This window comes from Pseudomonas sp. TMB3-21 (assembly GCF_054898145.1).
In genome coordinates this window covers 2,853,875-3,312,500 of record NZ_CM142718.1, presented here as the reverse complement: position 1 = coordinate 3,312,500, position 458,626 = coordinate 2,853,875, and the positions used below count along the sequence as shown (strand labels likewise).

General features: G+C 59.1%; 402 protein-coding genes, 9 tRNA genes and 9 pseudogenes (2 of these 420 cut by a window edge). 170 read left to right on the top strand and 250 right to left on the bottom strand.

Going from position 1 to position 458,626, the window contains the following annotated elements:
• Nucleotides 1-40, bottom strand: partial view of a TetR/AcrR family transcriptional regulator gene (locus ACYZTS_RS15300; protein WP_461990203.1) — the 5' portion only. 524 nt of this gene lie to the left of the window's left edge; only the first 40 of its 564 coding nucleotides appear in the window; it begins with the start codon at nt 38-40; the stop codon falls past the left edge of the window.
• A 92-nt stretch (nt 41-132) separates the two neighbouring features.
• On the opposite strand from ACYZTS_RS15300, the gene ACYZTS_RS15295 reads away from it, so the two are divergent.
• Complete coding sequence (locus tag ACYZTS_RS15295) at nt 133-861, top strand: SDR family oxidoreductase (RefSeq protein WP_028620741.1); 729 nt, start codon at nt 133-135, stop codon at nt 859-861.
• Between the two features lie 34 nt (nt 862-895).
• Nucleotides 896-1,486 (top strand): 2-hydroxychromene-2-carboxylate isomerase, encoded by a 591-nt coding sequence (locus ACYZTS_RS15290; protein WP_461990201.1) that lies wholly within the window; start codon nt 896-898, stop codon nt 1,484-1,486.
• A gap of 56 nt (nt 1,487-1,542) precedes the next feature.
• On the opposite strand, the gene ACYZTS_RS15285 is transcribed toward ACYZTS_RS15290, so the two are convergent.
• The 5 genes from ACYZTS_RS15285 to ACYZTS_RS15265 form a co-directional block, all read right to left on the bottom strand.
• Nucleotides 1,543-3,351, bottom strand: a complete 1,809-nt coding sequence (locus tag ACYZTS_RS15285; RefSeq protein WP_461990199.1) for an aminopeptidase P family protein — start codon at nt 3,349-3,351, stop codon at nt 1,543-1,545.
• 56 nt (nt 3,352-3,407) lie between these two features.
• Nucleotides 3,408-4,574, bottom strand: coding sequence for an aminotransferase class V-fold PLP-dependent enzyme (locus ACYZTS_RS15280; RefSeq protein ID WP_461990197.1), 1,167 nt, complete (start codon nt 4,572-4,574; stop codon nt 3,408-3,410).
• Nucleotides 4,575-4,733: 159 nt separating this feature from the next.
• A complete protein-coding gene (locus tag ACYZTS_RS15275; RefSeq protein ID WP_028620737.1) occupies nt 4,734-5,348 on the bottom strand; it encodes a LysE family translocator in 615 nt (204 codons plus the stop codon).
• A gap of 98 nt (nt 5,349-5,446) precedes the next feature.
• The gene (locus tag ACYZTS_RS15270; RefSeq protein WP_028620736.1) at nt 5,447-5,716 is read right to left on the bottom strand and encodes a hypothetical protein; all 270 of its coding nucleotides are present in this window, start codon (nt 5,714-5,716) and stop codon (nt 5,447-5,449) included.
• Between the two features lie 151 nt (nt 5,717-5,867).
• Nucleotides 5,868-6,233: an antibiotic biosynthesis monooxygenase gene (locus ACYZTS_RS15265; RefSeq protein ID WP_028620735.1), complete on the bottom strand. Its 366-nt coding sequence runs from the start codon at nt 6,231-6,233 to the stop codon at nt 5,868-5,870.
• A 218-nt stretch (nt 6,234-6,451) separates the two neighbouring features.
• Here ACYZTS_RS15265 and ACYZTS_RS15260 point away from each other — a divergent pair, with 218 nt between their 5' ends.
• From ACYZTS_RS15260 to ACYZTS_RS15220, 9 genes are all read left to right on the top strand, one after another.
• A complete protein-coding gene (locus tag ACYZTS_RS15260; protein WP_461990194.1) occupies nt 6,452-6,910 on the top strand; it encodes a VOC family protein in 459 nt (152 codons plus the stop codon).
• 288 nt (nt 6,911-7,198) lie between these two features.
• Nucleotides 7,199-8,398 (top strand): PepSY-associated TM helix domain-containing protein, encoded by a 1,200-nt coding sequence (locus ACYZTS_RS15255; protein ID WP_461990192.1) that lies wholly within the window; start codon nt 7,199-7,201, stop codon nt 8,396-8,398.
• Nucleotides 8,395-8,934 (top strand): hypothetical protein, encoded by a 540-nt coding sequence (locus tag ACYZTS_RS15250; RefSeq protein ID WP_028620732.1) that lies wholly within the window; start codon nt 8,395-8,397, stop codon nt 8,932-8,934. Before ACYZTS_RS15255 ends, ACYZTS_RS15250 begins: the two co-directional genes overlap by 4 nt.
• Nucleotides 8,931-9,260 (top strand): hypothetical protein, encoded by a 330-nt coding sequence (locus ACYZTS_RS15245; RefSeq protein WP_461990190.1) that lies wholly within the window; start codon nt 8,931-8,933, stop codon nt 9,258-9,260. The genes ACYZTS_RS15250 and ACYZTS_RS15245 overlap by 4 nt, the downstream gene beginning before the upstream one ends.
• Nucleotides 9,257-9,829, top strand: coding sequence for a DUF6162 family protein (locus ACYZTS_RS15240; RefSeq protein WP_028620730.1), 573 nt, complete (start codon nt 9,257-9,259; stop codon nt 9,827-9,829). The genes ACYZTS_RS15245 and ACYZTS_RS15240 overlap by 4 nt, the downstream gene beginning before the upstream one ends.
• Nucleotides 9,830-9,864: 35 nt before the next feature.
• Nucleotides 9,865-10,791, top strand: a complete 927-nt coding sequence (locus tag ACYZTS_RS15235; protein WP_461990187.1) for a metal ABC transporter substrate-binding protein — start codon at nt 9,865-9,867, stop codon at nt 10,789-10,791.
• Entirely contained in the window at nt 10,788-11,531 is a 744-nt protein-coding gene (locus ACYZTS_RS15230; RefSeq protein ID WP_461990185.1) for a metal ABC transporter ATP-binding protein, read from the top strand. Before ACYZTS_RS15235 ends, ACYZTS_RS15230 begins: the two co-directional genes overlap by 4 nt.
• Entirely contained in the window at nt 11,531-12,430 is a 900-nt protein-coding gene (locus ACYZTS_RS15225) for a metal ABC transporter permease (RefSeq protein ID WP_461990183.1), read from the top strand. The genes ACYZTS_RS15230 and ACYZTS_RS15225 overlap by 1 nt, the downstream gene beginning before the upstream one ends.
• Complete coding sequence (locus ACYZTS_RS15220) at nt 12,431-13,333, top strand: metal ABC transporter substrate-binding protein (protein WP_461990181.1); 903 nt, start codon at nt 12,431-12,433, stop codon at nt 13,331-13,333.
• Between the two features lie 120 nt (nt 13,334-13,453).
• On the opposite strand, the gene ACYZTS_RS15215 is transcribed toward ACYZTS_RS15220, so the two are convergent.
• The 5 genes from ACYZTS_RS15215 to ACYZTS_RS15195 all read right to left on the bottom strand — a co-directional run bounded on the left by ACYZTS_RS15215 (nt 13,454) and on the right by ACYZTS_RS15195 (nt 17,949).
• The gene (locus ACYZTS_RS15215; RefSeq protein WP_028620725.1) at nt 13,454-13,684 is read right to left on the bottom strand and encodes an MbtH family protein; all 231 of its coding nucleotides are present in this window, start codon (nt 13,682-13,684) and stop codon (nt 13,454-13,456) included.
• An 81-nt stretch (nt 13,685-13,765) separates the two neighbouring features.
• On the bottom strand, nt 13,766-15,178 hold the full coding sequence (locus ACYZTS_RS15210; protein ID WP_461990178.1) for a diaminobutyrate--2-oxoglutarate transaminase: 1,413 nt from the start codon (nt 15,176-15,178) through the stop codon (nt 13,766-13,768).
• 40 nt (nt 15,179-15,218) lie between these two features.
• Nucleotides 15,219-15,740 carry a GNAT family N-acetyltransferase gene (locus ACYZTS_RS15205; RefSeq protein ID WP_050483073.1) on the bottom strand — a complete coding sequence of 174 codons (522 nt, stop codon included), beginning with the start codon at nt 15,738-15,740 and terminating at the stop codon, nt 15,219-15,221.
• 206 nt (nt 15,741-15,946) lie between these two features.
• Nucleotides 15,947-17,272, bottom strand: a complete 1,326-nt coding sequence (locus ACYZTS_RS15200) for an ATP-binding protein (RefSeq protein ID WP_028620723.1) — start codon at nt 17,270-17,272, stop codon at nt 15,947-15,949.
• The gene (locus tag ACYZTS_RS15195) at nt 17,269-17,949 is read right to left on the bottom strand and encodes a response regulator (protein ID WP_028620722.1); all 681 of its coding nucleotides are present in this window, start codon (nt 17,947-17,949) and stop codon (nt 17,269-17,271) included. The genes ACYZTS_RS15200 and ACYZTS_RS15195 overlap by 4 nt, the downstream gene beginning before the upstream one ends.
• 279 nt (nt 17,950-18,228) lie before the next feature.
• On the opposite strand from ACYZTS_RS15195, the gene ACYZTS_RS15190 reads away from it, so the two are divergent.
• The 4 genes from ACYZTS_RS15190 to dsbG all read left to right on the top strand — a co-directional run bounded on the left by ACYZTS_RS15190 (nt 18,229) and on the right by dsbG (nt 22,392).
• The gene (locus ACYZTS_RS15190; protein ID WP_461990176.1) at nt 18,229-18,930 is read left to right on the top strand and encodes a hypothetical protein; all 702 of its coding nucleotides are present in this window, start codon (nt 18,229-18,231) and stop codon (nt 18,928-18,930) included.
• A 107-nt stretch (nt 18,931-19,037) separates the two neighbouring features.
• A complete protein-coding gene (gene dsbD, locus ACYZTS_RS15185; protein ID WP_028620720.1) occupies nt 19,038-20,774 on the top strand; it encodes a protein-disulfide reductase DsbD in 1,737 nt (578 codons plus the stop codon).
• Nucleotides 20,774-21,640 carry a TlpA disulfide reductase family protein gene (locus ACYZTS_RS15180; protein ID WP_028620719.1) on the top strand — a complete coding sequence of 289 codons (867 nt, stop codon included), beginning with the start codon at nt 20,774-20,776 and terminating at the stop codon, nt 21,638-21,640. Before dsbD ends, ACYZTS_RS15180 begins: the two co-directional genes overlap by 1 nt.
• Nucleotides 21,616-22,392, top strand: a complete 777-nt coding sequence (gene dsbG / locus ACYZTS_RS15175; RefSeq protein WP_028620718.1) for a thiol:disulfide interchange protein DsbG — start codon at nt 21,616-21,618, stop codon at nt 22,390-22,392. Before ACYZTS_RS15180 ends, dsbG begins: the two co-directional genes overlap by 25 nt.
• Nucleotides 22,393-22,553: 161 nt before the next feature.
• On the opposite strand, the gene ACYZTS_RS15170 is transcribed toward dsbG, so the two are convergent.
• Nucleotides 22,554-23,366, bottom strand: a complete 813-nt coding sequence (locus tag ACYZTS_RS15170) for an alpha/beta fold hydrolase (RefSeq protein WP_461990173.1) — start codon at nt 23,364-23,366, stop codon at nt 22,554-22,556.
• Between the two features lie 120 nt (nt 23,367-23,486).
• Complete coding sequence (locus ACYZTS_RS15165) at nt 23,487-36,470, bottom strand: non-ribosomal peptide synthetase (protein WP_461990172.1); 12,984 nt, start codon at nt 36,468-36,470, stop codon at nt 23,487-23,489.
• A gap of 380 nt (nt 36,471-36,850) precedes the next feature.
• Here ACYZTS_RS15165 and ACYZTS_RS15160 point away from each other — a divergent pair, with 380 nt between their 5' ends.
• Nucleotides 36,851-37,399 (top strand): RNA polymerase factor sigma-70, encoded by a 549-nt coding sequence (locus ACYZTS_RS15160; protein ID WP_028620716.1) that lies wholly within the window; start codon nt 36,851-36,853, stop codon nt 37,397-37,399.
• A 1,395-nt stretch (nt 37,400-38,794) separates the two neighbouring features.
• On the opposite strand, the gene ACYZTS_RS15155 is transcribed toward ACYZTS_RS15160, so the two are convergent.
• The 3 genes from ACYZTS_RS15155 to ACYZTS_RS15145 form a co-directional block, all read right to left on the bottom strand.
• Complete coding sequence (locus tag ACYZTS_RS15155) at nt 38,795-39,808, bottom strand: GNAT family N-acetyltransferase (protein ID WP_461990169.1); 1,014 nt, start codon at nt 39,806-39,808, stop codon at nt 38,795-38,797.
• Between the two features lie 90 nt (nt 39,809-39,898).
• Nucleotides 39,899-40,708 (bottom strand): substrate-binding periplasmic protein, encoded by an 810-nt coding sequence (locus ACYZTS_RS15150; RefSeq protein ID WP_461990167.1) that lies wholly within the window; start codon nt 40,706-40,708, stop codon nt 39,899-39,901.
• Nucleotides 40,709-40,795: 87 nt separating this feature from the next.
• Nucleotides 40,796-41,422 (bottom strand): TetR/AcrR family transcriptional regulator, encoded by a 627-nt coding sequence (locus ACYZTS_RS15145; RefSeq protein WP_461990166.1) that lies wholly within the window; start codon nt 41,420-41,422, stop codon nt 40,796-40,798.
• Between the two features lie 177 nt (nt 41,423-41,599).
• Here ACYZTS_RS15145 and ACYZTS_RS15140 point away from each other — a divergent pair, with 177 nt between their 5' ends.
• The 8 genes from ACYZTS_RS15140 (at nt 41,600) to ppnP (ending at nt 50,933) form a co-directional block, all read left to right on the top strand.
• Entirely contained in the window at nt 41,600-43,402 is a 1,803-nt protein-coding gene (locus ACYZTS_RS15140; protein ID WP_461990164.1) for an acyclic terpene utilization AtuA family protein, read from the top strand.
• A 12-nt stretch (nt 43,403-43,414) separates the two neighbouring features.
• Entirely contained in the window at nt 43,415-44,299 is an 885-nt protein-coding gene (locus ACYZTS_RS15135) for an SDR family oxidoreductase (RefSeq protein ID WP_461990163.1), read from the top strand.
• Between the two features lie 3 nt (nt 44,300-44,302).
• Complete coding sequence (gene atuC, locus ACYZTS_RS15130) at nt 44,303-45,919, top strand: geranyl-CoA carboxylase subunit beta (RefSeq protein WP_461990161.1); 1,617 nt, start codon at nt 44,303-44,305, stop codon at nt 45,917-45,919.
• Between the two features lie 24 nt (nt 45,920-45,943).
• A complete protein-coding gene (gene atuD, locus ACYZTS_RS15125; protein ID WP_461990160.1) occupies nt 45,944-47,101 on the top strand; it encodes a citronellyl-CoA dehydrogenase in 1,158 nt (385 codons plus the stop codon).
• Nucleotides 47,098-47,895: an enoyl-CoA hydratase/isomerase family protein gene (locus tag ACYZTS_RS15120; RefSeq protein ID WP_461990158.1), complete on the top strand. Its 798-nt coding sequence runs from the start codon at nt 47,098-47,100 to the stop codon at nt 47,893-47,895. Before atuD ends, ACYZTS_RS15120 begins: the two co-directional genes overlap by 4 nt.
• A 108-nt stretch (nt 47,896-48,003) precedes the next feature.
• A complete protein-coding gene (locus ACYZTS_RS15115; protein ID WP_461990156.1) occupies nt 48,004-49,965 on the top strand; it encodes an acetyl/propionyl/methylcrotonyl-CoA carboxylase subunit alpha in 1,962 nt (653 codons plus the stop codon).
• Between the two features lie 71 nt (nt 49,966-50,036).
• Complete coding sequence (locus ACYZTS_RS15110; RefSeq protein ID WP_461990154.1) at nt 50,037-50,579, top strand: 3'-5' exonuclease; 543 nt, start codon at nt 50,037-50,039, stop codon at nt 50,577-50,579.
• 69 nt (nt 50,580-50,648) lie between these two features.
• Entirely contained in the window at nt 50,649-50,933 is a 285-nt protein-coding gene (gene ppnP, locus ACYZTS_RS15105) for a pyrimidine/purine nucleoside phosphorylase (RefSeq protein WP_461990152.1), read from the top strand.
• A 68-nt stretch (nt 50,934-51,001) separates the two neighbouring features.
• On the opposite strand, the gene ACYZTS_RS15100 is transcribed toward ppnP, so the two are convergent.
• Together ACYZTS_RS15100 and ACYZTS_RS15095 are read right to left on the bottom strand one after the other, a co-directional pair.
• The gene (locus ACYZTS_RS15100) at nt 51,002-51,805 is read right to left on the bottom strand and encodes an MOSC domain-containing protein (protein WP_461990150.1); all 804 of its coding nucleotides are present in this window, start codon (nt 51,803-51,805) and stop codon (nt 51,002-51,004) included.
• Nucleotides 51,806-51,895: 90 nt separating this feature from the next.
• On the bottom strand, nt 51,896-52,831 hold the full coding sequence (locus ACYZTS_RS15095) for a chemotaxis protein CheV (protein WP_461990148.1): 936 nt from the start codon (nt 52,829-52,831) through the stop codon (nt 51,896-51,898).
• Between the two features lie 444 nt (nt 52,832-53,275).
• Here ACYZTS_RS15095 and ACYZTS_RS15090 point away from each other — a divergent pair, with 444 nt between their 5' ends.
• From ACYZTS_RS15090 to ACYZTS_RS15080, 3 genes are all read left to right on the top strand, one after another.
• On the top strand, nt 53,276-53,746 hold the full coding sequence (locus ACYZTS_RS15090; protein ID WP_028620702.1) for a hypothetical protein: 471 nt from the start codon (nt 53,276-53,278) through the stop codon (nt 53,744-53,746).
• A 331-nt stretch (nt 53,747-54,077) separates the two neighbouring features.
• Nucleotides 54,078-54,971 carry a sensor histidine kinase gene (locus ACYZTS_RS15085; protein ID WP_028620701.1) on the top strand — a complete coding sequence of 298 codons (894 nt, stop codon included), beginning with the start codon at nt 54,078-54,080 and terminating at the stop codon, nt 54,969-54,971.
• Nucleotides 54,968-55,627, top strand: coding sequence for a response regulator (locus ACYZTS_RS15080; RefSeq protein ID WP_461990146.1), 660 nt, complete (start codon nt 54,968-54,970; stop codon nt 55,625-55,627). The genes ACYZTS_RS15085 and ACYZTS_RS15080 overlap by 4 nt, the downstream gene beginning before the upstream one ends.
• On the opposite strand, the gene yegS is transcribed toward ACYZTS_RS15080, so the two are convergent.
• Complete coding sequence (gene yegS / locus ACYZTS_RS15075) at nt 55,611-56,528, bottom strand: lipid kinase YegS (protein ID WP_028620699.1); 918 nt, start codon at nt 56,526-56,528, stop codon at nt 55,611-55,613. The genes ACYZTS_RS15080 and yegS overlap by 17 nt on opposite strands.
• Nucleotides 56,529-56,751: 223 nt before the next feature.
• On the opposite strand from yegS, the gene ACYZTS_RS15070 reads away from it, so the two are divergent.
• Nucleotides 56,752-57,060, top strand: coding sequence for a hypothetical protein (locus tag ACYZTS_RS15070; RefSeq protein ID WP_028620698.1), 309 nt, complete (start codon nt 56,752-56,754; stop codon nt 57,058-57,060).
• A gap of 64 nt (nt 57,061-57,124) precedes the next feature.
• Here ACYZTS_RS15070 and ACYZTS_RS15065 read toward each other — a convergent pair whose 3' ends face one another.
• Both ACYZTS_RS15065 and moaB read right to left on the bottom strand, forming a co-directional pair.
• Complete coding sequence (locus ACYZTS_RS15065) at nt 57,125-58,351, bottom strand: molybdopterin molybdotransferase MoeA (protein ID WP_461990144.1); 1,227 nt, start codon at nt 58,349-58,351, stop codon at nt 57,125-57,127.
• Entirely contained in the window at nt 58,335-58,874 is a 540-nt protein-coding gene (gene moaB / locus ACYZTS_RS15060; RefSeq protein WP_028620696.1) for a molybdenum cofactor biosynthesis protein B, read from the bottom strand. Before moaB ends, ACYZTS_RS15065 begins: the two co-directional genes overlap by 17 nt.
• An 81-nt stretch (nt 58,875-58,955) precedes the next feature.
• Here moaB and mobA point away from each other — a divergent pair, with 81 nt between their 5' ends.
• Nucleotides 58,956-59,558 (top strand): molybdenum cofactor guanylyltransferase MobA, encoded by a 603-nt coding sequence (mobA, locus tag ACYZTS_RS15055; RefSeq protein WP_028620695.1) that lies wholly within the window; start codon nt 58,956-58,958, stop codon nt 59,556-59,558.
• Between the two features lie 76 nt (nt 59,559-59,634).
• Complete coding sequence (locus ACYZTS_RS15050; protein WP_028620694.1) at nt 59,635-59,856, top strand: YgdI/YgdR family lipoprotein; 222 nt, start codon at nt 59,635-59,637, stop codon at nt 59,854-59,856.
• Nucleotides 59,857-59,926: 70 nt separating this feature from the next.
• On the opposite strand, the gene ACYZTS_RS15045 is transcribed toward ACYZTS_RS15050, so the two are convergent.
• The 3 genes from ACYZTS_RS15045 to ACYZTS_RS15035 form a co-directional block, all read right to left on the bottom strand.
• Nucleotides 59,927-60,817 (bottom strand): pseudouridine synthase, encoded by an 891-nt coding sequence (locus ACYZTS_RS15045; RefSeq protein ID WP_461996451.1) that lies wholly within the window; start codon nt 60,815-60,817, stop codon nt 59,927-59,929.
• Nucleotides 60,818-60,887: 70 nt separating this feature from the next.
• Nucleotides 60,888-61,208 (bottom strand): transcriptional regulator, encoded by a 321-nt coding sequence (locus tag ACYZTS_RS15040; protein WP_028620692.1) that lies wholly within the window; start codon nt 61,206-61,208, stop codon nt 60,888-60,890.
• Between the two features lie 157 nt (nt 61,209-61,365).
• Nucleotides 61,366-61,602, bottom strand: coding sequence for a glutaredoxin family protein (locus ACYZTS_RS15035; RefSeq protein ID WP_461990140.1), 237 nt, complete (start codon nt 61,600-61,602; stop codon nt 61,366-61,368).
• 208 nt (nt 61,603-61,810) lie between these two features.
• Between ACYZTS_RS15035 and ACYZTS_RS15030 the strand changes: the two genes are divergently transcribed.
• From ACYZTS_RS15030 to ACYZTS_RS14990, 9 genes are all read left to right on the top strand, one after another.
• Entirely contained in the window at nt 61,811-63,523 is a 1,713-nt protein-coding gene (locus tag ACYZTS_RS15030; protein ID WP_028620690.1) for a cation:proton antiporter, read from the top strand.
• Nucleotides 63,524-63,734: 211 nt separating this feature from the next.
• Nucleotides 63,735-64,049, top strand: a complete 315-nt coding sequence (locus tag ACYZTS_RS15025; protein ID WP_028620689.1) for an ElaB/YgaM/YqjD family protein — start codon at nt 63,735-63,737, stop codon at nt 64,047-64,049.
• Between the two features lie 2 nt (nt 64,050-64,051).
• Nucleotides 64,052-64,441: a phage holin family protein gene (locus ACYZTS_RS15020; RefSeq protein ID WP_028620688.1), complete on the top strand. Its 390-nt coding sequence runs from the start codon at nt 64,052-64,054 to the stop codon at nt 64,439-64,441.
• Nucleotides 64,438-64,779, top strand: a complete 342-nt coding sequence (locus ACYZTS_RS15015) for a hypothetical protein (RefSeq protein ID WP_461990137.1) — start codon at nt 64,438-64,440, stop codon at nt 64,777-64,779. The genes ACYZTS_RS15020 and ACYZTS_RS15015 overlap by 4 nt, the downstream gene beginning before the upstream one ends.
• A 122-nt stretch (nt 64,780-64,901) precedes the next feature.
• Nucleotides 64,902-66,065, top strand: coding sequence for an EAL domain-containing protein (locus ACYZTS_RS15010; protein WP_028620686.1), 1,164 nt, complete (start codon nt 64,902-64,904; stop codon nt 66,063-66,065).
• Between the two features lie 67 nt (nt 66,066-66,132).
• Nucleotides 66,133-67,461: a deoxyguanosinetriphosphate triphosphohydrolase gene (locus tag ACYZTS_RS15005; protein WP_461990135.1), complete on the top strand. Its 1,329-nt coding sequence runs from the start codon at nt 66,133-66,135 to the stop codon at nt 67,459-67,461.
• 485 nt (nt 67,462-67,946) lie between these two features.
• Nucleotides 67,947-68,573, top strand: coding sequence for a response regulator transcription factor (locus ACYZTS_RS15000; RefSeq protein WP_028620684.1), 627 nt, complete (start codon nt 67,947-67,949; stop codon nt 68,571-68,573).
• Between the two features lie 8 nt (nt 68,574-68,581).
• Nucleotides 68,582-72,226: a transporter substrate-binding domain-containing protein gene (locus tag ACYZTS_RS14995; RefSeq protein WP_461990133.1), complete on the top strand. Its 3,645-nt coding sequence runs from the start codon at nt 68,582-68,584 to the stop codon at nt 72,224-72,226.
• A 49-nt stretch (nt 72,227-72,275) separates the two neighbouring features.
• Nucleotides 72,276-75,224, top strand: coding sequence for an HD domain-containing phosphohydrolase (locus tag ACYZTS_RS14990; protein WP_461990131.1), 2,949 nt, complete (start codon nt 72,276-72,278; stop codon nt 75,222-75,224).
• Here the strand turns inward: ACYZTS_RS14990 and ACYZTS_RS14985 are convergent, their stop codons facing one another.
• Together ACYZTS_RS14985 and ACYZTS_RS14980 are read right to left on the bottom strand one after the other, a co-directional pair.
• Nucleotides 75,225-75,707 carry a GAF domain-containing protein gene (locus ACYZTS_RS14985; RefSeq protein ID WP_461990129.1) on the bottom strand — a complete coding sequence of 161 codons (483 nt, stop codon included), beginning with the start codon at nt 75,705-75,707 and terminating at the stop codon, nt 75,225-75,227.
• Entirely contained in the window at nt 75,704-76,594 is an 891-nt protein-coding gene (locus ACYZTS_RS14980) for an ATP-binding protein (protein WP_028620680.1), read from the bottom strand. The genes ACYZTS_RS14985 and ACYZTS_RS14980 overlap by 4 nt, the downstream gene beginning before the upstream one ends.
• 165 nt (nt 76,595-76,759) lie before the next feature.
• Here ACYZTS_RS14980 and ACYZTS_RS14975 point away from each other — a divergent pair, with 165 nt between their 5' ends.
• Nucleotides 76,760-79,081: a hybrid sensor histidine kinase/response regulator gene (locus ACYZTS_RS14975; protein ID WP_461990127.1), complete on the top strand. Its 2,322-nt coding sequence runs from the start codon at nt 76,760-76,762 to the stop codon at nt 79,079-79,081.
• Here the strand turns inward: ACYZTS_RS14975 and ACYZTS_RS14970 are convergent.
• From ACYZTS_RS14970 to msrB, 3 genes are all read right to left on the bottom strand, one after another.
• On the bottom strand, nt 79,065-79,526 hold the full coding sequence (locus ACYZTS_RS14970; RefSeq protein ID WP_028620678.1) for a MarR family winged helix-turn-helix transcriptional regulator: 462 nt from the start codon (nt 79,524-79,526) through the stop codon (nt 79,065-79,067). The genes ACYZTS_RS14975 and ACYZTS_RS14970 overlap by 17 nt on opposite strands.
• Nucleotides 79,523-80,008 (bottom strand): glutathione peroxidase, encoded by a 486-nt coding sequence (locus tag ACYZTS_RS14965; protein WP_028620677.1) that lies wholly within the window; start codon nt 80,006-80,008, stop codon nt 79,523-79,525. The genes ACYZTS_RS14970 and ACYZTS_RS14965 overlap by 4 nt, the downstream gene beginning before the upstream one ends.
• A gap of 190 nt (nt 80,009-80,198) precedes the next feature.
• Nucleotides 80,199-80,594: a peptide-methionine (R)-S-oxide reductase MsrB gene (gene msrB / locus ACYZTS_RS14960; RefSeq protein WP_461990125.1), complete on the bottom strand. Its 396-nt coding sequence runs from the start codon at nt 80,592-80,594 to the stop codon at nt 80,199-80,201.
• A 226-nt stretch (nt 80,595-80,820) separates the two neighbouring features.
• Between msrB and ACYZTS_RS14955 the strand changes: the two genes are divergently transcribed.
• Nucleotides 80,821-82,032, top strand: coding sequence for a pyridoxal phosphate-dependent aminotransferase (locus ACYZTS_RS14955; RefSeq protein ID WP_090188845.1), 1,212 nt, complete (start codon nt 80,821-80,823; stop codon nt 82,030-82,032).
• A gap of 318 nt (nt 82,033-82,350) precedes the next feature.
• Complete coding sequence (gene htpX, locus ACYZTS_RS14950; protein WP_028620675.1) at nt 82,351-83,238, top strand: protease HtpX; 888 nt, start codon at nt 82,351-82,353, stop codon at nt 83,236-83,238.
• A 75-nt stretch (nt 83,239-83,313) separates the two neighbouring features.
• Here the strand turns inward: htpX and ACYZTS_RS14945 are convergent, their stop codons facing one another.
• Nucleotides 83,314-83,970, bottom strand: a complete 657-nt coding sequence (locus ACYZTS_RS14945) for a thiopurine S-methyltransferase (RefSeq protein ID WP_461990122.1) — start codon at nt 83,968-83,970, stop codon at nt 83,314-83,316.
• A 103-nt stretch (nt 83,971-84,073) separates the two neighbouring features.
• On the opposite strand from ACYZTS_RS14945, the gene ACYZTS_RS14940 reads away from it, so the two are divergent.
• The gene (locus tag ACYZTS_RS14940; RefSeq protein WP_461990120.1) at nt 84,074-84,841 is read left to right on the top strand and encodes a DODA-type extradiol aromatic ring-opening family dioxygenase; all 768 of its coding nucleotides are present in this window, start codon (nt 84,074-84,076) and stop codon (nt 84,839-84,841) included.
• 26 nt (nt 84,842-84,867) lie between these two features.
• Here the strand turns inward: ACYZTS_RS14940 and ACYZTS_RS14935 are convergent, their stop codons facing one another.
• Nucleotides 84,868-85,581, bottom strand: coding sequence for a UTRA domain-containing protein (locus tag ACYZTS_RS14935; protein ID WP_461990118.1), 714 nt, complete (start codon nt 85,579-85,581; stop codon nt 84,868-84,870).
• Nucleotides 85,582-85,930: 349 nt separating this feature from the next.
• On the opposite strand from ACYZTS_RS14935, the gene ACYZTS_RS14930 reads away from it, so the two are divergent.
• From ACYZTS_RS14930 to ACYZTS_RS14905, 6 genes are all read left to right on the top strand, one after another.
• Nucleotides 85,931-86,998: an ABC transporter substrate-binding protein gene (locus tag ACYZTS_RS14930; RefSeq protein ID WP_461990116.1), complete on the top strand. Its 1,068-nt coding sequence runs from the start codon at nt 85,931-85,933 to the stop codon at nt 86,996-86,998.
• Between the two features lie 119 nt (nt 86,999-87,117).
• Nucleotides 87,118-87,924, top strand: coding sequence for an alkaline phosphatase family protein (locus ACYZTS_RS14925; RefSeq protein ID WP_461990114.1), 807 nt, complete (start codon nt 87,118-87,120; stop codon nt 87,922-87,924).
• Nucleotides 87,925-87,929: 5 nt separating this feature from the next.
• Nucleotides 87,930-88,766, top strand: coding sequence for an ABC transporter permease (locus ACYZTS_RS14920; RefSeq protein ID WP_161781274.1), 837 nt, complete (start codon nt 87,930-87,932; stop codon nt 88,764-88,766).
• The gene (locus ACYZTS_RS14915) at nt 88,753-89,553 is read left to right on the top strand and encodes an ABC transporter permease (protein ID WP_028620668.1); all 801 of its coding nucleotides are present in this window, start codon (nt 88,753-88,755) and stop codon (nt 89,551-89,553) included. The genes ACYZTS_RS14920 and ACYZTS_RS14915 overlap by 14 nt, the downstream gene beginning before the upstream one ends.
• Nucleotides 89,550-90,539, top strand: a complete 990-nt coding sequence (locus tag ACYZTS_RS14910; RefSeq protein WP_028620667.1) for an ABC transporter ATP-binding protein — start codon at nt 89,550-89,552, stop codon at nt 90,537-90,539. The genes ACYZTS_RS14915 and ACYZTS_RS14910 overlap by 4 nt, the downstream gene beginning before the upstream one ends.
• Before the next feature lie 115 nt (nt 90,540-90,654).
• A complete protein-coding gene (locus tag ACYZTS_RS14905; RefSeq protein WP_028620666.1) occupies nt 90,655-91,308 on the top strand; it encodes an HAD family hydrolase in 654 nt (217 codons plus the stop codon).
• Nucleotides 91,309-91,395: 87 nt separating this feature from the next.
• Here the strand turns inward: ACYZTS_RS14905 and ACYZTS_RS14900 are convergent.
• Nucleotides 91,396-91,740 (bottom strand): annotated as a pseudogene (locus ACYZTS_RS14900) (alcohol dehydrogenase catalytic domain-containing protein); the annotation flags it as partial.
• 184 nt (nt 91,741-91,924) lie between these two features.
• On the opposite strand from ACYZTS_RS14900, the gene ACYZTS_RS14895 reads away from it, so the two are divergent.
• Together ACYZTS_RS14895 and ACYZTS_RS14890 are read left to right on the top strand one after the other, a co-directional pair.
• The gene (locus ACYZTS_RS14895) at nt 91,925-94,006 is read left to right on the top strand and encodes a carboxy terminal-processing peptidase (protein WP_461990111.1); all 2,082 of its coding nucleotides are present in this window, start codon (nt 91,925-91,927) and stop codon (nt 94,004-94,006) included.
• A gap of 132 nt (nt 94,007-94,138) precedes the next feature.
• The gene (locus ACYZTS_RS14890) at nt 94,139-95,929 is read left to right on the top strand and encodes a bifunctional diguanylate cyclase/phosphodiesterase (RefSeq protein ID WP_461990109.1); all 1,791 of its coding nucleotides are present in this window, start codon (nt 94,139-94,141) and stop codon (nt 95,927-95,929) included.
• Between the two features lie 24 nt (nt 95,930-95,953).
• Here ACYZTS_RS14890 and ACYZTS_RS14885 read toward each other — a convergent pair whose 3' ends face one another.
• The 9 genes from ACYZTS_RS14885 to ACYZTS_RS14845 all read right to left on the bottom strand — a co-directional run bounded on the left by ACYZTS_RS14885 (nt 95,954) and on the right by ACYZTS_RS14845 (nt 99,476).
• Nucleotides 95,954-96,358: a sel1 repeat family protein gene (locus ACYZTS_RS14885; RefSeq protein WP_461990108.1), complete on the bottom strand. Its 405-nt coding sequence runs from the start codon at nt 96,356-96,358 to the stop codon at nt 95,954-95,956.
• Nucleotides 96,359-96,730, bottom strand: a complete 372-nt coding sequence (locus tag ACYZTS_RS14880) for a hypothetical protein (RefSeq protein WP_003223109.1) — start codon at nt 96,728-96,730, stop codon at nt 96,359-96,361.
• Complete coding sequence (locus tag ACYZTS_RS14875) at nt 96,727-97,068, bottom strand: helix-turn-helix domain-containing protein (protein WP_028620661.1); 342 nt, start codon at nt 97,066-97,068, stop codon at nt 96,727-96,729. Before ACYZTS_RS14875 ends, ACYZTS_RS14880 begins: the two co-directional genes overlap by 4 nt.
• Nucleotides 97,069-97,182: 114 nt before the next feature.
• Nucleotides 97,183-97,638 (bottom strand): YkvA family protein, encoded by a 456-nt coding sequence (locus tag ACYZTS_RS14870; protein WP_028620660.1) that lies wholly within the window; start codon nt 97,636-97,638, stop codon nt 97,183-97,185.
• Nucleotides 97,639-97,931: 293 nt separating this feature from the next.
• On the bottom strand, nt 97,932-98,648 hold the full coding sequence (locus tag ACYZTS_RS14865; protein WP_028620659.1) for an FKBP-type peptidyl-prolyl cis-trans isomerase: 717 nt from the start codon (nt 98,646-98,648) through the stop codon (nt 97,932-97,934).
• A 297-nt stretch (nt 98,649-98,945) separates the two neighbouring features.
• Nucleotides 98,946-99,022 (bottom strand) — tRNA-Asp (locus ACYZTS_RS14860).
• An 18-nt stretch (nt 99,023-99,040) separates the two neighbouring features.
• Nucleotides 99,041-99,116, bottom strand: a tRNA-Val gene (locus ACYZTS_RS14855).
• Nucleotides 99,117-99,304: 188 nt separating this feature from the next.
• Nucleotides 99,305-99,381: transfer RNA gene (locus ACYZTS_RS14850), tRNA-Asp, on the bottom strand.
• Nucleotides 99,382-99,400: 19 nt separating this feature from the next.
• Nucleotides 99,401-99,476 (bottom strand) — tRNA-Val (locus ACYZTS_RS14845).
• Between the two features lie 159 nt (nt 99,477-99,635).
• Between ACYZTS_RS14845 and rdgC the strand changes: the two genes are divergently transcribed.
• The 3 genes from rdgC to sugE all read left to right on the top strand — a co-directional run bounded on the left by rdgC (nt 99,636) and on the right by sugE (nt 102,036).
• Nucleotides 99,636-100,556, top strand: coding sequence for a recombination-associated protein RdgC (rdgC, locus tag ACYZTS_RS14840; RefSeq protein ID WP_028620658.1), 921 nt, complete (start codon nt 99,636-99,638; stop codon nt 100,554-100,556).
• An 81-nt stretch (nt 100,557-100,637) separates the two neighbouring features.
• Entirely contained in the window at nt 100,638-101,603 is a 966-nt protein-coding gene (locus ACYZTS_RS14835; protein WP_461990106.1) for a bile acid:sodium symporter family protein, read from the top strand.
• A gap of 118 nt (nt 101,604-101,721) precedes the next feature.
• Nucleotides 101,722-102,036 (top strand): quaternary ammonium compound efflux SMR transporter SugE, encoded by a 315-nt coding sequence (gene sugE / locus ACYZTS_RS14830; protein ID WP_028620656.1) that lies wholly within the window; start codon nt 101,722-101,724, stop codon nt 102,034-102,036.
• 76 nt (nt 102,037-102,112) lie between these two features.
• Here the strand turns inward: sugE and ACYZTS_RS14825 are convergent, their stop codons facing one another.
• From ACYZTS_RS14825 to ACYZTS_RS14795, 7 genes are all read right to left on the bottom strand, one after another.
• Nucleotides 102,113-102,874, bottom strand: coding sequence for a TenA family transcriptional regulator (locus tag ACYZTS_RS14825; RefSeq protein ID WP_442961278.1), 762 nt, complete (start codon nt 102,872-102,874; stop codon nt 102,113-102,115).
• Nucleotides 102,875-102,952: 78 nt separating this feature from the next.
• Nucleotides 102,953-105,412: an EAL domain-containing protein gene (locus tag ACYZTS_RS14820; protein WP_461990104.1), complete on the bottom strand. Its 2,460-nt coding sequence runs from the start codon at nt 105,410-105,412 to the stop codon at nt 102,953-102,955.
• Nucleotides 105,413-105,604: 192 nt separating this feature from the next.
• Nucleotides 105,605-107,410: an ABC transporter ATP-binding protein gene (locus ACYZTS_RS14815; RefSeq protein WP_461996449.1), complete on the bottom strand. Its 1,806-nt coding sequence runs from the start codon at nt 107,408-107,410 to the stop codon at nt 105,605-105,607.
• A 4-nt stretch (nt 107,411-107,414) separates the two neighbouring features.
• Nucleotides 107,415-108,053 carry a DsbA family protein gene (locus ACYZTS_RS14810; RefSeq protein WP_461990103.1) on the bottom strand — a complete coding sequence of 213 codons (639 nt, stop codon included), beginning with the start codon at nt 108,051-108,053 and terminating at the stop codon, nt 107,415-107,417.
• Nucleotides 108,054-108,056: 3 nt separating this feature from the next.
• Nucleotides 108,057-108,998 (bottom strand): oxygen-dependent tRNA uridine(34) hydroxylase TrhO, encoded by a 942-nt coding sequence (gene trhO / locus ACYZTS_RS14805; RefSeq protein ID WP_461990101.1) that lies wholly within the window; start codon nt 108,996-108,998, stop codon nt 108,057-108,059.
• A 165-nt stretch (nt 108,999-109,163) separates the two neighbouring features.
• Entirely contained in the window at nt 109,164-109,475 is a 312-nt protein-coding gene (locus tag ACYZTS_RS14800; RefSeq protein WP_461990099.1) for a BolA family protein, read from the bottom strand.
• A gap of 12 nt (nt 109,476-109,487) precedes the next feature.
• Complete coding sequence (locus ACYZTS_RS14795) at nt 109,488-110,009, bottom strand: DUF2059 domain-containing protein (protein WP_028620649.1); 522 nt, start codon at nt 110,007-110,009, stop codon at nt 109,488-109,490.
• Between the two features lie 192 nt (nt 110,010-110,201).
• Between ACYZTS_RS14795 and ACYZTS_RS14790 the strand changes: the two genes are divergently transcribed.
• Nucleotides 110,202-111,596 carry a class II fumarate hydratase gene (locus ACYZTS_RS14790; RefSeq protein ID WP_461990097.1) on the top strand — a complete coding sequence of 465 codons (1,395 nt, stop codon included), beginning with the start codon at nt 110,202-110,204 and terminating at the stop codon, nt 111,594-111,596.
• Between the two features lie 111 nt (nt 111,597-111,707).
• On the opposite strand, the gene ACYZTS_RS14785 is transcribed toward ACYZTS_RS14790, so the two are convergent.
• Complete coding sequence (locus tag ACYZTS_RS14785) at nt 111,708-112,667, bottom strand: DMT family transporter (RefSeq protein WP_028620647.1); 960 nt, start codon at nt 112,665-112,667, stop codon at nt 111,708-111,710.
• Nucleotides 112,668-112,875: 208 nt separating this feature from the next.
• Between ACYZTS_RS14785 and ACYZTS_RS14780 the strand changes: the two are divergent.
• Nucleotides 112,876-113,061 (top strand): annotated as a pseudogene (locus ACYZTS_RS14780) (DUF6316 family protein); the annotation flags it as partial.
• Nucleotides 113,062-113,149: 88 nt separating this feature from the next.
• Here the strand turns inward: ACYZTS_RS14780 and ACYZTS_RS14775 are convergent.
• The gene (locus ACYZTS_RS14775) at nt 113,150-114,334 is read right to left on the bottom strand and encodes a thiolase family protein (RefSeq protein ID WP_461990095.1); all 1,185 of its coding nucleotides are present in this window, start codon (nt 114,332-114,334) and stop codon (nt 113,150-113,152) included.
• 101 nt (nt 114,335-114,435) lie between these two features.
• Entirely contained in the window at nt 114,436-115,950 is a 1,515-nt protein-coding gene (gene pap, locus ACYZTS_RS14770) for a polyphosphate:AMP phosphotransferase (RefSeq protein WP_028620645.1), read from the bottom strand.
• Nucleotides 115,951-116,209: 259 nt separating this feature from the next.
• On the opposite strand from pap, the gene mnmC reads away from it, so the two are divergent.
• Complete coding sequence (gene mnmC, locus ACYZTS_RS14765; protein WP_461990092.1) at nt 116,210-118,192, top strand: bifunctional tRNA (5-methylaminomethyl-2-thiouridine)(34)-methyltransferase MnmC2/FAD-dependent 5-carboxymethylaminomethyl-2-thiouridine(34) oxidoreductase MnmC1; 1,983 nt, start codon at nt 116,210-116,212, stop codon at nt 118,190-118,192.
• Between the two features lie 5 nt (nt 118,193-118,197).
• On the opposite strand, the gene ACYZTS_RS14760 is transcribed toward mnmC, so the two are convergent.
• The gene (locus tag ACYZTS_RS14760; protein ID WP_461990090.1) at nt 118,198-122,970 is read right to left on the bottom strand and encodes an NEL-type E3 ubiquitin ligase domain-containing protein; all 4,773 of its coding nucleotides are present in this window, start codon (nt 122,968-122,970) and stop codon (nt 118,198-118,200) included.
• Between the two features lie 297 nt (nt 122,971-123,267).
• Here ACYZTS_RS14760 and ACYZTS_RS14755 point away from each other — a divergent pair, with 297 nt between their 5' ends.
• From ACYZTS_RS14755 to ACYZTS_RS14740, 4 genes are all read left to right on the top strand, one after another.
• Nucleotides 123,268-125,040 (top strand): N-acetylglutaminylglutamine amidotransferase, encoded by a 1,773-nt coding sequence (locus ACYZTS_RS14755; RefSeq protein WP_461990088.1) that lies wholly within the window; start codon nt 123,268-123,270, stop codon nt 125,038-125,040.
• A 3-nt stretch (nt 125,041-125,043) separates the two neighbouring features.
• The gene (gene ngg, locus ACYZTS_RS14750) at nt 125,044-126,792 is read left to right on the top strand and encodes an N-acetylglutaminylglutamine synthetase (RefSeq protein WP_461990086.1); all 1,749 of its coding nucleotides are present in this window, start codon (nt 125,044-125,046) and stop codon (nt 126,790-126,792) included.
• Between the two features lie 176 nt (nt 126,793-126,968).
• Nucleotides 126,969-128,159, top strand: coding sequence for an osmoprotectant NAGGN system M42 family peptidase (locus ACYZTS_RS14745; protein ID WP_028620640.1), 1,191 nt, complete (start codon nt 126,969-126,971; stop codon nt 128,157-128,159).
• Between the two features lie 251 nt (nt 128,160-128,410).
• Nucleotides 128,411-128,638 (top strand): YheU family protein, encoded by a 228-nt coding sequence (locus tag ACYZTS_RS14740; RefSeq protein ID WP_025212539.1) that lies wholly within the window; start codon nt 128,411-128,413, stop codon nt 128,636-128,638.
• A gap of 4 nt (nt 128,639-128,642) precedes the next feature.
• On the opposite strand, the gene csrA is transcribed toward ACYZTS_RS14740, so the two are convergent.
• The 3 genes from csrA to ACYZTS_RS14725 form a co-directional block, all read right to left on the bottom strand.
• Nucleotides 128,643-128,828 carry a carbon storage regulator CsrA gene (gene csrA / locus ACYZTS_RS14735; RefSeq protein ID WP_028620639.1) on the bottom strand — a complete coding sequence of 62 codons (186 nt, stop codon included), beginning with the start codon at nt 128,826-128,828 and terminating at the stop codon, nt 128,643-128,645.
• A gap of 137 nt (nt 128,829-128,965) precedes the next feature.
• Nucleotides 128,966-129,298 (bottom strand): YnfA family protein, encoded by a 333-nt coding sequence (locus tag ACYZTS_RS14730; RefSeq protein WP_461990083.1) that lies wholly within the window; start codon nt 129,296-129,298, stop codon nt 128,966-128,968.
• 64 nt (nt 129,299-129,362) lie between these two features.
• Complete coding sequence (locus tag ACYZTS_RS14725) at nt 129,363-130,178, bottom strand: SDR family oxidoreductase (RefSeq protein WP_461990081.1); 816 nt, start codon at nt 130,176-130,178, stop codon at nt 129,363-129,365.
• Nucleotides 130,179-130,456: 278 nt separating this feature from the next.
• Here ACYZTS_RS14725 and ACYZTS_RS14720 point away from each other — a divergent pair, with 278 nt between their 5' ends.
• Nucleotides 130,457-130,615: a DUF3309 family protein gene (locus ACYZTS_RS14720; protein ID WP_174602692.1), complete on the top strand. Its 159-nt coding sequence runs from the start codon at nt 130,457-130,459 to the stop codon at nt 130,613-130,615.
• 60 nt (nt 130,616-130,675) lie between these two features.
• Here ACYZTS_RS14720 and ACYZTS_RS14715 read toward each other — a convergent pair whose 3' ends face one another.
• From ACYZTS_RS14715 to ACYZTS_RS14670, 10 genes are all read right to left on the bottom strand, one after another.
• The gene (locus tag ACYZTS_RS14715; protein WP_028620636.1) at nt 130,676-132,769 is read right to left on the bottom strand and encodes an LTA synthase family protein; all 2,094 of its coding nucleotides are present in this window, start codon (nt 132,767-132,769) and stop codon (nt 130,676-130,678) included.
• Between the two features lie 284 nt (nt 132,770-133,053).
• A complete protein-coding gene (locus ACYZTS_RS14710) occupies nt 133,054-133,656 on the bottom strand; it encodes an START domain-containing protein (RefSeq protein WP_028620635.1) in 603 nt (200 codons plus the stop codon).
• A 41-nt stretch (nt 133,657-133,697) separates the two neighbouring features.
• Nucleotides 133,698-133,952, bottom strand: a complete 255-nt coding sequence (locus ACYZTS_RS14705) for a YkgJ family cysteine cluster protein (RefSeq protein WP_028620634.1) — start codon at nt 133,950-133,952, stop codon at nt 133,698-133,700.
• Nucleotides 133,953-134,113: 161 nt separating this feature from the next.
• Nucleotides 134,114-134,605 (bottom strand): translation initiation factor 2, encoded by a 492-nt coding sequence (locus ACYZTS_RS14700; RefSeq protein ID WP_461990079.1) that lies wholly within the window; start codon nt 134,603-134,605, stop codon nt 134,114-134,116.
• An 89-nt stretch (nt 134,606-134,694) separates the two neighbouring features.
• Nucleotides 134,695-136,134: an aminotransferase-like domain-containing protein gene (locus ACYZTS_RS14695; protein ID WP_461990077.1), complete on the bottom strand. Its 1,440-nt coding sequence runs from the start codon at nt 136,132-136,134 to the stop codon at nt 134,695-134,697.
• Nucleotides 136,135-136,333: 199 nt separating this feature from the next.
• Nucleotides 136,334-137,146 carry an OmpA family protein gene (locus tag ACYZTS_RS14690; RefSeq protein WP_461990075.1) on the bottom strand — a complete coding sequence of 271 codons (813 nt, stop codon included), beginning with the start codon at nt 137,144-137,146 and terminating at the stop codon, nt 136,334-136,336.
• Nucleotides 137,143-137,499 (bottom strand): DUF4398 domain-containing protein, encoded by a 357-nt coding sequence (locus ACYZTS_RS14685; RefSeq protein ID WP_028620630.1) that lies wholly within the window; start codon nt 137,497-137,499, stop codon nt 137,143-137,145. The genes ACYZTS_RS14690 and ACYZTS_RS14685 overlap by 4 nt, the downstream gene beginning before the upstream one ends.
• Before the next feature lie 9 nt (nt 137,500-137,508).
• On the bottom strand, nt 137,509-138,327 hold the full coding sequence (locus ACYZTS_RS14680; RefSeq protein ID WP_461990073.1) for a substrate-binding periplasmic protein: 819 nt from the start codon (nt 138,325-138,327) through the stop codon (nt 137,509-137,511).
• An 84-nt stretch (nt 138,328-138,411) separates the two neighbouring features.
• Entirely contained in the window at nt 138,412-139,341 is a 930-nt protein-coding gene (locus ACYZTS_RS14675) for an electron transfer flavoprotein subunit alpha/FixB family protein (protein WP_461990071.1), read from the bottom strand.
• Nucleotides 139,342-140,091, bottom strand: a complete 750-nt coding sequence (locus ACYZTS_RS14670; protein WP_028620627.1) for an electron transfer flavoprotein subunit beta/FixA family protein — start codon at nt 140,089-140,091, stop codon at nt 139,342-139,344.
• Nucleotides 140,092-140,637: 546 nt separating this feature from the next.
• On the opposite strand from ACYZTS_RS14670, the gene ACYZTS_RS14665 reads away from it, so the two are divergent.
• Nucleotides 140,638-142,302 carry an electron transfer flavoprotein-ubiquinone oxidoreductase gene (locus ACYZTS_RS14665; RefSeq protein ID WP_028620626.1) on the top strand — a complete coding sequence of 555 codons (1,665 nt, stop codon included), beginning with the start codon at nt 140,638-140,640 and terminating at the stop codon, nt 142,300-142,302.
• A 177-nt stretch (nt 142,303-142,479) separates the two neighbouring features.
• Here ACYZTS_RS14665 and ACYZTS_RS14660 read toward each other — a convergent pair whose 3' ends face one another.
• Nucleotides 142,480-143,370, bottom strand: a complete 891-nt coding sequence (locus tag ACYZTS_RS14660; protein ID WP_461990069.1) for an AraC family transcriptional regulator — start codon at nt 143,368-143,370, stop codon at nt 142,480-142,482.
• A 193-nt stretch (nt 143,371-143,563) separates the two neighbouring features.
• Here ACYZTS_RS14660 and ACYZTS_RS14655 point away from each other — a divergent pair, with 193 nt between their 5' ends.
• Complete coding sequence (locus ACYZTS_RS14655; RefSeq protein WP_028620624.1) at nt 143,564-144,616, top strand: NAD(P)-dependent alcohol dehydrogenase; 1,053 nt, start codon at nt 143,564-143,566, stop codon at nt 144,614-144,616.
• A 4-nt stretch (nt 144,617-144,620) separates the two neighbouring features.
• On the opposite strand, the gene ACYZTS_RS14650 is transcribed toward ACYZTS_RS14655, so the two are convergent.
• The 11 genes from ACYZTS_RS14650 to ACYZTS_RS14600 all read right to left on the bottom strand — a co-directional run bounded on the left by ACYZTS_RS14650 (nt 144,621) and on the right by ACYZTS_RS14600 (nt 153,223).
• Nucleotides 144,621-145,427: an IclR family transcriptional regulator gene (locus tag ACYZTS_RS14650; RefSeq protein ID WP_028620623.1), complete on the bottom strand. Its 807-nt coding sequence runs from the start codon at nt 145,425-145,427 to the stop codon at nt 144,621-144,623.
• A gap of 60 nt (nt 145,428-145,487) precedes the next feature.
• Nucleotides 145,488-146,798 (bottom strand): MFS transporter, encoded by a 1,311-nt coding sequence (locus tag ACYZTS_RS14645; protein WP_461990066.1) that lies wholly within the window; start codon nt 146,796-146,798, stop codon nt 145,488-145,490.
• 196 nt (nt 146,799-146,994) lie between these two features.
• A complete protein-coding gene (gene dgoD / locus ACYZTS_RS14640; RefSeq protein WP_008152275.1) occupies nt 146,995-148,143 on the bottom strand; it encodes a galactonate dehydratase in 1,149 nt (382 codons plus the stop codon).
• Nucleotides 148,144-148,203: 60 nt separating this feature from the next.
• Nucleotides 148,204-148,824, bottom strand: coding sequence for a 2-dehydro-3-deoxy-6-phosphogalactonate aldolase (locus ACYZTS_RS14635; protein ID WP_028620621.1), 621 nt, complete (start codon nt 148,822-148,824; stop codon nt 148,204-148,206).
• Nucleotides 148,825-148,843: 19 nt separating this feature from the next.
• Nucleotides 148,844-149,836 carry a 2-dehydro-3-deoxygalactonokinase gene (locus tag ACYZTS_RS14630; RefSeq protein ID WP_461990064.1) on the bottom strand — a complete coding sequence of 331 codons (993 nt, stop codon included), beginning with the start codon at nt 149,834-149,836 and terminating at the stop codon, nt 148,844-148,846.
• 353 nt (nt 149,837-150,189) lie between these two features.
• The gene (locus tag ACYZTS_RS14625; protein WP_461990063.1) at nt 150,190-150,684 is read right to left on the bottom strand and encodes a hypothetical protein; all 495 of its coding nucleotides are present in this window, start codon (nt 150,682-150,684) and stop codon (nt 150,190-150,192) included.
• On the bottom strand, nt 150,684-150,998 hold the full coding sequence (locus tag ACYZTS_RS14620; protein WP_461990061.1) for a hypothetical protein: 315 nt from the start codon (nt 150,996-150,998) through the stop codon (nt 150,684-150,686). Before ACYZTS_RS14620 ends, ACYZTS_RS14625 begins: the two co-directional genes overlap by 1 nt.
• Before the next feature lie 110 nt (nt 150,999-151,108).
• Nucleotides 151,109-151,423, bottom strand: coding sequence for a hypothetical protein (locus tag ACYZTS_RS14615; RefSeq protein WP_461990059.1), 315 nt, complete (start codon nt 151,421-151,423; stop codon nt 151,109-151,111).
• A 5-nt stretch (nt 151,424-151,428) separates the two neighbouring features.
• Nucleotides 151,429-151,923 carry a PAAR domain-containing protein gene (locus tag ACYZTS_RS14610; RefSeq protein ID WP_028620617.1) on the bottom strand — a complete coding sequence of 165 codons (495 nt, stop codon included), beginning with the start codon at nt 151,921-151,923 and terminating at the stop codon, nt 151,429-151,431.
• Nucleotides 151,920-152,474, bottom strand: coding sequence for a hypothetical protein (locus tag ACYZTS_RS14605; protein ID WP_461990057.1), 555 nt, complete (start codon nt 152,472-152,474; stop codon nt 151,920-151,922). The genes ACYZTS_RS14610 and ACYZTS_RS14605 overlap by 4 nt, the downstream gene beginning before the upstream one ends.
• A gap of 266 nt (nt 152,475-152,740) precedes the next feature.
• Nucleotides 152,741-153,223, bottom strand: a complete 483-nt coding sequence (locus ACYZTS_RS14600) for a GNAT family N-acetyltransferase (protein ID WP_028620615.1) — start codon at nt 153,221-153,223, stop codon at nt 152,741-152,743.
• A gap of 289 nt (nt 153,224-153,512) precedes the next feature.
• Between ACYZTS_RS14600 and ACYZTS_RS14595 the strand changes: the two genes are divergently transcribed.
• The 4 genes from ACYZTS_RS14595 (at nt 153,513) to ACYZTS_RS14580 (ending at nt 156,215) form a co-directional block, all read left to right on the top strand.
• Nucleotides 153,513-154,166 (top strand): HD domain-containing protein, encoded by a 654-nt coding sequence (locus ACYZTS_RS14595; RefSeq protein ID WP_461990055.1) that lies wholly within the window; start codon nt 153,513-153,515, stop codon nt 154,164-154,166.
• Nucleotides 154,167-154,278: 112 nt separating this feature from the next.
• The gene (locus tag ACYZTS_RS14590; RefSeq protein ID WP_461990053.1) at nt 154,279-155,484 is read left to right on the top strand and encodes an MFS transporter; all 1,206 of its coding nucleotides are present in this window, start codon (nt 154,279-154,281) and stop codon (nt 155,482-155,484) included.
• Between the two features lie 81 nt (nt 155,485-155,565).
• A complete protein-coding gene (locus tag ACYZTS_RS14585) occupies nt 155,566-155,904 on the top strand; it encodes a hypothetical protein (protein ID WP_028624681.1) in 339 nt (112 codons plus the stop codon).
• Nucleotides 155,905-155,954: 50 nt separating this feature from the next.
• The gene (locus tag ACYZTS_RS14580) at nt 155,955-156,215 is read left to right on the top strand and encodes a hypothetical protein (protein ID WP_028624682.1); all 261 of its coding nucleotides are present in this window, start codon (nt 155,955-155,957) and stop codon (nt 156,213-156,215) included.
• Nucleotides 156,216-156,381: 166 nt separating this feature from the next.
• Here ACYZTS_RS14580 and ACYZTS_RS14575 read toward each other — a convergent pair whose 3' ends face one another.
• The 27 genes from ACYZTS_RS14575 to ACYZTS_RS14445 all read right to left on the bottom strand — a co-directional run bounded on the left by ACYZTS_RS14575 (nt 156,382) and on the right by ACYZTS_RS14445 (nt 181,050).
• Nucleotides 156,382-157,311 carry a PfkB family carbohydrate kinase gene (locus ACYZTS_RS14575; RefSeq protein ID WP_461990051.1) on the bottom strand — a complete coding sequence of 310 codons (930 nt, stop codon included), beginning with the start codon at nt 157,309-157,311 and terminating at the stop codon, nt 156,382-156,384.
• Entirely contained in the window at nt 157,304-158,770 is a 1,467-nt protein-coding gene (locus ACYZTS_RS14570; RefSeq protein ID WP_461990049.1) for a purine-cytosine permease family protein, read from the bottom strand. The genes ACYZTS_RS14575 and ACYZTS_RS14570 overlap by 8 nt, the downstream gene beginning before the upstream one ends.
• Nucleotides 158,771-158,988: 218 nt before the next feature.
• A complete protein-coding gene (locus ACYZTS_RS14565; RefSeq protein WP_461990047.1) occupies nt 158,989-159,987 on the bottom strand; it encodes an ADP-ribosylglycohydrolase family protein in 999 nt (332 codons plus the stop codon).
• Nucleotides 159,984-160,697 carry a GntR family transcriptional regulator gene (locus ACYZTS_RS14560; protein WP_028624686.1) on the bottom strand — a complete coding sequence of 238 codons (714 nt, stop codon included), beginning with the start codon at nt 160,695-160,697 and terminating at the stop codon, nt 159,984-159,986. Before ACYZTS_RS14560 ends, ACYZTS_RS14565 begins: the two co-directional genes overlap by 4 nt.
• 160 nt (nt 160,698-160,857) lie before the next feature.
• Entirely contained in the window at nt 160,858-161,826 is a 969-nt protein-coding gene (araH, locus tag ACYZTS_RS14555; protein WP_461990045.1) for an L-arabinose ABC transporter permease AraH, read from the bottom strand.
• 12 nt (nt 161,827-161,838) lie between these two features.
• Entirely contained in the window at nt 161,839-163,383 is a 1,545-nt protein-coding gene (gene araG / locus ACYZTS_RS14550) for an L-arabinose ABC transporter ATP-binding protein AraG (protein ID WP_461990043.1), read from the bottom strand.
• 66 nt (nt 163,384-163,449) lie between these two features.
• The gene (locus ACYZTS_RS14545; RefSeq protein WP_028624689.1) at nt 163,450-164,454 is read right to left on the bottom strand and encodes a substrate-binding domain-containing protein; all 1,005 of its coding nucleotides are present in this window, start codon (nt 164,452-164,454) and stop codon (nt 163,450-163,452) included.
• A gap of 144 nt (nt 164,455-164,598) precedes the next feature.
• Nucleotides 164,599-165,417 carry an SDR family oxidoreductase gene (locus ACYZTS_RS14540; protein WP_028624690.1) on the bottom strand — a complete coding sequence of 273 codons (819 nt, stop codon included), beginning with the start codon at nt 165,415-165,417 and terminating at the stop codon, nt 164,599-164,601.
• Nucleotides 165,418-165,612: 195 nt separating this feature from the next.
• The gene (locus tag ACYZTS_RS14535) at nt 165,613-166,488 is read right to left on the bottom strand and encodes an SMP-30/gluconolactonase/LRE family protein (RefSeq protein ID WP_028624691.1); all 876 of its coding nucleotides are present in this window, start codon (nt 166,486-166,488) and stop codon (nt 165,613-165,615) included.
• A gap of 33 nt (nt 166,489-166,521) precedes the next feature.
• A complete protein-coding gene (locus tag ACYZTS_RS14530; protein WP_028624692.1) occupies nt 166,522-167,238 on the bottom strand; it encodes a FadR/GntR family transcriptional regulator in 717 nt (238 codons plus the stop codon).
• Nucleotides 167,239-167,380: 142 nt separating this feature from the next.
• A complete protein-coding gene (locus ACYZTS_RS14525) occupies nt 167,381-167,941 on the bottom strand; it encodes a DUF1285 domain-containing protein (protein WP_461990040.1) in 561 nt (186 codons plus the stop codon).
• A 16-nt stretch (nt 167,942-167,957) separates the two neighbouring features.
• Nucleotides 167,958-168,563, bottom strand: coding sequence for a DUF4823 domain-containing protein (locus ACYZTS_RS14520; protein ID WP_461990039.1), 606 nt, complete (start codon nt 168,561-168,563; stop codon nt 167,958-167,960).
• Nucleotides 168,564-168,735: 172 nt separating this feature from the next.
• Complete coding sequence (locus ACYZTS_RS14515) at nt 168,736-169,704, bottom strand: GTP 3',8-cyclase MoaA (protein ID WP_461990037.1); 969 nt, start codon at nt 169,702-169,704, stop codon at nt 168,736-168,738.
• A gap of 137 nt (nt 169,705-169,841) precedes the next feature.
• Nucleotides 169,842-170,480 carry a TetR/AcrR family transcriptional regulator gene (locus tag ACYZTS_RS14510; RefSeq protein WP_008031613.1) on the bottom strand — a complete coding sequence of 213 codons (639 nt, stop codon included), beginning with the start codon at nt 170,478-170,480 and terminating at the stop codon, nt 169,842-169,844.
• A gap of 392 nt (nt 170,481-170,872) precedes the next feature.
• Complete coding sequence (locus ACYZTS_RS14505; RefSeq protein WP_461990034.1) at nt 170,873-171,664, bottom strand: TatD family hydrolase; 792 nt, start codon at nt 171,662-171,664, stop codon at nt 170,873-170,875.
• 14 nt (nt 171,665-171,678) lie between these two features.
• Nucleotides 171,679-172,035, bottom strand: coding sequence for a PilZ domain-containing protein (locus ACYZTS_RS14500; RefSeq protein WP_028623654.1), 357 nt, complete (start codon nt 172,033-172,035; stop codon nt 171,679-171,681).
• 32 nt (nt 172,036-172,067) lie between these two features.
• Nucleotides 172,068-173,054, bottom strand: coding sequence for a DNA polymerase III subunit delta' (locus ACYZTS_RS14495; RefSeq protein ID WP_461990032.1), 987 nt, complete (start codon nt 173,052-173,054; stop codon nt 172,068-172,070).
• Nucleotides 173,047-173,679 carry a dTMP kinase gene (gene tmk, locus ACYZTS_RS14490; protein ID WP_461990030.1) on the bottom strand — a complete coding sequence of 211 codons (633 nt, stop codon included), beginning with the start codon at nt 173,677-173,679 and terminating at the stop codon, nt 173,047-173,049. Before tmk ends, ACYZTS_RS14495 begins: the two co-directional genes overlap by 8 nt.
• A gap of 19 nt (nt 173,680-173,698) precedes the next feature.
• Complete coding sequence (gene mltG / locus ACYZTS_RS14485) at nt 173,699-174,886, bottom strand: endolytic transglycosylase MltG (RefSeq protein ID WP_461990028.1); 1,188 nt, start codon at nt 174,884-174,886, stop codon at nt 173,699-173,701.
• Nucleotides 174,887-174,889: 3 nt separating this feature from the next.
• Entirely contained in the window at nt 174,890-175,705 is an 816-nt protein-coding gene (pabC, locus tag ACYZTS_RS14480) for an aminodeoxychorismate lyase (protein WP_461990026.1), read from the bottom strand.
• Complete coding sequence (gene fabF, locus ACYZTS_RS14475) at nt 175,705-176,949, bottom strand: beta-ketoacyl-ACP synthase II (RefSeq protein ID WP_028623649.1); 1,245 nt, start codon at nt 176,947-176,949, stop codon at nt 175,705-175,707. The genes pabC and fabF overlap by 1 nt, the downstream gene beginning before the upstream one ends.
• Nucleotides 176,950-177,057: 108 nt before the next feature.
• Entirely contained in the window at nt 177,058-177,294 is a 237-nt protein-coding gene (acpP, locus tag ACYZTS_RS14470; protein WP_150631730.1) for an acyl carrier protein, read from the bottom strand.
• A 191-nt stretch (nt 177,295-177,485) separates the two neighbouring features.
• A complete protein-coding gene (fabG, locus tag ACYZTS_RS14465) occupies nt 177,486-178,229 on the bottom strand; it encodes a 3-oxoacyl-ACP reductase FabG (protein WP_461990023.1) in 744 nt (247 codons plus the stop codon).
• Between the two features lie 16 nt (nt 178,230-178,245).
• On the bottom strand, nt 178,246-179,184 hold the full coding sequence (fabD, locus tag ACYZTS_RS14460) for an ACP S-malonyltransferase (RefSeq protein ID WP_461990021.1): 939 nt from the start codon (nt 179,182-179,184) through the stop codon (nt 178,246-178,248).
• Nucleotides 179,185-179,311: 127 nt separating this feature from the next.
• Nucleotides 179,312-180,322 (bottom strand): phosphate acyltransferase PlsX, encoded by a 1,011-nt coding sequence (gene plsX, locus ACYZTS_RS14455; RefSeq protein WP_461990019.1) that lies wholly within the window; start codon nt 180,320-180,322, stop codon nt 179,312-179,314.
• 4 nt (nt 180,323-180,326) lie between these two features.
• Entirely contained in the window at nt 180,327-180,509 is a 183-nt protein-coding gene (gene rpmF, locus ACYZTS_RS14450) for a 50S ribosomal protein L32 (RefSeq protein ID WP_003179396.1), read from the bottom strand.
• Nucleotides 180,510-180,522: 13 nt separating this feature from the next.
• Nucleotides 180,523-181,050 (bottom strand): YceD family protein, encoded by a 528-nt coding sequence (locus tag ACYZTS_RS14445; protein WP_138964734.1) that lies wholly within the window; start codon nt 181,048-181,050, stop codon nt 180,523-180,525.
• A 105-nt stretch (nt 181,051-181,155) separates the two neighbouring features.
• Between ACYZTS_RS14445 and ACYZTS_RS14440 the strand changes: the two genes are divergently transcribed.
• A complete protein-coding gene (locus ACYZTS_RS14440; protein WP_461990017.1) occupies nt 181,156-181,734 on the top strand; it encodes a Maf family protein in 579 nt (192 codons plus the stop codon).
• Between the two features lie 220 nt (nt 181,735-181,954).
• Here the strand turns inward: ACYZTS_RS14440 and ACYZTS_RS14435 are convergent, their stop codons facing one another.
• From ACYZTS_RS14435 to rluC, 3 genes are read right to left on the bottom strand one after another with little or no spacing between them, the layout of a single operon-like run.
• Nucleotides 181,955-182,944 (bottom strand): S49 family peptidase, encoded by a 990-nt coding sequence (locus ACYZTS_RS14435; protein ID WP_461990015.1) that lies wholly within the window; start codon nt 182,942-182,944, stop codon nt 181,955-181,957.
• Nucleotides 182,945-182,965: 21 nt separating this feature from the next.
• Nucleotides 182,966-183,631, bottom strand: a complete 666-nt coding sequence (locus ACYZTS_RS14430; protein WP_461990013.1) for an HAD-IA family hydrolase — start codon at nt 183,629-183,631, stop codon at nt 182,966-182,968.
• Entirely contained in the window at nt 183,618-184,580 is a 963-nt protein-coding gene (rluC, locus tag ACYZTS_RS14425; protein WP_028623642.1) for a 23S rRNA pseudouridine(955/2504/2580) synthase RluC, read from the bottom strand. The genes ACYZTS_RS14430 and rluC overlap by 14 nt, the downstream gene beginning before the upstream one ends.
• A gap of 701 nt (nt 184,581-185,281) precedes the next feature.
• Between rluC and rne the strand changes: the two genes are divergently transcribed.
• Nucleotides 185,282-188,557, top strand: coding sequence for a ribonuclease E (gene rne / locus ACYZTS_RS14420; protein WP_461990011.1), 3,276 nt, complete (start codon nt 185,282-185,284; stop codon nt 188,555-188,557).
• Nucleotides 188,558-188,728: 171 nt separating this feature from the next.
• On the opposite strand, the gene ACYZTS_RS14415 is transcribed toward rne, so the two are convergent.
• The 12 genes from ACYZTS_RS14415 to ACYZTS_RS14360 all read right to left on the bottom strand — a co-directional run bounded on the left by ACYZTS_RS14415 (nt 188,729) and on the right by ACYZTS_RS14360 (nt 200,186).
• Entirely contained in the window at nt 188,729-189,325 is a 597-nt protein-coding gene (locus ACYZTS_RS14415; RefSeq protein WP_461990009.1) for a nucleotidyltransferase family protein, read from the bottom strand.
• Nucleotides 189,322-190,305, bottom strand: coding sequence for an XdhC family protein (locus ACYZTS_RS14410; protein WP_461990007.1), 984 nt, complete (start codon nt 190,303-190,305; stop codon nt 189,322-189,324). Before ACYZTS_RS14410 ends, ACYZTS_RS14415 begins: the two co-directional genes overlap by 4 nt.
• A complete protein-coding gene (locus tag ACYZTS_RS14405) occupies nt 190,305-192,626 on the bottom strand; it encodes a xanthine dehydrogenase family protein molybdopterin-binding subunit (protein WP_461990006.1) in 2,322 nt (773 codons plus the stop codon). Before ACYZTS_RS14405 ends, ACYZTS_RS14410 begins: the two co-directional genes overlap by 1 nt.
• Nucleotides 192,623-193,093, bottom strand: a complete 471-nt coding sequence (locus tag ACYZTS_RS14400; protein ID WP_461990004.1) for a (2Fe-2S)-binding protein — start codon at nt 193,091-193,093, stop codon at nt 192,623-192,625. The genes ACYZTS_RS14405 and ACYZTS_RS14400 overlap by 4 nt, the downstream gene beginning before the upstream one ends.
• Before the next feature lie 246 nt (nt 193,094-193,339).
• Complete coding sequence (murB, locus tag ACYZTS_RS14395; RefSeq protein ID WP_461990002.1) at nt 193,340-194,359, bottom strand: UDP-N-acetylmuramate dehydrogenase; 1,020 nt, start codon at nt 194,357-194,359, stop codon at nt 193,340-193,342.
• Nucleotides 194,356-194,820, bottom strand: coding sequence for a low molecular weight protein-tyrosine-phosphatase (locus ACYZTS_RS14390; RefSeq protein ID WP_461990000.1), 465 nt, complete (start codon nt 194,818-194,820; stop codon nt 194,356-194,358). Before ACYZTS_RS14390 ends, murB begins: the two co-directional genes overlap by 4 nt.
• On the bottom strand, nt 194,820-195,584 hold the full coding sequence (gene kdsB, locus ACYZTS_RS14385) for a 3-deoxy-manno-octulosonate cytidylyltransferase (RefSeq protein WP_461989999.1): 765 nt from the start codon (nt 195,582-195,584) through the stop codon (nt 194,820-194,822). Before kdsB ends, ACYZTS_RS14390 begins: the two co-directional genes overlap by 1 nt.
• Nucleotides 195,581-195,766 (bottom strand): Trm112 family protein, encoded by a 186-nt coding sequence (locus ACYZTS_RS14380; protein WP_007945752.1) that lies wholly within the window; start codon nt 195,764-195,766, stop codon nt 195,581-195,583. Before ACYZTS_RS14380 ends, kdsB begins: the two co-directional genes overlap by 4 nt.
• A gap of 25 nt (nt 195,767-195,791) precedes the next feature.
• Nucleotides 195,792-196,802 carry a tetraacyldisaccharide 4'-kinase gene (gene lpxK / locus ACYZTS_RS14375; RefSeq protein WP_028623633.1) on the bottom strand — a complete coding sequence of 337 codons (1,011 nt, stop codon included), beginning with the start codon at nt 196,800-196,802 and terminating at the stop codon, nt 195,792-195,794.
• Nucleotides 196,802-197,233 carry an ExbD/TolR family protein gene (locus ACYZTS_RS14370; protein ID WP_028623632.1) on the bottom strand — a complete coding sequence of 144 codons (432 nt, stop codon included), beginning with the start codon at nt 197,231-197,233 and terminating at the stop codon, nt 196,802-196,804. Before ACYZTS_RS14370 ends, lpxK begins: the two co-directional genes overlap by 1 nt.
• A complete protein-coding gene (locus ACYZTS_RS14365) occupies nt 197,230-197,865 on the bottom strand; it encodes a MotA/TolQ/ExbB proton channel family protein (RefSeq protein ID WP_461989996.1) in 636 nt (211 codons plus the stop codon). The genes ACYZTS_RS14370 and ACYZTS_RS14365 overlap by 4 nt, the downstream gene beginning before the upstream one ends.
• Before the next feature lie 98 nt (nt 197,866-197,963).
• Nucleotides 197,964-200,186, bottom strand: coding sequence for a DNA internalization-related competence protein ComEC/Rec2 (locus ACYZTS_RS14360; protein ID WP_461989994.1), 2,223 nt, complete (start codon nt 200,184-200,186; stop codon nt 197,964-197,966).
• 148 nt (nt 200,187-200,334) lie between these two features.
• Between ACYZTS_RS14360 and ACYZTS_RS14355 the strand changes: the two genes are divergently transcribed.
• Nucleotides 200,335-200,853, top strand: a complete 519-nt coding sequence (locus ACYZTS_RS14355) for a DUF2062 domain-containing protein (protein WP_028623629.1) — start codon at nt 200,335-200,337, stop codon at nt 200,851-200,853.
• A 60-nt stretch (nt 200,854-200,913) separates the two neighbouring features.
• Here ACYZTS_RS14355 and ACYZTS_RS14350 read toward each other — a convergent pair whose 3' ends face one another.
• The 4 genes from ACYZTS_RS14350 to ACYZTS_RS14335 form a co-directional block, all read right to left on the bottom strand.
• Nucleotides 200,914-201,693 (bottom strand): ABC transporter permease, encoded by a 780-nt coding sequence (locus ACYZTS_RS14350; protein WP_461989992.1) that lies wholly within the window; start codon nt 201,691-201,693, stop codon nt 200,914-200,916.
• A complete protein-coding gene (locus ACYZTS_RS14345) occupies nt 201,690-202,622 on the bottom strand; it encodes an ABC transporter ATP-binding protein (protein ID WP_150579721.1) in 933 nt (310 codons plus the stop codon). The genes ACYZTS_RS14350 and ACYZTS_RS14345 overlap by 4 nt, the downstream gene beginning before the upstream one ends.
• Nucleotides 202,623-202,755: 133 nt before the next feature.
• Complete coding sequence (locus tag ACYZTS_RS14340) at nt 202,756-203,379, bottom strand: glutathione S-transferase family protein (protein WP_461989989.1); 624 nt, start codon at nt 203,377-203,379, stop codon at nt 202,756-202,758.
• Nucleotides 203,380-203,422: 43 nt separating this feature from the next.
• On the bottom strand, nt 203,423-204,082 hold the full coding sequence (locus ACYZTS_RS14335) for a transglutaminase-like domain-containing protein (protein ID WP_461989987.1): 660 nt from the start codon (nt 204,080-204,082) through the stop codon (nt 203,423-203,425).
• Nucleotides 204,083-204,321: 239 nt separating this feature from the next.
• On the opposite strand from ACYZTS_RS14335, the gene ACYZTS_RS14330 reads away from it, so the two are divergent.
• Nucleotides 204,322-206,769, top strand: coding sequence for an acyl-CoA dehydrogenase (locus ACYZTS_RS14330; protein WP_461989985.1), 2,448 nt, complete (start codon nt 204,322-204,324; stop codon nt 206,767-206,769).
• Nucleotides 206,770-206,843: 74 nt separating this feature from the next.
• On the top strand, nt 206,844-207,251 hold the full coding sequence (locus ACYZTS_RS14325) for a PA2817 family protein (RefSeq protein WP_028623623.1): 408 nt from the start codon (nt 206,844-206,846) through the stop codon (nt 207,249-207,251).
• Nucleotides 207,252-207,356: 105 nt separating this feature from the next.
• Here the strand turns inward: ACYZTS_RS14325 and ACYZTS_RS14320 are convergent, their stop codons facing one another.
• The gene (locus ACYZTS_RS14320; protein WP_028623622.1) at nt 207,357-208,358 is read right to left on the bottom strand and encodes a LysR family transcriptional regulator; all 1,002 of its coding nucleotides are present in this window, start codon (nt 208,356-208,358) and stop codon (nt 207,357-207,359) included.
• A gap of 89 nt (nt 208,359-208,447) precedes the next feature.
• On the opposite strand from ACYZTS_RS14320, the gene ACYZTS_RS14315 reads away from it, so the two are divergent.
• The 3 genes from ACYZTS_RS14315 (at nt 208,448) to ACYZTS_RS14305 (ending at nt 210,571) form a co-directional block, all read left to right on the top strand.
• Nucleotides 208,448-209,074: an alanyl-tRNA editing protein gene (locus ACYZTS_RS14315; RefSeq protein ID WP_461996447.1), complete on the top strand. Its 627-nt coding sequence runs from the start codon at nt 208,448-208,450 to the stop codon at nt 209,072-209,074.
• An 83-nt stretch (nt 209,075-209,157) separates the two neighbouring features.
• Nucleotides 209,158-209,928, top strand: a complete 771-nt coding sequence (locus ACYZTS_RS14310; protein ID WP_461989983.1) for a 2OG-Fe(II) oxygenase — start codon at nt 209,158-209,160, stop codon at nt 209,926-209,928.
• A 1-nt stretch (nt 209,929) separates the two neighbouring features.
• Entirely contained in the window at nt 209,930-210,571 is a 642-nt protein-coding gene (locus ACYZTS_RS14305; protein WP_461989981.1) for a LysE family translocator, read from the top strand.
• 112 nt (nt 210,572-210,683) lie between these two features.
• Here ACYZTS_RS14305 and ACYZTS_RS14300 read toward each other — a convergent pair.
• From ACYZTS_RS14300 to ACYZTS_RS14285, 4 genes are all read right to left on the bottom strand, one after another.
• Nucleotides 210,684-210,759 (bottom strand) — tRNA-Gly (locus ACYZTS_RS14300).
• Nucleotides 210,760-210,762: 3 nt separating this feature from the next.
• Nucleotides 210,763-210,838: transfer RNA gene (locus ACYZTS_RS14295), tRNA-Glu, on the bottom strand.
• A gap of 104 nt (nt 210,839-210,942) precedes the next feature.
• Nucleotides 210,943-211,018 (bottom strand) — tRNA-Gly (locus tag ACYZTS_RS14290).
• A gap of 2 nt (nt 211,019-211,020) precedes the next feature.
• Nucleotides 211,021-211,096: transfer RNA gene (locus ACYZTS_RS14285), tRNA-Glu, on the bottom strand.
• 387 nt (nt 211,097-211,483) lie between these two features.
• Here ACYZTS_RS14285 and ACYZTS_RS14280 point away from each other — a divergent pair.
• On the top strand, nt 211,484-212,242 hold the full coding sequence (locus ACYZTS_RS14280; RefSeq protein ID WP_033050781.1) for a hypothetical protein: 759 nt from the start codon (nt 211,484-211,486) through the stop codon (nt 212,240-212,242).
• A gap of 50 nt (nt 212,243-212,292) precedes the next feature.
• Here ACYZTS_RS14280 and ACYZTS_RS14275 read toward each other — a convergent pair whose 3' ends face one another.
• The 4 genes and pseudogenes from ACYZTS_RS14275 to ACYZTS_RS14260 all read right to left on the bottom strand — a co-directional run bounded on the left by ACYZTS_RS14275 (nt 212,293) and on the right by ACYZTS_RS14260 (nt 216,678).
• On the bottom strand, nt 212,293-213,156 hold the full coding sequence (locus ACYZTS_RS14275) for a methyl-accepting chemotaxis protein (protein ID WP_461996445.1): 864 nt from the start codon (nt 213,154-213,156) through the stop codon (nt 212,293-212,295).
• Nucleotides 213,154-213,378, bottom strand: a pseudogene (locus ACYZTS_RS14270) (HAMP domain-containing protein); the annotation flags it as partial. The gene ACYZTS_RS14275 and the pseudogene ACYZTS_RS14270, both read right to left, overlap by 3 nt.
• A 987-nt stretch (nt 213,379-214,365) precedes the next feature.
• A complete protein-coding gene (locus ACYZTS_RS14265; protein ID WP_461989979.1) occupies nt 214,366-215,739 on the bottom strand; it encodes an aminotransferase-like domain-containing protein in 1,374 nt (457 codons plus the stop codon).
• A 177-nt stretch (nt 215,740-215,916) separates the two neighbouring features.
• Nucleotides 215,917-216,678, bottom strand: a complete 762-nt coding sequence (locus ACYZTS_RS14260; RefSeq protein ID WP_461989977.1) for an SDR family oxidoreductase — start codon at nt 216,676-216,678, stop codon at nt 215,917-215,919.
• A gap of 98 nt (nt 216,679-216,776) precedes the next feature.
• Here ACYZTS_RS14260 and ACYZTS_RS14255 point away from each other — a divergent pair, with 98 nt between their 5' ends.
• On the top strand, nt 216,777-216,914 hold the full coding sequence (locus ACYZTS_RS14255) for a hypothetical protein (RefSeq protein WP_461989975.1): 138 nt from the start codon (nt 216,777-216,779) through the stop codon (nt 216,912-216,914).
• Complete coding sequence (locus ACYZTS_RS14250; RefSeq protein WP_461989973.1) at nt 216,911-217,915, top strand: NADP-dependent oxidoreductase; 1,005 nt, start codon at nt 216,911-216,913, stop codon at nt 217,913-217,915. Before ACYZTS_RS14255 ends, ACYZTS_RS14250 begins: the two co-directional genes overlap by 4 nt.
• A 63-nt stretch (nt 217,916-217,978) precedes the next feature.
• Here the strand turns inward: ACYZTS_RS14250 and pyrF are convergent, their stop codons facing one another.
• The 6 genes and pseudogenes from pyrF to ACYZTS_RS14220 all read right to left on the bottom strand — a co-directional run bounded on the left by pyrF (nt 217,979) and on the right by ACYZTS_RS14220 (nt 222,664).
• Nucleotides 217,979-218,677: an orotidine-5'-phosphate decarboxylase gene (pyrF, locus tag ACYZTS_RS14245; RefSeq protein ID WP_461996443.1), complete on the bottom strand. Its 699-nt coding sequence runs from the start codon at nt 218,675-218,677 to the stop codon at nt 217,979-217,981.
• Nucleotides 218,678-218,811: 134 nt separating this feature from the next.
• Nucleotides 218,812-219,867, bottom strand: coding sequence for an AI-2E family transporter (locus tag ACYZTS_RS14240; RefSeq protein WP_028622837.1), 1,056 nt, complete (start codon nt 219,865-219,867; stop codon nt 218,812-218,814).
• 67 nt (nt 219,868-219,934) lie between these two features.
• Nucleotides 219,935-220,741 carry a DUF4892 domain-containing protein gene (locus ACYZTS_RS14235; RefSeq protein WP_461996441.1) on the bottom strand — a complete coding sequence of 269 codons (807 nt, stop codon included), beginning with the start codon at nt 220,739-220,741 and terminating at the stop codon, nt 219,935-219,937.
• 101 nt (nt 220,742-220,842) lie between these two features.
• Nucleotides 220,843-220,959 (bottom strand): annotated as a pseudogene (locus tag ACYZTS_RS14230) (thioredoxin domain-containing protein); the annotation flags it as partial.
• A 50-nt stretch (nt 220,960-221,009) separates the two neighbouring features.
• Nucleotides 221,010-221,861: an alpha/beta hydrolase gene (locus ACYZTS_RS14225; RefSeq protein ID WP_461989971.1), complete on the bottom strand. Its 852-nt coding sequence runs from the start codon at nt 221,859-221,861 to the stop codon at nt 221,010-221,012.
• The gene (locus ACYZTS_RS14220) at nt 221,858-222,664 is read right to left on the bottom strand and encodes an alpha/beta fold hydrolase (protein ID WP_461989969.1); all 807 of its coding nucleotides are present in this window, start codon (nt 222,662-222,664) and stop codon (nt 221,858-221,860) included. The genes ACYZTS_RS14225 and ACYZTS_RS14220 overlap by 4 nt, the downstream gene beginning before the upstream one ends.
• A 188-nt stretch (nt 222,665-222,852) precedes the next feature.
• On the opposite strand from ACYZTS_RS14220, the gene ACYZTS_RS14215 reads away from it, so the two are divergent.
• Entirely contained in the window at nt 222,853-225,780 is a 2,928-nt protein-coding gene (locus ACYZTS_RS14215; RefSeq protein ID WP_461989967.1) for an RHS repeat-associated core domain-containing protein, read from the top strand.
• A gap of 60 nt (nt 225,781-225,840) precedes the next feature.
• Here the strand turns inward: ACYZTS_RS14215 and ACYZTS_RS14210 are convergent, their stop codons facing one another.
• From ACYZTS_RS14210 to ACYZTS_RS14190, 5 genes are all read right to left on the bottom strand, one after another.
• Nucleotides 225,841-226,284 (bottom strand): hotdog fold thioesterase, encoded by a 444-nt coding sequence (locus tag ACYZTS_RS14210; protein ID WP_461989966.1) that lies wholly within the window; start codon nt 226,282-226,284, stop codon nt 225,841-225,843.
• Between the two features lie 32 nt (nt 226,285-226,316).
• Nucleotides 226,317-227,984: an AMP-binding protein gene (locus tag ACYZTS_RS14205; RefSeq protein ID WP_461989964.1), complete on the bottom strand. Its 1,668-nt coding sequence runs from the start codon at nt 227,982-227,984 to the stop codon at nt 226,317-226,319.
• Nucleotides 227,985-228,202: 218 nt separating this feature from the next.
• Nucleotides 228,203-228,661, bottom strand: coding sequence for a phosphohistidine phosphatase SixA (gene sixA / locus ACYZTS_RS14200; protein WP_461989962.1), 459 nt, complete (start codon nt 228,659-228,661; stop codon nt 228,203-228,205).
• The gene (locus ACYZTS_RS14195) at nt 228,658-229,005 is read right to left on the bottom strand and encodes a DUF4389 domain-containing protein (protein WP_461989961.1); all 348 of its coding nucleotides are present in this window, start codon (nt 229,003-229,005) and stop codon (nt 228,658-228,660) included. Before ACYZTS_RS14195 ends, sixA begins: the two co-directional genes overlap by 4 nt.
• A 31-nt stretch (nt 229,006-229,036) precedes the next feature.
• On the bottom strand, nt 229,037-230,062 hold the full coding sequence (locus ACYZTS_RS14190) for an NAD(P)H-dependent glycerol-3-phosphate dehydrogenase (protein WP_461989959.1): 1,026 nt from the start codon (nt 230,060-230,062) through the stop codon (nt 229,037-229,039).
• A 196-nt stretch (nt 230,063-230,258) separates the two neighbouring features.
• On the opposite strand from ACYZTS_RS14190, the gene ACYZTS_RS14185 reads away from it, so the two are divergent.
• The 6 genes from ACYZTS_RS14185 to ACYZTS_RS14160 all read left to right on the top strand — a co-directional run bounded on the left by ACYZTS_RS14185 (nt 230,259) and on the right by ACYZTS_RS14160 (nt 237,874).
• Nucleotides 230,259-232,382, top strand: coding sequence for a TonB-dependent receptor plug domain-containing protein (locus ACYZTS_RS14185; RefSeq protein ID WP_461989957.1), 2,124 nt, complete (start codon nt 230,259-230,261; stop codon nt 232,380-232,382).
• 1 nt (nt 232,383) lies between these two features.
• Nucleotides 232,384-233,316: an ABC transporter substrate-binding protein gene (locus ACYZTS_RS14180; protein ID WP_028622825.1), complete on the top strand. Its 933-nt coding sequence runs from the start codon at nt 232,384-232,386 to the stop codon at nt 233,314-233,316.
• Complete coding sequence (locus ACYZTS_RS14175) at nt 233,313-235,214, top strand: ATP-binding protein (protein ID WP_461989954.1); 1,902 nt, start codon at nt 233,313-233,315, stop codon at nt 235,212-235,214. The genes ACYZTS_RS14180 and ACYZTS_RS14175 overlap by 4 nt, the downstream gene beginning before the upstream one ends.
• A 246-nt stretch (nt 235,215-235,460) precedes the next feature.
• Nucleotides 235,461-235,976: a 3-hydroxyacyl-[acyl-carrier-protein] dehydratase FabA gene (gene fabA / locus ACYZTS_RS14170; RefSeq protein ID WP_017127984.1), complete on the top strand. Its 516-nt coding sequence runs from the start codon at nt 235,461-235,463 to the stop codon at nt 235,974-235,976.
• Nucleotides 235,977-235,987: 11 nt separating this feature from the next.
• Nucleotides 235,988-237,208 (top strand): beta-ketoacyl-ACP synthase I, encoded by a 1,221-nt coding sequence (gene fabB, locus ACYZTS_RS14165; protein WP_461989952.1) that lies wholly within the window; start codon nt 235,988-235,990, stop codon nt 237,206-237,208.
• Nucleotides 237,209-237,652: 444 nt separating this feature from the next.
• Complete coding sequence (locus ACYZTS_RS14160; protein WP_461989950.1) at nt 237,653-237,874, top strand: hypothetical protein; 222 nt, start codon at nt 237,653-237,655, stop codon at nt 237,872-237,874.
• 140 nt (nt 237,875-238,014) lie between these two features.
• On the opposite strand, the gene ACYZTS_RS14155 is transcribed toward ACYZTS_RS14160, so the two are convergent.
• The 8 genes from ACYZTS_RS14155 to ACYZTS_RS14120 all read right to left on the bottom strand — a co-directional run bounded on the left by ACYZTS_RS14155 (nt 238,015) and on the right by ACYZTS_RS14120 (nt 247,629).
• Complete coding sequence (locus ACYZTS_RS14155; protein WP_028622821.1) at nt 238,015-238,557, bottom strand: DUF2058 domain-containing protein; 543 nt, start codon at nt 238,555-238,557, stop codon at nt 238,015-238,017.
• 28 nt (nt 238,558-238,585) lie between these two features.
• Nucleotides 238,586-239,419 (bottom strand): nucleoside triphosphate pyrophosphohydrolase, encoded by an 834-nt coding sequence (mazG, locus tag ACYZTS_RS14150; protein ID WP_461989948.1) that lies wholly within the window; start codon nt 239,417-239,419, stop codon nt 238,586-238,588.
• 124 nt (nt 239,420-239,543) lie between these two features.
• Nucleotides 239,544-241,787 (bottom strand): GTP diphosphokinase, encoded by a 2,244-nt coding sequence (relA, locus tag ACYZTS_RS14145; RefSeq protein ID WP_461989946.1) that lies wholly within the window; start codon nt 241,785-241,787, stop codon nt 239,544-239,546.
• Between the two features lie 76 nt (nt 241,788-241,863).
• Nucleotides 241,864-243,264: a 23S rRNA (uracil(1939)-C(5))-methyltransferase RlmD gene (rlmD, locus tag ACYZTS_RS14140; RefSeq protein WP_461989944.1), complete on the bottom strand. Its 1,401-nt coding sequence runs from the start codon at nt 243,262-243,264 to the stop codon at nt 241,864-241,866.
• On the bottom strand, nt 243,264-244,166 hold the full coding sequence (gene cysM, locus ACYZTS_RS14135; protein WP_461989943.1) for a cysteine synthase CysM: 903 nt from the start codon (nt 244,164-244,166) through the stop codon (nt 243,264-243,266). Before cysM ends, rlmD begins: the two co-directional genes overlap by 1 nt.
• A 108-nt stretch (nt 244,167-244,274) precedes the next feature.
• Nucleotides 244,275-245,297 (bottom strand): PDDEXK nuclease domain-containing protein, encoded by a 1,023-nt coding sequence (locus tag ACYZTS_RS14130; RefSeq protein WP_461989941.1) that lies wholly within the window; start codon nt 245,295-245,297, stop codon nt 244,275-244,277.
• 207 nt (nt 245,298-245,504) lie between these two features.
• On the bottom strand, nt 245,505-246,920 hold the full coding sequence (locus ACYZTS_RS14125; RefSeq protein ID WP_461989939.1) for a histidine kinase sensor domain-containing protein: 1,416 nt from the start codon (nt 246,918-246,920) through the stop codon (nt 245,505-245,507).
• Complete coding sequence (locus ACYZTS_RS14120) at nt 246,907-247,629, bottom strand: response regulator transcription factor (RefSeq protein ID WP_461989937.1); 723 nt, start codon at nt 247,627-247,629, stop codon at nt 246,907-246,909. The genes ACYZTS_RS14125 and ACYZTS_RS14120 overlap by 14 nt, the downstream gene beginning before the upstream one ends.
• A gap of 213 nt (nt 247,630-247,842) precedes the next feature.
• Between ACYZTS_RS14120 and ACYZTS_RS14115 the strand changes: the two genes are divergently transcribed.
• The 4 genes from ACYZTS_RS14115 (at nt 247,843) to ACYZTS_RS14100 (ending at nt 252,522) form a co-directional block, all read left to right on the top strand.
• Nucleotides 247,843-250,593, top strand: a complete 2,751-nt coding sequence (locus ACYZTS_RS14115; protein ID WP_461989936.1) for a response regulator — start codon at nt 247,843-247,845, stop codon at nt 250,591-250,593.
• A 20-nt stretch (nt 250,594-250,613) separates the two neighbouring features.
• The gene (locus ACYZTS_RS14110; protein WP_461989934.1) at nt 250,614-251,606 is read left to right on the top strand and encodes a 2-hydroxyacid dehydrogenase; all 993 of its coding nucleotides are present in this window, start codon (nt 250,614-250,616) and stop codon (nt 251,604-251,606) included.
• 77 nt (nt 251,607-251,683) lie between these two features.
• Nucleotides 251,684-252,118, top strand: a complete 435-nt coding sequence (locus tag ACYZTS_RS14105; protein ID WP_028622811.1) for a hypothetical protein — start codon at nt 251,684-251,686, stop codon at nt 252,116-252,118.
• The gene (locus ACYZTS_RS14100) at nt 252,118-252,522 is read left to right on the top strand and encodes an META domain-containing protein (protein ID WP_461989932.1); all 405 of its coding nucleotides are present in this window, start codon (nt 252,118-252,120) and stop codon (nt 252,520-252,522) included. The genes ACYZTS_RS14105 and ACYZTS_RS14100 overlap by 1 nt, the downstream gene beginning before the upstream one ends.
• Nucleotides 252,523-252,768: 246 nt before the next feature.
• Here ACYZTS_RS14100 and ACYZTS_RS14095 read toward each other — a convergent pair whose 3' ends face one another.
• The gene (locus tag ACYZTS_RS14095) at nt 252,769-253,236 is read right to left on the bottom strand and encodes a TlpA disulfide reductase family protein (protein WP_028624818.1); all 468 of its coding nucleotides are present in this window, start codon (nt 253,234-253,236) and stop codon (nt 252,769-252,771) included.
• 114 nt (nt 253,237-253,350) lie between these two features.
• On the opposite strand from ACYZTS_RS14095, the gene arsC reads away from it, so the two are divergent.
• Genes arsC through ACYZTS_RS14080 form a run of 3 tightly spaced genes read left to right on the top strand, consistent with a single transcriptional unit; the run spans nt 253,351 to nt 254,724 of the window.
• Nucleotides 253,351-253,704: an arsenate reductase (glutaredoxin) gene (gene arsC / locus ACYZTS_RS14090; protein ID WP_028624817.1), complete on the top strand. Its 354-nt coding sequence runs from the start codon at nt 253,351-253,353 to the stop codon at nt 253,702-253,704.
• The gene (gene wrbA / locus ACYZTS_RS14085) at nt 253,701-254,297 is read left to right on the top strand and encodes an NAD(P)H:quinone oxidoreductase (protein ID WP_028624816.1); all 597 of its coding nucleotides are present in this window, start codon (nt 253,701-253,703) and stop codon (nt 254,295-254,297) included. The genes arsC and wrbA overlap by 4 nt, the downstream gene beginning before the upstream one ends.
• Before the next feature lies 1 nt (nt 254,298).
• Nucleotides 254,299-254,724 (top strand): DUF2069 domain-containing protein, encoded by a 426-nt coding sequence (locus ACYZTS_RS14080; RefSeq protein WP_461989929.1) that lies wholly within the window; start codon nt 254,299-254,301, stop codon nt 254,722-254,724.
• 114 nt (nt 254,725-254,838) lie between these two features.
• On the opposite strand, the gene ACYZTS_RS14075 is transcribed toward ACYZTS_RS14080, so the two are convergent.
• The gene (locus ACYZTS_RS14075) at nt 254,839-255,513 is read right to left on the bottom strand and encodes a DNA-3-methyladenine glycosylase I (RefSeq protein WP_028624464.1); all 675 of its coding nucleotides are present in this window, start codon (nt 255,511-255,513) and stop codon (nt 254,839-254,841) included.
• 174 nt (nt 255,514-255,687) lie between these two features.
• Entirely contained in the window at nt 255,688-256,512 is an 825-nt protein-coding gene (gene ttcA / locus ACYZTS_RS14070; protein WP_461989927.1) for a tRNA 2-thiocytidine(32) synthetase TtcA, read from the bottom strand.
• Between the two features lie 383 nt (nt 256,513-256,895).
• Here ttcA and ACYZTS_RS14065 point away from each other — a divergent pair, with 383 nt between their 5' ends.
• Nucleotides 256,896-257,498: a Yip1 family protein gene (locus ACYZTS_RS14065; protein ID WP_028624466.1), complete on the top strand. Its 603-nt coding sequence runs from the start codon at nt 256,896-256,898 to the stop codon at nt 257,496-257,498.
• A gap of 140 nt (nt 257,499-257,638) precedes the next feature.
• A complete protein-coding gene (locus ACYZTS_RS14060) occupies nt 257,639-258,133 on the top strand; it encodes a SprT family zinc-dependent metalloprotease (RefSeq protein WP_028624467.1) in 495 nt (164 codons plus the stop codon).
• Nucleotides 258,134-258,303: 170 nt separating this feature from the next.
• Here ACYZTS_RS14060 and ACYZTS_RS14055 read toward each other — a convergent pair whose 3' ends face one another.
• Together ACYZTS_RS14055 and ACYZTS_RS14050 are read right to left on the bottom strand one after the other, a co-directional pair.
• The gene (locus ACYZTS_RS14055) at nt 258,304-259,485 is read right to left on the bottom strand and encodes a CaiB/BaiF CoA transferase family protein (protein WP_461989924.1); all 1,182 of its coding nucleotides are present in this window, start codon (nt 259,483-259,485) and stop codon (nt 258,304-258,306) included.
• A 156-nt stretch (nt 259,486-259,641) separates the two neighbouring features.
• On the bottom strand, nt 259,642-260,976 hold the full coding sequence (locus ACYZTS_RS14050) for a dicarboxylate/amino acid:cation symporter (protein WP_028624469.1): 1,335 nt from the start codon (nt 260,974-260,976) through the stop codon (nt 259,642-259,644).
• Nucleotides 260,977-261,313: 337 nt separating this feature from the next.
• Here ACYZTS_RS14050 and ACYZTS_RS14045 point away from each other — a divergent pair, with 337 nt between their 5' ends.
• Nucleotides 261,314-262,312: an AraC family transcriptional regulator gene (locus tag ACYZTS_RS14045; RefSeq protein WP_461989922.1), complete on the top strand. Its 999-nt coding sequence runs from the start codon at nt 261,314-261,316 to the stop codon at nt 262,310-262,312.
• Nucleotides 262,313-262,383: 71 nt separating this feature from the next.
• On the opposite strand, the gene ACYZTS_RS14040 is transcribed toward ACYZTS_RS14045, so the two are convergent.
• Genes ACYZTS_RS14040 through ACYZTS_RS14030 form a run of 3 tightly spaced genes read right to left on the bottom strand, consistent with a single transcriptional unit; the run spans nt 262,384 to nt 264,759 of the window.
• The gene (locus ACYZTS_RS14040) at nt 262,384-263,730 is read right to left on the bottom strand and encodes an ATP-binding protein (protein WP_461989920.1); all 1,347 of its coding nucleotides are present in this window, start codon (nt 263,728-263,730) and stop codon (nt 262,384-262,386) included.
• Nucleotides 263,727-264,404 (bottom strand): response regulator, encoded by a 678-nt coding sequence (locus ACYZTS_RS14035; protein ID WP_028624472.1) that lies wholly within the window; start codon nt 264,402-264,404, stop codon nt 263,727-263,729. The genes ACYZTS_RS14040 and ACYZTS_RS14035 overlap by 4 nt, the downstream gene beginning before the upstream one ends.
• A 49-nt stretch (nt 264,405-264,453) precedes the next feature.
• On the bottom strand, nt 264,454-264,759 hold the full coding sequence (locus ACYZTS_RS14030) for a hypothetical protein (RefSeq protein WP_461989918.1): 306 nt from the start codon (nt 264,757-264,759) through the stop codon (nt 264,454-264,456).
• 144 nt (nt 264,760-264,903) lie between these two features.
• On the opposite strand from ACYZTS_RS14030, the gene ACYZTS_RS14025 reads away from it, so the two are divergent.
• Nucleotides 264,904-265,695, top strand: coding sequence for a dienelactone hydrolase family protein (locus tag ACYZTS_RS14025; RefSeq protein WP_461989917.1), 792 nt, complete (start codon nt 264,904-264,906; stop codon nt 265,693-265,695).
• Nucleotides 265,696-265,844: 149 nt separating this feature from the next.
• The gene (locus ACYZTS_RS14020; RefSeq protein WP_201770528.1) at nt 265,845-266,570 is read left to right on the top strand and encodes a 4'-phosphopantetheinyl transferase family protein; all 726 of its coding nucleotides are present in this window, start codon (nt 265,845-265,847) and stop codon (nt 266,568-266,570) included.
• A 57-nt stretch (nt 266,571-266,627) separates the two neighbouring features.
• Here the strand turns inward: ACYZTS_RS14020 and ACYZTS_RS14015 are convergent, their stop codons facing one another.
• The 4 genes from ACYZTS_RS14015 to ACYZTS_RS14000 form a co-directional block, all read right to left on the bottom strand.
• Nucleotides 266,628-267,842, bottom strand: coding sequence for a class I SAM-dependent methyltransferase (locus ACYZTS_RS14015; protein ID WP_461989915.1), 1,215 nt, complete (start codon nt 267,840-267,842; stop codon nt 266,628-266,630).
• Nucleotides 267,843-268,119: 277 nt separating this feature from the next.
• Nucleotides 268,120-268,737: a TPM domain-containing protein gene (locus ACYZTS_RS14010; RefSeq protein ID WP_461989913.1), complete on the bottom strand. Its 618-nt coding sequence runs from the start codon at nt 268,735-268,737 to the stop codon at nt 268,120-268,122.
• Nucleotides 268,738-268,765: 28 nt separating this feature from the next.
• A complete protein-coding gene (locus ACYZTS_RS14005) occupies nt 268,766-269,512 on the bottom strand; it encodes a TPM domain-containing protein (protein WP_461989911.1) in 747 nt (248 codons plus the stop codon).
• A 109-nt stretch (nt 269,513-269,621) separates the two neighbouring features.
• Entirely contained in the window at nt 269,622-270,230 is a 609-nt protein-coding gene (locus ACYZTS_RS14000) for a LemA family protein (RefSeq protein ID WP_461989909.1), read from the bottom strand.
• A gap of 234 nt (nt 270,231-270,464) precedes the next feature.
• Between ACYZTS_RS14000 and bglX the strand changes: the two genes are divergently transcribed.
• Nucleotides 270,465-272,756: a beta-glucosidase BglX gene (gene bglX / locus ACYZTS_RS13995; protein WP_461989907.1), complete on the top strand. Its 2,292-nt coding sequence runs from the start codon at nt 270,465-270,467 to the stop codon at nt 272,754-272,756.
• 237 nt (nt 272,757-272,993) lie between these two features.
• On the opposite strand, the gene ACYZTS_RS13990 is transcribed toward bglX, so the two are convergent.
• The 5 genes from ACYZTS_RS13990 to ACYZTS_RS13970 all read right to left on the bottom strand — a co-directional run bounded on the left by ACYZTS_RS13990 (nt 272,994) and on the right by ACYZTS_RS13970 (nt 277,619).
• Nucleotides 272,994-274,151, bottom strand: coding sequence for a phospholipase D-like domain-containing protein (locus ACYZTS_RS13990; protein WP_461989905.1), 1,158 nt, complete (start codon nt 274,149-274,151; stop codon nt 272,994-272,996).
• Between the two features lies 1 nt (nt 274,152).
• A complete protein-coding gene (locus ACYZTS_RS13985; protein ID WP_461989903.1) occupies nt 274,153-274,743 on the bottom strand; it encodes a YceI family protein in 591 nt (196 codons plus the stop codon).
• A 214-nt stretch (nt 274,744-274,957) separates the two neighbouring features.
• Nucleotides 274,958-275,281, bottom strand: a complete 324-nt coding sequence (locus tag ACYZTS_RS13980; protein ID WP_461989901.1) for an amidase — start codon at nt 275,279-275,281, stop codon at nt 274,958-274,960.
• A complete protein-coding gene (locus tag ACYZTS_RS13975) occupies nt 275,278-276,372 on the bottom strand; it encodes a serine hydrolase domain-containing protein (protein WP_461989899.1) in 1,095 nt (364 codons plus the stop codon). The genes ACYZTS_RS13980 and ACYZTS_RS13975 overlap by 4 nt, the downstream gene beginning before the upstream one ends.
• A gap of 359 nt (nt 276,373-276,731) precedes the next feature.
• Nucleotides 276,732-277,619, bottom strand: coding sequence for an acyl-CoA dehydrogenase middle domain-containing protein (locus ACYZTS_RS13970; RefSeq protein WP_461989897.1), 888 nt, complete (start codon nt 277,617-277,619; stop codon nt 276,732-276,734).
• 154 nt (nt 277,620-277,773) lie between these two features.
• Between ACYZTS_RS13970 and olsB the strand changes: the two genes are divergently transcribed.
• Together olsB and ACYZTS_RS13960 are read left to right on the top strand one after the other, a co-directional pair.
• Nucleotides 277,774-278,529 (top strand): L-ornithine N(alpha)-acyltransferase, encoded by a 756-nt coding sequence (olsB, locus tag ACYZTS_RS13965; RefSeq protein ID WP_028622972.1) that lies wholly within the window; start codon nt 277,774-277,776, stop codon nt 278,527-278,529.
• Nucleotides 278,529-279,320, top strand: a complete 792-nt coding sequence (locus ACYZTS_RS13960) for a lysophospholipid acyltransferase family protein (RefSeq protein WP_461989895.1) — start codon at nt 278,529-278,531, stop codon at nt 279,318-279,320. Before olsB ends, ACYZTS_RS13960 begins: the two co-directional genes overlap by 1 nt.
• Before the next feature lie 108 nt (nt 279,321-279,428).
• Here ACYZTS_RS13960 and ACYZTS_RS13955 read toward each other — a convergent pair whose 3' ends face one another.
• Nucleotides 279,429-280,007: an acyl carrier protein phosphodiesterase gene (locus ACYZTS_RS13955; protein WP_461989893.1), complete on the bottom strand. Its 579-nt coding sequence runs from the start codon at nt 280,005-280,007 to the stop codon at nt 279,429-279,431.
• 156 nt (nt 280,008-280,163) lie between these two features.
• On the opposite strand from ACYZTS_RS13955, the gene ACYZTS_RS13950 reads away from it, so the two are divergent.
• The 4 genes from ACYZTS_RS13950 to ACYZTS_RS13935 all read left to right on the top strand — a co-directional run bounded on the left by ACYZTS_RS13950 (nt 280,164) and on the right by ACYZTS_RS13935 (nt 283,518).
• The gene (locus ACYZTS_RS13950; protein ID WP_028622975.1) at nt 280,164-280,484 is read left to right on the top strand and encodes an ArsR/SmtB family transcription factor; all 321 of its coding nucleotides are present in this window, start codon (nt 280,164-280,166) and stop codon (nt 280,482-280,484) included.
• A gap of 3 nt (nt 280,485-280,487) precedes the next feature.
• The gene (locus tag ACYZTS_RS13945; protein WP_028622976.1) at nt 280,488-281,654 is read left to right on the top strand and encodes an MFS transporter; all 1,167 of its coding nucleotides are present in this window, start codon (nt 280,488-280,490) and stop codon (nt 281,652-281,654) included.
• Nucleotides 281,655-281,675: 21 nt separating this feature from the next.
• Nucleotides 281,676-282,725 (top strand): alkene reductase, encoded by a 1,050-nt coding sequence (locus ACYZTS_RS13940; protein ID WP_461989890.1) that lies wholly within the window; start codon nt 281,676-281,678, stop codon nt 282,723-282,725.
• Nucleotides 282,726-282,909: 184 nt separating this feature from the next.
• Entirely contained in the window at nt 282,910-283,518 is a 609-nt protein-coding gene (locus ACYZTS_RS13935) for a hypothetical protein (protein ID WP_461989889.1), read from the top strand.
• On the opposite strand, the gene ACYZTS_RS13930 is transcribed toward ACYZTS_RS13935, so the two are convergent.
• The gene (locus ACYZTS_RS13930) at nt 283,515-284,000 is read right to left on the bottom strand and encodes a GyrI-like domain-containing protein (protein WP_461989887.1); all 486 of its coding nucleotides are present in this window, start codon (nt 283,998-284,000) and stop codon (nt 283,515-283,517) included. The genes ACYZTS_RS13935 and ACYZTS_RS13930 overlap by 4 nt on opposite strands.
• A 68-nt stretch (nt 284,001-284,068) precedes the next feature.
• Nucleotides 284,069-284,731, bottom strand: a complete 663-nt coding sequence (locus ACYZTS_RS13925) for a LysE family translocator (RefSeq protein WP_461989885.1) — start codon at nt 284,729-284,731, stop codon at nt 284,069-284,071.
• Between the two features lie 139 nt (nt 284,732-284,870).
• Here ACYZTS_RS13925 and alaC point away from each other — a divergent pair, with 139 nt between their 5' ends.
• Nucleotides 284,871-286,076: an alanine transaminase gene (gene alaC, locus ACYZTS_RS13920; protein ID WP_461989883.1), complete on the top strand. Its 1,206-nt coding sequence runs from the start codon at nt 284,871-284,873 to the stop codon at nt 286,074-286,076.
• A gap of 71 nt (nt 286,077-286,147) precedes the next feature.
• Here the strand turns inward: alaC and ACYZTS_RS13915 are convergent, their stop codons facing one another.
• The 3 genes from ACYZTS_RS13915 to ACYZTS_RS13905 all read right to left on the bottom strand — a co-directional run bounded on the left by ACYZTS_RS13915 (nt 286,148) and on the right by ACYZTS_RS13905 (nt 290,060).
• A complete protein-coding gene (locus ACYZTS_RS13915; RefSeq protein ID WP_461989881.1) occupies nt 286,148-287,596 on the bottom strand; it encodes a glycosyl hydrolase family 18 protein in 1,449 nt (482 codons plus the stop codon).
• A gap of 477 nt (nt 287,597-288,073) precedes the next feature.
• Nucleotides 288,074-289,426, bottom strand: a complete 1,353-nt coding sequence (locus tag ACYZTS_RS13910; RefSeq protein WP_028622982.1) for a GntP family permease — start codon at nt 289,424-289,426, stop codon at nt 288,074-288,076.
• 103 nt (nt 289,427-289,529) lie between these two features.
• The gene (locus ACYZTS_RS13905; RefSeq protein WP_461989879.1) at nt 289,530-290,060 is read right to left on the bottom strand and encodes a gluconokinase; all 531 of its coding nucleotides are present in this window, start codon (nt 290,058-290,060) and stop codon (nt 289,530-289,532) included.
• A gap of 223 nt (nt 290,061-290,283) precedes the next feature.
• Between ACYZTS_RS13905 and gntR the strand changes: the two genes are divergently transcribed.
• Nucleotides 290,284-291,315 carry an HTH-type transcriptional regulator GntR gene (gntR, locus tag ACYZTS_RS13900; RefSeq protein WP_461989877.1) on the top strand — a complete coding sequence of 344 codons (1,032 nt, stop codon included), beginning with the start codon at nt 290,284-290,286 and terminating at the stop codon, nt 291,313-291,315.
• Nucleotides 291,316-291,330: 15 nt separating this feature from the next.
• Here gntR and ACYZTS_RS13895 read toward each other — a convergent pair whose 3' ends face one another.
• Complete coding sequence (locus ACYZTS_RS13895; protein ID WP_461989875.1) at nt 291,331-292,206, bottom strand: LysR family transcriptional regulator; 876 nt, start codon at nt 292,204-292,206, stop codon at nt 291,331-291,333.
• Between the two features lie 119 nt (nt 292,207-292,325).
• Here ACYZTS_RS13895 and ACYZTS_RS13890 point away from each other — a divergent pair, with 119 nt between their 5' ends.
• The 3 genes from ACYZTS_RS13890 to ACYZTS_RS13880 all read left to right on the top strand — a co-directional run bounded on the left by ACYZTS_RS13890 (nt 292,326) and on the right by ACYZTS_RS13880 (nt 294,167).
• Entirely contained in the window at nt 292,326-292,757 is a 432-nt protein-coding gene (locus tag ACYZTS_RS13890; protein ID WP_461989873.1) for a PACE efflux transporter, read from the top strand.
• A 63-nt stretch (nt 292,758-292,820) separates the two neighbouring features.
• Entirely contained in the window at nt 292,821-293,453 is a 633-nt protein-coding gene (locus tag ACYZTS_RS13885; protein WP_028622987.1) for a glutathione S-transferase family protein, read from the top strand.
• A 171-nt stretch (nt 293,454-293,624) separates the two neighbouring features.
• On the top strand, nt 293,625-294,167 hold the full coding sequence (locus tag ACYZTS_RS13880; RefSeq protein ID WP_461989872.1) for a hypothetical protein: 543 nt from the start codon (nt 293,625-293,627) through the stop codon (nt 294,165-294,167).
• 360 nt (nt 294,168-294,527) lie between these two features.
• Here ACYZTS_RS13880 and ACYZTS_RS13875 read toward each other — a convergent pair whose 3' ends face one another.
• The 3 genes and pseudogenes from ACYZTS_RS13875 to ACYZTS_RS13865 form a co-directional block, all read right to left on the bottom strand.
• Complete coding sequence (locus ACYZTS_RS13875) at nt 294,528-295,586, bottom strand: IS110 family RNA-guided transposase (protein ID WP_461996439.1); 1,059 nt, start codon at nt 295,584-295,586, stop codon at nt 294,528-294,530.
• A gap of 150 nt (nt 295,587-295,736) precedes the next feature.
• A pseudogene (locus tag ACYZTS_RS13870) lies at nt 295,737-296,159 on the bottom strand (methyl-accepting chemotaxis protein); the annotation flags it as partial.
• A gap of 126 nt (nt 296,160-296,285) precedes the next feature.
• Nucleotides 296,286-296,951, bottom strand: a pseudogene (locus tag ACYZTS_RS13865) (PAS domain-containing protein); the annotation flags it as partial.
• An 831-nt stretch (nt 296,952-297,782) separates the two neighbouring features.
• Between ACYZTS_RS13865 and ACYZTS_RS13860 the strand changes: the two are divergent.
• The gene (locus ACYZTS_RS13860; protein WP_461989870.1) at nt 297,783-298,199 is read left to right on the top strand and encodes a GNAT family N-acetyltransferase; all 417 of its coding nucleotides are present in this window, start codon (nt 297,783-297,785) and stop codon (nt 298,197-298,199) included.
• A gap of 62 nt (nt 298,200-298,261) precedes the next feature.
• Here the strand turns inward: ACYZTS_RS13860 and def are convergent, their stop codons facing one another.
• The 3 genes from def to ACYZTS_RS13845 form a co-directional block, all read right to left on the bottom strand.
• Nucleotides 298,262-298,801: a peptide deformylase gene (def, locus tag ACYZTS_RS13855; protein ID WP_461989868.1), complete on the bottom strand. Its 540-nt coding sequence runs from the start codon at nt 298,799-298,801 to the stop codon at nt 298,262-298,264.
• Nucleotides 298,798-299,757, bottom strand: coding sequence for a YihY/virulence factor BrkB family protein (locus tag ACYZTS_RS13850; protein ID WP_028622991.1), 960 nt, complete (start codon nt 299,755-299,757; stop codon nt 298,798-298,800). Before ACYZTS_RS13850 ends, def begins: the two co-directional genes overlap by 4 nt.
• Before the next feature lie 171 nt (nt 299,758-299,928).
• Nucleotides 299,929-300,120 carry a CsbD family protein gene (locus ACYZTS_RS13845; protein ID WP_028622992.1) on the bottom strand — a complete coding sequence of 64 codons (192 nt, stop codon included), beginning with the start codon at nt 300,118-300,120 and terminating at the stop codon, nt 299,929-299,931.
• Between the two features lie 198 nt (nt 300,121-300,318).
• Between ACYZTS_RS13845 and ACYZTS_RS13840 the strand changes: the two genes are divergently transcribed.
• Nucleotides 300,319-300,696, top strand: coding sequence for a hypothetical protein (locus tag ACYZTS_RS13840; protein WP_028622993.1), 378 nt, complete (start codon nt 300,319-300,321; stop codon nt 300,694-300,696).
• Nucleotides 300,697-301,049: 353 nt separating this feature from the next.
• Here ACYZTS_RS13840 and fadD1 read toward each other — a convergent pair whose 3' ends face one another.
• Together fadD1 and fadD2 are read right to left on the bottom strand one after the other, a co-directional pair.
• Nucleotides 301,050-302,747: a long-chain-fatty-acid--CoA ligase FadD1 gene (fadD1, locus tag ACYZTS_RS13835; RefSeq protein ID WP_461989865.1), complete on the bottom strand. Its 1,698-nt coding sequence runs from the start codon at nt 302,745-302,747 to the stop codon at nt 301,050-301,052.
• Nucleotides 302,748-303,102: 355 nt separating this feature from the next.
• Nucleotides 303,103-304,791, bottom strand: coding sequence for a long-chain-fatty-acid--CoA ligase FadD2 (gene fadD2 / locus ACYZTS_RS13830; protein WP_461989863.1), 1,689 nt, complete (start codon nt 304,789-304,791; stop codon nt 303,103-303,105).
• Between the two features lie 224 nt (nt 304,792-305,015).
• On the opposite strand from fadD2, the gene ACYZTS_RS13825 reads away from it, so the two are divergent.
• The gene (locus ACYZTS_RS13825) at nt 305,016-305,960 is read left to right on the top strand and encodes a lysophospholipase (RefSeq protein ID WP_461989861.1); all 945 of its coding nucleotides are present in this window, start codon (nt 305,016-305,018) and stop codon (nt 305,958-305,960) included.
• Between the two features lie 43 nt (nt 305,961-306,003).
• Complete coding sequence (locus tag ACYZTS_RS13820) at nt 306,004-306,474, top strand: MaoC family dehydratase (RefSeq protein ID WP_461989859.1); 471 nt, start codon at nt 306,004-306,006, stop codon at nt 306,472-306,474.
• 52 nt (nt 306,475-306,526) lie between these two features.
• On the opposite strand, the gene ACYZTS_RS13815 is transcribed toward ACYZTS_RS13820, so the two are convergent.
• From ACYZTS_RS13815 to ACYZTS_RS13800, 4 genes are all read right to left on the bottom strand, one after another.
• A complete protein-coding gene (locus tag ACYZTS_RS13815) occupies nt 306,527-307,387 on the bottom strand; it encodes an efflux RND transporter periplasmic adaptor subunit (RefSeq protein ID WP_461989857.1) in 861 nt (286 codons plus the stop codon).
• A gap of 10 nt (nt 307,388-307,397) precedes the next feature.
• Nucleotides 307,398-307,604: a DUF1656 domain-containing protein gene (locus tag ACYZTS_RS13810; RefSeq protein WP_028622998.1), complete on the bottom strand. Its 207-nt coding sequence runs from the start codon at nt 307,602-307,604 to the stop codon at nt 307,398-307,400.
• The gene (locus ACYZTS_RS13805; RefSeq protein WP_461989855.1) at nt 307,591-309,579 is read right to left on the bottom strand and encodes an FUSC family protein; all 1,989 of its coding nucleotides are present in this window, start codon (nt 309,577-309,579) and stop codon (nt 307,591-307,593) included. The genes ACYZTS_RS13810 and ACYZTS_RS13805 overlap by 14 nt, the downstream gene beginning before the upstream one ends.
• 157 nt (nt 309,580-309,736) lie before the next feature.
• The gene (locus ACYZTS_RS13800; RefSeq protein WP_461989853.1) at nt 309,737-310,204 is read right to left on the bottom strand and encodes a PA2169 family four-helix-bundle protein; all 468 of its coding nucleotides are present in this window, start codon (nt 310,202-310,204) and stop codon (nt 309,737-309,739) included.
• 203 nt (nt 310,205-310,407) lie between these two features.
• Between ACYZTS_RS13800 and ACYZTS_RS13795 the strand changes: the two genes are divergently transcribed.
• A complete protein-coding gene (locus ACYZTS_RS13795) occupies nt 310,408-310,644 on the top strand; it encodes a DUF3820 family protein (RefSeq protein ID WP_007949456.1) in 237 nt (78 codons plus the stop codon).
• Nucleotides 310,645-310,664: 20 nt separating this feature from the next.
• A complete protein-coding gene (locus tag ACYZTS_RS13790; RefSeq protein WP_461989851.1) occupies nt 310,665-311,846 on the top strand; it encodes an aminotransferase class V-fold PLP-dependent enzyme in 1,182 nt (393 codons plus the stop codon).
• Nucleotides 311,847-311,848: 2 nt separating this feature from the next.
• Here the strand turns inward: ACYZTS_RS13790 and ACYZTS_RS13785 are convergent, their stop codons facing one another.
• From ACYZTS_RS13785 to zwf, 4 genes are all read right to left on the bottom strand, one after another.
• Nucleotides 311,849-312,574 (bottom strand): intradiol ring-cleavage dioxygenase, encoded by a 726-nt coding sequence (locus tag ACYZTS_RS13785; RefSeq protein WP_461989849.1) that lies wholly within the window; start codon nt 312,572-312,574, stop codon nt 311,849-311,851.
• A 181-nt stretch (nt 312,575-312,755) separates the two neighbouring features.
• Entirely contained in the window at nt 312,756-313,421 is a 666-nt protein-coding gene (locus ACYZTS_RS13780) for a bifunctional 4-hydroxy-2-oxoglutarate aldolase/2-dehydro-3-deoxy-phosphogluconate aldolase (protein WP_461989847.1), read from the bottom strand.
• A gap of 17 nt (nt 313,422-313,438) precedes the next feature.
• Entirely contained in the window at nt 313,439-314,152 is a 714-nt protein-coding gene (gene pgl, locus ACYZTS_RS13775) for a 6-phosphogluconolactonase (RefSeq protein ID WP_461989845.1), read from the bottom strand.
• On the bottom strand, nt 314,139-315,608 hold the full coding sequence (gene zwf, locus ACYZTS_RS13770; RefSeq protein ID WP_461989843.1) for a glucose-6-phosphate dehydrogenase: 1,470 nt from the start codon (nt 315,606-315,608) through the stop codon (nt 314,139-314,141). Before zwf ends, pgl begins: the two co-directional genes overlap by 14 nt.
• 225 nt (nt 315,609-315,833) lie before the next feature.
• Between zwf and ACYZTS_RS13765 the strand changes: the two genes are divergently transcribed.
• The gene (locus tag ACYZTS_RS13765; protein ID WP_175649041.1) at nt 315,834-316,694 is read left to right on the top strand and encodes a MurR/RpiR family transcriptional regulator; all 861 of its coding nucleotides are present in this window, start codon (nt 315,834-315,836) and stop codon (nt 316,692-316,694) included.
• A gap of 788 nt (nt 316,695-317,482) precedes the next feature.
• Here the strand turns inward: ACYZTS_RS13765 and ACYZTS_RS13760 are convergent.
• The 11 genes from ACYZTS_RS13760 to edd all read right to left on the bottom strand — a co-directional run bounded on the left by ACYZTS_RS13760 (nt 317,483) and on the right by edd (nt 331,167).
• Nucleotides 317,483-318,337 carry a D-hexose-6-phosphate mutarotase gene (locus ACYZTS_RS13760; protein WP_028623007.1) on the bottom strand — a complete coding sequence of 285 codons (855 nt, stop codon included), beginning with the start codon at nt 318,335-318,337 and terminating at the stop codon, nt 317,483-317,485.
• A 106-nt stretch (nt 318,338-318,443) separates the two neighbouring features.
• Nucleotides 318,444-319,790 (bottom strand): carbohydrate porin, encoded by a 1,347-nt coding sequence (locus ACYZTS_RS13755; protein WP_028623008.1) that lies wholly within the window; start codon nt 319,788-319,790, stop codon nt 318,444-318,446.
• Nucleotides 319,791-320,009: 219 nt separating this feature from the next.
• Complete coding sequence (locus ACYZTS_RS13750) at nt 320,010-321,170, bottom strand: ABC transporter ATP-binding protein (protein WP_461989841.1); 1,161 nt, start codon at nt 321,168-321,170, stop codon at nt 320,010-320,012.
• Between the two features lie 3 nt (nt 321,171-321,173).
• A complete protein-coding gene (locus ACYZTS_RS13745) occupies nt 321,174-322,019 on the bottom strand; it encodes a carbohydrate ABC transporter permease (protein WP_461989839.1) in 846 nt (281 codons plus the stop codon).
• Nucleotides 322,012-322,920: a carbohydrate ABC transporter permease gene (locus tag ACYZTS_RS13740; RefSeq protein WP_028623011.1), complete on the bottom strand. Its 909-nt coding sequence runs from the start codon at nt 322,918-322,920 to the stop codon at nt 322,012-322,014. Before ACYZTS_RS13740 ends, ACYZTS_RS13745 begins: the two co-directional genes overlap by 8 nt.
• Before the next feature lie 149 nt (nt 322,921-323,069).
• The gene (locus tag ACYZTS_RS13735; protein WP_028623012.1) at nt 323,070-324,368 is read right to left on the bottom strand and encodes an ABC transporter substrate-binding protein; all 1,299 of its coding nucleotides are present in this window, start codon (nt 324,366-324,368) and stop codon (nt 323,070-323,072) included.
• 116 nt (nt 324,369-324,484) lie between these two features.
• Complete coding sequence (locus ACYZTS_RS13730) at nt 324,485-325,744, bottom strand: D-mannose isomerase (protein WP_461989837.1); 1,260 nt, start codon at nt 325,742-325,744, stop codon at nt 324,485-324,487.
• Between the two features lie 271 nt (nt 325,745-326,015).
• Entirely contained in the window at nt 326,016-327,485 is a 1,470-nt protein-coding gene (locus ACYZTS_RS13725) for an ATP-binding protein (RefSeq protein WP_461989835.1), read from the bottom strand.
• Nucleotides 327,475-328,206, bottom strand: a complete 732-nt coding sequence (locus ACYZTS_RS13720) for a response regulator (protein ID WP_461989833.1) — start codon at nt 328,204-328,206, stop codon at nt 327,475-327,477. Before ACYZTS_RS13720 ends, ACYZTS_RS13725 begins: the two co-directional genes overlap by 11 nt.
• Before the next feature lie 178 nt (nt 328,207-328,384).
• Nucleotides 328,385-329,344 (bottom strand): glucokinase, encoded by a 960-nt coding sequence (locus ACYZTS_RS13715; RefSeq protein ID WP_028623016.1) that lies wholly within the window; start codon nt 329,342-329,344, stop codon nt 328,385-328,387.
• Entirely contained in the window at nt 329,341-331,167 is a 1,827-nt protein-coding gene (gene edd / locus ACYZTS_RS13710) for a phosphogluconate dehydratase (protein WP_028623017.1), read from the bottom strand. Before edd ends, ACYZTS_RS13715 begins: the two co-directional genes overlap by 4 nt.
• Nucleotides 331,168-331,387: 220 nt before the next feature.
• Between edd and gap the strand changes: the two genes are divergently transcribed.
• From gap to ACYZTS_RS13665, 9 genes and pseudogenes are all read left to right on the top strand, one after another.
• Nucleotides 331,388-332,389 (top strand): type I glyceraldehyde-3-phosphate dehydrogenase, encoded by a 1,002-nt coding sequence (gene gap, locus ACYZTS_RS13705; RefSeq protein ID WP_028623018.1) that lies wholly within the window; start codon nt 331,388-331,390, stop codon nt 332,387-332,389.
• A gap of 224 nt (nt 332,390-332,613) precedes the next feature.
• The gene (locus tag ACYZTS_RS13700) at nt 332,614-333,132 is read left to right on the top strand and encodes an RNA polymerase sigma factor (RefSeq protein WP_461989830.1); all 519 of its coding nucleotides are present in this window, start codon (nt 332,614-332,616) and stop codon (nt 333,130-333,132) included.
• A 119-nt stretch (nt 333,133-333,251) separates the two neighbouring features.
• A complete protein-coding gene (locus ACYZTS_RS13695; RefSeq protein WP_461989828.1) occupies nt 333,252-334,217 on the top strand; it encodes a FecR family protein in 966 nt (321 codons plus the stop codon).
• Between the two features lie 121 nt (nt 334,218-334,338).
• Nucleotides 334,339-336,930, top strand: coding sequence for a TonB-dependent receptor (locus tag ACYZTS_RS13690; RefSeq protein WP_461989826.1), 2,592 nt, complete (start codon nt 334,339-334,341; stop codon nt 336,928-336,930).
• A gap of 109 nt (nt 336,931-337,039) precedes the next feature.
• Complete coding sequence (locus tag ACYZTS_RS13685; RefSeq protein WP_461989824.1) at nt 337,040-337,648, top strand: biliverdin-producing heme oxygenase; 609 nt, start codon at nt 337,040-337,042, stop codon at nt 337,646-337,648.
• Nucleotides 337,642-337,880, top strand: a pseudogene (locus tag ACYZTS_RS13680) (YbaN family protein); the annotation flags it as partial. The gene ACYZTS_RS13685 and the pseudogene ACYZTS_RS13680, both read left to right, overlap by 7 nt.
• Nucleotides 337,881-338,034: 154 nt before the next feature.
• A pseudogene (locus ACYZTS_RS13675) lies at nt 338,035-339,315 on the top strand (methyl-accepting chemotaxis protein); the annotation flags it as partial.
• Nucleotides 339,316-339,417: 102 nt separating this feature from the next.
• On the top strand, nt 339,418-340,173 hold the full coding sequence (locus ACYZTS_RS13670; protein WP_442961293.1) for a methyl-accepting chemotaxis protein: 756 nt from the start codon (nt 339,418-339,420) through the stop codon (nt 340,171-340,173).
• 104 nt (nt 340,174-340,277) lie between these two features.
• On the top strand, nt 340,278-341,609 hold the full coding sequence (locus ACYZTS_RS13665) for a CoA transferase (RefSeq protein ID WP_461989822.1): 1,332 nt from the start codon (nt 340,278-340,280) through the stop codon (nt 341,607-341,609).
• A gap of 137 nt (nt 341,610-341,746) precedes the next feature.
• Here the strand turns inward: ACYZTS_RS13665 and arcD (ACYZTS_RS13660) are convergent, their stop codons facing one another.
• Complete coding sequence (arcD, locus tag ACYZTS_RS13660) at nt 341,747-343,168, bottom strand: arginine-ornithine antiporter (RefSeq protein ID WP_028621938.1); 1,422 nt, start codon at nt 343,166-343,168, stop codon at nt 341,747-341,749.
• Between the two features lie 436 nt (nt 343,169-343,604).
• On the opposite strand from arcD (ACYZTS_RS13660), the gene arcD (ACYZTS_RS13655) reads away from it, so the two are divergent.
• The 12 genes from arcD (ACYZTS_RS13655) to ACYZTS_RS13600 all read left to right on the top strand — a co-directional run bounded on the left by arcD (ACYZTS_RS13655) (nt 343,605) and on the right by ACYZTS_RS13600 (nt 358,330).
• Nucleotides 343,605-345,032, top strand: a complete 1,428-nt coding sequence (gene arcD, locus ACYZTS_RS13655; protein ID WP_461989820.1) for an arginine-ornithine antiporter — start codon at nt 343,605-343,607, stop codon at nt 345,030-345,032.
• A 35-nt stretch (nt 345,033-345,067) separates the two neighbouring features.
• Nucleotides 345,068-346,324, top strand: a complete 1,257-nt coding sequence (gene arcA, locus ACYZTS_RS13650; RefSeq protein WP_028621936.1) for an arginine deiminase — start codon at nt 345,068-345,070, stop codon at nt 346,322-346,324.
• 199 nt (nt 346,325-346,523) lie between these two features.
• Entirely contained in the window at nt 346,524-347,534 is a 1,011-nt protein-coding gene (locus ACYZTS_RS13645) for an ornithine carbamoyltransferase (protein ID WP_028621935.1), read from the top strand.
• Between the two features lie 189 nt (nt 347,535-347,723).
• On the top strand, nt 347,724-348,653 hold the full coding sequence (gene arcC, locus ACYZTS_RS13640; RefSeq protein ID WP_461989817.1) for a carbamate kinase: 930 nt from the start codon (nt 347,724-347,726) through the stop codon (nt 348,651-348,653).
• 12 nt (nt 348,654-348,665) lie between these two features.
• Nucleotides 348,666-349,028, top strand: coding sequence for a DUF5064 family protein (locus ACYZTS_RS13635; RefSeq protein WP_461989815.1), 363 nt, complete (start codon nt 348,666-348,668; stop codon nt 349,026-349,028).
• 208 nt (nt 349,029-349,236) lie between these two features.
• Nucleotides 349,237-350,745, top strand: a complete 1,509-nt coding sequence (locus tag ACYZTS_RS13630) for a sigma-54-dependent transcriptional regulator (protein WP_461989813.1) — start codon at nt 349,237-349,239, stop codon at nt 350,743-350,745.
• A gap of 426 nt (nt 350,746-351,171) precedes the next feature.
• Nucleotides 351,172-351,555 carry a glycine cleavage system protein GcvH gene (gene gcvH, locus ACYZTS_RS13625; RefSeq protein WP_028621931.1) on the top strand — a complete coding sequence of 128 codons (384 nt, stop codon included), beginning with the start codon at nt 351,172-351,174 and terminating at the stop codon, nt 351,553-351,555.
• Between the two features lie 11 nt (nt 351,556-351,566).
• Nucleotides 351,567-354,431, top strand: coding sequence for an aminomethyl-transferring glycine dehydrogenase (gene gcvP, locus ACYZTS_RS13620; RefSeq protein WP_461989811.1), 2,865 nt, complete (start codon nt 351,567-351,569; stop codon nt 354,429-354,431).
• A 156-nt stretch (nt 354,432-354,587) separates the two neighbouring features.
• Nucleotides 354,588-355,964 carry an L-serine ammonia-lyase gene (locus tag ACYZTS_RS13615; RefSeq protein ID WP_028621929.1) on the top strand — a complete coding sequence of 459 codons (1,377 nt, stop codon included), beginning with the start codon at nt 354,588-354,590 and terminating at the stop codon, nt 355,962-355,964.
• A 41-nt stretch (nt 355,965-356,005) separates the two neighbouring features.
• Nucleotides 356,006-357,130 carry a glycine cleavage system aminomethyltransferase GcvT gene (gcvT, locus tag ACYZTS_RS13610; RefSeq protein ID WP_028621928.1) on the top strand — a complete coding sequence of 375 codons (1,125 nt, stop codon included), beginning with the start codon at nt 356,006-356,008 and terminating at the stop codon, nt 357,128-357,130.
• A 401-nt stretch (nt 357,131-357,531) separates the two neighbouring features.
• A complete protein-coding gene (locus ACYZTS_RS13605; RefSeq protein ID WP_003175786.1) occupies nt 357,532-357,744 on the top strand; it encodes a cold-shock protein in 213 nt (70 codons plus the stop codon).
• 97 nt (nt 357,745-357,841) lie between these two features.
• The gene (locus tag ACYZTS_RS13600) at nt 357,842-358,330 is read left to right on the top strand and encodes an RDD family protein (RefSeq protein ID WP_461989808.1); all 489 of its coding nucleotides are present in this window, start codon (nt 357,842-357,844) and stop codon (nt 358,328-358,330) included.
• A 134-nt stretch (nt 358,331-358,464) separates the two neighbouring features.
• On the opposite strand, the gene nadA is transcribed toward ACYZTS_RS13600, so the two are convergent.
• The 19 genes from nadA to ACYZTS_RS13505 all read right to left on the bottom strand — a co-directional run bounded on the left by nadA (nt 358,465) and on the right by ACYZTS_RS13505 (nt 373,641).
• Nucleotides 358,465-359,523 carry a quinolinate synthase NadA gene (gene nadA / locus ACYZTS_RS13595; RefSeq protein ID WP_028621926.1) on the bottom strand — a complete coding sequence of 353 codons (1,059 nt, stop codon included), beginning with the start codon at nt 359,521-359,523 and terminating at the stop codon, nt 358,465-358,467.
• A gap of 273 nt (nt 359,524-359,796) precedes the next feature.
• Nucleotides 359,797-359,872 (bottom strand) — tRNA-Lys (locus tag ACYZTS_RS13590).
• A 63-nt stretch (nt 359,873-359,935) separates the two neighbouring features.
• Entirely contained in the window at nt 359,936-360,628 is a 693-nt protein-coding gene (gene queC, locus ACYZTS_RS13585) for a 7-cyano-7-deazaguanine synthase QueC (RefSeq protein WP_028621925.1), read from the bottom strand.
• 1 nt (nt 360,629) lies between these two features.
• Complete coding sequence (gene queE / locus ACYZTS_RS13580) at nt 360,630-361,277, bottom strand: 7-carboxy-7-deazaguanine synthase QueE (RefSeq protein WP_461989805.1); 648 nt, start codon at nt 361,275-361,277, stop codon at nt 360,630-360,632.
• A gap of 166 nt (nt 361,278-361,443) precedes the next feature.
• Nucleotides 361,444-362,280 (bottom strand): tol-pal system protein YbgF, encoded by an 837-nt coding sequence (gene ybgF / locus ACYZTS_RS13575; protein WP_461989803.1) that lies wholly within the window; start codon nt 362,278-362,280, stop codon nt 361,444-361,446.
• Between the two features lie 6 nt (nt 362,281-362,286).
• Entirely contained in the window at nt 362,287-362,787 is a 501-nt protein-coding gene (gene pal / locus ACYZTS_RS13570) for a peptidoglycan-associated lipoprotein Pal (RefSeq protein WP_028621922.1), read from the bottom strand.
• A gap of 55 nt (nt 362,788-362,842) precedes the next feature.
• Nucleotides 362,843-364,093: a Tol-Pal system beta propeller repeat protein TolB gene (gene tolB, locus ACYZTS_RS13565; RefSeq protein WP_442961292.1), complete on the bottom strand. Its 1,251-nt coding sequence runs from the start codon at nt 364,091-364,093 to the stop codon at nt 362,843-362,845.
• A 47-nt stretch (nt 364,094-364,140) separates the two neighbouring features.
• Nucleotides 364,141-365,220 carry a cell envelope integrity protein TolA gene (gene tolA, locus ACYZTS_RS13560; RefSeq protein ID WP_461989801.1) on the bottom strand — a complete coding sequence of 360 codons (1,080 nt, stop codon included), beginning with the start codon at nt 365,218-365,220 and terminating at the stop codon, nt 364,141-364,143.
• Nucleotides 365,220-365,672: a protein TolR gene (gene tolR / locus ACYZTS_RS13555; protein ID WP_161781290.1), complete on the bottom strand. Its 453-nt coding sequence runs from the start codon at nt 365,670-365,672 to the stop codon at nt 365,220-365,222. Before tolR ends, tolA begins: the two co-directional genes overlap by 1 nt.
• Nucleotides 365,673-365,695: 23 nt before the next feature.
• On the bottom strand, nt 365,696-366,391 hold the full coding sequence (gene tolQ / locus ACYZTS_RS13550; RefSeq protein WP_008147369.1) for a protein TolQ: 696 nt from the start codon (nt 366,389-366,391) through the stop codon (nt 365,696-365,698).
• Nucleotides 366,381-366,848, bottom strand: coding sequence for a tol-pal system-associated acyl-CoA thioesterase (gene ybgC, locus ACYZTS_RS13545; protein ID WP_028621918.1), 468 nt, complete (start codon nt 366,846-366,848; stop codon nt 366,381-366,383). Before ybgC ends, tolQ begins: the two co-directional genes overlap by 11 nt.
• A 127-nt stretch (nt 366,849-366,975) precedes the next feature.
• Nucleotides 366,976-368,037: a Holliday junction branch migration DNA helicase RuvB gene (ruvB, locus tag ACYZTS_RS13540; protein WP_028621917.1), complete on the bottom strand. Its 1,062-nt coding sequence runs from the start codon at nt 368,035-368,037 to the stop codon at nt 366,976-366,978.
• Nucleotides 368,038-368,655: a Holliday junction branch migration protein RuvA gene (gene ruvA, locus ACYZTS_RS13535; RefSeq protein WP_461989798.1), complete on the bottom strand. Its 618-nt coding sequence runs from the start codon at nt 368,653-368,655 to the stop codon at nt 368,038-368,040.
• 113 nt (nt 368,656-368,768) lie between these two features.
• Nucleotides 368,769-369,293 carry a crossover junction endodeoxyribonuclease RuvC gene (gene ruvC / locus ACYZTS_RS13530; RefSeq protein ID WP_028621915.1) on the bottom strand — a complete coding sequence of 175 codons (525 nt, stop codon included), beginning with the start codon at nt 369,291-369,293 and terminating at the stop codon, nt 368,769-368,771.
• A 159-nt stretch (nt 369,294-369,452) separates the two neighbouring features.
• Nucleotides 369,453-370,199: a YebC/PmpR family DNA-binding transcriptional regulator gene (locus ACYZTS_RS13525; RefSeq protein WP_028621914.1), complete on the bottom strand. Its 747-nt coding sequence runs from the start codon at nt 370,197-370,199 to the stop codon at nt 369,453-369,455.
• A 148-nt stretch (nt 370,200-370,347) separates the two neighbouring features.
• On the bottom strand, nt 370,348-372,123 hold the full coding sequence (aspS, locus tag ACYZTS_RS13520) for an aspartate--tRNA ligase (RefSeq protein ID WP_461996437.1): 1,776 nt from the start codon (nt 372,121-372,123) through the stop codon (nt 370,348-370,350).
• A gap of 105 nt (nt 372,124-372,228) precedes the next feature.
• Nucleotides 372,229-372,450, bottom strand: coding sequence for an FmdB family zinc ribbon protein (locus ACYZTS_RS13515; RefSeq protein WP_010457489.1), 222 nt, complete (start codon nt 372,448-372,450; stop codon nt 372,229-372,231).
• 131 nt (nt 372,451-372,581) lie between these two features.
• Nucleotides 372,582-372,920, bottom strand: a complete 339-nt coding sequence (locus ACYZTS_RS13510) for a ribbon-helix-helix domain-containing protein (RefSeq protein WP_028621912.1) — start codon at nt 372,918-372,920, stop codon at nt 372,582-372,584.
• 250 nt (nt 372,921-373,170) lie between these two features.
• Nucleotides 373,171-373,641 carry a Dps family protein gene (locus ACYZTS_RS13505; protein WP_028621911.1) on the bottom strand — a complete coding sequence of 157 codons (471 nt, stop codon included), beginning with the start codon at nt 373,639-373,641 and terminating at the stop codon, nt 373,171-373,173.
• A 308-nt stretch (nt 373,642-373,949) separates the two neighbouring features.
• On the opposite strand from ACYZTS_RS13505, the gene ACYZTS_RS13500 reads away from it, so the two are divergent.
• Nucleotides 373,950-374,552 (top strand): cold-shock protein, encoded by a 603-nt coding sequence (locus tag ACYZTS_RS13500; RefSeq protein WP_028621910.1) that lies wholly within the window; start codon nt 373,950-373,952, stop codon nt 374,550-374,552.
• Between the two features lie 72 nt (nt 374,553-374,624).
• On the opposite strand, the gene ACYZTS_RS13495 is transcribed toward ACYZTS_RS13500, so the two are convergent.
• Nucleotides 374,625-374,831: a SlyX family protein gene (locus ACYZTS_RS13495; protein ID WP_028621909.1), complete on the bottom strand. Its 207-nt coding sequence runs from the start codon at nt 374,829-374,831 to the stop codon at nt 374,625-374,627.
• A 2-nt stretch (nt 374,832-374,833) separates the two neighbouring features.
• Nucleotides 374,834-375,259: an HIT domain-containing protein gene (locus ACYZTS_RS13490; protein ID WP_461989794.1), complete on the bottom strand. Its 426-nt coding sequence runs from the start codon at nt 375,257-375,259 to the stop codon at nt 374,834-374,836.
• A gap of 898 nt (nt 375,260-376,157) precedes the next feature.
• Here ACYZTS_RS13490 and ACYZTS_RS13485 point away from each other — a divergent pair.
• Nucleotides 376,158-377,501, top strand: coding sequence for an OprD family porin (locus tag ACYZTS_RS13485; protein WP_461989792.1), 1,344 nt, complete (start codon nt 376,158-376,160; stop codon nt 377,499-377,501).
• Nucleotides 377,502-377,577: 76 nt separating this feature from the next.
• Here the strand turns inward: ACYZTS_RS13485 and ACYZTS_RS13480 are convergent, their stop codons facing one another.
• Complete coding sequence (locus tag ACYZTS_RS13480; protein WP_028621906.1) at nt 377,578-378,420, bottom strand: mechanosensitive ion channel family protein; 843 nt, start codon at nt 378,418-378,420, stop codon at nt 377,578-377,580.
• A gap of 130 nt (nt 378,421-378,550) precedes the next feature.
• A complete protein-coding gene (locus ACYZTS_RS13475) occupies nt 378,551-379,036 on the bottom strand; it encodes a YajQ family cyclic di-GMP-binding protein (protein ID WP_028621905.1) in 486 nt (161 codons plus the stop codon).
• 140 nt (nt 379,037-379,176) lie between these two features.
• Between ACYZTS_RS13475 and ACYZTS_RS13470 the strand changes: the two genes are divergently transcribed.
• From ACYZTS_RS13470 to ACYZTS_RS13460, 3 genes are read left to right on the top strand one after another with little or no spacing between them, the layout of a single operon-like run.
• Entirely contained in the window at nt 379,177-380,094 is a 918-nt protein-coding gene (locus ACYZTS_RS13470; RefSeq protein ID WP_461989789.1) for a putative 2-dehydropantoate 2-reductase, read from the top strand.
• A 45-nt stretch (nt 380,095-380,139) separates the two neighbouring features.
• Nucleotides 380,140-382,176, top strand: a complete 2,037-nt coding sequence (locus ACYZTS_RS13465; RefSeq protein WP_028621903.1) for a sensor histidine kinase — start codon at nt 380,140-380,142, stop codon at nt 382,174-382,176.
• 2 nt (nt 382,177-382,178) lie between these two features.
• Nucleotides 382,179-382,760, top strand: a complete 582-nt coding sequence (locus ACYZTS_RS13460) for a cob(I)yrinic acid a,c-diamide adenosyltransferase (RefSeq protein ID WP_461989787.1) — start codon at nt 382,179-382,181, stop codon at nt 382,758-382,760.
• 104 nt (nt 382,761-382,864) lie between these two features.
• Here the strand turns inward: ACYZTS_RS13460 and ACYZTS_RS13455 are convergent, their stop codons facing one another.
• The 4 genes from ACYZTS_RS13455 to secA all read right to left on the bottom strand — a co-directional run bounded on the left by ACYZTS_RS13455 (nt 382,865) and on the right by secA (nt 388,738).
• Complete coding sequence (locus ACYZTS_RS13455; RefSeq protein WP_028621901.1) at nt 382,865-383,815, bottom strand: Nudix family hydrolase; 951 nt, start codon at nt 383,813-383,815, stop codon at nt 382,865-382,867.
• Nucleotides 383,812-384,444 carry a glutathione S-transferase gene (locus tag ACYZTS_RS13450; protein WP_461989785.1) on the bottom strand — a complete coding sequence of 211 codons (633 nt, stop codon included), beginning with the start codon at nt 384,442-384,444 and terminating at the stop codon, nt 383,812-383,814. The genes ACYZTS_RS13455 and ACYZTS_RS13450 overlap by 4 nt, the downstream gene beginning before the upstream one ends.
• A gap of 219 nt (nt 384,445-384,663) precedes the next feature.
• Entirely contained in the window at nt 384,664-385,881 is a 1,218-nt protein-coding gene (gene argJ / locus ACYZTS_RS13445; RefSeq protein ID WP_461989783.1) for a bifunctional glutamate N-acetyltransferase/amino-acid acetyltransferase ArgJ, read from the bottom strand.
• A gap of 121 nt (nt 385,882-386,002) precedes the next feature.
• Nucleotides 386,003-388,738, bottom strand: a complete 2,736-nt coding sequence (secA, locus tag ACYZTS_RS13440) for a preprotein translocase subunit SecA (protein ID WP_028621898.1) — start codon at nt 388,736-388,738, stop codon at nt 386,003-386,005.
• A gap of 307 nt (nt 388,739-389,045) precedes the next feature.
• Here secA and ACYZTS_RS13435 point away from each other — a divergent pair, with 307 nt between their 5' ends.
• Nucleotides 389,046-389,501, top strand: coding sequence for a DUF721 domain-containing protein (locus ACYZTS_RS13435; RefSeq protein WP_028621897.1), 456 nt, complete (start codon nt 389,046-389,048; stop codon nt 389,499-389,501).
• Nucleotides 389,502-390,074: 573 nt separating this feature from the next.
• On the opposite strand, the gene ACYZTS_RS13430 is transcribed toward ACYZTS_RS13435, so the two are convergent.
• Nucleotides 390,075-391,553: a helicase HerA-like domain-containing protein gene (locus ACYZTS_RS13430; RefSeq protein ID WP_461996435.1), complete on the bottom strand. Its 1,479-nt coding sequence runs from the start codon at nt 391,551-391,553 to the stop codon at nt 390,075-390,077.
• Between the two features lie 172 nt (nt 391,554-391,725).
• Here ACYZTS_RS13430 and ACYZTS_RS13425 point away from each other — a divergent pair.
• The 5 genes and pseudogenes from ACYZTS_RS13425 to ACYZTS_RS13405 all read left to right on the top strand — a co-directional run.
• A pseudogene (locus tag ACYZTS_RS13425) lies at nt 391,726-392,757 on the top strand (HAMP domain-containing protein); the annotation flags it as partial.
• Between the two features lie 93 nt (nt 392,758-392,850).
• On the top strand, nt 392,851-393,615 hold the full coding sequence (locus ACYZTS_RS13420; RefSeq protein ID WP_442961314.1) for a methyl-accepting chemotaxis protein: 765 nt from the start codon (nt 392,851-392,853) through the stop codon (nt 393,613-393,615).
• 149 nt (nt 393,616-393,764) lie between these two features.
• A complete protein-coding gene (locus ACYZTS_RS13415) occupies nt 393,765-394,886 on the top strand; it encodes a glycosyltransferase family 4 protein (RefSeq protein ID WP_461989780.1) in 1,122 nt (373 codons plus the stop codon).
• Nucleotides 394,879-395,655 carry a DUF2334 domain-containing protein gene (locus tag ACYZTS_RS13410; protein ID WP_461989778.1) on the top strand — a complete coding sequence of 259 codons (777 nt, stop codon included), beginning with the start codon at nt 394,879-394,881 and terminating at the stop codon, nt 395,653-395,655. Before ACYZTS_RS13415 ends, ACYZTS_RS13410 begins: the two co-directional genes overlap by 8 nt.
• Complete coding sequence (locus ACYZTS_RS13405; RefSeq protein ID WP_028622889.1) at nt 395,652-396,647, top strand: lysylphosphatidylglycerol synthase transmembrane domain-containing protein; 996 nt, start codon at nt 395,652-395,654, stop codon at nt 396,645-396,647. Before ACYZTS_RS13410 ends, ACYZTS_RS13405 begins: the two co-directional genes overlap by 4 nt.
• Nucleotides 396,648-397,689: 1,042 nt before the next feature.
• Here ACYZTS_RS13405 and ACYZTS_RS13400 read toward each other — a convergent pair.
• Together ACYZTS_RS13400 and purU are read right to left on the bottom strand one after the other, a co-directional pair.
• A complete protein-coding gene (locus tag ACYZTS_RS13400; RefSeq protein WP_461989776.1) occupies nt 397,690-397,875 on the bottom strand; it encodes a hypothetical protein in 186 nt (61 codons plus the stop codon).
• 86 nt (nt 397,876-397,961) lie between these two features.
• Nucleotides 397,962-398,810, bottom strand: a complete 849-nt coding sequence (gene purU, locus ACYZTS_RS13395; protein ID WP_028622886.1) for a formyltetrahydrofolate deformylase — start codon at nt 398,808-398,810, stop codon at nt 397,962-397,964.
• Nucleotides 398,811-399,149: 339 nt separating this feature from the next.
• Between purU and mvaT the strand changes: the two genes are divergently transcribed.
• The gene (gene mvaT, locus ACYZTS_RS13390) at nt 399,150-399,527 is read left to right on the top strand and encodes a histone-like nucleoid-structuring protein MvaT (protein WP_007945872.1); all 378 of its coding nucleotides are present in this window, start codon (nt 399,150-399,152) and stop codon (nt 399,525-399,527) included.
• Between the two features lie 90 nt (nt 399,528-399,617).
• Here mvaT and sbcB read toward each other — a convergent pair whose 3' ends face one another.
• Nucleotides 399,618-401,048, bottom strand: coding sequence for an exodeoxyribonuclease I (gene sbcB / locus ACYZTS_RS13385; RefSeq protein ID WP_461989773.1), 1,431 nt, complete (start codon nt 401,046-401,048; stop codon nt 399,618-399,620).
• A gap of 185 nt (nt 401,049-401,233) precedes the next feature.
• Between sbcB and ACYZTS_RS13380 the strand changes: the two genes are divergently transcribed.
• Genes ACYZTS_RS13380 through ACYZTS_RS13355 form a run of 6 tightly spaced genes read left to right on the top strand, consistent with a single transcriptional unit; the run spans nt 401,234 to nt 407,950 of the window.
• Nucleotides 401,234-401,959, top strand: coding sequence for an RDD family protein (locus ACYZTS_RS13380; protein ID WP_028622884.1), 726 nt, complete (start codon nt 401,234-401,236; stop codon nt 401,957-401,959).
• A complete protein-coding gene (locus tag ACYZTS_RS13375) occupies nt 401,956-402,933 on the top strand; it encodes a stage II sporulation protein M (protein WP_461989770.1) in 978 nt (325 codons plus the stop codon). Before ACYZTS_RS13380 ends, ACYZTS_RS13375 begins: the two co-directional genes overlap by 4 nt.
• Nucleotides 402,920-404,464 carry a DUF4129 domain-containing protein gene (locus tag ACYZTS_RS13370; protein WP_461989768.1) on the top strand — a complete coding sequence of 515 codons (1,545 nt, stop codon included), beginning with the start codon at nt 402,920-402,922 and terminating at the stop codon, nt 404,462-404,464. Before ACYZTS_RS13375 ends, ACYZTS_RS13370 begins: the two co-directional genes overlap by 14 nt.
• Nucleotides 404,461-405,624, top strand: coding sequence for a DUF4350 domain-containing protein (locus ACYZTS_RS13365; protein WP_461989766.1), 1,164 nt, complete (start codon nt 404,461-404,463; stop codon nt 405,622-405,624). The genes ACYZTS_RS13370 and ACYZTS_RS13365 overlap by 4 nt, the downstream gene beginning before the upstream one ends.
• Nucleotides 405,621-406,622 (top strand): AAA family ATPase, encoded by a 1,002-nt coding sequence (locus tag ACYZTS_RS13360; protein ID WP_461989764.1) that lies wholly within the window; start codon nt 405,621-405,623, stop codon nt 406,620-406,622. Before ACYZTS_RS13365 ends, ACYZTS_RS13360 begins: the two co-directional genes overlap by 4 nt.
• A complete protein-coding gene (locus ACYZTS_RS13355) occupies nt 406,619-407,950 on the top strand; it encodes a DUF58 domain-containing protein (protein WP_461989762.1) in 1,332 nt (443 codons plus the stop codon). The genes ACYZTS_RS13360 and ACYZTS_RS13355 overlap by 4 nt, the downstream gene beginning before the upstream one ends.
• A gap of 82 nt (nt 407,951-408,032) precedes the next feature.
• Here ACYZTS_RS13355 and ACYZTS_RS13350 read toward each other — a convergent pair whose 3' ends face one another.
• From ACYZTS_RS13350 to ACYZTS_RS13320, 7 genes are all read right to left on the bottom strand, one after another.
• Nucleotides 408,033-408,752 (bottom strand): hypothetical protein, encoded by a 720-nt coding sequence (locus ACYZTS_RS13350; RefSeq protein WP_177326970.1) that lies wholly within the window; start codon nt 408,750-408,752, stop codon nt 408,033-408,035.
• Between the two features lie 3 nt (nt 408,753-408,755).
• Nucleotides 408,756-411,620 (bottom strand): hypothetical protein, encoded by a 2,865-nt coding sequence (locus ACYZTS_RS13345; protein WP_461989760.1) that lies wholly within the window; start codon nt 411,618-411,620, stop codon nt 408,756-408,758.
• Nucleotides 411,617-416,122 carry a Tc toxin subunit A-related protein gene (locus ACYZTS_RS13340; RefSeq protein WP_461989758.1) on the bottom strand — a complete coding sequence of 1,502 codons (4,506 nt, stop codon included), beginning with the start codon at nt 416,120-416,122 and terminating at the stop codon, nt 411,617-411,619. Before ACYZTS_RS13340 ends, ACYZTS_RS13345 begins: the two co-directional genes overlap by 4 nt.
• 73 nt (nt 416,123-416,195) lie before the next feature.
• Nucleotides 416,196-420,854: a Tc toxin subunit A gene (locus ACYZTS_RS13335; protein ID WP_461989756.1), complete on the bottom strand. Its 4,659-nt coding sequence runs from the start codon at nt 420,852-420,854 to the stop codon at nt 416,196-416,198.
• Nucleotides 420,855-421,055: 201 nt separating this feature from the next.
• Nucleotides 421,056-425,138: a hypothetical protein gene (locus ACYZTS_RS13330; protein WP_461989754.1), complete on the bottom strand. Its 4,083-nt coding sequence runs from the start codon at nt 425,136-425,138 to the stop codon at nt 421,056-421,058.
• Between the two features lie 279 nt (nt 425,139-425,417).
• A complete protein-coding gene (locus ACYZTS_RS13325) occupies nt 425,418-425,777 on the bottom strand; it encodes a PilZ domain-containing protein (RefSeq protein WP_461989752.1) in 360 nt (119 codons plus the stop codon).
• 229 nt (nt 425,778-426,006) lie between these two features.
• A complete protein-coding gene (locus tag ACYZTS_RS13320; RefSeq protein ID WP_461989750.1) occupies nt 426,007-426,384 on the bottom strand; it encodes a tetratricopeptide repeat protein in 378 nt (125 codons plus the stop codon).
• A gap of 175 nt (nt 426,385-426,559) precedes the next feature.
• Here ACYZTS_RS13320 and pyk point away from each other — a divergent pair, with 175 nt between their 5' ends.
• Together pyk and ACYZTS_RS13310 are read left to right on the top strand one after the other, a co-directional pair.
• A complete protein-coding gene (gene pyk / locus ACYZTS_RS13315) occupies nt 426,560-428,011 on the top strand; it encodes a pyruvate kinase (RefSeq protein ID WP_461989748.1) in 1,452 nt (483 codons plus the stop codon).
• A 303-nt stretch (nt 428,012-428,314) separates the two neighbouring features.
• A complete protein-coding gene (locus tag ACYZTS_RS13310) occupies nt 428,315-429,610 on the top strand; it encodes an NHL repeat-containing protein (RefSeq protein ID WP_461989746.1) in 1,296 nt (431 codons plus the stop codon).
• Between the two features lie 70 nt (nt 429,611-429,680).
• On the opposite strand, the gene ACYZTS_RS13305 is transcribed toward ACYZTS_RS13310, so the two are convergent.
• Genes ACYZTS_RS13305 through ACYZTS_RS13295 form a run of 3 tightly spaced genes read right to left on the bottom strand, consistent with a single transcriptional unit; the run spans nt 429,681 to nt 432,495 of the window.
• On the bottom strand, nt 429,681-430,427 hold the full coding sequence (locus ACYZTS_RS13305) for an enoyl-CoA hydratase-related protein (RefSeq protein WP_461989744.1): 747 nt from the start codon (nt 430,425-430,427) through the stop codon (nt 429,681-429,683).
• A gap of 33 nt (nt 430,428-430,460) precedes the next feature.
• Nucleotides 430,461-431,396, bottom strand: a complete 936-nt coding sequence (locus ACYZTS_RS13300) for an iron-sulfur-binding ferredoxin reductase (protein ID WP_461996433.1) — start codon at nt 431,394-431,396, stop codon at nt 430,461-430,463.
• Nucleotides 431,389-432,495 carry a GGDEF domain-containing protein gene (locus ACYZTS_RS13295; RefSeq protein WP_461989742.1) on the bottom strand — a complete coding sequence of 369 codons (1,107 nt, stop codon included), beginning with the start codon at nt 432,493-432,495 and terminating at the stop codon, nt 431,389-431,391. Before ACYZTS_RS13295 ends, ACYZTS_RS13300 begins: the two co-directional genes overlap by 8 nt.
• Nucleotides 432,496-433,015: 520 nt before the next feature.
• On the opposite strand from ACYZTS_RS13295, the gene ACYZTS_RS13290 reads away from it, so the two are divergent.
• The 7 genes from ACYZTS_RS13290 to ACYZTS_RS13260 all read left to right on the top strand — a co-directional run bounded on the left by ACYZTS_RS13290 (nt 433,016) and on the right by ACYZTS_RS13260 (nt 447,934).
• Nucleotides 433,016-434,539 (top strand): fumarate hydratase, encoded by a 1,524-nt coding sequence (locus ACYZTS_RS13290; protein ID WP_461989740.1) that lies wholly within the window; start codon nt 433,016-433,018, stop codon nt 434,537-434,539.
• A 168-nt stretch (nt 434,540-434,707) separates the two neighbouring features.
• Nucleotides 434,708-439,342 carry a SpvB/TcaC N-terminal domain-containing protein gene (locus tag ACYZTS_RS13285; protein WP_461989738.1) on the top strand — a complete coding sequence of 1,545 codons (4,635 nt, stop codon included), beginning with the start codon at nt 434,708-434,710 and terminating at the stop codon, nt 439,340-439,342.
• Entirely contained in the window at nt 439,324-442,200 is a 2,877-nt protein-coding gene (locus ACYZTS_RS13280) for an RHS repeat-associated core domain-containing protein (RefSeq protein ID WP_461989736.1), read from the top strand. Before ACYZTS_RS13285 ends, ACYZTS_RS13280 begins: the two co-directional genes overlap by 19 nt.
• A gap of 134 nt (nt 442,201-442,334) precedes the next feature.
• Nucleotides 442,335-444,098 carry a sensor histidine kinase gene (locus ACYZTS_RS13275; RefSeq protein WP_461989734.1) on the top strand — a complete coding sequence of 588 codons (1,764 nt, stop codon included), beginning with the start codon at nt 442,335-442,337 and terminating at the stop codon, nt 444,096-444,098.
• Nucleotides 444,092-445,417, top strand: a complete 1,326-nt coding sequence (locus ACYZTS_RS13270; RefSeq protein WP_461989732.1) for a sigma-54-dependent transcriptional regulator — start codon at nt 444,092-444,094, stop codon at nt 445,415-445,417. Before ACYZTS_RS13275 ends, ACYZTS_RS13270 begins: the two co-directional genes overlap by 7 nt.
• Before the next feature lie 307 nt (nt 445,418-445,724).
• The gene (locus tag ACYZTS_RS13265; protein ID WP_028622857.1) at nt 445,725-447,047 is read left to right on the top strand and encodes an MFS transporter; all 1,323 of its coding nucleotides are present in this window, start codon (nt 445,725-445,727) and stop codon (nt 447,045-447,047) included.
• Between the two features lie 233 nt (nt 447,048-447,280).
• Complete coding sequence (locus tag ACYZTS_RS13260; RefSeq protein WP_461989729.1) at nt 447,281-447,934, top strand: flavin reductase family protein; 654 nt, start codon at nt 447,281-447,283, stop codon at nt 447,932-447,934.
• Here ACYZTS_RS13260 and ACYZTS_RS13255 read toward each other — a convergent pair whose 3' ends face one another.
• Together ACYZTS_RS13255 and ACYZTS_RS13250 are read right to left on the bottom strand one after the other, a co-directional pair.
• Complete coding sequence (locus ACYZTS_RS13255; RefSeq protein ID WP_461989727.1) at nt 447,935-448,165, bottom strand: hypothetical protein; 231 nt, start codon at nt 448,163-448,165, stop codon at nt 447,935-447,937. It lies immediately after the preceding gene.
• 40 nt (nt 448,166-448,205) lie between these two features.
• Entirely contained in the window at nt 448,206-448,559 is a 354-nt protein-coding gene (locus ACYZTS_RS13250) for a putative quinol monooxygenase (protein WP_461989725.1), read from the bottom strand.
• 334 nt (nt 448,560-448,893) lie between these two features.
• On the opposite strand from ACYZTS_RS13250, the gene ACYZTS_RS13245 reads away from it, so the two are divergent.
• Nucleotides 448,894-449,823: an AraC family transcriptional regulator gene (locus ACYZTS_RS13245; RefSeq protein WP_028623701.1), complete on the top strand. Its 930-nt coding sequence runs from the start codon at nt 448,894-448,896 to the stop codon at nt 449,821-449,823.
• 45 nt (nt 449,824-449,868) lie between these two features.
• On the opposite strand, the gene ACYZTS_RS13240 is transcribed toward ACYZTS_RS13245, so the two are convergent.
• Nucleotides 449,869-451,317: an aldehyde dehydrogenase family protein gene (locus ACYZTS_RS13240; RefSeq protein WP_461989723.1), complete on the bottom strand. Its 1,449-nt coding sequence runs from the start codon at nt 451,315-451,317 to the stop codon at nt 449,869-449,871.
• Nucleotides 451,314-452,951 (bottom strand): 5-guanidino-2-oxopentanoate decarboxylase, encoded by a 1,638-nt coding sequence (locus ACYZTS_RS13235; protein WP_461989721.1) that lies wholly within the window; start codon nt 452,949-452,951, stop codon nt 451,314-451,316. Before ACYZTS_RS13235 ends, ACYZTS_RS13240 begins: the two co-directional genes overlap by 4 nt.
• Nucleotides 452,952-453,110: 159 nt before the next feature.
• Between ACYZTS_RS13235 and ACYZTS_RS13230 the strand changes: the two genes are divergently transcribed.
• Nucleotides 453,111-453,992, top strand: coding sequence for a LysR substrate-binding domain-containing protein (locus ACYZTS_RS13230; RefSeq protein WP_461989719.1), 882 nt, complete (start codon nt 453,111-453,113; stop codon nt 453,990-453,992).
• A 518-nt stretch (nt 453,993-454,510) separates the two neighbouring features.
• Complete coding sequence (locus ACYZTS_RS13225) at nt 454,511-454,687, top strand: hypothetical protein (RefSeq protein ID WP_177326977.1); 177 nt, start codon at nt 454,511-454,513, stop codon at nt 454,685-454,687.
• A gap of 9 nt (nt 454,688-454,696) precedes the next feature.
• Here ACYZTS_RS13225 and ACYZTS_RS13220 read toward each other — a convergent pair whose 3' ends face one another.
• Nucleotides 454,697-455,593, bottom strand: coding sequence for a helix-turn-helix domain-containing protein (locus ACYZTS_RS13220; protein ID WP_461989717.1), 897 nt, complete (start codon nt 455,591-455,593; stop codon nt 454,697-454,699).
• Nucleotides 455,594-455,772: 179 nt separating this feature from the next.
• On the opposite strand from ACYZTS_RS13220, the gene pobA reads away from it, so the two are divergent.
• Both pobA and ACYZTS_RS13210 read left to right on the top strand, forming a co-directional pair.
• Nucleotides 455,773-456,966, top strand: a complete 1,194-nt coding sequence (gene pobA, locus ACYZTS_RS13215) for a 4-hydroxybenzoate 3-monooxygenase (RefSeq protein ID WP_461989715.1) — start codon at nt 455,773-455,775, stop codon at nt 456,964-456,966.
• Between the two features lie 76 nt (nt 456,967-457,042).
• On the top strand, nt 457,043-458,560 hold the full coding sequence (locus tag ACYZTS_RS13210; RefSeq protein WP_461989713.1) for an MDR family MFS transporter: 1,518 nt from the start codon (nt 457,043-457,045) through the stop codon (nt 458,558-458,560).
• Between the two features lie 62 nt (nt 458,561-458,622).
• Here ACYZTS_RS13210 and ACYZTS_RS13205 read toward each other — a convergent pair whose 3' ends face one another.
• Nucleotides 458,623-458,626: the final stretch of a cache domain-containing protein gene (locus tag ACYZTS_RS13205; RefSeq protein ID WP_461989711.1), read on the bottom strand. Its footprint extends 845 nt past the window's final position; only the last 4 of its 849 coding nucleotides appear in the window; its start codon lies beyond the right edge, outside the window; its stop codon occupies nt 458,623-458,625.

Here is a 458,626-nt window from a genome sequence, read left to right as displayed (position 1 = left end):
TCTCTTTGGTTTCCAACTTGTGACTGGCCGAATACCGCATTGCCCTACCCTCAGGATTGATCGCCTTGACGCCTGCCGAATCGTAGCATAACGTTCGTTTAGTTAACGATCGTTTAGCAAAGGACCTACCCCATGAATAACAAGAAGGTCGTACTGGTTGTCGGCGCGGGTGATGCCACTGGAGGTGCCATCGCCAAGCGTTTCGCTCAGGAAGGATTTACCGCCTGCGTAACGCGGCGCAGCGCCGAGAAATTGAAACCGTTGGTAGATTCGATCAACGCCGATGGCGGTCAAGCTCATGGCTTCGCCTGTGACGCACGCAAAGAAGAGGACGTAATTGCGCTGGTCGAGCAGATCGAGAGTGAGGTAGGTCCGATTGAGGCCTTCGTTTTCAATATCGGCGCCAACGTTCCCTGCAGCATTCTTGAAGAAACTGCGCGCAAATATTTCAAGATCTGGGAAATGGCCTGTTTTTCCGGCTTTCTCAACGCCCGGGAAGTGGCCAAACGTATGGCTACGCGTCAACGCGGCACGATCCTTTTCACTGGTGCAACCGCTGGCCTGCGCGGTGCCGCCAATTTTGCAGCGTTCGCCGGTGCCAAGCATGGCATCCGCGCACTGGCTCAGAGCATGGCTCGAGAATTAGGACCGATGAACATTCACGTGGCTCATGTGGTGGTCGATGGCGCCATCGACACTGACTTCATCCGCGAGAGCTTTCCGGAAAAGTACGCGACCAAAGATCAGGACGGCATCCTGAATCCCGAACACATCGCTGAGAATTACTGGTATTTGCACAGCCAGCCACGAGACGCCTGGACTTTCGAGCTCGATCTGCGTCCCTGGAACGAGCGCTGGTAAACCATCCAAAAACAATAACGAGTGCGTATCGACCATGAGCAAAACCGTTGAGTTCTACTTCGACCTTGGCAGCCCCGCCACCTATCTGGCCTACACCCAGCTGCCGACAATATGCACACAGGCAGACGCTCGTCTGATCTACGTTCCGATCCTGCTGGGCGGAGTATTCAAAGCCACCGGCAACTCTTCGCCAGCGACTATCCCGGCAAAGGGTCGCTACATGTTTCAAGACCTCGACCGCTTCGCCAGACGCTACGGCGTGGCGCTGAGATTCAACCCGCACTTTCCCATCAATACACTGTTGCTGATGCGAGCAGTCACGGGCATGCAACTGCGCCACCCCGAACGATTTCAGGCGTTTGTAGACTGTTTGTTTGAGGCGCTTTGGGTACAAGGTCTTGGCCTTGACGATCCGTCTACCGTGGCCAAGTTGCTCTCCGACAACGGCTTCGATCCTGTTGAAGTGCTGGCCCTGACCGCAGACGAGGAAGTCAAAGCCGCACTCAAGGGAAACACTGAGAAAGCCGTGCAGCGCGGCGTTTTTGGTGCACCGAGCATGTTTGTCGGGAATCAGCTGTTCTTTGGCCAGGATCGGCTGGACTTTGTCATCGAAGCCTTACGGTAAAGTCGATGCCATAAAGGATGAGCCAGGCGCTGCTAACAGCGCCTGACTCAACCCATTCAAATCGCGGCCGTTCGCGTGTTCAGCCACTCCAGCGCTGCACCGTCCAGCAACGGGCTGAGGCGCTGGCGGACTTCGGCGTGATAAGCGTTGAACCACTGCTTCTCTTCAAGCGTCAGCAACGAAGGCTCCAGGCAACGAGTGTCGATCGGGCACAACGTCAGGGTTTCGAATTTGAGGAATTCGCCAAATTCGCTGGAGCCCGCTTCACGGTTCAACACCAGGTTTTCGATCCGCACACCCCAGCGGCCCGGACGATAGGTGCCCGGTTCGATAGACGTGATCATCCCTGGTTGCATCGCCGTTTGCGGTGCGGCGGCGGCTTGATAGGCGATGACTTGCGGGCCTTCATGCACGTTCAGGAAGTAGCCGACGCCATGCCCGGTGCCGTGACCGTAGTCGACGCTTTCTGCCCAGATCGGCGCCCTTGCAATCGAATCCAGCAGTGGCGAGAGAATCCCGCGTGGGAATTGCGCCCGGGACAGTGCGATCACGCCTTTCAACACCCGCGTGCAGTCGCGTTTCTGCTCCTCGGTTGGCGTACCGACCGGCACCATCCGCGTGATGTCGGTGGTGCCGCCGAGGTATTGACCGCCGGAGTCGATCAGCAACAGACCGTCCCCTTCGATCACCGCATGCTCTTCTTCGGTGGCGTGGTAATGCGGCATCGCACCATTGGCGTTGAACGCGGCGATGGTATTGAAGCTTAGCGAAACATAATCCGGTCGACGCATGCGCGCTGCGGTCAGGTGCTCATCGATGGTCAGTTCAGTGATGCGTTCACGTCCCCACGCTGACTCCAGCCAAGCGAAAAATTCGCACAGCGCTGCGCCGTCCTGTTCCATGGCTTTGCGGATGTGTTCGGCATCGGCCAGACTTTTTTGCGATTTTGCCAAAGTGGTTGGGTTCAGACCTTCAATCAGTACGACGCCACTGTCCAGATTGTCCAGCAAGCCTGCCGTCACTCGTGCCGGATCGACTTGCAGGCTCGAGCCACTTGGGACCGCGCGCAAGGCGTCGGCAACTTCGCTGTAATCGCGCAGGGTGACGCCGTCCTCTTCAAGGATGCCACGCAACTCGGCGCTGACCTTGCTCAACGCCACAAACAAGGTGGCTTGGTTCTGGCTGATCAAGGCGAATGAAACGAATACCGGATTGAACGACACATCGCCGCCGCGCAGATTGAACAGCCAGGCGATGTCGTCCAGGGTCGCAATAAAATGCCAATCGGCACCGCGCGCTTTCAAGGTTTCGCGCAGCTTGCCCAGTTTTTCGACACGGCTGATGGTTGCCTGCGGCGGCAGGTGCTGATAGATCGGCTCGTTCGGCAGGCTCGGGCGATCGCTCCACACTTCGCTCAACAGATCGATATCGGTGCGCAGTCGAGCGCCACGCGCTTCAAGTTTTTCACCCAACGTGCGCGCGGACGCCACGGCCATCACCGCACCGTCCACCGCGACCACACCGCCTTCCGGTGTCTGCTCCGCCAGCCAGTCCAGCGGACCAGGTTGCCCCGGCTGCAGTTTCACCAGCTCGATGCCGGTGCCATTGAGTTCTTTGCTCGCCTGCTCCCAGTAACGGCTGTCAGCCCAGACGCCGGCGAAGTCCGCCGTAACAATCAAGGTGCCGACCGAGCCATGAAAACCCGACAGCCATTGCCGCCCTTGCCAATAGCCCGGCAGGTATTCCGAAAGGTGCGGATCGGCCGACGGCACCAGCAGGGCATGAATGCCCTCCCGGCTCATCAGTTCGCGGGTGTGCGCCAGGCGCTCGGGCACCGATCCGTTGATCGAAGGCTGCGTACTCATCGTGTCTCCTGCTAATCACTGCATATTATTGTTGAGTGCCGATCACGCCGGCGCTTTCAGAGTCCTGTCGCCCAGAATGCCGGGGCACTGGCGCAAGACGCTTTAATCAGGTGAATGGCCTGGTCGATGTCCTGCTCGGTGGTAAACCGTCCCAGGCTCAAGCGAATGGTGCGACCTGCGGAGCGAGCATCATGCCCCAAAGCCAGCAGCACATGAGAAGGTGCGTTACTCGCGGAATTGCAGGCCGACGTCGCGGAAAACGCGATTGTATTGCTTAAAGCGTCGGAGCTGAATTCGCCCTCGTTGAAGGTCAGGCTCAACGTATGAGGGATGCGCCGGGTTGCGCAGCCATTGAGGCGTACGCCGGGAAGGCTCAACAGTGGCTCAAGCAAACGTTCACGCAGACGCTCGATCGCGGCATGCTCTTGTTCGAACACTTGGGCAGCCAGGGCGAAAGCCGCGCCCATGCCGGCAATCTGATGTGTCGCCAACGTGCCTGAACGCAAACCGCCTTCGTGCCCGCCGCCGTGAATCTGTGCCTGCAAGCGCTGTTGCGCACGCGGGCCGACATACAACGCGCCGATACCTTTGGGGCCGTAAATCTTGTGCGCCGAAAAAGACATCAGATCCACCGGCAAACGAGCCAGGTCGATGGCGACTTTGCCTGCGCCTTGCGCCGCGTCCACATGGAACAGCGCATCATGCGCGCGGACGGTATCGCCGATCGCCGCGATGTCATTCACGGTACCTAACTCATTGTTGACCAGCATCAGCGACACCAGAAAAGTGTCCTCACGCAGGGCATCGCTGACCGCTTGAGCTGTGATCAAGCCGTCCGCGTCCGGCATCAGGTAAGTGACGGAAACGCCGGCGTCCTGCAACTGGCTGGCCGTGTCGAGAATGGCTTTGTGTTCGATCTGACTGGTAATGATGTGACCGCCGCCAACAGCACGAGCCTGGGCCACACCCTTGAGCGCAAGATTGTTGGATTCGGTCGCCCCGGACGTCCAGACGATTTCCTGGGCCTGAGCACCGACCAGCTCTGCCACTTGCTGCCGCGCCCGCTCAACCGTTTGCCGGGCCTGCTGGCCAAACGCGTGGGAACTGGACGCGGGGTTGCCGAAATTGCCGGAAAAACCCAGACACTCGACCATGACCTGGATGACCCGCTCATCCACCGGAGTGGTGGCGGCGTAGTCGAAATACAACGGACGTTTGTTCATAAAAGACTCGCAGAGCTTGTTCCGGGATCAGCGGCTGGAAAGAGCACACAGCAATACCTGATCGGATGCGTTAAGAAAGTACGACTTCAGTGAAAAGTGCGTAGGAACGCTCCTGAAGTCGAGCTTAACAGGCATCGGCCAACCGGTTGAAGCAATGCGTCAGCTAAAGCTTTCAAGCAACAACGGATACAGCGAAATCACCAGCAGCGTCGCCATGCCCCAATTGAACAGCCGCAACCAGCGCCGGTCCTTCAAGACGTTGCGCAACAGTGTGCCGCAAGCCGCCCAGACACTCACGCTGGGCAGGTTGATCAGCGCGAAGACGGCAGCAATCACGATGACATTGGTGAAGTAGCCCTGCATCGGCGTGTAGGTGCTGATGGCGCCGATGGCCATGATCCACGCCTTCGGATTGACCCATTGAAATGCCGCAGCACCCAGATAGCTGATCGGTTTAGCGTCGCCCCGCTCTGCGTCGGACACAGGCCCGGAGTGTGCAATTTTCCACGCCAGGTACAACAGATACGCGGCACCGACGTAGCGCAACACCGTGTAGAGCAGCGGATAGGTTTGAAACACTGCGCCCAGACCAAAGCCCACCGCCACGACCAACACGAAGAAGCCGCAGGTAATACCGAGCATATGAGGAATGGTGCGGTGGAAGCCAAAGTTCACGCCCGATGCCAGCAACATGGTGTTGTTGGGGCCGGGTGTGATCGAAGTGACCAGGGCGAACAAAGCGAAGCCGAGCAGCAAATCGAGCGAGAGTGTCATGGGTGGCAGTCCATCAAGGTCAGTCAGGTAACGACCCTATCGCACGCCTCGGGAGAAACCCACGGACAGTTGCGTGAAACTTCGAGCAGTACAGTCGCTCAGCTTGGACGACCGTGAAGTTGCACGGCACGTTCCGCGTTCATTTCACCTTGTTTATCGAAGCTGAACGATTTCTGCGGTTCGCCGATCAATGCGGCTTTCCTCGAGTGGTATTCGTCGAAGGACAGGCCGCGCCGGTTCAGCGCCTCAAGTGCCAACTGACGAGTTTCTTCAGCGGTGTACGGCCGGAGTTCCGGCGAAACGTGAGTGGCGCATCCGCTGAGAACGGAGACGGCGAGCATGAGGCTGGTGGCGAGGAGTGTTTTCATTTCCGGCGTCCTGGAATCTGGGTTCGGGGCAATGAACACAGGCTACTCGGGCAGCCGAATGAGCAGAAATCAACGCTCTCGATAGTCGCTATCGAGTTTGGCTAATGCCTGGCTGTATATTCCGCGTGATGCCCAGGCTGCTGCACTCGATCTAGCCCACCAGGTTGCAATGCAACGCGTTGTCACGGCTGCGCTCCAGACTGTGCAGCACTTGATACGAGCCGAAAGTCACCGTTCTGGCCTGGTGCGCGCGAATCAATTGCCAGAAATCTTCCTCGCCGCGTTCGAAACTGCGGAATGCGGCCTCCCCCGCCTCGCGTGACTGCCACTGCAGGTAATTCAAGACCCGACTGCCGTCGTCGCTGACCTGGATGCTCGCGCTAAGGAAACCGCCATAAGCCTGAGCCAAACGTTCGGTCTGGGCCGAGAGCGCCGACACCAGCGCCCGATGCCTATGGGGCTCGACATGGAATTCGATGAGTTGAGTGAAGCTGCAATTTTTCTCAACGGGCTGCATGAATAATCCCTCTGCCTGGAAGCCGAAAATGACGATCCGAAAGCCGGCAGGGTAAAACCTCCAGTTAAGTTAAGGTCAAGAAATTATTTCCGCTGTCCGCCCTGAAATCTGCTGCTCGTCGGGCTCCCGGTCGACCAAAAGGGTCTGGCCTATAGTTATCCGGCTGGAAGTCGGAGCGACCGATTTCCCACTGTTCACAATAAACAGGGAGAGCCGTCATGAGCGTCAAACCCATTCCCGAGGGTTATCACAGCATCACGCCCTATCTGGGGATTCAGAAAGCCGCCGAAGCCATCGATTTCTATAAAAAAGCCTTTGGCGCGGCCGAGGTCATGCGTCTTGCCATGCCAGATGGAAGCATCGGCCATGCGGAGCTGCGTATCGGCGACAGCGCCATCATGCTGGGCACGCCCTGTGATCAAGGGCCGTTGAGCAACCCGCAATCGTCACCGTCAGTGGGCCTGCATCTATATGTCAGCGATGTCGACAAGTCCTATAAACAGGCCATCGACGCTGGCGCTACCGTAGTGTCCGAGTTGAAGGATCAATTCTACGGTGACCGGTCGGGAACCTTGAAGGATCCTTATGGGCATCTGTGGTTTCTGGCGACGCACAAGGAGGACCTGACCCAGGAGCAGATCGAACAGCGCGCGAAGGAGATGTTTCAGCAGGAATGAAGGTTTGGTATCAAAATGTTTTGTGGGTGCACGCTTGATCGCGACAACGGAACAGCCCAGAGAGATGTTGTCGGATCCACCGCTCTCGCGAGCGAGCTTGCACCTACAGAATGTCTATCGCGAACAAGAAACATTTTCTTTCATAAACATCTTCGGGATTTTTGATTCTCATTCGTCTTATATAGATGCAGGCGGTTCGCGTAGGCAAAAGCCACGACCGTACTTTTCATGGACCCCACGCTGGGAAGCCCGCAGCCAAGGCCCTCTCATCGATACAAGACCCTAAACATGTCGAAGAAATCCCGCTCCAAACTCTGGTTTCTCGTCCATAGCTGGCTGGCACTGCCGATCTGGTTTTTCGTATTGATCGTCTGTGTCACCGGCACGCTGGCCGTCATCAGCCAGGAAATCGTCTGGCTGGCCAACCCGCAGATGCGCGCCAGCCAGCCTTCCGACGATGCGCCGCTGCTGAATTACGACCAAATCATCGCGGCAATCAAAAAGGCCGAGCCGGACACGCTGGTCGAAGAAATCAACCGGCCGGACGAGTCGCACTTTGCGCTCGACGTCAACGTCAGCTACCCCGATGGGCGCAACGTCACGGTGTACGTCAACCCGTATACCGGGGTGATTCAGGGAGCCGCTCCGCAATTTGACTTCAAGGCCTTTACCCGGGCGCTGCACGGCTGGTGGCTGGTGCCGTTCACCAACGGATTCAGCTGGGGCTGGTACCTGGTATCGTTCCTGAGCCTGCCATTGCTCGCTTCGCTGGTCACCGGGCTGGTGGTCTACAAGCGTTTCTGGAAAGGCTTCTTTCGGCCGACCTTGCGGATTCGTCACGGCGCACGGATTTTCTGGGGCGATTTCCATCGACTCAGCGGGATCTGGTCGATCTGGTTCATCGCGATCATTTCCATCACCAGCGTCTGGTTCCTGATCCGGGCATTCATGTTCGACAATCAGATTTCGATCTCCACCGCCCCCGTGGCGCTGGTGGTTCCGCGTGAAAGTGTGCCGATCACCGCCGATGGCTCACCGGCACCGATGATCAGCATGCAAGCTGCAATCGAGCAGGCCAAGCAGCGGATTCCAGGTCTTGAGGACAGTTTTGTCAGTCTTCCTGCCAATGCCTACAGCTACCTCTCGGTCGGTGGCCGCAGTTGGTACCCACTGATGTACCAGACAGCCGATATCAATCCTTACACCGGGGAAATTGCCGCGACTCGCCTGCTCAAGGATCGCTCGGGCCTGGAGCTGGTGACCGAATCAATGCGTCCACTGCACACCGGCGATTTCGGTGGACTGTGGATCAAGCTGATCTGGTTCTTCTTTGGCCTGATCATGACCATGATGGTGCTCAGCGGTTTGCTGATCTGGACCAAGCGTACTGCCCTGGCCACGGCAAATGCGCTTAAACGTACCGGCAAGCAAACGCGCAACGAGACGGTTTCGGCGACCAGTCACGAAGCCACGGAGGTGAACCAATGAGCCTGTTCGTCGCAGATAAACCGGCGTCGGCGTTGAGCCGTTTCTGGCACAAATGGCGCTTCCACATCAACATTCTGCTGTTGCTGATTCCGCTGGGTTTCATGCCCAAATACTTTGCCGATGCGGCGCTGTTTCGCGGTGACGCCGGCCTCGGCGAGCGGGAAATCGGTGAAGTCAAAGTGGGCCCGTGGAGCGTGCGTCTGGCTGAATTGCGCAATGAAGCGCCGCAACTGGATGCGGCCGGTTACATGAAAAGCTTCAATGCAGCCCTGTGCGACAGCTGCCGCGATCAAGTCAAGGCGACCTACCTGCGTGTCGGCAAACCGCGCAGCCTGCGCGCCGCCGGGGTTATTTTCTTCGGCACGCCGCACCGCATGGGCGCCATGTTGCCCATCCCGGAAAAGACCAAGGCTGACGCCGAACTGTGGATCACGATGGAAGGCTGGGACGGCGCCATGCATCAGGCGTCGATCCCCCTGAGTCAGGCATCCCCCGCTACCCTCGCGTGGCTGAACAAACAAGGAGGCAAACCATGAGCAACTTCTTCATTCGCCGCAACGTCGCACTGTTGATGCTGTGTGCTGGCTTCAGCGCCAGTGCGCTGGCGCACAATCCGATGTGCGAATGCAAAGCCGTCGACGCCGAGCAGATCGAATGCACCGGCGGTTTCTCCGACGGCAGCGGCGCACCGGGTGTGACGCTCGACGTGATCGGCTATGACGAAACCATCCTGGTGCCGGGCAAGCTCGGGGCTGACTCCAAGGTGACCTTCAAAAAACCCGGCGCCGAGTTCTACGTGCTGTTCGACGCCGGCCCCGGCCACGTCGTCGAGATCGACCAGGCGGACATTCAGGCGCCATGAGTACACCAACCACGCAAGTTGTGCGCCCGGCCGGTGCCGGCCATGAGACCCTCTACGTGCTGCTGTTGTGCCTGATGATCCTCGCGGTGGCCGGCACGGTGGCCGCCTGGCGCGGAGAAAAGCAGGAGGTCAGCAGCGTCAAAAGCCATCAGCTCGATGCACGCCGTGATCTCGGCGCATCCGAACAAGGTATCTACGCCGACTTGCGAGTGACACTGGACGAGATCCACCTGTTGCGCCAGGAACAGCAAGCCCTGCCGACGCCGGCAGCCCTCGCAGACGAAGGATTCGCGCCGTTCGCTCAGGACGCGAGCTCGGTCAGTCGCGGCGGTCATGCCTGGCAATTGCTCGACGCCAAGGCCTATTTCGGCCTGAGCCAGGCGCCGGACGTGGCAGGCTCGTTCCTGATGCGCCTGACCGCTGCGGACGATGCGCCGGACGTCTGGCTCAATCGCGGCAAAGCCCTCGCAGCGCCGACCGACCTCACTGACGCCGCGCTGGAAAGCGCCGGATGGCAGCAGATCGTCGCGCAATTCGATGCCGGTGTGACCCGCCAGCATCGGCACTGAACCCTCGCCTTCCTCCGAGAGAAGACCGCTTTCCCATGCCTAGCTCATCTCATCGTTCTTTTGTGCGCCTACTGATCGTCGGCCTGCTCGCTTCCCTGCTGACGCCCATCGTCAGCGCCGACGAGGCCAAGCGCCTGCGCATCGGCATCACCCTGCACCCTTATTACAGCTACGTGGCGAACATCGTCGGCGACAAGGCAGAGGTCGTGCCGCTGATTCCAGCCGGTTTCAACCCGCACGCCTACGAACCCCGCGCCGAAGACATCAAGCGCATTGGCGGGCTCGACGTGGTTGTGCTCAATGGCGTCGGCCATGACGATTTCGCCGACCGTATGATCGCCGCCAGCGAAACGCCAAATATCGCCGTGATCGAAGCCAATGAAAATGTGCCGCTGCTGGCGGCAACCGGCGTTGCTGCTCGCGGTGCCGGCAAGGTCGTAAATCCGCACACATTCCTGTCGATCAGCGCTTCCATCGCCCAGGTCAACAACGTCGCCCGGGAACTCGGCAAGCTCGATCCGGCGAACGCCAAGTCCTACACTCAGAACGCCCGCGCTTACGGCAAGCGCCTGCGCACGATGCGCGCCGATGCCCTGGCGAAACTGACCGAAGCGCCGAATGCCGAATTGCGCGTGGCCACCGTGCACGCGGCGTATGACTACCTGCTGCGCGAATTCGGCCTCGAAGTGACGGCCGTGGTCGAACCCGCCCACGGTATCGAGCCGAGCCCGAGCCAGTTGAAGAAAACCATCGATCAACTGCGCGACCTGGACGTGAAGGTGATCTTCTCCGAGATGGACTTCCCGTCCAGCTACGTTGACACCATTCAGCGTGAATCCGGGGTGAAGCTCTACCCGCTGTCGCACATTTCCTACGGCGAATACACCGCCGACAAATATGAAAAGGAAATGACCGGCAACCTTAACACCGTGGTACGCGCTATTCAGGAGTCCGGCGCATGACTGTCCAGGAAACCCGCCTCGTCCAGGCCGCCGGCCCGACCCTGGATTTCGCCGAAATCAGCCTGACGCTCGGCCGCACGACCATCCTCGACAAGGTGACCTTTCAGGTTCAGCCCGGCAGCATCCACGCGCTGGTTGGTCCCAACGGTGGCGGCAAGAGTTCACTGATCAAGACCTTGCTCGGGCAGATGCCCCATCAAGGTCGTTTGAGCCTGCAATGGCCCGGCGAACCCGGGACGATCGGGTATGTGCCGCAAGCCCTGGAATTCGATCGCGGCCTGCCGATGACCGTCGATGATTTCATGGCCGCGATGTGCCAGCGGCGCCCGGCGTTTCTCGGGGTGAGCAAGCATTACGCCGCTGCCATCGGCGAAGCACTGGAGCGCGTCGGCATGCAGGACAAGCGCAAGCGCCGCATGGGCGCGCTGTCCGGCGGCGAGCGTCAGCGCGTGCTGTTGGCGCAAGGGCTGATTCCGGCGCCGCAGTTGCTGGTACTCGATGAACCCATGTCGGCTCTCGACGAGGCCGGCATCCGGGTCTTTGAGCGCTTGCTCGGCGACTGGCGCCAGAGCGGCATTACCGTGCTGTGGATCGAGCACGATCTGGAAGCCGTTGGAAGGCTGGCCGATCGCGTCACCGGGCTGAACCGTCGAGTACTGTTCGATGCGACGCCGCAACAGGCACTGACCCCGGAGCGTTTGCTGACGCTGTTTTCGACCCATCCACGGAGCGCTGCCTGATGAGTTATGAAGCCTTTCGTTTGGTGATTCAGGGCTGGGCGTCTTCGGGTTATCTACCTGAAGCGCTGGCGTATGGATTTGTGGTCAACGCCCTGCTCGCGGGGCTGTTGATCGGCCCGGTGCTCGGTGGGCTTGGCACGCTGGTAGTGGTCAAGCGCTTTGCGTTTTTCTCCGAGGCAGTGGGTCACGCGGCGCTGACCGGCGTCGCCATCGGCATTCTGCTTGGCGAGCCTTACACCGGACCGTACGGCAGCCTGTTCGGTTACTGCCTGTTGTTCGGGATTTCGCTGAATTACCTGCGAAACCGTACGGGGCTCTCGCCGGATACATTGATCGGCGTCTTCCTGTCGGTGTCTTTGGCACTGGGCGCCAGTCTGTTGCTGATTCTGGCCGGCAAAATCAACGTGCACATCCTCGAAAACGTGCTGTTCGGATCGGTGCTGACGGTCAACGGCAATGACCTGCTGGTGTTGGCCATCGTCGGCTCGCTGGTGATGGCGCTGGCGCTGCCGTTGTACAACCGCATCATGCTCGCCAGCTTCAATCCGCAACTGGCGGCGGTGCGCGGCGTGGCGGTGAAAACCCTGGATTATCTGTTCGTGATTCTGGTGACGCTGATCACCGTGGCGGCAGTGAAAGTCATTGGCGCCATTCTGGTGGGGGCATTGCTGGTGATTCCGGCCGCGGCCGCACGTTTGCTCAGCCAGTCGCTCAAGGGCTTTTTCTGGTGCTCGGTATTGATCGCCACGGTCAGCACGCTGTGCGGGATCCTCGCACCGATCGTATTCGACCTGCCGATCCCGTCCGGCGCCGCCATCATCCTGGTCGCCGGCATCGCCTTCGCCCTCTCCGCCATTGCGCGCGGCGTGGTCCCCAGTCTTAAAGGGAATCTCGGATAAATGATTTTTTCAATGCGAAAACTGGCCCTTGCCGTGGCTCTCTGCGGGCTGGTGAATACGTCATTCGCCGCGCAGGGCGGGCAACCCTTGCATGTACTCGCGTCATTGCCGATCACCTATGGGCTGGGCGAAGTGCTGCTCAAAGGCACCGACGTCAAACTTGAACGTGCAGCGCCGGCGAACTTGCCCGGCAGTCGTCAGACCGCTTATTTCACTGGCCGTGGCGCACCGGCGCTGGCGAAACTGGCGACCGATGCCGATGCGGTGATCGGTGTACGCTCGCTGTGGGCAGATGATCCGCTGTATCCGTTTTCCCGCCGCAGCAACATTCGCATCGTCGAAATTGACGCCGCCCGCCCGGTGGACGGCGCCCTGCCCGGCATTGCCGTGCAACCGGACAACAAGGTCGATGGCCTCAACAGTCAGCCGTGGTTTTCCAGCAACAACATGGGACGCATGGCGGACGTGATGGCGGCGGACCTGGTGCGCCTGGCGCCTGCGGCCAAGCCTGCGATCGAGGCAAACCTGGCGGCGCTGAAACAGCGTTTGCTCAAACTCAGCGCCGACAGCGAAGCGCGGCTGGCCGCCGCTGACAATCTGAGCGTGATGAGTTTGAGCGATCACTTCGGCTACCTGATCGGCGGGCTCAATCTGGAGTTGGTTGGGCTGGATGCACGACCGGATACCGAGTGGACGCCCGAGGCGCTGAAGCAGTTGGTCGCGACGCTGAAGGACAACGACGTGGCAATCGTGCTGCATCATCGGCAGCCGTCTGACGCGGTGAAAGCGGCGATTGCCGAGTCAGGAAGTCGCTTGGTGGTATTGAGTACCGATGCGGCCGATCCGGTGGCCGAGCTCGAAGGCAACGTGGATCTGGTCATCAAAGGATTGAGTGGGGCGTAACGTCAGCCGGACCGCAAGGCGACACGAACTGCGCACATGAAAAAGCCCGCTGACCTTCTCGGTCCAGCGGGCTTTTTTCTCACGCTCTGCGTTGGCACGCATCGTGGGACGATCAGCGTCTCAATTAATAGCCACTGCCGCCTGCTCTTCCATCTTCTGGCGCAGGCTCAACGGGCGCATGTCTGTCCAGACTTCTTCGATATAGGCCAGGCATTCCTTTTTCAAACCGCTTTTACCCACGGTGCGCCAGCCCCCGGGCACGGCTTTGTAGTCGGGCCAGATCGAATACTGTTCTTCGTGGTTCACCACCACCTGAAAGAGGATGTCCTCGCGGTCGAATACTGAAGTCATGCTGATTCTCCATCGTTGTCGGTTGGCTGCGCAGCGGTGCACAGCCGTTATGTAGAAGGAACGTTGCGCGGGTCGGGAAATTTAGACACTGCTTGTTGCCGCCACCATCGCCCGACCGAAGATCTCCGCAACCCGGTCGATTTCCGCGGCGGTGATGATCAGCGGCGGCAGGAACCGCACCACGCCGCCATGCCGTCCGCCCAGTTCGAGGATCAAGCCGCGCTTGAGGCATTCGCGCTGCACCAGCGGCGCGAGTCGAGCGAAAATCGGCGCATGACCTTGCGCATCGCGGGCACCGGTTGGATCCACCAGTTCCACGCCGAGCATCAAGCCGCGCCCACGGATATCGCCCAATTGCGGAAAGTCTCGCTGGAGAATGCGCAGGTGTTCACTCAAGCGCTCACCCATCGCCGCGGCGTGTTCGCAAACCTTGTGCTCAATCAGATAACGCATCACTGCAGAGCCCGCAGCCATGGCCATCTGGTTGCCGCGAAAAGTCCCGGCATGCGCGCCTGGTAGCCAGGTGTCGAGCCAGTCGCGGTAGACGACGACCGCCAGCGGCAGGCTGCCGCCGATGGCTTTGGACATCACCACGACATCCGGAATGATCCCGGCGTGCTCAAAGGCGAACATCTTGCCGGTGCGCGCAAAACCGCTCTGGATTTCATCGACGATCAGCGCCACGCCGGCCTGTTCAGTGATGCGCCGGACGCCGCGCAACCAGTCGAGATCGGCCGGAATCACCCCGCCTTCGCCCTGTACCACTTCAACGATGACCGCCGCCGGCAACTGCACACCCGCTTCGGGATCATTCAGCAGGTTGTCCAGGTAATTCAAATTGACCTGCACACCCTGCGCACCACCCAGGCCGAACGGGCAGCGGTAATCGTATGGATACGGCATGAATTGCACGCCACTGCTGAGCAATGCACCCATCGGTTGCTTTGGACCCAGGCTGCCCATCAGGCTCAATGCGCCCTGGCTCATGCCGTGGTAACCGCCCTGGAACGACAACACAGTGCTGCGCCCGGTGGCGGTGCGCACCAGTTTCAGCGCGGCTTCCACCGCATCGGTACCGGTCGGGCCACAGAACTGGATTTTTGCTTCAGCCGCCAGCGCCGGTGGCAGCAAGCCGAACAGGTCCTGAACAAATTGATCCTTGACCGGGGTCGTCAGGTCAAGCGTGTGCAGCGGCAGTTCATCGCTCAGCACTTGCCGGATTGCTTCGATCACCACCGGGTGGTTATGCCCCAGTGCCAGCGTGCCGGCCCCGGCGAGGCAGTCGATGAACGTCCGCCCCTCCACGTCTTCGACGTAAATACCTTTGGCTCGCTTGAGTGCCAGCGGGATACGTCGCGGGTAGCTGCGGGCGTTGGACTCCTGGCGGTTCTGACGCGCCAGCAACGGTGACTCGGTGAAGTGATAGAGCGTTTCGCCCGGCGCCGAAGCGGTCCGGGCCGACTGATCTTCCATAAGACTGATAGCGACTGACATCTCTCGACCCTCGATAAGGTTTTCCTGTTCTGGAAACGCATCAGGGCGCCGGGGATTTAGGTCCTTGATCGGCTTTCTGCAACGGCACTGTCAAGTCTTTGAACATTGGAATCGCCTGGAGCCCGGCCATCTGGAAGGGAGGAGTAGCGGGCTGGTAACCCAAATGACGGTAAAACGTTTCGCTGGTTCGCGTGCTGTTGAGCCGAGCCTGACTGAACCCCAGATCGTGCAGCCAGCGTTCAAGGTCGCCAACCAGTGCCTGCCCGGCGCCGCGGCGGAACCATTCCGGTTGCACGTAGCAAAATGCGATCCTGCCGCTCGTCGCAGCCATCGCAACGCCGACCGGTTTGTTCTCCAGCAGGGCCAGGTTCAGGTACACCCGCGGATCGGTGAGCCAGGCTTGAATGTGGTCGACGGTTTTGCTGTGGGTCCAGGTGGCGACGGTGTGCGGATCGTTGCGATGGTCGAGCGCACAGCCGACGCGGATGGAGCGTTCGACGATGCGGCTGATGATGCCGGCGTCGGCAGAAGTGGCCTTGCAGATGCGTATAAGAGAATCCATGGCGCTGCTGCCTCAATCCATTGAGAAAAAGCGGAGGCCGACGATAGCGCCGGTGGCATCAGGAATACATCGAACAGAGGTTACATTTGATGTGAGGCGCAGATCTGCAGGAGCAGAGCTTTCTCGCGAAAGCGGTGTGTCAGGCAATAGTTATGCTGAATGTTAAACCGCTATCGCGAGCAAGCTCGGCTCCTACAAGGCAGAGGTCAGACGGGTTGCAATGGCATGGTGAGTTCAACCCTTAGCCCGTCCGGGCGGCTGTCGAAATGCAGGGTGCAGCCGCAGCGCTGGACGATCGCTTGCACGATCGCCAGGCCCAGCCCGCAGCCGGTACTTTGGCCGTTGCGCCAGAAGCGTTGCGTCAGGTGCTGTAAATCACCTTCGGCGATTCCCGGCCCATGATCGCGCACAACGAATTGCACCCGGTCTGCGCTGGTTTCCAGGCTGAGTTCCACCGGCTCGTCGCCGGGGGTATGCCGCAGTGCGTTGTCCAGCAAGTTGCGCAGCGCCGCAATCGACAGCACGGCGGGCATTTGCACGGGGGCGTGCGACAGCTTCGAAGGTGGCAGAAACCTGATGCGCTGACGATCACCGCTTGCCGCATCCTGAATCGCCAGTTTTGCCACTTGCTCGGCGCTGCATTGCACGCCGTCATCAAAGGACAGGCTGCCCTCGACTCGAGCCAGCAACAGCAACTGCTCAAGCGTGCGGTGCAGACGATCGGCGCCCTCTTCGGCCCGAGCCAGCGACTGATCACGCGCAGCGCCATCGGTCATGCGTGCGACCTGCAGGTGCGTCTTGATCGCCGTCAGCGGGCTGCGTAATTCGTGAGCAGCGTCACCGGTCAAGCGCCTTTCGCGTTCGATGGCCTTGCCGATGCGCAGAAACAGCTGGTTCTGAGTGTCCAGCAAAGGCTGCAACTCGCTCGGCAGCGGTTGGATCTGCAACGGTTCCAGCGAGTCGGCACTGCGCCGCATCAAGGCATCACGCATGCGATTGAGCGGGGCCAACCCCTGACCGATGCCCAACCAGAGCAAGCAAAGACAGCCGAGCAATGCCACACCAACCGGAACCGAAGCAGCCAGCAGGATCGACATATTGAGGGCTTCCCGCTCGATTTGCCGATCGGCCGTCGTGATCCGCAAATCGCCGCGGGCCAGGGTGAAACTGCGCCACGGCGCCCCGTCTATCATCTGATCGTGAAAGCCCATTTTCTCGGCTTCCAGGGTTTGTTCAGGATCGGTATGGCTGCGCGCCAGAATCTCACCCCGCAACGAGCTGACCTGACACGCCATGCCCCCCGGAAGATTCAGTTGCTCTGCACTGACACGGGTCCCTTCGCCGTTGCTTGGCAGTGCCGGCAACTGCTCCATCAACCCGGCAACCATTCGAGCGGAGGCCACGAGCCGTTGATCAAGGGAAAACATCATCTGATTACGCAGGTCGCTGAGCATCCAGGCCGCAGCCAACGCCCAGATCAGCGCGAAAGCGGCGCCGAGTGTCAGACTCAAGCGCAAACGCAGGCTCATCACTTCGATTCTTCCCCACTGTCGGCCGGACCCAGGCGATAACCGAGGCCGCGCACCGTTTCGACGATACCGTTACCGAGTTTGCGCCGAAGGTGATGAATGTGCACGTTGAGGGCGTTGCTTTCGAGTTCGTCGCTGAAGCCGTAGACGCTGTCTTTCAGTTGTTCAGTGGAGAGGACCCGCCCGCGATTGTGCAGCAAGGCCTGCAACAGCGACTGTTCACGCCGCGAAAGGTCGACGGGTTGGCCTCCGAGCAGGGTTTCACGGCTGCTCGGGTTGTACGTCAGACGACCATGTTCGATCAGGTTGACGCTGCGCCCGGCAACTCGGCGCAATAAAGTATGCAGACGCGCGGCGAGTTCGCGCAGATCGAACGGTTTAAGCAAGTAGTCGTCCGCCCCGGCCTGCAAACCGTCGACACGATCAGTGACCGAATCGCGTGCAGTCAGGATCAACACCGGAATTTCCAGACCGTTATGCCGCAACTGTTGCAGCAACTTGAGGCCGTCCTCATCAGGAAGACCGAGATCGAGCACCATGACATCAAATTCGGCGACCTTGAGCATCGCCCGCGCAGCTGACGCGGTAGCGACGTGCTCCACCGTCAGGCCCTGGGCGGTAAGGCCGGCGACGATGCCGCTGGCGATCAGCTCATCGTCTTCGCAAACCAGTACGTGCATTGAAAGCTTCCTGCGTAAAAAAGCGATTGAAGCAAGCGGGCATTAAGCCGTGATTATGGCAAGGTCCGTTGCTGACGAGTAGCACCAATAATTCAGGTGCGCCTTGTCCGTTTCCAAACCACTGCAACTGTCTTTTATAAACGCAACTAACACAGCGCCCATCAGGAAACAAAACCCAACAGTAATTACATCCGCAAGTTGAAACTTCGAGATAACCTAAGTCCGGATCAGACACAAACATCCATCAAGCCTTATAAACTAATGAACGGATTCATAATCATGCAGACACTTCAGAATTTTGTGGCCGTCGATTGGCGCGCCGGAAAGGACAAAATTTATTTTTTCTTTAAGGACAGCAACACCTATTCGCGCTTTGACATCGCCGAAGACAGAGTGGAAGACGGCTACCCCAAAGATATCGATCAGAGTACCTGGGGCGACTTTCACCCCTACGCGAAACATCTTCTTTTCGGCTTTGCAACCTCAGGCATTGACATTACAACTGCCTTTGACTTTGATTCCGACACGCTGTGGCTTTTCTTCTACAAGGACAATGTTCCGACGGTTTGCAAATACGACCAGGATGACGACCGGGTAGAAAGTATCATTCCTGTTTCGAAATCCATCTGGCACTCTCTTCTCCCGTATTTCGATCAAATCATAGCCGGGACATTCAAGTCTTCCGCCTTGCACCCTCGTCGATTTCATTTCCTGCTGGAGGGTGGAAAGTCCATCTACCTTGATCTGCACAGAACAAAACCGGTTGCATTGAAAGTATTCGATGAAACGTTGCCTGGACTTGCGCCCTACAAGGATCTGATCATCACGGCGGTACAAAACGACCGAACACTAGCCGACAGCCACTACTACGTTTTTCTCACGCAGAACCGGTATATGCGCTATGACCTTTTCAACATGAGATTTCTCGCAGGACCGCTACGGGTCAGTGATGTCAGCTGGCCAGGGCTGTTGCGCGATTAAACCGCCGCCGGTTACAGAATGACGCTCGCTGGTCAGTAAAGTTAATCGACGGTTAATCGCGCCCCCCCATCGTGCACAGCAATTGCACAGGGACAAGGCTCTCACCAATGCGTCGGCTATTTTTCATTTTTGCTCTTCTGGTTTCCGGCCTTGTTCAGGCCGGGACCAATCCGTTTGCTACCAAACCCGAATTCCTTCCGGTTGATAAAGCGTTCACTTTTACCTCAGAGCGACTGGAATCCGGGGAAATGCAGCTTTATTGGCAGATTGCCGATGGCTATTACCTCTACCAGCAACGTCTGAAGTTCGACGGTTTGGCCAAGGAGCATAACCCCGCATTACCGGCGGGCGAATCGCACAGCGATGAGTTCTTTGGCGAACAGCAAGTCTATCGGCAGGGTCTGGAGCTAAAGATCCCGGCCGGCGCCACGGGCCAGATCAAAGTCGGTTTCCAGGGCTGTGCGGATGCCGGCCTCTGTTACCCACCGCAAACCAAGGTCGTGGACCTGGGCGGAATATCTGCCGCGTCGGCGGTCGAACAAGCACCTGATCAGGCACTCGCCAGCGGCCTGCAACAACGCGCGCTGGGCTGGAGCTTGCTGGTGTTCTTCGGCTTGGGACTGTTGCTAGCGTTCACTCCGTGCACGTTACCGATGTTGCCGATCCTCGCAGGTTTGGTCGTCGGCAGCGGCGCTTCACCGAAACGCGGCTTTGCCCTGGCGAGCAGCTATGTCGTCAGCATGGCGCTGGTGTATGCAGCGCTGGGCGTATTGGCGGCGCTGCTCGGTGCGAATTTGCAGGCGCTGTTGCAGAATCCTTGGCTGCTTGGCACGTTCGCGGCGGTGTTCGTACTGCTGGCGTTGCCGATGTTCGGCTTCTTCGAGCTGCAGTTACCGGTCGCTGTACGTGATCGACTGGAAAATGTCTCGCGCGGTCAACGCGGCGGCAGCCTGATCGGTGCCGGTGTTCTGGGTGCCGTATCCGGTTTGCTGGTCGGGCCGTGCATGACCGCCCCACTGGCAGGCGCGCTGCTTTATATCGCGCAAAGCGGCAACGCTCTGCACGGTGGCTTGATTCTGTTTGCCATGGGCATCGGCATGGGTATTCCGCTGCTGCTACTGGTGACCGTGGGCAACCGCTTCCTGCCCAAACCCGGCGCCTGGATGAACCTGCTCAAAGGCGTGTTCGGTTTCCTGTTCCTGGCCACCGCGCTGTTGATGGTGCGTCCGCTGCTGGACGATTCGCTGTGGATTGGCTTGTGCGGTGCCTTGCTCGTGATCGCGGCTTACAGCGCCTGGAAGCAGTCGCAAGGGTTCGGTCGCGTTGCTCATCTGTTCGGCGCCAGTGCTTTGCTGATGGGGTTGTGGGGCAGCTTATTGATCATCGGCGCGGCGGGTGGCAGTGGTGAACTGTTCAAGCCACTGCAGGTGTTCAACGCCTCGAACGCGAGCCCGGTCACCCGTCCGGTCGGCCACGATGCATTCACCACGATCAAGGATCCGGCAGCGCTGCAAAAGGAGCTGGACGCCGCACAGGCGCAAGGTCAGTGGGTGCTGCTGGACTACTACGCCGACTGGTGTGTGTCGTGCAAAGTCATGGAAAAGCAAGTGTTCGGCAAATCCGAAGTTCTCGACGCGCTGAGTGAGGTACGCTTGCTGCGCCTCGACGTGACCGCCGACAATGCCGCCAGCCGGGAATTGCTCAGCCGCTATAAGGTGCCGGGGCCGCCGAGCTTTCTGTGGATTGGCGGCGACGGTGAAGAACGACGCAGCCAACGCATCACCGGCCAGGTCGATGCCGAAACGTTCCTGCAACGCTGGACCACCACCCGAGACGCCCGTTAATGCTGACTTTTACCCTCGGCACCTTCGCCATCGCGCTCAACCATCTGCTGCTGATCAGTGCGCTGGCACTGGCGACTTTTGTCGGCTGGCGAGCGGCCAAACGCGGTGGCGAAAATCCCGAATCGGCGCTGTTCAGTCTTTTTCTGTTCGGCATGCTGGCGGCACGGATCAGTTTTGTGACCATGTACTGGGCACATTACCGTGATGATCCGTGGCAGATGATCGACGTGCGCGACGGCGGTTTTCTCGCCTGGCCGGGCGTGATTGCGCTGCTGCTCGGCGCCGTATATCGCGGCTGGCGTCGGCCTGGTTTGCGTCGTCCATTAGGCTTCGGCGTGGTCAGCGGCGTGGCCTTCTGGTTGTTGGCGACGTTTTCTCTGACGATCTACGAACAAGGCACACGCCTGCCGGAAATCACCCTGCGCAATGCCGCTGGGGAAACCGTGCAACTGGCGGATTACAAGGGTGGACCGCTGGTCATCAACCTCTGGGCGACCTGGTGTCCGCCTTGTCGGCGGGAGATGCCCGTGCTGGAAAACGCGCAGATGCAGCGTCCGGACCTGACCTTTCTGTTCGTCAATCAGGCGGAAAGCATGCAAAGCGTCGCCACTTATCTGGAAACCCAAGGCCTGAGCCTGAGCAACGTGTTGTTCGACGGCAGTGGTCGCCTGGGCCAGGCCGTGGGTTCAATGGCATTGCCGACTACGCTGTTCTATAACCCTGACGGTCGACTGTTGGGCAGCCATCTGGGCGAGTTGTCGGAAGCCAGTCTGGCGCGCGCCCTGGAAAACTTCGACAGCCTCCCTTCCGCCACACCGGCCACCTCTTCAAGGAAATTGCCATGCCCCGCTTCCGCCACCTGCTGACGCTGACCCTGACCCTGAGCGCAGCAATTCTTCATCTGCCATCGCTGCAGGCCGCCGAAGAACTGCCTGAGGCGATCAAGAAAATCGAAGCCAAGGGCGCCAAAATTGTCGGCCAGTTCGACGCCCCTGACGGTTTGCGCGGTTATGCCGCGCAATATCAGAATCGTGGCATGGCGCTGTACCTGACGCCGGATGGCAAGCACGTATTGCTGGGCAATCTGTATGACGCCGAAGGCAACGACCTGAGCAGCGAGCCTTTGCAGAAGCTGGTCTACGCACCGATGTCGAAAGAAGTCTGGGGCAAGATGGAAGCCAGCAGCTGGATCGCCGATGGCAACAAAGACGCGCCGCGTATCGTTTACATGTTCAGCGATCCGAACTGCCCTTACTGCAACATGTTCTGGGAGCAGGCCCGGCCGTGGGTGAAGGCGGGCAAAGTGCAGTTGCGACACATCATGGTCGGTATCATTCGCGAGGACAGCCCGGGCAAATCAGCTGCATTGCTCGCCGCCAAGGATCCGCAAAAAGCCCTGCAAGACCATGAAGGTGCCGGCAAGGCCAGTTCGCTGAAAGCACTGAAAGAAGTGCCACCGGCGATTCAGGCGAAACTGGCGGCGAACATGCAGTTGATGGAAGAGCTGGAATTGTCAGCCACCCCGGCGATTTTCTACATGGACGACAAGGGTGAGTTGCAGCAGCAACAAGGCGCACCGTCGCCGGACAAGCTGGTGAAGATTCTGGGGCCGAAGTAGGTCCTCTGAGACACTGCGAAACCTCGCCGGCCCCTTCGCGAGCAGGCTCGCTCCCACAATGGAATGCTGTTCCCTGTGAGCGCGCGAGCAGGCTCACTCCTACAATGGAATGGTTTCCTCTGTGGGAGCGAGCGTGCTCGCGAAAGCGTCAGCAAAAACCGTTAATTTCCATCAGCCAGAAACTTCAGCAACTTGTCCGTCACAAATTGCGGATTTTCCCGACTTGAAATATGTCCGGCATCCGGCACCAGCACGCACGGGCAGCCGATCAGTTCAGCCATTTCCTTGGCCTCCGACGGCGGTCGTGGCTTGTCCTGATCACCACACATCACCAGCGTTGTCGCCGGATTCAACTCGCTCAGTCGCGCCATGAAATCATCGCGACCAAAGGTTATCCGCCCCATCGGCACAATACTTTCACGCAGGCGATCGGCTGAAAGCGCCGCCAGGGAAGCACGAAATTCCTGATACAGCGGCGACTGCGGATCGATTCCCGGACGGAAGAAAATCGGCACGACGATATCGAGCATTTGCGGAGTGATCTCTCCGGTCTCTTCAATCTGTTTCAACAACGCGAAATAATACTGGCGGGTCGGCTCGGGCTCTTTGCCGGCGTAGGTATCCATCAGCACCAGACCCTTGATACGTTGCGGCGCCGACAGTGCCGCCCGCACACCCCACATGCCGCCGACCGACAACCCCACCAAGGTAATTCGGTCGATACCCAGATGATCGATCAACGCCAGCACCTGACGCGCAATGTCATCCAGCGACGTTGTGCCGTCGGGCACCGACCCGGATTCGCCATGGCCCCACAACTCAGGGGCGATTACGCGGTAATGCTGCGAGAGCGCTGCGATCTGCGGCGCCCACATGCTCTGATCCCACAAATAACTGCCCGCCAACAGCACCGCCGACCCGGTGCCTTGATCAATGTAGTGCAACGGTTGTCCATCAACGGTGAAGAAAGGCATCGACGCGTCCTCGGCAAAAAATGGAGCACAAAGACTGAGCCGACGAGGCGTGAGCGTCAATTGCACCACCGTATGGTTTATGCGACCAAGCGTTGCAGCATTCGACAGGGTCACCGCCCATCAAAGCCCCTCCAGCTCCGCCATCAAATCATTCAGGCGATCCACCTTCTCCTCGGTCATATCGTTCGCCGCGAGCCCGTCTATATACGCCGCCAGTTCCGCCACCGTGCTGCACTCGAACATCGCCCGCAGCGGCACATCGCGCTGCAGGGTTTTCTGCACTCGCGAGGCAATCTGCGTTGCCAGCAAGGAATGGCCGCCGAGCTCGAAGAAATTGTCCAGCACACCGACCTTGTCGACCTTCAACACCTGCGCCCAGATGTCCGCCAGCTTCTGTTCCAGTTCATTGCGCGGCGCCTGGTAATCCTGACTCTGCAACTGGCCGATCTCCAGTACTGGCAGCAACTTGCGGTCCAGCTTGCCGTTGGCATTGCGCGGCATCCGTTCCAGCCACAACCAGTGCAGCGGCACCATGTATTCCGGCAACTCGGCGCGCAGCCGCTGCTTGATGCGCTCCAGACGTTCATCCGGATTCAGCGCCGACTCCGTCGCCACCAGATAACCCACCAAATGCTTGCCGTTAACGCCCTCCTGCACACCCACTACGGCTTCGCGCACTTCCGGTTGCTCGTGCAAACGCGCTTCGATTTCGCCCAGCTCGATGCGGTAGCCGCGAATTTTCACCTGGTGGTCGATCCGTCCGACGTATTCCAGCACGCCGTCATTGCGCCGCCTCGCCAGGTCGCCGCTGCGATACAAGCGATCACCCGGCGCGCCGAATGGATTCGGCACAAACACCTGCGCGGTGCGCAACGGATCGCTGACATAACCACGGCCGACGCCCGTACCAGCGACGCATAACTCGCCCACTGCGCCCAGCGGCACCAGTTCCAGCGCGCCATCGAGCAGGTACAAACGGTTGTTGTCGGTCGGCGTTCCGATCGGCAGATAACTGCCCCGCGTGGACGCCAGGTCGACGCGGAAGAACGCCACGTCGTCGGAACATTCCGCTGGGCCATAGGCGTTCACCAGGCCGATATCCGGGTAGCGCAACAGCCATTGACGGGCGAGTTCCGGCGGCATCGCTTCACCGGTCGGCAGCATCCAGCGCAGACCGTCGAGGCTCATGCGTTCCTGCGCGAGCATGCCCTGAATCAACGACGGCACGCTCTCCAGCACGGTGATGCTCTGTGCGCAGACATGCGCCAGCAAGCCCTGAGGATCGTGGGCGATAGTGTTCGGCACAATGTCCACCCGCGCGCCGAACAGCGGGGCGGCGAGGAACTGCCAGACTGAAATATCGAAGCTTTGCGACGCCGTCTGGGCGATCACATCAGTCTCACTCAGGTTGAGATACGGGACTTTGCTCAACTGGTTATTGAGCATGCCACGTTGCTCGACCATCACGCCTTTCGGCAAACCGGTGGAACCCGAGGTGTAGATCACGTAAGCGAGGTTATCCGAACCGCTGTAGACGCCTGGATTATCCAGCGCGACAGCGCTCGCCTGGATCACTTCCCAAACCAGTAACTTTGGTCGATTGGCGCAGGTGAACTCGTCCAGTAACGCGACGGCCTGTTCGTGACACGCCTGCGTGCAGACCAGCAACGGCGTACGACTCAAATCGATAATTCGAGCGAGACGCTGGCTTGGCAGCGCCGGGTCCAGCGGCAGATAACCCGCACCGGCCTTGAAGCTGCCGATGATCATGCCGAGCAAATCGAGGTTGCGTTCGGCAAGCAACGCTACCGGTTGATCGAGTCCGACACCGGCTGCGATCAATGCATGGCCGAGGCGGTTGCTGCGCTGATTCAGGTCGAAATAAGTGAGCTGCTGATCCAGGCAGCTCGCGGCAATCCGCTGCGGGTGCCGAGCCACTTGCCCTTCGAACAGTGCGACGTAGCTCCGCTGCAGCGGGTAATTGTGTTCACTCTGATTGCAGCCGTGCAGCAGAAAATCCTGCTCCTCTGCACCGAGCAGCGGCAGATTCGCCATCTCACCGTGGAAGCCTTCGACCAGCGCCAGCAACAAACGCTTGAACTCGGCGAGCATGCGTTCGATGGTCGATTCGTCGAAATAGCGCTGGTCGTACGACAGGTGCAAGCCAAGGTCATCGTCCGGATAACACACCGCCGTCAGCGGAAAATTGGTGTGGGTGCGGCCCGAATCCGAGGTCGCATTCAGGCTCTGCGCGCGGTCCAGCACCGAGACTTCCACCGGGGCGTTTTCGAACACGAACAGGCTGTCGAACAGCGGTTGGCCTTTGGGCAATTCGCTGTTTTCCTGAATATTCACCAGCGGCAGGTATTCGTACTCGCGCAGCTGCATGTTGCTGTCGAGCAAACCGCTCAGCCATTCGCGGACGCTGCAGGGTTGGTCGTCCTCGGGCATCTTCACCCGCAGCGCAATGCTGTTGATGAACAGCCCGACGGTGCGTTGCATCTGCGGCATGTCCACCGGACGCCCGGCCACCGTGACGCCGAACAGCACGTCGCGATCGCCGCTCAAGCGTCGCAATACCAACGCCCATGCCGCTTGCGCGAAGGTGTTGATGGTCAACTGATGCGCCTGCGCCAGTTCACGCAGCTGGGCACCGTCGCGGGCATCCAGTCGGGTGTAGCGATCGCCGACAATCATGCCGCCGCTATCGCCGGCATGTTCCCGCAGGAACGGTCGGTCGCTCGGAATCGGCGTGGTTCGCTCGAAGCCTTGCAAATTGCTTTTCCACCACTGGCGCGCCTCGGTAAGACTCTGCCGTTGCAGCCAGCCGATGTAGTCGCGATAGCGCGGCGACAGCGGCAACTGCGCGTCGCGTCCTTCGCCCAGCGCCATGTAGATTTCGAAAAAATCATTCATCAGCAACGAGCGACACCAGGCGTCGATCAGGATGTGGTGATTGCTCATGATGAACCAGTAACGCGCCGCGCCAACCTTGATCAGGCGCAGGTGGAACGGCGCCTGATGCAACAGATCGAACCCGGCTTCGCGTTCACTTTTCAGCAGCGTTTGCAGTTTTGGCTCTTGCTCGCCCTCGACAACGGCGCTCCAGTCCAGGTACTCGATCGGCGTGCTGCCCGGTTTGTGGATCACTTGCAGCATGTCTTCGCCGACGTTCCAGCAGAACGACGCGCGCAAGGCTTCGTGACGGGCGATCACCGCTTGCCAGGCCTGGGCAAAGCGCTGCGGATCAAGCTCACTGTTGATGCGGTAACGGTCCTGCATGTAATAGAGGCCGGTACCCGGTTCGAGCAAGGTGTGCAGCAGCATGCCTTCCTGCATTGGCGTCAGTGGGTAAACGTCTTCGATAGTGGCCGCCGGGATCGGCAGCGCATCGAGTTGAAGCTGGGTCAGTTTCGCCAGCGGGAAATCCGACGGCGTCAGGCCGCCGGCAGCGTCCTCAAGGCAATGCTCGATCACGCTGTGCAATTCGCCGAGGTAGGCGTTCGCCAGATCATCAATGGTCTGCGGGTTGTAGCGCTCGGCGCTGAACGTCCAGCGCAGCACCAGTTCACCGCCGTAGACTTGACTGTCGACGCTCAGCTCATTAGGCAGCGGCGCGTGCTCGTCGTGTGCGGCACCAACCGGCTCATCGAGCGGACGGAACAGCGCGTCTGCGCCGAAGCTCTGGTCGAACTGACCGAGGTAGTTGAAGGTGATCGGTGCAACTGGCAGCGCAGCCATGGTTTGCCGGCACGGATCGTCGGCGAGGTAACGCAGCACGCCATACCCCAAGCCCTTGTGCGGCACGGCGCGCAGTTGTTCCTTGATCGCCTTGATCGACGCGCCCTGCTCTGCCAAAGGGGTCAGACGCAGCGGATAAGCGCTGGTGAACCAACCGACGGTACGGGTCAGGTCGATGTCGTCAAACAGGGTTTCGCGGCCATGGCCCTCGAGTTGAATCAGCGCCGATTCATGACCGGTCCAGCGGCACATCACTCGGGCCAATGCGTTCAACAGCAAGTCATTGACCTGAGTGCGATAAGCGCTCGGTGCCTGTTGCAGCAACTGCCGGGTAGCCTCGGCGTCGAGGCGCACGCTGACGGTTTGCGCGTGACGATTCTGCCGACCGCCATCCGGACGATCACAGGGCAATTCAGCCGCTGGCCCCGCCAGTTGCGCTTGCCACCAACTGAGTTCTTCACGCAGCGATTCACTGCCGGCATACGCCTGCAAGCGCGCGGCCCAGTCGCGGAAGGCGCTGGTTTTCGCCGGCAGTTTTACCGACTGCCCGTGTTCCAGTTGGCGGTAGACGGTCTGCAGATCGTCCAGCAACACGCGCCAGGAAACCCCGTCGACCACCAAGTGATGGATGGCGATAAACAAGCGTTGCACGCCCTCCGGCCCATCGACCAGCAGCACCCGCATCAACGGACCGTGTTCAAGGTCCAGACTGCGATGCGCGTCGGCGAACAGGGCCGTGCATTTGTCCATCGCCGCGACCTGCACCTGCCACAGCACCGGCGCATCGCAGATCGCCTGATGACGGGCTTTCCATTCGCCGGCGCTTTGCTCAAAACGTAGACGCAGCGCATCGTGCTGCTCGATCACCGCCAGCAGCGCCTGCTCCAGGCGATGCGGTTCCAGTGTTAGCGTTGGCGCCAGCAGCAGCGCCTGATTCCAATGCTGACGCTGAGCGATCTCGGTATCGAAAAACCAGTGCTGGATCGGCGTCAGACGCGATTCTCCGCTGAGCAAGCCTTGCTCGGCCCTGACCTGTTCAGTGCGAGTCGCCACGGCCGCGAGGGTCTGCACGGTCTGGTGCTGGAACAGGTCGCGCGGGCTGAAATGGATGCCCTGCTGCCGCGCCCGGCTGACCACCTGGATTGACAGGATCGAGTCGCCGCCCAGTTCGAAGAAGTTGTCGTTGAGGCCCACCTGTTCGACGTTCAGCACGGCGCACCAAATGCTCGCCAGGGTCAGCTCAAGTTCGCTGCTCGGAGCTACGTAATGCTGACGGTTGAGCTCGGGATCGGGGGCCGGCAAGGCGCGGCGGTCTAGCTTGCCATTGGTGGTCAGCGGCATACTCGTCAGCAGGATAAGGTGCGTCGGCACCATGTAGTCCGGCAACTGGGATTTCAGGTGATTTTTTAACGCATCGCGCAGTACCTTTTTCTGATCTTCATCCTGTGAAACCACGTCAGTGACCAGATAGCCCACCAGCTGTTTGCCGCTTGACGCGTCCAGCGCCAGCACCACCGCTTCGCGGATCGAAGGATGTTCCAGCAGCCGGCCTTCGATTTCGCCGAGTTCGATGCGGAAGCCGCGAATCTTCACCTGATGGTCGATGCGCCCGAGGTATTCGACCAGGCCATCGGCGCGCTGCCGCACCAGGTCGCCGGTGCGGTAAATTCGCCCGCCATCGGCCATGAACGGGTTAGCGACAAAGCGCTCGGCGGTGATCCCCGCACGCTGGTGATAACCCTGCGCCAGACCGGCACCGCCGACGTATAACTCGCCGGTCGCGCCTTGCGGCACCAGCGCCAGGTCATTGTCGAGAATGTACGCCACGCGCGCACCGATAACGCTGCCGATTGGCACGCTGCCGAGGCCTTCCTCGAGCTGCTCCGGCGCCAGACTCGCCAGCGGCATGACCACGGTTTCGGTCGGGCCATAGGCGTTGAAAAACAGCTCCGGTGTGAAAGCTGTGCGAATCCGCTGCAAATGTTCACCGGTCAACGCCTCGCCACCGGTGATGCACATGCGCACCCCCAGAGTGTCGCCCTGGGTGACCAGCCATTGCGCCAACTGGCTGCCGTAGCTCGGGGTAAATCCGAGAATGTTGATGCGATGACGGCGAATCAATGCGCAGATTTCTTCTGCGTCCCACTGGCCCTGAGCCCGCAGGACCACTTGCGCACCGCTCAATAACGGCACCAGCAAACGTTCGGTCGCGGCGTCGAAGTTGATCGAATAGAAGTGCAATTCGCAGTCGTCCGGGCGCATGCCGAAGCGTTCGATCACGGCACGGCAATGCATGGCGATATCACCGTGGGACACCACCACGCCTTTCGGTTTGCCGGTGGAGCCGGAGGTGTAAATCAGGTAGGCCTGATGCTGAGGCAAGCTGACAAACGGCACCTCGCTGGCCGGATAATCGGCCAGTGCCGCGGCGTCGTTTTCCAGACACCAGCGCTCAACGCCCGGCGGCAATTCGCCTAACGCGTCGAACATCGCCGCGTCGCTGAGCAGCAAACCGACGCCGCTGTCTTCGATCATGTAATGCAAACGGTCAAGCGGGTATTCCGGGTCCAGCGGCACGTAAGCGCCACCGGCTTTGAGAATTGCCAGCAGGCCAATGACCATTTCCAGCGAACGCTCAAGCGCCAGGCCGACGCGCACCTGCGGTCCGACACCGCGCTCGCGCAGCATCCAGGCCAGGCGATTGGCGCGGCGGTCGAGCTCGGCGTAGCTCAGGGTTTCATCGGCAAACGTCAGCGCCGGTGCGTCGCCACGGGTGAGTGCCTGTTCGCTGAACAGTTGATGAATGCACTGATCGAGTCGATGTTCACCCGGCTCGACCCCGAGGCTGTCCAGCAGCGATTGCTCTTCGCTCGCGGCCAGCAGCGGCAGTTCGCCGAGGCGTTGCTGCGGGTCGGCGAGCAGCGCTTCCAGCAGATTGCGCCAGTGACCCGCCATGCGCGCGATACGCGGTTCATCGAACAGGTCGGTGCTGTAAGTCAGGCAGCAACCGAGGCGATGATCAAGGTCGGTAACCTCAAGGTTCAGGTCGAACTTGGTCGCGCGGGCATCGTTAGCCAGGTACTCGACGGTCATACCGGCGAGTGTGCGGCTCTGCTGAAACTCCCAGCGCTGCACGTTGCACATCACCTGGAACAGCGGGTTGTACGCGGCGCTGCGTGGCGGTTGCAAGGCTTCGACCAGATGATCGAACGGCAAGTCCTGATGCGACTGGCCTTCGATCACGGTGTGGCGGACCTGCTCGAACAACTCCGCGACCGACATCTGCCCGTCGAGCTGACAGCGCAGCACTTGAGTGTTAAGGAAGGCGCCGATCAGCCCTTCGCTTTCCGGCCGAATCCGGTTGGCCACCGGCGCGCCGATGCGCAGGTCGGTCTGGCCGCTGTAACGGTAAAGCAGCACGGCCAGCGCGGCCGTCATGGTCATGAACAGGGTCAGGCCGTTTTGCGCATTGAAGGCGCGGACCCGGGCAGCCAGCTCATCGCTCAGATCGAAGCGGAACAGCTCGCCCTGATGACTTTGCACCGCCGGGCGTGGCCGGTCGGCGGGCAGCTCCAGCAGCGGATGTTCACGGCCCAGCTGCGCGGTCCAGTAATCGAGTTGGCGCTGACGCTCACCGGATTCCAGCCACTGACGCTGCCAGACGCTGTAATCCAGGTATTGCACCGGCAAGGGTTGCAGCGGCGATTCACGGTCATCGACAAAGGCTTCGTACAGCGCGCTGAGTTCACGGGCGAAGATGTCCATCGCCCAGCCTTCGGTGACGATGTGGTGCAGGGTCAGCACGAGGTAATGCTCATGCTCGGCGGTCTTGACCACACAGGCGCGCAGCAGCGGACCGGTTTCCAGATTGAAAGGCTGGTGCGCCTCGCTGTCGGCCAGCGCTTGCACCCGTTGTTCACGCAGGTCGGCGTCCAGTGCCGAGAAATCTTGCCAGTCCATGCGCAGGCCGCTTTGGGCGTGCACCCGCTGTAGTGCCACGCCGTCGATGCTTGGGAACGTAGTGCGCAAGGTTTCGTGGCGCATGATCAGCGCCTGCAATGCGGCTTCGAATCGCCCAACATCGAGCACACCGCGCAGCCGCGCCATGCCGCCGACGTTGTAGGCCGGGCTATCCGGCTCCATCTGCCAGAGGAACCACATCCGTTGCTGTGAATAGGACAACGGCACCGGATTGTGCCGGTCGACCTTGGCGATGGGCGGCTGTTTGTTGGTGTTGCCGCTGACCTGAATCAGCCGAACCTGTTCGGCGAACGTACCGAGTTCACTGTGCTCGAACAATGTCCGCAGCGGCAGCTCGACGTCGCAGGCCTGACGGCTGCGCGAAATGATTTGCGTGGCCAGCAGCGAGTGGCCGCCGAGCGCAAAAAAGTCGTCGCGCAAACCGATTTGCGCAAGGCCCAGCACATCACGCCAGACAGCGGCGATCTGTTGCTCCAGCGCCGTGACAGGCTCAACGTGCTCGCGCACTTGCCACTGCGGTTCAGGCAAGGCGCGGCGGTCGAGTTTGCCGCTGGGGCTGAGGGGCATCTGCTGCAGACGCATCAACTGCGCCGGGACCATGTAGTCCGGCAACTCGGCCGCCAGCGCAGCGCTAAGGCGGGCACTTTGTTCCTCGACAGTTTCGTTGCAATCAAGGGCGGTGTAGTAACCGATCAACTGCCCGCCAGCCGCTGTTTCGCGCACCAGCACCACGGCTTGCGCGACGCCGGACTGCGCGAGCAGGCGCGCCTCTATCTCCTGCGGCTCGACGCGAAAGCCGCGCAGTTTGACCTGCTGATCGAGACGCCCCAAATACTCGATCACGCCATCGGCACTCCAGCGTGCACGGTCGCCGGTGCGATAAAGACGCGCGCCCTGCTCGCCCAGCGGGTCGACCACGAAGCGTTCGGCGGTCAAACCCGGTCGGCCCAGATAGCCACGCGCCAGACCGATGCCACCGATGCACAGTTCGCCTGGCACACCGGCCGGCAGCGCGTTGAGCTCGCCGTCGAGCACCCGGCAGATGACATTGCCCAGCGGACGTCCAATGGGCGAACGTTCGCCATCCTCTGCTGTGCACTGCCAATGGGTGACATTGATCGCGGTTTCGGTCGGGCCATAGCGGTTATGCAATTGCACCGCTGGCAACTGCGTCAGCACACGGTCGCGCAGCTCCGCCGGCAAGGCTTCGCCACCGGAGAAAAGCCGTCGCAGGCTGGTACATTCAGCGCTGAGTGGCTCATCGATAAACAACGAGAGCAAAGGCGGCACAAAGTGCAAGGTGGTCACGCCGTATTGCTGAACCAGCTGGGCAATGCGCTGCGGATCGCGGTGCTCGCCGGTGCCGGCCAGCAGCAGACGGGCCCCGGTAATCAATGGCCAGAAGCATTCCCACACCGAGACGTCGAAACTGATCGGCGCCTTTTGCATCAGCACGTCGCTGGCGTTCAGTTGATAAGTGGCCTGCATCCATTGCAGGCGCTCGGCGAGGGCTGCGTGGGTATTGCCGACGCCTTTGGGCTGGCCGGTCGAACCCGAGGTGTAAATCACGTACGCAAGGTTGTCGCCCTGCAGATGCAGGCCCGGCGCCTGGCTTGGCCAGCTCTCCAGATGCAGCGCATCCATGGCGATGACGCTGACGCCAGCGCTGGCCGGCAAACGATCGAGCAATGCGGTTTGCGTGAGCAGCAGTTCGACGCCGCTGTCGCTGAGCATGTAGGCCAGACGCTCGGCCGGGTAGTCCGGATCCAGCGGCACGTAGGCGCCGCCGGCCTTGATGATCGCCAGCAGGCCGATCAACAGTTGCGGCGAACGCTCGGCCGCGATGGCCACGCAGACGTCCGGGCCGACACCTTTGTCGCGCAGGTAATGCGCCAAACGGTTGGCCCGGCTGTGCAGTTCGGCAGAGTCGAGGCTGCCGCCGTCCCACATTAGCGCGGTACTTTGCGGTGTCCGCCGCGCCTGTTCGTTGAGCAGTTCCGGCAGCCACTGGCTCGCCGGAGCACACGGTGCGGAGCTCCAGTTTTTTTGCTGATCCTGCTCGCCAGGTGTGAGCAACGACAGGTCGCCGACGGCGGTTTGCGGTTGTGCACAAACGGCGTTGAGCAAGTTGCAGTGATGGTCAGCAAGACGCTCGATGGTCGCTGCGTCGAACAGTTCGCTGGCGTAATCGAACGACAGGCTCAGGTGTCCATTACTGTCTTCCTCGCTGTGCAGTTGCAGGTCGAACTTGGCTTCGCGGCTGTGCCACGGCAGTTCTTCGGCGTGCAGTCCCGGCAAGCGCCGCAGCGCACTCAGGTCCCGTTGCTGATGGTTGAACATGACCTGGAACAGGCCTTGTTCACGCGCCTGCGGAAACGCTTCGAGCAGCTGTTCAAACGGCAGGTCCTGATGCGCCTGTGCCCCCAATGCGGCCTGGCGTGTTTGCGCCAACAGCTCAACGAAAGACAGCCGCGAATCCACCTCAGCGCGCAGCACTTGGGTGTTGATAAAGAAGCCTATCAACCCTTGGGTTTCCAGGCGCGGACGGTTGGCGTTCGGCACGCCGATGCGGATGTCGCGCTGGCCGCTGTAGCGGTGCAACAGGCTCTGAAACGCCGCCAGCAAGAGCATGAACGGCGTGGCATCGTGGGCCTGCGCAGTCAGGCGAATCGCTTCGCTCAACGCTGTGCCGAGTTTGATCGAATGACGCGCCGCACTGAAGGTTTGCTGCGCTGAACGCGGGTGATCGGTCGCCAGACTAAGGGGCGGATGCTCCTCACCCAATTGTGTTTTCCAGTACGCCAACTGCCGCTCGCCCTCACCTTGCGCCAGCCATTGACGCTGCCAGCTGCCGTAATCGGCGTATTGCGTCGGCAGTGCTGCGAGCTCTGCCGTATGGCCTTGCGACGCGGCGGCATACAGGCGCGAAAACTCATCGATCAGCACATTCAGCGACCAGCCGTCAGCGATGATGTGGTGCAGCGTCACCAGCAACTGATGATCGTCGTCATCCAGGCGCACCAACGTCACCCACAGCAGCGGGCCGTTCTGCAGATCGAACTGAGTACGCGCTTCATCCTCGCGGATTTGCAGCGCACGGGTTTCACGCTCGGCGACGGGCAAGTCGCTGAGGTCGATCAATTGCAGGTTGAATTCGGCATGAGCATCGACCTGTTGCAGCGCCACGCCATCACGTTCGAAGAACCGCGTGCGCAGGGATTCATGGCGGTTGAGCAGTTGCTGGAAACTGGCGCGCAAGGCGTCTTCATCCAGTTCGCCACGCAAACGCAAAGCACCGGGAATGTTATAGGCGCTGCCTTGTGGATCAAGTTGCCATGTGATCCACAGACGGTTTTGCGCCAGCGATTGCGGCAGCGCTTCGCTGCGCGACAGCCGTGTGATTGCGCCTTGAGCGAGGCCGCCATCCTGTTGCAGGCGGGCCACGGCAGCGGCAAAAGCGCCGAGGGTGGGTGCCTCGAACAACAGGCGCAGGTTCAGCTCCAGGCCAAGTTCTTCACGCAGCCGCGCCACCACCTGCGTGGCGGCGATGGAGTTGCCGCCGAGCAAGAAGAAATGGTCATCGCTGCCGACCTTTCCAGCCTGCAATTGCTCGGACCAGATCAGGCCGATCTGCGTTTGCAGTTCCGAAACCGAGTCGATTTCCTTAGGGCTTTCCATGATCGCCGACGGGAACAGCGCATAGCTGTCGAGGCTGCCATCGGCCAGGCGACTGCGGCACGCGGAGCGTTGTAGTTTGCCGCTGGAAGTCTTCGGCAATGCGCCGGGATTGAGCAATACCACCACGCTCGGCGCTTCCTGATACACCTCCGCCACCGCTTGACGGATGGCTTTGATCAACGCGTCCGGTGGCAGGATTTTCTGCACGCTGCGGCTGATTTCCGCGGCGATACCAATGCCTTCCTGACCGCCAACGTTTACTGCAAACGCGGCGACCCGACCTTTGCGCACCACTTCCACTTCGCGCTCGATGGTCTGTTCGATGTCTTGCGGATAGAGATTTTGCCCACGCACGATCAGCAGGTCTTTGAGGCGACCGGTGATGAACAGCTCACCCTCGCGCATGAACCCCAGATCGCCGGTGCGCAGCCAGATGCGGCCGGCCTGCTCGACAAAAGTTTGCGCTGACGCTTGCGGGTTGCGCCAGTAACCGTGGGCGATGCTCGGCCCGGTCGCCCAGACTTCGCCGACGGTGTTTTCGGCCTGCTCGGTGAGCACGAGCGGATCGACGATCTGCACCGCGTGATCCGGCTGACTGATGCCGCAACTCATGATTGCACTGCCTTCGCCCGGCTCGGCGCGATTTTGCGCCAGCGCCTGATCGTCCATCCGCAGGTTGCCGATCCCCTGCCCCCGCGCCGTACCGGCGACGAACAGCGTGGCTTCGGCCAAACCGTAAGACGCCATGAAGCTGCCGGGGGTGAAACCGCACGGGGCGAACTTCTCGGCGAAGCGCTCCAGGGTATCGAGGCGAATCGGTTCCGAACCGGAATAAGCCACTCGCCAATTGCTCAAATCGAGACGTGCCAGCGCCGATTCGCTGACCCGCTCGCTGCACAGGCGATAGGCAAAGTCCGGTCCGCCGCTGATGGTGCCGCGGTATTCGCTGATCGCTTCCAGCCAGCGTAACGGCCGGCCGAGGAAGTACGCTGGCGACATCAACACGCACGGTACGCCGCTGAAAATCGGCTGCAACAGACCGCCGATCAGGCCCATGTCGTGGTACAGCGGCAGCCAGCTGACGATCACGTCGTCGGGGTTCAGGTCGATGCCGAAGCCGTGACGAATCAGCAATTCGTTGGCGACCAAGTTGCCGTGGCTGACCTGCACGCCTTTGGGCAACGCGGTGGAGCCGGAGGTGTATTGCAGGAAAGCAATGTGGTCGTGATCAAGAACCGGCTCGAGCCAATGTCCGGCCAACGCGGTCGCCAATGTGTCGACGCACAGCAGCGGCGGTGCACCTTGGATGTGCTGCAACGCGTCGCGCAGGTCGGCACTGGTCAGTAACAGGCGCGGTTCGGCATCGCTGATGATCGACAGCAGACGCTCATGATGATGACGCTTGGCCGATTCAGGCGGGTAAGCCGGGACTGCGATCACGCCCGCGTACAGACAGCCAAAAAATGCCGCAACGTAGTCCGGACCGCTGGGAAACAGTAGCACCGCGTGATCACCGAAATCCGCTTGCGCCTGCAACGCACCGGCAATCATTCGCGCCCGTTGGTCCAGTTCGCAATAACTGAGCACCACGGTCTGATCGGCGGTTTCGGCGAGGAAGCGCAAAGCCACCCGATCCGGTGTCAGGGCCGCGCGGCGCTGAAGGGCCTGGACCAGGGTACTTGGGATTTCGAACGCGTCGGTCATGAGGTTTCCTGCCTGTATTCGGCTTGCAAGGGGTATCGGTGTTGTAACGCCACGCCTATTGAGGGCATGCAGGGCGGGGTCTTCGCCGACCGCGCAAGGCATTGGAGATGCGCTGAGAACCGGGCTTTCATCCGGTTCCATCACCAATGAGAACGGATGACCTCTGCAAATAATTAGTCGGCCGGACTGATCGTCGGCGGGGCCAGGACATGGCCAAGGTGTGGCCATGTGTCGCAGTTCTCAGCTTGCGCTTTCACGGCGCATTAATTCTCTTTCTCAATTGACAATCATTATCATTCAACATAATTTGTCGCTCGATGTGTAGGACGGCTCCTTTGCGCTTGACGTCCCACGACCCCATTTGCAGCAAGGTGATTTCCATGACGGAACAAGTATCCACAAGCAGGTGCGATTCACCGCTACTTCAGGCATTCGTCGACAACCGACTGATTCTGGTCAAGATTGCAGCGCGTATTACCGGCTGCCGGTCACGCGCCGAAGATGTGGTTCAAGACGCGTTCTTCCGCCTGCACTCGGCGCCGCAGATCACGTCGTCGTTCAAGGCTCAGCTGAGTTATCTGTTCCAGATCGTGCGAAATCTGGCGATCGATCACTATCGCAAGCAGGCGCTGGAGCAGAAGTATTCGGGGCCTGAAGAGGAAGGGTTGAACGTGGTGATACCAGGCGCTTCGCCGGAAACCTCGCACATCAATTTCTCGACGCTGGAAAACATCGCCGACGCGCTGACCGAGCTGCCCAGCCGCACGCGCTACGCCTTCGAGATGTACCGGCTGCACGGCGTGCCGCAAAAGGACATCGCCAAGGAACTCGGCGTATCGCCGACCCTGGTGAACTTCATGATTCGTGATGCACTGGTTCACTGCCGCAAAGTCTCGGGTAGTCGCGCGGATACGTTTGCGCGGCGTTAGCCGCTGAACCGCGTCGCTGCCGTTCGCTAGCCGCTAAACCGCGTCGCCGTCATTTGCGGGCAAGCCGCTCCCACATCTTGCCGGCGACTTGGATCTGGCTGGTGTACATATCCGATTTTTTTGGTGACGGCTGATATGGGTTTCGCCCTTACGGCGAGTCACTTGGAAATGCCTACGCGGCCCGGCCCCAAGTAACCAAGCGCTTTCGCCCCGCCATTCGGTGCCTCGCCTAGGCTCGGCATGCCCTCACTCCGGCATTGCGCCGGGGGCCCGTCGCTATCGGCCATCCATGGCCGGGGGCGACTACCGCGGCATCCTTGCCGCGGTACCCCCTGCGCAACGCCTGCGTTCGGCCTCTGGGAAAGGGCCAGGTGGATCAAGATCAAGATCTGAAGCAAAGCAAAGCAAAACCCAGGCTCATGCCCCGAAGCTGATCGTTCCCACGCCGCGTGGGAATGCCGCCAGGGACGCTCTGCGTTCCGAAGTCGACGCAAGACTGCAGCCTTGCAAAGTCGTGACGCAGAGCGTCACGGGATGCATTCCCACGCGGAGCGTGGGAATGAGCTGCGGGCGACGGGCGACGAGCAACGTAACCTGCGCAGCCAGGTCGGCCGGTAGGCCGCCTCGGCGGCTGTGGCGGTGAGCGGCCCGTCGGGAGGCTGAGCGCAGGTTCTGCGCAGTGGGCAACCCGGCATGGATGCCGGGTTAGGCGCGCACGGCCAAGGATGGCCGATCGCGCCGGGCCCACGGAGCAGGACCGGAGCGAAGGCATGGCGAGCACTAGCGAGCCACCGGACGTCAGGGGCAAGAGCACTTGGTTACTTGGTGCTGTTCCAAGTGACTCGCCGTAAGGGCGAAACCAATACAAGCCATCACCGCAGAAATGGATATGTACACCAGCAATATCCTCAGCGCCTAAAACATAGCCATCGCTGGCAAGCCAGCTCCCACAGTTGACCGCGTACAGCCTCGAGATCCAGGCAAACCAAAGTCCGCGATCGCTGGCAAGCCAGCTCCCACAGTTGACCGCGTACAGCCTTGAGATCCAGGCAAACCAAAGCCCGCCATCGCTGGCAAGCCAGCTCCCACAGTTGACCGCGTACAGCCTCGAGATCCAGGCAAACCAAAGTCCGCGATCGCTGGCAGGCCAGCTCCCACAGTTGACCGCGTACAGCCTTGAGATCCAGGCAAATCAAAGTCCGCCATCGCTGGCAGGCCAGCTCCCACAGTTAACCGCGTACAGCCTTGAAATCCAGGCAAATCAAAGTCCGCCATTCGCGAGCAAGCCCGCTCCCACACTTGACCGAATTCTCTTAGAAAACGCACTCGAATGTGGGAGCCAAGCTTGCTCGCGAAGATAGACTCAAGGCCAACAAAGATCCTGAGCCCCGCCCCTCACGCCAACACACACCGATCAAAAAACCGCTCCCGCGCTAACACCATCAACGCCGCGCGCTTATGCGGGAAGTCGAACTCTTTTTCGCAGTGGAAGCGCTGATTCTGCATATAGCCGATCATCTTCGCGTTGTCAGCGCGCGGCTCGGCGACCACCCGCTGAGTGCGTGGATCGTCGAGAAACAGGTAATGCACCAGCGCCGATAACCAGCTCGCGACCTTGTGCGGCCCGCGGTGATTTTCTGCACCCACCAGCATGTGAATGCCACGGTCGTAATCGCCTGCGGTGTAGAACGGCGAGATGCGGTCTTCCTTGGCCCAATAGGCTTCAAAATAGGCAAACGGCTGATCATCGAAACAGCCAATCAGCGTCAAGGTGTGCGGGTCCGCTTCAAGCTTGCTCAAGTATTCGCGATGCTGCTCGAGGCTGCCCTCCTCCTCCCAGAAACTGGCGACGCGCGCACTGTTCTGCCACCTGTTGAAACGTTGCAGGTCGAGCTCTATCTCCACCGTCCGCAGGGAAATCCACGCCCCCAGCCGCGCATCGAAACGCCGATAAACCTCACCGCGCGGTTTGACCGGGCGCAACGGATGACGCTTGCCGCCACTGATGGCCATTTGCTGCGGGTACACCCCGGCCATCGTCTGACCCAGCCAAGGCTGCGGCAATTGCCAGAACAACGTGCGCTCGCAGCCATACTCGCCAGCGGTTTCGGTGGGGATTAGCAACCCGCTGAGCAACGCGTGCGCCGGCGCTTCGTCGAGCCGCCAGACAAGCCGCTGACAGGCAGGGTCGCGGGCGAACAACCAATAACAGCTCGCCCAGATTGCCTGAGTGTCGGGCTGAGCAAAGCGCTCTCCGACAGATACCTGCAAGCCGGGCTGGCGGCTCAGGCATAGCGAGATCAAGGGCTGCCCTTCCAGGCTCAACATCAGGCGGCTTGCAGTTTCATCAGCCGTGAGGCTTTTGCCAGTCGGCAAGGCCAAGGCCGTCAGGTCATTCGGATTGGGCATGGGTGGGGCTCACGATTCGTCGACGATTTAACAAAGTGACGTGAGCCAGTGCGGGAAATTTAACCGACGCGGAAAATACCAGCCCCTGGCTCAGTTGCCCTGGACCGGCACCACTGCGATTTTATAGGGATCAAAAATCTTCAGCATCTGACCGTTGTCGCGCAACCCTCGCAGGAGCTTTTCGAAAGCAGCGCCACTGATCGGCGCCGCCGGACGCAGGATCGCGTAGTGGTGATAGATCTGATCGACCCGTTCGGAGACCAGCAACTGGCTCGCGACCTTCTCGTTACGCAGCAGGTAATCGCTCAGGTAGGAACGCGTCACCAAAGCAATGTCGGCGCGCCCGCGCAGCACCATCAACAAGTTGCTGTCGTGGGAATAGGTCAGCGTGGCGTTATAGTTTTGCGCGAGCACTTTAGGGTCGGCATTGAAGTCGGCGAACTCGTAGTGATAGCCGCTGAACAACGCCAGCCGTTTGCCGGCGAGGTCGGCGAAGTAGGATTGTTGGCGCGCCGCGTGACCATCGGGCGAGCGCTGTGCGACGAATATTTCCGCGTCTTCGAGCCCCATGTCGACCGTGGTGTGCGGGATCTCGGTCCAGCCCCATTGCGGATTCTCGAAAATTGCCATATCCACCCGGCCTTGCTTGAAATCACCGAAGCGGCGTGGAATGGAGGTTGGCACCAGCACGAACTGAAAGTCGCTTTGCGAGGTGTTCAGGGCTTCGACCAGTTGCGGCAGCAGGCCGGTATCGGCACCGGACTCGGGACGCACCGTGTAGGGCGGGAAATGTGCGGCGCCGACTCGCACAAGTTGTGTAGCCTGGACGGGCAAACCCCACAGCATCACGAGCGCTGCGAGCGAACGCCCCAAGGCCGTCCGAATTGGCGAAGACTTCAAAACACCCACTCCCCGAAAATGACGCAGCATTGCATTGAAGCTAGGCGGTTTCGGCCACTTAGCGAGTTTCCATCCCTGTCGCCGATACTACTGTTTTTCTTCCAGAACCAGAATCAATGCCTCATCGGCCAATTGATCGAGGTTCATGCTGCCCTCGGGGCGGAACCAGGTGGTGGTCCAGGACAGCGCGCCCGTGAGGAAACGTCGGGTGATGAACACATCACCACGGATCATTCCGGCCTGTCTGGCCTCACCCAGCACCTCAAGCCAGAGTTCTTCATACACATCACGCAGCGCCAGTACTTTCGCCTGACCGTCCTCGGACAGCGAACGCCATTCATACACCAACACCGCCATGGCTTCACCACTGCCGCCCATGATCGACTGCAATTCACAGCGAATCAGCGCCAACACCCGCTCGCGCACGTTGGCGGCGTCGGCCAGTGCGGCACGCATGAGCGCGGTGTTGTAGCGGATGGTTTCTTCCATCACCGCGCGCAGGATCTCGTCCTTGCTTTTGAAGTGATGAAAGATGCTGCCCGACTGTATGCCCACCGCGCCGGCCAGGTCACGCACGGTGGTGCGCTCGTAGCCCTTGTTGCGAAACAGATGGGCGGCCACTTGCAGCAATTTGCCACGGGCGCTGTCCGGGTCGGTCAACTCGCCGTTATCGACCAGCTCACGCATGACCCGCAGGGCTTTTTGCTCGTCCACCCGTTCTCTCCTACAGTCGATCAATCAATACGCCGCGCGCCGCAAAACAGCGCAGTAGCGCCGGCAATTTAAGCTGGCGCAGGCAACCAAGCAAGCGCTCGGGAAGAAGATCGCAGCGCCCGTTTACAAACCAAGCGCTTGCTTGGTAGTCTCGAACCCATTCCGTCGGAGGTGGCTATGCCGTTGACTGCGCCCAAAACAATCCGCATCGGTTGCGCCAGCGCGTTCTGGGGCGACACCTCAACCGCTGCGGCGCAACTGGTTGAAGGCGGACGCCTGGACTACCTGGTGTTCGATTATCTGGCCGAAATCACGATGTCGATCATGGCCGGCGCACAAATGAAAGATCCACAGGCGGGTTACGCCAGTGACTTCATCGAAGTGCTCGGCCCGCTCCTGCCTCAGCTTGCCGAACAAAAAATCCGCGTCATCAGCAACGCCGGCGGGGTCAATCCGCAGGCCTGCGCCGCCGCGCTGCAATCGGCTTGCGACAAAGCGGGCGTGAACCTGAAGATCGCCGTGCTGCTCGGCGACGACTTGCAGCCACAGTTCAAACGGCTCAGCACCAGCGGTATCAAGGAAATGTTCAGCGGCACTGCGCTGCCGCCGATGTGCGTGTCGACCAACGCCTACCTGGGTGCGCCGGGAATTGTCGAAGCACTGCGCCTGGGCGCGGACATCGTCATCACTGGCCGCGTGGTCGACAGCGCAGTGGTCAGTGCCGCGCTGGTGCATGAATTCGCCTGGTCCTGGCAGGATTACGACAAACTCGCGCAAGCCGCGCTCGCCGGGCACATCATCGAATGCGGCGCGCAGTGCACCGGCGGCAACTTCACCGATTGGCGCGAGGTGCCGGACTACGAGCACATCGGTTTTCCGATCGTCGAGGTCAGCGCCGACAGCCAGTTCATCGTCAGCAAACCCGAAAGCTCCGGGGGTCTGATCACACCCCTGACCGTCGGCGAGCAGATGCTGTACGAAATCGGCAATCCACAGGCGTATCTACTGCCAGACGTGGTCTGTGATTTCACCCAGGTGAAACTTGTTCAACAGGGCCGCAATGCGGTGCAGGTGCACGGTGCCAAAGGCCTGCCGCCGCCCGATCAATACAAGGTCAGCGCGACGTATCTTGATGGATTTCGTTGCACCGCCAGTTGTTTGATCGCCGGTATCGATGCCGTCGACAAGGCGCGGCGGGTCGGTGAAGCCATCATCAACAAGACTTCGCAAATGTTCAGCGAACGTGGCTGGGCGCCGTACAGCGAAGTGAATATCGAACTGCTCGGCAGCGAGGCCACGTATGGCCCGCATGGCCAGCGCCAGGACAGCCGCGAAGTGGTGATCAAGCTTGCCGTGCGCCATCCGCACAAACAGGCGCTGATTCTGTTCTCGCGGGAGATCGCCCAAGCCGCCACTGGCATGGCGCCGGGGTTGACCGGCATCGTCGGCGGACGGCCGACGGTGTATCCGCTGATCCGCCTGTTTTCGTTTCTGATCGACAAAACAGCCTGCGACCTGCAAATCGATTTCGGGAGCCAGCGCCATCCGTGCACGCTGCCCGCCATCGAGCGGCTTGATACGGCGGACTTGCCGGTGCCGCTGGAGCCGCCCAAACCGGACGGCCGAGCCGATGCCAGCGTGCCTTTGGTCAAACTGGCGGTCGCGCGCTCGGGGGATAAAGGCAATCACAGCAACATTGGGGTCATGGCCCGCGAACCGGAATTCCTGCCGTGGATCGCCGAAGCGCTGACCCCGGAAGTGATCGTCGACTGGATGCGCCACGTGCTCGACCCGATCCACGGTCGCGTAAATCGCTGGTACCTGCCCGCCACCCACAGCCTCAACTTTCTTTTGGAAAACGCCTTGGGCGGCGGGGGCATGGCCAGTCTGCGCATCGATCCACAAGGCAAAGCCTTTGCCCAGCAACTGCTGGAGATCCAGATTCCGGTGCCGCAGAGCATCGCCGACCAGGTCAACTAGAGGACTGCCGCCGTGGCCTACGACTCGATTTTCAAAGCCGATCTGTTTGCCGGTCAGAGCATTATCGTCACCGGCGGCGGCAGCGGCATCGGCCGCTGCACCGCACACGAACTGGCGGCGCTCGGCGCGCAGGTGCTGCTGATCGGGCGCAAGGCCGACAAGCTGCAGACCGTCGCGGCGGAGATTGCCGAAGACGGCGGCCAGGCTGACTGGCGGACCTGCGACATTCGCGACGAAGACGCTGTGCGGCAATTGATCAGCGAGCTGATCGGCAAGCACGGCCCGATCCATGGTCTGGTCAACAATGCCGGCGGGCAATATCCGGCGCCACTGGCCTCGATCAATCAGAAGGGTTTTGAAACCGTGATGCGCACCAATCTGGTCGGCGGGTTCCTGATGGCGCGCGAAGTGTTCAATCAATCCATGAGCAAGCACGGCGGCGCCATCGTCAACATGCTCGCCGACATGTGGGGCGGCATGCCCGGCATGGGTCACTCGGGCGCTGCGCGCTCGGGCATGGACAACCTGACCAAGACCGCCGCGCTCGAGTGGGGTTATGCCGGGGTGCGGGTGAACGCCGTGGCGCCGGGCTGGATCGCGTCGAGCGGCATGGACACCTACGAAGGCGCCTTCAAAGCGGTAATTCCGACCTTGCGCGAGCACGTGCCACTCAAACGCATCGGCACCGAATCGGAAGTCAGCGCGGCGATCGTGTTTCTGCTCAGCCCGGCTGCCGCTTTCGTCAGCGGCAGCACCCTGCGCATCGATGGCGCCGCCAGCCTCGGCGGTCGGGCGTGGCCGTTGCACAAGGCGCAGAACAGCGAATCCTATAACGGTTTTCATCGCGCGTACTTGCCGCAAGTGCTGCAGCCGGACGTCCCCAAGGACAAGGAATAAGCCATGCCGGTGATCCAGTCGCACATCGACCCGCACAGCGAACAATTCGCCAGCAACCGTGCCGCGATGCTGGTCGGCATCGAACAGGTCCGTCAACTCGAGCAGAACGTGCTGAACAAGGCGGCGGAAGCCAAAGGCAAATTCGAAAAACGCGGACAATTGCTACCCCGCGAACGCCTCAATCTGCTGCTCGACCCCGGCGCCCCGTTCCTCGAGCTGGCGAGCCTGGCCGGCTATAAATTGCATGACGACAAGGACGGCAGTTCAGCCGGCGGCGGGTTGATTGCCGGGATTGGTTATGTGTCCGGGGTGCGCGTGCTGGTGGTGGCGAACAACAGCGCAATCAAGGGCGGGACCATTTCCCCCAGCGGCCTGAAAAAATCCCTGCGCCTGCAACAGATCGCCACCGAGAACAAACTGCCGGTGATCACCCTCGCGGAAAGCGGCGGCGCCAACCTTAATTACGCGGCAGATATTTTCGTCGAAGGCGCGCGCAGCTTTGCCAATCAGGCGCGGATGTCGGCCATGGGCTTGCCGCAGATTACCGTAGTGCACGGCTCGGCGACGGCAGGCGGTGCCTATCAGCCCGGCTTGTCCGATTACGTGGTGGTGGTGCGTGGCAACGCCAAGTTGTTTCTGGCCGGGCCGCCATTGTTGAAAGCGGCGACCGGCGAAATCGCCACCGATGAAGAATTGGGCGGCGCAGAAATGCACGCGCAAGTCGCCGGCACCGCTGAGTACCTGGCCGAGAACGATGCCGACGGCGTACGTCAGGCGCGCGAGATCGTCAGCCTGCTGGGCTGGAACGAGCAACTGCCGTGGCTGGCCGAGCTTGCGGTGGACGAACCGCTCTACCCGATCGATGAATTGTTGGGGCTGATCCCGGACGATCCGAAAAAACCTTACGACGTGCGGGAAATCATCGCGCGGATTGCCGATGGCTCAAGGTTTCTGGAATTCAAAAGCGAGTTCGACCAGCAAACGATTTGCGGCCATCTGCACATTCAAGGACGCGCCTGCGGCTTCATCGGCAACAACGGTCCGATCACCCCGAAGGGTGCCAGCAAGGCCGCGCAATTCATTCAGCTGTGCGACCAGAGTCAGACGCCGCTGCTGTTTTTTCATAACACCACCGGGTTCATGGTCGGCACCGAGTCAGAGCAGCAAGGCGTCATCAAGCACGGCGCCAAAATGATTCAGGCCGTCGCCAATGCGCGGGTGCCTAAATTGACCATCGTGGTCGGCGGCTCGTATGGCGCGGGCAATTACGCGATGTGTGGCCGTGGCCTGGACCCACGCTTCATCTTCGCCTGGCCGAACAGTCGCACCTCGGTGATGGGCGGCGCCCAGGCCGGCAAAGTGCTGCGCATTGTCACCGAGGCCAAACAGCTCAAGGAGGGTCTGGTGCCGGACCCGAAAATGCTCGACATGCTGGAACAGGTCACCGCGCAGAAACTCGACAGCCAATCCACCGCGCTGTACGGCAGCGCCAATCTGTGGGATGACGGTTTGATCGACCCACGCGATACCCGAACCTTGCTCGGCTACCTGCTGGACATCTGTCACGAAGCCGAGGTGCGGCGGCTGCACCCCAACACTTTTGGCGTAGCCCGGTTCTGAACCGGCGAGAGGAGAACAATAAAAATGATCTTCACCCAGGAACATGAAGCACTGCGCCGCACGGTCCGCCAGTTCGTCGACCACGAGATCAATCCGCACGTGGATGAATGGGAAAAAGCCGGGCGTTTTCCCATTCACGAGATTTTCCGCAAGGCCGGCGAACTCGGCCTGCTGGGCATTTCCAAGCCGGAGAAATTCGGCGGCATGGGGCTCGATTACAGCTACTCGATCGTGGCCGCCGAAGAGTTCGGCACCATTCGCTGCGGCGGCATTCCGATGTCCATCGGCGTGCAAACCGACATGTGCACCCCGGCCCTGGCCCGCTTCGGTTCCGATGAATTGCGTGAAGAGTTCCTGCGCCCGGCGATCAGCGGCGAACAGGTCGGTTGCATTGGCGTTTCCGAAGTCGGTGCCGGCTCCGATGTCGCCGGGCTGAAAACCGTCGCGCGCAAGGATGGCAATGACTACGTGATCAACGGCAGCAAAATGTGGATCACCAACTCGCCGAGCGCCGATTTCATTTGCCTGCTGGCCAACACCTCTGACGACAAACCGCACATCAACAAGTCACTGATCATGGTGCCGATGACCACACCGGGGATCAGCCTCAGCTCGCACCTGGACAAGCTCGGCATGCGCAGTTCGGAAACCGCCCAGGTGTTTTTCGACGACGTGCGCGTGCCGCAGCGAAATCGCATCGGCCATGAAGGCGCCGGGTTCATGATGCAGATGCTGCAGTTTCAGGAAGAGCGACTGTTCGGCGCGGCGAACATGATCAAGGGCCTGGAATACTGCATCGACAGCACCATCGAATACTGCAAGGAGCGCAAGACCTTCGGCAACGCGCTGATCGACAATCAGGTCATCCACTTCCGTCTCGCCGAGCTGCAAACCGAAATCGAATGCCTGCGCGCGCTGGTGTATCAGGCCACCGAGCAATACATCAAAGGTCAGGATGTCACGCGGCTGGCGTCGATGGCCAAACTCAAGGCCGGACGCCTGGGCCGCGAAGTCAGCGACAGTTGCCTGCAATATTGGGGCGGTATGGGCTTCATGTGGGACAACCCGGTGGCCCGGGCCTATCGCGACGTGCGGCTGGTGTCGATTGGCGGCGGCGCGGACGAGATCATGCTGGGCATCATTTGCAAACTCATGGGCACTTTGCCGGGGAAAAAGAAGTGAGCGCCCTGCCGGTTTGCCAGACGTTATTGCTCGAGCTGCACAACGGCGTGCTGCACATCACCCTGAACCGGCCGCAAAGCCGCAACGCCATGAGCTTGCAGATGGTTGCCGAGCTGAGGTCGGTACTGACGACAGTGCGCGACGATCGCAGCGTTCGGGCCTTGGTCATCGGTGGCGCCGATGGGCATTTCTGCGCTGGTGGCGACATCCGGGATATGGCCGAGGCCCGCGCTCAAGGCGCTTCGGCGTACCGCGATTTGAACCGCGCATTCGGCGCGCTGTTACAAGAAGTCCAGCATGCGCCGCAGGTGGTCATCACCGTATTGCAAGGCGCCGTGCTGGGCGGCGGGCTGGGCCTGGCGTGCGTCAGTGATGTGGCCCTCGCCGATCACCAGGCGCAATTCGGCCTGCCGGAGACCAGCCTCGGTTTGCTTCCCGCACAGATCGCGCCGTTCGTGGTGCAGCGCATCGGCCTGACCCAGGCGCGACGTTTGGCCCTGACGGCGGCACGTTTCGATGGCAGTTACGCGCGGCAGATCGGCTTGGTGCACTTCGTCGAGCATGACGCGCAAGCCTTGGCAGAACGCCTCGATGAGGTGTTGGCACATGTGTTGTGCTGCGCGCCCGAGGCGAATGCGCGAACCAAAAAACTCTTGCTGGCGAGTGCGGGACAGCCGTCCGATGCCTTGCTCGATGAAGCCGCGACAGGATTCAGCGAAGCGGTGACCGGCGCGGAAGGGATCGAGGGGACAATGGCGTTCATGCAAAAGCGTAAGCCGGGGTGGGCCTCTTAAAAGCTTCGCGAACAAGCCCGCTCCCACATTGAAATGCACTGCAAATGTGGTAGCGGGCTTACTCGCGAAGAGGCCATCGCATTCACCGCACAACTTGAGAGAAAACCAATGGCCCGACTCAGAAAAATCCTGATCGCCAACCGCGGTGAAATCGCCTGCCGCATCCAGCGCACCGCGCAAGCCCTGGGCTACCGCACCGTCGCCGTCTTCAGCGACGCCGACGCCGAATCCTTGCACGTGCAGATCGCCGACGAAGCCGTCAACATTGGCCCCGCGCCTGTGCAGCATTCGTACCTGAACATTCCCGCCATCCTCGACGCCGCCCGGCGCAGCGGCGCTGACGCGATCCATCCCGGCTACGGTTTCCTCTCGGAAAACGCTGAATTCGCCCTCGCCTGCCAGCACGCCGGCGTCACTTTCATCGGCCCGAGCCCCGACGCAATCGAGCTGATGGGCAGCAAACGCCTGTCGAAACTGGCCATGCTTGAGGCCGGCGTGCCGTGCATCAAGGGGTATCAAGGCGCCGAGCAGGACGACGCAACGCTAAGCCGCGAAGCCGAGCGCATCGGCTATCCGCTGATGATCAAGGCCAGTGCCGGCGGCGGCGGACGGGGCATGCGCCTGGTGCAGCGTGCCGAGGACCTGCTCGAACAGTTGCGTACCGCGCGCTCCGAAGCGCTGCACGGTTTTGGCAACGATGAGTTGATTCTCGAACAAGCCTTGATCGATCCGCGCCACGTGGAAGTGCAGCTGTTCGGCGATCATCACGGCCATCTGATCTACCTCGGCGAGCGCGACTGCTCGATTCAGCGCCGGCACCAGAAAGTCATTGAAGAAGCGCCCTGCCCGATCATGACCGCCGACTTGCGCCAGGCCATGGGTGAGGCGGCGCTCAAAGCCGGGCGTGCCGTAAATTATGTCGGCGCAGGGACGGTGGAATTTCTGCTGGATGCGCGCGGGCAATTCTACTTTCTGGAAATGAACACCCGGCTGCAGGTGGAACACCCGGTGACGGAGCTGATCACCGGTCTCGATCTGGTGGCCTGGCAACTGCGGGTTGCCGAAGGCTTACCACTGCCGCTGAGTCAGGAGCAGGTGCAACTGAATGGCCACGCCATGGAAGTGCGTCTGTATGCCGAAGATCCGGCTCGGGATTTCCTCCCGCAGACCGGCCGGATTGCTGCGTGGCAACCCGCGCTGCAAGAGGGTGTGCGGATCGACCATGGACTGATCGAAGGCCAGTCTGTCAGCCCTTTTTACGACCCCATGCTGGGCAAGATCATCGCCCACGGAGCAACCCGCGAAGAGGCCCGACGCAAGTTGCTGCGGGCAGTGCAAGACAGCGTGCTGCTCGGTGTGCAGAGCAATCAGCGCTTGCTGGCCGACCTGCTCGATCACCCGCTATTCATCGAGGGCCAGTTCAGTACCGGATTCATTCCAGCGTGGTTCAGCGACCACCCCTCTCTGCAACCGCACGTGCCCGATGCTAAGGAGCTGGCGATCGCGGCGGCCTTGTTTTATCAAGCGGCAACACTCGCGCATCCCGTCGCGCTGGCGGGGTGGAGGAACAACGCCAGCGTGCCGCTGAACTATCGCTTCGGTCTGGAGGAACAGGAATGGCCGGTGCTATTGCAGGCAATGCGCGGCGAACCGTATCAAATTGAAGTGGCCGAGCAGGTTTTTCAGCTGAACGTCTTAGCGTGCGACGGTCGCTGGGCCACGCTGGAAATCAACGGGATCCGCCAGCATTACGCCTATCGAATGGAGGCCGGGCAGCTCTGGTTATGGACGCGCCCGGGCGGTCTGCACCTGCTGGATCGGACACAGACTTTGATCGCCGGCGGCACGCGCGTTACTTCCGGTACCCTCAAGGCGCCCATGGACGGGGCCATCGTCGATGTACTGGTCGCTGAAGGTTCACCGGTCAGCAAAGGCCAACTGTTGGTGGTGCTTGAGGCCATGAAGATGGAGCATCCGCTGAAGTCCGGGATCGACGGCGTGCTCAAGCGCTTGCAGGTGCAGGTCGGCGATCAGGTAAAAAATCGTCAGATTTTGTTGGAGGTCGAATAAGCCGCTAGGCGGATTCGCTGCGTTTGGCTACGCTCAAGGCCTATCAGGACGCGGATATCAGGAAACCTGCAATGCCTCACTGGCTGGTCATTGATCTGGAAGCCACCACCGATGAGGGTGGCTGGCCTGTTACGGAAATGGAGATCATCGAGATCGGTGCCACGCTCGTGGACCGCCAAGGCCGCGAACTGGATCATTTCCAGCGCTTCGTGCGACCCTTGCGCCGCCCCTTGCTCACCACGTTTTGTCGGGAGTTGACCCGCATCACCCAAGCCAATATCGACACCGCCGAACCGCTGACACAAGTCTGGACGGCCTTCGAACGCTGGCTCGGCCAGCATCACTCACGTCTTGAAGGCTGGGCCAGTTGGGGCGATTACGATCGCCAGCAACTGCTGCAGGAGTGGCAGCGACTGCAACTTGTCAGCGTCTTGAGCGGTGTGCCGCATATGAACCTCAAACAGCGCTTTGCCAAGGCGCGGCGTCTGGAGCGCCCGCTTGGTCTCAACAGTGCATTGCAACTGGCGGGCATGCAGTTCAACGGGCAGCAACACCGGGCGCTGGAAGATGCGCGCAATACGGCACGTCTGTTGCCGCTGGTGCTGCCGCTTTAGACAGGTGACGGCGCCAGGGGCCTTGTGCATACTGGCCGGCCCTTTCCAGCCCTTTTCGAGGAACCGCCCATGTTTAAAGTCAACGAGTACTTCGACGGCACCGTCAAGTCGATCGCCTTTGGCACCGCTGAAGGTCCGGCGACCATCGGCGTCATGGCTCCGGGCGAATACGAATTCGGCACCAGCCAGCGTGAAATCATGCACGTGGTGACCGGCGCGCTGACCGTCCAACTGCCGGACAGCAGCGACTGGGAAACTTTCGAGGCCGGCAGCCAGTTCAACGTGCCCGCCAACAGCAAATTCCAGCTGAAAGTGGCCGTCGACACCGCTTACCTGTGCGAATACCGCGGCTGAGCCCAGGTTTCATCACGCAAAAAAAATGCCCGTGTCCAGCGACACGGGCATTTTTCATTCGGGCTGGCTTATTCCAGGATCGTCACCGGCATGCCCACTTCGAGTCGGCCAACGCCATCGTTGACCAGATTCTGGCCAAACATCGCGCCGTCTTCCTGCGCACGGTACTTCTGCAAGGTCAACAGCGGCTCACGATCAGCACTGCGCTCCCCGGTTTGCGGGTCCACGGTGGTCAGAATGCAACGTGAACACGGCTTGACCACGCGAAACTCGACATCGCCGATACGGATGCGCTTCCAGCCATCTTCGGCAAATGCCTCGATGCCCTCAATCACCAGATTCGGTCGAAATCGCAGCATTTCCAGCGGGCGCCCGACTTTCTGCGACAAATCTTCCAGCGAACCCTGGCCGATCAGCAACAGCGGGAAGCCATCGGCAAATGCCACCTGATCATCGTCGTTGCCATAACCGGCCTGGGTCATGCGCGCACGCTCGAGGGGGATCTGTACCAGACGGGTCGGCTTGCCGATGAACTCGCTGACCCAGGCGCCGGCGGCATCACCGGCATCCGGCACGCGCAGGCTGTCACGAAAAATCGTCACCCCGCGCAGTTCGGCATCAGCGGTCGGCAGCGCGATATCAATGGCCGAGCGACCCGGCGCACTGAGCGTGATGCCACCCTCTGTATTCCACACCGCCGACAATTGACTCATCTGGCCGACCACACGCTGACTCAGAAAACGGCCACTGGCCTCGTCCACCAGCATCCAGCGTCGATCCCCATCCAGCCCCAGTTTGTCCAGGCTGATCTGTTGCAGGGGCTCGGCCTTGCAGGATTTCAAGGGATAACGATAAAGCGCGCTCAGACGCATGGCCAGCTCCCTGGTGAGTAAAACCGCCACCCTATACGAGCCTGATCGTTGAATCAAAGGCTGACATCACGTCAGCCGCTATCTGTGATGTCAGGCAGGCACTTCATCGAGCATCAGGCGCTGACGCACCACATCGACGAGTTTGTCCGGCTGAAATTTCGAGAGGAAATTATCGCAGCCGACTTTCTTCACCATCGAGTCGTTGAAGCTGCCGGACAGTGAGGTGTGCAACACCACATACAGCCCGCGCAGACGTGGATCGTTACGAATTTCGGTGGTCAGGCGATAACCGTCCATTTCCGGCATTTCTGCGTCGGTGAACACCATCAACAGTTTGTCGGTCATGCTGACCCCGGTATCGGCCCAGGCTTTGAGCATGTTCAACGCTTTCAAACCGTCACTGGCCACGTGCATTTTCACGCCCAACTGGCCGAGGGTGTCTCGCAATTGCGAGAGCGCCACTTTGGAGTCGTCGACCAGTAACACCTCGCGGCCACGGGCGCGTTCAAGGATCGGATCGTCGAGTTTTTCACGGGACACTTTCGCGTTGTAGGGGACGATTTCAGCAAGGACTTTTTCGACGTCGATGATTTCCACCAGTTGATCGTCGACCTTGCTGATGGCGGTCAGGTAATGCTGGCGACCGGCGCTGGTGGGCGGCGGCAGGATGGCTTCCCAGTTCATGTTGACGATGCGGTCGACACCACCGACCAGGAATGCCTGCACGGAGCGGTTGTACTCGGTGACGATGATCGTACTGGTCGCGCTCGGCACCAGTGGACGCATGCCGATCGCCTGAGACAAATCGATTACCGGCAACGTCTGGCCCCGCAGGTTGACTACCCCGCAGACGAACGGATGCCGCTGGGGCATCAGCGTCAGCTTGGGCAGTTGCAAGACTTCCTGAACCTTGAACACGTTGATCGCAAACAGTTGTCGCCCGGCCAGGCGAAACATGAGGATTTCCAGGCGATTCTCACCCACCAGTTGTGTGCGTTGGTCTACCGTGTCGAGAATGCCGGCCATCAATGACTCCTGGGCTTGTTCTGATGAATTCACTAAAGAGGGTTATCGGCTGTAGTTGCAGGACCTTGATCCATCGATAATGCCGACCGCCGGCATTGATGTCACATTAGCATCATGCTTTACTGAGCCCCAGTATTCCCCGCAGCAAATTCCCGGGCGCGACCTCGATTTTCGCCTGTGGTTCCCTTATGTAAGGGATTCCCCTAGTAAGCATCAGGCCCAACCTGATATTCGCAATATCCAATAGCCATTAATGTGACGCCATTCTCATTGCATGAACGGAGTCAGGCTTTTGTGTGCGTTAGCAGGTCAGCGGCCAACCGCCCCCTTGGATCATCCCCCCCGCATTAAAGGCGGGCGAACCGCGATTGCACAAAAGTACCGCCACTCGGGCACCTCGATCGATGACATCCCCCCATTTGAAATGGCGTTATGGAGATCAGCATGACGAACGATCGTACAGAGTGGACCCGACGCCTACCGCAATTTCTCGTTGAAGCAGAAAGCCTTCTCGCCAGATCGGAAGAATGCTTGAGCCATCTGCAACTGATCAGCAATGACAAGGATGCCATCGACTGCATTTTGAGCACGCTGCTCAAACTGGCGAGCAAGGCCGATGCGCTCGCCCTGGCTGCCGTATCGGACTTTTCGCTGCACATCCACGGTTTGTTGAACCATGCCCACCAACAGACCGAGCTGCATGATCAAGCACTGCTCGCGCTGAAAGACTGCTTCACCCTGATGGCCTGGCAACTGGAGCTGATTGATCAGCGGACTGGCCAACTCTCCCTTGATGACAGCGAGCAGACCGCTTTGATCGAGGCGCTCGCTTTCCATGTCGGCCACAGCCCGTCCCAGCTTCCCGCCAATACAAAACCGTTCACGCGCATTTCCTTCATGGAACGACAGGCCTAGCCAACCCGAAAACAGCGCGCTTCCGGGCCCACTGCGAGTGTTGCAATTACACGTTTTAAACTGAATCGCTCACGCCATTCATAACTGTCAACGACGACACTTGACGTATGAAAGCCTGCTGACTGCAACTAGTGTCATTGTGCAACTATCTGTGAGCCACGTTAATTCCAAAGTGTATTTCGTGGTTATGCCATACGCGACCAATGGAAACCTAGGTGCTAACATGCCGACCGTTAGTTGGCGTCAATTTTCAGCACAGTGACCCAGACATAGACCCGTCATCGCGCATGTCGGGTCTGCCCGCAGCGAACATCCATTGGCTCCATCCGCTATGTACGCCAGCCTCAAATCAATCACGATGTGGTCACCTTCCCGAGACAACGCAAGGCGGCTCACACTTTTTCTGTGCACATGCTCGGTACTTGGCAGCGCATTTTTCTGTAGTTTGTCCGTGCCTCTACCTCCGGCCCTGCTGGCCATCAATATCGCAGCCCTCGGCTGTGTCTGGCTGCAACATCACCTCTCTCGCCAATCGATAAATTTTGAACCCCAGGAGCTGGCCGACAGGTTGTTGAAGGTCCAGGAAAACGAGCGCCATCGGCTCAGCCGGGAATTGCACGACGACATTGGCCAGCTATTGACTGCAGCGAAACTTCAGAACGACTGGCTCAAACGCCGGATGCCCGAGGAGCTGCAGGAACAATGCGCCTTGCTCAGCGAAACGCTGGAAGAAACCCTGGCCAAAGTCCGTGACGTGTCAGCGATCCTGAATCCGCGGCAGCTGGCCAGCCTTGGCCTGGAAGCCAGTCTGCGGGCTCATCTGCTCAAGACCATGGCCAATACCTCCGTGCACTGGAGCCTGGAATGCCACTCGCGCCTGACCGGCATCCCCGAGGAAATGGCAGTGGCGGCATTTCGGATCACCCAGGAGGCCGTCACCAACATTCTGCGCCATGCCCAAGCCAGAAATCTTTTGGTTCGTCTGCAACGTCAGCCCCAAGGCCTGACACTGTTGATCAGTGACGACGGCGTCGGCTTTGCCCCGGCCACCGACCCGGGACGCGAAGGCCAACGTGGCATGGCCGGCATGTCGGAACGGGTCGACCAATTGGGCGGCACGCTGACCGTCAGCAGCGAACCGGGCACAGGTACTCAAATTGAAGCGCTCTTTCCTTGGGCGCCACGCGCGCTCGAACGGGCCAATACAGATAAGGTCATGCGTTGATTTGTAACTTGCTTCTGGTGGATGACCACTCGCTGATCAGGGCCGGCGTTCGTGCCCTGGTACTGGATATTCCCGGCTACGCGGTAGTGGGCGAAGCCAATGACGGTTCGCAGCTACTGGAAATGGTTGAGCGCCTGTCTCCGGATATTGTGTTGCTCGACATCTCCATGAAGGAGACCGGCGGCCTCGAAGCATTGCAGCGGCTCAGACGAGTCCGCCCGCAGAGCAAAGTGCTGATCCTGTCGATGCACACCGATCCAGCCCTCATCATGCAGGCGCTGGAATCCGGCGCCCACGGCTATCTGCTCAAAGACACCACGGCTACCGAACTCGAACATGCGCTCGAGGCGTTGCGCAATAACGAGCGCTATTTGAGCCCCGCCATCGCTCATACCGTTATCAACCAAGCGCTGAGCCGCAGTCCCGCGAATCAACAGGAACCGGCAGATGGGCACAACCTGACGGCGCGGCAGCTGGAAATCCTGCGGCTGATCGTGCGCGGCAAATCCACCCGGGAAATTGCCAATGGTCTGGGCTTGAGCATCAAAACAGTCGAAACCCACCGATCACAGATCATGAAGCGCTTGCAGATTTATGACGTGGCGGGTCTGGTGCTGTTCGCAGTACGCGAGCAAATCATCAGTCTGGACGACTGATCACCGGGGTAGCGCTCAGCAGTGGCGAGTCCTTCGGCAAATGCACGCGCAGCGCGGCCGGGCGCGCCGAAAAACGCATGCTCTCGCCTTCCAGCGGTTCACCGTCGAGATTGATATAGAGACCTTCAGCGACCTTCAGCTCAACCCACGGCAGGCGCGCCCGCACGAACATGTTGTCAATGCCGAAGCCGTCAGTAAGCAAGTCCCGCAAGGTACCAACCAGTTCCTGCGGTGCTGGCAGAATGCTGATATCCAGCAGGCCATCATCCGCCAGCGCGTCCGGGCACAACACATGCCCCCCGCCAGCCTGTCGGCCATTGCCGATGCCCAGCGCAAGCAATTCGCCGCTCCACTGGAAGTCAGGTCCTTGCAGTTCGCCGTAGGCGGCGTGCAACTCGCTGAACCGCGAAAGCCCGGTAAACAGGTACGCAGCGCCGCCGAGCACTTTTTTCAAATCCTCCGAGGTGTTTGCCGTTACTTGGCTGCCGAACCCCCCGGTGGCCATGTTCAGGAACACTTGCCCACCAACTTCGCCCAGGTCAATCGCCTGGGGCTCTACATCCAACAGCTCAAGGGCCTCATCAGGCGCCAACGGTACGCCTGCAGCTCGCGCGAAATCGTTGGCTGTGCCCAAGGGCATCAGTACCAGACTGGCTTCAGCCGTATGCGCAGCCATGGCCTCGGCAATGTCCCGCAAGGTGCCATCACCGCCGCCGGCAATAATCCGCGTATAACCCGCCGTCAGCGCTTCATCCACCAACCGTTGAGCGTCGCCACCCTCCCAGGTCACCCGCACCGACAGCTCCCAACCCTGGGCGCGTTTGCCCTCGACGGCCGCGCGGACCTCTTCGTTGAGCGCTTGCTTGCCGTGCAGAATCAACAGCGCCTTGCGTTCGCTCATTTTGATCACTCCTGATGAATCCCGTGTGAGGCATGTGGACCTCGAGTGAGCCTATAAAAGTCTCCGAGAGTCGAATTATTTCTACTTTCGGCACTTCGCGTCCTACACGGCGGTATTTTTTCCTACAAAAGCTGAGGAATCGGCTCAATTGACCCGCTCAGCTTATTGGTTCAAGTTGCGACTACGGTTTATCAGTCATCAGCAGGGAATACAGGGACGTATCATGCACAGCCATCACCTCAGGCAGCCGGGCTCACCGGTTGCACCGCTCGCGGAACGTCGAGCCAACTACAAAACCGAATGCGGCCACTGCGCCAAACTCAATGGAGAAGCTGAAATGGAACCTCGCGTCGTCGAACTGGAGACACATCTCAAGTACATCCGCAGGGACATGGAGGAAATTCGTGGCGACGTCCGATCCATCAAACACAGACTGGCCTACGCTGCTGGTGGAACAGCCGTAGTGATAGGGCTTTTGGGCTGGATCGCGAACAGCAGGTTCGACCAGGTGGTGACACTCCTCGCTCAGTAACCATCACTACAAACGCACAACCCGGTTCGCCCGACCGGGTAGGCGCAAACAACAGAAAGTGAGATCAGTTCAGCACTTCGCTCAGCGGAATAAACATGACGTTTTCTCCAGCCACCAGCGTACGATCCTCCAACACTTCAACCAGACCATCCGCCCAGGCCGCACTACGCAGCACGCTGGAGCTTTGGTTTTTGTAGATGATTGCCCGCCCATTCTCCAGGCGTCCGCGCAAATATTCGCGCCGGTTACCTGCTTTCAACCAGTCAAATCCTGCGGGCACCGCAAACTTCAACGGCTCGACATTCTGGACGCCTTGGCGACGTAACAGATAAGGCCTTGCGAGCATCGCGAACGTCACCAGGGTAGAGGCCGGGTTGCCGGGCAAACCAATCACCGGCACGCCACGAAAATGCCCGAATGTCAGCGGCTTGCCTGGTTTGATTGCGAGCTTCCACAAGGTCAACTCTCCCTCTTCCCGCAGCGCGATGCCCAGAAAGTCCGCTTCACCCACCGAGACGCCACCGGTGGAGAGAATCAGGTCTACGTCTTTCAACTCGCCAAGACGAGCGCGGGTGACCGCCAGATCGTCGACCAGAATGCCAGCGTCGATCACTTCACAGCCCATGCGTTGCAACCAACTGCAAAGCAGCATGCGATTGCTGTTGTAGATTTGCCCAGGGCCGAGCGTGGTTCCTGGCTCCACCAGTTCATCACCTGTGGACAGCACGGCGACGCGCACGCGGCGTATCACTTCCAGTTCGGCGCGTCCCAGCGAGGCAGCGAGCCCCTGCTCGATCGGGCCCAGTCGCGTACCGGCGGGAAGAACCAATTCACCTACCGTGGTTTCCTGGCCACGAGGACGAATATTCTGGCCGGGGCTCAGCGGTTGCGTGAATACAATCCGTTGATCAGCCTGGGGGTCGGCGTTCTCCTGCATCTCGACGCAATCGGCGCCGTCGGGAACAGGCGCGCCGGTGAAGATTCGCGCGCAGGTGCCAGGCTCCAAGGGCTGCGGTGCAGCGCCGGCAAAGATCTTCTGGCTGACCACCAACGGCTCTCCCGTCCAGTCAGCCACGCGCAAGGCGTAGCCGTCCATGGCGCTGTTGGGCCACGGCGGCAGATCCAGCGTCGAGATCAGGTCATCGGCCAGCACACGGCCCTGGACCTGCGCGAGCGGCAGGCGTTCTCGCGCCTTGATTGGCGAGGCGTCGGCCATTTCCAACAAACGCGCCAACGCCACCTCAACAGCCATCAGGCTGCCGGTCTTGCCCGGCTTACCCGCGTGATTCACAAGGCGCCGCCTGCTTCAAGTGGGCTACGAAATTGCACGGCCGGTGCCGTGAATCCAGTTGCTCGCCGAGGATGCCATCCCAACCGGTGCGTACGGCGTTGGTCGAGCCTGGCAAGCAGCAGACCAACGTGCCATTGGCCAATCCGGCCAAAGCGCGGGACTGGACGGTCGAGGTGCCAATATCGGCCACCGAAATCTGCCGGAACAGTTCGCCAAAGCCATCGACCTGCTTGTCCAGCAGGCAACTTACTGCCTCCGGCGTACTGTCGCGTCCGGTGAAGCCGGTGCCGCCGGTGATCAGGACAACCTGAACAACATCGTCGGCGATCCAGTTTGCAACTTGCGCGCGGATTTTGTAGAGGTCATCTTTGAGTAGCACCCGGGCGGCGAGGTGATGGCCGGCAGCGTTCAAACGATCGACGAAAACCTGGCCCGAGGTATCGGTTTCCAGAGTACGGGTGTCGCTGACAGTCAGCACAGCAATGTTGAGCGGTGCAAAAGGTACTTCAGCCTTGGCGTTCATAGGCTCGTCCAGTTGTAGGATAAACAGCCCGGTGTTATATCACAGCGCCTCATTTTTATGCCGCCCCCATGGAGACCGCCCATGACCTCGAATGCACATTTGCCGCCGTGTTCCATTCTGCTCCTGGCCGGTGGCCGTGGCCAACGCATGGGTGGCCAGGACAAGGGTTTACTGGAATGGCAGGGCGAGCCACTGATCGCACACCTGCATCGCAAGACCCGCTCGCTCAGTGATGATCTGATCATTTCCTGCAACCGGAACCTGGAGCGCTACGCACCCTACGCTGACCAATTGGTGCATGACGACCAAGGCGATTTCCCTGGTCCGCTGGCGGGCATTCGTGCGGGGTTGAAGGCCGCTCGGCATGATTTCCTCATGGTCCTGCCGTGCGACGTACCGCGCATTGATGCGGCACTCCTGCAAAGCCTGCGCGAGACTGCAAATGTGCACCCTGAAAAACCGGTGATGGTGCGTCATGGTGACCATTGGGAACCGCTGCTTTGCCTGATTCCGGTTGCCCTGTGCGAGGTGTTCGAAAATGCCTGGCATGCCGGTGAGCGCAGTCCCGGCCGGATCATGCGAAACCTGGATGCCAACGCCCTGCAATGCCCCGACAATGACCCACGCCTGGCCAATCTGAATACCCCGCAATTGCTGAGCTCACACAGCACCGTGTCAGATTGACACTAGCCAAGGAACTTGCGCGCGTTGTATACGTCTCAAGGTCAGTAACCAAAGATTTCTTATCGGAGACACACTCATGACTCACCGGACCCTCGCCACTTTCATGCTCGCACTGGGCCTCGCTACCCTCGCCGGTTGCGCATCGCCTACCGTGATCACTTTGAATGATGGTCGCGAAATCCAGGCCGTCGATACGCCTAATTTTGACGAAGAAGCCGGTTTTTACGAGTTCGAACAACTGGACGGCAAAGAGACCCGCGTCAACAAGGATCAGGTTCGCACGGTCAAAGAGCTGTAATTTGTCATCGTGACAACGGATACAGAAAAGCCCGCTTGATGCGGGCTTTTTAGTGGCTGCAGATTGGCGGTTACCATTGCAAAGTAATAGCGCTCTCGAAGGCTCTTTCCTGCCCCGTCACCGGATCGACAAACCGAAGTCCCTGAGCGAGCAGTTTCAAAGGATTAGCATAGTCGTCTGCAGCATCCGTGAGCACGCATGGATAAAACGGGTCGTTACAGATACCTGAGCCGAGCGCCGCCATGTGCACTCGCAACTGATGCTTTTTGCCTGTGACCGGGTAAAGCGCGTAACGCCATAAATCGCCGTTTTTTTCCCTGACATCGACCGTCGTCTCGGTGTTGCTGACACCCGCCGCTTCCTGCATGCGAAAGAACGGTTCACCTTCGACAAGCCTGCTTTTGTGCACCCGGGGAAACGTCAGATCCGGCAAGGCTTTAGCGATGGCCTCGTAGCGTTTTTCGATCTGGCGCGTGGGGAAAAGCGACTGATAGGCTGAACGGGTTTGCGGATTGGCCGAAAACATCACCAGCCCCGCCGTGTGTCGATCAATACGATGCAGGGGTACCAGATGCGGATTGTCGAGACGACGAATCAGGCGGCGCAGCAATGTCTGCTCGACGTATTCGCCGGCCGGTGTCACCGGCAGAAAATGTGGCTTGTCCGCCACCACCAAATGCTCATCGGCATACAGAATCGTCTCGGTAACGGGAATAGGTTTCTCATCACGCACCTCACGAAAATAATGAATGCGCAGACCTTCCTTGTAGGGAAGATCAACAGCGATGGGTGTGCCCTGCCCGTCAAGGACACGCCCCCGGGCAATCCGGTCGAGCCACTGTTCCCGGTCGATGGCACTGAAGTGCTCACACAAGCAATCAAGCACCGTACGCCACGCACCTGGCGGCAAGTACAATGTGCTCGCCTGACTGTGTGCAGCAGAAAAAGATGAAGTGGACATACCGACGATAACCCTCAATGCAGGGCGGCATTATCCAGCAGTGCTCCACGCGAACCTAGTACGATTTCAGTCAGGCAGGTATCGACTGCGTCCGCGCGGCTTCATCCGTGAATTCCTTGAGCCAGCGCAACACATCCACTGCCTCCCAGCGAACCGGATCGTAAAGCGCATAGAGCAAACCCTGATAGCCCACGACATCCAGCTGCCGGTGATAACCCGCACGTTGAAACAACGCTTCAATTTCGGCGAAGCAGGTATTGAAATGCAGTTTGTTGAAAGGTGTTTTCCGTTCCGTGACCAGACCATCCAGCCGCAGCTCGTGAACGGCTTCACGCACCACGTCTACCGACATCCGGTTAACGCTTTTCTTCAACTGTTCGACATTGACCACAATTCATCCCTCTGCTTCCGGGATTGCCTGTCATCCTGGCGGTCAACGCGCAGAATCAGGCAATCAGAATAACTGTATGAACATACAGTAACCGAATGAGTGAGCTTTCGCCAATGCAACAGACGGAGAACGACGGATGGATTGCGGGGAATGCCGGTCAGCGCAAAAACGCTGCGACCTGCTCTTCATCAAATGGCCAGTCAAGTTCGGCGCCGGTGTCGATTCGTCGCAATACCGGAATACGCAGGCCATAGTCTTCCACCCATTCTTCCCTATCGCTGATATCCACCAGCTCGACGAGCAATCCGTGTTCGACGAACTCCATCAGCATGGCTTCCGCGACTTCACACAGATGGCACCCCAAGGTGCCGAACAGCTGACATTCAGGAGGCATGACCGCGAGACCTTAGAAAGTAGACGCCTAGTTTAGGCCTGCGCTGAAAAGCAGTCGAGTCGCTAACCTGTCTATCCTCAAACAACTGATAACCACGGTTATCGGCAAACTCCTGACTCAAATCATCCATGCAGAACGTCACATGGGCCATGCTCACAACCATTTTCGCTCTACGCTTGAGTAGTCCGAATGCTGAACTGGAGATTACGTGTTCGCCAACCTGCTGATCATTCTCGCCTCCTCCCTGGTGGTGATTGCCCTTTTCCAGCGCCTGCGCTTGCCGCCGGTGCTGGGCTATTTGTGCGTGGGGCTGATGATCGGACCGACCGCTTTCAATTGGGTCAACGAAAACGAAGACCTGCCTGACCTCGCCGAACTGGGCGTGGTGTTCCTGCTGTTCTCTCTGGGGCTGGAGTTTTCCCTGTCGAAAATGATCGCACTGCGCAAGGTCGTGTTCAGACTGGGTGGCCTGCAGGTGTTGATCACGGCGGCGATCCTGGGCGCGCTGTTGATGTGGCTGGGCATGCCGACCACCGCGGCGTTGCTGCTCGGGGCTGGCCTGGCGCTTTCCTCGACGGCCATTGTCAGCAAGGAGCTGAGCAGTCTCGGGGAGATTTTCAGCAGCCACGGCCAGAACGCCATCGCAGTTTTGCTGTTTCAGGATGTCGTCGCGGTCCTGTTGCTGACGTTGGTGCCGGTGTTCGCCGGCAGCAGCGATCAAGCCTGGTACTGGGCACTGCCGCTGACACTGGTCAAAACGGTGGTCTTGTTCATCGGCCTGCTGGCGGCCAGCCGTTGGTTGCTGCCGCGCCTGTTTCATGAGGTGGCAGCGGCCCGCTCGGCCGAACTGTTTGTCCTGCTGGCGCTGGTGATTGTCCTGTTGACGGCCTGGCTGACTCACTTGATGGGGCTCTCGCCCGCGCTGGGTGCTTTTCTTGCGGGCATGTTACTTGGCGAGAGTCACTATCGGCATCAGATCGAAGCTGACATTCGCCCATTCCGCGACATCTTCCTGGGCGTGTTTTTCGTCAGCATCGGCATGTTGATCGATGTGCAGCTCTTCTTCAGTCACAGCTTGCTGATCCTCGGTCTCACCCTTGGTTTGCTGCTGATCAAAGGCTGCGTGGTAGCACTGCTCGTCAAATGGCGTGGCAGTGACATCGAAACCGCGTGGCGCAGTGGCCTGGCGCTGGCCCAGGGTGGCGAATTCTGCTTCGCGCTGATGGCGCAGATGCAACAAAACAACATGATGCCGGCTGACTTCAGCGGGCCGCTACTGGCCGCGACATTCTGCTCGATGCTGCTGACCCCGTTGCTGCTGCGCGCCGCGCCACGCATCGCCCTGCATTTGCACCGCAAGCCCAACGAAGAAGCCAAGCTCGAGCAAATCAGTGCGCTCAACGCTGATCTGACCCATCACGTGGTGATCTGTGGCTATGGTCGCGTAGGCCAATCCATCGGCCGCGTTTTGCGCAATGAAGGCCAGCCCTATATAGCGCTCGACACCGACCCGGTAAGGGTTCAGGAGGCCGCCGTCGCGGAAACCTGCGTACATTACGGTGACTCTCGCCGCGGCGAATTGCTGGTCGCGGTGGGACTGGAACGCGCGCGCCTAATGGTCATCGCGGTTGATCAGACCGATATCGCCCTGCTGGTTCTGAAGGAGGCACGCCGATTTAATCCGCTGGTGCCGATACTCGTACGAACCCGCGACGACAGCATGCTGACTGAACTGAAAGCGGCAGGCGCGACCGAAGTGGTGCCCGAATTGCTCGAGTCCAGTCTGATGCTCGCCTCCCATGCGTTAATCATGCTGGGCTTGCCGGCTGATCAGGTGCAGAGTCGAGTCGATCAGGCGCGGCGTGACCGTTATCGTTTGCTGCACGGTTTTTATCCTGGCTCCGATGGCGAAGAAAATTGATTCTCGCGCCATGTCGCGCGTCAGGGGCGAATCCCCCGCGCGCAATCTTGCTGTTTACGTTAAGGTTTTGCTTTCCCCACGCCCATTGATCAAGCAGATTTGCCAAACGACGCACCAATACATCGCATCGTTCGGACTGCTCATTTTGAAATGAACCTTCAAGCAAGGCTCATACTCGAACGCAACAGAAAGCCACTCACGGAGATCACCCATGGCCAGCATCAAGGCAACGACTGCTCAAGAAATCCTGATGAACGATTTTCAGACTCTGGTCAGCGACACCGAACGGTTACTGGAACACACCAAGACCCTGGCCGGCGATCAGGCAGACGAGTTGCGGGAGCAAATCCATAACAGTCTGCTCCAGGCTCGCGAAACCTTGAAAATGACTGAGGAATCCCTGCGCGAAAAAGGCATGGCTGCCGTCACTGCCACGGAAGATTATGTACAGGCCAACCCGTGGCAATCGGTAGGTATCGCGGCTGGTGTCGGGTTCCTGATCGGCCTGCTGGCCACTCGGCGCTGATTATGGCGATCGGCGAATCCGGCCCGTCCATTGCGGGTCAAAGCTCCTCACCGCGGCGTCTCGGTGCCGCTTTCCTCGGATTGCTCCACAGTCATGTCGAGCTGTTCGGCATCGAGTTGCAGGAACAAAAAGCTCGCACTGTCAGCTTGCTGCTGTTCGCAGGCCTGGCGCTGGTCTTCGGATTGCTGTTGTTGGTGGGCCTGTCGACGCTGGTACTGATCCTGTTCTGGGACACCTATCGTCTGCCCGCCATCAGCGGACTCTGCGTGTTCTATACCCTCGCCTGCATCTTCTGCGCGATGCGTTTGAAAGCGGCGATTTTCGATGAGTCTTCGCCCTTCCATGGCACTTTGGAAGAACTGGCCAATGATCGGGAGCGCCTGCTGCCATGAAGCTGCCCGAAATGCCTCATAACAGCTCCCGGACGGAAATGCGCAAAGCGTTGATCCGCCTGCGCATGGAAATGCACCGCCAGGAAATCCGTCAGGAATCGGCGCAACTGCTGCAGCCATTGCATCGCGTACGCGGCATGTCGCAAAACCTGCAAGCGGGTTTCGGCATCAAACATGCTCCGCTCTGGGGCATGGCTGCGGTCACATTGCTGGGGTTTTTCACAGGCAAAGGCGCCCGAAGCGGCGGCCCGAGCAGTGTGACGCGGTTAGTACGTCTCGGCACCACGCTGGGCCCGTTGATCAAGCTCGTCATGCAGGGCTCCTCGCGTAAGCATTGAGCCACTATCTGGCTGCATTCTTGCACTGAATCAGGTCTGAACCTCTTTATCGAGAGGTTCAGACCTGTGCGTTTACCCGGCCGCAGGTTAATCCGAACAACAAGACTAACTAAGGAGGCCTCGTGATCGACGGGCAACCGCTCGCCTGCTTTCAGCCGTTCATCGATACCGCCACCGGCCGTATTGCCGGTGTCGAAGCATTGGGCCGACTACGTCATGCCGATGGCCAACTGACCTCGGTCGGTCCGCTGTTCGCCGATTCGCGAACACCCGCCATTGCCCTGCGCCGCCTCGATCGCCAGATCCGTGACAATGCGTTGAGCCGTCTTCACGAAGCGCCGTCGGACTGGTTCCTCAGTTTGAACATGTCCCCCCGCTGGATCAGCCGCTTACGCCAGGATCAGGCGCTGCCAAGCCTCAGGCAAGTGAGCAGACACGGCGTCGACCCTCGTCGGATCGTTTTCGAAATCACCGAACTGGGCGGCGACATTCAGCGCCTGGCGGAAGTCGTGGCGCGCTACCGTCAGGCGGGTGCGCGAATTGCCATCGACGATTTCGGCGCCGGCTATTCACAGCTCGACCGCGTGTTGGCCTTGCAGCCGGACATTCTCAAGCTCGACATGCGCTTGTTCCAGGCGGCCGCATTGGGTGGTCCGAGCAGCGATGTGGTCAAGGCACTGGCATTGATGGCGGAAAAAACCGGCTGCTGGATCATTGCCGAAGGCGTGGAGACCGACGCGCAACTCAATTTTGCTCTGGAATGCGGTTCTCGTTACGTGCAGGGATTTTTGTTCGCCCGTGCGCAAGAGCAGTTCTTCGCCACTGACGCTTTCGTTGATCACTTTGCCGAATTGCGTCAGCGCTATGTCCAGCAGAAAATCGCTGAACGCGGCCGGTTGATGCAGATGCGCCACCAGCTCACCGAGCTGATGTTCATCCTGCAAAACTGGGCGCAGGCCCGCGCGCCGCTTAGCGCCTTGCCGCAACTGGATGCGTTTCCCTGGTTGTTGCGTTTCTACCAGTGCGATCGGCACGGTACGCAGCTGACGCCGAATCTGGAATGGCGCAGCAACGGCTGGGAATCGGACAACCGCTATCTGGGCCACAACTGGTCCTGGCGGCCGTACTTTTATCACCTGCTGGCCGAGGGCTGGGACGAGCGTCGACTGACACTTTCCAATACCTATCGAGACGCCACCAGCAACCAGTACTGCCTCACTGCCGGGCAATTTTTTGACAACGGCGAGCGCCTGCTGCTCATCGACATCGACGCCGCCGGCTTGTAGTTCCGCTTGCAGGCATCGGCGCGACACGGGAAGCTAGGCGATCAGTCCCCTGACGGAGAGATCAGCCTTGGATTGGCAAACCCTGCTCACCCGCGAACGCCTCGGAAAGCCTCTGCACAGCCCGCAAGAGCTTGGCCGCAGTCCTTTCCATAAAGACCATGACCGCATCATTTTCTCCGGGGCGTTCCGCCGTCTCGGGCGCAAGACCCAAGTCCATCCGGTCACCAGTAACGACCACATCCACACGCGCCTGACCCACTCGCTGGAAGTCAGCTGCGTCGGTCGATCGCTGGGCATGCGGGTCGGTGAAACCATCCGCAGCGCCCTGCCCGACTGGTGCGAACCGAGCGACCTGGGCATGGTGGTGCAATCGGCTTGCCTGGCGCATGACATCGGCAACCCGCCGTTCGGGCATTCCGGCGAAGACGCTATACGCCACTGGTTCAAGCAGGCCGCCGGGCGTGGCTGGCTGGATGCGATGAGCGAAGTCGAACGCGAGGACTTCCTCAATTTCGAGGGCAACGCCCAAGGCTTTCGCGTGCTGACTCAGCTGGAATACCATCAGTTTGATGGCGGCACCCGCCTGACTTACGCCACCCTGGGGACGTATCTCAAATACCCTTGGACGGCCAGGCACGCTGATTCGCTGGGTTACAAAAAGCACAAGTTCGGCTGTTACCAGAGCGAATTGCCCTTACTGGAGCAAATCGCCCATAAACTCGGCCTCCCGCAACTTGAGGAGCAACGCTGGGCGCGCCATCCGCTGGTGTACCTGATGGAAGCGGCGGATGACATCTGTTACGCGCTGATCGACCTCGAAGACGGCCTCGAAATGGAGCTGCTGGAATACGCCGAAGTCGAGTCGCTGCTGCTGGACCTGGTCGGCGACGATCTGCCGGAAACCTATCGCCAGCTCGGCCCGCTGGATTCGCGCCGACGCAAGCTGGCGATCCTGCGTGGCAAGGCGATCGAACACCTGACCAATGCCGCCGCGCGAGCGTTTGTCGAGCAACAGGAGGCGTTGCTGGCCGGTACGCTGCATGGCGATCTCGTTGAGCACATGCATGGCCCGGCAAAGCGTTGCGTGCTGAATGCCAAAGACATGGCGCGCAAAAAAATCTTCCAGGACAAGCGCAAGACCCTGCACGAGATCGGCGCCTACACCACGCTGGAAATCCTCCTAAATGCCTTCTGCGGCGCAGCACTTGAACAGCACAACGGGCGCACGCCATCCTTCAAGAGCCGGCGCATTCTCGATCTGCTGGGAAACAACGCTCCGCATCCAGACGGGCCTTTACACACTTCGTTCCTGCGCATGATTGATTTCATCGCCGGCATGACCGACAGCTACGCCAGTGAAATGGCGCTGGAAATGACCGGCCGTTCGAGCAAGTGAGACATCGGCTGATCAGCTCTTACATTTCTTTCAAGGGCTGATCAGCCTGACAGTGCAAGTACTGGCAGCGTACGCAACAATCTTCTACGCGCGCTGGTAGAAGTCCGGATCAATAAGTTGGCAACACTCACGAACAATTAACACCCTCGATTCGAAATATTAAATATTCAACCCAAATTACAATCTGACAGGCACACACTGCAAAAACGTTGAAACAACCCAGATCCAGAAAACCATTGACCTTACAAACAAACCAAAAGCCTTTAGCTGACTAAACCTGAACCACATAAAATCTCTTGTTATCGCCTTTATTCAACAGCAACTATCTTGCGCTTCCTCATATAAAAACCTAGTTGATACGTCGTCTATTTCTTCTTTGTTTGTAGGACTATTCCTATATTGCTGCTTCTGGCGGGCGAGTCCATGCGGTCCTCCAGGCATCTGAGCTAAGGTGCGCGCTTTATCCAAACCCCATGGGATTGATTATGAACTCCGTCTTTATTGTCGACGACCATCCTGTTATCCGGCTTGCAGTCCGGATGCTGCTTGAACACGAAGGTTATAAAGTCGTTGGTGAAACCGATAATGGCGTAGATGCCATGCAAATGGTACGTGAATGCGTGCCAGACCTGGTGATCCTCGATATCAGCATTCCCAAACTGGACGGCCTCGAAGTACTCGCGCGTTTCAACGCCATGGGTACACCGCTTAAAATTCTTGTACTGACCGCGCAGTGTCCGACTCTTTTCGGTATTCGGTGCATGCAATCCGGTGCATCGGGTTATGTGTGCAAGCAGGAAGACCTGAGTGAGCTGGTCAGCGCCATCAAAGCTGTATTGTCAGGTTACAACTACTTCCCCAGCGAAGCGCTGAATCCTGTAAGAAAAGATGATGCTCGCTTTGCCGAGCTGGAGCTCTTTAAGTCCGTCAACGACCGGGAATTAATGGTGTTACAACTTTTCGCCCAAGGTCGCACCAACAAGGAAATCGCCAAGGGAATGTTCCTCAGCAACAAAACAGTCAGTACTTATAAAAAACGCCTTATGCAAAAGCTCAAGGCGCAGTCTCTGGTTGAACTGATTGAGATGGCGAAACGAAATGCATTAGTGTGAGAAACAGCATGCTCACTCGGATAAAAGACTGTTGCATCATCCTCTTGGCAGGTTTGGGTCTGAGCACCTCACTGTGCGCCGCCGCGGTCGACAGCGAACCCTACGCGTTGCTCGGCCGCTCGATGACCGGCGCTCTGGACGTACGGCTCGACGCATCGCAAAGACAGTGGATCAAGGGTAAGCAGGAGTTGATTCTGGGCACATCGGCACCGGATTATCCGCCGTTCGATCTGACCGTCAGCGGTCAGGACTACGAAGGCTTTACCGCCGATTACGCAGCCATTCTGGGCACCACGACCGGGTTGCCAATCATGGTTCGCCGTTACGCGTCCCGAGGCGCGGCAATCCAGGCGCTCGAAAAAGGTGAAGTCGATCTGCTTGGCACCGCCAACGGTTTCGAGGCTCATCAATCCGACATCGTGCTGTCCTCACCCTACGCGGTGGACCAACCGGTATTGGTCACACGTCAGGGAGAAACCCGTTCACTGGCCGACGGGCTCGCCGGCCTTCGATTGAGCATGGTGTACCACTACCTGCCTTTGCGGGAGGTCCGGGATCTATACCCAAAAGCGACCATCACCTCATATCCCTCCTTTCAGAACGCGATCAATGCGGTCGCATTCGACCAGGCTGATGTGTTCCTTGGCGATACCATTTCGACCCATTACATGCTCAACAAGGGTTATCTCAACAACATCCGCATGGCCAACTTCGGTAAGCATGAAGCTCACGGCTTCAGCTTTGCCGTGCACCGGAACAACCCCCAACTGCTCGCGATCATCAACGCGATGCTGTTGGCAATCCCTCCCAACCAGCGTGAAGACATTGCCCGGCGCTGGAGTGCCGGCAGCGACATACTGCTCACTGATCAAAAGCTGCAACTGACTGACGCCGAGGAACGCTGGCTGGCGAAACATCCCGTGGTGCGCGTGGTTGTCAATGAGGCCTACGCACCGCTGACCTTTTTCGACAGTGAAGGCAACTTTCGCGGCGTTACAGCAGACCTTCTCGAACTGATCAGGCTGCGCACCGGCTTGCGCTTCGACATTCGCCGCAGCCGCAGCACTGGCGGGATGATCGAACAGGTCAATAATCAGCAAGCCGACCTGATCGCGGCTCTGCTCCCCAGTACTCAGCGCGAGCAGACGCTGAATTTCACCCGTCCTTATCTGCAAAATTCTTTCGTATTGCTGACGCGCAAATCCGCGGACAGCCCGACCACCCTCGAACAACTTCAAGACAAACGCCTGACCGTGGCGCAAGGCAATCCACTGATTGATTACCTGCGCCGCGAATACCCGCGAATTCAGCTGATCGAAACCCCGGACACCTTCAGCGCCGTCGAGCTGCTGGCCGAGGGCAAGGCCGAGGGCTCGGTCAATTCCCTGGTGATCGCCAACTATTTCATTTCATCGCGACTGTTCGAACAGCCACTTCAGATCACCACGACCCTCGGTACCCGGCAGGCGGATTTTTCCATGGCAACCGGGCGCGACGCCAAAGAATTAAAAGCGATCATCGACAAAGCTCTCCTGAGCATCGCGCCTGAAGAGCTCGGCATCATCAACAGCCGCTGGCGCGGTTATTCGGCGTCGTCGCAGAGCACCTGGCGTAACTATCAAAGACTGTTTTATCAAATCGTGATTGGCGCAAGCCTGTTGCTGCTGATTTCCATGGCGTGGAACGCGTACATGCGGCGCCAGATCAAGCAGCGGCAGGCAGCCGAACGCGCGCTCAATGACCAACTGGAATTCATGGGATCGCTGCTCAACGGCACACCCCATCCGATCTATGTACGCGATCGCCAAGGGCTGCTGCAAAGCTGCAATGACAGTTATCTCGAAGCCTTCGGTGCCAAACGCGAGGACATCATCGGCAAGAGCGTGATGGAAGGAAGTTTGAGCAACGCTTTCGAAGCCGAGGAGTATCAGGCCGACTACCAGCGTGTAGTCGATGAAGGCACGCCCCTGATCCTCGATCGCCCGCTGCACATCGGCGGCCGTCGGCTGACTATTTACCACTGGATCCTTCCATATCGGGATTCGAGTGGTGATGTGCAAGGCATCATCGGTGGCTGGATCGACATCAGTGACAGACGACAATTGTTCGAGGAACTGCGCTCGGCGAAAGAGCGCGCGGATGAAGCGAATCGGGCAAAAAGCACGTTCCTGGCGACCATGAGCCACGAGATCCGCACCCCGATGAATGCAGTGATCGGCATGCTCGAATTGACGCTCAAACGTATCGGGCACAACCATCCAGACCGCCCGGCCATCGATGTCGCCTATCGCTCCGCCAAAGATATGCTCGAACTGATCGGCGACATTCTCGACATTGCCCGCATAGAATCCGGTCGTTTGAGCCTGAGTCCGGAGCGAGTCAATCCTGGTGAAATCATCGGCTCGGTGGTGCGGATTTTCGAGGGACTCGCGCGTCAGAAAAATCTGCGGCTGCAACTCGAGTTCAATCCCGACAATCCGGCGGTCGATGTGCTGATCGACCCCATGCGCTTCAAACAGGTGTTGTCCAACCTGATCAGCAACGCTATCAAGTTCACCGAGCAAGGTCACATCAGGGTCGTCGTTGAACTGCTGGCGAGTGCACAACCCGGCCATGTGCAGCTGCTGCTGCAGGTCCATGACAGCGGCGTGGGCATCAGCGTGCAGGATCAACAGCGACTGTTCCAACCCTTTGCCCAGGCCAGCGACAATAGACAGGCAGGCAGAAGCGGCGCAGGCCTTGGCCTGGTCATCAGCCGCAACCTGTGCGAGATGATGGGCGGCAGTCTGCAACTGGAGAGTCGGCTTGGCGTCGGCACGTTGATCAAGGTTTCTCTGAACCTCGTCTGCCAGGTAGCCGAGCCGTGCCGACCGCCGGCTGATGCTGACATATCGTTCACCAACACTCCCTTGAATGTCCTGGTGGTCGATGACCATCCCGCCAACCGTTCTTTGATGTGCCAGCAACTGGAGTTTCTCGGGCATCACTCCACGGTCGCAGAGGATGGCAGTGCCGGACTCGACGCGTGGCAAATCGGTGCGTTCGATCTGGTGATCGTCGACTGCAACATGCCCATCATGAACGGTTACGAACTGGCCCGCGCCATTCGCCGGCATGAGCAAACGACGCAGCGGCCGCCCTGCACGGTCCTGGGGTATACCGCCAACGCGCTGCCTGAGGAAATACAGCGTTGCAGACACGCGGGCATGGATGACTGCCTGTTCAAACCGCTGACACTGACCGCCTTGAGTGAACGACTGGCGGGCATCAGGCCGTCAGTCCCCGCACCGGCGTTCAGCCTCGCCGGCCTGCACTTATTGACGGGCGGCAACCCGGCGATGGACAGACGCCTCCTGAAAGAGATGCAAAACAGCAATGACCAGGACCGCCTGGCACTGCAGGCATTGGCAGGCAGCACGGACCTGAAGTCCTATCTCGATCTCGCGCATAAAATCAAAGGCGCGGCAAGGATCATCCAGGCCGCGCGACTGATAGAAAGTTGCGAAGCGCTCGAAAATATTTGCCATGAAACCGCTCAATCCGACCAATTGATCAACTGCAGCGCGGCCATGCACAGGGCGATGGACGAACTCGGCCAGGCGTTGCAGCAACAAATCGCCTTGAATGACCAAAGCACGATGGCGGAGCCTTAACTATGCTTGCTCGCTGAGCAGTGTGTTAACCATCATGGAGTGACCCGCAATGCCCAGCCCACTGCGCCAGGATCAGCGACGGTTGCCGCTGCACGTCCATATCAGCGTGATGTTCACTTGCCTGCTGTTGCTGACGGGCGTAGTGCTGGGCATTTTCAACTACCGACAAACCACGCAGATCATTCTGGCGAGCAGTGAAAAGCTCTTCGCCCGCATCGAACAGGATGTGCGCCAGGACCTTCAGGCTACCTACGAGCCCATCCGCAATGTGCTGAGCCTGCTGGTACATCACCCGGCGGCTCAGGCAACCGATCTGCAACATCGACTGATTCTGCTCCAGTCTTTCAGCCAGGCCCTGGAAGACAATCCGCACCTTGCCTCACTGTACCTGGGCTACGACAACGGCGATTTTTTCATGGTCCGTCCCCTGCGCGAACCGGCCCTGAAAACGCTAGTTCAAGCGCCGCTCAACGCCCGCTACCAAGTGTGGAGCCTTGAGCGCTCGGGCCCCGATGCGCGCGCACTCTCTCAGTCGCTTTTTTTCGATGAGCATCTGAACCTGATCAGCCGTAATGGAAACGTCGGCGACGACTTCGATCCGCGCACCCGCGCCTGGTACACCGCCGCTCGCAGTGAGAGTGATCAGATAACCACGCAACCCTACATTTTTTTCTCCACTCGCAATGCGGGGACAACACTCGCCCGACGCGTCGGTGAGCACGCGGTCATCGCCGCAGACCTGACTCTGGATGAGCTCTCGGCAAAGCTGGCGAAACACGTGGTCACCCCCGCCACTGAAGTGGTGTTGTTTGATGCGAATGGCAACGCGGTGGCCTATCCGGACTCGCGCAAACTGATCACCGACGGGGAGACCGCCCGCATGGTCAAGGCTGCGGATTTGAGTCCCGGGCTTGCGGCGTTACTGGGCCACGCTGAGACCGGCAATCGGTTGCAAGCTGGAGGCCGGCAATGGATCGTCGCCCGCAGCCAGTTGCAGGAAGGCGGGCCACGGGGTTTGCAACTGGCGTTGCTGGTGCCGGAGGACGAGTTACTGGCCGACGCCTACCGCTTGCGCTGGCAAGGCGCACTGATCACCTTGGCGACCTTGCTGTTGTGCCTGCCCTTGGGCTGGCTGACCTCGCGCACACTGGTCAAACCCTTGCGCACGCTGGTGCAGGAGGCGGATGCCATTCGCAGCTTCAACTTCAGTCTTCCCGCCTCCCGGCGTTCGCCTGTGCTCGAAGTCGACCAGTTGAGCGTATCAATGACGCGCATGAAAGACACCTTGGCCAGCTTTTTCGAAATCACAGAAAGCCTCAGCGCCGAAACACGTTTTACCCCGTTGCTGGAAAGAGTGCTCTTTGAAACGATGAAAATCGGCCAGGCTCAGGCGGGCCTGATCTACTTGCGCGAGAACGATGGCGATCGCTTCGAGCCGCTTGGCCTGGTGATCGGCGACGCATCGCAAGCGGTACCTGCATTCGGCGTTCAAGGCCATCAGCTGGCGGACCCGCAAAGCCCGGCATGGCTGCAGCAACTTGCGCAGACCAATAATGTGGTCACGAATCTGGGCTTCGAGCAGGCGGGTGACTTGCAGCATGTGTTGCAGGCGATGGAATGCCCACGGGTGCATCTGATCGGCATCCGGCTGCACAACCGCCGCAATGAAACTGTCGGCCTGCTGACCCTCCTGCTGGCAGACAGCGGCAGGCAAAGCGATCTGGAAAAACTCCAGCCGGACCGTATCGCATTTCTGCAAGCGGTGTCCGGTGCGGCGGCGGTGTGCATCGAAAGTCAGCGCCTGCAAGCCAGGCAGAAACAATTGCTGGATGCCTTCATCCAGCTGCTCGCCGGCGCCATTGATGCAAAAAGCCCGTACACCGGTGGTCATTGCCAGCGTGTACCGGCGCTGACGTTGATGATCGCCCAAGCTGCGGCTGCCAGCCAGTCGCCGGCCTTCTTCGGTTATAAGCCTACGGAAGATGAATGGGAGGCGCTGCACATCGCCGCTTGGCTGCACGACTGCGGCAAGGTCACGACCCCGGAATATGTGGTTGATAAAGCCACCAAACTGGAAACCCTGAACGACCGTATCCACGAAGTCCGCACCCGATTCGAGGTGCTCAAGCGCGATGCCTGGATCAATTACTGGCAGGCCGTGGCGCTGGGCGGTGACGAGCATCATCTGGGCGAGCTGCGTAATGCCAGTCTCGCGGCGCTGGACGATGATTTCGCCTTTGTTGCGCGCTGCAATCTGGGCGGCGAGGCCATGGCCGAGGCGGATTTGCAAAGGTTGCGCAGCGTGGCTCAGAGGACCTGGACGCGTACCCTGGACGATCGACTGGGCGTTTCCTGGGAAGAGAACAGGCGTCAGGCTCGCACTCCGCCACCCACCCTGCCTTTGAACGAGCCGCTGCTGGCGGATAAACCCGAGCACCTGTTCGAGCGCGCATCAGGCGAACTGATTCCGCCCGACAACCCTTGGGGCTTCAAGCTCGAGGTGCCGCTCTACAAGTACAACCGGGGCGAACTTTACAACCTGAGCATCGCTCGCGGTACGCTGACACGAGAGGAGCGTTACATCATCAACCATCACATGGTGCAGACGATTCTGATGCTCAGTCACCTGCCCTTCCCCAGCCACCTCGACACCGTGGCGGAAATCGCCGGCGGCCACCATGAAAAAATGGACGGCACCGGTTATCCGAAAAGGTTGAAGCGCGATGAGATGAGCCTGCCCGCGCGGATGATGGCGATTGCCGATATTTTCGAGGCGTTGACCGCCGCCGATAGACCGTACAAAAAAGCCAAATCGATGAGTGAAGCGCTGGGCATCATGGCCACCATGTGCCGTGACGCCCACATTGATCCGGAGCTGTTCGAGCTGTTCATCACCGCAGAGGTCTATCGGCAGTACGCTGAGCAATTCCTCGATCCGAAACAGATTGATGAGGTGGACGCGCCTGGCCTGCTGGTCAAGGCAGGGTTGCGCCCTTGATCAGCAGTCAGTCAAACGCAGAAAAATAGCCGCCAATTGTTCGATCCCTGCCTGATCGTCAGCGCTGAAGCGGCCGACCTTGGGGCTGTCCAGATCCAGTACGCCGATCAGCTTGCCGTCCTTCACCAGAGGCACGACCAGCTCGCTGTTGGAGGCGCTGTCGCAGGCGATATGACCGGGAAATGCGTGCACGTCTTCCACGCGCTGAGTCTGCAAAGTCGCCGCTGCTGCCCCGCACACGCCTCGGCCAAAGGGGATGCGTACGCAGGCAATCTGCCCCTGAAACGGCCCCAAAACCAGCTCTTCATTGCGATTGAAATAGAAGCCCGCCCAGTTCAAATCATCGAGCTGGTTGTAGAGAAACGCCGAAAACTGCGCCGCGTTGGCGATGAAATCGCGCTCGTCCGCCAGCAGTGATTGCAGCTGTGCGTGCAGCATGCCGTAGCCTTCGAGGCCCTGGCCGCTTTGTTGTAAATCGATCATGCCTTGTGCTCCAACAGCTTGAGCCCGACCCAATAGCGGGCGAATTGATAAGCGCAACGTCCATTGCGATTGCCCCGGCCGGTAGCCCAGCGCACGGCAAGAATATCGAGTTCCTCGTTGCGTTCCCACGGCAGGCCGGCCTTGTCGGCCAGTTGCCCGATCCAGTGCTCGACCACGTTGAGAAAGTGCTCCTGGGTAAACGGGTAAAACGACAGCCACAGTCCAAAACGGTCGGACAGTGCGATCTTGTCTTCAACTGCCTCGCTGGGGTGCAGTTCGCCGTCGACGCGTTTCCAGTTTTCGTTGTCGCTTTCCTTCTCCGGTACCAGGTGGCGACGGTTGGAGGTGGCGTACAGCAAAACGTTGTCCGGAGCCTGTTCGAGCGAGCCGTCGAGCACGCTCTTGAGCACGCGATAATCGCCCTCGCCCGATTCGAACGACAGGTCATCGCAAAAAAGCACGAAACGTTGCGGCAATTTGGCGATCTGTTCGACCACCCGCGGCAAGTCGGCGAGATGATCGCGTTCGATCTCGATCAAGCGCAGGCCGGCCCCGGCATGTTCGGCCAGCAAGGCACGCACCAGCGATGATTTGCCGGTGCCACGCGAGCCCCACAGCAAGGCATGGTTGGCCGGCATGCCATCAAGGAACTGACGGGTATTGCGGCCCAGCTGTTCGAGTTGGCGATCAACGCCGATCAGGTCGGACAAGCGCATGTCGAGGCTGACTTCCAGCGGCAACAGAAAACCGCTGCGCCCTTCACGCTGCCAGCGCGCGGCCAGGCATTGCGACCAGTCGATCGCTTGCCGTGGCGCCGGCAACAGTGGTTCGATACGGGCCAGAACGGCATCGGCGCGTTCAAGAAAAGCATTCAATCGGGAATCCACGTCTTCTCCTCGGGCACGTTCACAGTGATGATGGCGGTACGACGAGCAAACACAGTTTTTCGGTGTGCGCAGCGGTCCTTGAAGACGGACTGCGAGAGCACCGGTTTCCATGCATGATCGACTATGCTTGAGCAGCGAAGGGAAACGGAAGTGGTTCAACACCCAATGGATATCAAGTTCACCAACCGGCTGTCCTATAAACAGGCCCGGCTCACCGTGCTGGTCGGTTTCATTCTGGGCACGCTGCTCAGTCTGGTGCAGATCGGCATCGATTATGCCAGCGAAGACGCTTCCATCAACCGTGAAATCCTGTCTTTGCTGGAAATCAGCCACAACCCCGCCTCGCGCATTGCCTACAACATCGACGCTGAACTCGCACAGGAACTGTCGCTTGGATTATTACGCTCACCGGCAATCATCGGCGCGCACCTGACCGACAACAACGGCAATGTACTGGCCAGCGTCAAGCGCTCGGGGCTGCAGAGCGGTTATCGCCTGATCAGCGACTCGCTGTTCGGCGCCAGCCGCCAGTTCGAAGACCGTTTATACCTCGACCACTTGCCAAACGAATCCCTCGGCACCCTGCGCCTCGACGTCGACACCTACTCCTTCGGCAGCCGTTTCCTGCGTCGTGCTGAAGTGACCCTGCTCAACGGCTTTGCTCGCAGCCTGCTGCTGACCGGCATTCTGCTGGCGTTGTTTTACGTGATGCTGACCAAACCCTTGGTGCGAGTGATCCGTGAACTCAGCAGCCGCGACCCGCGCAGCGCCGAACCGACCTTGCTGGAATACCCGGCCGGGCACGAAAACGACGAGATCGGCGTGCTGGTCAAAGTGGCTAATCAACAATTCGAAAACATCGCGACTGAAATTCAACAACGGCGCACCGCTGAAAACCGCCTGACCGATTACCTCGGGCAACTGGAAAATATTGTTTCCGCGCGTACAGCCGAGCTCAAGGCGATCAATGCCCGACTCAGCCAATCCAATCAGGAGCTGGAAGTTGCGCGCAGCACTGCGCTGGACATGGCCGAAGCGCGGTCGGCCTTCCTCGCCAACATGAGCCACGAAATCCGCACGCCTTTGAACGGCTTGCTGGGCATGATCGCACTGTCGCTCGACAGTCCGTTGAATGCCGAACAACAGCAACAACTGTCGATCGCACATGACTCAGGCAAAGTGCTGGTCGAATTGCTTAACGACATTCTCGATCTGTCCAAATTCGATGCCGGTCAGCTCGAACTCGAGCACATCCCGTTCGACCTCGGCGTGCTGATCGAGGACACCGCCAACCTGCTCTCGCAGAATGCCGCGCCCAGCGTCGAACTGACCTGCCTGATTGAACCGGCATTTCCGGCGCTGGTGCTGGGCGACCCGACGCGCGTGCGGCAAATCGTCAGCAACCTGTTGTCGAATGCGCTGAAATTTACCCGTTTCGGCCGCGTCGATGTGCGTTTGTCGGTATTCGAAGGCGGCGTCAGGATTGAGGTGTGCGACACCGGTATCGGTATTCCTCAGGATGCCCAAGTGAAGATATTTCAGCCATTCACCCAGGCGGGCGCGGGCATTACCCGGCAGTTTGGCGGTACCGGGCTGGGGCTGGCGCTGACTTACAACCTGTGTGAAGCGATGCGCGGGCGGCTGACCATCAGCTCGGAAGCGGGGTTTGGCAGCCAGTTCTGTGCCGACCTGCCGCTGCCCTGCCATACCCGCGCACTGCCGCCGGCGACGTTACGCGGTAAAGTCGTCGCGATTACCACGGCCAGCAGCGGTCTGGCGGAACTGCTGAACAGTTTGCTACCAGGCTGGGGAGTCGATTACGTGCAGCGCACGATCGACGATTCGATGATCGGTCTGAACCCTGACGTGGTCATTACCGACTGTCCCGAATGCCTGTTTGGTCTGCGCCCGACCTGCAGCGCGCCAATTCTGCTGGTGACCGCTTATGGCAGCTTCCTGCCCAGCGAAGAAGCCAGTGCGCTGGCGCCCTTGCAACAGCAGGCACGCCCTCTGGCCCGCAACGCACTGTGCCAGACGCTGCGGCGAATTCTGCAACCGGAAACCAACACCCTCAACGACGCCCGGCTGGAGGCATTGTCGCCGCTGCGGCGTGGTCGGGTGCTGTTGGTGGAGGACAACCCGGTCAATCAGTTGGTCGCCAAAGGCATGCTGGGAAAACTCGGTTGCGAGGTGATCGTCGCTGCGCATGGCGGCGAGGCGCTGGATCAGCTTGAAAGCAGCGAATTCGATCTGGTGCTGATGGACTGCAACATGCCGGTGATGGACGGCTACGAGGCCAGCCGGCAAATCCGTCGCAGCGGGCGCTGGCCGCAATTGCCGATCGTTGCGCTGACCGCCAACGCCATGTCCGAAGAACGCGAACGTTGCCGTGCAGCCGGCATGAGTGACTATCTGGCCAAGCCTTTTCGCCGGGAAGAACTGGCCGCCGTGCTGGACCTGTGGATGCCGGCTACGACAATGCCCTGATCTGCCCCAGCAGGTGATCAAGTCCGCCACGTAATTCATTCAGCCGATCCAGATCCACCCCGCTGTCGCACAACAGGCGAGCCTTGAGTGGGCCGACCTGTTCGCGCAAGGCTTTGCCAGCAGGTGTCAGGCTCAGGTGCATTTCGCGTTCATCCCGTGTTGAGCGCTGACGCTGCACCAGTTGCAGTTGCTCAAGGCGTTTGAGCAGCGGCGTCAACGTCCCGGAATCCAGCGCCAGACGTTCGCCCAAGGCCTTGACCGTCGGCTGGCCTGGCGCTGCTTCCTGCCATTCCCACAACACCAGCATCGCCAGATACTGCGGATAGGTCAGGCCGAGCTGATCGAGCATCGGCTTGTAGGCTCGAATCACCGCCCGCGAAGCCGCGTACAGCTTGAAACACAGTTGACTGTCGAGCTTGAGGGAATCGGGAGGCAGGCTGTTCATTTGAGCAGGGCTTCAATCTCGCGGCTCAGATCCTGCGGTTTGGTGGCCGGAGCAAAGCGCTTGACCAGTTGACCGTCCTTGCCGATCAGGAACTTGGTGAAATTCCATTTGATGCCCTGGGAGCCCAACACGCCCGGTGCACGCTTTTTCAACTGGACGAACAGCGGATGCGCGCCTGCGCCATTGACCTCGATCTTCTTGAACAGCGGGAAACTGACGCCGAAATTCAACTCGCAGAACTCCGAAATCGCCCCTTCATTGCCCGGCTCCTGCTTGCCGAACTGGTTGCAGGGAAAGCCCAGCACGACCAGACCTTGATCCTTGTAGGTTTGCCAGAGCTGTTCGAGGCCTTTGTATTGAGGGGTGAAGCCGCATTTGCTGGCGGTGTTGACGACCAACACGGCCTTGCCGGCGAAATCCGCCAGGGTCTTTTGCTCACCGGTGATCGTGGTGCAGGGAATGCTCAGCAGATTATCGCTCATGGCTTGGCCCTTGGAGGAAGGAAGAAAAGACAAACATAGCGAGCAATTGAATTGCGTGCAATTTAATATTCCAAGACAACACATGCGAATCATCGTAGGAGCCGGCTTGCTGGCGATAGCGCCGTGTCAGTCAATACCTTTATGACTGTTCCACCGCTATCGCCAGCAAGCCGGCTACAGGTCCAGGCGATCAGTCGCGCGGTACCAGGTCCAGGCACACCGAGTTGATGCAATAACGCAGGCCGGTCGGCGGCGGACCATCGGGAAACACATGGCCCAGATGCGCTTCACACTTGGCGCAGACCACTTCGGTACGGATCATGCCGTGGCTTACATCACGAATCTCGACCATGGCACTGTCGCCAATGGGCGCGTAGAAGCTTGGCCAGCCGCAGCCGGAATCAAATTTGGTCTTCGAATCGAACAGCGGCTCATTGCAGCAGATGCAGTGATATACGCCTTCGGTCTTGGTGTCGTTGTATTTACCGGAAAAAGGCCGCTCGGTGCCTTTCAGGCGGCAAACGTTGTATTGCTCCGGATCGAGCATGGCGCGCCATTCGTCCAGGGTTTTTTCCAACTTTTCCATCGTCACACCTCAGCAGCTGAAAAAGCCCGATCTGTACCTTTTCCACGGATCGGTCGGCACGTATGATTGCGCCTCGTCAAACGCCAGTCTGGCAGCCAGACCACGCGCATTCAAACGGATTTATGGTGCTGCACGCTCAAGGCGTCAGGCCTGTGTGAATTCGCAGGATTCCCAGTACGGTAGTTCATACACCGCCTGGATCGTTCATTTTCAGGAACACATCGCCATGCAGGTCAGCAAATCGAACAAGCTCGCCAACGTCTGCTACGACATTCGCGGGCCAGTGCTCAAGCACGCCAAACGCCTGGAAGAGGAAGGTCATCGCATCCTCAAGCTGAACATCGGCAACCCGGCACCCTTTGGTTTCGAAGCGCCGGATGAAATCCTTCAGGACGTGATCCGCAACCTGCCGACTGCCCAGGGTTACAGCGATTCCAAAGGCCTCTTCAGTGCGCGCAAAGCGGTCATGCAGTATTACCAGCAGAAGCAGGTGGAAGGTGTCGGCATCGAAGACATCTACTTGGGCAACGGCGTTTCCGAACTGATCGTGATGTCGATGCAGGCGCTGCTCAACAATGGCGACGAAGTGCTGGTGCCGGCTCCGGATTATCCGCTGTGGACCGCTGCAGTCAGCCTGTCCGGCGGTAACCCGGTGCATTATCTGTGCGACGAACAGGCCAACTGGTGGCCGGACCTGGCCGACATCAAGGCCAAGATCACCCCGAACACCAAGGCACTGGTGATCATCAACCCGAACAACCCGACCGGCGCGGTGTACTCCAGAGAAGTGCTGCTGGGCATGCTCGAATTGGCCCGCCAGCACAACCTGGTGGTCTTTTCCGACGAGATCTACGACAAGATTCTCTACGACGACGCTGTGCACATCTGCACCGCATCACTGGCGCCGGACCTGCTGTGCCTGACGTTCAATGGCCTGTCCAAATCCTACCGTGTGGCCGGTTTCCGTTCTGGCTGGATCGCCATCTCCGGTCCGAAACATCATGCACAAAGCTACATCGAAGGCATCGACATGCTGGCCAACATGCGTCTATGCGCGAACGTGCCGAGCCAGCATGCCATCCAGACCGCCCTCGGCGGTTATCAGAGCATCAATGATCTGGTGCTGCCGCAAGGGCGACTGCTGGAACAACGCAATCGTACCTGGGAGCTGCTCAACGATATTCCGGGCGTGAGCTGCGTCAAGCCGATGGGCGCGCTGTACGCGTTCCCGCGGATCGATCCGAAAGTCTGCCCGATTCACAACGACGAAAAGTTCGTGCTCGACCTGCTGTTATCCGAGAAGCTGCTTGTCGTGCAGGGCACCGCGTTCAACTGGCCGTGGCCGGACCACTTCCGTGTGGTGACGCTGCCGCGCGTGGACGATCTGGACATGGCCATCGGCCGCATCGGCAACTTCCTCAAGTCCTACCGCCAGTAAGGCGTTCGATCCTGGCGCGACTTGTCTAAAAAGTCGCTCCAGGATTGATTCAGCAACATATCTTTGCACCCTGACGGACTTCGCAACGCCGGCTACATGCGATTGGCCTGTTTTGCGCTTGCGCGTAACAATTACGGGGGCTGCGTGGCAAACTGCCAGACGAACATATTGCTCACAGCCGTCGGAAATGCCCTTCAAGGCGCGGTACTTTCGCTGTAGGACACAGTTTGAAATAGTCACCCGGTTGAATAGCCCGGTGCCGCACCTTATATACCCCGCAGTAAGCTACATCTTTAGCATGAGGAGATTTCTACAACCATGATGCGCATCCTGCTGTTTTTGGCCACTAACCTTGCGGTCGTGCTGATTGCCAGCATCACCCTGAGCCTCTTCGGCTTCAACGGGTTCATGGCGGCCAACGGGGTTGATCTCAACCTCAATCAGCTGCTGATTTTCTGTGCTGTCTTTGGTTTCGCCGGTTCGCTGTTCTCGCTGTTCATCTCCAAGTGGATGGCGAAGATGAGCACCAGCACCCAGATCATTACCCAGCCGCGCACACGTCACGAGCAATGGCTGCTGCAAACGGTCGAGCAATTGTCCCGGGAAGCCGGGATCAAGATGCCGGAAGTCGGGATTTTCCCGGCCTACGAGGCCAACGCCTTCGCCACCGGCTGGAACAAGAACGACGCACTGGTCGCGGTCAGCCAAGGCCTGCTCGAGCGCTTCTCGCCGGACGAAGTCAAGGCTGTTCTGGCCCATGAAATCGGCCACGTGGCGAATGGCGACATGGTCACGCTGGCGTTGATCCAGGGCGTGGTGAACACCTTTGTGATGTTCTTCGCGCGGATCATCGGCAACTTCGTCGACAAGGTGATTTTCAAAAACGAAGGCGGCCAGGGCATCGCTTATTATGTGGCGACCATCTTCGCCGAACTGGTGCTGGGCATTCTGGCCAGCTCCATCGTCATGTGGTTCTCGCGCAAACGTGAGTTCCGTGCCGACGAAGCCGGTGCACGTCTGGCTGGTACCAACGCGATGATTGGCGCACTGCAACGCCTTCGCGCCGAACAGGGCTTGCCGGTGCACATGCCTGACACCCTGAACGCATTTGGCATCAACGGTGGCATCAAACAGGGCTTCGCTCGCATGTTCATGAGCCACCCCCCACTGGAAGAACGCATCGACGCACTGCGTCGTCGCGGCTGACAGGCTCGGCATTAACGAAAAAGGCCCGCAGCGATGCGGGCCTTTTTTTGTTTCGAATTTAGCAGTCAGATTGAGCTAGCGGCTGGAGATCCTGTAAACCCGTTCCTCAAGGCGTGTGACGCCGTTTTCGACAAACTTGGAGCTCTCGCTCAGCACGTCCTGATCCTCCAGAATCTTCAGCGACCAGAACCCGGCGAACAGACCCTGCACCTCGTCATCAAGCACAGCAAACGGCGGGCCGTCCATCTGCGACTGGTCGTAATCCAGGGTAATCAGAAGCCCCGACGACTCCCTTGGCATGATCCGGTTGAGATGAGCAGCGTATCGCTGGCGCATCGCCGGTGGCAGCGCAATAAGCGCAGCTCGGTCGTACAACGCCGTGCAGTCGGCGACGTCGCCTGCGGTCAACTCGAAGAAATCACCGCACCACAGCTCGATCGAGCCCGCGCGGTAAACCTTGAATGGCCCCTGCTCACTAACGTACGGGTCGAAATGATGCTCGCTGAAGAAATGTTCGACAGCTTTCTCAGACAGTTCAATGCCCAGGACTTCATGTCCTTGGTGCGCCAGCCACAACACATCCAGACTTTTCCCACACAGCGGCACCAGCACGCGCGCGCCTTCTTCCAGCGTCAACTGCGGCCAGAACCGCTGCAGATAAGGATTCACTTCCGGCAGATGGAAGCCGATCTGATTCGACTGCCACCGCTTGTGCCAAAACTCCGGCTGCATAAATAACCCCAAATTTTCGATCAAACCACCCTAAAACTTATATTAGATTTAGATCAATGATCTGACTGAAGATGCTGCCATCTTAACCTTCAGGAGCTTGTTTATGTTCCCTAGCCTGTATATCTCTCATGGTTCGCCGATGCTGGCCCTCGAACCCGGCGCCAGCGGACCTGCTCTGGCACGCCTGGCGGGCGAGCTGGAAAAACCGAAGGCGATCGTCATTGTTTCCGCGCATTGGGAAAGCAATGAGTTGATGGTCAGCGGCAATCCGCAGCCGGAAACCTGGCATGACTTCGGTGGCTTCCCGCAGGCCCTGTTCCAAGTGCAATACCCCGCAGCGGGCGACCCTCAGTTGGCAACCGAGGTCGCTGGCCTGTTGAACAGCCATGATCTGCCCGCGCGCATCGACACCCGTCGGCCGTTCGACCATGGCGTCTGGGTACCGCTGTCATTGATGTACCCACACGCTGACATTCCCGTGGTGCAAGTTTCGCTGCCGACCCGTGGCGGCCCCGCCCTGCAAACCCGCGTCGGTCGGGCACTGTCCAGCCTACGCGCGCAAGGCGTGCTGTTGATCGGCTCCGGCAGCATTACCCACAATCTGCGCGAACTGGACTGGCACGCCGGCCCGGAAAGCGTCGAACCCTGGGCCAAAATATTTCGCGACTGGATGATCGAAAAACTCGAAGCCGACGACGAAGCAGCCCTGCATGATTATCGCCAGCAAGCACCCAACGCGGCGCGTAACCACCCAAGTGACGAACATCTGTTGCCGCTATTTTTCGCTCGCGGTGCCGGCGGAGCGTTCAGCACGGTTCACAAGGGTTTCACCATGGGCGCGCTGGGCATGGACATTTACCGCTTCGGATAACGCAAGACAGCTCTGCAGCGGCCCGGTCAAGCCACATCGACGCCAACATGAATCGCATCGTGCCGCCAGAACTCCAGGTCACAATCGATCAGCCGCTCGTGCTGGTCGTAATTGACCCGGGCAATGCGCAATCCAGGGCTGCCCACCGACACCCGTAACGCGGCCGCCGCGTCGACCGACAACGCCGTCGGCACAATTTCGAACCGCACCCGTCCGTAATGCAATTGGTAGTGCCGGGCGTACAGTTCGGTGATCGACTGATTCAAGTCGAATTCCAGAATGCCGGGGAAGAACATCGGATTCAGGTAATGCTCCACGTACAGCACCAGACGTTGATCTATCCGGCGCGCCCGGCAGATCTGGATCACGCTTGATAACGCCGGCAGTTGCAGCCACGCGCAGACCGCCGCCGACGCCGGTTGCAAGCGCGCGGAGATCACTTCGGTGGAAGGCACCCGCCCCTGAGCGCTGACCATCGCGTGAAAATGGCTGCGCTGCATCAGGTTATAGGCCAGGCGCGGCGGCGATACGAACCAGCCCCGTCGCTCTTCGCGATAGATATGCCCCTGCGCTTCCAGCTGCAGCAAGGCCTCCCGCACGGTTATTCGCGTGGTGGCGAACAACTCGCTGAGTTTGCGCTCGGCCGGCAACTTGCTGCCGGGCGCCAGCAATCCGTGATTGAGCTGTTCCTGAAGAACCTGCCCAATGGTTGTTACCGATTTGGTGGTTTCGATGCGCATCGCGTTACCTGTCTGGACTAGACCAGCACTGTTTCGGCGCGGGACAGTCCCGGCCGCACCCACGTTTTCATTCTTGGCAAGCCTAGGCACTGGTCATGACTGGCAGATGACAAAGCCGCTGAACGGTCTCGTTCGGTGCTGCAATATTGTGATCAAGTCCTCTGAGATCAACCCTTTGCGCATGGTCTACGCTTAAGCCCGGAACCTGAGCACACCACGGCCAGGCGAGAAAGCTCGGCGCCGCACGACATCAAAATGTCATCCAGTTCGCCTAGATTGGCTCAGGTATTGCTGACCTAGACCAACACAATCGCAATCGCAGCGTGTAAACGCCCAAAGGAGCTTCGGAATGAAACAGCTTTTCCTGGCATCACTGTTAGGCTCGACCATTGCCCTGTGCACCGCCGCCATGGCGGCAGACACCGATCTGAAAACCCTGGAGGCCGCGGCGAAAGCGGAAGGTGAAGTCAACAGTGTCGGCATGCCCGACAACTGGGCGAACTGGAAAGGTACCTGGGATGATCTTGCTAAAAATTACGGCCTGAAACACATCGACACCGACATGAGTTCGGCTCAGGAACTGGCCAAGTTCAAAGCCGAGAAGGACAACGCCTCCGCCGACATCGGCGACGTCGGTGCGGCATTCGGCCCGATCGCAGTCAAGCAGGACGTCTCGCAGCCCTACAAACCAAGTACCTGGGAACAGATCCCGGCCTGGGCCAAGGATAAGGATGGCCATTGGGCGCTGGCCTACACCGGCACCATCGCTTTCATTATCAACAAAAAGTTGCTGTACGGTTCCGAAGCGCCGAAAAGCTGGGCTGACCTCAAGACAGGCAAATACAAAGTGTCCATCGGCGACGTGAGCACTGCGGCCCAAGCGGCCAATGGCGTTCTGGCTGCAGCCCTGGCCAACGGTGGCGATGAGAAAAACATCAAGCCGGCGCTGCTGATGTTTGCCGACATTGCCAAGCAGGGGCGCCTGTCGATGACCGATCCGGTGATCGCGACGCTGGAAAAAGGTGAAATTGAAGTCGGCGTGGTCTGGGATTTCAACGGCCTGAGCTACAAAGCCAAGATGGCCAACCCGGATGACTTCACCGTTGTGATCCCGTCCGACGGCTCGGTGATTTCCGGTTACACCACCATCATCAACAAATACGCCAAGCACCCGAACGCCGCCAAGCTGACTCGCGAGTATATCTTCAGCGACGCTGGCCAGATCAACCTGGCTCGCGGCAATGCGCGTCCTATTCGTGCCGAACACATCAAACTGCCGGACGAGGTCAAAGCTCAATTGCTGCCGAACGAGCAGTACAAGGGTGTAACGCCGATCAAAGACGCCGACGCATGGGAAAAAACCTCCAAGGCCCTTCCGCAGATGTGGCAGGAAGACGTCATTATCAATATGCAGTGATCCTGCATCGTAGGATGCTGCCGCAGGCTGCGATCTTTTGATCTGATTATCCCGGATTAAAAGATCGCAGCCTGCGGCAGCTCCTACGCCGCTCGCTTTGATATTGGAGTTGCGCCCCTATGAAGCACAACGTCATCCTGGTCGTGCTCGACGGTCTCAACTATGAAGTCGCGCACCATGCCATGGGACACTTGCAGGCTTATGTCGGAGCGGGGCGCGCGGCGCTCTACAAGCTGGAATGCGAACTGCCCGCGTTATCCCGACCGCTTTACGAATGCATCCTCACGGGCGTAACGCCGATCGACAGCGGCATCGTCCACAACAACGTATCGCGCTTGTCCAATCAACGCAGCATCTATCACTACGCCAGCGACGCCGGGCTTAAAACTGCCGCTGCGGCTTATCACTGGGTCAGCGAACTGTATAACCGCTCGCCCTTCGTCGCCGCCCGGGATCGCCACACCGACGATCCGAACCTGCCGATCCAGCACGGCCACTTTTACTGGAACGATCACTACCCGGATTCACACCTGTTCGCCGACGCGGAAAGCCTGCGTCTGCGCCATGCGCCGAACTTCTTGCTGATCCACCCCATGAATATCGACGACGCCGGGCACAAGCACGGCCTCGACAGTGCGCAATACCGCAACAGCGCGCGCTCGGCTGACATCGTCCTGGCCGATTATCTGCAAGGCTGGCTCGGTGCTGGCTATCAGGTTCTGGTGACGGCGGATCACGGCATGAACAATGACCGTACCCATAACGGCTTGCTCGCACAAGAGCGCGAAGTACCACTGTTCGTCCTCGGCGACGCTTTCAGCTTCAACGAAGGCTCCGCACCGAAACAGACTGAAATCTGCGGCACCGTATGCGAACTGCTCGGTGTTCCCCATGACAAGCCGGTGTGCCGGGGGCTACTCAAGTGAACGCCATGACTCGCGGAAAATGGCTTGCCGTACTGTGCCTGGTACCGTTCGCATTGTTCTTCATCGTGTTTCAGATCGCCCCGCTCGCCTGGGTGATGATCAACAGCCTGCAGTCGGAAGAATTCGGCTGGGGCCTGGCCAACTTCACCCGAATCGCCGATTCGAAGTTTTACCTGCAAGCGATCCGGTACAGCCTTGAGATCAGCTTCTGGTCAAGTGTGTTCGGGATCATCATTGCGGTGCTCGGTGCCTATTCGCTGCGGCGGGTCGATTCGAGACTGCGCAACTTCGTCAACGCATTCGCCAACATGACCAGCAATTTCGCCGGAGTGCCGTTGGCCTTCGCTTTCATCATCTTGCTAGGTTTCAATGGCGCTTTCACCATCATGCTCAAGCAGGCGGGGATCATTCAGGACTTCAACCTGTATTCGAAAACCGGGGTGATCATTCTTTACACCTACTTCCAGATCCCCCTCGGCGTGCTGTTGCTGTACCCGGCCTTCGACGCCTTGCGCGAAGACTGGCGCGAATCTGCGGCGTTGCTGGGCGCCAATGGTTGGCAGTTCTGGCGGCATATTGGTCTGCCAGTGCTCACGCCCGCCCTTCTCGGCACTTTCGTGATACTGCTGGCCAACGCACTCGGTGCCTATGCCACGGTTTATGCGCTGACCACCGGCAACTTCAACGTGCTACCGATCCGCATCGCCGCCATGGTTTCCGGTGACATTTCCCTCGATCCTAACCTCGCCAGTGCCTTGGCCGTGGTGCTGGTGGCGTTGATGACCCTGGTGACCATCGTCCATCAACTGCTGCTGAAGAGGAGCTACCATGTCTCGCGCTGAACTGGGCCCCGCAGGCATTTATCACCGGGTCGTGGTGTACCTGTTGTTCGCGATTCTGCTGCTGCCATTGCTCGGCACGCTGATCTATTCGATCTCCAGCAGCTGGTCAGCGACCATTCTGCCGAGCGGCTTCACCCTCAAATGGTACCTGGCGCTGTGGGGCGATCCGCGGTTCCTGCATGCCTTCGGGCAGTCGTTGCTGGTCTGTGTCGGCGCTTTGATTCTCTCGGTGGTGCTGATCCTGCCGCTGTTGTTTGTGGTGCATTACCATTTCCCGAAGCTCGATGCGTTGATGAACATCCTGATCCTGTTGCCATTCGCAGTGCCGCCGGTTGTGTCGTCGGTGGGGCTGTTGCAGCTGTATGGCTCCGGGCCATTTGCGATGGTTGGCACGCCCTGGATCCTGATCGGCTGTTATTTCACCATCGCCCTGCCCTTCATGTACCGGGCAATCACCAACAACCTGCAAGCGATCAACTTGCGCGATTTGATGGACGCCGCTCAATTGCTCGGCGCCAGCACCTGGCAAGCCGCGTTCCTGGTGGTGCTGCCCAACCTGCGCAAGGGCTTGATGGTTGCGCTGCTGCTGTCGTTCTCGTTCCTGTTTGGCGAATTCGTGTTCGCCAACATCCTTGTCGGCACGCGCTACGAAACTCTGCAGGTTTACCTCAACAACATGCGCAACAGCAGCGGCCACTTCACCAGTGCCTTGGTGATTTCCTATTTTTTCTTCGTGCTGGTTCTGACCTGGGCGGCCAATATCTTGAACAAGGACAAAAGCGAATGAGCTATGTCAGCGTCCAACACCTGCAGAAAAGTTACGCGGGCACGGCGGTGTTCAGTGACATCAATTGCGAAATCCACAAAGGCGAGTTCGTCACACTGCTAGGCCCGTCCGGCTGCGGCAAGTCGACACTGCTGCGGTGCATCGCCGGGCTGACCCCAGTGGATGGTGGCCAGATTCTGCTCGAGGGCAATGATCTGGTTCCGTTGAGCCCGCAAAAACGCGGGATCGGCATGGTCTTTCAAAGTTATGCGCTGTTCCCGAACATGACCGTCGAACAAAACGTCGCCTTCGGGTTGCGCATGCAGAAAGTCAACGCCGACGATAGCCACAAGCGCGTTGCCGAAGTATTGAAACTGGTCGAGCTCAATGACTTCGCCGCTCGCTACCCACACCAATTGTCTGGTGGCCAATGCCAACGAGTCGCCCTCGCCCGCTCGCTGGTCACCCGCCCGCGCCTGTTGTTGCTGGATGAGCCACTGTCGGCGCTGGATGCACGGATTCGCAAGCATCTGCGCGAACAGATTCGTCAGATCCAGCGTGAATTGGGCCTGACCACGATATTCGTCACACACGATCAGGAAGAAGCGCTGACCATGTCTGACCGGATTTTCCTGATGAATCAGGGAAAAATCGTACAGAGTGGCGACGCCGAGACCCTGTACACGGCACCCGTGGATGTTTTCGCAGCCGGTTTCATCGGCAATTACAATCTGCTGGATGCCGACAGCGCGACAAAACTGCTGCAACGGCCCGTGACCGGGCGCATCGCCATTCGCCCGGAAGCCATCGAGCTGAGCCTCAACGGCGAACTTGATGCCCAAGTGCGCAGCCACAGCCTGCTGGGCAACGTGATTCGCTATCGAATTGAAGCCCGGGGCGTGGAGCTGGTGGTGGATGTGCTGAATCGCTCGGCTGCCGATCTGCATCCTGATGGTCAGCGTCTGGCGCTTTCCATCGATCCGACTGCGCTGTGTGAGGTGGCCTGAAGGAGCGGCAAGCTGCAAGCTGTAAGCTTCAAGCGTTAGACTGCTCAACATCGACATTCACTTCTTGCAGCTTGAAGCTTAAAGCTTGCAGCTGTTTTCGGAGAAAACCGCTCTTATGGCCCTGGCAATTTTTGATCTGGACGAGACCCTCATTCATGGCGACTGCGCGACCCTCTGGAGCGAACAGATGGGCCGGCTGGGCTGGGTCGATCCAGAGTCGTTCATGCGAAAGAACAATGAACTGATGGACGCGTATAGCCATGGCAAGTTGCGCATGGAGGAGTACATGGACTTCAGCCTCGAGCCGATGATCGGCAGGACGCCTGAAGAGATCGATCACCTCGTGGAGCCTTGGGTTGAGGATTTCATCGAGCCGATCATATTCAGTGACGCAACCAAAACCATCGCCGCCCATCGCAAGGCCGGCGACCGGATTCTGGTGATCTCGGCATCGGGCACTCATCTGGTGCGACCGATTGCCGATCGGCTGGGTATCGACGAAATTCTGGCCATCGAACTGGAGGTTGCGCATGGGGTGTACAGCGGCAATACGGTCGGAACACTGACCTACCGCGAAGGCAAGATCACGCGCTTGCTGGAATGGCTGGATGCGGAAGAAGAAAACCTGGAAGGCGCGAGTTTTTACTCCGACTCACGCAACGATTTGCCGCTGTTGCTCAAGGTCGATTTCCCACACGTGGTCAACCCGGATCCGACATTGCTCGAGCACGCGAAAAAAGCAGGCTGGCCGATTCATATGTGGAAGTAACAATATTCCCCTGTGGGAGCGAGCCTGCTCGCGATTTTTTCAGACGACGCGGTTCAGCTGGGAAACATCGTTATCGTTCATCGCTAGCAGGCTAGCTCCCACAGGTCTGGTGTTGTCAGGGACGCTCGGCAGCACGTGCCGCCCGTCGACAACCACCTCTGCGGCCATCCCGCCCCCGGCCAGCAAGGCGCACACCCGATCCCCGACCTGCCACGAAGAGCCTGCGCCGACCTCGCTGACCACGCCGGAACACTCCAGGCCGAGCGCCTGACTGGCTCCCGGCGGTGGCGGATAAAGCCCGGCCTTCTGTAACAAATCCGCACGATTGAGGCCCGCTGCTGCCACTCGAACGCGAACTGGTCCTACATCACAGGTAGGACTGGGCTCTTGCGCCCATACCACTTGACCTTCCACGCCTTGCAATGCCTTCACAGTGCCTCCATAGTGAGTCTGGACTGAGCCCGTAGCTGTAGCGTCGGGCTTTCTTGCATTATGCGACCGGCCTCAGGGTCAGTACGAAAGCTCGCACAGGCAGTTTTCGTACAGAACCTGAAGGTACCGGCGACTTCAAAGACGGCCTAATATGCGTGATCAATTGTCCCCGCGTCGAATCAGCATGAAGCATTTATTACCCAGCACCGCCCTAGCGCTATTCATTGGTATCGGTCTGCTGCCGATGTCGACCAGTTCGTTTGCAGCCAATAGCTGGGACAAGCTTCAGCCTGATCGCGACGAAGTGATCGCCAGCCTGAATGTCGTCGAATTGCTCAAGCGTCACCATTACAGCAAGCCGCCGCTCGATGACGCGCGCTCCGTGATCATCTACGACAGCTATCTCAAGTTGCTGGATCCGTCTCGCAGCTACTTCATGGCTAGCGACATTGCCGAATTCAACAAGTGGAAGACCCAGTTCGACGACTTCCTCAAGAGCGGCGACCTCAACGCCGGGTTCATCATCTACAAGCGCTATCTGGACCGCGTCAAAGCGCGTCTGGACTTTGCCCTTGCCGAGCTGAACAAAGGCGTCGACAAGATCGATTTCAACACCAAGGAAACCTTGCTGATTGATCGCAAGGACGCCGCCTGGCTCAAATCCACCGCCGACCTCGACGACCTGTGGCGCAAACGCGTCAAGGACGAAGTCCTGCGGATGAAGATTGCCGGCAAGGATTCCAAGCAGATTCAGGAAACCCTGACCAAGCGCTACAAGAACCAGCTGGCGCGCCTGGACCAGACTCGCCCGGAAGACATCTTCCAGGCGTACATCAATACCTTCGCCATGTCCTACGACCCGCACACTAATTATCTGTCGCCGGATAACGCGGAGAACTTCGACATCAACATGAGCCTGTCCCTGGAGGGCATTGGCGCTGTGTTGCAGAGCGATAACGATCAAGTGAAAGTCGTGCGTCTGGTGCCTGCCGGCCCGGCCGACAAGACCAAGCAGGTCGCTCCGGCCGACAAGATCATCGGCGTTGCCCAAGGCAGCAAAGAGATGGTCGATGTGGTTGGCTGGCGCCTGGACGAAGTGGTCAAGCTGATCCGCGGCCCCAAAGGCACCGTGGTGCGCCTGGAAGTCATCCCCGCCAGCAATGCGCCGAACGACCAGACCACCAAAATCGTTCCGATCACTCGCGAAGCGGTGAAACTGGAAGATCAGGCGGTCAAGAAGTCGGTCCTCAACCTTAAGCAGGATGGCAAGGATTACAAACTCGGCGTCATCGAGATTCCGGCCTTCTATCTGGACTTCAAAGCGTTCCGTGCTGGCGATCCGGATTACAAGAGCACCACCCGCGACGTCAAGAAACTGCTGACCGAGCTGCAGAAAGAGAAAGTCGACGGCGTGGTCATTGACCTGCGCAACAACGGCGGTGGTTCTCTGCAGGAAGCGACCGAGCTGACCAGTCTTTTCATCGACAAGGGGCCGACCGTGCTCGTGCGTAATGCCGATGGCCGGGTCGACGTGCTGGAAGATGAAAACCCGGGCGCATTCTATAAAGGCCCGATGGCGCTGCTGGTCAACCGCTTGTCCGCCTCGGCTTCGGAGATTTTCGCCGGTGCCATGCAGGATTATCACCGCGCGCTGATCATTGGTGGCCAGACTTTCGGCAAGGGCACCGTGCAGACCATTCAGCCGCTGAACCATGGCGAACTGAAACTGACCCTGGCCAAGTTCTACCGGGTTTCCGGGCAGAGCACCCAACACCAGGGCGTATTGCCGGACATTGATTACCCGTCGATCATCGACACCAAGGAAATCGGTGAAAGCGCACTGCCGGAAGCCATGCCGTGGGACACCATCCGCGCAGCCATCAAACCGGCAGCTGACCCGTTCAAGCCATACCTCACTCAGCTCAAGTCCGAACATGACGTGCGTACCGCCAAGGACGCGGAGTTTGTGTTTATCCGCGACAAACTGGCGCTGGCGCAGAAACTGATGACGGAAAAAACCGTCAGCCTTAATGAAGCGGACCGTCGCGCGCAACACGCCGACATCGAAGGCAAGCAACTCGCCATGGAAAACCTGCGCCGCAAGGCCAAGGGCGAAGAGCCGCTCAAAGAGCTGAAGAAAGAAGACGAGGATGTGATCGCGGCTGAAGCGGACAAGACCAAGCCGGAAGACGATGCCTACCTGAGCGAGACCGGGCGGATTCTGCTGGACTATCTGAAACTCAACACCGCAGTGGCCAAACACTAAGATGATGGCAAATTAACGCTGACGCTCTACGGAGCGTCATCATACAGTCATCATTCTGTCGTGAAATGAAGGACTGGGCAGCGCTCTGATCGAGAGGGCTGCCCGGTCCTTTTTTTATCGCCAGAGATTGCCATGACCACTACCGAACAGCTGAGTGCATTGAGTTCAATTCTGGCTCAAAGCGGATTACACAGCCTGTTCCAGCCCATCGTCTGCGTATCCGAACGCAGAATCGTCGGCTACGAAGCCCTCAGCCGTGGGCCTTCCAATAGCCCGTTGCATTCGCCGGTCGCGCTTTTCGCAGTGGCACGTCAGGCTGGCCGCCTCAGTGAACTGGAAATCGCTTGCCGTCAGAGCGCCTGCCGGCAGTTCAACGAGCAACAGCTGCCCGGCAAGCTGTTCCTCAACGTATCTCCGGAATCTTTGCTGGAAACCTCGCATCAACCGGGGCGCACGCTGCAATTGCTGCAGGACTTCGGTATTCCACCGAGCCAGGTCGTGATCGAGCTGACTGAACAGACACCCACCGACGACTTCCATCTGTTACAAAACGCGCTGCATCACTACCGCGCGATGGGGTTTTCGATTGCGCTCGATGATCTGGGTGCGGGCTATTCGAGCCTGCGCCTGTGGTCGGAATTGCGCCCGGATTACGTGAAAATCGATCGACACTTCATCGATGGCATCCATCAGGACGCGCTCAAACGCGAGTTCGTCGGCTCGATTCTGCAGATTGCCAAGGCCTCGCGAGCGCTCGTCATCGCTGAGGGCATTGAGCTGCCGGAAGAACTCGCGGTATTGACCGAAATGGGCGTCGATCTGGTTCAAGGGTATTTCCTATGTCGCCCTCAGGAGCAGCCGCCCCGGGACGCGAGAGCCATGCTGCCCAAGCAAGACAGCGCGGCTGTGGCGTTAAACGATGAAGTCAGCGATCTCAGCGCCTTGCTCAACGATCAAACAGCAGTCAGCCGCGATACGCCGACCGCGACCGTGCTGGAAGCGTTCCGCCACCAGGCCAATCTGAACTCGCTGGCGGTGCTGGATGACCAAGGCCACCCCTGCGGCATCGTTCATCGCCATTCGCTCTCTGACGTGCTGCTCAAGCCCTTCGCCACCGACCTGTTCGCCCGCAAGCCGATCAGCCGCCTGATGAACGATGACTTTCTCGCTGTCGAGTTAAGCCAATCGCTGCAGCAAGTCAGCCGATTGATCACCAGCCGCGCCCGTCAGCGCATTGAAGAAGACTTTATCATCACGCTCAACGGCGGCTATCTGGGACTGGGCCGGGTCATCGATGTCCTGAAGCTGATCACCGAACTGAAGATCCAGCAGGCTCGCTACGCCAATCCGCTGACCTTGCTGCCAGGGAACGTGCCGATCCAGCAATGCCTCACGCGAGTGCTGCAGCAGCAACGAGAGTCGATCATCTGTTACGTCGACATCGACAGCTTCAAGCCTTTCAACGATATCTACGGCTACGGCCGGGGTGATGAAGTCCTGCTGTGCCTGGCGCAATGCCTGAATGATCGCGTCGATCCGTCCCGCGACTTTGTCGGACACATCGGTGGCGACGATTTTCTGCTGGTGCTCGGGCCGGAAGACTGGCGCAAACGATTGGCTCAGTTGCTGGACGACTTCCAGACGCAGTGCCGCCGCTTCTATCGCAGCGAACACCTTGAGGCAGGTTGCTTCATCGCGCCGAACCGCCAGGGCGTGCGCCAGCAGTTTCCGTTGCTGTCATTGTCGATCGGGGTTGTGCATTTGCATGCCGCTACGTGCGCTCAACTGGATGCAAGCCTGTTGGCCGAAATGGCGTCGCAAGCCAAGCATCACGCGAAGAATGTGCCGGGCTTCAGTGTGCATGTGATTGATAGCCTGGCGGTAGCCGAGGATCAGGAAGAACTGCTGCAGGGTCATCGCTGAATCAGCTTGCTCGAAACTGTACGTTCACTCCGGGCCGCGACTCTCCAGCGCGTTGAGTTTGACCTCCGCCAACGGATGCCCGGCCGCGACAGCCATCTGCCAAAATCGCGCGGCCTCAGCCGGATCCGGCGCTTTGCTCGCGGTTCCCGCCAAGCTGATTACACCCACCTGATACGCCGCTTTCGCATCCCCTGCCAATGCCGCCAGGCGCAGCAATCGGACGCCTTCCTCACGCGCCCCAAGGCCGACGCCGCGAAAAGTCAGGATGTGCCCGTAGAAACTTTGCGCGCCGACATCACCCAGGTTTGCCATGCGGGCGAATCGCCCTTCGAGCCAGCTCCAGCCGCGAGGCTGACGCACGAACCACGACCAATGGAACAACCGGCGGGCAAGCCAGTATCCAGCACGCGCCTTGAGCCGCAAAAGCATTCAGGCTTCTGCCGATTCGGGGTATTCGTATTCAAACACTCGCACCACTTCCGAGGCATGCCAGGAGGCGGCGGCGACGCCGTCGGACGGTCCGGAGAAACGCCCGAGGCGTTCGACGCATTCAAAGAAACCGGTACGCGGCAGACGGCTGGCACCCTGACTGATCACAAGCGAGCTGCGCAGTGGCTGCTCGGCTTTGGCATCCAGCGCCGCCAGATGTTCCAGCGCCGCCGTCAGCGTCTGCATCGCCGGCGTCGGCAACTGCAGTCGCTCCAACAAGGCGCGGTAGGTCAACAGATGTCGCTGACGGCGCGCCTGATCCAGTTCACCGAGCAAACCGTCCCAATGTTGACGACTGATGCGTACGCTCACGATTCATCCCTCCACCCCGGCACCGTCAATTCCCAGGCCAGGCTGCGGCGAATCGCAGCGTCAGGTTGACGCTCGCCACTTTCGATCAAGGCCAGATAAGACGGGCTGATGCCTACCGTGCGGGCGAGCGCCTCGATGGCGATGCCCTTCCCTTCGCGCAAAGTGCGTAGTTGATCCAGACCCGGCAGTATCTGGTCTGGCGCAGCCGCACGGCGTACTGGTGCATCGTGCGGCGGTTGTTCTGTGATTCCTGCAGCTTTCAGCAGAGCCTGATACTGAGCCCATGGCACAACTGCATATTCGGGCTCGCCTTCGCGTGTGATTATCTGAATATCCATGACATCCCCGTAGGACAACGACACTTAGCGAGTCGGCACTTTTCCCTCGAAGTGTAATCCTAACAGCGGCCAAGGTCGCGGGGCGCATCAATAATGCATCGATCCACTAGCGGCTCACTTTTTTCCAGGGCGTTGTAATTGCAGTTGTTCTGGCGTATCGGGCAAGCGCTCGACCACCGCCAGTTTTTCCGGCAACTGGCGCTTACGCCAGGCGCGAAACGCATTGAGCTCATCGTCGAGCACCTTCATCAACCAGGCGAGCACTGCGACGTCATCAAACATGCCGAAAACCGGAATGAAGTCCGGAATGGCGTCCACCGGGCTGAGGAAATACATCAGCCCGGCCACCACCGAGATCATGGTCTTGGGACTGATCGTGCGGTACTCCCCGCGCCAATAGGCCAGGCAGAGAGCTTGCAGCAGGCGCAAGTCGTCCTTGATCTTGCCCAGGCGATTGCCTTGGCTGGCTCCTTTGCTGGCCACGGCAAACAGCAGGGTCGGCAATCGTCCACGGGCTAGCAAACGTCCGGCCAGGGGCAGGAAACGAGCAAAATTCCAGGGCGCTTTCATGATTTCTCCCGCTTGAATGTTATCCACACAAATTGTGGATAACCTTGTGAACAGAGCTACATTTGACGGCTGAAAGCCCCGATTTATAAGGGCTTCGCTCAGATCGGGCGTTTTTTACTCACATAAAAAAACCCAATATTTCATTGACTTGGCGTGCAGGCGCGGCTAGCGCGGGCACCTTCAATGGCTATGACTCCAATGTATGACTTCTGTTCGCTTTGTTTATTTCTGTCAATCACCAGATGCAACAACGCCCCGCATAAGCGAGGCGTTGTTAGCGGAGCGGACGCCGATTACTTGGCAGCGTCGTCCTGTTTTGCCGGATCCTTGATCGCCAGCAGTTCCAGGTCGAATACCAGCACCGAATTGGCCGGGATTGCCGGGCTTGGGCTTTGCGCGCCGTAAGCCAGTTCGCTCGGAATGTACAGCTTGTACTTCTCGCCGACGTGCATCAATTGCAGGCCTTCGACCCAGCCCGGAATCACGCCGCTGACCGGCAGATCGATCGGGCTGCCGCGCTCGACAGAGCTGTCGAAAACGGTGCCGTTGGTCAGAGTGCCGGTGTAGTGGACAGTCACGACGTCAGTAGGCTTTGGCTGGGCGCCATCGGCCTTCTTGACCACTTCATACTGCAAGCCGGAAGCTGTGGTGGTCACACCGGTTTTCTTGGCATTGTCTTCGAGGAATTTCTTGCCGGCGGATGCCGACTCTTCGCTCATCTTGGTCATGCGCTCTTCGGCACGTTTTTGCAGTGCAGCGAAGGCTTCGACCAATTCTTCATCTTTCAGCTTCTGTTCTTTCTTGCCAACGGCATCTTCGATGCCCTGGGCAACGGCTTTGGAGTCCAGGTCATCCATGCCTTCCTGAGCCAGGCTTTTGCCCATGTTCAGGCCAATCCCGTAGGAAGCTTTTTGCGCCGGGGTTTTCAGCTCTACGCTGGTCTGCGAATCACAACCCGCAAGTACCAGGCTAACCAGGGCCACCGCCGCCGCCAACCGATGCTGTTTCATGCTATTTCCTTGTTCATGCGCCAAAAGGGCAATCGAGTAAAGCCGCGAGCTTATCAGGCGGCCACGACCAATGGCTACCGGCATGAGAGCAGGAAATTTCTGATTAGTTCAGGTGTTCAGGTTCATTGGCGGATTGAGACGATGAAGCTTCTGTCATCTTCTTCCGATATGGATCGCCCGCAGACTTCAGGATGGGTTCAAACACCGGAAAAAGCCAAATCGCAGACGGCAAAAAGCCCGCATAAAGCGGGCTTTCTGTGTGGTGACCTGGCGTTCAGCGTTCCAGGTTACCGAATATGGCGCAGCGGACGGGACTCGAACCCGCGACCCCCGGCGTGACAGGCCGGTATTCTAACCGACTGAACTACCGCTGCGCGTAGCGTTGAAAGTAGTGGTGGGTGATGACGGGATCGAACCGCCGACATTCTGCTTGTAAGGCAGACGCTCTCCCAGCTGAGCTAATCACCCTTTACCTTCGTTGCGGGGCGCATTGTGCCACAGATTTTCATAACATGTTGATTTAATTGAAAAATAATTCAAAAAATCTGAAAACTGATAACACGACACATCCTGCAGGAACTTCAGACAGAAAAAAACCCGCAGTGAGCGGGCTTTTCCTTGACGACCCGGCGTTCAGCGTGCCAGATCATCGAATATGGCGCAGCGGACGGGACTCGAACCCGCGACCCCCGGCGTGACAGGCCGGTATTCTAACCGACTGAACTACCGCTGCGCGTAACACTGGAAGCGAATGGTGGGTGATGACGGGATCGAACCGCCGACATTCTGCTTGTAAGGCAGACGCTCTCCCAGCTGAGCTAATCACCCTTCACTTTCGGTGTGGCGCGCATTCTACGGAGCGACCTCTGCTCTGGCAAGCACTTTCTAAAATAATTTTCTCAGGCCTTCCAAAGGCTTAGAGAAGGGTTGGCCTATGGCGCCACGAAGAGAATAATGCCCCCCTTTGTTAAAGGAGAGACCCGCCCCATGTGGTTCAAAAACCTGCTTATCTATCGCCTGACCCAAGATCTGCCTTTTGATGCCGAGGCGTTGGAAACTGCACTGGCGACCAAAGTTGCGCGTCCTTGTGCAAGCCAGGAGTTGACCACTTACGGTTTCGTCGCGCCGTTCGGCAAGGGCGAAGATGCCCCGCTCGTTCACGTCAGTGGTGACTTCCTGCTGATTTCCGCACGCAAGGAAGAACGCATCCTGCCTGGCAGCGTCGTGCGTGACGCGGTGAAGGAAAAGATCGACGAGATCGAAGCCGAGCAAATGCGCAAGGTCTATAAAAAGGAACGCGATCAGATCAAGGATGAAATCATCCAGGCCTTCCTGCCCCGCGCGTTCATCCGTCGCTCGTCGACTTTCGCCGCGATTGCACCGAAACAGGGTCTGATCCTGGTCAACTCGGCCAGCCCGAAACGTGCCGAAGACCTGCTGTCGACCCTGCGTGAAGTGATCGGCACGCTGCCGGTGCGTCCGCTGACTGTAAAAATGTCGCCTACCGCAACCATGACCGAGTGGGTCACCACGCAGAAAGCGGCGGACGATTTCTTTGTGCTGGATGAATGCGAGCTGCGCGACACTCACGAAGATGGCGGTATTGTGCGCTGCAAGCGTCAGGACCTGACCAGCGAAGAAATCCAGCTGCACCTGAGCACCGGCAAAGTAGTGACCCAGTTGTCACTGGCCTGGCAGGACAAGTTGTCGTTCGTACTCGATGACAAGATGGTGGTCAAACGCCTGAAGTTCGAAGATCTGCTGCAGGATCAGGCGGAACAGGACGGTGGCGAAGAAGCCTTGGGCCAGCTCGATGCAAGCTTCACCCTGATGATGCTGACTTTCGGCGATTTCCTGCCGGCACTGGTCGAGGCGCTGGGTGGGGAAGAAATGCCGCAAGGGATTTAAAACCTTGTAATTCTAATGTGGGAGGGAGCTTGTTCCCTCCCACATTTGTTTGTGCTGCTACTCAATAATAAGGATCAGACCATGCGCGCACTGGCTGCACTGAGTCGCTTTGTCGGCAACACTTTCGCTTACTGGGTGCTGCTCTTCGCCGTGCTGGCGTTTCTGCAACCCGAGTGGTTCGTCGGCCTCAAAGTGGCCATCGTGCCGCTATTGGGCCTGGTGATGTTCGGCATGGGCCTGACCCTCAAACTCGAAGATTTCGCGGAAGTCGCACGCCACCCGTGGCGCGTGGCCCTCGGGGTCATCGCTCAATTCGTGATCATGCCGGGCATGGCATGGTTGCTGTGCCAGGTGTTCAAGCTGCCACCGGAGATTGCCGTCGGGGTCATTCTGGTCGGCTGCTGCCCGAGCGGCACCTCCTCCAACGTGATGACCTGGCTGGCCCGAGGCGACCTCGCACTGGCCGTGGCGATCTCCGCCATCACTACGCTGCTGGCGCCTCTGTTGACCCCGGCGCTGATCTGGCTGCTGGCGTCGGCCTGGTTGCCGGTCTCGTTCCTCGACTTGTTCTGGTCGATTCTGCAGATCGTTCTGCTGCCGATCGTGCTGGGCCTGATCACTCAACGCGTGCTGGGCGCGCACGCACGCTATGCGGTGGAAGTGCTGCCCCTGGTGTCGGTGGTGAGCATCGTGATCATCGTCGCCGCCGTCGTGGCGGCCAGTCAGGCGAAAATTGCCGAATCCGGCCTGCTGATCATGGCGGTGGTGATGCTGCATAACAGCTTCGGTTACCTGCTGGGTTACCTCACCGGCCACCTGTTCAAATTGCCACTGGCGCAGCGCAAGACCCTCGCGCTGGAAGTCGGCATGCAGAACTCCGGCCTCGGTGCCGCACTGGCCAGTGCGCATTTCTCGCCGCTGGCGGCCGTGCCCAGCGCATTGTTCAGTGTCTGGCACAACATCTCCGGCGCCCTGCTCTCAACCTGGTTCCGGCGGATGAGTGAAAAGCAAGACCGCGATTTACTCGCTCGGCAAACGGCAGACTGAATCGGGAGCTTGATCCCCGGGCTAATGATGGGCACTATATTGCGCAACGCGAGGACGACCTCGCGACTCGATCGAGTCATTATCCGGGGACGACCCCGTCAATCGATGGAGGTCTTCCATGTCCTGGATCATTCTGTTTTTTGCCGGCCTGTTCGAAGTGGGCTGGGCTGTCGGACTGAAATATACCGACGGTTTCAGCCGCCCTCTCCCCACTGCATTGACCGTTGGCGCCATGGTGATCAGCCTTGGTTTGCTCGGTCTTGCCATGAAGGAATTACCGCTCGGCACTGCTTACGCCATCTGGACTGGCGTCGGCGCAATCGGTACGGTGATTGCCGGGATCATTCTGTTCGGTGAATCCATGGCGTTTTTCAGACTGGCCAGTGTTGCCTTGATCCTGTGTGGCCTGATCGGCCTGAAGATCAGCACGTGATCAGCATTGGGTAACAAAAAAGCCCGCCGTTCTGTCAGCGCAGAGCGGCGGGCTTTTTTTCCGAGCGTTACACGGGTCAGCTTTCGGCCAGCTCCACGCGTTCGCGTGTGGCTGGCGCTTTCTCCGCCTGTTCAAGTTGCATGCAACGCTCCAGGAACAGGAACATGTAGTCGTAGCTCTTGCACACGGCCTGACGCAGCTCAACCTGCAACGCCTTGGTCGGGTTCATCCCTGCCAGCGTACAGATGATTTCCAGTGCTTCCCACGGATGGGCATCGTCGTACTGGGCATGCATCTTCAACCACTTCATCGCCCGCTTGCGATCTTCCTCGGGAAAGGCCGCCGCATAGACGCCACTTGAGCAGACTACCGCCGACCACTCGCCCGTCGCCCCCTCAATCGCGTAGTTGGTCGCGGCAATCGCGACAATCAGCGAGTCTGAAGAACTGGTGTGCCAACACCAATGACTCAGTGCGTGCAGTTCCGGGGCAACATCCTGCGCTTGCAGATCCTCCAGGCTCACACCATGAGCACGGCTCCAGTGCACCCAGTAATCAGCGTGGTTGAGTTCCACACGGATATTTCGCATCAACCAGCGACGCGCCATGTCCTCGCCGGGATGGCGGGCAAAACGGGTCTTGGTCAGATTTTGTGCCATATATAACGCGAACTGTTCGACCACTGGCCAACCACCAATAAGGTAGTGGCGCATGGTCTTGGCGCTGAGCTTGTTATCGCGCATGCGCTTGTACAATTCATGTTCGACAACCCGGCGCTTACTCTCGCTGCAATCCTGGATGAGCTGTTGAGCCCAGGCGGGATAACTTGCAGCTTCCATGAGTGGTCCGGTTCGGTTGAATGTGTCGATCACTGTCGGGTTCCTTTTGATTGTGATTGTAAGGATCAGCAAGAGATTTCAACGGAACGTACCAGGTGCCTTGAACAACAAAGGCTGCGGCCTGGCGGGACGACTTTGCAAACTGTCGCAGGTAAACAGATGCGGACGTTCGATCACATATCCTTGAGCATAATCCACCCCGATCTCCAGCAGCGCCTGCTCAATCTGGGGTGTCTCGACAAACTCCGCAATCGTACGCTTACCCATGACATGACCGATGTGATTGATCACCTCGACCATGGCACGGTTAATAGGGTCGTCCAACATATCCTTAACGAAACTCCCGTCAATCTTCAAGAAGTCTACAGGCAAATGTTTCAAGTAGGCGAATGAGGACATCCCGGCACAAAAGTCATCCAGTGAAAAATGACACCCTAAACCTTTGAGCTCATTGATAAATTTAATTGCACTGCCAAGATTTGAAATCGCACTGGTTTCCGTGATTTCAAAACAAATCATTTCAGGCGGTATCGAGTGAGCTACAAATTGTTCACGCAAGAAGTCGAGAAATGCCTCGTCTCCAATAGTGGTGCCTGACAGATTGATCGCACACATTGCCAGTGGACCCTGGTGTTTTTCGGCAATGCATTGGGCGATGATCTTGAACACGTTCTGCACGACCCATCGATCCAGCGAGGTCATCAAACCATAACGTTCTGCCGCTGGGATGAAGCTGTCGGGCAGGATCATACGCCCGGATTCGTCGTGCAAACGCAGGAGAATTTCGATGTGCCCCGAGCCCTGTTCGACATTCCCGAGTGGCGCGATTTCCTGCGCATACAGGCAGAATCGATCTTCTTCCAGCGCCATGTGCAATCGCTGCACCCAGGCCATCTCGCCAAAGCGCAAAGACAACTCCGAGTCGTCTGCGTGGTAGACCTGCACCCGGTTGCGGCCTTTCTCCTTGGCCATGTAGCACGCCATGTCGGCCGCCCGCAACGAAGTTTCGAGGGTGGTTGGCTGCTGATTGACGTGCACCAGCCCGACGCTGACGGTGGTGACGAAAGGTCGGCCTTTCCAGACAAAATGCAGGTTTTGCACGGTCTGGCGCAGACTCTCGGCGATTTTCTCGGCCGCTTCCGGTGCACAGTTTTCCAGGAGGATGCCGAACTCGTCGCCACCCAAACGGGCCAGGGTATCGCCCTCGCGCAGGCCCGACTGCAGCAACGCGCAAATATGGCGCAGCAATTCATCGCCCGCCGCATGACCACAGGTGTCATTGACCAGTTTAAATTGATCAAGGTCGAGGAACATCAGCGCATGGCGCCCGCCCTGTCGTGACAGATTGTGCAGCGCCTGTTCGAGGCGATATTCGAATTCGCGACGGTTGGCCAAACCGGTCAACGCGTCATGCGTTGCCTGCCAGGAAAGGTTGGCAATGTACTGTCGCTCCTGGGTCATGTCGTGCAACACCAGTACGGTACCGCTGACCTTGCCCGCGTTGCGGATCGGCGCACCCACCAGCGTGACCGACACCGTGCTGCCGTCCAGCCGTTGAATCAATTTGGAATGTTCACTGGCGCCGCTCAATTGCCCACTCAAAATGTGTTCGATCAGGGTGAAGCCTTCAGCCTGCGCATTTTCGTCCAGCAGATTGAACAACGACGCCAAGGGCAATCCTGCGGCCTGTTCGGCCTTCCAGTGGGTGAGCGCCTCGGCCGCCGGGTTCATGTAAGCAATGGCGCCTTCGACATCCGTGGTGATCACCCCATCGCCGATGGATTGCAGAGTGATTTGCGCACGGTCTTTTTCCAGCTGCAACGCCTCCGCGAAGGCATGCCGCTGCCTGAGCAGCTTATGCGTGCGCATCAGGGCCAAAACAATCAGGCCCAGCGCTGTGGCCAGGTTGGTCACCAGCAGCAAGCGCAGGATCATCCGCGAACCTTCGCCCAGCGCATCACTGAAAGCTTTGGCCGCCGGCGTCACGCCATCATTGATGCCAAAAATCTGGTCTTTCCAGCGCTTGATATCGCGATCGGTGGCAGCGCTTGCGGCGATGCTGCGGTGCATTTCTGCGGCCACATCATCCAGCCGAACCAGATAGCTGTCACCCACCGTCCACAGGTCGATGGCTTTTTCGAGGTAACTGAAATGACGGAAGTTGAGGTATAGCCAGATCACGCTGGAAACGTCGTCCGGGTGGTTGCCGCCCTTGAGGACGGCCTGGCGCGCCGCTTCGATGTCTGGCGGCTGCTGGTCCAGTGCAACGCGCAACTCGTGACCACCTTGCGGCACGGCTATCGCATTACGGTATTTGTTGAAGATGCTCTCGTCGCGACTGTCGGCGTAGAGATTCAGGTAATAGATGGCGTCTTTCTGGCCCTTGGACCAAAGACTTTCACCAGCAACGTAACCGCGCACCGCGGAAAGAACGTACAGGCTGACACCACCCAGCAGGGCCTGAAACAGCACTACGGCGATAAATGGCCAGACAATACCGAGCAACCGGGGCGTTCCGAGTGTCCGCGTTTGTTTCATGAGGTCCCTTGTTTTAGCACTGCCAGATCAGCATCCAACGTGATCGCTACAGCTAGACTAGGGGGCGTTCTCGATCCCGGCAAGCGAGAAGCCTCGAGCTGTGAACAAGCGCATGTAAATAACTGTTTTCAGTGAAGTGCTGACCCACGCACTGGCAAACAGTTCCTCCGTTCACTCGCCCTGAAGTGCGGCTCAATGCTGCTGCAGATGCCCATAGAGTTTGGCGTACAAGCCGCCATCGGCAATCAGTTGCTGATGGTCGCCATCCTCGGCGATTTGCCCGCCGTCAAAGACCAGCACGCGGTCGGCCTGCTTCACCGCAGACAAGCGGTGCGCAATGATCAGAGTCGTGCGGTTGCTGAGGAACCGCGCCAAGGCCTGGTGCAGGTTGTATTCGGTGGCGGCATCCAGCGCCGAGGTTGCCTCGTCGAGAATCACCACTTTCGGTCCGGCCAGCACCATGCGCGCGATCGCCAGCCGCTGGCGCTGGCCCCCGGACAAACGCACCCCGGAGCGACCGACGATGCTGTCGAGGCCATTGGGCAGTTCCCGCACCGTGGCGTGCAACTGAGCGATTTCAAGCGCTTGCCAGCAGGCATCGTCGGTCCGCTCGCGGCCCATGGTCAGGTTGGCGCGAATGGTGTCGTTGAACAGTGCCGGATGTTGCAGAACCACGGCGACGTTTTCGCGAACGGTGGGCAAGCCGATCTCCTGCTGGGTTGATCCGCCAAAGCGAATCGTCCCCGCGAGCGGCGTGTACAGGCCCAGCAGCAATTGCACCAGCGTGCTCTTGCCGCCACCGCTGGCACCGACCACGGCGACCTTTTCGCCGGGGGCGATCGACAGGTTCATCTGGTTCAGCACCAACTCCTCGCCATAACCGAAGCTCAAGCCCTGCACTTCAATGCCCACGGTTTCACGGCCCTTGAACGGGTCGACGCCACCGGCGTATTCCGGCTCATCGGCGCGGGCCAGCAGCTCGTTGATCCGCGACAGCGCGCCACCGGCAGCGTAGTAAGCGTATTGCAGGTTCAACAGCTGTTCGACCGGACCGATCATGAACCACAGGTAGCTGAACACCGCGAGCATCTGGCCGATCGACAGGTCGGAAAACAGCACCGTGAGCATGGCGGCAGCACGAAAAATGTCTATACCGAACTGGAACAACAAGCCGCTCGCCCGGTTCGACGCATCGGTTTTCCACTGCGAATTCACCGCGTAATCGCGCACTTCCCGAGCGCGGTGCCCGAGCCGCCCGAGAAAAAACCCCTGGCGATTGCCGGCGCGCACTTCCTGGATCGAGTCGAGGGTTTCGGTCAAGGCCTGCGTGAAGCGCGAGGTGCTGTCGTTCTCGAGTTTTTTCAGGTGTTTGACCCGTTTGCCCAACTGCACCGTGGCGTAAATCACCAGCGGGTTGAACAGCAGAATCAGCAGCGCGAGCTTCCAGTGCATCCACATCAGAATGCCCGAGGTGCCGACCAGGGTCAGCATGGCCACCAGGAAGCGGCTGAGGGTCTCGCCGACGAATTTGTCCAGGGTGTCGAGGTCGGTGACCAGGTGCGTGGTCACCGTGCCGCTGCCCAGGCTTTCGTATTCACCTAGGGAAATACGCTTGAGCCGTTCGATCAGCCGCACACGAATGCGGTAGACGATGTCCTTGGCCAGGGCCGCAAACAACCGCGCCTGCACCACGTTGAAGAGCAACGCGGCACAACGCAGACAGAGCGTCACCAGCAGCATCAGGCCGATGTAGCCGGCTGCTTTCTGCCAGGCGTCCGGCAGTGCATGGTTCATGATTTTCAGGGCGGAATCGCCGTGCCCCAGTAGCACTTCGTCGACCAGCAACGGCAGCAGCAAGGGAATCGGCACGCTGCACAGCGTCGCCAGCACAGCGACGCCGTTGGCGATCCAGAGGGATTTTTTATGCTGCAGGGCCAGACGACGAATTTCGGCCCAGCTCAATCGATCAACACGCTCGGGCGCTGCTGCGTCTGCCAGCGAGTCAGGCACAGGCGGCACGCTCCAGCCAACGGCCGAGCAACGGCGACAACACACTCAGCGGCTGGTAGCCATTGGTCAACAGCGCCAACTGGCCGTCACGCTCGGCGAGCAGGGTTGGAAAACCGGCGATGCCCAGATCCTGCACCCAGGTAAAATCGGCAGCGGTTGCCGCGTGCTGATCTGCACGGTCAAACGCCGCGGCAAATTCGATGCGGGGCAGACCGGCCTGTTCCGCGAGCTCCACCAGCACACTGGCTTGGGTAACATCGCGACCTTCTGCGTAGAACGCATGCTGGATCAACCCGAGCAGTTTCCACGCGCAATCCGGCGCCAGGCTGCGCGCCGTGACCAGCGCACGGCAGGCCGGCTCGGTGTCGTAGACAAAACCCTCGGGCAACGCCCCTTCACGCTTGAACGGCTGACCGGTGGCTTCGTTCACCGCCAGCCAGTGTTCGAGAATGTAGCGCCGAGTGGTCGGCTCCAGCGCCGCGCCATTGCCGGTGCGCAACCCCCCGACCACCAGATGCAATTCCACCCCCGCCGAGTGCGCCTGTTCGACCAGCGCGTTGGCCACCGGCGCAAAGCCCCAGCACCAGGAACACATCGGGTCCATCACATAGAGCAAGCGGCGAGCAGACATGGTTCAAGCCTCGGTAGGAGTTTGCTTGTAGTTGTAGCCGATCGGGTGAGGCAGGTTGCGTGCCTTGGCCAGCTCGATCTGCTTTTGCCGGTCGATGGCACTGCGGCGGGTTTTCTCGCTCAGCGTATCCCAGCAATGCGGGCAACTGATGCCGGCGACGTAATGCTCGGACGTGCGGTCTTCAACGCTCACCGGTGTGCGACAGGCATGACATTGATCGTAGTCGCCTTCGCTGAGGTCGTGGCGCACGGTGACGCGGTTATCGAAGACAAAGCAGTCGCCCTGCCACTTGGTTTCTTCCTGCGGCACCTCTTCGAGGTATTTCAGAATGCCGCCCTTGAGGTGATACACCTCATCGAAACCCTGACTGAGCATATAGCTCGAGGCTTTTTCACAGCGAATGCCACCCGTGCAGAACATCGCGACTTTCTTGTGCACGGCCGGGTCGAAGTTGGCTTTGATGTAATCGGGGAATTCGCGAAAACTGGTCGTCTTCGGATCGACGGCGCCCTCGAAGGTGCCGATCGAAACTTCGTAGTCGTTGCGGGTGTCGATCAGCAGTACTTCAGGATCCCTGATCAGCGCGTTCCAGTTCTGCGGATCGACGTAGGTGCCGACCGTTTTGTTAGGGTCTACGCCTTCGACGCCGAGGGTGACGATTTCTTTTTTCAGTTTGACCTTGGTGCGATAGAACGGCTGGTCGTCGCAGTACGACTCTTTATGGTCGATGTCGTCCATGCGCGGATCGTTCTTGAGCCAGGCCATCAGCCCGTCGATGCCTTCACGGCTACCGGAAACGGTGCCGTTGATGCCTTCTTCGGCAATCAGCAAAGTGCCTTTGATGCCGTTGTCGACCATCGCCTGCAACAGCGGCTCGCGCATTTCGACGTAGTTTTCCAGAGTGACGAACTTATACAGTGCCGCCACGACAATCTGTTGTGTCATGGGTGATTCTCCAGGTGGCTACCCTCGTAAGGGGTGAACCGGATGCGAAAAAAAAACGCGCCGGGTAAGCGGCGCGTTGCGGATTCTAGCAAGAAAAGCAGTTTCAAGCCGCAAGCTTCAAGCGGCAAGTGTGGCGCGCGGCGTCTTAAGCTTGCAGCTTGCAGCTTAAAGCTGTTTCTGCTGCTTCTCCCCTCCCGCACAGGTCGGCGAGGCCGGGGCCGTTTCGATATGTGCCCATTCCTCTGGCGTGTAGGTATGCAACGCCAACGCATGGAACTCGCCCATCAGCTCGCCGAGCGTGCCATATACTTTCTGGTGCCGCTTGACACGATTGAGCCCTTCAAACTGCTGGCTCACCACCACAGCCTTGTAGTGGGTCTGCAACCCACGACTGTGCATGTGGCTTTCATCCAGCACTTGCAGGTGCTCGGGCTGTAACAGGCCCAGCGTAGATTCGATGCGTTGTTGCATGGTCATACCAAACTCCGCTTACGGCTTTTTCTTGGCAGGAGCGGCGCCTTTAGGCTCCAGCTCGGCTGTCATGTCGGCCAGCAGTTTGTTGACCACAGGTACCGCACTTTCCAGTTTGGCCTGGGTCATCTGGGCCGATTGCTGCGTCAGCTGCGGCATTTTTTCCAGGACTTTCTTGCCCAGGGGCGACTGGTAGAACGCAACCAGATCCTTGAGCTCGGATTCGCTGAAGTTGGTGGTGTAGAGCTTGACCATGTCCGGCTTCAGTTTTTTCCAGCCGATGGCCTGGTCCAGAGCGGCGTTAGCCTTGGCCTGGTAGGTTTCCAGCAGAGCCTTTTTCGACTCCGGAGCTTTGGTTTGTTCAAAGCGCTGAGCGAACATTTGCTGCACTTGCATGTACACCGGCGTGCCCAGTTTGTCAGCGTGAGCCAGGGTCAGGAAAGCCTCGGCACTGGCGTTGTGGCTGGCGGTATCGGCAAAAACAGGGCCGCTGGCGCAAACCAGTGCAACCGCGGTACAGATGGCACGAAGACGAGTCATCGAGTTTCCTTTTCTAGCAGGCGAGGTAAGACCCCAAGGGCGCCCATTCTGCGCCTAAAAAAGAGTGTCACTCAACCCCAAGCCTTGTCGCACCTGAATTAGAGGGGTTGAATGGTCAGAATCCAGACCGATGGAACCACGGCCGGTGATCACGGCCTAAACTGCGCAATCAGACCTACAGGAGTGTGCACGATGAGCCGTATTGAAACCGACAGCCTTGGCCAGGTGGAAGTCTCGGATGAAGCCTATTGGGGCGCTCAGACGCAACGCTCGCTGGTCAATTTCGCCATCGGCGAAGAGCGCATGCCGCTGCCGGTGCTGCATGCGCTGGCGCTGATCAAAAAAGCCGCAGCGCGCGTCAACGACCGCAACGGCGACCTCCCCGCCGATATCGCCCGGCTGATCGAACAGGCCGCTGACGAGGTGCTCGCCGGCAGTCACGACGACCAGTTTCCGCTGGTGGTCTGGCAGACCGGCAGCGGCACCCAGAGCAACATGAACGTCAACGAAGTGATCGCCGGCCGCGCCAACGAACTGGCCGGCAGCCCGCGCGGCGGTAAGGTGCCGGTGCATCCCAACGATCACGTCAACCGTTCGCAGAGTTCCAACGACTGCTTCCCTACTGCCATGCACATCGCGACCGCCCAGGCGATTCAGCAGCATCTGCTGCCGGCGATCAACGAATTGTCCGGCGGGCTCGCCGAGCTCTCGGCGCGCCATATGAAGCTGGTCAAGACCGGCCGCACGCACATGATGGACGCGACGCCGATCACCTTCGGCCAGGAGCTCTCGGCTTTTATAGCGCAACTGGATTACGCCGAGCGGGCGATCCGCAGCGCCTTGCCATCGGTCTGCGAACTGGCACAGGGCGGCACCGCTGTCGGCACCGGCCTGAATTCGCCACACGGTTTTGGCGAAGCGATTGCCGCCGAGCTGGCCGCGCTCTCCGGTCTGCCCTTTGTGACTGCACCAAACAAGTTTGCCGCGCTGGCCGGGCACGAGCCGTTGACCACCTTATCCGGCGCGCTGAAAACCCTGGCTGTGACCCTGATGAAAATTGCCAACGACCTGCGTTTGCTCGGCTCCGGGCCTCGCGCAGGTTTCGCCGAGGTGAAACTGCCGGCCAACGAACCGGGCAGTTCGATCATGCCCGGCAAGGTCAATCCGACTCAATGCGAAGCGCTGTCAATGCTCGCTTGCCAGGTATTGGGCAACGACGTGGCAATCGGTTTTGCGGCGAGTCAGGGTCACTTGCAGTTGAACGTGTTCAAACCGGTGATCATCTACAACCTGCTGCAATCGATCCGCCTGCTGGGCGACGGCTGCAGTAACTTCCACCAGCATTGCATCGCCGGCCTGGAGCCGGACGCGCAGAAAATGGCGGAACACCTGGAACGTGGGTTGATGCTGGTGACCGCGCTGAATCCGCACATCGGTTACGACAAGTCGGCGGAGATTGCCAAGAAGGCTTATGCCGAGGGGCTGACATTGCGCGAAGCCGCGTTGCAGCTGGGGTACCTGACCGACGCAGAGTTCGATCAGTGGGTGCGCCCGGAGAACATGATTGAGGCGGGTGCCAAGGGTTAAGGTTTGTAGCGACCAATAGTCAGTCATCGCGAGCAGGCTCACTCCCACAATGAATGGTTCACTCGGATCTAATGTGGGAGTGAACCTGCTCGCGATAAACGACGACGCGGTCTAACCCGCCGCCATCCGCGCCTTCCGAGACCGCAGCCCCGCAATCAGCGACGGCCCCAACGCCACCAGCGCCGACCCCAATACCACCAGCACCGCACCGCCGTAGCCCAGCGCATTGATCGTCTCGGCGTGGACAAACTCGGGCCACAACCAGGCAGCTACGGCCACCGCCGCAAACGTCACCAGCGGCGTAATCGCCAGCGTCGCACTCACTCGCGATGCTTCCCAGTGTGCCAACGCTTCGGCAAAGGCGCCATAAGCGATCAGCGTATTCATGCAGCACGCCAGCAACAGCCAGCCTTGCAACGGGCTCAATTGCAGCGCTTCCAGTGGATGCACCCACGGCGTCAGCAACAAGCCGCAGAACAGGTAGATCACCATCATCACCTGCAGCGAATTCCACACCGTCAGCAACTGCTTCTGGCCCAAGGCGTAGAACGTCCAGACGGTGGACGCCAGCAACACCAGCAGCACGCCGGCGGTGTAATCGGTCAGCGAGGTCAGCAGTTCGGCGAGGCGCTGATTGAAGAACAACCCGAAGCCGATCAGCAACACCAGCAGCCCTACGCCCTGCCCCACGCTGAAGCGTTCCTTGAACACGAACAGACTGGCGATCAGCAACATGATCGGGCCCATCTGCACCACGAGTTGCGCGGTGCCGGGGCTCAGCAGGTTCAAGCCCATCAGGTACAACACGTAGTTGCCAACCAGGCCGAGCACGGCCATCAGCACCAGCCAGCCTCCGCGAGGGCCGAGCACTTTGCGACTGGGCAGGCGCCTGGTTGCCGCCAGATAAACGAAAAGGCACAGGCCGGACACCATTAAACGAAACCATGTCACCGTCACCGGGTCCATCACTTGCAGGACTTGCTTGAGCTTGATCGGCAGGATTCCCCATAGCAATGCGGTCAGCAAGGCCAGGAACAGACCGTAAACCCAGCGACCTGATGAAATGTGCATGCGTACCCCGAACCCGTTGCGAGAGTCGTCATTCTAGGCGCACAGCATCGCGACACACAGGGACAGTTGGCAACCGGGCGCGGATAAAACTGTGCAGGTCGCAAGGGTGAGGTGGCGATGTGCCGTCGATCTGGTACGCGGGCAAGGGAATTCTTTTGTGCATAAGCTCATTTGATCCACCGACAGGAACACCTTCAAGGAGACCGCCATGTATGGCATGCGAGCCCAGGATAATGCCCCCGCCACGTACTTTCGCAGTGAGCGGATGTGTCGTGTGAACGGAGAGTTGTACTTCTGCACACGGGAAAATACGTTGGAGGGGCCATACGCAAACGCCGAGGTGGCGGCGCGGGAGATTCAGGCTTACATCGAGCGCATGCAGAAGTTGAGTGCCGATTCGTCGAACGCGGCGCAGCCTTCGTCGGAAGGCCACCCGCAAAATCCGACGAAGACAGCGATAAAACCTGCAGAAACTGCAGAACCTAGCGCACGGCCTCAAACAACCCGGTAGCGCCCATCCCGCCGCCGACGCACATCGTCACGATGCCGTAACGCAAGTTACGCCGCTGCAGCTCCCGGACGAGATGCCCAACCTGACGCGACCCGGTCATACCGAACGGGTGGCCGATGGAAATCGAGCCGCCGTTGACGTTGTATCTTTCGTTGTCGATCTGCAGCCGGTCACGGCTGTACAGGCACTGCGAAGCAAACGCTTCGTTGAGTTCCCACAGGTCGATGTCGGCAACTTGCAGACCTTTTGCCTTGAGCAGTTTTGGCACCGAGAATACCGGGCCGATGCCCATTTCATCCGGCTCGCAACCGGCCACGGTGAAACCACGGAAAAACGCCTTCGGCTTGAGGCCCAGCTCCAGCGCTTTTTCCAGGCTCATCACCAGGGTCATCGACGCGCCATCGGACAGTTGCGATGAATTGCCTGCGGTTACCGAGCCGTCTTCGGCAAACACCGGTTTCAAACCGGCCAGGCTTTCCAGCGTGGTGTCGGGACGATTGCAGTCGTCACGCTCAACAATGCCATCGAGGATTTGCACCTGGCCGGTGGCCTTGTCCTCCACGCGATACTTCACCGTCATTGGCACGATTTCATCATCGAACAAACCGTCGGCCTGGGCCCGCGCGGTGCGTTGCTGGCTTTGCAGCGCATACGCGTCCTGCTCTTGGCGGCTGACGTTATAGCGGCGCGCGACGATTTCGGCCGTCTGCCCCATCGGAAAGTAGATGCCGGGCACCTGTTCTTTCAGCAAGGGGTTGATCAGGTTGTCAGTATTGACGCTTTTCATGGTCAGGCTGATGGACTCAACGCCGCCGGCGACGATGATGTCGCTGCAGCCCGAAGCAATCTGGTTGGCGGCAATCGCAATCGCCTGCAGGCCCGATGAACAGAAGCGGTTGAGGGTCATGCCGGCGGTGCCGATGCCCAGCTGCGACAGCACCGCGACATTGCGACCGATGTTATAGCCCTGAGCACCTTCGTTGGAACCGGCGCCGACAATGCAGTCCTCGACGCTGGCGGGGTCGATGCCAGTGCGCGCCAGCAAGGCATTGACGCAATGCGCCGCCATGTCGTCCGGACGGGTCATGTTGAATTTGCCGCGAAAGGATTTGGCCAGGCCGGTCCGTACGCTGTCGACGATCACCACTTCACGCATGGCATACCTCAGTGTTGTTATCGGTTGGGGGTGACCGAGCATATGCTCACCCCATTACCGACCGCGACGATCATTCACTTCGCGTATGCGTGACCATCGTTTCACTTCTTGTGCTTCTTCGCCTCTTTGTCGGATTTCTCGAAGGCTTCTTCCAGGGCAAGGTTAATGGTGCGCAACACTTTGACTCGCGCCCAGCGTTTGTCATTGGCTTCCACCAGCGTCCACGGCGAGATTTCGGTGCTGGTGCGATCAACCATGTCGCCGACGGCAGCGCGGTACGCGTCCCATTTTTCGCGGTTGCGCCAGTCGTCTTCAGTGATCTTGAAACGCTTGAAAGGGATCTCTTTGCGCTCCTCGAACCGGTCCAGCTGCGTTTGTTTGTCGATGGACAGCCAGAACTTGACCACGATCACCCCGGCGTCGGTGATCTGCTCTTCGAAGTCGTTGATCTCGCTGTAGGCGCGCAACCAGTCGGCCGGGCTGCAAAAACCTTCGATACGTTCGACCAGTACCCGGCCATACCAGGAGCGGTCGAACACGGTGAATTTCTGCCGCGCCGGCAGGTGTCGCCAGAAGCGCCACATGTACGGATGCGCCCTCTCTTCTTCGGTCGGCGCAGCGATCGGAATGATGCTGTATTGCCGAGGATCGAGCGCTGCAGCAACCCGACGAATTGCCCCGCCCTTGCCCGCCGCATCATTGCCTTCGAACACGGCGATCAAGGCGTGGCGTCGCATGCGTTTGTCGCGCATCAAGCCGGAAAGTCGAGCCTGTTCGGTCACCAGCTGCTCTTCGTAATCGCTCTTGTCCAGACGCAAGTTCAGGTCGAGGCTGTCGAGCAAATTGACCTGGTCCACTGCGATGCCCACGGGCGCCGCGCTGACTTTTTCCGGATGAATTTTCGGCCGTTTCAAAGCGGCTTGCAGGCCATCGAGCAGGATCTTGCCGACCGCGAGGCTGCGATAACGCGGGTCCATCCCGGCGATGACATGCCACGGCGCGTAGTCGCGGCTGGTGCGGCGCAGGATGCGTTCCCCGTATTTCACGAACTTGTCGTAAGTCTGCGACTGCTGCCAGTCCAGCGGGCTGATGCGCCAGCTGTGCAGTGGGTCGTCGGCGAGGGATTTGAGCCGTGCCTTCATCTGCTTCTTCGAGAGATGAAACCAGAACTTGAAGATCAGTGCGCCTTCATCGCAGAGCATCTTTTCCAGACGCTCGGCGCCGTTAATGGCCTGATCCAGCCGCGGGTCCTTGATCTCACCGTGAACCCGCGCCTGCAGCATCTGGCTGTACCAGTTGCCGAAGAACACACCCATGCGGCCCTTGGCCGGGAGCATCCGCCAGTAACGCCAGGCCGGTGGGCGCGCCAGTTCTTCGTCGGTTTGCTGATCGAAGGTGCGTACTTCGATCAGGCGCGGGTCCATCCACTCGTTAAGCAGCTTGACCGTTTCTCCCTTGCCCGCGCCCTCGATGCCGTTGATCAAAATGATCACCGGAAAACGTTTTTGCTGTTGCAGCTCGAACTGCGCATCCAGTAAGGCTTCGCGCAGCGCCGGCACTTCGGCTTCGTAGGTTTCTTTATCGATGACGTGACCGATTTCAGCAGATTCGAACATGGACGGCTCCTTTCCCGGATTCAGCAAGACTAGCGGATCAGACCATGACGCGGGAGAGTAATCCCTTCCACTTCAACACCCACCCCTGTAGCAGCTGCCGAAGGCTGCGTCCGGGTGCGCAGCACCCGCCATATCAGCCTTATCAAAATACGCGAACCGAGAAGAGCGACCGCTGCGCGGTCGGACGCAGCCTTCGGCAGCTGCTACAAGGCCAGGAGCGATCGGCTAGAATAGCCGCCTTGCCGTTGCCGAGCCTGCCATGAAACCTGTATTGCCCCACGCCCAGCTCGACTGGGACGACCAAGGTCTGCCGCGTTCGCGAGTGTTCGACGATGTGTATTTTTCGGACAAGTCGGGCCTTGATGAAACCCGCTACGTGTTCCTGGAACAGAACAATCTGCGTGAACGCTTTGCGGCATTGCCGGAGGGCGGACGGCTGGTGATCGGCGAAACCGGGTTCGGCACCGGATTGAATTTTCTCTGCGCCTGGCAGTTGTTCGAGCAGCACGCGGTGGCGGGTGCGCGGTTGCATTTTGTCAGTGTCGAGAAGTACCCGCTGAGCCTGCCGGACCTGCAACGCGCTTTGGCGCTGTGGCCGGAACTGCAGGCTTTTGCCGATCAATTGCTGGCGGTTTACGTGGCCGTCCATCAAGGCTTCCAGCGGCTGACACTGGCCAACGGTCGAGTCACGCTGACCCTGTTGATCGGCGATGCGCTGGAGCAGTTGCCACAACTCGATGCGCACATTGACGCGTGGTTTCTCGACGGTTTCGCGCCGGCGAAAAACCCCGACATGTGGACTGCCGACTTGTTTGCCGAACTCGCGCGTCTGGCGGCGCCCGGCTCGACCATCAGCACGTTCACCAGCACCGGTTGGGTACGACGCCTGCTGAATGCAGCCGGCTTCAAGATGAAACGCACCCCGGGCATCGGTCACAAGTGGGAAATCCTGCGCGGCACGTTCCTGGGCTGGCCCGAAGACGCTGCGCCAGCGGCGACCGTAAAACCGTGGTTCGCGCGTCCGCCTGCTTTCACCGGCGAACGTCGTGCGCTGGTCATCGGCGCGGGGCTGGCCGGTTGCGCCACGGCCGCGAGCCTGGCTGCGCGCGGTTGGCAGGTCAGCCTGCTGGAGCGGCACACGGCGCTGGCACAAGAAGCGTCGGGCAATCCGCAGGGCGTGTTGTACCTCAAGCTGTCCGCACATGGCACGGCGTTGTCGCAGTTGATCGTCAGCGGCTTTGGTTATACGCGTCGGCTGCTCGAGCAGTTGCACCGAGGGGTCGACTGGGAGGGTTGCGGCGTGCTGCAACTGGCGTTCAATGGCAAGGAAGCCGAGCGGCAGGCGCAACTGGCGGTGGCGTTTCCGGCGGATCTGCTGCACGTCGTCGATCGAGAGCAGGCCGAAACCCATGCCGGTATCGGCCTGGCCTCGGGCGGCCTGTTCTACCCGGAAGGCGGTTGGGTGCACCCGCCCGCGCTCTGCCAGTTGCAGGCCAGCCAGCCAAACATTCGCATTCTGACGCACCACGACGTGCTGCACCTGCAACGCATCGATGGGCAGTGGCAAGCGCTGGCTGGCGACACAGTGTTGGCCGAGGCGCCGGTCGTGGTCCTGGCCGGCGCTGCCGAGATCAAACGCTTCCCTTGCAGCAGCGAGTTGCCGCTCAAGCGCATTCGCGGACAGATCACCCGGTTGCCGCAGACCACTCAAAGCCAGGCGTTGAGCACCGTGGTCTGCGCCGAAGGCTACGTCGCACCGGCGCGCCTGGGCGAACATACCCTCGGCGCCAGTTTTGATTTCAACAACGATGACCTCACCCCCACGGCCGCCGAGCATGCCGGCAACCTGCAGATGCTCGAAGAGATTTCCGCCGACCTGGTAACCCGACTCGGTGCAGACAAGCTGCACGTTGAAACGCTGGAGGGCCGCGCCGCGTTCCGTTGCACCAGCCCGGACTACTTGCCGATTGTCGGCCCACTGGCAGACACCCCGGCCTTTGCCGAGGCCTACAGTGCCCTGAACAAGGATGCCCGACAGATTCCGGACATTCCCTGCCCCTGGCTTGAGGGGATGTACGTCAACAGTGGCCACGGCTCGCGCGGTTTGATCACCGCTCCCTTGTCAGGCGAATTGCTCACCGCCTGGCTGGATGATGAACCCTTGCCATTGCCAAGAGCCGTGGCCGAAGCGTGTCATCCGAACCGCTTTGCCTTGCGCCGCTTGATTCGCGGCAAGGCCTGAAGCCTTCAATCGAAGGCGAAGCAGGTTTTCGCGTCGTTGGCTTTCAAGGCTTCATCGGTCAGGCGTTTCACTAAAGCATCAGCGGCCTTCTGATGCTTTTGCCTGACGGCGGTGACGGCCGGATTTTCGCCGACCGCAGGTTTTTCTTTCAAGGCTGTCTCCATCTCTTCATGAAAAGGTTCGTCCATCGTGGTGAACTGAGTGGCGTGACGCTTGCGTAAAAACTCTTCCCAAAAGTCGCGTTTGCTAATGGACTTCACAAGATCGGAAGTCAGTTCTGCGTTGAGGACTTTGTTGTAGGCAGTGTCGAGGTCGGTTGATTTCACCCCACCCAACGAGGCGAAGCGCATATGCCGGGGTTGGCCGACCAGCTCGAGTTTTTCCGCGAGACCGGTGCGATACGCCAACGTCACTTCCACTGGATCCAGCTTGGGGTCTGCCTTGGCTTTCGCTGCCGCGAGCTCGTCGAGATAATCCAGGCGAAACAGACTTCGGCCGAGACTCAACAGACGGGCCGCTTCATCATGAACATTGGCAGATTCCCGAACCGCGGCCTCTCTGTACACCCTCATTTCCAGATTGCTGAAAATTAGCGCAGCGGAATCATCGCAATTGGCTTTCACCGCCATCGGCAGCAATTCGTCACGCAAAGCCGCGTCAGCCTGGGCCGCATCAATCACGCTCCATACCCGGCGCTTCATGTCTTCGGACAGTGTCCGGAACAAGCCGTCGGAGCCGGGTTCGTTTTTCAACGCCGTCCAGGTGGCGTCACGCTTGGCGTAGTTTTCTTCACGCGAGTCGGGCATCCACAGGCTTCGAGCCCGTTGCTCGGTCAGAACCGTAATATCGTTGACCTCAAAACCCATCCCGATGCCGGTCCTGCTTCGGTAGATCGCGAGCTTTGCCTGACTCGCCGCGGACAAAGGGTTATGCCGCAGATTGAGTTTGTCGGTGAAATCTGCCGATGCATTAAACAACCAGTCGGGTAACTCGCGGATCTCGTTACGCTCCAGGTTAACGACGTCCAGATACGGTAATCGCGCAAGGCCGACCGGCAGTTCGGTAGCGTGCGTATCTGCCAGATACAGCAACTGCAAATCGAGCATCCTACTGACATCTACAGTCGCCCCCAAGCGGTTACCAGTGAGCCCCAGGGTTTTCAGATTGCGCATGTCAGACAGCTTGCGCAGCGTGTGTTCGGTCAATGCAATCTTGTTTCCATCCAGTCTCAAGTGTTCAAGATCAGACATGTGTGACAGCGCTTCGGGCAGGCGGGTTAGCTGATTGTTATCGAGTTCAAGCCTGACCAGCCCTTTGAACGGCTTGAGGAAATACGCCAGCTCGTCGCCAGCGTTCATATTTTTGATTGAGAGGGTGCGCACATGAGCAACGTCCTGTTCGCTTAATGTCGGGAGAGCGCCGCAAGGATTACGCTCCAGCCTGAGGGTGGTGTAGGCCTGATCCTGTGGCCAGCGCGGGGGCTTGACCCGGCGCCAGCAGTTCTCGATGGCGTTCGCCACCTGACGCCGGCTGACGCGCAGGTCATTAAGCGTCCCGGGGAGTTTCTTCATTTGCGCCTCATCGTCGCGCCAGGCGTGCAGCGCCCCACGCAATGTCTTCCACTGCAGCTGCAACTCCTTGATGCGATTCGCGCGCAACCGGTCGGTGGTGCCGGCGGCATCCAGAAAAGCCGAAACCTCAGCGTCGGAGTACAGCGGGTAGAGTTTGCGGACCTTGCGGATCAGGCCCTTTGCATAGTTGTTGGCAACGGATGAATCAGCTTGAATGCAGCGAGACAAATGCTCCGGCGCTTCGCTGTGCTCCCCGCGCAATAACCTCGTGGTGCGCACCGGGTCGGCAGTTGCCACGGCGACCAGCCGTTCGCGCAGCAGAACGGTGTCGAAGTGATCGGCACCGGATAAACCCATTCGGGTGCGCTGGCTCCCGGACAGGAGGTGGGGAATCGCTTCCAAGAGAGTTTTGCTGTTTTTGGTGGTAACCAATGTGCCAGCGCGCTGAGTGACCTGGTAACCGCTGGACGTTTTGACGATCACCGCACTCTGTGGTGCACCGGTTCTGCCGACGCTGTCGAGCAACGTCCCGGTCGGTACATCCTGCCGAACCTCGAGGCGCAATCCATCGTCCCAACCCTGCACTCGATCCAACAGCCGCAGCGCCAGAGTGTCGGTGTCGGCATTAGCCAGCTCTGGCAGCTGCAAGCCAGTCAGCGCGCGGTCGAGTCGCAACCCGGCTTGCGCTGCGCTGACCTGCCCAAACAAGTCAAAACCCAACAGCTTGCGATCCCTGAGGAACAGGCGATCACGGACCGAGGCATTTTCCAGCAGCTCTTGCGCCACACGAGTGGGAAGGTCCGCCGCGTGCTCGCGTAATGTCGCAACATCTCCGGTAGCCACGCCATCATGTTGTTTGTACAGCCAGTCATGCAGTGGTTGGCGATCGGCCTTGAGGGTGGTGGCTATTTTCTGCCCCAGAAGCAGCGATTTTGATTCCTTGGTTGTGGCGCCAATCAGGCCTTTGACTTCTTTCGAGGAGAGACCACTGATCACCGTATCAAGCAGCTGACCCGCGTCCAGTTGTGCCTGGGAAACGGCGACGCCGTTGACGTTATCCTCGGTCGCTGTCTGCGGATAGCGGGCCTTGACCAACCCTTTGTCATCGCGAATTTCAATGAAGCGGTCGGTAGGCCAGTTGGGCAATCGTGGCAATGTGTGCAGCTGTTCAGGGATGAAATCCGTGCTGGAGGTCTCCCCGGCTTCCATCGCTTTAATCAGCCCGTTGATTTTTTCATTGAGTCGGTAGCGCTCGACACAGTCATTAAATCGCGACGGCAGTTTGAGGTTGCTGTCGTGCAGTCGGTAAAGATCGGTCGGCGTCATCCCGCTGATGTGCGCAAGCTGAGTCAACCGGCTGGTCGGAATGTCGCGCAGACGCGGCGCCGTGCGTTTCAAGGCATACGCGCTGTCCAGCCATTCGAGGGAATGCTCATGTATATGGCGCCAGCCGCCTTCGACGTTGCGTTCCAGTGGGGGCTGGAACGCGTCAGGACGCAAAGGATGCTTGATTCGCCAGTGTTGACTGGCCGCATCCTTCACAACATTGTAAGTGGCACCGTCCATGAGGATTGAGGTGCGCACGCCGTCGATGTGAATGCCTTGTGCATCTGCATGCGCGGCGCCTGAGGGCGATAATTGCGCGTACGGCTGCGGGTCAGGCTTCCATAATCGTGACGAGCCGTCTGCCTTTTTGACCGCTTCGAAACCGTCGAAAAACGCGGTCTGCTCTTTGCCGAAGCGGTTCCAGGCACCGGTCACTGCAGTTCCGGCGGCCGCAAACGCCGCCATTTGCGCAACGCTCTCCACCACGTTCAACAGATGCGACAGCGCCTTGTGCCGCTCGCCATGCGTCCAGTCCTCAACCCCTTCATAGACTTCACCGGCGATCTGGACGACAGCTACTGCAGCCAGCACCTGGCCGAGCACAGGCACGAAAAATGACGCCGCATTCAATAACGAGAGCCCGCCATCCAGCAGCTGCTTCAGGGTCTTTTCCCGTTGTGCTTCGTCGACATCTGCAGTCGAAACTGCAAGTACTTGGGCATCCTTCTGAGCTCTGCTGATAAAGGCGCTGAAGAAAAAGTCCGAGGGGCACGTGCTGGGCGTGGCGGTGAGTACGCCTAATGTCTTGTCTTCATCAAACGCTGTGAAAAAGTCAGTTTTATCGTGACCCGGCAGGTATTGCTCCGTGAAGTTTTTTCGATAGCTGGCGACTTGCAGCTTGAGCGTCAAATAGACTTTGAAATCTTCCAGCGAGGCGTATTCATAAACCGGTCGGCGGGGTTCGTTCGGCATGTAAACGATGCATTTGGCCTTCGGCTCACTGTCGATGGAAACCTTGCTGAACACCAGCGCGCCACAGATGCACGCATCATGGATCATCAAGCCTTGCCAGATCACCGGCCCGCCATCGAAAACCGTCTCCTTGAGATCGGCGGCCGGAACATCCTGTTCGATGATGCTCAGCAGGGTCTTGTAGGCGTCAGCGCTGATGTCTTTCTTCAGGTAGGCAACGTGAACATCGACCTGCATGTCCAGCAACTTCAGGCTGCGAATGTCAGCGGCAGTGGCACGCTCATCCACCGGGGCATCGGGTGCGGGCTTGGCCGGTAGCGCAAAAATCTGGTCGATATGACGCTGGTAGCCGGAACCCAGATCAAGCTCACGGCACAACGCGGCAAATTTCACCGGGCTCAGCTCTGCGCCGGTCTGGGCGACCGCAGCAATCACTAACGTTGAGTCCTTGGGCATCCCGCCGCTTTTGGCCTGCGCATCGGTGAAGTTATCCATGGCAGCATGCAGCAGACTTCGCGACACGGTCTCCTCTTTTGTTACGTAGCCGACCGGAAACAGGCCCGTCGTTGAAATCGTCTTTTTTATGAAGTTCAGTGAGTCCCGTTCGACGTCGACGTCCAGCTTCCATTTTTCTTTGAGCAGCTTGGTCAGTTTCTCTTTGCAGAACTGATCCAGTGGCTTGAGCCGGTTGAGCACTGCAACAGCTTTAGAGTAAGTAACCGCACTCTGCGTCGCGGCGGACTTGAGTGCCTGAACGGTCTTCAGGTCCCCATCAGTCAGCCACGCGGGCATCGATTTCTGCAGCACTTCAGCTTTATCCAGATCGGCTGTGTGCTCCAGGTAAATATCAGCATTTGAAACGGCGGTGACTGGCACATCCACAGCCGGTTTCTTAGGGGTAGAGCTCATCTGCAATATCCTTATTGCATTGGGGAGTGGTCAGTCTATGGCGACTGAAAAATGATTGATAATTCGAATATCGGGTCGTGATCAGGGCCGATTGACCTATAACCCGCATAGATCAAATCATTATTTACCGCACTCGAAAAAGTGGTGTGTGCTCCCGTTGCTGGCCGCGCTATCCAGTCCGCTTATTACTTATCGATCTAAAACTCCCACGCCCACACCGGGTCAGTTTCTGAGTACCTGCGTTTTTTGACGCTGAATTGAATGACCCTCCCCAACGGAAAAACCGGTAAGGACTTTATGTGTGGATTAGCTGGCGAGTTACGCTTTGATCATCAACCTGCGGACCTTGCAGCCGTTGAACGAATCACCCATCACCTGGCACCGCGCGGCCCTGACGCGTGGGGCTTTCATGCCCAAGGGCCGATTGCCCTGGGCCATCGCCGCCTGAAAATCATGGACCTGTCGGATGGCTCCGCTCAACCGATGGTCGACAACCAATCGGGTTTGTCTCTGGCTTTCAACGGCGCGATCTATAACTTCCCCGAGTTGCGCACCGAGCTGGAAAGCCTCGGTTATGCCTTCTATTCCGGTGGCGACACCGAAGTGCTGCTCAAGGGTTATCACGCCTGGGGCGAAGCCTTGTTGCCAAAGCTGAACGGTATGTTTGCGTTCGCAATCTGGGATCGCGATGCCAAGCGTCTGTTCATTGCCCGCGACCGTCTTGGTGTCAAACCGCTGTACCTGTCGCGCACCGACCAGCGACTTCGCTTCGCCTCGGCACTGCCAGCGCTGCTCAAGGGTGGCGACATCAACCCGATCCTCGATCCGGTCGCGCTCAACCATTACCTGAACTTTCACGCTGTGGTCCCTGCGCCGCGCACCCTGCTAGCGGGCATCGAAAAGCTGCCCCCTGCGACCTGGATGCGTGTAGACGCCGATGGCACCACCGAGCAGAAAACCTGGTGGACCCTGCCCTACGGCCCGAACGCCGACGAGATGAACCTGACGCTCGAAGACTGGCGTGACCGTGTGCTCGACAGCACCCGCGACGCGGTGGCGATTCGTCAGCGTGCAGCCGTTGATGTCGGCGTGCTGCTGTCGGGTGGTGTGGATTCGAGCATGTTGGTTGGTCTGCTGCGTGAAGTCGGCGTGGAAAACCTGTCGACCTTTTCCATCGGTTTCCAGGATGCCGGCGGCGAGCGCGGCGACGAGTTCCAGTATTCGGACTTGATCGCCAAGCACTACAACACCCAGCACCACCAATTGCGCATCGACGAAAAAGAGATCATCGAGCAATTGCCAGCGGCCTTCCGCGCGATGAGCGAGCCGATGGTCAGCCACGATTGCATCGCGTTTTACCTGCTGTCGCGGGAAGTCGCCAAGCACTGCAAAGTGGTGCAAAGCGGCCAGGGCGCCGACGAACTGTTTGCCGGTTACCACTGGTACCCGCAGGTCGATGGCGCTGCTGATCCTTACGCAGCGTATCGCGAAGCCTTTTTCGACCGCAGCTATGACGATTATGCCGCCACCGTGCAGCCCAAATGGCTGACCGCCAATGACGCCGCCGGCGACTTCGTCAAAGAACATTTCGCCCAGCCCGGCGCCGATGCGGCGGTGGACAAGGCGTTGCGCCTGGACAGCACGGTGATGCTGGTCGATGACCCGGTCAAACGTGTCGACAACATGACCATGGCCTGGGGCCTGGAAGCGCGCACACCGTTCCTCGACTATCGCCTGGTGGAATTGTCGGCGCGGGTGCCGGGCAAATTCAAACTGCCGGACGGTGGCAAGCAAGTGCTCAAAGAAGCCGCTCGACTGGTGATTCCGAGTGAAGTGATCGACCGTAAAAAAGGTTACTTCCCGGTGCCCGGCCTCAAGCATTTGCAGGGCGATACGCTGAACTGGGTGCGCGAACTGCTGCTCGATCCGAGTCAGGATCGCGGCCTGTTCCAACCAAACATGCTCGACCGCCTGCTGACTGATCCACAAGGCCAGCTGACGCCGCTGCGCGGTTCCAAGCTGTGGCAACTGGCTGCGCTGAACCTGTGGCTCAGCGAACAAGGAATCTGATCGATGAAACCCCACGCCACGGCTTACAGCCAACGCTTGCTGCGCGGTCAGACACCCTCCTACGAACGTTTGCAGGCGCGACTGGCCGAAGACGGCAGTGAATTGAACGCGACACCGAAAGTGGTGCATTGCGGCTGGGGCCGGTTGCTGATCGGCCACACCTTCCCTGATCCGGCAAGCCTCGCCCAAGAGTTGCTCAACGAGCAGCCCGGTGAGCGCGACATCGCGCTGTACGTCGCGGCCCCGCAGCAGATCCTCGGTCTGGAACCGGCGCAGCTGTTCCTCGATCCATCCGACACGCTGCGCCTGTGGTTCACCGACTACCGTCAGTCCACCCGAGTGTTTCGCGGATTTCGCATCCGTCGCGCACAGAGCGAGGCTGATTGGCAGGCGATCAATCAGTTGTATCAGGCGCGCGGCATGTTGCCGATCGACGCCAGCCTGCTCACCCCGCGCCATCTCGGTGGCCCAGTGTACTGGCTGGCAGAAGATGAAGACAGCGGCACAATCATCGGCAGTGTCATGGGCCTCAATCACAGCAAAGCGTTTAACGATCCGGAAAACGGCAGCAGCCTGTGGTGCCTGGCCGTTGATCCGCAATGTTCGCGACCGGGCGTCGGCGAAGTGCTGGTACGTCACCTGATCGAGCATTTCATGAGTCGCGGCCTGAGCTACCTGGACCTGTCGGTGCTGCACAACAACCGCCAGGCGAAAAGTCTTTACGCCAAACTGGGTTTTCGCAACCTGTCGACCTTCGCCATCAAACGCAAGAACGGCATCAATCAGCCACTGTTCCTCGGCCCGGGGCCCGAAGCCGAGTTCAACCCGTATGCGCGAATCATCGTGGATGAGGCGCATCGGCGGGGTATCGACGTGCAGGTTGATGACGCTGAAGCCGGTCTGTTCACGCTGATCCATGGCAGCCGTCGTGTTCGCTGCCGCGAATCCCTGAGCGATTTGACCAGCGCGATCAGCATGACGTTGTGTCAGGACAAAAGCCTGACCCATAAAGTGCTGCGCAACGCCGGCCTCAAACTGCCCGCGCAGCAGCTGGCAGGCAACGGCGATGACAACCTGTCGTTCCTCGATGAGCACGAACGGGTGGTGGTTAAACCGCTTGACGGCGAACAGGGCCGTGGCGTCGCCGTGGATCTGCGCACGATCGAAGAGGTGCAGCAAGCCATCGAAGCCGCACATGAGTTCGACAGCCGAGTGCTGCTGGAAAGTTTTCATGAAGGCCTCGACCTGCGCATCGTGGTGATCGGATTTGAAGTGGTTGCTGCGGCCATTCGCAGGCCGGCCGAGGTGATTGGCGACGGTCAACATTCGATTCGTGCATTGATCGAAGCGCAAAGTCGGCGTCGTCAGGCGGCAACCGGCGGTGAAAGCAAAATCCCAATGGATCATGAGACCGAGCGCACCCTCGCGGCGGCGGGCTATGACTACGACAGCGTTTTGCCGGCGGGCGAGCACCTTTTCGTACGACGTACGGCGAACCTTCACACCGGCGGCATTCTTGAGGATGTCACCTCGATCCTGCACCCGACCCTGGTCGATGCGGCCGTGCGGGCGGCGCGGGCACTGGACATCCCGATGGTCGGTCTCGACCTGATGGTGCCGGCCGCCGATCAACCGGAATACGTGTTTATCGAAGCCAATGAACGTGCCGGCCTGGCGAACCACGATCCGCAGCCGACGGCTGAACGCTTTGTGGATCTGCTGTTCCCGCACAGCCAGGCGGCCGCATCGTAAAGCAAACCCCTGTAGCAGCTACCGAGGAACGAAGGCTGCGTTGCGTGTCCGCAGGGCCGCCCTTGAGGGGCCGCTACGCTGCCCGACGCAGCCTCGTACCTCGGCAGCTGCTACACAACACTGCTCACCTTTACTTCATCGAAACCATCGATGTTCTCTACTCATCAGGAGTTTCCATGACCCACAAAATCCCCGAACCCGATCTCGCTTACCTGCAAAAAGTCCTGCTGGAAATGCTCGCCATTCCCAGCCCGACCGGGTTTACCGACACCATCGTGCGTTACGTTGCTGAACGCCTCGAAGAGCTGGGTATCCCCTTCGAAATGACCCGGCGCGGGACGATCCGTGCCACGCTCAAAGGCAAGAAAAACAGTCCGGATCGCGCCGTCTCCGCGCACCTCGACACCATTGGCGCCGCGGTTCGCGCGATCAAGGACAATGGCCGACTGACGCTGGCCCCGGTGGGCTGCTGGTCGAGCCGATTTGCCGAGGGCAGCCGCGTCAGCCTGTTCACTGACCACGGCGTGATCCGTGGCAGCGTATTGCCGCTGATGGCTTCCGGGCACGCGTTCAATACCGCTGTGGATGAAATGCCGATCAGCTGGGACCACGTTGAATTGCGCCTGGACGCTTATTGCGCGACCCGCGCCGATTGCGATTCGCTGGGCATCAGCGTCGGCGATTTCGTCGCCTTCGACCCGCTGCCGGAATTCACTGAAAGTGGCCACATCAGCGCCCGCCACCTTGATGACAAGGCTGGCGTGGCTGCATTGTTGGCGGCGCTGAAAGCGATCATCGACAGCGGCGAAGAGCTGATGATCGATTGTCATCCGCTGTTCACCATCACCGAAGAAACCGGCAGTGGCGCCGCAGCGGCGTTGCCTTGGGATGTCAGTGAATTTGTCGGCATCGACATTGCGCCAGTCGCGCCCGGTCAGCATTCGAGCGAGCACGCGGTGAGCGTGGCAATGCAGGATTCCGGTGGGCCTTACGACTATCACTTGTCCCGGCATCTGCTGCGCCTCGCCGGTGACAATGATTTACCGGTGCGCCGCGATCTGTTTCGGTACTACTTCAGCGATGCGCATTCGGCGGTCACGGCCGGCCACGACATTCGTACCGCCCTGCTGGCCTTCGGCTGCGATGCCACGCATGGCTACGAACGGACGCACATCGACAGCCTCGCCGCGCTCAGCCGTTTGCTCGGCGCATACATCCTGAGCCCGCCGGTTTTCGCCAGCGATGCGCAACCGGCGAAGGGTTCGCTGGATCGCTTCAGTCACCAGATCGAGCACGATACGCAGATGGAAAGCGACACGCGGGTGCCGTCGGTGGACAGCCTGGTGGGGCAGCGCTCGGATAGCTGACGTTTTGCGTCGACTGGGCTGACGTCTTCGCGGGCAAGTCGAACTGCCGCATCGCTTGCCCCCGCATCCGACGCTGACACCTTCGCGAGCAAGCCCGCTCCCACATTGACCGGTTCTCCCTGGAGACATGCGATCAAACTGTGGGAGCGGGCTTGCTCGCGAAGGCGTCCGTGCAGGAGACCGCAAGAGCAAGGCTAGCCGCAACCGTTCATTCGCCGTAGCATCGCGCCATCGTTTAGCCGAGGTGCCCAATGCTGATTCCCCACGACCAACTTGAAGTCGACACCCTCACCCGATTGATCGAAGACTTCGTTACCCGCGATGGCACCGACAATGGTGATGACACGCCGCTGGAAACCCGGGTATTACGCGTTCGCCAGGCCTTGACCAAGGGCCAGGCACTGATCGTCTTCGATCCAGACAGCGAGCAATGCCAGCTGATGCTCAAACACGATGTACCCAAGCATTTGTTCGACTGACGCCTCAGCGTTTTTTAAGCCGTGGTGTTTTGGCCTTGATGCGTTCATAGACCTCGGCGCGGTGCACGCTGACGTCCTCTGGCGCGTCAATACCGAAGCGCACATTGTTGCCGGTGACCGCGACGACGCGCACGGAAATGGTGTCACCGATGGAAATCTTTTCACCCGCCATTCGGCTGAGTACAAGCATGGTTATCCGTCCTTCAGGGTTATTGAACCCTGAAGATGCCCGCCTGATGGACACGCTTCAATGCGCCCAATGCAAATCAGTCTTGCCCTACAAAGCCGAGGGAGCGCGCCGAAAGAAACGTCCTACAAATCGCGCTTTCAGGTGGCGGAAAATCGCGGTCCCAGCAGAATAACGCTCGCACCGATCACGCACAGCGCCACGCCGATCCAGTCTGAACCCAACGGACGAACCCGCTCGACCACCATCAGCCAGCCAATTGATGCCACGATATAGATCCCGCCGTAGGCCGCATAAGCACGACCGGCGTACGTGGCTTCAATGCGGGTGAGCAGCAGCGCGAACAAGGTCAGGCTGAGCAGTGCCGGCAAAACCCACCAGGCACTTTTGCCCTGCCGCAGCCACATCCAGAAAGCAAAGCACCCGGCGATCTCGAACAGTGCCGCGAGGAAAAACCACAGATAATTGAGCATGCGCACATCTCGCAAGAGTGACCGATGCCGGCCACCCTAACGATGGCATGGCGTACCGGCAAGTTCAGCCTGCGGTTTGTTTGGCCTTGGCGCGCATCTTGTCCGCCATGCTGGTCATTTCGTCGTAGAGCAATTGCGGGTTCTTTTGCTTGATCGCCCAGGCCATACGCCCCTGTTCGTGAGGCAGAATCATGAATTCGCCAGCGGCGACGTGCTGGTAGATGTAGTCAGCAATGTCCGCCGCCGTGATCGGTGAACTCTCCAGCAACTTGCCGACCTGGGCTTTCATGGCCGGTGTCGGGCCACGGAACGAATCCAGCAGGTTGGTCTGGAAGAATGACGGGCACACCACGTGAACGCCGATTTCCTGCTGTTTCAGTTCAACCAGCAAACTCTCCGACAATGCCACTACGCCGGCCTTGGCCACGTTGTAATTACTCATGGCCGGACCTTGCATCAGCGCAGCCATTGAAGCGATATTGATGATCTTGCCTTGGCTTTTTTCCAGTAGCGGCAAGAAGGCCTTGCACCCCTTGACCACCCCCATCAGGTTGATCGCGATCTGCCAGTCCCAGTCCTCCAGCGACAATTCACTGAAGAACCCGCCGGATGCCACACCGGCGTTGTTGACGATCACATCGATGCCGCCCAGTTTTTCTTCGCAGGCCTGCGCAAAAGCAGTCAGCTGGCTGTAGTCGCGCACGTCGCAGCGCTGGATAAATCCGTCGCCGCCCACTTCACGGACCATTTTGAGGGTTTCCTGCAGGCCTGGCTCGCTGACGTCCGACAAGGCAAGCTGCCAGCCCTCGCGCGCCCAGCGCAGCGCGATTTCGCGACCCAGGCCCGAGCCTGCGCCAGTGATCATCATGCGGTTTTGCATAGCAGACAGCCTTGTTGTTCCGGGGAAGATGCGTCGAGTGTAGCGAAGGAGCGTGCCCGACCCACGCTCCATCAGATTGCTGAATGGCCCGAGCAAACCGTAGTCGCTTGCGCGGTAACTAGTGCGATTAAAAAGAAATAACGCTTTCTTCGAAAAACATTAAAAAAACATGGAATTTTTTCACGTGCAGGCCAGTCGGACGTTGTAAGCAGCTCGGGTTATTTGTATTCCAGCTGACAGTGGACACCAGGCAATTCCAGAACACTTCCAACAAGGAAATAGACATGGGCACAATTCTAATCATTATTCTGATCCTCCTGCTGGTAGGTGGCTTGCCGGTCTTCCCTCACTCGAGAAGTTGGGGTTATGGTCCGTCGGGTATCATCGGTGTGGTGTTGGTAGTGCTGTTGATCCTGCTGTTACTCGGCAAGATATAAAGATTTAAGAAGCAAAAAAAAGAGGCCCTCAGGGGCCTCTTTTTTATTGCGCGGTGAAACTTAGTCGGGAGTGCCGTCGACTACACCGGCCGTGTTGTCGATCAGACTCTTGGTCGCGGTCTGGATGAACGACTCGAGTTTCTGCTTCAGTTCATCTTCATCCGGTGATGCCGGGATAACCATGCCTTTCGGGTTGGCGCCCAGTTCGTACTGGTACAGCTTGGGCGGCATGTCCTTCGGCAACACCAGCACGCGGTCTGCTGTCAGATAAGCCACGGTCTGATCACTACCGGAAGGTTTGATCACGCCGAAACCCTTGTCGCCTTCCGGCAGGTTCAGCAGGTCGCGACCCCAGCATTGATGGATCACCTCGCCACCGATGCGGCCCATGATGGTCGGCACCACGTCGACCTGAGTACCAACGGTGTGATCCAGCTGACCGAATTTTTCCTGCACGCCCGGCCCGATCAGCAGCATCGGAACATTGAAGCGCCCCAGGTCCATTTCGGTGATTTGTTGCTCGTTGCCGAAACCGTGGTCGCCGACGACGACGAACAGCGTTTCATTGAAGTACGGCTCTTTACGCGCCTTCTCGAAGAATTGACCCAGCGCCCAGTCGGAGTAGCGCATGGCGGTCATATGTTCGTTGAGGCTGCCGCGATCGGTCACGCGCTCCACCGGCAGTGGCGTCGGCAAGGCATACGGCGTGTGGTTGGACAGGGTCTGCAGCAATGCGTAGAACGGCTTTTTGTCCTTGCCATCGCGGGCTTTCAGCTCTTCCAGGCCACGGTCGAACATGTCCTGGTCTGACACGCCCCACGTCGAATCAGAGAACACCGGGTTAACAAAATCGTTACGGCCGATGAAATTGGTCATGCCCTGGTTGCTGAAGAAGCCCGACTGGTTGTCCCAGGCGAAGTCGCCGTTGTAGACATACACGTCGTCATAGTCACGGGCGCTGAGCAACTGCGGCAGGCCGGACAGTTTGTGGCTGCCTTCCGGCGTCTGCATCAGGTATTCAAAACCCGGCAGGTTGGGGAAGCACGCCATGGTGGCGAACATGCCCTGGTGGGTGTGGGTGCCGTTGGAGAAGAAGCGGTCGAACAGCAGGCCTTCTTTCGCCAATTTGTCAAAGTATGGAGTAATGTTGCCCGGACGTCCGAAAGCACCGACCGAGTGTCCGGCGAAGCTTTCCATCAGAATCACCACGACGTTTTTGATCGGCAACGTCTTGTCGGCATTCGGGGTGAAATTGCGGCGAACGGCGGCCGTTTCGGCATCGACCAGTTTGTCGCTCGGGGTCAACAGACTCTCGCGAACGGTCTGCTGCGCCAACGGCTGCGGCATTGTCGATTTCCAGACATTGTCGCGATGTTCCGAGAAGCGGCTCTTCGCCGCGGCGACCAGTGACAGCGTGCCGTTGAGACCTAACTGGTTGGCGAAGTTCGAATCGGTGGTGTAGACATCACCCCAGCGCAGCGGTGGGCCCTGGCGCAAGGTGCCACGAGCGGCAACCACGCAAATCAACAGGCAGACCACGAACACCGCGATGCGCGAATACCATGGCGCAACCTGACGCGTGCTGATGCTGCCGCCGCTGAACGGGCCACGCGGACGAGTGGCACGGTCGGCGCCCTTGAACGCCAGGGTCAGAATCAACGTGCCAAAGGCCCACGCCAACAGGTAACGAACCACCGGGAAACCGTACCAGAGCATGCTCATCACGGTTTTCGGGTCTTCCTGCACATACTGGAAGACCAGGCCGTTGAGGCGCTGGTGGAATTCGCGGTAGAAGTCCATTTCCATCAGGCCGAGGAACAGCGCAATGCTCGAAGCGATCGTCAGCCACAACCGGAAGAAACCACGGGCGGCCATCGCGCGGGCACTGAACAGCGCCAGTACCAATGGAATGCTCAGGTACACCACCAGGCGCAGGTCAAAACGCAGGCCGTTGATAAAGGCTTCGACGAAGGTCGAGGCTGGGGTGTCTAGGATCATTTCGCTGTTATAAACCAGCAGCGCAAGGCGCAGCAGGCTGAACATCACCATCATGATCAGGGCGCACAGCAGCGTGTAGGCCAGATGCGATTTGACGGTCGGTTGCAGCAGGCGACTTGAAGCTCGCTGCTGATTCAGGGCGTCCGGGTTTGCCATGTCGTTTTAGGACCCATTGGAAGTTGAAGTTGCAAAAAATACAGCGGCGCCTTGCCCTCTGTTGACCAGTTCTCGGCCCCGGGGCTTACGCGGTGCGCAAATGTTGCACGATCACCTGCGGCATTACCATTGATTACTCACCGGTTTGCCGGCGGGGGCGAATTGTCTTGGAGCCTTTGTGAAAATTTCGTGCAACGCATATCCCGAAACAAAATAAAGCGCCCTGCCCCGCTCAATGCGAAACGCCCCGAACCAGTCGGGGCGTTTGTTGAAGGGCAGCGCGATTATTTTTCGGCGCGTTCTTTCAAGGCTTTCAGGGTATTGAATGGCGCATCTACCACAAACTTGTTGGCCAGCCACGATGGCACGCTGCCGCCCGGTTCCGTGTGCACCTGATAGGTCACTTCAACCTGATCACCTTTTGGCACGAACTTCCAGAAGCCCTCAACCTGGGTGACCCGCACGAAACCTTTCTCTTCCGGCAGATACTTGGGCACGCCTTGGAGTTTGCGCGTCAGGCTGCCATCGGCGCCCTCAACCGTCGTGATATGGGTGACCGAATCGCGCGGGGTGACCGGCCAAGGCGTGTTGAACTGACTGTAGGTCCAGCCTTCGTTGCCTTCGTGTTTAATCAGTTTCTGGCTCTTGCACTCATGAATCCAGGCACACGCAGCGGCGACGTCTTCCTGCAAGGCACGCAGTTTGGCCATGGTCGTCTTCATCACGGTAACGCCGCGGTACGCTTTGTATTGCGAACCGGCCACCTCTGACAGCGACACTTTGATGCCGTCCTCTTCCTTGGCGGTTTTCCATTCTTCGGCCTGAGCCGTGGAGGCCAGCAAAACCGTGAAACCACACAGCACAGCCATACGATGCAGCGAACCCATAATGTTATTTCCTTATTGTTGAATTCCGTTCGGTGAACACATCACGCCGCCGTCATCTGCTCCCACCAGCCCAACAACCTGATCGCTTCGCCATTGCTGCTTCCGCACACCTCGACGTCGGCTTCGAATGCCGAACACACGGCAGGACGTTCCGGGCGGCCAAAAATCCGGCACAGATTGTCAACTGACAGTTGCACGCAGCGTTCGCCCGCAGCCTTGCCGAGCGGCATGCCAGGAATGGGTGAGCTGATGGAAGGGGCAATGCAACAGGCGCCACAGCCTTCGCGGCATTTCATGACGACGAGCTCCTCGCGATGGGCGATGTGTATAAAGGACGGGGCACAGGGTAACCGCTACAACGGTTGTTTCAAATTGCTGAGGAAGAGTTTTTGCTGTTCAGCGGCTGTGACTGACCAGTCACCGACAAAGCGTCTGGCCAGAGGCTTACACAGATGGTTCAGCGCTTGAATTCGAATTCGAGCGCTGCGCCATCGACATCGCGACGCTCGTCATTGCGCAGTTGCAGTTGCATTTCGTTGCTGATCAAACGCCCGTTGAGTTGAAAGGCTTCGCTGCCTGGTTTGTCACCGAACATTTGCGGCAAGAGGGGCTCGCGCTTGGGCAACGTCACCGTACCCTCGGGTTTGAGTTCTTCGGCCATGTCCTCAGGCAAACTGAGATCGATCGGGACCGACGGTAATTTGGTCTTGGCAATTTCGCGAGCGGATTTCGATTTGGAGGAAATCGGCGCGCGTTTTTTCACCTTGGCCGCTGGCTTCTTGGCGGGAGTAGCCTTCTTGGCGGGCGCGACTTTCCTGGCCGTTGCCGGTTTGTCCGGCGCCGCACTGGCGGCAGGTTTTTCCTGAGCGGGAGCCGCAATGACGCTACTCGCCTGGAAGGTGACCAGCAGACAAATCGATAGCCAGACGGCAGGAAATATCGGTTTCATGGACCCAACGACGTGAGCGGCAGATAGCCTTATGCTCGCCTGTTGCACGCGACAAGACAAGCGCGGCCGAGCAATACCTGCCCGCCCCGTCAAAATCCGCCAGCCATCTCCTGGCACAGCTGGGTCGCCAGCATGCCCAGAGTCATCAGGGCGCGCTCGGCTTCACGGTTCCAGGGGGTCCCGCAGTTGAGCCGAATGCAGTGATTGAATTGCTCGGTGTTACTGAAAATCAATCCCGGCGCGATACTGATGCCCTGCTGCAGGGCCCGCACATGCAGTTCCTGAGTGTTGATCCGTCCCGGCAAACTGACCCACAAAATAAAGCCGCCGGTTGGCCGGGTCATCTGCGTGCCTTCCGGAAAATACTGCTGTACCGCCAGCTGAAACGCGCTGAGATTCTTCCGGTATTCCTGGCGGATGTAGCGCAAATGTCGGTCGTAGCCGCCATTTTCCAGATAGGCGGCAATGCCCATCTGCGTGACGCTGCAGGCAGAGTGCGTGCTGAATGTCTGCAAGCGCTGGATTTCCTGCTGGTATTTGCCGGCAATCATCCAGCCGATCCGCACCCCCGGCGACAAGGTCTTGGAGAAGCTCGAGCAATAGATCACCCGATCCAGCCGGTCATACGCCTTGAGTGATTTTGTGCGCCCCTGCTCAAACATCAGCTCGCCATAGATATCGTCTTCAACAATCTGAATATCGAAATCCGAAGCCAGCCGCAGCAACTGTTTCTGCCGCTCCTCGGGCATGGTGCCGCCCAGAGGATTGCTCAGCCGGGTGGTCAGCACCAAAGCCTTGATCGACCATTGGTTGGCTGCCAGTTGCAGGGCTTCCAGGCTCATGCCGGTGGCGGGATCGCTAGGGATTTCTATGACCTTGAGGCCGAGCAGATCGGCCAGCTGCAGCAGACCATAATAGGTCGGTGACTCGGCTGCGATCAGGTCGCCCGGACGGGTCAGCACGCGCAGCGACATTTGCAGCGCGTCCACGCAACCGTGGGTGATCACGACTTCCGAAGGGTCGACCACCACGCCGGCATCGCGCATGCGAATCGCCACTTGCCGACGCAGCGGTTCAAAACCGGGGCTGAACATGTAGCTGAAGGCACGAGGGCTGTGGAATCGGGTGACTTTGGCCAATTGCTGATGCAGTGCGCGCACCGGCAGGTAATCAACACTCGGCACCGCAGCGCCTAGCGGAAAGACGCCTTCGCGGCGGGATTCGACCAGCACTTGTTGAATGATGCTGCTGCGCGTGACCAGACCGGGGCGCTCGACACGGGCAATGTCCGGGGTGGGCGCGGTCAGGGCCGGCGTCTGGTGCACGTAGTAGCCCGACTGCGGTCGCGCGCGGATCAGGCCCTGATCCTCGAGGTTCGCGTAAGCCTGCAAAACGGTCGCATGGCTGACATTGAGCTGCGAACTCATCTTGCGCACCGAGGGCACGCGCTCGCCCGGTTGATAGACGCCACGACGGATGTCTTCAGCCAGTTGCTGAGCAATACGTTGGTAGAGCAAAAGATTGGTCATGACGCAGCACTCGATTTCACGGGCATTTTATTCTTGTGTGAAACAATACCGGAACAGTTTAGAAGTGTACTGGGACAGTTGCCACAATAGTCGACCGTACAGTGCAGTGTCAGCAAAAACTGTACTGCTTTGTGGCGTATTCGCAGGTACAAAAAACCCGGCGCAGTGTGGCTGGCCGGGTTTCCCAGACACGCGGCTTTTAGCGGGCGGCGCCGAGCTGGCCTTTTTCGTCGGAGAACACAATCTCCACGCGCCGGTTCTGCGCCCGGCCGCGTTCAGACGCGTTGGCGTCCACCGGGTACTCGTCGCCGTAACCCTCGACCTGAATACGTTTGTCGTCGACGCCCAGGTCAATCAGTACGTCGGCGACCGATTGCGCGCGATCACGAGACAGCTTGAGGTTTTCCTGCTTGCCGCCGGTACTGTCTGCATAACCCTCGATGCGCACGACGCGCTTGGGGTTGAGCTGCAGGAACTGCACAATCTTCAGCACCACGCGGTTGGCCGAGTTTTTCAGTTCTGCTTCGCCGGTGTCGAACAACATATCGCCCAGTGTCATCACCAGGCCGCGATCGGTCTGGGTAGTGGTCATCGCGAGGATCTGTTCCTCGAGCCACTTGCCCTGCTGCTGCACGCTCAGCAGCTTGGATTCGCGCAGGGCCAGTTGCAGGCGCTGACGCTCCAGTTCGAGCTTCGCCGCGCGCTCATCATTGAGTGCCTGATTGGTGTGTTCCCGGGCGATTTCGCTGTAGCGCCGGCTCAGGTAAGCGTAATGCTGCACGTCGGAGCCACTGCCCCAATAGGTGGACAGACGATCGGCACGTGCCAGTGACTCACCAGCGCGAATCACGTCTTTCGGCGCGATACGCAGCACGTTGGAATCTTCTTTGACCTTCTGAAAGTCGGCACCAGCCTGCTGCAACGCAGCTTCGCTGTGCTGACCGGCGCAGCCATAGAGACTGACACACCCAGCCAGAAGCAAACCGCCGAGGGCTTTTGACTTAAGGTTCATTGGGCATCTCCCAGCTGCTTGCGCAGGCGAGCGATGCGAGTGTCGAGCACGTTCAGCTTTTCCTGGCTTTTCAGAGTCAGGACCTTGGCCTCGGCCAGACGTGCATCCAGTTCGGCCTGTTCGGCGCGCATGCGGGCATGCTTGTAGGATTCGTCGGTCATGTCGCCCTGGGCGCGGTTGAACTTTTGTTCCGCCAGCTTCATTTCGGGCACATCGTCGGCGGTGGCACCCACGGCCTTGGCCTGTATGAGTGCCTGTTCCGTCAGGCGGATTTGTTCATTCGGCGCCGGATCGGCTGCACAACCCGCCAGAGCCACAACGGCCAGGGCAGCGAAAAGAGGTCGAATACTCACTAAAAATCCCTACTGTTTTGGGGTACTGACAGGTTGTTGCTGCTGCGACTTCCAGCGCTCGATATTGCGCTGCAAGGCAGCCTCTGCCAGTCCGGACGCGGGCAATTCTGTCATCTTTTTCGTCAGCTGTCCGCGCAACCACGGATCGTTGCAGGCCGAGTTATGCGAAACCGCGAGGAACAGGCCCGGTTTGTCTATGGGTTGATCGCGTGCGATCAGGTCATTGGCCATGCTCAACGACTGCGCCGCTGCCAGACCGGAATAGCGCCCAGCAAGAACAAACTCCACTTCGCCCAAGAGTAGTTTCTGCAAGGCCTGCGTCAGGTTTGGCGTGCGCACGAGGGTCAATTGCTGCTCGGCGAACGACGCAAATTCCGAGGTCATTCGAGACTTTTCCGACACGGCACCGGAATGGCCGTGCAGGTCGGCGGCCTGGCTATACACCAGAGCGGAGTCTTTTCTGGTCCAGACCAGATAATCATTTTCCAGTAACGGCGGGTGGATGTAATCGAGGGACTCGAGCTCAGTCACAGTCAACGGCGCATCGGCGAGCATGTCCATGCGCCCGCTGCGAACTTCGTCGAGTGCCTGCGACCGCTTGCCGGCGTAGAGCAGGTCGACCTTGATCCCCATCTGCCCCGCCACGTGCTGCAACAGATCGGCACTGGCGCCGATCAGCTTTTTTGGATTTTCCGGATCTTGCCAGAGGTACGGCGGCGCGTCCGGGCTGCCGGTGACGACCAAGCGTTCGCACTTGCCTGCGGCCAACGACAGCCCTGGCAATAGCGCCAACCCCAGCAGCGTTGACCAACCAAATACTTGCCGCACGACGCTCTCCTATCCAACTCTGTTTCAGAAGGCAAAAAAAAACCCGACCAAAAGGCCGGGCTCTTTATAAGTGAAGCGGCTGGATTAGACCAGCTTCTCCAACTCGGGGATGGCTTCGAACAAGTCCGCGACCAGGCCGTAATCGGCCACCTGGAAGATCGGCGCTTCTTCGTCCTTGTTGATCGCAACGATCACCTTGGAGTCTTTCATGCCGGCCAAATGCTGAATCGCGCCGGAGATACCGACCGCGATGTACAGCTGTGGCGCAACGATCTTGCCGGTCTGACCGACCTGCATGTCGTTGGGTACGAAACCTGCGTCGACCGCGGCGCGGGAAGCACCTACGGCAGCGCCCAGCTTGTCGGCCAGGGCGTACAGGTGCTTGAAGTTGTCGCCGTTCTGCATGCCGCGGCCGCCGGAAACGACGATCTTGGCAGCGGTCAGTTCTGGACGATCGGACTTTGCCAGCTCTTCGCCAACAAAGCTCGAAGTGCCAGCGTTGTGCGCAGCGGCTACGGCTTCAACGGCAGCCGAGCCACCTTCAGCAGCAACCGGGTCGAAACCGGTGGCACGCACGGTGATCACTTTGACCGCAGCGTTCGACTGAACGGTAGCGATGGCGTTACCGGCGTAGATCGGGCGCTTGAAGGTATCAGCGCTTTCAACCGAAATAATCTCGGAGATCTGGTCAACGTCCAGTTGCGCAGCAACCCGCGGCAGGATGTTTTTGCCGTTGGAGGTCGCGGCCGCCAGGATGTGGCTGTAGCCAGCGCCCAGTTCCGCGACCAATGGCGCAACGTTTTCTGGCAACTGGTGTTCGTAAGCGGCGTTGTCAGCGACCAGCACTTTTGCCACGCCAGCGATTTTCGCAGCGGCTTCAGCCACGGCGCCAGCGCCCTGACCTGCTACCAGAACGTGAATGTCGCCGCCGATTTTGACGGCCGCAGCCACAGTGTTCAGCGTGGCCGGGGCCAGCACTTTGTTGTCGTGTTCAGCAATAACCAAGATAGTCATTTAGATTACCTTCGCTTCGTTCTTGAGTTTTTCAACCAGTTCAGCCACGGACTTGACCTTGATGCCTGCGCTGCGTGCAGCCGGCGCTTCGACTTTTACGGTCTTGTTGGTGGAGGCGGTGGAAACGCCCAAAGCGTCCGGAGTCAGCACTTCGAGAGGCTTCTTCTTGGCTTTCATGATGTTTGGCAGAGACGCGTAACGCGGCTCGTTCAAACGCAGGTCGGTGGTGACGATGGCCGGCAGTTTCAGGGAAACTGTCTGCGCGCCGCCGTCGATTTCGCGGGTCACGGCAACGCTGTCGCCGGACACTTCGACTTTCGAAGCGAAAGTGCCCTGACCATAACCGCTCAATGCAGCGAGCATCTGGCCAGTCTGGTTGTTGTCGCTATCGATGGCCTGTTTGCCAAGGATCACCAGCTGAGGCTGTTCCTTATCGACTACAGCCTTGAGCAGCTTGGCAACGGCCAGCGAAGTCAGGTCTTCAGCGGATTCGACGAGGATGGCGCGATCGGCACCCAGAGCCAGCGCGGTGCGCAGTTGCTCCTGAGCGGTGGTCGGGCCGATGGAGACGACGACGATTTCAGTCGCAACACCTTTTTCTTTCAGGCGTACGGCTTCTTCCACTGCGATTTCGCAGAACGGGTTCATCGACATCTTGACGTTGGCGAGGTCGACGCCGGAATTGTCCGCCTTGACGCGAACCTTGACGTTGTAATCAACAACGCGTTTGACAGCTACAAGAACCTTCATGGATTCCTCGTTACTCTCCGGTGAAAAGAAAGCCGCCAAGGCGAACCTGGCGGTTGATACTCATCGGCGCAAGGGCACCTCTAAAAACGCTGGCAACTGAGCAGGTGAATGCAGCTCACGCGGTTAATGACCGTCCGTCAGTGGTGACCGACAAGTCATTACCGATCGTGGCGTGTAAACTGCGAGCCGAACCTGCGCTGCGCATCACCTGTACCGCCATCGCCCTGCCTTTAGAGGTGCTCCTGAAACCTGCAGTCAGCCTACGGCGAGCGCAAAACCGACCGTATCTTGACCGGAACGCCTATTCCGGTCAATACGGCAAAATAGCCGTTCATAAGCCACGGTGACTTTGATTTCACTGGCCTGGAGCCGATTCAAACAAACGTTTGTATTGGACGCTGCAAGTGGTGTAGATATAATGCGCCACCCAGAGAGAAAGGTGGTCTATCGATTGTCCTGTTCTGCGCCCTGCGCGGAAATTCATGGATGCGACACCAAACCTCCAATTAGAAAAAAAACTGTTGAGCCTTGAGTAGGAGATAGCCTGTGGAACGCGAATACATGGAATTCGACGTGGTCATCGTCGGTGCCGGCCCCGCTGGTTTGTCAGCCGCCTGCCGCTTGAAGCAGAAGGCCGCCGAAGCCGGTAAGGAAATCAGCGTCTGCGTGGTCGAAAAAGGCTCCGAAGTCGGTGCTCACATTCTTTCCGGTGCGGTATTCGAACCCCGCGCCCTGAACGAACTGTTCCCGGACTGGAAAGAACTCGGCGCGCCGTTGCATACGCCCGTCACCCGCGACGATATCTTCGTGTTGAAAAACGCCGAGAGCGCGCAAAAAATTCCTGACTTCTTTGTGCCCAAGACCATGCACAACGAAGGCAACTACATCATTTCGCTGGGCAACCTGTGCCGCTGGCTGGCACAACAGGCGGAAAACCTCGGCGTTGAAATCTACCCGGGCTTCGCCGCTCAGGAAGCGCTGTTCGACGAGAACGGCGTGGTCCGCGGGATAATCACCGGCGATCTCGGCGTTGACCGCGAAGGTCATCCGAAAGAAGGCCTGTACACGCCAGGCATGGAATTGCGCGGCAAGTACACGCTGTTCGCAGAGGGCTGCCGCGGACACATCGGCAAGCAATTGATCAAGCGCTTCAACCTCGACAGCGACGCCGACGCCCAGCACTACGGCATCGGCCTGAAAGAGATCTGGGACATCGACCCGGCCAAGCATCAGCCAGGCCTGGTCGTGCACACCGCCGGTTGGCCGATGGACATCATGGGCAGCGAAAACACCGGCGGCTCGTTCCTCTATCACCTGGAAAACAATCAGGTCGTGGTCGGTCTGATCATCGATCTTTCCTACAGCAATACCTTCCTGTCGCCGTTCGACGAATTCCAGCGCCTCAAGCACCACCCGGTGCTCAAGCAGTACCTGGAAGGCGGCAAACGCGTCAGCTACGGCGCCCGCGCGATCTGCAAAGGTGGCCTGAATTCGCTGCCGAAAATGGTCTTCAAGGGCGGCGCGTTGATCGGCTGCGACCTCGGCACCCTGAACTTCGCCAAGATCAAAGGCAGCCACACGGCGATGAAGTCCGGCATGCTCGCCGCTGAATCCGTGGCCGAGGCACTGTTCGCCGAGAAAGACGGCACCGAAGAACTGACCACTTACGTCGACGCGTTCAAGAAGAGCTGGCTCTACGACGAACTGTTCGCCAGCCGCAACTTCGGTCCGGCGATCCACAAATACGGCGCCATCGTCGGCGGCGGCTTCAACTGGCTCGACCAGAACATCTTCGGCGGCAAGCTGCCGTTCACCTTGCACGACAACAAGCCGGATTATGCGTGCCTGAAACTCGCGGCGGACTGCAAGAAGATCGACTACCCGAAACCGGATGGCAAGATCAGCTTCGACAAACTCAGCTCGGTGTTCATCTCCGGTACCAACCATGAAGAAGAACAACCCTGCCACCTGAAGCTGACGGACCCGAGCATCCCGATCGGCAAAAACCTGCCACTCTACGATGAGCCTGCGCAGCGCTATTGCCCGGCCGGCGTGTACGAAGTGATCACCAAGGAGGACGGCGAGAAGCGCTTCCAGATCAACGCCCAGAACTGCGTTCACTGCAAGACCTGCGACATCAAGGACCCTGCACAGAACATCACCTGGGTGGCACCGGAAGGTGCTGGCGGCCCGACTTACCCGAACATGTAACTTGAACGCCTGAACATCAAGGCTCCCTGAATGGGGGCCTTTTTGTTGCCCGGGATTCAGACGACACACTCTTTGTAGGAGCCGGCTTGCTGGCGATAGCGTCCGCCCAGATAATCAGATGTCGACTGACCTAACGCAATCGCCAGCAAGCCGGCTCCTACAAGTAATTACCGTGAATCAGGCAGCGCGCTCATCCCCCGGGCTGCGCTCGAAGTAACGCTTGTACTCGCGGCTGAACTGCGACGTACTTTGATACCCGACCCGATGAGCAACCTGCGCCACACCCAGCCCCTCCGCGACAAGCAAGGTCTGCGCCTTGAGCAAGCGCAATCGTTTCAAATACTGCACCGGTGACAACAACGTACTGCGCTTGAAATGCTCATGAAAGGTCGAGGCACTCATGTTGGCGCAACTGGCCAGGGTTTCGACGTTCAACGGTTCGGTGTAATGCGCGTGCAGATGATTCAGTGACGCAGCGATTCGCGCGAACTGCCCTTGCTGCTCCACCAGCGCCCGTAACACATCGGCTTGCGGCCCGCGTAACGCCACGAACAGCAATTCGCGCAAACGAGCCTGCCCCATGATCTGGCATTCCAGTGGATCGTGCAGACAGCGCAAGAGCCTCTCGACGCAACCGCGCATCGCATCATCGAGCACGGCCGAGGTCATCGACTCGGGGGTTTGCGCCTGGATATTTCTACCCGGCGCCAGGCCCATGGCCAATACCAGCTCACCGAGCAGCACGCGATCGATCGCGATGGAAACGCCCAACATAGGGCCATCTGGCGCGGCAAACGTTTCGCACTCGAAAGGCACCGGCAGCGCCTGAATCAGATAATGCCCGGCACCGTATTCCAGCGTCCGCGGGCCCAGATACGCCAGCTTGCTGCCTTGGGCGATGATCACCAGGCTTGGCTCGTAGATCTGCGGCCCCCGCGCAACATCGCAACTGGCACGCAGTACCTGCACGCCTGGCAACGCGGTCGGTGCGAAGCCGTCGCGCGTGGTCAGCGGCTGGACCAATGACACCAACGTGGCGTTGGCGTCGAGATGACGGGTCAACAACATGGAAAACCCTGCACGGAAAAAATCAAGGAAAAAGGCATGAAAGCATCATCGCAGGTCTGACGCTCAATGCGACCAATCGAAGGCACATCCCGGAGGATTAGGCATGACTGCCGTAGGAATCGTCATGGCCGACACCGGGGCTGGGCGCCCAGACTTCACAGCCTCACTTGTCACTGCATTTGCGAGGTTCACTATGTACACCGCCATCGGCTACGCCGCCCAGTCAGCCACCACTCCCCTCGCCCCGATGAAATTCGAACGTCGCAGCCCGCGCGCCGACGACGTGGCGATCGACATTCTTTACTGTGGCGTTTGCCATTCCGACATCCACCAGGCCCGCAACGAGTGGGGCATTGCTGTTTATCCGCTGATGCCGGGTCACGAGATCGTAGGCAAAGTTACCGCAGTCGGTGCGAACGTCACCCAACACAAGATCGGCGACCTGGTCGGTGTGGGCTGCATGGTCGACTCGTGCCGCAGCTGCGAAGCCTGCCAGTCAAACCTCGAGCAATACTGCCTCGAAGGTCCGACCATGACCTACGCCACCCCGGACCGCGTGGACGGCAGCAACACCATGGGCGGGTATTCCGACAGCATCGTGGTCAGCGAGCATTTTGTCGTACGCATCCCGGAGAAGCTTGACCTGGCCAGCGCGGCGCCGATTCTCTGCGCCGGTATCACCACCTATTCGCCGCTCAAGCATTACGGCGTCAAGGCTGGTGACAAGGTCGGCATCCTCGGCATGGGCGGCCTCGGCCACATGGGCATCAAGTTCGCCAAAGCCATGGGCGCGGAAGTGACGTTGTTCACTCGCTCGGCAAGCAAGGCTGAGGAAGGCCGTCGCCAGGGTGCGGACCACGTGATCGTGTCCACCGATGCTGAACAGATGAAAGCCGCCGCCGGACATTTCGATTTCCTGCTCGACACCATTCCGGTGCAACACGACCTCAATCCCTACCTGGATACGCTGCGTTTCGACGGCGTGCACATCCTGGTCGGCCTGATTGAACCGGTTGAGCCACCGGTGCATGCCGGCAAGCTGGTGATGAGCCGTCGCGTATTGGCCGGCTCGCTGATCGGCGGAATCGCGGAAACCCAGGAAGTGCTGGATTTCTGCGCCGAGCACGACATCACCTGCGACATCGAAATGCTCGACATTCGTCAGATCAACGAAGCCTACACCCGCATGATTGCCGGTGACGTGAAGTACCGCTTCGTGATCGACATGGCGACCCTGAAAGCCTGATCCTTCAAGCTATCTTCAGCCCCAGCTCCGCCGAGAGCCGGGCTGTGACCCCTTTGATCAGGGGAATCAGCTCGGCCATTTTTTCCAGCGGCATGTACGGTACGGTGCTGGCGATGCTGATGCCGGCGACGATGCGTTTGCTGGCATCGCGAATCGGTGCCGCTACGCAGCGGATCGACGGCTCGTTGTCTTCCAGGTCAAAGGCGTAACCACCCGCGACATACTCGACCATGCGCTGCTGGAACTGCTCCCAGGATTGTTCCGGGTGCAGCGGCCAGAACTGATTTTTCCCACCTGCCGGCAGGCTGACTTCGTACAGTCGCTGCCACTCTTGCCGGGTGTCATCCAGCATTAACGCTTTGCCGATCCCGGTGCGCGCCAGCGGCATGCGATGGCCCACCCGCGAGCGCATTTCCGGGCCATTGCGTCCCGGATTCTTGTGCAGGTAAAGCACCTCGTCGCCTTCACGAATCGCCAAGTGAATGGTGTCGCCGGTCAACGCCGACAGCTCATCCAGATACGGAGCAGCGAGGGTAACCAGCGGCAATTCTTCACGCGCCTGAAAACCCAACTCGATCAGCTTCGGCCCCAGCAGATAGCCGACCTGCGGCACCACGCGTAAATAGCGTTCGTCCACCAGGCAACTGGCCAGACGATGGGTAGTGCTGCGCGTGGTGCCGATCAGCCGGGCGATTTCCTTGAGATCGCGGGCGCCACTGGCCACGGCCTGAACCACACCGAGACCGCGAAGCAATGTCTGGGTGCCAGTCGGAGCGGCGTCCTTGGCGATTTTTGGGGCGTCTTCCTGCATATCCAGCCTTTACCGTTGAGCGAGTGAACGGGCGGCATTATGGTCGCCCGACGGCTGCGACTACAACTTGATCCGCTCGACCTTGCCCACCAGCAACACGTAGGAAAGTGCACCGATCAATGCGAGAACCGAGATGTAAGTGATCGCCGGCGCGAACGAATCTCCGGTGGCGAGAAAACCGATGACGATTGGCGTGGTGATCGCTGACAAATTACCGATGAAGTTGAACACGCCCCCGGTCAGCCCCAGCAACCGCGCCGGTGCCAAGGTGGACACCAGCGACCAGGTGATCGAAGCCAGGCCGTTGCCGAAAAATGCCAACGCCAGGAATGCAATCACCAGCGGCGTCGAGTCAACAAAGTTGGCGCCGATGATCGAGGTCGAAATCAGCAGGCCGCCGATGATCGGCAGTTTGCGCGCGAAACCCACGGTGTAGCCGCGCCGGATCAAAAAGTCGGAAAAGAAACCCGAGCAGAGCACACCGACGAAGGCCGCGAGAAACGGCAGCGACGCCAGCAGGCCGGACTTGATGAAATCCATGCCGCGGTATTTCACCAGGTAGGTCGGGAACCACGTCAGGAAAAACCATAAGGTCGAATTGAGGCAGAACTGGCCGAGGTAGATGCCCCAGAGTTTGCGTTTGCTGAGGACGATTCCGAGGTCGATCCAGCTGAATTTCGCTTTTGCCTTCGCGGTGTCGGCCTGGATATCGACCAGCCCGCCGCCTTCGCGGATCAGCTCGATTTCGGCGTCATTGACACCCTTGAAATCCCGTGGCTCGCGATACACCGCGTACCAGATCACCGCCCACAAAATGCCCACCGCACCGGTACTCACAAATACCATGTGCCAGCCATATTGATGCTGCAGCCAGGCCAGCACCGGCGTGAGAAATGCCAGACCAACAAATTGCCCCGAGGTGTAAAAACCGATTGCCGTGGCGCGTTCGCGCTCCGGAAACCAGGTGGTGACCACGCGGCTGTTGATCGGATACGCCGGCGCTTCGAGCGCACCAACGGCCATGCGCAACACGAACAACGCGATGAAACTGGCGGCGAAGCCGAGCATCACCGTGGCGATCGACCACAGCAGCAGCGCGACGCTGTAGAGAATGCGTGGCGGCACGCGGTCCACCAGCCAGCCGCCGGGGATCTGCATGGCGGCGTAGGTCCAGCCGAACGCGGAGAAGATCAGCCCGACGTGGATCGGGTCGATTCCCAGCTCGCTGGTCAGCGCCGGGGCGGCAATCGACAGGTTGCTGCGGTCCAGGTAGTTGATGACCACGGTGATGAACAACAGCACCATGATGAAAAATCGCTTGCGGCTGGGCGCCACCAACGACGCCTGCCCGGTGAGGGTTTGCGGTTGCATGGGGTGTGCCTCTTTTTATGTTTATTGAGGTCGGATTAAAAATGGAATGCTGCCGATCTCCTTGTCCATGAAGATCAAACTGTGGGAGCCAGCCTGCTGGCGATGGCGGTGTGTCAGTCACCGTAAGCGCTGGATGTGTCGACGAAATCGCCAGCAGGCTGGCTCCCACAGGGGTTTGTGTGGAGTCAGAAAGGACTCACCACTCGGCAAAACTGCCATCGGCATGACGCCAGATCGGGTTGCGCCAGCGGTGGCCGACGGCCGCGCGTTCGATCACATATTCCTCGTTGATCTCGATTCCCAGCCCTGGGCCGTTCGGAATCTTCACGAAGCCTTTGTCGTAATCGAACACCCGCGGATCCTTGACGTAATCCAGCAGGTCGTTGCTCTCGTTGTAGTGAATGCCCAGGCTCTGTTCCTGAATAAACGCGTTGTAGCAAACCGCATCCAGTTGCAGGCACGCAGCCAACGCAATCGGGCCCAGCGGGCAGTGCAGCGCCAGCGCCACGTCGTAGGCTTCGGCCATGTTGGCAATCTTGCGCGTCTCGGTAATACCGCCAGCGTGGGAGGCATCCGGCTGAATGATGTCGACGTAACCTTCGCTGAGCACGCGCTTGAAATCCCAGCGCGAGAACAAGCGTTCGCCGAGGGCAATCGGTGTGCTGGTCAACGGTGCAAGTTCTTTCAACGCTTCGTAGTTTTCGCTGAGCACCGGTTCTTCGATAAACATCAGTTTGTACGGGTCGAGTTCCTTCATCAGCACCTTGGCCATCGGCTTGTGCACGCGACCATGGAAGTCCACACCGATACCGACATTCGGCCCGACCGCATCACGAACGGCAGCAACGTTGGCCAGTGCAAGGTCGACTTTTTCGAAAGAATCAAGGAACTGCAGCTCTTCGGTGCCGTTCATCTTTACCGCGGTGAAACCGCGTTCGACGGCCTCTTTCGCGGCGCGTGCGGTGTCCGCCGGGCGGTCGCCGCCGATCCACGAATACACGCGAATCTTGTCACGCACCTGGCCACCTAGCAGATCACTGACCGACACACCCAAGGCCTTGCCCTTGATGTCCCACAACGCTTGGTCGATACCGGCCAGCGCGCTCATGTGAATCGCGCCGCCTCGGTAGAAGCCGCCGCGGTAAAGCACGGTCCAGATGTCTTCGATGTTGCGTGGGTCTTTGCCGATCAGGTAGTCGGACAATTCCTCAACGGCTGCGGCGACAGTGTGCGCGCGGCCTTCAACCACGGGCTCGCCCCAACCGGTCACGCCCTCGTCGGTTTCGACCTTGAGGAAGCACCAGCGCGGTGGAACGATGAAGGTGGTCAGTTTGGTGATTTTCATCTCGTGCCTCTTATAAATGCAGTTCTTGTTAGATACAGCGCTAGCAGCGCTTGAAGATTCTTAACGAAGCGCTTTCCAGGCCGCCACGTAGGCTTCGGCATTGGTCGCCACTTGCTCAGGCGTCATGCCGGGTTTGAACAGGCCGGATCCAAGGCCAAAGCCTTTGACGCCCGCGTCGATGAACACCTGCATGTTGTCCGGGGTGATGCCGCCGACCGGCGCCAGAATCGTTCCGGCCGGCAGTACCGCGAGCCAGGCTTTGACGACGGCCGGGCTCATCTGCTCGGCAGGAAACAGCTTCAGGATGTCCGCGCCTTCGGCCAACGCGGCGAAGGCTTCGGTCGGCGTCGCGACACCTGGCGACAGGTAGAGCCCTGCCGCTTTCGCTGCGCGTAAAACCTTGGCATCGCTGTGGGGCATGACGATCACCTGGCCCCCCGCTGCTTTCACTTGCTCGACGTGTTCCGGGGTCAGGACCGTGCCCGCGCCGATCAGGCAATCGGCAGGCAACGTACTGCGCAGGATGCGGATACTTTCGTACGGCTCAGGGGAATTGAGCGGCACCTCGATGACGCGAAATCCGGCGGCATACAGGACTTCTCCGATAGCCGCGGCTTCTTGTGGCCGCAGGCCGCGCAGGATCGCGATCAGACCGTTTTGCGCCAGTGCTTGTTTAAGCATGTCAGACCTCCATTCAGGTTTAACGGGATGGATGTGCTGCGACCAGTCCGGCGGCCAGCGCCAACTGCCACAACCCGCGTTCGGTGGCTTGCTCGGCCAGCGTCACGCGAGCGAAACCGCAGGCGTCGAGCGCCCGGCTGTAACGACTGCACAATTGGGCGTTGCCGATCAGAATGATCGAAGGCAAGTGCGCGGTATTACGGCGCCGACGCTGAACGTTGGCCAACGCCGCCAGCTCATGACCGATCAGCACGCCGGACAGGTAATCCGGTTGCGCACCAGCACTGAGTTCACCGGTCAAACCAAGGCTGCGAGCGCTGAACACCGTCGATAGCGGACCGATCTCACCGTCCGCCGACAAGGCTGTTTGCACACCGCGATCGAATACGTCGCCGTCGAAAGAAGCACCACGCTGCTGAGTGCGACCGAGGATGCTGTGTTCGCTGAGGACGGCGAAGATTTCGCCGGTCATGAAGGTATCGAAATGCACGATGCGGCCATCAATCACTTCGACCCATTTCGAATGACTGCCTGGCAGGCCGATCAACAGATCGGCGCCCGCCTCGGCCGGCAAATTCTGCAGAACTCCGAGCACCTGAGTCTCTTCGCCGCGCATCACATTCGGCAGCGTCGAACGCTGAATCACACCCGGCACGATGTGCACATCGACACCGCGCAGACTGCGAACTGTTTGTAGGGAGTTTCCGAGATTGGCGACGTTCGCCGGCGTGTCGCAGTAGGCGGCTTCGCGCCAGCCTTGAGCGCTGCCGACCATGCCGCAGGCAATCACCGGCAGCTCCGGCTGCGCGTCGAGCCAGTCACCGCACGCTTCATCGAACGCCAGTTCAAAACCGTCAGCGCACAGCTGACCGTTGATGACTCGCGCCGTCTTCGGCAGCTGCATGATCCCCGAGGACAGCGAACGCTGTTCGAGCACCTGGCCACCCTCGGCGAGTTTGTAAGCACGTAATGAGGTCGTCCCCCAATCGAGCGCGATCAATTGCGCCAGCATCGTTCACCTGTTTTGTTTTTTGGACAGTGAGTGAGCTGGACTATAAACCTGGGAGGTACAAAATCTCAATATGTAATTTGTCGTCTCATAATATGGGATAAATTCAATACATGGCTACCTAGTGCTTATCCGGGTTGCAAGTCTTTAATGAAGATGACGCGCAGTCCTCCATTCGGGCGGGCTCCTACCCCATAGCTATTACTGTCTTGATCCGCTAACCGGGCTCAGGTCCATGACCTCTGATGATGGTGTACGCCGCCCGGAGCGGGCGTTTGCTCCAGCCCTGAACCAGGCCCCTATGGGAACGGGCACTGCACAAAACCGATATCCGAACCCGGAGTGTGAACGCGTGGTTATTTTTCGATTGCGCGCACTAAATCGCCAGTGGGAACACGCATAACGTTCGAAAAATAGGTCTTGTAGGTAGTGGAGTGAGACCGAAACACGCAGGAAATATACTTATCACTAGCGATCCAATGCTTCAGCGCCTCGCCTTCAGGAAAAATCTCCGCACCTTTTTCTCCAGTTGATTCCCTGAAAATGACACGAGCCTGATATTTTTTTTCAGAAGCATCTTCAATGCGCTCGACGAAACCATACCCAGAGCGCTTTATTTGGTGGGCTACCGAAAAGTCGAGATCTTTTCCTACAGAGCAGATCAACCCCTGCCCGATGTGCGACTTGAATAACTCCAGAATTTCTACATCCGAAGTAAAACGAACTTGATATATGCCTGTACCCTCCAACTCCGCAATATCAGAATACGTCAATGTTGCAATTGGTTTGCCATGATTCAAAGAACAGGAAGCACACAGCACGATTAACCCAAATAAAGAAAATCGCAACATCAAGCATTACCCCTAAACAAATTCAATATAGATTCATTCAAAATCTGGCGAGCTGTTTTTCCATTATTTAAAGGTCGAAGATACATGATATTAGCATCCGCATGATTCACATCTACTCGCCCCATTACATTGGGCCCCGTGGTGATTTCCCACTGCTCACCAAATTCCGCAACACCATCCGATGCATTGGGTTTTAGTGGCGCGGCGCGGATATTTACCCAGTACTGTGCCTTCGGCTTAGGTTGCAATCTGTATATATTTGAAATCCCCCAAACGATCGCGCCTTCGCCAACGGGATCAATGGTCAACAGCATCCGTACGGTATAACCTTTATCCGTTAAAACAGCCGAGAGATGAGCGCCATTCCAAGCCCCAAGGCTATGTCCGATAATGTATACCGCTGTTGAACAGCCTGGTATCTTCCTTAGCACTTTTCGTTCAAGTCTTTTTCGCTGACAAAGTCATTATAGCTAAGGGGCCACGACTCAAACTTACCCACTGGAAACTTCAAAGCTCTCGCATCATCCATGAAAATCTGACGAATATCATCGACGTTATTATTAGGACCACTAAAGTAATAGCTTTGCTGATCCCCCGCACCACCAATAAAAAAGACTACAAAATCTCGAAGAGCAATTGCCACTTGTTTATTAGACTGATCCGTCTTGCACGTGAGTGTGTGGGTCCTCGCTTCTCTCTTGGTATGAGGAGTTTCAGTCGGCGCACTGACTTCGGTCATTTCCATCACTCCACAAACAATTTGATGGTTTCAGCCAGGTGCGAACTGACCGTATGCGTAAATCCAAACGCATCGGTTACACCGTGTTCCTCACTGCCATCACCTCGTATAATGGTGTAGGCGTGATAAGGTACAGGGTCTCCAGTCGCCTCATTCGTCACTTGCAATCTGTCGGTAAAATGCACCGGCATCGGCAACAGCCCACTAAACGTTGCCCCTCCACCACTCTGCCCAATAATAACCGTCCCCGACCCACCGACCACGACATTGCCGTGCCCTCCGGTGCTATCAAGCATCGCGGCATTCAGGCCGTTGATAAATACGGTGCCGGAGACGGCGCCCGTGATAGGGCTGCCGCAGGCCGATGTATCGGTCATGCGGGCGGCGGCGAGGCCGTCGAAGAAGACGTCGGGCGAGCCAGAGACAATCGGGTTAGTGCCATGGCCTGGCAATGGGCATGCTGTCGGGTCAGTGACGCGGGCGGCGGGTTTTCCACTCAATTTAAAGCTCCTTGCTGCAGAGGTTCCGGGTGGGGCAGGCAGATGTCGATGTCGGTCGCGCATAAGCGCCAGCGGTTGTCGACGGGGTCGAACAGCGCATGGCGATGCTCGCGACTGTTTCCTTGCGGGGTGGATTGCAGTTGTCCCCAGGCTTGGTCGGCATGCCAGGCCAATTCCGCGGGCGGGACATCGTCGAGTTGGTTGAGCCAAGTGTTGTAGCTGATCAACTGATGACGCTCGTAGGCGGTTTGCAACAGGTCGGCCATCTGCAGGCCGAGATCCAGATGATGCTCAGACGACCAATGACCGATCTGGGAGTAGACGTACCAGCCCATGGGCGACAGCGCACCTTTGTGCATTAACGATTGACCGGCCGGGGCGACAAAGCCGCAGCACACGTGCAACGCCAGCCAGTCTTGATGCGCTGCCAGAAACGGATTCGGATCGAAGGTGCGCAGGGGTATCACGCGGTAGGCCTCAAACCCGGCGCCGCGCGCCATCAACTCGGCGTCCAGCCGCGAAACAAAAGCGCGAATGGCTTTGCCGCCCATGCGGTTGTGATGCAGAGAATGTCTACCGCCTGGCGGTGCGGGTTGTCGCTCGAGCCTAGGTTTTTTACCAGCCCGTAGAGACGCATTGTCGCCCGTAATCCGCTCATCGCCGATCAATCGGTAACGGGGCGAAGGCTCCACGGGCAAGGAGAATTTTTGCCAGAGGCATTGCAGGTGTCATCCATGAGCGCGCGAAAAGTGCGCGCCTATAGTGCCGAGCCAGCGCCTTGCCGACAATCAAATAAACATTTGCTTGCCATAATTCATCATTGGCCCTGGGCGAACTCGCGCAAAACCTTGCCATCCATCCGATACCGCACCCACTCTTCCTGCGGGCGTGCGCCGATGGATTCGTAGAAGTCGATCGCCGGTTTGTTCCAGTCCAGCACGCTCCATTCGAAACGGCCGCAGTCGTTGGCGCAGGCGATTTTTGCCAAGTGGCGCAACAGGGTCTTGCCTGCACCGCCTCCGCGTTGTTCGGGGGTGATGTAAAGGTCTTCGAGGTACAGGCAATTGCTGCCGAGCCAGGTGGAATAACTGAAGAAGAATACGGCGAAGCCGATGGGCTGGCCGTCGCGCAGGCAGATCAGACCGTGGGCGGTGGCGCCTTCGCTGAAGAGGCTGCGCTCGATGTCGGCGACGCTGGCGATGACTTCGTGACGGGCACGTTCGTAGTCGGCCAGTTCGGTAATGAACCCGAGGATCTGCGGCGCATCGCTGGGAGTCGCCGGGCGGATTTCGATGGTCATGGACGTGCCTTGTTCGATAAGTTGAAAACGCCATACTAAGTCGGCACGCGCCACTCGTCACACTGGAAATTCACAGCCGGTCCCAAGGAGCATGTGTAGCAGCTGGTGGAGTATCTGCAGCTGGCGAAGCCTGCGTTCGGCTGCGCAGCAGTCGTCAAAACCTGCAGACACGGTTTACCTGTAACACCACAGCACCTGATTTCACGACTGCTGCGCAGCCGGACGCAGGCTTCGCCAGCTGCTACAGGGTAGTGTCGCTCACAACAAATTTTCACTGAACAGGAAGTCTATGAACATTGATGCCTTTGCACCGTTGCAGATGCTGGCAGGAGAACTGCTACCTCACGCGCTGGAACCCTCGGAGGACGGCGCCCACGATCTGTCTCACCTGCAACGGGTGTGGCACAACGTGCGCAGGCTTCATGCTGAAGAAGGTGGGGATCTTGAAATCTTGCTGGCGGCGGTGCTTTTGCATGATTGCGTCGCGGTGGAAAAGAATTCGCCGTTGCGTTCACAGGCTTCACGCCTGGCCGCCGAGAAGGCGTCGGCCGTGTTGGCCGACCTGGATTGGTCTGGCGAAAAAATCAGCGCTGTCGCCCACGCCATTCACGCACACAGCTTTTCCGCCGACATCGCCCCCCTCACCCTGGAAGCGAAGATCATGCAGGACGCCGACCGCCTCGACTCCCTCGGCATGCTCGGCGTGGCCCGCACCTTTTACATCGCCGGACGCATGGGCAGCGCGTTGTACGACCCGCAGGACCCAGAAGCAAAAGCGCGTGATTACGATGACAAACGTTTTTGCCTCGATCACTTCCAGACCAAGTTGCTGCACCTGGCGGACGGTTTCCAGACGACCACCGGCCAGCGCCTCGCGCGCATCCGACATGAGCGTTTGAAGGGTTTCTTGGAGCTGTTCAAAGAAGAAATCGGCCTCCCCTGAGCGCATTACTCCGCCCCGCGCTTACCCTGGCATCGATAACCTCGCAACTAACAATGTCGATGCGCGTGATAGACAGAGGAATAGCACCGTTACCGGGTCAAGGAACTGCCTCATGTCTACCGCTACGTCCCACGTCTCAAGCAGGCTGTTCAGCCTGTTTTGTCTCGCCAGTTATTTGCTGTCGTTGTCCTACGGCTCGACGTTTTTGTTGTCTCTGTTGATCGGTTCACGGGGCGGCAACGAACACGATGCCGGCAGTGTGATTTCGGCGGCGATGCTCAGTACGTTTGCGGCGGTGATTGTCTCCGGTCACCTGTCGGATCTGCTCGGCGCGGCGCGTTCGATTGCGCTATTTGGCATGCTGTTGGTGGCAGCCAGTCTGGGCTTCGCGATGACGCCTGGATTCGGCAATCTGTTGCTGTTTTTCGGACTGTTGCTGGGACTGGGCTGGGGCGTGTTTTACACCTTGGGCCCGATTATCGTCGCGAGCCTGGTAACGCCCGCCCAACGCGCAAAGTACTTCGCGCTGCTGTCGGGCAGCATGATGACCGGGATCGGCAGCGGTCCGTTGTTGGGCCGCGCGGCGGCTGCGCTGGGCTATCCGATAACTGCAGCGTTTTACCTTGCGGCGTTGGCCAGTCTGATCGGCGTGTTGCTGTTCTGGCGGCTCGATGCTCAGTTGAAAAAAGCGCCCTCGCCGGCGCCCGCTGTTGCGCGCATTTCCTGGGGCGCCACCGCTCGGGTGCTGTCGTCCAAAGCGCTGTTTCCGATCATCATGGTCGGCCTCGGCGGGTGCGTATTTGGGGGCCTGTCGAGCTTTCAAACCAGTTACGCAGCGTCTCGCTCGCTGGACTACTCCTTGTTCTTTTTCGGCTTCATGGGCGCGGCGATCAGCAGTCGAATGTTGATCGCCGGATACGTGGTCAAGCGCGATCCGCTAAGCGCGTCCTGCCTGCTGTCGGGGTTGATGATGGGCTCGATCGTGCTGTTCGGTTTCGTAGTCGACAGCGGATTCACCTACGTACTGGCAGCGATGATGCTCGGGGTCGGTTACGGGCTGACGTACTCGGTGATCAATGGCCTGGCGGCGAACGAAGCGCCACATGGTGTTACGTCGCAATCGTTGTTGCTGTTCAGCCTGTCGTACTTCATCGGCGTGTTCGGCTTCCCGTTGCTGGCCGGGAAGATCATCGTCGAACACGGCATGACGACACTTATGCTCACAGTTCTGGCAGTAGCCCTGTTGAACTGGCTGATCACCGTGGCACGCCTGATCTGGCGCCGGGTTGTGAGCGCCAGATCGCTCCATCAGGCATGAACCGTTCGTCGCTCTTGAGGCACCAATTCCGATCAGAGCCGACCAACGTCAGGTAAGGACTTTTAATAAATGGAGACGACCATGATCTTGTCCAGGCTGACCGCTCTTACGTTCGCTACCCTTCTGTCCTCTGCCGCATTCGCTGCCAACACTGCTTCCGGCACCGGCCCGACCAACCCGACTGGCGGCACCGGCTCTTCCGCTACTCAAAGCACTCCCGGCATGAACACCAACGGCACCGGCGTCGACAGCGGCCTGCCGCCGTCCACCGGCACCGACCCGCGCACGCAAGGCAGTGACCCTGGACGTCAGGGCGGTTTAAACACGCCGGACGCGACTCCCGACAATGCCGGCCCCGGCATCGGCTCGAAGACCACCACTGGTGGTTCGGGTTCAGAAGGTGGCGGTGCCAGCCAATAATCGCCCACGCGAGTACACGCACGACCTATCCACAGCCATGAGAGGTAACCATGAACGTTGATAACGACCTGCAAAAAGAAGTTCTAACCCGCTTGCTGCACGCTCACCCGAGCGGCCTGGGCAAGGAGGTTCTGGACAATTACCGGGGTGAGAAAGTCGTGGCGAGTACCCTCGCCCAGCTTCAAGACCAAGGCTTGATTCAACATGGCCACGTGACCTGCAACGAGGCAGGCGAGCATTCGCTGAATATGCCGATCAAGCTCAGTGCCGCTGGCGTTGAAGCAGCGCGCAAGCTGGACGCTAATAAATAGCACCTGACGGGTCGCAGCCGCCCGTGGCTGCGACCGCTTGAGTGGCCACTTATTCTCGTTGAATCTTCTGGCCTCTTCGCGAGCAAGCCCGCTCTCACAGATGATCGAGTACTTCAATTTCACCTCGATCGACTGTAGGAGCAGGCTTGCCAGCGATGGCAATCCATCAAGCGCCGGACGCTTGTTCGACCAACACGTCAACTTCAGCAGCCACGGGCGAAGTCGCCGGCCCCCATCGGGTCACCGCCAACGCAGCAGCGGCATTCGCTCGCCGTGCTGCCTCAAGCACCGGCAATCCGTGCGCCAAACCTGCGACAAACACCCCCGCATGCGCATCGCCCGCGCCGTTGCTGTCCACTGCTGCCACCTTAAAGCCCGGCACATGCGTGTGCGCTCCCTGATGACTGACCCAACATCCGTTTGCTCCATCGCGAACGACGAGCAGAACATCGTCCGGCAAATGCTCAATCAACCGCTCCAGCGCCCCGGCAATCTGCGAAGCGCCGGTAAACCGCAACGCCTCGACGCTGTTGCTGGTCCACACATCAATGCGCCCAAGCAACTTCTGCATCAACGGCGCTTCCGGCGAATCCACCAGCGGGCCTGGGTCAAACACCACGTTGATTCCCGTCGGCAACGCCAACACCCAGTCCACCAGTGCGTTAGCCTTGCCAGCATGCAAAAGGCTGTAGCCGCTGACGTAGACATAGTCGCCCGCCTCCGCCGGCACACTGGCCAGGTCGTCAGCGGTCAACTCGCCTTCGGCGCCGATGTAGGAAATGAAACTGCGCTCGGCCGACGCCTCAGTCACCGCGACGCACAGCCCAGTGTCCTGCTCGGCGCTATGAGCAATGCCGATCTGGATACCTTCAGCGTTCATGGCTTCGCGCGCGAGGTCACCAAAACGACCGCTGCCATGCCGGCCCAGATAGACCACCGGCAAGCCATTACGCCGGGCCGCGGCCATTACATTAAAGCCGCCGCCCGCCTCGAAACTGGCCGACTGCGCTAACACATCGCCGCCGGATTGCGGCAGCTTGGCCACCGCCATGACCAGGTCGATCATGACCTGGCCGGTGTGCAACATCTTAGGCATGAGCATTCTCGACCGAGGCGGCACGACGATCTCTCGCCCCGCCCAACACATAATAAATTCCACCCGCCACCAGGAACGTCACGATCCAGCCCAGGCCGTTATGGCCCAGCCAGGAATCGGAAAGAAACCCGCGAAACCAGACGTTCTGCTCGGTAGTGCCGATGGTGGTGAAACTGAAACCCAGCACGATCGCCACTGCCCACGCGCCGAATGCACGCCATTCGACACCGCCGCGATACCAGTAGGCGCTGCTCGGGCTGACGTCCAGCAAGTCGGTCGGGCTGTAGTAATGACGGTGAATCAGGTCGACAACAAAGATCCCGACCCACGCGGTAATTGGCACCGCCAGCAAGGAAATGAAGGTGATGAAAGGACCGTAAAAACTGTCGGCGATCAGCATGAAGTAGATCGAACCGGCGAAGATCGCGACGATGTCGACCACCACCGCGTAGACGCGTTTGACCTTAAGGCCGAGGGTCAACGTGGTCAGGCCGGCAGAGTACACCGAGAGGTTATTCGACAGCAGCAAACCGCCAAACGCGGTGATCAGGTACGGGACGGCCATCCAGGTCGGCAGCATGTCGCGGATCGCGATGATCGGGTCGGTGGCCGAGGCCAGGTCTTCATTGCCCACAGACAACAAGCCGCCGAGGGTGATCAACAGCACCAACGGAATACCCGCACCAAACGCGGCCGATGCGACCAGGCGCACGGCTTTGACGCTGCGGTGCTGATAGCGCGACATGTCGGCACCGGCATTGGCCCAACCGATCCCGGTGCCGGCCGCCATGGTTCCGACGCCGATGATCATTGCGCTCAGCGGCGCCGGGGTGGCGTTAAACACGGCGCTCCAGTCGATGGTGGCGCAGAGAAAACCGCCGACCAGGATGTTCAAGGCGCCGAACACATAGGTCGCCCACTTCTGAATCACCAGCAACGTCGCATGACCGAGCCCGGAAACCGACAAGGTCAGCAGCACGAAGATCGCGATGAAGATCAACGTCAGCACCGGCGCACTTTTGGCCTCGACCGGCGAGCCGAACAGTATCGAGCACAGCGACAGCAACACGAACGCAGCAGTAGTGGTGTTGACGGTTTCCCAACCCAGCCGCGACATCAGCGATACCAGGGTCGGCCCGATATTGCCACGAACGCCGAAGATGGCCCGCGACAAGGTCAGGCTCGGCGCGCGGCCGCGCCGGCCGGCAATCGAGATAATGCCCACCACCGCGAACGACCCGGCGGCGCCGAGGATCGCGACGATGATCGCTTGCCAGATCGCCAGGCCACGAAACGCCACCAGCGTGGCGCCCAGTGGCAGGCCGAGGATGGAAATGTTGGCGGCGAACCAGACCCAGAACAGCTGCAGCGGATGCCCGTTACATTCGGCTTCCGGCACCGGCTCGATGCCACGGGTTTCCAGCTGCCCGGCAAATTGTCCGGTGGTTGATGAACTCATGAAAAATGCTCCTGTTGCCTTTTTTGTGGTTGTGGGCAATGGCGGAAGTCGACAGAACATACCGGCGATCCTGGCCGTGGTTGCGCGATCCGTTGCGGTTTATAAAAGTGAGTCGGCGGTGCGCCCTTCGTCGGAACGCCGCCCGGAGCAAGCCCGCTCCCACAGGTCCGCGCACACCCCCTGTGGGAGCGGGCTTGCTCGCGAAGCGGTCAGCCCAGTCAACGTAAGGCCAAAAGCCTCAGCACCAACGGCTCCAACTCCAGCGAGTTAACCGCTTTGACCTTGTCGATCATCTCGACCGGCCAACTCTCAAGACCCAGACACGCCCCAAGCATCGCGCCGAGAATCGCGGCGATGGTATCGGTGTCGCCACCGAGGCTGGCCGCCGTGCACAGCGCTTCGAAGGCGTTCATCTCGCCAACCGCTACTTGCTGAGCCAGGGCAAACGAGACCACGACCGATTCCTGTGAAGCCACCGACGTGCCGACAACGTCGTACAGCAGATCCGCGAGCAACACCTTGTCACTGTCGACGCTGATGGTCCGCGCCCAACTGATACGCGAAGCAATCCGCCCTCCCGCAACCCAATGACCATGGCCCTCCGCATGTTGAGCGATATGCTGGCCCAGGTTCAACGCTTCGCCCAGATCCATGCCATTGATGCCGGCCGACACCACCGCCGCCACCGCTGCGGCACTGGAAATCCCCAGCGTGGTGTTGTGCGTGACCTGGCAGGCCTGGACCACGGCGCTGATAAACCGCTGCGAGTCGGCGACATCTGCCGCGATGCCCACCGGCGTAATGCGCATCGCTGCGCCATTAGTGGTGCCGTAGCGCCCTGCCTCTTCCGGCGAATGGCCGGCGAGGATCATCTCGATCGCGCGCTTGGTCGATGGCCCGAGCAAATCCTGCGAACCCTTTGCCTGCATCGTCGCTTCCCACTCGATCAGGCGCTGAGCGAGCAGCGCAGGTTCGATCTGGCCCGCGCCATCGATCAACAACTGGCCGACCAGAATCGCCTGTTCGGTGTCGTCGGTAACCGAGCCGGCCGGCATGTTCGCGGCGATTGGCTGATCGGGGCCGGCGTCCTGCAGATCGCTGATCTCGCCGAAACGCGCCTTGATATCGGCGCGGCTCATCGATTGCGTCGGCATGCCCAGTGCATCACCGAGGGCCAGGCCGTAAAAAGCGCCCAGGGCACGATTGAGCGCGGTCATTGTGGTGTTCCAAATTGCAGGTGAAGGCGAAAATGCACCGGGTCGAGCAGGCTTTCAACCTGTTCCATGAAGCGGTTTTGTCGGTCGTAAGTCGTGCGCAGAGCTTTGAGGAACACCGTGCCGACCGGGCGACCGAGCAGCTCGGCGTCTTCGGCGCTCAAGGGTTCTGCGCCGATCCATTGATCGCCACGTTCGCCGATGTAGCCGTAGGCGGCCAGGGTGATGGTCAGGGAATTGTCGATAAGGCCAACGCGCGGCAGGCTTTCCAGGCCACCGGTGGCGGGCATCAGTGACCGCTCGAGGGAAACCAGCGTGCCGTCGTTGGATCGACGTCGACGATCAAGGGTAATGAATTGATCGGTGCCGAACCGCGACAACAGGTCGGGACGGCTGACCGCTTCCAGCCGCAGCACTTCGGTGTTGATCAGCGCGCCGCTATCAGCGAGTGCCTGCGCCCACCCGCTGCGCTGATCGAGCACCACGCCGTCAAAAGTGACAATGGAGCCGACCCCGCTTTGCGTCGCGATGTAGTTGCGCCGCTTCAGCTCGGCCAGTGCTTCACGGAGCGTGCCGCGGCTGACTTTGAATTCTTGAGCCAACTGATGCTCGCCGGGCAGCAGGAAACCGTCCTCCATGAGGCCGCTTTCAATGCGCCGGATGAGCTCGTCGACCACCCGTTGTTTCTTGTCGAATCGTACCTGTCTAATCATGTACAAAGTGAAGCTGAAATATGCGGGGCGGGCAAGAAATATTTCAGGGAGGTGACGGGAGGAAGTGGGAGTTCGCGGGTGTGTGGTGAATCAGTTAAGCCGCCTTCGCGGGCAAGTCGGAACGCCGCCCGCGATGGCTTCAGCACAGTCAGCAACAATCTCAGCGTTGCTTGAGGCGGTCGATGACAACAGCCAGAAGCAATATCGATCCACGAATCACATACTGATAAAACGTATCGATATTCTTCAGATTCATCGCATTCTCGATGATCGCCAGAATCAGCACCCCGGCAATCACATGCCGAATCATGCCGATCCCGCCGCTCAACGACACCCCGCCGAGCACGCACGCCGAGATCACCGTCAGCTCGAAACCCTGGCCGATCATCGGCTGACCCGAAGTCATGCGCGAGGCCAGAATCACCCCTGCCAGCGCACCGATCACGCCATGCACGGCGAAGATGATAATCTTGGTCCGGTCAACGTTCACCCCGGCCAGCAGCGCCGCTTCCTGGTTGCCACCGATGGCCATGGTGTTGCGCCCGTAGGTGGTGTAGTTCAACAGCCAGCCGAAAAACAGAAAGCACACGATGGTAATCAGGATCGGCACCGGCACGCCAAACAGCTGGCCATTGCCGAACACGAAGAACGACTCCTGCGACACGCCCACCGCTTTGCCGTTGGCAAAAATGTAGGCCAGACCGCGCACGATTTGCATGGTTGCCAGCGTGGTAATCAGCGCATTAACCCGCAGCTTGGCGATCACGATACCGTTGATCAGCCCGACAATCAGGCCCATCACCAGCGCCGCGCCGACACCCAGCAGCACGCTGTCGGTGTCACGCATCACCACAGCGGCGACCACGCCGGCGCAGGCAATCACCGAACCCACCGACAAGTCGAAGTGCCCGGACGCCAGGCAATACAACATGGTGCACGCGGCAATCCCGGTGGTCGAAATCGCCAGGCCGAGTCCGCGCATGTTCAACGGTGAAAGAAAGTTGTCGATCAGTAACGTGCACAGCACGAAGATCCCGACCGCCGCCAGCAGCATCACCCAGTCATCGAGGAAGCGCCGTAAATCAAGCGGTTTGCGCGCAGTGGGCAGAGCATTGTTTTGGGTTGTCATTATTGTTACCTCTCAGTTCGCCACGCCGTCAGCGCGGTGGCGCGGCAAAGCCAGTTGCAGCAGGTTGGATTCGTTAGCCTCGTCACGGGACAGTTCGCCGCGCATCGCACCCTCGCAGAGCACCAGAATGCGATCGGAAATACCCATCACTTCCATCAAGTCACTCGACACCACAATGACGGCGATGCCGCTTTCGGCCAGGTTGTGGATGATCTGGTAGATCTCGGCTTTGGCGCCGATGTCGATGCCGCGCGTAGGCTCGTCGAGCAGCAGCACTTTCATCGGCATCGACAGCCAGCGGCCGAGAATGGCCTTCTGCTGATTGCCGCCGGACAGGTACATGATTTTCTGCGCGGCGTTCGGCGTCTTCACCTTCAACGCTTTGATCTGCTTGTCGGCGTTGTCCTTTTCCCACAGGCCACGCAGCAGGCAACCGAAGGTCGAATGGGCGCCCCGTGCGCTGATGTTGATGTTCTCGGCGACGCTGGAGAGCGGCATGATGCCCTCCTTCTTGCGGTCCTCGGGACACAGCAGAATGCCGGCGGCGATGGCGTCGCGCGGTGAACGTAATTTGAGTTCACGACCGCGCAATTCCAGACGCCCGGCGCTGTTGCGCTCCAGACCGCTGAGCATGCGGAACAGCTCGGTGCGACCGGCGCCGACCAGGCCGAACAGCCCGAGAATTTCACCTTTGTGCGCTTCGAAACTGACCGGCTCGCGCAAGCCCGGCCCGAGCAAACCGTCGACCTTCAGCGCCACTGCGCCACGCTTGCGCGGGCGGTAATCGTAGATGTCCTGAATGTCGCGACCGACCATGCACGTAACCAGTTGATCGTGGGTCAGTTCGCTCATGTCCTCGAACGTACGCACGTAACGACCGTCCTTGAACACCGTCACCGCGTTGCAGATGCGGAACACTTCTTCCATGCGATGGGAGACGTAGAGCACCACTTTGCCCTCATCGCGCAGACGCCCGATGATCGCCATCAAACGATCAATCTCCCGCGCCGAGAGGCTGCTGGTGGGTTCATCGAAGGCAATAACGTGCGCGCCCCGGGACAACGCCTTGGCGATTTCCACCAGTTGCCGCTGACCAAGGGACAGCCGCCCTACTTTCTCCTGCGGGTCGATTTCATCGGCCAGGCCCTTGAGACAGGCCAGCGCTTGCTGGCGCAATGCGCCGCGATTGATCAGGCCGAAACTGGCCGGCAGATGCCCGAGGAAAAGGTTTTCCGCCACGGTCATTTCCGGTACCAGGTGCAGTTCCTGATGGATGACCGCGACGCCACTGCCAATGCTGTCGGCCGTGGATTTGAACACCATGGTCTGCTCGCCGATCTGCAGATCGCCGCTACTCGGCGTATAAGCGCCGCCGAGAATTTTCAGCAGCGTTGATTTGCCGGCACCGTTCTCGCCCATCAAGGCATGAACCTGTCCCGGATGGGCGACGAAGCTGATGCCATCCAGCGCTTTGACGCCGGGGAAGGTTTTACCGATCCCGTTGAAGCGCAAGCTGCCTTCGGCGCTGTGCTGTTGTGTTTTTAGTTGCGCGTGCATAACCCACCTCTTCACACAGATCAGGCAACCCCCTCGCCGGGGGCTGCCGGTGAAATCAACCGGTCCTCAGTTCCACAGGCCGATTTTTTCCAGTTCCTGCTTGAAGTTCTCGCGGGTGATCAGCGTCACGTCGTCCATGGCCGTGTATTTCGGCGGTTCTTTGCCGGTGGTGACCCACTCGTACATCATCTCGGCAGTTTTGTAGCCTTCGATGTGCGGGCTTGGCAGCATCGAGCCGAAGAAGCCGCTGTTGGGTTTTTTCAGTTCGCCGATCGCGTCGGTACCGTTGATGCCGATGCCGATCACATTGGCCGCGGCAAAACCGGCGCTCTCGGTAGCCCGCACGCCGCCCAGCACGGTGTTGTCGTTCATGCCGCCGATGATCAGGTTTTTCGCCGCGCCTGGCAGTTTGACCAGCGCCGAGTTGGTGGCGTCCATACTGCCCGGCACATCAAGGGTTTTCAGCGCCGAGAACAGAATGTGATCCTTTGGCATCCCGGCTTCTTCCAGAGCCTTGACCGAGCCGTCCGTACGTTTTTTACCGGTATCGAGTTCGTTGTAGGTGTTGATCACCGCGTAGGTGTCTTTCCACTCCCAGCCGCGTTTTTTCGCTTCAGTCGCCATGGCGGCGCCCTGCTTCTGACCGACTTCGAACGCGGCCATGCCCAAGTACGGAACGTCCTCCATGAACTTGCCGCTGGCGTCGACAAAGCGGTCATCGACAGCGATGACTTTCAGGCCATTGAGTTTGGCCTTCGCCATGATCGCCGGGCCGAGGGACACGTCCGGCGGGCAGATCACGAAGCCCTTGGCGCCGTTGGCCGCGAGGCTATCGATGGCCGACAGGGTTTTCTCGCCATCCGGCACGGCGATTTTGATCACGGTAAAGCCCTTGTCCTTGCCGGCCTTTTCCGCGAATGCCCATTCAGTCTGGAACCAAGGCTCTTCAGCCTGCTTGACCAGAAAACCGATCTTCACTTCCTCGGCCGCCAGCAGCGTGCTGCTCAAGCTGACCGCAGTGACCGCCAAAGCGGCACAGCACAGGGAACGGATCCCACGACGACGATTCATAAGCTGACTCCTTGTTATTTTTTTTGAGCGTTTATTGTTGGATATAGTGTTTGAAAATCAGTGCAACCCTGCAACATGAAGCGAATAGTCATATCGTATGATGATTGGATTTCAGGCGTAATCCTCCCGTGAAATCCTGTTCGCTCAGTCGTGATACATGACCGAGCGACCACCATCGACAGTGATGCATGAAGCATTGATGAACGGCGCTTCGTCACTGGCAAGGAACACCGCGGTCATGGCCACTTCCATCGGCTGCCCGATGCGCCGTGGTGGATGCAGGTCGAAGGCACGCTGGCGTTCGGCATGCGGATCGGCAAAACCGTTCCAGTAATCGACGTTCAGTTGAGTTTCGATGTAGCCCGGCGCGATGGCATTGACGCGAATGCCCTTCGGCGCATATTCGATGCCGAGCGCACGGGTCAGGCCGAGCAGGCCGTGCTTGGCCACCGGGTACGGAAAGCAGCCCGGGATGATGTGCGAAGAATGGGTCGAGGCGATGTTGATGATACTGCCACCACCCTGCTCGATCATCTGCGGCAGCACCGCTTTGCAGCCATACCAGGCGCCGTCGAGGTCGATGGCAAAACAGCGGCGCCAGTCTTCCTCGGTCATTTCCAGCGGATCGCGGAACACGTTGACCCCGGCGCAATTGACCAGCACGTCGATCCGGCCATATCGATCGAGCGCCAGGCCGGCCATGGCGTGCAGGTCTTGCTGGCTGGAAACGTCAGCCTTGACCGCATGAACGTTGAAGCCTCTGTCACGCCAGCGCTGCGCAAGGCGCTCGACCTTCTCGCCCTGGATATCGCTGATGATCAGTTTCGCTTGTTGATAAACGCACGCCGCGACAATCGCTTCACCGATACCTTGAGCGGCACCGGTAATCAGCACGACTTTATTTTCCAGGCGCTTGCCCTGCGGTGGCTCGGCCACTGGCGGCAGCGAAAGACGCTCAGCCATGGCTCAGCATTCCTTTCAGGCACGACAAAAACCGGGCATCTGTCGATGTCCGGCCGGATAGCTGTATGAAAAATCGCTGCATCACTTCACCTGTTTTGTTTTTTTAAGTGTGAGTGCGTGTAACTGATGACGCCGACTATAAACCCGACCGCCAAATAATCTCAATATATAATTTTACATCCCATATTTTGGGATTCACCCTGCAAATCGATGACAGATTTTTCCTGCAACGTCGACGCGCATGGACAACAGCGCGCCGTCCAGTGGGTGATCAAGCGGGCTGGCGGCGCAGGTGATGTACAAAGTTTTCAAGTCATCGCCGCCGAAAACGCAACTGGTTGGGCGGCTGACGGGCAGTTCGATCACTCGATCGACGGCGCCATCCGGGGTCAGCCTGAGCAGGCAACTGCCGTCCCAGCGTGCATTCCAGATATAACCCTCAGCATCCATCGCCGACCCATCGGGCCCGCCACGCTCGTGCGGGCCGAACCAGACCTGGGCGGCGTCGAGGCTGCCGTCGGCGTTAATGAAATGCCGGTAGAGTGTCTTGTCCATGCTGTCGGCGAAATGCAGCGCAGTGCCGTCTTCGCTCCAGAGCAACGTGTTTGGGATGCCCAGGCCACGCAGCAGAGGCGTGACCCGGCCATCATGATCGATGCGGAACAGACCACCTGAACGCTGCACGATCGGCAGGTCTTCGCGATTTTCGCCGATGTTGTTTTGCATGGTGCCGAGCCACAGCCGGCCCAGTGCATCGCAGCGGGCTTCGTTGGGGCGGTTCGCGGGGTTCGGATCCGCTACGCAAAGCAGCGTCAGGCGCGGTTCCAGGCCCGGCGAATCAAGATCAAGGCGATAGACGCCACTGCTCAGTGTCACCAGCGCATCGCCGCTGTCGCAGGGAATGAACGCTGAAACATGCTCCGGCATCTGCCAGATTTGCACGTTGGCGCCGGTGAGTCGCAACGCCTGCTTGCCGGCGATATCGACCCAGTAGAGGGCTTGCGTCGGCGCGTCCCAAAAGGGGCCCTCGCCAAGGTGCGCTCGGTGCTGGGTCACTGCGGTCCACTCCATGAAACCTCCTGCGTTGTTCTGGATTCCAGGTTGTCAGCCGGCCTTTTTATCGGCCATGACTTTCGGGTAGTAACGTTTGATGGCCAGGTCCGCATTGTCGATCAGCGTCATGCACGCCCACACACCGCGCGCCGCATCCCGCGCAGCAATGGCGTCGGCCATGTCCTTGTGGATCGGCAGCGTGCGCCGCAGTTCATCCGGATCAGCCGCAGAGACTTCAAACGACACCGCCAGCAACGCGCCCAGGGCCGGGACCATTTGTTCGATGAATTGATTGTGGCTGGCGGCGAGGATGCACTCGTGGAAAAACTGGTCGGCGCGGTTGTAATCGGCGCCGCTTTCCACGGCACGCTCCAGCGCGTTATACGCCTGCAGCACCGCTTGCACTTGCTCGACCGTTGCGCGTTCGCAGGCCCAGCGCACGGCCATGGGCTCGATGGTGCGGCGCAGATCGAGCAGATCGTCGACGAAATTTTCAGGCAAACCGCTGCGAGACAGCCAGCCAACAACTTGCGGATCAAACAGGTTCCAGCGTCGAACCGGTAGCACCCGCGTGCCGACTTTCGGCCCGACTTCGAGCATGCCTTTGGCAACCAGGGTTTTGATAGCTTCTCGGATGACCGTGCGACTGACACCCAGCTGCTCACCCAGCGCGGCTTCAACCTTGATGGTTTCACCGGGCTTTACCTGGCCTGCTGCAATCCAGCAACCCAGCCAGTCGACCGTCGATGCATGAAAACTGCTGGACATGGGCACCTCGATAACAGAACGGCACAAAGCCGCTCGCGATGGGTGTCCACGCTAATCATCATATGATTGGGTGTCAATTGGATTTTTTTTGCAGGTTGCGCTTACCAATGTGGGAGCGGGCTTGCTCCCACAGGGTTATGCGTTAAGGCTCGAGTCCGATCGGGAAGAATTCCCCGCCGCTCCATACGCCCAGCCAGCGCTGCCCGTCGATCTCACGGCTCACCGCGATTTCCACCAATTGGTAAAACACGTTGCGATGGATGAGGGCTTCGAGATTGGTGCGGATATGCACATAAGGCGCTGGCTCTTGTGTGACGGGGTCAGTCACCACGCGGATCGGGTGTTCGACGCCGGCATCGGCGGTTTCGTCCACATTGGTGGTGAACCGCAGAATCTGATTTTCGCCCTCGCCTTCAACCTCGACGGCAATCGCCACAAACGGCGCGTCGTCGACCTTGATGCCGACCTTCTCGACGGGCGTGATCAGGAAATAATCATCACCGTCGCGGCGGATGATCGTGGAGAACAATTTGACCATCGGCTTGCGCCCGATTGGCGTACCCAGGTAATACCAGGTGCCGTCGCGGGCGATGCGCATGTCGATGTCGCCGCAGAAATCAGGATTCCATAAGTGCACCGGCGGCAAGCCTTTGGTTTTGGGGATTTGCCCCAACAGATCGTTGGCTTTTAGCTGATCACTCATGGCGGACTCCTTTGATTTATCGGTCGCTGATCCCCAGCAGACTGCGCGCATATTGCTCCAGCGGCGGGCCCATCAGGTCTTCAGGCTTCTCATCGTGGAACGTCAGTAAACCGCCACGACTCTTGATCCGTGCAGTATCAATCAAATACTGGGTGCTGGTCTCGATCAACATGATTTGAATCACGCCGGTGTCGACGCCCAGCCGGTCCACGTATTCCTGATCCAGCCATTCATCCGTGTTACCGATCCGGTCATCCGACTTGGCAAAGCGCGTATAGAGCAAGTAATGCGCACCGAGGGCACGGGCTTCGCCCATGGCCTGGTCGAGACCTTCCGGAGCGCGAGCACGGCGCACCATCGGGAAATATTCGATGAAACCATTGAAGGCGACTTCGGCGATGACGTTAGGTCGCGGATAAGGACTGCCCGGTGGCGCGAAAGCGCCTTGGGCGATGTAAACGAACGAATCCGGCTGAATGCGCAAGTTGTTCACGCGACGGCTGTCGCTGTGATCGAGCAAGCCGGCATCGCTCATGTGATAGCGAGTCCCCTCGGCCATGTCGCTGACATTCATGCAGCCGCCAAGCGCCAAAACGGCCAGCAGCAAAACCAGGCTACGCATCCTACCCTCCAGAGGCCGGTGACGGAAAACCGGCGAATGGCCAGTGGATGCAGCTTCCGCGCCATCTCGGAAAACATCTGCGCGTCGTAAAGCGCATTCGCGAGCAGGCTCGCTCCCACAGTTCGGTTTGCGCAAAACTGTGGGAGCGAGGGTTGCCCGCGAAGAGGCCCTGTCAGCCGCCGATGATCTTCATGATGGTGGCACCGCCCGAAAACGCCACTTCCTGTTTGTCGCCCAAGGCTTTGACCAAAAGACGCTGCAGCGCCGGCAGGGCCTGGTGACGCGGCTTGTCGAGAAGATCGCCGACATAGTGACGATTGCTCGACGACAGGCAGCCATGCAACCAGCCGGTAGACGACAGCCGTAGCCGCGAGCACGTCCGGCAGAACGGCACGCTTTCATTGGCGATCACGCCGAAGTAGCCCTGCCCAGGAATCTCGTAGCGCACCGCCGTCGCGTCGACCGGCGCATCGGCTTGCAGGTATTCGTGATGATCGCCGATCAGGCTCAACAACTGCTGCAGGCTGACAAACTGCTGCAGGAATGCATTGGAATCACTGGCGAGATGGCCCATGCGCATCAGCTCGATGAAGCGCAACTCGTAGCCGCGCTCCAGGCAATAATCGAGCAAAGGCATCACCTGATCCAGGTTCTGCCCACGCAAAGGCACCATGTTGACCTTGATTTTCAGTCCCGCGGCTTTCGCCTGATCCATCCCGTCGAGTACCGTGGCCAGATCGCCGCCGCGGGCAATGCCGCGAAAGGCATTGGCATCCAGGGTGTCGAGCGAAACATTGATACGACGAATCCCGGCGTCCACCAGCAACGGCAACTTCTTTGCGAGCAATTGTCCGTTGGTGGTCAGGCTGATGTCTTCCAGGCCCATCTTGCCGACGGCTGTCATGAACGCTTCGAGTTTGGGGCTCACCAGCGGCTCGCCACCCGTGATGCGCAACCGTTCGATGCCAGCGGCCTCGATCAGGTAGGCAACGCCGCGAGCCATGGCCTCGGCCGACAGCTCATCCTGCGCAGCGACCAGCCGTTTGCCGTTAGGCACACAGTAGGTACACGCATAGTTGCAGGCTGAAGTCAGGCTGATTCGCAGATTGCGAAAACGCCTGCCTTGACGGTCAACGATCATGGATCACTCCGGCGAAAGGAATTCGAACGGTTAAAACTTGACTCACAAATCAAGTTTTAGCAAGCCCTAAGCCTGAGTATATTCCTGCGGTACTGCGCCATGTAGCAAATCATGGCGCAATAAGGAAACTGAATGGCTCAGCTACTCGGGGTATCGGTATCGCGCTTGCGCTTGTTGCCCATGCGCACACCGATGTCCATCAGAAACTGGAAGAACCCTTCCTGATCTTCCAGCACATTGCTCCAGAATGGCGAGTGATACAGCGCGACCGCGCCATGTACCAACGCCCAGGACGCGCAGTAATGGAAATATGGCGGGACGTCTTCGAGCTTGCCTTCGCTGATCCGGCCTTTGATCAAAAGGGTCAGGCGTTCGAAGTTAGAGGCGCGGATCTTGTGCAGTTCCTCGATCATCTCCGGCACCTGATTGCCCTTGACCACCTTTTCTTCGAGGCGATCAAACAAACGGTAGCGCTGCGGATCGCGCATGCGGAATTCGAAGTAGGCCCGGGACAATGCTTCCTTGTCCTTGTCGACGTCGGCCGAGTGCAACAGCTCATTCAAATCGCGCTCGTAGTCGAGCATCAGGCGCAGATAAATCTCGGCCTTGGATTTGAAGTGCTTGTAGATCGTGCCTTTGCCGATACCGACGGCATCAGCAATCATCTCGACGGTGACACTGTCTTCACCTTGATCGAGGAACAGCTTGAGCGCGGTATCGAGAATTTCCTGCTCGCGGCGGCGAAACTCACGGACCTTACGAGGTTCTTTATGCATAAGAAAAGGTCTGATCGGGTCAAAATTCGAAGCCGCGTATTATGCCTAACTTGCGCCAAAATGCACGGATCATCCGTCCATATCTGCGTTTCTTGATCATTTCTGGCCACGTCGCGGGTGGATGAGAACAGTTCCGAAGCGCAGGTATTCCAAAATTGTTTAAAAAGCCGACTGGCTAAACTGGACTGCGCCCAATACTGATCAATACTTCAAATGTCGGCGGGGCATCTCCCCCAAGTGCCGCGACGATATTGGTGCCAACGGACCGCGTACCATTGTTTTACTCCTAATGGTCTTAACCCGGATTCACCCCCCAGAACCCGGGTTTTTTTTGCCTGCGATTCAGGGATAACACCCCGGAGCTGCCGAAGGCTACGATCTTTTCGCCGACGTTACGCCGATGTTCTCACATGTGCCAACGGAAACAGCCGCTTGAAATTCTCAGTGGTCTGCTCCGCAAATCGCTCGAAAGACTCGCCCCGCAGCATCGCCAGGAACTCTGCCACTTCGCGCACATACTGCGGCAGATTGGGTTTGCCGCGATGTGGGATAGGGGCCAGGTATGGGGAATCGGTTTCAACAAGCAAGCGGTCGGCAGGCACCTTGCTCGCCACATCGCGCAGAGCATCCGCATTGCGGAATGTGACAATTCCGGACAGAGAAATGTAATAGCCCATGTCCAGAGCCGCCTTGGCCATGTCCCAGTCTTCAGTGAAGCAATGCAGCACGCCGGCCTGCGGCAATGCCGCCTCACGCAACAGATTAAGGGTGTCAGCCCGCGCACCGCGCGTGTGGATGATCACCGGCTTGGCGGTTTGCTGTGCCGCTTGCAGGTGCAGGCGAAACGATTGCTGCTGCAATTCTGCCGCTTCAGGCTCGTAGTGGTAATCGAGGCCGGTTTCACCAATGGCTACTACGCGAGGATGATCGAGTTCACGCAGCAGCCAGTCGAGTGCGGGCGCAGTACCGGGTTGGACATCCAGCGGATGCACGCCAACAGAACAGTCGACATCTTCATAACGCTCAGCCAACGCCTTGACGTCGGCCGCATTGTCGACGCTGACACCGATACATAAAAAGTGCCCTACCCCTCGCGCCCGGGCGGCATCAAGTGCGGCATCCAGCGAACCGTCATGGGCGGCGAGGTCGAGGCGATCGAGGTGACAATGGGAATCTACAAGCATAGGAAGGCGGCAACTTACATCGTATGAGTGGGACGGTCGGAGTTCAGCGCTCCGGCCAGATGGGTTTCGATGCGACTGCGCGCAGTATTGTCCCCATCGTTGAACTGCACGCCAACGCCGGCAGCCCGGTTACCCTGCGCACCTTTGGGGGTAATCCAGGTGACCTTGCCAGCGACAGGAATCTTTTCCGCCTCGTCCATGAGGTTCAGCAACATGAATACCTCATCGCCCAACTTGTAACTTTTGTTGGTCGGGATAAACAGGCCACCATTCTTGATAAACGGCATGTAGGCTGCGAAAAGCACGGACTTGTCCTTGATGGTCAGGGACAAAATGCCATTGCGCGGCCCCTGATTGATGACTTCATTCATGCTGACCTCCACTGCGGATGCTCAAAGTCTAGTCACTTCTGGCCGGGCAGGGACACCCATTGCACCAACAACGCTTCCAGCAACAATACCCGGTTGAGATTGGCCTTGCTCATGACTTTCTGACGCTGGGCGAGGATCCAGTCCTGAATGTTTAGAACCTTGTCCTGCCCGGACTTCTGCGCCAGATACTGAATCACTTTGCGCATATCGGCCAACCCGAGCCCGTCTTCATCCTGGGTCAGTTGATAACGCAGGATCAGGCTCGACCAGTCGCAGAACCAGTCGAACAGCAACAACAGCGGAATCGCATTCCAGCCTTCGGCCAATTGCGTCGGCGATTGTTGTTGCTTGAGTAATTTTTTCACGCCGTCGACCACCAGCGCTCGCTGCTCGCGCACGCCCTGGGTCTGCAGATTGACGGCGGCAAGCGGCGAACCGGCAGCCAGGGTGAGCAGCTCGACGCGCTCATCGTCCGAACAGTCCGGCAGGGCTCTGGCCAGCCAGGCAAGGCTCATGGCTTCGCTGGGCAACGGACACGCCTGCTGCACACAGCGGCTCTTGATGGTCGGCAGCAATCGACTGGTCTGGTGGCTGACCAGCAACAACACGGTGTCACCGGACGGCTCTTCGAGGCTTTTCAGCAACGCGTTGGCGGCATTGACGTTCATCGACTCGACCGGCTCGATCAACACCACTTTGCGCCCGCCCATCTGCGCGGTTTGCACGACGAAACCGACCAGATCGCGAACCTGATCGACTTTGATCGCCTTGTCGGCTTCTTCCGGTTCCAGAACGTAATTGTCGGGATGGCTACCCGCCCTCAGCAGCAGGCAGGATTTGCACTCGCCACACGCATCCTGCGCCGTCGGACGCTGGCACAACAGACTGGCCATCAAGCGTTCCGCCAAGGCGCGCTTGCCGATCCCGGCCGGACCGTGCAGCAGATAGGCGTGGGCATGCTGCTTGCGCCCGGCAAATTGCCGCCAGAGATCGTCCTGCCAGGGGTAGGCTTCAGCCACGGGCCAACTCCAGCAAGCGCGGAAGCAAGGCATCGAGCGATCGCTGAACCTGCGTCAATGGCTGAGCGGCGTCGACCATTACATAGCGCGCCGGGTCCGCTTCAGCACGATTAAGAAACGCATTGCGCACCGCATCGAAAAACGCCCGGCCTTCGAGTTCGAAACGGTCCAGGCGACCACGGGCGCTGGCGCGAGCGAGGCCTACTTCTACAGGCAAATCGAAAATCAGGGTCAGATCCGGGCGTAAATCGCCCTGGACAAACGCCTCCAGTGCGGCGATACGCTCCAGCGACAAACCGCGACCGCCGCCCTGATACGCGTAAGTCGAATCGGTAAAACGATCACACAACACCACCGCACCGCGGGCCAGCGCCGGGCGAATCACCTCGGCCAGATGCTGCGCGCGAGCGGCGAAGACCAGTAGCAGTTCGGTGTCAGGGTTCATGACTTCATCGACTGGCGCCAGCAGCACCTCGCGAATCCGCTCGGCCAACGGCGTACCGCCCGGCTCGCGGGTCAGCACAACCTCGATACCGGCGGCCCGCAGGCACTCCGCGAGGTATTCGCGGTTAGTGCTCTTGCCAGCACCTTCGGGACCTTCCAGGGTTATAAACAAGCCAGTCACAGGCAGTCCTTAATCAGATTTATTGCGCGCTTTGCGGTGCGGAAGTATCCGGCCCGACAGCTGCATCAGGCTCGGCGACCGGAGCGGTAACCTGCGGCACTGCCTCGGGATCGGGATTGGGCGAAGCGGCCGGAATAGAATCGTCCTCCGCCGCAGGCTCGGCGCCCGGTGCTTGCGGTGCCGGGCTGGAGCGATAGTCGGCGCGGCGTTTGAGCTGGTACTCGCGCACGGCGTTGTTGTGGGCGTCGAGATCGTTGGAGAACACATGACTGCCATCACCGCGGGCAACAAAATACAGGCTGTTGCCAGCCACCGGATTCAGTGCCGCGTGGATCGCTTCGCGGCCGACCATCGCAATCGGCGTTGGCGGCAGACCGGAAATCACATAGGTATTGTAAGGCGTCGCTTCCTTGAGGTGGGCTCGCGTCAGTTTGCCATTGTAGCGATCACCCAGGCCGTAGATCACGGTCGGATCGGTCTGCAACAACATGCCCATCTCCATGCGACGCACAAACACGCCGGCGATCTGCCCACGCTCCTGCGGCACACCGGTTTCCTTTTCTACCAGCGAAGCCATGATCAGCGCCTGGTAGGGTTCGGTGTAGGGCACATCGGCAGCGCGCTGCGCCCACTCTTTGGCAAGCACCTCATCGAGGCGATCATAGGCCTTCTTGAGCAGCTCGACATCCGTCATGCCGCGCACGAAACGGTAGGTATCGGGGAAGAAACGGCCTTCCGGGAAAATCCCGTTGTGCCCGAGTTTCTCCATGACCTGGCTATCGCTGAGGCCACTGAGTGTCTGCTCGATTTTTGCCTCTTTGGCCAAAGCAGCACGCACCTGATGGAAATTCCAGCCTTCAACAAGGGTCACGCTGTACTGAACCATTTCACCGCGCTTCCACACATCGATCAGGTCTTCGACGGACATGCCGGGCAGCATGCGGTATTCACCACTGTGCAGAGGTTGTCTGGCCAGATTGAAGCGCCAATACACGCGCAGCCAAAACGAGTCCTTGATGACGCCGTCGGCCTCAAGCCGGATAAGCGTGCGATTCGGGGTCGTGCCTTTCGGCACTTCCAGCAGTTCTTCCTGAGTGACATTCAGCGGCTGTTTCAGCGACGAATGAATTTTCCAGGCGGAAGCGCCCAACAACAGCCCCGCCAGAACCAGTCCGGTTTCCAGCAGCAGCAAGAATTTACGTCTCACGTATCAAGCATCCAGTAGCGCACGAGCAGTGGTTTGGAGTTTACGGGTGAGTGGGCCAACCGGCCAGCTCAGTGCTGCATAGGCGCGCACCGGCCAAATGCCATAAACGCTGTTGCACACAAACACTTCATCGGCCCATTGCAGCTGTTCCAGGGGGATATCGGTGATGTGTGTGGGGATTCCCGATGACTCGGCTTGAAACAATAATTCGGCGCGCATCACGCCGGCGACGCCACAGCGTTTGAGATCGGCAGTGATCAGAGCGCCATCGCGGACCAGGAACACATTGCTGAACACACCTTCGATCACCCGCCCGGCCAGATCGAGCATCAGCCCTTCAGCATGCTCGGTGTCTTGCCATTCGGCGCGTGCGATAACCTGTTCGAGTCGATTCAGATGCTTGAGTCCCGCGAGCAGTGGCTGCCTGGAAAGGCGCGTAGCGCAGGGGAACAAACGCACACCAAGCTGCGCATTCGCGGCAGGATAAGCAGCAACCGGATTGCCTTGCAGGATGCGTCGTGCCTGCGCCGTTGGGGCCGGCGCATAGCCGCGCTGACCATCACCACGGGTAACAATCAGCTTGAGCACGCCATCGTGCAGCCCTTGGGCGTAAGCCGACAGTTCTGCAACCATGGTTGCATGGTCAAGATTGATCGCCAGGCGCTGGCAACCGTTGAGCAGACGCTCGACATGCCGATCCAGCAGCACCGGTTTGCCGCTGTGCACGGCGATGGTCTCGAACAGACCATCGCCATAGGCCAGGCCGCGATCCTTCAGCGACAGAGCGTCAGCCGGCTGACCGTCGACCCAGCATTCCATCAGCCAGCGAACCGGCGGAACACCAGCGAGCCGTTGGTACCGCCAAAACCGAAGGAGTTGGACAACACCACGTCGATTTCCATATTGCGCGCCGTGTGCGGCACGAAATCGAGATCGCAGCCTTCGTCCGGCTCATCAAGGTTGATGGTCGGCGGCGCAACCTGACTGTTGATTGCCAGCACGCTGAAAATCGCCTCGACCGCGCCCGCCGCACCAAGCAGGTGACCGGTCATGGACTTGGTCGAGCTGACCGCCAGTTTGTAGGCATGATCGCCAAACACGGATTTGATCGCGCAGGCTTCGGCGAGGTCGCCGGCCGGTGTCGAGGTGCCGTGAGCGTTGATGTACTGGACCTGATCACTGTTGATTTTGGCATCGCGCAGGGCATTGGTGATGCAACGGGCAGCGCCTGCGCCGTCAGCCGGCGGCGACGTCATGTGGAAAGCATCGCCACTGGTGCCGAAACCGATCAGCTCGGCGTAGATGGTCGCGCCGCGAGCTTTCGCGTGTTCCAGCTCTTCGAGGACCAGCGCACCGGCACCGTCGGACAATACGAAGCCGTCACGGCCCTTGTCCCATGGACGGCTGGCGCGGGTCGGCTCGTCGTTGCGGGTCGACAGCGCGCGGGAGGCACCAAAGCCGCCCATGCCCAGACCGCACGCGGCCATTTCGGCGCCGCCGGCAATCATCACGTCGGCTTCGTCGTACATGATGTTGCGAGCGGCCATGCCTATGCAGTGCGTGCCGGTGGTACACGCAGTCGCGATCGCGTAGTTAGGTCCCTGTGCACCCAGGTGGATGGACAGAAAACCGGAAATCATATTGATGATCGAGCCAGGCACGAAGAACGGAGAAATCCGCCGTGGGCCGGAATCATGCAGGGTACGGCTGGTTTCTTCGATGTTGGTCAGGCCGCCGATCCCGGACCCCATAGCCACGCCAATGCGCTCACGGTTCGCATCGGTGACTTCCAGACCGGCGTTGCGCACAGCCTGAAAACCCGCGGCCAGACCGTACTGAATGAACAGGTCGAGCTTGCGTGCTTCCTTGACTGACAGATATTCCTCGACATTGAAGCCCTTTACCGAGCCGCCAAAACGGGTGGAATAGGCAGAAAGGTCGGTGTGTTCGATCAGACCGATGCCACTGCGGCCAGCCAGAATGCCCTGCCAACTGCTAGGCACATCCGTGCCCAGTGGCGACAACATACCCATACCGGTGACTACGACGCGTCTACGCGACATAGCACTCTCCTTTTTCAAATGACGACTTTGCATCAGGCCTAAAGAAAAAACCGCACGCCATGATGGCAGTGCGGTTTTTCCATGACAGCTAGCAACGATTACAAGCTATTAAGCCTGGTGGTTTGTAACGTAATCGATTGCAGCTTGTACAGTAGTGATCTTCTCGGCTTCTTCGTCAGGGATTTCGGTCTCGAATTCCTCTTCCAGAGCCATCACCAGCTCAACGGTGTCAAGGGAGTCGGCACCCAGGTCTTCAACGAAGGAAGCAGTGTTGATCACTTCTTCTTCTTTAACGCCCAGTTGCTCGGCAACGATTTTCTTGACGCGCTCTTCGATGGTGCTCATACCTTGTTTTCACTCCTAATGGACAAATTCAGGCAGCTGGCCAGTGGGTAAGTGTATAGAAAGCCTTTTCGGTTTTTCAACTGAAAGCTTCACTCCTCAAACCCTGATGCCCTCTGCCTATAAATAGATTGCAGCTTTATAACGGATTTTAGACAGCTCGTATGACATTTTTTTGAAGCAATCCGTCACATTTAACTCATGTACATCCCGCCGTTCACCGGGATTGTAGCCCCAGTAACGTAAGCCGCACCGTCGGACGCAAGAAAAGCGACCACAGACGCGATCTCTTGAGCTTGCCCCAGACGGCCCAGCGGAATCTGCGTCTGCAAGGCTTCACGCTGCGCCTCGGGCAGTTCGCGGGTCATATCGGTGTCGATGAACCCTGGGGCCACCGAGTTTACCGTAATCGAACGCGAACCGACTTCTCTCGCCAGAGCACGACTGAAACCTTCCAGGCCGGCTTTGGCGGCAGCGTAGTTTACTTGGCCTGCGTTGCCCATGGCACCCACAACCGAACCAATACTGATAATTCGTCCCCAACGGGCTTTGGTCATGCCGCGCAAAACGCCCTTGGACAGGCGGAACAGACTGTTCAGATTGGTATCGACGACATCATGCCATTCGTCGTCTTTCATGCGCATCATCAGATTATCGCGGGTGATGCCGGCATTATTGACCAGAATCGCCGGCGCCCCGAACTGCTCCTGAATGCTCGCCACTACGGCAGCGACGGATTCATCGCTGGTAACATTGAGCTCCAGGCCAGTGCCCTGGATTCCGTTTTCCTTCAGGGTCGCTGCGATGGCTGCGGCGCCCGAGGCGGAGGTCGCGGTGCCGATAACGATGGCGCCCTGACGACCCAGTTCGAGGGCAATGGCCTGACCGATGCCACGGCTGGCGCCGGTGACCAATGCAACTTTACCTTGCAGACTCATGCAAGTTTCTCCTGATTCAGGCCAGCGCTGCACGAGCGGCAGCGAAAGCGTCTGGGGTATTGAGGTTGGAGGTCGATACGCCTTCGGCGCAGCGTTTGTTCAGACCGGCGAGCACTTTGCCCGGGCCGCATTCGACCAGTTGGGTCGCGCCCTTGGCCGCCAGTGCCTGGACGGATTCGACCCAGCGCACGGGCTTGTAGAGTTGCTCGAGCAGGTCGCGCTTGAGAATTTCGAGATCGGCCGGCACCTCGGCGCTGACGTTCTGCACCAGCGGAATTTGCGGTGCCTGCCAGTTGATTGCAGCAATCGACTCGGCGAAACGCTCGGCAGCCGGACGCATCAATTCGCAGTGCGAAGGCACGCTGACCGGCAACGGCAGGGCACGCTTGGCGCCACGGGCCTTGCAGCCCTCGATTGCACGCTCGACAGCGGCTTTGGCACCGGCGATGACCACTTGACCCGGCGAGTTGAAGTTGACTGCACTGACCACATCGCCTTGCGCCGCTTCGGCACAGGCTGCCAACACGTCAGCATCTTCCAGACCCAGGATAGCGGCCATGCCACCCTGCCCGGCCGGAACGGCTTCCTGCATCAGCTTGCCCCGGGTTTCCACCAGCTTGACGGCATCACCCAGACTCAGGCTGCCGGCGGCAACCAGAGCGCTGTACTCGCCCAGGCTGTGCCCGGCGACGTAGGCTGGTCGCGCACCACCTTCGGCGAGCCACAGACGCCACAGGGCGATTGAGGCGGTCAGAATGGCCGGCTGGGTTTTATCGGTTTGATTGAGTTGCTCTTCCGGCCCTTGCTGGGTCAGCGCCCACAGGTCGTAACCGAGCGCATCGGAAGCTTCTTTAAATGTTTCAAGGACCACCGGATGTTGCGCGCCCAGCTCGGCCAGCATGCCGAGGGACTGCGAACCCTGTCCTGGAAAGACAAATGCGAGGGAAGCAGACATTTAACGAGCCCCTAATGATCTTGTCGTCGGAGAAAAGACGCCCCGCCATTGGGGGACGCAGAAAACTGACAGTTGGATGGCCAATCGAATTAAGCGGTCACATTTAAGCATTGTCCGACGAAAACGCCTAAAGCAACAAATCCTCCAGACGACCGTGAATTCGCTCGGGCAGGTTTTCCTGAATCTCTATCAAGGCCCGCGAGATGGCACTCTGAAAACCCTGCACACCGGCCGAGCCATGGCTTTTCACCACGATCCCCTGCAATCCCAGAAAGCTTGCACCGTTGTGGCGGGCGGGTGCGAGATCCGCCTGCAGTCGCTTCATCAGCGGCAATGCCAAGGCACCCACCATCCGCGAGGCGACATTTTTCCTGAACAAGGCTTCGATGCGTCCGGCGATCATGGTCGCCAGGCCTTCGCTGGACTTCAGCAGGATATTGCCGACAAACCCGTCGCAGACCACCACATCGGCTTCACCGCGGTACAAACCGTCACCCTCAACAAAACCGATGTAGTTGATGCCGCGGGCAGCCTGCAGCAACGTGGCCGCCAGCTTGACCTGCTGATTGCCCTTGATGTCTTCGGTGCCGATATTCAGCAACGCGACCCGCGGGCGAGCAATGCCCAGCGTTTGCGCCGCCACCGAACCCATCACCGCAAACTGCAACAAATGCTCGGCACTGCAATCGACGTTGGCGCCCAGATCGAGCAACTGACAGTAACCCTTTTCGGTCGGAATCGCCGCCACCATGGCCGGCCGGTCGATGCCCGGCAGGGTCTTGAGCACGAATCGCGACAGCGCCATCAACGCACCGGTATTGCCGGCACTGACGCAGGCCTGGACTTTGCCATCGCGGAGCAATTCCAAGGCCACGCGCATTGACGAATCGGGCTTGCCACGCAAAGCCTGTGCAGGCTTTTCGTCCATGGTGATCACTTCAGAAGCGGGCACAATCGACAGGCGCGAGCGATCCACAGCCGACTGGCCGCAGAGCAATTCTTCAAGAATGGAGGGTTGACCGACTAGGGTCAGGTGCAGCGAGGGCGTAGCAGACAGGCAAGCAAGGCTGGCCTGAACAATGCTGCGGGGACCGAAGTCCCCGCCCATTGCGTCAATCGCGATGACTTGAGCGGACAAGAAATTACTCGTCAGCGCCCTTGTCGATCACTTTACGGCCACGGTATACGCCTTCTGGCGATACGTGGTGACGCAGGTGAACTTCACCGGTGGTTTTTTCTACAGACAGGGTGCTAGCCTCGAGAGCGTCGTGCGAACGGCGCATGTCGCGGGCAGAGCGGGATTTTTTGTTCTGCTGAACAGCCATAATTGATTAACTCCTAAACGTTTGGGTCACGCTTTAACTGCGCCAATACACTGAACGGGTTGGACCGCGTTACCTCGTCCTCGCTCGGTTCGGGCTCATCGAGACCCGCCGGCTGCTGGCATTCTTCCGGATGATGAGCAGGCACAATGGGCAAGGCGAGCAAAAGCTCCTCCTCGATCAGTGACTGCAGATCCAAAGGATCTTCGCCCAGTTCCAGCACGTCATAACCTTTCGGCAACGACTGGGTATTCGCACCCTCCTTTACCACAACGTAACTGCATTCGCTGTGAATCGGCAGGGTGACCAGCTCAAGACAACGCTGGCAAACCATTTTGACTTCGGTGTCGATAAAGCTGTGGATGACCACAGATTTACGTTCATCTCGTTCAAAAACGAATTTGGCCTGCACCGTACCGACAGTGTCGGAAAGCGGGTCGCAGAGTCTCTCCAAATCGGCCAGCAGCAGTTCACCTTGAAGGGTGGTGCCACGGTCAGCCAATTTGCGCGGGTCAACGTGAGGTGGAATCGGGTCATTCAACATAGGCGCAGCATTATAGGGATGCACCCAGCCATGTCAAAGGAAATTGCGCCCTGTCCGTCACTTGGAAGCCTCGCTAGAATTCGCCCCTGACTTCAGGAGATGCGCATGCTGCCTTTATTACTCGCTTCCAGCTCCCCCTATCGCCGGGAACTGCTGGCCCGCCTGCGGCTGCCGTTCATCTGCAGTTCGCCGGACATCGATGAAAGCCACCGTCCGCACGAGTCCGCCACCGAGCTGGTCAAGCGGCTGGCCCGAGAAAAAGCCCAGGCTCTTTCGGGCAGCCACGCCGCACATATGATCATCGGCTCCGATCAGGTCGCGGTACTCGGTGAGCGGATTATCGGCAAACCCCATACGTTCGAAAAGGCCCGCGACCAATTGCTCGCCTCAAGCGGCGCCAGCGTGACCTTCCTCACCGGGCTGGCCCTGCTCAACAGCGAGACCGGCGCGTGCCAGGTCGACTGCGTACCGTTCACCGTACACATGCGCACCCTGGACGCTGATCGCATAGAACGATACCTGCGCGCCGAAGAGCCCTACGACTGCGCTGGCAGCTTCAAGGCCGAAGGGTTGGGGGTGAGCCTGTTTCGAAGCACTGAAGGCCCTGATGCCACAAGCCTGATCGGCCTGCCGCTGATTCGACTGATTGATATGCTGCTGGTTGAGGGCGTGCAGATCCCTTGAGCAGCACAATCCCGTAACACCACAACCCCGTAGCAGATGGCGAAGCCTGCGTCTGAGTGCGAAGCGCTCGCGAATTCGAATCCGCGGTGCATCTCGAAGGTTGAGCCAGAGGTTATGGCGAGCGCTGCGCACTCGCACGCAGGCTCCGCCAGCTGCTACAAGGTTTTGTGCGCAACAAAAAACCGGCCATGGCGGCCGGTGTTTTGATGCAATCAAGGGGTCAACGCAGCGACGGCCCCTGGAAGCCCATCCACATCGCCAGATGCTCGGCAACGCTGGCGCCGAGCTTTTTCGAGAAGCGGTCGAACGGCGATTCCTGAACGGTGAAGTCCACCAGTTCCTTCTCGCCGATCACATCACGGGCAACCGAACTGGCATTACCAAGACCATCGATCAGCCCCAGCGGCAGAGCCTGCTCACCCGACCAGACCAGACCGGAAAACAATTCAGGATGTTCCTTGTCCTTCAAACGATCCCCGCGACCTTTCTTGACGCTGCTGATGAACTGTTGATGGGTCGTATCCAGCACGCCCTGCCAGAACCGGGTCTCTTCGGGCTTCTGCGGTTGGAACGGGTCCAGGAACGATTTGTGCTCGCCCGATGTGTAGGTCCGGCGCTCCACGCCCAGCTTCTCCATGGTCCCGACAAAACCGTAGCCGGCTGCCGTCACGCCGATCGAACCCACCAGACTCGCCTTGTCGGCGTAGATCTGATCAGCCGCACTGGCGATGTAGTAAGCGCCGGACGCACCGAGATCGGAGATCACCGCATACAACTTTGTATCTGGATGCAGCCCGCGCAGGCGACGAATCTCGTCATAGACGTAACCAGACTGCACAGGACTGCCGCCCGGGCTGTTGATCCGCAGGATGACACCTTTGACTTTCTCGTCTTCGAACGCGGCGCGCAAGCTACCGACGATGTTGTCAGCGCTGGCCGGCTCTTTGTCGGCGATCATGCCGTTCACATCGATCAGCGCGGTGTAGTTGGCGCTGCGACTGGCCGCCTTTTCCATGTCCAACAGCGGCGTGAACAGCAGCAGCGCGCCGATCAGGTACACGAACGTCAACAGCTTGAAGAAAATCCCCCATCGGCGCGATCGGCGCTGCTCTTGTACGCCGGCCAAAAGCGTCTTCTCCAGCAGCTTCCAGCTCTTCTCGTCACCGCTCTCTGCGCTCGCCTTGGCGGGCGCCTTCCATTCGTCGGTCATGCCATGTACCCCAGCAAAAATCTATGAAGCCCGCTGACTCAGCCAGGCGTGCAATTCTGAAAAACGGTCGATAGCGAGTCGCGGCTCGAACAACTTCAAGGCATCGATCGACTGAGCGCCGTAGCTGACCGCCACCGAGTCCATGCCGGCGTTACGCGCCATCTGCAGATCAAAGGACGAATCACCCACCATCAGCGCCTGCTCCGGACGGACGCCGCAATGCGCAATAATCTGCTCCAGCATAAGAGGATGGGGCTTGCTCGCAGTTTCATCGGCGGCGCGGGTGATATCGAAATATTCTTCCCAACCATGCGACTTCAACACGCGATCCAGTCCTCGCCGCGCCTTACCGGTGGCGACCGCCAGGTGGTAGCCGTCGGCGCGAAACGCTCCCATCGACTCCACCACGCCTTCAAACAGAGGTGACGGCACCGCTTCAGAGGCGATGTAGTGATCGGCGTAATGCTGACGAAAAACAATCAGCTGGTCATCGTCGATCTCCGGGTACAGCGTACGTATCGCTTCGGGCAATCCCAGGCCGATAATGCCTTTCACGGCGAAATCATCGCGCAATTGAAAACCCGAGCGCTCGGATGCGACGTGCATCGATTCGACAATACGGCCGATGGAGTCAGCGAGCGTGCCGTCCCAATCGAAGATCAGCAATTTGTAATCAGATGGGTGCACTCAGGCGCTCCACGGTCTTGGCCCACATTTCGTCGACCGGTGCCTGCAACTTCAACTCGCCACCGTCCGGCAGTGGCACGGTCAGCATGTAGGCGTGCAGGAACAGGCGCTTGCCGCCCAGGTCGCGAATTTCCTTGCTGAAACCTTCGTCACCGTACTTGGTGTCACCGGCGATGCAATGACCGGCATGCAAGGTGTGCACACGAATCTGGTGGGTGCGACCAGTGATTGGTTTCGCTTCGATCATGGTGGCAAAATCGCCGAAACGACGGAGCACTTTGAACACAGTGACCGACTCCTTGCCCTCCTCCTCGTCGACTTCGACCATGCGCTCGCCGGATCGCAGATTGCTCTTGCCCAACGACGCACGGACCTGCTTGATCGAGGTCGCCCAGTTGCCCCGAACCAGTGCCATATAGCGCTTGTCGACGCCATCACCGCGCAGGGCAGCGTGCAAGTGACGCAGCATGCTGCGCTTCTTGGCGATCATCAGCAGACCTGACGTGTCACGGTCCAGACGATGCACCAGCTCCAGCTCCTTGGCATCGGGGCGCAACTGACGAAAGGCTTCGATCACCCCATAGGTCAAACCACTGCCGCCGTGAACCGCGATGCCGGCAGGCTTGTTGATCACGATCAGCGCCTTGTCTTCGAAGATGATCGACGCTTCAAGGCGCTGCAACAGACCTTGAGCCAGCGGCACAGGTTCGTCACGCTCGGGCACGCGAACCGGCGGCACGCGCACGATATCGCCCGCCTGCAGCTTGTATTCGGGCTTGATCCGACCTTTGTTCACTCGCACTTCGCCCTTGCGCAAGATGCGGTAAATCAAGGTCTTGGGCACGCCTTTGAGCCGAGCGAGAAGGAAGTTGTCAATACGTTGGCCGGCATATTCCGGCGAGACCTCAAGCAGTTGTACGCTGGGGGTCGAGGGGGCAGTAGTCGTCATGTCGCGGATGATATCAATTTTTTATGGAATTGAAGCACTTAATCATTACTGCTATAGTCGCGAACGCCGCCAAAAGCGGCCTGGACAGCGGACCAACGGTCAAAAACCGGCCCTGACCAATGCAGTTCACCAGGACGCGAGGCCGTCCTACGGGGCTTTCGCTACGTAACGGTGGAGTTTGCAGGTGTAACGAGCGCAGGTGACATGAGGCCTGAATCACGCCGCAAAGCAGAGTTTTCACTCGCTTGGCGAGCCAATATTCACGGCCAGTTCACAAAGTGCAGTCAGCTGCGAATGACCCCGAGCGAATGCTTCGGAAACAACGCCTAAATTAGCCATGATGCGTGACCTCCCCTTTCGGAGCTCACGGTAAATGCCAACCCGCTGCGGATTCTGCGCGCGGCAGCACCCGAATTATCAGGGATACGTGTAGGGTGGAGATGCACAACCGCTGGACTGTGTAGCATTAGGCTTTATCAAGACGCTTCATCTCGTCCACAGCCGCCGGTTGATTCCTCCTCCTGACTGAGTGCTTAAGTAGCCACAGCAAGCAGGACGCGTACGTCGCGATGAAGGCCCACATTGGCCGGACTTCGCTGGACACGGGAATGGCCAACCACTCCCGACGCACCTGACACCGACCGTGAGAAGTCGTGTGTGCCGAACGCCGTTTCCGGCAGCCCGGAAACCGACGGTACTACATGAAAAGAATGCTGATTAACGCAACTCAACCCGAAGAGTTGCGTGTTGCACTGGTAGATGGCCAACGCCTCTACGACCTGGACATCGAATCCGGTGCACGCGAGCAGAAGAAGGCCAACATCTATAAAGGCCGGATTACTCGCATCGAACCAAGCCTTGAGGCTGCCTTTGTCGATTTCGGCTCCGAGCGCCACGGCTTCCTGCCCCTTAAAGAAATCTCCCGCGAATACTTCAAGAAAGCCCCCGAAGGCCGCGTCAACATCAAGGACGTTCTGAGCGAAGGCCAGGAAGTCATCGTTCAGGTCGAAAAAGAAGAACGTGGCAACAAGGGCGCTGCCCTGACCACCTTCATCAGCCTGGCCGGTCGTTATCTCGTGCTGATGCCGAACAACCCGCGTGCCGGCGGCATCTCCCGTCGCATCGAAGGTGAAGAGCGCAACGAACTGCGTGAAGCCCTGAACGGTCTGGTTGCCCCGGCCGACATGGGTCTGATCGTGCGCACTGCCGGCCTCGGTCGCAGCAGCGAAGAAATGCAGTGGGACCTCGATTACCTGCTGCAACTCTGGACCGCCATCAAAGAAGCCTCGCTGGATCGTTCCGCGCCTTTCCTGATCTATCAGGAAAGCAACGTGATCATCCGCGCCATCCGCGATTACCTGCGCCAGGACATCGGCGAAGTGCTGATCGACAGCGTCGAAGCCCAGGACGAAGCCCTGACCTTCATTCGCCAGGTGATGCCGCAGTACGCCAGCAAGATCAAGCTGTACGAAGACAGCGTTCCGCTGTTCAACCGTTTCCAGATCGAAAGCCAGATCGAAACCGCCTTCCAGCGTGTTGTCGAACTGCCTTCCGGTGGTTCCATCGTCATCGATCCGACCGAGGCACTGGTGTCCATCGACATCAACTCGGCGCGCGCCACCAAAGGCAGCGACATCGAAGAAACCGCGCTGCAGACCAACCTTGAAGCCGCCGAAGAAATCGCCCGTCAGTTGCGTTTGCGCGACATCGGCGGCCTGATCGTCATCGACTTCATCGACATGACCCCTGCCAAGAACCAGCGCGCCGTGGAAGAGAAAGTCCGCGAATGCCTGGAAGCCGACCGCGCTCGTGTGCAAGTCGGTCGCATCTCGCGCTTCGGCCTGCTGGAAATGTCCCGTCAACGCCTGCGTCCATCGCTGGGCGAGAGCAGCGGCATCGTCTGCCCTCGCTGCAACGGCACCGGCATCATCCGTGACGTCGAATCGCTGTCGCTGGCAATCCTGCGTCTGATCGAAGAAGAAGCCCTGAAAGACCGTACTGCTGAAGTCCGCGCGCAAGTGCCGATTCCGGTGGCTGCTTTCCTGCTCAACGAAAAACGCAACTCGATCACCAAGATCGAACTGCGCACTCGTGCGCGCATCGTCATCCTGCCGAACGATCACCTCGAAACGCCGCACTTCGAAGTTCAGCGTCTGCGTGATGACAGCCCGGAAGCCGGCATCAATCAGACCAGCTACGAAATCGCTGCCGCCGCTGCCGAAGTCGAAGAAGTTCAGCCAGCTGCCGCGACCCGCACCCTGGTTCGCCAGGAAGCCGCCGTCAAGACTGCTCCGGCCCGCGCCAACGCGCCGGTTCCGACCGAAGTCGTCGCAGCACCAGTAGCCGCGCCGGCCGTCGTTCCTGAGCCAAGCCTGTTCAAGGGCCTGGTTAAGTCCCTGGTCGGTTTGTTTGCTACCAAGGAAGAGCCAGTTGCTCCGGTTGCGGTTGAAAAACCGGCGACCACCGAGCGTCCGGCCCGTAACGAAGAGCGTCGCAACGGTCGTCAACAAAGCCGCAACCGTAACGGTCGCCGCGATGAAGAACGCAAGCCTCGCGAAGAACGTGCACCACGTGAAGAGCGTGCTCCGCGTGAGCCACGTGAAGCCCGTGAAGAAACGCCAGCCGTCGCTCGCGAAGAGCGCGCTCCGCGTGAAGAGCGTGCACCGCGCGCGCCTCGTGAAGAACGTGCACCTCGCGCACCGCGTGAAGATCGCAAGCCACGTGGCGAACGTGAAGAGCGCGTGCGTGAACTGCGTGAACCTCTGGATGCCGCTGCACCGGTCGTCGCCGCCAATGCTGAAGAGCGTCCGGCGCGTCAGCCTCGTGAAGAACGTGCGCCACGCCCACCGCGTGAAGAGCGTCAACCGCGCGCCGAGCAAGCCGCTGCCGAAGTTGCTGAAGAAGAACTGACCGGTAACGAAGAGCAACTGCCGGAAGACGGTCAGGAAGGGGCCGAAGGCGATCGTCCACGCCGCCGCTCCCGTGGTCAGCGTCGTCGCAGCAACCGTCGCGAGCGTCAGCGTGATGCCAATGGCAATGTGATTGAAGGTTCGGAAGAATCTGAATCCGGCGAAGGTGAAGGCGAAAGCGACGAAAACCGTGAAGCACCAAGCGCCGCCGATCTGGCTGCAGGTCTGGCGGTTACCGCTGCCGTTGCCAGCACCGTGATCAGCGCTCCGGCCGAAGCACAGGCCAACGAGCAAGCTGAACGTGCCACGGCCGCCACACTGGAAACTGCTCCGGTTGAAGCGCCGGCGGTTGAAGCAACCACGCCAGTGGAAACAACTGCGGCCCCAGAAATCGAAGTGGCACCGGTTCGCCCGCCACAGCCTCGATTCGAAGTGGCCACTGAGCCTGCTGTCGTTGCCGAGCCTGCGGTTGCCGCCGAGCCGGTTGTTGAATCAGTGTCTGAAACGGTTCGTGAAGTTCGCGAAGAGCAAACCGCGTTCAACTGGGTCGCCGAGCCAGCTGTTGCAGAAACGCCAGCCCCAGCGCCAGTCGCTGAGCGCGAGACGCCTGAAGCAATGGTTTCCGAGCCCGTTGTAGCTGCCGCTGAGCCAGCGCCAGTCGTTGAAGCCGCACCGGTAGTCGAAGCTGCTCCGACAGTTGAATTGCCGGCACCGGTGGTTGCAGAAGTGGTCGCACCGATCGTCGAAGCAGCTCCGGTCAGCGCTTTGACGCCGAGCGGTCGCGCACCGAACGACCCGCGTGAAGTGAAACGCCGCAAGCGTGAAGAAGAGCGTCTGCAGAAGGAAGCCGAACTGGCTGCCGCTGCTGCTCCGGCTGAAGCGCCTGTCGCTGCCGAACCTGCCCCGGTGGTTGCTGAAGTTGTCGAGGCTGCACCTGCCCCGACTGCCGAAGCTACGGCTGAGCCGGTTGACTCCGCGATCGACGAAGCACCGCGCTCCGTTCAGGACGCAGTAGCGCAACACGAACAAGCCCTGGATAAAGAGCACGAGCCTAAACCCCTCGTCTGATTCCATCGGCCACTAAAAAGCCCCGCCTGGTTAGCCCAGGCGGGGCTTTTTTATGTCTGCGAATACACTGCCCCCTGTGGGAGCGAGCCTGCTCGCGATTGCAGTTTAACATCCAACATTGATGCAAGCTGACTCACCGCCATCGCGAGCAGGCTCGCTCCCACAGGGAATTTATGCAGGTTTGAAGATTAGTGATTCAGGCACATCTACATCCCACAACACCCCGGGATCATCCACTGTCACTTCCAATACTCGGCCATGCGCAAATAATGGCCTCGCCCCGCGATCTCCAGACAGTGCCATCAGCCCGGGACCGGAGCTGCGCCCGAAACCCACCGGATGCCCAAACTCACCGCCATACACCGGCACGCTGATCGCGTCATCCGCTATCCCTGCCAGCACCTGCTCGACAGTCGACGGCAGGACAAACGGCATATCCCCCAGCACGATCAACCAGCCACCCAGCTCGGGACACGCGGCCACCCCAGCCGCAATGCTGTCTCCCATCCCCGTCGACTCGATCAGCACTATTTCGAACCCATACGCCTGCGCCATGCGAATCACCTGCGGGCGATCCTCGGTCGTCACCAGCACGCGCTTTTCCAAAGAAACCGGCACACTCATCAGCACGTGCTCGATCACAGAGCGAATCGTGTCGTCACGCCCGCTACAGTCCGCCAGCAATTTATCCTTGTCAGCACCGGCAACCTTCCGATAACGGCTGCCCTGCCCTGCAGCCAGCACCATCACGCCAATGGCTTCGCTCATACAGTCTCCTGCAAGGGCTTTTTCTGCTTGAGCTCGACGCCGTTTTTGATCGCCACGATTTCGGCCAGCAACGACAAGGCGATTTCCGCAGGGGTGTGACTGCCGATGTGCAGACCGATCGGGCCGTGCAAGCGCCCGATGGCCTCCGCCGACAAGCCCAACTGAGCCAGGTTATCGCGCCGTTTAAGGCTGTTGACCCGCGAGCCCAGTGCACCGACATAAAAAGCCCTGGAGTCGAGCGCCGTCAGCAGCGCCATGTCATCCAGACGCGGATCGTGGGTCAACGCAACAATGGCCGTGCGTTCGTCGGTCTGAATGTTGAGCACCGCTTCATCCGGCATGCCGGAAACAAAGCGACCGTGCTGTTCTTCCCAGCCGTAGACGAATTCGGTGCGGGGATCGCAGATCAACACTTCGAAATCCAGCAACCGGGCCATTTCTGCGACATAACGTGAAAGCTGTCCGGCGCCGATCAGCAACAACCGCCAGCGCGGACCATAAATCGCACGCAGGGTATCGCCGTCAAAACTCAGCGCATCGGATTTGTCCGCAGCTGACAGCGTTACTTCACCGGTCGCCAGGTCCAGCGAGCGCGCAACGATTTCATGCGCTTCGCAGCGTGCCAGCAATTCGTCGACCCATTGCGGATCGCCGACGCGTTCTTCAGTCAGGCGCAAAGTGCCGCCGCACGGCAAACCAAAACGCGCAGCCTCCTCGCGCGTCACGCCATAAGTGATCAGTTGCACCGGCGGCCCGTCGGCCGGAATGCGGCCGTCGTGCAGACGGGCGATCAGATCATCCTCGACGCAGCCACCGGACACCGAGCCGATCACCACGCCATCCTCGCGCAGGGCCAACATGGCGCCCGGCGCCCGAGGGGCGGTGCCCCAGGTCTGAACCACGCTGTACAACACCACTCGCTGGCCGGCGCGGCGCCATTCGAGGACGCTGCGCAGGACGTTCAGGTCGACGCTGTCCATCAGGCGTCAGCCTTCTGCCAGCCTTGCAGCTGATAACGCACAGGCAGGTCGCGGATACGCTTGCCGGTCGCGGCGAAAATCGCATTGCACAGCGCTGGCGCAATCGGTGGCACACCGGGCTCACCCACACCGCCCAACGGCACGTCCCCTGGCGGCGTAACCAGATGCACGGCGATTTCCTTCGGCGCCAGCGACATCCGCGCCACTTCGTACATGTGGAAGTTGTCTTGCTGAACCTTGCCGTCCTTGAAGCTGATTTCCCCCAGCACAGCGTTGCCCAGGCCCATGACGCAGGCGCCTTCGAACTGCGAGCGAATCCGCTCCGGGTTGATCTGCGGACCGCAATCCACCGCAATGTCAGCCTTGTGCACGATCAACGTGCCGTCGTCCTTGACCTCGACTTCAATCACCGCCGCCACGTAAGTCACGAAGCTGTAATGCACAGCCAGACCAAGACCGCGACCCTTCGGCAATTGACGTCCCCAGCCGGCGGCTTTGGCTGCGGTTTCGAGAACCGCGCGCATCCGCCCGGTATCGATTGGATAACGCTCCGGCGATTCACCGTAGTTCCATTCTTCGCTCAAGGTGCGCGGATCGATCTGACGGTCCGGGCCGAGCAGTTTGATCTGATACTTCAGCGGGTCCTGCCCGGCCTTGTGCGCCAGTTCATCGACAAAACTCTGGATGGCAAAGCCGTGGGGAATGTTCGACACCGAGCGATACCAGCCGACCCGCGTGTGAACCACGGCTTCGGGGTTTTCCAGACGCACATTGGGGATCGCATAAGCCATGTTGGTGAAACCCATGCCCAGCTCGAACGCCGCTTCGTGGTTCATGCCCGGCGCGAACAGCGCCGTAATGCTTGGCGCTACCGTGCGGTGCAGCCAACCGGAAGGCAGACCGTCCTTGTTCAGACTGGCTTTGAGGTATTCGGCCGACACCGTGTGGAAGTAGGAACAGTGGATATCGTCTTCGCGAGTCCACTGCACCCGTACGGCTTTGCCCGGAAATTCCTTGGCAAGAATAGCCGCTTCAATGATGAAGTCCGGCTTGGATTTGCGACCGAAACCGCCGCCCAGCAACGTCACGTTGACAGTGACTTTGTCGAACGCAATACCGAGCCGTTCGGCGATGCGTTCGCGGGTGACTTGCGGGGCCTGACTGGGTGCCCAGGCTTCGCAGACGCCGTCCTTGAAAAGGGCAACGGCGACCATCGGCTCCATCGGCGCTTGCGCCAGGTGCGGCAGGTAATAGGAAGCTTCGAGGGTGCTGTCGGCGTCGTTCATGGCGGCGTCGATGCTGCCGGTGTTGCGCACCACTTTGCCCGGTTTGAGCGATGAAGCCTCCAGCTCCTTGCGATAGGCGATCGAGTCGTAACTGGCGTGAGGGCCATCGTCCCACTCTATTTTCAGCGCGTCACGGCCCTTGATCGCCGCCCAGGTATTGCTCGCCACGACGGCCACGCCGCCCAGCGGCTGGAATTCCGATGGCAGCGGACGACCTTCGATTCGCACGACTTTGAGCACGCCCGGGACTTTCAGCGCCGCGCTGTCATCCACCGATTTGACCTTGCCGCCATACACCGCCGGGCGGGCAATAGCGGCGAAGAGCATGCCTTCGAAATGCACGTCGGCGCCGTAGATTGCACGGCCGTTGACGATGTCGGCGCCATCGATAGCGCGGCTGCTTTCCTTGCCGATGTAGCGGAATTCCGATGGCTGTTTGAGACGCAGACTGTTGCTGGCCGGCACAGCCAATGCACCTGCTGCCGCAGCCAACTCGCCATAACCCAGTTCGCGTCCGGATGGCTGGTGGATCACTTTATGCAACTGCGCACGGCATTCACCGACCGGGACCTTCCACTGCGCAGCGGCTGCCTGTTCGAGCATGGTCCGCGCGGCCGCACCGCAGCGACGCATCGGCTCGTACCAATGACGCATGCTGCGTGAACCGTCGGTGTCCTGATTACCGAAGCGCACTTCATCGCCCGGCGCCTGTTGCACCTTGACCAGCGCCCAGTCGGCGTCCAGTTCATCGGCCACGACCATGGTCAGGCTGGTGCGCACGCCCTGGCCCATTTCCGAACGGTTGCAGACCACGGTCACCACACCGTCAGCGGCAATGCTCACATACACCTTCGGGTCATCGATCCAGCCGTTGGGCATGCCGTCGGCGCCGAATTTCTTTTCCTTCTCGTCGGCGAATGCATCCTGCCAGCCCCAACTGGCTGCGAGCACCAGCGCGCTGGTCGCGCCGACACCTCTGAGAAAACCACGGCGACTGAGGTTGCTCAGGGCGAAATCGTTCGGTAAGCGGCTCATGCCTTGGCCTCCTTCAAATGGGTGGAGGCCTGGCGGATGGCGGTCTTGATGCGGTTGTAGGTGCCGCAACGGCAGATGTTGCCGACCATCGCTTCTTCAATTTGCTCGTCGCTGGGGTTCGGGTTGGTTTTGAGCAAGGCCGTCGCTGACATGATTTGCCCGCCCTGGCAGTAACCGCACTGAGCTACCGCCGTATCGAGCCAGGCTTGCTGGACGACTTTGCCTACCGGGTCAGCGTTGAGGTTATCAATGGTGGTGACATTCTGGCCGACCACCGAGCCAATCGGCGTGATGCAGCTACGCGCAGGAGCACCTTCGATATGAATCGTGCAGGCGCCGCACAGGCCCATGCCGCAGCCGAATTTGGTGCCGTTGTAACCGGCGACATCACGGATAGCCCAGAGCAGCGGCATGTCCTCGGTGACATCGAGTTGATGGTCTTGGCCATTAAGTTTGAGGGTAATCATGGGCACGCCCGCATCATGTTTCGGTTATGGGGTCGAGCTGACTGCCGCGTGGACATCGCGATTGGCACCACGCAGACCGGCTCAGGCTAATACGGCTCTCTTGTGCAGACGGCAACGTCTACACCGGGCCTTTGGTGGAGCAAATGAATGCATCGTTAGGGGACTAAGTTAACCCAGCATTAACAAAAAAGCCCTGCACAATTCTATCGTGCAGGGCTTTTCAATCAGTCTTTAAAGCTTAGACGCTCAATACCGATTGGGCTCCATTTCCAGCTCGACGTGGAAACGCGCAAAGATGTCTTTCTGAATGCGTTGAGCCAGATCGAGCAACTGCAGACCGGAAGCGTTGCCGTAGTTGACCAGCACCAGGGCCTGCAATGTGTGCACGCCGGCATCGGCCTCACGAAAACCTTTCCACCCGGCGCGCTCGATCAGCCAGCCCGCCGCGATTTTCATTTGCCCGTCCGGTTGTGCATACGCCACCAGATCCGGGTATTCGCTTTTGAGCTGCGTGACCAGCGCGGCCGGCACCAGCGGATTCTTGAAAAAGCTGCCGGCATTGCCGAGCACCGCCGGGTCCGGGAGTTTTTCGTTGCGGATGCTGCAAATGGCCTGGCTGACGTCGCTGGCCGTTGGCTGCTCGATGCCTTGCTCACTCAGGCGCTGGCGCACCGGGCCGTATTCCAGATGCAAGTGGGCGGCGCGGTTCAGGGCGAAACGCACCCGCAAAATCAACCAGCGTCCCGGTAGTTGCTTGAACAGGCTGTCGCGGTAGGCGAAGTTGCATTCCTGCAAAGTGAAATCGCGCAGCTCGCCGGTCTGTCGATCCAGCGCGGTCAGGCCGGCGAACACATCCTTGATTTCGACCCCGTAGGCACCGATGTTCTGCATTGGCGCTGCGCCAACGGTGCCGGGAATCAGGCTGAGGTTTTCCAGCCCTGACAAGCCTTGCGCCAATGTGTGCTGAACGAACGGATGCCACGGCTCGCCCGCTTCGGCTTCGATCACAACCCTGCTGCCGTCGTCGCTGAGGATGCGAATTCCGCGCGTTGCCATGCGCAACACCAACGCCTGAACGTCGGCAGTGAGCAGCAAGTTGCTGCCACCGCCAATCACCAGCAACGGCACATTGTGCTGCGCGGCATACGTTAGCGCTTCGCGAACGTCGGCATCGCTGTGGGCTTCGGCAAACAAACGGGCCTGCACGTCGACGCCGAAACTATTGAAGGGTTTCAGCGATACCTGCGGCTGTACCTGCAAACTCATAAACGTCCCTTCAATTCGACCACCAGCAAATCGCTTGCACGCTCGATCAGGTCCAGCACTTGCTCGAAGCCCTGATCGCCGTCGTAGTACGGGTCCGGCACTTCATCCCGCTCTGACTGGTACCGACGCAGAAACAGGTCCAGCTCTGCCCTGCCCTTGGCCGGTTGCAAGGCCTTGAGGTTGCGCAGATTGCTGTTGTCCATCGCGAGGATCAGATCGTAGCGGGAGAAATCGGCGCGCGTGACTTGCTGGGCGCGCTGGGCCGACAGCTCGTAGCCACGCTCTCGGGCCGCGGCCTGACTGCGCTTGTCCGGCGCCTTGCCGACGTGCCAGTCACCAGTGCCGGCGGAGGCGACTTCGATCTGATCGGCCAGCCCCGCTTCACGCAATTTATGCCGCAGCACGCCTTCGGCCGTGGGCGACCTGCAGATGTTGCCCAGGCAGACGAACAAAACCCGCATCAGGCCTCCAGCAGGCGACGAACGCGTTCGAGGTCTTCGGCAGTGTCGACGCCGGTCGGCGGCGCGGTCAACGCGTCAGCCACGTGAATGCGCACGCCGTGCCAAAGGGCACGCAGCTGTTCCAGCGCTTCGGCGTTTTCCAGCCAGCACGGCCCCCAACTGACAAAGTCCTGGAGGAAACCGGCGCGGTAGGCATAGATGCCTATGTGACGACGATACGGCACGCCTTCCGGCAGTACGTCACGGTTTTTTGCGAAAGCGTCCCGAGCCCAGGGCAGCGTCGCGCGACTGAACGTCAGCGCGAGGCCATTGAGGTCACTGACGACCTTGACCACGTTGGGGTTGAACAGGGTGTCAACATCTTCGATCGGCTCGGCGAGGGTGGCCATGCGCGCTTCGGTGTGGACGGCGAGGTTGGCTGCGACCTGATCGATAACACTCGGCGGAATCAACGGCTCGTCGCCCTGCACGTTGACCACAATCGCATCAGGCGCCAAACCCAGCTTGGCGGCGACCTCGGCCAGCCGATCTGTGCCGGAATTGTGGTCTTCGCGGGTCAGCACCACTTCGGCGCCGAATCCTTTGCAGGCCTCGACAATGCGCGGGTCGTCGGTGGCAACCACTACGCGTTCGGCGCTGCTTTTGCGGGCCTGCTCCCAGACATGCTGGATCATTGGCTTGCCGGCGATCAGCAGCAGCGGTTTGCCCGGCAAACGGGTAGAGGCGTAACGCGATGGAATGACGACGGTAAAGGCTGTGGTCATTTATCCAGACGCTCGTCAGTGGTCAGGGTGCGGGCCTCGGTTTCCAGCATCACCGGGATGCCGTCACGAATCGGGTACGCCAGACCGGCGCCTTTGCTGATCAACTCGGTTTTGTCGGCGCTGAGCTTGAGCGGGCCTTTGCAGACCGGGCAAGCGAGGATATCGAGCAATTTGGTGTCCATGAGCATTCCCTGGATAAAGACAGTATTAAGGCAAAAGACGAGCCGGCAACAGGCGCATCAGCTGCGTATCAAACCAGGCCACGAAGGCCGGCGACGGCGCAGCATCGACCGCCAGATACCACCAATCGGCGGCGGCAAAGGCACGGCACTTGACCGCGTCCTTTTCGGTCATCACCAATGGCAATGACGGCGTGAAATTCAAAGCCTGGGCGCTGTATTCAGCATGGTCGGCAAACGCATGGGGGATCGGCTGCCAGTGTAGCGTTTCGAGGGTCGTGAAGAAACGCTGCGGGTTGCCGATTCCAGCCACGGCATGGAGCGCCTGGCCGGGAGGGAAGTGATCCAGGGAACGCCGTTCGCCGCTGTTAAGGTTGACCAGTTCGGTAGGCTGCAGCTGAAAAGCGAAGCCGTCATCGCGATCATCAGCGGCGCCGTTATAAAGCACGGCGTCAACGCTTTGCAGGCGCTCGACCGGCTCACGCAACGGGCCGGCGGGCAGGCAGCGTTTATTGCCAAGGCCTCGCGCTGCATCAATCAACACCAGCTCCAGATCGCGGGCCAGTCGGTAGTGCTGCATGCCGTCGTCAGAGAGAATCAGGTCCAGCGGCTCGCTCGCCAGCAGGGCCTGAACAGCGCGACTGCGATCGGGATCGATCATCAAAGGGACGCCGGTACGTTGCACGATCAGCAGCGGTTCGTCACCGGCCATCGCGGCGCTGTGCTCGACGTCGACCCGCCATGGCAGTTGCGGCGGCTTGGCGCCGTAGCCGCGACTGACCACGCCGACCCGTAAACCGCTGCGCTGGCAGTGCTGGATCATCCACAGGATCAACGGCGTCTTGCCAGTGCCGCCGACCGTGATGTTGCCCACCACAATGAGCGGCACCGGCGGCTGATAAATCTGCCCCTCGCCTGCCAGAAAGCGCTGACGCTTGCTCATCACCACACGGCGGTACAACCACTCCAGCGGCCGCAGCAGCGTCAGGGCCGGATGGCCCTGGTACCACGCGGCGAGCAAGCGATCGGACATGGCCATCAGGGTGCGGGCGGCGCCGCCTCGACTGTGGTCATGCGCAGGTGACTGAAGCCGAGCTTGCCGGCGGCGTCCATGGCGGTGATCACCGATTGATGCTGGGTCTTGCCATCGGCGCTGATGGACAGCGGCATCTCGGTGTCACCGTTGGATTCTTTCTGCAGGGCATCCATCAGCGTTGCCAGATCGTTTTTGGGCAGCACCCGGTCATTCACCGAGAACGCACCTTCAGCGCTGATGGCCACGTCGAGGCGTTTGGCCTGCTGGTCTTCGGCAGGCGAACCGCTGACCGCTTCCGGCAGTTCGACACGCAGTTGGGTTTCCCGGGTAAACGTAGTGGTCACGACGAAAAACAGCAGTAAAATAAACACCACGTCGATCAGCGACGCGAGGTTGATATCCACAGTCTCCCGATGCTTGCGGCGGAATTTCACGCTTTGCCCCCGCTCAGGTCCACGTCACGATCGCCCTGCACAACTTCCACCAGTTTGATCGCTTCCTGCTCCATACCCACCACCAGTTCATCGACCCGGCGTTGCAGGAAGCGGTGGAAGAAGACGGCAGGAATACCAACCATCAGGCCCGCTGCCGTGGTGATCAGCGCCTTGGAGATACCACCGGCCAGCACTGCGGCATTGGTGGTCATGCCCGTGCCCATGAACGCACTGAAGATATCGATCATGCCCAGCACCGTACCGAGCAACCCGAGCAACGGCGCCATGGCGGCGATGGTACCGAGGGCATTGATATAGCGCTCGAGTTCGTGAATGACCCGTGCTGCAGCCTCTTCGATGCACTCCTTCATGATCTCGCGACCGTGTTTGGAGTTGGCCAGGCCCGCGGCCAGAATTTCGCCCAGCGGCGAGTTGGCGCGTAATTCCTTGAGCTTGTCTTTATTGAGCTGTTTGTCTTTGATCCAGACCCAGACTTGCCCGAGCAAGTGCTCCGGGGTCACGCGACTGGCACGCAGGGTCCACAGGCGCTCGGCGACGATCGCCATGGCCGCGATGGAACTCAGAATGATCGGCAGCATCATCCAGCCGCCGGATTTGACCAATTCCCACACAGTGACAGCCCCCTCGAAAAAGTGCGCCACTCTAACATAGGGGCTGAGCACACCGAAGACCGGGATGTCGCATCCGGTCGGGCGCAGCTCACCCCGATTTAATCCGAGGAGCGCCAGAAACGCTGCTCCTGACGCATTGTCCACGGCACCTCGAAGCGCCCGAGCAGCAGACGGATGGCGCCCTGCCTGGCACTGTCATGAATGACCATGCCGCGTTTTTGATAGCGGGCGATCACCGTCGGATGCGGGTGGCCGAACGAATTGCCGTTACCTCGGGAAATCAGCACCGCTTTGGGTTGCAGCGCGATAAGCAATGCCGGCGAGGACGAACTGCGGCTGCCGTGATGCGGCGCCTGCAACCATTCGGTGGGCACGGCGAGTGGGCTGTCGAGCAGCGCTCGTTCGGCGGCGGTGTCGATGTCGCCGGTCAGCAGCAAGCGTTCGCCGTTGGCTTCGACTTGCAGGACACAGGACTTCTGATTGCTGTCTGTTGCCGACTGCCATTGCCAAAGCTCGAAACTGACCCCGTCCCACGTCCATTGCTTGCCGGTTTCGCAGGCTTGGGCGCCAAGCTCGGCCGGTAACGCCGAGGGGTCGCCGCTGATCACTTGCGTGACGGGGAGGCCTCTGGCGACCGCACGCGCGCCGCCCGCGTGATCGGCGTCGGCGTGACTGATCAGCATCATGTCGAGACTGTTCACCCCCAGTTTGCGCAGCGTTGGCAGCACCACCCGCTCGCCGAGGTCAAAATCGCCGAAACGCGGCCCGGTGTCGTACAGCAGTGTGTGATGACGAGTCCTCACGAAAATTGCCAGTCCCTGGCCCACGTCCAGTTGCCCGACATCGGCGATGCCTTCATCCAGCATCGGGCGCGGGGGAAACACCAGTAATAACAGCAGCGGCCAGCCCAGTGGGCGCATCGGCATGCCGCGAGGCATCAGCAGGAGCAAGGCGCCGGCGGTTGCCATCGCCCACACCCAGATCGGAATGGCTTCCGGCACCCAGGCCGGAATCTGTCCGGCCACCGATTCGAGACCGGTGAACAGCCAGTCGATCAACCCACCCGCGAGCCACAGCAGCCCTTCGCCGACGTAGGGAATCGGCAGCAACACCGTGCCCAGCAATGCCGGAGGCAGAATCACCAGACTGACCCAAGGCACCGCAATCAGATTGGCCAGAGGGCCACTGACACTAATCGGCAAGCCCAGTATCAACAACAGTGGACACAGACCGATTGCGATAAGCCACTGCGCGCGGGTCCAGGTTTGCCACCATCGCCAGGGACCCAATCGCCCGCCAAAGGTGAAGATCAAAATCGCCACAGCGCCAAAGGACAGCCATAAACCCGGTTGCAGACTCGCCAGCGGATCCATCAGCAGCACGGCATTGAGCGCCAGCAGCAGCGGCCACCACGCGCCGAGATGACGAAAGCGCAGGCGCCACAACAGTACCAGACCAATCATCACGCAGGCCCGCCGCACGGGCACGTCAAAACCGGCGAGCAATCCGTAGCCCAGCGCGGCGGCAAAGGCCAACCCACACGCCCAAGGCAGCCATGGCAGGCGGCTGGGCCATAACCCGTACCGCGCCAGACCGGCGATCAACAGGTAGACGACGCCCGCCAGCATGCCGACGTGTTGACCGGAAATCACCAGCAGATGCACGGTGCCGGTGTCCTGCAATATTTGCCAATCCTCGCGAGCCAGCCCGCCACCGTCTCCCAACACCAGCGCCGCCAATGCCCCGTTCCGACCTTGCGCGTCTACTGCATGCAGGCGCTGACGGATCCCGTCGCGCCAGGCCCATCGAGCTTCGCTGATTCGCTGACCATCCTTGACGGTCCCGGTGGCGCCGATGCGTTGCGCGAGTAACCAGGCGTCGTAATCGAATGAATGCGGGTTGAGCAAACCGGCCGGCCGTTTGAGTTTTACTGCCAGCCGCCAGCGTTCGCCACTGTTGACGGGCGGCCCGTCATACCAGGCGATGCGCAAGCGCTGCGGCACTTGCGAGTGGCGCGACCGGGCATCCGCGAGCTCGAAACGTACGACGCCTTCACCGGTCTGCGGCAACCCGGTGACCCGACCTTCTACCCAGCGTGTTTCGCCATCGAGAATGATCGGCAGTTGATCATTGAGCGCCCACTGCGCGTTCGCGCAGGCCCAACTGAAGCCAAACGCGAAAAATGCACATGGATACGCCTTGAAAGGCAGCGCCATCAAACCTGCCAGCGGCAGCAGCGTCCACAACCAGACCGGTGGTAATTCCGGTAAAAATCGCAGCGTCAGCAAACCTGACGCCAGCGCCATCATCCCTGTGCGCATACGCCCGTCCTTGAGAGCCCCTCCATTAGGGCCTCCACTAGGGATAGTCGGCGCATGGCACGTGCGTCGTTATTAATTGTCACAAAGTCTGAATGGGCGACTCCTAGAATCCAGACATACTTGCCGCCTTAACCGACCGAGAAGCCTTATGCCCCGGCGCTTATTTAAACGCTACATGCCAGACCCGACCAGCATCAAGGAACACAAATCCTTACGCTTTCTCGGCACCTTGCTGCACGACCCGAACCTTTGGCACCTCAACCGCCACTCTGTCGCCCGGGGCATGGCAGTGGGGTTGTTTGCCGCGTTCCTGCCGATTCCGTTGCAGATGCTGGTGGCCGCAGTGCTGGCGATTATCGTACGCGGCAACATGCCGATCGCGGTGAGCCTGGTCTGGCTGACCAATCCGATCACCATGCCTGCGGTGTTTTTCTGTACGTATCAGACCGGCGCCTGGCTAATGGATGTGCCTGCGCGCCATCTGCCCGATGAGTTGACCTGGGAATGGATCAGCGGCCAGCTCTCGACCTTGTGGCAGCCGTTTTTGCTCGGATCGGTGGTTGTGGGTTTGGTCTTGGGCGTATTGGCCTACTTTCTGGTGATGATGTATTGGCGTTGGTGGGTGAGCCGGCAATGGGCCAAACGCAAGAAAAAGAGAATGCGCTGAATGCGAAAAGGCCTCCTGGATGGGAGGCTTTTTTTTCGCTCGGCGTTTGATCAAACAGGGTTAAGTCCGCATTCCTCGCCCGCTCACCAGCAGCCGCGCGCAACCTATATACAACGCAACGGTCGCCACCAGCATGAAGGTGATTGCCACACTGATTCGGATATCCGAAACCCCGAGAATCCCGTAGCGAAACGCGTTGACCATATGCAACACCGGGTTGGCCAACGACACCGTCTGCCAGAACGGCGGCAGCAACGAGATCGAATAAAACACCCCGCCCAGGTACGTCAACGGCGTCAGGACAAACGTGGGAATGATCGAGATGTCATCAAAGTTGCGCGCAAACACTGCGTTGATGAATCCCAACAGCGAGAAGATCGTCGCCGTCAGCACCACCACCAAAATGGTCACACCGAGGTGATGCACCTGCAGATCGGTGAAGAACAGCGAAAGCAGCGTCACAATAACCCCGACCATCAGGCCACGCAGCACGCCACCCAAGGTGTAACCGATCAAAATGGTGTGCGGCGAAACCGGCGACACCATCAACTCTTCGATGGAGCGCTGGAATTTGCTGCCGAAGAAACTGGAGACCACGTTGCCATAGGAGTTGGTGATCACCGACATCATGATCAGGCCCGGCACGATGTATTCCATATAGGTGAAACCACCCATATCGCCGATTTGCCGACCAATCAGATTGCCGAAAATCACAAAGTACAGAACCATGGTGATCGCCGGTGGCAGCAGCGTCTGCGGCCAGATCCGGGTGAAGCGCTTTACTTCACGGTAGACGATGGTATTGAGGGCAACGAGGTTGGGTTGCAGCTCGGAACTCATACCGCCACCTTCGACAGATTCTTCTCCACCAGGGACACGAACAACTCCTCAAGGCGATTGGTTTTATTACGCAAGCTCAACACTTCGATGTTTTGCTGCGCCAACTGAGTGAACAACGCGGTAATGCCCATGGCCTTGTCGACCTGAACTTCCACGGTGTGGCTGTCCACAAGCCTGGTCGGATAACCGAGCAACTGCGGCGCTGCGCTCAACGTGTTCTTGATGTCGAGCAAAAACGTTTCCACATGCAGCTGGCCGAGCAGCTGTTTCATGCTGGTGTTTTCAACGATGGTGCCGTGGTCGATGATGCCGATGTTACGACACAGCTGCTCGGCCTCTTCCAGATAATGCGTGGTGAGGATGATGGTGATGCCTTTCTGATTCAGCTCGGTGAGGAAAGTCCACATCGAACGCCGCAGCTCGATGTCCACGCCCGCCGTCGGTTCGTCGAGGATCAACAGGCGCGGTTCATGAACCAGCGCGCGGGCGATCATCAGTCGACGTTTCATGCCGCCGGACAAAGAACGCGAAGGCACATCACGTTTGTCCCACAGCCCCAGTTGAGTCAGGTACTGCTCGGCACGTTCCTTGGCGATTTTCGGCGGGATACCGTAATAACCGGCCTGGGTCACGACAATGTCGAAGGTCTTTTCGAACTGGTTGAAATTGAATTCCTGCGGCACTACGCCGATGGAGCGCTTGAGCTGCGCAGGATTTTTGTCCAGGTCGTGACCGAAGATGTTTACCGTTCCGCTGGTCTTGTTCACCAGGGTCGAGAGAATGCCGATGGTCGTTGATTTGCCGGCGCCGTTGGGGCCGAGCAAGGCGAAGAAGTCACCTTCGGCGACGTCCAGATCGATACCACTCAAGGCCTGGAAACCGTTGCCGTAGGTTTTGGTTAGCTGCCGGATGGACAGAGCGGAACTCATATCGGATTTATGCACCAAGAAGGGAAGAAAGGGATAAATAAGGGCGGGCGGCGAGCAATACAACCGCGGCGCATGAGCGCAATGGTGCTTGTCGCCGCCACACAAGTACAGTCAAGCGTGTCGATAGTGAGTATTAAGTCAACGCGGTCATGACCGCTTTCTGATACGCCGGACGCTGTTTCAGGCGGGCATACCAGGCCTCCAGATGAGGTTGCGGCGCGCGCTCGATTGGCATCTCGAACCAGGCATAAATGAAACTGCCGAGAGGAATGTCGCCCATGCCGATTTCAGCGCCCGACAGAAATGGCTGGGTCGCCAATGCCTGATCGGCCATCGCCAGCAGACCGTCGCATTCCTTGATCGCAGCGTTGATCGCCGGCCAGTCCTGCTGCTCATGCGGCGTGCGTAAGACACCCCAGAACACCGTGCGGAAAGGGCCGGCGAAACTCGAGGTGGTCCAGTCCATCCACTTGTCGGCGGTGGCGCGTGCTTGCAGATTCTCCGGATACCAGGCCGTGCCGCTGGCATGCGACGCCATCAGGTAACGCACGATGGCATTGGACTCCCACAGCACAAAACCGTCGTTTTCGATGACCGGCACGCGCCCGTTGGGATTCATCGCGCGGTACTCAGGCGTATCGACCACGCCAAACGCACCGCCGGCATCAATGGCCTCGTAGGCGAGCCCTAATTCCTCGGCGGCCCACAGCGGTTTTCTGACATTCGATGAATTCTTGCGACCCCAGATCTTCAGCATGACCGCCTCTTTATGGATGAATGCGCAGGCAGCATACGCCGGATCAGGCGTGACTCAAATCACTCTGCATGTCGCCCAGCAGCACGGGTAATTCATCGCTGAACAGATGCGGATAACACTTTTTCAGGTGCTCGAAAAAGAAGGCTTCGGGTACGTCAGTGAACTGGCCATGATCGATCAGGTATTCCATCAACTGCTCGCCGTCGCGGTTGAACGGATGGAAAACGCTGTCATGAATGCCATCGAATTCCAGCGGCGCGACATTGAACAGTTCGCACAGCCCCTGATTGAACGCCGGTGTCGCCTTCACCCAGCGGCCGTTCAGGTAAAGTTCGGTATAACCATGCATGGCGAACACGTCACTCTTGAGCAGTACGAGCAAACGCGGGGTGGATAAATGATTTCGCACATCCGCCAGGCCAATCCGTGCAGGTATCCCGCAGTGCCGGGCCGCGCCTGCCAGCAACGTCGCTTTGGGCACGCAGTAGCTCTCCCCGGTCGCGAGCGCATAACTGCCACGTAATGTTTCCGGGTCACGACTAAAGGTATAAGGGTTGTAACGCACCGCTTCGCGCACCGCGTAATAGAGACTGATCGCCTGCTCGACAGGGTCGCGAGCGTTGCCACGATGCTTTTCCGCGAACTCCACCACTGAGGGGTGGTCACTATCGATGAAGCGGCCGGGACTCAGATACTCGTGCATGCAGACGATCTCCTGGAGAAGCCCCGAGTCTAGCGGCAGGTTCAGCACAGAGATAACGACGTTTCAGCCAAACTTCAGCGCATTGGTGCTGGGTTTATGAATGAAATGGTCAGTCATCAGTCCTACAAAATTCATCACGGTTTTCCCACGATTTCTATCACCTGCTCTGACCACCCTGTTTTACGGATGCCGTCTAAGCTCTGAAGGCTGGTTTTGCTCTGATTCACGGAGGATTAAATATGCTGCTGTTGTGGATACTGGTTCTGGTTGTCGGAATAGCGTATTTGGCCCACCGCCGCATCGCCCCGCTGCCCGCCTTGTGCATCGTTGCCGTTTACCTGGTCGCCATGGGCGCCTTCAGCCATGCACCGGGTTGGCTGCTGCTGATTTGCTGGATCCTGATCGCCGTGGTGGCAGCGCCTGTGCTGTTGCCTGATCTGCGCCGCAAATATTTCACTGCGCCGCTGTTCAGCTGGTTTCAGAAAACTTTGCCACCCATGTCGCAGACCGAACGCGATGCCATCGATGCCGGCACGGTGTGGTGGGACGGCGAATTGTTCAGCGGACGTCCGGACTGGGACAAACTGCTGTCCTACCCGAAAGTGCAGTTGACCGAAGAAGAACAGGCGTTCATCGACGGTCCGACCGAAGAGCTGTGCGCCATGGTCAGCGACTGGCAGATCGGCCAGGACATGGACCTGCCGCCCGAGGCCTGGACGCACATCAAGGACAACGGTTTCTTTGCGCTAATCATTCCCAAGGAATTCGGCGGCAAAGGCTTCTCCGCTTACGCCCACTCGCAAGTCGCGATGAAACTGGCGACCCGCAGCGGCGACCTGGCCTCCACCGTCATGGTGCCCAACTCCCTCGGCCCGGCTGAACTGTTGCTGCATTACGGCACCGATGAGCAACGCAACCATTACCTGCCACGATTGGCCCGCGGCGACGACATTCCGTGCTTTGCCTTGACCGGCCCACTGGCCGGTTCCGATGCCGGCGCGATGCCCGACACCGGCATCATTTGCAGAGGCCAGTGGGAGGGCGAAGAAACCCTCGGCCTGCGTCTCAACTGGGAAAAACGCTACATCACGCTCGGCCCTGTGGCCACCCTCCTCGGCCTGGCGTTCAAGGCCTACGACCCTGAGCACCTGCTGGGAGACAAGGAAGACCTCGGCATCAGCCTGGCATTGATCCCGACGGATACCGCCGGTGTTGAAATCGGCCGCCGCCATCTGCCTCTCGGCGCAGCATTCATGAACGGCCCCAACTCCGGCAAGGACGTGTTCATCCCGCTGGAGTACCTCATCGGCGGCCAGGAAATGCTCGGCAAGGGCTGGATGATGCTGATGAATTGCCTGTCGGTCGGGCGCTCGATTTCGTTGCCGGCGGTGGGCACCGGCGCAGCGAAGTTCACCAGCCTGGTGACCGGCCAATACGCGCAAATTCGTGAGCAGTTCAACGTCCCGCTGTCCGCATTCGAGGGTATTCAGGAAGCCATGGCGCGGATCGGCGGCAACGCCTGGATGATGGATGCGGCGCGGATGCTGACCGCCAATGCGGTCGATCTCGGCGAGAAACCGTCGGTGCTGTCCGCAATCCTCAAGTATCACCTGACCGAACGCGGCCGCGAATGCATCAGCCACGCCATGGATGTGCACGGCGGCAAGGCGATCATCATGGGACCTAACAATTACCTGGGCCGCAGCTGGAACGGCGCGCCGATTTTCATCACCGTAGAAGGCGCGAACATTCTCTCGCGCAATCTGATGATCTTCGGCCAGGGCGCGATTCGCTGCCATCCGTTTGTGCTCAAGGAAATGGCGCTGGCCGGTCGTGAAGACAAGGATCAGGCACTCGTCGAGTTCGATGGTCTGTTGCTCAAGCACATCGGATTCGCTGTCAGCAATGCCGCCAGCACACTGGTGCTGAATCTTGGTTTCGGGCACTTCGAACACGCGCCTGGCAACAAACTCAGCCAAGGATACTTCCGGGCACTCAATCGTCAGGCTGCAGCATTCGCCATGTTGGCCGACCTGAGCATGATGCTGCTGGGCGGTGAACTGAAACGTCGTGAGCGGCTGTCAGCCCGTCTGGGCGATGTACTCAGCCACATGTACCTCGCCTCTGCTGCGCTCAAGCGTTACCACGACCTTGATTCCCCGGAGCACATGGCACCGCTGTTCACCTGGGCCATGGAGGAAAGCCTCGGCCAGTCGGAGCACGCGCTGGACGAGCTGCTGACGAACTTCCCCAACAAGGTGCTGGGTTGTCTGTTGCGGGTCATCGTGTTCCCGTTCGGTCGCCGTCACAAAGGCCCATCGGACAAACTCGATGCAGAAGTGGCAGCCGTGATTGGCCGCGCCAAGGGCGATCCGACCCTTGAGGAACTGCTTGGCGGTTGCTACCGTCCGCAATCGGCCGATGATGCCGTCGGCGCCCTGCAACATGCGTGCGATCAATTGAACGCCGCCCAACCGCTGCAGAAAAAGCTGCATGTGGCGCTCAAAAGTGGGCAAGTCAAACCGACCGCTGGCGAGCACGCCATTGATGCAGCGCTCGAGGCTGGCGTCTTGCAACCTGTCGAAGCGCAGACCTTGCGTACCGCAGAAGCGGCGCGCCGCAAGGTCATCGATGTCGATGATTTCGATAAAGAGGAGCTGGCGCTGGCGGAAGGCAAAGTCCGCTGATCCCACCCACCATGTAAAAACGGGCGCCGGAGCTTTATACTCCCGCGCCCGTTTTGCTCTTGAGGACTTATCTCGTGTCCAACATCGTTGCCGATCATCTCGTTTTGCTCGACCACTTGCGTAGCATCCTGGTCGCCGTGGGTGAGGCCGAGCAGGTTCCCGAAGAAAGCCATGCCTTGTTTCTGGAGCGCTTCGACGAACTGCGTGCCTTGCTGCCGGTTGATCCGATCGAAAGCCAATACTTGGGCCAGGACATCCTGTGCCAGGTGATTACCCGCTATCCGCAAATCGCCCACCTGGTTCCGCGCGACCTGCTGTGGTACTTCGCCGGCGACTGCCTGCACTACATGCCTGATGAGGAAATCGCTCTGTATCAGGCACTGGAAGAGCGTCGTTTCGAAGCTGAACAAAACGACGAACCGTTCGACTGGAATCAGGAGAAGCAGTTGCTGGCCATGTCGGACGATGACAGCAAGCACTGAACCTGAATCAGGAATGCACAAGGCCCGCATGACTGCTCATGCGGGCCTTTTTTGTTTCGGCCTAAGACCAGGCAGTGACGGGGTGGCCTGATCGCGAAGTGGAAATCAGAGCAAGCCCTCACTCTCCGGCAATTCATACTGCGTCGCGGCACTGCTCGACACACCCGTTGTACCCGGCTTGCTCAACGTCGGTTCTCTCTGCAGACACTCCACCAGATAATCAATCAACACCCGTAGCTTCGGCGGCATATAGCGCGTCGGCGAGTGCAACAACCAGGCACCACCGTGATAAGACGACGCCTGAAACGTCCAGTCCGGCAACACCTGCACAATCAAGCCCTGCTCCAGCGCATAACGCGCGGTGAAGTAAGGCAGGCTGCCAATTCCGATGTGCTGCAAAACAGCCCCTAGGCGGACGCCCGTGTGATTAGCCGCGTAACGCCCTCGTACTCCCACAGTGACTGCCTTCGTGCCCTTTTTGAATTTCCAGCGCGCATCACTCGGCGTTTCGCCCAGATAGATGCAACTGTGGGCGACTAAATCCTGCGGGGAGGTGGGCGTACCGTGCTCTGCCAGGTATTGCGGCGTCGCGCAGAGCAAGTGGTCGATGGTCAACAACTGACGCCCCACCAGACCGGCGGGTGGGCGATCGGTGATACGAATTGCCAGATCCACATTGTCATCGATCAGGTCCACCTGGCGGTCCTCAAGCAACAGTTCCACATCGACTTTGGGATAACGCCGCAAAAACTCCGGCATGTGTGGATGGATCACGAATCGTCCCACCGCCTTAGGGACGCTGATACGGACCAGGCCTTCAGCCTCCTGGGTGAATTGCCCGCTGATCTCCATCACGGAACGGGCCGCGCTGACCATCTCCTGGCAGCGCTGGAATACCTCCTCGCCGCCATCGCTCAGACGAAGCTTGCGCGTGGTTCGTTGAAGCAAGCGGATCGCAAGCGCCTTCTCCAGTCGGGAGATGCTGCGACTTACGGCTGAGGGTGAAGAGCCTAACTGGCGGGCCGCTTCAGAGAAGCTGCCGGTCTCGACAACCCTGACGAAAATGGCCATTTCACCCAGCAGCGGCAGTGGAAGATTTATGCTCACAACGCAACAGTCCTTTGATGTTTGAACGGATTATCACGCAAATCCAGCCTTCATATAATGAAAGAAGTACTTTAATCAGGGCTTGGGATATGACACTTCGCCTCTTTTTCCACAATGACGACCTCAAAGCCAATGTGGAAGTCCTGGAATGCGCGCCCTGCGAGAACGAGTTCGCCGTGGAGTTGCGCGCCACACTTTTCCATCCTCAAGGCGGCGGGCAGCCTTACGACATCGGCTGGATCGGCGAAAGTCGGGTACTGCGCGTGCTGCAGGATCCGGACCGGATCATTCACTTTGTTGACCGTCCCGTGGATATCGGCATGACCCTGATTCACGTGGACGAGCAGCGCCGCCGATTTAATACGCGGATGCACTCCGCCGGCCATCTGATCGGCCATTTCGTGCAGGCCATGGGCTGGATGCCGATCAAGGCTCATCACTGGCCTGGCGAGGGTCGCGTGCAATTCAAACCAACCGACGCCGCACAAGATGTAGACCCGACTGCGGTTCAAAAGGGTATCGATCAATGGATTGACGATGACCTGCCGCGCTTGATCTCGCTGCGCGAAGGCGCCCGGGAAATAGGTTTCGGCGACCTGCCGGCTTATGGCTGCGGCGGAACCCATGTACGCAGCCTGAAGGATTTGGGCGTGATGACCGTCGATTCCATTTCGCAAAAAAAAGGAACCCTGTCAGTTCACTACAGCGTGGACTGAGCGATGGCGGCACCTTCATCGCCTGACGCCGAAGGAGCCTGCCTACGCAGGTTTGGCTGATCTCTGATAGATGGACCTGAACCATGATGCTTGACGTCGAGTGTCTCGATGAGACGTGCATAAAAAAACTTGCTAATGAGGAAATCCTCGCCTTACGCGTCAAACGATTTCTGCCTGTGCCCTTGGCGATTCAGATTGGCGACAGAATTCTCGCACCTGGGTTCGAAGGCTACATCAACGCCCCGAGCATCGGCCGTATCGGTATGGCGTTCTATGAAGCGGAAAATCAGCCGTTGCTGATCGAAGACTATTTCGAGCGCGCGACTCGCAACATTGCAGAGCTGCGCAACCGATGTGCCCCCTACTCATCTCCGGTAGACACCCTGCGCTGCATGCTTGATGAAACCTGGCCGGCAGGTGCGCATCTGGAAAACCTGTACGGTCGCAAAATGTATGTCGGCCTATCGCGCGTTGTGAAACCCGGCGTTTGCTTTCTGGCGCATCACGACATTTTCGCCAAGGACGCTCCCGACAGCAGTCAGGCCAGGAGCCTGGAAGCGCAATTTGCCTGCAACGTCTACCTGAACATGCCCACCGAGGGTGGGGCTCTGCAAATGTGGGATCACGATATTTCACCGGATGAGTTCGACGAAATGCGCGGCGACAGTTACGGGATCGATCCGGCGCTACTGGGTACTCCGACCCTGGAAGTTTTACCCGAGCCTAGCGACTTCATCATGTTCAATTCGCGGCGCATGCACGCTGTGACGCCAGGGGTGGCAGATCCGCGCTTGAGCCTTTCATTTTTTGTCGGCTATCGCGGCAACGCCTCACCCCTCACTTTCTGGAGTTGAAATGGAGCTTTCGAATTACTTTGGCGAGTTTGTGGCGTTGGCTACGATTCACTTTCTCGCCGTGGTCGCGCCCGGCGCTGACTTTGCCGTCACCATCCGTCAGAGCGTGCGCTTCGGTCGATGGGTTGGCATCTGTACGGCTCTGGGCATCGGCGCGGGAATTTCCGTGCATGTGTTCTATACCCTGCTCGGCGTCGGCGCACTGATGCACACCACGCCGTGGCTATTGACCGTGGCCAAGGTTGTGGGCGGCGCCTACATCCTGTACCTGGGCGCCAGTCTGTTGCGCAGCCAACCCAAATCAGCACTAGAGGGAGACAAAGGACCAGACGAACCGAAGGTCGAGCAGACGCTGGCAAAGGCGTTCACCACAGGGTTTCTGACCAACGCTACCAATCCCAAGGCGACGCTGTTTTTCCTGGCAATCTTTACTACCCTCGTTAGCGTCACAACACCGCTCAGCGTGCAGGCGATGTATGGCGTCTGGATGTGTTTCGTCAATGCACTGTGGTTTGTGATAGTCGCGCTGTTCTTTTCCAGCCCACGGGTTCGGCTCATGTTCATGCGCATGGGGCACTGGTTTGAGCGGACGATGGGAGTGATCCTGATTTTGTTCGCAGGGCGAATGATGCTGTCGATGTAAATCCGCCCCAGGCAAAAGGCCCGCACAGCCAAGCTGGCAGGCCTTTTCGACTTGGTCGGTTAAATCGCGGACATACAAAAACGCCGCTCAATGAGCGGCGTTTTTGTGAAATTGGAGCGGGAAACGAGACTCGAACTCGCGACCCCGACCTTGGCAAGGTCGTGCTCTACCAACTGAGCTATTCCCGCAAATGGCGTCCCCTAGGGGACTCGAACCCCTGTTACCGCCGTGAAAGGGCGGTGTCCTAGGCCACTAGACGAAGGGGACACGCTGCCCGGAACACATGGTGTGTGTTTCGGTGCCCAGATCCGCATCCGAAGAATTGGTTCTGGTTTCACTCAGCGCTGCCCAAAAGCAACGCTGTTTAAAATTGGAGCGGGAAACGAGACTCGAACTCGCGACCCCGACCTTGGCAAGGTCGTGCTCTACCAACTGAGCTATTCCCGCAATGGCGTCCCCTAGGGGACTCGAACCCCTGTTACCGCCGTGAAAGGGCGGTGTCCTAGGCCACTAGACGAAGGGGACACACGTACAACATTCACTTCCTACCGCGTTCCGCTGTGTGCTTTACGCTGTAAGTGGCGCGCATTCTATGGATGGATTGGGGGGTCGTCAACCCCCATATATAAATTTATTTAAATCAATGACTTCGCCCTGCTTTAGGTCACCAATCCGGGTTTTGCCACGACTAGAGGTTGACGCCTATATTCTGTCGACTGCCAAGGCGTTATAGTCCGTGGGCAGCAGATGATGGCAAAATGCAATTTTTTACGCGGTGCTTATATAAGCCTGACACCGGCCGATATAAGTGTAACCGCCGGTTGACTCGCCGAGCGGTCCTATGCGACCCAATGCCGAGTCACTACACTCGCACGCGAACCCTATAAAGAGGTCTTACCGGTGACACCACTCATGATCACCCTGCTAGTCGTAGCCGGGATTGCGCTATTGATCGCCATTGGCTACATGAACCATGTGGTGGAAAACAATAAGCTGGAAAAAGCCCGCACCAAAGTCGAACTCAATGACCGCTTGCGCCGCTGTGGAGAAATCACCGAAACCTTTCCCGGCCAGCTGATGACCCCGGCGCTCAAGCTGCTCTTGACCCGCCTGGAACTGAACGTCTGCCAGCGCTTGTTGAATCTGGAAAAGTCCAGCGCCAACTTGAAGGCGAGGATCGGCGAACTGAATGCGCTGGCTGCCCAAGGAGAGTCGATTCCGGTCAACAATCCCCCGGCGCCGATTCAGACGGAAGCCAAAGCCAAAGATGTGCGTTTCCTTCTGGAAGCGCTTCACGGTCAGATCACCCGCGCCGCACACGACGGTTTTTTGCCGGCCAACGAAGCCAAACGCTGGGTCCGCGAAGTTCGACATATTCTGGTCCTGCTGCACATCGAGTTCTTCAACAACCTCGGCCAGAAGTCCCTGCAACAGAACCAGCCTGGCCAGGCGCGCCTGGCATTCGAACGCGGTGTGCAGTACTTGCGCAAGCAACAGGAACCACAACTCTACGCGGAACAGCTGGACTATCTGGAAAAACTCCTCGCGCGCGCCAACGCGCAAGTAATGGACGACATTGCACCGGTTGAAGGCGAAGTGAACGAGCTCACCGAGGGCCTCAGAGAGGTCGACGCCGATGCAGACTGGAAGAAAAAAGTAATCTACGACTGATCTGCAACCGATGAAAAGAAGCCACCTGAACCGGTGGCTTTTTTTTTGCCTCAGAGCCTGAAGTGCCCCACCATCCCTTTCAACTCAACCCCCAACTGCGCCAGTTCGATACTCGACGCTGCATTCCCTTGCATAGCCAACGAAGACTGGTCAGCGCTGGCCCGAATGCTGGTCACGCTACGGTTGATCTCCTCGGCCACTGAGCTCTGCTGTTCGGCAGCAGCGGCGATTTGCTGGTTCATCTGCTGAATCAGAGAGACGGCAGCAGCAATGCTGCCCAACGCACTTTCGGTCTGCAACGCGTCACTCACCGCCAGCTTGACCAACTCGCCGCTGTTCTGTATCTGCTGCACCGAAGACCGGGCTGCCGACCGCAATGCGCTGACCAGACGCTCAATCTCCTCTGTAGATTGCTGGGTGCGTTTGGCCAGGGCACGCACCTCATCGGCGACGACTGCAAACCCCCTGCCTTGCTCGCCCGCCCTGGCCGCCTCGATCGCCGCATTGAGTGCCAGCAGGTTAGTCTGCTCCGCCACACTTTTGATGACGCCCAGCACCGTGCCGATGTTCTGGATTTCTGCACTTAAGCTCTCAATGCTGGAACTCGCGGAAGACGCGGAATTCGCGAGCTGCTCGATTCGCGCCATGCTCTGACGCACCACGAGCTGACCACTTTCAACCTTGCCGTCCGCTGTCTGCGCCGCAAGGGCAGCCTCTTCGGCATTGCGGGCGACATCGTGCACAGTGGCGGTCATCTGGTTCATTGCGGTTGCCACCTGTTCGGTTTCTTCCTTCTGGCTGCTGACTTCAAGATTGGTCTGCTCAGTGACCGTCGAAAGCGACTGCGCCGAACTGGCCAACTGTTCGATCCCCGCCTGCAAACCGCTGACGATGCTGCTCAGCCCTGCCCCCATCTGCTGCATGGCCTGCATGAGCTGGCCGATTTCGTCGCGGCGCGTCACTGCAACCGTCCCACTCAAATCGCCGGCGGCAATCTGTTGCGCCACCCGGATGACACTTCGCAACGGTGCGACGATCAGCCGTGTGATTACCCATGCGGCAAGCAACCCGACCAACAGCGCAAGGGCTGAAGAGCCGATGATCAACACTTTGTTTTTCTGCAGCTCGGCCTGCATCGCCCGATCCTCGGCGACATAGGCCTGATCCACCCGCGCCATCACCTGTGCGGCGCGTTGATGCAACTGCGTATAGACGATTTTTTCCTGCGCCAGCAGGCCGGTGTATTCCGCAAGTTTTTCGCTGAACCCGCCGATATGCCCGACGACTTCATTTAGCACGGTTTGATAACCCTCGTCCTTGACCGTGGTTTTCAACTGTTCAGCCTGGTTGAGCGCCTGCTCCGCCTGCTCGATTTTGCCTTGCGCGGCACTGTCGTCACCTTTGCGGCTTTGGTCGAGGCGCACGCGCGCTTCGTCCATGGCCTGCAGCATCAGCCGCGCAACCTGGCTGACCTGGCCGGCCTGTTCGATGAACTGGCTGCCGTCTTTACCCTCGGATTCCTTCAGGGTATAGGCGCCATCATCGGCGAGCCCGGCCTGCAGCACGTCAAGATTATTGGCCACGCTCGACACAGACCAACTGGCCATGTCCAGGGCCAGATCCTTGGCCTGAGTCAATGAAACGAATTCATCGAAAGCCTGGCGATAAGCAGTCAGCGACTGCTCGACATCATTCATCACCGGGACGTTAACCGCAGATGCTGCCTTGAGCTCATTGGCAAGGACGCCCAGCGCGTCAACCCCTGCATGCAGAGCGGTGACCGTTTTTGCGTTACCGTGCAGGGCGTACTCCTGTTCCAAAAGGCGCACTTTGATCAAACCACTGTTAAGCGACGACATCCTTTTCAATCCATCGAAACGCTCGCTGATGGTTTGCAGGGACCACACGCCGATGGCGGCCACCAAGGCTGTCAACAGCAGCACCAAGGCAAACCCGACTCCCAGTTTTTTTGCCATACCGAGGTTGGCAAAACGTCCTTGCGCGGCCGAAATCATTGCACGTGGTCCCCTGAAATAGTCGGATGACGCAGATTCGCAACGGGCCGGAATCAACACAAGTCTCTCGCGCCTGAATAATGGCAAAAAGCTACGCCATCGTCGTTTTCAGAACGCTTGAGGTCGATCCGGAGTGGTGGCCTGAAAAAACGCGCGAGCGCGGGGATCGCAGGCACAGGTCACATTGATACGCCGCCACTCACCGGGCTCTCCGGCTGGGCTGAAAGCCATCTGCGACGAAAACGACACACCAAAGCGCCGCGCCAGCGAAGTCACCTCTGCACAAGTGCGCTGGGGCGTGCGCGCCCAGATGAACAGTCCGCCCGGTTTGCCGAAAACCTCCCACTCCGCGTCCTCAAGCATCTGCAACGCGGCTGCGCGATCAGTGTTCAAACGCAGACGCAGGCGCTGTACCAATTTGCGGTAAGCACCGCTGGCCAATAAACAGGTCAACACCGCCTCGCTGAAGGCTGAAGTGCCCAGACTGCTGATGGTTTTTACCTTGGCCAGTTTCGCAGTCACCTCGGGGCCGGCCACGATGAAGCCGACTCTTAATGAGCTGCTGAGCGTCTTGGAGAAACTGCCGATGTAGATCACGCTGGCATCCAGTGACGCGAGCCGCACACCCGGACCGCTGTGCAAGTCGGCGTACACGTCGTCTTCGATCAGCAGCAGACCGTGAGATCTTGCCAGTTGCACAATCCGCTGTGCCACCGCCGGCGCCAGGCTGCTACCGGTTGGATTTTGATGAAAGCTGTTGATGAACAGCGCCCGCGGCTGGTGCTCCAGCAGCAACGCTTGCAGCGCTTCGACATCCGGCCCGCAAGGGGTGCGCGGTACTTCGAGAACCAGGACGCGATGCAACTTCAGCAACTCGAAGAGCATTGCATTCCCGGGACTTTCCACCACCACGCAATCCCCTGGAGCGAGCAACGTACGGACGATCAGATCAAGGCCCTGGCTCGCGCCTGCGACCGTCATTACGCAGTCCTCTTTGGCAGCGATATCCAACAGGCTCAAACGCCTGAGTATCTGCTGACGCAAGGCCAGGTGACCAAGCGGTGCGTTGTAGTCGAAGACGGCGGCCATGTCGGAACGACTCACCTGGCGGATCGCATAGCCGAGATCATCGGTTTCGCGCCAGCTGTGCGGTACATCGCTACAACCCAGCGGCAGCACATCCGTGGCAGCACGCGGCCCCGCAACGGCACCTTCGAGCCACGGTGGAGCAGCCGTTTTCGCCGACGTAGCGACAACAAAAAAGCCCGCACCGTGACGCGCTCCCAGCACGCCCTGAGCCACCAGTCGATCGCAAGCCTCCACCACGCTGGACTGACTGAGCAGATTTATCCTCGCAATCTGCCGCGCCGAAGGCAGACGTGTACCCGGCGACAGCTCGGTCTGGCGCAGCCAGCAGGCGAGCGCGTCGACTATTTGTTGCACAACAGGCACCAATGCCTGTCGATCGATTCTCAATTCCATGAGCACGCAACTCCTGTTCGTTTGGCGCAAAACAGTTAATCACAAGCGCGGTCGGCGGGCTGTGCGACAACGCCGACAAAACGCGGACTTCTAACCATTTGACACACAATCCCCATGTTTTCAGGGACAAAAAAAACCCGCACGTTTGCAGGTTTTTCTACAGTTTGATCGACGGTATCAGAACGCCGTGACTCCGCCATCCACCGCCAGCGAATGACCCGTGGTAAACGCTGCCGCATCGCTGCACAGGTACAGCACTGCGCCGGCAATTTCTTCGACCTTGCCGATCCGGCCCACTGGATGCATCGCGTTGGCAAACTCGCCTTTTTTCGGGTCGGCCTCATAGGCACGACGGAACATGTCAGTGTCGATGACTGCCGGGCATACCGCATTGACGCGGATTTTTTTCTTGGCGTATTCGATGGCTGCCGATTTGGTCAGACCGATCACTGCGTGTTTGGAGGCGGCGTAAATGCTCATTTTCGGCGCGGCTCCGAGGCCGGCCACCGATGCGGTATTAACGATGGCGCCACCGCCTTGGGCCAGCAATAATGGCAGCTGATACTTCATGCACAGCCAGACACCTTTGACGTTGACGCCCATGATGGCGTCGAATTCGTCGAGGGTGCCGTCAGCCAGTTTGCCCTTTTCAATTTCGATGCCGGCATTGTTGAAGGCATAGTCCAGACGGCCGTAGGTATTTACTACTTCGTCCATCAGACTTTTCACATCGCTTTCCAGAGTAACGTCGCAGCGCACGAAAGTGGCTTCTCCGCCCGCCGTACGAATCAGCGCGACCGTGCCTTCGCCACCGGCCGTGTCGAGATCAGCCACAACCACCTTCAATCCCTCGGCGGCAAATGCCTGGGCGGTCGCGCGACCGATGCCATTGGCGGCGCCAGTCACTACGGCGACCTGACCGGAAAACGTCATGCTCATGTGGTTATCCTCAAACGGAGATGTTTAGCGTACAGGTCTCAGTCTAGGCACACGTACCCGTCGCGCGGCAGCACTATCAGAAGGCCGGTTGGCCAACCATGAGCGGCAGTGATGGAACGATCCGTACCATCATCACTGCACTGGATAAAGCTGCATTCGCCGCATCAGCCGGACTTGCAGCATCGCCCCTTAACGGCTATCAACAAAGCTTCATTCATCTTGAGCGCCTGTCATGACAAACCCGATCAATCGCCAGTTCCTGCTCGCCAAACGTCCCGTCGGCGCAGCCACCCGCGAGACGTTCACCTATCAGGAAGTACCGGTCGGCGAACCGGGCGCCGGGCAGATTCTGGTCAAGAATGAATACCTGTCCCTGGACCCGGCGATGCGTGGCTGGATGAACGAGGGCAAGTCCTACATTCCGCCGGTTGGCCTTGGCGAAGTAATGCGCGCCCTAGGCGTAGGCAAAGTCGTCGCTTCGAACAATCCAGGGTTCGCGGTCGGCGACTACGTCAACGGCGCGCTCGGGGTGCAGGATTACTTTCTCGGCGAGCCCCGTGGCTTTTACAAGGTAGATCCAAACCTGGCGCCGCTGCCGCGCTATTTGTCGGCGCTGGGCATGACCGGAATGACCGCTTATTTCGCGCTGCTTGATGTTGGCGCGCCGAAAGAAGGCGACACCGTGGTGCTCTCGGGCGCAGCCGGTGCGGTCGGCAGCATTGCCGGGCAGATCGCCAAAATCAAGGGTTGCCGCGTGGTCGGCATTGCTGGCGGCGCGGACAAATGCAAATTCCTGATCGACGAACTGGGCTTTGACGGCGCCATCGATTACAAAAGCGAGGACGTTCACGCCGGTCTGAAACGTGAATGCCCCAAAGGCGTCGACGTGTATTTCGACAACGTCGGCGGCGATATCCTCGACGCGGTGTTGAGCCGTCTGAACATGAAAGCACGCGTGGTGATTTGCGGCGCCATCAGCCAGTACAACAACAAGGAAGCGGTCAAGGGTCCGGCCAATTATCTGTCGCTGTTGGTCAATCGGGCGCGGATGGAAGGCTTCGTGGTGATGGACTACGCCGCACAATTCGCCGCAGCCGGGCAGGAAATGGCCGGCTGGATGGCCAAGGGTCAGCTCAAGAGCAAGGAAGATATCGTCGAAGGTCTGCAGACGTTCCCGGAGACGCTGATGAAATTGTTCAGCGGCGAGAATTTCGGCAAGCTGGTGTTGAAGGTCTGACGAGGGATTGAAGTTCGATCATATACATGTGGGAGCGCGCTCCCACATTGCTTCAGTGGCTGATCAGGCCAGTTCAGCCACAACGTTCGCCAGTGCCTTGGCCGGATCTGCCGCCTGACTGATCGGACGCCCGATTACCAGATAGTCGGAACCGGCGTCCAGTGCCTGACGCGGGGTTAGTATGCGCCGCTGATCATCCTGCGCGCTGCCCGCCGGACGAATCCCCGGCGTCACCAGTTGCAGCGACGGATGCGCAGCCTTCAACGCCTGGGCTTCCAGCGCCGAACATACCAGACCATCCATCCCGGCCTTTTCTGCCAGGGCTGCGAGACGCAGCACCTGCTCCTGCGGCTCGATATCCAGACCGATACCGGCCAGGTCTTCGCGTTCCATGCTGGTCAGCACGGTCACACCAATCAGCAGCGGTTTGGGGCCACTACGCTGGTCGAGCACTTCCCGGCAGGCAGCCATCATGCGCAAACCGCCGGAGCAATGCACATTGACCATCCACACACCCATCTCCGCCGCCGCCTTTACCGCCATGGCGGTGGTGTTCGGGATGTCGTGAAACTTGAGATCCAGGAATACTTCGAAGCCCTTGTCACGCAGGGTGCCGACGATTTCCGATGCGCAGCTGGTGAACAGTTCCTTACCCACTTTGACCCGGCATAATTTTGGGTCCAACTGGTCGGCCAGCTTCAGTGCGGCGTCACGGGTGGGGTAATCCAGGGCGACGATGATAGGAGTCTGGCAGACGGACATGTGCGGGCTCTCAGGCAGGATGAAATCGGCGCGCATTGTAGCGGAACCAGCGCGACTGCGGGACCCGATGATCGGTGAATCGTCGGCGCCCCACCAAGACTAGACCTAGCGCCGACTGTGTCGAGTTTCATCCCTCAGGGGCGGCGATCGTCAACTCGCGCCTGGCTCTTGCTCCAGTCGGTCAGCAGGCTGTATGCCACGGCCAGCAACGTTGGCCCAATGAACAGACCGATGAAACCGAAGGCGATCAGCCCGCCAAACACCCCAAGCAACACGATCACCAACGGCAGATTGCCGCCGCGACTGATGAGGTATGGCTTGAGCACGTTGTCGACACCGCTGATGATGAACATGCCCCAGCACCCGAGAAATATCGCCAAACCATAATCACCCTTCCAGGCCAGCCACGCCGTGGCCGGGATCCACACCAGCGGTGGGCCCATCGGAATCAGGCTGAGCAGGAACGTGACGATACCCAGTACCAACGCTCCCGGAACACCGGCAATCAGGAAGCCGATCAGCGCCAGAACGGCCTGGGCGGCGGCAGTGCCGATCACCCCGTTCACCACCCGCTGCACGGTGCCAGCAACCAGTTCGATGTAATACCCGGCGCGATCACCAATCAATCGCTGCAGCAGGCTATGGACGAACGCGGCCAATCGCGGCCCGTCGCGGTAAAAGAAGAACACGAAAACGATGCTCAGCGTCAGCTCGAGTATGCCGCCGCCAATTTGTGCGCTACGCGCCAGCAGCCAGTTCCCGACCTGTCCCAGATAAGGTTTGAGCGAGACCATCATCGCTGCGCCTTGCTGATCGATGCTGTTCCAGAGACCGACGATCCGCTCCCCGACCAGCGGAATACCGCCCAGCCAGGTGGGTGCCTCGGGCAGTCCGTCAACCTGCACGTCCTTGATGAAGGCCGTGGCATCGCGTACATGGTCGGCCAGGTTGAAACCCAGCCAGACCAACGGCGCCGCCACCAAAATCATCCAGCCCATGGTCAGCAGCGCTGCCGCCAGGGCCTCCCGGCCATTGAGCCACCGGGTGAGCAAGCGCATCAGCGGCCAACTGGCAAACGCCAGCACCGCCCCCCAGAACATCGCCGACCAGAACGGCGCCATCACCCAGAAGCTCGCGCCAAACAGCACCAGGAGCAGGATTTGCACCAACAGCCGATCGTTATTGATCATCCGGTTCTCGAAAAAAGTCAGTCAGAAGGAGTGGACGAACACGGCTGGCGTGTTCGCCTGCTACAGCTTAACGCAACAGCTCGATGCGCAAGCCAGAGCCTTCGACACTGCCTGTCTCCATTCGAGCTGCCCGCACGCCCTGCCCCATCAAGGCCTGACGCCAGGCTTCGGCATTTGGCCCGGAAACCGCCACCCGCAAGCTGGTGTCCAGATTCAGACCGCGCGAGAGCAAGCGCAGCCAGATTTCATCCGGCGCCTGGGTCAATTTGGGGAAATTAAGCTCGCCGGTACTTTTGAGCTGGCGCAGCAACGTTGCGGAGGTCGGCAGCAGATCGCCCAGCGGCGCTGCGGCGTCGAACTGTTCGACATGCAGATAGGCTTTGCGATTGCCGCGAGTGATGCCGTAAAGCGCGACCAGCGTGTTGTCCTGCGGCGCAGCCAGCCTCAGCAGCAGATAGGCTTGCTGATCATCGGCGCCGTACAGTTTGGCGTTGCTGAACACATCGTTGGCCCAAAGGCTGCTCTCGCCACAATCACGCGCCTGACACCAGAACAACAGCTCTGCGCCTTGCTCTTGCAGTGCTTCGCGAGCAGCCGTGAATGCCGCATTTGAAGAATGCTCCGGCGGTAGCTCGTAAGTCACCGACGTCGCCTGACCGCGGGCGCTGACCTCTGCGTCGAACCGTAGCTGGCCGCTGATCTTGCGAATCGAACCCAAAGGGTAGATGCGCTCGATCTCAGCCGCGGGGCGATAGTCGACAATTTGCGCATCGGCCATACGCGGCACGATGGGCAGGTCCTGACTGCCGGGCACATCGGCAGCAAACAGGAGAGGACTTAAACTGCACAAAGCCATTACACCGAGAAATCGCATAGGCAGGTTCATCGGATCAACATGGCCTGGGCACCTTTGACGGCGCGGGCGTCATCGATGCGTTTCGGCATCGGCAATGCTCGCTGCACCGTCTTGAGGTATCTGTTTTCCTTTATGTCGAAACTGCGGGCATGCACTGTGTGGGGCAGGCCGAGTTCCTCGAGCACGATAGAGACCTTGTGGCCATTCGGGGTCGCAGCGGTATAGAGATCTATCATGGTTGTCTCCCATTTCAACCCGCCCAGCCTCGACAGTTGCCTCGCTCAAGTCAAGGAACAGCGAAGAAGCGATTGAAACAGTCTGCGACAAGGTCGGCGCCCGGGTCATCATTCAGGTGCAAATGATGGCCGCCGGGCAGCTGTTCCCGGCTGAAGGGCAACCGGTCGAGCAACTCGGAATGTCTGGCGAGCATGCCGTCTGCCGCGACCACAAGAGTGGCCGGGCAACTGACACGTTCTACGAAAGCCATCGCCTGCTCGCTGGTAAGACGCAGGGGCGAAGGCAGCGTCAGACGGTTATCGGTGCGCCAGGTGTAACCGCCCGGCACCGGCATCAGACCCCGCTGAGCCAGCAGCTCGGCCGCTTCGCGACTGACCGCCACCAGACCTTTCATGCGCGCTTCGATGGCACGGTCCAGCGTGGCGTAGACCGGTTTGCGCTTCTCCCGCAGGTCCAGTTGCGCTTGCAGGGCCATGCCCATGCGCTCGGCAGCGTTTTCGCCTTTGTCTGTAGGAGGAATCACGCCGTCGATCAAGGCCAGATGCGTGACGCGTTCCGGCAGAGAGCCGGCAATGATCAACGACACGATGGCGCCCATGGAGTGCCCCATCAACGCGAAGCGTTTCAAGCCCAGTTGCTCGGCCACTTGCAGTACGTCATGGGCGTAGTCCCACATGGCGTACCCGGCACCGGTCGGTCGATGCCCGGAATGGCCGTGACCCGCCATATCCAGCGCGATGATGCGCAGCCCGTCGAGCTTCGGCGCCAATCGGGCAAAGCTGTTGGCATTGTCCAGCCAGCCATGCAGAGCGATCACCGGCAAACCGTTTTCGGGACCTGACAGGTGTGCTGCCAACTCAATGTGCGGCAAATTCAGACGGACTTCTTCCACGCCGTTCATGCGCAATCCTTCTGTCGGCGCGCATCCCAGCGATTGAACAGGTTTTTCAGCAAGGTCGCCGTTTCCTGTGGACGCTCGAGTGGAAACATATGGCCACCGGGCATGGTCAGGGATTCACCCAACGGCATGCGGCCAACGGCACTGGTGTGATGGCGCATGACAACGCGGCTTTTGTGCCCGCGCACCACGGCGAGCGGCACCTGCAGCTGGCGTGCGCGCCCCGGACTGGTATGCGGCACGCCCCGGTAAATGCTGATTTCCGTGGCCGGGTCGAAGCGCAGCCGCAGCGTGTCGCCGACCTTGTGCAGACCGTGTTGCAGATAGGCATCGAAGCATTCCGGATCGAAACCACGAAACAACGTCTTTGCAGCGAAATAGGTTCGCGCAGACTCAAGATCGGTGAATTCTTCACGACGACCCAAGGTGCGCCCGGCCGGCGTCAGGCGATCGATAAAACCAAAACGCTTGGCCGCGCGGATCACCCACTGATCGGTACGGGTCAGCACCGGTGAGTCGAGCATCACCACGCCGCGATACAGCTGCGGACAACGCAATGCCGCATGCAGGTGCAGCACGCCGCCGAGGGAATGGCCGACACCCCATACTGGCTGCGTCTGCTGCTCAAGATGATGGATCAGCTCGTCCACCAAATTGTGCCAGTTGTCGTCGGCCGGGAAGCGCGGGTCGTGAGCATGCTGCTCCAGATGCGTCACTTGATACTCGGGCGCCAGCGCCGCGAACAGCTTGCCGTAGGTCCCGGAGGGAAAACCGTTGGCGTGGGCGAAGAAAATCTGCTGCGACATACCGGCCATTCCATTCGTGAAACAAAGCCCGATTGTCCGCATGGCAGACGCGCTGTGCAATGACCGTAACTGCCAGGAATGATGACAGTCGCGCCATGGCTATGGTCGCCACTGTCATTTGTGACAGTTGACCGTGACCCTCGGCGACGTAGATAACAACACGGTCGCCAGCGCCGGAATCGTTTGCCATGATCAACGTCAACACGCCCGCCATTGCCGCGATCGACCCTCGGCGGTTGAGCGTGCGCGGCGTCGCGTACCACCGGCGCGACCGAGCGGCGGCTGTCCCGGACAGCTACGTGACTCAGCAGACCCACGACGTCGTCGGTCGCGCGGTACTCAATCGCGACCCGCGGCTGTTTTTGCTGCATCGCAAGGGCAACATCGCTGCCAGCCAGATCAACGTGCACAGCCTTGGCGGCGCCCTGCTGCTGTCGGATAACAATGATGCCGGTTGGCGCTTGGGATTATTGAGTGAGGACGGGACTGGCGTTGAGGGTTGGGATCGGAAGCTCGGCCACAGCCGAACCCTTTATGACAGCCTGCGCCGTCCGGTTGCCGTCTTCGAGAATGCCCACTGCGAACCCGAGCGCTGCATCGCCCGCTTTGCCTATGCGGATGCCAACACCGATGACAACCAGAACCGCCGCGGTCGTTTAATCAGGCAGGATGACACAGCAGGCACTCTGCACTTTCTCCAGTTCGGGCTGGCCGGCATCCCACTGGAACACAGCCGGACCTTTATCAACGATCCGCAATGGCCGGTCGACTGGCCGAAAGATGAAACCGAACGGGATGGTTTCCTTGAGGATCAACCGGCACTTACGCGCATCCACTGTAATGCTGCAGGGGAGCCGATCGAACAGATCGATGCACAAGGCAACGTGCAAATTTCCAGTCATACCTGCGCAGCGCAGTTGAAAGCCGTTGGACTGAGACTGGCCGACAGCACCGAGACAACGCCACTGCTGAGTGAAATCCAATACAACGCCCTGGGCCTGGTCGAACGGCAACGCGCGGGAAACGGCGTGATATCGAGCGCGACATTCAGCCCTGAAAATGGCCGACTGGAGCAACTGACAGCGGGTCTGCCGGGGCAGCCTGCGCTGCAAAACCTGAGTTATGTTTACGACCCGGCGGGCAATATCACCAGCCTGACAGATGCAGCCAATCCCGTTCACTTTCATCGCAACCAGCGCATCGAAACGATCAACCGTTATGCATACGACAGTCTCTATCGATTGATCGAAGCCAGCGGCCGGCAGTTGCGCAATGCGCCCGGCGGCCCGCAATTGCCCGAGTTTCAGTCAGTACCCGACCCCGGGCAACTGGAAAATTACAGCAGAATTTACACTTATGATGAGGCAGGTAACTTGCTGTCCATGCACCACCAGGCGGGTGAAACGAACCGTACCGAGCGCACGGCCATCGCCCAAATCAGTAACCGCTCCCTGCCGCAAAGGCCCAACGGCGAGTTGCCGGACGAAGCAGAAATCGCGGCAGGTCATGATGCCAATGGCAACCGCACCTGGCTACAACCCGGGCAGCGTTTGCAATGGGACTTGCGTAATCAGTTGCGTCAGGTTAGCCAGGTCATTCGCCAGGACGAACCCGATGACACCGAGCTCTACTGCTACGACGGCAGCGGTCAACGCCTGAGAAAAATCCGCCAGAACTACACCGGCACGTTGACGCGCACCCACGAAACCCGCTACTTGCCGGGCCTGGAAATTCGCAGCGGTACCGACGAAGTTTTGCATGTCATCACGGTCAAGGCCGGGCGCGGCACGGTGCAGATTTTGCACTGGGAAAAGAAACCTGACTTGGACATTGCCCAGGACCAGCAGCGCTACAGCTTCACCGATCACTTGAACTCAAGCACCCTCGAACTGGACGCAGCCGCCCGGCTGATCTCCCGGGAAAGCTTCTACCCGTACGGCGGTACTTGCTGGTGGGCCGGGCGCAGCCGGTTGGAAGCTGATTACAAGACGCTTCGCTACTCAGGGCAGGAACGGGACGCTACCGGGCTGTATTACTACGGGTTCCGGTATTACGCGCCGTGGTGTCAGCGCTGGTTGAGTGCGGATCCTGCGGGGGTGGCCGCAGGGTTGAATCTGTATGCAATGGTCGATGGTAATCCAATGCGTTACGTCGACCTGCAAGGGCTGGTGGAGGTCGACCCCAATCGTATCAACGCTGCATCAGCGACTGCCATGCACAGAGGTGCGGCGGCGGCTCTCAGCTTTGGGGTGCAGTTGGCGGTTCGTACTGCGCTTGAACAAATCAACCCCACTCACGAATCCAACTTCACTCTGCAAAGCCTGGCCGCAGTCCTTGAAGGCGGGGCTGCGGGTTACACCAGTTATGGGCTCGCAAAAAGTCTGAGCCTCCACTCGGCACTTGTCGTAACAATCGTGGCGATCACATCAGTCGGATTTGCCACGCCGGCACTGACAAGCGAGCAAGGAGTCCCACCGACTGGCACCGACCCAGATGTGCATCGCGACGCCATCGGCCGCATAGCCTCTGTAATGGGCGGGTTAGCTTATCAATTTGCGATGGATTCGTTCACGGTGGGTGGCGAGATTCAGTACAGTTCATCCGCCACTGTTTTCGATAAATTCAAGACAATGGCCAAGGCATCGGTTGGCTATGCCGGGATTCGAGCTGGCATAGGCGCCCTCAGCTCATTTTTGCCCGCGGTCGTCAACGGTATTCTGAGCCCGGTGGCAGAAGCGGCGGACGGTTTTCTGGAGAGTTGGCTAAGGCCCTATCCTTCCGATAAAACCGATTACGTCGATAACACTAGAGCAGGCATGCCGAATAGCTGGGCAGGCATCTTTCAAGCAAGTGCCACACGTTCAGTGGGCGGATCAATCAACCGTGTAATGGTCGGACTGGTTCCGACCAATATTAATGGTTTGGCACGGGGAGCCCTCACCGGGGCGATGGGCTTTTTCACCGAGTTTCGCCCACTGGTCGCCAATCAGATGAAAAAAGGTTTCATCAAGAATACGACGCCCCCGGTTTCAGACATTGAAAATTCACTCTCAACGCAGAGTAGCACTTTGACAGATACAGTTTCCGTGACGATAACCCGTAGAAAGTCCATTTAAAGGTCTCGCATTCACCTGCGCAGCGACCGGCGGGTTGAGTGACCGGCGCGCCAGCATCGTTCAACGAGGTGGCGGGGTCTCCCCCAGCGGTACCACCGCCATGGTCAGCCGCGAGACACAACTGGCCTTGCCCTCATCACTGGTCAGGCGAATATCCCAGACATGCGTGGTGCGCCCGATATGAATCGGCCGGGCCACCGCTGTGACGCGCCCGCTGCGCAGCCCGCGCAGGTGGTTGGCGTTGATTTCCAGGCCGACGCAGTAAAACTTGCTAGCATCGATGCACAGATAACTGGCCATCGAACCGACCGATTCGGCCAGCACCACCGAAGCGCCACCGTGCAGCAGTCCGTATGGCTGATGAGTGCGATGGTCAATGACCATGCTCGCCGTCAGGGACTCTTCATCGAAGGATTCGAAGCGGATATCCAGCACTTCGCCGATGGTGTTTTTCTGAATCGCGTTCAGTTGTTCGATATTCGGAGTGGTACGCCACAGACTCATGCTGACATCCTTTGTTGTTTTTTATCGGTCACTCAATCCTGCCACAGCACAGCCTCACTGCGCTCGCTCCATTCTTCAAACCGGGCGCCATAAGCGGCTTCGATCATATTGCGTTTGATCTTCAAGGTTGGCGTCAGGAAGCCGTTTTCCACGGCCCAGCTGTCTTTGACCACGATCAGCCGACGCAAGCGCTCGTGTTTGTCGAGCGCGCCATTTACCTCCTCCAGAAGTTTTTCCAGGCTTGTATGCAGGCCCGCACGCGCCGTGCCGACCGCGTCTTGCTGGCCGACCGCCGAGAGCACGCACAGGCCCAGTGGCGCGCTCAACCCGTCGCCCACCACGCAGACCTGTTCGATCCGGGAATGCACGGCCAGGCGATTTTCAATCGGTGCCGGAGCGACGTACTTGCCTTTGCTGGTCTTGAAGATCTCCTTCAGGCGCCCGGTCAGGCGCAAGTAGCCCTGGGCGTCTTGTTCGCCTTTGTCGCCGGTACGCAGGAAGCCGTCTGCGGTAATCGTGTCGGCAGTTTTTTCCGGTTCCTTGTAGTAGCCAAGCATGGTCGCACCGCTGCGCACCATGACCTCGCCTGAATCATCGATGCGTACGTCCACGTCCGGGCACGGCTTGCCGATCCAGCCGGGTTTATGATCGCCGGGCCGGCCAATGTGGGAATACCCGCAGCTCTCGGTCATGCCGTACACCTCAAGCACGTCCAGCCCAAGCTTGCGATACCACAGCAGCAATGTCTGTGGCACTGGCGCCGCACCAGAGAGGGCTACGCGCAGAGCGTCCAGCCCCAGCCCCGCGAGCACTTTGTGCCCGACTCGCTTGCCGATGAAGGGCAAGCCAAGCAGAAAATCGAGACGTTTTGCCGGGATCTTGCTGTACACCCCCATCTGGAACTTGGTCCAGATACGCGGCACGCCGAACAGCGCAGTCGGGCGCGCACGCTGCAAATCGGTGAGAAAGGTGTCGAGGCTCTCGGCAAAAAACACGGTTTGCCCGGTGTAGATCGATGCCAGCTCAACGAACATTCGCTCAGCGACATGGCATAGCGGCAGGTACGACAGCAATCGATCCGTTTCATTGAGACCAAACAGTTGCGTGCCGCGAGTGGTGGCGAAACCCAGATTGCCGAAGCTGTGCATCACGCCTTTGGGGATGCCGGTGGTGCCGGAGGTGTAAATGATGGTTGCCAACTGGTCGGCGGACGGTTTGGGATCATCCTGGATCGGTGAGCTCGTTTGCAGGTCATCCCAGCTGAAATCGAATGTACCGGGTGGATGCAATGGCAGGCTGATGGTTGGCAGCGTCGGACTGACTCCGCGGGACATGCCAGGCCAGTCGTCCAGTTTGCCGATAAAGGCCAGCGCGGCTTCGGAATGTTCGAGCACTTGCGCGACGGATTCAGCCGTGAGGTTTGGGTACAACGGCACCGACACGTGCCCGGCCATCCAGATCGCCAGGTCGGCGATGATCCAGTGAGCGCAATTTTTCGAGATCAGGGCGATGTGGCTGCCTTGCGGCAGTTCCCGCGCACGCAACCAGTGCGCAGCGCAACGGGCCTGGTGTCCGACGTCCGCCCAGGTCAGCGTCTCGACCTGGCCAGCGCCGATCGGCTGCACCAGGTAGCGCTGGCGTGGATGGCGGGACTCACGCTCGTAAAACACGTCCAGTGGCAGGCGAAAAGCGGCAGACATACGACTCGCTCCTGTTTTTTTGGTCTGGAGCAAGCGTAGTCAACCAAGCGGTTGCTTGGTTGACTATTTAATACAAAAACCTGCAACACCGACGAACCTGTGGGAGCGCTGCGGTGCAGCGATCCGAATTGCACGAGATAGCAGCACCGCGGTGTACACGTTAGACCGAGGTGAAGCCATCGCGGGCAAGCCACGCTCCCACAGGGATTCGGTTGTCTTCAGTTACTGGGGTGTTTGATGCTGTTGAGTTTCATGCCGCCCGCCAGTGGAAGGTCGCCTTCCAATTCGGCCAGGCCCGCAGTTTTCACCGCTTCCGGATCCTGCACGTGGCCGTGCTGAAGGTAACCGAGCAGGTTGCCCACCAACGGGTTATGGCTCACCAGCAATGCGTAATCTACCGAGACTAATTGCTCGGCCACCGCTTGCGGGCGATTGTCGGGGGTGAGCCACTCAACGGTGCAAATGTCCGGCGCGAAACCCAATGCTTGCTTGACGATTTCCGCGGTCTGCTGTGCTCGCCTGAACGGGCTGGCGTAGATAGCGGTGATCGGTTGGCCCACCAGTTCGGCGGCAATCCGCAACACTTCTTCGTTGCCATGCGCAGTCAACGCCCGCTCAGAGTCAGGCCGCGTGCCGTGGGGTTCAGCTTCCCCGTGACGCAATACCCAGAGTTTCATAGTTTCGGCTCCTCATCCCGGGCCGGGTGCGGCGCCGGCGAAACAACGTGCGGTGCTTCACCTTCCGGCGTCCGCGGCGTCGGCCAATCGGCGAATGGCCAAGGCTTATGGTCGCTGTGGAAGCTGCCAAAACGACCGATTTGCGCCAGGAACTGGCTCAGGCTGTCGCCAAAATTCATCAGGCTTTCGCTGGGGGCGCCGTATATCAAACGATAGATCAACTGGACCAGCACCACCGCACCGAGGATGAACTGCGCGACTTGCCAGACCAGCACGTAGACGATCATCCACAACACCCGCAGCAGGATGGATTCGTACCTGGCTTCTGTTTTCGGATCGTTCATGTGAAATTCCCTGCCTGCTTTAAAAACGTGGTCAGTTGAAACCACTGGTGGAGATAAAATCGACGTCGGTTTTCGGTTCGCCGCGCATCAACAGACCGATCACTTGATCCAGCGTGCGCCCTTCGAACAGGATCGCGTGCAGTCCGGCGACAAGCGGCATGTACACACCGACTTCCTGGGCTTTGGCTTTCAGCACTTTCAACGTGTTCACGCCTTCGGCGACTTCACCCAAGCGCGTTACCGACTCTTCCAGACTCAAGCCCTGACCGAGGGCAAAGCCGACCTGATAATTGCGACTTTTTGCCGACGAACAGGTCACGATCAAGTCGCCCACACCTGCCAGGCCAAGGAAGGTCATCGGGTTGGCGCCCTGGTTGACGGCAAACCGGGTCATCTCCGCCAGCGCACGGGTGATCAGCATGCTTTTGGTGTTTTCGCCCATGCCCAGCGCCACCGCCATGCCGGCAATGATCGCGTAGACGTTTTTCAGCGCCCCACCCAGTTCCACGCCGAAACGATCGGAACTGGCGTAAACGCGGAACGTCTTGCCGTGCAACGCTTCCTGAACCCGTTGGCAAAGCGCTTCGTCTTCACTGGCGACCACTGTGGCCGTCAGCGCATGCTCGGCAATTTCCCGGGCCAGATTCGGCCCAGACAACACGCCTATACGCGCTTGCGGGGCGATCTCTTCGAGGATCTGGCTCATCAGTTTGAAGGTGTCGGCTTCGATGCCTTTGGTCAGGCTCACCAGCAACTTGCCACTCAAGCGCTCGGCATGGGGCGCGAGCACCGAACGCAGCGCGCTGGATGGCAACGCGACGAAACACAAATCGCAGCTTTCCAGCGTGGCGAGCAGGTCGGTCACGGGCTCGACCGCCGGCAAAATCTTGATGCCCTTGAGGTAACGCGGATTTTCGCGATTGACCCGAATGGCCTCGGCCTGCTCGGGATCACGCATCCACTGTCGGACCTGATGGCCATTCTCGGCCAGTAGATTGGCCACGGCGGTACCAAAACTTCCGCCTCCCAGGACCGCAATCGGGCGCTGTTCAGTCATATGCAATCCGTTAATCCATACCAGTGGCGATGCCGGCATTATACGGAGCGTCCCAACGGCGACCACCCCCCTGAACAATTACCGGCTTATGTAGCAAGAAGACCAACAAAACCAAGGCAAATGCCGGCACCTTCACTGGAAAACACGACCGGCTCGGTTAACATGCGCGCCAATTATTCACTTTCAAGGCTGTGTCGTGTCTTTTGCTTCTCCATCATCCCGTTTGCCGCTGTTTCTGGCGCTGATCCTCAGCCCGTCGTTACAGGCAGACGATCTGTTCCTCGACAGCCAGCCGCTGCCGCAAGTGCTGACCGCCACCCGACTGAAACAGTCGCCGGCGGCGGTTCCGGGGAGCATGACGGTGATCGACAACGAGCTGATCACGGCCAGCGGCGCCCGCGATATCAGCGAATTGCTGCGCCTGGTGCCGGGCATGATGGTCGGCAATATCAACGGCAATCAGCCGGCCGTGAATTACCACGGCACAAACGCCAGTGAAGCGCGGCGCATGCAAGTGCTGATCGATGGCCGCTCGGTCTACCGCGCCGGCCTGGCCACGGTGGACTGGAGCGACATCCCGGTGGCGATGGAAGACATCGAGCGCGTGGAAGTTTTTCGCGGGCCAAATACCGTCAGCTACGGCGCCAACGCGCTGATGGCGGTGGTCAACATTATCACCCGCCACCCGGCTGACAGCCATGGCACGCGCATGAAAGTCACTCGCGGCCAACGCGGCATCAATGATTTCTATGCCAGTCAGGGCCTGGGTTGGGACAGCGGCGACTTGCGCCTGTCACTGTCCGGGCAGGAGGATGATGGTTTCGATTCGGACCGCAGCGGCGCCGATTACCGCGACAGTCGCCGCTTGAATCGCTTCAGCCTTGCCGTCAGCCAGGTGCTGGATGAGCAGCAAAGCATCGACTGGCAATTGAGTGCCAAGGACGGTGCCAATCAATGCCCCTACACTTACCGTCCGGTGTTCTCGGGGATTACCGCCGCCGGGAAAAATTCTGACGTCACGGCCAAGGATTACGCGGGCTCCTTGCGCTGGAATCTCGACCTCAACCCCGACCACAGCCTTTATATCCAAGGCTCGGCCCAGCACTGGGACCGTCAGCAAACCTGGCGCGCCTGCGACGCCGAAGTGTCGTTCAGCCCACAGTTGGCCGAGCTTTGGCAGCTCAATCCGAACTACACCGAACGCCTGGCGCGCAACATCGAGCGCTTCGTCGGCCCCGGCGCGCCAGCAGGTACGGCGACCGAGCAAACCCTGGCCAGTAAGGCGTTGGGGCAGTGGCGCAACGGCGCCAGCCAGACCTTGTGCGGCGATATCGACCAAAGTGTGCGGGAATCGCGCTACGACCTCGAACTGCAGGACACCCTCAGCCTGTCAGACAGCCTGCGTCTGGTCAGCGGTTTGAACTATCGTTACGACCGGGCCGATTCCGAGACTTACTTCAACGGCACACTTGATGACACCACCTGGCGAGCATTTGGGCAGTTCGAGTGGCGCGCCAGTGAACACTGGTTGCTGCAGGGCGGCGCGATGTTCGAAGACACTCAGTTGATCGGCAGTTCGTTGACACCGCGAGTTGCGATCAACTACCTGATCACTCCGCGCCACGGATTGCGCGCGGTGTATTCCGAGGCGATACGTTCGCCGGACATGTTCGAGAACAACGTCAACTGGAGCTATCGGGTGACCAATTTGAGGCCCGGCGCTTACGGCCAGAACAGCGCGCGCTATTTCGTCAGGACCCGTGGTCCTGGCGATCTCGATCAGGAACACATGCGCTCTCGCGAATTGGGTTACAACGGTTACTTCGCCGGACTTGGGCTGGCGGTGGACGTGAAGGTATTCCATGACGAAATCACGGGCATGATCAGCGAGCCGCTGCGCAACAATCAGTACATCGCCAGTAATGCCAACAGCTCGCGCTTCAATGGCGCGGAGACCCAACTCGACTGGCGCCTCAGTCGCGCCGACCGCTTACGCCTGACCTACGCCTATGTCGATGCCGAGGCGAGCAATCCGCTGGATGCGCAACAGACCGCACGCAACAGCGGTTCTGCCGGTTGGCTGCGTGACTGGGGCCATGGCTGGAGCAGCGCCCTCTTCTATTATGGCGACGATGCGCTCAACGGCTATCGCTTCGAGCGGATCGATACGCGCATCGCCAAACACATCGCATTGGGCCACGCCGACCTGGAGCTGGCGGGCGTGCTTCAAGAGCGGCTGGACCGCCAGCCCATGACTTTCATCGATAATCGCTACGATGAGCGACGAGTGATTTACCTCAGCGCGGAGCTGTCGTTCTAGGATGCCGCAACCTCAGTCACGGAAGACGCCATTCCTTGGCCGCCTGCTGGCCGGGGTGTGCCTGTTGATTTTCGGTCTGTTCGGCAGTGTGTCGGCCAATGCGGCCGACATTCTGTTGACCGGCACCGAGGACAGCCCCGGCATGCACGCGTTCGCCTCGGCACTGGGTGAATTGCGTCCGGCGGACACCGTTCGCTTCCAGCCGTTGGCCAGCCTGCCGGCGCCCGGCAAATTGCCCAACGCCACCCGTTTGATTCTGCTGGACCTGCCGAGTCTCGACTGGCGCCTGCAAGACGTTGAAGGTCCGCCGACCCTGGTGCTGCGCATCAGTCGCTTGCAAGCTCAAAAGCGTTTGGGTTCGACCGTGCCATCACGCTTGAGCCTGCTCTGGAGTGACCCGCCACTTGGGCGACAACTGCGCCTGTCGCGCATCCTCTTGCCGGAGGCCAAACGCATTGGCGTACTTTACGACGACCACAGCGAGTTTCTCCTCAAGGAACTGCGCCAGGCCGCGCAGCCTCTGGGCCTGGAGATTGTCAGCGAACGCTGGGACGACACCAGTGACAGCCGGCCGCTGCAACACCTGCTGAAAAACAGCGACGTGTTGCTGGGCCTCGACGATCCCGACCTGTACAACCCGAAAACTGCCAAGAACCTGCTGCTGACCAGCTATGCACGGCAAACGGCGTTGATCGGTCCCAACGCCGCATTCGTCAAGGCCGGCAGTCTGGCCAGTACCTACAGCGACCAGAGCGACTGGCTGGCGATTCTCGACACCTTGCTCGACCGCCCGCCCGCGAACTGGCCGCGCACGCACTACCCGCACCGCTTCAAGGTCTCAGGTAATCCGCAAGTCGCCCGCTCATTAGGTATGGAACAGATGGATGAAGCATCTGTCGCATCACTGTTGGCCGAAGGAGAAAGCCGCCCATGACCTTCCGTCGTCGCTGGGACATCAACACCCGCACCCAGATCATCAGCCTCGGCCCGGCCCTGTTGGTAACCTTGCTGTTGATCAGTTTTTTTACCTTCGTGCGAATTCAGGACCTGCGTCAGGAGCTCAACCATACCGGCCAGTTGATCGCTAACCAGTTGGCCCCGGCGACGGAGTACGGGGTGATTTCGGGCAATAACGACGTGCTGGAAAGTCTGCTCAAGGCAACGCTGGCCACGCCCAATGTGCGATTCCTCGAGGTTCAGGACAGCTCCGACCGGATTCTTGTGTACGTCGAGCACCCGTCGGAAAGCCACTCCCGCTCCCGTCAGGTCGAGGTGTTTCAGGCGCCGGTCAGGTTGCAGCGAATCGCGCTCAACAATGATTTTTTCCAGAACACCAAAGCCACCGGCACAGCGCCCGCCGAAGATTATCTGGGCCGGGTGATTGTCGGTCTGTCGAGCGACGCGTTCAACAAACGTCAGCAGGAAATCCTCCTCAAGGCCGCCGTGCTCGCATTGTGCGCCTTGCTGTTTACATTTCTCATTGCACGACGCCTGGCGAGCAGCCTGTCGAAACCGATCCGCGACATTGGCGACGCGGTCAAGGCAATCCAGTTGGGCGACTACAAGACGCCGCTGCCGATCGTTGACGACGCCGAGCTCGGCGCGTTGTCGCAGCACATCAATAATCTTGCCCAAGGGCTTGAGCAGGCCAGCCGTGAACAGCATCAGGCGATGGCACAGTTAATCCAGACCCGCGAAGAAGCGGAAAAAGCCAACAACGCCAAATCCGAATTCCTCGCGATGATGAGCCACGAGCTGCGCACGCCTATGAATGGCGTGCTGGGCATGTTGCAGTTGCTCGAAACCACCGAGATGACCGACGAACAGGTCGAGTACGCGGCGCTGGCCTCGGAGTCCACAGAACACCTGCTCAAGGTGATCAACGACATTCTCGACTTCTCGCGCATCGAGCGTTCGGAACTGGAGCTCGAGCATATTCCATTCAATCTCATGGACCTGATCAGCAACTGCGTGCAGTCGTTTCAGCACAGTGCCGCGCAGCGCGGGCTTGATCTCGCGCTGTCGATCCCACAGGACATGCGCGCCTTGCAGGTACAGGGCGATCCGACGCGGATCCGGCAAATCCTGGTCAACCTGGTCGGCAATGCGCTGAAGTTCACCGAGCAAGGCCGCGTCAGCATCGAGCCGCAGTGGCAATCGCTGGATCACGAATTGCTGTGGTTTACCTGCACCGTGCGTGACAGCGGCATCGGTATGCCGGCCGAGAACCTGGAACTGATGTTCGACGCGTTTCAACAAGCCGACAGTTCGATTTCACGGCGCTATGGCGGCACTGGTCTCGGCTTACCGATCGCCCGTACGCTGGCCGAACGCATGGGCGGTACTTTGCGCGCGCAGAGCGATGAAGGGCTTGGCTCGGTGTTCACGCTGGAAATACCGCTGGCGCTCTCTAAACAGATGCCGACGGTATCGGCTCCGCGTTCGTCCTCAACAAACGGCGACGGTGCCGGACGCAATGTGCTGCTGGTGGAAGATAACCCGGTCAACCAGACTGTCATCGAGGCAATGTTGCGCAGTCTGGGCTTTACTGTGAGCGTGGCAACCGATGGCGCTCAGGCCGTACGCAGTGCCGAAAGTCTTATATTTGAAGCGATTCTGATGGACTGTCGGCTGCCGATCATTGATGGCTACGAGGCCACTCGCCAGATTCGCCAATTGCCCGGCTGTACTGACGTGCCGATCATCGCCCTGACCGCCAATGCCCTGCAGGGCGACCGCGAGGCCTGTTTATCGGCAGGAATGAACGATTACCTGGCGAAGCCGTTCAAACGAGCCGATCTGCAACAGATTTTGCAGCGATGGGTGCAGTAGCAAAGGCCTTTCGCCCATCTGCGACTGGCGTGAGAAGCGAAAGTGCGGCAGTCTTAGGCACCCGATCGGGCCCGAAAAGGGGCTTGAATAAAAATTTCAGTGCACAAGTGTACATTCATGTCCTTGGCGCTGTGACTTTCACCACAACGCAATAGTCTATGAGTAGGCTGCCGACTCGAGGCATGAACGCTTCGAAGGTCGGGAAGATTTGCCCCACCTGCCGCATGGGACTATTGAGGAGCTCGCATGACCAAACAAAACGCCTTTACTCGGGAAGACCTGCTGCGCTGCAGTCGCGGTGAGCTGTTCGGCCCAGGTAACGCGCAACTGCCCGCCCCGAACATGTTGATGGTGGATCGCATCACCCATATCAGCGAAGAAGGCGGCAAGTACGGCAAAGGTGAGTTGGTCGCCGAGCTGGATATCACTCCGGACCTGTGGTTCTTCGCCTGTCACTTCGAAGGTGATCCGGTGATGCCGGGCTGCCTCGGTCTGGATGCCATGTGGCAACTGGTCGGTTTCTTCCTGGGCTGGCAAGGCCTGCCGGGCCGCGGCCGTGCGCTGGGTTCGGGCGAAGTGAAGTTCTTTGGTCAGGTCCTCCCTACCGCCAAGAAAGTTACGTATAACATTCAGATCAAGCGCGTCCTCAAAGGCAAGCTGAACCTCGCAATCGCTGACGGTTCGGTGACGGTTGACGGTCGCGAGATCTACACCGCCGAAGGCCTCCGGGTCGGCGTTTTCACCTCCACTGACAACTTCTAAGGGTTATCCGCATGCGCCGCGTCGTTATCACTGGTCTGGGCATCGTTTCGTGCCTGGGCAATGACAAAGAGACCGTCTCCGCTAACCTGCGTGCAAGTCGCCCTGGCATCCGGTTCAACCCGGAATATGCTGAAATGGGTCTGCGTAGCCAGGTTTCCGGCTCCATCGACCTTCCCCTCGAAGAGCTGATCGATCGCAAGATCTATCGCTTCGTCGGCCACGCGGCGGCTTACGCCTACCTGGCCATGAAAGATGCCATCACTGACTCCGGTCTGACTGATGAGCAGGTCTCCAACCCGCGCACCGGCCTGATTGCCGGTTCTGGTGGTGCTTCCACGCTGAACCAGATGGAAGCGCTGGACATCCTGCGCGAGAAAGGCGTGAAGCGCGTTGGCCCATACCGCGTAACGCGGACCATGAGCAGCACCGTTTCCGCTTGCCTTGCCACGCCGTTCAAGATCAAGGGCCTGAATTACTCCATTGCTTCTGCCTGCGCCACCAGTGCTCACTGCATCGGTACCGCCATGGAACAGATCCAGATGGGCAAGCAGGACATCGTATTCGCCGGCGGCGGTGAAGAAGAGCATTGGAGCCAGTCGTTCCTGTTCGACGCCATGGGTGCACTGTCCAGCCAGTACAACGAAACCCCGGAAAAAGCCTCCCGTGCCTACGACGCCAAGCGTGACGGTTTTGTCATTGCCGGCGGTGGCGGCATGGTCGTGGTTGAAGAGCTGGAACACGCTCTCGCCCGCGGCGCGAAAATCTACGCAGAGATCGTTGGCTACGGCGCGACCTCCGACGGCTACGACATGGTCGCGCCAAGCGGCGAAGGCGCCATCCGCTGCATGCAGATGGCCATGTCCACCGTCGACGCACCGATCGACTACCTCAACACCCACGGCACGTCGACCCCGGTCGGCGATGTCGCGGAGATGAAAGGTGTGCGTGAAGTGTTTGGCGACAAGGCTCCGGCGATCAGCTCCACCAAGAGCCTGTCGGGTCACTCTCTGGGCGCCGCCGGTGTTCACGAAGCGATCTATTGCATGCTGATGATGGAAGGCAACTTCATGGCGGGTTCCGCCAACATCGACGAGCTGGACCCGGAAGTGGCTGACATGCCGATCCTGACCAAAACTCGCGAAGACGCCGCCATCAACACCGTGATGAGCAACAGCTTCGGTTTTGGTGGCACCAACGCGACGCTGGTTCTGAAACGCTGGTCGGGCAAGTAAATACCGCCCTGCTCCGCTGCACATAAAAATGCCCCGACTGGTTCGGGGCGTTTTTTTGTGCCTTGAGAAAATGAATTCACCTCAGCTCCCGTAGCAGCTGGCGAAGCCTGCGTTCGGCGACGCAGTCGTCGTGAAATCAGCTACTTCGATGAAACAGGCAGACCGCATACACCGAATTTACGACAACTGCGTCGCCGAACGCAGGCTCTGCCAGCTGCTACAAGTCGTGCGCAACCTGCAGTTTTGTTCTTCGTGAACATGAAGCTTTTGTCATGAAACTATCGGCCCTGCGACTGGATGTTGCGGATTCCGTGGGCTGCAGGTCTGCTGCGGATTTTGCACAAAACCCTTTCAGAATCCAGCCATTTACTAAGCAAGCTAACCAATCATATAAAAGAGGCCTGCACACGCCTGGGTGCAGGTAACCGAGATTGGAGCAAGCAGATGACTGTGAAAGTAACTGAACGCGACGATTCACACATGTCCCACGAAGGCGTAGCCGCCGGTGTGCGGATCTGGGATGTGCACCAGCAGGACATGCTGGTCGGGATGTTTCATTCCGAAACTGACGCCCACAATTACCGGGCCGAACTGGAAACACTGGAACAGCAGCGGCAACAGAACAGCGTTTTAGCGACCACAGCAGTAACAACGACCAATGCGTGAGCGCTTGTGGCGAGGGAGCTTGCTCCCGCTTGACCGGGCTGGCGCTCCAGCGCGTCGCACTCACAAAAATCGGCAATTACTGCCAGATTTCCAGGGCCGCTACGCAACCCGGCGCGAGCAAGCTCGCTCGCCACAAAGGTTTACCACATCAAATCGTCAGGGATCTGGTAAGCCGCGTATGGATCGTCTTCGACGGCAACTTCTTCCGTCTGCACATTCATCTGCACAATGCGCTGCGGATCGCGCTCCTGAATCTTCAGGGCCGCCTCACGGGGAATCACTTCGTAGCCGCCGGCATGGTGCACGATGGCCAGCGAACCGCTGCTGAGCTTGTTGCGCATCAGCGTGTTGACGGAAATACGCTTGACCTTCTTGTCGTCGACAAAGTTGTAGTAATCCTCTGTCGTCAGCTTCGGTAACCGCGAGGCTTCGATCAACTGCTTGACCTGCGCGGCCCGAGCCTTGGCTTCGGCCTTCTCCACCTGCTGGCGGTTCAGCTCCTGGTCGCGCTTGACCTTCTCGGCCATGGCTTCCTGAGCGGCACGCTGCTGTGTGTCATCGAGTTCGATCTGGCCTTTGTGGGCCAGGCGTTGCTGTTTCTGCTTGTCTTTGCCGACCTGTTTGGCCTGCTTCTGGTTGACCAGCCCTGCTTTGAGTAACTGGTCGCGAAGGGAAATGCTCATGGTGCTTATTTCTCACTTAGGCAACTGCTCAACCGCAGCTGGGCAAATTCTTTTCCTGACGTTTGGCTTCACCCCACAGGGCGTCCAACTCTTCGAGGGTGCAATCTTCCATGGGACGACCGGTGTCGCGCAATGCCTGTTCGATAAAACGGAAGCGTCTGTCGAACTTGTTGTTGGCGCCCCGCAGCGCCGACTCCGGATCGACCTTCAGATGGCGCGCCAGGTTGACCACGGAAAACAGCAGATCGCCGACTTCATCGGCAATCGCTACCGGGTCGTTGTCGGCCATGGCTTCCAGTATTTCATCAAGCTCTTCGCGAACCTTGTCCAGCACCGGCAAAGCGTCGGGCCAGTCGAAACCGACCTGACCGGCGCGCTTCTGCAACTTCGCCGAGCGTGACAGGGCCGGCAAGGCGGCGGGTACGTCATCCAGCAAGGACAGCTGTTGCGGCGTGGTGGAATTTTCGGCGCGCTCTTGCGCCTTGATCTCCTCCCAGCGCTGCTTGACCTGTTCCTCAGTCAGGCGCGGAACGTCCAGCGGCGCGTACAGATCGCCCGTCGGGAACACGTGAGGATGACGCCGGATCAGCTTGCGGGTAATGCTGTCGATCACGCTGGCAAATTCGAAACGGCCTTCTTCCCGGGCAAGCTGACTGTAATAAATCACCTGAAACAGCAAGTCGCCCAATTCGCCTTGCAAGTGTTCAAAGTCGCCGCGCTCGATGGCGTCGGCCACTTCGTAGGCTTCTTCAAGGGTGTGCGGGACGATGGTGGCGTAGGTTTGCTTGATGTCCCACGGGCAACCGAACTGCGGGTCGCGCAGGCGTGACATCAGGTGCAATAAGTCTTCAAGGCTGTACATCAACAATCCCATTCAAACGCAGGCTTTTTGTAGGAGCTGCCTGAGGCTGCGATCTTTTTTGTGGCGCTGCCGGTAGCCAGGATCAAAAGATCGCAGCCTTCGGCAGCTCCTACAGATCTACCCATCACGGCGTACGGTTACGCCGTGTTTCGATGATGTTCGGCAACTGGGAAATCCGCCCGAGCAACCGTCCCAATGCATCCAGCCCCGGAATTTCGATCGTCAGGGACATCAACGCAGTGTTGTCCTCTTTGTTCGAACGGGTGTTGACCGCCAGTACGTTGATCCGCTCGTTGAGCAGCACTTGCGACACATCACGCAGCAGACCGGAACGGTCGTAGGCGCGGATGATGATGTCCACCGGGTAAGTGAGCACCGGCACCGGACCCCAGCTGACCTGGATGATCCGCTCCGGCTCGCGCCCGCCCAGTTGCAGCACCGAGGCGCAATCCTGCCGGTGAATGCTCACGCCGCGGCCCTGGGTGATGTAGCCGACGATGGCATCGCCCGGCAACGGCTGGCAGCAGCCGGCCATCTGCGTCATCAGGTTGCCCACGCCTTGAATCTGAATGTCGCCACGCTTGCCTGGTTTGTAGCCAGTGGCCTTGCGCGGGATCAGTTCCAGCTGTTCGTTGCCGCGCTCCGGCTCGACCAGTTGTTGCGCAAGGTTCACCAGTTGCGCGAGTCGCAAATCCCCGGCGCCCAACGCAGCGTACATGTCCTCGGCGGTCTTCATGTTGGCCTTTTCGGCCAGTTTCTCGTAGTCCACCGCCGGCAGACCGAGGCGACTCAGTTCCCGCTCAAGCAAGGTTTTACCGGCCGCGACGTTCTGATCACGGGCCTGCAATTTGAACCAGTGAACGATCTTCGCCCGCGCCCGCGACGTGGTGATGTAGCCAAGATTGGGGTTCAGCCAGTCGCGGCTCGGCGTACCGTGCTTGCTGGTGATGATCTCGACCTGCTCGCCGGTTTGCAGGCTGTAGTTGAGCGGCACGATGCGCCCGTTGATCTTCGCGCCACGGCAGTTGTGACCGATCTCGGTGTGCACGCGGTAGGCGAAGTCCAGCGGTGTCGAGCCTTTCGGCAGGTCGATGGCGTGACCGTCCGGGGTGAAGATGTACACGCGATCCGGTTCGATATCGACGCGCAACTGTTCAGCCAGACCACCAATATCACCCAACTCTTCATGCCACTCGAGGACCTGACGCAGCCAGGAAATTTTCTCTTCGTAGTGATTCGAACCGGATTTGACGTCGGTGCCTTTGTAGCGCCAGTGCGCACAAACGCCCAGCTCGGCCTCTTCGTGCATCGAGTGAGTGCGAATCTGCACTTCCAGCACCTTGCCTTCAGGCCCGATCACCGCAGTGTGTAACGAGCGGTATCCGTTCTCTTTCGGGTTGGCGATGTAGTCGTCGAATTCTTTCGGGATGTGCCGCCAGAGTGTGTGGACGATGCCGAGCGCGGTATAGCAGTCGCGCATTTCCGGAACCAGCACACGCACGGCGCGAACGTCGTAGATCTGGCTGAATGCCAGGCCCTTGCGCTGCATTTTGCGCCAGATCGAATAAATGTGTTTGGCCCGGCCGCTGATGTCGGCATCAACGCCGGTAGCCTGCAGTTCAATCTTCAGCTGGCTCATCACATCGGCAATGAAGCGCTCGCGATCCAGACGCCGCTCGTGCAGCAGGTTGGCGATCTGTTTGTACTGATCAGGCTCGAGGTAACGGAAAGACAGGTCTTCCAGTTCCCATTTGATATGGCCGATGCCGAGACGGTGCGCGAGTGGCGCATAGATGTCGAACACCTCGCGGGCCACACGGTTGCGCTTTTCATCGTCGGCGGTTTTCACCGCGCGGATCGCGCAGGTTCGCTCAGCCAGTTTGATCAGCGCGACGCGAACGTCATCGACCATGGCAACGAGCATTTTGCGCAGGTTTTCGACTTGGCCCTGGGTGCCCAGCACCATGGACTGGCGCGGGCTCAGGCTGGCGCTGATGGCCGCCATGCGCAGTACGCCGTCAATCAGTTTGGCGACCACCGGACCAAATCGCTGGCTCACCACCGGCAGATCGATCTGGCCCTCGCGCACGCCGCGGTACAGGACCGCGGCTACCAGCGAATCCTGATCCAGTTTGAGGTCGGCGAGAATCTCGGCGATCTCAAGGCCGGTGCGGAAGCTTGATGTCCCTTCAGACCACAGATTCTTCGCCGCATTGGCCTGTTGTTCGGACACGCGGGCGAATTCGCACGCGTCTTTCAAGGCTTCGCGATCCAGTGCCAGATCGACACTGACCGCATGATCGAGCCAAGCCTCGAGATTGATACTGCCGTCGGTGTTGATCGGCTGGTGTGCTCTCACCTGTACCATCTTGCTTTACCTTCCCTACGACGCAGATTCAATGCGTCAAATCGCTGACCTTTACTGCCAGCACGCACTCGTGGGGCTAGTACGAGTGCTGCACAAGCGGGTCAGTCGGACCAGACGAGCCATCCTGGCTCGCTTCAAATAACGCCATGGCCTCGACATGTGCCGTCTGAGGAAACATATCGAGAATCCCGGCACGTTTTAACCGGTAGCCCTGCTTGGTCAATTCGACCGTGTCGCGCGCCAGCGTTGCCGGGTTGCACGACACATACACCAACCGTTTGGCGCCCATGCCCTTGAGCTTGCGCACCACCTCGAAAGCACCGTCACGCGGTGGGTCCAAGAGTACCGCAGAAAAGCCTTCCCGCGCCCATTCGGCATCGGTCAATGGCAGGGACAAATCGGCCTGAAAAAACTGAACATTATGCAAATTGTTGCTGGCAGCATTCGCAGCTGCCCGCTCGACCATTGCCTGTACACCTTCCACCGCCACTACTTCGCGAACGGCTTTGGCCAGCGGCAATGCGAAGTTGCCCAGGCCACAGAACAGATCGAGAACACGCTCGTGCGCGGCCGGCTTCAACCAGTCCAGGGCCTGGGCAATCATGGCGTCGTTGACTGCTGCGTTGACCTGAATGAAATCTCCCGGCCTGTACGCCAGGTCCAGATCCCATTGCTCCAAGCGGTAACCCAGCGACTGTTCGACGTCGACCGGTTGCGGGCCGCCATCACCATGCAGCCACAACTGGGCCTCATGGAACGCGCAGAATTCCTTGAGAATCGTCAGATCGGCGTCGGACAACGGCGCCATGTGACGCAGCAAAACTGCCAGCGAAGTGCCGCTGAACAGTTCGACGTGGCCGAGTGCTTGAGGTTTGCTCAGGCGTCGCAACATCTCCGGCAAACGGCTGATGATCGGTTGCAAGGGCTGTACCAGCACCGGGCATTCACTGATCGCAACGATGTCCTGACTGCCCGCCGCGCGAAAGCCGACTTCGAGGTGTTTCGCCTTCATGTCCCAGCGCACCGCGACCCGGGCGCGCCGACGGTAGGCGAACTCCGGACCGCTCAGCGGCGCCGCCCATTCTTCGGGCTCGACACCGGCGACCTTGAACAATTGCTCGGCGAGCATGCGCTGTTTCAGGGCAAGTTGTTCAATGTGGGGCAGATGCTGAACGCTGCAACCGCCACAGCGTCCGAAGTGCGGGCACGGTGCGGGACGGCGCAATTCATTGGCCTGAAATACCCGCTCGGTGCGCGCCTCAACCACTTTGCCGTGGGCGCCCAGCACCCGCGCTTCAATCTCTTCACCTGCGAGGGCACCGAGGACGAACCAGGTGCGCCCCTCGAAAAACGCGATGCCGCGACCGTCATTCGCCAGGCGCTCGATACTCAGGCGTTGCTTCTTGCCGGTCGGGATCTGTGGGGCCTTGCTGCCGCCAGCGGGCTGGAAGCGCAGGCCTCTTTCGTGCCTGGCCATCAGTTGGCCGCGTCGAAAATGCCGGTCGACAGGTATCGGTCGCCACGGTCGCAAATGATCGCGACGATCACCGCGTTTTCAACTTCTCTGGACAGGCGCAGCATGGCTGCAACGGCACCGCCCGAAGACACGCCGCAGAAGATGCCTTCTTCGCGGGCCAGACGACGGGTGACGTCCTCGGCTTCGCTTTGCGCCATGTCGACGATCCGGTCCACGCGATCGGCCTGATAAATCTTCGGCAGGTATTCCTGCGGCCAGCGCCGGATGCCCGGGATCGCCGAACCTTCCATCGGTTGCAGGCCGACGATCTGCACGCTATCGCTCTGTTCTTTTAAATAACGCGACACGCCCATGATGGTCCCGGTGGTGCCCATCGAACTGACGAAATGGGTGATGGTGCCCTCGGTCTGACGCCAGATTTCCGGACCGGTGCTGGTGTAATGCGCCTCGGGATTGTCCCCGTTGGCGAATTGGTCCAGGACCTTGCCACGGCCTTCGGCTTCCATTCGCTGAGCGAGGTCGCGCGCGCCTTCCATGCCTTCTTCCTGAGTCACCAGGATCAGCTCGGCGCCATAGGCCGTCATCGCCGCCTTACGCTCGGCGCTGGAGTTGTCCGGCATGATCAGGATCATCTTGTAACCCTTGATTGCGGCGGCCATGGCCAACGCAATCCCGGTATTACCCGACGTCGCTTCGATCAGCGTGTCACCGGCCTGGATCTGCCCACGCAGCTCGGCGCGGGTGATCATCGACAGCGCCGGCCGGTCCTTGACCGAACCCGCCGGGTTGTTCCCTTCCAGCTTGAGCAAGAGGGTATTGCTGGTGGCGCCGGACAGGCGCTGCAAACGAACCAGCGGAGTGTTGCCGACGCAATCGGCGATGGTTGGGTACTGCAAGGTCATGGCGTATTCGCAATCCAGACTGCGGGGGCGCCTATCATACCGGCAAACCCGCGCAGGCCATATCACGCAAAGTGCGGTGCTTATGGCTTATGGGAATAAGGGCAATGATCAGACCTCCTGAGCCTGTGCAGTATTCAAAGCATAGAACTCGTGCAGCTTCGCCTGAAGCAACTGTTTGTCCGGTAGCTGGACCTGATATTCCGCAATCAGTGCTGGCGACAGGCTGCGATTCAGGGCGTACTCGACCACTTCGTCCTCCTTGCTGGCGCAGAGCAATACACCAATGGCAGCGTTTTCGTGAGGCTTGCGCTCATTGCGATCCAGCGCCTCCAGATAAAAATTCAGTTTGCCCAGATACTCCGGCTCGAAGCGGCCGACCTTGAGCTCGATAGCTACCAGACAGTTGAGTCCGCGATGGAAGAACAGCAGGTCCAAGGCAAAATCCCGAGCGCCGACTTGCAATGGGTATTGCGAGCCGACGAAGCAAAAGTCACGACCGAGTTCGACTAGAAACTCTTTCAAACCTATCAGCAATCTCTGATGCAGATCGCTCTCTGCATGAGCGCGCGGCAAGTCGAGGAATTCGAGCATATAGGCGTCGCGGAATATATCGAGCGCAGAAGGGTGAGTCTGCCTCAGTGCTGCGGAAACTTTTGCTGGCTGGGTCATGCTGCGCTCGAAGAGCGCAGCTTTAAATTGTCGCTCCAATTCTCGCTTCGACCACTTCTCCTGCACAGCCATCCGCAGGTAAAACTCCCGTTCTTCCAGGCGTTTGCTTTGGCCAAAGATGACCACGTTGTGCGACCAGGACAATTGTCGCGCCAGTGGCGCGACAATTTCTTCGGCACGGTATATCTCATAGAACTGGCGCATGCGAAACAAGTTTGAACGAGTGAAACCACGCAATCCGGGGTGGATATGAGCCAAATAATCTGCCAATTGACCTACTACGGAATCCCCCCATTCAGCCCCCTCAAGCTTGCGGCTGATATGAGCACCCACCTGCCAATACAACTCGATCAATTGAGTATTAACCGTCTGCGCAGCCTGTTGCCTGGCGCTCTGAATAAGCGCAAGCACTTCGTTAAAACGGACGTTGCTTGCGTCAGCCGGAATGATCGGTGCATTCATGCCCAACTCCTTGAGGTTGAGTAAAAGCGAAAGCTTAAACCCCCAAGGACGCCTCAAAACGCCGTCGGTACAGTTTGGGAAATGTCGTACAGCAACACCGGAACGCTCTGGCAAAATCAGTTGGCTCGGGAGGATCCGATAGAGCCTTAGCGCGCAAGTCATACCGCAGAATCTCGCGCTCCTACCAGGGCAGCAGGCTTACGCGATCTAAGATCGAGATACTTCAACCGCAGGAGCGACCCTGCTCGCAACCCCGCCGTCACTGCCAACCCCCTCATCCGCCACCAACCACATATTTACCCGCAACCCCTGCCCGGTATTCTCCGCCCAAAGCCGCCCGCCCTGCCGCTGCACCGCGTTCCTCGCGATGCTCAAACCCAACCCGAAACCGCCATCCCCGGGACGCGAACCATCGAGCCGGATGAACGGTGAGAAGATCCGCTCCAGATCCGCCTCTGCTACCCCGCCGCCCTGATCGTCGAGCCACAGATGCCAGAAATCGCCCTCGCGCCGTCCATCCAGGCGCACGACCCCACCTTCGGGCGAATGACGAATGGCGTTGCGCAGAATGTTTTCCAGCGCCTGCGCCAAGGTGTTGAGATTGCCGCGTACCCAGCAGGAAGCCTGCACGTCGCACTGCAGCTGACGCTCCGGCCAGCAGCTTTCATAGCAGGCGTTGTCGGTGAGCATTTCCCACAGTGCCTGGATCTGGATCGCTTCATCGGGCAGCGGCGCGCGTTCGGTGTCGAGCCAGGCCAGTTGCAAGGTGTCTTCGACCAGACGCTGCATGCCGTCGACCTCACGGCCGATGCGTTCGCGCAGCGGCAGCAGTGATTGTTCGCTTTCACTGGCGACCCGCAACCGGCTCAGCGGTGTGCGCAATTCATGGGACAGGTCGCGCAGCAACTGCTGTTGCAGGGCGACAGTCGATTGCAGGCGCTCGGACATTTGATCGAAAGCGCGAGCCAGTTCGCCGAGTTCGTCCGGGCGTTCGGTGGTGTGGCTCGACAATCGCACATTGAGTTGATCGGCGCGCCAGGCGTTGGCCTGTGCGCGCAGTTGATTCAACGGCACCACCAGCAAACGGTAGAGACCGACGCACAGCAACAAGGTAAACAGACCCGGAATGACGCCGTTGGTGATGACGCGCCAGAACACTCGATAGTGCCCAGGCACGAAGCGCTGCGGCAGTTCGATCACCAGGCTGCCGGCGGACGGATTATGGGGGAAAGGCACGCGCAACCACGGCAGGCCTTTTTTGTGAATGGGCCAGTCGAGCCCGCGCAAGAACGTCAGGCGCTCGATGTCCTTGTCCGTCAGCGGCCGGGCGCTGAGCGATTGCAGATCACCGCCAATGACGCCGACCCAGCCCTTTTCACGCTGGCGCATCGCCTGTAACCAATCGTCGACGCCCTCCCGCTGGCCTTGCTGCCACGCGTGCTCGGCCTCGGCGGCATAGCGCGTGAGGGTTCCGCGCGCCTCGTCCGAGAGAAACTGGTTACGCTCCTCCATGTAGCGTCCCCAGGACCAGCTCAACCAGATCATCAGCAGACAGAACGCCACCAACAGACACGCCAGCTTCCAGAACAGTGAGTGCCTGCCCGGAACGTCAGGCCATTTCATGGTCGGCACTCAATACGTAACCCTTGCCCCACACCGTGCGCACTTCCCGCTCGGTGTAGCCGATGGCTTTGAGTTTGCGGCGGATCTGGCTGATGTGCATGTCGAGGCTGCGGTCATGGGCCGCGTATCCGCGTTGCAGCACGTGCTGATAAAGGAAGGCTTTGCTGAGTACTTCATCGCTGTTGCGGTGCAGAGTTTCCAGCAAACGGTATTCACTGCGGGTCAGCGTCGTGCCGTGTTCGCCGAAAAACACCTCGAAGCGTTCATCGTCGAAACGCAGATTGTCCGCCGCGACCGCAGGCGGCTCAGGCGCTGGCTGGCGATCCAGCGCCACGCGACGCAGGATCGCTTCAATGCGCACGCGCAGCTCGGCCACGCTGAAAGGCTTGGGCAGGTAGTCATCCGCCCCGAGGCTAAATCCGCTGATGCGATCAGCCTCGGCCCCCAGCGCCGACATCAGCACCACCGGCGTGGAATGGCTCTGCCGAAATTGCGTCAAGACCTTCAGCCCGTTGAGGCCGGGAAGCAGAATATCCATCAGCACCACATCGAAAGGCTGCTGGCGCGCCATCGCCAGACCTTCCTGGCCGTCGCGGCACCAGGTTACCTGGAAGCCGCTGCGGCCCAGCTCATCGTGGACATAGGCACCGAGCACCAGATCGTCTTCGATGGACAGGATTCGAGGTGTACCAATAGAGATGGGATTCATGAGTATCTGCAAATAATTCTCAGTTGGCGATTATTGAAGATTGCTTCGCCTTGGGCAACCCAAGGTTTGCTCAATGCGCGAAAGCGTCGGACTGTCCGACGAATGACGACATCAATTTACGAGGATGGCCCGCCGGCAAATCGCTACACTGCGCGAGTGGCGGGTGCCGGATGCACGCGCAGGTTCTTAAATGGCTGGATGCAGGAGAAAGGCGTGCTCAAGAAACTCGGAATCAAAGGCCGCGTGCTGTTGCTGACATTGCTGCCGACGAGCCTGATGGCGTTGGTGCTGGGCGGCTATTTCACCTGGACGCAACTGACGGACCTGCAGACCCAACTCATGCAGCGCGGCGAAATGATCGCCGAACAGCTGGCCCCGCTCGTGGCGCCCGCCATGAGCCACAAAAACATCGAAATGCTCGAACGCATCGCCACCCAGTCGCTGGAAACCCAGGATGTGCGCGCGGTGACGTTGCTGGCCCCCGACCGCACGCCACTGGCTCATGCCGGCCCGACCATGCTCAATCCGGCACCCGCCGGCAATGGCTCGCAATTGCTGCGGCGCAGTGGCAACGATGCGACCCGTTATTTGCTGCCAGTGTTTGGCAAGCACCGCAATCTTGCCGGTGACCTGATCCCCGAAGAAGCCGAACGGCTGTTGGGCTGGGTCGAAATCGAACTCTCGCACAATGGCATGCTGCTGCGCGGTTACCGCAGCCTGTTCGCCAGCCTGCTGTTGATCGGTGCGGGGCTGGCCGGTGCGGCGCTGCTGGCGTTACGTATGGGTCGCACGATCAATCGGCCACTGAGCCAGATCAAACAGGCCGTGGCGCAACTCAAGGACGGCAATCTGGAAACCCGCCTGCCGCCGCTCGGCAGTCATGAACTGGATGAATTGGCGTCGGGCATCAACCGCATGGCCGGCACCCTGCAAAACGCTCAGGAAGAACTGCAGCACAGCATTGACCAGGCCACCGAAGACGTCAGGCAGAACCTGGAAACCATCGAGATTCAGAACATCGAGCTCGACCTCGCGCGCAAGGAAGCGCTGGAAGCGAGCCGGATCAAATCGGAATTCCTGGCCAACATGAGCCACGAAATCCGTACCCCGCTCAACGGCATTCTCGGCTTTACGCATCTGCTGCAAAAAAGCGAGTTGACCCCGCGCCAGCTTGATTACCTGGGCACCATCGAAAAATCTGCCGACAGCCTGCTGGGCATCATCAACGAGATTCTCGACTTCTCGAAAATCGAGGCCGGCAAACTGGTCCTCGACCATATTCCGTTCAACCTGCGCGATTTGCTCCAGGACACTCTGACCATCATGGCACCAGCCGCGCATGCCAAGCAGCTGGAGCTGGTGAGCCTGGTCTACCGCGACACGCCACTGTCGCTGGTGGGCGATCCATTGCGGCTCAAGCAGATTCTGACCAATCTGGTCAGCAACGCGATCAAGTTCACCCGCGAAGGCACCATCGTCGCCCGCGCCATGCTCGAGGAGGAGCACGAGGACAGCGTGCAATTGCGCATCAGCATTCAGGACACCGGCATTGGCCTATCCAGCCAGGACGTGCGCGTGCTGTTTCAAGCGTTCAGCCAGGCCGACAATTCCCTGTCGCGGCAACCCGGCGGCACCGGTCTGGGGCTGGTGATTTCCAAACGCTTGATCGAGCAGATGGGCGGCGAGATTGGCGTGGACAGCACGCCCGGGGAAGGCTCGGAATTCTGGATCAGCCTCAAGCTGCCCAAAGCCCGCGACGATGCCGAAGACCTGCCTGGCCCGCCACTGCTTGGGCGCCGGGTCGCCGTTCTGGAAAATCATGAACTGGCCCGGCAGGCGCTGCAGCATCAACTGGAAGATTGCGGGTTGCTGGTCACGCCTTTCAACACCCTGGAAAATCTCACCAATGGCGTGACCGGCGCGCATCAGACCGATCAGGCCATTGACCTTGCCGTACTCGGCATCACCAGCCAAGACATGCCTCCCGAGCGCCTCAACCAGCACATCTGGGACCTTGAACATCTTGGATGCAAAGTGCTGGTGCTGTGCCCGACCACGGAACAGACGCTGTTTCACTTGTCGGTGCCCAACCCCCACAGCCAGCTTCAGGCGAAACCGGCGTGCACGCGTAAATTGCGCCGGGCCTTGTCGGATCTGGTCAACCCGCGTCAGCAACGCAGCGAACCCGGCGAACCGATTTCCAGCCGCGCGCCGAAAGTGCTGTGCGTCGATGACAATCCGGCCAATCTGTTGCTGGTGCAGACCTTGCTCGAGGACCTCGGTGCCAAGGTGCTTGCGGTGGAAAGTGGCTATGCAGCGGTCAAGGCCGTGCAGAGCGAAACATTCGATCTGATCCTGATGGACGTGCAGATGCCCGGTATGGACGGACGCCAAAGCACCGAAATCATTCGCCAGTGGGAAAGCGAACGGCACAGCACGCCACTGCCGATCGTCGCTCTCACTGCACACGCGATGGCCAACGAGAAGCGCGCGCTGCTGCAAAGCGGCATGGACGATTACCTGACCAAACCGATCAGCGAACGGCAACTGGCGCAGGTGGTGTTGAAGTGGACCGGGCTGGCGCTGCGTGTGCAGGCGCCGGAGCGCATCAGCGACAACTCCGGCAACAACGAATTGCAGGTGCTTGATCCCGAAGAAGGTCTGCGCCTGGCGGCGGGCAAAGCCGATCTGGCGGCAGACATGCTGGCGATGTTGCTTGCCTCGCTGGAGGCCGACCGCGAAGCGATTCGTTTCGCCCGTGACACTAACGACCACAATGCATTGATCGAACGGGTCCATCGTCTGCATGGCGCCACCCGCTATTGTGGCGTGCCGCAACTGCGTGCTGCCTGCCAGCGCAGCGAAACCTTGCTCAAGCAACAGGATCCCCGAGCGTACAGCGCTCTGGAAGAATTGGACCGGGCGATCAATCGTCTGGCGTCCCATGCGCGGATCAATGCCTGACCGGATTAAATGGAGAACGCATGCGCACTATTCTTTTCAGCAGCCAGACCTACGACCGCGACAGCTTTCTCAGTGCCGACCTGCCCGCCGGGATCGAGTTGCACTTCCAGCCAGCGCGCCTCAATCTCGACACCGTAGCGCTGGCCAGCGGTCACGAAGTGGTCTGTGCCTTCATCAACGACGACCTCAGCGCGCCGGTGCTCGAACATTTGGCCGCCGGCGGGACGCGCCTGATCGCGTTGCGTTCGGCCGGTTACAACCATGTTGATCTGGCAACAGCGAAGCGCCTCGGTCTGGGAATCGTCCGGGTTCCGGCCTATTCGCCGCACGCAGTGGCCGAGCACGCGGTGGCGCTGATCCTGGCGTTGAACCGGCGTTTGCATCGCGCCTACAACCGCACCCGCGACGGTGATTTCAGCCTGCATGGGCTGACCGGTTTCGACTTGGTGGGCAAGACGGTCGGCGTGGTCGGCACCGGGCAGATCGGCGCGACATTCGCGAAAATCATGAACGGCTTCGGCTGCACCTTGCTGGCCTATGACCCGTATCCCAACCCCGAAGTCGAAGCGCTCGGTGCGCGTTACCTGAGCTTGCCTCAGTTGTTGGCACAGGCACAGATCATCAGCCTGCACTGCCCGCTCAATGATCAGAGCAAACACTTGATCAACCGTGAGTCGCTGCAGCACATGCAGCCCGGCGCCATGTTGATCAATACCGGACGTGGCGGGCTGGTCGACACGCCGGCGCTGATCGACGCCTTGAAAGACGGGCAGCTGGGCTATCTGGGCCTGGACGTCTACGAGGAGGAAGCGCAGTTGTTCTTCGAGGATCGCTCCGATCTGCCGCTGCAGGACGACGTGCTGGCGCGACTGCTGACCTTCCCGAACGTGATCATTACCGCCCACCAGGCCTTCCTGACCCGCGAAGCGCTCGGCGCGATCGCCAGCATAACATTGCAGAACATTGCAGCCTGGGCGGCCGGCACACCGCAGAATCTGGTCGAGGCTGGCTGAACCGGATCGAAGGTCATTTGCCCGCGCAGTGCTGCCGTGATGTCCGTGCTAGCATGCCGCGCATATTTGGAGGACCCATGGTCGAACACGATTTTCGCTATAGCCTGATGAACCCGCAACACACCCTCACTGAATGCCGCGCCCTGGTGCCGGGGCGTTATCAAGTCACCGGCAACGGCGGCTCGATTCGCAACAATGATGTGCTGGTCGTGACTCTCAAGGGCGCCAGGGACTTGTCCATGCGCCTGACCGTCGAAACGGTGCGCCATCTGATCAACCCGCCCGGTCAATGGGTTGCAGTAGCGAGTGGTCCGATGTTCGGCGAGCTGGCGATCCACACCTGGAAGGTCAATTGCGACAGCTGCGCCAAAGAGCTGAGCTTTGAATTCGCCGTGGACGCCAAGCTGGGCAACAAGGCTGAAAGACCAGCCGCCACCGCGCGAATCGCCGAGTTGGGCTGGAAGACAGTCGGCGACAAGCACCTGTGCCCGAAATGCCAGGAGCCCGCTTGATGAAACGTTTTGTTCTGGCCGCCATGGTCAGCATCGGCCTGTTGGGTTGCGCCGCTGAACCGGTGAAACTGCAGGAAAATCGCAGTTACATTCTGGAGTGGATCGGCGAGCGCCCGTTGATGGATTACAGCCATCTGACCATCACCTTGGGCGAAGACGGTCGTGCTTACGGCAACGGCGGCTGCAACCACTGGTTCGCGCCGTACACCTTGGAAGGCGACAAGCTGAGCTTCGGCAGAATCGGCAGCACCCGCAAGATGTGTGCGCCGGCGTTGATGGAGCAGGAACAGCGCTTCCTGCAGGCACTGGAAAAGGTTCAGCGTTGGGATGTTTCGCCCATCGACCAGATGCGCTTCTGGCCGGCTGAAGGCAAGCCGTTGCGCTGGTGGCTTGAAGAGGGTTGATTACCCTCTAGAACCCGGCATTGTTGATCCTGGCACCTGTTTTTTTGATCTTGGCGCCTTATTGTGGCGAGGGGATTTATCCCCGTTGGATTGCGAAGCGATCCCCAAAAAAGGGACTGCTGCGCAGTCCAACGGGGATAAATCCCCTCGCCACAAGCCCCTCGCCACAACCCCCCTCGCCACATCCTAACCACATGTCATTCCCGTAGAAGCTGTCGAGCATTGGCGAGGCTGCGATCTTTGCCTCTAGTTTTTTGCCTGCAACGCCTTAAGTTTCGCCAACACCCCTGCCGCCGTCTGCTCACCCATCAATTGTTCGCGGACCTTGCCCTTGTCATCGATGATGTAAGTCACCGGCAACGCCTCACTGCGTGGCAACTCGAATAGCTCCGCCGGATCCTGCGCCAGCACGGTAAACCTGATCCCCAGTTTCTCGCTGGCGTCTTTCAGTTCCTGACCTTGCACATTATCGAAATTGACCCCGAACACGCCGATGTCCTTGCTCTTGAGCTGATCGGCCAAAGCGTTCAATTCCGGAATTTCGGTACGGCACGGTCCGCACCATTCGGCCCAGTAGTTGAGCACCAGCCACTGTTTGTCCAGACGCTCGGCCGCGACCTTCTGACCGTTCTGGTCGATGCCATAGTCATTGCCGCAGCCCCCCAGCATCAACGCTCCGATGATCGTCAATACCGCTGCCAGTCGTCTTGTCATGTCGTGATCCCAATGAAAAAAAGGAAACCGCCGCGACCCATTGCCTCCCAAGGTTCTGGATTACGCGTTGCACGGTTAGAATAGCCGCCACCTTACGCAAGATGCGACCCGCACATGACCGATCTGACGCTTTATCACAATCCGCGCTGCTCGAAATCCCGCGGTGCGCTCGAACTGCTGGAAGCCCGAGGCCTGAACCCGACCGTGGTGCGCTACCTGGAAACGCCGCTGCGTGAACAGCAGCTTCAGGCCCTGCTGAAAAAACTCGGCATCAGCGCTCGGCAGTTGCTGCGCACGGGCGAAGACGAATACAAAACCCTTAACCTCGCCGACACCAGCCTGAGCGAAGTGCAGTTGATCGCAGCCATTGCTGCACACCCAAAGCTGATGGAGCGGCCGATTCTCGAAGTGGGCAACAAAGCCGTCATCGGCCGTCCGCCGGAAAACGTGCTGGAGTTGCTGCCGTGACTGCGCCGTACATTCTGGTTCTGTATTACAGCCGCAGCGGCTCGACCAACGAAATGGCCCGGCAAATCGCCCGCGGCGTCGAGCAGGCAGGCCTTGAAGCGCGATTGCGCACCGTCCCGCCGATCTCTGCCGAATGCGAAGCGGTGTCGCCGGACATTCCCGACGAAGGCGCGTTGTATGCCAGCCTCGATGATCTGAAAAACTGCGCCGGCCTGGCCCTTGGCAGCCCGACCCGTTTTGGCAACATGGCAGCGCCACTGAAATACTTCATCGATGGCACCAGCAACCTGTGGCTGACCGGCGCACTCGTCGGCAAACCGGCCGGTGTGTTCACCTCTACCGCGAGTTTGCATGGCGGCCAGGAATCGACGCTGCTGTCGATGATGTTGCCGTTGCTGCACCACGGCATGCTGATCACCGGCCTGCCCTACAGTGAATCTGCGTTGCTGGACACCCGCGGTGGCGGTACGCCGTATGGCGCCAGTCACCACGCTGGCGCTGACGGTAAAAGTGGCCTGGATGAACACGAAATGGCGCTGTGCCGGGCGTTGGGCATGCGGCTGGCGAAGACCGCGCAAAAGCTGGGGAACTGACGTGGCGAAAAAGCCGAAAATTCTGCCTCCCATCGAATGGCTCGAACCGCGGGTGCGGGCCATGCGCGTCATTGCGGTGCTGTGCTTCCTCGGGCTGGTGGGGTTGTTGTGCGTTTATTACTTGCTGATCGCGGACCTGCACGGCGCGCGGCCATGGGTGATTCTGCTGATCGAACTGGTGCCACTGCTGGTGCTGGCGCCGGGCATGCTGGGCGGTAGCGCACGCGGGCACTCGTGGATGTGTTTTGTGGTGAACCTGTATTTCATGAAAGGCGCACTGGCGGCGTTCGATCCGAATCGGCAGCTGTTCGGCCTGCTGGAGATGGGCGCGAGCCTGGCGGTGTTCTGTTCGGCGCTGTTGTATGTGCGCTGGCGGTTTCAGCTCAATCGCAGGCTGGCGGGTGAAGGCGAGCCCTCGGTTGCCTGACAGATTGCAATCGCCAGCAGGCTAGCTCCCACAGGGGAATTGCGTACACCACAGATCCACTGTGGGAGCCAGCCTGCTGGCGATGGGCCTGGGTCGCGCTCGACCAACTCGGTCTTAATGATTGACGGTATACGCCAACATCATCGACAGCTGACTCATCGGCCGCCCGCCACTTTCTTCGTGCCACTGGTTAAACACGCCTTGCACCGTGGCCAGATCGCGCAGACTGGTCGGCACTTTGTCGACGATCTTCTGCGCATTCAACGCCGCGACCACGTCATAGCTGGGCACAAAGGTGTCTTTGCCGACCATGCGCAAAAAACGCGGCGCCGACAATCCGCCCAGTTGATGCCCGCGCTTTTTCAGATACGTCCACAACCCGACAATATCGGTCACTGGCCAGTCGGCGATCAGCGCGCCAAAACTGCCGCGCTCATGTGCCTCGTCCAGCACGAATTGCGCATTGCGCGGCACGCTCTTGAGTTTGCCCAGGTGGCGAATGATCCGCGCGTCCTGCATCAGGCGTTCGAGGTGCTCGGCGCTCATCAGCACGACTTTTTCCGGGTCGAACTTGAAGAATACTTCTTCGAAAGACGGCCACTTGGAATCCACCAGACTGTGCTTGAGGCCGGCGCGAAAGACCCTAAGCGCCATGGTCGAGAGGTAGCGGTCGTCGCTGATCTTGCGCAATTGCGCCGGGGTTTTCGGAACGGGCAGATGGGCTTCCAGTTTAGCCGCCGAACCAAAGCGGTTCAGACAGTATTCGTGTAGCCACTTGTAATCGTGCATGCCCTCTCCTGAGGAATGAAAAATAAAATACGGTGCCTGCAAGCTGTGGTGAGGGGCTTGCCCCCGTGGGCGGCGAAGCGGTCCCGGAAATTGTCGATAAGCAGTGATTGTGTGAGTGCTGCGCACTCAAACGGGGGCAAGCCCCCTCGCCACAGGTCGCGCGCTCAATGGCGTTTACAGATTGACGACATTTACAAAACGCGAAGCCGCAGTTTCGTCGATCTTCAGGCTGGTGAAGTCGAACAGGTTGCGGTCGGCCAGTTGCGACGGAATCACGTTTTGCAGGCTGCGAAAGATACTTTCGGTGCGGCCAGGCGTCTTAAGTTCCCAGTCCAGCAGCATTTCCTTGACCACCTGACGCTGCAGGTTTTCCTGAGAGCCGCAAAGGTTGCACGGGATGATCGGGAATTGCTTGATGTCCGAGTAGGCCTGGATGTCTTTCTCGTTGCAGTAGGCCAGCGGACGAATCACCACATTGCGCCCATCGTCGGCGCGCAACTTCGGCGGCATGGCCTTGAGCGAGCCATTGAAAAACATATTGAGGAAGAACGTTTCGACGATGTCGTCGCGGTGATGACCGAGAGCCATTTTGGTCGCGCCGATCTTGTCGGCGAAGGTGTAAAGCGTACCGCGACGCAGGCGCGAACACAGCGAACAAGTGGTCTTGCCTTCCGGGATAAGCTCCTTGACCAACGAGTAAGTGTCTTTCTCGACGATGTGGTATTCAACGCCAAGTGCTTGCAGATAAGCCGGCAGCACGTGTTCGGGAAAACCGGGCTGCTTCTGGTCCATATTCACGGCCACGATCCCGAACTTGATCGGAGCGACTTTCTGCAAATGCAGCAGCACGTCGAGCAGGGTGTAACTGTCCTTGCCACCGGACAGGCAAACCATGACCTTGTCACCGTCTTCAATCATGTTGAAATCGGCAACGGCCTCACCGGCCTGACGGCGCAGGCGCTTTTGCAGCTTGTTCTGGTTGACCGTAAGAGTGCCCATGACGCGAAATCCGTGAGATGTGACGAAAGGCCGGCATTTTACGCAAAAACCTTGCACGTGTGGCGAGTGGGCTTGCCCACGTTGGGCTACGAAGTAGACCCCTACAGTTATCTATTCCTTAAAGATATCAAAGCGCACGGGTGAGGCGACTGCTACGCAGTCGAACGGGGGCAAGCCCCCTCGCCACAAAACCATGTTCACACAGACGCAGCGGCGATTAGCCAGGGTTTTTACAGCGCAATTTGCTCTAAGCCCCTCGCACATACGCCAACAACTCCTTTCTATACTGCGACATAAGGTCGCACAGATCTGATCCTTACCGGCCACTTTGGCCCGTAGGCGCTCCACTGGGGGGCGACGTAACGACAAGAGGAGTGACTGGCATGATCCATCACGTTGTGGGGCTCTTCACCCACCCTGACCAAGAATGGAAAGAAATCCGTGGCGATCAAGAGGAAAGCATCAGCCACATGTACCTGACTCACACGTTGATTCTGGCGGCGATCCCAGCGGTATCGGCCTTTATCGGCACCACGCAGGTCGGCTGGGTTATCGGCAACAGACCGCCGGTGATGCTGACCATGGAAAGTGCGCTGTGGATGACGATCATGTCGTACCTGGCAATGCTGGGTGGCGTCGCTGTGATGGGGGCTTTTGTGCACTGGATGGCTCGCACCTACGACGCCAATCCGAGCCTGGCGCGGTGCGTTGCGTTCGCCACCTACACCGCGACACCGCTGTTTGTCGGCGGTCTGGCGGCGCTGTATCCACATATGTGGCTAGGGATGATCGTCGGGACGGCGGCGATCTGCTACACGGTCTACCTGTTGTACGTCGGTTTGCCGACTTTCATGAACATTCCATCTGACGAGGGTTTTCTGTTTTCGAGTTCGGTGCTGGCCGTAGGTTTGGTGGTGCTGGTGGCCATCATGGCGTTCACCGTGATTGTCTGGGGACTGGGCGTGGGGCCCGTCTATACCAATTAGCGCTTTCCAGAAATCAAGATCTGCCAATACAGGCCGCCATCGGGCGGCCTTCTCATTCGCGGCATAACCATTCGGCGCCTCGGCGATTCGCAAGCACCTGAGGTTGCGGCATACTCGTCACCTCTGGAGACCCATCAAGCATGCCCGAGCAACTCAATACCCGCGTCGAAGAGTGTTACCTGCAAGCCGAATCCTTTTTTAAACGAACCTTCAAACGCCCCGTGGTGAGCCTCAAGCTGCGCGGGCAGAAAGCCGGCGTCGCGCATTTGCACGAGAACCTGCTGCGCTTCAACCCGCAGCTGTACCGGGACAACAGCGAAGATTTCCTCAAGCAAACGGTTGCGCACGAAGTCGCCCACCTGATCGCGCACCAGTTGTTCGGTGACCGCATTCAACCGCACGGTGAAGAGTGGCAATTGATTATGCGCGGCGTGTACGAACTGCCGCCCAATCGCTGCCACACCTACGACGTCAAACGCCGCAGCGTGACCCGTTACATTTATAAATGCCCGTGCGTGGACAGTGACTTCCCGTTCTCGGCCCAGCGCCATGGGTTGGTGCGGCAAGGCCGGCGTTATCTGTGCCGACGGTGTCGCAGTACGTTGGTGTTTAGCGGTGAGATGCGCGTTGAGTAAGCTGGATTTTCGGAGTCTATGCCGGCCTCTTCGCGAGCAAGCCCGCTCCCACACTGGCTCCATGTCATGCGCAGATCCCTTGGTGGAACCAGCTTGCTCCCACACTGGATGCGTGCCTACGCAGATCCCTTGTGGGAGCGGGCTTGCTCGCGAAGAGGCCGGTAAAAGCGCTAAAAAATGACCTTGGCACCCCGCAACTCGGCAATCCGCTCCTCACTGAATCCCAACTCCCCCAACACTTGATCGGTATGCTCACCTAACGCCGCGCCGACATGCCGGGGCACTGGCAGGCCCTCGGAAAACTTCAGCGGGCAAGCCATCTGCGCTTGCGTTGACCCGTCGCCACGCGGCACGTCAGTCACCAGCGCTCGCGCCTTGAAATGCGGATGGCGCACCGCCTCGCCCATCGTCAAAACCGGTTCGACACAAGCATCCAGCTCGGCAAACAGCGCAGACAATTCATCAAAGTCGTGTTTCTCGAATTCGACCCTCAACGCTTCCTTGAGCTTTTTCTGTTGCTCCGGTTGCGGTGACAGGCCCAACGCAGCCAGTTCTTCCAGGCCCAACGCCGTGCACAGTTGCTTCATGAACGGCGGCTCCAGACTGCCGACCGACAACCAGCGACCGTCCCGGGAACGGTAATAATCATAGAAGCTGCCGCCATTGAGCATTTGCGTTTCACGGCCCGGTTCCTCGGCACAGGCCAGGTAACCGGCGGCGGCCATGGCGTTCAGGCTAAACGCGCAATCGGTCATGCTCACATCCAGATGCTGACCCTGCCCCGTTTGCTGCCGGGCAATAACCGCCGCCAGCAAACCGATCACCCCGTGCAGCGAGCCGCCCGCAACGTCCGCCACCTGCATGCCCAACGGCAGCGGGCCACTGTCCGCGCGGCCGGTGTAACTGGCGAGGCCTGCCAGCGCCAGATAGTTGATGTCATGCCCGGCGCGATCCTTGTAAGGGCCGGTCTGGCCGTAACCGGTGATCGACACATAGATCAGCTTGGGGTTGAGCGCTTTCAAGGCTTCGTAGCCCAGGCCCAGGCGTTCCATCACACCAGGGCGAAACTGCTCCAGAACGATGTCGTAATCCTGCACCAGCTGCTTGATCACCTCGAGCGCCTCCGGTTGCTTGAGGTCCAGCGCCAGGCTGCGCTTGTTACGGTTTAGGTAGGCGTGACTGGCAGAGACGCCTTGATCGTGCGGCGGCAGCACGCGCAGCAGGTCGATGCGGGTCGGCGATTCGATGCGCAACACCTCGGCGCCCATGTCCGCCAGCAACAAAGAGGCAAATGGCCCCGGCAACAAAGTAGAGAAATCCAGAATCTTGAGTGAGGCCAGTGGACCAAGCATAAATTTCCTCCCGTGCGATCCCCCAAGACTAGGCAGCCATTGGCATTGCGGCAATCACCTTATGCATCAGTGTCGCTGACCGTTACGCTCGAATCGCAGGCAGAAAAAAACCCGCCGAAGCGGGTTTTCCAGGTCCTGCGAGATGCAGTGCGAGGGTTACTTGACGCTGGCCGGGGTCGGGCCTTCGGCAACGCCCAGGTCGTCTTCTTCACGCTCTTCGGCAATACCGCGACCGCCGGACGCCAGTTCTGCGTGCATCACGTCGGTGTCCAGTTCCTTCACCCATTTGGCGACAACCAGTGTCGCAACGGCGTTGCCGACCAGGTTGGTCAAGGCGCGAGCTTCGGACATGAAGCGGTCGATGCCGAGGATCAGCGCCAGACCGGCAACCGGCAAGTGGCCGACAGCCGACAGGGTTGCCGCGAGCACGATGAAGCCGCTACCGGTCACGCCTGCAGCGCCTTTGGAGGACAGCAGCAACACCACCAGCAGAGTGATCTGGTGCGACAGGTCCATTGGCGTGTCTGTGGCTTGTGCAATGAACACCGCCGCCATGGTCAGGTAAATGGCGGTGCCGTCGAGGTTGAACGAGTAACCGGTCGGGATCACCAGACCCACGACGGACTTCTTCGCACCCAGACGCTCCATCTTGATCAGCATGCGCGGCAGTACCGATTCCGAAGAAGAAGTACCCAGCACGATCAGCAGCTCTTCACGGATGTAGCGAATCACTTTGATCACGCTGAAGCCGTGAGCGCGAGCGATGCCGCCAAGCACGACCAGGACGAACAACAGGCAGGTAATGTAGAAGCAGGCCATCAACTGACCCAGTTGCACCAGCGAGCCGACACCGTAGGCACCGATGGTGAACGCCATGGCACCGAAGGCACCGATGGGCGCGAGCTTCATGATCATGTTGATGATGTTGAACATCACGTGGGCGAAGCGATCAATCAAGTCCAGCAGCGGCTTGCCGTACGAACCCAGGCGATGCAGGGCGAAACCGAAGATTACCGAGAACATCAGCACTTGCAGGATATCGCCAGTGGCGAAGGCGCCGACGATGGTGGACGGGATCACGTTGAGCAGGAAGCCGACCACGCTTTGATCAGCACCGGCCGCTACATACTGGGCGACTTTGGAGGCATCCAGTGTCGACACGTCGATGTGCATGCCGTTGCCCGGCTGGACGATGTTGACCACCACCAGACCGACCAGCAATGCAATGGTCGAAACGATTTCGAAGTAGAGCAGCGCGTAACCGCCGGTTTTGCCGACCGACTTCATGTTCTGCATCCCAGCGATGCCGCTGACGACGGTGCAGAAGATGATCGGGGCGATGATCATTTTGATCAGTTTGATAAACCCGTCACCCAGCGGCTTGAGGGCCACACCGGTTTGCGGGTAGAAGTGACCGAGCAGGATGCCGATGGCGATGGCAACGATCACCTGGAAATACAGGGATTTGTAGATTGGCTGACGAGTCGTCATTGCAAAGTTCCTCAAGAGTGTCCCGTGACAACATCCGTCTGTTGGCCAGGACACCTGAATCGCGAACCCTCCTGCACTGGAGGGATTTGTTTTTTCGAGCTGCGCAGCGGCAGGTCTCTGCGGGATATATCGCAAGCGCCGTGCCACGTTCGGCAAAAGTCCTGCGAGCCTTGTGGTATGGGGGTTAGAGAGTTTTTAAAGACGCTTCGCCAGCAAAGGGTGGTGGCGGGTTTCCGCCCACGCGCCCGAACTCCTCCTACAATTTGGCGGATATCCGCCTTGTTCACCGCCAGCCATGGCGGCTACCATCCGCCGCTCTATAGACGGACCTGCCCGCATGCGCGAACGCACCATCGCCAGCCATTTCGCCCGCGCCGCCCTCGGCGGAGCGCGGATGCGCGGGTACGACTGTTCAGCGGTATTGCAACGGGTGGGGATCGGCGCCGAATTGCTCGACGAGCCTCGGGCGCGCATTGCGCCAGAGCAGTTCACTCGGCTGATCCAGAACCTGTGGCAGGCGCTGGATGACGAGTACCTGGGGTTTGCCCCGCTGCCGAGCAAGCCGGGCACCTTCGCGATGATGTGTCATTCGCTGATTCACTGCCGCAATCTGGATAAAGCCCTTCAGCGCGGCTTGCTGTTTTACAGCCTGTTCCCGGACGGCCCGGCCCTGAACCTGAGCCGCGAAGGCGAGATGATCCGCTTGGGCCTGGACGATTCGCAATTTTGCGACCCGGACCACTTCCTGACCGAAAGCCAGCTAATGGTGTGGCATCGTCTCGGCAGCTGGCTGATCGGCCAGCGCATTCGGCTGGAACAAGCCACTTTCAGCTATCCCAAGCCTGCGCACGGTGCCGAGTACGATTTGCTGTTTCCCTGCGCACTGACCTTCTCGGCGGCGCAAAGCAGCCTGCTGTTCCACAGTCGTTATCTCGCCATGCCGTTGCTGCAGGACGAACGCACGCTCAAGCATTTTCTCGAGCGCTCGCCCGCCGACCTGCTCTCGCGCCCGGATGACGGCGACAGCCTGAGCAGCCAGTTGCGTCGTTTGCTCAGTCGCGACAGTTCACCCTGGCCGGACCTGGAAACGGTGGCCGCGCACCTGCACATAAGCCCGCAGACCTTGCGCCGGCATTTGCGTGAAGAAGGCTCGAGTTTCCAGGAATTGAAGGATCAGTTGCGTCGCGACATTGCGATTTACCACCTGGGGCGAGCGGATCTGTCGTTGCAGCAGATTGCCGAACAGCTGGGGTTTTCCGAGCCATCGGCGTTTCACCGGGCGTTCAAGAAGTGGACCGGTTTGACGCCGGGGGCTTATCGGGCGCAGGAGAATTGATTCTCGACGCTGATGGGTGTGTGGACTTACCGGCCGCATCGCGGGCAAGCCGGCTCCTACAAAGGTCGCGGTCAAACCACAGGAAAATGAATCCGGAAGGCTGCTCCCCCCATCGATGAATCGCTCAAGGTAAGCTTCGCGCTGTAACTCTCGATGATGTCCTTGACCACCGCTAACCCGATCCCCTGCCCCGGATGTTGGCGGTCCAGCCGTTCACCTCTTTGCAGAATCCGCGCGCGCTCAGCCGGCGGCACACCCGGGCCGTCATCCTCCACGCACAGTTCAATGATGTCCGCCGTTTCCCGCACGCTGATGCGCACTTTGCCGAGGCACAGGCGATAGGCATTTTCCAGAAGGTTACCCAGCATTTCCAGCAAGGCACCCTGCTCGATCGGCACGTGGCACTGCTCGGGCAAATCAAAACTCACCTGCACACGCTTGTCGCGGTAAACCTTGTCCAGCGTATCGCACAGACTTTGCAGCACCGGGCGCAGGCGCACCTGATGGCGTACCAGACCACTTTTGCGCAGACTGGCCCGTTGCAATTGATAGCTGATCTGCTGGCTCATGCGCTCGATCTGGGTTTGCAGCAACCAGGCTTGATCGCGTTCCTGCGCACGTTTGGCCATGTCTTCGCTGACGCCCTGCAACACCGCCAGCGGCGTTTTCAGGCTGTGCGCCAGATCATCGAGGGAATCGCGATAACGACTGCGCTGCTCGCGCTCGCTGTGCAGCAAGCGGTTGAGCGAACCGGTCAGGCGCAGCAATTCGCGAGGGTGCTGTTCGCTGAGGCTTTCGCGCTCGCCGCTTTCGATTTCATCCAGTTCCTGACTGAGCCGGCGCAAGGCTTTCAAGCCCCAGGTCAGGCCAATCCACAGCAACGCCAGCAGCACCAGCAGCGCGGCACCAAAACCCAGGTAAAGATTTTCACGCAGGCCTTCAAGCGTGGCTTCGTACTCGCGCACCGGTTGCAGCGCGACAATGCTGTACGCCGCACTTTTACCACCGAGCAGTTTGACTTCGACGTCATAGACGAAGAATTCCTGGCCGTTGGCTTCGTTGATTCTGGCGAACTCGGTACCGCGCCCGTCGTATCGCGGCGTGTAATTGAGGTGTTCCTCGCGTGTCCCGTTCGAACGCCAGACCAGGCGTCCTTCGCGGTCATAGATGTAACCGAGCAAGCGGCCATCGGTGAGGTTGAAGCGCTCATCGGGCAACTGCGCGGGCATTTGCAGGTTATTGTTTTCCACGCGGGCCGCGGAGATCAGCGTGGTGACGTCCGAGGCCAGGCGTTGCTCAATGGAATCACGCAGCGCCAGGCTGAACGCGCCCTGCATCGCCGGCAGCAACGCGAGCATGAACAACACCGCCAGCAGCGTGGCGGCGAGCATCAGGCGCACGCGCAGCGAACGGATCAAGTGCAGCGCTCAGTGAACAGGTAGCCGAGGCCGCGCACAGTGTCGATTGGTTTGAAACCCGACGCCCCTTCCAGCTTGCGGCGCAATCGGCCGACGAGTACTTCGATCACGTTCGGATCGCGCTCATCATCGTCCGGGTAGAGCTGTTCCATCAAGCGGTCCTTGGCCACCACTTGCTGATGGTGACGCATCAGGTATTCAAGAATCCGGTATTCATAGGCGGTCAGTGCCAGCGGCTGTTCCTCAAGCATTGCCTGCTTGCGGTTGAGGTCCAGCGACAGCGGCCCGGCGACAATGGTCGACTGGGTAAAGCCGCTGGAACGACGCAGCAAGGCATTGAGGCGTGCCTCGAGTTCTTCGAACTGAAACGGCTTGACCACGTAATCGTCAGCACCGGCGGCCAGGCCTTCGACCTTGTCCTGCCAGTTGCCCCGCGCCGTGAGGATCAGGATAGGAAAGCTCTTGCCACGCGCGCGCAACTGGCGGATCAGGTCGAGCCCGCCCATGCCCGGCAAGCCGAGGTCGATCACTGCCAGGTCATGGTTGTATTGCTCGGTCTGGTACAGGGCCTCTTCGGCATTGGCCACAGACTCGACCACGTGGCCGCTGTCCGTCAGACGGGTTTGCAGGTGATGGCGCAGCAGCGCTTCATCTTCGACGACCAGCAATTTCATAACACTCTCCTGGGCAAATCAACATCTCCTGCGGCACTGCGGTGAATGTTCAGGACAGATCATAGCGGCCCAAAAAATCCGACTCCCGAAGTTTAATGCCATTGTGCGAGACCGACACGTTGGCGTAACCGTCGGAGTAATTTGCCGGGTGATTCGATTGCAGTAACTGCGCACTCCACGCACCGTTCTGACTGACGGTGTGAGTGGTTTTCAGACTGCTCAGGTTGTGAGATTTTCTCGCTTTCTCGGCGCTTTTTCCGGGTGACAAGGTAGCGGGCATGTCGTCGCAAGCGAACGCTGCAGTGCTCGCGCTCAATACGGTGAAAGCCAACAGCAGGTTTTTCAAGCCAGCCATGCGGGAATCTCCTCATGCGCAGGTTGCTTTGGGTACGTCGCAACATTACGCAGCGGCGCCTGAACTTTGCCTGAACACACGCTGAACCACAGCTGACGCAAATCGACTAGGCTGTTTTGACGACATTCCTCCGGAGATCCGATCATGCGTATGGTGCTTGCTTTCTTGTTGCTGGGCTTGAGCGCGCTGACTCAGGCCGCCATCAAAACCGAGGAAATCCCTTACCAGGACGCCGACGGGACCAAACTGATCGGTTACTACGCCTATGACGACGCGATCAAAGGCCCGCGCCCGGGAGTTGTGGTTGTGCATGAATGGTGGGGGCTGAACGAGTACACCAAGCGTCGCGCCCGTGATTTGGCCGGCTTGGGCTACAGCGCTCTGGCCATCGATATGTATGGCGACGGCAAAAACACCGAACATCCCAAGGACGCGATGGCCTTCATGCAGGCCGCGCTGAAAGACAGTGCGGCGGCCAGCGCTCGCTTTCAGGCCGGGCTCGATCTGTTGAAGAAACAGTCACAGACCGACCCGAACAAGATCGCCGCAATCGGTTATTGCTTCGGCGGTGGTGTGGTGTTGAACGCGGCGCGCCAGGGTCTGCCTCTGGCGGGTGTTGTGAGTTTTCATGGTTCGCTGGCGACCAAAACGCCGGCAACGCCGGGCAGTGTGAAGGCGAAAATACTTGTCGAGCATGGTGCACAGGACAGCATGGTGACGGCCGATAATGTGGCGGCGTTCAAGGCGGAGATGGACAAGGCTGGCGCTGATTACCAGTTCGTCAATCTGGAAGGTGCCAAGCATGGCTTCAGTAACCCTGATGCTGATCGCTTGGGCCACGGTGATCATGGCGGGCCAGACATTGGTTATAGCAAGGCTGCGGATGAAAAATCGTGGGCGGACATGCAGGCGTTTTTCAAGAAGATTTTCGCTTGATCGGGTAGACAGCAGCACGGCGTTCGCGGGCAGGATCTCTCTCACCTGGCGAGACACGGTTTCCAGTGAGAGGTCCGCCCGCGAACGGCGACGCTGCAATCCTGCACCAGGGCTACCCAGCCTGAGGACAACCCGGCAAAATGCCCGTCATGAATCCCGCCCCCGCTCTGCCCGCCTGCTGCTCCCCGCTCGACGCCCATTGGCCGCTGCCTTTTGCGCTGGCCGATACGGTGCTGCTGAGTACCCGTTTCGAGACCTCACAACTGGCCGGCGATGATTTCCGGCGTAGCGCCATCGAGCCACCGGCGAGCATCCAGCGCTCGGTCGCCAAGCGTCAGGCCGAGTTTCTGGCCGGACGGGTGTGCGCCCGCGCCGCGTTGCTGGCGCTGGAAGGGCTCGACTTTACGCCCATCATTGGCGAAGACCGCGCCCCGGTGTGGCCAGCGCATATCAGCGGTTCCATTACCCACAGCAGCGGCCGCGCTGCGGCGATCGTCGCGCGTAAACGTGATTGGCGCGGTCTGGGGATGGACCTGGAAAACCTGCTCGCTCCGGAGCGGGCTGAACGTCTGGCCGGTGAAATCCTCACGCCAGCGGAATTGCAACGCATGGCTGCTGGCTCGCAGGATCAAGTGGCGCTGCAGGTGACCCTGACGTTTTCAGTCAAGGAAAGTCTATTCAAGGCGCTGTATCCAATCGTTCGGCAGCGCTTCTATTTTGAACACGCCGAGGTGCTGGAATGGAGCGAGCGCGGCGAAGTGCGACTTCGGCTGCTCACCGACCTGTCCAGCGAATGGCGCAACGGCACAGAACTGGACGCGCAATTCGCCGTGATGGATGGGCAGTTGTTGAGCCTGGTCAGCATCAAGGCCTGAGGTTTGCAGCGGGCACATCTCGTTATCGTTCTTCGCGAGTAAGCTTTGCTCCTGCGGTCAGAGGTAGCCGTCGGCCCGGAGCAAGGTCTCGAGGCAGTGTTCGCTGATGTGATAGAAATCTTTGAGCTCCTGGATCTTCACCAGTAACTGAACCGGGTCTACCGGTTCGGCGCGTTTGACCGCCAGGATCATTTTGTTCTTGTTGGTGTGGTCCAGCGAGATGAACTCGAACACTTTGGTGTCGTAACCGCATGCCTCGAGGAACAGCGCGCGCAAACTGTCGGTGACCATTTCCGCCTGCTGGCCCAGATGCAAACCGTATTGCAGCATTGGCTTGAGCAGCGCCGGGCTCTGGATTTGCAGGCGGATCTGTTTGTGGCAGCACGGCGAGCACATGATGATCGACGCGCCGGAGCGAATGCCGGTGTGGATCGCGTAATCGGTGGCAATGTCGCAGGCGTGCAATGCGATCATCACGTCCAGCTCGCTTGGCGCCACGCTGCGCACGTCACCGCACTTGAACACCAACCCCGGATGTTCGAGTTTTGCCGCCGCGGTGTTGCAAAGCGTGACCATGTCCTCACGCAATTCGACACCCGTGACTTCGCCTTCGGCACCCAAGGTATTGCGCAAGTAATCATGAATCGCAAATGTCAGGTAGCCTTTACCCGAACCGAAATCCGCGACCCGCACCGCTTTGTCCAGCGCCAGTGGCGAGGTGGTCAGAGCGTGGCTGAAGACTTCGATGAACTTGTTGATCTGCTTCCATTTGCGCGACATGGCCGGAATCAGCTCGTGCTTGCCGTTGGTCACGCCGAGGTCGGCGAGGAACGGCCGGCTTAGGTCGAGAAATCGGTTTTTTTCGCGGTTATGGTCAGCCGAAGGCACTTCACGCAATTGCTGAGGTTTGCTCTTGAACAGTGAAGGCTTGCCCTTTTTGCTGTATTCCAGCTGGGCTTCATCGGTCAGCGACAGCAAATGTGCATTTTTGAACGACGCAGGCAACAACGCAGCGATGGTCGACACGCCCTCCTCGATCGACAGGTTCTTGGTGATATCGCGGGTCTTGTAGCGGTAAACGAAAGACAGGCAAGGCTGATCCTTGACCATAAGCTGTTTGATGATCAGCCGCTGCAGATCCGGCTCAGTGCCGACGTATTTGGCCAGCACCAGTTTGATGAAAGCATTCGCGTTGAGGCTGGTCTGCAGCAGATCAATGAACTGTGCGTGTTGATCCGGCGCGAGGCTGGCGGGAGTGGCGGTGACGGACATGGAAAAAAAGGCCTCGGGCGGGGCGGATCGGAATGGCGGGTATTTTAGGGGGGATGAGGTACAAGGGCACGGGTAATTTCCCGAACGGTGCGCAATCCCGAATGCAACAACACGGTTGAATGGGCTTTTGTGGCGAGGGAGCTTGCTCCCGTTCGGTTGCGAAGCAGCCGTGGAACCTGCAAACCCGTTTCACCGAAAGATTGCGGGCCGCTTCGCAGGCGGGCGGGAGCAAGCTCCCTGGCCACAAAGGCATATCCGCTCTCGGCATGTAATGGCGTCAAGCCAAAACAACCAAGCGATTCGGCAATTCATTCCTCACATGCGTCACCGGCACATGAGCTTTGAGCAACTCGCCGCACGCTTCGATACAGGTCACAAACCCCTGCAAGGTCTGGCCTTGTTTGACCTGCTGAGTAAATGCCGCAACGATCGCATCCCAATGCGCGTTGTCCAGGCGTGAGGAAATTCCCTGATCCACCAGGATTTCCACATAACGCTCAGCCTCGGAAACGAAAATCAGGATGCCGGTGCCGCCCACGGTGTGATGCAGGTTCTGCTCCAGAAACTGTCGCCGGGCCAGGTTGGACGCGCGCCAGTGACGCACCGAACGCGGGATCAGGTGAGTCGTGATCTTGGGGATTTTAAAAAGCAGGCACAGCACGATAAACGTGCCCCACTGCACCATCAGCAGGCTATGCAGCGTCAGCCAGCCACTCAGGTAATGCACGACACCCGGCACCACCAGTGCCAGCAGGCTGGCCCACAGCAGCGGAATATAGGCGTAGTCGTCGGCGCGCGCTGCAAGCACGGTCACCAGTTCTGCATCGGTGTCGCGCTCCACGCGGGCGATCGCCTCGGCGACCTTGCGCTGTTCCTGTTCATTCAGTAAAGCCATAATTACGGTTGCCTGTTCAATGTTGTGATCACCAGCCGCCCGACGAACCGCCGCCGCCGAAACTTCCCCCACCGCCGCTGAAGCCACCGCCTCCACCGCCGCCGAAACCGCCACCGCCAAATCCACCGCCCGAACCGCCGCGACCGCCGCCGCTGGGCATAATGCCGAGCATTTGGCAGACAAAGATCACAAGGATGAACAGCATCACCAGAAAGACCAACACGCCCGGATGCTGCGAAAGGAAGTCGCCCTGCTCACCGCCCGATCCGTAAATGGTCGACGGCTCATCCAGCGGATTACCGCCCAGCACCACCAGCATGGCCGCGACGCCATCGCTGATGCCCTTGCTGAAATTGCCGGTCTTGAAGGCGGGAGTGATCACCTGATTGATAATCACCGAACTCTGCGCATCGGTCAGGCGATCTTCCAGGCCATAACCGACTTCGATGCGCAGCTTGCGATCATCGCGAGCGACAATCAGCAATGCGCCGTTGTTCTTGTCCTTCTGGCCGATACCCCAGTCGCGCCCGAGCTGATAACCGAAGTCGGCGATGTCGGCGCCCTGCAGATCCGCCAGTGTGACAACGACCAACTGCTCGCCCGTGGCTTTCTCGTGGGCAGTGAGCTGTTGATTCAGCTGCTCACGCACCGTTGGCTCGATCATTTGGGCGTTGTCGACGATTCGCCCGGTCAACTGCGGAAACTTCAGCTCGGCCTGCGCCGACACTGCAAACACCCAGAGCAACAACACCAGGCCCATTTTCAACACGCGCATATACAACCTCGCAAGCGAACAGCGGCAGGTTTCAAGCCTCAAGCTGCAAGCAGAGCCGCCACGGTCGCCGTGACTTGCAGCTTGCAGCCTGCCGCTTGTAACTGCTGTTTTAGAACTTCACTTCAGGCGCTTTTTCCGCACCCGGGCTGGTTGCCTCGAAGGTCGCGCGAACAGGCAGGTCGCTGTACATCACGCTGTGCCACAAGCGGCCAGGAAAGGTGCGCAATTCGGTGTTGTATTGCTGCACTGCCAGAATGAAATCGCGACGCGCCACGGCGATGCGGTTTTCCGTGCCTTCAAGTTGCGATTGCAAGGCGAGAAAATTCTGGTTGGCCTTGAGGTCCGGATAACGCTCGGACACCACCATCAAACGACTCAGGGCACCGGTCAACTGATCCTGGGCCTGCTGGAATTGTTTGAGTTTTTCCGGGTTGTCCAGCGTGCTGGCATCCACCTGGATCGAAGTAGCCTTGGCCCGGGCTTCGATCACCGCGGTCAGGGTTTCCTGCTCGTGCTGGGCGTAGCCTTTGACCGTTTCCACCAGGTTGGGGATCAGATCGGCGCGACGCTGATACTGGTTTTGCACCTGACCCCAGGCCGCTTTGGCCTGCTCATCGAGGGTCGGAATCGTGTTGATGCCGCAACCGGCCAGCAATGTGGTCAGCAACATCAAGGCTGCGACTTGCAGGCTCGATCGATAGTGGTGTCGTACATTCATCTGGTTGATGCTCCTTACCCATTCCGTTGAAAAAACAACCTGCGAACTTTGCACCCGCTCTTGGGGCATAATCTACGACCGCCACTGGATTGCATCGTGCCAATGGGCTAAAAGATGCCCCAGCGCTGTAACGCTGGAAGTGTGCTGCATTTACCTGAACAACAATAGTCGCTCCCTAAATTTTGGCTGACCGGCGTTTCATTCCTGCCGTTTAGGCTTTAGAGAAAACCATTCATGAAGAAGCTGTGTTTGCTGGGCCTGTTCGTCAGCCTGGCCAGTCCTACCGTATTGGCCGCCACGACGCCCGCTCCTCTGGAAAACAAGGACGCCTTCGTCAGCAACCTGATGAAGCAAATGACCCTCGATGAAAAAATTGGCCAGTTGCGCCTGATCAGCATCGGTCCGGAAATGCCGCGCGAGATGATTCGCAAGGAGATTGCCGCCGGCAACATCGGCGGCACGTTCAACTCGATCACGCGCGCGGAAAACCGTCCGATGCAGGACGCGGCCATGCGCAGCCGGTTGAAGATCCCGATGTTTTTCGCCTACGACGTGATCCACGGTCACCGCACGATTTTCCCGATCCCGATTGCCCTCGCGTCAAGCTGGGACATGGACGCGATCGGCCTCTCCGGACGCATCGCCGCCAAGGAAGCCGCCGCCGACAGCCTCGACATTACGTTCGCGCCGATGGTCGACGTCTCCCGCGACCCGCGCTGGGGCCGCACATCGGAAGGCTTCGGTGAAGACACCTACCTCGTTTCGCGTATTGCCGGCGTGATGGTCAAAGCCTTTCAGGGCGCGGGCGCAAACACGGCCGACAGCATCATGGCCAGCGTCAAGCATTTCGCCTTGTACGGCGCAGTCGAGGGCGGTCGTGACTACAACGTGGTCGACATGAGCCCGGTCAAAATGTACCAGGACTACCTGCCACCGTACCGCGCGGCGATTGATGCCGGCGCCGGCGGCGTGATGGTTGCACTCAACTCGATCAATGGCGTGCCGGCCACCGCCGACACCTGGCTGATGAACGATCTGCTGCGCACGGAATGGGGCTTCAAGGGCCTGGCGGTCAGCGACCACGGCGCGATTTTCGAGCTGATCAAACACGGCGTCGCCCGTGACGGTCGCGAAGCGGCGAAGCTGGCGATCAAGGCCGGTATCCACATGAGCATGAACGACACGCTCTACGGCAAGGAATTGCCCGGGCTGTTGAAGGCCGGCGAAATCCAGCAAAGCGACATCGACAATGCCGTGCGTGCAGTGCTCGGCGCCAAGTACGACATGGGCCTGTTCCAAGACCCGTACCTGCGAATCGGCAAGGCTGAAGATGACCCCGTCGACACTTATGCCGAAAGTCGCCTGCACCGCGCCGAGGCCCGCGATGTTGCGCGCCGCAGTCTGGTGTTGCTGAAGAATCAGGGCGAAACCCTGCCGCTGAACAAAACCGCGAAAATCGCTTTGGTCGGTCCGTTGGCCAAAGCACCGATCGACATGATGGGCAGTTGGGCAGCCGCTGGCCGTCCGGCGCAGTCGGTCACGTTGTTCGACGGCATGACCCGCGCACTCGGCGATCAATCGACGCTGATCTACGCGCGCGGTGCCAACATCACCGGCGACAAGAAAGTCCTCGACTACCTCAATTTCCTCAACTTCGACGCTCCGGAAGTGGTCGATGACCCGCGTTCGGCGCAGGTGTTGATCGACGAAGCGGTAAACGCGGCGAAGGGTGCGGACGTGATCGTGGCGGCCGTCGGCGAATCCCGTGGCATGTCGCACGAATCGTCAAGCCGTACCGACTTGAACATTCCGGCCAGTCAGCGCGATTTGATCAAAGCGTTGAAGGCGACCGGCAAGCCGCTGGTGCTGGTGTTGATGAACGGCCGACCGCTGTCGATTCTCGAAGAGAACGCACAGGCTGACGCGATTCTGGAAACCTGGTTCAGCGGTACCGAAGGCGGCAATGCGATCGCCGACGTACTGTTTGGCGACTACAACCCCTCGGGCAAACTGCCGATCACCTTCCCGCGTTCGGTGGGGCAGATCCCGACTTACTACAATCACCTGAGCATTGGCCGGCCGTTTACGCCGGGCAAACCAGGCAACTACACCTCGCAATATTTCGATGACACAACCGGGCCGCTGTTTCCGTTCGGCTTCGGCTTGAGCTACACCCAATTCAGCCTGACCGACATGGCGTTGTCGTCGACCACGCTGAACAAGACCGGCAAGCTCGACGCCAGCGTGATGCTGAAGAACACGGGCAAGCGTGATGGCGAAGCGGTGGTGCAGTTGTACATTCAGGACGTGACCGGTTCGATGATTCGCCCGGTCAAGGAACTGAAGAACTTTCAGAAAATCATGCTCAAGGCTGGCGAACAAAAAGTCGTGCACTTCACCATCACCGAGGATGACCTGAAGTTCTTCAATGCGCAGCTCAAGTACGCGGCAGAGCCGGGCAAGTTCAACGTGCAGATCGGCCTGGATTCGCAGGATGTAACGCAGCAGAGTTTTGAGTTGTTGTAGGTCAAACACCGCAAACACCTGTGGGAGCTGACTGTTACGCCGCCATCGCTAGCAGGCTAGCTCCCACAGGTTTCGGGTTGCAGTACGATGTTGTGATCAACCCAGCACCCTTGTGGGAGCCAGCCTGCTGGCGATGGGGCCATGACTTCCAGCATCCTTCCTGGCTGTAACACCGCCATCGCTAGCAGGCTAGCTCCCACAGGTTTCTCCAGTGTGAAGTGGTCTGCGGTGTGACCACTACCCCCGCCGATCCAGCAGATTCACCACCAGTCGATCCACCCATCCCCACACCCGCTGCTTGGTCCTTCGCCACAACGGCCGGCGCTGCCAGGCTTCGAGGCTGATTTCCTGGCTGAGGGCAAAATCCTTGTCGAAACTGGCTGCAACCGCGTGGGTCAGTCCGGCGTCCAGCGCTTCGAGGTTGGCTTCCAGGTTGAAGCGCAGATTCCAGTGATCGAAGTTGCACGAGCCTATGCTGACCCAGTCATCGATCAGGACCATTTTCAAGTGCAGGAAACACGGCTGGTACTCGTAAATCCTCACGCCGGCCTTGAGCAGGCGCGGGTAGTAACGGTGGCCGGCATAGCGCACCGACGGGTGATCGGTGCGCGGTCCGGTGAGCAGCAGGCGTACGTCGATGCCACGGGCGGCGGCGCGGCGTAGCGAACGACGGACTTTCCAGGTCGGCAGAAAATACGGCGTGGCCAGCCAGATGCGTTGCTGGCCGCTGTTCAACGCGCGCACCAGCGACTGCAGGATGTCGCGGTGCTGGCGGGCGTCGGCATAGGCGACCCGCCCCATGCCCTCACCCTTTGCCGGCACGCGCGGCAGGCGCGGCAAGCCGAAATTGGCGCTGGGCTTCCAGGCCCGTCGATGGCGGTTGGCGATCCATTGTCGGTCGAACAGCAATTGCCAGTCGATCACCAGCGGGCCGCTGATTTCCACCATCACTTCATGCCATTCACTGGTGTCCTCGCCGGGCGTCCAGAATTCGTCAGTGACGCCGGTGCCGCCGACCACCGCCAGGCACTGATCCACCAACAACAGTTTGCGATGATCGCGGTACAGATTGCCGACCCAGCGACGCCAGTTCAGGCGATTGTAAAAACGCAGCTCGACGCCCGCTGCCGTCAGTTGCTGGCGCAGCGTCGGATTGAAGGCGAGGCTGCCGTAATCATCGAACAGGCAACGCACGCGCACGCCCCGTTCGGCCGCTAGCACCAGCGCATGAACCATCGCATCGGCGCAGGCGCCCGCCTCGACCAGATACAGTTCCAGTTCGACCTGCTCCTGCGCGCGAGCGATCGCTTCCAGCATGCGCGGAAAAAACTGCGGACCATCGATCAGCAGCTCGAACCGATTACCTTCACGCCAGGGGAAAATCGCACCGGACATATCAGCGCGCCGTGAAAATCAGCACCGCACCCACCGGCACTGACAAGCTGATGGCTGACAAACCGGCGACTTTGCGCAGGTTTTCCAGGCCAGGCGCCAGGTCGAAATCGCCGGCATTAATCACCAGCGGCTCGAGAGTCACGACCTGGAAACGCCGGTCATCGAGGCGCGTCGCCAACAGCTCGGCGTTGTATTCGTGGGTTTTGCCGTGGAGTTTTACGGTGACCGGCAGGCGCAATTCGAGTTGTGCGCCAGGCGCCAGATCGTTGATCGGGCCCAGGTCGATCTGCGTGGTGATCAGCGCTTCGGGGAACGTCTTGATCTCGAACAGCTCTTTGCGCAGGCGTTCGTCGCGCAACGGGATGCCGCTGTTGACTGACTCCAGCTCGACGTCCACCTGGACCACGCCTTTTGGGCTGACTTTGCCGTGCAGCACCAGAAAGCGGTTCACTTCGGAGATGTGGGCGTTTTTAGTGCTGACGAACGATAGCCGCGAGGATTCGCCGTCGAGGTACCAATTGGCCTGCGCCGACAGCGAAGCGCCGCTCAGCAGTAGGCCTGCGAGTGTGTTTACAAGGAAGCGGTTGAGCATAAAGACTCGTACTGGAAATAAACGTGCACGAACCTTACCCGCGCGCGAGCTGATTGCCTACCTGTAGCAGCTGCCGAAGGCTGCGTCCGGCTGCGTAGCAGTCGTCAAGATGCAACTGCGTTCTTCCTGAAATACCACATCGTTGATTCACGACTGCTACGCAGCCGGACGCAGCCGGACGCAGCCTTCGGCAGCTGCTACAGGATTTGTGTGATCAGGGCTCCAGTCGGCAGCCTTGGCGTTTATTGATCCACACTGCGCTGTTGCTGCGGCCCAAGCCACTCACGGTAATCCGCTTGCTCGCGGTGTCGTCGCTAAAATCGCTGGTGGGCAGCCACTGTTTCACATAGGCGTGGCAATACTCGGCGTCGTTGTTCATCACGTAGCGGCACGAGCAATATTCTTTCGCCGTGTAGGCGCTGATGATGTCGGGAAACGCCCACAGCGCCACCCGCTCATGCCAGACCCAGCCGAGCAAGGCGATCAGCAGGATAAGCCCCAGCGTGCTGAACGGGCGGCGCCGGGCGAAACGGTTCATGGCTGCACCGGCTGCGCAAAGGCTTTCAGCGCGAGCCTGAGCAACTCGTTGTGTTGATAGGTGCCGTCGCGATCATCGCCGTAGCGCACGATGATCAGCCGTTCGCCGGGCATCACGTACATTGCCTGACCCCAATGGCCCAACGCAGCGAAGGTGTCGGCGGGAGCATCCGGCCACGCTTTTGCGTCGCTGTCCGCCGAGCGATTGAGCCACCAGTGACCGCCAGGGACGGCTCCATCCTGATGAGCCTGATAACCGGCGAACGGCTCGCGATTGAACGCCACCCAGTCTCGCGGCAGCAATTGTCGATCCCGCCAACGACCGTCGCGGGCCATTAACAAACCGATTCGCGCCAGATCCCGCGCGGTCAGGTAAGCGTAGGACGAGCCGACGAATGTTCCGGTGGCGTCGGTTTCCCACACGGCGTCGCGAATGCCCAATGGTTCGAACAGCGCGGTCCACGGATAGTCTGGATAACGCGCAGCCCCGACGATGTTTTTCAAGGCGGCTGACAACAGGTTGGTGTCGCCGCTGGAATAGCGGAAGGCCTGACCGGGTGGGGCGTACTCGGCGTGGTCGGCGGTGAACGCCGCCATGTCCTCGCGGCCTCGGGTGTACAGCATTGCCACCACCGAGGATTTCAGCGGGGCGTATTCATAATCTTCCTGCCAGTCCAGCCCCGAGGCCCAGTGCAGCAGGTCGGCCATGCTGATCGCCGGGTGCTTGGCCAGCGGCGGATAAAACTTCTGCGCCGGGTCGTCGAGTTTGAACAGGCCTTCTCCATAGGCCACGCCAAGAAGAGTCGCCAGCAAGCTTTTGCTGATGGACCAGGTCAGGTGCGGCGTCTCGGCGCGGGTCGGGCCGGCGTAGCGTTCGTAGATCAATCGACCGTCGTGGATCACCAGCAAGGCGTCGGTACGAATGCCTTGGCGGGTATCGTCGTCGCGGGGCGGGAAGGCGTAGGTTTCCAGAGCCTGCAGCGCGGGACCGGTGCTGACCGGACCTGTTGCCCACTGCTCGGTTGGCCAGGTTTCAGCGATGGCCGGGAGGCTGAACAACAGGATGAGAAACACAGACAAGCCTTTGAACATGGTGAGGGCTCGATAGGTAGACCTGCTGAGCCTAGTCGAGGTTAATGACAGTTCCGGGGTTTGTGGTGCCGGGAATACCGCCATCGCGAGCAGGCTCGCTCCCACACTGAAAAATGCATTCCCCTGTGGAGCAAGGCTCGCCCGCGACGCGGCGCGAGCAGGCTCGCTCCCAGATTGGAAATGCATTCCCCTGTGGGCGCAAGGCTCGCCCGCGAAGGGGCGCGAGCAGGCTCGCTCCCGGATTGAAAATGCATTCCCCTGTGGGAGCAAGGCTCGCCCGCGAAGGGGCGCGAGCAGGCTCGCTCCCGGATTGGAAATGCATTCCCCTGTGGGAGCGAGCCTGCTCGCGATGACGCCAGTCAATTCTTCGAAAATCCGGCCAGTGCCTTCGCCAGCCGCTTCCCTCTGGCAGCTGAGGCCAGATCGATCACTGCCTGATCGCGCTGCCACATCGCTGCCCATTCCTGCGGGCCATCGGCCATGGCCTGCCCGATGTCAGCCTTGAGATCGTCAAACTGCGCGAACAGTCCGCCCAGCAACACATGCCCCGCCGGATTGTTCGGCGCGTGCCGGCTCACTTCCGCGCACCCGGCCAGCAGCGCCAGCAAGCGCGACTGCAACGTCTGCGACCAGTCGCAATCCTGTCCGACGCCATACAGCCACGCCGTCATTGCGCTCAGTACATAGACGTCTTCGAGGGTGCGAAACGGTTTAACGTAGGCATCCCATCCATCCCCGGCCAGCAGTTCGCAATGGGCATTTTCCAGAATCAGGCGACCGTGGCTAATGTCCGGCATCAGCGGGATCGGCGGCAGTTTCTCCACCTGCACGCCTGGTTCGTCGGGATACACCACGGCCAGGCACAAACGCGCGACCTCTCCCGGGGCCTCGCTGCGAGCGGCGACCAGCAGCCAGTCGGCGGCATCGCCGGCGGTGACAAAATCCTTGCGCCCGCTGAGACGCAGTCCACTCAAACGCGTTTGCATGTCCGCCGCGCGCAGGCTGCGCTGCTCGGTCGCACACAACGCGCCAAGGCTCAGTGGCGCGCTCGGCCAGAGCATTCGCAACGCCGCTTGATACCCCACCAGAAACGCCAGCCCCGGCGTTGCCATCAGGCGTCCGCCCAACACTGCCAGCTCGAAGGGCGTCACCGTGCCGAGGTGCTGCAACAGGGTCGCGAAGCCGTCGCCCAGGTCCGGCTCGGCGGGCAGGCGATCGCGGCGATTCAACAGGGTTTGCCAAGGCATTAGAGGCTCCTCGTGGGCTGTCATATAAGCATCACCAAAGCTTCATGGCGATGACACCGGGGCTACATAGCCTGACTTTGCACAACACGGCTGCATAAAGAAAGTCGATCGGCTGTTAACCAAGACGGGTGAGCAACCCGCACGGAGAGACGCAATGACTCAGATCGCCCGCATCAGCGACACCGGCAATGAACGCCGTCTGCAAGCCGAACGCCTGGTGGGCGCCCAGGCCTTGCAGGAAGCCCAGGCTTTGCGCTTCAACGTGTTCAGCGGCGAATTCAACGCCAAACTGAAAGGCGCTGAACTGGGTCTGGACATGGATGACTATGATGTTCACTGCGCCCACATTGGCGTGCGTGATTTAAACACCGGGCGTCTTGTGGCAACTACGCGCTTGCTCGATCACACCGCGGCTAGCAGCCTCGGCAAGTTTTACAGCGAAGAAGAATTCAGCCTGCATGGCCTGGTCCATCTGCAGGGCCCGATCCTGGAAATCGGTCGCACTTGCGTCGACCCGGCCTACCGCAACGGTGGCACCATCGCCGTGCTCTGGGGCGAACTGGCCGAAGTCCTCAATCAGGGCGGCTACAGCTATCTGATGGGCTGCGCGAGCATTCCGATGCAGGACGGCGGCATCCAGGCGCACGCGATCATGCAGCGCCTGCGCGAACGTTACCTGTGCACCGAACACCTGCGTGCCGAACCGAAAAAACCGCTGCCGGTGCTGGACATCCCCTCCAACGTCATCGCTGAAATGCCGCCACTGCTCAAGGCCTATATGCGCCTCGGCGCGAAGATCTGCGGCGAGCCGTGCTGGGACGAAGACTTTCAGGTGGCCGACGTGTTCATCCTGCTCAAACGCGACGAACTCTGCCCGCGTTACGCTCGCCACTTCAAGGCGGCCATGTGATGAGCCGCCTCCGGGTGTACGCGCGGATTGCGCGAGTGCTGGTGGTGGTGACGCTGGGGTTGAGCATGGCCAGTGTGTTCGGCCTGTTCGAGCGCTTCGGCTTCGCCCATTCGATGGTGCGCCGGCAGCGCTGGTCGCGGTTTTTCATGGCGCGGCTGGCCAATGCCCTGCCCTTTCGCATGACCGTGCACGGCGAATTGCCGAAAGCGCCGATGCTCTGGGTCAGCAATCATGTGTCGTGGACCGACATCCCGTTGCTCGGCATGCTCACGCCGATGTCGTTTCTGTCCAAAGCCGAAGTGCGCACCTGGCCGGTGGCGGGCTGGTTGGCGGCCAAGGCTGGCAGCCTGTTCATTCGTCGTGGCGCGGGCGACAGCCAATTGATTCGCAAGCAGATGACCCGCCATCTGCAGCAGGAGCATCCGCTGCTGATGTTCCCGGAAGGCACCACCACCGATGGCCGTTCGTTGCGCACCTTCCATGGCCGTCTGCTTTCGGCGGCGATTGATTCCGAAGTGCCGTTGCAGCCGGTGGCGATTCGTTATCTGCGCGATGGCCAGATCGATTCGCTGGCGCCGTTCATTGGTGAAGATGATCTGCTCTCGCACCTGATGCGACTGTTCGCCAATGATCGCGGCGAAGTGGAGATTCACTTGCTCAAGCCGATTGCCTGCGAAGGCCGGGAACGTGCGGCGCTGGCGTTTGAAGCGCAGCAGGCGGTGCAGAGAGCATTGTTTGGGGCGATTCCGGAGAAGCAGCACGTGCCGATGCGGCCCGCGATTGCTGCCTAAACATGTATTTCCTGTGGGAGCGAGCCTGCTCGCGATGACGGACTGACAGTCGACACATTCTTTGGACGACACACCGTTATCGCGAGCAGGCTCGCTCCTACAGGGAATCTAGGTCGCTGGATAGTTTCGCGCAAAAGCCTGCACATGCGGATAGAACAACCGGAAATCCTCGCTTAATGGTTCATACAACACCCGCAATTCCTGCATCGCCCCCGCCAACTCCTCCGGCCGAGTCAATCGCCGGGAAATCCCTCGTAGCACTTGCTCCAGCACCTCGAACTCGCGGTATGAACCCAGCCAGTCGTTGGCCATCATGTGCGGCGCGATCTTCGCCAGACGCTCCGGCAACTGCGGCTCGGCGGACAGCACCCGGTACACGTTCAACGTGAATTGCTGCAGCGGTTGATCAGCGTACATCGCCCAATCCCGCGCCAGGCAATGGTCGAAAAACACGTCGAGCACAATCCCGGCATAACGCCTTCGAGTGACGGAGAAGCGAGCCAGCGCGATGTCCACCAACGGGTGGCGGTCGGTGAACACGTCGATGCTGCGATGCAACTGGATGGCCGCTTCGATCTCCGGGTCGAACTGCCCTTGCAGGCGTCCCTTGACGAAATCGCCATACAGGCTGCCGAGCCATTGACCGGGGCGCTGGCCACCGAGGTGGAGATGTGCGAGATAATTCATGCTGCGCAGCTTAGCACTGCTACCCGCGCATCGTTATAACCCGATATACCGATTTATGCGGTCGTCAGAGCAAAATCATATTGGTGTATCGCGAAGTAACGATTTAAAGTTCGCCTCATCGCGATATAGCGTTTTACTCATCACGAGCCCAAACCCATGACCATCGACCTCGACGAAATAATAAAAGCGCTGGCACACCCAGTACGCCGAGACATCCTCATCTGGCTGAAAGACCCCAAGACCCAGTTCCCCGAGCAGCTCCACAACCATGAGTACGGCATCTGCGCCGGACAGATCGATCAACGCTGCGGCCTGTCGCAGTCGACCGTGTCCGCGCATTTGGCGACCCTGCAACGGGCGGGCTTGATCAGCAGCCAGAAAGCCGGTCAATGGCACTTTTTCAGACGCAACGAGGACGTGATTCAGGCGGCCCTCGACGCCATCGTCAAGGAGCTCAGCGCTCCGACAAGGAATTAACCAATGCCCCTCTCGCTACTCATTCTGGCCCTGAGCGCATTCGCCATCGGCACCACCGAGTTCGTCATCATGGGCCTGTTGCCCGAAGTGGCCGCCGATCTTGGTGTGTCGATTCCCGGCGCCGGCTGGCTGGTGACCGGTTATGCACTGGGCGTGGCCATCGGTGCCCCGTTCATGGCACTGGCCACCGCCAAACTGCCGCGCAAGGCCGCTTTGGTAGCGTTGATGGTGATCTTCATCATCGGCAACCTGCTCTGCGCAGTGGCCAGTGACTACAACGTGCTGATGTTTGCCCGGGTAGTGACTGCCCTGTGCCACGGCGCCTTCTTCGGCATCGGCTCGGTGGTGGCGGCAGGTCTGGTCCCGGCCAACAAACGCGCGTCTGCGGTGGCATTGATGTTCACCGGCCTGACCCTGGCCAACGTCCTCGGTGTGCCACTCGGCACCGCGCTCGGTCAGCAAGCGGGCTGGCGCTCGACCTTCTGGGCCGTGACCGTCATCGGTGTGATCGCACTGATCGGCCTGATCCGCTTTCTGCCGGCCAAACGCGACGAAGAAAAACTCGACATGCGCGCCGAACTGCGCGCCCTCAAAGGCGCCGGTATCTGGCTGTCATTGAGCATGACGGCGCTGTTCTCGGCGTCGATGTTCACCCTGTTCACCTACGTCGCCCCGCTACTCGGCGATGTCACCGGTGTTTCGCCAAGCGGCGTGACCTGGACTCTGCTGCTGATCGGCCTGGGCTTGACCGTCGGCAACATCATCGGCGGCAAACTGGCGGATAAACGCCTGTCGGCGACGTTGATCGGCGTCTTCATCTCGATGGCCGTGGTCTCCACCGCACTGACCTGGACCAGCGTCGCGCTGATCCCGACCGAGATCACCCTGTTCCTCTGGGCGACCGCGTCGTTCGCTGCGGTGCCTGCACTGCAAATCAACGTCGTGACCTACGGCAAGGCGGCACCGAACCTGGTTTCAACGCTGAACATCGGCGCGTTCAACGTCGGCAACGCTCTCGGTGCCTGGGTTGGCGGCAGCGTCATCGCCCACGGTTTCGGCCTGACCAGCGTGCCACTCGCGGCAGCTGCCCTGGCAGTGCTCGCCTTGCTCGTAACGCTGATTACTTTCCGCCAGGGCGGCACGCCCGAACTGGCCACTGCGACTCATTGATCTTCAAAAGAGAGACCTTTCATGACGACAATTTTTGACCCCATCAAACTCGGCGACGTCGAACTGGCCAACCGCATCATCATGGCCCCGCTGACCCGCTGCCGCGCCGACGAAGGCCGTGTGCCGAACGCACTGATGGCTGAATACTACGTTCAGCGCGCTTCCGCCGGCCTGATCCTCAGCGAAGCCACCTCGGTGACGCCGATGGGCGTCGGCTACCCGGACACCCCGGGCATATGGTCCAACGACCAGGTGCGCGGCTGGGCCAACGTGACCAAAGCGATCCACGGAGCGGGCGGCAAGATTTTCCTGCAGCTGTGGCACGTCGGCCGCATCTCCCACGACTCGTACCTGAACGGCGAAGCGCCGGTCGCGCCGAGCGCCATCCAGCCAAAAGGTCACGTCAGCCTGGTTCGTCCACTGGCCGACTACCCGACGCCACGTGCGCTGGAAACCGCTGAAATCGCCGACATCGTCGACGCTTACCGCACCGGTGCCGAGAACGCCAAGGCGGCCGGTTTTGACGGCGTGGAAATCCACGGCGCCAACGGTTACCTGCTCGATCAGTTCCTGCAAAGCAGCACCAACCAGCGTACTGACCAATACGGCGGCTCCCTGGAAAACCGTGCTCGCCTGTTGCTGGAAGTAACCGACGCAGCGATCGACGTCTGGGGCGCTGGCCGTGTGGGTGTGCACCTTGCACCGCGCGCCGATTCCCACGACATGGGCGACGACAACCTGGCCGAAACCTTCACCTACGTCGCACGTGAACTGGGCAAACGCGGCATCGCCTTCATCTGCTCGCGTGAGAAAGAAGGCACCGACAGCCTCGGTCCACAACTGAAGGAAGCCTTCGGCGGCCCCTACATCGCCAACGAACGTTTCACCAAGGACAGCGCCAACGCTTGGCTGGCCAGCGGCAAAGCCGATGCAGTGGCTTTCGGTGTGCCATTTATTGCCAACCCGGACCTGCCTGCCCGTCTGAAGGCCGATGCTCCGCTGAACGAGCCGCGTCCTGAATTGTTTTATGCAAAAGGCCCGGTCGGTTACATTGATTATCCGGTGATGTAATTTCACCGAAATAACAAAAAACCCCGCATCGGAAGATTCGGGGTTTTTTTATTCAGGGGGTACTGGCCCGGTAAACTTTCACATCCAGCAAAATACATTCGCTATTCATCAACAACTGTCAAATAGATACTCAGCCGGCAGCACAAACAACAACCAACACCGCAAACAATCAAAAGGAATTGATATGAATAACTACGACATTGATGACACTTCCTACTTGGGCTCTTCTGAAAATCATCATGAAAACGGCCGACCTATATCCAGCTACGAAGAACAGGAGGAGGCCCACGCATCACCTGAGAGCGTATTCCGGGAAACGCTGAAAGACGCGAAAGCAGAAGAACCTGGCGTCTGGAACAACGTTCAACGTGCCAGTTCACACAGCCACGTCATGATCTATATTTACAATGGAACGTCGGAGAAGTTTGTACTTTCCTCGGCAAGTTCCGGCAATGTAGCAGAGGCAGAAGACTATCCAGTTGAACCATGGGATTACTGGCTATTCGTGCCTCGCGAAGACATCCCGTACTTTGCCAGAGGCAGGGTTTCCACCCAGGCAAAACACAGCTTCATTTTTGAAAGCGACAAATACGCTTTTGAGTTCTCCACGAAGTTGTGGGTCAGAAAGGAATACTCGGCATTGTCCTTTGACCCACCCACCATTCCTCTGCGCGAACACAAAATCAAATCCATCGGCAAAAAGCCGCTGCAGTGCACTTCGCGAATCACTCGAACAATGAAGAACAGTCCGTATAGCTACGGCATTGTGATCAGCCTCGGTGGACACTATTAAGGCGATTCAGCCTTGAGCGGCAGCCAGATTTCCAGCACGCCGGTGTTGAGCTTTGGATTGAAATCCTCACTGTAACGCTCAAATTCCGGCGCGTCGGCGGCCTCCCGGCCAGAGTGCGGCAGCCAGGTTTTCCAGATGTACTGGAACGTCTCGGGGAGGGTTTTCAACGAACCTTTGTGCTCAAACACCGCGTACTGTTGGGGTTGCACTTCGACCCAGCGGAATTTTTCCGGCAGATCGTCGAGCTTGTCGATTTCAACGCCAGCGATGTATTCAAAACTGCCCTGGCCATCCGGATTGCAGCAAATGCCGTAGGTTACTTCGTTTTTATGCCCGGGAATGCTGTCGATCTCTGGAATGAGTTTCTCCCACAGTTCGGGAATATCCCGGGTGGTCTCTGCGGTAAAACGCCCACCGTAGCCCGCGATCAGCATGAAGGGGCCTTTTTCGAAGCGCGGCTCTGTCGGTTTTTGCTCATCCATGACGCGAGTCCTCAATCAAAAAAATGGGGTTTGGCTGGGAGTATAGAAGGCAAACCCGATTCGCCCAGCTACGGGCCATGCAACTGCTCGGCGGCACCTGAACCAATAAACTCGTTGTAGCCGGAAAGGACCACGTACACCGCGAAATAGCAGAAGATCGCAGCAGATGCCATGTACGAATAACGCAGCAATTTGTCACCCAGCAATTTGCCGCCATGGCTTGCGGCAAAGCAGAGTCCTGCACTCCAGAGCAAACCTGCGGAAAAAAAACCGCTTAGAAATAACGCCGAGCTGACAGGCCCTGCCGCACCGGAGCGCGCGATCAGAGTGCCGCCAACCGCTGCAAACCAGAGAATCGCGCTGGGCGAAGACATCGCCAGAAAGATCCCGCGAATAAACTCTTTACGGTGCGAGTTGTGCCCGACTTCAGCACTCTGCGCCAGTACCGCTTCATGATGAATGGCCGAATAAATCATCTTCGCGGCAAAGTACATCAGCAACGCCGAACCGCCGATCCATAGTCCCCAGCGTACGGTCTCGTATTGCAGCAACACGGTCATGCCGGCCAGCGCCAGCACGGCGTAGATCAAGTCGCCGACACAGGTTCCCAGGCCCAGCGCGAAACCCTGGAAATAGCCCCGCTGCATCGCCAAGGTGATCATCGCGATATTGGCGACGCCAATGTCCAGGCATAGCGAAAGGCTCAGCAAGAAGCCACTGGTAAATTCCATCAACGCCCATCCTTCGGACAAATTTGTTTACATAGAGGCTGGACAGTCTGCCACAGCTGCCCTTACATTCCGCCACAGGCCACCGCAGTGGCCAGCGTCGCTCGGACGGTTCCGGGCGCTTACGTTATCCGAGGCAACAATGGCCGAACAAGGTTCGCCGCGCCGCTTTGCGCGCATAGATCGACTCCCCCCTTACGTTTTCAACATCACCGCCGAACTGAAGATGGCCGCGCGACGTCGTGGCGAAGACATCATCGACCTCAGCATGGGCAACCCCGACGGCCCTACGCCGCCGCACATTGTCGAAAAACTGGTGACGGTTGCACAACGCGAAGACACTCACGGTTACTCCACGTCCAAAGGCATTCCGCGCCTGCGTCGGGCGATTTCCAATTGGTACAAGCAGCGTTACGAGGTCGACATCGACCCGGAAAACGAAGCCATTGTCACCATCGGTTCCAAGGAAGGCCTGGCGCATTTGATGCTGGCGACGCTCGATCAGGGCGACACCGTGCTGGTGCCGAACCCCAGTTATCCGATCCACATCTACGGTGCCGTGATTGCCGGCGCCCAGGTCCGTTCGGTGCCGCTGATTCCCGGTGTGGATTTCTTTGACGAGCTCGAGCGCGCGATTCGCGGGTCTATCCCGAAACCGAAAATGATGATTCTCGGCTTCCCCTCCAATCCGACCGCACAGTGTGTGGAGCTGGATTTTTTCGAGCGGGTGATCGCCCTCGCCAAGCAATATGACGTACTGGTGGTTCACGACCTGGCCTATGCCGACATCGTTTACGACGGCTGGAAAGCCCCGTCGATCATGCAGGTGCCAGGCGCGAAGGACATCGCGGTAGAGTTCTTCACCCTGTCCAAGAGCTACAACATGGCGGGTTGGCGCATCGGTTTCATGGTCGGCAATCCGGAACTGGTCAACGCTCTGGCGCGGATCAAGAGTTACCACGACTACGGCACGTTCACTCCGCTGCAAGTCGCGGCGATTGCCGCACTGGAAGGCGATCAGCAATGCGTCAAGGACATTGCCGAGCAGTATCGGCAACGACGCAACGTGCTGGTCAAAGGTTTGCACGAACTGGGCTGGATGGTCGAAAACCCGAAAGCCTCGATGTACGTCTGGGCAAAAATCCCCGAGGCGTATGCGCACATGGGTTCGCTGGAGTTCGCCAAAAAGCTGTTGGCTGAAGCCAAGGTTTGCGTGTCGCCAGGCGTGGGATTTGGTGAGTATGGAGACGATCATGTGCGCTTTGCGCTGATCGAAAACCAGGACCGGATTCGCCAGGCCGTACGCGGCATTCGCGGGATGTTTCGGGCGGACTCGCTCACCCGCTGAAACAGTCATGAACACAGCAATGCCTCGACCACTTTCCAGGTGGCTCGAGGCATTGGTTGTTGTCGCGGATATCAGCCGGTGTAACCCTTGTAGTAGAACGGTGACATGTCGATCACTTGCTCTTTGACCTTACACCCCAACCCCTCGCGCGCGGCATTGGTCAGCAAGCCATTATCGTGATCGCCCATCCAGATAAACATCCCCCCCAGATTGTGCTCAACTACATACTGCGCTTTCGCCTTGACGGTGCGTGGCGTATCGAGCGAGATGAACACGCCGGTTTTTTCGTTGTACAGGTAGTCCGCATCGGCGACCTCATCGGTGCACAAAAGGAAGCCATTTAGGTCAGTGCGTCGCTCCAGGTCGAGATAGTTGTAAAGGACATCGGGCCACTCAGTGACGCCTGATTCAAACGAACCTGCAGTGACTGTGCCTGGGCGCGCGCTATAGGTACCCGCCAACGGCGAAATGCTGGTCAATTGGGCGCGTTGTGCGTTTCGGCTATAGCCTGCGTAACCGATGTAGATCATTTTCGACGGGACATTGTTCTGCAGCAAATACTGGACTGCTGCATCCGTGGAATTCTCCAACGGATCAACGGGGTTGCTGCGTTTGAGGTTGGTGTGGTGCTGCAATTTATCCGCCCAAGGGGTACCGAACAAATCATATGTCATGACGTTGATGCCGGTGACCCCTGCCTCGATCAGCAACGGGATGTTGGCTTTCGCCAGTTTTTCAGGGTTGGCGATGGTCGCAATACTGATTTTGACGTCAGGCCGTCCGATGGACGCCATCTGGGATTTCACCTCGCTGACCAGCTTGGCGAAATACAGCGGATCCTCATCGTCATACTTGTTGCCTTCCCATTCATCACCGGGTCCGGGTGCATTACCAGGCACTGACGGATATTCCCAATCGATATCCACCTCGTTGAACATCGGGAACCTGGCAAAGATGTTTGCGAGCGTCACAACCAACTTTCTGCGTTTGGCGTCATTGCGGGTAATTTCATAAAACGCATGGCTCATCGACCAGCCGCCGAGACTGAGCGAGACCTGGAGCGCTGGATTGGCCTGTTTTAATTTCAACAACGCGCCCAGTACGCCTTGAGCTCTGGCAGGGTCATACAAATGCACATAATCATTGCTGACCCAGCCCTCAAAACCACAGTTCACAAATGCGGCAACATCGTTCCAGGGATCGATAAAAGTGGCGGTTCCCGCCGCATTGGACTCTGCTCTGGCAAGGTCTTCTGGGGTCGGGTTCTCGATGTTGCCAGATGTTGGCGGATAGAGACCGAACTGAATGACGCCCTTGTTTACGGTTTGGCGTTTGATTCCTCGATCGCCAACGATCGCTGCAAACCCGACAACAAGCTTGTCGAGTGCGCCATGTTTATCGCACAACCGCATGATGTCGGTTCCGCGGCCGCCAACGCTATAGTCGATTGGCACTGGCGAATCGGGGCCTTCACCGTATCGGGAGTCGCCGATCGACCAATCGCTGTAGTAGGCAAACACTTCGTATTCGTTGTTCTCGTAAAGGTTGAAAACGTTTTAGCGACGCGACCGGGGGTATACGACAGCTGATCGTCCTTAGTGTTGGGCGAGTAGCCGTTGGTTTCGTAGGTTTTCTCAGTTGCCCCAACGCCCCATCTCCTGGTCTGCGCGCCGACTTGCGTACCGGGGTCAGAAGGGAAAACCAGCTCGCTGTCCCGCCCTTGCCGACCTGCCTGTTCAGTCTTCGGAAATTTGATAGCCATAGATTCCTTCCCTGCGTAAACGTGGATGATGAGGGCCGGCCTGCCTGCAAACGCACACTGATTCGTTGTTTGCAGCCTGGCCACACGAAACAATGTGCGGCTCACTTTTACGCCTGGAAAAATGCACCTTGCTACTGTCAGAATTGCCAGTCTCGATGAGAGGTAGTCATCGACACCTGAATTCCAGGCACAAAAAAACCGCATCGCTGCGGTTTTTTTGGGTGTTGCGAAGCTGTCAGACGAACATCGACAACAGCAGAATAAAGCCCAGTGCCACGATGGACAGGATGGTTTCCATCGCCGTCCAGGTCTTGAACGTCTCTGCAACAGTCATGTTGAAGTACTGCTTCACCAGCCAGAAACCGGCGTCGTTCACGTGCGACAGGATCAGCGAACCGGCACCGGTCGCCAACACCAGCAACTCACGGTTGACGCCCGGAATCATCCCCACCACCGGCACCACGATGCCCGCGCCAGTAATGGTTGCCACAGTGGCCGAACCGGTCGCGATACGGATCACCGCGGCCACCAGCCACGCCAGCAGAATCGGCGAAATCTGTGCGTTCACCGCCATGTGGCCGATCACGTCGCCCACGCCGCTGGTGACCAGCATCTGCTTGAAGCCACCACCGGCGCCGATGATCAGAATGATCGCGGCGGTCGGCGCGAGGCTGGCGTCGAGCAACTTCAGAATCTTGTTCGAGCCCATGCCCTGCTTGTGGCCGAAGGTGTACAGCGACAGCAGCAACGCCAGCAATAGCGCCGAGATCGGGTGACCGACCAGGTCCATGAAGGAACGCGCGACGTTGCCTTCAGGCAGCACCACATCGGCAAAGGTCTTGAGCAGCATCAGGAACACCGGCAGTAACACGGTGATCAGGGTAATGCTGAAGCTCGGCAGATCGGCCGAATCGGATTCACGCGCCAATTGATCTACCAGTTCCTGGTTAGGATGACCGGGGATGTATTTGGCGATGAACGTGCCGTAGATCGGGCCGGCAATGATGGCCGTCGGCAGCGCGACGATCAGGCCGTACAAAATGGTTTTGCCGATGTCGGCACCGAACACGCCGATGGCCAGCAACGGGCCCGGGTGCGGAGGCACCAGACCGTGCACGGCAGACAGACCGGCGAGCAACGGAATACCGATCTTGATGATCGACACGCCGGTACGCCGGGCGACGATGAACACCAGCGGGATCAGCAGCACGAAGCCGATTTCGAAGAACAGCGGAATGCCGACCAGGAAGGCCGCGAACATCATCGCCCACTGCACTTTGTCCTTGCCGAACGCGCGAATCAGCGTCTGCGCAATCTGATCCGCGCCGCCCGACTCAGCCATCATTTTGCCGAGCATGGTGCCCAGCGCAAGGATGATCCCGACAAAGCCGAGCACCCCACCGAAGCCGTCCTGGAACGCCTTGATAACGGTGCCGATCGGCATGCCGGAGGTGAGCCCGAGAAAAGCGGCGGCGATGATCAGGGCAATGAAGGGGTGAAACTTGAACTTGGTAATCAGGACGATGAGTCCGATCACCGTGACCACTGCATCGAGCAGCAGGAACGTCTCGTGGGACATGCCGAACATTAGGGGTGTCTCCTGGTTGTTGTTGTTATTAAAGCGGCTATTTCGCAGGTCATAGGGAAAGCGTCGGAAGGCTTCTGGACAGCGCTATCTTTTGCAGCACAACTCATACGGCACGCAGACCATTTTCCAGCCACCAGCGGTGAGCCTGAACGGCCAGCTCATCGACGCTGTGGTTGGACGCATCAAGCGCCAGCGTCAACGGCTCGCCAACTGGCGATTCCAGCGTGGCGAACTGACTGTCGATCAAGGTCGACGGCATGAAATGGCCCGGCCGGTGGGAGACACGGTCTGCGGCGACTTCAGGCGTCAGTTCGAGGAAAACGAAGCCCAGGCCCGGCAAGGCGCTGCGCAGGCGTTCGCGATAAATCAATTTGAGCGCCGAACAGGTCAGCACCGGACGCGCACCTTGTGAATCAACGCGGCGCAGTTCATCGCACAGGCTGTCGAGCCAGCCGGCACGGTCGTCGTCGTTCAGGGGAATGCCGGCGCTCATCTTTTCGATATTGGCGGCAGGGTGAAACGTATCGCCTTCAATGGCAGTGGCGCCGCTGAGCTGGCACAAGGCCTCGCTGACGCATGTCTTGCCGCAACCGGCAACGCCCATGATGACCAGGGCGGTGATGGGATGATTCATGTAACACCTCAGCGCGCAGACAGCGCTACCTTTGCAAGTTCAAGCTATAGAACATAAGCAAAAGCAGAAGTTGCCGACGCCTTCTTGTGATTTTTTTGTGGGTTGCAGCACGTTTGTTCCCAATGCCAAAAAGCGAGGTTCAGGCAAAACTCGCTCACGCATTTGCAGCTGCTTCGGGACAGCGCTACCTTAGTGCCTTGAATTTTGTTTGGCAAGCCGCCCGATGACCACTCCTAAAAACGATAAAAATACTCGCACCACCGGCCGCCCTACCCTTAACGAAGTAGCCCGCCTGGCCGGCGTCAGCCCGATTACCGCGTCCCGCGCCTTGCGCGGCGTCAGTACGGTTGCCACCGAACTGGTGGAAAAAGTGCAGAAAGCGGCGCTCGATCTCAACTATGTAGTCAACCCTGCCGCACGCGCGCTGGCCTCGGCGCAGAGCCATTCGGTGGTGGTTTTGGTGCCCTCGCTGTCCAATCTGTTGTTCATCGACACGCTGGAAGCCATTCATCAGGTTTTGCGCCCCAAGGGCTTTGAAGTGCTGATCGGCAACTTCCACTATTCCCGTGATGAAGAAGAAAACCTGCTGCGCAATTACATGGCCTATCAGCCACGCGGTTTGCTGCTAACCGGGTTTGACCGCACGGAAAGTTCGCGGCGAATGATCGAGGCGAGCAACATTCCCTGTGTCTACATGATGGAGCTCGACAGCGCCGCCGGGCTCAATTGCGTGGGCTTTTCGCAACTGGCGGCGGGTGAAACGGCGGCCGAGCATTTGCTCTCGCGCGGTCGCAAGCGCCTGGCGTATATCGGTGCGCAACTTGATCAACGCACCCTGCTGCGCGGCGAAGGTTTTCGCAAGGCACTGCAGAAGGCCGGGAGATATGACCCGGATCTGGAAGTGCTGACCCCGCGCGCCTCTTCCGTCGGCCTTGGCGGCGAGCTGTTTCTGCAATTGATGGCCAGTCATCCGGACGTCGATGCGATCTTCTTCGGCAACGATGACCTGGCGCAGGGCGCGCTGCTGGAAGCGATGCGTTGCGGCATCAGGATCCCTGAGCAAGTGTCGATTCTCGGCTTCAACGATTTGCCGGCTTCGGCGCACATGGTCCCGCGCCTGAGCAGCATCAACACGCCCCGCGAGGCGATCGGCCGGCGTGCGGCGGAGCAGATGTTGACGCTGATGGCCGGCAACACCGTGGCCCGGCCAGTGCAGGACATGGGGTTTGAGTTGAAGATTCGCGAAAGTACATAAACCTGGCTTTTGTGGTTATGTGCCGGACATGAGCTGAACCAGCGCCGACGCGCCTTTCTGCAGAGGCTGACTCTTGAGCCACACCGCGTGCACCGGCAACACCAACCCGTTCTCGACGTTGCGAAAACTCAAGGACTTGAGCCTTCCTGCGTCGAGCAACGGTTGTACCACCGACAGCGGAAAATTCCCCCAGCCCAAACCTGCTTCGACCATCTCCAGCGCCGTTGCCAGCGTATCGGTGCGCCAACAAGACTCGGCCAGCACGGGACGGGTTTCACTGATCGGCAAATCACGGCTGGCGACGATGATCTGGCGCACATGCACCAAATCTTCCAGAAACAGATCCTGCCCCTGCAACAACGGATGGTCCGCCGCCAGCGTAGCGATGAACCGTTCCGTGCCGACAAACTGAAAGCGCTCCAGCACATTCACGCGCAACCCCGCGAACGCCAGGCACACGCTGACGCGCCCATCATGCAGCATGGCCAGCACGTCATCTTGGGGCGCCGTCAGCACTTCAATGTCGAGCAGCGGATAACGCTGCGCAACCACCTTGATCGCGGCCATCAATCGAACTCTGTCGATGTCGGCGACCACGCCAATCGACAGCGTGCTCTCGAGGCCCAATGACAATTCGATCGCATGCACTTGCAGCTGTTTGAGCTGCCCTGAAATAAGCCGTGCGTGCGGCACCAGTGCGCTCGCCATCGCCGTGGGCACTGGCTCGCGGTGGCTTCGATCGAACAAGGGATAGCCAAGTTCTGCCTCCAGGTTGGCGATGCTCATGCTCACCGCCGACGGCACCTTGCCCAAGGCACGGGCCGCCGCAGAAAACGAACCACGCTCAATCACGGCGAGAAACAACTCGATGCTGTCGCTGTTGAAATTCATGCCCTTCCTGTCAATTTAGTTGAAAGCTTCTGACTTTTCCTGTCACTCCTATTGAAGCTATCTTGCACCCACTTAGCCAGTACTGCTGGCATGGAATCGCAAAATAGAGGCAATTTTCAATGCAAGGCGTTAAACGCAAACTCGTTTATGTATCGCTCTACGAAGTGATTGGCATGACTTTCTCTGCCCTCGGCCTGGCGCTGCTGTCCGGCACGTCGCCGGGCAGCACCGGGCCCCTGGCGGTGATCATTACCACCATCGCCGTCACCTGGAATTTTATATACACGACGTTGTTCGAGCGCTGGGAAAGCCGCCAGCCGTCGCGCACTCGCACCGTCAGACGACGCATCGCTCATGCCGTAGGTTTTCAACTAACCTTGATAGTGTTTCTGATTCCGCTGATCGCTTGGTGGATGAACATCAGCCTGGTGCAAGCTTTTCTGCTGGACCTGGCGCTGATCATCTTCATCCCCTGCTACACGTTTGCGTTCAACTGGTTGTTTGACCGTACGTTTGGTTTGCCGGCCTCCGCCCTGCCCGATCCAGCATGAATTGCACGCGAACCGACAGGCTGTCAAATTCCCGAAGCGTCTAATCGCTAAAGGAGTAGCTCCATGGAACATGCATTGAAAATTCTTGGTAAAGCGTCGTCGATCAACGTCAGAAAAGTCCTGTGGACCTGCGAAGAGCTCGGCGTTTCCTACGAACGCGAGGACTGGGGCAGTGGCTTTGCCTCGACGCACAGCCCGGAATTTCTCAAACTGAACCCCAACGCCCAGGTGCCGGTGATTATCGACGACGCCGGCGTACTGTGGGAATCCAACACCATCTGCCGCTATCTGGTCGGCAAACACCGCAACGCTGAATTGCTCCCCCACGAACCGGCGGCGCGCGCCCGGGTGGAACAGTGGATGGACTGGCAGAGCGCCGAACTCAACCGTTCGTGGGGCTATGCGTTCACAGCGCTGGTGCGCAAAGACCCGGAATGTCAGGACCCACACCGCATCGCCAGCGGCCTGCGCAACTGGAATCAGAAAATGGCCATACTCGAAAAACAGCTCGCGGCGACCGGAGCTTATGTGGCCGGTCCGCGGTTCACGTTGGCAGATGTCGTCATCGGGCTGTCGGTCAACCGTTGGCTGATGACGCCGATGGACCGTCCGGAGTTTTCGGCCATTGACGAATATTTCCAGCGCCTGGCGCAACGTCCCGGCTTTCTCAAACATGGCTGCAACGGTTTGCCATGATGCCGTGTTATCGGCGGTCGACCCTTGCCGGTGCGGGGCAAAGGTTGACCGTAGCAGCCCTATAAAATAGCGGCCTATTAACCGTAATTCATTGATAAATATAGAATTATAAAAATAGGCATACTATTTGCTGCCGGCATTGCATCACAAAAACCACAAGGTCTACTCATCATGTTGGTCAGTGCTGACACGCAATTATTAACGACACCCCGCCTTAAGAAGCCCGGCGAGGATCCCATCGTCGAAGCCGTTGCCGGATTGCAGGGCGCGATGGCGCAAACCCTGCAAAACAATGTGCAGGCGCAAACCGCGCAAGCCAACGCGAAGCTCCAGGAATCAGCGACCAAAACGGCCACACAACAGGCCAGCGAGGCGAGCAGAATCAGCGACAACGTCGATGAAGCGTTCGCCAAGACCCGCGTTGGTCTGCAGTTGGTGTACTCCCAATTGCCGGCTGATGTGCCCGAGCGCCTGCATGGCGGCGGCGCTACGGATGACTTCCAGGCGTACATGAACAAGACGCCGGAAGAGCGCGTCCAGGACGCGATCCTGCAGGAAATGGGGCTGACGAAAGAGGAAGTCGCGCAGATGCCACCGGAGCAACAGCAGGCCGTGGCGAAGGAAATGGCCGAGCGCATGCAAGAGAAGGCTGAAGTGGCTCAGGCCGAGAAGGAAAACGCGGCAGCTGAAGACACCCTCGTGGCGACACTGTAATAACCTGCGTTTTCAGTCCCTGTAGCAGCTGTCGCAGCCTGCGTCCGGCTGCGACAGTTTCCACACGGCACCTGCGTCGGCCGTGGACGCAGGCTTCGCCAGCTGCTATGTATGGACTCGCCCCTACTGTCTACCCGCTTTTGAAAAACTGTCGCCCCGTTGCATCTATGTATTAGGCCTATTCGTGGAAGCCGTCTTCGGCTTCTGGCCAAAATTGGAAGAGCTCGTGGCATGCCGATTACAGTCAGGCCTCGAAGGCCATTAGCAGCTTAGGCATCAATCCACGCCGGTCTTACCTGGGGTCAATTTTTTTCAGCAAAGGGTCGGACAGTCTGTACCTCGGTGGCAGAACTCTGTCGCTCAGTGGCTTATCGTTTCTTGCTGGCTATCACCAGCGTGGCGACGATAAGTCTGGTCATTCTGTAGAAGCACCCAGATGATTCGCAGATTGCGGTTGGCTAGCCTGATCGCAGCTTCTTTACGGCCCAGTCGGCTCATCCAGCGCAACAAGCGGCGGTCATCGGGTTGCTGGGAATCGGGTCGTAGTTGTTGCAGCACCGAATGGGCTCCCTGGATCATCAGGCTGCGTAAATAAACATCACCTCGCTTGGTCATGTCACCCAGCCGGACCGTCTGCCCGCTGCTGTGCTGGTCAGGCACCATGCCAAAGTACGCGGCAAACTTGCGCGCATTGGGAAACCGCTCAGGCTTGGTTTCCTTGGCCACCACTGCCGTGGCAATGACTGGGCCGATGCCGCGCACAGTCATCAGTCGCTTCGCCGTCATGTCGGCGTTGGCAGCCACTTCCAAGCGTCCCGTCAGCACGCTGATGCGCTCGCCCAAATGGCGCCACTCGGCCAACAGTTCGTCGATCAGCTCACGCAGCAGGCCCGGCAGCGGCTGGGTCGCATCTTCCAGTACCCGCGGAATTTTCTGGCTGATCGCAACATCGCCCTGCGCCAAGGCCACGCCATGCTCGAGTAGCAAACCGCGCATCTGATTGCTTACCGCGGTGCGTCGACGCACATAGCCCTGACGAGCACGGTGCAACGCCTGCATTGCCAGCGCTGCAACGCTTTTAACCGGTACTGCGAAGATTTTTTCATCGCGCCCAGCCCGCAGAATTGCCAGCGCATCGTTGCGATCATTTTTAGGCCCGCTGCGGTGTGTGGCCACCAAACCGGCTGGAAGAATCCGCGCCAGATTGCCTTTGTCTTGCAGCTGCCGGGCCCAGGCTTGAGCACCCGGACCGGTCTCCATCAAAACCATTACATGGAGCGGCAACTGTTGGAGAAACTCATAAAACGCCTCGCGCGACTTGATCCGCTGCTCATAACGCACCTGGCCGAGGACATCTTCACCGGCGACTTGAAAGACGTGCTTGGCCAGATCGACCGCCAAAGTTGTGCAGGCCGACAAATCGGAAGAAGACAGGGATTGATCAATCGAACTATGATTTTTCATGGACTCGCCCTCGCTGTCGATGGCTGTTTAGACTGCCACCGTGGCGCATTGACGCCTCGGCTTGGGCGAGTCCATCCAATTACGAGGGCTCGGAGTTTGGCCGGGTCAACTCAGCTGCAGGGTGGAATTGAACTGGCTGATCGCGTCCACCACATGCCGAGAGCCTTGCTGGATTTCCAGAATCACTTCGCCCGCCTCGTTCGCCAACTCCACGCCAAGGCCGGTGCGACTCAGACTCGACTGCATGCTCGACACCGCGCTCAACGACAAATCGTGGTTTTTTCGCACCACATCGACAATCTCCAGGGTGGCCTGACTGGTACGCGCCGCAAGACTGCGAACCTCATCGGCCACCACAGCAAACCCTCGTCCATGCTCACCGGCGCGCGCTGCTTCGATCGCGGCATTGAGCGCGAGCAAGTTGGTTTGATCGGCAATCCCACGAATGGTCTGGACGATGGTGCCGATGATGTCTGACTGTTGGCTGACCGCATCAATGCTCTGCGCCGCCTCATTTAAATCCTTCGAAATGTCCTGAATGATTTGCACCGTTTGCTGCACTACCTGCGAGCCCTTCTGCGCACAGGCGTCGTTTTGCACAGAGGTGCTATGAGCCGACTCGGCAGCGGATTGCAAGGAGGAGACTTGTTCGGTGATGTTACTGGCAAACTTCACCACTTTGTATAGACGCCCTTTGGCGTCGAACAACGGGTTGTAGGAAGCTTCCAGATAAATCGCCCGACCGTGCTTGTCTCTGCGTTCGAAACGGCGCGAGTGGTATTCGCCACGATTCAGCGAAGCCCAGAACGCCTTGTACCCTGAAGATTCGGCTTCAGCGCGATGGCAAAACAGGCTGTGGTGCTGACCGGCTACTTCGTTGAGCGAGTACTGAGTGGTCTTCAGAAAGTTGTCGTTGGCCGTGATCACATGACCATCCGGAGTGAATTCGATGACCGCCATCGACCGGCCAATAGCCGCCAGCATGCTTTCTTCTTCGTGTTCCTTGCAGACTCTCGCGGAAATATCCGTGGCCACCTTGATCACACTGCGAACCTGCCGGTAGGGACCCAATACCGGCATGTAGCTGGCTTCAAGCCAGATTTCCCGGCCGCTTTTGTCCAGCCGTAAAAACGTACCGCTGATTGGCTCGCCACGCGCCAGGTCACGCCAGAGTTTGGCGTACGCGTCGCTGCGATGGAACGCTTCTTCGCAAAATATCCGGTGGTGTTTGCCGCGCACCTCCTCGGCGCTGTAGCCCATGGCGGCACAAAAGTTTTCGTTGGCATCGAGCACGATGCCTTCAGGCGTGAATTCAATCATCGCCATCGAACGGCTGACAGCCGCCAGCTTCGCGTTGGCTTCGGCCAGCGCGCACTTTAAGCGTTCGATCTCCAGCAGATCAGCCTTGTGATGTAAGTTGAACATGGTCGTAATCACCCTGAGCGCGTTTTTTTGAATTGATGAAAGTTCTTTGGTCTTTCAACGGATCCACGTTCTTTGAAACAGGCACACGCACCCCTCCACGGGAGGGCATGTCAGGTGATCAATGATGTTTAATCGGAGTGTCCATGGCGCAACGCTCGTATCAAGACATCCTTCTCTTGATAGCCCGGGACCGGGCCAACCCTGATGAATTCATAAATAACTCCCTTTACCGGACCGCTCCGTTTTAACAGGTGCGCTGCTCGCGCACTCTAAAGTCGGGCATCACATTCTGACCGACATGTTAGTAACGACAGCATAGACCGGAGAAAACGAGAATCAAGGCCACTATTAGGCCACTACCCCGGACAAAAACGTTTCAGCATCATGAAATTTCATGTGGCATGAAAAGCGGGCCATGTTTGGTAGGGAACTGGCGAGGCCATACAGCGCTGTCGGGGGGGCATGCGGGGAGGTAAAACTGGAGCCCGAGAACCGGGCTCCATTAACGCTGGATCAATGGCCGAACACGTCCACCTTCTTGGCCTTCTTGTCCGCGCGTTTCTCATCGGCCGTTTTTGCCGGTTTTTTCTTTGCCGCTTTTTTTGAATCCATGCCTTTGGCCATGATACGTACTCCACTCATACGGGATGTGAGTTCAGGTATACACCTATCCATGCGCACGCGTTCTTTTATAATCGTCCGCTTTGCGCAGCCACAGATCAAACCATGCCCGAGACTCAGTACACCTTGCTCGCCGAGCCGCTATGGCCGTTGATGAACAAGTTTTACCGTGCCCACCAATCGCCGATGAAAGCCGTGCGCGAAGCTCGACTCTGGGTAGCCAGGCGCGATGAGATTGTCGGCGCGTTGTGTTTGCGTCCCGTCTCGGGCGGGCATTGGCTGACGGGGTTGTTCATTGACCCGGCGTGCCGTGGGCAGGGCATCGCGGCGGCGCTGATCGGGCAAGCAGTTGCCAATATCGAAGAACCGGTATGGTTGTTCTGCCACCCTGATTTGCACGGATTTTATGAGCGCTGCGGGTTTTCTTTCGATCCGCCAATGCCGTTTGCGATGGTCGAACGGCTGAGCCGCTATGCGCGCAGCAAGCCGATGATTGCGATGGGACTGGCGGCGCGAGTTTGATGCAACGACAACAATGCGGGAGAGAGCAAGCGCGCTCCCGCATTGATGCCCGCTGGATAGGGTCACTCGTCGGCGTTTGGATCAAGCTCGGGAAACATTACCTCGGTAAACCCGAACTTGCTGAAATCGGTAATCCTGGAGGGGTACAACCGACCGATCAAATGATCGCATTCGTGCTGCACTACGCGCGCATGAAACCCTTCGGCAATACGCTCGATTGGCTCACCCTTCGGGTCGAAACCTTCATAGCGGATCTGTTGATAGCGATCCACTGCGCCACGTAGGCCCGGCACCGATAAGCAGCCCTCAAACCCCTCTTCGACAACTGCGCTCAACGGCGTGATCAGCGGATTGATCAGAATGGTTTGCGGCACTGCTTCGGCTTCGGGATAGCGATCGCTGTGCTCGAAGCCAAAGATGACCAGCTGCAGATCGACGCCGATCTGCGGCGCCGCAAGGCCAACGCCGCCGACGCTTTCCATGGTCTGGAACATGTCATCGATTAGTTCCCAGAGCTCCGGGCTGTCGAACATTTCCACGGGGACTGGCGAGGCGATACGCAGCAAGCGTTCATCGCCCATTTTCAGGATTTCACGGATCATTTAGTGACTTCGTCAGTGTCCGGCTTGATCGAGTGATCCCGACCCAGTCCCGAGACATGTTGTTTGGTTTCCGGGTCCGGGCCTTCTCCGGGGACCTTCTCGCCCGGGTCCTTGCCTTCGGACGACATGTGTTCGATTACCGCATTCATTTCTGCCCCGAGCAACAACACGGCAGAAGAAATATAGAAATACAGCAAGAGCACGATGATCGCACCGATACTGCCGTACATGGCGTTGTAATTGGCGAATTCCTTGACGTAATAACCGAAGCCCAGCGATGCCATGATCCAGACCACCACGGCCAATACCGAACCTGGCGTAATGAAGCGGAAATCCTGTTTGACGTCCGGCATCACGTAATAAATCAGCGCCACGGCAACCATCAATAGAATCACCACGACCGGCCAGCGTGCGATGGTCCACAAGGTAACGATGAATTCCTCCATGCCGACTTGCGACGCGATCCAGCCCATCACTTGCGGGCCGAGCACCATTAACGCAGCGGCAATCAGCATCATGCCCGCAATGCCCACGGTGTAGACGATCGACAGCGGGATGAGCTTCCACGCTGGCCGGCCTTCAACCACATCGTAGGCGGCGTTCATCGCGCTCATCATCAATCGGACACCGGCGGAAGCGGTCCACAGGGCGATGACAATACCGACCGACAACAGACCGCCCTTGGACTGCTGCAGCTGGTCAATTACCGGGTTGACCTGCTCCAGTGCCTGGGGCGGCAGCACCAGCTCAGATTGCAGACGCAACCACGAGAAAAAATCCGGCAGGTGCAGGAAACCGATCAGCGCGATCAGAAACAGAATGAAGGGGAACAACGAGAACAGCATTTGATACGCCAACGCCGACGCGTAGGTCGACATCTCGTCGTCAATAAACTCTTTGACGGTGCGCACCATCACACGATGGATGGGCATACCCTTCATGTCAGGGAAAATCATGAGCGTCTCCTTTCGCCGCAAATTAGTTGAAGTCGTGGCGACTCAGGGGCCGTTTTTACATCAAAGTAGCCTAAGTGGCGACTTTGAAACAGTTAGCGTGTTGATACTATTCAGGCTGACACGAAAACGGCCATCCGCGGATGGCCGTTTCGGTTGCGCACAAAGCCAATGTTACGCTTTGTCGACGCCTTTCTTGACGGCGTCTTTGGCGTCGCCCACAGCTTGCTGAGCTTCGCCTTTCTTTTCCTGCACAACGCCTTCAGCGCGTACCTTATCGTTACCAGTGGCTTTGCCGACGCCTTGCTTGACGTTGCCGACTGCTTCGTTAGCCATGCCTTTTACTTTATCGCCAGTGCTGCTCATGGTGTTTCTCCTGTGAACAATTGAACGAGGTAAGTGGTTACACAAGAATTGACCGGAGGGATTTGCAGGGAGTTTCATTTTTTTCGCGCGCTTTTCATCAGAGAGCGCAGGTTAGGCTTTATGTTTGCCCGGCAACCCCCGAGAATGTGCAACGTATTCAGGCCACTGGTGCTGAAGATCCAATCCCGTAGGAATGTTATGAAACTCGATAAACCGCAGGCCATTGCCCGCAGAAATCAGGAACTTGGCGGTGCTGTGCTTGGCGTCAACAACTGCCATTTCACCGAATTGAACCGCAACCGCAACATTTGGTGGTTCGACATCCCGGTAGCGCGTCTGGCGATTGGTCAGTACGAATGGATTCACCTGCTGATGCACACCCCGGACACAGACGAACTGCTGCACTTGAAAGTGCCGACGGTGTTCCTGCGCGAGAAGCTCGAAGGTCTGGTCGTGCGTAATGAGGGCAAGCGCAAAGCCGCGCTGAGCCTGGAATTGAGCGCCGACAAGGATTCGTATCTGCAGGATATGCGTCCGGCGGGCACCAACGTCAATTTCGCGCAGTTTCGGTTGTAAGGCAGATTCTGAGTCATGGACTGTTGTGAGAAGTTTGCTTGCCGCACCGTGAATCATTTGTGACCAGGGATCCATCTGTGGCCAGGGGGTTTACTTGTGGTGAGGGGGTTTAGCGAAACGTCGCACCGCCCCGTTCGGCTGCGCAGCAGTCGTAAGATGGCGACTACGATATACCTTGGGAATTGGGTTGCGGGTTATGGTTAGGGGGCTGCTGCGCAGCCCAACGGGGGTAAACCCCCTCGCCACAGAAGCCCCTTGCCACAGAAGCTCCCTCACCATAGAACATCCAATCCCACAGAAGCCCGTTTATTTCACTGCCCACAAAAAGCCCCGCATTTGCGGGGTTTTTTGGTTTAGGCGGCGGTCTTCGCCTTGATCTTCTTCAACTCTTCATCACGCAACTCGCGACGCAGAATCTTGCCGACGTTCGTGGTCGGCAGCGCATCGCGGAATTCCACCGAACGAGGCACTTTGTACCCGGTGACGTTGGCGCGCATGTGCTCCATCACCTGTTCTTTGGTCAGGGTGACGCCCGGTTTGGCCACGATGAAAATCTTGATCGCCTCGCCCGACTTCTCGTCCGGCACACCAATGGCTGCGCACTGCAACACACCCGGCAGGGTCGCCAGCACGTCTTCCAGTTCGTTCGGGTAAACGTTGAAGCCCGACACCAGAATCATGTCTTTCTTGCGATCAACGATGCGCATGTAACCGTCAGGCTGGATCACCGCGATATCGCCGGTTTTCAGCCAGCCTTCGCTATCGAGCATTTCATCAGTGGCGTCCTGACGCTGCCAGTAACCTTTCATGACCTGCGGACCCTTCACACACAGTTCGCCGATCTCGCCCGAGGGCAATTCCACACCGGCATCGTCAATGATTTTGCACAGCGTTGAAGGTACCGGAATACCAATGGTGCCGATCTGAATATGCTGAATCGGATTGACCGTCGCAACCGGGCTGGTTTCCGTCATGCCGTAGCCTTCGCAGATGGCGCAGCCGGTGACCGCTTTCCAGCGCTCGGCGGCGGCCAGTTGCAGGGCCATGCCGCCGGACAGCGTGACTTTCAGCGCCGAGAAGTCGAGCTTGCGGAACGCTTCGTTATTGCACAGGGCCACAAACAGCGTGTTGAGGCCGACAAAGCCGCTGAACTTCCACTTCGACAACTCCTTGACCATCGCCGACAGGTCGCGCGGGTTGCTGATCAGGACGTTGTGGTTACCGATCAGCATCATCGCCATGCAATGAAAGGTGAAGGCATAGATGTGGTAAAGCGGCAACGGCGTGATCAGGATCTCGCAGCCTTCATTCAGATTGGAGCCCATCAGTGCCTTGCACTGCAGCATGTTCGCCACAAGGTTGCGATGGGTCAGCATTGCGCCCTTGGCCACGCCGGTGGTGCCACCGGTGTATTGCAACACGGCCACGTCGCTGCTGGCCGGATTGGCTTCGGTCACTGGCTGGCCATGACCCTTGCTCAACACATCGTTGAACTTGATCGCCTTCGGCAAGTGATAAGCCGGGACCATTTTCTTCACGTATTTAATGACGCTGTTGATCAGCAGACGCTTGAGCGGCGGCAGCAAGTCAGCCACTTCGGTGACAATCACGTGCTTGACGCCGGTTTTCGGCACGACGGTCTGGGCCAGGTGCGCCATGTTCGCCAGGCACACCAGCGCTTTCGCGCCGGAGTCGTTGAATTGGTGTTCCATTTCCCGCGTGGTGTACAGCGGGTTGGTGTTGACCACGATCAGCCCTGCGCGAATCGCCCCGAACACGGCGACCGGGTACTGCAGAACGTTGGGCAATTGCACGGCGATTCGATCGCCTGGCTGCAAGTCGGTATGCTGTTGCAGGTACGCGGCAAATGCACCGGACAATTCGTACAATTCACCGTAGGTGATTGTCTTGCCCAGGTTGCTGAATGCCGGTTTGTCGGCGAAGCGTTGGCAGGACTGCTTCAACACTGCCTGAATATTCGGATACTCGTCCGGATTGATCTCGGCAGCAATCCCGGCAGGGTACTTATCCTTCCAAAAGTCTTCGATCATGGAAGCCCACTCCTCAGCGACGCGAATTCGAATACCGCATTTTGATGCGATTATTATTGGTGTTTGATTATGGGTGCATCTGGCGGTTAAAGCAGGCCGAGAGGTCCCAAAGCGCGCCGAGAGTAGCAGCTTTGCCAAAGGTCGCCTAGAGCCAAAAGCGGGCTCTACAGTCACGTTGGTGACTCTTGAATATGCAATGGTCAGTTTTAGAGCAAAAATTCTATAGCGCTGTGAAAGCCATCGGAAACACGGCATATACAGAAAAAATCGCGAGCAGGCTCGCTCCTACAGGATCACCATTGTCCTTGTAGGAGCGAGCCTGCTCGCGATCGTGCGAAGCGCGGCCATTCACCGATCAGGCAATATCGCGCAACTCCCTTCGAAGGATCTTGCCGACCGGCGTCATCGGCAACGATTCGCGCAAGACGATGTGTTTCGGCACTTTGTACGCGGTGAAGTTTTCCTTGCAGTAGGCCTTCAGTTCTTCGAGGCTGACACCCGTCTCGCGGGCCACGACAAACAGCTTCACCGCCTCCCCCGATCGCTCGTCCGGCACACCGATGACCGCACAGTTGGCGACTTTCGGGTGAGCCATTACCACATCTTCGATCTCGTTCGGGTACACGTTGAAACCGGAGACGATGATCATGTCCTTCTTGCGATCGACAATGCGCACAAAACCGTCCGGGTCGATCACGCCGATGTCGCCGGACTTGAACCAGCCCTCGGCATCCAGCACTTCCGCAGTGGCTTCCGGTTTTTGCCAATAGCCTTTCATGATCTGCGGGCCTTTGATGCACAACTCGCCGCGCTCGCCCAGGGGCTGCTCGATGCCATCATCGTTGATGATCTTCAGCGTGGTGCCCGGCACCGGCAGGCCAACCGTGCCGATACGCGACTGGCCGCCATAAGGATTGGTGCAGGCCACCGGCGAGGTTTCGGTCAGGCCGTAGCCTTCGGTGATGCGGCAACCGGTCAGTTGCTCCCAGCGCTCGGCAGTCGCCTTGACCAGTGCGGTGCCGCCCGAATTCGTGACCTTCAGGCTGGAGAAATCCAGGGTCTTGAAATCCGGATGCTCCATCAGCGCAACGAACAGCGTATTCAGCCCCAGCAGACAGGAAAACCGCCAGTTCTTCAGTTCCTTGATGAAACCGCCGATGTCCCTTGGATTGGTAATCAGCACGTTGTGGTTGCCGGTTACCATCATGCACATGCAGTTCGCCGTGAATGCATAGATGTGGTACAGCGGCAGCGGCGCGATCATCACTTCCTGACCTTCCCGCAGCAGTGGCTGGCCGTCATCGCCGATCTGCCCCAGGCACGCCCTCGCCTGCTGCATATTGGCGACGAGATTGCCGTGGGTCAGCATTGCGCCCTTGGCCAGGCCGGTGGTGCCGCCGGTGTATTGCAGCACCGCGATGTCATCGAGCCCGGCGTTCAACGGCTTGATGCCCTGCCCCCGGCCCTGGCGCAACGCGGTCTTGAAAGAAATGGCCTGCGGCAAGGCATAGTCCGGAACCATTTTCTTCACTTTGCTGACCATGGTGTTGACCAGCCAGCCTTTGGCGGCAGGCATCATGTCGCCCATCTTCGCTTCGATCAGGTACTGAATGTCGGTGTCGGCCAGCACTTCCTGGACTCTCTGCCCGAACATGTTCAGGTAGACCAGCGCCCGTGCACCGGAATCCTTGAACTGATGGCGCATCTCCCGCGCGGTGTACAGCGGGTTGGTGTTGACCACGATCAGCCCGGCGCGCAACGCGCCAAACACGGCAATCGGGTATTGCAAAACGTTGGGCATCTGCACCGCTATGCGGTCGCCCGGTGCCAGGTCGGTGTGCGCTTGCAGGTAACCGGCGAACGCGGCGCTGTAGCGTTCCAGTTCGGCGTAGGTCAGGGTGACGCCCATGTTGCTGAAGGCCGGGCGGTCAGCAAATTTCTTGCAGGAACGCTCGAACACCTCGATCACCGACTTGTAGGCCCCGTGTTCAATGTCCAGGGGCACGCCGGCCGGGCGTTTGTCATTCCAGAAATCAGGTTGCATTGTTCTTGTCCTCTTTACCTGAGCCTATCCGGGCCGCTTTTTTTCCTTCGTTGCCGAATAAACAAAAAGCGGAGCTTCCCGGACGTTAGCAGCTATGGCGAATCAGGCAAATATGCCAGTAGCCGTCATAGATCGTGTGAATCTTCCTGCCGTGGCGTGGGCTGATCAGACGTCAACGTCGGGATGCGCTATACAATGCATCGAGCCCATGCAAAGGAATCGCCATGATCCATGACACTTTCTGGCTGACCGTGAGTGACCGCAGCCGCCTCTTCGTCAACCAGTGGCTGCCTGAGACGCCGTTGAAGGCGGTGATTCTGGTGGCCCATGGCATGGCGGAACACAGTGGCCGGTACGCTCGCCTGGCGGAAAAATGTTGCGAGAATGGCTACGGCGTTTACGCGCCGGACTTGCGCGGGCATGGCAAAACGGCCGAAACCGCGACGCTCGGCCACTTCGCCGACGATGACGGTTGGTGCAAGGTGGTCGGCGATCTGGCGAGCCTCAACCAGCACATCGGCCAACAACATCCCGGTGTGCCCATCGTGCTGCTCGGCCACAGCATGGGCAGTTATCTGGCCCAGGCGTATCTGCTGCACCACAGTGCCAGCCTGCATGGCGCGATCCTTAGCGGCTCGAATTTTCAGCCTGTGGCGCTTTACCGTGCGGCGCGGCAGATTGCCCGCCTCGAACGCGTGCGTCAGGGGCGGACCGGGCGCAGCGCCTTGATCGAATGGTTGTCGTTTGGCTCGTTCAACAAGCAATTCAAACCGGTGCGCACGCCGTTCGACTGGCTCAGTCGCGACCCGGCTGAAGTCGACAAGTACGCGGCCGACCCGCTTTGCGGGTTTCGCTGCACCAATCAGTTGTGGATCGATTTGCTCGGCGGCTTGCAGCAAATCAGCAAAGCGTCCAATCTCGCGCAGATCGATCCGGGCCTGCCGTTGCTGGTAATGGGCGGCGAATGTGATCCGGTGAGTGAAGGCAAGCGTCTGACAGACCTGGCTCACGCATTGCGCGCCGCCGGCAGCCAGAACCTGCAACTGACTGTTTACCCGCAGGCACGGCATGAGCTGTTCAACGAAATAAACCGCGATGCAGTCACCGCCGATGTGCTGAGCTGGATCGCCGGAGCGCTGAGCCATCGCCGCCCGGCCCGGTCCGAATAGTTTTTTTTGTGGATTTTTTTATTCGTCACAGGAATTGAGACAGATGACCCAGGTTACCAACACCCCTTACGAAGCCCTCGAAGTTGGCCAGACCGCCAGTTACAGCAAGACCGTCGAAGAGCGCGACATCCAGCTGTTCGCCGCGATGTCGGGGGACCACAACCCGGTGCACCTGGACGCCGAATTCGCCGCCGCCACCATGTTCAAGGAGCGCATCGCCCATGGCATGTTCAGCGGCGCGTTGATCAGTGCGGCCGTGGCTTGCGAGTTGCCTGGGCCGGGGACGATCTACATCGGTCAGCAGATGAGTTTTCAGAAGCCCGTGAAGATTGGCGACACGCTGACAGTGCGCCTGGAAATTGTCGAAAAACTGCCGAAATTCCGTGTACGGATTGCCACCCGCGTGTTCAATCAGCGCGATGAACTGGTGGTCGACGGCGAGGCCGAGATCCTCGCCCCACGCAAGCAGCAGACTGTGACGTTGCCGACATTGCCGGCGATCAGTATTGGGTGATGATTAAAAAGATCGTCCGAAGGCTCGGGCCGCGTTCGGACGATCTTTGATCTTATGGCGCTTCCTGCACCTGCACGCTCGCCGTCATCCCTGAACTCAAATTAACCCCCTCCGGCACCTCATCCAGCTTGATCCGCACTGGAATCCGCTGCGCCAGCCGCACCCAGTTGAAGGTCGGTTCCACCTCCGCCAGCAACTGCCCGTCGGGTGTGGTGTTGCGGTCGGTGATGCCGCGACTGATGCTCTCGACATGCCCATGCAACGGCGTGCCGACACTCATCAGCCAGACCTTGACCGGATCGCCCACGCGAACGCGCGGCAGTTTGGTCTCCTCGAAATACGCCTGCACGTAAAACGTCGAATCATCGATCAGCGCCATCACCGGTTGCCCGGCGTTTACAAAATTGCCCTGCGCCAGTTGCAGGTTGGTGACATGCCCGCTGCGGGGCGCATGCACCTGACTGCGCGCCAGGTTGAGTTCGGCGACCTTGGCTTCGGCCTGAGCTTCGCGCAGTTCGCCTCGGGCAATGCCGGCATTGATTTGCGCATTTTCGCGCAGCTCGGCGCTGATCGCTTGCGGACCCAGCGCGGCGCGGCGACTGGCCTCGCGTTCACGCAACTTCAGCTGCTGCTGACGGGTTTGCACCACCGCCTGCGCTTTCTCCAGCGCGGCTTCGAAACGATCTCGATCAATGCTCAGCAACAAATCCCCGGCCTTGACCCGCTGGTTGTCGAAGGTCTTCAGTTCGCGTACCCAGCCCGACACGTCGGGGGCGATCACCACCACGTCGGCACGGATTCGCGCATCGCGGGTCCACGGGGTCAGCATGTAGTACTGCCATAGATGGAAACCGGCAAAAATCGCCAGCGCCACCAGGGTCAGGGTTACCGCGACACGTACGGATGTACGCATGTTCAACTCCTTATAAAGGTCCGAGGACGACGGTGATCAGTGTCAATACGCAGACGTACAAGGCGCAATCGAATAACGCTTCGTGCCAGATCCAGCGCCCGACCGGGGTCAGTTGAAGCAACATGCGCAAACCGCCGGTGACCAGCAGCGCCAGCACCACATAAATCAGAAAAGGACTGAGCAGGACGCCGCCCACTGACCATTCACGCAAGCCCATGGCTGACCTCCTGCTGACGACACCAGGCGCGCCAGCTGTTGTGCAATTGCAGCACCGCGCCCTGCGCCAGTTTCACGGCATCGCTGGGCGGTAATGCGTACAACGTCTGCAAAAATTCTTCACTCGGTTGTTGCAACGCATCGGCGCGACTGGCGGCCGGACCTTGCTGCAGAAGTTTTTCCAGCTGATCGAGATACCGACGCTGAGGCACACCGACCGGCGCCTGCGCCACGGCGAGACTCAAGCGCAAATGCAGCAACTCGTCGCCGATGTCCAGGCCCAGCAAGCCATCGTCCCAGCGGCTGCGTGCCGGCTCCGGCAACTCGGGATAGTGCCGCGCCAACTGCAACAGGCGATCGGCCATGCGCCCGCCAAACCAGCTTTCGGCACCGCGCAGATTGCGTCGGGTCAGGCGCACCAGGTCGTGCAGGGTCGCGGTTAACAAGCGTCGGCTGTGCCATGCCGGATCGCGCAGCATCAATAACCGGAACGCCAGCACCGCCGCGCCCACGCCGATGACAATCGCTTGAGCACTGTTGAAAAAGTTCGCGACATCGAATTTCATCGCGTTGAGCGGCGATATCAGCACGATAAAGTGCAGGCAGAACGAGGTCGCTGTGGCGCCTATCTGCGGCTTGGCCATGCCCAGCGCACCGAAGAATAACGGCACGCCCATGCCGAGGCAGAGCAAGGCAAAGCTGCTCCATTGCGGCAGCAGAATCTGCCCGACGATAAACGCTGATGGAATTGCCAGAAAAATACCGCGCATGAAACTCATACCGATTTGCGCGCCGTTTTCGCGACTGGCGAACAGGCTGCACACCACGCAGGTCAGCAGCAAAGCGCCCGAAGCAGCCGGCCAGGCGGTGGCCAGCCAGAAGCATGACACCACCAGAAAAGCCAAGGCACTGCGCGCGCCGAAGACCAATGCCAATGACAGGTCGCGATGTGACGCGAGCGTGCGCGGCGGGTCGACCGTTTCCCTGCCCTCCTCCACCGCCTGCAGTGCCGCGCTTGCCGCCATGGCGCTGTCGAGCAGCAGGGCCAGACGCGCCAGGCAGAAACTTTGCGCCGAGCTGATTTGCGCATCGTGGCAGGCGTCCAGCAATCGCGGGCGCAACGCTTGCAGCGCAGCCGGATCGCAATGATCCAGCGCCTCTTGAACTTCATTCATCCACGGTTGCAATTGCTCGGCTTCCTGCGGCTCCAGCTGCTTCCACTGGCGACGCACTGACCGCGCGATGCGCAGCAACATCAACAGCTTCTGGCTCAGTCCACTGATTGAACGCGCACGCTGCCGCCCCAGACTGCCTTCGAACCAGGCATGTTCGCGCTGCGCATCGACCGCGACGATCCTGCCGAGGATTTCCAGCAAACCTTTACGCGCCTGGCCATCGCCGGCCAATGTTGCCTGTGCGGCCTTCATTCCGCTTTGCCAGGCGGCACGTGCCTGATCCGCCAGTTGCTGTTCGACGCGCAGTGGCCACAGCAACGCACTCGCGGCGGTGGCGCAGATAATGCCCAGGGAGATTTCCGTGCAGCGCGCCACAGCTTGATCGAACACCGTGAGCGGATGGCTGATGGCCGGCAACGCGATGATCGCCACCGTGTAACCGGCCAGCACGAAGGAGTAGGACCAGGCACTGCGCAACAACGTCGAGCTCGCCGTGCACAGCCCGAGCCACAGGGCCAGCGCCAACAGAAACAGCCAGGGCGTCTGCGCAAACAACCCCATGAAGACCACCGACATGATGGTGCCGACGATCGTTCCCAACAGTCGCGCCAAGCCTTTCTGCACCACCATCCCCGACAGTGGCTGCGCAACGATAAACGCTGTCATCAACGCCCACGCCGGTTGCTCAAGCCCCCAGCGCATCGCCAGCCACAGCGCCAGGCCGCCGCCGAGCACGGTCTTGATTGCGAATTGCAAAGCACGGCGGTCAGGCAGGAATAACGCCTGGAAAGTGATGGGCACAGGGAAAACTCTGAAGGGCACGGTTTAACGATAGACGTAATGCGCGGGGACAACGGGCAGACAAATTATTAGCTAGCTAACTATGTACAGTCCAGCACTTATTTACAGACACAAAAGAACGCCAGACTGGCTGGCGTTTTTGACAGGCTACGAACGCTTACGAGCGTGCGCGAGCCTGGTTACGCAGGGCTTTCACCTGGTCGTGGTTACGTTGCACGCCGTGGAGTTGACGTTCAACCAGGTCACGGATGCCAACCAGATTATGCTTATTGATTTTTTCCATTGCTTCTTTGTAAGCCTTCAGTGCGTGGTCTTCACCGCGCTCTGCTTCATTCAGAACGGCTTCTTCGTCTTTGCCGGTGAACACGGCTTTGACGTCTACCCAGCGACGGTGCAAGTCACCGCTGACGCTGGTAGAAGTTTCCGGGTCGCCACCCATCGAACGAACTGCAGCCTGCAATTCAGCAGCGGCGGCAGCGCAATCGGCGGAACGCTTCACAAACAGAGCTTTCAGTTCTGGATGCTTGATGTCTTCTGCGCAGGTCTTGAAGCCTTCTTGACCATCTTTGCTGGTTTCGATCAGGTCGTTCAGGACGGAGATGGATTCTTTATTGATGTCAGTCATTTTCAATTCCTCACGGGGTTGATGAAAGATGTAATAGCTATTGCACCCTGCATGCCAGTTTTGGACTGAACAATAACTCGTTATATTTCAATTAGTTATAATTTCAGTCAAAAACTGTATCCGCTTTTTTTGCATGATCTGTCATTTGGCCTGCATGCAGAATGCCTGTATTTTCATCCTGACTGAATGCAAGTGGCCGACAGATGAACCCCGAAAAGCTCGAATTACTGATCACCCGTGAAATGCCCTTCGGCAAATATAAAGGCCGGATCATTGCCGACCTTCCTGGCCAATACCTCAACTGGTTCGCCCGCGAAGGATTTCCCCATGGCGAACTGGGCGGGTTGCTGGCCCTCATGCAGGAAATCGATCACAACGGATTATCGGAATTGCTGGAACCGCTGCGCGCCAAACATGGCAAACCCGCCCCTCGCCACTGAACCCCTTGATCGAGTCCTCCATGCCTGAGAACACCCGACGTGCCCGTGATGAATCTTTCTGGCAGACTTTCGCCGACCGCTACGACCTGGAACCCGGCCCGGTCAATCTGGAAAACGGCTACTTCGGACGCATGTCGCGCACGGTGGTCGAGGAATATCAGCGCAACATCGAGTTCATCAATCGCAGCAACTCGGTCTATGTGCGCCAGCGCTTCGAGCAGCATGAAGGCCTGACGATTCGCGCGGCGGTTGCCGAATTGATCAAGGTGCCTGACGACACCGTCGCCCTCACCCGCAACGCTACCGACGGCCTGCAATCGCTGATCCGCAATTACAACCTGCTCAAGCCAGGTGATCAGGTGCTGATCTGCGATCTGGAATACGACACGGTCAAAAGCGCCATGCGCTGGCTGGCGCGCAACCGTGGCGCCGATATCATCGAAATCGAGCACGCCCATCCCGCCACCTACGACGGCCTGCTGAATACGTACCGCGACATCTTCGCGCGTCATCCGCGCCTTAAATTGATGGCGCTGACCCACGTCACGCATCGCACCGGGCTGGTCATGCCGGTGCAAGCCATTGCCGCGGCCGCTAAAGAGCACGGCATCGATGTGATCCTCGACGGTGCGCACGCATTGGGCCAGATCGAATTCAACCTCGATGAGCTGGGTATCGCGTTCGCCGGTTTTAATCTGCACAAATGGATCGGGTCGCCACTGACTCTGGGATTTATTTACATCGCCCGCGAGCGCCTCGACGACATCGACCCGGACATGGCCGAGACGCATTACCCGATCAGCGATATTCGCGCCCGCACACCCCACAGCACCCCCAACATCCCGGCGTTGCTGACCCTGCCGTTAGTGCTCGAAGAACATCGGGCCATGGGCGCTGCAACGGCGAAGGGCGCAAGGCTCAACTACATGCGTGATCTATGGGTCAGCGCAGTCCGTGAGTTGCCGGGCATCGAAGTCCTCACGCCGGACGATCCACGCCTGTATTGCGGCATCACCGCCATGCGCTTCACCCGGCATGACGATCAGCAGGTCATGGTCGAGCGGCTGCTCAAGGACTACAACCTGTTTACCATCGTGCGCAGCGGTGCGGCCTGTGGGCCGTGTATCCGCATCACGCCGGGGCTCATCAGCAGCGCTGACGATATGCAGCGGCTGAGCAAAGCGCTCGACGAACTGCGCTGAGTTCAGACGGTGTATTTGTCGAAGTCTTCGGGCCGGATCTGCGATGACACCGCGAACGTGTCGATGCCAATGGTCGTGTGCCCGAAGAAGCCATCGTCACTGGAGTCGCGGCCGAGCGTGTGGATGCTCAAGGTCGACGCTTCGCCGCCCATGGCGGCGTAGAAGAAGTCTTGCGCGTTATTGAGTGGGGCAACGCCGCGACCGCTGTACTCCCGAGTGTTGAGCACCGACCTGGACGCCACTTCCGGAAAATATAACTGCCCGACCCACGCCACATGACGTTCTTCCAGATAGTTGTTGCCGGCGGTGATGCGCACTGCGACGTGAATGTGCAGCGCCCGGCCGGCATAGAAACCGGGGTAGATGGTGGTGAAGCGTACGATGCCATTGCTGTCGGTGAACTGCCCGCCACGCAGGTAGGTATCGTCATCGGTGCGCGGGATGGAGCCGATGGCCTCGACATCGACTTCCTCGTCCGGATTGATTTTGCTCCAGCCGGAATACGCGCCGCGGGCGTTGCAATGCCAGATATCGACGATCGCCCCCGTGACAGGCTGGCCAGTCATTGCATCGACTATTTTCAGGCGCAGCACGAGCGGGATGCCATCCATGCCTTCGCTGATGTTGCGTCTGATGAGTTTGGAATTTCGAAAGTAAGGGCCGGCGATTTGCTCGGGTGACAGCAGATAAGCGGGAAGTGCGGCAGGTAGCGAATTGATGGCGTTCATGTGTTGATCTCTTCCATAAGATGGAAGCAGATTAGCGCCGCACGGCGGGCGGGGGGCGTTAACTGTGTATCGCAAAATGTCGGTCCTACGGTCGTTAGATCTACGGGCAAAAAAAAACGGTGCACCGACCAAGCGCACCGTTAAAGCCGTAGAACACACAACGAAGTGTCGGTTGAAGCGATCAGTCCAGCAGCGCCAGGGCCTCGGCGGTGCATTCCTGAATGCGGGTCCAGTCGCCGTTCTTGATCCACTCCGGATCAAGCATCCAGCTACCACCCACGCACATGACGTTTTTCAGCGCCATGTAGCTTTTGATGTTGGCCGGGCTGACGCCACCGGTCGGGCAGAATTTTACTTCACCGAACGGGCCGCCCAGTGCCTTGATGGCTGCGACGCCACCGCTGACTTCCGCCGGGAACAACTTGAAGCGGCGATAGCCCAGACCGTAGCCTTCCATGATGCCGGATGCATTGCTGATCCCTGGCAACAGCGGAATCGGGCTGTCGACGCTGGCTTCGAGCAGGTCACGGGTGATGCCAGGCGTGACGATGAACTGCGAACCTGCCGCTTCGGCTGCGGCGAGCATGTTGCGGTCAAGCACGGTGCCGGCACCGGTCATCAGTTCCGGACGTTGTTCGCGCAGAATCTGAATCGCCTTGAGCCCGTATTGCGAACGCAACGTCACTTCCAGCGCAGTCAGGCCACCGGCCGCCAGGGCATCGGCCAGCGGCAGAATGTCCTGCTCGCGGGCGATGGTGATCACCGGCAGAATCCGCGCCTTGGCACAGAGGCTGTCGATCAGGGCAACTTTATCCGCCATGGAAACGGTCGGGGATGGGTTTGTCATAGCGGCTGATCCTTGGCTCATGGGCACCAGTAAATCTCTAACGTAGGTTGCAGAAACGCGCGAATCGGCATGGCAGCGACGTCGTCGCCGGCCAGAGCGGCGCTCAGGGTGGTCAGTTTGGACTGACCGGAAATCGACAGAACCTTGTGTTTCGCCGAAGCCAGCAGCGCGCGGCTCATGCTCAGGCGCTGGTGCGGTACGGTCGGCGCCAGCATCGGGTAGCAACGACGGCTGCCATCAGCCTTCAACGCGTCGGCCAGGTTCGGGCTGTCGGGAAACAGCGAAGCCGTGTGACCGTCGTCGCCCATGCCGAGAATCAGCACGTCGATCGGTGGCAATTCGCCGAGCAAGCGATCTGCCTGTTCGGCAGCCTGATCGACATTGGCGGTGGCACTGTACAAACTCAAAAACTGTGCTTTGGCAGCCGGACCTTGCAACAGGTAGCGTTTGATCAGGCCGGCATTGCTGTCGGCGTGTTCAACCGGTACCCAGCGCTCATCGGCCAGGCTGATGACCACGTTGGACCAATCCAGTGTCTGTTTCGCCAGATGCTGAAAAAACGCTACCGGGCTGCGTCCACCGGACACCACCAGGGTGGCAGTGCCTTTAGCGTCGATTGCATCGCTCAGTTGCTTGGCCACAGTCAGCGCCAGGCCTTCGGCCAACAACACCGGGCTCTTGAACGCATGAGCACTAACGCCCAGCGGTAATTTCAATTCAGATATCGCCATACCACGACCTCCCATCCCGCGTGATCAGTGCAATGGAACTCATCGGTCCCCAGGACCCGGCCGCATACGGCTTGGGCGCATCGCCGGATTTTTTCCACCCGGCAATCAACTGGTCACACCACTTCCACGCGGCTTCGATTTCATCTTTACGGACAAACAGGTTCTGATTGCCGCGCATCACTTCCAGCAACAAACGCTCGTAGGCATCGGGGATCCGCGCGCTACGCCAGGTGTCGGAAAAATTCAGCTGCAACGGACCGCTGCGCAGCTGCATGCCTTTGTCCAGGCCTTGTTCTTTGGTCATCACGCGCAAGGAAATGCCTTCGTCCGGTTGCAGGCGGATGATCAGCTTGTTGCTGATCTGCAGGCGCTGCTCCGGGGCGAAAATGTAGTGCGACGGTTCCTTGAAGTGGATGACGATCTGCGACAGCTTCTGCGGCATGCGCTTGCCAGTACGCAGGTAAAACGGCACGCCGGCCCAACGCCAGTTGCGAATATCGGCACGCAGGGCGACGAAGGTTTCGGTGTCGCTCTGGGTGTTTGAATTTGGCTCGTCGAGGTAGCCCGGCACCGCTTTGCCTTCGCTGTAACCGGCGATGTACTGGCCGCGCACCACTTGTGTAGTCAAGCCTTCCGGGCTGATCGGCGCCAGTGCCTTGAGCACTTTGACTTTCTCGTCACGAATGCTGTCGGCAGAGAGGTCGGCCGGCGGGTCCATGGCGATCAGGCAAAGCAGCTGCAGCAGGTGATTCTGGATCATGTCGCGCAGCTGGCCGGCCTTGTCGAAATAGCCCCAGCGACCTTCGATGCCAACCTTCTCGGCCACGGTGATTTCCACGTGGGAAATGTAATTCTGGTTCCACTGGGTTTCGAACAGGCTGTTGGCAAATCGCAGGGCGATCAGGTTCTGAACGGTTTCCTTGCCCAGGTAATGGTCGATTCGATAAGTGCGGTTTTCCGGGAAGAACTGCGCCACGGCGTCGTTGACCGTGCGCGAAGACTCCAGGTCCGAACCGATCGGTTTCTCCAGCACAACCCGGGTATTTTCAGCGAGGCCGACCTTCGACAGGTTTTCGCAGATCGCGCCGTATACCGCCGCCGGGGTCGCGAAGTAGGCGATCACCCGCGGGGCAGATCCGGCCGCTTCGGCCAGCGCGACATAATCATCGGCCTTGAGAAAGTCGACGTGCAGATAGCTCAGGCGACCGAGGAAGCGGTCCAGTATTGCTTCGTCCAGCTCCTTTTCACCGACATAGCGGCGCAGCTCGGAGGTGATGAACGCCAGATGCTCCTGCTCGCTGCCAGGCTCACGGGCCAGCGCAATAACACGCGTGTCCTCATGAAGCAGGCCTGCGCCATCAAGCTGGTAAAGCGCAGGAAACAGCTTGCGCAAAGCGAGATCGCCGAGCGCGCCGAACAAGGCAAATGTGCACGGTTCAACCGTAATCGAGGGCATGATGTTTGTTCTTTTATCAAGTTAAGCTACAAATACCTTTTTTCAAGGCATCACTCAAGGGAAAATGTAGTAATAAACACAACATTTACCCAATATGCAGATTCCGAGTGGTGGTCGGTCGGAGCCATCAGTAGGATAGGCCACCGCCACGGGCCACATCAAAGGCCCAATTTGCATAGCAGGGCGTCTTTTTTGTCGGTGAATCAAGGAACAACTATGGACCGCGTGCGAAATCTCCTGGAACAGATCCAGAATCGCCTTGAAGACCTGAACAAGGCTGAACGCAAAGTCGCCGAAGTCATCCTGCTGAACCCGCAGCAGGCCACCCGGTTCAGCATCGCCGCCCTCGCCCAGGCGTCGAAAGTCAGCGAGCCGACGGTCAACCGTTTCTGCCGTTCATTCGGTGTGAGCGGCTACCCGGAACTCAAGTTGCAACTGGCGCAGAGTCTGGCCAGTGGTGCGGCCTATGTCAGCCGTGCGGTCGAGGCCGATGACAATCCGGAAGCGTACACCAAGAAAATTTTCGGCAGCGCCATCGCTTCCCTGGACAGTGCCTTGCAGGCGCTGGACCCGAACCTGATCAGCCGCGCCGTCGACCTGTTGATCCAGGCGCGCCAGATTCACTTTTTCGGCCTCGGCGCCTCAGCCCCGGTAGCACTGGATGCGCAGCACAAATTCTTCCGCTTCAACCTGGCCGTCACCGCCCATGCCGACGTGCTGATGCAGCGCATGATTGCGTCGGTCGCGCATACCGGCGAATTGTTCGTGATCATTTCCTATACCGGACGCACCCGCGAACTGGTGGAAGTGGCGCGCATCGCCCGGGAGAACGGCGCTTCGGTGCTGGGTTTGACCGCCGAGGGATCACCGCTGGCCAAAGCCAGTACGCTCAGCCTGAACATTCCGCTGCCGGAAGACACCGACATTTATATGCCGATGACCTCGCGGATTATTCAGCTGACGGTGCTCGACGTACTCGCGACCGGCATGACCTTGCGCCGTGGCGTGGATTTCCAGCCGCATCTGCGCAAGATCAAAGAGAGTCTGAATGCCAGCCGGTATCCGGTGGGGGATGAGTTTAACTAGCACCTTCGTTGCCTGACCCGGCCTCATCGCGAGCAGGCTCACTCCCACAGTGGATCTCCATTGGTCGCAACATTTGTGACCACCACAAATCCTTGTGGGAGTGAGCCTGCTCGCGATGGCGGCCGCACGACACTGCTGATCCTGAGCTAAACCCCAACTCGCGCCTGTAAACTCAAATGCGCTTTCTGCCCCGGCGCCAGACTCAAACTGACTAGCCCCTTCGTTGCCTGACCCGGCCTCATCGCGAGCAGGCTCGCTCCCACAGTGGATCTCCATTGGTCGCGACATTTGTGACCACCACAAATCCTTGTGGGAGCGAGCCTGCTCGCGATGGCAGCCGCTACAACACTGCTGATCCTGAGCTAAACGCCAACCCGCGCCTGCAAGCTCAAATGCGCTTTCTGCCCCGGTGCCAGACTCAAACTGACTAGCCCCTTCGTTGCCTGACCCGGCCTCATCGCGAGCAGGCTCGCTCCTACAGTGATCTCCATTGGTCGCGACATTTGTGACCACCACAAATCCTTGTGGGAGCGAGCCTGCTCGCGATGGCAGCCGCTACAACACTGCCGATCCTAAGCTAAACACCAACCCGCGCCTGCAAGCTCAAATGCGCTTTCTGCCCCGGCGCCAGACTCCGACTGACTAGCCCCTTCGTTGCCTGACCTCATCGCGAGCAGGCTCACTCCCACAGTGGATCTCCATTGGTCGCGACATTTGTGACCACCACAAATCCTTGTGGGAGCGGGCTTGCCCGCGAAGGGGCCAGTCGCAACACCGCTCATCCTGAGCTAAACCCCAACTCGCGCCTGTAAACTCAAATGCGCTTTCTGCCCCGGCGCCAGACTCAGACTGTCAGTCCCGCCGCTCGCCGCTTCCACGCAGACGAACTCTGAAATCTCGTTCCAGCTCACTCCCAGCAACGGCCGCGTACCGGGGTGCCAGACCACCGTGTCGCCATCGTCGCCGGTATCGATACACAATTCGCGCTGCCAGGCATGATCCTTGAGCTGCAATTCACCGTCATGCTGGAACACCCGCTGACATCCGCCCTCCACCCGCAACTCGCCTTCCTGCTGACACGCCTGCCGATTCAATTGGTCGTAACCCTGCGCGCCGTCGAGCCCAGACAGCGCTACCTCACCGACATCACCAATACGCCAATAGGCGTGCAAGGCCTGACTCAATTGGCACGGCAGGCTGTCCTGATGCTCGGTGCTCAGGCGCAATTCCATGCGTTCGCCAAGATGCGCATGCAGATCCACCTGCCAATCACACAGTTGTAATTGCCAGTGCAGGCGCACGCCCTCCTCGTCTTCGCTGCTGTCCATCAGCTTCCAGTCGAGTAGCCGCGCCCAGCCATGGGACGGCCAGGCGTTTTCGCTCGGATGGCGGCCATACCACGGCCAACACACCGGCACGCCACCGCGAATGGCGCCTACATGTGGCCATTTAGCCGCGCACCACAGCCAGGGCTTTTGACCCCGTGGTTGGAAGTGCAACAACTGCGCGCCCTGCCGACTGAACACCGCCTGACACCGCGGATGCTCGATCACCAGCACATCGCGCAACTGATAGCGCTCCCACGCAAACACCGGACGTGCACGCAAGGATTTGAAGAAGCGTTGGAGCGGATGCTCATGCATGTGCCACTGTCCTGAAAATCATCGGGTGCGCCAGCCCAAAAAAAAGCGGACAGCCTTGGCCGTCCGCAAAAAATGCGCACATAGAGAGGAGCTTATCGCAACAGCGTTAGAACACCGACTGAATTTTCAGGCCGGCAACGATCGCGTCGTCCACCTGATCAACCCCGCCCGGGTGCTTCACGTATTGCAGGTTGGGACGCACGGTCAGCCAGTTAGTAACGTGGAAACCATAGTTGATTTCAGCGTTGTACTCGGTGTCCTGGATCGGCAGGAAGCTTGGATTGTCGTAGTCGTCAATACCGTTTACGCCGTTGATCAGCTTGCGGTTTTTCTGGGCATCTTCGTTGACGTGAATCCGTGCGATACCGATGCCGACGTCGTCTTTCGGACGGGCGTTGAAAGGACCTTTGTAGGTCAACATCAGGTTCTGATAGTTATCGACCGTGTTGGTTTCCTTGTCATGGAAGGTGGCGTTGGCAGCGATGCTCAGACCACGGCTCTTGTCGCCGTTGTGGTCGGTCAGCTGCTGCTGCGCAACGAACCAGTAGCCGGATTTGCTGCTGTGGCTGCGGTAAGCGTCGCCGCTGATAGCCGCATCATTGCCGTTGTCGTCCTCACGAACGTCATCGGCCTTGGCGGTACTTTTGTAGTAACCAACGCGGTATTCACCGGGCAGGCTGTTGACGTTCGGCGACCAGACCAACTCGACCGGAATGATGGTGCCTTTGGTGCCGCTGCCGCTGAGCTTGAAGCCGTTGCCGGTTTCCAGCTGCGAGGGGTTCTGGTTGTATGCACCGATCTGCGCGTAGAGCTCGTCGTTGATGTTGTACTTCACGCGGATCGCGGCCTGGCTGACCGGCCAGTTGTACCAGATGCCGCCGACCCAGTTACCCACTTGCGAGCCGCAGAACGCCAGGTTCTGGAAGTCGCACGGGAAGCTGTTGAAGTCTTCGCCTTCACCGAAGTAACCGGCCTTCACATCGAGTGCGCCGTCGAAGTATTTCTGTTTGACCCACAACTGCGTCAGACGCCAGGTCTGGCCACGGCCCCAGACTTCCTGCGAGGAACTGAAAGTGCCGGCACGCGGATCGCCGATGCGGTCGTTGGAAATGTTGCGACCACTACGTTCGGTGATCGCCAGTTTGAATTCGGCATCGTTCCAGCCGAAGATTTTTTCCAGGTCCAGTTTTGCACCGAAGGCAAACTGGTCGCTGTAGCGCGCGGTGGTGTCGTCGTTGTAACCGCCCTTGAGGTTGGAGCCGACTTCGCCGACGTACTCGATCTGGAAGTCATAACCCGCATCAATCAGCTTGGTCCGTTCACCACCCCAATCGCCCGTCATCCATTTCGATTCCGGACTGAACGCCTCTGCAGCGTGCACGCCGCCCGCCAGTGTCATTGCCGCAATCGCCGACAACTGGCAGATCAATTGGGCGTTGTTGTTCTTCTTCATCCCTACATCCTCGTTTTATTGTTATTAACTGTTTTTATCTAACGCGGTTTACATCGGTTGCGGCAGTGTTTCCATCCACCACGAATTTCTCTGGGCGATTCCCTTTGTGGGAGCGAGCCTGCTCGCGAAAGCGGGGTATCAGACAACTTCTTTGCTGAATGCCAGACCGTATTCGCAAGCAGGCTCGCTCCCACATTGACCGCCCACCCTGTTTGATCTTCAGCGGCCCTTGAACTGGGTCACGTTGGCAGCGTGAATCTCAGGTTGCGCTTGGCCCGCAACGCCCAAACGCTCCCCGGTCTTGGCATCGAACAGCAGCACTTTCGATGGATCGAACTGCAAGGTCAGCGTCTCGCCCACAGCCGGCGCCACATCCGGCGCCAGGCGGCAGCAGACCTTGGTGTCGTTGAGATTGACGAACACCAGCGTGTCGGGGCCGGTCGGCTCGGTGACCTGCACTTCCGCGCGAATGGTCGGCAAACCATTCGGCTCGCCAGCCGCGAGCACGATCTGCTCCGGGCGCATGCCTAGAATCACTTCGCGGTCTTCGAGCCCGGCGTCCTGCATGCCCAGCGGCAATTCGCAACGCGCCTGCCCACTGTCGAGTAGCGCCATCAGGCGACCCTCCTTGCGTTGCAGCCGCAGAGGAATGAAGTTCATCGGCGGCGAACCGATGAAGCTCGCCACGAACAGGTTGGCCGGGTTGTTGTAGATGTCCTTTGGCGTGCCGAACTGCTGAATGATTCCGTCCTTCATCACCGCCACTTTGTCGCCCAGCGTCATGGCTTCTATCTGGTCGTGGGTCACGTAGACCGTGGTGGTTTTCAGACGCTGGTGCATCAGTTTCATTTCGGTGCGCATCTCGACACGCAATTTGGCGTCGAGGTTGGACAGCGGTTCGTCGAACAGATAAATCTTTGGTCGACGCGCCAGCGCTCGGCCCATGGCCACACGCTGTTGCTGACCACCGGAGAGCTGGCCCGGCTTGCGGTTCAACAGATGTTCGATCTGCAAAAGCTTGGCGACACGAGCGACTTCTTCGTCGATGTCGGCGGCCGGCATCTTGCGGATCTTCAGGCCGAACGCGATGTTGTCACGCACACTCATGGTCGGGTACAGCGCGTAAGACTGGAACACCATGGCGATGTCACGATCCTTCGGGCTCATGCCGCTGATGTCGGCGTCGTCCACCAGAATCGCGCCGCCACTGATAGTTTCCAGACCGGCAATGCAGTTCATCAGTGTCGATTTACCGCAACCGGACGGGCCGACCAGAATCAGGAATTCACCGTCGTCGATTTTCAGTTCGATGTTTTTCAGGGTGTCCGGCAAACCGGCGCCGTAGGTCTTGTTGACGTTGCGTAATTCGAGAGTTGCCATGTTCTACCCCTTGACCGCGCCGGCCGTCAGCCCACGCAGGAAATACTTGCCAGCGAATATGTAGACCAGCAGTGTCGGCAGCCCGGCGATCATCGCGGCGGCCATATCAACGTTGTATTCCTTGGCCCCGGTGCTGGTGTTGACCAGGTTGTTGAGGGCCACGGTAATTGGCTGGGCGTCGCCACTGGCGAAGACCACGCCGAACAGAAAGTCATTCCAGATTTGCGTGAACTGCCAGATCAGGCAGACCATCACGATCGGGATCGACATCGGCAGCAGGATCTTCCAGAAAATCGTGAAGAAGCCCGCGCCATCCAGACGCGCCGCCTTGACCAGCGCATCCGGAATGCTCACGTAGTAGTTGCGGAAAAACAGCGTGGTGAACGCCAGGCCGTAAACCACGTGGACCAGTACCAGGCCGGTGGTGGTGTTGGCCAAACCGAACTTGCCGAGGGTGAATGAAGCCGGCAGCAGAACGGTCTGGAACGGCAGGAAGCAGCCGAACAGCAACAGACCGAAAAACAATTGCGAACCACGGAAGCGCCACATCGACAGCACGTAGCCGTTCATTGCACCGATGAAGGTGGAAATCAGCACGGCGGGCACGGTGATTTTCACCGAGTTCCAGAAATAGCTGCCGACGCTGTCCCAAGCCTTGATCCAGCCAATGCCGTCGATCACTTGCGGCCAGCTCAGCAGGTTGCCGGTGCGGATGTCTTCCGGGGTTTTGAAACTGGTCAGCAGCATGACGACCAACGGGATCAGATAGATCGCCGCGGCCAGCAACAACGTTGCGTAGATCGCGACGCGGCTGAAGCTGAGCGCCGGTTTTCCGAGTTGATTACTCATGTCGTTTGCCCCGCAGCTCGGAGTACAGGTACGGCACCAGAATCGCCAGGATCGCGCCGAGCATCATCATGGCGCTGGCGGAGCCAATACCCATCTGGCCGCGACTGAAGGTGAAGGAGTACATGAACATCGCCGGCAGGTCGGAGGAATAACCCGGACCACCTGCGGTCATCGCCGCCACCAGGTCGAAGCTTTTGATCGCAATGTGCGCGAGGATCATGAAAGCGCTGAAGAACACCGGACGTAGGCTCGGCAGCACGATCTTCATATAGATAGTCGGCAGGCTCGCGCCGTCCACCTGCGCGGCACGGATGATCGATTGATCGACCCCGCGCAGGCCGGCCAGGAACATCGCCATGACAAACCCCGAGGCTTGCCACACGGCAGCGATCACCAGGCAGTACACCACGCGATCCTGATCCACCAGCCAGTCGAGACGGAAGCCTTCCCAGCCCCAGTCGCGCAGCATTTTGTCCAGGCCAAGGCCGGGGTTGAGCAGCCACTTCCACGCGGTACCAGTAACGATCATCGAGAGCGCCATCGGGTACAGGTAAACCGTGCGGATGAATCCTTCCTTGCGGATGCGCTGATCGAGCAGCACGGCAAGGAATACGCCCAGCACCAGGCTGATGCCGATGAACATGCCGCCGAACAGTGCGAGGTTTTTGCTCGCGACCCACCAGCGATCGTTGTCCATCAGGCGCATGTATTGCTGCAGGCCGACCCACTTGTAGCTCGGCATGAAGCTGGAATTGGTGAAGGACAGGACGAATGTCCAGATGATGTAACCGTAAAAACCAACCAACACGATGAGCATGCTTGGCGCGAGTACCAACTTGGGTAACCAGCGTTGCAGCGCATCGAACGGTGAGGCTTTGCTTAAAACCGCCACAGAGCTCATCGGGATAATCCAGGTGGAGAGAAATTGGGGCCGTACAGTGATCCCATGTAGGAGCGAGCCTGCTCGCGATGGAGTGTCAGTCGACATTTATATAGCTGACACACCATCGCGAGCAGGCTCACTCCTACAGAGGGTCACTCATTGTCAGATTACTGCGCAGCTTTGATAGCCGACGCCAGTTGACCGCTGGCCTTGGCCGGGTCTGCATCTTTATCGTTCATGAAGTTGGTGACCACGTCGAAGATCGCGCCTTGCACGGCCAGGGAAGTGGCCATGTTGTGCGCCATGCTTGGCTGCAGGCCGCCGGTTTTCTCGTCTGCCAGAAAGTCCTTGGCAGCTGTTTGTGCGCAGGAATCGAAGCCAAGTGCGCTCATGTCGTTAAGCATGTCGGTGCGCACCGGGATCGAGCCTTTGTTGATGCTGAAGACTTTCTGGAAGTCTTTGCCCAGAGCGACCTTGGCCAGGTCCTGTTGAGCGGCGATATCGCCCTTGCGATCAGCCTTGAGCTTGAACACGGCCAGCGAATCGATGTTGTAGGTGAAGGCTTTCTCGGTGCCTGGGAATGGCACGCACTGGTAATCCTTGCCGGCCACTTTACCGGCAGCGGTCCATTCGCTTTTCGCCCAGTCGCCCATCATCTGCATACCGGCCTTGCCGTTGATGACGTCGGCGGCAGCGATGTTCCAGTCACGCCCGGCGCGGTTCTGGTCCATATAACCGGTGAGTTTTTTCAGCTCGGTGAACGCTTTGGTCATCTCCGGCCCGGAGAGGGTTTTCTGATCGAGGTCGACCAAGGCTTTCTTGTAACCGTCGGCGCCCATGACCGAGAGCACGATGTCTTCAAACACGGTGCTGTCCTGCCACGGTTGGCCACCGTGGGCCAGAGCGATGAAACCGGCAGCCTTCAGCTTGTCGCCGGCGGCATAAAATTCTTCGAGGGTGGTCGGGGCTTTGTCGATCCCGGCTTTCTTGAATACTTGCGGGTTGATCCACAGCCAGTTGACGCGGTGAATGTTCACCGGAACAGCGACGTAATCGCCTTCGTACTTGACGGTATCGGAGACTTTTTTGATCAGCAGGTTATCCCAGCCTTCAGCCTTGGCGACGTCGGTGAGGGTATCGGTGCTGAGCAGGCCGGTGCTGCCCCATTCCTGGATGTCCGGGCCTTTGATCTGGGCGACGCCCGGCGGGTTACCGGCCACTGCGCGGCTTTTCAATACGGTCATGGCCGTGGAGCCACCACCGCCGGCCACTGCGCCGTCCTTCCAGGTGAAGCCGTCTTTTTCGACCTGGGCCTTGAGCACATCGACCGCTGCTTTTTCACCACCCGATGTCCACCAGTGAACGACTTCCACGGATCCTTTGGATTCGGCGGCAAGCACACTGAGAGGAAGCGCAGAGAGGGAGGCGAGAGAAATGACAGTAGCGAGGCGAGAAATCGCGTTCATCTGGAAGTACCTTTCTTGTTGTTATGCATGCAAGTCTGGTGCTTGCGCTGCACGGATTCTAAACAGGAGTCATCCCTTCGCAGGTAACGAAGGGACGCGTGAATGTCACAGCATGGTTACATAGAACCGCTCTGGCACAACCTTGCCAAGGCACTGGCCATGCTCGGCGCCAGTGGCAGACGCGGGATCAACAGCGCTTGCCAGGCGTGATACAGGTCAGGCTTGCCGGCCCAGATATCCGCGCTCGGTTGGTTGAGCGGATCAAGTTCGTGGTGCCAGCTGCCATCGCAGCGATCGATGAAATATTGCTCGCAGAAATCCCAGAACAGTCGATACCAGGCTTCGTATTGAGCACCGCCTGTACGCTTCAATAAGGCGCTGGCTGCGGCGCTGGCTTCGCAATGGGTCCAGTGCAGACGATGGCGAACCACCGCGCGATTGTCCCAGTCGAGGGTGTAGACAATTCCCGGCGCGCCGTCGATGTTCCAGGCGTGCCGGCAGTTGTTGTCGAACAGCTTTTGCGCGTCGGTGGCCAGCCAGCCGGGCGTCAGCATGCCGGCCCGCACCCGCGACGCTTCGAGGTGCAGCAACAGCCGCGCCCATTCGAAACCATGGCCTGGCGTAGTGCCGTAGGGACGGAAACCGTCGGCCGGGTTGTCGCGGTTGTAGTCGCGCAACGGGTTCCAGTCGCGGTCGAAATGTTCGACCACCAGGTAATCATTGGCGGCGGCGTGGCCGTGGATCACGCGCTCGACGATACGCTGCGCACGGCTCAGCCAGTGATTGTCTTCGGTGACATCGGCCAAAGCGAGAAAGGCTTCGGTGGCGTGCATGTTGCTGTTGGCGCCGCGGTAGCTTTCTTCTTCACTCCAGTCACGATTGAAGGATTCGCGCATCGCGCCCTCCTCCTCACTCCAGAACCAGGTGTCGATGATGTCGATGGCGTCATCCAGCAACGCTTGGGCACCGGGGCGTTGCGCGACCACAGCGGAACTCGCGGCGAGTGCGACGAACGCGTGCAGGTAGGCGTTCTTGCCGGTGTTGCCGTCGCGGTGCTCGGCGGTGGCGAACCAGCCCCCGTGCACAGCGTCGCGCAACGGCCCGCGCAGGGCCTGAATGCCGTGGTCGACCAGCTCGGCAAAACCCGGCAAGCCCTGAATGTGAGCCATGGCAAAGCTGTGCGTCATGCGCGCGGTGTTCATGGTTTCGGCGTGGGCGTTGGGCGGGAGCCGGCCCTTTTCATCGAGATTGCCGAAGCCTTCCGCAAGCTTCGATGCCTTGGCGAAGTCCAGCAGGCGCAAGCCCTCGATGGCGAGCCATTGCTGGTGGGCAGGTGCGTTCAGCCAACTGCTGAAGTCCGGATTGAAGGAGTCCATGAGGTGCCTGTTTTTGTTGTTATGACTGAGGGGCAGTCTAAACAACGGGCAGTGGCGAGCTTGTAACGAAGCGGGCAGGTTTTGTCACTGGCCTGTGACATTCAGCCCGATCCTGAAGTGAGCGATGACCTGTGGCGAGGGGCTTGCCCCCGTTGAGTGGCGCAGCAGTCGTAAAATCTGCGACCTGATTTTTACAGGCAATCTGTGGGTGATGGTTTTGGGGACCGCTTCGCGATCCAACGGGGGCAAGCCCCCTCGCCACAGAGTGGCGTCAGTCGATTGAGCGTGGCAACTGCAACGTCACCCGCAACCCACCCTCGCGCAAATTCTGCAGGCTGACTTCGCCGCCATGACTGTGGGCAATGTTGCGCGCAATGCCCAGTCCCAACCCGTAACCCTGCTGCTGCCCGGCCAGGCGAAAATGCGGTTCGAACACCTGCTCCATGCGTTGCTCAGGTACCCCCGGGCCTTCGTCGTCGACATGCAGGACAAAGGCGTTTTCGTCATCATCAATATGCAGGTGCGCGTTTTGCCCGTACTTCAACGCGTTGTCGATCAGGTTACCGATGCAACGCTTCAGCGCCAGCGGTTTTCCGGGATACGCCGCCAGTGCCCTCCCGTGCTGGGTGACGCGGCCGTTGCCATTGGGCGCCAGGTAGGGCTCCACCAGACAATCGAGCACATGATTGAGGTCCACTGGCTCGATGTTTTCGTGAATATCCGTGTCTTTGACGCATTGCAGAGCGCCCTTCACCAGCAGTTCCAGCTCATCCAGATCGCGACCGAACTTGGCTTGCAGCTTCTCGTCTTCCAGCAGTTCGACACGCAACCTCAGGCGCGTGATCGGCGTGCGCAGGTCATGGGAAATCGCGCTGAACAGTTGACTGCGCTCGGTCAGATAACGGCTGATGCGTTCGCGCATGGCATTGAACGCGCGCCCCACTTCCACCACTTCACTGCCACCACCCTCGGCCACGGGCAGCACGTCGGCGCCCAGCGACATCTCACGCGCAGCACGGGCAAGGCGCTTGAGCGGCCGGCTCTGCCAGTGCACCAGCACGCCGATAAACAACAGCAAAAAACCACTGGTGAGGATGATGAACCAGACTTGTTGCTTGGGCAGGCCTTGCTCTTCAAGGCTGGTGTAGGGTTCGGGCAGCAGCGAAGCGATGTACAGCCATTCCCCTGGTGCCATCTGGATTTGCGTGACCAGCACCGGCGGATTGACCGGCTCCAGGGTCAGCGCGTAGTGCGCCCACGAGCGCGGCAGTTCATCGAGTTTCAATCCGCCGTTGAATATCCGCAGGTCCTCGGGGCTGACGAAGGTCACGGAAATGTCGACGTCCTGGCCCAGGGACTGACGCAGCACTTCGTCCACAGCTTTGAGCACCGCCGCTTTGCGCGGGGTCGTCGGCAGCACTTCCATGCCCAGCGGCTTGTCGTTGAGCGTCACCACGAATCGGGTGCCGCCCATGCTGCGCAACTGATCGAGCACCAGCGGCCGGAAGGCCACCGGCAGCGATCGGAAATAACTGACGCTGGCGGTCATCGAATGGGCCAGGCTGCGGGCGCTGGTGACCAGCCCCTCAAGCTGGGTGGCGCGCAATTGCGAGACCCAGATCACGCTCGACAGCGCTTGGGCAAACAGCACCGCCAGCAAGGTCAGCAGCAACATCCGTCCCAGCAAGGAGCGAGGCACCGGCACTTTGCCGGCAAGTTTGCGTAAAAAATCAGTGACCATTGCTGGCAACTACATTGGCTGCCAATTGATAGCCGCTGCCGCGCACCGTACGGATCAGGCGTGGCGGCTTATCGGTGTCGCGCAGGCGTTGGCGCAAGCGGCTGACGGCCATGTCGACGATACGATCGAGCGGCATCAGGTCGCGACCACGGGTGGCATTGCCGATGGTGTCGCGGTCGAGGATTTCCTGCGGGTGATCAAGGAACAGTTTCAGCAGGGCAAAATCGGCGCCGGAGAGAATTACTTCTTCGCCGTCTGTGTGAAACAGTCGATGGCTGACCATGTCCAGGCGCCAGTCGTCAAAGGCAAGTACTTCCCCGCCGGAGCGTTCCTGACCGAACTGGGCACGGCGCAACAGCGCCTTGATGCGCGCCTGCAGTTCACGCGGACTGAAGGGTTTACCGAGGTAATCATCGGCGCCCAGCTCAAGACCGATGACGCGGTCGGCTTCGTCGGAACTGGCGGTGAGCATAATGATCGGCACTTGTGCCTGACGCGGGTGCTGGCGAACCCAGCGACACAAGCTGAAACCATCTTCGTCCGGCAGCATCACGTCGAGGATCACCAGATCGCTCGGTGCCTCGTTCAGGGCCTGGCGAAAGCCTGCGCCGTCGGGCGTGGTCCGTACCTGAAAACCGGCGCGGGTCAGGTAGGTGTCCAGCAACTCGCGTATCTCCTGATCGTCATCGACCAACAAAATCGACTTGTTGACTGAGCTCACGGGGCGGCGTCCTTGTTGTTTGAATTGCGGAGGATTATGCCTTAAGCACCGATTTTACAAACACCACAAAACCACTGTAGGAGTGAGCCTGCTCGCGATTGCGGTTTTACATTCAACATTTCTGTCGACTGCACACACCGTCATCGCGAGCAGGCTCACTCCTACATTTTGATCGCATTCAAGCGGGGACGGATTGCTCGAGCGCCACACCCGCGCCCATCAACCCGGAATACGGCGCCGTCACCAGCCACACCGGAATGCCTTTGAAGTAATCGCTCATGCAGCCCTTGTCGGCGAAGCACCTGGCGAAACCGCTTTCGACAAAAAAATCGGCAAATCGCGGAATCACGCCACCAACGATGTACACGCCACCACGCGCACCCGTGGTCAGCACGTTATTGCCCGCCACGCGCCCGAGCCAGCAGCAGAATTGCTCCAGCACTTCCAGCGCAATCGGGTCGCCGGCCAGACCGGCCGCCGTCACCGATTCCGGCGAATCGAGCACCGGCTCATGACCGTCGACCGCGCAGATAGCCCGGTAGACACGCGGCAAACCGCTGCCGCACAAGGCCGTTTCAGCGCTGACGTGGCCGATCTCGTCAAAGATGTGCTGCCACAACTGGGTCTCACGCGGACTGCTCAGCGGCAGGTCAACATGCCCGCCCTCGCCCGGCAATGCTGCGAAACGGCCATCGCCGAGGTCAAGCAACGTGCCCACGCCAAGCCCCGTGCCCGGACCAATCACCGCCGCTGGCCGCAACGGTTCCGGCGTGCCTTCGCACACCACGCGAAACTCGTCCGGCTGCAGACGGGTCATGCCGAGCGCCATCGCCGAAAAATCATTGATCAACGTCAGGTGATCAACCTGCAGCAGCCGGCAAAAATTCTTGCGGCTGAGCCGCCAGTGATTGTTGGTGAACTTGAACTCGTCACCGCCCACCGGACCGGCCACCGACAGGCACACCGAGCCGATCGAGCCCAGCTCCAGACCCAGCCCGGTCATGTAGACCGCGATGGCCTCCTCCGGACTGACATGGTCTGCCGTCGCCAGCACCTGAATTGATTCCAGCTGCTGGTTTTTCCACAACGCAAATCGTGCGTTGGTCCCACCGATGTCCCCGACCAAAGCCAGTTTCAATTAAGCGTCTCCAGGGCAGAAGTAAAGGCGCTGGCGCCCTGCTCTGCGGAGCTGAAGGCCATGCGCATGAAACCAAACAGTTCGCGACCGCTGCCGATGTTGTTGCCCAACAGCCCTTTGGCAGGTTCGCGCGCTGCAAATTCGTCGGCGTCTACCTTAAGCTCAAGTGTGCCTTCGACGCCATCGACGCGGATGATATCGCCCTCCTGCACCCGCGCCAAAGCGCCACCTACATAAGCTTCGGGACTGACATGAATGGCCGCCGGGATTTTCCCCGATGCGCCGGACATGCGGCCGTCCGTCACCAAAGCGACTTTGAATCCACGGTCCTGCAGCACGCCGAGGAATGGCGTCATCTTGTGCAATTCCGGCATTCCGTTGGAGCGCGGGCCCTGGAAACGCATGACCGCGACAAAATCCTTCTCCAGCAGACCGGCCTTGAACGCATCGGCCAGATCCTGCTGATCCTGGAACACCATGGCCGGGGCCTCAACAATCTGGTTTTCCAGCGCCACCGCGGAAACTTTCATCACCCCGCGACCGAGGTTGCCTTCCATCACCCGCAAGCCGCCCTCTGGCGAAAATGCGCGGGCAACCGGACGCAAAATTTCTTCGTCGAGGCTGTCGACCGGGCCTTCGCGCCAGACCAGTTGGCCGTTATCGAGGAACGGTTCCTTTGTGTACCGGCTCAAGCCATGGCCGAGCACGGTGTTGACGTTTTCGTGCAGCAACCCTGCCGCGAGCAGTTCGCGGATCAGGAAAGACATGCCGCCCGCCGCCTGGAAGTGATTGATATCAGCCTTGCCGTTCGGGTAGACGTGACTCAGGGTAGGCACGACTTCGGAGAGATCGGCCATGTCCTGCCAGGTCAATTGAATGCCCGCCGCCATGGCGATGGCCGGCATGTGCAAGGTGTGGTTGGTCGAGCCGCCGGTGGCGTGCAACGCGACGATTGAATTGACCAGCGAGCGCTCGTCGACGATTTCGCCGATCGGCATGAAATTGCCATTCTGCTTGGTCAGCCGTGTGACTTGCTGCGCCGCTTCACGGGTCAGGGCATCACGCAGCGGTGTGTTCGGGTTGACGAAAGAAGCGCCCGGCAAGTGCAGGCCCATGACTTCCATCAGCAACTGATTGGTGTTGGCGGTGCCATAAAACGTGCACGTGCCAGGGCTGTGATAGGAGTTCATCTCCGATTCCAGCAGCTCCTCTCGCGTCGCCTTGCCTTCGGCGTAGCGCTGGCGCACATCGGCTTTCTGCTTGTTGGAAATACCCGAGACCATCGGCCCGCCCGGGACGAAGATGGTCGGCAGGTGACCGAAACGCAAGGCGCCCATCATCAGCCCCGGGACAATCTTGTCGCAGATGCCGAGCATCAGCGCGCCGTCGAACATGTTGTGCGAGAGCGCGACGGCGGTGGACATCGCGATCACTTCACGGCTTGGCAGGCTCAGCTCCATGCCCGGCTCGCCCTGGGTCACGCCATCGCACATGGCCGGCGTGCCACCAGCAAACTGCCCGACCGAGCCGATTTCGCGCAGGGCATTCTTGATTTGTTCAGGGAAAACTTCGTACGGCTGGTGCGCCGAGAGCATGTCGTTATATGACGAAACAATTGCGATGTTCGCAGCGTTCATCATCCGCAGGCTGTGCTTGTCATCGCTGCCGCAACCGGCCACGCCATGGGCAAAGTTGGCGCATTGCAGCTTGCCGCGCATCGGACCGTCGCTGGCTGCCCCGCGAATAAGCGCAAGGTAAGCCTCACGAGTTGCGCGGCTACGGGCGATAAGCCGTTCGGTGACCTCAAGGACGCGGGGATGCATGTGTAGAACTCCAGGCTAACGGATGTGGCGACCTGATTGTCTATGCTGACCAAGGGCGCCTGTCGATGAGATGACGGACGGTTTACTTGATCGGTCGGACCAGTTGATTCAGGTCACTCGTTGTAGATTGAACAAAATATTGCCACTAAAAAGGCTTGTTTTCTATTTTTATGCGAATAATCTTGTAATTCCAACAACAAATCGACGGCGGCCCAGTTAAATGACTCTTCGCATCGCAATCAATGGATTTGGCCGTATCGGCCGCAACGTCCTGCGCGCACTGTATACCCAAGGCTACCGCCAGGATTTGCAGATTGTTGCAATCAATGACCTGGGCGACAGTGCCATCAATGCGCATCTGCTCAAATACGACACCGTTCACGGCACTTTCGACGCCCAGGTGCAGCACGACCAGGAGAGCCTGACCGTCAATGGCGATCGTATTGCTGTCAGCGCCATTCGCAACCCTGCCGAACTGCCTTGGGCAGCGGAAAAAATCGACGTCGTGTTCGAGTGCACCGGTTTGTTCACCGACCGCGCGAAGGCCGCTGCGCACATTACCGCCGGCGCACGCAAAGTGATCATCTCGGCCCCGGCCAAAGGCGCCGATGCCACGGTGGTGTACGGGGTCAACCACGACATTCTGCGTCAATCGCATCAAATTATTTCCAATGCGTCGTGCACCACCAATTGCCTGGCTCCGGTCGCTCAGGTACTGCACCGCGAATTGGGCATCGAAAGCGGTCTGATGACCACGATCCATGCCTACACCAATGATCAGAACCTGACTGACGTCTACCACACCGACCCTTACCGCGCGCGCTCGGCCACGCAGAACATGATCCCGAGCAAAACAGGGGCCGCTGAAGCGGTCGGTCTGGTGCTGCCGGAACTGGCGGGCAAGCTGACCGGGATGGCGGTGCGCGTGCCGGTGATCAACGTTTCACTGGTCGACCTGACCGTGCAACTCAAGCGCGAAGCCTCGGCCGATGAAGTCAATGCGCTGCTGAAAGAAGCCAGCCAGCATTCGAAGATCCTCGGCTACAACACCCTGCCGCTGGTCTCGAGCGACTTCAACCACAACCCGCTGTCGTCGATCTTCGATGCCAACCACACCAAGTCCAGCGGCAAACTGCTGAAAGTGCTGGCGTGGTACGACAACGAATGGGGTTTCTCCAACCGCATGCTGGATAACTGCCTGGCGCTGTGCAACGCCGAGTAACCCCCCTCCCCTGTAGGAGCGAGCCTGCTCGCGATAGCGGTAAACGATAACGCGTGCTGTCTGGATTAACGCGTAGTTCAGACCTCTTTCGCGAGCAGGCTCGCTCCTACAGGGCGTTGTGTGACGCCGAATAATCGCACTGCGCAGTTTTTCACAATTGAGCGCTTGACCACTCATGCAGATGATAAGCATTATCATTCGCTTGAAATGGATCAGGTCTTCCCGTGAGTCAATCGCGCTTCAATCACGTCTTCATCGCACAGCGGGTCTCTCTGCTGCGCACATTGGAGCGGATGGTCAACAACCACAGCACCGCTGAAGATCTTCTTCAGGAGACCTACTTGCGGGTCACCCGCGCGCTCAGCGAGCGGGCCATCGATCACCTTGAACCCTTCGTCTTCCAGACGGCCCGTAACCTGGCGCTGGACCATCTGCGTGCGCGGCGCATTCAGTCGCGAACAATGCTCGACGATGTGCCGCTGGACGTCGTGGAAAGTGTTGCCGCGCCGGTCAGCAGCGCCGAAGACGCCGCCCATGCCGAGCGCTTACTGGAGCGTTTGAACGTGAGTCTCAGTGAGCTGAGCCATCGTCAGCAGCAGATTTTTATCCTCAGCCGGCTGCACGGGCACAGTTATCTGGAGATTGCCGACAAGCTCGATGTCTCGTTGAGCACCGTGCAGAAGGAATTGAAACTGATCATGGCCATCTGCGTCGGCGTCGCCGAACGTTTGAACGGCCACTGAGTCTGTAAGCGGGCTATCCAACGATCGGGGTCGACAGCCCGGTTACTTTGCTACCCTTGCCGCTCAATCCAGGCTTCACTTATAAAACAGCCGTGCATAGACACTGCCGAGGAAACACCGTGACGGACCCCTACCGCCCCCCTCAGCCGGACCCGGCGCGAGACATTGCCCATGCGATGGACGAGGCCCTGGACTGGCTGATCGTGCTGGGCAATCCCGACGAGGAGCAGTCACGACAGTTCCACGCCTGGCTGGCCGCCGATCCCCTGCATGAGCAAGCCTTCGCCAAGGCACAGGCGATCTGGGACGGTCCGCAAGTGGCGCAATCCGCGCAGCGCCTCGCCGACCTGCCAGCCAAAGTCAGCGTGCTTTCACGCCTGCGTCCGCACTGGAAACCTTTGGCCACCGCTGCCGTGCTGATCCTTGGTTTATTCAGTTTCAGCAACGTGCCCTTGCGCCTTCAGGCTGACCATTTGACCGTGGTCGGCGAGCGCCAGCGCTTGCAGCTGGAAGACGGTTCGCAAGTGCTGCTGAATACCGACTCAGCCTTTTCTAGCACCATCAACGACCAGCAGCGTGTTGCCCGTCTGTATCAGGGCGAGGCATTTTTCGACGTGCCGGCCAGCCGTGACCGGCCGCTGCAAATCGATGCCGGCCCGGTCAAGGCCAGTGTCCGCGATACGGCGTTCGCCGTGCGCTACCTCGACGGTGTGGCGCAAGTTCGGGTGCAGCGCGGCGATATCGATTTGCAGGCGACCCGCGACGACGCGCGGATTCGTTTGTCCGCCGGCGAAAGCATCCGCATCGGCCCGAACGGTTTTGACCGCCCTGGCAAACTTGATGCGGCAACAGACCTGGCCTGGGTTCAGGGTCGCCTGGTATTCGAGAACTGCCCGTTGCACGAAGTGCTGGCGGAGCTGCGCCGCTACTACCCTGGCTGGATCATCAATAACAACCAGCAGTTGGCGAATGTTGCCGTGACGGGCAATTACCGCCTCGATCAGCCGCTGGACGTGGTTCGCTCGCTCGCGCACATCACCTCGGCGCGCCTGCAGGAATTTCCTGCGCTGGTGATTCTGAACTGAATGATAATTATTTTTACTCGATAGCTGAAGCTCGTTCGTCTCGTTATAGCCAATGCAATTGATTCGCATCTCGCATGCCGATCAGCACCTATAAAGATTCGTGCGACACGGAGCGCTATCGATGTCCTCTCGCCTCACCCGCCACTCTTCTTCACCGTCGCGCATGCTGTCGCTGCTGACTGCGGCCATACTCATGGCCGGCAGCGCGCCGCTCCTGGCGGCTACCGCCGCCGGACAACCAACGCGCACCCTGGGCGACTACGCATTTGCTATCCCCCAGCAATCATTGGTCTCGGCACTTAACGCGTTCACCAGCGTTACCGGCTGGCAAGTCGGCCTGTCGGCGGAACTGGCACAGGGCGTCGCGTCCCCGGGCGTGCGCGGATCGCTGCCGGCGGAAGAAGCCCTGGATCGCCTGTTGGTGGGGACCAACCTGAGCTATCGCAAACTGGGCAATAACAGCATCGTGCTGGAAAGACGCACCAGCGGCGGCGCGTTGAATCTGCAGCAGGTGACCATCAGCGCCACACGTCAGGAACAAAGCGTGGAAAGTGTGCCGGGAACTGTCACGGTCCATACCCGCGACGAACTGGACCGCAACAACGTCAACACGATCAAGAATCTGGTGCGCTATGAACCGGGAGTTTCCGTGGGTGGCGCCGGCCAACGTGGCGGGATCAGCGGCTACAACATCCGTGGCATCGACGGCGACCGGATCCTGACCCAGGTCGATGGCGTGGAAATTCCCAATGGCTTCTTCAACGGCCCGTACGCCAAGACCCAACGCAATTACGTCGACCCGGAAATCATCAAACATGTGGAAATCCTGCGTGGCCCGGCGTCGGTGCTGTACGGCAGCAACGCCATCGGCGGTGCAGTCAGTTACTTCACGCTCAACCCCGACGACATCATCAAACCCGGCAGCGATGTCGGCGCGCGCCTCAAGACCGGCTACAGTTCCGCCGACGAAAGCTGGCTGAAATCCGCCACGGTCGCCGGGCGTGCCGGTCAGTTCGACGGCTTGCTGCATTACAGCCAGCGCGATGGCCACGAAACCGAATCTTACGGCAACAACAACGGCACCGGCCTGGCCCGCACCGCGCAAAACCCGGAAGACGTGCGCACCTACAACGTATTGGCCAAGGTCGGCTGGAACTACAACGAAAATTCACGCCTGGGCCTGACCTACGAAAAGTACAAGGACGATCGCGATGCCGATCTGAAAAGCGCTTATGGCGGGCCGTTCTTCAATGGCCAGCCGACCATCCCGGACCGCGTCCTGCCCGGAGGTATGTACCAATGGCGGACCGGCAACGACACCGTCACCCGAGAACGGCTCGGCGTGGAAAACAGCTTCACCCTCGACAGCGTGCTGGTGGACAACGTCAAGTGGAGCCTTAACCACCAGGTCGCCAAGACCGACCAGAGCACTGCTGAGTTCTACTACCCGATATCTCGCCAGGTGCTGCGAACGCGCGACACTCTTTACGAAGAGAAGCAGTGGGTGTTCGACGCGCAGCTCGACAAGGCTTTCAGCCTCGGCCAGACCGATCACTTGATGACCTACGGCACCACGATCAAACAGCAGAAAGTCACTGGTTCGCGCAGCGGCAATGGCATTTGCCTGGCGGTTTTCGGCAGTTGCCGGGTAGTCGGCGCGGTCAGCCCAGCCGACGTGCTGAAAAAATCCAGCGACTTCCCCGACCCGACCATCAACACCTACAGCCTGTTTGCACAGGATCAGATCAGTTGGGACAAATGGACCTTCCTGCCCGGCCTGCGCTACGACTACACGCAACTCAAGCCGAAGATCACCCAGGAATTCCTCAACACCGTCGCCCCCGACGGGAGCGGTACGGTCAGTGACAAGAACAAGACGTGGCACAAGGTGTCGCCGAAATTCGGCCTGACCTACGCCTTGACCGAGCAATACACCTGGTATGGCCAATATGCCGAAGGTTTCCGCACGCCAACCGCCAAAGCCCTCTACGGACGCTTCGATAACGCCGCTGAAGGTTACAGCGTGGAACCCAATCCCAACCTGGATCCGGAAAAAAGCAAAGGCTTCGAAACCGGCCTGCGCGGCAACTTCGAGCACGGTTCATTCGACGTGGCGGTGTTCTACAACAAGTACCGCGACTTCATCAACGAAGATGCGATCAGCCCCGGCTACGATGAGCTGAAATTCCAAAGCAACAACATCAAACGCGCCACCATCAAGGGAGCCGAGATCAAGGGTCGCTTGAGCCTGGATGTCTTCGGCGCGCCGCAAGGTCTGTATACCCAAGGCTCGGTGGCTTATCTCTACGGCCGCAACAACGATACCGGCGAACCGATCAACAGCGTCAACCCGATGACCGGCGTATTCGGCCTCGGTTACGACCAGGACAACTACGGCGGCTTGCTCAGCTGGACCGTGGTGAAGAAGAAGGACCGGGTCGACGACAGCAACTTCAAATCACCGGACGGCGTCAGTAGCCAGTTCAAATCGCCGGGCTTCGGCATGCTCGACCTGAGCGGGTTCTACAAGGTGACCGACGATGTGACCGTCAGCGCCGGCGTCTACAACCTGACCGACAAGAAATACTGGTTGTGGGACGACGTGCGCGGTTACGACGGCGTTGGCGAGGCAGCGGTGATCAACCCGGCTAACCTGGATCGCCTGACTCAGCCTGGGCGTAACTTCGCGGTCAACCTGATCTGGGACATCTGACCCGCGCTGCGCTGCGTGGTTTTCGCCAACCACGCAGAAGCTTTTTTACTGTCCGGCGCCTGCTGATTCGTCTCGTTGGCAGACGCCTCTTTTCTCAAAGGATTTTTACATGACGTCCCAGGCCACTACCCAACGACCAACCCTGCGTTCGCAACGCGTGAACCAGATCACCAACGAGCCTCACGCTAAACTCGATGCCTTGGTCAAAGCCCACGCGCCCTTCGAAAGCCAAGCCAATTTCGCCCGATTCGTGGTTGCGCAATACCTGTTCCAGGCGGAACTGGTGTCGCTGTACAACGATGCGGCGCTGACGGCGATCATTCCTGACCTCCCGGCGCGCTGCCGTGCCGAAGCGGCCCGAGCCGATCTCGCCGATCTCAAAACCGAGGTTCCGGCCCCGGTCCCGGGTGCTGTGAACAAGCCGAGCCAAGCCGAAGCGCTGGGTTGGCTGTTTGTCTCGGAGGGTTCCAAGCTCGGCGCGGCGTTTCTGATCAAGCGCGCGGTGGGGCTGTGCTTAAGTGAGGCATTTGGTGCCCGCCATCTCGGCGAACCGGCCGGCGGCCGCGCCGAGGGCTGGAAAAGCTTTGTGCGCACGCTCGACGCGCTTGAGCTCAGCCCACAGGAAGAAGCCGAACTGGACAAAGGTGCCCTTGAGGCGTTCAACCGCTTCACCGTGCTGCTGGAGCGGGCCTACGCCAACTCCGCCGAACTCGCCTGAGTGCATGGCTGGAAACCATCGGCTGTCCGGACCGATCCTGAGCAACTGGCGCAACGGCAAGGTCATCGCGCGTCGGGCGAAGGTCAGCGCCACCTTGAGTATGTTGCTTTGCGCAGGGTTGATGCTGGTGACGCTCGATCATGGCTGGCCGGTTTACCTGGCCATTGTCGGGATGGGCGCGGGCAATTTGTGGATCTGGTCAAGGCCTGAATCTAGCCTGAAACCTTCCTGACAAACCGCGCAAACGCTTGCGCTGACCGCTCATCGACTTTCCCTCATGCAAAGCACCGCCACGCCGATGGTTCAGGAATGGCGCTGAATGGATTTGGCAACTCGGGTCGACTTCGACTCACAGCCAGTCACTCATTCATTTGCGAGCTCGCCCTATGTTCGACTCCCTTTCCATCCGCCTGAAAATAGTTCTGCTGTCGGGGCTTTGCCTGCTGGGCGTTGTCGTTCTGATCGTCGGCATGAACATCTACCAGACCAACCAGAACGATCAACTGGTCAGCGCCTCCAGCAGCAAGATGCTCACCGCCAGTGTGCAGGATCTGCTTGCAGCCAAGGCCGCTGAACAAGCCGTGCGGGTGCAGAAAACTTTCGGCGAAAGCCTGCTGGTGGTGACCGCGTTGGCGGACCAGATCCAGGACCTGCGCAGCATGGCCGCCAAGCGCTCGCTTGAGGCCAGCGCGGTGCGCGAAGAGTTGAACCAGAGCCTGAAAACCGCCTTCGAGCGCAACAACAAAGTATTGGGAATCTGGCTGGCGTTCGAACCCAACGGTCTCGACGGCAAGGACAGCGAATTCGTCAACGACGAAGCGCGGCAGTCCAACGAAGCGGGACGTTTTGCCAGTTACTGGAGCCGTGCCGGCGGTGCCGGGATGAATACGATCATGGTCGAAGACGACATGACCAAAACGACGCTGAGCCTCAGCGGCACTCCCTACAACAGCTGGTACACCTGCCCTCGGGACAGCAAACGCACCTGCCTGCTGGACCCCTATGCCGACACCGTTGGCGGCAAGGAAATGCTCATGACGACCATTTCCGTACCGTTGCTGGTGGATGGCAAATCCATTGGCGTGGTGGGTGTGGACATCGCACTTGATGCACTGCAAGCCGCCGCCGTCGATTCCCAGCGCGATCTGTTCCACAACGCCGGGCACATGATGATTGTTTCTGGCAGTGGCGTGCTTGCCGGGTTCAGCAATGACGCAAGCAAGGTCGGCAAAAATATCGCTGACGCACTGGGTGCGGACGGCAAGGATGTCTTGCAACTGCTCAGTGCGGGGACGCCAAAAATTCTTGAACAAGGTGAGCTGATTCGTGCGGTGTATCCGGTCAGCCCGATTACCGATTCCAAAGCCTGGGCCGTGGTGATCGACCTGCCCAAGCAAGTGCTGCTGGCAGACTCGGTCAAGCTGCAGGAAGTGCTCGATGACGCTCAGGAGAGAGGCACGATCATGGCGGTAGCGGTCGCCGCTGCAGCAGGACTGATCGGCTTGTTGCTGATCTGGCTGACCGCGACCGGCGTGACCCGGCCGATCAACAGCGTGGCCGAAATGCTCAAGGCGATCGCCAGTGGCGACGGCGACCTGACCCAGCGTCTGCAATACAGCAAAAAAGACGAGCTTGGCGAGCTGGTCAGCTGGTTCAACCGTTTCCTCGACAAGCTGCAACCGACCATCGCGCAGATCAAGCAGAGCATCACCGATGCGCGCGGCACTGCCGATCAGTCTTCGGAAATCGCCCGCCAGACCAGCGAAGGCATGCAAGTGCAGTTCCGCGAAATTGATCAGGTCGCCACCGCGTCCAATGAAATGAGCGCCACCGCGCACGACGTCGCCAACAGCGCGTCGAATGCCGCCAACGCCGCCAAGGGTGCCGATCAGTCAGCCCGCGACGGCATGGCGATCATCGAGCGCAGCACCCGCGACATCAATCAACTGGCCGACGAAGTCAGCAAAGCCGTGGGCGAAGTCGAAGCGTTGGCGGTTAACAGCGAGCAGATCGGCTCGGTGCTGGAAGTGATCCGCAGCATCGCCGAGCAAACCAACCTGCTCGCCCTCAATGCGGCAATCGAAGCGGCTCGCGCCGGTGAAAGCGGTCGTGGTTTTGCGGTAGTCGCCGATGAGGTGCGCAACCTCGCCAAGCGCACACAGGATTCGGTTGAAGAGATCCGCATCGTCATCGAACGCATCCAGACCGGCACGCGCGGCGTCGTGGCCACCATGCATTCGAGCCAGACCCAGGCGCACAGCAACGCCGGACAGATTCAGCAAGCGGTGCAGGCGTTGAGCAAAATCAGTGACGCGGTCACCGTGATCAGCGACATGAACCTGCAGATCGCCAGCGCCGCCGAGCAGCAAAGCGCAGTGGCCGAAGAGGTGAATCGCAACGTTTCGGCAATCCGCACCGTTACCGAAACCCTTACCGGACAAGCGACTGAATCGGCGCAGATCAGCAGCCACCTCAATGCACTGGCCAATCAGCAGATGAAGTTGATGGATCAGTTTCGGGTTTAGGAATCAAACCGAAACCCTGTGGGAGCAAGCCCGCTCCCACAGTTTTCATGCTGCATGTCACTTCTTTTGATCTATGCTCGGGCTCTCGTTCCGGAGGGCCTTCGATGACTGGTTTACTCACGTCCATTCAAGCCGCGCTCGGCTTGCCGCACACAACGATAGCTTTCACTTCGAGCGGCGCGCTGCCCTCGGCGTTTGCCGTGACGGACCTGGCCTGCGCCAGCATCGCGGCTGCCGGCCAAGCGGTCAGCGAATTGCTGCAACAACACACCGGCCGCTTGCCCGGCCTGGAAGTCGACCGCCGACTTGCGTCATTCTGGTTCGCTACGTCGATCCGCCCTGTGGGGTGGACCGTGCCACCCTTGTGGGACCCGATCGCCGGCGACTACGCGACCCGGGACGGCTGGATTCGCCTGCACACCAACGCGCCTCACCACCGCACGGCAGCCGAACAGGTACTGGGTGCCTGCGCGGATCGCTCGGCCATGGCGGCCAAGGTGGCGCAATGGGGCAAAACCGAGCTGGAGGATGCCGTGGTCGCGGCAGGCGGTTGCGCGGCAGAAATGCGCACGTGGGCGCAATGGCAGGCACATCCCCAAGGGCTGGCGGTGAATGCCGAGCCGTTGGTTCAGTTCGCCGGCAATGACGGTAACCGAAGTAAGCCGTGGCAAGGTTCGGTGGCGCAACCGCTCGCCGGGATCCGGGTCCTGGATCTGACCCGGGTGCTTGCCGGCCCGATCGCCAGTCGTTTTCTTGCGGGGCTGGGCGCCGACGTCTTGCGCATCGATCCGCCGACCTGGAATGAGCCTGGCGTGGTGCCCGAAGTAACCTTGGGCAAACGCTGTGCGCGCCTCGATTTACATGACGCCGCTGACCGGGCGGTGTTTGAAGGCCTGCTCGGGGGCGCCGACATTCTGCTGCACGGCTACCGCGCCGATGCTCTGGAACGTCTGGGTTATGGCGTCGCAGAACGGCAGCGGCTGTCGCCAGAGTTGATCGATGTCAGCCTGAACGCCTACGGATGGGGCGGCCCGTGGCAGCACCGTCGCGGTTTCGACAGTTTGGTGCAAATGAGCAGCGGTATCGCCGAAGCAGGCATGCAGTGGAAAAATGCTGACAAGCCGACGCCATTGCCTTTGCAGGCGCTTGACCACGCCACCGGGTATTTGATGGCTGCGGCGGCGATCAGGTTATTGGGCAGTGGCGGCTCGGCAAGATTGTCGCTGGCGCGCACAGCGAAGCTGTTGATCGATGGCGGCACCGGGACTGCAGAGCCGTTGCGGCCCGAAGATGAACACGATCAAGGCGTTCTCATTGAGCAGACGCCATGGGGGCCGGCGCATCGGTTGAATGTACCGCTGAAAATCACCGGAACACCCTTGCAGTGGACGCTGGCGTCCTGTGAATTGGGTTCCCATCGCCCGCAGTGGTGGTGACTGTTCAGCCGTCTTCGCGGGCAAGCCCGGCTCCCACAGTCGACCGCGTTTAGCCGCAGCCAATTGGTCGCTGCTCGGCGGCCCCGACTTGCCCGCGAAGAGGCCAGCATTGCAGACACAAGTTCTGGATCAGTCCCTCACAACGCCAACAACCCGCTGTACAACCCATAAGCTGCCAACCCCGCCCCCGCAAGCACGCAGGTGAAAATCCCCTTCTCGACCCGGGTGAACAGCGGCATGCCCTGCTCCCGTTTGGCCTTGGCAAACAGAATCACTCCGGGCGCGTACAACAACGCCGACAGCAACAGATATTTCACCCCGCCCGCATACAGCAGCCACACCGCATACACCAGCGCAATGCCGCCGATCATCAGGTCCTTGCGGCGCTCGGCCGAAGCATGTTCGTAGGTTTCGCCACGCCCGCTCAACAACACCGCATACGCCGCGGACCACAGGTACGGCACCAGAATCATCGACGACGCCAGGTAGATCAAACTGGTGTAAGTGCCTGCGGAAAACAGCGTGATCAGCAGAAAAATCTGGATCATCACATTGGTCAGCCATAACGCGTTGACCGGCACATGATTAGCATTTTCCTTGGTCAGAAACGCCGGCATGGTTTTGTCCTTCGCCGTGGCAAAAAGAATCTCGGCACACAGCAAGGCCCATGACAACAATGCGCCGAGCAACGAAATCGCCAGGCCGATGCTGATCAGCAAAGCGCCCCAAGGCCCGACGATATGCTCCAGCACCCCGGCCAGCGACGGGTTTTGCAAATTCGCCAGTTCAGGCTGGCTCATGATCCCCAGCGACAGCACGTTGACCAACACCAGCAGCGCCAGCACCCCGAGAAAACCGATCACGGTCGCCCGGCCGACATCGCTGCGTTTTTCCGCGCGGGCCGAATAGACGCTGGCGCCTTCAATGCCGATGAACACGAATACCGTGACCAGCATCATGTGGCGCACCTGCTCCATCACGCTGCCAAAATCCGGATTGCTGCGACCCCAGATGTCGCGGGTAAAGATGTCGGCCTTGAACGCCACGGCAGCGATCACGATAAACATGATCAGCGGCACAATCTTGGCCACGGTGGTGACCTGGTTAATGAACGCCGCTTCCTTGATCCCGCGCATCACCAGAAAATGCACGGCCCACAACAGCACGGAAGCGCAGCCGATGGCGACCGGTGTGTTGCCCTGGCCAAAGACCGGAAAAAAATACCCGAGCGTGCTGAACAGCAGAACGAAATAACCGACATTGCCCAGCCAGGCGCTGATCCAGTAGCCCCATGCCGACGAAAAGCCCATGTAATCGCCGAACCCGGCCTTGGCGTAGGCGTACACACCGGAATCCAGTTCGGGTTTGCGATTGGCCAGCGTCTGGAAGACGAAGGCCAAGGTCAGCATGCCCACCGCCGTGATCGCCCAGCCGATCAAAATCGCTCCGACGTCGGCCCGCGCGGCCATGTTCTGCGGCAGGGAGAAAATTCCGCCGCCAATCATTGAACCGACCACCAGAGCGATCAGCGCGCTCAACTTCAGTTTCTGCGTCGGCATGCCTGCATCTCCTTGTTCGGTGCGACCCGCGCCGCAATAACTGTCATATAAATGAATCTAACTACAGCACCAGAAACAAATAACCTTTCCGATAATACGCAATCCGGATTTTATTTATAGCCGATGCTTCTATGACGATCCGCAGTAATAACAGCTTAACGTGACCGTAAATAATTTATCCCAGACGTGGAGCATCGGCAAAAAGTTGCGTAAACCGTAAAACCAACTAGCGTAAATACTCCGAGCAATACGACGTATTCCTGTTTGATCAAGCGAGGCCTCTGGAAAAGGCGTTTCGGCAATATCGTCATGCTCGATCAACATTGATAAGTCATTCATTAACAATGGAATGTGCCCATGCACTGATCTAAGTCAGCTGATTGATTAGCTAACAGAATTACTCTGTTGTCTCTCTTCTCCTGCACGGAGTCATGCAATGTCTGAATCCCCTGGAAAACTGAAACTCGGCGCACTGGTCGCGCTAGTGGTCGGTTCAATGATAGGCGGCGGTATTTTCTCTTTGCCGCAAAACATGGCCGCCAGTGCCGACGTTGGCGCCGTGCTGATCGGCTGGGCTATCACGGCGGTCGGCATGCTGACCCTGGCGTTTGTGTTCCAGACCCTGGCCAATCGCAAGCCTGATCTGGATGGCGGGGTGTATGCCTATGCCAAGGCCGGTTTCGGCGATTACATGGGTTTCTCGTCAGCCTGGGGTTATTGGATCAGTGCCTGGCTGGGTAACGTGGGGTACTTCGTACTCTTGTTCAGCACCCTCGGTTACTTCTTTCCGCTATTTGGGGAGGGGAACACTCCTGCCGCCGTAATAGGTGCTTCGTTGCTGCTGTGGGCCGTGCACTTCCTGGTGCTGCGCGGGATCAGGGAAGCGGCGTTCATCAACCTCGTGACCACGGTCGCCAAGATCGTGCCGCTGGTGCTGTTTGTTCTGATCGCCATTTTCGCGTTCAAACTGGACATTTTCACCGCCGACATCTGGGGCGTGAAAAACCCCGACCTGGGCAGCGTGATGAACCAGGTGCGCAACATGATGCTGGTCACCGTCTGGGTGTTCATCGGCATCGAAGGCGCGAGCATCTTCTCGGCCCGGGCGGAAAAACGCAGCGACGTCGGCAAGGCCACCGTGATCGGCTTCATCACTGTGCTGCTGTTCCTGATGCTGGTGAACGTGCTGTCGCTGGGCATCATGACCCAACCGGAACTGGCGAAACTGCAGAACCCTTCGATGGCCGCCGTGCTGGAACATGTGGTCGGGCATTGGGGTGCGGTGTTGATCAGCGTCGGCCTGATCATTTCCCTGCTTGGCGCGTTGCTGTCGTGGGTGCTGCTGTGTGCGGAGATCATGTTTGCCGCCGCCAAGGACCACACCATGCCGGCGTTCCTGCGCAAGGAAAACGCCAACCACGTGCCGGTCAACGCCTTGTGGCTGACCAACGCAATGGTCCAGCTGTTCCTCATCATCACGCTGTTTTCAGCCAGTACTTATCTGTCGCTGATCTACCTCGCCACCTCGATGATTCTGGTCCCGTACCTGTGGTCGGCGGCTTACGCCCTGCTGCTGGCGGTGCGTGGCGAGACTTATGAAAGTGCGCCAGGCGAACGGCGCAAAGATCTGCTGATCGGCGGTATCGCCCTTGTCTATGCAGTCTGGCTGCTCTACGCCGGTGGCACCAAATACCTGCTGCTCTCGGCACTGCTGTATGCGCCCGGCGCGATCCTGTTCGCCAAGGCCAAGCTTGAAGTCAACAAACCGGTTTTCACCAACGTCGAGAAGCTGATTTTCGCCGCTGTTGTCGTCGGCGCCCTGGTGGCGGCCTACGGTCTCTATGACGGCTTCCTGACCCTGTAACACCCGACTTATATGTCATCTGGAGGATCACTGTAATGACCACGGAAAAAGCTAAGTACGGCGTACATTCCGAAGCCGGCAAACTGCGCAAAGTCATGGTTTGCTCCCCCGGCCTGGCCCACCAGCGGCTGACCCCGAACAACTGTGACGAACTGCTGTTCGACGATGTGCTGTGGGTTGCCCAGGCCAAGCGTGACCATTTCGACTTCGTCACCAAAATGCGCGAGCGCGGGATCGACGTGCTGGAAATGCACAACCTGCTGACCGACATCGTCGCGATGCCTGAAGCGCTGGACTGGATTCTGGACCGTAAAGTCACCGCCGATTCGGTGGGCCTGGGTCTGATCAACGAAGTGAAATCCTGGTTGCGCAGCCTCGAGCCGCGGCACATCGCCGAGTTCCTCATCGGCGGCGTGTCGGCCGATGACCTGCCAGACAGTTTCGGCGGCAAGACCATCCAGATGTTCCGCGATTTCCTCGGCCACTCCAGCTTCATTCTGCCGCCGTTGCCCAACACCCAGTTCACCCGCGATACCACCTGCTGGATCTATGGTGGCGTGACGCTGAACCCGATGTACTGGCCGGCGCGCCGTCAGGAAACCTTGCTGACGACCGCCATCTACAAATTCCACCCGCAGTTTACCAACGCCGACTTCGAAATCTGGTACGGCGACCCGGACAAGGATCACGGCAGCGCCACCCTTGAAGGCGGCGACGTGATGCCGATCGGTAACGGCGTGGTGTTGATCGGCATGGGCGAACGTTCGTCGCGCCAGGCCATTGGCCAACTGGCACTGAACCTGTTCAAGAATAAAGCCGTAGAAAAGGTGATCGTCGCCGGCCTGCCGAAGTCTCGCGCCGCGATGCACCTGGATACCGTCTTCAGTTTCTGCGACCGCGACCTGGTGACGATCTTCCCGGAAGTGGTCAACCAGATCGTCGCGTTCACCCTGCGACCCGATGAAAGCAAACAGGGCGGCATCGACATTCGCCGCGAAGAAACCAACTTCCTCGACACCGTGGCCGCCGCGCTCAACCTCAAAGCGTTGCGCGTCGTGGAAACCGGCGGCAACAGCTTCGCCGCCGAACGCGAGCAATGGGACGACGGCAACAACGTGGTGGCCGTGGAACCGGGCGTGGTCATCGGTTACGACCGCAACACCTACACCAACACCCTGCTGCGCAAGGCCGGCGTGGAAGTCATCACCATCAGCGCCGGCGAACTCGGCCGCGGTCGTGGCGGCGGCCATTGCATGACCTGCCCGATCATTCGCGACCCTATCGACTATTAATTTTTTCGACAAATGACGCCCCGGCGCTGTGAAAGCGTAGCGAGCGCAGGAAAGACAAGGCAAAAACAGGCGAGGAAGCGGAGTCTACTGCTTGTAAATGAGCATTCCGAGCCTGTTTTTAACGCAGTATTTCGTGCGTAGCGCCGAAGGCGCACAGCCTGCAGTAGCTTTCACAGTGTCGGGCAAGGAGATCCAAATCATGGCTTTTAACATGCGCAACCGCAGCCTGCTCTCGCTGATGCACCACACCACCCGCGAGCTGAATTACCTGCTGGACCTTTCCCGTGACCTCAAGCGCGCCAAATACACCGGTACCGAGCGTCCACACCTGAAGGGCAAGAACATCGCGCTGATCTTCGAGAAGACTTCGACCCGCACCCGTTGTGCCTTCGAAGTGGCGGCCCACGACCAAGGCGCTCACGTCACCTACATCGACCCGGTGTCGTCGCAGATCGGTCACAAGGAAAGCATGAAGGACACTGCCCGCGTGCTCGGGCGGATGTTCGATGCGATCGAGTACCGTGGCTTTGCGCAGGAGATCGTCGAAGAGCTGGCCAAGTTTGCCGGCGTGCCGGTATTCAACGGCCTGACTGCTGAATTCCACCCGACGCAAATGATCGCCGACACCCTGACCATGCGCGAACACAGCGACAAACCGCTGCATCAGATCAGCTACGCCTACTTGGGCGATGCGCGCTACAACATGGGCAATTCATTGCTGATGATCGGCGCCAAACTGGGCATGGATGTGCGCATCGCCGCACCGAAAGCGCTGTGGCCGTCCCAGGATTTCATCGACCAGTGCAAAGGTTTTGCCGAAGAAAGCGGCGCGCGTATCACCATCACCGAAGACCCGAAAGCGGCGGTCAAGGATGTCGACTTCATCCACACCGACATCTGGGTGTCGATGGGCGAGCCGGTGGAAGCGTGGGATGAACGCATCGAGCAATTGCTGCCGTACCAGGTCAACGCCGACATGATGAAAGCATCGGGCAACCCGCGGGTGAAATTCATGCACTGCCTGCCGGCGTTCCACAACAGCGAAACCAAGGTCGGCAAGGACATCGCCGCGCGCTATCCACACCTGGCCAATGGCGTTGAAGTAACGGAAGAAGTCTTCGAATCGCCGGCCAACATCGCCTTCGAGCAAGCGGAAAACCGCATGCACACCATCAAGGCGATTCTGGTCTCGGCGCTGGCGGATATCTGAGGACCGACACGACTCTCCCGGTTGGAACCAGCCCCCTGTGGGAGTGAGCCTGCTCGCGATAGCGGAGTCACAGTCAACATCACCGTTGAATGTGAAATGGTCATCGCGAGCAAGCTCACTCCCACACTGATCGGGTTCGAGCAGGGAGATCGAGTTGCTCGCAACATCTCTGTTTAGAAGGACAGCATTATGCGTATCGTCGTCGCCCTGGGCGGTAACGCCCTGCTCCGCCGTGGTGAACCCATGACTGCGGACAATCAACGCGCCAATATCCGCGTCGCCACCGAGCAAATCGCCCGCATCCACGCCGGCAACGAACTCGTCATCGCCCATGGCAATGGCCCGCAGGTCGGGCTGCTGTCACTGCAAGCGGCTGCTTACACCTCCGTTTCACCTTACCCGCTGGACGTACTCGGTGCCGAAACCGAAGGCATGATCGGCTATATCATCGAACAGGAACTCGGCAATCTGCTGGATTTCGAAGTGCCGTTCGCCACCCTGCTCACTCAGGTTGAAGTCGACGCCAACGACCCGGCTTTCCAGAACCCGACCAAACCGATCGGGCCGGTGTACGGCAAGGCCGAAGCGGAGAAACTCGCCGCCGAGAAAGGCTGGGCGATTGCCCCGGACGGCGATAAATTCCGCCGGGTGGTGGCCAGTCCGAGACCGAAACGCATCTTCGAAATCCGTCCGATCAAATGGCTGCTGGAAAAAGGCAGTATCGTGATTTGCGCGGGTGGCGGCGGTATTCCGACGATGTACGGTCCTCAAGGAAAATTGCAAGGCGTGGAAGCAGTAATCGATAAGGATCTGTGCTCGGCGCTGCTGGCCGAACAGCTCGACAGCGATTTGCTGGTGATCGCCACCGACGTCAACGCGGCCTATATCGACTTCGGCAAACCGACGCAAAAAGCCATCGCCCAGGCCCACCCGGACGAAATGGAAAAACTCGGCTTCGCTGCCGGTTCCATGGGACCCAAGGTCCAGGCCGCCTGCGAATTCGCCCGCCATACTGGAAAAGCAGCGGTGATCGGTTCACTCTCGGACATCGAAGCAATCGTCCAGGGCACGGCCGGCACGCGCATCAGCACGGCGAAACCTGGCATTACCTATCTATAAGGAGAGCCGTCAATGGCAACGTTCGAGCCCGGTCACTTGCACATCGAGCGTCATGCGCTGACCCCTGATGATGTCAGCTACAACGTGCACCTCGACTATGAGGTCGAGCAGGATCCCGATAAAGGTAAAGGCATACAGTTCACCTTGCATGGCAGCATGCAGGGAAAGGACATGACGGAGACCTTCTTTCTGCCCAAGGTGGAGGCTTACAACTTTGCCAAAAACGTGACGGAAATTGCCGAGAAGTACGGCATCCCGAAGACACACAGCCAGATCGGCTCGGTTCACAAATATTACGATTTGATGTTTGAAGACATCCGCCAGAAGCTGGACATGAAATCCGGCGACCCGGTAGACCTCGAGAACTTCGAATAACCCGAACTCACCACGTTCCCCCTGTGGGAGCGAGCCTGCTCGCGAAAGCCTTCTATCAGTCGATATCTCCATGTCTGAGACACCGCTTTCGCGAGCGGGCTCGCTCCCACAGGGACCTGTGTTGTGACGAAAATCCTCGTAGGTTTCACCATTCACCCGCCCCAAGGCATACTTGCCACCCTCCGCACTCCAGAACCCGAACCGCCCCATGCGTATCCACGTCAGCTTCATCGACCGCGTCGGCATTACCCAGGAAGTCCTGGCCTTGCTCGGTGGGCGCAATCTCAATCTGGATGCGGTGGAAATGGTTCCGCCAAACGTCTACATCGACGCGCCGACCCTGAGTCCCGAAGTGCTCGAAGAATTGCGCGATGCGTTGCTCAGCGTGCGCGGCGTGCAGGCGATGACTGTGGTCGACATCCTTCCCGGTCAGCGCCGGCACTTGCAGCTTGATGCGTTGCTGGCCGCGATGACCGACCCGGTCCTGGCCGTGGACAGTGCTGGCAAAGTCTTGCTGGCGAACCCGGCGCTGATTTCTCTGTACGGACGCGAACCCGCCGGTGAAAGCGTCGCTGACCTTTTCGCCGACCCGGCGCTGCTCGATGCCCTGCTGGAAAACGGTTTCCGCCTGCCGCTGCGCGAGATCACCGTCAACGGCCAGACCCTGTTGCTCGACGCCACACCGATCACCGACGCCGGCGCCCTGCTCACGCTGTATCAACCGAACCGCATCGGCGAACGTCTCTCTGCGCTGCACCATGACCATGCAGAAGGGTTCGATGCGCTGCTCGGCGAATCCCCGGCGATCCGAACGCTGAAGGCCCGCGCGCAACGCGTGGCGGCACTCGATGCGCCGCTGTTGATTCAAGGCGAAACCGGCACCGGCAAAGAATTGGTCGCCCGCGCCTGCCATGCGATCAGTGCCCGGCACAGTTCGCCGTTCCTCGCGCTGAACTGCGCGGCATTGCCGGAGAACCTCGCCGAAAGCGAGCTGTTCGGCTATGCCCCTGGCGCTTTCACCGGGGCGCAACGCGGTGGCAAGCCGGGGCTGATGGAACTGGCCAACCAGGGCACGGTGTTTCTCGATGAGATCGGCGAGATGTCGCCTTACCTGCAGGCCAAATTGCTGCGCTTTCTCAACGACGGCAGCTTCCGACGGGTAGGTGGCGATCGTGAGGTCAAGGTCAACGTGCGGATCCTCAGCGCGACCCACCGCAACCTGGAAAAAATGGTCAGCGAGGGCACCTTCCGCGAAGACCTGTTTTACCGCCTCAACGTTCTTAACGTGGAAGTACCGCCGTTGCGCGAGCGCGGTCAGGACATTCTGTTGCTCGCGCGCTACTTCATGCAGCAGGCCTGTGCGCAGATCCAGCGGCCGGTCTGTCGCCTGGCGCCGGGCACCTACCCTGCCCTGCTGGACAACCGTTGGCCGGGCAATGTGCGGCAACTGCAAAACGTGATTTTCCGCGCGGCGGCGATTTGCGATAGCAGCCTGGTGGACATCGGCGATCTCGACATTGCCGGCACCTCGGTGGCGCGGCAGAACGACGGCGAAATCGACAGCCTGGAACAGGCGGTTGAAGCGTTCGAAAAAAACCTGCTGGAAAAACTCTACGTCAGTTATCCCTCGACCCGCCAATTGGCCAGTCGCCTGCAAACCTCGCACACCGCAATTGCCCATCGGCTGCGCAAGTATGGGATTCCCAATAAACCCTGACTCACACAAATCCCCTGTGGGAGTGAGCCTGCTCGCGATTGCGGTCTGACATTAAGCAATGATGTCGACTGATCCACCGCTATCGCGAGCAGGCTCACTCCTACAAGGGTTATTCAACGGTTTCGAATCTGTTCAAAAGCGACGTCCACCGTACTGAAAGCGCTACAGCGGAACGATATCGCTACAGACCTGCCGGATGACGTCTGCGCAAGGCTTTGATCCTCATAAGCTTTTTTACCGCTTCCAGCCTGTATCGATTTCGCTACAGGCGTTCGTGGTCGGGTCTCTCTGTATAACTCCAACTCATTGAAATAAAAGAATAAATATACATTGGCAGTGATCTTGCTAGCTATCCCGGCATAAATCCGGGCTAAGCCCGAGCATTCATCGAGTCCACCAGACGAGTCTGGCCCCTTAGGAGTTTCCATGAGCGAGTTGCGTTTTACTGAAGATCACGAATGGCTGCGCACAGAAGCTGATGGCACGGTCACCGTCGGCATCACCGCTTTCGCGCAGAACGCCTTGGGCGACGTGGTTTTCGTACAACTGCCGGAGCTACAGTCCTACGCCAAAGGCGCTGAAGCCTCTACCGTGGAATCGGTCAAAGCAGCCAGCGGCGTCTACATGCCACTCGACGGTGAAGTGCTGGAAGTGAACCCGGCACTCGACAGCAGTCCGGAACTGGTCAACGAAGACCCGCTGGGCGAAGGCTGGTTCTTCCGCTTTCAGCCATCCGACGCGTCAGCCGTCGCCAAACTGCTCGATCAAGACGCGTACGACCGTCTGATCAAAGCCAACGCCGAAGCCTGAGGAGCGCCGACATGACTCAAGTAAATCCAGCTGCAAACATAAGCACCGCCAACGAGTTCATCGCGCGCCACATCGGCCCGCGCGCAGGCGATGAGCAAGCCATGCTCAACAGCCTCGGTTTCGACTCCCTGGAAGCCCTGAGCGCCAGCGTCATTCCGGAGAGCATCAAAGGCACCAGCGTGCTGGGCATGGACGACGGACTGAGCGAAGCCGATGCACTGGCGATGATCAAAGGCATCGCTGGCAAAAACCAATTGTTCAAGACCTACATCGGCCAGGGTTACTATGGCACTCACACGCCGTCGCCGATCCTGCGCAACCTGCTGGAAAACCCGGCCTGGTACACCGCTTACACGCCTTACCAGCCAGAAATTTCGCAAGGTCGTCTGGAAGCGCTGTTGAACTTCCAGACCCTGATCAGCGACCTCACCGGCCTGCCGATCGCTAATGCCTCGCTGCTCGACGAAGCCACCGCCGCTGCTGAGGCCATGACCTTCTGCAAACGCCTGAGCAAGAACAAAGGCAGCCATGCGTTTTTCGCTTCGGTGCATTGCCACCCGCAAACACTGGATGTATTGCGCACCCGTGCCGAGCCTCTGGGCATCGACGTGGTGGTCGGCGACGAGCTCGAACTGACCGACGTAACCCCGTTCTTCGGCGCTCTTCTGCAGTACCCGGCGAGCAACGGTGACGTCTTCGATTATCGCGAACTGACCGAACGCTTCCACGTTGCCAACGCACTGGTCGCGGTCGCCGCCGACCTGCTGGCCCTGACCGTGCTGACCCCGCCGGGCGAGTTCGGCGCCGATGTAGCCATCGGTAGCGCGCAACGTTTCGGCGTGCCGCTGGGCTTCGGTGGTCCGCACGCGGCGTACTTCTCCACCAAGGATGCGTTCAAGCGCGACATGCCCGGCCGTCTGGTCGGTGTTTCCGTGGACCGTTTCGGCAAACCGGCACTGCGCCTGGCAATGCAGACCCGCGAGCAACATATCCGCCGCGAGAAAGCCACCAGCAACATCTGCACCGCTCAGGTTCTGCTGGCCAACATCGCCAGCATGTACGCCGTTTATCACGGCCCGAAAGGCCTGACGCAGATTGCCAAGCGCATTCATCACCTGACCGCCATTCTGGCCAAAGGCCTGCGCGCACTGGGTCTGAACGTCGAGCAGGAAAGCTTCTTCGACACCCTGACGCTGAACACCGGCGCGAACACAGCGCAATTGCATGACAAGGCGCGCGCGCAACAGCTCAACTTGCGCGTCGTTGACGGTGAGCGTCTGGGCCTGTCCCTCGACGAAACCACTTCGCAAGCTGACGTCGAAACCCTGTGGAGCCTGTTCGCCGAAGGCAAAACCCTGCCGGACTTCGCCGCCATCGCCGCTTCGGTGGTCAGCGCAATCCCGGCCACTCTGGTTCGCCAGTCGCCGATCCTCAGCCATCCGGTGTTCAATCGTTATCACTCGGAAACCGAGCTGATGCGCTACCTGCGCAAACTCGCCGACAAGGACCTGGCGCTGGATCGCACCATGATCCCGCTGGGCTCCTGCACCATGAAACTCAACGCCGCCAGCGAAATGATCCCGGTCACCTGGGCCGAATTCGGCGCGCTGCACCCGTTCGCTCCGGCCAAGCAAAGTGCCGGTTACCAGCAACTGACCGACGAACTGGAAGCGATGCTGTGTGCCGCCACCGGTTACGATTCGATCTCGTTGCAACCGAACGCCGGTTCCCAGGGTGAATACGCTGGTCTGCTGGCGATTCGTGCCTACCACCAGAGCCGTGGCGATGACCGTCGCGACATCTGCCTGATTCCGTCATCGGCCCACGGCACCAACCCGGCCACCGCCAACATGGCCGGCATGCGCGTGGTCGTGACCGCGTGCGATGCCCGTGGCAACGTCGACATCGAAGACCTGCGCGCCAAGGCCATCGAGCACCGCGAACACCTCGCTGCGCTGATGATCACCTACCCGTCGACCCACGGCGTGTTCGAGGAAGGCATCCGCGAAATCTGCGGAATCATTCACGACAACGGCGGCCAGGTGTACATCGACGGCGCCAACATGAACGCGATGGTCGGCCTCTGCGCGCCGGGCAAGTTCGGCGGCGACGTTTCGCACCTGAACCTGCACAAAACCTTCTGCATCCCCCACGGCGGTGGCGGCCCGGGCGTTGGTCCGATTGGGGTGAAATCGCACCTGACGCCATTCCTGCCGGGCCACGCCCACATGGACCGCAAGGAAGGCGCGGTGTGTGCGGCGCCGTTCGGCAGCGCGAGCATTCTACCGATCACCTGGATGTACATTCGGATGATGGGCGGCGCGGGCCTCAAACGTGCTTCGCAACTGGCGATTCTCAACGCCAACTACATTTCCCGTCGTCTTGAAGAGCACTACCCGGTGCTCTACACCGGCAGCAACGGGCTGGTCGCGCACGAGTGCATCCTTGATCTGCGTCCGTTGAAAGACAGCAGCGGCATCAGCGTCGATGACGTGGCCAAGCGTCTCATCGACTTCGGTTTCCACGCCCCGACCATGTCGTTCCCGGTCGCTGGCACGCTGATGATCGAGCCGACCGAAAGCGAATCCAAAGAAGAACTGGACCGCTTCTGCGACGCGATGATTCGCATCCGCGACGAAATTCGCGCAGTGGAAAACGGCACCCTGGACAAGCAGGACAACCCGCTGAAAAACGCTCCGCACACGGCTGCGGAGATCGTTGGCGAATGGACGCATCCGTATAGCCGTGAGCAAGCGGTTTATCCGGTCGCATCGCTGATCGAAGGCAAATACTGGCCACCGGTCGGTCGCGTCGACAACGTGTTTGGCGATCGCAACCTGGTGTGCGCCTGCCCGTCGATCGAAAGCTACGCTTAAACCTGAGGGGGCCGCACCGCCGGCCCCTTGTAGGAGCAAGCTTGCTCGCGATCAACGATGACGCGGTTCGCCAGATGGACCGCGTCATGGCTATCGCGAGCAAGCTTGCTCCTACGGTTTTGCGCTGCATCTATAACAAGAAACCGGAGAACAACCATGGCGTTAAGCGTGTTCGACCTGTTCAAAATTGGCATCGGCCCCTCCAGTTCCCACACCGTCGGCCCGATGCGCGCTGCTGCGCGTTTTGTCGAAGGCTTGCGCCGGGAGAGTCTTCTGGCCGCCACCGCCAGCGTCAAAGTCGAGCTTTACGGCTCACTCGGCGCTACCGGCAAAGGCCACGGCAGTGACAAGGCTGTGTTGCTCGGCCTGGAAGGCGAACACCCGGACACCGTGGATACGGAAACGGTCGCCGCACGTCTTAAGGACATTCGCGGCAACGGCCGTCTGAACCTGCTCGGCGAACACAGCATTGCGTTCAATGAGAAAGAACACCTGGCGATGATTCGCAAACCGTTGGCCTATCACCCCAACGGCATGATTTTTCGCGCATTCGATGCGGCCGGATTACAGATTCGCAGCCGCGAATATTACTCGGTGGGCGGCGGCTTTGTGGTCGATGAAGACGCGGCCGGGGCTGATCGCATCGTTGAAGACGCTACGCCGCTGACCTTCCCTTTCAAAAGTGCCAAAGACCTTCTCGTTCATTGCGCCACCTACGGGCTGTCGATCAGCCAGGTGATGCTGACCAACGAAAGTGCCTGGCGTCCGGAGGCAGAAACCCGCGCCGGCCTGTTGAAAATCTGGCAGGTCATGCAGGACTGCGTCACGGCTGGATGTCGTAACGAAGGCATCCTGCCGGGCGGTCTCAAGGTAAAACGCCGCGCCGCTGCGCTGCATGCCCAACTGTGCAAGAACCCGGAATCGGCACTGCGCGATCCACTCTCCGTGCTGGACTGGGTCAACCTCTACGCGCTGGCGGTCAACGAAGAAAACGCCAACGGCGGACGCGTGGTCACTGCACCCACCAACGGTGCGGCCGGGATCATTCCGGCGGTACTGCATTACTACATGCGCTTCATCCCCGGCGCGAATGAGGACGGCGTTGTGCGGTTTCTGCTGACCGCCGCAGCCATCGGCATTCTTTACAAGGAAAACGCCTCGATTTCCGGCGCCGAAGTCGGTTGCCAGGGCGAGGTCGGCGTCGCCTGCTCGATGGCGGCCGGTGCGTTGTGTGAAGTGCTCGGCGGCAGCGTGCAGCAAGTGGAAAACGCTGCGGAAATCGGCATGGAACACAACCTCGGCCTGACCTGCGACCCGATTGGCGGACTGGTTCAAGTGCCCTGCATCGAACGCAACGCCATGGGCTCGGTCAAGGCGATCAATGCCGTGCGCATGGCCCTGCGCGGCGACGGTCAGCACTTCGTCTCGCTCGACAAGGTCATCCGCACCATGCGCCAGACCGGCGCCGACATGAAAAGCAAATACAAGGAAACCGCCCGTGGCGGTTTGGCGGTCAACATTATCGAGTGCTGATGCGCGCTCACTGCATCTGCACACTTTTTCAGGAGCTGGATATGTCCACCGAACACTTGTTGAAAACCCCGTTGCACGCACTGCACATCGAACTCGGCGCCCGCATGGTGCCTTTTGCCGGCTATGACATGCCCGTGCAGTACCCGCTGGGCGTGATGAAGGAACACCAGCACACCCGTGATCAAGCCGGGTTGTTCGATGTATCGCACATGGGCCAGATCCGCCTGACCGGTACCAATGCCGCCAAAGCCTTGGAAAGCCTGGTGCCGGTGGACATTATTGATCTGCCCGTGGGCATGCAGCGTTACGCGATGTTCACCAACGAAAACGGCGGCATTCTCGACGACCTGATGGTCGCCAACCTGGGTGACGATGAGTTGTTTCTGGTGGTTAACGCGGCGTGCAAGGATCAGGACCTGGCGCACCTGCAACGACACATCGGCGAACACTGCACCATCGAGCCGCTGTTTGAGGAGCGGGCGTTGTTGGCCTTGCAAGGCCCGGTCGCCGTCACCGTCCTCGCCCGTCTGGCGCCGGAAGTGACGAAGATGACCTTTATGCAGTTCACCCGCGTGAAACTGCTGGGCGTGGACTGTTTCGTCAGCCGTTCGGGCTACACCGGCGAAGACGGTTTCGAAATCTCTGTCCCTGCCGCCAATGCCGAAGCCCTGGCCCGCGCACTGCTCGCGGAACCCGAAGTCGCCGCCATCGGCCTCGGCGCCCGTGACTCTCTGCGCCTGGAAGCCGGCCTCTGCCTTTACGGTCACGACATGAACACCGACACCACTCCGATTGAGGCGAGCCTGCTGTGGGCGATCTCCAAGCCACGTCGCGCCGATGGTGTGCGGGCAGGTGGATTCCCGGGTGCCGAAAGCGTGTTCGTGCAACAGCAAGCCGGGGTCAACCGCAAACGTGTCGGCCTGCTGCCTCAGGAACGCACGCCCGTGCGTGAGGGTGCAGAAATCGTCAATGAAGCAGGCGACGTTATCGGTGCTGTGTGCAGCGGCGGCTTCGGTCCGACGCTGAGCGCGCCGTTGGCCATGGGCTACGTGGACACTGCCCACACCTCGCTCGACACGCCGGTCTGGGCCATCGTCCGAGGGAAAAAGGTACCTCTGCTCGTAAGCAAAATGCCATTTGTTCCACAACGCTACTATCGTGGCTGATTGACTGTTTCAATAAGTAACGCAGTTGCGTTACAGTGCACTACTGTGTAACGCAACTGCCATAAAACAGTGCACGACCTTTGCTTTTAGTTTCAATTTTGAACTTCGCTTATAACGATCGAAAACATTTGAACGGCAGGAACGTATAAGCAGCACTAGTGAATCGACTAGTGCCAGCAACGCGAGCAAAGCCGGGCCTCTGACGGGGCTTGTTTTTTCTCCTGTAGTTGGCGTAGAGTTTGTTCACTGTGTTTGCATGGGTCGCTTGAAATCGTGACCTGGGCAGTAGCCTACAAGTTAGCTACATCCCGTTCGACGTATTCTTACTCTCCTGCAACCAGCCCCAGTACTCTTTCACAAGAAGGAGACTGTCATTAATTTAGCGTCAAAGGAAATAAGAAATGTCCCAACGTCAGAGCGGTACCGTCAAGTGGTTTAACGACGAGAAAGGTTTTGGTTTTATCACTCCAGAAAGCGGGCCGGATCTGTTCGTGCATTTCCGCGCGATTCAGGGCAACGGCTTCAAAAGCCTCAAAGAAGGTCAGAAAGTGACCTTCGTTGCAGTGCAGGGCCAGAAAGGCATGCAGGCTGATGAGGTTCAGGCAGAAGCTTAATCTTCTGTAACGAAAAAGCCCCTGATGCTGACATCAGGGGCTTTTTTATGCGCGTAAATCCGTAAAATGGCGTTCCCCTTTGAACGAGAGCCGTGCCATGTCGAAACATCTGCTGCAACCCCAGGGGGAATTTCCCGCCGCGACCCTGGGTCGTCGTCTGGCAGCGATGTTTTACGATTTCCTCTTGTGCACTGCCCTGCTGATCGTCACCGGCGGCGTGTACAAGATGATTCAGATGGCGATCATCGGCGAAGAGAGAATGCGCGCGCTGACCGACGCGGGTGCGCTGGACGGCGACCCGTTGCTGTCTACGGTGTTGTTGTTTGTGTTGTTCGGATTCTTTGCCAAGTTCTGGACCTGGTCAGGTCAGACCCTGGGCATGCAAGTGTGGTCGATTCGCGTGCAGAATGCGGACGGCTCATCGATCAGTCTGTGGCAGGCGCTGTTGCGATTTGTGGTGTCAATCGCTTCGCTGCTGTGTGTCGGGCTCGGGTTCTTCTGGTCGGCCTTCGACCAACAGAAGCGCAGCTGGCATGACATGTATTCCAACACGCAGCTCGTTCGTATTCCGAAGAAGATCAAGTGATTGCAAAGAGCAAAAATCAATGCGGGAGCGAGCCTGCTCGCGAAAACGGCATATCAGCAAACATCAATGTCGACTGACACTCCCTCTTCGCGAGCAGGCTCGCTCCCACAGTTTTGCGACTTGACTGACAAACCTCAGGCGTTACCGGCCAATTTCATCCGCGCAGCCTGGGTAAATTCCAGCATTCGTTTCAACGGTCGAATCGCCTGCGGAATCAATGCCGGATCCACGAAGATCTCGTTCGACCCCTCCTTCAAGCTCTTCAGCGTACGCTCAAGTGTATTCATCGCCATCCACGGGCAATGTGCGCAACTGCGGCACGCTGCGCCGTTACCTGCCGTGGGCGCTTCGATGAATACTTTGTCCGGGCACAGCTGCTGCATCTTGTAGAAAATGCCGCGATCGGTGGCCACGATCAGCGTCTTGTTCGGCAGGCTCTGTGCAGCAGCAATCAATTGACTGGTGGAACCCACAGCGTCCGCCAGGTCGATGACCGCGGTCGGTGACTCCGGGTGCACCAGGATCGCGGCGTCCGGGTACAACGCCTTCATGTCTTCGAGCTGCTTGGATTTGAACTCTTCGTGAACGATGCATGCACCGTCCCACAGAAGCATGTCCGCGCCGGTCTTGCGCTGGATGTAGGTACCCAGATGCTTGTCCGGACCCCAGATAATCGTTTCGCCGTTGTCCATCAGGCTTTCGACGATTTCCAGCGCGCAGCTCGACGTCACTACCCAATCCGCCCGGGCTTTGACCGCTGCCGAGGTGTTGGCGTAAACCACCACGGTACGTTCCGGGTGCTGATCGCAAAATGCCGAGAACTCGTCCACCGGGCAACCCAGGTCCAGCGAACAGGTCGCTTCCAGGGTCGGCATCAATACACGTTTTTCGGGATTGAGGATTTTGGCCGTCTCGCCCATGAATTTCACGCCAGCGACCACAACAGTCTTGGCCGGGTGAGCATTGCCGAAGCGGGCCATCTCCAGCGAATCTGAGACACAGCCACCGGTTTCTTCGGCCAGGGCCTGAATAACCGGATCACAATAGAAGTGGGCAACCAGCACCGCGTCCTGAGCCTTGAGCTCGGCAGCAATGGCGGCACGATAATGAGCCTCTTCCTCAGCCGTCAGCGGCTTGGGCTGCTTGGCGTCGAGGTGGGCTTGAACCAGAAGGCGTTCGGAAATCTGCGTCATGTTCGCAAGACCTGCAGGCGCATTCGCGCGAAAGTCGAGTATACACCCGGCTCCGGACCCTTCAGGGGTACCGCCGGGAGAGTGAGTATCATCAGGCACGGACAACGGTGAGGCTGCGCAAGGCTACAGAATATCCCGAGGATGCAAAAGATGAATCTGACCTGTGTCACGCAGTACAGCTCTGGATCAGTTCGAACTCAAATCGCGGGCAAAAAAAAATCCGGAAATCCTCACTTGCGTGGGCCTTCCAGACTTTTAAAACTGCTACAAAAATGGTGGGTCGTGTGGGATTCGAACCTACGACCAATTGGTTAAAAGCCAACTGCTCTACCAACTGAGCTAACGACCCGCTGTGTGGTGGCGCGTATAATACTGATTTCTAAGGACTATTCAACACTTAATTTGAAATAAATCAAAAATAAGGGGTTGGATCGCTGACGCCGGCCGCCGCAAAGCCTTCTGCGCGCAGCCTGCAGCTGTCGCATTTAGCGCATGCACGGCCATCATCGTCAGCCTGGTAGCAGGAAACTGTGAGGCCATAGTCGACGCCCAGCTTCACGCCCGCCTGGACGATCTGCGCTTTGCTCAGGTTCTGCAGTGGTGCCTGAATGCGGAAGCCGTTGCCTTCTACGCCAGCCTTGGTTGCCAGGTTGGCCATGCGCTCGAAAGACTCGATAAACTCAGGTCGGCAATCCGGGTAGCCGGAATAGTCAACGGCATTGACACCAATAAAGATGTCGCGCGCGCCGAGCACTTCTGCCCAGCCCAACGCCAGAGACAGGAATACCGTGTTGCGCGCTGGCACATAAGTGACCGGGATACCCTCTCCCAGCTCCTCTGGAATGTCGATACTGTTATCCGTCAGTGCCGAGCCGCCCATACCGTCCAGGTTGAGGCCGATCACCTTGTGCTCGACCACACCGAGGTCGCGGGCGACACGCGCGGCGGCGTGCAATTCGGCATGAGAGCGTTGCCCGTAATCGAAGCTCATGGTGTAGCAGCTGTAGCCTTCGGCGCGGGCCATGGCCACCACGGTAGCTGAGTCAAGGCCACCGGACAGCAGGATTACCGCACGTTTTTCGGCAGTGTTCAGTTGTTCAGTCATATCAGCGCCCCGGCTCATCATTCCAAAGATATTTATGCAGCTGCAATTGCAGACGCACTGGCAAGTTGTCGGCCACGACCCAATCCGCCAGTTCGCGCGCATTCAAGTCATGGTGACTTGGCGAGAACAGGACTTCGCCGGCACGTCGGTCCAGGCCGTACTGAATCAGCTTGGAAACGGCCCAGTCGTAGTCTTCCCGCGAGCAGATGACAAACTTAACCTGATCGTTCGGCGTCAGCAGTTCGATGTTCTCGTAGCGATTGCGGTGAGCTTCTTTCGAGCCCGGCGATTTCAGATCGACAACGCGACTGACCCGGGAATCTACCGCCGAGATATCGAGTGCACCACTGGTTTCCAGTGACACTTCGTAACCGGCGTCGCACAACTGCTTGAGTAATGGAATGGCGTTGGGCTGAGCCAATGGCTCGCCGCCCGTGACGCAAACGTAGCGCGGACGAAAACCTGCCACTTGCCCAAGGATGTCGTCGAGCGAGCGCACGGTACCGCCACTGAATGCATAGGCGCTGTCACAGTACTGGCAGCGCAGGGGACAACCGGTCAGGCGCACAAAAACAGTGGGCAGCCCGGCCGTTCGCGTTTCACCCTGTAACGAGTAAAAAACTTCGGTAATTCTCAATGTGTCTTGCATAGTCGCCACGGGCGTAACAGCTAAACAGGCTGTCCGCCTCCGTCAGGCACTTCGAGAAACCCCGCCAACGCGCAGGCTTCAGGAAGCGTGGTTCAGAAAAAGGGCGTGAATTCTAACGAAAAAACCCGCGACAAGCGCGGGTTTCTTCGAAATCAGTCAAGCATCCTTACATACGCTGCAGATCGCGCTGGGCGAGCTGAGCAGCGGAAGTGCCCGGATATTGCGACACCACTTGCTGCAGAATGCCTTTCACCTTGTCTGCATGGCCAAGGCGGCGCTCTACATCAGCCAGCTTGTACAGCGAGTCAGGTACTTTGTTGTGCTTGGGATACAGCTGCGAAACCTTGGCAAACGCCTGACCTGCACCTTGCAGATCGCCTTTCGCCAGATTGACTTCGCCCAACCAGTACTGGGCATTACCCGAGTACTGACTGTTCGGGTACTTGCGCAGGAAAGCGGCGAAGGCCTGACTGGCCTTGTCGAAATCCTTGGCTTTGATCAAGTCGAAGGCTGCATCGTAATACAGTTTTTCCTTCGCCGGATCGGCCGGTTCGCTACCCGCTGCGGGCCCTTGAGCGGCAGCCGCTCCTGCGCCTGCTGCTGCACCGGTGGCGGCACTTGGATCACCACCGGGTGAAGAATTCTCAGGAGTCGCGGCTGGTGCTACGCCGGATCCTATGCGCCGATCAAGATCCTGGTATCGCTCCAGGCTTTCCTGCTTCATGCGCGCTACATCGTTTTGCAGAACTTCGATGATGCCTTGTTGGCGCGAGATCTGCTCCTGCATCGATTGCAGTTGGTTGAACAGCTCGCCCTGTGCCGAGACAGGGGCCGAAACCCCTCCCCCGGCATAGGCGCCGTTCGTACCGTAACCCGCAGGCGGATAACTACTCCCGCTATTGTTATAGCCGGTATTGTTGTCGACCACAGGAACCGCAGCCCACACCGCAAGCGGTGCGAGGCTGAGGGCCAAAACAGTTACAGCACGACGGCACGTTCGCATGGCGAATTACTTACGCAGTTCGACGCGACGGTTTTGAGCCCAGGACTGCTCGTCGTTGCCGGTAGCAACTGGACGCTCTTCGCCGTAGGAAACCAGTTCCAGCTGAGCTGGGGAAACACCTTGCAGTACCAGGTAGCGCTGAACGGCTTTCGCACGACGCTCGCCCAGTGCCATGTTGTACTCACGAGTACCACGTTCGTCGGTGTTGCCTTCCAGAACAACGCGAGCGCCGTTTGCTTTCAGGTCTTTGGCGTGAACGTCCAGAGCGCGCATGGCTTCTGGCTTCAGGTCCGAACTGTCGTATTCGAAGTAGAAGGTAGTGATTGCGCGCAGAGCAGCTTCTTCGCTCAGGGAACCGTCAACGGCACCGGTATTTGCGCCGTAACCAGCGTTTGGATCAACAGCTGCGCCTTCACCGGCATTGTCGCCGCCTTTAGACGAGCAACCAACGGCTACGGACAAAGCCAGAGCCAGAGCAGCAAACTTACCAAACTTCAGCATTTCCATCGTAAAACTCCTAATGAACCCCAATGTGTGTCAAGTAAAACGGTAAAGCGCCGCGTCAGTTCAGGTAAGGGGACCAGGAAGGTTCTCTGACTTCGCCTTGTGCGGTAGGAAGCGGGAGCCTTACGCGTCCATTAATGGACACGAGCATCAAGACTCCCCGGCCCTGCTGGCGGGTGGCGTAGATTACCATGGTGCCGTTGGGCGCAACAGTAGGCGACTCGTCCAGAGTGCTATCAGTTAGAATTTTTACACTTCCGCGCTGCAAATCCTGGGCCGCGACCTTGAAATTAGTGAAGCCATCCTGACGATGGATCATCACGAGGGTCTTTTCATCGGCCGAAAGCTTTGGATTTGCGTTGTAGTTACCGATAAAGGTCACGCGCTCCGCACCACCACCACTTGCACTGGTTTTGTAGATTTGCGGTTTGCCGCCACGGTCGGAAGTGAAATAGATGGTCGAACCATCCTTGCCCCAGAACGGTTCGGTGTTGATGCCGGGACCGTTAGTGACGCGAGTGATCTGACGCGAACCCAGGTTCATCACATAAATGTCCGGGTTACCGTCTTTCGACAGCACGAACGCCAGGCGATTGCCATCCGGCGACCAGGCTGGTGCGCCGTTCAGGCCTTCGAAGTTGGTGATCTGCTCACGGCGACCGGTGTCGATGTTCTGCATGAAGATGCGCGGACGCTTCTGTTCAAACGACACGTAGGCGATGCGCTTGCCATCCGGTGCAAACCGCGGCGACAGGATCGGCTCGCGCGATTGCAGCAGAGTCACGGCGCGCGCACCGTCGTAGTCCGAACGTTGCAGCGTGTAACGCGTGTTCTTCTCGGAGAAACGCTCAGCCGTTACATACAGCAGACGCGTCGAGAACGCACCTTTGATACCGGTGAGTTTTTCGAACGACTGGTCGGAGATGTAGTGCGACATGTCACGCAACTGGTCAACACTGCCCGACACGCTGCCGGTCAGCACTTGCTGCTCGGTAGCTACGTTGAACAAAGCGTATTGAACCTGCAGGCGACCGCCCGCGGGAGCAATGCTGCCAACCATGACGTACTGGGCACCCAGCGCCTTGAAGTCGCGGAAGATGATTTCGCTGGCCTGGCTTGGCTGGCTGATCATGTTCTGTTTTGGAATCGGTGCGTAGTAACCCGAGTTGCGCAGGTCATTGCCGATGATCTCGGCCATGTCGTCCGGCAGCACGCTGCCGCCCTGGTTGCCAAACGGTACGATAGCGATCGGCGCAGCGCGGTCACTGCCGCTGGTGACCAAAATGTTTTTTTCATCGGCTGTCGCCATACCTGCCAGGCAGCAGATAACGACAAGCATTCCTCGAAGAAGGTTTCTCACAAGGCTAGATCCTCAGGTGTGAATGTCATCTTGAATGAACGATACGGAGCGAAGTCACTCGGCTTCATTCCCTGCATTTCTGTCAAACGTCCAATATTCTTGACCGCCGCAACTGCTGAAGCGTCAAACGGTCCGTCGCCACTGGACTTGGCCACGCTGACCGAAGTCACCGTACCGTCCGGCAACATGCCGATTTGCAACACGACCGTCATGCCTTTGCGCGCCGAAGGAGGACGAGCCCAGCCTTCCGCTGCACGGGCACGAATCAAATCATCGAAACTGCCGGCGACTTCGTCACCCTGCTCATCTGCCAGGGCCTGTTGACGCTGTGGCGTGTCGGAAAGCAGATCAGCCAAGGCCTGAGCCTTTTTCTCTTCGGCGGATTTGCGTGCCGCTTCCTGCGATTTTTTCTTCGCAGCATCGGCAGCAGCTTTCTTCTTCGCGTCTTCGGCGACTTTCTTTTTCGCCTCTTCAGCGTCGGATTTCTTCTTGGCGTCTTCTGCGGCTTTCTTCTTGGCGTCTTCGACGATCTTTTTCTTCGCCTCTTCCGCCGCCGCTTTCTTGGCCTCTTCTTCAGCAGCCTTTTTGGCTTCTTCTTCAGATTTTTTCTTGGCTATATCAGCCAGCTGTTTCTCTTCGACCTTTTTGGCTTCGGCGGTCTTCTTGGCTTCATCGGCTTTCTTGGCTTCGTCAGCCTTTTTAGCCTCTTCCGCTTTCTTGGTCTCGTCGGCCTTCTTGGATTCTTCGGCTTTTTGAGCCGCATCTTCCTTCTTTTGTTCCGCGGCCTTGATCGCTTCCTGCTCGATCTTTTTCTGTTCCATCTGTTCGACTTCAGTCTGGCGCGCGGCGGATTTCTTCGCCTCACCCGCAATCTTCTGATTGGTCTGGGTGGTCGCCTGACTTTTCGATTTCAGTTGATACAGGGTTGCCTGGACAATCGGCTTGGCCGGCGGCAGTTCCGGTGTGAAGGCGAAACTGACGAACAGCATGCCGAACACCAACACGTGCAGGAAGATCGCCCAGACACTAGGCCAGAAGTAGCTTTCCGAGGCGGACGGCTCTCGCATTTGCTGCATCAGGGCGCCTCGGTAATCAAGCCAACATTACCGACCCCGGCTTTCTGCAATCCGCCCATGGCACCCATGACGGCGCCGTAGTCGACAGTCTTGTCGCCACGAATGAAGACCTGAGTGCGCTTGCCGCCTTCGGTGCCGGCGCGAATGATTTTGGTCACCGCGTCAGTCATCTGCGGCAAGGTCATAGCCTTGTCCTGCTGCTTTTCGGTGTCGACTTCGCTGCCAAGGTTCCAGTAATAGGTCTTGTCAGCCTTGATCGAAATGGTCAGGACCTGGGTGTTGTTGTCCTGCGGCAAGGCTTCGCTGGAAACCTTGGGCAGATCAACTTTCACGCCCTGATTGAGCATCGGCGCGGTCACCATGAAGATGACCAGCAGTACCAACATCACGTCGATGTAAGGCACTACGTTCATCTCGGCAACCGGCTTGCGCTTTTTGCGAGCTCGAGCGATTAAAGCCATTGGAAATTACCTGCTTATTCTTCGCTGGTGTGCACTTTGCGGTGCAGGATCGCCTGGAATTCATCGGCGAAGGTGTAGTAACGGCCCAGCAAGGTTTCGCTGCGTGCAGCAAAACGGTTGTAAGCGATAACGGCCGGAATGGCGGCAAACAGGCCGATTGCCGTAGCAATCAGTGCCTCGGCGATACCCGGAGCCACGGTGGCCAGGGTCGCTTGCTGGGCAGTGGCCAGGCCACGGAAGGAGTTCATGATGCCCCAGACGGTGCCGAACAGGCCGATGTACGGGCTGACGGAACCCACGGTGGCGAGGAACGGCAGGCTTTGTTCGAGCTTTTCTTCTTCGCGGGAAATGGCGACGCGCATGGCACGGGCCACACCTTCCATGACCGCTTCCGGATCAACGCCTGGCTGCTGACGCAGACGGGAGAACTCTTTGAAGCCGGCGCGGAAGATTTGCTCTACGCCCGAGTCCGGATCAGGATTGCTGCCGGCCTGACGGTACAGTTTGGACAGGTCGATACCCGACCAGAAGCGCTCTTCAAAGCTCTCCAGGGCACGTCGACCGGCGCGCAGCAAGTTGCTGCGCTGAAAGATCATGATCCATGAGGTCACCGATGCGGCTACCAGGATCAGCATTACCAGTTGCACCACGATACTGGCATTGCTGACCAGGCTCCACATGGAGGAATGGTCGACGACGTTAGCTTCCACGCTTTATCTCCTGCTTTGAGTGTGTACCCGCGCCGCTCACGTCGGCAAAGGCCGCACGTAGAGCTTCGGGAATGGCCCGGGGCTTTAAACTTTCAGTGCGCACACAGGCCACCAAAAACTGCCCTTCACAGAGCAGCGCATCATCTGTAGCCCGTCTGACCTGCTGCTTGAAACGCAGGCTGACACGGTTCAATTCGATTACTTCTGCACTTACCAGAAGCTCGTCGTCCAGTCGCGCCGGCGCGTGGTAACGCGCTTCGCTGGAATGCACGACAAACAACAGGTCCTCCCCTGCCAGCTGGGATTGGGCAAAGCCCAACGCCCGGAGCCGCTCGGTGCGAGCCCGTTCCATAAACTTGAGGTAATTGACGTAATACACGATGCCGCCCGCGTCGGTGTCTTCGTAATAAACGCGACAACGATGTGCGAACGGCTCAAGCCCGTTTTGCGCGCGCATACTCTAGTGCTTACTCCTCAGGTTGCCAATCCGGCGAGGCAACTGTTTTTCATTGTTCTGCGGCTTTCTCGCGAAAGTACGGTCCTGGGACAGTACAATGCCCGAAAATTCATCACGCAAAAGTTAATTAATCGTCCACTGCATCGAGGAATTCGTCTACCACGGGCATCTCGCCCAATCGTGACGGAATGTTTAAGCCGAAATGCAAATAGGCATGTCGCGTAACCACCCGCCCCCGCGGTGTGCGCATGATGTAACCCTGCTGGATCAGATAGGGCTCCAGCACGTCTTCAATGGTGTGGCGTTCTTCGCTGATCGCCGCGGCGAGACTGTCCACCCCGACCGGCCCGCCATCGAACTTCTCGATCATGGTCAACAGCAGGCGTCGATCCTGATGATCGAAACCACGTTCGTCGACATCCAGAAGATTCAGGGCCAGGTCGGCAATCGGCTTGGTAATGTGCCCCTTGGCCCGGACCTCGGCAAAATCGCGCACCCGTCGCAACAGACGGTTGGCGATGCGCGGAGTTCCACGGGCGCGTCGGGCGATTTCAAAGGCGCCTTCCGGGTCCAGTGGCAATCCGAGGATGGTAGCCGAGCGACTGACAATGGTTGCGAGGTCGGCCGTGCTGTAAAACTCCAGCCGCTGAACGATGCCGAAGCGATCGCGCAACGGGTTGGTCAGCATGCCGGCACGGGTGGTTGCACCAACCAGAGTGAACGGCGGCAGATCCAGCTTGATGGAGCGCGCTGCAGGCCCTTCACCGATCATGATGTCGAGCTGAAAATCTTCCATTGCCGGGTACAGCACTTCTTCGACGATCGGCGACAGACGATGGATTTCATCAATAAACAGCACATCGTGCGGCTCGAGGTTGGTCAGCAATGCTGCCAGATCACCGGGCCGCTCAAGCACCGGGCCGGAGGTGCTCTTGATCGAAACGCCCATTTCCTGCGCGATGATGTTGGCCAGCGTGGTCTTACCCAGGCCTGGCGGGCCGAAAATCAGCGTGTGATCCAGCGACTCGTTGCGTCCGCGCGCCGCCTGGATAAACAGCTCCATTTGCTCGCGAACGGTCGGCTGACCAATGTATTCAGCCAGGCTGACAGGACGAATCGCCCGGTCCTGCACCTCTTCACGGTCACGGGGGGCCGGCGTGGCGGCAATCAGACGGTCAGCTTCAATCACTTAAATCATTCCCTTCAGGGCACGGCGAATCAGGTCTTCACTGCTCAAGCCTTTCTCTTTGATCGCGGAAATCGCCTTGCTGGCTTCCTGTGGCTTGTAGCCCAGAGAAATCAGCGCGCTGACTGCGTCGTTTTCGGCAGTGGCGACCGCTACCGGCGCATCCGGCCCGCCCGGCTGGTTTGGCACCAGGGCAAACATCGCCGGCACGGTCTCCCACGCTTTAAAGCGATCCTTGAGCTCCACCAGCAAACGCTCGGCGGTTTTCTTGCCCACGCCCGGCACCCTGGTCAGGGCCGACGTGTCCTGGGATTGCACGCAACGCACCAGTTCATCAACTTCAAGACTCGACATCAAGGCCAGCGCCAGTTTTGGCCCTACCCCATTGAGACGGATCAACTCACGAAAGAAGTCTCGCTCACGCTTGCTAGCGAAACCATAGAGTAACTGCGCGTCTTCGCGTACGACCAAATGGGTGTGCAGCGTCAGCGGTTCGCCGACCGACGGCAAGCGATACAACGTGGTCATGGGCACTTCCAGCTCATACCCCAGACCGTTTACATCCAGAATCAGGTGCGGCGGCTGTTTCTCAGCCAAGGTGCCGCGCAAGCGTCCAATCACGTTTCAGATCCTTGAGCGTTGGCCAGCCTAGGGCTGGCGACTGACAGAACAAGGAATTGCGCCGACGACCCAGGCGCAAATTCCTCATTCCTTAAAAATGACTGCTGATGCTATCAGAGACGCAGGCGCCCGCCACGACTGCGTGCGGCGCCCAAGCCGTGCGGTAACAGACTGGAGCGAGTGTGGGCATGACAAATAGCTATCGCCAGGGCGTCCGACGCATCGATCTGCGGTTTGCTGGTCAGCTTCAGCATGTGCATGACCATCATTTGCACCTGCTCTTTATTCGCCGCGCCGGTGCCGGTCACCGCCTGCTTGACCTGGGTCGCGGTGTATTCGGCAATTTCCAGGCTTTCTTCGGCGCCGGCAACGATCGCCGCGCCGCGCGCCTGACCGAGTTTCAACGCAGAATCGGCGTTGCGCGCCATGAACACTTTTTCGATGCCCATGGTGACCGGGCCGTAGGTCTGGATGACTTCACGGACACTGCGATAAACGATTTGCAGCCGCTCGTGCAGCTCGCCGGAGCCGGTCCGAATGCACCCGGACGCCACGTATACACAGCCACGCCCGGTGTCGCTAACCACGCCATAACCGGTGATGCGCGAACCGGGGTCGATGCCAAGAATTAAAGTCATAAGGCCTGCAGGTTAAATAAATGCACGATGCTTCAATACACGCAGAACCCGTGTGGGAGCGAGCCTGCTCGCGAAGGCGATTTCATATTCAGCAGAGTTGCTGCCTGAGTGTTCGCATTCGCGAGCAGGCTCGCTCCCACATTGGATCTTGGTCGCCCTTTAGCCTAGCTGAGCTGCCACATCTTCCGGAATGTCCGCGTTGGAATACACATTCTGCACATCATCCAGGTCTTCAAGCATGTCGATCAGTTTGAGGACTTTCTCTGCACCTTCCAGATCCAGTTCGGCGCTGGTTGTCGGCAGCATGACGATTTCCGCATCATCGCCTTTGAACCCGGCCGCATCCAGCGCGTTACGCACGGAATAAAAACCGGCGAACGAGGTGAACACGTCAATCGACCCGTCTTCATGAGTCACCACGTCATCAGCGTCCGCTTCCATGGCCGCTTCGATCAACGCGTCTTCATCAACGCCCGGAGCAAAGGAAATCTGCCCCTTGCGCTCAAACAGGTAAGCCACGGAGCCATCGGTGCCGAGGTTGCCGCCGCACTTGCTGAAGGCATGGCGGACAGCCGCTGCGGTGCGATTGCGGTTGTCGGTCATGCACTCGACCATCACTGCCACGCCGCCCGGCCCGTAACCTTCATAGGTCAGTTCGACCATGTCGTCGGTATCGGCTGCGCCGGCACCGCGAGCGACCGCACGATCAATGATGTCGCGGCTCATGTTGGCGCCGAGGGCCTTGTCCAGCGCCAGTCGCAAGCGCGGGTTGGAACCCGGATCACTGCCGCCCTGACGCGCGGCAACGGTCAGTTCACGAATCCACTTGGTGAAAATCTTGCCTTTCTTGGCATCCTGACGCTCTTTGCGGTGCTTGATGTTCGCCCACTTGGAATGGCCAGCCATAACACAACTCCGAAATTCTCTAGAAACCTTATCGATCCCGCCCCAGGCGGTCTTATCTTTTAAAGTGCAGCTCTTGTAACGCAAAGGCGCATCCGAAGATGCGCCTTTTAGACTGCCTAAAACCTCATCGCGCTTTCACGCAGCAGCCTTACTCAGCCTTCGGCGTCTCGCGCAGACGGATGTGCAGCTCGCGCAAAGCCTTGGCATCCACCACACCCGGCGCCTGCGTCATCACATCGGCAGCACTCTGGGTTTTCGGGAACGCGATCACTTCACGGATCGACTGTGCGCCGGTCATCAGCATCACCAGACGGTCAAGACCGAAGGCCAGACCACCGTGGGGCGGCGCGCCGTATTTCAGGGCGTCGAGCAGGAAGCCGAATTTCTCTTCCTGTTCCGCTTCGTTGATACCCAGCAGACGGAACACCGATTGCTGCATTTCCTTGCGGTGGATACGGATCGAACCGCCACCCAGTTCCGTGCCGTTCAGGACCATGTCGTAGGCACGGGACAGAGCGCCAGCCGGGTTGGCTTCGAGCTCTTGCGGCGTGCATTTCGGAGCGGTGAACGGGTGGTGCAAGGCGCTGAAGCTGCCGTCTTCGTTTTCTTCGAACATCGGGAAGTCGACGACCCACATCGGCGCCCACTTGCAGGTCAGCAGGTCGAGGTCGTGGCCCAGCTTGATACGCAGCGCACCCAAGGCTTCGCTGACGATCTTGGCCTTGTCGGCACCGAAGAACACGATGTCGCCATCGACCGCACCCACGCGATCCAGGATCGCGTTCAGGTTTTCCAGCGGAATGTTTTTGACGATTGGCGACTGCAGGCCTTCAACACCGTTGGCGCGCTCGTTGACCTTGATGTACGCCAGGCCCTTGGCACCGTAGATGCCGACGAACTTGGTGTAATCGTCGATCTGCTTGCGCGGCATGCTCGCCCCGCCTGGAACGCGCAAGGCGGCAATACGGCATTTCGGGTCGTTGGCCGGGCCGCTGAACACCTTGAAGTCGACTTCCTTGAGCTGATCGGCCACGTCCACCAGTTCCAGCGGGTTACGCAGGTCTGGCTTGTCGGAACCGTAGCGGCGCATGGCTTCTTCAAAGGTCATGTGCGGGAATTCGCCGAACTCAAGGTCCAGCACTTCCTTGAACAGGTTGCGGATCATTTGCTCGGTGAGGCCCATGATCTCTTTTTCATCGAGGAAGCTGGTCTCGATGTCGATCTGGGTGAATTCCGGCTGACGGTCGGCGCGCAGGTCTTCGTCACGGAAGCACTTGGCGATCTGGTAGTAACGGTCGAAGCCGGCCACCATCAACAACTGCTTGAACAGCTGCGGCGATTGCGGCAAGGCAAAGAAGCTGCCGGCGTGAGTACGGCTCGGCACCAGATAGTCACGTGCGCCTTCCGGCGTGGCACGGGTCAGGATAGGCGTTTCGACGTCGAGGAAACCGTTTTCATCGAGGAAGCGGCGGATGCTGGTGGTCATGCGCGAACGCAGACGCAGCTTCTCGGCCATTTCCGGGCGACGCAAGTCGAGGAAGCGATAACGCAGGCGGGTTTCTTCGCCGACGTCGGAGTACTCGTTGAGCGGGAACGGCGGGGTTTCCGACTCGTTCAGCACTTCCAGCTCGTAACCCAGCACTTCGATCATGCCCGACGCCATGTTGGCGTTGGTGGCACCGGCCGGACGCAGACGGACCTTGCCGGTGATTTTCACGACGTACTCGCTGCGCACGCGATCAGCGGCGGCGAAGCTTTCGGCGCGATCAGGATCGAACACCACCTGGGCCAGACCGTCACGATCACGGATATCGAGGAAAATCACCCCACCGTGGTCACGGCGACGGTGAACCCATCCGCAAAGGGTAATTTCCTGGCCTTCCAGGCTTTCGTTCAGTTGGCCGCAATAATGGCTGCGCATCATGGTCGTGGTCACTTCTCGTAATTCGAAATTCGGTTGGAGGCCTTGCACCATCCGCTGCTGGACGATGCAAGAACCCGCACGTGTGGTTCAACTCGGCTCCAGGCCCTAGTCAGCTTTGTCGCCGCCGGCAAGGTTCTTCTTGGAACCGGTCTTGAAATCGGTCTCGTACCAGCCGGTACCGCTAAGGCGGAAACCCGGCATGGACAGCATCTTTTTAAGCTCTGGCGCCTGACAGGCAGGGCAGTCGACCAGCGGTGCTGCGCTGATCTTTTGAATGGCTTCCAACTGATGACCACAGGAAGCACATTGATAGTCGTACATCGGCATGGGGGTTGTCTCGGCGATCAGATTGCTACCGCGCACGCTGGGTTTTGCGGCAAAGAGCGGGATTATATCCATTAAATGCAGCCTGTGCAGCCGTAAGTCCGCACAGACTGACACTCGCTGCTGTCACCTGGTCAGGCCGTGATCACGTCATTTCCTTCTTTGAGGCTATGGACGACGCAGACAACCCGCACCAGCCCGCTGAAATTTTTCACGCCACCGTGCCGCAAGTGCACTTCACGGTCCACGTGCGACAGTAGCGAACTGATCGAACAACAATTGACCTTGGCCATTTCGGCGAGAATGTCCCAATAAACCTGCTCAAGCCGCAGACACGTGGCAAAACCATTCAAGCGCACTGATCGCGACAACGGCTGCGCCAGGCCCATATCGAATTCCCGGATAAACGGATCGACTCTCGCATCCTTGAATGATCCGACCCGGTTTGCTTTTCGTCCATCTTCATAAACCATATCGCTGACACTCCTTTGCCAATTCCGGTTTCAAGAACTCTGTTGCCAGTCCTATAAAAACGCAGGCGCGAAGTTATCTCCAGATGACTTTATGACCGTCAACGTAGGATAAGCCAACAACTTGGGGCGGATAGTGGAGAGCGTCCTAGTCCAGACGATTTCCTACACAAACATGAGAAGATTCATTCAACCGGCAGTGGATAAAACGATTGCGCGAATAACGCCCGTGGGCATCATTCGCGCACCGCCGTTACTGATCGAGAAGCGAGCGCAACATCCACGCGGTTTTCTCGTGAACCTGCATACGCTGGGTCAACAGGTCGGCCGTCGGCTCATCGCTGACTTTGTCGAGCAGAGGGAAGATACCGCGCGCGGTACGCGTGACCGCCTCCTGACCCTCCACCAGTTGCCTGATCATGTCTTCAGCGCTTGGCACACCCTCTTCTTCCTTGATCGAAGACAGGCGTGCATAAACCGAATAAGCGCCAGGGGCCGGAAAGCCGAGCGCACGAATACGTTCGGCGATCGAATCGACGGCCAGCGCCAGCTCGTTGTATTGCTCTTCGAACATCAAGTGCAGGGTCCGAAACATGGGACCCGTGACGTTCCAGTGGAAATTATGGGTTTTCAAATAAAGTACGTAAGTGTCCGATAGCAGACGCGAAAGCCCATCAACAATGGACTTGCGATCTTCTTCACTGATACCAATATCAATTGCCATGTTTTTCCCCTAAAGGTGATCGAATTCATCCAACAGGTGCAGCCCCACTCTAGCAAGCCTGTCGCCACACTGCAGCCCTGGATGCCATCCCGGGCTGCGACAAATTGACCGCAGAACACCGCTGGACCGCCTGATTTGAGTAGCCGCAAGCTTTGCTGTTAAATAGGCAGCGTGTCGCTAGTGCCTCTTTTTCCGGGCGCTGCGCATAGGCTGATACCGCGTACGTGTCCAACGCCTCTTTTTGTTCTGAAGCGAACCGTGCGTCATCAGCTCTTCCTTGTGATCCGTCTTAACGTGAGTTAATCAAAATGTTAAAAATCGTCCACCTGCTAATGGGCGCAGCAGCCTTGCTGCTGTCCTTCATCCCGAGTCTGGGATCCGACGCCGTACCTTACCTGCAGCAACCCGATGCACTTTATCTGGCCTTCTTCGGCCTGCTCAACCTCACCCTCGCACCTGTCATTCCTTACTGGAACAAAGGCCCGCGCCACCAATTGCAAATCCTCGTCAGCGTCTTGCTGGTACTGGCGGTGGCGTTGCAAACCCTGGCACTGCTCGCGCCGATGCCGTTCATCGCCGGTCAACCGGCCGTGCTGTTCAGCCTCGTCGTCGCCCTGATTGCCGTTCTTTTGCATTTGGCCATCAGTTTCTACAAATCATCACCGGCCGCCGCTTCGCCAAGCTATGACATGAGCAACCGCGATACCGGCACCGTCAAGTGGTTCAACACGTCCAAGGGCTTCGGCTTCATCTCCCGCGACTCCGGCGATGATATTTTCGTACACTTCCGGGCCATTCGTGGCGAAGGCCATCGCGTTCTGGTCGAAGGCCAGCGCGTGGAGTTCTCCGTGATGAATCGTGACAAAGGCCTGCAAGCCGAAGATGTGATTGCTGCTCTGCCGCGACGCTGATTCAAGGTCGAAAAAAAACCGCGACTCGTCGCGGTTTTTTTACGCCCGGCTATAAATAGCGGGTGCCTGAGGCTAATAATGTGGCGGTGGCGCCTCTTCCTCGAAGGTTTCGAACTGCCCGGCCATTTCTTCCTGCCGTTTAAGCAGTGCCGCCATTTGCAGTTGCAGGCGCTCCACTGCACGCTGCTGCACTGCCAGCACATCGCTCAACGCTTGGATGGTGTCATCCTGAAACGCCAACTGGCTTTCCAGGTCGGTTACGCGATCTTCCAGACTCATGGTCAACCCTCCAGAAAGGTGAAGTCATCGGTCAGCACCAGACGCAGTCGCTCGCGAATTGCTTCGACCTGCTCTGCGCCACACGGTATGGCTGCATGTTTGCCCCAGACCGGCGCAGGCCAGGCGGCATCATCACGCTTACGCACAATGACATGCATATGTAATTGGCTGACCATGTTACCCAACGCCGCAATATTCAACTTGTCGGCGTCGAACGATTCCTTGAGGATTTGCGCCAACGCCGTGGTTTCTTGCCACAGCTGCTGCTGATCGGCGATATCCAACTGAAATATCTCACTGATATTCTCGCGACGCGGCACCAGGATGAACCATGGATAATTCGAATCATTGGACAACAGCAATCGGCTGAGTGGAAAGTCTCCGATCGCAAATGTGTCTTGTTGAAGTCGTGGATCTAAGGCGAACACTGTGCGCACTCCGTCTGGTCATCAATTTCAGCCTGGCATCGACCCTGCGAGACGGCGCACCAAGCGACAGGCTGTCAGCATACCTGCGAACGGTTTCAGCTTCACGGATGATGCGAGTGACAGGGGTGCAAGTCACGCCCCGACATGAGCCATTATCACTGCAGACGCACCATTTCAGTACCTGTGTTACCGGATGCACGTGCAAAGCAACAGGTAAATCGCGCGCTGCTCCCGTGGACCTGCCGGCCGCATCCTGTGTATCCGGGATTAAACGTGAATTTTTTTTGCACCAAAACCGCACAGTGCGTCTACGCTCAGTGCGGCAGGCATCCGCCTTTTACTCACCGAAGGGGTGAACCGGTAACGTTTTTCGCGGTCGGCCAGTCAACTGTGATTGACCATCACACTGACAAGGACGCCGTCAAGCAGGATTAAAAATGGCGTGTAACCCCCGGTTTTATGGGGTTTTTACGGTGACGAGCAGGCTTTTTGAAAAAAACATGGGGTGCATTCTGATTTGAGCACGCTTGTTGCATTACCCCACATATCGCCTCTGAAGCATCCGCTGGAAGTGGATTGTTCGAAGGCAAATAAATAAACGTGGCAGGGCTGCCCGACGGAGATTCACACGCGTTGCAAGGGACTCTTTTTACCGATGCTCAAGCCTGGAAAAACAGCGCTGAAGCTGTTGAAAGCCATTGCATCGGGCTGCAGATTTGCGACGTCCAGCCAGCAGTTTGCGACAGTGTCGTAAAGAAGTTGTAGGGTCAGATTAGCAAGTATCGCCAACAGGGTCGGCGTGATATAAGTTTGCGTCGACACAAAAAGAAAGAGCCGCCCAGATAAAAAAACAGGTGGGACGGCAGTACTCTTCTAAAAACCAAAGGAGCAAATCACGATGCGCGTGATGAAGTGGAGCATGATCGCACTGGCAGTTGCAGCAGCAGCCAGTTCCCAATTGGCAACAGCCGCACCTTTCGTAAGCGACCAGGCCGAAGCCAAAGGCTTTGTTGAAGACGCTAAACTCGATTTGCTGGTGCGTAACTATTATTTCAACCGTGATAACAAAGACCGCGGCCGGGACCAGAAAGACTGGACTCAAGGCCTGCTCGGCAACTTCAGCTCCGGCTACACCCAAGGTACAGTTGGTGTCGGCGTTGATGCATACGGTTACCTGGCAATCAAACTGGATGGCGGCGACGGCACCAGCGGCTCCGGCAACATGAGCCGCAGCGATACCGTGCGTCCCAACGGTCGTGACGTCAACGACAGCCAGGGTAAAGCCGGCGCGTCGGTCAAAGTACGCGTTTCCAAAACCGAGTTGAAATTCGGCGACATGCAGCCAAGCACCGCGCCGGTGTTTGCTGTTGGCGGCTCCCGTATCCTTCCGCAAACCGCCACTGGCTTCCAGCTGCAGAGCAGCGAGATCCAGGACCTTGATCTGGAAGCAGGTCACTTTTACTCGGCTTCCAGCCAGGATAAAAACGCTCGCGACGGCGGCCTGTACGCAACCTACGCTGGCGTTGAAGCCAAAAACATCGATTATTTCGGCGGCAAGTACGGCATCTCCGAAAACCTGAGCGCCTCCCTGTACGGCGCCAAGCTGGAAGACATCTGGAACCAGTACTACGCGAACCTGAACTACACCATCCCAATGGGTGCAGATCAGTCTCTGAACCTGGACGGTAACATCTACCGTACCACCGACGAAGGCAGCGCCGAAGCGGGCTCCATCAGCAACACAACGTTCTCCCTGGCAGCCGCTTACTCGTTCCTGAAAGCGCACACCGTCACTGTTGGCTTCCAAAAAGTTAACGGCGACACTCCGTTCGACTACATCGGTGTGGGCAAGAACAACCGCGGTGGCGACTCGATCTTCCTCGCAAACTCCATCCAGTATTCCGACTTCAACGGTCCGAACGAAAAATCTGCACAAATTCGTTACGACCTGAAAATGGCTGAGTACGGCGTTCCAGGTCTGAGCTTCATGACCCGTTACGTGAAAGGCTGGGACATCGACGGCACCAACACTCCAGCGGGGAGCGCTTACACTGGCGTGTATGGCGAAGATGGCAAGCACAACGAAACCAACTTCGAAGCCAAGTATGTTATTCAGAGTGGCCCGGCTAAAGACCTTTCCTTCCGCGCTCGTCAAGCATGGCACTTCGCTAATGCTGACGAAGGCGAAGGCGACGTCAAAGAGTTCCGCCTGATCGTTGACTACCCGCTGTCGATCTTGTAATCGCAAGCAGTTAATTTGCGATAACAAACAAAAAGGCCCATCTTAGGATGGGCCTTTTTTATTGCCTGTTTTTTGCTTACTGCACTGCCGATTCCTGAACCACACGAATCACGCGTTGCGGGAACGGAATATCGATACCGGCAGCTTTCAAACGATCTCGCGCCTGCTCATTGAACATGAACATCACACTCCAGTAGTCCGCAGTTTTCACCCACACCCGCAGTGATACCGTAATGGAACTGTCACCCAAGGTAGAAATAACTGCCTCCGGCGCTGGATCAGACAAAATCCGGGAGTCTTTGGCCAAGTCCAGCAATACTTCACGGGCCTTCTGCAGATCCGCCTCGTAATCCACACCCACATCAAATACAACTTTGCGCGTTGGCTGACGATTGGTGTTGGTGATGATGCCGTTCGACAGATTGCCGTTAGGCATGATGATGGTCTTGTTATCACCCGTGCGCAGCACGGTGTGGAAGATCTGGATGCTGTCGACGGTGCCGGACACACCCTGCGCTTCGATCCAGTCTCCAATGCGGAACGGACGGAACAGCAGAATCAGCACGCCACCGGCGAAGTTCGCCAGGCTACCTTGCAAGGCCAAGCCGATGGCCAGACCCGCCGCACCAATCGCGGCCACGAATGAGGTGGTTTCCACACCGATCATTGAAGCTACGCTGACAATCAGCAACACCTTGAGGATGATATTCGCCAGGCTGCTGATAAATCCTTGCAGTGCCAGGTCGGCATTGCGCAGTGCGAGCAGACCGCCCAGCTTCTGCGTCACCTTGTTGATCAACCACCAGCCGATGGCCAGCGTGATGACGGCCAGCAGGACGCGGCTGCCGTATTCCATCAACATCGGGATCCAGGCTTGGGACGCCTTGACCAGGTGATCCACTTCAGCATTCAAATCCATTTACGTTCTCCTGATTTCCGGCTACCCGGCAAAAAATGAGCGACAGAAGGTCGAGCCCGGAGGCTCAACCATTGCCCGCTGTTACTTGGGCCTCGGACGCCGAAAACGCCGAGAGGTTTCGGCTGAGCAGTCAGTCGCGGAAGTTGTTGAATTGCAGCGGCATGTCGAACGTCTTGGCGCGCAGGGCGGCAATCGCTTCCTGCAGATCGTCACGTTTCTTGCCGGTAATACGTACTTGTTCACCCTGAATGGAAGCTTGCACCTTGAGCTTGGCATCCTTGACGTGAGCAACGATCTTCTTCGCCAGCTCCTTGTCGATGCCTTCCTTCAAGACAGCTTCCTGCTTCATCAACTTGCCCGACGCATAGGCGTCTTTGACTTCGAGGCACTGCACGTCGATTTTGCGCTTGACCAGCGCCAGCTTGAGGATCTCAATCATCGCTTCGAGCTGAAAATCGGCTTCAGCGGTCAGGTTGACGGTGAGGTCTTTTTCCTTGAATTCGAAGGTGCCTTTGCCTTTCAGGTCATAACGACGATCGAGTTCCTTGACGGCGTTTTCCACCGCGTTGGTGACTTCGTGTTTGTCCAGTTCGGATACCACGTCGAACGACGGCATGTAATCTCTCCAGTAAAGGGCGCGTTCGATGTTGATCGAACATGCCTGGCTTGCGGTTAAAATCCGCGCTGATTATAACGGGTCTTTCCGATCATTCACTGTGAGCCTCGAATGCGCGCCTCAAACAGAGCAAAAAGCTGATGTCCACCCCCTGGCATGTTCTGGGCGCCGGCAGTCTTGGCACGTTGTGGGCGACACGTCTGGCCCGGGCCGGACACCCGGTGCGATTGATCGTGCGGGACACGGCGCGGTTGCTGGCTTATCAGGCGGCAGGCGGTCTGACGCTGGTGGAGCATGGCAAAGCGACGACCTACGCTGTCCCTGCCGAGACGGCCGACAGCGGCGAGCCTATTCAGCGTCTGCTGGTCGCGTGCAAAGCCTACGATGCCGAGAAAGCTGTGGCCCAACTGGCCCCGCGGCTGGCGCCGGACGCTGAGGTCATCCTGCTGCAAAACGGTTTGGGCAGTCAGGACGCGGTGGCGGCGCAATTGCCGCAAGCGCGCTGCATCAGCGCTTCGAGCACTGAAGGCGCGTTTCGCGAGGGCGAATGGCGCGTGGTGTTCGCCGGCCACGGCTACACCTGGTTGGGGGACGCCAGCCATCCGGTCGCACCGATCTGGCTCGAAGACCTCGCCGCCGCCGGCATTCCTCACGAATGGAGCCCCGACATCCTCACCCGGTTATGGCGCAAACTGGCGCTCAATTGTGCGATCAATCCGCTGACCGTGCTGCACAACTGCCGCAACGGCGGTTTGCAGGATCATCAATGCGAAGTAGCCACGCTTTGCGCCGAGCTCGCTGAATTGCTCGAGCGTTGCGGTCAGCCGGCCGCCGCAGAAAACTTGCAGCAGGAAGTTGAGCGAGTGATCCACGCCACCGCCGCCAATTATTCCTCGATGTATCAGGATGTCAGCAACCACCGACGCACCGAAATCAGCTATTTGCTGGGACATGCCTGCAAAGTCGCTGCACGCCACCAACTGAATCTGCCGCACCTCAACCAATTGCAACAGCGACTGATCCATCATCTGCAAAGCCTTGGATTGCCCAGCGACTGAGCAGCGGCTACGCTGGCCACTTGTTCCTCTGCAGCGAAAAACCTGATGCCACTGCGCCAGCGTCTTGAAAATCTACCGGTCGGCCAGAAACTCCTGGCCGCGCTGTTGGTGCTGTTGACCACTGTCCTGCTGGTCGCCAACCTGACCTTTATCAGTGCCGCGTATTACATCTCCCAGGAAAGCATGGCGCCGCAGGCCCTGCAGACCATTGGCCGGCTGGTTTCCAACCCGAGCCTGATTGCCGACGCACTCGAATCGCCGCAGAGCGCCGAACGTCTGCTCAACGAACTCAACAGTTATTCTCCGCTGCGCGCGGCCGCTCTTTATGACGGCCAGGGTGAACGTCTGGCGCAACTGCAAAACGGCGAAAAACTGAGACTGCCGAGCCACTACCGGCAGATCGAATCCTGGCAGGCCACTGAGTTTCGCAGTAATCAGATCATCACCCTGCCCCGCCCCGGCACGGCGCCTGGCCATCTGTTATTGGTGGCCAGCAGCGAACTCCCGATGGCGTTTTACACCGGCACCCTGACCGCCAGTCTCGGCATTTTGATCTTCAGCGTGCTGCTGTGGATGGTGATCGCCCGACAGATCAAACGGCTGATCACCCGACCGATCCATCAGCTGGAAGAGCTCTCCCGGCAGGTCACTCGCGAGGAGAACTACGCACTGCGGGCTTCGCGCGGCAATCACGATGAAATCGGCAGTCTCGCCGAAGCGTTCAATACGATGCTCACGCGCATCGAAGCCCGGGAGCACCAGCTCAAACGCGCTCGCGACGACTCCCAGGCCGCGTATGACCAGGCTCAGGGCCTGGCCGAGGAAACCCGCCACACCAACCGCAAGCTGGAACTCGAAGTCCAGGTGCGCAGCAAGATCGAGAAGAAACTCACCGGTTTCCAGAATTACCTGAATAGCATCATCGACTCGATGCCCTCCGCGCTCATCGCTCTCGACGAGCAACTTTATGTCACGCAGTGGAATCAGGAAGCCAGCGCCTTGTCTGGCACGCGCCTCGACGAAGCGTTGAATCAACCGATCTTCCTCGCCTTCGAACCGCTCAAGCCGTTTTTGCCGCAGCTCAAGCAGACCGTGGAGCAGCACACGGTGGCCAAAATCGAACGCGTCACCTGGTTCAAGGATGAAGAGCCGAAGCACTACGCGCTGACGTTCTACCCACTGATGGGCGGTGCCGGGCGCGGTGTGGTGATCCGGATCGACGACATCACCCAGCGTCTGTCGCTGGAAGAAATGATGGTGCAATCAGAAAAAATGCTCTCTGTGGGGGGGCTCGCCGCAGGCATGGCCCATGAAATCAACAACCCGTTGGGGGCAATCCTGCACAACGTGCAAAACATTCGCCGCCGCTTGTCTTCCGACCTGCCGAAAAACCTTGAGCAAGCCGAACTGGTTGGCATTGAGCTGGACACCGTGAACCAATACCTGCAGGCACGCGAAGTGCCGCAGCTGCTGGACGGTATCCAGCAGGCCGGCGCCCGCGCGGCGAAAATCGTCACGCACATGCTCAGCTTCAGCCGCCGCAGCACCCGGCAGATGGCGCCCTGCGACTTGCCGGCATTGATCGACCAGGCAGTGGAAATTGCCGGCAATGACTTTGACCTGGCGATTGGTTTCGACTTCAAGGGCCAAGCCATCATTCGCCAATTCGATCCCGCATTGGGGCCGGTACCGGGTACCGCCAACGAACTCGAGCAGGTGCTGCTCAACCTGTTGAAAAACGCCGCGCAAGCCATTCACCAGCGCGAAGATGACCGGGAGCCGGGGAAAATTATCCTGCGCACCCGGTTGAACCCGCCGTGGGCGGAAATCCAGGTGGAAGACAACGGCATTGGCATGAGTGAAAACGTGCGCAAACGCACCTTCGAGCCGTTTTTCACTACCAAGGAAATCGGCCAAGGTACCGGGCTTGGCCTGTCGGTTTCGTACTTCATTATCACTAACAACCACAAAGGCCAGATGGAAGTGCAATCATCGCTGGGCCAAGGCACCTGCTTCACCCTGCGCCTCCCCCTGGCGAGCGCTCCGCTGGTTTCTGAAGAACTCAATCCATCATCGAGGTAACCATGGGCTTTCGCTTGTCGAAGATTTACACCCGCACCGGCGACAAAGGCGAGACCGGACTGGGCGACGGCCGCCGCGTACCCAAGGACCATCCGCGCATCGAAGCGATCGGCGAAGTCGATACGCTGAACAGTCAGGTCGGCGTTTTGTTGGCCGGATTGGCGGTGGAATTGCCTGTCTATCCAGGGTTGGAGGAAGTGATCAAGGTGTTGGCGCCGTGCCAGCATCGATTATTCGATCTCGGCGGCGAATTGGCCATGCCGGAATATCAGGCCTTGAGTACTCCGGAGATTGAGCGTCTGGAGGCGGCGATTGATGTGTGGAATGAGGAGCTGGGGCCGCTGGAGAATTTCATCCTGCCGGGTGGTTCGACGTTGATTGCCCAGGCGCATGTTTGCCGCAGCCTGGCACGCAGCGCCGAGCGTCGGTGTCAGCATTTGAACGCGGTCGAACCGTTGGCCGGAGTGGGTTTGGCGTATATCAATCGGTTGTCGGATTTGCTGTTTGTTGTGGCGCGGGTGATTGCCAAGCGGCAGGGGGTGGCCGAGATTTTTTGGCAGGCGGCGGTGAAGCCTCAGGAATAACCCGCGCTTGTAAAGCCACTTTCGCGAGCAGGCTCGCTCCCACATTGGATCTGTCTACGCCACAAACCCTGTGGGAGCGAGCCTGCTCGCGAAGAGGCCAGCAACTACACCAAAGAATCAGGCCAAAATGCGCGAATCCCTGCGACACCTTGTGCCCCGGCCGCCCAGGCTTTCTCCTGCTCATCAGGGCCCACACCACCGAGCAGGAACACCGGTTTGCTGAACCCTTCGATCAGGGTCGAAGCCTGCCCCCACCCCAACGGCTGTGCCTCCGGATGCGTCCGGGTCTTTTGCACCGGCGACAAGGTCACGAAGTCCACACCCATCTGCTCCGCCAACGCCAACTCTTCAGCGTTATGGCAGGACGCCGCCAACCAGCGTGAGGCGGGCAACGGCCGTCCGGCGGCAGCGTACTTGCGCAGTTGCGCCGAGGTGATGTGCCAGCCGGCCGAGGGGAAATCGCCCAGCCATTCGAAGGGGCCTTTGATCATCAGTTGTGCCTTGCCGGCGCAAAGCCCCGCCGCGTCCACCGCCAGATCACGGTATTTCGGGTCGTAGCCGTTCGGTGCCCTGAGCTGGATCAGTTTGATGCCGCCGGCGATGGCCTTCTGAATGCCGCGCAACAGCGCCGGCGTTTCCAGGTCTTCCGGGGTGATCAAATATTGCGCAGGCAAGCGCGCCGCCGCGACGATCGGCTGATTGGCAGCCGGAAATTCGTAGTTGGGCAAATCACGCGGGGCCACCCATTCCAGCGGCTGACCTTCGGCGCCGTGGGGCTCGCCGGTAAAAGCCGAGACTTCCCAGACATCCAGCAACACCTGCTTGTCCGGGTAGTCATGGTGAATCTTGATCAACGGGCGGGCGGCACTGACCGCAATTCCCAATTCCTCTTGAAGTTCGCGGGCCAGCGCGATCTCGACCGATTCATCCGCCTCGACCTTGCCGCCAGGGAACTCCCACAGCCCACCCTGATGCTGGGAATCGGCACGGCGGGCGATGAGGATTTTGCCGTGATCATCGCGGATGACAGCGGCGGCTACGTGGACTCGTTTCACTGCCCGACCTCCTGCAGACCTGCCTGTTGCCACGCCTTGAAGGCGGGCCACTGATAGATCGTGTTGATGTAAGCCTCGCCTTCGTCGGACACCGTTACCTGATAGGTACGCAGGCGCACGGCGATCGGGGCAAAGAACGCATCGGCGAGAGTTGGCCGACCGAACAGGAACGGACCGCTTTCGCTGGCGGCGGCGCGGCACTCGGCCCACAACGCCAGCATGCGGTCGATGTCGGTCTGCACCTCAGTCGGCACTGGCGACAGCGGTGCGTCGTGACTGAGGTCGAAGGGCATGTTGCTGCGCATCGCGAAAAAACCGCTGTGCATTTGCGCACAGGCTGAACGCGCCTGGGCACGGGCCGCAACGTCTGCAGGCCAGAGCTGGGCGTCGGGGAACTGTTCGGCAAGGTATTCGGCAATCGCCAGGGAATCGGCGATGGTGCCGTGTGCGGTTTTCAGCAACGGGACTTTCGCGGTGGGCGAATGCTTGAGCAGTTGTTCGCGGGTGTCGGGCTGGTTGAGTTTGATCAGCTCTTCGGTGTAAGCAGCGCCGGCCAGGTCGAGGGCCAACGCGCCGCGCAGGGACCAGGAGGAATACAGTTTGTCGCCGATGATCAGGTGCAGGCTCATGTTCGGGACCTTTTGATGAAGGAAACAAGCCAGTCTGAGTGGTGACTGGCAGTCCGCCATCGCGAGCAGGCTCGCTCCCACATTAGATTCTGCAGCAAGCACCTTTTGTGTTCACTGGAGAACCCTGAGGGGATTCTGCAGCAACGCAAATTCTGTGTTCACTGAGATCCCTGTGGGAGCTAGCCTGCTCGCGAATGAGACGACTCGGTCTAGAAAGCGTTAAGTACGATACTCAGCGTTGATCTTCACGTACTCGTGGGACAAATCCGTGGTCCAGATGGTTTCGCTGCAATCGCCGCGTCCCAGCTCGATGCGGATGGTGATTTCCTCCTGTTGCATCACCGCGGCGCCCTGGGCTTCGGTATAGGTCGCGGCGCGGGCGCCTCGGCTGGCGATGCAGACATCGCCGAGGAACACGTCGATCCTGCTCACGTCCAGGTTCGGTACACCGGCACGGCCGACGGCTGCCAGAATCCGGCCCCAGTTCGGGTCAGAGGCGAACAGCGCCGTCTTGATCAGTGGCGAGTGGGCGACGGTGTAACCGACGTCCAGGCACTCCTGATGATTGCCGCCGCCGTTGACTTGTACAGTGACAAACTTGGTGGCGCCTTCGCCGTCGCGGACGATGGCCTGGGCCACGTCCATGCACACTTCGAATACAGCTTGCTTCAGCTTGGCGAACAGCTCACCGCTTGCCGAGGTGATTTCCGGCAATGCTGCCTGACCGGTCGCGATCAGCATGCAGCAGTCGTTGGTCGAGGTGTCGCCGTCGATGGTGATGCGGTTGAACGACTTGTTGGCGCCGTCCAGCAGCAGGTCTTGCAGCACATCGCGCGCGACTTTGGCGTCAGTTGCGATGTAGCCAAGCATGGTCGCCATGTTCGGACGAATCATGCCCGCGCCTTTGCTGATGCCAGTGACGGTGATGGTCACGCCGTCATGCTGGAACTGGCGGCTCGCGCCTTTGGGCAGCGTGTCGGTGGTCATGATACCGGTGGCGGCAGCTTCCCAGTTATTCACCGACAGGTCGTCAAGAGCGGCCTGCAGCGCGCCTTCGATCTTCTCAACCGGCAGCGGCTCGCCGATGACGCCGGTGGAGTACGGCAGCACCAGGCTGGCGTCGACGCCGGTCAACTCAGCCAGTTTTGCGCAGGTGCTCTCAGCGGCGGCCAGGCCTGGTTCGCCAGTACCCGCATTGGCGTTGCCGGTGTTGGTCAGCAGGTAACGCACCGGGCCTTGCACACGTTGCTTGGCCAGAATCACCGGCGCGGCGCAAAAAGCATTCAGGGTGAACACGCCCGCAACCGTGGAACCTTCGGCACAACGCATGACCACGACATCCTTGCGCCCCGGGCGCTTGATGCCGGCCGAGGCGATACCGAGTTCAAAACCGGCAACCGGGTGCAACGTTGGTAAAGGACCAAGACCAACAGCCATGAATGCGCTCCTTATCAATGAGGTCAGCACCGCTTACTGGGATAACGGTGGTTTGAATGGCAAAACGCCGCGACGGCTGTGGCCGGTCGCGGCGCGGGTATTTCAGCTTACGGAACGGGTTTTACTGGATCTGCCCGTGGCAATGCTTGAATTTCTTGCCCGAACCGCAGTAACACAGTTCGTTACGGCCCAGCTTCTGCTCGTTGCGTACCGGCACGGTGGCGAGGGCAACGTCGATCTCTTCACCGAGAATTTCCGGCTGCTCAAGACCCGGCGCTTCATCGTGCTGGAACTGCATGCGGGCGGCCAGAGCTTCAGCTTCCTGGCGCAGGCGCGCTTCTTCTTCGATCGGATCTTCGCGGCGAACCTGAACGTGCGAGAGCACACGGATAGAGTCGCGCTTGATCGAATCCAGCAGCTCGGAGAACAGCGTGAACGACTCGCGCTTGTATTCCTGCTTCGGGTTCTTCTGAGCGTAGCCACGCAAGTGGATGCCGTGACGCAGGTGATCCATGGTCGACAGGTGGTCTTTCCACAAATCATCCAGCACGCGCAGAACGATCTGCTTCTCGAAGGTGCGCAGTGCTTCGGCACCGGCCTGGTCTTCTTTCTCGTTGTACGCGGCGATCAGCTCGTTCATCAGCTTCTCGCGCAGGGTTTCTTCGTACAGGTGATCGTCTTCGTCCAGCCACTGCTGGATCGGTAACGTCACACCGAAGTCGCTTTGCAACGCAGCTTCCAGCCCCGCAACGTCCCACTGCTCCGGCAATGATTGCGGTGGAATGTGCGCGCTGATGGTCGCGTTGAGCACGTCCTGACGGAAGTCGGCGATGGTCTCGCCAATGTTGTCGGCGGCCAGCAACGTGTTACGCATGTGATAGATCACTTTACGCTGTTCGTTGTTGACGTCATCGAACTCGAGCAGTTGCTTGCGGATGTCGAAGTTGCGGCCTTCAACCTTGCGCTGCGCCTTCTCGATGGCGTTGGTCACCATGCGGTGTTCGATCGCTTCACCGGACTGCATGCCCAGGGCCTTCATGAAGTTCTTCACCCGGTCAGAGGCAAAGATGCGCATCAGACTGTCTTCCAGCGACAGGTAGAAACGGCTGGAACCGGCGTCACCCTGACGACCGGCACGACCACGCAGCTGGTTGTCGATACGGCGCGATTCGTGACGCTCGGAAGCGATCACCTGCAAACCACCGGACTCCAGCACCTGCTGATGGCGCTTCTGCCAGTCGGCCTTGATCTGCGCGATCTGCTCCGGCGTCGGGTTGTCCAGCGAGGCCACTTCCACTTCCCAGTTGCCGCCCAACAGGATGTCGGTACCACGACCGGCCATGTTGGTGGCGATGGTCAGCGCACCCGGACGACCCGCCTGGGCAATGATCTCGGCTTCCTTTTCGTGGAACTTGGCGTTCAGAACCTTGTGCTCGATGCCTTCCTTGTTGAGCAGATTGGACATGTGCTCGGACGTTTCGATGGTTGCAGTACCCACCAGCACCGGACGGCCCTGGGTCATGCATTCCTTGATGTCATTGATGATCGCCGCGTACTTCTCGTCGGCAGTCAGGAACACCAGGTCGTTGTAGTCTTTGCGCGCCAGCGGTCTGTTTGGCGGAATAACCATCACCGACAAACCGTAGATCTGGTGGAATTCGAACGCTTCGGTGTCAGCCGTACCGGTCATGCCGGACAACTTGTTGTACAGGCGGAAATAGTTCTGGAACGTGGTCGAAGCAAGGGTCTGGCTTTCGGCCTGGATGTTCAGCTCTTCCTTGGCCTCGATTGCCTGGTGCAGGCCCTCGGACAAACGACGGCCCGGCATGGTACGACCGGTGTGTTCGTCGACCAGTACAACCTGACCGTCCTGCACGATGTATTCGATGTTGCGGTGGAACAGCTTGTGCGCACGCAGGCCGGCATAAACGTGGGTCAACAGGCCCAGGTTGTGTGCCGAGTACAGGCTCTCGCCTTCGGCCAGCAGGCCAACGCGGGTGAGCATGTCTTCGATGAACTGGTGACCGGCTTCGTTGAGCTCGACCTGACGGGTTTTCTCGTCGACGGTGTAGTGGCCAGCCTTGGTGACTTCGCCTTCCACTTCTTCGACGTGCAATTCCAGCTGCGGGATCAGTTTGTTGATCTCGACATACATCTTCGAGCTGTCCTCGGCCTGACCGGAAATGATCAGCGGGGTACGCGCTTCGTCGATGAGGATGGAGTCGACTTCGTCGATCACGGCAAAATTGAGTTCGCGCTGGAATTTTTCTTCCATGCTGAACGCCATGTTGTCGCGCAGGTAGTCGAAACCGAATTCGTTGTTGGTGCCGTAGGTAATGTCGGCAGCGTAAGCCAGACGTTTCTCTTCAGGCGGCTGGAATGGTGTGACCACACCCACCGACAGGCCGAGGAATTCGTAGAGCGGGCGCATCCAGTTGGCGTCCCGGCGAGCCAGATAGTCGTTCACCGTCACAACGTGCACGCCTTTGCCGGACAGTGCGTTGAGGTAAACACCCAGTGTTGCCACCAGGGTCTTGCCTTCACCGGTGCGCATTTCCGCGATCATGCCTTCATGCAAGGTCATGCCGCCGATCAGCTGTACATCAAAGTGACGCATACCCATGACACGCTTACCGGCTTCGCGAGCGACCGCAAAGGCTTCTGGCAGCAGTTTGTCGAGGGTTTCCCCTTTGGCGATGCGGGCCTTGAACTCGTCTGTCTTGGCACGCAATTGATCGTCCGAAAGGGCTACCATTTGCTCTTCGAAGGCATTGACGAGTTGCACCGTCTTGAGCATGCGTTTGACTTCACGCTCGTTCTTGCTTCCAAAAAGTTTCTTTAACAAAGGCGCAAACATATCGGCAGGATCTTCCACACTAAAGGGATGGAGGGCGGCCCCGTGAGTCGCCCGAGCAGCCCTCATGGCCGCATGCGAACGAGCATTCTACCCGGAAACGGTGGTGAGGAAAGTGGCGTTATTCCACGATGCTGGCACAGCGCTGTAACGGGGCTCACTTAAAATAGGGGCTTTTTGCCGAACTTCAAGCCGCACGCGTAAGAAGTTAGTCGTTGATTTAATGAGTAAAGCCGGCGCAATGCAATGGGTCGGGCGGGTCAGACGCTTTCTGCTAACATGGCCGCTCTGTTACTTCAGGTGTCTGATCATGGCATTTCGCCCTCTTACGGCCAGAGCACCCGCCGTTCTGCTTCGCGAAGCCAAACCGCTGAAAGCCATCTTCAGCCACGCTCAACGCCTGGGTCATTTACAGCGCCTGGTGGAAAGCCAATTGCAGCCTGCCGCGCGTGAGCATTGCCATGTGGCGTCGTGGCGCGAGGGCAGTTTGCTGTTGATTGTCACTGACGGCCATTGGGCCACTCGCTTGCGGTATCAGCAGAAGCGGTTGCAGCGGCAATTGCAGGTGTTTGATGAGTTTGCGAGTTTGACGCGGATATTGTTCAAGGTTCAGCCGCCGACCGTTCCGCAGGGGGCGGTGGGGCATACGATGGATTTGTCGACCGATGCGGCGGCGACGATTCAGGCGACGGCGGACGGGATCAGTGATCCCAATCTGCGCGCGGCGCTGGAGCGGTTGGCGGCGCATGCCAAACCCAAAACATGAAGAATGTTTAATGTTGGATTCTGAGCTGCCAGGGGATCGAGGGTGTACTCGGTCCACTGTGGGAGCTGGCCTGCCGGCGATGGCCATGTCTTAGGCACCTAGGGTTTTGTCGGTGTGCATATCCGTTTCTTCGGTGATGGCGGCTATTGGTTCCGCCCTTACGGCGGGTCACTTGGAGAAGCGCCAAGTAACCAAGCGCTCTTGCCCCTGACGTCCGGTGGCTCGCTAGTGCTCGCCATGCCTTCGCTCCGGTCCTGCTCCGTGGGCCCGCTGCCATCGGCCATCCATGGCCGGGGGCAGCTAACCCGGCATCCTTGCCGGGTTGCCCACTGCGCAGAACCTGCGCTCAGCCTCCCGACGGAGCGCTAACCGCCACAGCGCGCCGAGGCGGCCTGATAGCCGACCTGGATGATTGTTTGACCGCGTTTTATATGTGGGAGCGAAGTTTGCTCGCGAAGAGGCACTTGAGGCCGCTTAAGGCTTCGCGGGCAAGCCTTGCTCCCACAGGTCCTGTTTCCACAGGTCCTGTTTCCACTGATCTCATCCCGCAGATAGCGGGAGACCTCAGCAGCCTCAGCGTTTTTTGCTGCCACCCAGCAACGATCCCATCAAACCGCGCACCAATTGCCGGCCCAATTGATTCGCCGCCTGCCGCATCGCCGATTTCAACGCCTGCCCCGCAGCCGTGCCGAGGAATTCGCCGGCTTTGTCGGTTAGGCTCGGCTCTGCCTTTTCTGGGGTGGCCTGCGGATCAGGCGCGAGCCCTTTGCGCCCCATGAGCACTTCATAAGCCGACTCGCGATCAATCGGTTTGTCATAGCGCCCCTTGAAGGGCGAACCGGCGATCAGCAGGGTGCGTTCGGTTTCGCTCAGGGGCCCGATCCGCGACTGCGGCGGAGACACCAGCACGCGCTGGACCATTTCCGGCGTGCCCTTTTCCGCCAGCGTCCCCACGAGCGCCTCGCCGATTCCCAGTTCGGTCAAGACCGACAGGGCATCGAAGGCCGGATTCGGTCGAAAGCCGTCCGCGACGGCGCGTAGCGACTTTTGCTCCTTGGCCGTGAATGCGCGCAAACCATGTTGAATGCGCAGCCCTAACTGCGCGAGCACGTCATCCGGCAAATCGCCCGGCGACTGCGTGACGAAATACACGCCCACGCCCTTCGAACGAATCAGCCGCACTACTTGCTCAAGGCGTTCCTGCAAGGCTTTCGGGGTGTCGGCGAACAACAAGTGCGCCTCGTCAAAAAACAGCGCCAGCAGCGGTTTGTCGGCATCGCCACGCTCTGGCAGTTGCTCGAACAGTTCCGCCAGCAACCACAACAGGAACGTCGCATAAACCTTCGGCGCTTCGTGCACCAGGCGACTGGCGTCGAGCAAGTGGATGCGCCCACGACCATCGGCGGCCGGCTGCAACATGTCTTCGAGTTGCAGCGCCGGCTCGCCGAACAGGGCGTCGGCGCCCTGCTGCTCCAGCGTCGCCAGACGTCTCAATAATGCCTGGCTGGAACCGGTGGTCATCAGCGCTGCGTCATCGCCGAGCAGTTCCGGGTTGTCACGCAAGTGGTTGAGCAACGCCTTCAGGTCCTTGAGGTCGAGCAGCAGCAACCCTTCGCGGTCCGCGACCTTGAACGCGGCATACAGCGCCGACTGCTGACTGTCGGTCAGTTCCAGGAGACTGCCGATCAGCAGCGGTCCCATTTCGCTCAACGTGGTGCGCAACGGATGACCGGACTGACCGTGAATGTCCCACAGAGTGACCGGATAAGCCTGGGGTTTATGGTTCAGCCAAGGCATGCCGGCGATGCGCTCGGCCACCTTGCCCTGAGGGTTGCCGGCAGCACCCAGCCCGCACAGGTCACCTTTGATGTCCGCGGCAAACACCGCCACACCGGCATCGCTGAAGGCTTCGGCCAAGCGTTGCAGGGTGACGGTCTTGCCGGTACCGGTAGCGCCCGCGACCAGGCCATGTCGGTTTGCCAGACGCATGGCCTGGGCGATCGGCTGCCCTGCGAGGTCGGCACCGATAACGAGTTGCGATGAGTCAGGCATTTTGTCACCCATGGTTAATCTTTGATCCTTCACGGCCGATATAAAAGAATGAAAAGCGTCGGTAGTTCCCTACGGAGAGGATGGAAATATCAGCTTGTTTTGACGACCGTCCCTTCGCGCTCCTTTATAAAAGCACGCCTTGGGCATTAAGACCTTAGCGGAACCCCATGCCATGAATAAAAATCTGCGCTTCAGCCATAAAATCCTGCTTGCCGCCGCCCTCATCGTCATGGCTGCCTTCGCCTCCTTCACCCTGTACAACGACTATTTGCAACGCAACGCCATCCGCGAGGACCTGGACAACTACCTCAACGAAATGGGCGATGTCACTGCCAGCAACATTCAAACCTGGTTGACCGGCCGTATTCTGCTGATCGACAACCTGGCGCAGAACATTGCCATCAACCCGGAGCCCGCCACTGTCGCCAGCCTGCTGGAGCAGAAAGCGCTGACGTCGACCTTCATGGCGTCCTACCTGGGCGATGCCACCGGCAGCTTCACCATCCGACCGGACGCGAAGATGCCCGACGGTTTCGACCCCCGCGTCCGCCCTTGGTACAAAGGCGCCGAAAGCAGCGGCACCGCCACGTTGACCGAACCCTATATCGATGCGGCGACCGGCCAGTTGATCATCTCGATTGCCACCGCGTCGAAAAAGGCTGGGCAGAGTGTCGGCGTGGTGGGCGGCGACCTCAGCCTGCAGACTCTGATCGACACCCTCAGCGCCCGCGACTTCGACGGCATGGGTTACGCCTTCCTGGTCAGTGCCGACGGCAAGATCCTGGTTCACCCGGACAAAGCCCTGGTGATGAAAACCCTCGCCGAAGCGTACCCACTCAATACACCGCGCATCAGTACCGACTTCAGTGAAATCGAGGTCGACGGTAAAACCCGCATCGTCAATTTCACCCCGATCAAAGGCCTGCCGACGGTCAACTGGTACATCGGTCTGTCCGTGGATAAAGACAAAGCCTTCTCGATGCTCAGCGAATTTCGCACCTCGGCGGTCATCGCGACCATCATTGCCGTGGTCATCATCATCGCCTTGCTGGGCATGCTGATCCGCCTGCTGATCCAGCCGCTGCATGTCATGACCCGCGCCATGCAGGACATCGCCGACGGTGAAGGCGACCTGACCAAACGCCTGACCATCCAGAACAACGATGAGTTTGGCGTGCTCGGCACCGCATTCAACCGCTTCGTGGAGCGCATTCATGGTTCGATCCGCGAAGTGTCGTCGGCCACCGGCCAGGTCAACGAAGTGGCGTTGCGCGTGGTGGCCGCTTCCAATTCGTCGATGTTCAACTCCGATCAGCAAGCCTCGCGTACCAGCAGCGTGGCGGCAGCGATCAATCAGCTCGGCGCTGCCGCGCAGGAAATCGCCCGTAATGCCGCGCAGGCCTCGAGTCAGGCCAGCGATGCGCGCAACCTCGCCGAAGATGGCCAGCAAGTGGTGGACCGCAGCATTGCCGCGATGAACAAACTGTCGAGCATGCTCAGCGCCTCCAGCAGCAATATCGAATCGCTGAACAGCAAAACAGTGAACATCGGGCAGATTCTCGAGGTGATCACCAGCATTTCCCAGCAAACCAACCTGCTGGCGCTCAACGCCGCCATTGAAGCCGCACGCGCCGGTGAAGCCGGACGCGGTTTTGCGGTGGTCGCGGATGAAGTTCGCAACCTCGCGCACCGCACGCAGGAATCGGCGCAACAGGTGCAGACCATGATCGAGGAGCTGCAGGTCGGCGCCCGCGAATCGGTGAGCACCATGAGCGACAGTCAACGCCACAGTCAGGATAGCGTCGACATCGCCAATCTGGCCGGTGAGCGCTTGAACAGCGTGACGCTGCGCATCGGTGAGATTGACGGGATGAACCAATCGGTGGCGACGGCGACCGAGGAACAGACGGCGGTGGTGGAGTCGATCAACGTGGACATTACCGAGATCAATACGCTCAACCAGGAAGGCGTGGAAAACCTCCATTCGACGTTGCGCGCGTGTTCCGATCTGGAGCAGCAGGCAGCGCGGCTGAAGCAGTTGGTGGGCAGTTTCCGCATCTAGAATCTGTTGCCACGCCATCGCGGCGACCCGATGTGCCCGCGATGGCGATTTTTTTCACCCACCAGACCTCCCAACCCTGCGCCAGCAAACCCCAAACGAACATCTATCCTTCATTAAGGTCAACCTAGGGAGACCAATGGACCGGAGGGATGTTCGCCGTGCATATCGCTGACATAACCATGTTCTACGCCCCTGCCAGCGGTGGCGTGCGTACTTATCTGGATGCCAAACACCGGCGCCTGGGAATTAAACCCGGCATTCGCCACAGCTTGCTGATACCCGGCGCCAACCTTACTGAACGGGACGGCGTCTATACAGTTCCCGCTCCCGCCCTGCCCTTCGGCAAAGGTTACCGCTTCCCACTCCGCGTGGCGCCTTGGCGCAATGTCCTGCAGGACTTGCAGCCCGATCTGATCGAAGTCGGCGATCCGTACCTCACCGCGTGGGCGGCACTCGATGCCCGGCGTCAGCTCGATGTACCGGTGATCGGCTTCTATCATTCGGACTTGCCGGTGTTAGTGAGCAATCGCATGGGCAACTGGGTGACGCCAAATGTCGAGGCCTATGTCCGCAAACTGTATGGCAATTTCGACCGAGTGCTGGCGCCGAGCCAGATCATGGCGGACAAATTGATCAGCCTCGGCGTCAGGAATGTGTTCGTGCAACCGCTCGGTGTCGACCTGCAGACCTTCAATCCGGCGGCGCGTGATCCTGAATTACGCGCGGAACTGGGCATTGCCGAAGACGCGCACCTGCTGATATTTGCCGGTCGCGGCTCCAAGGAAAAGAACCTGCCAATACTGCTCGACTGCATGAAACACCTCGGGCGACGCTATCACCTGGTGTTGGTGGGTTCCTCGATGCCGGCCGCGGTCCCGGATAACGTCACGGTTGTTGATGAATTCTGCCCGGCTGCACAGGTAGCGCGGTTGATGGCCAGCGCCGATGCTCTACTGCATGCCGGCGATCAGGAAACCTTCGGGCTGGTGATCCTGGAAGCCATGGCCTGCGGCATTCCGGTGGTGGCCGTTGCAGCCGGGGCGTTTCAGGAAATCGTCCCTGAACACTGCGGCGTGCTTTGCGCGCCGAACAACCCGCTGGCCATGGCCAATGCCGTGCGGGAATTGTTCAGCGCCGACATCACCACGTTGGGCAAACAGGCGCGTAGCCATGTCGAACGGCATTACGCATGGGACGCAGTGGTCAATAGCCTTTTGGGCCACTATCACGCAGTGCTCGGCGATCAGTTGCCGATGATCGCCAATGGTTGAGCCCATGCATGCCCCTGCCCTCATGTTGGTTTTGCACGACGTCGCGCCGCAAACGTGGGGCGACTATCAGTCGTTCGTAGAGGCCGTCGATGCTCTGGGCGCGGTGCCGATGACCTGGCTGGTGGTACCGGACTTCCACAAGCGTAATTCCCTGGACGAGCATCCGGCCTTCTGTCGCGTGCTCAGCGAACGCGTCGAGCGCGGCGATGAACTGGCTTTGCACGGTTACTTCCATTGCGACGAAGGCCCGCTGCCCGGCACGCCGCGCGACTGGTTCATGCGCCGCGTCTATACCCACGAGGGCGAGTTCTACAGCCTGTCCCGGGAAGACGCACTTGCCCGCCTGCATGCCGGTATTGACATGTTCCACCGTCACGACTGGCCACTCGAAGGCTTTGTTGCACCGGCCTGGCTGATGAGCGATGGCACCCGCGAGGCCTTGCGCGAGTTGCCGTTGCGTTACACCAGTGATCCGCAGCACTTGTATCGCTTGCCGGATTTCTCCGTGATTGAGGCGCCGGGATTGGTGTGGAGTGCGCGCAGTGCATGGCGTCGCGGCGTATCAAAACTGCTCAGCGACCAGCGCGAACAGCGCTGGCGACAAGCACCGGTGATTCGCCTGGGCCTGCACCCGGTGGACATGCGTCATGAGTTTTCACGCACCTATTGGCTGCAAACCCTCAAGCGTCTGCTCGATGAGGGCCGCATGCCAATGACCAAGGCTGATTGGCTGGCGTCGCAAGACACATTGATGGGGCGCGTAGCGTGAGTCGCGGGGTTCTGTTGTGCATTGCCTTACTGGTTGCGGTGATGATCCCGGCCTTGCTGGGCGGCAATGAAACCTGGTATCGCCTGCACAGATTTCCATTGCACTGGTTGCTGATCATGTTCGCCATGATTCTGCTGTGCTGGGTGCTGAATTCGATGCGCTTGCGCCTGTTGCTGGGCGACGAGCGCGGCAAGGTCAGCCGCCGCAAGAGTCTGGCGGTGGTGATGGCCGCCGAATTCGCCTATTGCGCGACGCCGGGAGGCAGCGGTGGCCCGCTGACCATCATGGCGCTGCTGGCACGTCAGGGCGTGCGTCCCGCTCGGGGCAGCGCGGTGTTTGCGATGGATCAGTTGAGCGATCTGCTGTTTTTCCTCTGTGCGCTGATCGGGATCCTGATTTACGCCTTGTTCCAACACCTCAGCCAGCGCATGGAGTGGCTGCTGACGGTCAGCGCGGTCTCCATGTTCGGTGGGTTGTTGAGTTGCGTGTTCGTCGCCCGCTACCACCGTTTGCTGATTCGCCTGAGCGGCCGTCTGTTGGCGCGACTTAATGTCAAAGCAGCGACGCGTATGCGCTGGGCGCGAAAACTTTTGCATTTTCTGGCGGCGTTTACCGACACGTTGAAATTGCCGTCTCGGACATTGATTACGGTGTTTGCCCTGACGTGTGTGCATTGGATTCTGCGCTATAGCGTGTTGTATCTGGCGTTGCGCGGGTTGGGGGCGGATGTGCAGTGGGCCTGGAGCTTTTTGATTCAGATGCTTTCGCTGAGTGCGGGGCAGTTCAGCCTGCTGCCGGGTGGCGCCGGAGCGGCGGAGCTGACCTCGGCGGCGCTGTTGACGCCAATGGTGGGCAAGTCCACGGCCGCGGCTGCAATCCTGATCTGGCGGGCGGTGACGTATTACTTTTATCTGCTGGTGGGCGGGCCGGTGTTTGTGTTGATGCTGGGGCGGCCGCTGTTGAAGAAATTGATGAGGTTCAAGCAGGTTTAGTTGGGTTTGTTATTACTGCGTTGTGTACGCAAACTCTGTAGGAGCTCAGCTTGCTCGCGATGGCAGTCTGTCCGGCGCCCACTTGCTTGCGGATGCACACGATCAATTGTGGTAGCTGAGCTTGCTCGCGATGGCGGTGCGTCAGGCGCCCACTTGCTTGCGGATGTACCCGGTCAACTGTGGGAGCTGAGCTTGCTCCGGGCGGCGTTCCGACGATGGCGGTGTGTCGGGCGACGGTTGTTTTGAGGTTGTACATATCCGTTGCTGCGGTTGGGGCTACTATTGGTTTCGCCCTTACGGCGAGTCACTTTGGAAAAGAGCCCCAAAGTAACCAAAAGGCTCTTGCCCCGCCATTCGGTGCCTCGCCTAGGCTCGGCATGCCCTCACTCCGGCATTGCTCCGGGGGCCCGTCGCCATCGGCCATCCATGGCCGGGGGCGACTACCGCGGCATCCTTGCCGCGGTACCCCCTGCGCAACGCCTGCGTTCGGCCTCTGGGAAAGGGGCACGCAGATCAAGATCAAGATCAAGATCTGAAGCAAAGCAAAGCAAAGCCCAAACTCCCGCCCCGATGCTGATCGTTCCCGCGTGGGGACGATCAGTGCACGGCGCAACGTAACCTGCGCAGCCAGGACGGCCGGTAGGCCGCCTCGGCGGCTGTGGCGGTTAGCGCCCCCTCGGGAGGCTGAGCGCAGGTTCTGCGCAGTGGGCAACCCGGCATGGATGCCGGGTTAGGCGCGCACGGCCAAGGATGGCCGATCGCGCCGGGCCCACGGAGCAGGGCCGGAGCGAAGGTATGGCGAGCCCAAGCGAGGCACCGGACGTCAGGGGCAAGAGCACTTGGTTACTTGGTGCTCTTCCAAGTGACTCGCCGTAAGGGCGAAACCAATAGCCGCCCTCATCGCCGCAATGGATATGTACACCAAAAAAACTTACGCGCCCAAGACGCAGCCATCGCTGGCAAGCCAGCTCCTACAGGGGACCGAGTACACCTTGTAGAATCCAGCAAAATGGAAGAACGCCTTCGCAAGCAAGCCTCGCTCCTACGTGGGCTGATCATCCCCGGATTCACCCTCCGCCTCAGGATGCAAAGCCCCCCACAACGCCTCAGCCCCCGGAAACTCCGTACCGTCCTCCGCGCTCAGGTCATCGGGATCGTAACGGCTCAAGCACCCCTCCCCCAGCGTCGCGGGGGCTCGGGCGGTAGCTTTGTCGAGTGGGTCGGCCATGATCAAATCCTCCATACAGAAACGGCGAAGGGCCTGAAGCGATTGAACGCCCAGGCCCTTCGAATTTCAACCCTGTCGCGTTGCTGTCAGAACACGACCGTCTTGTTGCCATGCACCAGGACACGGTCTTCGAGGTGATAACGCAGACCGCGAGCCAACACCATCTTCTCGACATCGCGACCGAAACGCACCATGTCTTCGATGCTGTCGCTGTGACTGACACGCACCACGTCCTGCTCAATGATCGGGCCGGCATCCAGCTCTTCGGTCACGTAGTGACACGTTGCGCCAATCAGCTTCACACCACGCATGGACGCTTGGTGATACGGCTTGGCGCCCACAAACGAAGGCAGGAAACTGTGGTGAATATTGATCACCTTGTGCGCATATTCATTGCACAGCGACGGCGGCAGGATCTGCATATAACGGGCAAGTACCACCACTTCGGCATCGTGCTGTTTGACCAGACGCGAGACCTCTGCAAATGCCGGTTCCTTGTCCTGCGGATTGACCGGAACATGGTAATAAGGAATGCCGTGCCACTCGACCATGCTGCGCAAGTCGTCATGGTTGGAAATCACACAAGAGATTTCGCAGTCCAGTTCATCGCTGTGCCAGCGGTGCAACAGATCGGCCAGGCAGTGAGATTCACGGCTGGCCATCAGCACCACACGTTTTTTCTGCGCGGTGTCGGTGATGCGCCAGTCCATCGAAAAAGCTTCAGCGATCGGCGCAAACGCTTCGCGAAAGGCCTCGATACCGAAGGGCAGCGAGTCGGCACGAATTTCGTGACGCATGAAGAACCAGCCGCTCTGATTATCCGAGTGGTGGCTCGCTTCAGTGATCCAGCCGTTATGGGACGCCAGAAAGTTACTGACTTGAGCAACGATGCCGACGCGGTCCGGGCAAGCAATCACTAGCCGAAAGGTGCGCATGAGGGGGAGACTCCAGAACTTCGCAAAGGCCGCCATTCTAGCGATTGCGCAGCAAAACTGCAGTATTGATGAAGCATTTGCTGCAGACGAATCGACGCTGCAGATCCCGACAAATACACATTTTCTCGCTCAAAGGTGTTTTTGATGCAGATCTACAAGTACCCAATTGTGAAGATCTGTGTTGACCGCATCACACTATTTAACTGCGCCTGCAATTTGTCGCCAGTTCATTGCCAACAAATTAAATAAACACGTGTTAAATGTTTACTTGATGAAACAGCCTGACTATTATTGCCGCACTGTAACCTGCCATCCAGCGTCCAACATAAGGTAGTCCCAATGTCCTTGATCAACGAATATCGCGCCACCGAAGAAGCTATCAAAGAGCTGCAAGCCCGTTTGAAGAATCTTTCCCAAGACGACAAACTGCAAACCGAGCTGGAATTTGAAGGCAAACTGCGCACCTTGATGGGCGAATACTCCAAGTCCCTGCGTGACATCATCGCGCTGCTGGATCCGGAATCCAAAAGCAAGGCTCCACGCGGTGGCGCGGTAAAAACTACCGGCACCAAGCGCGCGCGCAAAGTTAAACAATACAAAAACCCGCATAACGGCGAAGTCATCGAAACCAAAGGTGGCAACCACAAGACTCTGAAAGAGTGGAAAGCCAAGTGGGGCGGTGACGTGGTTGAAGGCTGGGCGACTCTGCTGGGCTAAGCCGCAGAAGACGCACCAAAAAGGAACGCCAGCAAATGCTGGCGTTTTTTTATGCCTGAGTGTTAGACCTGCCGTGACAGGTTCGAGGATTCAAAGACTCAAACGTTTGCGCAATGCTTCGACATAATTATGCCATTTACTCAGAACCTCCTTCTGAAAAGGCGTAGCAGTAATGTCCAGTTGTGCAGCCGCCTCTATGAAAGATTTCAGCGTATTGGGTGCGCCCCACTGCGGATCAGACAGACGCTGCTGACAGAACAATCGCCAACGTTCCTGCTCTTCGAAATTCAACGTGTCAGGGAAGTTGCGGGCGCGATATCGAAACAATAGTTCAGGCAAACGTTCATCATCGAACGGCCAATGCTCTTGTGCTAATTGTGCAGGCTCGGCGGACCTGACTTGCTCACATAAACGTCTATCGCGGTCGCCGATAAAACCGTCGTATAACTGTTGTTCAGGATCATCGTTCTGAGGAAATTCCTCCCTGGCATAAATCGCCTGCACTTTATCCCGCCAGATCTCCTGTGCGTCACTTAGTCGCAGTGCTCGCTCATGTTTAAGCGCCATATCCAGCCCGAGCCGTTGTTGATCGGCGGGACGCAGCACAGACATTGGTGCAACAACCGGGCACTTATTGATGTGGATCAGTTTGAGCGGCACCGGCAACTCGCCCTCTGCAAGATCGTCGCGGCGGGTATATAAGCGCTGGCGCAACGTCTCTGCATCAAGATCCAGCAGTCCCTGAGGATCCAGATGCAGGTCACAGACAATCAAGGCGTTCTTGTTGCGCGGGTGCCACGCCAACGGCAGCACCACACCGACATAACTGCGAGCCGCCGAAAAACGCCCGGAAATGTGCACCATCGGCTGCAGCAGTCGAATCTGATCCATCACCTTCGGTTTACTGCGCAACTGGAACAACCAGTCATACAGCTTCGGCTGTTTTTCCCGGATCAACCGAGCGAGGGCGATGGTCGCGCGAACGTCGGACAGTGCTTCGTGAGCATTGCCGTGATCGATACCGTTGGCGGCTGTCAGGCGTTCGAGTTTCAGCGTGACGCGGCCCTCTTCGTCCCTCGGCCAGACAATGCCGTCGGGGCGCAGGGCATAAGCGGCACGCACCACATCAATCAGATCCCAACGGCTGTTGCCACCCTGCCACTCGCGAGCGTAGGGATCGAAAAAATTTCGATACAAGCTGTAGCGGGTCATTTCATCGTCGAAACGCAAGGTGTTGTAACCGGCGCCACAGGTCCCCGGAGCGGCGAGTTGCGCATGCACCCGCGTCATGAAATCCGCTTCACTCAAACCCTGTTCGGCAAGACGTGCCGGGGTAATGCCGGTGATCGCACAGGCCGCCGGATGCGGCAGGATGTCTTCACTGGGCTGGCAATAGAGATTGACCGGTTCGTCTATTTCATTGAGATCGAAATCGGTGCGAATCCCCGCGACCTGCAGCGGGCGATCACAGCGGGGATTGATACCCGTGGTTTCATAGTCGTACCAGAAAATCGAGGTCACGGGCTATTCCTGAACTGAAGATGGGCGAAGTCTAGACGGTCACGTCCTGTCGCGACCAGCCTCTCGTCATTCAATCACTTCTCGCAACGCACCATGCAATACATAGTTATGTCGTTTCCCCCCGAGAGACTGCTAGCATCGGGCGCACAGAGTATCTCCGTTCAGGCCCCAACATCAGGTTGCCCATGCTCGATTCCACAGCACGGCCAGGGAAAGCGACGCAGCCCCCGCCACTGGATACGCGGTATCAGGTTGAAACGCCGGAAGGCATCGACTTGCCATTGCGCCCGGCGGGGTTGATGGTGCGCGCACTGGCGTTTTCCATCGACCTTGGCCTGCGCGGGCTGATTCTCGGCGTGCTCTTTGTTGTCCTGGCATTCCTCGGCAAGCTCGGCGCCGGGCTTGGCTCGATTTTGTTGTTCGTGGTCAGCTGGTGGTACATGGTGCTGTTTGAAGTGCTGAATCAGGGCCGCTCGCCCGGCAAGTTGTGGATGGGCCTGCGGGTGGTACAGGATGACGGTACACCGATCGGCTGGTCAGCATCGCTGGTGCGGAACCTGCTGCGATTTGTCGATTTGTTGCCGTTCGGCTACTTCCTCGGCGCTATCAGCTGCCTGAACCACGCCAGCTTCAAGCGCCTCGGCGATCTCGCCGCCGGTACGCTGGTGATCTACCGCGACCGCCCGGTGACCCGCCCGCAGCTGCCCGACGCCGAGCCAAGGCGCGCGGCAGTCGCGCTGACGCTGAACGAACAGCGCGCCATCCTTAACTTCGCAGAACGCCAAGGCGAACTGACCGCAGCACGGGTCAGTGAACTGGCGACGATCCTCGCCAACCCCATGCAGGTTGCAGCTCCGCGCGCCGTAGCGGAACTCAACGGCATCGCTCGTGGCCTGTTGGGCAGCGCATGAAGCAAAGCCTTTTTGAAAGTCGTCACAACGCTGAGTGGGAACGGTTTTCCCTGATGCTCGACAGGCTGGAGCGAAACAAGGACACCTCGCGCCTCGCCAGTTTTGCAAAAGATTACCGAAGGCTCTGTCAGCACCTCACCCTGGCTCGGGAACGCGGTTACAGCAGTTTCCTCATCGACTCATTGCAGCAACAGGTGCTGCGCGGGCATCAGCAACTGTACCGGCAGCGTAGCCGCCTGGGTGCCAATGTCGTGGCATTCATCCTCGCCGATTTTCCGCGACTGGTCCGTCAGCAATGGCGCTTTGTACTGGCGGCCAGCCTGTTGTTTTTCGGCAGTCTGATCGGCTTCGCCCTCCTGGTGTTCCTGTTTCCGGACCTGGTCTACAACCTGATCCCCGCCGAACAGGTCAGCCAGATGCAAAGCATGTACGACCCCAACGGCGGGCACCTGGGACGCTCAGCCGAACGGGCGGCCAGTGAAGACTGGGTGATGTTCGGGTTCTACATTATGAACAACATCGGCATCGCGTTTCAGACCTTCGCCAGCGGCCTGCTGTTTGGCCTGGGCAGTGTCTTCTTCCTGCTTTACAACGGTTTGATGATCGGCGCCGTGGCCGGGCATCTGACGCAAATCGGCTATGGCCAGACGTTCTGGTCATTCGTGATCGGGCACGGTGCGTTCGAACTCAGCGCGATTGCCCTCGCCGGTGCGGCCGGCCTGCAACTGGGCTGGGCTCTGATCGCGCCGGGCCGATTGCCGCGGGCTGAAGCGTTGCGACTGGCGGCGCGCAAAAGTGTCCTGCTGATTTGCGGGGTCATGCTGTTTTTGTTGATTGCAGCTTTTATAGAGGCCTACTGGTCGTCCATGACTGAACCCCCGCCCCTCACCAAATACCTGGTCGGCGCGCTGCTCTGGATACTGGTCGCGATGTATCTGCTGTTTGCCGGACGGACACGCCATGCGCCTGAGTGACGCAACAATGGTCATCCGCCCTCGCCCGACCTGGGAAGCCATGGACCTGGGCGTGCTGTTGAGCCAGCGCCATCGACGCTTGCTGATGACCAGTTGGGCCATCGTCACCGTGCCGGTGTTCGCCCTGCTCACCCTGATTTTCTGGGATTCACCGTCGCTCGCGGTGTTCATTTTCTGGTGGCTCAAGCCGGCATTCGAACGCTTGCCGCTGTACATCCTATCTTCGGCAATGTTCGGTGAAACGCCGACGTTGCGCCAGGCGCTGCGCCAGTGGCCGCGACTGCTCAAGCCGCAATTGCTGGCAAGCCTGACCTGGCGGCGCTTGAGCCTGACACGCAGTTTCTCGTTGCCCGTGGTGCAACTTGAAGGGCTGAGCGGCAACGAACGACAACAGCGGCTGCAGGCATTGCTGCAGCGAGACGCGGGTGCCGCGCGCTGGCTGACGATCATCGGCGTGCATCTGGAAAGCGCGCTGTGGATCGGCCTGATGCTGCTGTTTTACCTGTTGCTGCCGCAGCAGATCGAACTCGACTGGAGCTGGCAACGTTTACTCTCGGTCGCGAGCCAGGACTGGCGCTGGCTGGAACACCTGACGAATGTGTTCTACCTGCTGGTTTTGGTGGTGTGGGAACCCGTCTACGTCGCCTGCGGTTTCAGTCTTTATCTGAACCGGCGCACAGTGCTCGAAGCCTGGGATATCGAGTTGGTGTTCCGCCGCCTGCGCCAGCGCTTGAGTGGCGCGGCGCTGATTCTGCTGCTGGGAACCTGTGCACTGTTGCCGTTCAATCAAAATTCGTGGGCCGCTGAGCCCGTCGCGACGCCAGAATCCGCACGGCTTCTGTCTCAACCTTTGACCAGTCAGGCTTCACGGGACAGCATCAAGGCGATCCTCGAACAGCCGCCGTTCAAAAACAAGGAAACGGTCACGCAGTACCGCTTTGGCGAGGATCAATCCGCTGCCGATTCATCGGACAAAGGCAAGGTGCCGCAATGGCTGAAGACGTTGTTCGGCTTGCTCGACGGCCAACGCTTCGGCGCTGTGGCGACGCTGATTGAAGTGGCGTTGTGGACGGTGTTGATTGCGGGAATCGGCTTGTTGATCTGGCGCTACCGGAAATGGCTGCAGGCATTCGTCACCCAGCGGCCACTGGAAAAAACCAGACCGGCCCGGGCAGCGCTGCAGCAAGCATTCGGCCTGGACCTCAACCGCGAGACCCTGCCCGCCGACATCGCCAGCAGTGCAGAAAAGCTTTGGCAAAGCCACCCGCGTGAGGCACTCGGTTTGCTTTACCGCGCACTGCTCAGCCACTTGCTGCACGATCACCACATGCCATTGAGCGCGGCCGACACCGAGAGCGAGGTGCTGCGGCGTATCGAGCAACTGCGACACCCCGCCTTGCTGGCGTTCAGCCAGACCCTGACGACCCATTGGCAGAACATGGCGTACGGGCATCGACTGCCGCCCGAGCCTGTGCAAGATGAATTGTGTGATGGCTGGCGCACCTTGTTCGGCCCGGGAGGCACGGCTTGAGCCGGCGTTTGTGGCTGACCGTCGCGCTGATTGCAGGCGCGCTGTGCTGCGTATTGAGCGTTTGGCTGTACCAGAAGGCGATACCTTATCAGGCAGAAATCGACCACGGGCCGGCGCCCGAAGCACAGGCCAATCCTTATCTGGCCGCCGAGCATTTCCTGCGCAAACAGGGCCTCATCGTCAACCATGCCAACAGCCTGGATGTGCTGCCGATGCTGGAACCCCATCAGAACAGTCTGTTGTTGCTCGGCGAACGGTCCAGCATGTCGCCGCGCCAGGTCGATCAGGTGTTGAACTGGACCCGCGCCGGCGGCCGCCTGTTGTTTGTCGCCGAAGCGTTGTGGGACGAAAAGCTCGGTCAGAGCGATGACCTGTTACTCGACAGGGTGCAGCTGCAGCAGTCACTGAGCCAAGACCTCAAGGACCCGCCGCCTGACACCAGCGGCGAGGCACTGCCGAAATTGACCAAGCTTTATCTCGAGGATGAGGACGCCCCGGCCTACGCCGGTTTCGATACTGCGTTCCATCTCGACGACCCGAAGAACCTCGCCCAGGCCTGGGCCAACAGCGGCAAGGGTACGCACATGATGCAGCTCGCTCACGGCCTCGGTTCGATCATTGTTGTCACCGACGCCGAGCTGTGGAAAACCCCGGCCGTCGACCAATATGACAACGCCTGGCTGCTCTGGTACCTCACCGCTGATACCCACGTGACGCTGTTGTTCAACACGGAGCACGACAGTCTGCTGACCTTGCTGCTGCGTTATTTCCCGCAAGCGCTGGTTGCGCTGATCGCCCTTATCGGCCTGGCCTGCTGGCATTTCGGTGTGCGTCACGGACCATTGATTGAACCGGTACCGAAAGCGCGCCGACAACTTCAGGAACACTTGCGCGCGAGCGCTGATTTCATGCTGCGCCACAGTGGTCAGGAGAGCCTTCTGCAAACCCTGCAACAGGATATTCTGCGTCGCGTCCAGCACCGACATCCCGGTTATGACCAGCTCGGCGTCGCCGAACAATGGCTGGTGCTCGCGCGCCTGACCGGTCAACCCACACGCGCTATCAGCCAGGCCATGAGCCCGCGACCGAAGCAACGGCTTTCAAGCGTTGAATTCAGCCGTCAGGTCGCCCACCTGCAAACCTTGAGGAATGCCTTATGAGTGAACAGATCGAGCCCGGCGCACCAAGCCACGCCGCGCAACAACGCCAGCGTGCCAGTCAGCTGGCGCAGGCCGTCAGGGCTGAATTGCAGAAAGCGGTCATCGGCCAGAACACCGTGATCGACGACGTGCTGACCGCGCTGATAGCCGGCGGTCATGTGCTGCTCGAAGGGGTTCCGGGGCTGGGCAAGACCTTATTGGTGCGCGCCCTCGCACGTTGTTTCGGCGGCGAGTTCGCGCGGATTCAGTTCACACCGGACCTGATGCCCAGCGACGTCACCGGGCATGCGGTGTACGACTTGCAGACCGAGCAGTTCAAACTGCGCAAGGGACCGCTGTTCACCAACCTGCTGCTGGCCGACGAAATCAACCGCGCCCCGGCGAAAACCCAGGCGGCGCTGCTCGAAGCCATGCAGGAACGGCAAGTCACCCTTGAAGGCCGCGCCCTGGCGATTGCGCAACCATTCATGGTGCTCGCCACGCAAAACCCGATCGAGCAGGAAGGCACCTACCCTTTACCGGAAGCTGAACTCGACCGCTTCATGCTCAAGGTGCGCATGGACTATCCCGATGCCGATCAGGAGCTGGATATGGTCCGCCAGGTCAGCCGCTCGACCCGCGCCGACATGCTCGACGTGCAACCGCTGCGCACCGTACTGCAAGCCAAGGACGTACTTGCCTTGCAACGCATCGCCAGCGATCTGCCGCTGGACGATCAAGTGCTGGATTACGCCGTGCGCCTGGCCCGCACCACCCGCAACTGGCCCGGCCTGATGCTGGGCGCCGGGCCTCGAGCGTCGATTGCGCTGGTGCGTTGCGCCCGGGCGCGGGCGCTGCTGCGCGGTGGCGAATTTGTGATTCCCGATGACATCAAAGGCTGCGCGTTGGCGGTTTTGCGTCACCGTGTGCGTATTTCGCCGGAGCTGGATATCGAAGGGCTGGAAGTGGATCAGGTCTTACGGCAACTGCTCGATCAAGTGCCGGCGCCACGCGTGTGAGACCCTCGCGGCTGCTGCTGATCTGGCTGGTAATCCTGCTGGCCATCGGCATCGTGCTCGGCACAGTAAGGGCGCTGGGCATCGCTGTTCCCTCAACCCTGCTTTCGATTAATTGGGGACTGCTGCTGGCACTGCTTATCCTCGCAATCGTCGACGCGGTTCGCCTCAATCGGTTGCCGTCGCCCAAGGTCGGGCGGCAAATGCCTGGCAGCCTCGCCCTCGCCCGCTGGGGCGAGGTGAGACTGCACGTTGAACATGATTTCCCTCAGCCGCTGAATATTCAGATTTACGATCATGTACCCGAGGGCCTGAGTTTCGAGCAGCTGCCGCTGGCGGTCGAGCTTCAGCCGGGAAAACGCAGCGAAATCGGCTACCGCTTGCGCCCACTCAAACGAGGTCACTTTACCTTTGAGCATTGCGAAGTGAACCTGCCGAGCCCGCTGGGCTTGTGGTCCGGCAAACGGCTGTTGAAGGTGGCCGATCACACCCGCGTCTACCCAGATTTCGCCCGCGTCTACGGCGGGCAATTGCTGGCCGTGGATAACTGGCTTAGCCAACTCGGCGTGCGGCAAAAGCAACGGCGCGGTCAGGGCATGGAATTTCATCAACTGCGGGAATTTCGCGAAGGCGACAGCCTGCGTCAGATCGACTGGAAAGCCACCGCCCGCCAGCGCACGCCGATTGCCCGCGAATATCAGGACGAGCGTGACCAGCAGATTATCTTCATGCTTGATTGCGGCCGCCGTATGCGCAGTCAGGACGGCGAGCTGGCGCATTTTGATCATGCGTTGAATGCCTGCCTGTTGCTGAGTTATGTAGCGTTGCGTCAGGGTGACGCGGTGGGGCTCAGTACGTTTGCGGCTGAGCATCAGCATTATCTCGCGCCGGTCAAAGGGACGGGCCAGCTCAACGTATTACTCAATGCGGTTTATGACCTGGACAGCACTCGGCGCAGCGCTGATTACCTCACCGCCACAACACAACTGCTGGCCCGGCAAAAGCGCCGAGCGCTGGTGGTGCTGGTGACTAATCTGCGGGATGAGGACGATGAAGAATTGCTGACAGCCGTCAGGCGAATGAAGCATCGCCATCGGGTGTTAGTGGCGAGCCTGCGCGAAGATATGCTCGATCCTGTGCGTCAGACGCCAGTGGGGACCTTGTCGGACGCGCTGACCTATTGCGCGACGATCGACTACTCCAATGCCCGGGCCGAACTCCATGAGCGGATGACCGCTCATGGAGTCTCGGTGCTGGATAGCACGGCTGTCGAGTTAGGGACCACATTAGTGACGCGCTATGTCGAATGGAAAAAAGCCGGGATGTTTTAGTTACGCCAGGCACTGTCGCAGGTTGCGATATTGCAAAGGACCAAAGGATCGCAGGATCCTTAGTGAACGGTTACTGCGATTGTCACTTTCCTGCCCAGTCGACAACACTGGATGGCAACCCTGAGTCCGGCGTCGCTCCCAATGACATCGGATTGCCCGGTGATCGCTTAAGCAGGCGGGAGGCTGCCACTTGTAACGCATAAGCCCCGCCAATGCTGCCGGTGCACTGCCAGCTAAGCCCCTCGATGGTCAAAGGACGATAGACGCCCAGCGCAGGCTCCACGGTCAACCCCAGATCTGTTGCTGACGAATAACCCGACAACCCTAGGCAAACTTCACGACCCAATAAAGGGCTGGCAGGGTTGACGATCGATAAATGAACGGTATGGGCTTCCAAGCGGGGAAACAGTGTTTCGGCGCCCCAAATCGTTGGCGGATCATCGTTAAGTCTGAGCCGGGCATCGTCCCAGACTCCCGCGGCCAATACCCTGAAGCGAAAGGTGTGGGCAGGCGCGGCGGCGAGACCACCGTTGACGCCTGGGACCGTGGCGACCACTGTCACCTCCTCCACCTGTTCGGCATGAAATAAAAAGCGTGCCCATCCTTCTTCATCCGTCAGCACACGGTGATGTTCTTGCCCAACGGCGAAAGCTACCTCTATTGAGGATGCCGCCCGCTGTTTACTGGATGAGCGCAAATTTAGTTCCAGCCAGACGTTTTCGCCGACAATCGGATCGAAACTGTCTTCCCGGACTTCTGCGATCTCGATTTCGCCGGCGGCCTCTTTCTGATCATTGAGCATAACTTAGTCCTCGTCCTTCAGCATTGTTCCATAGGCAGCAGTGGGTGAAGCAGATTGCGCGTCGCGAGCGGCCAGTACTTTGACGTTAAAGGTGTGAGCAGGAGCGGCCAGACCGTCATAGGGGCTGTTCACCGTTGCGATCACTGCCACATCACCCGGTTGCGTTGGGGTAAAGGGAAAGCGTGCCCAGCCATTTGCCGCCGTCAACACCGCCATCTCAGTCGCTCCGTGTTTAAAAGCGACTTCGATGTCTTGTACCGTACGCTGGGTGTAGTAAGACTGGGTTCTGAGTTCCAGCCAAACGGTTTGACCGACGATCGGATCAAAGCTGGCCTCTCGCACTTCCATGATCTGCATTCGGTGATGCCCCAAAGACAGGGGCAGTGGCGGGTAATCCTGTGAAAGTTGTTCGAACGCCAGCGACAGACCCGATTCACCCGTTGCAAGACTGGCGCGGCAGTCCAGCTGCCACTTGACACCGTCGGCATTCAGTTCTTCTTCATGCCCTTCCTCCGGGTCCAAAATCACATCCAGAGCAGTGCTTGAAGGCGGTGCCCACTTCGCCGCAACTTTCAACGCAGTCAATGGGCTTGCCGTCTTGGGAGTGAAGTGCAATGTGTGTTCCCCGCCGAAACAGGGGTAAGCGGTGCTGCCAACTGCCAGCTCTTTGTCGTCGAACTTTAAAACGCCCTCCCCCTCAAGTGTTCTGGATAACAAGCGCCCCGATAGTACATAGGGGTCCAGACCGTCGTTACACACGTGTAGAGAAAAACGGGCGCTGCTATCACCGTTTGAGCTCACACCCCACGTCAGTCCTTCTTTGCGTAGCTGTCGCCTGTCAACAGCCGAAGGAATGAAGTCGAACCCCAGGTCCTGTTCCCCCTCGCCATGCACGCTCAGGTAGATTTCTTCGTTCAACAGCGTTTCGCCAATTGGCTCGATCTTTAGCTCTACCGGCGCACTGTCACGAAAACAGATAAGACCGACAGTCCCGGGCTCATGATCGGCCAGGGTCACTTTGACCAACCGGGTCCAGGGTTCCTCACCTAATACGGTCACCTTGAACCGATGGACGATTTCTTTGGCGTCATAGGGTCTGCACGCAGTGGCTGAAACTTCGAAGGTTCCTTCCTCGACTGGGTCGAATGAGTAGACACTCCAGCCGTCAGTACCCGTTGGATATGTCACGCCATCGCGGCTCCAGACGACTGCAATCCCTGGCACTCCGCCCACCCCGTCCACTGTTGAAAGAATCTGAACCGCCAGTGGCAACGCCGGGCCACCCACTGCGGGAAATCTCGCAGGTTGCTTCGTTTCGCCGATTGCCAACGTATTGTGCGCCAGGTTGAATTGCTGGACGGGGGATCTCTCCAACAGTTCCGAACAACTGATCTGAATCTCGAAACGACCATCGCGCAGGTTTTCACAGTCCATACTCCAGGTCAGACCAGCCCCCACAATCGGAGTGAGTTCATTAGGCGCAGGCTTGATCTGTACTCCCAAAGGATTGCCTGGATCGTCCACCTGCAGATGCAACGCCACTTCGGAATCGCGCAGTGCATGGTCGGGGGGAAACGCTAGCGTCACTGTGTGTGTTTCGCCGCGACTGGGGTAGGCGAGTTTGTTTCCCCAAACCCAGGAACACGCTGGATCGTCCAGAGAAAACGTTGCGCTCAGCCATGGATTGTTCTGCAAGGCGCGCACTTTGAATACATGCCTGGCATCCTCCGGCTTGTAGTGACTGACCACGCTGGCGATGATCTCATGGTCACCCGCTGCATCCGGGGTGTAGGTGTAGCCGGCCTCACCGGACGGGTCCGTAGGACACGTGTGCAGCTCGATTTCTTTGCCATCTGCGCCTTTGAGAGTCCAGGTAACGATACGATCAGCCAGTGGGAAATCCGAATAGTAAGACTGCACTCGCACCCGTAATGCCACACTTTGCTTGAGGTCAATGACCGGATACCAGGCAGGCTCCTGCAGCGGGACGACATCCAGCCTGAAATGCCCCACAAGAGCCTTCAACGGATAGAGATCGGCCGTGTATTGGCTGCGTACGGCCAAGGTGCGCGCAATCGGAATATCTTGTGCCATGTCAGCGCAATCAATGTTCCATGCTGCTGCAATGCCCTGCTCTTCTCCCCAGAATGGACGGGCAGCCAGCACACCATCGGGATCGCTGAGCCCTCCCTCCACCAGTAAGCCTGCTTCGGTTGCCACCCAGACACTGTCGGGTGTAGGCAGTAGCGTGACAACATGAGACTGATCAAGACGAGCACCAAAGCATAAATGCAGCGTGTCGTCTGGTACCTGCAGTTCTCCATCGATCGCCAGGCAGTTCAGGCGCAAAGGCTCGAGCACGAGTTCGACCCGAACATCGGCAACTCGCAACCCTCTTGACATGCCTGGTCGTTCATTCGGCGGGCTGATAAACGTCAGGGTAATTTCCGTTTCAGCAGCATCAAGCTCCAGGGCGTGCCGATACTCCACGAGGTGAAGATCCAGCCGGTCGGGGCTCGGGTCCACAGAGACCCCATGCTTGAGTGACGGTACAAGCTTCAGATCATATTCACCGCCCAAACCCTCGCGGATCCTCAACAGGCACTCAGCACCTTCCATCGCTTCGTAAAGGAAGACCAATTGATAGTCCGCCTTGCCGGGCGTTGGCTGCGGCAATGTGGCCAGCGTCAAGGTCTGGCTTCCCTGGCCTTCATTGACGGCGTACATGAAGCCAACGGATCCGCCGTTCCAGGAGCCGGACTGCCGGGTGACTTTGGCTCGGTCATTGATGATCCATCCTTCCAGCGCCTTGGCGAAATCACCATTGTTGACAAAGTTGTGCCCGGCTTTAAGGTTCTCTTCGTTCATGACTGCCTGCTCCCTGTGCCGGCCAGACGTTTGGCTTTGGCTCCCCCAGCGGGTGGTTCGGGGACGGTATCGAGCTCTTTATCGACCACTGCTGCAAAGGCCGGACCGCCATCTTTCGCCTGATAGTAAATTGTGATCAATATGTCAGGTATCGACGCCAGCTTGGCAGCCTGGGTCTTATGCCGTGGAAAGGTCAATTCATAGTCCGCATGGACACCCGTCCCCTCAAAGGGTGCGTAGCGGTCGTCGACAGGCTCAACGGCTCCGTTATCTTCAATTCCCGTGGACAACGCTATCTGCTGGTAAGGGCGCAGGTTTCGCACCATTACATTGGCAGCAGGAGCCTCCTTTCCTTTCTCATCGTGCAGGAATTTGATTGCACTTATGTCCGGTTCAATAACGGTTGTACTGCTGATCTGAGACAGAATCGCACGGACATGCTCATAAGGTCCCAACAGGCAAGGAAACGTCAGCGCCACTCGCTTGATTTGATGGCAGTAGAGGCCTGGATAGTCTTCATCGAACATTTTCTGATTCAGCGAGAAATACAGTTTTCCTGCAGCCACCGATGCCTCCCATTCGGCACCTTTCACTTCCTTGAGAGAAATCGTCTTGATCAACTGAAGACGGTGCTCGTCGCGCTTGATGCGCGCAGCCGCCATTCGCATAAGGTCCAGTTTTAATGAGTGACCGCTGGTGAAGCCAAAATAAGCATCCATCCAGACATCCGGCCGAATAAAGCGGGTTTTGAAGTCGCCCATTTCATACTGCCAGCACGTTTCGGCGCACAGACACAAGCCAGCTACCAGATCGTAAGCCTGATAGATCAGCGTCTTCATTTGCCCGACTACCCAACTGCTTAACTCGCGACCAGAGCTGCGATTCTTGTAGAACGCATATACCGCCTTGGCCTGGACATTAGATGCTTCCGTCTGTTGCAGACTCGCCTCGGCGGCGCGGATCGAGTGCTCCTGAGCGAGGATTTGCTCACTCAGCACCCGGACTTCGGCCTTCGCCTGATTGAGCACCAGGTCCCACTCGTCCAGGCGTCGGCGATATTGCTCATTGGTCGACAGCCTCCCGGATCCGGTCATGGAAATCTGCGCGCCCGTATATACGCCATCGGCCGTACCTTGAGGTACGGCTCCCGGGCGGGCGCCACCAAAAGCTGTCCCACCAATGTTGGGCACAATATCCAGTTCTGCAGAAACCACTCTAAAACCACTCGTGGTCGCGAGCAAATCTCCTTCATCTTTGGCTCGCTCCAGAACCTCGTACTCATATCGCGAAACCTGCTCGTCGTATATGTGCTGGTAATGCTCGACTCTGGCTTTGACCATGCTTTCGCTTTGCCGCAACGACGCCGCTGTCGCTTCAAGCTGGTCGATTGTTGCCTTGTGCACTGACCGCGCATAATCCACCAGTTCGAGCATATGGCTTTGATTTAGCTCTTCCAGCTCACTGCGATCATGCTGGTCCAGCCAGAACCTGAGTTGTTCTTCTTTCTGAATCTGGAACTCCACACCTTGCAGTGCCAGGTTGTGCACGGTCTGCCATTTATACGGCACCACCTGGACTGGTCCACCCGGATTGTGCGTCGCTCCCAGCCTGCCACCAGCCTGCGCACGCAAAAGTTCAAGAGGGTCCATCGTCTGGAACAAGGGAATCGAGAGGGTACGACCATCAATCGAGCGCCCTTCGCGCAAATTCTGCATCCTGGATTTGAGCAGCGTCCACATGGCTTTCGGCCGTTCATTGATCCCCGGTAGAAACACGTCGCTACCGAGCAGATCGAAGCGCGGAGTGGCCTGCATCGCACCGGGCACATCAGCCAGCGAAATGGCAAAATCTCGCTCGAAAGCCTTGAGCGCAGCGCGTCCCTGAACCTTGCTTAATAAACTACTGAGGGTTTGCGGTGCCCACGTCGTGGCTGTACGTGCGTCAGGCTCCCGGCCCAGCAATGACAATGCCCGGCTGTAGTTGAGCTTGGCTGCGACCATGCTGTCGTAGTCAAGTCGACGGTACTGGCTGTCGCCCCAGGCGATCAGGTTATCCAGGTAGCGCAGGATAATCGCGATCTTGAAATGTATCGGTGCCGTGTAACCGATCGCGTCAGGATCGGTCGGAGCCGCGTTCTCGTAAGACGGGTCGATCGTCTCGTTTTGCAGGGGACGGCAGCGCCAATAGGCGGGCGCGGGGAGCACTGGCGGCTCACCCGGCGCCGGGTTCTCGGGCGGCACGACTTCTCGCGCCAATGGATTGAATATGTACTCGAACCATGGCTGCGCTTCCTGGTACCGCCCCTCAGCGCTCAGGCGCGAGCCGACCAGATCCGGGACATGAAGCCACAGCTCCCAGAAGTACAAACCGTTGCTGCCATCAAAAGGCCCGTTCTCCTCGATCGTCCCGTCGGGCCTGAGTGGCTCGTCAATGTGCTGGGTACCCCAGGCCAGCAATGCGTGCGGGGACGCAGCCGCCCGGCTGGTCAAAACCGGCCCGAATGTGGAGTTGACCCGTACGTGCTTGAGCGCTTGTGCACTGTTGAAGCTGAGGAATTGCGCGCCCTCCGGGCTGCTTTTATCGATCGAAGGGGTTGCGTATGCAAGAGGTCTCTGGTTAAGCAAGACCTTGAACTGATTGCGTCCATAGGTCGTTTTGGTGTCCGCGCCAAAGGAGAACACAATTGGCTCGTCGATGGGAAAGTTAGCGACACCTAATACCTCGGCCTTGCGTTTGTAGGTGAGCCATGGCGTGGCGTATTGGCCGTCCAACGGCCCCGTCGAGATCCACTTCTTGCGGTCATCCCCACTCGCGCCTTCGAATTCAAGGCTGAACGCCAGGGGGGCATACAAGATCCTCTGCACAACCTGATTCTGTGCATTCAGCGCAAATGCACCCAGGCCGTCGACAAAAAAACCTGCACCGGCGCGAATTTCGTCCGGCGTCTGGCTAATAAGATGGGTCAGAGACTCAGGTGTCAACTTCGCCACAGCATCCGCGCGCCAAATGCCGTCGCCCACCGATTCTTCCGTAAAGCTGTCTTTGCTAAACATGTGAATCAACACTTTTTCGGGACCGAGTTTCAGGAGAATGTCCTGAGTCGGTTTTTCGCGAGTGTCCATGCTGATGCGCAGCTGCCTTTCGCCGGACTCGACAATCCGTATTTCAAAAGAGCTCGATCCCGCCATCCCCTTCCACCCGATGAATACCCGCTCCAGCACTCGACCGGTTTCCTCCACCGCGTCGCAGCGTCCGCGCACCCTGAGCACTTCAAAAGGCGTGTTGTCCGCGCCGATCTCCCGAGTATGGATGGCGTCCAGAAACAAGTGCTTACTGAGGCCGCCCTCCGGCTGCGGAGTGCTGGTCATGGTGACTTTCGAGTAATCGGCCGGTACAACTTTCTGCTGCAGGCTCCGGATATCCCGAAAGCGGGCGAAGGTCATCATCAGCAAGGTGGCGATGTCTCCGGGGACCTTACGAAACAATGCGTCGCGGGTTTCATGAATTTCCACTTCCTGGATCGAAGACTCACCATCCAGGAGATGACGGTTGGTGTAACAGACAGCCAACAAGTCGTCACGTGGATCGCCGTCACCCAGCGACACGGCCGTGAGCCGGCCATTGGAAATGTCAAATTCGCACTCACGCTTGTGGAGAGAAACAGGGGCAGACCATTGACCGTTCAATGATCCGGAAGCCATCTTGATTTCCAGCGACCATGGAATCTGCACCACGCCTTGAGCATTGAGCGTGCGTTCGGTCCATTCACACCAGACCAATACCGGGAGCCCTCTCCAGTAAAGAGGACGGATGTCCATGACTTTGCCGGCGGTCGCGGTTTCAATTTTCTGCCACTCGCCCCATGCCGCCGGATTAATCTTCTTGCTGTCGTTATTCAGATCAACCGTGACCGTGCGCCAGTAGAAGGCGAATGGAGATGTCCGCTCGCGGCCAATCAGGCAATACCGCGCGTCTTGCACATCAGCGCCATCGATGTATCCGCTGAGGATGTCAAGGTCACAGATCTGCTGAAAAGACCGGGTATATTCCATCAGGCCCCTCTGCACAGAATCGGCCGTCAGACGCATTTGACTGAGGTTGTTTTCCAGCGTCCGGAATAGGGCGGTTTTCTTCAGGCGCAGAGCCGGGACAATGTAATTCTCGGCCCGGTCTTTCAGAATGACGTTCGCGGACCACGTGCTGTAATGGCTGAGAATCTGGTACCAATACTGTAAATCGTCATCTTCGAAGTAGCTGTTTTCGTATCCCACCTCCATGCCGCTGTAAACGGACTGGATGTGCTGTTGCAAACACCGCACATCGGTGGAAATCCAAGTGGCTTCCAGATGGGCGCGGTCCTGAGTATCGAGCATCAAAAAGTCATTCAACTCGTCAGTGTCACTAAGGTCGACGTTGTCTGGCCAAAGTGACTGCCCCAGGACGGCGTCTACCATGGCCGCCGTATAGCGTTCTGTCAGCTCATTGATCTGGATCGTTTCCATTTTGATTTCCTTGTCGCTGCGTGATAACCCGGCCACACGCCGTGGGTTGAGCCGGGTCAGGACAAAATCCAATTCATGGTTTCGACAAGTCGCGTCGAGTGGGGGGACGCTTGTCCAAGGAACCTCCAATGATCATCGCCTCGTTCAAGCGGTCGCATACCAGACTGATCTGGAACCGACCGTTTCTGATATCGTGGGTGCGGATATCGACTGCGTAAGGCTGGTCCGTGAAGGTAAAACGAGTGGCCAGCGGAGGATCGAACAGCACCCCTAGCTTTTGAGTGGAATAGTCGCAACTCCAGCCCAGTGCACCTTGACTTCCCTCCAACGAGGCGGCCAAGCCGGGGGTGATTTCCAAGCGGTAATGGCCATTTCTGAGCAGCGAGAATTCACCAGTGCCCGGGACAATCGTTTCACTGGATTCATGAGCCGTGCCTGGGTCGGAGATCAATTGGACGTTCCATTCAAAGGCTGGGGTGACTGTCAGGTCGAACGCTTGCTCTGTACTGGAATGTCCCAATTGGGCAATGACCTTGAAGTTGCCTGCTGTCGAAGGATTGAACGGGTACACCGAACGGCCGTATGCATCAGTTGCAATGGAGATCGTCTCGACAGGAACTGTATTAAGCGTCCAGGAAACTGGGTAGTTGGCTATCGGCCTGGCATCAGTCGCGTCCGACTCCATCACATCGATCCACTGCAGCGTTGGCCTTGCACCGACCATCGAGAAACGCACGGGCTCCGAGTATTTCGTGATCACCGCAGTACTCACGACCCACAGCGTTACCTCCGTAACGGGATCGCCGCCAAGCTGTGCGAAAACCGTCAGATTGCCCGCCTCGACAGGGGTGATATTTACCTGGGAGAAGCCTTCTTCATCGCTCGATTGCGGTGTTTTGACAGGGTCGGCACTGGTCCACCAAGTCACAACCTTGCCGGCAACTGCCGCGCCATCCAGCCCGACGACCTGGCAACGCATCGTCACAGGCCGATTGATCATCACCACGCCGGTGGCATGCGGTACATCGACGATACGTGGCTTGTCGCAAAACTGGATGGTGCCGTTGAACGTTGCACTCGCATGGCTCTCCATATCACTGATCATCACTTCAGCATTGCCGACTGACAGACTGGAGTACCACGCCCGTGCGATCCCGTCCTTGTCAGTAAAGGTTTCGCTCGGGCGGATTTCACCGCATGTGGTAGACCAGATAACCTGACGTTGCACGCCCTTGTTCCCGTATCTGTCGAGCAGCACGGCCGACACTTCCTGCTCCCATAGACGCCCGGCCAGAACTGGCGATTCAGGCAACGGCGACATAAGTTCTGATGGGAAGAACAGCGTCGCTTCATCACATCCGATCACAACCGATGGCGCATAAATCGGCTCGTGCAACGGCAAATTGAAGACGACATGAGCAGTGCCGATCCTCGCCCCCGCCTGCAGACTGGCCTTGGCACGCCCACGTTCATCGGTGAGTGTTTCGGGCGTCAACAAAGCCCCCAGGTCGGTGCTCCAGTACACAGGGACGCCCTTGAGCGGCTCCCCGTAAAAATCTAGAAGTGTGCATTCGAACTCCGCCACTTCCCGCCCCACGTTGGCAATCAGTCGAGGATTGTCGACCACGCAGCGCGTGGTGATGCTTTGCCCGACTTCCGCCGAGTCCTGCGAAGTGGAAAGATTTTTGAACCGGGCAAGGCTTTCCAGTGCATTCTGAGCGGCGTTCGCATAAATCGGCTGCAGATCCAGCGGGTTCAGTGCGCCCAGAGTTAACGCCGAAGTGGCATCCATTCCTTTCCTGGCAAACTCCAGTGTGCGGGACAGCAGATCAAGGTGCGCCAGACTCGACAAAATCGGCCGTTGAGTATCGCCGGTGCCGGAGCCGATATGCTGGGCGCACTGCAGCACATGTCGGATCCCGCAGCCAAAAAAAGTGGCAAGCTTGTCGGTGGCGGCATCGCGAATCAGACTTAAAGCGTCCGGCGCCAACTCTTCGGGCAATTCGTTGACCTGCCGCAGATAGGCAAGCATTTTTTCCTCGGGCTGCCTGGCGAGTTTGATCATGCGTTGGTAGAACGCCAGGTAATACATCGTCTGGATCGAGATCTCGTGGGCGCTTTCGAGACTGAACCATTGATATTGCTCACCCGTCACCAAGGTGCTGAGCATTTGCGCACTCAGCTCCAGCTTCTTCACAATCCGGCCGCGACGTTCAAGTTCCACCAACATTTTCAAGAACGGATCAGGATCACCCGATTTATGCTGAGCGAGAGCAAGCGAGCCAGGTTGCTGCGACATGGCTTTGCTCAAAAAATCATAAGGATGACCTTGGGACCAGACCAGCACCTGCGCCGCCAACGAAGAGTCCAGTTCAAGATAGACTGCGCAGCTCTCCTGCACGGCCACCCGTTGTTCGTCCCGACGACGCAGCAGAACAGCACGGACAAGCGAGTGCACGCGCTCCCGCTCTTCGTCGGTAGATTCGTCGAGAACCTCCACCACTACCTTCCCGATAGCTGTATCGACCTCCTTCAGATAATCCGCCTCGGTTTGATCGTGACGTCCGATCACCAACCCCTCTGCATCCACCAGCTTGCTCAGCTTCGCCAACCAGTCGACGATCGCTTCGTTGTCGCCACGCAGCGGAGCGCCGGCTTCCACCAGTGCCGCCGCCGTCAGCAACATCGGTTGGACCTGGCTGCGCAGTTGGCGCAGATACTGTTCCTGGAGTTCGGACCAAACGGTCGGCACCAAAACCGGGGCGGTGTGTTGCACCAGCCACAGGACAGGCAAATCATTAGCCCGGCACCACTCGACACAGGTTGTCAGCGCTCGTATCGCGCTCAGGGCATCAGCGCCATCACCTGCACCGCGACCCGAAACTGCAGGCTCCGCGGCCAACTGCGCAACCAGGCCATCACCATTGCTCAGCGTCTGCAGGAGCGCCGTGGATTCGATAGGTGTCAACTCGACCAACCGGGCCACCTTCACAAGGCGCCAGAAGCTGGAAAGGACTTTCAGACTGCGGCTCAAGTGAGTGTTCAAACCGCACGCTTTGGCGATCACCGTGGCCAGGTAACGGTAGGTTTCGAAGTTGATTTTCAATGCGCTGCAAATCTGGTGAACCGTCTGCTGGTCGGCCGCTGTGCTCGGCATGATCGCGAACTCGCCGTCATCAATGCGCAAGGGTTCGTCATACATCGCCTGGCGGTTATAGACGCGATCGAAATGCGAAAGTTGGCCATCCTGACCGTACACCGACAGCACATCGATGAGCGCAGCGAACTCTTCCATCTCACACTCATAAGCGCTGCTTAACTCCTGGAACAACCCCAGGCAGCGCAGAGTATTAACGGTGATCCAGATATCAGTTTTCCCGGTCCCGCGGCTCTCGGCATGCATAGCCGCCATCAATAACTGATCAACCTGGTGACTTGGTTTGCCCAAAAGGCGATCCAGGCGACACTTGCGGTTGATGCGGTCCATGCGACTGGCAAACTGCGTGAATCCCGCCTCCCCCACATGATGTAATTCAAAGGCATTCAGATCGGCATTTCTTTTCACTTCGATCGCGGGTTGTTCACCGGCATGGATGTAGGTTGCGCCTGCCGTCACGCCAGTCAGCAGGTCTTCCGGATCACCTATGGCCGGCGCATTGGCAGACAACTTGGGGGTAAAGGCGCCACGCCCCAGCAATGCGTCGACGCTACGCTGGTCAAGACGCGTGGCTTCCGTGAAGTTCCCAAGCTTGCGCAGGTCATCAAGGTTCGCGGCATGCTGCCCAAAATTGTCTTTATAAAAGCTTTCAGCGGACGCCTGCGGCGTCGGATCGACCAGCCGAGTTCGTGGATCAACCCGCCGCAATGGCACATTTTCCGGGCTTTCAATTGAGCTGAAGTAGGGGGCTTCCAGCAACAGCGACAATTTCAACGGGCCGATCCCGCTACTCAACTGCAATGCGGCATCGGCGCGTCTTCCCCGCCCACCCCGATTCTTGAAATGCGGGTAGTCTGAGTCGACTCCGCGAAGGACATCACCCAAACTTCCTTCTTTCAGCACGGTGGCGACAACATAGGCGATGCTTTCCCAGTCATGATCGTAGGGCAGACCGTGGTGAAATCGACAGGTACGCAGGTAGGTTTTGACGTCGTGAATACCTTCGGGGAGTTTGCTGTTGATCTGCGCTTCGAGCACTGCGTTGGCAATTTCCAGGCGCGACTGCTGGCGATTGACAGCCATCTCGTCAATCCACAGATTATCCACGTCCGGACGGCGCACTTGCAGAGACACCGAACGCTTCAGATCGGCCTGCGGCACAATGCGGTCTCGTACCCACTCGCGCAAGGTCACCAGATATGCAGTAGTTGATGCGCTGTTTTCGATACTGCCCGCAGGAGCACTGCCTTCAGTGTTAGGGTTGATCAGATCCATATACGTTGGCAACGGCACCGACGCCCGAGCGTTGTGTCGCGTCGGCATACCATGCAGATTCCGTTCGCGAAAGACCCTGGCCATATACGACGCCAGCGCATTGCCTCGGCCCATCATGGCCTTGGCTTCTACCCGGCTCAGGCCAAGTTTTTGCAACCCGCCGGTTCCCAGTTTTACCAACTCGAACACGCTGGGGTTTTGCTCCAGGTATTCAGTGAAAGATCCGACTTGCGTGACGCGTTGTTCCCCCAGCACAGCCTTGGCCAATTGATTAACCGGGCGTTCGTCAGAAGTATTCATTGCGGTTTCCCCTCATAAGCCAGGCCGCCCCTAATAGGGGTAGCAACGCTATCGCTCAGTCGATTTGACGCTGACTCAGGGCGGAGAACAACTGTCAGATCTGACAGTAAATGCAACCACTGGTCGGATTGAGAATGCACAATTTCACGGTAACAAAAAAAATGACCCTCTAGAGAGGGCCATTGGGTCACACATCGGGTGTCACCCGGCGTCTATCACTTTAAGATTCACCGGAGTCGACATCTCGGAGATTATTACTCCATTGCGAGCCTGTCCGGTCACTGCAAAATCCCCCAGCGGCAATACCTTCGTTATCATCAACCAATTCCCTGATTCATCGGCGATACCCTCGGCCCATGCGACCGTGCTGATGCCCGATTGATAAACAATCACGTGCGCTCCCGGCACAGCGGTGCCGCTGATCACTGCACGTGGCGCGACGTACCCGCCATCAGCCGGGTTCAGAATGACCGGTGCTTCGACTTTTTCCTCGACCTTGAAGCCGACATTTTCCGACTTGAGAGAGCGTTGACCGTCGATGGTTTGCACGGCCCCGATTCGGTGTGGGTCGTCCGTCACGGTAAGTTCGATGGAAAGGCGCACCGACCACCGGCCCTGTGCGTCAACCTGCGTACTGGCGATAACGCCGCCGGTAAAGTTCAGGTAGAGAACTATCTCGGCCCCTGGCCAGCCTCTGCCGGCAAAAATCGGCCGCCGCTCAAGTTTTTGCTCTGGGTCATTAATTGGCGTATCGATGAGTGGTGCCTCGAATCCGGCAGAGACCTGAACCACATCGAAGGACGGATGGGGTGACAAGTACTGCGACTGGACACCATCGCGGGCCTGACTCACCGAATACCGGTACTCGTTACCGAAAGGCAACTCGATCGCCGAACGCGCGCTCCAGAGGCCATCACGATCGACCCAGGGTTTGGCCAGCACAACGTTAACGTCGTTGGCTTTGGTGATGGTGATTTGCGCCGCTGGCATACCGCGGCCCTTGAACATTGGGTGCCTTCCGACTTTTTGTCCTTCAACAGGATAGTCAACCTGCGGCGCTTCAAATCCGGCAGCGACTTTTTCCACCATGAAGCGCCCACTTTCAACCCACTCGGAAGCGCCACCCTCCACCGTCTGGCGCACCATTACCCAAGCCGCCCCTTCCGGCAGATTCTTGTCGCCCATCACCTCCCAGCGCCCGTATGCATCCGCGACCGCGGATGGCGCCAGCCGCTCGTCAACGTTGAACCCTGACGCGACGCTGACAGTGGCTCCAGATGTTGCCAACCCACTGTATCGCGGCCTGAGCCCTACGCGATCGCCGGCCATGGGTTCGATTATTTGCGGAGCAGGCCCAAGTAAAGTGACCCCCATCACGGGGGTCAGCGTAGACTCCAGACCGCCCCCCGCAAATGCCGAGGCGCTCAACCCGTCTTGCGCAACCATGTTATGTTTGATCAGGTATGACCAGGTGCCTTGAGCTGAAACTGTCGCAGAGCCTAAATTGGAATAATTGTGGCGGCGCTGAATTTTGATAGTGTCCAGTGGGTAACCGAATCCGGAAATTCTCAACATTGCGCCCAGCGCCTCATTGGGCAACGGCGTATCGATGACAGGCACGGACGGCACCACGGTGACGACACGCTCTCGTCTTGCACTGTTGAAGTTCTTGTAGAAGAGCGCAACTTCAAGCACGACTGGACCGCCCACGTCCAGACTGACAGTTGCTTCCCAGCGGCCCTCCGGCGTCACCGGAATATCTTTGACCCGGGGCTGGTTTTCCCCTTTGATCCACAACTGGACCTTACCGCGCGGCATGGCGGTGCCCGAAAACTGCGACGTACGCCCCGGGCGTCCATTCTCTGCGGGCAGTGAAAACACCGGGATGGGCACCCGAACCGTAAATTTTTTCGAGGTGGAGTGTGCCGACACGTTGTCGCTGTCTGGCGCTTCTTTCTGAACAGCGTAAAGATCAAGCTCCTTCGGCACTTGCTCCAGCAACGTGACCGACCACTTACCGTCTTGCCGAACCTGTGCGCGTCCAAGTTCTTGATTGCCGTCCACGGAAAAAACAAACACCCAGCACCCTTTGTAACCAGTGCCTTCCAGTACCGGCACCGGATCGACTTCGGCGCCGGCGGGTGTGCTGATAACCGGTAATGGGGTCCCGACTGTAAACGTGCGGGTGGCGATGGCAGAATCTTGCCCACCAAATTCTGCCGTAGCGGTCAGGGTATAAGTGGCCGGGGCCCAATCTTCGGTGGCGTTCAGCACAAACGTGCCCAAGGTTGCGCTCAGTTCCTGTGGCTGTTTTCCCGAGATGCACAATTCTATCTTCGAGCCAGGCCATGCCGAGCCGGAAATTTGCGGACGCTGGCCGGTGGGGGATTCGATGGGTGGATTCGTGAATTGCGGGACGGGTGACTCGATGACCATCGAAAAAATACTGCTGTCGGCAGACCACTGATTATTAACCCATTGACGGGCCGTCAGAGAGGGATAGGTGCCGGGCGGCAAATCGGCCCCTGGCGGAGTCTGCCAACTATTGTTCTGCTGCACGATGGCCTGCGGCACCCCGGCCAGAGCCACACCGTTGTGGTAAATGCCAATTTTCACCTCGGTTGCGTCCCATTGGCGACCTGTGCCCTCGAACGTCACCTTTTGCCCGGCAGCCGTGGCACTTACGCCTGTCGGTTTAGGCGTGGGTACATTGACCCTGATCTCAGTAGCCCAGCCCGAGTTGAAAATTCGGCCGGTGCCACCGTCAGGAACGCTTTGGCGACCGCCGAACACGTAATTGCCTGGCAATAAGTCAGCCGGAATATTTTTGCTCCACTTGCCCGCATTGACTGGTATCTCAAGATAAGCATCATCTTTGATGCCAGAAAAATGAACATCCATTCGAACGTTCAAGCCGTTATGACCCGTGCCGTGTAACTCAACGGCTTCTCCATTGAGCTTTGCCGCAAGCGTGGGTTTCGGGGGCCGGATATGGAATGAACGAACTGCACCACGGTTTGACTTCACGCCGGATAGAACTTGCTCTACAGCAAGATTTACAGCCCCTGGATTACAGTTAACCGGTACGCTCCAGTTGCCGGTTGCTTGCAGGGTGGTTTCTCCAACTTTGGTAGCCGTCGGATCAATATAGACGGCGAGTGTGGCAGCGGAAAAACCATTGCTACCGGTCACGTTGAAAATCATTTCCTGAAGAGTCGCCATATTGCTGATGGCCGGTTTTCCCAGAATCTGGAAAGTGACTGGTTTTGTGTAACCGAGCTGGGTCCCTGCGAGTGTATATTGCGCCTGTACTGTAATGACTCGACTGGACAGCACTGCGTTGGCAGCTGCCGTCCAAATACCGGACGAATTCGCGGTTGCCGGACCGGCGAAAGCGGTCCAATGGCTGTCAGCCTGTACCACTGCAATTTTGCTTCCGGGGGCAGCTGTGCCTTTGAAGATAAAATCCTCCGCTCGCACTACGGTGTCCGGATTAGTAATTTTCGCGAGGTACGCGGAAGCGTTAGCGGTCTTATGGTGGAACGTACTGGAAAAAGCCTGCAGACCAAAATAAGTCATCGACGACTGACCAGTGGGTATGGAAACAGTAGCGTTCCAGTCACCAGTAGCACTATTTATGGAAGCATTTTTCAACTTGCCAGATGGGGTATGAATTTCCATTGCAGGAGCAGCCACAGGAAAGAAAGCGCCTTTGCCAAGAATCTGGAATGTTGGCTCAGCGACATTCCTGACAGGCGAAATTATTGTAGGAGGCGGAGCTGGGACTGGATATCTAGGCATCGAGAAATGTGGATCATTTCCCGACGTATCGTAGGTCCATACGCAGTAGATATTTCCCTTGCCGGTATTGCGATTACCTGTTGCAACGAATTTAGCGCTGATACCGTGCCAGTTTCCATCCTGCCTAGCATCATCTCTGGTAATCTCCGGCAGGCCCGTCGAGTCATGCGAATCAATACCCAAATAAATATTACCGGACCCACGACCATTGTTAGCTAATCTGTAGCCATGAGCCCTGCAATGAAAAGTGAAATTCACTTCCCACCAAAACTCCAAGTCAAGATCTAGTCTCCTAGCATCTCCACCTCCGGTGAGCGTCAATCGCGTTCTTCCTAAAGAAGTTGCACTCAGTTGAGCCTCCGAAATTGAACCTTCAATCTTCGGTATTTCATCAGCTTCTTGCTGCACGGCAATGCCGCTGCTATCAGACTCCGCCGTCGGCTCGCGGAATTCATCTTTGTCTACACCGTCGTCGGTATCCATGGTCATTTCCTATGGTTTTGCAATCAAGGCAGACATCCAGGTGTCGGCATTGCCGCGGGGGATAATTAAAGTAATTGAATCCCCATTTCCATTGCCAACCACCTGTTAAATTTGACAGTTCAGACGAACGGTTTAGCCCTCGCATTGATGTTGATAAGCTCCTATGATTGCTGATGTTCTATCGGTCAAATCGGGCGGGAAGGAGCAGCGCCATCGCGAAGGAAAGGCGCAGGTCGCCCGAGGCAATGAAGCGCTCGCAACTCTGTGTTACGGCTTTTTTCAGGCAGAAGCCGGCAACTGCCTGAAACTGAAATACCCCCGCAACGCCCCCACCAATTCCCCATACTCCACCGGTGCCCATTGCAGGCTGAAACCGGCGTCGTAATGATGAGGCGTAGCGTCTTCATGGCACCACAGGCAGCAAGCCTTCAGGTCGATAAACCGAGGGCAATCGTCAGCCGCAGGAATTTTCAGGCGCAGTTCGAATGAGGCGCCAATCATCAGTGGCAAGTGGCTGATCAGCATCAGCCCTTCTTCGGACACGTTACCGAGAAAGCCAATCGGTTTGTCGGTAACGCCGTTGAACACTCTGAGAAAATACGGCAATTGATGCCGCTCGATCCGGCGGTCGATAAACATGCGCAATTCGCCATGCAAGGCTCTCGAGCAGAGCCGCACTAATGCTTCGGAACGGGCTCTCCATTCAGAGACGCGCGCTCTCCCCGATCCCGGTGCGACAGTCCATCCAACCGCTGTCGCTTACGCCTGCCGATCACAGGTGTTACGTCGGTAGAAGCAATGCTCTGACCGACTGCAAGAACTATAGCTCACTGGCCCGGGAAGCCAGGTCCCGAGATGACCAGCGCAATCAAAAGCGCGTTGGACGGACCACCGCCGTGGTACTGCGCAACGGGTAATGACCCAACGATTGCAAGGTTTCCAGGCGGGCGCGAGCGCGGAAGGCGTATTCGCTTTGCGGGTAGGAAGCGATGATGAACTGATAAGTCTGCGCCGCATCGACGAACAGTTTCTGCCGTTCGAGGCACAAACCGCGCAACATCGATACTTCCGGCCACACGTAAGGCCGCGCGCGGCTGGCGCGTTCGACCTTGGACAATTCGAGCGTGACCTGCTCGCAATTGCCCCGTTCGTAGGCGCTGTAGGCATTGTTCAGATGATGGTTCATCGACCAACGGGTGCAACCCACGACACTAAGGGCAAGCACGGCTAAAAGCAAAAATCGCATGAGGGTTCTCCTGTCTTGAGTTCTGTATCGACCCGCCGGCTAAAATCTTCAGCACTGTTCATTTCCATAAACATGTGATTAACAAAGTTCTTCAAGAAAAGTAGTGCACATGAACAATGACTACACCCCCAGAGCATAGTAGCCTCACTCAGCGCTTGAACTCAGGAGTCTTTGCATGTCCGTCCGTCGTACCAAAATCGTCGCTACCCTTGGCCCGGCCAGTAACTCGCCGGAAGTTCTCGAACAGCTGATTCTGGCTGGCCTGGACGTCGCCCGCCTGAACTTTTCCCACGGCACCCCCGACGAGCACAAGGCTCGCGCGAAGCTGGTGCGGGACCTCGCCGCCAAGCACGGTCGTTTCGTCGCCCTGCTGGGTGACCTGCAAGGCCCGAAAATCCGTATCGCCAAATTCACCGACAAGAAGATCGAGCTGAAGATCGGTGATCTCTTCACTTTCTCCACCAGCCATCCTCTGACCGAAGGCAACCAGCAAGTGGTCGGTATCGACTACCCGGATCTGGTCAAGGACTGCGGCGTCGGCGACGAGCTGCTGCTCGACGACGGTCGCGTGGTCATGCGCGTCGATTCCGCCACCGCTACCGAACTGCACTGCACCGTGACCATCGGCGGTCCGCTGTCGGATCACAAAGGCATCAACCGTCGCGGCGGTGGCCTTACGGCTCCTGCCCTGACCGAGAAAGACAAGGCCGACATCAAGCTCGCTGCCGAGATGGAAGTCGACTACCTCGCCGTGTCCTTCCCGCGCGACGCCGCCGACATGGAATACGCGCGCCAGCTGCGTGACGAAGCCGGCGGTACTGCCTGGCTGGTAGCGAAAATCGAACGCGCCGAAGCCGTGGCCGACGACGAAACCCTCGACGGTCTGATCAAGGCTTCCGACGCGGTGATGGTTGCCCGTGGTGACCTCGGTGTGGAAATCGGCGACGCCGAGCTGGTGGGCATTCAGAAAAAAATCATTCTGCACGCACGCCGCCACAACAAGGCGGTGATCGTCGCGACCCAGATGATGGAGTCGATGATCCAGAACCCGATGCCGACCCGCGCCGAAGTCTCCGACGTGGCCAACGCCGTGCTCGACTACACCGACGCCGTGATGCTGTCGGCCGAGAGCGCCGCCGGTCTGTATCCGCTGGAAGCGGTGCAAGCCATGGCGCGTATTTGCGTCGGCGCAGAAAAGCACCCGACAGGAAAGACCTCCAGCCACCGCATCGGCAAGGAATTCACCCGCTGCGACGAAAGCATCGCGCTGGCGACCATGTACACCGCCAACCACTTCCCGGGCGTGAAGGCGATTATCGCGTTGACCGAAAGTGGCTACACCCCGCTGATCATGTCGCGCATCCGTTCCTCGGTGCCGATCTACGCCTTCTCGCCGCACCGTGAGACTCAGGCGCGCGCGGCGATGTTCCGTGGCGTCTACACCGTACCGTTCGACCCCGCGTCGCTGGCACCGCACGAAGTCAGCCAGAAGGCGATCGACGAGCTGGTCAAGCTCGGCGTCGTAGAAAAAGGTGACTGGGTCATCCTGACCAAGGGCGACAGCTATCACACCACCGGCGGCACCAACGGGATGAAGATCCTGCACGTGGGTGACCCGCAGGTCTGAGTGCCTGGTTGCTGAAAAACAGAAGCCCCGCCATGTGAATGGCGGGGCTTTTTGCGTTTTTCATCAGAGGCTTCACGAGCACGGAAAACTCGAAAGTGAATATCGATTCACGACCGGGAATAAACTTTATTCTCCTATATACAATCAAGTACGAAGGTCCTGTCATTTGTGACAGTAGATAAATTTATTCTCAAGGATTAAAACAGTCCCACCGAGTCAGCTTTCCGGCATGCATCCAAAAACGCAGATTTTTATAGATCCTGCATCCGACACGGAAAAACTTAGTGAATCAGGACAAATAGTATGTCGCCTAAAAAAAACTTTACCGGTAATGGGCCAGGTAGTCCTGATACTTCCTTTGGCATAAATGGGAAACTGTTGCTTGAGATTCCTGGGTTTCAAGAGGTCGAGATCAGAGGCCTTTGCATCGATGAAACCAACAATAAAATTTATGCCGCCTGCACAGTACGAGCTGCCTCCGCACAATTGTCTTATGCGCTCATCAGGCTGAATCCAGACGGCAGCTTCGATACCGATTTTGCCGGCACTGGCTTCGTGACGGATCAGTTCCGCGAAGGGGTCGACTGCCGTGGCAGTTCCATCACATTGCTAGGGTCTGGAACTCTGTTGCTTTCGGGCGTCATAGGGCGAACCAGCTGTCTAGCCTGCTACAAGTCGACCGGAGAACTGGAAAGAGAGTTTGGGACAGACGGGAAGGTGGTTCTCGATGTACTGGGCGACTCCCACTCGTCATCCACCCCGAACGGGGCGCCGACCGCGGATATAGGGGCCGGAGCGTTCAGCAAGGCATGCCTGCTGCCCGATGGAAAAATCCTGATCACATCACATCACTCATTCGGAATGAGGCAAGTCGGATTGCTTATTCGACTCAACAGTAACGGCTCTCTGGATACCAGTTTCAAGGGAACGGGTTATCTGATCGTCAGTCATCCATCATACAGCGACACTGTTACCCTGCTCTCGAGTGTCACTGAACACCCCGACGGAAGTTATCTTGGCTTCGGAGGTGTGTGGGACTACGGCGAGCGTAGAACTCTACTGCTACGCTGCGACGCAAATGGCAACATGGATCCCTCGCTGGGACCAGACGGTTTTTGTCTTATCTCTTCCGAAACCCCATCATGCCCATCTTTATTGGGATCTGGATTAGTCGAACAATCCAATGGCCGGATGCTCATTATCGCTAATATGGTGACACCCGCCTCTGGGGTATTGACTAGTTTGACTGCCAATGGGATCCCTGACCTGCCATTCAACGACGGCAAGCAAGTAATAACTCAACTTGAGAGTGCCGGTCTCAATTGGAGGGCCGGCACGATTCAAACCGACCGGAAAATACTCGTTACGGGATATAGAAGATCCGCAACATTGGTCTACAACCTTGTATTGGCACGTTTTCTGGAAACTGGACAGTTGGACCTTACCTTCAATGAAAAAGGCTGGGTAACCAACGGCGAGCCCAATAGGGCAGATGAAGGCTCAGCAGTGGCTTTGCAAAAAGACGGCAAGATTATCGTTGGCGGGTATGCCAGTAATGTTATCCAGAAATTCGGACTGATACTCAGGTACTTGGGTTAAAGGTCCCAGGGCAGTACAAGCAGGCAAGGAATAACACCTCGCCTGCTTGCTCCGCGACGACGGTTGCCGTTTACGAGTTGATAAACCCCGACAACGCCGCAACCGCTTCCGGCGAACGCAGCCGTTGGGTAAACAACGCGCCCTCTTCTTCTATCACTCGGAGCAATTGCTCCCGATCCGGCGCCTTCATTAATTGCTTACTGATGCGCACCGCCTCCGCCGGCAGCGATTCGAAGCGCAAGGCCATCTCCCGCGCCCTGGCCAGCGTCGCTTCGCCGTTGCCAAGGGCTTCGGTCGCAATGCCCCAGGCTGCCGCTTGTTCGCCACTGAACCCTTCGCCCAGCAGTAGCAATTGCGACGCCCTCGCGTGGCCGAGCAAGCGCGGCAGCAGAAGACTGGAGCCAAATTCCGGGCAAAGTCCAAGATTGACGAAGGGCATGCGCAACCGCGCATCGCGACTGACATACACCAGGTCGCAATGCAGCAGCATCGTTGTGCCGATTCCAACTGCTGCACCCGCCACGGCGGCAACTACCGGTTTACGGCATTCGAGCAGGTTGAGCATGAAATGAAACACCGGGCTGTCGAGGCTGCTCGGCGGTTGCTCGAGGAAGTCGGCGATGTCGTTACCGGCAGTAAAGCATTCGCTGGAACCGCTGATCAGTACGGCGTTGATTTCAGGGTCGGTGTCAGCCTGTTTCAAGGCTAGCGCCAATCGGCTGTACATCGCACGCGTCAGGGCGTTTTTCTTGTCGGGACGGTTCAGACGCAGGATCAGCACGCCGGGTTCGCGTTCAATCTGGATGGCATCGTTCATGGTCGGTCAGTCTCGCGTCTGAATCATCAGCACTCAACCACGCAGCAAGAACTCGTCGGCCAGCAGTTGGTTGCGCGGCAATCCGGCCAGATACAGGCGTCGGGCAAAGGCCTCGACACTGGCAGGTGACCCGCAGAGTAAGGCCTGGGTTTGCCGGGAAACAAGCCGCAGTTGCGCCAAAGCCTCGGGCAACCCGGTCGGCGTCCACAGCTCGATACTCAGGTTCGGACGGCTGGCCGCCATGGCCTGCAAGGGTTTGGCCAGGTAATGCTCGTCGGCATCATGGGCCAGGTGAATGACGCGAATGTCACCTTGGTGATCCTGTCGCAACGCTTCGCGCAGAATGCCGAACAGCGGCCCAAGGCCCGTTCCTGCCGCCATCAGCCACAAGGGTCGGGAAGACCAGTCGGCATCGTAATGCAGCGCCCCGCCGCGCAGCTCGCCGAGACGCAACGGGTCGCCAATCTTCAGGCGGCGGGCGGCAGCGCTGAATTCACCCAAGTGACGACAATCGAGATGAAACTCCAGAAAACGGTCTTCTTCCGGCAGGCTGGCGAGGGAGTAAGGCCGCGCCACATTGCCGGCCCAGAGCACCAGGTGCTGTCCGGCGTTGTAGCGCAGCGGCCGCTGAGGGTTGACACGCAGACGCAGCACATTGGCGCTGAGCCAATCGACAGCCGCGACTTCGGCGGGGCGACCGTCCTGTTGCGGATCGAACGCGTGCACTTGCAAGTCCTCGACCACTTGACACTGGCACGCAAGGCGCCAGCCCTGCGCACGCTGCTCTGCGCTGAGGGCATCCGGCCGACTGTCATTCGGCAACCCTTGCACGCACTGCACCAGACACGCATGGCAACTGCCGGCGCGGCAGCTATAGGGCACCGCTACGCCGTTGTGATTTAACGTGTCGAGCAGATTACTGCCGGCCGTCACCGACCATTGGCGCTCGCCGACGCGCACCTCAGGCATCGACATTTTCCCACGCCGCAGCACACCGATTGCGGCCGTCACGTTTGGCCCGATAAAGCGCCTGATCGGCTCGCTGCAGCGCGTCGTCGAGGTCGTCGCCCAGCTCCAGTAGCGTCATGCCTGCGGACAAACTGAGGTGTGCGACATCCAGACCGATCAACTCGACATCGGTGAACGCAATGCGCAGACGTTCGCAACACGCAGTCAAACGCTCGGGATCGCAATCAGGCAACAACAAAACGAATTCTTCGCCGCCATAACGGGCCAGCACGTCGCCCTCGCGCAGGCACGCCGTGGCGACAGCGGCGAAGGCTTGCAGCACCTGATCGCCGGCGGCATGCCCATGCACGTCGTTGATGCGTTTGAAGTGGTCAAGGTCGATCAGCGCCAGGCCGTGGACTACGCCCGATTCCATGGCGTTGAGTTCGCGTGAGGCCAGGCGCAGGAAATGCCGGCGATTGAACAACCCGGTCAGTTCGTCGGTGGCGACCAGGTCCTCGAGCTGGCGCATCATGCCGCGCAAGGTGTCCTGATGCGCCTGCAAAGCGAAGCGTCGCTGGCGCATGCGTTGGCGCGAGGCCTGGACATAACGGGCGTAAAGTTCCAGCCAGATCATCACAATCAGCAGTACGCACACCTGCAGCGTAGACAGCGCCGGGTCGGTCAGCTCGAAGTGATAGCCCTCCCACAGAGTGATCGCGCAAAAACTGAAGAATACCAACAACGCGCACCGCACAAATGCGCGACGCGACAGATGAAACAGCCCGAACAGCATTATCAGCAGGTAGAACACCAGAAACGCACCGCGAGCCTCGTCGAGGTTGGCGATCAGCCAGGTTTGCCAGCCCAGGCCAAGCAAGACCTGGGGCTCGGTCAGGCTGGGGTCGGGAAAACGCAGGTTCCGGCCGCTGTAAAAAAGCGCAAAGAGCGTCGCCTGGCTGATGACCACCAGGGCGCTGCCGACGGCCACATTGGCCAACGGCTCATCGTAATGGCCCGTGAAAAACGCCAGCCACAGCAGCAGCAAAGCCAAGGCGTAAGTGCCGGCTGCGAGGGCGAAGCGTTTGAGCAAAAGGCGTTGGATTGCGTTATGGGTCAATCGTTGACTCACCGTGCGAAAGAAGGCTGACAGAGCGTCCTGTTCTACAGACCGACTGCCACTTTAGTGGGCAGTCGGGTAAATGACCATTGAATTTTTAGGGAGAAAAACTGGCGTCAAAGCGCTGACCCGGTTAACTGTTGATGGTGCCTGCACCTGTCAGGAACCGGGTTGCTGGCGATAGCGACCTGCCAGTCACAAATTGGCTGGCTGCCCGAAACGCTATCGCCAGCAAGCCGACCTCTATAGATGAGCGCGCCCGCGCAGGTTTATCTGCACCGCCTGCGTATGCGACCAACGATTGACTGCCGGCGCGTGTTTACGCCGACGACCCGCGCTATACTGCCGCGCCTTTTTAGCGTCGCGCCAGCATGCCCGGCGCGCCAGAGGAACAGCTCCAAGTTTCAAGCTTCAAGCGGCAAGCTGGTGCAGTCCACGTACTGCTCTGAACTTGCCGCTTGAAGCTTGGAACTCGAAGCTGCTCTTTAGAATGTTCCCGTCTTTTAGAGGAGCGCGACAGATGACCGTGATCAAGCAAAGCGACCTGATACAAAGCGTTGCCGACGCCCTGCAATTCATTTCCTACTACCACCCCGTCGATTTCATTCAGGCGATGCACGAAGCCTACCTGCGCGAAGAATCGCCGGCAGCGCGTGATTCGATGGCGCAGATCCTGATCAACTCGCGCATGTGCGCCACCGGTCACCGCCCGATCTGCCAGGACACCGGTATCGTCACCGTGTTCGTTCGCGTGGGCATGGACGTGCGCTGGGATGGCGCCACCATGGGCCTGGACGACATGATCAACGAAGGTGTGCGCCGCGCGTACAACCTGCCGGAAAACGTCTTGCGTGCCTCGATCCTCGCCGACCCGGCCGGCGCTCGCAAAAACACCAAGGACAACACCCCGGCCGTGATCCATTACTCCATCGTCCCGGGTAACACCGTGGAAGTGGACGTGGCGGCCAAGGGCGGTGGTTCCGAGAACAAGTCGAAGATGGCCATGCTCAACCCGTCGGACTCGATCGTCGACTGGGTCCTGAAAACCGTGCCCACCATGGGCGCCGGCTGGTGCCCACCGGGCATGCTCGGCATTGGCATCGGCGGTACCGCCGAAAAAGCTGCGGTAATGGCCAAGGAAGTGTTGATGGAGTCCATCGACATTCACGAGCTGAAAAAGCGCGGCCCGTCCAACCGTATCGAAGAGATGCGCCTGGAGCTGTTCGAGAAGGTCAATCAACTCGGCATCGGCGCTCAGGGCCTCGGCGGCCTGACCACCGTGCTCGACGTGAAGATCATGGATTACCCGACCCACGCCGCCTCGCTGCCGGTGTGCATGATCCCCAACTGCGCCGCCACCCGTCACGCGCACTTTGTGCTCGACGGTTCCGGCCCGGCCTCGCTGGAGGCGCCACCGCTGGACGCCTACCCGGAAATCGTCTGGGAAGCCGGCCCGTCGGCCCGTCGCGTCAACCTCGACACCCTGACCCCGGAAGACGTGCAGAGCTGGAAGCCGGGCGAAACCGTCCTGCTCAACGGCAAGATGCTCACCGGTCGCGACGCTGCGCACAAACGCATGGTCGAGATGCTCAACAAGGGCGAAACCTTGCCGGTGGACCTTAAGGGGCGCTTCATCTATTACGTCGGCCCGGTTGATCCGGTGCGCGAAGAAGTCGTCGGCCCGGCTGGCCCGACCACTGCAACGCGGATGGACAAGTTCACCCGTCAGATCCTCGAGCAAACCGGCCTGCTGGGCATGATCGGCAAATCCGAGCGCGGCCCTACCGCGATCGAAGCGATCAAGGACCACAAGGCGGTTTATCTGATGGCTGTTGGCGGCGCGGCTTACCTGGTGGCGCAAGCGATCAAGAAATCCCGCGTGGTCGCGTTCGCCGAACTGGGCATGGAAGCGATCTACGAGTTCGACGTCAAAGACATGCCAGTGACCGTTGCGGTGGACAGCAACGGCGAGTCGGTGCACATCACCGGCCCTGCGATCTGGCAGAAAAAGATCAGTGAAAGTCTGGCGATAGAAGTGCAGTAAGCAGCGCTGAAGCGTCTTGAAAAACCGGCCTGTCTGACAGGCCGGTTTTTTTTCGCCCTGCTTTTTCCCGAGAGAAATCACCACCACCTGTCAGATGTAACAGGTCACAACTTCCGCCCCCGCTGATAGCTTGATTGCACTTGTGCGACTTGTCAGGTGGGAAAGCAAATGGCCACGGAAGATCAAAAAGGCACGATCAATATTGCAGCGCCAGCCCAACCCAAAATTGGCGGAGCCATTGCCAGTTTTGGTGGTTGGGGGGCGATGGGTGCGTCCGGTGCTGCCTCGTACCAATTGAATATCCCGATCACCAAGGCACCTAACAGAGACCTCGTCCCTGCACTGTCGCTCGGTTACAGCAGTCACGTCGGCAACAGCACGTTCGGCATCGGTTGGCATTTGACGGTCAACGCCATCACCTTGCGCACAAGCAAGGGTGTTCCCGTTTATGACCCGCGCAAGGATCTGGTCGTCGGTCCGGACGGTGAAACCTGGATGCCGGAGCTGGATGCAAAAGGCGAACTGGTCAAAACGCCAGAAACGATGGGAGAGACCATCTATCAGAAGGTCCGCTACCAGCCGCGGGTCGAGGGTGGCTTTGCACGCATCGAGCGATGGCTCAGCGAGACCGATGCTGCGGGATTCTGGCTGATCCACACCGCCGACGGCAGTATCCACATGTACGGCAAGACGCTGGCGTCGCGCCGGGCCGAGCCGCGCGACGAAGACAAGCCGCTGGAGCCAGAACGCGTCGGCGTATGGCTGCTGGACGAGACCGTTTCGGTGCGCGGTGAGCACATCGTGTATGAATACAAGGCCGAGACCGAAGAGCCACTCGCGCCGGACTTTCGCGACTACCGCGCCCAGCGCCATCTGCATCGGGTGCTGTACGGAAACGCCGTGGCAAGCTCGACCCTGTATTCGTGGGACGCCGAGGGCTGGAAGGATCAGGATTTCCATTTTCACCTGCTTTTCGACTATGGCGAACGCAGCCACGATCTGACGCAAACACCGGCCTATGGTTTTTCCTATTTGCAGGACGCGGATCAATACGGCGATTGGCTCGAGCGCAGCGACCCCTTCTGGAATTACGACTATGGGTTCGAACTGGGCACTCGCCGCCTGTGCCGCCAGGTGCTGATGTTTCATCACTTCAAGGCCGAGCTTGGCGACGCGCCGAAACTGGTCCAGCGACTGCTGCTCAACCACACGACCAGTTCTCTGGATTACAACCATCTGACCGCCGCCCACCTGCAGGCTTTCGACGCTCAGGGCAAAGTGGAGAGTCGGCCGCCGATGGAGTTCAACTACGCGCCGTTCGGCCTCGACAAGCCTCACCCGGGCTGGAGCAGCTTCCCTCAAATGCCCGGTTTGAATGACGGTCAGCGTTATCAACTGGTCGACTTGTATGGCAAAGGCATGCCCGGGATTTTTTGCCCCTACGACAAGGCCTGGTCCTACCGCGAACCCTTGCGCGCCGACAGCGGCGGTGATGATGATGTGCGCTATGGTGACATGAAAATATTGCCCTACATTCCCGTTGCCGATAGCAGCAAACCGCTGCGGCAGACGCTTGCCGACCTGAACGGTGACGGTAGGCTGGAATGGGGCGTGCACTCGCCGAATTTCAACGGTTTTTTCACGATGCACCCGGACCGGCAATGGTCGACATTCGTGCCCTACAAAGCCTTTCCGCTGGAGTATTTTCATCCTCAGGCGCAAGTGACAGACCTGATCGGCGACGGTCGCCCTGATGTCGCCATGATCGGCAGCAACAGCGTGCGCCTGTACACCAATCTGGGCGACGACAACGGCTTCAGCGCCGGTCGAGACGTGCCGCATGATGAAAACGATGCCTTGCCACTGTCGGGCAACCTGGAAACCGAAATAGTGGGTTTCAGTGATGTGTTGGGCAGCGGCCGGCAACACTTGTTTCGCCTGCGCCACAACAGCCTGGAGTGCTGGCCGAACCTGGGTCATGGACGGTTCGGCAAACGGATCGTGCTGCAGACACCGGAATTTCCTTACCAGCAATTCAATGCTTCGCAAGTCCTGCTGGCTGACCTCGATGGTTCCGGCGCCACCGACCTGATTTATCTGGAATCGGACCGGATGCGCGTGTTCATGAACCACTGCGGCAAAGGTTTCGCCGAGGTGTCGATTGATCTGCCATGGCCCGAAGGCGTGCGCTATGACCGCCTGTGCCAGGTGACCACTGCTGACTTGCTGGGGCTGGGATGCACCAGCGTGGTATTGACCGTGCCGCACAGGTCACCGCGACACTGGCGCTACGATTTCATCAGCGCCAAACCGTATCTGCTCAACCGCAGCAACAACAACATGGGCGCACTCAGCTTTATCGACTATCGCAGCTCGGCTCAGGAGTTTCTCGATGAGCAAGCCGAACAGCCGGGCAAGGTCGTTGAATCCGGTTTGCCATTCGCGATGCACCTGGTCAAACGTCAAACGCAAAAAGACGAAATCACCGGCAATATCCTGACTCAGCACATCAGCTATCGCGACGCGTATTACAACACCTTCGAACGCGAAGTCGGCGGTTTTGGTCTAACGATACAGACGGACACCGAAACCAGCGCCGCAGCGCGGGCAAGCGTTGGCTTCACGGCACCGATCCTGAGCAAAACCTGGTATCACACAGGTAAATCCATAGATCCGCCGAGGGACGGTCACTACGCTGCAGACGCACAGGCTGTGCCGCTGAAACCCACTCTGGTAGAGCGTTTTCACGCTGCAGATAACGCGTCGGAGACGCTTGACTCACTCGACGAAAACACCACTCGCGAAATCGCCCGGGCACTCAGCGGTTCCACCCTACGCAGTGAAGTATTCGCTTTCGATGATCCACTTGTGCCTTACGCTGTAGCAGAACATCGCTCGATGGTTCGCATACTCCGCGCCAAGGGTGACCACGACGCTTATACCGTGTTGCAACCCCTGGCACTGGAATCGATCAGCTACCAGTACGAGCCGCAGATGCCGGACGATCCCCGTTGTGAACACACGATCAATGTAAAGTTTGACCGCTTTGGCACCGCCCTCCATGCCTTCAAGGTGTACTACCCCCGGCGCAAGACAGCGGACAATCCGCCCTTCGATGACGTGCACGAGAACCGCTATTGGATGGATGCTCACGATGAACAGCAACAGTGTTGGTATTTGACTGAATCCAGGGCCGAATTTATTCACATCAATTCCGCAGAGGGCTGGAAATTCGGCATGCCCTACCGGCTCGGGCTGCCGTATCGAGACCGCAACAACGCGCGAAAAGAGGAAAAAGCAAAGCTTACGATGGCTGACATCCATCATGAACGTTTCGTAGAGCTGAGCCAGGAAGACGGCGATTGGGCAGACGGTTGGGACCTTGCCGGCATGTCCATGCAGTTCTATGTCGACCCGGCAACCGGGGAGACGATGGAAAAAGGCACCGCCACTGTCCACGCCCTCCCCGGTTACGTGGAGATTGCCGAGCTTGACGCGAAGGCCTTGTGCGCTTACGACAAACTCAAGGATGATCAGGGCGAAATGCCTTTCAATCTGTACGAAAAACTGGTGTCCGTGGGTTACGACACCATGGACTGGTTCCTGCCCGAGACAGGCCCCATCCCGGTGGCGAACCCGCCCGAGGCTAAAGATCACTTGTGGCTAGTGCGCCGTGGCTTTCCTGCCTACCTCGGCGAGCAAAGTTTCTACAATGTCGATCACTTCCAGCAGACCCGCAGCCACGGCATCACCAAAGTCAGTTACGACGCCTACTGGTGCCTGCACACGGCGATCGAATTGCCGGATGGATGCATTACCCGCACGTCTAACACCGATTACTGCACGTTCTTGCCCGCGACCATTGTCGACCCGAACCAGAATACTCAAGAAGCGCGGTACAACGCCTTTGGCGAGGTGGTGGTCAGCAGTTTTTACGGCACCGAACTGGGTGAGCCGGTCGGTTTTGACCCACTGTCCGACTACGTTCGGCCCGATGATCGCAGCCCGGCGAGTGCGATTAACGACCCGAAGAAAGCCATCGGAAACTTCGCCATGGCCATGTTCAGCGATGCGTTCAGCTGGATGGGGCAATTGCCGCAAGAAGAACCACCAGGCAATGCCTGGCTGGAATGGGCGCAAACAGAAGGCTTTGTGCTGCCCAGCGGCCACCTCTGTGATCGCGCACGCCAGCATGTCTTGCAGCTCGAAAACCCGAGCCCGAATGAAGCGTTTCTTAAGCAATACATAGCAGCCGCGCACCGGGAACCCGTCCACGTTGCGACCTTGCAGGCTGACCGTTATCCGGGAGACCCGGAATTGCAGATTCGCATCGCCATCATCCATCAGGACGGCTTCGGCCGCGTGCTGCAAACCAAGCAGGAAGTCGAACCCGGCAAGGCCTGGATCGTGAAGCCCGACGGTACGCTTGCACTGAAATCCGACGGCACGCCTGAAGAAGCCGAAGCCGCGCGGCGCTGGCGGGTCAGTGAGCCGGTCGAGTACAACAACAAAGGCGAGAAGGTGCGCGTCTACCGGCCGTACTTCGCGGATCAATTTCGTCGCATCAACGATGACTCGTTACGGGAAAGCGCTTTTCACGACAAACAGTCTTACGACGCCGCTGGCCGGCCGACGCACACCGTACTGGCGAAGAAAATGCTCCAAGGCGAGCCACCGGAAATGAAGAACCTGCGCCGTGAACTGCAATACCGCGGCTGGTACACCATCGCCTACGATGAAAACGACTTGTCCGACCCGCCCAAAGAAATCAAAAAACGCAATCCGTGGACAACGCTGCATTGATCTCTCACGTCCATGCACATACGCCACACGTTGCTGTCATCGACAACCGTGGTTTGCCCGTCCGTCACGTGGCGTACTGGCGAAGGGATAACAGTGGCGGTATCCCCGAACCCCGTACCACCGCCCGGCAGCATGACGCCGTCGGGCGTTTGATAGTGCAACGGGACCCGCGCTTTCTGGCCGAGACATCGCACCCCAACCTGACGACGGTGTTTAGCCTTGCGGGGGCGGCGTTGTTGACCGACAGCGTCGATGCCGGCTGGCGCCTGGTTTTATCCGGCGCAGACGCTGGGGTGCAGGAGTCCTGGGACGGTCGAGGCAGCCATTGGCTGCACGACTACGACTCACAACGGCGGCTTTTCGCGATCCATGAACACCCGGTCAATGCCTCTTTGAGCACAATTGAGCGCCTGACTTATGCCGATAACGCAGTCGAGTTTGCCGAGCGTAATCAATGCGGGCAGTTAATTCGTCATGATGATACGAGCGGCGCAGCGTGGTTTTTGCAGAACAGCGTTAGCGGCGGATTGATCCGGCAAGCGCAACGTTTTTTGCCGGACCACGCGGAGTTTCAGGCCAACTGGCCTGAGGGTGAAGCCGATCGAGACGCACTGCTGCAGCCCGGTACCGGGTATACAACCGTGCGGCATTTCAGTCCGTGGGGCGAAGTTCTGGCGCAGATCGATGCGGGTGGTCATCATCAACGCTTTAGCTTCGATCGTGCCGGACAACTGCAGCACATTGATCTGGCCCTTGAATCCCGGACTTCGCAACCCCTTTTGAAAGATGCAATCTATAATGCGCAAGGCCAGTTGCTGGCCCAGAGAAGCGGCAACGATGTCATCAGCACAGCCGTGTACGAACCAACGACTGGCCGATTGATACGCTTGACCTCCACTACGTCAAGTGAGCGCCGGCTGCAAGATTCAAGTTATGAATACGACCCGGTAGGCAACATGGTCCGACTCCTGGACCACACGCTGTCCGACGCCTGTTTCTTCAATCAACGTGTCGCTGCACAAAACACTTATGCCTACGACAGCCTGTCCCAACTCACCCGTGCCAGCGGCCGTGAAACTGCCGGTGCGGGGCAGGCACCCGGATTGCCTGAGCTGTTTTTCCCGAGCCCCGTTGACCCTGAACGGTTGCTCAACTACACAGAACACTACGAGTACGACCCGGACGGCAACCGGACGCAGCTGCGTCATGTCAGCAGCACCCATCCGTTTAACCTGTTGATGCATGTGGATGCGCAAAGCAACCGCGCGCTGCCGTGGAAAGAGGGGGAGCAAGAGCCGGACATCCAACGCGACTTCGACGCCAATGGCAACTTGCAACGCCTGGTTCCAGGTGCTCAGCCGATGACCTGGACTGCACGTAACCAGTTGCACAGCGTGATCACCGTCCAGCGCCCGACGGCAACTGATGATGGTGAATGGTTTCGCTATAACGCGAGTGGCGCACGGGTGGTCAGGTTCAGCACCCGACTGGCCAGCTCCGTGACTCATACCTCTGTCGTCCGTTATTTACCCGGCATGGAAATGCGCACCGTTGACGACGGTGAAGACTTGCAAGTCATCTGTGTAGCCCTTCCTCGTGGCAGCGTTCGTTGTCTGCATTGGATCAAGGGCAAGCCGGACGATATCGATGCCGATCAGGTGCGTTACAGCATCGATGATCATCTGGCGTCTTCCAGTCTTGAAACCGATGTGCACGCTCGAGTGATCAGCCACGAGGGTTATTACCCCTACGGAGGAACAGCGTGGTGGACGGCCCGCTCGAAAGTGGATGCCGATTACAAGACCATCAGGTATTCGGGCAAGGAGCAGGATCTTTGCGGACTTTATTATTACGGTGCCAGATACCTCGCACCGTGGCTGGGTCGCTGGATCAGTCCGGACCCTGCAGGGAATATCGACGGGCTCAATTTATATAAAATGGTGGGGAATAATCCAATCGCTTACACAGATTCGAGGGGACTGGAGAAGACGCCGATAAATAAGGATATCCATATGATATGGATAGGCAAAGACGTCGACACCTTGAAACCGCACATCAGTAACATTAACAATACTGTTGAACAAGCCGCCGGATACAAGGTACACCTTTATCTAGACGCTGATGCCGAAGGCCCCTACCAGAACACAATAGAAGAATTGAGGATCGAAGACACCATTCATTTAAGGAGTGACAGCGCTCTTTTCGACAACTTTCAGAAGACCCCGCTGGCGACAGTTTATGAAGATTTCAGGGCGGGGCAATCCAGGAATTTTGCCTTTGCTGCGGATGTATTGAGGGTTTTTATCGTAGATGAGAACGGAGGAATGTACTCCGATGTCGATGATGTTTACCTGAAAACACGCTTCGGATTAGGTGAAGAGCCACTGATGGCGGGTCCGGACGAGTTACTGACACTCCCCCCCATGCTTGTGCCATGGGAAAACCAAAATTCAATTGATTCTGTCAAAATAAACAACAGTTCGTTTGCCGCCCACCCTGGAAACCCGATCCTGGGCGAGGTCATGACGGAAATGGTGCAGCGGTATAACGCCGTAGTCGAATCTGGAACCTATTCCAAGGACAATCAAAGATATATCGGCGACGAAATTCTGAATTCCGAAAAAAGGATGGGCATTATGGCGTCCATGGTCGGCCCGGGCGTGCTGACCGATGTCATCAAACGACAGGTCCCATCCACTAGCGAGACGCTCTCAAAATTTCATGGCATGTATTTAGGCCAACTCCGTAATCCGAACAGACGATTAACCCGAGCAGAATCGAGTTTCCTATACGCCTCACGTGAAAAAATGCCACTGGGCAAAATTATAAAACCGGGCAACTTAAATTCCTGGAAATAGAAAATCCAGATCTAACCGCTAACTATTGATTTAGCGATGAGTTAAATAGTATGCCGCGTTGAGCACGGGATTATGACTCGAATACGTGTCTGGCATGATATGGTGCGCACCTGTCCTCGCCTGTTTTTCCCAGCATGCCGACCTCCAGATTCTTGCGCATTGCGCTGTACTGTTTACTGATACTCGCCGGCGCTGCCCTCACTGCTACGTGGGCAATCCGCCACGCCGAGCGACAGGCGCTGGTGGAAGATGCCGCTCGCGCCAGTCAGCAATTAGGCTTGTATGCCACTTCGCTGCACACCCTGATCGAACGCTATCGCGCCCTCCCCGCCGTGCTTGCCCTGGACCCGGAATTGCGCTCGGCGCTCAACGGTCCGTTAACAGCCGATCAGCAAGACGCATTGAATCGCAAACTGGAGAAAATCAACGGCGCGGCCGCTTCTTCGACCTTGGAGCTGCTTGATCGCACGGGTCTGGCCATCGCGGCGAGCAACTGGCGGTTGCCCAGCAGTTACGTCGGTCACAACTACGGTTTCCGTCCCTATTTCAGCCAGACCCGAACCCAGGGCACCGGGCGTTTTTACGCCGTTGGCGTGACCAGCGGGATTCCCGGGTACTTCCTCTCCAGTGCAGTGATTGCCGACGATGGTCGCTTTCTCGGCGCCATGGTGGTCAAACTGGAGTTTCCGGAATTGGAACGCGAATGGCGTCAGGGCAGCGACACGTTACTGGTCAGCGACGCACGCGGGATCATCTTTATCGCCAATCAGCCAGGTTGGCGCTACCGGCTGTTGAAACCGTTGAGCGACAGTGATCACGCTGAACTTAAAGCCACTCGCCAGTATGACAAGCAAACCCTGACGCCCCTGAAGTTCGAATCGCTGCGGCGCTTCGACGACAACAGTGATCTGGCGCGGGTCGAAGGCCCGGACGGTAGCGCCGATTACCTCTGGGAATCAGCGCCACTGGCCGCCGAAGGCTGGACGCTGCACTTGCTGCGTCGGCCGCAAATCGCCTTCGAAGACATTCGCAATGCTGCACTCGCCGCCGCCGGGTCATGGCTGGCGCTGGTGTTTTTGTTGCTGTTCCTCAACCAGCGCTGGCGTCTGGCAAAAATGCGCCAGCGCAGTCGTGAGGAACTCGAACAACTGGTGGAAGAACGTACTCGTGACTTGCGCACAGCGCAGGACGGTCTGGTGCAATCGGCCAAGCTCGCGGCGCTTGGGCAGATGTCCGCAGCCCTCGCCCATGAAATCAATCAACCACTGACTGCGCAGCGCATGCAGCTGGCGACGCTGCGGTTGCTGCTCGATCACGGCCGCGTCGACGATGCCTACAACGCGTTGAAACCGGTAGACGAGATGCTGACGCGCATGGCCGCCCTCACCGGTCACCTGAAAACCTTCGCGCGCAAAAGCCCGAGCGGCTTGCGCGAACGCCTGGATCTGGCGGCAGTGGTCGATCAGTCGCTGGAGCTGCTCGACGCTCGCTTGCGTGATGAACAGGTCAGCACGGTGCTGCATCTGACGCGTCCGGCCTGGGTGCGTGGCGATGCGATTCGCCTGGAACAGGTCCTGATCAACCTGCTGCGTAATGCCCTCGATGCGATGCGCGACAAACCCTGCAAGCGCCTGGAAATTCGCCTCGAAGCCGACGAACAGTCGTGGCGCCTGACGGTGGCCGACAATGGCGGTGGCATCGCTGAAGAACATCTGCCAAAAGTGTTTGATCCCTTTTTTACCACCAAACCGGTGGGCGATGGTCTGGGCATCGGTCTGGCCGTATCCTTCGCCATCGTGCACGAGTCCGGCGGCCGCCTGAGCGCTGACAATCGCGACAACGGCGCGCTGTTCACGCTCACCCTGCCCATCGATCCGGAGACTCAAACCGCATGTTGAACTCAGTGATGGTGGTCGATGACGAAAGCAGCATCCGCAGCGCCGTCGAACAGTGGCTGAGCCTGTCGGGTTTTGAAGTGCAGCTGTTCAGTCGCGCCGATGAATGCCTGGCGCAGTTGCCCAGTCATTTCCCCGGAGTGATCCTCAGCGACGTGCGCATGCCCGGCATGAGCGGGTTGGAACTGCTCGCCGAAGTGCAGCGCCGCGATGCTGATTTGCCGGTGATTCTGCTGACCGGCCATGGCGATGTGCCGATGGCGGTGGACGCGATGCGAGACGGCGCCTACGACTTTCTGGAGAAACCGTTCAGCCCGGAAACCCTGCTCGGCAGCTTGCGGCGGGCATTGGACAAGCGCCGGCTGGTCCTGGAAAACCGCGCGCTGCATGAGCAGGCCGACAACCGCGCCAGACTCGACTCGACTTTGCTTGGCGTGTCCCGTGGTTTGCAGACGTTGCGCCGGCAAGTGCTGGACCTCGCGGCCCTGCCGGTGAACGTGCTGATCCGTGGCGAAACCGGCAGCGGCAAGGAACTGGTCGCGCGCTGCCTGCACGACTTCGGGCCGCGTGCCGACAAGCCGTTCGTGGCGCTCAACTGCGCGGCGATTCCCGAGCAGTTGTTCGAGGCCGAGCTGTTCGGCCACGAGAGCGGCGCGTTTACCGGCGCTCAGGGTAAACGGATCGGCAAGCTGGAATACGCGGATGGCGGCACGCTGTTTCTGGATGAAATCGAAAGCATGCCGCTGGCGCAGCAGGTGAAGTTGCTGCGCGTGTTGCAGGAGCAGAAGCTGGAGCGGTTGGGATCGAATCAGAGCATCCACGTGGACTTGCGGATCATTGCCGCGACCAAACCGGACTTGCTCGACGAAGCGCGAGCCGGTCGTTTTCGCGAGGACCTGGCCTATCGCTTGAACGTCGCAGAATTGCGCTTGCCACCGTTGCGTGATCGTCGCGAGGATATTCCGCTGTTGTTCGAGGCGTTTGCCTACAAGGCTGCGCAGCGTCTGGGTCGCACATTACCGCCGTTGAGCGGGCCGCAGCTGAGCCATTTGTTGAGTCACGATTGGCCAGGCAATGTGCGTGAACTGGCGAATGTCGCCGAGCGCCAGGTACTGGGGCTGGATGAGCCGGTACCGGCGGGCATCGACCCCGGCCAATCGCTGGCGGCGCAGCAGGAAGCGTTCGAAGCGCACTGCCTGCGTGCAGCGCTCACCCGGCATAAAGGCGATGTGAAAGCGGTGCTTGAAGAGTTGCAACTGCCGCGCCGCACCTTCAATGAAAAGATGCAGCGGCATGGGCTGAGTCGCGAGATGTTTGTGTAAATCAGCTGAATTTTATGGCGCTTGATCTGGCCTCATCGCGAGCAGGCTCGCTCCCACATTTGAATTGCGAACACTGGCCCATTGTGGGAGCGAGCCTGCTCGCGATGAGGCAGGCCAGGCAACAAAACCCTGGAATCGATAAGCGATTTTCCGCTCACGCGCACTGAAAAATAAGCGGATTTCCGCTCAAGCCATCCCCTTGCCCCCTCTAAACCAGCCTTCTCGCCTTTGGCACAGCTCCTGCTATAGCCCACGCAGGCTGCGTTTTATCGCGCTCCACAAAAACAATTAAACGAAGGATCCTTCAATGGATAACTCCAACACCCTGCCCCTGGGGTCGGCTGCCGTGCCGGCCAAAGAAAGAACCACCGCCAGCCGGATCAAATCGATCTTCAGCGGCTCGGTCGGCAACATGGTCGAGTGGTATGACTGGTATGTTTATGCCGCCTTCTCCCTGTACTTCGCCAAAGCCTTTTTCCCTAAAGGCGACACCACCGCACAACTGCTGAACACCGCCGCGATTTTCGCGGTCGGCTTCCTGATGCGTCCAATCGGTGGCTGGCTGATGGGCCTCTACGCCGACCGTGCCGGTCGCAAAAAAGCGCTGATGGCATCGGTCTATCTGATGTGCTTCGGCTCGCTGCTGATCGCCCTGAGCCCGGGTTATGAAACCATCGGCATCGGCGCACCGATCCTGTTGATTTTCGCCCGTTTGCTGCAAGGCCTGTCGGTCGGTGGCGAATACGGCACCTCGGCCACTTACCTCAGCGAAATGGCGACCAAAGAGCGTCGCGGCTTCTTCTCCAGCTTCCAGTACGTGACCCTGATCTCCGGCCAGCTCATCGCGCTGGGCGTATTGATCGTATTGCAGAACATCCTCACCACCGAAGAACTGTACGCGTGGGGCTGGCGCATTCCGTTCGCCATCGGCGCGCTGTGTGCCGTGGTCGCGTTGTACTTGCGTCGTGGTATGGAAGAAACCGAATCCTTCAACAAAGTGCAGAAGGAAAAGAAAGAAAGCGCCATGCGCACCTTGATGCGCCATCCGAAGGAACTGATGACCGTGGTCGGCCTGACCATGGGCGGCACTCTGGCGTTCTACACCTACACCACGTACATGCAGAAATACCTGGTGAACACCGTCGGCATGAGCATTTCCGACTCCACCACCATTTCTGCGGCCACCCTGTTTCTGTTCATGTGCCTGCAACCGCTGATTGGCGGCCTGTCGGATAAAATCGGTCGTCGGCCGATCCTGATCGCCTTCGGCGTTCTCGGCACTTTGTTCACAGTGCCAATCCTGACCACCTTGCACACGATCGAAACATGGTGGGGTGCGTTCTTCCTGATCATGGCCGCACTGATTATCGTCAGCGGCTACACCTCGATCAACGCGGTGGTCAAAGCCGAACTGTTCCCGACCGAAATCCGCGCACTGGGCGTCGGCCTGCCCTACGCATTGACCGTATCGATCTTCGGCGGTACCGCTGAATACATCGCACTGTGGTTCAAGAGCATCGGCATGGAAACCGGCTACTACTGGTATGTCACCGCGTGCATTGCCGTGTCGCTGCTGGTGTACATCACCATGAAAGACACACGCAAACATTCGCGGATCGAGACCGACTGAGTTCGCTGAGGCGATATGGAAAGGGGCAGATCTTGGCGGGTCTGCCCCTTTTTCATTGAACAAACATAATCCCCTGTAGGAGCCGGCTTGCTGGCGATGGTGTGTCAGCGACGATGGTGTTGGCTGACACACCATCGCCAGCAAGCCGGCTCCTACAGGGATAGCGTCGACTGGAAATAAAGTGATCGTCCTTGCACTATTGGCGCATTCAGAATACAGCTCAGGAATTGCTCATGCCCGACGACATCCACTTCTACGAACCCGCCAACGGCCACGGCCTGCCGCACGACCCGTTCAATGCGATTGTCGGCCCGCGTCCCATCGGCTGGATTTCGTCCCAGGATGCCGAGGGTCGCCTGAACCTCGCGCCCTACAGCTTCTTCAACGCCTTCAACTACATTCCGCCGATCATCGGCTTCTCCAGCGTCGGGCGCAAAGACAGCCTGAACAACATCGAGCAGACCGGCGAATTCGCCTGGAACCTGGCGACCCGGCCGTTGGCCGAGCAAATGAACCAGAGCTGCGCCATGGTCGAGCCGCAGGTCAACGAATTCGAGTTGTCCGGGTTGACGCCCGTCGCTTCGAAAATCATTCAGGTGCCACGGGTCGCCGAAAGCCCGGTGTCGTTCGAATGCAAGGTCACGCAGATCATTCAGCTGCAACGTGCCGATGGCAACGTGGTGCCGAGCTGGCTGATTCTCGGTGAAGTGGTCGCCGTGCACATCGCCAAATGGCTGCTCAAAGATGGCGTGTACGACACCGCCGCGGCAGAACCGATTTTGCGCGGCGGCGGCCCGGCGGATTATTTCCAGCTGGGGCCTGAGGCATTGTTCAAGATGTTCCGTCCGGGCGCCGTTCCGGGCGCCGTTCCGGGAGCAGGCAAGTAATTACCAGATCAGCTCGCCGTCTTCGCTGACACCTTTCAGATGGGTCAGTTGTATGGCAGCTGCATCATCCGCTGCGGTGGCGGTGGTAAAAGTCTGGTCTTCCAGCAGTTTGTTGAAGCGAGGCGCACCTGTACCACCGATGGCTTTGGTAGCAATCGCTGCGTAGTAACCACCCTCGCGGGGCACTACGGCGGAGACGGCTTCGAAGGTTTCAAAGGCTTTGCGTGCCATGTCGCGGATCCTGGTGAATGAGAATGCAGCCATTAAACCCTCAACCCGCCATTTTGTGTACCCACGACCGGGTCTGGCCGCGAGCCTGTTCTGCGGACACGTCCTTGAAGGTATGAAAATCCAGACTATTGACCACCATACCCTGCACCAGCTCGGCGAAAATCTGCATGGCCGGCGTACTGAAATAAGCCGTCATCGCCTGTTGATTGACCCAGAAACCGGATACCAGCCATAACTCCGGGTCACATTGCGAATGTTGTAGGGAAAAGCTCAGGCAACCCGGCGCAGTGCGCGACGGCTCGATCAAGGCGCTAAGCCGTGCACCGAGTTCCACCGAGCGCCCGGCGCGAGCACGAACGAAGGCCATGTGACTGACGGGGATCTGCGTAGACATGTTCAACCCTCCCAGGTAGTCGACAGCAGCCAAGGGACGGGCTGCGACAGGATCCAAGGTTAAGCGCGGCCCGGCGGGCGCGGTTAGTCGATTCCTGCCGGCTTGTTGCACAATCCTGCGCGGCTGCACCGCAGCATACGTAACAACATGTAACCCGAGCCGCCGCTATGAAACATTCGTTTCAAGCAAGTATTTCGGCCGATGGGCTGCTTTGGTCGGTCCATTGATCAGCGCCATGCAGAATCAGGCAAGCTTTTCGCAGAATGCGTCTACCGTTACGCCTTGCACAAACATAAGCTCAGCCCACTCCATTGATACGCCGAGGATGCCCCGCATGTCGCTGCTCGATCAGGTTCAAGCTCCGCTGGACACCGACATGGAAAAACAGCGCGCGGAGCTTGCGGCGATCATCCGCCGCAACACTCAGGACGATGGCACCTATGCCACAGGCGTCAGCTCGCTGTTCATGTCGCGGCACAGCAAATCCCACGACTTCGCTTCGGTGCTGGCGCAACCGGCACTGTGCATCATGGCCCAGGGCCGTAAAGAGGTTCGCCTGGCCGATGAGTTCTTCAACTACGACCCGTTGCATTACCTGGTGGTGTCGGTCTCGATGCCGTTGAGCGGGCGTGTGGTGAATGTCACTTCTGAAGAGCCGATCCTGGCGGTACGGCTGGACATCGACGCGGCAGAGATCACCGCGTTGATTGCCGACGCCGGGCCGCTTGGCGTACCGACTCGCCCCACCGGCCGTGGCTTGTATGTCGAGCGAATCGACACTGCGATGCTCGACGCAGTGCTGCGTCTGGCGCGGTTGCTGGATGCGCCGAAAGACATCGCCATGCTCGCGCCGCTGATTCGCCGGGAGATTCTTTACCGGTTGCTGCGCAGCCCACAGGGCCATCGGCTGTATGAAATCGCTATCGCCAACAGCCAGAGCCATCGCATCAGTCAGGCGATCAAATGGCTCAACGGCCATTTCGAGCAACCGTTGCGTATTGATGATCTGGCGAGGGAAGTGAACCTGAGCGTGTCGACTTTGCATCATCGATTCAAGGCGATGACGGCGATGAGCCCGTTGCAATATCAAAAGCAACTGCGCCTGCAGGAAGCGCGGCGCCTGATGCTGGCTGAAGGTCTGGAAGCCGCGGCGGCCGGGTATCGGGTGGGGTATGAAAGCCCGTCGCAGTTCAGTCGCGAGTACAGCCGTCTGTTTGGCGCACCACCGTTGCGGGATCTGGCGCGACTGCGGTTAACGGTTTGAGGGCTGGAGTTATTTTTCACGCCAACCCTCCGGACCGTTAAAAAATTACACCGCCCTGATCACGTGTTTGATTTCCTGAAACGCCTGCAAGCCCCACGGCCCCAACTCGCGACCGATGCTGCTCTGTTTGTAACCACCCCACGCTGTCTGCGGGAAGATCACTTGCGGCGCGTTGATCCACACAAGCCCCGCCTGTAACGCGTTAGCGACCCGGTCTGCAACTTCAGCGTCGCGAGTGACCACGCTGGCCACCAGGCCAAACTGGCTGTCGTTGGCCAGGGCAATCGCCTCGGCTTCAGATGCAAAACTGCGCACGCAGATCACCGGGCCAAAGATTTCTTCGCACCACAACGCACTGTCCAGGGGCACGTCGGTGAAAACTGTTGGCTGCAGAAAGTAGCCGCGTGAAAGATCGGCCGGACGATTGCCGCCGCAGAGCAGCCTGGCGCCAGCACTCAGCCCACGATCAATGTGGCCAAGCACTCGCTGGTATTGCGCCTGATTGACCAGTGCGCCCATTTCCACGTTCGGGTCAAACGGGTCGGCCACGCGGATGGCTTCGGCGCGGGTCTTCAAACGAACAAGAAATTCGTCCAGCAGTTCATCAGCGACCAGCACCCGGCTGGTGGCCGAACACATCTGCCCGGCATTGAAGAAACCACCGCCACAGGCCACTTCCACGGCCAGTTCCATGTCGGCGTCTTTGAGCACCAGCAGCGAGGATTTACCGCCCAGCTCCAGGCTCACGCCCTTCACACTTTCGGCAGCCCGTTGCATCACCTGCACGCCAACTGCGTTGCTGCCGGTGAAGGATATTTTGGCTATGCGCGGGTCTGCCGACAGCGGCGCGCCGACGGCCAGGCCAGTGCCGCAGACCAGATTGAACACGCCGTTGGGCAAGCCAGCGTCAGCGATGATCCTGGCCAGCTGCAGCTCTGGCAGCGGTGTCACTTCGGAAGGCTTGAGCACCACGCAGCAACCGGCCGCCAGCGCCGGAGCGAGTTTCCACGCGGTGGTCACCATGGGGAAATTCCACGGCACGATCAGCCCGACCACACCGCATGGCTCGCGACGCAGACGCGCGCTGAAATTCTCGCTCGGCAACTGCACCGCCGTGTTCTGCTGTGCGTCCAGTGCCTCGGCCAGCCCGGCGTAATATTCGAAGGTAGCGATCACGTCGTCAACGTCAATGGCCGCTTCGAACAAGGGTTTGCCGTTGTTGCTCGATTGCAGATTCATCAGTTGTTCGCGAGCGGCCTGCACGCCCGCCGCGATATTGCGCAGGACCGCGCCACGCTCGGCGCCGGTGGTTTTCGACCATTCGCCGAACGCGGCAGTCGCGGCGTGTACGGCTTGATCGACAGCGCGGGCATCACCGCCATTGACGGTCGTCAGCAGCGCTTCGGTGGCCGGGTTGATCACGCGCAAGTGCTCGCTGCCGGCCGACCATTTGCCATCGATGAACAGACCTTGCAGATTCGTCGGGAAACTCATTTCGCCACCGCCTTCATCCATTGCGTTTGGTCGATTTCAATCAGCGTCGGGCCCTGGCGATCTGCAGCGCTACGCAGGGCATGGCGCAATTGCTCGACACCGTCGACCGCTTCAGCCGCGCAGCCGAGCGCTTTGGCGACACCGATGAAGTCCGGGGTGTAGATGTCCACGCCGACCGGCTCGATGGCGCGGTTGACCATGTACTTTTTGATTTCTTCGTAACCCTGGTTATTCCACAGCAGGACGATGACCGGGGTGCACGCTTCGACAGCGCTGGCCAGTTCCGGCAAGGTGAATTGCAGGCCGCCATCACCGATCAGGCACACCACTGGCGGACGCACGCCGTTGTCGCTGCTGCCGCCGAGCCAGGCGCCGATTGCCGCCGGCAACGCGTAACCGAGGGTGCCGTAACCGGTGGACGAGTTGAACCAACGACGCGGACGTTGCGGGTTGAACGTCAGGTTGCCGGTGTACACCGGTTGGGTCGAATCGCCGACGAACACTGCATTCGGCAGCTCGTGCTGCACGGTTTCCAGGAAGCGGGTCTGGGCCAGCGTCGGAGCGTCCCAGGTAGCGGCGAGTTCGTCGCGCAAGCGTGCGGCCCGGACCTGGCCCCAATCGTTGCGGCGCTCGGCCAGCGACGTGTGCGCCAACGCACTCAGCAAGGCCTGGGCGGCGTTGCGCGAGTCGGCCACCAGCGCCACGTGCGGCGGGTAGTTGCGCACGGTCTGGTCCGGGTCGATGTCCACGCGCAGCAGTGCGCCTGGAATCTCGAAACCGCCCGCGAAAGTGACGTCGTAATCGGTCTCGGCCAGCTCGGTGCCGATCGCCAACACCACGTCAGCCTCAGCCACCAGGGCGCGCGTGGCGACCAGGCTCTGGGTCGAGCCGATCAGCAACGGATGGTTGGATTCGAGCATGCCTTTGGCGTTGATGGTCAGGGCCACCGGGGCGTCCAGCAGTTCGGCCAGCTCAGTCAGCTCGGCAGCCGCATCGATGGCACCGCCCCCAGCGAGAATCAGCGGGCGTTTGGCCGTGGCGAGCAGTTCGCTCATGCGCCCGATCGCGGTGGGCGAAGCACCGGCGCGGTCAATGTTCACCGGCCGACTGGCGAGCAAGTCATCGGCGTCTTCAACCAGCACGTCCAGCGGAATTTCGATGTGCACCGGACGCGGACGACCGGCCTGGAACAAGGCAAACGAACGCGCCAGCACCCCCGGCAATTCCGCTGCCGACATCAAGGTGTGGGAAAACGCCGACACGCCAGCGACCAGCGCACTCTGGTTCGGCAGCTCATGCAGCTTGCCTCGGCCGCCGCCCAACTGACTGCGCGATTGCACACTGGAGATCACCAGCATCGGAATCGAGTCGGCGTAAGCCTGGCCCATCGCCGTGGTGATGTTGGTCATGCCCGGCCCGGTGATGATGAAGCACACACCCGGTTTGCCGCTGGTGCGCGCGTAGCCATCGGCCATGAAACCGGCGCCCTGCTCATGACGCGGCGTAACGTGGTTGATGCTCGAACCGGCGAGCCCGCGATACAGCTCCACGGTATGCACACCAGGAATGCCGAACACCTGCTCGACTCCGTAATCTTCGAGTAACTTGACCAGTACTTCGCCGCACGTCGCCATGTCTTTGCCCTTCTTGTTCGTTTGAGACGCCGGGCCTGCGCAGTGTTTATGATGATTCGGCAGGTCCGGGAATGGCCTCATTGGAACGGGCGACACGTAGCCGCAACAATGGATAAAAAGTCATACTAGCCATGTCGTCACGTCATACCTCGGATCCCCATGAAACGATTGCCCCCGCTGTCAGCGCTGCACACTTTTTTGATCACGGCGCAGTGCTGCAACTTCACTCGCGCGGCAGAGCAACTGCACGTCACCCAAGGTGCAGTGAGCCGACAGATCGCCGGCCTGGAGGATCATCTGGGTTACGCGCTGTTCATCCGCCAGGCGCGCGGCCTGCAACTGACGGCCGAAGGACGTGAATGGCTGCCGCAGGTGCAGCAGGTCTTCGGTCTGATCGACGAGGCGGTGCAGCAGATCGGCGAAAAACGCGAAACCCTGCGCCTGAAAGCGCCCACCTGTGTGATGCGCTGGTTGCTGCCGCGGCTGATGCAATGGCAAAAAGAGCGTCCCGATGTGCCGGTGCAACTGACCAATACGATCAGTCACGGAGTGGACTTTCATCGTGAGCAGTTCGACGCGGCGGTCGTGTACGGTCCACCGCCGGATACCGCGCTGGCCGCTTTTCATTTGTTCGATGAGCAACTGACGCCCGTGTGTTCGCAGCCACTGCTGCAAGGCGCGGTGGCGCTGCACACACCCGAGGATTTGCAGCAGCATCTGTTATTGCATCCGACACGGGACGAGCGCGACTGGAATGCATGGCTGAAAATGGCGAATGTGCAGTTGAGCAATGTCAGCCGGGGCCAGCATTTCGAAACGCTGGACCTGGCCATGTCGATGGCCTCGCAAGGTACCGGTGTGGCGATCGGCGATTGGTCGCTGATCGGCGACGACCTGAGCGCCGGACGGCTGGTGATGCCGTTTGATTTGAAGGTCAGGACGGGTTTGGCGTACTACCTGGTGTTTCCGCAGAAGCCTGAGCCTACAGGGAAGTTGCGCGAATTGATGGGGTGGCTGGTGGAGCAGGCGCAATCGCGGTGAGGATTGAATCGCCGTGGGCGGGCAGGCTTGCCTCACACTGACCAAAGCATTTCGCAGGGTGTACATATCCGTTTCTTCGGTGAGGGCATAAATTGGTTTCGCTTTTACAGCGAGTCACTTGGAGAAGCACCAAGTAACCAAGTGCTCTTGCCCCTGACGTCCGGTGGCTCGCTAATGCTCGCCATGCCCTCGCTCCGGTCCTGCTCCGTGGGCCCGCTGCCATCGGCCATCCATGGCCGGCGGCAGCTAACCCGGCATCCATGCCGGGTTGCCCACTGCGCAGAACCTGCGCTCGGCCTCCCGAGGTGGCGCTCAAATCAAAAGCTGGCGAGGCGAGCTAACGCTCGGCCTTGCTGATGTCGCCTATCAGGCCGTCTTCGCGAGCAAGCCCGCTCCCACAGGGGCTCATCAGCGTTCTGAATGACCGCATAGAAGCAACCCCTCTTCCACTGGCAACTCCCATACGCTGACCTAAACTGAAAGCAGTACCCACGGGTATTCGTTCAGAGGTCTACGCCATGAACATCAAAACAAGAAGGTATCTCACGATCTTCATCACCTGCGCGGCCACGCTGGCGCTATATGGCACCGCAGCCTGGCGAGTAGAACAGTTGCGACAACTGCCCCGGGAGTATGCAAGTTGTAACGTCGAACGTTGCATTCCCCATAACGCAACGCTCAACGCCCTTCGCTGACGAAAGGCGTCAGATGTCAGTCTCCTGATCGGCCTTCAGGCGGTCACGGAAGGCCTTGGGCGAAATCCCCACCCGGCGTCGGAACAGGCGCGTGAAGTTGGTCGGATCGGAAAACCCCAATACGTCGGACATTTCATAAATCGTCATGCTGGTGTAGGTCAGCAGGCGCTTGGCTTCGAGCAATTGGCGCTCGTGCATGATCTGCAGCGCCGGCTGACCGGCCAGTTCACGGCACGTGCCGTTGAGGTGTGAAACGGAAATCCCCAAGCGGTGCGCGAGGTCTTCGACCTTGACGTGCTGGCGATAGGTTTCTTCCACCAGTTGAATAAAACCGTTGAGGTATTCCCTCGCCCGTTGCGGTCTTTGACTGGCTTTGTGACGTTGAATCACCTGCCGACTGACCCAGACCATAACCACACTGACCAGCGCATGCATCAGCATCTCGCGTGCCGGCTGATGACCGGTGTATTCAGTCTGCAGGGCGCCAAACTGGCTGTTCAGATAGTCACTGTCCACACCTGCCGGATAGCTTTGCGCATGAGCCAGTGCATTCACCGAGTTGCCCAGCTGCGCCTGAAGATGGGCCACCAACGGCGCCGCCAGGGTCACCACATACCCTTCCACATCCTCGGAAAAACGATAGCCATGCACCGACAACGGCGGCAGCACCAACACCGTCGGCTCGCTCAGTTGCGTACGTTTGCCTTCGATTTCAAGCTCTGCCTGACCTTTGAATACGAAGAGCAGCTGGCACAAGTCGGCGTGGCGGTGGGGTTTGATTTCCCATTGGTGTTCGCGGCTGCGCGCGGAAATGGTTTCACAGTGCAACAAGTCCGGGGTGGGCCAGTCCAGGCTTTCGCCGTACAGCTTGAATACCGGGATGGAAGGCAGGTCAGGCTTGTTCATAACGTCAATCCAGGCCTCTGGGAGGTGATGGGCGATAATCGCACCGATTGGCAGAATGTACAGCTATCGGCTCAGTTTTCACCTTCAATTGACAGACTCGCAAGGGAAAAATGCAAGCACTCGACCCCTAACAATTATCCATCGACCTAAGCGCGTGGACCTTGCGAGTCATAAAAACAATGAAAACGCTGAAAACTCAAATCGCCATTATCGGTGCAGGTCCAGCTGCCCTGCTACTGGGTCAATTACTGCATAACGCTGGAATTGACACCCTCATCCTTGAGCGCCAGACCCCGGATTATGTGCTCGGACGAATTCGCGCCGGGGTGCTGGAACAAGGCATGACCGAGCTGTTGCGGCAGGCCGGTGTGGGCCGGCGCATGGATGCCGAAGGTTTGCTGCACAACGGCTTCGAACTGGCGCTCGGCGGACGGCGCGTGCACATCGATCTGCACGGCTTGACCGGTGGCAAACACGTCATGATCTACGGCCAGACCGAGGTCACCCGCGACCTGATGGCCGCCCGTCGGGACACCGGTGCGCGGACGATTTACCAGGCCAGCAACGTCGAGCCCCACGGCATGAAAACCGCTGAGCCCTACGTCACATTCGAGCAGGATGGTGAAACCTGGCGGCTCGATTGCGATTACATAGCCGGCTGCGACGGCTTCCACGGCGTGGCGCGGCAGTCGATTCCGAGCGAATGCCTCAAGGTGTTTGAAAGGGTCTATCCGTTCGGCTGGCTGGGTATTCTGGCCGACACGCCACCGGTCAACGAAGAACTGGTCTACGCCCGTCACGAACGCGGCTTTGCCCTGTGCAGCATGCGTTCGCCAAGCCGCACCCGGTACTACCTGCAAGTGCCGAGCGGAGAAAAAGTCGAGGACTGGTCGGATCAGCGTTTTTGGGATGAGCTCAAAATGCGTCTGCCCGTTGAACTGGCGGCGGCGCTGGTGACAGGTCCTTCGATCGAAAAAAGCATCGCGCCGCTGCGCAGTTTCGTCGTCGAGCCGATGCAGTACGGGCGGATGATTCTGGTTGGCGACGCCGCACACATTGTCCCGCCGACAGGCGCCAAGGGGCTGAATCTGGCCGCCAGCGATGTCAGTACGCTGTTCAACATTCTGCTGAAGGTTTACCGCGAAGGCCGCGTCGATCTGCTCGATAAATACTCCGAAGTCTGCCTGCGCCGGATCTGGAAAGCCGAGCGGTTTTCCTGGTGGATGACTTCTATGCTGCACCGCTTTGACGATCATGATGGTTTCAGCCAACGCATCGCCGAGTCAGAATTGGATTACTTCGTCGACTCCGAAGCGGGTCGAAAAACCATCGCGGAAAATTACGTCGGACTCCCATACGAGGCTATCGAATAGCCTGCTACCGACTTACACTGGCGGGCACTTGCCCGCTCGCCTCGCCTTGCGGAAATCACTGCCCGCAGGTTTTATCGTGACCACTCTCAATCAGCCCGACACGCCAAAACCGGCCATTCGCAGCGTACTGATCGCCCTGATGCTGGCGATTTTTCTGGGTGCGCTGGATCAAACCATTGTCGCGGTTTCAATGCCGGCTATTTCCGCGCAATTCAAGGACGTCAGCCTGCTGGCCTGGGTGATTTCCGGTTACATGGTGGCGATGACCGTGGCCGTGCCGATCTACGGCAAACTCGGCGATTTGTACGGCCGGCGCAAGTTGATGCTGTTTGGCATGGCGGTGTTCACGGTCTCCTCCCTGTTTTGCGGCATGGCCCAGAGCATGGAGCAACTGGTCCTGGCGCGAATCCTTCAAGGCATCGGCGCGGGCGGGATGATTTCGGTCAGCCAGGCGATCATCGGCGACATCGTGCCGCCTCGCGAGCGCGGGCGTTATCAGGGCTATTTCAGCAGCATGTATGCGGTGGCCAGCGTCGCAGGGCCGGTGCTCGGCGGGTACATGACCGAGTATCTGTCGTGGCGCTGGGTGTTCCTGATCAATTTGCCGTTAGGCCTTGGCGCCCTGTTGGTCGCTCATCGCACGCTGGTCGGATTGCCAGTGCCGCAGCGCAAACCGGTGATTGACTACCTGGGCACGCTGCTGATGATCATCGGATTGACTGCCTTGTTGCTGGGTATTACCGAAGTCGGTCAGGGCCATGCCTGGCGCAGCGCCGAAGTGCTGGGCCTGCTGGTTTGCGCGGTGATCGTGCTGGCGCTGTTCGTGTGGCATGAGCGTCGCACCCACGAACCGCTGCTGCCCATGCATCTGTTTGCCAATCGCAGCGCGGTGCTGTGCTGGTGCACGATCTTTTTCACCAGTTTCCAGGCTATCTCGCTGATCGTGCTCATGCCGTTGCGCTTTCAGAGTGTTACCGGCGACGGCGCCGACAGCGCAGCGCTGCACCTGCTGCCACTGGCGATGGGATTGCCGATCGGCGCGTATTTCGCCGGACGCCGGACATCGGTAACTGGTCGCTACAAACCCATGATTCTATGCGGCGCCCTGCTGATGCCGATCGCCATCGTCGGCATGGCATACAGTCCGCCTCAGGCGTTGGTGCTCAGCAGCCTGTTCATGTTGCTCAGTGGCATCGCCGGTGGCATGCAATTCCCGACCTCTCTGGTCGGCACGCAGAATTCGGTCGAGCAACGGGACATCGGCGTGGCCACCAGCACCACCAACCTGTTCCGCTCGCTCGGTGGCGCGGTGGGTGTAGCGTTGATGTCGGCGCTGTTGCTGGCGTTGCTGCAGGATTCCAGTGTCGCCCAATTAGCCGGGTCCGCACTGATGGTCGAGGGCAGTTCGGGGAATGTCTTGCTCGACGGTTTGAACGCGGCGCCAGGGGATGCGCAAAATGCCTTGCGTGCGGAATTGTTGTTGACCTTCCGCCACTTGCTGATGGCCAGTGCGGCGGTGTCCTTGCTGGGCCTGGCGGCAGCGATTGCGATGCCGAACAATGTGCTGCGAGGGCGTGAGGACAAGGTTCGGTAGATCGGCCGGGTTGCCCGCTGTTACGAGCATGCTCGCCACAGCGGTACTTCAGACAGTAAAAATCAC

Coding starts and splice junctions, on each gene's coding strand:
- ACYZTS_RS15295 (WP_028620741.1), top strand. CDS start 133: ATGAATAACAAGAAGGTCGTACTGGTTGTCGGCGCGGGTGATGCCACT.
- ACYZTS_RS15290 (WP_461990201.1), top strand. CDS start 896: ATGAGCAAAACCGTTGAGTTCTACTTCGACCTTGGCAGCCCCGCCACC.
- ACYZTS_RS15285 (WP_461990199.1), bottom strand. CDS start 3,351: ATGAGTACGCAGCCTTCGATCAACGGATCGGTGCCCGAGCGCCTGGCG.
- ACYZTS_RS15280 (WP_461990197.1), bottom strand. CDS start 4,574: ATGAACAAACGTCCGTTGTATTTCGACTACGCCGCCACCACTCCGGTG.
- ACYZTS_RS15275 (WP_028620737.1), bottom strand. CDS start 5,348: ATGACACTCTCGCTCGATTTGCTGCTCGGCTTCGCTTTGTTCGCCCTG.
- ACYZTS_RS15270 (WP_028620736.1), bottom strand. CDS start 5,716: ATGAAAACACTCCTCGCCACCAGCCTCATGCTCGCCGTCTCCGTTCTC.
- ACYZTS_RS15265 (WP_028620735.1), bottom strand. CDS start 6,233: ATGCAGCCCGTTGAGAAAAATTGCAGCTTCACTCAACTCATCGAATTC.
- ACYZTS_RS15260 (WP_461990194.1), top strand. CDS start 6,452: ATGAGCGTCAAACCCATTCCCGAGGGTTATCACAGCATCACGCCCTAT.
- ACYZTS_RS15255 (WP_461990192.1), top strand. CDS start 7,199: ATGTCGAAGAAATCCCGCTCCAAACTCTGGTTTCTCGTCCATAGCTGG.
- ACYZTS_RS15250 (WP_028620732.1), top strand. CDS start 8,395: ATGAGCCTGTTCGTCGCAGATAAACCGGCGTCGGCGTTGAGCCGTTTC.
- ACYZTS_RS15245 (WP_461990190.1), top strand. CDS start 8,931: ATGAGCAACTTCTTCATTCGCCGCAACGTCGCACTGTTGATGCTGTGT.
- ACYZTS_RS15240 (WP_028620730.1), top strand. CDS start 9,257: ATGAGTACACCAACCACGCAAGTTGTGCGCCCGGCCGGTGCCGGCCAT.
- ACYZTS_RS15235 (WP_461990187.1), top strand. CDS start 9,865: ATGCCTAGCTCATCTCATCGTTCTTTTGTGCGCCTACTGATCGTCGGC.
- ACYZTS_RS15230 (WP_461990185.1), top strand. CDS start 10,788: ATGACTGTCCAGGAAACCCGCCTCGTCCAGGCCGCCGGCCCGACCCTG.
- ACYZTS_RS15225 (WP_461990183.1), top strand. CDS start 11,531: ATGAGTTATGAAGCCTTTCGTTTGGTGATTCAGGGCTGGGCGTCTTCG.
- ACYZTS_RS15220 (WP_461990181.1), top strand. CDS start 12,431: ATGATTTTTTCAATGCGAAAACTGGCCCTTGCCGTGGCTCTCTGCGGG.
- ACYZTS_RS15215 (WP_028620725.1), bottom strand. CDS start 13,684: ATGACTTCAGTATTCGACCGCGAGGACATCCTCTTTCAGGTGGTGGTG.
- ACYZTS_RS15210 (WP_461990178.1), bottom strand. CDS start 15,178: ATGTCAGTCGCTATCAGTCTTATGGAAGATCAGTCGGCCCGGACCGCT.
- ACYZTS_RS15205 (WP_050483073.1), bottom strand. CDS start 15,740: ATGGATTCTCTTATACGCATCTGCAAGGCCACTTCTGCCGACGCCGGC.
- ACYZTS_RS15195 (WP_028620722.1), bottom strand. CDS start 17,949: ATGCACGTACTGGTTTGCGAAGACGATGAGCTGATCGCCAGCGGCATC.
- ACYZTS_RS15190 (WP_461990176.1), top strand. CDS start 18,229: ATGCAGACACTTCAGAATTTTGTGGCCGTCGATTGGCGCGCCGGAAAG.
- dsbD (WP_028620720.1), top strand. CDS start 19,038: ATGCGTCGGCTATTTTTCATTTTTGCTCTTCTGGTTTCCGGCCTTGTT.
- ACYZTS_RS15180 (WP_028620719.1), top strand. CDS start 20,774: ATGCTGACTTTTACCCTCGGCACCTTCGCCATCGCGCTCAACCATCTG.
- dsbG (WP_028620718.1), top strand. CDS start 21,616: ATGCCCCGCTTCCGCCACCTGCTGACGCTGACCCTGACCCTGAGCGCA.
- ACYZTS_RS15170 (WP_461990173.1), bottom strand. CDS start 23,366: ATGCCTTTCTTCACCGTTGATGGACAACCGTTGCACTACATTGATCAA.
- ACYZTS_RS15165 (WP_461990172.1), bottom strand. CDS start 36,470: ATGACCGACGCGTTCGAAATCCCAAGTACCCTGGTCCAGGCCCTTCAG.
- ACYZTS_RS15160 (WP_028620716.1), top strand. CDS start 36,851: ATGACGGAACAAGTATCCACAAGCAGGTGCGATTCACCGCTACTTCAG.
- ACYZTS_RS15155 (WP_461990169.1), bottom strand. CDS start 39,808: ATGCCCAATCCGAATGACCTGACGGCCTTGGCCTTGCCGACTGGCAAA.
- ACYZTS_RS15140 (WP_461990164.1), top strand. CDS start 41,600: ATGCCGTTGACTGCGCCCAAAACAATCCGCATCGGTTGCGCCAGCGCG.
- atuC (WP_461990161.1), top strand. CDS start 44,303: ATGCCGGTGATCCAGTCGCACATCGACCCGCACAGCGAACAATTCGCC.
- atuD (WP_461990160.1), top strand. CDS start 45,944: ATGATCTTCACCCAGGAACATGAAGCACTGCGCCGCACGGTCCGCCAG.
- ACYZTS_RS15115 (WP_461990156.1), top strand. CDS start 48,004: ATGGCCCGACTCAGAAAAATCCTGATCGCCAACCGCGGTGAAATCGCC.
- ACYZTS_RS15110 (WP_461990154.1), top strand. CDS start 50,037: ATGCCTCACTGGCTGGTCATTGATCTGGAAGCCACCACCGATGAGGGT.
- ppnP (WP_461990152.1), top strand. CDS start 50,649: ATGTTTAAAGTCAACGAGTACTTCGACGGCACCGTCAAGTCGATCGCC.
- ACYZTS_RS15100 (WP_461990150.1), bottom strand. CDS start 51,805: ATGCGTCTGAGCGCGCTTTATCGTTATCCCTTGAAATCCTGCAAGGCC.
- ACYZTS_RS15095 (WP_461990148.1), bottom strand. CDS start 52,831: ATGGCCGGCATTCTCGACACGGTAGACCAACGCACACAACTGGTGGGT.
- ACYZTS_RS15090 (WP_028620702.1), top strand. CDS start 53,276: ATGACGAACGATCGTACAGAGTGGACCCGACGCCTACCGCAATTTCTC.
- ACYZTS_RS15085 (WP_028620701.1), top strand. CDS start 54,078: ATGTACGCCAGCCTCAAATCAATCACGATGTGGTCACCTTCCCGAGAC.
- yegS (WP_028620699.1), bottom strand. CDS start 56,528: ATGAGCGAACGCAAGGCGCTGTTGATTCTGCACGGCAAGCAAGCGCTC.
- ACYZTS_RS15070 (WP_028620698.1), top strand. CDS start 56,752: ATGCACAGCCATCACCTCAGGCAGCCGGGCTCACCGGTTGCACCGCTC.
- moaB (WP_028620696.1), bottom strand. CDS start 58,874: ATGAACGCCAAGGCTGAAGTACCTTTTGCACCGCTCAACATTGCTGTG.
- mobA (WP_028620695.1), top strand. CDS start 58,956: ATGACCTCGAATGCACATTTGCCGCCGTGTTCCATTCTGCTCCTGGCC.
- ACYZTS_RS15050 (WP_028620694.1), top strand. CDS start 59,635: ATGACTCACCGGACCCTCGCCACTTTCATGCTCGCACTGGGCCTCGCT.
- ACYZTS_RS15045 (WP_461996451.1), bottom strand. CDS start 60,817: ATGTCCACTTCATCTTTTTCTGCTGCACACAGTCAGGCGAGCACATTG.
- ACYZTS_RS15035 (WP_461990140.1), bottom strand. CDS start 61,602: ATGCCTCCTGAATGTCAGCTGTTCGGCACCTTGGGGTGCCATCTGTGT.
- ACYZTS_RS15025 (WP_028620689.1), top strand. CDS start 63,735: ATGGCCAGCATCAAGGCAACGACTGCTCAAGAAATCCTGATGAACGAT.
- ACYZTS_RS15020 (WP_028620688.1), top strand. CDS start 64,052: ATGGCGATCGGCGAATCCGGCCCGTCCATTGCGGGTCAAAGCTCCTCA.
- ACYZTS_RS15015 (WP_461990137.1), top strand. CDS start 64,438: ATGAAGCTGCCCGAAATGCCTCATAACAGCTCCCGGACGGAAATGCGC.
- ACYZTS_RS15000 (WP_028620684.1), top strand. CDS start 67,947: ATGAACTCCGTCTTTATTGTCGACGACCATCCTGTTATCCGGCTTGCA.
- ACYZTS_RS14995 (WP_461990133.1), top strand. CDS start 68,582: ATGCTCACTCGGATAAAAGACTGTTGCATCATCCTCTTGGCAGGTTTG.
- ACYZTS_RS14990 (WP_461990131.1), top strand. CDS start 72,276: ATGCCCAGCCCACTGCGCCAGGATCAGCGACGGTTGCCGCTGCACGTC.
- ACYZTS_RS14985 (WP_461990129.1), bottom strand. CDS start 75,707: ATGATCGATTTACAACAAAGCGGCCAGGGCCTCGAAGGCTACGGCATG.
- ACYZTS_RS14975 (WP_461990127.1), top strand. CDS start 76,760: ATGGATATCAAGTTCACCAACCGGCTGTCCTATAAACAGGCCCGGCTC.
- ACYZTS_RS14970 (WP_028620678.1), bottom strand. CDS start 79,526: ATGAACAGCCTGCCTCCCGATTCCCTCAAGCTCGACAGTCAACTGTGT.
- ACYZTS_RS14965 (WP_028620677.1), bottom strand. CDS start 80,008: ATGAGCGATAATCTGCTGAGCATTCCCTGCACCACGATCACCGGTGAG.
- msrB (WP_461990125.1), bottom strand. CDS start 80,594: ATGGAAAAGTTGGAAAAAACCCTGGACGAATGGCGCGCCATGCTCGAT.
- ACYZTS_RS14955 (WP_090188845.1), top strand. CDS start 80,821: ATGCAGGTCAGCAAATCGAACAAGCTCGCCAACGTCTGCTACGACATT.
- htpX (WP_028620675.1), top strand. CDS start 82,351: ATGATGCGCATCCTGCTGTTTTTGGCCACTAACCTTGCGGTCGTGCTG.
- ACYZTS_RS14945 (WP_461990122.1), bottom strand. CDS start 83,970: ATGCAGCCGGAGTTTTGGCACAAGCGGTGGCAGTCGAATCAGATCGGC.
- ACYZTS_RS14940 (WP_461990120.1), top strand. CDS start 84,074: ATGTTCCCTAGCCTGTATATCTCTCATGGTTCGCCGATGCTGGCCCTC.
- ACYZTS_RS14935 (WP_461990118.1), bottom strand. CDS start 85,581: ATGCGCATCGAAACCACCAAATCGGTAACAACCATTGGGCAGGTTCTT.
- ACYZTS_RS14930 (WP_461990116.1), top strand. CDS start 85,931: ATGAAACAGCTTTTCCTGGCATCACTGTTAGGCTCGACCATTGCCCTG.
- ACYZTS_RS14925 (WP_461990114.1), top strand. CDS start 87,118: ATGAAGCACAACGTCATCCTGGTCGTGCTCGACGGTCTCAACTATGAA.
- ACYZTS_RS14920 (WP_161781274.1), top strand. CDS start 87,930: ATGACTCGCGGAAAATGGCTTGCCGTACTGTGCCTGGTACCGTTCGCA.
- ACYZTS_RS14915 (WP_028620668.1), top strand. CDS start 88,753: ATGTCTCGCGCTGAACTGGGCCCCGCAGGCATTTATCACCGGGTCGTG.
- ACYZTS_RS14910 (WP_028620667.1), top strand. CDS start 89,550: ATGAGCTATGTCAGCGTCCAACACCTGCAGAAAAGTTACGCGGGCACG.
- ACYZTS_RS14905 (WP_028620666.1), top strand. CDS start 90,655: ATGGCCCTGGCAATTTTTGATCTGGACGAGACCCTCATTCATGGCGAC.
- ACYZTS_RS14895 (WP_461990111.1), top strand. CDS start 91,925: ATGAAGCATTTATTACCCAGCACCGCCCTAGCGCTATTCATTGGTATC.
- ACYZTS_RS14890 (WP_461990109.1), top strand. CDS start 94,139: ATGACCACTACCGAACAGCTGAGTGCATTGAGTTCAATTCTGGCTCAA.
- ACYZTS_RS14885 (WP_461990108.1), bottom strand. CDS start 96,358: ATGCTTTTGCGGCTCAAGGCGCGTGCTGGATACTGGCTTGCCCGCCGG.
- ACYZTS_RS14875 (WP_028620661.1), bottom strand. CDS start 97,068: ATGGATATTCAGATAATCACACGCGAAGGCGAGCCCGAATATGCAGTT.
- ACYZTS_RS14870 (WP_028620660.1), bottom strand. CDS start 97,638: ATGAAAGCGCCCTGGAATTTTGCTCGTTTCCTGCCCCTGGCCGGACGT.
- ACYZTS_RS14865 (WP_028620659.1), bottom strand. CDS start 98,648: ATGAAACAGCATCGGTTGGCGGCGGCGGTGGCCCTGGTTAGCCTGGTA.
- rdgC (WP_028620658.1), top strand. CDS start 99,636: ATGTGGTTCAAAAACCTGCTTATCTATCGCCTGACCCAAGATCTGCCT.
- ACYZTS_RS14835 (WP_461990106.1), top strand. CDS start 100,638: ATGCGCGCACTGGCTGCACTGAGTCGCTTTGTCGGCAACACTTTCGCT.
- sugE (WP_028620656.1), top strand. CDS start 101,722: ATGTCCTGGATCATTCTGTTTTTTGCCGGCCTGTTCGAAGTGGGCTGG.
- ACYZTS_RS14825 (WP_442961278.1), bottom strand. CDS start 102,874: ATGGAAGCTGCAAGTTATCCCGCCTGGGCTCAACAGCTCATCCAGGAT.
- ACYZTS_RS14820 (WP_461990104.1), bottom strand. CDS start 105,412: ATGAAACAAACGCGGACACTCGGAACGCCCCGGTTGCTCGGTATTGTC.
- ACYZTS_RS14810 (WP_461990103.1), bottom strand. CDS start 108,053: ATGTCTGCTCGCCGCTTGCTCTATGTGATGGACCCGATGTGTTCCTGG.
- trhO (WP_461990101.1), bottom strand. CDS start 108,998: ATGACACAACAGATTGTCGTGGCGGCACTGTATAAGTTCGTCACTCTG.
- ACYZTS_RS14800 (WP_461990099.1), bottom strand. CDS start 109,475: ATGACCATGCAACAACGCATCGAATCTACGCTGGGCCTGTTACAGCCC.
- ACYZTS_RS14795 (WP_028620649.1), bottom strand. CDS start 110,009: ATGACTCGTCTTCGTGCCATCTGTACCGCGGTTGCACTGGTTTGCGCC.
- ACYZTS_RS14790 (WP_461990097.1), top strand. CDS start 110,202: ATGAGCCGTATTGAAACCGACAGCCTTGGCCAGGTGGAAGTCTCGGAT.
- ACYZTS_RS14785 (WP_028620647.1), bottom strand. CDS start 112,667: ATGCACATTTCATCAGGTCGCTGGGTTTACGGTCTGTTCCTGGCCTTG.
- ACYZTS_RS14775 (WP_461990095.1), bottom strand. CDS start 114,334: ATGCGTGAAGTGGTGATCGTCGACAGCGTACGGACCGGCCTGGCCAAA.
- pap (WP_028620645.1), bottom strand. CDS start 115,950: ATGTTCGAATCTGCTGAAATCGGTCACGTCATCGATAAAGAAACCTAC.
- mnmC (WP_461990092.1), top strand. CDS start 116,210: ATGAAACCTGTATTGCCCCACGCCCAGCTCGACTGGGACGACCAAGGT.
- ACYZTS_RS14760 (WP_461990090.1), bottom strand. CDS start 122,970: ATGAGCTCTACCCCTAAGAAACCGGCTGTGGATGTGCCAGTCACCGCC.
- ACYZTS_RS14755 (WP_461990088.1), top strand. CDS start 123,268: ATGTGTGGATTAGCTGGCGAGTTACGCTTTGATCATCAACCTGCGGAC.
- ngg (WP_461990086.1), top strand. CDS start 125,044: ATGAAACCCCACGCCACGGCTTACAGCCAACGCTTGCTGCGCGGTCAG.
- ACYZTS_RS14745 (WP_028620640.1), top strand. CDS start 126,969: ATGACCCACAAAATCCCCGAACCCGATCTCGCTTACCTGCAAAAAGTC.
- ACYZTS_RS14740 (WP_025212539.1), top strand. CDS start 128,411: ATGCTGATTCCCCACGACCAACTTGAAGTCGACACCCTCACCCGATTG.
- csrA (WP_028620639.1), bottom strand. CDS start 128,828: ATGCTTGTACTCAGCCGAATGGCGGGTGAAAAGATTTCCATCGGTGAC.
- ACYZTS_RS14730 (WP_461990083.1), bottom strand. CDS start 129,298: ATGCTCAATTATCTGTGGTTTTTCCTCGCGGCACTGTTCGAGATCGCC.
- ACYZTS_RS14725 (WP_461990081.1), bottom strand. CDS start 130,178: ATGCAAAACCGCATGATGATCACTGGCGCAGGCTCGGGCCTGGGTCGC.
- ACYZTS_RS14715 (WP_028620636.1), bottom strand. CDS start 132,769: ATGGCAAACCCGGACGCCCTGAATCAGCAGCGAGCTTCAAGTCGCCTG.
- ACYZTS_RS14710 (WP_028620635.1), bottom strand. CDS start 133,656: ATGGGTTCGCTGCATCGTATGGCTGTGCTGTGTGGTTTCACGGTTTTG.
- ACYZTS_RS14705 (WP_028620634.1), bottom strand. CDS start 133,952: ATGAAATGCCGCGAAGGCTGTGGCGCCTGTTGCATTGCCCCTTCCATC.
- ACYZTS_RS14700 (WP_461990079.1), bottom strand. CDS start 134,605: ATGAAACCGATATTTCCTGCCGTCTGGCTATCGATTTGTCTGCTGGTC.
- ACYZTS_RS14695 (WP_461990077.1), bottom strand. CDS start 136,134: ATGACCAATCTTTTGCTCTACCAACGTATTGCTCAGCAACTGGCTGAA.
- ACYZTS_RS14690 (WP_461990075.1), bottom strand. CDS start 137,146: ATGAACCTTAAGTCAAAAGCCCTCGGCGGTTTGCTTCTGGCTGGGTGT.
- ACYZTS_RS14675 (WP_461990071.1), bottom strand. CDS start 139,341: ATGACTATCTTGGTTATTGCTGAACACGACAACAAAGTGCTGGCCCCG.
- ACYZTS_RS14670 (WP_028620627.1), bottom strand. CDS start 140,091: ATGAAGGTTCTTGTAGCTGTCAAACGCGTTGTTGATTACAACGTCAAG.
- ACYZTS_RS14660 (WP_461990069.1), bottom strand. CDS start 143,370: ATGTTGTTGACCCGTCATCTCGACGCCAACGCCACGTTGGTGTCATTG.
- ACYZTS_RS14655 (WP_028620624.1), top strand. CDS start 143,564: ATGTACACCGCCATCGGCTACGCCGCCCAGTCAGCCACCACTCCCCTC.
- ACYZTS_RS14650 (WP_028620623.1), bottom strand. CDS start 145,427: ATGCAGGAAGACGCCCCAAAAATCGCCAAGGACGCCGCTCCGACTGGC.
- ACYZTS_RS14645 (WP_461990066.1), bottom strand. CDS start 146,798: ATGCAACCGCAAACCCTCACCGGGCAGGCGTCGTTGGTGGCGCCCAGC.
- dgoD (WP_008152275.1), bottom strand. CDS start 148,143: ATGAAAATCACCAAACTGACCACCTTCATCGTTCCACCGCGCTGGTGC.
- ACYZTS_RS14635 (WP_028620621.1), bottom strand. CDS start 148,824: ATGCTTAAACAAGCACTGGCGCAAAACGGTCTGATCGCGATCCTGCGC.
- ACYZTS_RS14630 (WP_461990064.1), bottom strand. CDS start 149,836: ATGCTGGCGCAATTGATCGCGCTCGATTGGGGGACGACCTCATTACGT.
- ACYZTS_RS14625 (WP_461990063.1), bottom strand. CDS start 150,684: ATGTTGCGATTTTCTTTATTTGGGTTAATCGTGCTGTGTGCTTCCTGT.
- ACYZTS_RS14620 (WP_461990061.1), bottom strand. CDS start 150,998: ATGCTGTTGACCATTGATCCCGTTGGCGAAGGCGCGATCGTTTGGGGG.
- ACYZTS_RS14615 (WP_461990059.1), bottom strand. CDS start 151,423: ATGACCGAAGTCAGTGCGCCGACTGAAACTCCTCATACCAAGAGAGAA.
- ACYZTS_RS14605 (WP_461990057.1), bottom strand. CDS start 152,474: ATGGGCGGCAAAGCCATTCGCGCTTTTGTTTCGCGGCTGGACGCCGAG.
- ACYZTS_RS14600 (WP_028620615.1), bottom strand. CDS start 153,223: ATGACCATCGAAATCCGCCCGGCGACTCCCAGCGATGCGCCGCAGATC.
- ACYZTS_RS14595 (WP_461990055.1), top strand. CDS start 153,513: ATGAACATTGATGCCTTTGCACCGTTGCAGATGCTGGCAGGAGAACTG.
- ACYZTS_RS14590 (WP_461990053.1), top strand. CDS start 154,279: ATGTCTACCGCTACGTCCCACGTCTCAAGCAGGCTGTTCAGCCTGTTT.
- ACYZTS_RS14585 (WP_028624681.1), top strand. CDS start 155,566: ATGATCTTGTCCAGGCTGACCGCTCTTACGTTCGCTACCCTTCTGTCC.
- ACYZTS_RS14580 (WP_028624682.1), top strand. CDS start 155,955: ATGAACGTTGATAACGACCTGCAAAAAGAAGTTCTAACCCGCTTGCTG.
- ACYZTS_RS14575 (WP_461990051.1), bottom strand. CDS start 157,311: ATGCCTAAGATGTTGCACACCGGCCAGGTCATGATCGACCTGGTCATG.
- ACYZTS_RS14570 (WP_461990049.1), bottom strand. CDS start 158,770: ATGAGTTCATCAACCACCGGACAATTTGCCGGGCAGCTGGAAACCCGT.
- ACYZTS_RS14565 (WP_461990047.1), bottom strand. CDS start 159,987: ATGACCGCGCTCAATCGTGCCCTGGGCGCTTTTTACGGCCTGGCCCTC.
- ACYZTS_RS14560 (WP_028624686.1), bottom strand. CDS start 160,697: ATGATTAGACAGGTACGATTCGACAAGAAACAACGGGTGGTCGACGAG.
- araH (WP_461990045.1), bottom strand. CDS start 161,826: ATGACAACCCAAAACAATGCTCTGCCCACTGCGCGCAAACCGCTTGAT.
- araG (WP_461990043.1), bottom strand. CDS start 163,383: ATGCACGCGCAACTAAAAACACAACAGCACAGCGCCGAAGGCAGCTTG.
- ACYZTS_RS14545 (WP_028624689.1), bottom strand. CDS start 164,454: ATGAATCGTCGTCGTGGGATCCGTTCCCTGTGCTGTGCCGCTTTGGCG.
- ACYZTS_RS14540 (WP_028624690.1), bottom strand. CDS start 165,417: ATGGCTGAGCGTCTTTCGCTGCCGCCAGTGGCCGAGCCACCGCAGGGC.
- ACYZTS_RS14535 (WP_028624691.1), bottom strand. CDS start 166,488: ATGGAGTGGACCGCAGTGACCCAGCACCGAGCGCACCTTGGCGAGGGC.
- ACYZTS_RS14530 (WP_028624692.1), bottom strand. CDS start 167,238: ATGTCCAGCAGTTTTCATGCATCGACGGTCGACTGGCTGGGTTGCTGG.
- ACYZTS_RS14525 (WP_461990040.1), bottom strand. CDS start 167,941: ATGAGTGATCAGCTAAAAGCCAACGATCTGTTGGGGCAAATCCCCAAA.
- ACYZTS_RS14520 (WP_461990039.1), bottom strand. CDS start 168,563: ATGCGTAGCCTGGTTTTGCTGCTGGCCGTTTTGGCGCTTGGCGGCTGC.
- ACYZTS_RS14515 (WP_461990037.1), bottom strand. CDS start 169,704: ATGATCGTTGACCGTCAAGGCAGGCGTTTTCGCAATCTGCGAATCAGC.
- ACYZTS_RS14510 (WP_008031613.1), bottom strand. CDS start 170,480: ATGCATAAAGAACCTCGTAAGGTCCGTGAGTTTCGCCGCCGCGAGCAG.
- ACYZTS_RS14505 (WP_461990034.1), bottom strand. CDS start 171,664: ATGCTTGTAGATTCCCATTGTCACCTCGATCGCCTCGACCTCGCCGCC.
- ACYZTS_RS14500 (WP_028623654.1), bottom strand. CDS start 172,035: ATGAATGAAGTCATCAATCAGGGGCCGCGCAATGGCATTTTGTCCCTG.
- pabC (WP_461990026.1), bottom strand. CDS start 175,705: ATGGAATGCTGGGTCGACGGTCAGCCGGCTGACGCTCTGTCGCTGAAG.
- fabF (WP_028623649.1), bottom strand. CDS start 176,949: ATGTCGCGTAGACGCGTCGTAGTCACCGGTATGGGTATGTTGTCGCCA.
- acpP (WP_150631730.1), bottom strand. CDS start 177,294: ATGAGCACCATCGAAGAGCGCGTCAAGAAAATCGTTGCCGAGCAACTG.
- fabG (WP_461990023.1), bottom strand. CDS start 178,229: ATGAGTCTGCAAGGTAAAGTTGCATTGGTCACCGGCGCCAGCCGTGGC.
- fabD (WP_461990021.1), bottom strand. CDS start 179,184: ATGTCTGCTTCCCTCGCATTTGTCTTTCCAGGACAGGGTTCGCAGTCC.
- rpmF (WP_003179396.1), bottom strand. CDS start 180,509: ATGGCTGTTCAGCAGAACAAAAAATCCCGCTCTGCCCGCGACATGCGC.
- ACYZTS_RS14445 (WP_138964734.1), bottom strand. CDS start 181,050: ATGTTGAATGACCCGATTCCACCTCACGTTGACCCGCGCAAATTGGCT.
- ACYZTS_RS14440 (WP_461990017.1), top strand. CDS start 181,156: ATGCTGCCTTTATTACTCGCTTCCAGCTCCCCCTATCGCCGGGAACTG.
- ACYZTS_RS14435 (WP_461990015.1), bottom strand. CDS start 182,944: ATGACCGACGAATGGAAGGCGCCCGCCAAGGCGAGCGCAGAGAGCGGT.
- rluC (WP_028623642.1), bottom strand. CDS start 184,580: ATGACGACTACTGCCCCCTCGACCCCCAGCGTACAACTGCTTGAGGTC.
- rne (WP_461990011.1), top strand. CDS start 185,282: ATGAAAAGAATGCTGATTAACGCAACTCAACCCGAAGAGTTGCGTGTT.
- ACYZTS_RS14415 (WP_461990009.1), bottom strand. CDS start 189,325: ATGAGCGAAGCCATTGGCGTGATGGTGCTGGCTGCAGGGCAGGGCAGC.
- ACYZTS_RS14410 (WP_461990007.1), bottom strand. CDS start 190,305: ATGGACAGCGTCGACCTGAACGTCCTGCGCAGCGTCCTCGAATGGCGC.
- ACYZTS_RS14405 (WP_461990006.1), bottom strand. CDS start 192,626: ATGAGCCGCTTACCGAACGATTTCGCCCTGAGCAACCTCAGTCGCCGT.
- ACYZTS_RS14400 (WP_461990004.1), bottom strand. CDS start 193,093: ATGATTACCCTCAAACTTAATGGCCAAGACCATCAACTCGATGTCACC.
- murB (WP_461990002.1), bottom strand. CDS start 194,359: ATGAGTTTGCAGGTACAGCCGCAGGTATCGCTGAAACCCTTCAATAGT.
- ACYZTS_RS14390 (WP_461990000.1), bottom strand. CDS start 194,820: ATGCGGGTTTTGTTCGTCTGCCTGGGCAACATCTGCAGGTCGCCCACG.
- kdsB (WP_461989999.1), bottom strand. CDS start 195,584: ATGACCACAGCCTTTACCGTCGTCATTCCATCGCGTTACGCCTCTACC.
- ACYZTS_RS14380 (WP_007945752.1), bottom strand. CDS start 195,766: ATGGACACCAAATTGCTCGATATCCTCGCTTGCCCGGTCTGCAAAGGC.
- lpxK (WP_028623633.1), bottom strand. CDS start 196,802: ATGGCCATGTCCGATCGCTTGCTCGCCGCGTGGTACCAGGGCCATCCG.
- ACYZTS_RS14360 (WP_461989994.1), bottom strand. CDS start 200,186: ATGCGCACAGGGATGATGGCGCTGGCGTCAGGTTTGCTGACGCTGCGA.
- ACYZTS_RS14355 (WP_028623629.1), top strand. CDS start 200,335: ATGCCCCGGCGCTTATTTAAACGCTACATGCCAGACCCGACCAGCATC.
- ACYZTS_RS14350 (WP_461989992.1), bottom strand. CDS start 201,693: ATGAGTTCCGAGCTGCAACCCAACCTCGTTGCCCTCAATACCATCGTC.
- ACYZTS_RS14345 (WP_150579721.1), bottom strand. CDS start 202,622: ATGAGTTCCGCTCTGTCCATCCGGCAGCTAACCAAAACCTACGGCAAC.
- ACYZTS_RS14340 (WP_461989989.1), bottom strand. CDS start 203,379: ATGCTGAAGATCTGGGGTCGCAAGAATTCATCGAATGTCAGAAAACCG.
- ACYZTS_RS14335 (WP_461989987.1), bottom strand. CDS start 204,082: ATGCACGAGTATCTGAGTCCCGGCCGCTTCATCGATAGTGACCACCCC.
- ACYZTS_RS14330 (WP_461989985.1), top strand. CDS start 204,322: ATGCTGCTGTTGTGGATACTGGTTCTGGTTGTCGGAATAGCGTATTTG.
- ACYZTS_RS14315 (WP_461996447.1), top strand. CDS start 208,448: ATGACACTTCGCCTCTTTTTCCACAATGACGACCTCAAAGCCAATGTG.
- ACYZTS_RS14310 (WP_461989983.1), top strand. CDS start 209,158: ATGATGCTTGACGTCGAGTGTCTCGATGAGACGTGCATAAAAAAACTT.
- ACYZTS_RS14305 (WP_461989981.1), top strand. CDS start 209,930: ATGGAGCTTTCGAATTACTTTGGCGAGTTTGTGGCGTTGGCTACGATT.
- ACYZTS_RS14280 (WP_033050781.1), top strand. CDS start 211,484: ATGATCACCCTGCTAGTCGTAGCCGGGATTGCGCTATTGATCGCCATT.
- ACYZTS_RS14275 (WP_461996445.1), bottom strand. CDS start 213,156: ATGGGGGCAGGGCTGAGCAGCATCGTCAGCGGTTTGCAGGCGGGGATC.
- ACYZTS_RS14265 (WP_461989979.1), bottom strand. CDS start 215,739: ATGGAATTGAGAATCGATCGACAGGCATTGGTGCCTGTTGTGCAACAA.
- ACYZTS_RS14260 (WP_461989977.1), bottom strand. CDS start 216,678: ATGAGCATGACGTTTTCCGGTCAGGTCGCCGTAGTGACTGGCGCCGCC.
- ACYZTS_RS14255 (WP_461989975.1), top strand. CDS start 216,777: ATGAGCGGCAGTGATGGAACGATCCGTACCATCATCACTGCACTGGAT.
- ACYZTS_RS14250 (WP_461989973.1), top strand. CDS start 216,911: ATGACAAACCCGATCAATCGCCAGTTCCTGCTCGCCAAACGTCCCGTC.
- pyrF (WP_461996443.1), bottom strand. CDS start 218,677: ATGTCCGTCTGCCAGACTCCTATCATCGTCGCCCTGGATTACCCCACC.
- ACYZTS_RS14240 (WP_028622837.1), bottom strand. CDS start 219,867: ATGATCAATAACGATCGGCTGTTGGTGCAAATCCTGCTCCTGGTGCTG.
- ACYZTS_RS14235 (WP_461996441.1), bottom strand. CDS start 220,741: ATGCGATTTCTCGGTGTAATGGCTTTGTGCAGTTTAAGTCCTCTCCTG.
- ACYZTS_RS14225 (WP_461989971.1), bottom strand. CDS start 221,861: ATGAACGGCGTGGAAGAAGTCCGTCTGAATTTGCCGCACATTGAGTTG.
- ACYZTS_RS14220 (WP_461989969.1), bottom strand. CDS start 222,664: ATGTCGCAGCAGATTTTCTTCGCCCACGCCAACGGTTTTCCCTCCGGG.
- ACYZTS_RS14215 (WP_461989967.1), top strand. CDS start 222,853: ATGATCAACGTCAACACGCCCGCCATTGCCGCGATCGACCCTCGGCGG.
- ACYZTS_RS14210 (WP_461989966.1), bottom strand. CDS start 226,284: ATGAGTCTGTGGCGTACCACTCCGAATATCGAACAACTGAACGCGATT.
- ACYZTS_RS14205 (WP_461989964.1), bottom strand. CDS start 227,984: ATGTCTGCCGCTTTTCGCCTGCCACTGGACGTGTTTTACGAGCGTGAG.
- sixA (WP_461989962.1), bottom strand. CDS start 228,661: ATGAAACTCTGGGTATTGCGTCACGGGGAAGCTGAACCCCACGGCACG.
- ACYZTS_RS14195 (WP_461989961.1), bottom strand. CDS start 229,005: ATGAACGATCCGAAAACAGAAGCCAGGTACGAATCCATCCTGCTGCGG.
- ACYZTS_RS14190 (WP_461989959.1), bottom strand. CDS start 230,062: ATGACTGAACAGCGCCCGATTGCGGTCCTGGGAGGCGGAAGTTTTGGT.
- ACYZTS_RS14180 (WP_028622825.1), top strand. CDS start 232,384: ATGCCGCAACCTCAGTCACGGAAGACGCCATTCCTTGGCCGCCTGCTG.
- ACYZTS_RS14175 (WP_461989954.1), top strand. CDS start 233,313: ATGACCTTCCGTCGTCGCTGGGACATCAACACCCGCACCCAGATCATC.
- fabA (WP_017127984.1), top strand. CDS start 235,461: ATGACCAAACAAAACGCCTTTACTCGGGAAGACCTGCTGCGCTGCAGT.
- fabB (WP_461989952.1), top strand. CDS start 235,988: ATGCGCCGCGTCGTTATCACTGGTCTGGGCATCGTTTCGTGCCTGGGC.
- ACYZTS_RS14160 (WP_461989950.1), top strand. CDS start 237,653: ATGACTGTGAAAGTAACTGAACGCGACGATTCACACATGTCCCACGAA.
- ACYZTS_RS14155 (WP_028622821.1), bottom strand. CDS start 238,557: ATGAGCATTTCCCTTCGCGACCAGTTACTCAAAGCAGGGCTGGTCAAC.
- mazG (WP_461989948.1), bottom strand. CDS start 239,419: ATGTACAGCCTTGAAGACTTATTGCACCTGATGTCACGCCTGCGCGAC.
- relA (WP_461989946.1), bottom strand. CDS start 241,787: ATGGTACAGGTGAGAGCACACCAGCCGATCAACACCGACGGCAGTATC.
- rlmD (WP_461989944.1), bottom strand. CDS start 243,264: ATGGCCAGGCACGAAAGAGGCCTGCGCTTCCAGCCCGCTGGCGGCAGC.
- cysM (WP_461989943.1), bottom strand. CDS start 244,166: ATGACCTTGCAGTACCCAACCATCGCCGATTGCGTCGGCAACACTCCG.
- ACYZTS_RS14130 (WP_461989941.1), bottom strand. CDS start 245,297: ATGAATGCACCGATCATTCCGGCTGACGCAAGCAACGTCCGTTTTAAC.
- ACYZTS_RS14125 (WP_461989939.1), bottom strand. CDS start 246,920: ATGAAATGGCCTGACGTTCCGGGCAGGCACTCACTGTTCTGGAAGCTG.
- ACYZTS_RS14120 (WP_461989937.1), bottom strand. CDS start 247,629: ATGAATCCCATCTCTATTGGTACACCTCGAATCCTGTCCATCGAAGAC.
- ACYZTS_RS14110 (WP_461989934.1), top strand. CDS start 250,614: ATGCGCACTATTCTTTTCAGCAGCCAGACCTACGACCGCGACAGCTTT.
- ACYZTS_RS14105 (WP_028622811.1), top strand. CDS start 251,684: ATGGTCGAACACGATTTTCGCTATAGCCTGATGAACCCGCAACACACC.
- ACYZTS_RS14100 (WP_461989932.1), top strand. CDS start 252,118: ATGAAACGTTTTGTTCTGGCCGCCATGGTCAGCATCGGCCTGTTGGGT.
- ACYZTS_RS14095 (WP_028624818.1), bottom strand. CDS start 253,236: ATGACAAGACGACTGGCAGCGGTATTGACGATCATCGGAGCGTTGATG.
- arsC (WP_028624817.1), top strand. CDS start 253,351: ATGACCGATCTGACGCTTTATCACAATCCGCGCTGCTCGAAATCCCGC.
- ACYZTS_RS14075 (WP_028624464.1), bottom strand. CDS start 255,513: ATGCACGATTACAAGTGGCTACACGAATACTGTCTGAACCGCTTTGGT.
- ttcA (WP_461989927.1), bottom strand. CDS start 256,512: ATGGGCACTCTTACGGTCAACCAGAACAAGCTGCAAAAGCGCCTGCGC.
- ACYZTS_RS14065 (WP_028624466.1), top strand. CDS start 256,896: ATGATCCATCACGTTGTGGGGCTCTTCACCCACCCTGACCAAGAATGG.
- ACYZTS_RS14060 (WP_028624467.1), top strand. CDS start 257,639: ATGCCCGAGCAACTCAATACCCGCGTCGAAGAGTGTTACCTGCAAGCC.
- ACYZTS_RS14055 (WP_461989924.1), bottom strand. CDS start 259,485: ATGCTTGGTCCACTGGCCTCACTCAAGATTCTGGATTTCTCTACTTTG.
- ACYZTS_RS14050 (WP_028624469.1), bottom strand. CDS start 260,976: ATGACGACTCGTCAGCCAATCTACAAATCCCTGTATTTCCAGGTGATC.
- ACYZTS_RS14045 (WP_461989922.1), top strand. CDS start 261,314: ATGCGCGAACGCACCATCGCCAGCCATTTCGCCCGCGCCGCCCTCGGC.
- ACYZTS_RS14035 (WP_028624472.1), bottom strand. CDS start 264,404: ATGAAATTGCTGGTCGTCGAAGATGAAGCGCTGCTGCGCCATCACCTG.
- ACYZTS_RS14030 (WP_461989918.1), bottom strand. CDS start 264,759: ATGGCTGGCTTGAAAAACCTGCTGTTGGCTTTCACCGTATTGAGCGCG.
- ACYZTS_RS14025 (WP_461989917.1), top strand. CDS start 264,904: ATGCGTATGGTGCTTGCTTTCTTGTTGCTGGGCTTGAGCGCGCTGACT.
- ACYZTS_RS14020 (WP_201770528.1), top strand. CDS start 265,845: ATGAATCCCGCCCCCGCTCTGCCCGCCTGCTGCTCCCCGCTCGACGCC.
- ACYZTS_RS14015 (WP_461989915.1), bottom strand. CDS start 267,842: ATGTCCGTCACCGCCACTCCCGCCAGCCTCGCGCCGGATCAACACGCA.
- ACYZTS_RS14010 (WP_461989913.1), bottom strand. CDS start 268,737: ATGGCTTTACTGAATGAACAGGAACAGCGCAAGGTCGCCGAGGCGATC.
- ACYZTS_RS14005 (WP_461989911.1), bottom strand. CDS start 269,512: ATGCGCGTGTTGAAAATGGGCCTGGTGTTGTTGCTCTGGGTGTTTGCA.
- ACYZTS_RS14000 (WP_461989909.1), bottom strand. CDS start 270,230: ATGAATGTACGACACCACTATCGATCGAGCCTGCAAGTCGCAGCCTTG.
- bglX (WP_461989907.1), top strand. CDS start 270,465: ATGAAGAAGCTGTGTTTGCTGGGCCTGTTCGTCAGCCTGGCCAGTCCT.
- ACYZTS_RS13990 (WP_461989905.1), bottom strand. CDS start 274,151: ATGTCCGGTGCGATTTTCCCCTGGCGTGAAGGTAATCGGTTCGAGCTG.
- ACYZTS_RS13985 (WP_461989903.1), bottom strand. CDS start 274,743: ATGCTCAACCGCTTCCTTGTAAACACACTCGCAGGCCTACTGCTGAGC.
- ACYZTS_RS13980 (WP_461989901.1), bottom strand. CDS start 275,281: ATGAACCGTTTCGCCCGGCGCCGCCCGTTCAGCACGCTGGGGCTTATC.
- ACYZTS_RS13975 (WP_461989899.1), bottom strand. CDS start 276,372: ATGTTCAAAGGCTTGTCTGTGTTTCTCATCCTGTTGTTCAGCCTCCCG.
- ACYZTS_RS13970 (WP_461989897.1), bottom strand. CDS start 277,619: ATGCCTTGGCAAACCCTGTTGAATCGCCGCGATCGCCTGCCCGCCGAG.
- olsB (WP_028622972.1), top strand. CDS start 277,774: ATGACTCAGATCGCCCGCATCAGCGACACCGGCAATGAACGCCGTCTG.
- ACYZTS_RS13960 (WP_461989895.1), top strand. CDS start 278,529: ATGAGCCGCCTCCGGGTGTACGCGCGGATTGCGCGAGTGCTGGTGGTG.
- ACYZTS_RS13955 (WP_461989893.1), bottom strand. CDS start 280,007: ATGAATTATCTCGCACATCTCCACCTCGGTGGCCAGCGCCCCGGTCAA.
- ACYZTS_RS13950 (WP_028622975.1), top strand. CDS start 280,164: ATGACCATCGACCTCGACGAAATAATAAAAGCGCTGGCACACCCAGTA.
- ACYZTS_RS13945 (WP_028622976.1), top strand. CDS start 280,488: ATGCCCCTCTCGCTACTCATTCTGGCCCTGAGCGCATTCGCCATCGGC.
- ACYZTS_RS13940 (WP_461989890.1), top strand. CDS start 281,676: ATGACGACAATTTTTGACCCCATCAAACTCGGCGACGTCGAACTGGCC.
- ACYZTS_RS13935 (WP_461989889.1), top strand. CDS start 282,910: ATGAATAACTACGACATTGATGACACTTCCTACTTGGGCTCTTCTGAA.
- ACYZTS_RS13930 (WP_461989887.1), bottom strand. CDS start 284,000: ATGGATGAGCAAAAACCGACAGAGCCGCGCTTCGAAAAAGGCCCCTTC.
- ACYZTS_RS13925 (WP_461989885.1), bottom strand. CDS start 284,731: ATGGAATTTACCAGTGGCTTCTTGCTGAGCCTTTCGCTATGCCTGGAC.
- alaC (WP_461989883.1), top strand. CDS start 284,871: ATGGCCGAACAAGGTTCGCCGCGCCGCTTTGCGCGCATAGATCGACTC.
- ACYZTS_RS13910 (WP_028622982.1), bottom strand. CDS start 289,426: ATGTTCGGCATGTCCCACGAGACGTTCCTGCTGCTCGATGCAGTGGTC.
- ACYZTS_RS13905 (WP_461989879.1), bottom strand. CDS start 290,060: ATGAATCATCCCATCACCGCCCTGGTCATCATGGGCGTTGCCGGTTGC.
- gntR (WP_461989877.1), top strand. CDS start 290,284: ATGACCACTCCTAAAAACGATAAAAATACTCGCACCACCGGCCGCCCT.
- ACYZTS_RS13895 (WP_461989875.1), bottom strand. CDS start 292,206: ATGAATTTCAACAGCGACAGCATCGAGTTGTTTCTCGCCGTGATTGAG.
- ACYZTS_RS13890 (WP_461989873.1), top strand. CDS start 292,326: ATGCAAGGCGTTAAACGCAAACTCGTTTATGTATCGCTCTACGAAGTG.
- ACYZTS_RS13885 (WP_028622987.1), top strand. CDS start 292,821: ATGGAACATGCATTGAAAATTCTTGGTAAAGCGTCGTCGATCAACGTC.
- ACYZTS_RS13880 (WP_461989872.1), top strand. CDS start 293,625: ATGTTGGTCAGTGCTGACACGCAATTATTAACGACACCCCGCCTTAAG.
- ACYZTS_RS13860 (WP_461989870.1), top strand. CDS start 297,783: ATGCCCGAGACTCAGTACACCTTGCTCGCCGAGCCGCTATGGCCGTTG.
- def (WP_461989868.1), bottom strand. CDS start 298,801: ATGATCCGTGAAATCCTGAAAATGGGCGATGAACGCTTGCTGCGTATC.
- ACYZTS_RS13850 (WP_028622991.1), bottom strand. CDS start 299,757: ATGATTTTCCCTGACATGAAGGGTATGCCCATCCATCGTGTGATGGTG.
- ACYZTS_RS13845 (WP_028622992.1), bottom strand. CDS start 300,120: ATGAGCAGCACTGGCGATAAAGTAAAAGGCATGGCTAACGAAGCAGTC.
- ACYZTS_RS13840 (WP_028622993.1), top strand. CDS start 300,319: ATGAAACTCGATAAACCGCAGGCCATTGCCCGCAGAAATCAGGAACTT.
- fadD1 (WP_461989865.1), bottom strand. CDS start 302,747: ATGATCGAAGACTTTTGGAAGGATAAGTACCCTGCCGGGATTGCTGCC.
- fadD2 (WP_461989863.1), bottom strand. CDS start 304,791: ATGCAACCTGATTTCTGGAATGACAAACGCCCGGCCGGCGTGCCCCTG.
- ACYZTS_RS13825 (WP_461989861.1), top strand. CDS start 305,016: ATGATCCATGACACTTTCTGGCTGACCGTGAGTGACCGCAGCCGCCTC.
- ACYZTS_RS13820 (WP_461989859.1), top strand. CDS start 306,004: ATGACCCAGGTTACCAACACCCCTTACGAAGCCCTCGAAGTTGGCCAG.
- ACYZTS_RS13815 (WP_461989857.1), bottom strand. CDS start 307,387: ATGCGTACATCCGTACGTGTCGCGGTAACCCTGACCCTGGTGGCGCTG.
- ACYZTS_RS13810 (WP_028622998.1), bottom strand. CDS start 307,604: ATGGGCTTGCGTGAATGGTCAGTGGGCGGCGTCCTGCTCAGTCCTTTT.
- ACYZTS_RS13800 (WP_461989853.1), bottom strand. CDS start 310,204: ATGACTGACATCAATAAAGAATCCATCTCCGTCCTGAACGACCTGATC.
- ACYZTS_RS13795 (WP_007949456.1), top strand. CDS start 310,408: ATGAACCCCGAAAAGCTCGAATTACTGATCACCCGTGAAATGCCCTTC.
- ACYZTS_RS13790 (WP_461989851.1), top strand. CDS start 310,665: ATGCCTGAGAACACCCGACGTGCCCGTGATGAATCTTTCTGGCAGACT.
- ACYZTS_RS13785 (WP_461989849.1), bottom strand. CDS start 312,574: ATGAACGCCATCAATTCGCTACCTGCCGCACTTCCCGCTTATCTGCTG.
- ACYZTS_RS13780 (WP_461989847.1), bottom strand. CDS start 313,421: ATGACAAACCCATCCCCGACCGTTTCCATGGCGGATAAAGTTGCCCTG.
- pgl (WP_461989845.1), bottom strand. CDS start 314,152: ATGGCGATATCTGAATTGAAATTACCGCTGGGCGTTAGTGCTCATGCG.
- zwf (WP_461989843.1), bottom strand. CDS start 315,608: ATGCCCTCGATTACGGTTGAACCGTGCACATTTGCCTTGTTCGGCGCG.
- ACYZTS_RS13760 (WP_028623007.1), bottom strand. CDS start 318,337: ATGCATGAGCATCCGCTCCAACGCTTCTTCAAATCCTTGCGTGCACGT.
- ACYZTS_RS13755 (WP_028623008.1), bottom strand. CDS start 319,790: ATGAAGAAGAACAACAACGCCCAATTGATCTGCCAGTTGTCGGCGATT.
- ACYZTS_RS13750 (WP_461989841.1), bottom strand. CDS start 321,170: ATGGCAACTCTCGAATTACGCAACGTCAACAAGACCTACGGCGCCGGT.
- ACYZTS_RS13745 (WP_461989839.1), bottom strand. CDS start 322,019: ATGAGTAATCAACTCGGAAAACCGGCGCTCAGCTTCAGCCGCGTCGCG.
- ACYZTS_RS13740 (WP_028623011.1), bottom strand. CDS start 322,920: ATGAGCTCTGTGGCGGTTTTAAGCAAAGCCTCACCGTTCGATGCGCTG.
- ACYZTS_RS13735 (WP_028623012.1), bottom strand. CDS start 324,368: ATGAACGCGATTTCTCGCCTCGCTACTGTCATTTCTCTCGCCTCCCTC.
- ACYZTS_RS13730 (WP_461989837.1), bottom strand. CDS start 325,744: ATGGACTCCTTCAATCCGGACTTCAGCAGTTGGCTGAACGCACCTGCC.
- ACYZTS_RS13725 (WP_461989835.1), bottom strand. CDS start 327,485: ATGGTCACTGATTTTTTACGCAAACTTGCCGGCAAAGTGCCGGTGCCT.
- edd (WP_028623017.1), bottom strand. CDS start 331,167: ATGCATCCCCGCGTCCTTGAGGTCACCGAACGGCTTATCGCCCGTAGC.
- gap (WP_028623018.1), top strand. CDS start 331,388: ATGACTCTTCGCATCGCAATCAATGGATTTGGCCGTATCGGCCGCAAC.
- ACYZTS_RS13690 (WP_461989826.1), top strand. CDS start 334,339: ATGTCCTCTCGCCTCACCCGCCACTCTTCTTCACCGTCGCGCATGCTG.
- ACYZTS_RS13685 (WP_461989824.1), top strand. CDS start 337,040: ATGACGTCCCAGGCCACTACCCAACGACCAACCCTGCGTTCGCAACGC.
- ACYZTS_RS13670 (WP_442961293.1), top strand. CDS start 339,418: ATGCAAGTGCAGTTCCGCGAAATTGATCAGGTCGCCACCGCGTCCAAT.
- ACYZTS_RS13665 (WP_461989822.1), top strand. CDS start 340,278: ATGACTGGTTTACTCACGTCCATTCAAGCCGCGCTCGGCTTGCCGCAC.
- arcD (WP_028621938.1), bottom strand. CDS start 343,168: ATGCCGACGCAGAAACTGAAGTTGAGCGCGCTGATCGCTCTGGTGGTC.
- arcD (WP_461989820.1), top strand. CDS start 343,605: ATGTCTGAATCCCCTGGAAAACTGAAACTCGGCGCACTGGTCGCGCTA.
- arcA (WP_028621936.1), top strand. CDS start 345,068: ATGACCACGGAAAAAGCTAAGTACGGCGTACATTCCGAAGCCGGCAAA.
- ACYZTS_RS13645 (WP_028621935.1), top strand. CDS start 346,524: ATGGCTTTTAACATGCGCAACCGCAGCCTGCTCTCGCTGATGCACCAC.
- arcC (WP_461989817.1), top strand. CDS start 347,724: ATGCGTATCGTCGTCGCCCTGGGCGGTAACGCCCTGCTCCGCCGTGGT.
- ACYZTS_RS13635 (WP_461989815.1), top strand. CDS start 348,666: ATGGCAACGTTCGAGCCCGGTCACTTGCACATCGAGCGTCATGCGCTG.
- ACYZTS_RS13630 (WP_461989813.1), top strand. CDS start 349,237: ATGCGTATCCACGTCAGCTTCATCGACCGCGTCGGCATTACCCAGGAA.
- gcvH (WP_028621931.1), top strand. CDS start 351,172: ATGAGCGAGTTGCGTTTTACTGAAGATCACGAATGGCTGCGCACAGAA.
- gcvP (WP_461989811.1), top strand. CDS start 351,567: ATGACTCAAGTAAATCCAGCTGCAAACATAAGCACCGCCAACGAGTTC.
- ACYZTS_RS13615 (WP_028621929.1), top strand. CDS start 354,588: ATGGCGTTAAGCGTGTTCGACCTGTTCAAAATTGGCATCGGCCCCTCC.
- gcvT (WP_028621928.1), top strand. CDS start 356,006: ATGTCCACCGAACACTTGTTGAAAACCCCGTTGCACGCACTGCACATC.
- ACYZTS_RS13605 (WP_003175786.1), top strand. CDS start 357,532: ATGTCCCAACGTCAGAGCGGTACCGTCAAGTGGTTTAACGACGAGAAA.
- ACYZTS_RS13600 (WP_461989808.1), top strand. CDS start 357,842: ATGTCGAAACATCTGCTGCAACCCCAGGGGGAATTTCCCGCCGCGACC.
- nadA (WP_028621926.1), bottom strand. CDS start 359,523: ATGACGCAGATTTCCGAACGCCTTCTGGTTCAAGCCCACCTCGACGCC.
- queC (WP_028621925.1), bottom strand. CDS start 360,628: ATGACTGAACAACTGAACACTGCCGAAAAACGTGCGGTAATCCTGCTG.
- queE (WP_461989805.1), bottom strand. CDS start 361,277: ATGCAAGACACATTGAGAATTACCGAAGTTTTTTACTCGTTACAGGGT.
- ybgF (WP_461989803.1), bottom strand. CDS start 362,280: ATGCGAACGTGCCGTCGTGCTGTAACTGTTTTGGCCCTCAGCCTCGCA.
- pal (WP_028621922.1), bottom strand. CDS start 362,787: ATGGAAATGCTGAAGTTTGGTAAGTTTGCTGCTCTGGCTCTGGCTTTG.
- tolB (WP_442961292.1), bottom strand. CDS start 364,093: ATGGCGACAGCCGATGAAAAAAACATTTTGGTCACCAGCGGCAGTGAC.
- tolA (WP_461989801.1), bottom strand. CDS start 365,220: ATGCAGCAAATGCGAGAGCCGTCCGCCTCGGAAAGCTACTTCTGGCCT.
- ybgC (WP_028621918.1), bottom strand. CDS start 366,848: ATGCGCGCGCAAAACGGGCTTGAGCCGTTCGCACATCGTTGTCGCGTT.
- ruvC (WP_028621915.1), bottom strand. CDS start 369,293: ATGACTTTAATTCTTGGCATCGACCCCGGTTCGCGCATCACCGGTTAT.
- ACYZTS_RS13525 (WP_028621914.1), bottom strand. CDS start 370,199: ATGGCTGGCCATTCCAAGTGGGCGAACATCAAGCACCGCAAAGAGCGT.
- aspS (WP_461996437.1), bottom strand. CDS start 372,123: ATGATGCGCAGCCATTATTGCGGCCAACTGAACGAAAGCCTGGAAGGC.
- ACYZTS_RS13515 (WP_010457489.1), bottom strand. CDS start 372,450: ATGCCGATGTACGACTATCAATGTGCTTCCTGTGGTCATCAGTTGGAA.
- ACYZTS_RS13510 (WP_028621912.1), bottom strand. CDS start 372,920: ATGGTTTATGAAGATGGACGAAAAGCAAACCGGGTCGGATCATTCAAG.
- ACYZTS_RS13505 (WP_028621911.1), bottom strand. CDS start 373,641: ATGGCAATTGATATTGGTATCAGTGAAGAAGATCGCAAGTCCATTGTT.
- ACYZTS_RS13500 (WP_028621910.1), top strand. CDS start 373,950: ATGTTAAAAATCGTCCACCTGCTAATGGGCGCAGCAGCCTTGCTGCTG.
- ACYZTS_RS13495 (WP_028621909.1), bottom strand. CDS start 374,831: ATGAGTCTGGAAGATCGCGTAACCGACCTGGAAAGCCAGTTGGCGTTT.
- ACYZTS_RS13485 (WP_461989792.1), top strand. CDS start 376,158: ATGCGCGTGATGAAGTGGAGCATGATCGCACTGGCAGTTGCAGCAGCA.
- ACYZTS_RS13480 (WP_028621906.1), bottom strand. CDS start 378,420: ATGGATTTGAATGCTGAAGTGGATCACCTGGTCAAGGCGTCCCAAGCC.
- ACYZTS_RS13475 (WP_028621905.1), bottom strand. CDS start 379,036: ATGCCGTCGTTCGACGTGGTATCCGAACTGGACAAACACGAAGTCACC.
- ACYZTS_RS13470 (WP_461989789.1), top strand. CDS start 379,177: ATGTCCACCCCCTGGCATGTTCTGGGCGCCGGCAGTCTTGGCACGTTG.
- ACYZTS_RS13465 (WP_028621903.1), top strand. CDS start 380,140: ATGCCACTGCGCCAGCGTCTTGAAAATCTACCGGTCGGCCAGAAACTC.
- ACYZTS_RS13460 (WP_461989787.1), top strand. CDS start 382,179: ATGGGCTTTCGCTTGTCGAAGATTTACACCCGCACCGGCGACAAAGGC.
- ACYZTS_RS13450 (WP_461989785.1), bottom strand. CDS start 384,444: ATGAGCCTGCACCTGATCATCGGCGACAAACTGTATTCCTCCTGGTCC.
- argJ (WP_461989783.1), bottom strand. CDS start 385,881: ATGGCTGTTGGTCTTGGTCCTTTACCAACGTTGCACCCGGTTGCCGGT.
- secA (WP_028621898.1), bottom strand. CDS start 388,738: ATGTTTGCGCCTTTGTTAAAGAAACTTTTTGGAAGCAAGAACGAGCGT.
- ACYZTS_RS13435 (WP_028621897.1), top strand. CDS start 389,046: ATGGCATTTCGCCCTCTTACGGCCAGAGCACCCGCCGTTCTGCTTCGC.
- ACYZTS_RS13430 (WP_461996435.1), bottom strand. CDS start 391,553: ATGCCTGACTCATCGCAACTCGTTATCGGTGCCGACCTCGCAGGGCAG.
- ACYZTS_RS13420 (WP_442961314.1), top strand. CDS start 392,851: ATGTTCAACTCCGATCAGCAAGCCTCGCGTACCAGCAGCGTGGCGGCA.
- ACYZTS_RS13415 (WP_461989780.1), top strand. CDS start 393,765: ATGTTCGCCGTGCATATCGCTGACATAACCATGTTCTACGCCCCTGCC.
- ACYZTS_RS13410 (WP_461989778.1), top strand. CDS start 394,879: ATGGTTGAGCCCATGCATGCCCCTGCCCTCATGTTGGTTTTGCACGAC.
- ACYZTS_RS13400 (WP_461989776.1), bottom strand. CDS start 397,875: ATGGCCGACCCACTCGACAAAGCTACCGCCCGAGCCCCCGCGACGCTG.
- purU (WP_028622886.1), bottom strand. CDS start 398,810: ATGCGCACCTTTCGGCTAGTGATTGCTTGCCCGGACCGCGTCGGCATC.
- mvaT (WP_007945872.1), top strand. CDS start 399,150: ATGTCCTTGATCAACGAATATCGCGCCACCGAAGAAGCTATCAAAGAG.
- ACYZTS_RS13380 (WP_028622884.1), top strand. CDS start 401,234: ATGCTCGATTCCACAGCACGGCCAGGGAAAGCGACGCAGCCCCCGCCA.
- ACYZTS_RS13375 (WP_461989770.1), top strand. CDS start 401,956: ATGAAGCAAAGCCTTTTTGAAAGTCGTCACAACGCTGAGTGGGAACGG.
- ACYZTS_RS13370 (WP_461989768.1), top strand. CDS start 402,920: ATGCGCCTGAGTGACGCAACAATGGTCATCCGCCCTCGCCCGACCTGG.
- ACYZTS_RS13360 (WP_461989764.1), top strand. CDS start 405,621: ATGAGTGAACAGATCGAGCCCGGCGCACCAAGCCACGCCGCGCAACAA.
- ACYZTS_RS13350 (WP_177326970.1), bottom strand. CDS start 408,752: ATGCTCAATGATCAGAAAGAGGCCGCCGGCGAAATCGAGATCGCAGAA.
- ACYZTS_RS13345 (WP_461989760.1), bottom strand. CDS start 411,620: ATGAACGAAGAGAACCTTAAAGCCGGGCACAACTTTGTCAACAATGGT.
- ACYZTS_RS13340 (WP_461989758.1), bottom strand. CDS start 416,122: ATGGAAACGATCCAGATCAATGAGCTGACAGAACGCTATACGGCGGCC.
- ACYZTS_RS13335 (WP_461989756.1), bottom strand. CDS start 420,854: ATGAATACTTCTGACGAACGCCCGGTTAATCAATTGGCCAAGGCTGTG.
- ACYZTS_RS13330 (WP_461989754.1), bottom strand. CDS start 425,138: ATGGATACCGACGACGGTGTAGACAAAGATGAATTCCGCGAGCCGACG.
- ACYZTS_RS13325 (WP_461989752.1), bottom strand. CDS start 425,777: ATGTTTATCGACCGCCGGATCGAGCGGCATCAATTGCCGTATTTTCTC.
- ACYZTS_RS13320 (WP_461989750.1), bottom strand. CDS start 426,384: ATGCGATTTTTGCTTTTAGCCGTGCTTGCCCTTAGTGTCGTGGGTTGC.
- pyk (WP_461989748.1), top strand. CDS start 426,560: ATGTCCGTCCGTCGTACCAAAATCGTCGCTACCCTTGGCCCGGCCAGT.
- ACYZTS_RS13310 (WP_461989746.1), top strand. CDS start 428,315: ATGTCGCCTAAAAAAAACTTTACCGGTAATGGGCCAGGTAGTCCTGAT.
- ACYZTS_RS13305 (WP_461989744.1), bottom strand. CDS start 430,427: ATGAACGATGCCATCCAGATTGAACGCGAACCCGGCGTGCTGATCCTG.
- ACYZTS_RS13300 (WP_461996433.1), bottom strand. CDS start 431,396: ATGCCTGAGGTGCGCGTCGGCGAGCGCCAATGGTCGGTGACGGCCGGC.
- ACYZTS_RS13290 (WP_461989740.1), top strand. CDS start 433,016: ATGACCGTGATCAAGCAAAGCGACCTGATACAAAGCGTTGCCGACGCC.
- ACYZTS_RS13285 (WP_461989738.1), top strand. CDS start 434,708: ATGGCCACGGAAGATCAAAAAGGCACGATCAATATTGCAGCGCCAGCC.
- ACYZTS_RS13275 (WP_461989734.1), top strand. CDS start 442,335: ATGCCGACCTCCAGATTCTTGCGCATTGCGCTGTACTGTTTACTGATA.
- ACYZTS_RS13270 (WP_461989732.1), top strand. CDS start 444,092: ATGTTGAACTCAGTGATGGTGGTCGATGACGAAAGCAGCATCCGCAGC.
- ACYZTS_RS13265 (WP_028622857.1), top strand. CDS start 445,725: ATGGATAACTCCAACACCCTGCCCCTGGGGTCGGCTGCCGTGCCGGCC.
- ACYZTS_RS13260 (WP_461989729.1), top strand. CDS start 447,281: ATGCCCGACGACATCCACTTCTACGAACCCGCCAACGGCCACGGCCTG.
- ACYZTS_RS13255 (WP_461989727.1), bottom strand. CDS start 448,165: ATGGCACGCAAAGCCTTTGAAACCTTCGAAGCCGTCTCCGCCGTAGTG.
- ACYZTS_RS13250 (WP_461989725.1), bottom strand. CDS start 448,559: ATGTCTACGCAGATCCCCGTCAGTCACATGGCCTTCGTTCGTGCTCGC.
- ACYZTS_RS13245 (WP_028623701.1), top strand. CDS start 448,894: ATGTCGCTGCTCGATCAGGTTCAAGCTCCGCTGGACACCGACATGGAA.
- ACYZTS_RS13240 (WP_461989723.1), bottom strand. CDS start 451,317: ATGAGTTTCCCGACGAATCTGCAAGGTCTGTTCATCGATGGCAAATGG.
- ACYZTS_RS13235 (WP_461989721.1), bottom strand. CDS start 452,951: ATGGCGACGTGCGGCGAAGTACTGGTCAAGTTACTCGAAGATTACGGA.
- ACYZTS_RS13230 (WP_461989719.1), top strand. CDS start 453,111: ATGAAACGATTGCCCCCGCTGTCAGCGCTGCACACTTTTTTGATCACG.
- ACYZTS_RS13225 (WP_177326977.1), top strand. CDS start 454,511: ATGAACATCAAAACAAGAAGGTATCTCACGATCTTCATCACCTGCGCG.
- ACYZTS_RS13220 (WP_461989717.1), bottom strand. CDS start 455,593: ATGAACAAGCCTGACCTGCCTTCCATCCCGGTATTCAAGCTGTACGGC.
- pobA (WP_461989715.1), top strand. CDS start 455,773: ATGAAAACGCTGAAAACTCAAATCGCCATTATCGGTGCAGGTCCAGCT.